Source organism: Mycobacterium saskatchewanense, assembly GCF_010729105.1.
Lineage (GTDB): Bacteria > Actinomycetota > Actinomycetes > Mycobacteriales > Mycobacteriaceae > Mycobacterium > Mycobacterium saskatchewanense.
In genome coordinates this window covers 4,448,746-4,904,652 of the sequence record NZ_AP022573.1, presented here as the reverse complement: position 1 = coordinate 4,904,652, position 455,907 = coordinate 4,448,746, and the positions used below count along the sequence as shown (strand labels likewise).

443 protein-coding genes, 4 tRNA genes and 8 pseudogenes (2 of these 455 cut by a window edge) are annotated in these 455,907 nt (G+C 67.8%); 178 read left to right on the top strand and 277 right to left on the bottom strand.

Going from position 1 to position 455,907, the window contains the following annotated elements; translation table 11 throughout:
- Window positions 1-2,646, bottom strand: the 5' portion of a protein-coding gene (locus tag G6N56_RS23200; protein WP_163645164.1) for a sensor histidine kinase. It extends 105 nt beyond the left edge of the window; 2,646 of the gene's 2,751 nt are visible here — the first part of the coding sequence; the start codon lies at window positions 2,644-2,646; its stop codon lies beyond the left edge, outside the window.
- Between the two features lie 249 nt (window positions 2,647-2,895).
- Between G6N56_RS23200 and G6N56_RS23195 the strand changes: the two genes are divergently transcribed.
- Window positions 2,896-3,360 (top strand): tRNA (cytidine(34)-2'-O)-methyltransferase, encoded by a 465-nt coding sequence (locus tag G6N56_RS23195; protein WP_085255607.1) that lies wholly within the window; start codon window positions 2,896-2,898, stop codon window positions 3,358-3,360.
- An 11-nt stretch (window positions 3,361-3,371) separates the two neighbouring features.
- On the opposite strand, the gene G6N56_RS23190 is transcribed toward G6N56_RS23195, so the two are convergent.
- Window positions 3,372-4,016 carry a nitroreductase family protein gene (locus G6N56_RS23190; protein WP_085255606.1) on the bottom strand — a complete coding sequence of 215 codons (645 nt, stop codon included), beginning with the start codon at window positions 4,014-4,016 and terminating at the stop codon, window positions 3,372-3,374.
- A 163-nt stretch (window positions 4,017-4,179) separates the two neighbouring features.
- Window positions 4,180-7,473 (bottom strand): error-prone DNA polymerase, encoded by a 3,294-nt coding sequence (locus G6N56_RS23185; RefSeq protein WP_180150399.1) that lies wholly within the window; start codon window positions 7,471-7,473, stop codon window positions 4,180-4,182.
- 155 nt (window positions 7,474-7,628) lie between these two features.
- Here G6N56_RS23185 and G6N56_RS23180 point away from each other — a divergent pair, with 155 nt between their 5' ends.
- Both G6N56_RS23180 and otsB read left to right on the top strand, forming a co-directional pair.
- The gene (locus tag G6N56_RS23180) at window positions 7,629-9,002 is read left to right on the top strand and encodes a wax ester/triacylglycerol synthase domain-containing protein (protein ID WP_085255604.1); all 1,374 of its coding nucleotides are present in this window, start codon (window positions 7,629-7,631) and stop codon (window positions 9,000-9,002) included.
- Window positions 9,003-9,042: 40 nt separating this feature from the next.
- Complete coding sequence (gene otsB / locus G6N56_RS23175) at window positions 9,043-10,278, top strand: trehalose-phosphatase (RefSeq protein ID WP_085255603.1); 1,236 nt, start codon at window positions 9,043-9,045, stop codon at window positions 10,276-10,278.
- Window positions 10,279-10,281: 3 nt separating this feature from the next.
- Here the strand turns inward: otsB and G6N56_RS23170 are convergent, their stop codons facing one another.
- Window positions 10,282-11,154 (bottom strand): MaoC family dehydratase, encoded by an 873-nt coding sequence (locus G6N56_RS23170; protein WP_085255602.1) that lies wholly within the window; start codon window positions 11,152-11,154, stop codon window positions 10,282-10,284.
- 82 nt (window positions 11,155-11,236) lie between these two features.
- Between G6N56_RS23170 and G6N56_RS23165 the strand changes: the two genes are divergently transcribed.
- The 4 genes from G6N56_RS23165 (at window position 11,237) to G6N56_RS23150 (ending at window position 15,748) form a co-directional block, all read left to right on the top strand.
- Window positions 11,237-11,944 carry a histidine phosphatase family protein gene (locus tag G6N56_RS23165; RefSeq protein ID WP_085255601.1) on the top strand — a complete coding sequence of 236 codons (708 nt, stop codon included), beginning with the start codon at window positions 11,237-11,239 and terminating at the stop codon, window positions 11,942-11,944.
- A 51-nt stretch (window positions 11,945-11,995) separates the two neighbouring features.
- On the top strand, window positions 11,996-14,002 hold the full coding sequence (locus G6N56_RS23160) for an SDR family oxidoreductase (protein WP_085255600.1): 2,007 nt from the start codon (window positions 11,996-11,998) through the stop codon (window positions 14,000-14,002).
- A 118-nt stretch (window positions 14,003-14,120) separates the two neighbouring features.
- Window positions 14,121-14,798, top strand: a complete 678-nt coding sequence (locus G6N56_RS23155; RefSeq protein ID WP_085255626.1) for a 2OG-Fe dioxygenase family protein — start codon at window positions 14,121-14,123, stop codon at window positions 14,796-14,798.
- Entirely contained in the window at window positions 14,795-15,748 is a 954-nt protein-coding gene (locus G6N56_RS23150) for a nucleoside hydrolase (protein ID WP_085255599.1), read from the top strand. Before G6N56_RS23155 ends, G6N56_RS23150 begins: the two co-directional genes overlap by 4 nt.
- Here the strand turns inward: G6N56_RS23150 and G6N56_RS23145 are convergent.
- The 3 genes from G6N56_RS23145 to G6N56_RS23135 all read right to left on the bottom strand — a co-directional run bounded on the left by G6N56_RS23145 (window position 15,743) and on the right by G6N56_RS23135 (window position 18,792).
- Window positions 15,743-16,438: a hypothetical protein gene (locus G6N56_RS23145; protein WP_142280587.1), complete on the bottom strand. Its 696-nt coding sequence runs from the start codon at window positions 16,436-16,438 to the stop codon at window positions 15,743-15,745. The genes G6N56_RS23150 and G6N56_RS23145 overlap by 6 nt on opposite strands.
- 93 nt (window positions 16,439-16,531) lie before the next feature.
- Window positions 16,532-18,109 (bottom strand): DNA polymerase Y family protein, encoded by a 1,578-nt coding sequence (locus G6N56_RS23140; RefSeq protein WP_180150397.1) that lies wholly within the window; start codon window positions 18,107-18,109, stop codon window positions 16,532-16,534.
- Between the two features lie 5 nt (window positions 18,110-18,114).
- The gene (locus tag G6N56_RS23135) at window positions 18,115-18,792 is read right to left on the bottom strand and encodes a DnaE2-dependent mutagenesis accessory factor ImuA' (RefSeq protein WP_085255598.1); all 678 of its coding nucleotides are present in this window, start codon (window positions 18,790-18,792) and stop codon (window positions 18,115-18,117) included.
- 99 nt (window positions 18,793-18,891) lie between these two features.
- Between G6N56_RS23135 and G6N56_RS23130 the strand changes: the two genes are divergently transcribed.
- Entirely contained in the window at window positions 18,892-19,536 is a 645-nt protein-coding gene (locus G6N56_RS23130) for a hypothetical protein (protein ID WP_211287386.1), read from the top strand.
- A 9-nt stretch (window positions 19,537-19,545) separates the two neighbouring features.
- Here G6N56_RS23130 and guaA read toward each other — a convergent pair whose 3' ends face one another.
- Window positions 19,546-21,123: a glutamine-hydrolyzing GMP synthase gene (guaA, locus tag G6N56_RS23125; RefSeq protein WP_142280584.1), complete on the bottom strand. Its 1,578-nt coding sequence runs from the start codon at window positions 21,121-21,123 to the stop codon at window positions 19,546-19,548.
- 222 nt (window positions 21,124-21,345) lie between these two features.
- Between guaA and G6N56_RS23120 the strand changes: the two genes are divergently transcribed.
- Both G6N56_RS23120 and G6N56_RS23115 read left to right on the top strand, forming a co-directional pair.
- Window positions 21,346-22,122 (top strand): beta-phosphoglucomutase family hydrolase, encoded by a 777-nt coding sequence (locus G6N56_RS23120; protein WP_232069385.1) that lies wholly within the window; start codon window positions 21,346-21,348, stop codon window positions 22,120-22,122.
- A complete protein-coding gene (locus G6N56_RS23115) occupies window positions 22,119-24,482 on the top strand; it encodes a glycoside hydrolase family 65 protein (protein WP_085255594.1) in 2,364 nt (787 codons plus the stop codon). Before G6N56_RS23120 ends, G6N56_RS23115 begins: the two co-directional genes overlap by 4 nt.
- Window positions 24,483-24,485: 3 nt before the next feature.
- Here the strand turns inward: G6N56_RS23115 and G6N56_RS23110 are convergent, their stop codons facing one another.
- The gene (locus G6N56_RS23110) at window positions 24,486-25,055 is read right to left on the bottom strand and encodes a TetR/AcrR family transcriptional regulator (RefSeq protein ID WP_085255593.1); all 570 of its coding nucleotides are present in this window, start codon (window positions 25,053-25,055) and stop codon (window positions 24,486-24,488) included.
- A gap of 60 nt (window positions 25,056-25,115) precedes the next feature.
- On the opposite strand from G6N56_RS23110, the gene G6N56_RS23105 reads away from it, so the two are divergent.
- A complete protein-coding gene (locus tag G6N56_RS23105; protein ID WP_085255592.1) occupies window positions 25,116-26,012 on the top strand; it encodes a TauD/TfdA dioxygenase family protein in 897 nt (298 codons plus the stop codon).
- 4 nt (window positions 26,013-26,016) lie between these two features.
- Here the strand turns inward: G6N56_RS23105 and G6N56_RS23100 are convergent, their stop codons facing one another.
- The 3 genes from G6N56_RS23100 to guaB all read right to left on the bottom strand — a co-directional run bounded on the left by G6N56_RS23100 (window position 26,017) and on the right by guaB (window position 30,554).
- On the bottom strand, window positions 26,017-27,753 hold the full coding sequence (locus G6N56_RS23100; RefSeq protein WP_085255591.1) for a GMC oxidoreductase: 1,737 nt from the start codon (window positions 27,751-27,753) through the stop codon (window positions 26,017-26,019).
- A 64-nt stretch (window positions 27,754-27,817) separates the two neighbouring features.
- Window positions 27,818-28,945 carry a GuaB3 family IMP dehydrogenase-related protein gene (locus G6N56_RS23095; RefSeq protein ID WP_085255590.1) on the bottom strand — a complete coding sequence of 376 codons (1,128 nt, stop codon included), beginning with the start codon at window positions 28,943-28,945 and terminating at the stop codon, window positions 27,818-27,820.
- A 7-nt stretch (window positions 28,946-28,952) separates the two neighbouring features.
- Window positions 28,953-30,554 carry an IMP dehydrogenase gene (guaB, locus tag G6N56_RS23090; protein ID WP_085255622.1) on the bottom strand — a complete coding sequence of 534 codons (1,602 nt, stop codon included), beginning with the start codon at window positions 30,552-30,554 and terminating at the stop codon, window positions 28,953-28,955.
- 174 nt (window positions 30,555-30,728) lie between these two features.
- Between guaB and G6N56_RS23085 the strand changes: the two genes are divergently transcribed.
- Window positions 30,729-31,139, top strand: coding sequence for a DUF5319 domain-containing protein (locus G6N56_RS23085; RefSeq protein ID WP_085255589.1), 411 nt, complete (start codon window positions 30,729-30,731; stop codon window positions 31,137-31,139).
- A gap of 7 nt (window positions 31,140-31,146) precedes the next feature.
- Here G6N56_RS23085 and G6N56_RS23080 read toward each other — a convergent pair whose 3' ends face one another.
- From G6N56_RS23080 to G6N56_RS23070, 3 genes are all read right to left on the bottom strand, one after another.
- Complete coding sequence (locus tag G6N56_RS23080) at window positions 31,147-31,956, bottom strand: anti-sigma-D factor RsdA (RefSeq protein WP_408632648.1); 810 nt, start codon at window positions 31,954-31,956, stop codon at window positions 31,147-31,149.
- Window positions 31,943-32,518, bottom strand: a complete 576-nt coding sequence (locus G6N56_RS23075) for a sigma-70 family RNA polymerase sigma factor (protein WP_085255587.1) — start codon at window positions 32,516-32,518, stop codon at window positions 31,943-31,945. Before G6N56_RS23075 ends, G6N56_RS23080 begins: the two co-directional genes overlap by 14 nt.
- Before the next feature lie 82 nt (window positions 32,519-32,600).
- Window positions 32,601-33,407, bottom strand: coding sequence for a hypothetical protein (locus G6N56_RS23070; RefSeq protein WP_085255586.1), 807 nt, complete (start codon window positions 33,405-33,407; stop codon window positions 32,601-32,603).
- Window positions 33,408-33,770: 363 nt separating this feature from the next.
- Between G6N56_RS23070 and whiB3 the strand changes: the two genes are divergently transcribed.
- Together whiB3 and G6N56_RS23060 are read left to right on the top strand one after the other, a co-directional pair.
- On the top strand, window positions 33,771-34,079 hold the full coding sequence (gene whiB3 / locus G6N56_RS23065) for a redox-responsive transcriptional regulator WhiB3 (RefSeq protein WP_085255585.1): 309 nt from the start codon (window positions 33,771-33,773) through the stop codon (window positions 34,077-34,079).
- A gap of 54 nt (window positions 34,080-34,133) precedes the next feature.
- Entirely contained in the window at window positions 34,134-34,535 is a 402-nt protein-coding gene (locus G6N56_RS23060; protein ID WP_085255584.1) for a styrene oxide isomerase, read from the top strand.
- A 321-nt stretch (window positions 34,536-34,856) separates the two neighbouring features.
- Here the strand turns inward: G6N56_RS23060 and G6N56_RS23055 are convergent, their stop codons facing one another.
- Complete coding sequence (locus tag G6N56_RS23055; RefSeq protein ID WP_232069134.1) at window positions 34,857-35,357, bottom strand: STAS domain-containing protein; 501 nt, start codon at window positions 35,355-35,357, stop codon at window positions 34,857-34,859.
- Window positions 35,358-35,636: 279 nt separating this feature from the next.
- Between G6N56_RS23055 and G6N56_RS23050 the strand changes: the two genes are divergently transcribed.
- The 5 genes from G6N56_RS23050 to G6N56_RS29275 all read left to right on the top strand — a co-directional run bounded on the left by G6N56_RS23050 (window position 35,637) and on the right by G6N56_RS29275 (window position 41,231).
- Entirely contained in the window at window positions 35,637-36,467 is an 831-nt protein-coding gene (locus G6N56_RS23050) for a GAF and ANTAR domain-containing protein (RefSeq protein WP_085255583.1), read from the top strand.
- A gap of 467 nt (window positions 36,468-36,934) precedes the next feature.
- On the top strand, window positions 36,935-38,125 hold the full coding sequence (locus G6N56_RS23045; RefSeq protein WP_085255582.1) for a glycosyltransferase: 1,191 nt from the start codon (window positions 36,935-36,937) through the stop codon (window positions 38,123-38,125).
- Window positions 38,122-39,144 carry a glycosyltransferase gene (locus G6N56_RS23040; RefSeq protein ID WP_085255581.1) on the top strand — a complete coding sequence of 341 codons (1,023 nt, stop codon included), beginning with the start codon at window positions 38,122-38,124 and terminating at the stop codon, window positions 39,142-39,144. The genes G6N56_RS23045 and G6N56_RS23040 overlap by 4 nt, the downstream gene beginning before the upstream one ends.
- The gene (locus G6N56_RS23035) at window positions 39,141-40,619 is read left to right on the top strand and encodes a glycoside hydrolase family 130 protein (protein WP_163645163.1); all 1,479 of its coding nucleotides are present in this window, start codon (window positions 39,141-39,143) and stop codon (window positions 40,617-40,619) included. Before G6N56_RS23040 ends, G6N56_RS23035 begins: the two co-directional genes overlap by 4 nt.
- Before the next feature lie 120 nt (window positions 40,620-40,739).
- Window positions 40,740-41,231, top strand: coding sequence for a hypothetical protein (locus tag G6N56_RS29275; RefSeq protein WP_232069132.1), 492 nt, complete (start codon window positions 40,740-40,742; stop codon window positions 41,229-41,231).
- A gap of 364 nt (window positions 41,232-41,595) precedes the next feature.
- Here the strand turns inward: G6N56_RS29275 and G6N56_RS23025 are convergent, their stop codons facing one another.
- From G6N56_RS23025 to G6N56_RS29270, 4 genes are all read right to left on the bottom strand, one after another.
- Window positions 41,596-42,015 (bottom strand): hypothetical protein, encoded by a 420-nt coding sequence (locus G6N56_RS23025; protein ID WP_180150395.1) that lies wholly within the window; start codon window positions 42,013-42,015, stop codon window positions 41,596-41,598.
- A gap of 282 nt (window positions 42,016-42,297) precedes the next feature.
- Window positions 42,298-42,477: a DUF6131 family protein gene (locus G6N56_RS23020; protein ID WP_085255579.1), complete on the bottom strand. Its 180-nt coding sequence runs from the start codon at window positions 42,475-42,477 to the stop codon at window positions 42,298-42,300.
- Between the two features lie 50 nt (window positions 42,478-42,527).
- Window positions 42,528-42,701 (bottom strand): CsbD family protein, encoded by a 174-nt coding sequence (locus tag G6N56_RS23015; RefSeq protein WP_085255578.1) that lies wholly within the window; start codon window positions 42,699-42,701, stop codon window positions 42,528-42,530.
- 82 nt (window positions 42,702-42,783) lie between these two features.
- Window positions 42,784-43,236: a hypothetical protein gene (locus G6N56_RS29270; protein ID WP_085255577.1), complete on the bottom strand. Its 453-nt coding sequence runs from the start codon at window positions 43,234-43,236 to the stop codon at window positions 42,784-42,786.
- A gap of 248 nt (window positions 43,237-43,484) precedes the next feature.
- Here G6N56_RS29270 and G6N56_RS23005 point away from each other — a divergent pair, with 248 nt between their 5' ends.
- Window positions 43,485-44,171, top strand: a complete 687-nt coding sequence (locus G6N56_RS23005; protein WP_232069384.1) for a TetR/AcrR family transcriptional regulator C-terminal domain-containing protein — start codon at window positions 43,485-43,487, stop codon at window positions 44,169-44,171.
- Between the two features lie 26 nt (window positions 44,172-44,197).
- On the opposite strand, the gene G6N56_RS23000 is transcribed toward G6N56_RS23005, so the two are convergent.
- Together G6N56_RS23000 and G6N56_RS22995 are read right to left on the bottom strand one after the other, a co-directional pair.
- On the bottom strand, window positions 44,198-47,032 hold the full coding sequence (locus tag G6N56_RS23000; RefSeq protein ID WP_085255575.1) for a cation-translocating P-type ATPase: 2,835 nt from the start codon (window positions 47,030-47,032) through the stop codon (window positions 44,198-44,200).
- A 77-nt stretch (window positions 47,033-47,109) separates the two neighbouring features.
- Complete coding sequence (locus tag G6N56_RS22995) at window positions 47,110-48,978, bottom strand: pyruvate kinase (protein ID WP_232069131.1); 1,869 nt, start codon at window positions 48,976-48,978, stop codon at window positions 47,110-47,112.
- A 414-nt stretch (window positions 48,979-49,392) separates the two neighbouring features.
- On the opposite strand from G6N56_RS22995, the gene G6N56_RS22990 reads away from it, so the two are divergent.
- On the top strand, window positions 49,393-49,845 hold the full coding sequence (locus G6N56_RS22990; protein WP_232069130.1) for a hypothetical protein: 453 nt from the start codon (window positions 49,393-49,395) through the stop codon (window positions 49,843-49,845).
- 113 nt (window positions 49,846-49,958) lie between these two features.
- A complete protein-coding gene (gene gap / locus G6N56_RS22985) occupies window positions 49,959-50,975 on the top strand; it encodes a type I glyceraldehyde-3-phosphate dehydrogenase (RefSeq protein ID WP_085255619.1) in 1,017 nt (338 codons plus the stop codon).
- Between the two features lie 19 nt (window positions 50,976-50,994).
- Here gap and G6N56_RS22980 read toward each other — a convergent pair whose 3' ends face one another.
- Window positions 50,995-52,023, bottom strand: coding sequence for a sensor histidine kinase (locus tag G6N56_RS22980; protein ID WP_232069129.1), 1,029 nt, complete (start codon window positions 52,021-52,023; stop codon window positions 50,995-50,997).
- An 835-nt stretch (window positions 52,024-52,858) separates the two neighbouring features.
- On the opposite strand from G6N56_RS22980, the gene G6N56_RS22975 reads away from it, so the two are divergent.
- The 4 genes from G6N56_RS22975 to G6N56_RS22960 all read left to right on the top strand — a co-directional run bounded on the left by G6N56_RS22975 (window position 52,859) and on the right by G6N56_RS22960 (window position 56,472).
- Window positions 52,859-54,100: a fatty acid desaturase family protein gene (locus tag G6N56_RS22975; protein ID WP_085255572.1), complete on the top strand. Its 1,242-nt coding sequence runs from the start codon at window positions 52,859-52,861 to the stop codon at window positions 54,098-54,100.
- Window positions 54,101-54,238: 138 nt separating this feature from the next.
- Window positions 54,239-55,117, top strand: coding sequence for an alpha/beta fold hydrolase (locus G6N56_RS22970; RefSeq protein WP_408632647.1), 879 nt, complete (start codon window positions 54,239-54,241; stop codon window positions 55,115-55,117).
- A 193-nt stretch (window positions 55,118-55,310) separates the two neighbouring features.
- Window positions 55,311-55,601 (top strand): hypothetical protein, encoded by a 291-nt coding sequence (locus tag G6N56_RS22965; RefSeq protein WP_085255570.1) that lies wholly within the window; start codon window positions 55,311-55,313, stop codon window positions 55,599-55,601.
- Between the two features lie 226 nt (window positions 55,602-55,827).
- Window positions 55,828-56,472, top strand: a complete 645-nt coding sequence (locus G6N56_RS22960) for a Crp/Fnr family transcriptional regulator (RefSeq protein ID WP_085255618.1) — start codon at window positions 55,828-55,830, stop codon at window positions 56,470-56,472.
- Between the two features lie 73 nt (window positions 56,473-56,545).
- On the opposite strand, the gene G6N56_RS22955 is transcribed toward G6N56_RS22960, so the two are convergent.
- Both G6N56_RS22955 and G6N56_RS22950 read right to left on the bottom strand, forming a co-directional pair.
- Window positions 56,546-57,448 (bottom strand): amidohydrolase family protein, encoded by a 903-nt coding sequence (locus G6N56_RS22955; RefSeq protein ID WP_085255569.1) that lies wholly within the window; start codon window positions 57,446-57,448, stop codon window positions 56,546-56,548.
- A gap of 6 nt (window positions 57,449-57,454) precedes the next feature.
- Entirely contained in the window at window positions 57,455-58,966 is a 1,512-nt protein-coding gene (locus G6N56_RS22950) for an aldehyde dehydrogenase family protein (protein WP_085255568.1), read from the bottom strand.
- A gap of 18 nt (window positions 58,967-58,984) precedes the next feature.
- Between G6N56_RS22950 and G6N56_RS22945 the strand changes: the two genes are divergently transcribed.
- Window positions 58,985-59,749: a TetR/AcrR family transcriptional regulator C-terminal domain-containing protein gene (locus G6N56_RS22945; protein ID WP_232069128.1), complete on the top strand. Its 765-nt coding sequence runs from the start codon at window positions 58,985-58,987 to the stop codon at window positions 59,747-59,749.
- Window positions 59,750-59,986: 237 nt separating this feature from the next.
- Here the strand turns inward: G6N56_RS22945 and groL are convergent, their stop codons facing one another.
- The 10 genes from groL to G6N56_RS22895 form a co-directional block, all read right to left on the bottom strand.
- A complete protein-coding gene (gene groL, locus G6N56_RS22940) occupies window positions 59,987-61,609 on the bottom strand; it encodes a chaperonin GroEL (protein ID WP_085255566.1) in 1,623 nt (540 codons plus the stop codon).
- Between the two features lie 85 nt (window positions 61,610-61,694).
- Window positions 61,695-61,997 (bottom strand): co-chaperone GroES, encoded by a 303-nt coding sequence (gene groES, locus G6N56_RS22935; protein WP_007167930.1) that lies wholly within the window; start codon window positions 61,995-61,997, stop codon window positions 61,695-61,697.
- Window positions 61,998-62,234: 237 nt separating this feature from the next.
- Window positions 62,235-63,266, bottom strand: a complete 1,032-nt coding sequence (gene tsaD / locus G6N56_RS22930; RefSeq protein WP_085255565.1) for a tRNA (adenosine(37)-N6)-threonylcarbamoyltransferase complex transferase subunit TsaD — start codon at window positions 63,264-63,266, stop codon at window positions 62,235-62,237.
- Window positions 63,263-63,727 carry a ribosomal protein S18-alanine N-acetyltransferase gene (rimI, locus tag G6N56_RS22925; RefSeq protein ID WP_085255564.1) on the bottom strand — a complete coding sequence of 155 codons (465 nt, stop codon included), beginning with the start codon at window positions 63,725-63,727 and terminating at the stop codon, window positions 63,263-63,265. Before rimI ends, tsaD begins: the two co-directional genes overlap by 4 nt.
- A complete protein-coding gene (gene tsaB, locus G6N56_RS22920) occupies window positions 63,724-64,344 on the bottom strand; it encodes a tRNA (adenosine(37)-N6)-threonylcarbamoyltransferase complex dimerization subunit type 1 TsaB (protein ID WP_085255616.1) in 621 nt (206 codons plus the stop codon). Before tsaB ends, rimI begins: the two co-directional genes overlap by 4 nt.
- Window positions 64,341-64,814 carry a tRNA (adenosine(37)-N6)-threonylcarbamoyltransferase complex ATPase subunit type 1 TsaE gene (gene tsaE / locus G6N56_RS22915; protein WP_142280582.1) on the bottom strand — a complete coding sequence of 158 codons (474 nt, stop codon included), beginning with the start codon at window positions 64,812-64,814 and terminating at the stop codon, window positions 64,341-64,343. Before tsaE ends, tsaB begins: the two co-directional genes overlap by 4 nt.
- On the bottom strand, window positions 64,807-65,916 hold the full coding sequence (locus tag G6N56_RS22910; RefSeq protein ID WP_085255563.1) for an alpha/beta fold hydrolase: 1,110 nt from the start codon (window positions 65,914-65,916) through the stop codon (window positions 64,807-64,809). The genes tsaE and G6N56_RS22910 overlap by 8 nt, the downstream gene beginning before the upstream one ends.
- Window positions 65,906-67,081 carry an alanine racemase gene (gene alr, locus G6N56_RS22905; protein ID WP_085255562.1) on the bottom strand — a complete coding sequence of 392 codons (1,176 nt, stop codon included), beginning with the start codon at window positions 67,079-67,081 and terminating at the stop codon, window positions 65,906-65,908. Before alr ends, G6N56_RS22910 begins: the two co-directional genes overlap by 11 nt.
- A gap of 63 nt (window positions 67,082-67,144) precedes the next feature.
- Complete coding sequence (locus tag G6N56_RS22900) at window positions 67,145-68,527, bottom strand: glutamate decarboxylase (RefSeq protein ID WP_085255561.1); 1,383 nt, start codon at window positions 68,525-68,527, stop codon at window positions 67,145-67,147.
- 24 nt (window positions 68,528-68,551) lie between these two features.
- Entirely contained in the window at window positions 68,552-69,973 is a 1,422-nt protein-coding gene (locus G6N56_RS22895; protein WP_085255615.1) for an NAD(P)H-hydrate dehydratase, read from the bottom strand.
- Between the two features lie 118 nt (window positions 69,974-70,091).
- Here G6N56_RS22895 and G6N56_RS22890 point away from each other — a divergent pair, with 118 nt between their 5' ends.
- Window positions 70,092-71,012 (top strand): class I SAM-dependent methyltransferase, encoded by a 921-nt coding sequence (locus G6N56_RS22890; RefSeq protein ID WP_085255614.1) that lies wholly within the window; start codon window positions 70,092-70,094, stop codon window positions 71,010-71,012.
- Here the strand turns inward: G6N56_RS22890 and G6N56_RS22885 are convergent.
- From G6N56_RS22885 to glmS, 5 genes are all read right to left on the bottom strand, one after another.
- Window positions 71,009-72,889 carry an alpha/beta hydrolase family protein gene (locus G6N56_RS22885; protein WP_142280580.1) on the bottom strand — a complete coding sequence of 627 codons (1,881 nt, stop codon included), beginning with the start codon at window positions 72,887-72,889 and terminating at the stop codon, window positions 71,009-71,011. The genes G6N56_RS22890 and G6N56_RS22885 overlap by 4 nt on opposite strands.
- Before the next feature lie 2 nt (window positions 72,890-72,891).
- Window positions 72,892-73,569, bottom strand: coding sequence for a rhomboid-like protein (locus G6N56_RS22880; protein WP_408632713.1), 678 nt, complete (start codon window positions 73,567-73,569; stop codon window positions 72,892-72,894).
- Window positions 73,570-73,659: 90 nt separating this feature from the next.
- Complete coding sequence (locus G6N56_RS22875) at window positions 73,660-74,538, bottom strand: DUF4436 domain-containing protein (protein ID WP_085255559.1); 879 nt, start codon at window positions 74,536-74,538, stop codon at window positions 73,660-73,662.
- 144 nt (window positions 74,539-74,682) lie between these two features.
- Window positions 74,683-75,498: a DUF4436 domain-containing protein gene (locus tag G6N56_RS22870; protein ID WP_232069127.1), complete on the bottom strand. Its 816-nt coding sequence runs from the start codon at window positions 75,496-75,498 to the stop codon at window positions 74,683-74,685.
- Between the two features lie 28 nt (window positions 75,499-75,526).
- Window positions 75,527-77,392, bottom strand: coding sequence for a glutamine--fructose-6-phosphate transaminase (isomerizing) (gene glmS, locus G6N56_RS22865; RefSeq protein WP_085255558.1), 1,866 nt, complete (start codon window positions 77,390-77,392; stop codon window positions 75,527-75,529).
- Between the two features lie 13 nt (window positions 77,393-77,405).
- Here glmS and G6N56_RS29895 point away from each other — a divergent pair, with 13 nt between their 5' ends.
- From G6N56_RS29895 to G6N56_RS22845, 5 genes are all read left to right on the top strand, one after another.
- Window positions 77,406-77,642 (top strand): hypothetical protein, encoded by a 237-nt coding sequence (locus G6N56_RS29895; protein ID WP_232069126.1) that lies wholly within the window; start codon window positions 77,406-77,408, stop codon window positions 77,640-77,642.
- 24 nt (window positions 77,643-77,666) lie between these two features.
- Complete coding sequence (locus G6N56_RS29890) at window positions 77,667-77,876, top strand: DUF2510 domain-containing protein (RefSeq protein WP_232069383.1); 210 nt, start codon at window positions 77,667-77,669, stop codon at window positions 77,874-77,876.
- A gap of 522 nt (window positions 77,877-78,398) precedes the next feature.
- A complete protein-coding gene (locus G6N56_RS22855; protein ID WP_085255557.1) occupies window positions 78,399-78,614 on the top strand; it encodes an Rv1535 family protein in 216 nt (71 codons plus the stop codon).
- Between the two features lie 9 nt (window positions 78,615-78,623).
- Complete coding sequence (locus tag G6N56_RS22850) at window positions 78,624-79,463, top strand: dienelactone hydrolase family protein (protein WP_085255556.1); 840 nt, start codon at window positions 78,624-78,626, stop codon at window positions 79,461-79,463.
- Window positions 79,464-79,515: 52 nt separating this feature from the next.
- Window positions 79,516-80,559, top strand: a complete 1,044-nt coding sequence (locus G6N56_RS22845) for an LLM class F420-dependent oxidoreductase (RefSeq protein WP_085255555.1) — start codon at window positions 79,516-79,518, stop codon at window positions 80,557-80,559.
- A 3-nt stretch (window positions 80,560-80,562) separates the two neighbouring features.
- On the opposite strand, the gene G6N56_RS22840 is transcribed toward G6N56_RS22845, so the two are convergent.
- The 9 genes from G6N56_RS22840 to eccCb form a co-directional block, all read right to left on the bottom strand.
- A complete protein-coding gene (locus tag G6N56_RS22840) occupies window positions 80,563-81,858 on the bottom strand; it encodes a hypothetical protein (RefSeq protein WP_085255554.1) in 1,296 nt (431 codons plus the stop codon).
- Window positions 81,859-81,860: 2 nt separating this feature from the next.
- Window positions 81,861-82,202 (bottom strand): type VII secretion target, encoded by a 342-nt coding sequence (locus G6N56_RS22835; RefSeq protein ID WP_085255553.1) that lies wholly within the window; start codon window positions 82,200-82,202, stop codon window positions 81,861-81,863.
- Between the two features lie 54 nt (window positions 82,203-82,256).
- Window positions 82,257-83,594 (bottom strand): phosphoglucosamine mutase, encoded by a 1,338-nt coding sequence (gene glmM, locus G6N56_RS22830; RefSeq protein WP_085255552.1) that lies wholly within the window; start codon window positions 83,592-83,594, stop codon window positions 82,257-82,259.
- A gap of 139 nt (window positions 83,595-83,733) precedes the next feature.
- Entirely contained in the window at window positions 83,734-84,207 is a 474-nt protein-coding gene (gene rpsI, locus G6N56_RS22825; RefSeq protein WP_085255551.1) for a 30S ribosomal protein S9, read from the bottom strand.
- Complete coding sequence (gene rplM / locus G6N56_RS22820) at window positions 84,204-84,647, bottom strand: 50S ribosomal protein L13 (protein WP_085255550.1); 444 nt, start codon at window positions 84,645-84,647, stop codon at window positions 84,204-84,206. Before rplM ends, rpsI begins: the two co-directional genes overlap by 4 nt.
- Window positions 84,648-84,882: 235 nt before the next feature.
- Complete coding sequence (locus G6N56_RS22815; protein ID WP_085255549.1) at window positions 84,883-85,179, bottom strand: WXG100 family type VII secretion target; 297 nt, start codon at window positions 85,177-85,179, stop codon at window positions 84,883-84,885.
- A 12-nt stretch (window positions 85,180-85,191) separates the two neighbouring features.
- Window positions 85,192-85,509: a WXG100 family type VII secretion target gene (locus tag G6N56_RS22810; RefSeq protein WP_085255548.1), complete on the bottom strand. Its 318-nt coding sequence runs from the start codon at window positions 85,507-85,509 to the stop codon at window positions 85,192-85,194.
- 42 nt (window positions 85,510-85,551) lie between these two features.
- A complete protein-coding gene (locus G6N56_RS22805) occupies window positions 85,552-86,781 on the bottom strand; it encodes a type VII secretion-associated protein (RefSeq protein WP_085255612.1) in 1,230 nt (409 codons plus the stop codon).
- Complete coding sequence (gene eccCb / locus G6N56_RS22800) at window positions 86,778-90,320, bottom strand: type VII secretion protein EccCb (protein ID WP_085255547.1); 3,543 nt, start codon at window positions 90,318-90,320, stop codon at window positions 86,778-86,780. Before eccCb ends, G6N56_RS22805 begins: the two co-directional genes overlap by 4 nt.
- 127 nt (window positions 90,321-90,447) lie before the next feature.
- On the opposite strand from eccCb, the gene eccD reads away from it, so the two are divergent.
- Both eccD and mycP read left to right on the top strand, forming a co-directional pair.
- The gene (gene eccD, locus G6N56_RS22795) at window positions 90,448-91,809 is read left to right on the top strand and encodes a type VII secretion integral membrane protein EccD (RefSeq protein WP_085255546.1); all 1,362 of its coding nucleotides are present in this window, start codon (window positions 90,448-90,450) and stop codon (window positions 91,807-91,809) included.
- Entirely contained in the window at window positions 91,806-93,098 is a 1,293-nt protein-coding gene (gene mycP / locus G6N56_RS22790) for a type VII secretion-associated serine protease mycosin (protein ID WP_408632646.1), read from the top strand. Before eccD ends, mycP begins: the two co-directional genes overlap by 4 nt.
- On the opposite strand, the gene eccB is transcribed toward mycP, so the two are convergent.
- Window positions 93,060-94,427 carry a type VII secretion protein EccB gene (eccB, locus tag G6N56_RS22785; RefSeq protein WP_085255545.1) on the bottom strand — a complete coding sequence of 456 codons (1,368 nt, stop codon included), beginning with the start codon at window positions 94,425-94,427 and terminating at the stop codon, window positions 93,060-93,062. The two genes, mycP and eccB, sit on opposite strands and share 39 nt — an antisense overlap.
- Before the next feature lie 123 nt (window positions 94,428-94,550).
- Here eccB and G6N56_RS22780 point away from each other — a divergent pair, with 123 nt between their 5' ends.
- Both G6N56_RS22780 and G6N56_RS22775 read left to right on the top strand, forming a co-directional pair.
- Entirely contained in the window at window positions 94,551-95,450 is a 900-nt protein-coding gene (locus tag G6N56_RS22780; RefSeq protein ID WP_085255610.1) for a cutinase family protein, read from the top strand.
- A gap of 57 nt (window positions 95,451-95,507) precedes the next feature.
- Entirely contained in the window at window positions 95,508-96,128 is a 621-nt protein-coding gene (locus G6N56_RS22775) for a cutinase family protein (RefSeq protein WP_085255544.1), read from the top strand.
- Here G6N56_RS22775 and truA read toward each other — a convergent pair.
- The 8 genes from truA to infA all read right to left on the bottom strand — a co-directional run bounded on the left by truA (window position 96,125) and on the right by infA (window position 100,743).
- A complete protein-coding gene (gene truA, locus G6N56_RS22770) occupies window positions 96,125-97,012 on the bottom strand; it encodes a tRNA pseudouridine(38-40) synthase TruA (RefSeq protein ID WP_085255543.1) in 888 nt (295 codons plus the stop codon). The genes G6N56_RS22775 and truA overlap by 4 nt on opposite strands.
- Window positions 96,969-97,550 (bottom strand): 50S ribosomal protein L17, encoded by a 582-nt coding sequence (gene rplQ, locus G6N56_RS22765; protein WP_085255542.1) that lies wholly within the window; start codon window positions 97,548-97,550, stop codon window positions 96,969-96,971. Before rplQ ends, truA begins: the two co-directional genes overlap by 44 nt.
- A gap of 117 nt (window positions 97,551-97,667) precedes the next feature.
- Complete coding sequence (locus G6N56_RS22760) at window positions 97,668-98,711, bottom strand: DNA-directed RNA polymerase subunit alpha (RefSeq protein WP_085255541.1); 1,044 nt, start codon at window positions 98,709-98,711, stop codon at window positions 97,668-97,670.
- A gap of 74 nt (window positions 98,712-98,785) precedes the next feature.
- Entirely contained in the window at window positions 98,786-99,391 is a 606-nt protein-coding gene (rpsD, locus tag G6N56_RS22755; protein ID WP_085255540.1) for a 30S ribosomal protein S4, read from the bottom strand.
- Between the two features lie 13 nt (window positions 99,392-99,404).
- A complete protein-coding gene (gene rpsK / locus G6N56_RS22750; protein WP_085255539.1) occupies window positions 99,405-99,824 on the bottom strand; it encodes a 30S ribosomal protein S11 in 420 nt (139 codons plus the stop codon).
- Window positions 99,825-99,830: 6 nt separating this feature from the next.
- On the bottom strand, window positions 99,831-100,205 hold the full coding sequence (gene rpsM / locus G6N56_RS22745; RefSeq protein WP_008260257.1) for a 30S ribosomal protein S13: 375 nt from the start codon (window positions 100,203-100,205) through the stop codon (window positions 99,831-99,833).
- A gap of 151 nt (window positions 100,206-100,356) precedes the next feature.
- Window positions 100,357-100,470 carry a 50S ribosomal protein L36 gene (rpmJ, locus tag G6N56_RS22740; RefSeq protein ID WP_003879483.1) on the bottom strand — a complete coding sequence of 38 codons (114 nt, stop codon included), beginning with the start codon at window positions 100,468-100,470 and terminating at the stop codon, window positions 100,357-100,359.
- 51 nt (window positions 100,471-100,521) lie between these two features.
- Window positions 100,522-100,743, bottom strand: a complete 222-nt coding sequence (gene infA, locus G6N56_RS22735) for a translation initiation factor IF-1 (protein ID WP_003418601.1) — start codon at window positions 100,741-100,743, stop codon at window positions 100,522-100,524.
- 270 nt (window positions 100,744-101,013) lie between these two features.
- Between infA and G6N56_RS22730 the strand changes: the two genes are divergently transcribed.
- From G6N56_RS22730 to G6N56_RS22700, 7 genes are all read left to right on the top strand, one after another.
- The gene (locus G6N56_RS22730; RefSeq protein WP_085255608.1) at window positions 101,014-102,699 is read left to right on the top strand and encodes an NAD(P)/FAD-dependent oxidoreductase; all 1,686 of its coding nucleotides are present in this window, start codon (window positions 101,014-101,016) and stop codon (window positions 102,697-102,699) included.
- Window positions 102,696-104,171 carry an ATP-binding protein gene (locus G6N56_RS22725; RefSeq protein ID WP_232069125.1) on the top strand — a complete coding sequence of 492 codons (1,476 nt, stop codon included), beginning with the start codon at window positions 102,696-102,698 and terminating at the stop codon, window positions 104,169-104,171. The genes G6N56_RS22730 and G6N56_RS22725 overlap by 4 nt, the downstream gene beginning before the upstream one ends.
- A gap of 28 nt (window positions 104,172-104,199) precedes the next feature.
- Window positions 104,200-105,045: an LLM class F420-dependent oxidoreductase gene (locus G6N56_RS22720; protein WP_085255538.1), complete on the top strand. Its 846-nt coding sequence runs from the start codon at window positions 104,200-104,202 to the stop codon at window positions 105,043-105,045.
- Window positions 105,046-105,132: 87 nt separating this feature from the next.
- On the top strand, window positions 105,133-106,128 hold the full coding sequence (gene rfbB, locus G6N56_RS22715) for a dTDP-glucose 4,6-dehydratase (protein WP_085255537.1): 996 nt from the start codon (window positions 105,133-105,135) through the stop codon (window positions 106,126-106,128).
- 1 nt (window position 106,129) lies between these two features.
- Window positions 106,130-106,738: a dTDP-4-dehydrorhamnose 3,5-epimerase gene (gene rfbC, locus G6N56_RS22710; protein WP_085255536.1), complete on the top strand. Its 609-nt coding sequence runs from the start codon at window positions 106,130-106,132 to the stop codon at window positions 106,736-106,738.
- A 125-nt stretch (window positions 106,739-106,863) separates the two neighbouring features.
- On the top strand, window positions 106,864-108,303 hold the full coding sequence (locus G6N56_RS22705) for a PecA family PE domain-processing aspartic protease (RefSeq protein ID WP_085255535.1): 1,440 nt from the start codon (window positions 106,864-106,866) through the stop codon (window positions 108,301-108,303).
- Between the two features lie 116 nt (window positions 108,304-108,419).
- The gene (locus G6N56_RS22700; RefSeq protein WP_163645162.1) at window positions 108,420-110,354 is read left to right on the top strand and encodes a PE domain-containing protein; all 1,935 of its coding nucleotides are present in this window, start codon (window positions 108,420-108,422) and stop codon (window positions 110,352-110,354) included.
- Here the strand turns inward: G6N56_RS22700 and G6N56_RS22695 are convergent.
- The 9 genes and pseudogenes from G6N56_RS22695 to G6N56_RS22660 form a co-directional block, all read right to left on the bottom strand.
- On the bottom strand, window positions 110,347-110,733 hold the full coding sequence (locus G6N56_RS22695) for a hypothetical protein (RefSeq protein WP_085254013.1): 387 nt from the start codon (window positions 110,731-110,733) through the stop codon (window positions 110,347-110,349). The genes G6N56_RS22700 and G6N56_RS22695 overlap by 8 nt on opposite strands.
- Entirely contained in the window at window positions 110,730-111,656 is a 927-nt protein-coding gene (locus G6N56_RS22690; RefSeq protein WP_085254012.1) for a metallophosphoesterase family protein, read from the bottom strand. The genes G6N56_RS22695 and G6N56_RS22690 overlap by 4 nt, the downstream gene beginning before the upstream one ends.
- Window positions 111,653-112,042 carry a cupredoxin domain-containing protein gene (locus tag G6N56_RS22685; RefSeq protein ID WP_408632645.1) on the bottom strand — a complete coding sequence of 130 codons (390 nt, stop codon included), beginning with the start codon at window positions 112,040-112,042 and terminating at the stop codon, window positions 111,653-111,655. The genes G6N56_RS22690 and G6N56_RS22685 overlap by 4 nt, the downstream gene beginning before the upstream one ends.
- A gap of 23 nt (window positions 112,043-112,065) precedes the next feature.
- Complete coding sequence (locus G6N56_RS22680; RefSeq protein WP_085254010.1) at window positions 112,066-112,767, bottom strand: Rieske (2Fe-2S) protein; 702 nt, start codon at window positions 112,765-112,767, stop codon at window positions 112,066-112,068.
- Window positions 112,764-113,303, bottom strand: coding sequence for an RNA polymerase sigma factor (locus G6N56_RS22675; protein WP_085254009.1), 540 nt, complete (start codon window positions 113,301-113,303; stop codon window positions 112,764-112,766). Before G6N56_RS22675 ends, G6N56_RS22680 begins: the two co-directional genes overlap by 4 nt.
- Before the next feature lie 16 nt (window positions 113,304-113,319).
- Window positions 113,320-114,738 carry an NAD(P)-binding protein gene (locus tag G6N56_RS22670; RefSeq protein ID WP_085254008.1) on the bottom strand — a complete coding sequence of 473 codons (1,419 nt, stop codon included), beginning with the start codon at window positions 114,736-114,738 and terminating at the stop codon, window positions 113,320-113,322.
- A 10-nt stretch (window positions 114,739-114,748) separates the two neighbouring features.
- Complete coding sequence (locus G6N56_RS22665) at window positions 114,749-115,321, bottom strand: TetR/AcrR family transcriptional regulator (RefSeq protein WP_085254007.1); 573 nt, start codon at window positions 115,319-115,321, stop codon at window positions 114,749-114,751.
- A 127-nt stretch (window positions 115,322-115,448) separates the two neighbouring features.
- Window positions 115,449-115,661 (bottom strand): DUF7956 family protein, encoded by a 213-nt coding sequence (locus G6N56_RS29655; protein ID WP_085254006.1) that lies wholly within the window; start codon window positions 115,659-115,661, stop codon window positions 115,449-115,451.
- Window positions 115,662-115,838: 177 nt separating this feature from the next.
- Window positions 115,839-117,091 (bottom strand): annotated as a pseudogene (locus tag G6N56_RS22660) (HNH endonuclease signature motif containing protein).
- Window positions 117,092-117,437: 346 nt separating this feature from the next.
- On the opposite strand from G6N56_RS22660, the gene G6N56_RS22655 reads away from it, so the two are divergent.
- The 3 genes from G6N56_RS22655 to mmsB are packed head-to-tail and all read left to right on the top strand — an operon-like array spanning window position 117,438 to window position 121,047.
- On the top strand, window positions 117,438-118,958 hold the full coding sequence (locus tag G6N56_RS22655; RefSeq protein WP_085254005.1) for a CoA-acylating methylmalonate-semialdehyde dehydrogenase: 1,521 nt from the start codon (window positions 117,438-117,440) through the stop codon (window positions 118,956-118,958).
- 15 nt (window positions 118,959-118,973) lie between these two features.
- Entirely contained in the window at window positions 118,974-120,143 is a 1,170-nt protein-coding gene (locus tag G6N56_RS22650; RefSeq protein ID WP_085254004.1) for an isobutyryl-CoA dehydrogenase, read from the top strand.
- Window positions 120,144-120,153: 10 nt separating this feature from the next.
- The gene (gene mmsB / locus G6N56_RS22645) at window positions 120,154-121,047 is read left to right on the top strand and encodes a 3-hydroxyisobutyrate dehydrogenase (RefSeq protein WP_085254003.1); all 894 of its coding nucleotides are present in this window, start codon (window positions 120,154-120,156) and stop codon (window positions 121,045-121,047) included.
- On the opposite strand, the gene G6N56_RS22640 is transcribed toward mmsB, so the two are convergent.
- Complete coding sequence (locus tag G6N56_RS22640) at window positions 121,044-121,649, bottom strand: TetR/AcrR family transcriptional regulator (protein WP_158090669.1); 606 nt, start codon at window positions 121,647-121,649, stop codon at window positions 121,044-121,046. The two genes, mmsB and G6N56_RS22640, sit on opposite strands and share 4 nt — an antisense overlap.
- A gap of 112 nt (window positions 121,650-121,761) precedes the next feature.
- On the opposite strand from G6N56_RS22640, the gene G6N56_RS22635 reads away from it, so the two are divergent.
- Window positions 121,762-122,631: an alpha/beta fold hydrolase gene (locus G6N56_RS22635; RefSeq protein WP_158090668.1), complete on the top strand. Its 870-nt coding sequence runs from the start codon at window positions 121,762-121,764 to the stop codon at window positions 122,629-122,631.
- 3 nt (window positions 122,632-122,634) lie between these two features.
- Here G6N56_RS22635 and G6N56_RS22630 read toward each other — a convergent pair whose 3' ends face one another.
- From G6N56_RS22630 to secY, 7 genes and pseudogenes are all read right to left on the bottom strand, one after another.
- Window positions 122,635-123,141 carry a MarR family transcriptional regulator gene (locus G6N56_RS22630; RefSeq protein WP_085254001.1) on the bottom strand — a complete coding sequence of 169 codons (507 nt, stop codon included), beginning with the start codon at window positions 123,139-123,141 and terminating at the stop codon, window positions 122,635-122,637.
- Between the two features lie 334 nt (window positions 123,142-123,475).
- A pseudogene (locus tag G6N56_RS22625) lies at window positions 123,476-123,692 on the bottom strand (3-oxoacyl-[acyl-carrier-protein] synthase III C-terminal domain-containing protein); the annotation flags it as partial.
- An 18-nt stretch (window positions 123,693-123,710) separates the two neighbouring features.
- Window positions 123,711-124,448 (bottom strand): anti-sigma factor family protein, encoded by a 738-nt coding sequence (locus tag G6N56_RS22620; protein ID WP_085254000.1) that lies wholly within the window; start codon window positions 124,446-124,448, stop codon window positions 123,711-123,713.
- 32 nt (window positions 124,449-124,480) lie between these two features.
- Window positions 124,481-125,017 carry a sigma-70 family RNA polymerase sigma factor gene (locus tag G6N56_RS22615; protein WP_408632644.1) on the bottom strand — a complete coding sequence of 179 codons (537 nt, stop codon included), beginning with the start codon at window positions 125,015-125,017 and terminating at the stop codon, window positions 124,481-124,483.
- Window positions 125,018-125,079: 62 nt separating this feature from the next.
- Complete coding sequence (gene map / locus G6N56_RS22610; protein ID WP_085253998.1) at window positions 125,080-125,880, bottom strand: type I methionyl aminopeptidase; 801 nt, start codon at window positions 125,878-125,880, stop codon at window positions 125,080-125,082.
- A 2-nt stretch (window positions 125,881-125,882) separates the two neighbouring features.
- On the bottom strand, window positions 125,883-126,428 hold the full coding sequence (locus G6N56_RS22605) for an adenylate kinase (protein ID WP_085253997.1): 546 nt from the start codon (window positions 126,426-126,428) through the stop codon (window positions 125,883-125,885).
- On the bottom strand, window positions 126,425-127,750 hold the full coding sequence (gene secY / locus G6N56_RS22600) for a preprotein translocase subunit SecY (protein WP_085253996.1): 1,326 nt from the start codon (window positions 127,748-127,750) through the stop codon (window positions 126,425-126,427). Before secY ends, G6N56_RS22605 begins: the two co-directional genes overlap by 4 nt.
- Window positions 127,751-127,970: 220 nt before the next feature.
- Between secY and G6N56_RS22595 the strand changes: the two genes are divergently transcribed.
- Window positions 127,971-128,876: a class I SAM-dependent methyltransferase gene (locus G6N56_RS22595; RefSeq protein ID WP_163645161.1), complete on the top strand. Its 906-nt coding sequence runs from the start codon at window positions 127,971-127,973 to the stop codon at window positions 128,874-128,876.
- 119 nt (window positions 128,877-128,995) lie between these two features.
- Here G6N56_RS22595 and G6N56_RS22590 read toward each other — a convergent pair whose 3' ends face one another.
- A complete protein-coding gene (locus G6N56_RS22590; RefSeq protein ID WP_085253994.1) occupies window positions 128,996-129,661 on the bottom strand; it encodes a GNAT family N-acetyltransferase in 666 nt (221 codons plus the stop codon).
- 9 nt (window positions 129,662-129,670) lie between these two features.
- Entirely contained in the window at window positions 129,671-131,053 is a 1,383-nt protein-coding gene (locus tag G6N56_RS22585) for a xylulokinase (RefSeq protein WP_085253993.1), read from the bottom strand.
- A 12-nt stretch (window positions 131,054-131,065) separates the two neighbouring features.
- Between G6N56_RS22585 and G6N56_RS22580 the strand changes: the two genes are divergently transcribed.
- From G6N56_RS22580 to G6N56_RS22555, 6 genes are all read left to right on the top strand, one after another.
- Complete coding sequence (locus tag G6N56_RS22580; RefSeq protein ID WP_085253992.1) at window positions 131,066-132,052, top strand: NAD(P)-dependent oxidoreductase; 987 nt, start codon at window positions 131,066-131,068, stop codon at window positions 132,050-132,052.
- Complete coding sequence (locus tag G6N56_RS22575; RefSeq protein WP_085253991.1) at window positions 132,049-132,711, top strand: L-fuculose-phosphate aldolase; 663 nt, start codon at window positions 132,049-132,051, stop codon at window positions 132,709-132,711. Before G6N56_RS22580 ends, G6N56_RS22575 begins: the two co-directional genes overlap by 4 nt.
- Window positions 132,711-133,646, top strand: coding sequence for an MBL fold metallo-hydrolase (locus G6N56_RS22570; protein WP_085253990.1), 936 nt, complete (start codon window positions 132,711-132,713; stop codon window positions 133,644-133,646). The genes G6N56_RS22575 and G6N56_RS22570 overlap by 1 nt, the downstream gene beginning before the upstream one ends.
- 67 nt (window positions 133,647-133,713) lie before the next feature.
- Window positions 133,714-134,664, top strand: coding sequence for a class I SAM-dependent methyltransferase (locus tag G6N56_RS22565; protein WP_085253989.1), 951 nt, complete (start codon window positions 133,714-133,716; stop codon window positions 134,662-134,664).
- Window positions 134,657-135,562, top strand: coding sequence for a class I SAM-dependent methyltransferase (locus G6N56_RS22560; RefSeq protein ID WP_085253988.1), 906 nt, complete (start codon window positions 134,657-134,659; stop codon window positions 135,560-135,562). Before G6N56_RS22565 ends, G6N56_RS22560 begins: the two co-directional genes overlap by 8 nt.
- 10 nt (window positions 135,563-135,572) lie before the next feature.
- Window positions 135,573-136,484 carry a class I SAM-dependent methyltransferase gene (locus tag G6N56_RS22555; RefSeq protein ID WP_085253987.1) on the top strand — a complete coding sequence of 304 codons (912 nt, stop codon included), beginning with the start codon at window positions 135,573-135,575 and terminating at the stop codon, window positions 136,482-136,484.
- On the opposite strand, the gene sppA is transcribed toward G6N56_RS22555, so the two are convergent.
- Window positions 136,481-138,253, bottom strand: a complete 1,773-nt coding sequence (sppA, locus tag G6N56_RS22545; protein WP_163645159.1) for a signal peptide peptidase SppA — start codon at window positions 138,251-138,253, stop codon at window positions 136,481-136,483. The genes G6N56_RS22555 and sppA overlap by 4 nt on opposite strands.
- Before the next feature lie 34 nt (window positions 138,254-138,287).
- On the opposite strand from sppA, the gene G6N56_RS22540 reads away from it, so the two are divergent.
- On the top strand, window positions 138,288-139,217 hold the full coding sequence (locus G6N56_RS22540; protein WP_085253985.1) for an LLM class flavin-dependent oxidoreductase: 930 nt from the start codon (window positions 138,288-138,290) through the stop codon (window positions 139,215-139,217).
- On the opposite strand, the gene rplO is transcribed toward G6N56_RS22540, so the two are convergent.
- The 11 genes from rplO to G6N56_RS22485 form a co-directional block, all read right to left on the bottom strand.
- Window positions 139,218-139,658, bottom strand: a complete 441-nt coding sequence (gene rplO / locus G6N56_RS22535; RefSeq protein WP_085253984.1) for a 50S ribosomal protein L15 — start codon at window positions 139,656-139,658, stop codon at window positions 139,218-139,220.
- A complete protein-coding gene (rpmD, locus tag G6N56_RS22530) occupies window positions 139,655-139,861 on the bottom strand; it encodes a 50S ribosomal protein L30 (RefSeq protein WP_085253983.1) in 207 nt (68 codons plus the stop codon). The genes rplO and rpmD overlap by 4 nt, the downstream gene beginning before the upstream one ends.
- Window positions 139,858-140,523: a 30S ribosomal protein S5 gene (gene rpsE / locus G6N56_RS22525; RefSeq protein WP_085253982.1), complete on the bottom strand. Its 666-nt coding sequence runs from the start codon at window positions 140,521-140,523 to the stop codon at window positions 139,858-139,860. The genes rpmD and rpsE overlap by 4 nt, the downstream gene beginning before the upstream one ends.
- A 37-nt stretch (window positions 140,524-140,560) precedes the next feature.
- Window positions 140,561-140,968 carry a 50S ribosomal protein L18 gene (rplR, locus tag G6N56_RS22520; protein ID WP_085253981.1) on the bottom strand — a complete coding sequence of 136 codons (408 nt, stop codon included), beginning with the start codon at window positions 140,966-140,968 and terminating at the stop codon, window positions 140,561-140,563.
- Window positions 140,969-140,970: 2 nt separating this feature from the next.
- Window positions 140,971-141,510: a 50S ribosomal protein L6 gene (gene rplF, locus G6N56_RS22515; protein WP_085253980.1), complete on the bottom strand. Its 540-nt coding sequence runs from the start codon at window positions 141,508-141,510 to the stop codon at window positions 140,971-140,973.
- 23 nt (window positions 141,511-141,533) lie between these two features.
- Window positions 141,534-141,932 carry a 30S ribosomal protein S8 gene (gene rpsH / locus G6N56_RS22510; RefSeq protein ID WP_085253979.1) on the bottom strand — a complete coding sequence of 133 codons (399 nt, stop codon included), beginning with the start codon at window positions 141,930-141,932 and terminating at the stop codon, window positions 141,534-141,536.
- Between the two features lie 67 nt (window positions 141,933-141,999).
- Entirely contained in the window at window positions 142,000-142,185 is a 186-nt protein-coding gene (locus tag G6N56_RS22505) for a type Z 30S ribosomal protein S14 (RefSeq protein ID WP_007167851.1), read from the bottom strand.
- Between the two features lie 3 nt (window positions 142,186-142,188).
- Window positions 142,189-142,752, bottom strand: coding sequence for a 50S ribosomal protein L5 (gene rplE, locus G6N56_RS22500; RefSeq protein ID WP_085253978.1), 564 nt, complete (start codon window positions 142,750-142,752; stop codon window positions 142,189-142,191).
- The gene (gene rplX / locus G6N56_RS22495; RefSeq protein WP_085253977.1) at window positions 142,752-143,069 is read right to left on the bottom strand and encodes a 50S ribosomal protein L24; all 318 of its coding nucleotides are present in this window, start codon (window positions 143,067-143,069) and stop codon (window positions 142,752-142,754) included. Before rplX ends, rplE begins: the two co-directional genes overlap by 1 nt.
- On the bottom strand, window positions 143,070-143,438 hold the full coding sequence (gene rplN, locus G6N56_RS22490; RefSeq protein ID WP_003403649.1) for a 50S ribosomal protein L14: 369 nt from the start codon (window positions 143,436-143,438) through the stop codon (window positions 143,070-143,072). It lies immediately after the preceding gene.
- Window positions 143,439-143,590: 152 nt separating this feature from the next.
- The gene (locus G6N56_RS22485) at window positions 143,591-144,133 is read right to left on the bottom strand and encodes a DinB family protein (RefSeq protein WP_085253976.1); all 543 of its coding nucleotides are present in this window, start codon (window positions 144,131-144,133) and stop codon (window positions 143,591-143,593) included.
- Between the two features lie 263 nt (window positions 144,134-144,396).
- Between G6N56_RS22485 and G6N56_RS22480 the strand changes: the two genes are divergently transcribed.
- The 3 genes from G6N56_RS22480 to G6N56_RS22470 are packed head-to-tail and all read left to right on the top strand — an operon-like array spanning window position 144,397 to window position 146,226.
- Window positions 144,397-144,705 carry a hypothetical protein gene (locus G6N56_RS22480; RefSeq protein WP_085253975.1) on the top strand — a complete coding sequence of 103 codons (309 nt, stop codon included), beginning with the start codon at window positions 144,397-144,399 and terminating at the stop codon, window positions 144,703-144,705.
- Window positions 144,705-145,757 carry a hypothetical protein gene (locus G6N56_RS28580; RefSeq protein ID WP_085253974.1) on the top strand — a complete coding sequence of 351 codons (1,053 nt, stop codon included), beginning with the start codon at window positions 144,705-144,707 and terminating at the stop codon, window positions 145,755-145,757. Before G6N56_RS22480 ends, G6N56_RS28580 begins: the two co-directional genes overlap by 1 nt.
- Window positions 145,741-146,226: a hypothetical protein gene (locus tag G6N56_RS22470; protein WP_085253973.1), complete on the top strand. Its 486-nt coding sequence runs from the start codon at window positions 145,741-145,743 to the stop codon at window positions 146,224-146,226. Before G6N56_RS28580 ends, G6N56_RS22470 begins: the two co-directional genes overlap by 17 nt.
- Window positions 146,227-146,275: 49 nt before the next feature.
- Here the strand turns inward: G6N56_RS22470 and G6N56_RS22465 are convergent.
- Window positions 146,276-146,644, bottom strand: a pseudogene (locus G6N56_RS22465) (hypothetical protein); the annotation flags it as partial.
- Between the two features lie 211 nt (window positions 146,645-146,855).
- Between G6N56_RS22465 and G6N56_RS22460 the strand changes: the two are divergent.
- Window positions 146,856-148,148, top strand: a complete 1,293-nt coding sequence (locus tag G6N56_RS22460) for an IS256 family transposase (protein WP_051472998.1) — start codon at window positions 146,856-146,858, stop codon at window positions 148,146-148,148.
- A 184-nt stretch (window positions 148,149-148,332) separates the two neighbouring features.
- On the opposite strand, the gene G6N56_RS22455 is transcribed toward G6N56_RS22460, so the two are convergent.
- On the bottom strand, window positions 148,333-149,028 hold the full coding sequence (locus tag G6N56_RS22455; RefSeq protein WP_042792207.1) for a CAP domain-containing protein: 696 nt from the start codon (window positions 149,026-149,028) through the stop codon (window positions 148,333-148,335).
- Between the two features lie 482 nt (window positions 149,029-149,510).
- Here G6N56_RS22455 and G6N56_RS22450 point away from each other — a divergent pair, with 482 nt between their 5' ends.
- On the top strand, window positions 149,511-149,924 hold the full coding sequence (locus tag G6N56_RS22450; protein WP_134770529.1) for a hypothetical protein: 414 nt from the start codon (window positions 149,511-149,513) through the stop codon (window positions 149,922-149,924).
- A gap of 172 nt (window positions 149,925-150,096) precedes the next feature.
- Here the strand turns inward: G6N56_RS22450 and G6N56_RS22445 are convergent, their stop codons facing one another.
- From G6N56_RS22445 to G6N56_RS22370, 16 genes are all read right to left on the bottom strand, one after another.
- The gene (locus G6N56_RS22445) at window positions 150,097-150,495 is read right to left on the bottom strand and encodes a DUF732 domain-containing protein (RefSeq protein WP_042792205.1); all 399 of its coding nucleotides are present in this window, start codon (window positions 150,493-150,495) and stop codon (window positions 150,097-150,099) included.
- A 10-nt stretch (window positions 150,496-150,505) separates the two neighbouring features.
- A complete protein-coding gene (locus G6N56_RS22440; protein ID WP_042792204.1) occupies window positions 150,506-151,159 on the bottom strand; it encodes a hypothetical protein in 654 nt (217 codons plus the stop codon).
- A complete protein-coding gene (locus G6N56_RS22435) occupies window positions 151,156-151,785 on the bottom strand; it encodes an Rv1363c family protein (RefSeq protein WP_042792203.1) in 630 nt (209 codons plus the stop codon). The genes G6N56_RS22440 and G6N56_RS22435 overlap by 4 nt, the downstream gene beginning before the upstream one ends.
- A gap of 70 nt (window positions 151,786-151,855) precedes the next feature.
- Window positions 151,856-153,307, bottom strand: coding sequence for an MCE family protein (locus G6N56_RS22430; RefSeq protein WP_042792202.1), 1,452 nt, complete (start codon window positions 153,305-153,307; stop codon window positions 151,856-151,858).
- A complete protein-coding gene (locus G6N56_RS22425) occupies window positions 153,308-154,435 on the bottom strand; it encodes a virulence factor Mce family protein (RefSeq protein ID WP_408632712.1) in 1,128 nt (375 codons plus the stop codon). It lies immediately after the preceding gene.
- Window positions 154,436-154,461: 26 nt separating this feature from the next.
- Window positions 154,462-155,808, bottom strand: coding sequence for a virulence factor Mce family protein (locus G6N56_RS22420; protein WP_042792321.1), 1,347 nt, complete (start codon window positions 155,806-155,808; stop codon window positions 154,462-154,464).
- A gap of 17 nt (window positions 155,809-155,825) precedes the next feature.
- On the bottom strand, window positions 155,826-157,157 hold the full coding sequence (locus tag G6N56_RS22415; protein ID WP_085254014.1) for a virulence factor Mce family protein: 1,332 nt from the start codon (window positions 157,155-157,157) through the stop codon (window positions 155,826-155,828).
- A complete protein-coding gene (locus G6N56_RS22410; RefSeq protein WP_042792164.1) occupies window positions 157,154-158,182 on the bottom strand; it encodes a virulence factor Mce family protein in 1,029 nt (342 codons plus the stop codon). Before G6N56_RS22410 ends, G6N56_RS22415 begins: the two co-directional genes overlap by 4 nt.
- A 34-nt stretch (window positions 158,183-158,216) precedes the next feature.
- Entirely contained in the window at window positions 158,217-159,623 is a 1,407-nt protein-coding gene (locus G6N56_RS22405) for an MCE family protein (protein ID WP_042792163.1), read from the bottom strand.
- A complete protein-coding gene (locus tag G6N56_RS22400; RefSeq protein WP_042909646.1) occupies window positions 159,610-160,473 on the bottom strand; it encodes an ABC transporter permease in 864 nt (287 codons plus the stop codon). The genes G6N56_RS22405 and G6N56_RS22400 overlap by 14 nt, the downstream gene beginning before the upstream one ends.
- An 8-nt stretch (window positions 160,474-160,481) precedes the next feature.
- Window positions 160,482-161,195 carry an MlaE family ABC transporter permease gene (locus G6N56_RS22395; RefSeq protein WP_051472929.1) on the bottom strand — a complete coding sequence of 238 codons (714 nt, stop codon included), beginning with the start codon at window positions 161,193-161,195 and terminating at the stop codon, window positions 160,482-160,484.
- 237 nt (window positions 161,196-161,432) lie between these two features.
- On the bottom strand, window positions 161,433-161,639 hold the full coding sequence (locus G6N56_RS22390; RefSeq protein WP_042791965.1) for a hypothetical protein: 207 nt from the start codon (window positions 161,637-161,639) through the stop codon (window positions 161,433-161,435).
- Window positions 161,636-163,000, bottom strand: a complete 1,365-nt coding sequence (locus G6N56_RS22385; protein ID WP_042791964.1) for a phenylacetate--CoA ligase family protein — start codon at window positions 162,998-163,000, stop codon at window positions 161,636-161,638. Before G6N56_RS22385 ends, G6N56_RS22390 begins: the two co-directional genes overlap by 4 nt.
- A complete protein-coding gene (locus G6N56_RS22380; protein ID WP_042792162.1) occupies window positions 162,997-163,788 on the bottom strand; it encodes an enoyl-CoA hydratase/isomerase family protein in 792 nt (263 codons plus the stop codon). Before G6N56_RS22380 ends, G6N56_RS22385 begins: the two co-directional genes overlap by 4 nt.
- Complete coding sequence (locus G6N56_RS22375; protein ID WP_197746639.1) at window positions 163,785-164,099, bottom strand: MaoC family dehydratase; 315 nt, start codon at window positions 164,097-164,099, stop codon at window positions 163,785-163,787. Before G6N56_RS22375 ends, G6N56_RS22380 begins: the two co-directional genes overlap by 4 nt.
- Before the next feature lie 29 nt (window positions 164,100-164,128).
- Window positions 164,129-164,446, bottom strand: a complete 318-nt coding sequence (locus G6N56_RS22370) for an FAS1-like dehydratase domain-containing protein (protein ID WP_197746638.1) — start codon at window positions 164,444-164,446, stop codon at window positions 164,129-164,131.
- A gap of 370 nt (window positions 164,447-164,816) precedes the next feature.
- On the opposite strand from G6N56_RS22370, the gene G6N56_RS22365 reads away from it, so the two are divergent.
- The 14 genes from G6N56_RS22365 (at window position 164,817) to G6N56_RS29885 (ending at window position 177,969) form a co-directional block, all read left to right on the top strand.
- Entirely contained in the window at window positions 164,817-165,482 is a 666-nt protein-coding gene (locus G6N56_RS22365) for a TetR/AcrR family transcriptional regulator (RefSeq protein WP_042792160.1), read from the top strand.
- A gap of 204 nt (window positions 165,483-165,686) precedes the next feature.
- A complete protein-coding gene (locus tag G6N56_RS22360) occupies window positions 165,687-166,409 on the top strand; it encodes a Phenylacetic acid catabolic protein (protein WP_042792197.1) in 723 nt (240 codons plus the stop codon).
- Window positions 166,406-166,702, top strand: coding sequence for a hypothetical protein (locus tag G6N56_RS22355; protein WP_232069122.1), 297 nt, complete (start codon window positions 166,406-166,408; stop codon window positions 166,700-166,702). The genes G6N56_RS22360 and G6N56_RS22355 overlap by 4 nt, the downstream gene beginning before the upstream one ends.
- Window positions 166,699-167,043: a hypothetical protein gene (locus G6N56_RS22350; RefSeq protein ID WP_232069121.1), complete on the top strand. Its 345-nt coding sequence runs from the start codon at window positions 166,699-166,701 to the stop codon at window positions 167,041-167,043. Before G6N56_RS22355 ends, G6N56_RS22350 begins: the two co-directional genes overlap by 4 nt.
- Before the next feature lie 152 nt (window positions 167,044-167,195).
- Window positions 167,196-168,146 (top strand): PDR/VanB family oxidoreductase, encoded by a 951-nt coding sequence (locus G6N56_RS22345; RefSeq protein ID WP_042792194.1) that lies wholly within the window; start codon window positions 167,196-167,198, stop codon window positions 168,144-168,146.
- Window positions 168,147-168,198: 52 nt separating this feature from the next.
- Complete coding sequence (locus tag G6N56_RS22340; RefSeq protein WP_134770526.1) at window positions 168,199-169,392, top strand: thiolase family protein; 1,194 nt, start codon at window positions 168,199-168,201, stop codon at window positions 169,390-169,392.
- Between the two features lie 7 nt (window positions 169,393-169,399).
- On the top strand, window positions 169,400-170,155 hold the full coding sequence (locus tag G6N56_RS22335) for a 3-oxoacyl-ACP reductase family protein (RefSeq protein ID WP_042792158.1): 756 nt from the start codon (window positions 169,400-169,402) through the stop codon (window positions 170,153-170,155).
- Between the two features lie 9 nt (window positions 170,156-170,164).
- On the top strand, window positions 170,165-171,364 hold the full coding sequence (locus G6N56_RS22330) for an acyl-CoA dehydrogenase family protein (RefSeq protein WP_085253971.1): 1,200 nt from the start codon (window positions 170,165-170,167) through the stop codon (window positions 171,362-171,364).
- Window positions 171,357-172,106 (top strand): enoyl-CoA hydratase/isomerase family protein, encoded by a 750-nt coding sequence (locus G6N56_RS22325; protein ID WP_082278451.1) that lies wholly within the window; start codon window positions 171,357-171,359, stop codon window positions 172,104-172,106. Before G6N56_RS22330 ends, G6N56_RS22325 begins: the two co-directional genes overlap by 8 nt.
- Before the next feature lie 38 nt (window positions 172,107-172,144).
- Window positions 172,145-173,158: a phosphotransferase family protein gene (locus G6N56_RS22320; protein WP_158090667.1), complete on the top strand. Its 1,014-nt coding sequence runs from the start codon at window positions 172,145-172,147 to the stop codon at window positions 173,156-173,158.
- A 511-nt stretch (window positions 173,159-173,669) separates the two neighbouring features.
- Entirely contained in the window at window positions 173,670-175,124 is a 1,455-nt protein-coding gene (locus tag G6N56_RS22315) for an aldehyde dehydrogenase (RefSeq protein WP_042792191.1), read from the top strand.
- A 43-nt stretch (window positions 175,125-175,167) separates the two neighbouring features.
- Window positions 175,168-176,280 carry an NDMA-dependent alcohol dehydrogenase gene (locus G6N56_RS22310; protein WP_042792190.1) on the top strand — a complete coding sequence of 371 codons (1,113 nt, stop codon included), beginning with the start codon at window positions 175,168-175,170 and terminating at the stop codon, window positions 176,278-176,280.
- Window positions 176,281-176,345: 65 nt separating this feature from the next.
- Entirely contained in the window at window positions 176,346-177,677 is a 1,332-nt protein-coding gene (locus tag G6N56_RS22305) for a cytochrome P450 (RefSeq protein WP_042792157.1), read from the top strand.
- Window positions 177,678-177,732: 55 nt separating this feature from the next.
- Window positions 177,733-177,969, top strand: coding sequence for a ferredoxin (locus G6N56_RS29885; protein ID WP_082278450.1), 237 nt, complete (start codon window positions 177,733-177,735; stop codon window positions 177,967-177,969).
- A 423-nt stretch (window positions 177,970-178,392) separates the two neighbouring features.
- On the opposite strand, the gene G6N56_RS22295 is transcribed toward G6N56_RS29885, so the two are convergent.
- Complete coding sequence (locus tag G6N56_RS22295; RefSeq protein WP_134770525.1) at window positions 178,393-178,656, bottom strand: hypothetical protein; 264 nt, start codon at window positions 178,654-178,656, stop codon at window positions 178,393-178,395.
- A gap of 70 nt (window positions 178,657-178,726) precedes the next feature.
- Between G6N56_RS22295 and G6N56_RS22290 the strand changes: the two genes are divergently transcribed.
- The 4 genes from G6N56_RS22290 to G6N56_RS22275 all read left to right on the top strand — a co-directional run bounded on the left by G6N56_RS22290 (window position 178,727) and on the right by G6N56_RS22275 (window position 182,028).
- A complete protein-coding gene (locus G6N56_RS22290; protein WP_042792156.1) occupies window positions 178,727-179,416 on the top strand; it encodes a transglutaminase-like domain-containing protein in 690 nt (229 codons plus the stop codon).
- A 278-nt stretch (window positions 179,417-179,694) separates the two neighbouring features.
- Window positions 179,695-180,777 (top strand): CaiB/BaiF CoA transferase family protein, encoded by a 1,083-nt coding sequence (locus tag G6N56_RS22285; RefSeq protein WP_042792155.1) that lies wholly within the window; start codon window positions 179,695-179,697, stop codon window positions 180,775-180,777.
- A 65-nt stretch (window positions 180,778-180,842) separates the two neighbouring features.
- Window positions 180,843-181,595, top strand: coding sequence for a 3-hydroxyacyl-CoA dehydrogenase (locus G6N56_RS22280; RefSeq protein ID WP_042792154.1), 753 nt, complete (start codon window positions 180,843-180,845; stop codon window positions 181,593-181,595).
- 277 nt (window positions 181,596-181,872) lie between these two features.
- Window positions 181,873-182,028 (top strand): hypothetical protein, encoded by a 156-nt coding sequence (locus tag G6N56_RS22275; protein WP_158090665.1) that lies wholly within the window; start codon window positions 181,873-181,875, stop codon window positions 182,026-182,028.
- Here G6N56_RS22275 and G6N56_RS22270 read toward each other — a convergent pair.
- Together G6N56_RS22270 and G6N56_RS22265 are read right to left on the bottom strand one after the other, a co-directional pair.
- Window positions 182,015-182,734: a creatininase family protein gene (locus G6N56_RS22270; protein WP_042792152.1), complete on the bottom strand. Its 720-nt coding sequence runs from the start codon at window positions 182,732-182,734 to the stop codon at window positions 182,015-182,017. The genes G6N56_RS22275 and G6N56_RS22270 overlap by 14 nt on opposite strands.
- Window positions 182,731-183,933 carry a hypothetical protein gene (locus tag G6N56_RS22265; protein WP_042792189.1) on the bottom strand — a complete coding sequence of 401 codons (1,203 nt, stop codon included), beginning with the start codon at window positions 183,931-183,933 and terminating at the stop codon, window positions 182,731-182,733. Before G6N56_RS22265 ends, G6N56_RS22270 begins: the two co-directional genes overlap by 4 nt.
- Window positions 183,934-184,097: 164 nt before the next feature.
- Here G6N56_RS22265 and G6N56_RS22260 point away from each other — a divergent pair, with 164 nt between their 5' ends.
- From G6N56_RS22260 to G6N56_RS22250, 3 genes are all read left to right on the top strand, one after another.
- Window positions 184,098-184,433, top strand: coding sequence for an SCO3933 family regulatory protein (locus G6N56_RS22260; protein WP_042792151.1), 336 nt, complete (start codon window positions 184,098-184,100; stop codon window positions 184,431-184,433).
- 101 nt (window positions 184,434-184,534) lie between these two features.
- Window positions 184,535-185,935, top strand: coding sequence for an FtsK/SpoIIIE domain-containing protein (locus G6N56_RS22255; RefSeq protein ID WP_042792150.1), 1,401 nt, complete (start codon window positions 184,535-184,537; stop codon window positions 185,933-185,935).
- A complete protein-coding gene (locus G6N56_RS22250; protein ID WP_042792149.1) occupies window positions 185,932-187,545 on the top strand; it encodes a replication initiator in 1,614 nt (537 codons plus the stop codon). Before G6N56_RS22255 ends, G6N56_RS22250 begins: the two co-directional genes overlap by 4 nt.
- Window positions 187,546-187,752: 207 nt before the next feature.
- Here G6N56_RS22250 and G6N56_RS22245 read toward each other — a convergent pair whose 3' ends face one another.
- The 4 genes and pseudogenes from G6N56_RS22245 to G6N56_RS22230 form a co-directional block, all read right to left on the bottom strand.
- Window positions 187,753-189,192, bottom strand: coding sequence for a recombinase family protein (locus G6N56_RS22245; RefSeq protein ID WP_180150392.1), 1,440 nt, complete (start codon window positions 189,190-189,192; stop codon window positions 187,753-187,755).
- A gap of 21 nt (window positions 189,193-189,213) precedes the next feature.
- Window positions 189,214-190,278: pseudogene (locus tag G6N56_RS22240) on the bottom strand (HNH endonuclease signature motif containing protein); the annotation flags it as partial.
- A gap of 158 nt (window positions 190,279-190,436) precedes the next feature.
- Window positions 190,437-191,291: a DUF4436 domain-containing protein gene (locus G6N56_RS22235; protein ID WP_142280799.1), complete on the bottom strand. Its 855-nt coding sequence runs from the start codon at window positions 191,289-191,291 to the stop codon at window positions 190,437-190,439.
- Window positions 191,292-191,525: 234 nt separating this feature from the next.
- Window positions 191,526-192,524: a DUF4436 domain-containing protein gene (locus tag G6N56_RS22230; protein ID WP_085257830.1), complete on the bottom strand. Its 999-nt coding sequence runs from the start codon at window positions 192,522-192,524 to the stop codon at window positions 191,526-191,528.
- 295 nt (window positions 192,525-192,819) lie between these two features.
- On the opposite strand from G6N56_RS22230, the gene pstS reads away from it, so the two are divergent.
- Entirely contained in the window at window positions 192,820-193,941 is a 1,122-nt protein-coding gene (pstS, locus tag G6N56_RS22225; protein WP_085257829.1) for a phosphate ABC transporter substrate-binding protein PstS, read from the top strand.
- Between the two features lie 10 nt (window positions 193,942-193,951).
- Here the strand turns inward: pstS and G6N56_RS22220 are convergent, their stop codons facing one another.
- The 14 genes from G6N56_RS22220 to G6N56_RS22155 form a co-directional block, all read right to left on the bottom strand.
- Window positions 193,952-194,914: a DUF4436 domain-containing protein gene (locus G6N56_RS22220; RefSeq protein ID WP_163645158.1), complete on the bottom strand. Its 963-nt coding sequence runs from the start codon at window positions 194,912-194,914 to the stop codon at window positions 193,952-193,954.
- A 107-nt stretch (window positions 194,915-195,021) separates the two neighbouring features.
- Window positions 195,022-197,373, bottom strand: a complete 2,352-nt coding sequence (locus G6N56_RS22215) for an arylsulfatase (protein ID WP_085258068.1) — start codon at window positions 197,371-197,373, stop codon at window positions 195,022-195,024.
- 123 nt (window positions 197,374-197,496) lie between these two features.
- Window positions 197,497-197,811, bottom strand: coding sequence for a 30S ribosomal protein S17 (rpsQ, locus tag G6N56_RS22210; protein WP_085258069.1), 315 nt, complete (start codon window positions 197,809-197,811; stop codon window positions 197,497-197,499).
- Entirely contained in the window at window positions 197,811-198,044 is a 234-nt protein-coding gene (rpmC, locus tag G6N56_RS22205; RefSeq protein WP_085258070.1) for a 50S ribosomal protein L29, read from the bottom strand. The genes rpsQ and rpmC overlap by 1 nt, the downstream gene beginning before the upstream one ends.
- Window positions 198,044-198,460, bottom strand: a complete 417-nt coding sequence (rplP, locus tag G6N56_RS22200; protein ID WP_085258071.1) for a 50S ribosomal protein L16 — start codon at window positions 198,458-198,460, stop codon at window positions 198,044-198,046. The genes rpmC and rplP overlap by 1 nt, the downstream gene beginning before the upstream one ends.
- Window positions 198,461-198,463: 3 nt before the next feature.
- Window positions 198,464-199,288 (bottom strand): 30S ribosomal protein S3, encoded by an 825-nt coding sequence (rpsC, locus tag G6N56_RS22195; RefSeq protein WP_085258072.1) that lies wholly within the window; start codon window positions 199,286-199,288, stop codon window positions 198,464-198,466.
- Window positions 199,288-199,776, bottom strand: a complete 489-nt coding sequence (gene rplV, locus G6N56_RS22190) for a 50S ribosomal protein L22 (RefSeq protein ID WP_085258073.1) — start codon at window positions 199,774-199,776, stop codon at window positions 199,288-199,290. The genes rpsC and rplV overlap by 1 nt, the downstream gene beginning before the upstream one ends.
- Window positions 199,773-200,054 (bottom strand): 30S ribosomal protein S19, encoded by a 282-nt coding sequence (gene rpsS / locus G6N56_RS22185; protein WP_085258074.1) that lies wholly within the window; start codon window positions 200,052-200,054, stop codon window positions 199,773-199,775. The genes rplV and rpsS overlap by 4 nt, the downstream gene beginning before the upstream one ends.
- Before the next feature lie 18 nt (window positions 200,055-200,072).
- Window positions 200,073-200,915: a 50S ribosomal protein L2 gene (gene rplB / locus G6N56_RS22180; RefSeq protein ID WP_085258075.1), complete on the bottom strand. Its 843-nt coding sequence runs from the start codon at window positions 200,913-200,915 to the stop codon at window positions 200,073-200,075.
- A gap of 29 nt (window positions 200,916-200,944) precedes the next feature.
- The gene (gene rplW / locus G6N56_RS22175) at window positions 200,945-201,247 is read right to left on the bottom strand and encodes a 50S ribosomal protein L23 (RefSeq protein WP_085258076.1); all 303 of its coding nucleotides are present in this window, start codon (window positions 201,245-201,247) and stop codon (window positions 200,945-200,947) included.
- The gene (gene rplD, locus G6N56_RS22170) at window positions 201,247-201,912 is read right to left on the bottom strand and encodes a 50S ribosomal protein L4 (protein ID WP_085258077.1); all 666 of its coding nucleotides are present in this window, start codon (window positions 201,910-201,912) and stop codon (window positions 201,247-201,249) included. Before rplD ends, rplW begins: the two co-directional genes overlap by 1 nt.
- Window positions 201,912-202,565, bottom strand: a complete 654-nt coding sequence (rplC, locus tag G6N56_RS22165; RefSeq protein WP_085258078.1) for a 50S ribosomal protein L3 — start codon at window positions 202,563-202,565, stop codon at window positions 201,912-201,914. The genes rplD and rplC overlap by 1 nt, the downstream gene beginning before the upstream one ends.
- A gap of 15 nt (window positions 202,566-202,580) precedes the next feature.
- A complete protein-coding gene (gene rpsJ / locus G6N56_RS22160) occupies window positions 202,581-202,886 on the bottom strand; it encodes a 30S ribosomal protein S10 (protein WP_003873519.1) in 306 nt (101 codons plus the stop codon).
- 451 nt (window positions 202,887-203,337) lie between these two features.
- The gene (locus G6N56_RS22155) at window positions 203,338-204,027 is read right to left on the bottom strand and encodes a TetR/AcrR family transcriptional regulator (protein ID WP_085258079.1); all 690 of its coding nucleotides are present in this window, start codon (window positions 204,025-204,027) and stop codon (window positions 203,338-203,340) included.
- A gap of 75 nt (window positions 204,028-204,102) precedes the next feature.
- Between G6N56_RS22155 and G6N56_RS22150 the strand changes: the two genes are divergently transcribed.
- Together G6N56_RS22150 and G6N56_RS29550 are read left to right on the top strand one after the other, a co-directional pair.
- Window positions 204,103-205,689: an MFS transporter gene (locus tag G6N56_RS22150; protein WP_085258080.1), complete on the top strand. Its 1,587-nt coding sequence runs from the start codon at window positions 204,103-204,105 to the stop codon at window positions 205,687-205,689.
- Between the two features lie 521 nt (window positions 205,690-206,210).
- A complete protein-coding gene (locus tag G6N56_RS29550; protein WP_085258081.1) occupies window positions 206,211-207,038 on the top strand; it encodes a PE family protein in 828 nt (275 codons plus the stop codon).
- A 16-nt stretch (window positions 207,039-207,054) separates the two neighbouring features.
- Here G6N56_RS29550 and mftG read toward each other — a convergent pair whose 3' ends face one another.
- The 7 genes from mftG to mftA all read right to left on the bottom strand — a co-directional run bounded on the left by mftG (window position 207,055) and on the right by mftA (window position 213,493).
- Window positions 207,055-208,494, bottom strand: coding sequence for a mycofactocin dehydrogenase MftG (gene mftG, locus G6N56_RS22140; protein ID WP_085258082.1), 1,440 nt, complete (start codon window positions 208,492-208,494; stop codon window positions 207,055-207,057).
- Window positions 208,495-208,502: 8 nt separating this feature from the next.
- A complete protein-coding gene (gene mftF / locus G6N56_RS22135; protein ID WP_085258083.1) occupies window positions 208,503-209,915 on the bottom strand; it encodes a mycofactocin biosynthesis glycosyltransferase MftF in 1,413 nt (470 codons plus the stop codon).
- A complete protein-coding gene (gene mftE / locus G6N56_RS22130; RefSeq protein ID WP_085258084.1) occupies window positions 209,912-210,643 on the bottom strand; it encodes a mycofactocin biosynthesis peptidyl-dipeptidase MftE in 732 nt (243 codons plus the stop codon). The genes mftF and mftE overlap by 4 nt, the downstream gene beginning before the upstream one ends.
- Before the next feature lie 126 nt (window positions 210,644-210,769).
- The gene (gene mftD, locus G6N56_RS22125) at window positions 210,770-211,957 is read right to left on the bottom strand and encodes a pre-mycofactocin synthase MftD (protein WP_085258085.1); all 1,188 of its coding nucleotides are present in this window, start codon (window positions 211,955-211,957) and stop codon (window positions 210,770-210,772) included.
- 3 nt (window positions 211,958-211,960) lie between these two features.
- On the bottom strand, window positions 211,961-213,127 hold the full coding sequence (gene mftC / locus G6N56_RS22120) for a mycofactocin radical SAM maturase (RefSeq protein WP_085258086.1): 1,167 nt from the start codon (window positions 213,125-213,127) through the stop codon (window positions 211,961-211,963).
- Window positions 213,121-213,399, bottom strand: a complete 279-nt coding sequence (mftB, locus tag G6N56_RS22115; protein ID WP_085258087.1) for a mycofactocin biosynthesis chaperone MftB — start codon at window positions 213,397-213,399, stop codon at window positions 213,121-213,123. The genes mftC and mftB overlap by 7 nt, the downstream gene beginning before the upstream one ends.
- Window positions 213,400-213,403: 4 nt before the next feature.
- The gene (mftA, locus tag G6N56_RS22110) at window positions 213,404-213,493 is read right to left on the bottom strand and encodes a mycofactocin precursor MftA (RefSeq protein ID WP_085258088.1); all 90 of its coding nucleotides are present in this window, start codon (window positions 213,491-213,493) and stop codon (window positions 213,404-213,406) included.
- Between the two features lie 95 nt (window positions 213,494-213,588).
- Here mftA and mftR point away from each other — a divergent pair, with 95 nt between their 5' ends.
- Both mftR and G6N56_RS22100 read left to right on the top strand, forming a co-directional pair.
- Window positions 213,589-214,185, top strand: a complete 597-nt coding sequence (gene mftR / locus G6N56_RS22105) for a mycofactocin system transcriptional regulator MftR (RefSeq protein WP_163645157.1) — start codon at window positions 213,589-213,591, stop codon at window positions 214,183-214,185.
- Entirely contained in the window at window positions 214,182-215,228 is a 1,047-nt protein-coding gene (locus tag G6N56_RS22100) for a DUF2332 domain-containing protein (protein WP_085258089.1), read from the top strand. The genes mftR and G6N56_RS22100 overlap by 4 nt, the downstream gene beginning before the upstream one ends.
- Here G6N56_RS22100 and G6N56_RS22095 read toward each other — a convergent pair.
- The 10 genes from G6N56_RS22095 to G6N56_RS22050 all read right to left on the bottom strand — a co-directional run bounded on the left by G6N56_RS22095 (window position 215,225) and on the right by G6N56_RS22050 (window position 225,327).
- Complete coding sequence (locus tag G6N56_RS22095) at window positions 215,225-216,232, bottom strand: D-2-hydroxyacid dehydrogenase family protein (protein ID WP_232069380.1); 1,008 nt, start codon at window positions 216,230-216,232, stop codon at window positions 215,225-215,227. The genes G6N56_RS22100 and G6N56_RS22095 overlap by 4 nt on opposite strands.
- Complete coding sequence (locus G6N56_RS22090) at window positions 216,229-217,446, bottom strand: NAD(P)/FAD-dependent oxidoreductase (protein ID WP_085258090.1); 1,218 nt, start codon at window positions 217,444-217,446, stop codon at window positions 216,229-216,231. Before G6N56_RS22090 ends, G6N56_RS22095 begins: the two co-directional genes overlap by 4 nt.
- 9 nt (window positions 217,447-217,455) lie before the next feature.
- Window positions 217,456-218,283, bottom strand: coding sequence for a mycofactocin-coupled SDR family oxidoreductase (locus tag G6N56_RS22085; protein ID WP_085258091.1), 828 nt, complete (start codon window positions 218,281-218,283; stop codon window positions 217,456-217,458).
- A gap of 89 nt (window positions 218,284-218,372) precedes the next feature.
- Window positions 218,373-219,188 carry an SHOCT domain-containing protein gene (locus G6N56_RS22080; RefSeq protein WP_085258092.1) on the bottom strand — a complete coding sequence of 272 codons (816 nt, stop codon included), beginning with the start codon at window positions 219,186-219,188 and terminating at the stop codon, window positions 218,373-218,375.
- 71 nt (window positions 219,189-219,259) lie between these two features.
- Entirely contained in the window at window positions 219,260-219,961 is a 702-nt protein-coding gene (locus tag G6N56_RS29545; protein ID WP_085258093.1) for a PE family protein, read from the bottom strand.
- Window positions 219,962-220,128: 167 nt separating this feature from the next.
- Window positions 220,129-221,319, bottom strand: a complete 1,191-nt coding sequence (gene tuf / locus G6N56_RS22070) for an elongation factor Tu (RefSeq protein ID WP_085258094.1) — start codon at window positions 221,317-221,319, stop codon at window positions 220,129-220,131.
- Window positions 221,320-221,430: 111 nt separating this feature from the next.
- Window positions 221,431-223,536, bottom strand: a complete 2,106-nt coding sequence (gene fusA / locus G6N56_RS22065) for an elongation factor G (protein ID WP_085258095.1) — start codon at window positions 223,534-223,536, stop codon at window positions 221,431-221,433.
- A gap of 71 nt (window positions 223,537-223,607) precedes the next feature.
- The gene (rpsG, locus tag G6N56_RS22060) at window positions 223,608-224,078 is read right to left on the bottom strand and encodes a 30S ribosomal protein S7 (protein WP_085258096.1); all 471 of its coding nucleotides are present in this window, start codon (window positions 224,076-224,078) and stop codon (window positions 223,608-223,610) included.
- The gene (gene rpsL / locus G6N56_RS22055) at window positions 224,078-224,452 is read right to left on the bottom strand and encodes a 30S ribosomal protein S12 (protein WP_007767794.1); all 375 of its coding nucleotides are present in this window, start codon (window positions 224,450-224,452) and stop codon (window positions 224,078-224,080) included. Before rpsL ends, rpsG begins: the two co-directional genes overlap by 1 nt.
- Before the next feature lie 227 nt (window positions 224,453-224,679).
- On the bottom strand, window positions 224,680-225,327 hold the full coding sequence (locus G6N56_RS22050) for a TetR/AcrR family transcriptional regulator (protein WP_085258097.1): 648 nt from the start codon (window positions 225,325-225,327) through the stop codon (window positions 224,680-224,682).
- Window positions 225,328-225,539: 212 nt separating this feature from the next.
- Between G6N56_RS22050 and G6N56_RS22045 the strand changes: the two genes are divergently transcribed.
- Together G6N56_RS22045 and G6N56_RS22040 are read left to right on the top strand one after the other, a co-directional pair.
- Window positions 225,540-225,908: a DUF3060 domain-containing protein gene (locus G6N56_RS22045; RefSeq protein WP_142280814.1), complete on the top strand. Its 369-nt coding sequence runs from the start codon at window positions 225,540-225,542 to the stop codon at window positions 225,906-225,908.
- 33 nt (window positions 225,909-225,941) lie between these two features.
- Window positions 225,942-226,421, top strand: coding sequence for a DUF3060 domain-containing protein (locus G6N56_RS22040; protein WP_085258099.1), 480 nt, complete (start codon window positions 225,942-225,944; stop codon window positions 226,419-226,421).
- A 4-nt stretch (window positions 226,422-226,425) separates the two neighbouring features.
- Here the strand turns inward: G6N56_RS22040 and G6N56_RS22035 are convergent, their stop codons facing one another.
- From G6N56_RS22035 to G6N56_RS22010, 6 genes are read right to left on the bottom strand one after another with little or no spacing between them, the layout of a single operon-like run.
- Window positions 226,426-227,193 (bottom strand): crotonase/enoyl-CoA hydratase family protein, encoded by a 768-nt coding sequence (locus G6N56_RS22035; RefSeq protein WP_085258100.1) that lies wholly within the window; start codon window positions 227,191-227,193, stop codon window positions 226,426-226,428.
- Window positions 227,190-227,921 (bottom strand): PaaX family transcriptional regulator C-terminal domain-containing protein, encoded by a 732-nt coding sequence (locus tag G6N56_RS22030; protein WP_085258101.1) that lies wholly within the window; start codon window positions 227,919-227,921, stop codon window positions 227,190-227,192. Before G6N56_RS22030 ends, G6N56_RS22035 begins: the two co-directional genes overlap by 4 nt.
- Window positions 227,922-227,923: 2 nt before the next feature.
- Window positions 227,924-228,862, bottom strand: coding sequence for a crotonase/enoyl-CoA hydratase family protein (locus tag G6N56_RS22025; RefSeq protein WP_085258102.1), 939 nt, complete (start codon window positions 228,860-228,862; stop codon window positions 227,924-227,926).
- Between the two features lie 6 nt (window positions 228,863-228,868).
- Window positions 228,869-230,497, bottom strand: coding sequence for an acyl-CoA dehydrogenase family protein (locus G6N56_RS22020; protein ID WP_085258103.1), 1,629 nt, complete (start codon window positions 230,495-230,497; stop codon window positions 228,869-228,871).
- Window positions 230,498-230,544: 47 nt separating this feature from the next.
- Window positions 230,545-231,378 (bottom strand): extracellular catalytic domain type 1 short-chain-length polyhydroxyalkanoate depolymerase, encoded by an 834-nt coding sequence (locus G6N56_RS22015; protein ID WP_085258104.1) that lies wholly within the window; start codon window positions 231,376-231,378, stop codon window positions 230,545-230,547.
- A 6-nt stretch (window positions 231,379-231,384) separates the two neighbouring features.
- A complete protein-coding gene (locus tag G6N56_RS22010) occupies window positions 231,385-232,140 on the bottom strand; it encodes a deoxyribonuclease IV (RefSeq protein ID WP_085258161.1) in 756 nt (251 codons plus the stop codon).
- Between the two features lie 70 nt (window positions 232,141-232,210).
- Here G6N56_RS22010 and G6N56_RS29240 point away from each other — a divergent pair, with 70 nt between their 5' ends.
- Window positions 232,211-232,459, top strand: coding sequence for a hypothetical protein (locus G6N56_RS29240; RefSeq protein ID WP_085258105.1), 249 nt, complete (start codon window positions 232,211-232,213; stop codon window positions 232,457-232,459).
- Between the two features lie 147 nt (window positions 232,460-232,606).
- Window positions 232,607-233,026: a hypothetical protein gene (locus G6N56_RS29235; protein WP_085258106.1), complete on the top strand. Its 420-nt coding sequence runs from the start codon at window positions 232,607-232,609 to the stop codon at window positions 233,024-233,026.
- A gap of 181 nt (window positions 233,027-233,207) precedes the next feature.
- On the opposite strand, the gene G6N56_RS22000 is transcribed toward G6N56_RS29235, so the two are convergent.
- The 4 genes from G6N56_RS22000 to G6N56_RS21985 all read right to left on the bottom strand — a co-directional run bounded on the left by G6N56_RS22000 (window position 233,208) and on the right by G6N56_RS21985 (window position 243,854).
- A complete protein-coding gene (locus G6N56_RS22000) occupies window positions 233,208-237,158 on the bottom strand; it encodes a DNA-directed RNA polymerase subunit beta' (protein WP_085258107.1) in 3,951 nt (1,316 codons plus the stop codon).
- A 60-nt stretch (window positions 237,159-237,218) separates the two neighbouring features.
- Window positions 237,219-240,746 (bottom strand): DNA-directed RNA polymerase subunit beta, encoded by a 3,528-nt coding sequence (rpoB, locus tag G6N56_RS21995; RefSeq protein WP_408632643.1) that lies wholly within the window; start codon window positions 240,744-240,746, stop codon window positions 237,219-237,221.
- A gap of 482 nt (window positions 240,747-241,228) precedes the next feature.
- Window positions 241,229-242,239 carry an ABC transporter ATP-binding protein gene (locus tag G6N56_RS21990; RefSeq protein WP_085258109.1) on the bottom strand — a complete coding sequence of 337 codons (1,011 nt, stop codon included), beginning with the start codon at window positions 242,237-242,239 and terminating at the stop codon, window positions 241,229-241,231.
- A gap of 169 nt (window positions 242,240-242,408) precedes the next feature.
- Window positions 242,409-243,854 (bottom strand): carotenoid oxygenase family protein, encoded by a 1,446-nt coding sequence (locus G6N56_RS21985; RefSeq protein ID WP_408632711.1) that lies wholly within the window; start codon window positions 243,852-243,854, stop codon window positions 242,409-242,411.
- A 122-nt stretch (window positions 243,855-243,976) separates the two neighbouring features.
- On the opposite strand from G6N56_RS21985, the gene G6N56_RS21980 reads away from it, so the two are divergent.
- On the top strand, window positions 243,977-244,675 hold the full coding sequence (locus tag G6N56_RS21980; protein ID WP_085258162.1) for a TetR/AcrR family transcriptional regulator: 699 nt from the start codon (window positions 243,977-243,979) through the stop codon (window positions 244,673-244,675).
- A gap of 51 nt (window positions 244,676-244,726) precedes the next feature.
- Here the strand turns inward: G6N56_RS21980 and rplL are convergent, their stop codons facing one another.
- The 5 genes from rplL to G6N56_RS21955 all read right to left on the bottom strand — a co-directional run bounded on the left by rplL (window position 244,727) and on the right by G6N56_RS21955 (window position 251,741).
- Entirely contained in the window at window positions 244,727-245,119 is a 393-nt protein-coding gene (gene rplL / locus G6N56_RS21975; RefSeq protein ID WP_085258111.1) for a 50S ribosomal protein L7/L12, read from the bottom strand.
- A gap of 30 nt (window positions 245,120-245,149) precedes the next feature.
- Complete coding sequence (gene rplJ / locus G6N56_RS21970) at window positions 245,150-245,725, bottom strand: 50S ribosomal protein L10 (RefSeq protein ID WP_085258112.1); 576 nt, start codon at window positions 245,723-245,725, stop codon at window positions 245,150-245,152.
- Window positions 245,726-246,007: 282 nt separating this feature from the next.
- Window positions 246,008-246,937, bottom strand: coding sequence for an ROK family protein (locus G6N56_RS21965; protein WP_085258114.1), 930 nt, complete (start codon window positions 246,935-246,937; stop codon window positions 246,008-246,010).
- 5 nt (window positions 246,938-246,942) lie between these two features.
- A complete protein-coding gene (locus G6N56_RS21960) occupies window positions 246,943-247,560 on the bottom strand; it encodes a DUF7158 domain-containing protein (protein WP_085258115.1) in 618 nt (205 codons plus the stop codon).
- Window positions 247,557-251,741 (bottom strand): glycoside hydrolase family 38 N-terminal domain-containing protein, encoded by a 4,185-nt coding sequence (locus tag G6N56_RS21955; RefSeq protein ID WP_085258116.1) that lies wholly within the window; start codon window positions 251,739-251,741, stop codon window positions 247,557-247,559. Before G6N56_RS21955 ends, G6N56_RS21960 begins: the two co-directional genes overlap by 4 nt.
- 70 nt (window positions 251,742-251,811) lie before the next feature.
- Between G6N56_RS21955 and G6N56_RS21950 the strand changes: the two genes are divergently transcribed.
- From G6N56_RS21950 to G6N56_RS21910, 9 genes are all read left to right on the top strand, one after another.
- A complete protein-coding gene (locus G6N56_RS21950; protein WP_085258117.1) occupies window positions 251,812-252,384 on the top strand; it encodes a DinB family protein in 573 nt (190 codons plus the stop codon).
- A 78-nt stretch (window positions 252,385-252,462) separates the two neighbouring features.
- Window positions 252,463-253,809: an ABC1 kinase family protein gene (locus G6N56_RS21945; protein WP_180150390.1), complete on the top strand. Its 1,347-nt coding sequence runs from the start codon at window positions 252,463-252,465 to the stop codon at window positions 253,807-253,809.
- Window positions 253,809-254,726 (top strand): alpha/beta fold hydrolase, encoded by a 918-nt coding sequence (locus G6N56_RS21940; RefSeq protein WP_085258118.1) that lies wholly within the window; start codon window positions 253,809-253,811, stop codon window positions 254,724-254,726. Before G6N56_RS21945 ends, G6N56_RS21940 begins: the two co-directional genes overlap by 1 nt.
- An 88-nt stretch (window positions 254,727-254,814) precedes the next feature.
- Window positions 254,815-255,675, top strand: coding sequence for a mycolic acid methyltransferase MmaA1 (gene mmaA1, locus G6N56_RS21935; RefSeq protein ID WP_085258119.1), 861 nt, complete (start codon window positions 254,815-254,817; stop codon window positions 255,673-255,675).
- An 11-nt stretch (window positions 255,676-255,686) separates the two neighbouring features.
- Window positions 255,687-256,550, top strand: a complete 864-nt coding sequence (mmaA2, locus tag G6N56_RS21930) for a cyclopropane mycolic acid synthase MmaA2 (RefSeq protein WP_085258120.1) — start codon at window positions 255,687-255,689, stop codon at window positions 256,548-256,550.
- 142 nt (window positions 256,551-256,692) lie between these two features.
- Window positions 256,693-257,574: a methoxy mycolic acid synthase MmaA3 gene (gene mmaA3, locus G6N56_RS21925; protein WP_085258121.1), complete on the top strand. Its 882-nt coding sequence runs from the start codon at window positions 256,693-256,695 to the stop codon at window positions 257,572-257,574.
- An 85-nt stretch (window positions 257,575-257,659) separates the two neighbouring features.
- Window positions 257,660-258,556, top strand: a complete 897-nt coding sequence (gene mmaA4, locus G6N56_RS21920; RefSeq protein ID WP_085258164.1) for a hydroxymycolate synthase MmaA4 — start codon at window positions 257,660-257,662, stop codon at window positions 258,554-258,556.
- A gap of 107 nt (window positions 258,557-258,663) precedes the next feature.
- A complete protein-coding gene (locus G6N56_RS21915) occupies window positions 258,664-259,362 on the top strand; it encodes a YciI family protein (RefSeq protein WP_085258122.1) in 699 nt (232 codons plus the stop codon).
- Between the two features lie 8 nt (window positions 259,363-259,370).
- On the top strand, window positions 259,371-260,588 hold the full coding sequence (locus G6N56_RS21910; RefSeq protein ID WP_085258123.1) for an RNA polymerase sigma factor: 1,218 nt from the start codon (window positions 259,371-259,373) through the stop codon (window positions 260,586-260,588).
- Window positions 260,589-260,676: 88 nt separating this feature from the next.
- Here G6N56_RS21910 and rplA read toward each other — a convergent pair whose 3' ends face one another.
- From rplA to G6N56_RS21850, 12 genes are all read right to left on the bottom strand, one after another.
- On the bottom strand, window positions 260,677-261,384 hold the full coding sequence (rplA, locus tag G6N56_RS21905) for a 50S ribosomal protein L1 (RefSeq protein WP_085258124.1): 708 nt from the start codon (window positions 261,382-261,384) through the stop codon (window positions 260,677-260,679).
- Between the two features lie 68 nt (window positions 261,385-261,452).
- Window positions 261,453-261,881, bottom strand: coding sequence for a 50S ribosomal protein L11 (rplK, locus tag G6N56_RS21900; protein ID WP_085258125.1), 429 nt, complete (start codon window positions 261,879-261,881; stop codon window positions 261,453-261,455).
- Between the two features lie 59 nt (window positions 261,882-261,940).
- Window positions 261,941-262,666 carry a transcription termination/antitermination protein NusG gene (gene nusG, locus G6N56_RS21895; RefSeq protein ID WP_085258126.1) on the bottom strand — a complete coding sequence of 242 codons (726 nt, stop codon included), beginning with the start codon at window positions 262,664-262,666 and terminating at the stop codon, window positions 261,941-261,943.
- A 31-nt stretch (window positions 262,667-262,697) separates the two neighbouring features.
- Entirely contained in the window at window positions 262,698-263,174 is a 477-nt protein-coding gene (secE, locus tag G6N56_RS21890; protein ID WP_085258127.1) for a preprotein translocase subunit SecE, read from the bottom strand.
- Between the two features lie 104 nt (window positions 263,175-263,278).
- Window positions 263,279-263,351, bottom strand: a tRNA-Trp gene (locus G6N56_RS21885).
- 159 nt (window positions 263,352-263,510) lie between these two features.
- Entirely contained in the window at window positions 263,511-264,011 is a 501-nt protein-coding gene (gene hadC / locus G6N56_RS21880) for a (3R)-hydroxyacyl-ACP dehydratase subunit HadC (protein WP_085258128.1), read from the bottom strand.
- Window positions 264,012-264,014: 3 nt separating this feature from the next.
- A complete protein-coding gene (hadB, locus tag G6N56_RS21875; protein WP_085258129.1) occupies window positions 264,015-264,443 on the bottom strand; it encodes a (3R)-hydroxyacyl-ACP dehydratase subunit HadB in 429 nt (142 codons plus the stop codon).
- Entirely contained in the window at window positions 264,430-264,909 is a 480-nt protein-coding gene (gene hadA / locus G6N56_RS21870; protein ID WP_085258130.1) for a (3R)-hydroxyacyl-ACP dehydratase subunit HadA, read from the bottom strand. Before hadA ends, hadB begins: the two co-directional genes overlap by 14 nt.
- A 46-nt stretch (window positions 264,910-264,955) precedes the next feature.
- The gene (rpmG, locus tag G6N56_RS21865; protein WP_003898538.1) at window positions 264,956-265,123 is read right to left on the bottom strand and encodes a 50S ribosomal protein L33; all 168 of its coding nucleotides are present in this window, start codon (window positions 265,121-265,123) and stop codon (window positions 264,956-264,958) included.
- Window positions 265,124-265,169: 46 nt separating this feature from the next.
- A tRNA-Met gene (locus tag G6N56_RS21860) sits at window positions 265,170-265,243 on the bottom strand.
- Between the two features lie 51 nt (window positions 265,244-265,294).
- Window positions 265,295-265,367, bottom strand: a tRNA-Thr gene (locus tag G6N56_RS21855).
- 113 nt (window positions 265,368-265,480) lie between these two features.
- Window positions 265,481-265,690, bottom strand: a complete 210-nt coding sequence (locus G6N56_RS21850; protein ID WP_085258131.1) for a type II toxin-antitoxin system VapB family antitoxin — start codon at window positions 265,688-265,690, stop codon at window positions 265,481-265,483.
- Window positions 265,691-265,786: 96 nt separating this feature from the next.
- On the opposite strand from G6N56_RS21850, the gene G6N56_RS21845 reads away from it, so the two are divergent.
- The 3 genes and pseudogenes from G6N56_RS21845 (at window position 265,787) to G6N56_RS21835 (ending at window position 268,142) form a co-directional block, all read left to right on the top strand.
- Window positions 265,787-266,500, top strand: coding sequence for an MBL fold metallo-hydrolase (locus tag G6N56_RS21845; protein WP_085258132.1), 714 nt, complete (start codon window positions 265,787-265,789; stop codon window positions 266,498-266,500).
- 96 nt (window positions 266,501-266,596) lie between these two features.
- Window positions 266,597-267,450, top strand: a pseudogene (locus tag G6N56_RS21840) (hypothetical protein).
- Complete coding sequence (locus G6N56_RS21835) at window positions 267,447-268,142, top strand: crotonase/enoyl-CoA hydratase family protein (protein ID WP_085258134.1); 696 nt, start codon at window positions 267,447-267,449, stop codon at window positions 268,140-268,142. The pseudogene G6N56_RS21840 and the gene G6N56_RS21835 overlap by 4 nt, the downstream one beginning before the upstream one ends.
- Before the next feature lie 94 nt (window positions 268,143-268,236).
- Here the strand turns inward: G6N56_RS21835 and G6N56_RS21830 are convergent, their stop codons facing one another.
- The 3 genes from G6N56_RS21830 to G6N56_RS21820 form a co-directional block, all read right to left on the bottom strand.
- Window positions 268,237-268,692, bottom strand: a complete 456-nt coding sequence (locus G6N56_RS21830) for an SRPBCC family protein (protein ID WP_085258135.1) — start codon at window positions 268,690-268,692, stop codon at window positions 268,237-268,239.
- Window positions 268,692-269,534, bottom strand: coding sequence for a lysophospholipid acyltransferase family protein (locus G6N56_RS21825; RefSeq protein ID WP_085258136.1), 843 nt, complete (start codon window positions 269,532-269,534; stop codon window positions 268,692-268,694). Before G6N56_RS21825 ends, G6N56_RS21830 begins: the two co-directional genes overlap by 1 nt.
- A gap of 68 nt (window positions 269,535-269,602) precedes the next feature.
- A complete protein-coding gene (locus G6N56_RS21820) occupies window positions 269,603-270,118 on the bottom strand; it encodes a nitroreductase family protein (RefSeq protein ID WP_085258137.1) in 516 nt (171 codons plus the stop codon).
- A 95-nt stretch (window positions 270,119-270,213) separates the two neighbouring features.
- Here G6N56_RS21820 and recC point away from each other — a divergent pair, with 95 nt between their 5' ends.
- From recC to G6N56_RS21795, 5 genes are read left to right on the top strand one after another with little or no spacing between them, the layout of a single operon-like run.
- Window positions 270,214-273,519 carry an exodeoxyribonuclease V subunit gamma gene (gene recC / locus G6N56_RS21815; protein ID WP_085258138.1) on the top strand — a complete coding sequence of 1,102 codons (3,306 nt, stop codon included), beginning with the start codon at window positions 270,214-270,216 and terminating at the stop codon, window positions 273,517-273,519.
- Window positions 273,519-276,812, top strand: coding sequence for an exodeoxyribonuclease V subunit beta (gene recB / locus G6N56_RS21810; protein ID WP_085258139.1), 3,294 nt, complete (start codon window positions 273,519-273,521; stop codon window positions 276,810-276,812). Before recC ends, recB begins: the two co-directional genes overlap by 1 nt.
- Window positions 276,809-278,569 (top strand): exodeoxyribonuclease V subunit alpha, encoded by a 1,761-nt coding sequence (gene recD / locus G6N56_RS21805; protein WP_085258140.1) that lies wholly within the window; start codon window positions 276,809-276,811, stop codon window positions 278,567-278,569. The genes recB and recD overlap by 4 nt, the downstream gene beginning before the upstream one ends.
- 11 nt (window positions 278,570-278,580) lie before the next feature.
- Window positions 278,581-279,378 carry an SDR family NAD(P)-dependent oxidoreductase gene (locus G6N56_RS21800; RefSeq protein WP_085258141.1) on the top strand — a complete coding sequence of 266 codons (798 nt, stop codon included), beginning with the start codon at window positions 278,581-278,583 and terminating at the stop codon, window positions 279,376-279,378.
- A gap of 22 nt (window positions 279,379-279,400) precedes the next feature.
- Window positions 279,401-280,162, top strand: a complete 762-nt coding sequence (locus tag G6N56_RS21795) for a TVP38/TMEM64 family protein (protein ID WP_085258142.1) — start codon at window positions 279,401-279,403, stop codon at window positions 280,160-280,162.
- Between the two features lie 3 nt (window positions 280,163-280,165).
- On the opposite strand, the gene G6N56_RS21790 is transcribed toward G6N56_RS21795, so the two are convergent.
- On the bottom strand, window positions 280,166-281,113 hold the full coding sequence (locus G6N56_RS21790; protein WP_085258143.1) for a class I SAM-dependent methyltransferase: 948 nt from the start codon (window positions 281,111-281,113) through the stop codon (window positions 280,166-280,168).
- Between the two features lie 7 nt (window positions 281,114-281,120).
- Window positions 281,121-282,071 (bottom strand): class I SAM-dependent methyltransferase, encoded by a 951-nt coding sequence (locus tag G6N56_RS21785; protein ID WP_085258165.1) that lies wholly within the window; start codon window positions 282,069-282,071, stop codon window positions 281,121-281,123.
- Window positions 282,072-282,218: 147 nt separating this feature from the next.
- On the opposite strand from G6N56_RS21785, the gene G6N56_RS21780 reads away from it, so the two are divergent.
- Window positions 282,219-284,594: a lysylphosphatidylglycerol synthase transmembrane domain-containing protein gene (locus tag G6N56_RS21780; RefSeq protein ID WP_085258144.1), complete on the top strand. Its 2,376-nt coding sequence runs from the start codon at window positions 282,219-282,221 to the stop codon at window positions 284,592-284,594.
- Between the two features lie 8 nt (window positions 284,595-284,602).
- On the opposite strand, the gene G6N56_RS21775 is transcribed toward G6N56_RS21780, so the two are convergent.
- Window positions 284,603-287,251, bottom strand: a complete 2,649-nt coding sequence (locus tag G6N56_RS21775) for a GH92 family glycosyl hydrolase (protein ID WP_085258145.1) — start codon at window positions 287,249-287,251, stop codon at window positions 284,603-284,605.
- Window positions 287,252-287,668: 417 nt separating this feature from the next.
- Here G6N56_RS21775 and G6N56_RS21765 point away from each other — a divergent pair, with 417 nt between their 5' ends.
- Window positions 287,669-288,151: a hypothetical protein gene (locus tag G6N56_RS21765; protein ID WP_085258166.1), complete on the top strand. Its 483-nt coding sequence runs from the start codon at window positions 287,669-287,671 to the stop codon at window positions 288,149-288,151.
- 12 nt (window positions 288,152-288,163) lie between these two features.
- Here G6N56_RS21765 and G6N56_RS21760 read toward each other — a convergent pair whose 3' ends face one another.
- From G6N56_RS21760 to galT, 4 genes are read right to left on the bottom strand one after another with little or no spacing between them, the layout of a single operon-like run.
- On the bottom strand, window positions 288,164-288,835 hold the full coding sequence (locus G6N56_RS21760) for a PAS and ANTAR domain-containing protein (protein WP_085258146.1): 672 nt from the start codon (window positions 288,833-288,835) through the stop codon (window positions 288,164-288,166).
- The gene (locus G6N56_RS21755; protein WP_085258147.1) at window positions 288,832-289,170 is read right to left on the bottom strand and encodes a hypothetical protein; all 339 of its coding nucleotides are present in this window, start codon (window positions 289,168-289,170) and stop codon (window positions 288,832-288,834) included. Before G6N56_RS21755 ends, G6N56_RS21760 begins: the two co-directional genes overlap by 4 nt.
- Window positions 289,171-289,218: 48 nt before the next feature.
- Entirely contained in the window at window positions 289,219-290,310 is a 1,092-nt protein-coding gene (locus G6N56_RS21750) for a galactokinase (protein WP_085258148.1), read from the bottom strand.
- Window positions 290,307-291,434: a galactose-1-phosphate uridylyltransferase gene (galT, locus tag G6N56_RS21745; RefSeq protein ID WP_085258149.1), complete on the bottom strand. Its 1,128-nt coding sequence runs from the start codon at window positions 291,432-291,434 to the stop codon at window positions 290,307-290,309. The genes G6N56_RS21750 and galT overlap by 4 nt, the downstream gene beginning before the upstream one ends.
- Before the next feature lie 64 nt (window positions 291,435-291,498).
- Here galT and G6N56_RS21740 point away from each other — a divergent pair, with 64 nt between their 5' ends.
- Window positions 291,499-293,706: an FUSC family protein gene (locus tag G6N56_RS21740; RefSeq protein ID WP_085258167.1), complete on the top strand. Its 2,208-nt coding sequence runs from the start codon at window positions 291,499-291,501 to the stop codon at window positions 293,704-293,706.
- A gap of 135 nt (window positions 293,707-293,841) precedes the next feature.
- Here the strand turns inward: G6N56_RS21740 and G6N56_RS21735 are convergent, their stop codons facing one another.
- The 3 genes from G6N56_RS21735 to G6N56_RS21725 all read right to left on the bottom strand — a co-directional run bounded on the left by G6N56_RS21735 (window position 293,842) and on the right by G6N56_RS21725 (window position 297,832).
- Window positions 293,842-294,468 carry a TetR/AcrR family transcriptional regulator gene (locus G6N56_RS21735; protein ID WP_085258150.1) on the bottom strand — a complete coding sequence of 209 codons (627 nt, stop codon included), beginning with the start codon at window positions 294,466-294,468 and terminating at the stop codon, window positions 293,842-293,844.
- A gap of 62 nt (window positions 294,469-294,530) precedes the next feature.
- A complete protein-coding gene (locus G6N56_RS21730; protein WP_085258151.1) occupies window positions 294,531-297,398 on the bottom strand; it encodes an MMPL/RND family transporter in 2,868 nt (955 codons plus the stop codon).
- On the bottom strand, window positions 297,395-297,832 hold the full coding sequence (locus tag G6N56_RS21725) for an MmpS family transport accessory protein (protein ID WP_197746677.1): 438 nt from the start codon (window positions 297,830-297,832) through the stop codon (window positions 297,395-297,397). The genes G6N56_RS21730 and G6N56_RS21725 overlap by 4 nt, the downstream gene beginning before the upstream one ends.
- Window positions 297,833-298,190: 358 nt before the next feature.
- Here G6N56_RS21725 and G6N56_RS21720 point away from each other — a divergent pair, with 358 nt between their 5' ends.
- Window positions 298,191-299,219: an LLM class flavin-dependent oxidoreductase gene (locus G6N56_RS21720; RefSeq protein WP_085258153.1), complete on the top strand. Its 1,029-nt coding sequence runs from the start codon at window positions 298,191-298,193 to the stop codon at window positions 299,217-299,219.
- 99 nt (window positions 299,220-299,318) lie between these two features.
- On the opposite strand, the gene G6N56_RS21715 is transcribed toward G6N56_RS21720, so the two are convergent.
- Genes G6N56_RS21715 through G6N56_RS21700 form a run of 4 tightly spaced genes read right to left on the bottom strand, consistent with a single transcriptional unit; the run spans window position 299,319 to window position 303,728 of the window.
- Window positions 299,319-300,950: an aldehyde dehydrogenase family protein gene (locus tag G6N56_RS21715; protein WP_085258154.1), complete on the bottom strand. Its 1,632-nt coding sequence runs from the start codon at window positions 300,948-300,950 to the stop codon at window positions 299,319-299,321.
- Entirely contained in the window at window positions 300,950-301,984 is a 1,035-nt protein-coding gene (dmpG, locus tag G6N56_RS21710) for a 4-hydroxy-2-oxovalerate aldolase (protein ID WP_085258155.1), read from the bottom strand. Before dmpG ends, G6N56_RS21715 begins: the two co-directional genes overlap by 1 nt.
- Window positions 301,984-302,922 (bottom strand): acetaldehyde dehydrogenase (acetylating), encoded by a 939-nt coding sequence (locus tag G6N56_RS21705; protein WP_085258156.1) that lies wholly within the window; start codon window positions 302,920-302,922, stop codon window positions 301,984-301,986. The genes dmpG and G6N56_RS21705 overlap by 1 nt, the downstream gene beginning before the upstream one ends.
- Before the next feature lie 11 nt (window positions 302,923-302,933).
- Complete coding sequence (locus tag G6N56_RS21700) at window positions 302,934-303,728, bottom strand: 2-keto-4-pentenoate hydratase (protein WP_085258157.1); 795 nt, start codon at window positions 303,726-303,728, stop codon at window positions 302,934-302,936.
- Window positions 303,729-304,050: 322 nt separating this feature from the next.
- Here G6N56_RS21700 and G6N56_RS21695 point away from each other — a divergent pair, with 322 nt between their 5' ends.
- Window positions 304,051-304,245 carry a hypothetical protein gene (locus G6N56_RS21695; RefSeq protein WP_142280817.1) on the top strand — a complete coding sequence of 65 codons (195 nt, stop codon included), beginning with the start codon at window positions 304,051-304,053 and terminating at the stop codon, window positions 304,243-304,245.
- 298 nt (window positions 304,246-304,543) lie between these two features.
- On the opposite strand, the gene G6N56_RS21690 is transcribed toward G6N56_RS21695, so the two are convergent.
- Complete coding sequence (locus G6N56_RS21690) at window positions 304,544-305,728, bottom strand: cytochrome P450 (RefSeq protein WP_163645156.1); 1,185 nt, start codon at window positions 305,726-305,728, stop codon at window positions 304,544-304,546.
- Between the two features lie 81 nt (window positions 305,729-305,809).
- On the opposite strand from G6N56_RS21690, the gene G6N56_RS21685 reads away from it, so the two are divergent.
- Window positions 305,810-307,095, top strand: a protein-coding gene (locus G6N56_RS21685; protein WP_090422703.1) for an IS3 family transposase whose coding sequence is annotated in 2 segments (ribosomal slippage) — window positions 305,810-306,092 and window positions 306,092-307,095 — 1,287 coding nt in all. Because the reading frame shifts where the segments join, the coding sequence is not laid out codon by codon here.
- 241 nt (window positions 307,096-307,336) lie between these two features.
- Here the strand turns inward: G6N56_RS21685 and G6N56_RS21680 are convergent.
- The 4 genes from G6N56_RS21680 to G6N56_RS21665 form a co-directional block, all read right to left on the bottom strand.
- Window positions 307,337-308,953 carry a phytoene desaturase family protein gene (locus tag G6N56_RS21680; protein ID WP_232069379.1) on the bottom strand — a complete coding sequence of 539 codons (1,617 nt, stop codon included), beginning with the start codon at window positions 308,951-308,953 and terminating at the stop codon, window positions 307,337-307,339.
- 67 nt (window positions 308,954-309,020) lie between these two features.
- Window positions 309,021-309,260, bottom strand: coding sequence for a cytochrome C oxidase subunit IV family protein (locus G6N56_RS21675; protein ID WP_158090687.1), 240 nt, complete (start codon window positions 309,258-309,260; stop codon window positions 309,021-309,023).
- Between the two features lie 27 nt (window positions 309,261-309,287).
- Entirely contained in the window at window positions 309,288-309,908 is a 621-nt protein-coding gene (locus G6N56_RS21670) for a cytochrome c oxidase subunit 3 (RefSeq protein WP_085254506.1), read from the bottom strand.
- Complete coding sequence (locus tag G6N56_RS21665) at window positions 309,901-310,677, bottom strand: DUF4386 family protein (RefSeq protein WP_085254505.1); 777 nt, start codon at window positions 310,675-310,677, stop codon at window positions 309,901-309,903. Before G6N56_RS21665 ends, G6N56_RS21670 begins: the two co-directional genes overlap by 8 nt.
- Before the next feature lie 278 nt (window positions 310,678-310,955).
- Here G6N56_RS21665 and G6N56_RS21660 point away from each other — a divergent pair, with 278 nt between their 5' ends.
- Together G6N56_RS21660 and G6N56_RS21655 are read left to right on the top strand one after the other, a co-directional pair.
- Complete coding sequence (locus G6N56_RS21660) at window positions 310,956-311,927, top strand: alpha/beta fold hydrolase (RefSeq protein WP_085254504.1); 972 nt, start codon at window positions 310,956-310,958, stop codon at window positions 311,925-311,927.
- Between the two features lie 39 nt (window positions 311,928-311,966).
- A complete protein-coding gene (locus G6N56_RS21655) occupies window positions 311,967-312,287 on the top strand; it encodes a hypothetical protein (RefSeq protein ID WP_085254503.1) in 321 nt (106 codons plus the stop codon).
- Here G6N56_RS21655 and G6N56_RS21650 read toward each other — a convergent pair.
- Together G6N56_RS21650 and G6N56_RS21645 are read right to left on the bottom strand one after the other, a co-directional pair.
- Entirely contained in the window at window positions 312,252-313,439 is a 1,188-nt protein-coding gene (locus tag G6N56_RS21650) for an NAD(P)/FAD-dependent oxidoreductase (protein WP_085254521.1), read from the bottom strand. The two genes, G6N56_RS21655 and G6N56_RS21650, sit on opposite strands and share 36 nt — an antisense overlap.
- Window positions 313,440-313,533: 94 nt before the next feature.
- On the bottom strand, window positions 313,534-314,301 hold the full coding sequence (locus G6N56_RS21645; protein ID WP_158090686.1) for an IclR family transcriptional regulator: 768 nt from the start codon (window positions 314,299-314,301) through the stop codon (window positions 313,534-313,536).
- A 374-nt stretch (window positions 314,302-314,675) separates the two neighbouring features.
- Between G6N56_RS21645 and G6N56_RS21640 the strand changes: the two genes are divergently transcribed.
- From G6N56_RS21640 to G6N56_RS21595, 10 genes are all read left to right on the top strand, one after another.
- Window positions 314,676-315,620, top strand: a complete 945-nt coding sequence (locus G6N56_RS21640; protein WP_085254501.1) for a VOC family protein — start codon at window positions 314,676-314,678, stop codon at window positions 315,618-315,620.
- Window positions 315,617-316,996: an aromatic ring-hydroxylating oxygenase subunit alpha gene (locus G6N56_RS21635; RefSeq protein ID WP_232069119.1), complete on the top strand. Its 1,380-nt coding sequence runs from the start codon at window positions 315,617-315,619 to the stop codon at window positions 316,994-316,996. Before G6N56_RS21640 ends, G6N56_RS21635 begins: the two co-directional genes overlap by 4 nt.
- On the top strand, window positions 316,993-317,493 hold the full coding sequence (locus G6N56_RS21630; protein WP_169717515.1) for an aromatic-ring-hydroxylating dioxygenase subunit beta: 501 nt from the start codon (window positions 316,993-316,995) through the stop codon (window positions 317,491-317,493). The genes G6N56_RS21635 and G6N56_RS21630 overlap by 4 nt, the downstream gene beginning before the upstream one ends.
- On the top strand, window positions 317,459-318,283 hold the full coding sequence (locus G6N56_RS21625; protein WP_232069118.1) for an SDR family NAD(P)-dependent oxidoreductase: 825 nt from the start codon (window positions 317,459-317,461) through the stop codon (window positions 318,281-318,283). The genes G6N56_RS21630 and G6N56_RS21625 overlap by 35 nt, the downstream gene beginning before the upstream one ends.
- Window positions 318,284-318,374: 91 nt before the next feature.
- Window positions 318,375-318,713: a non-heme iron oxygenase ferredoxin subunit gene (locus tag G6N56_RS21620; protein WP_232069117.1), complete on the top strand. Its 339-nt coding sequence runs from the start codon at window positions 318,375-318,377 to the stop codon at window positions 318,711-318,713.
- Window positions 318,710-319,372, top strand: a complete 663-nt coding sequence (locus G6N56_RS21615) for a TetR/AcrR family transcriptional regulator (RefSeq protein WP_085254497.1) — start codon at window positions 318,710-318,712, stop codon at window positions 319,370-319,372. The genes G6N56_RS21620 and G6N56_RS21615 overlap by 4 nt, the downstream gene beginning before the upstream one ends.
- Window positions 319,373-319,612: 240 nt before the next feature.
- Window positions 319,613-320,401, top strand: a complete 789-nt coding sequence (locus G6N56_RS21610) for an SDR family NAD(P)-dependent oxidoreductase (RefSeq protein ID WP_085254496.1) — start codon at window positions 319,613-319,615, stop codon at window positions 320,399-320,401.
- A gap of 80 nt (window positions 320,402-320,481) precedes the next feature.
- Window positions 320,482-321,144, top strand: a complete 663-nt coding sequence (locus G6N56_RS21605) for a DUF2889 domain-containing protein (RefSeq protein ID WP_085254495.1) — start codon at window positions 320,482-320,484, stop codon at window positions 321,142-321,144.
- Window positions 321,145-321,219: 75 nt separating this feature from the next.
- Window positions 321,220-322,758, top strand: coding sequence for a class I adenylate-forming enzyme family protein (locus G6N56_RS21600; protein WP_085254494.1), 1,539 nt, complete (start codon window positions 321,220-321,222; stop codon window positions 322,756-322,758).
- A 530-nt stretch (window positions 322,759-323,288) separates the two neighbouring features.
- Complete coding sequence (locus tag G6N56_RS21595; RefSeq protein WP_158090685.1) at window positions 323,289-324,296, top strand: amidohydrolase family protein; 1,008 nt, start codon at window positions 323,289-323,291, stop codon at window positions 324,294-324,296.
- A 339-nt stretch (window positions 324,297-324,635) separates the two neighbouring features.
- Here the strand turns inward: G6N56_RS21595 and G6N56_RS29880 are convergent.
- The 13 genes and pseudogenes from G6N56_RS29880 to G6N56_RS21530 all read right to left on the bottom strand — a co-directional run.
- Window positions 324,636-324,749, bottom strand: a pseudogene (locus tag G6N56_RS29880) (CAP domain-containing protein); the annotation flags it as partial.
- Window positions 324,750-324,864: 115 nt separating this feature from the next.
- Window positions 324,865-325,320 (bottom strand): annotated as a pseudogene (locus G6N56_RS21585) (CAP domain-containing protein); the annotation flags it as partial.
- A 208-nt stretch (window positions 325,321-325,528) separates the two neighbouring features.
- Window positions 325,529-326,155, bottom strand: coding sequence for an Rv1363c family protein (locus G6N56_RS21580; protein ID WP_232069116.1), 627 nt, complete (start codon window positions 326,153-326,155; stop codon window positions 325,529-325,531).
- Window positions 326,152-326,919 carry an Rv1363c family protein gene (locus G6N56_RS21575; RefSeq protein ID WP_232069115.1) on the bottom strand — a complete coding sequence of 256 codons (768 nt, stop codon included), beginning with the start codon at window positions 326,917-326,919 and terminating at the stop codon, window positions 326,152-326,154. Before G6N56_RS21575 ends, G6N56_RS21580 begins: the two co-directional genes overlap by 4 nt.
- 7 nt (window positions 326,920-326,926) lie before the next feature.
- Window positions 326,927-329,275 (bottom strand): thiamine pyrophosphate-binding protein, encoded by a 2,349-nt coding sequence (locus G6N56_RS21570; protein ID WP_085254491.1) that lies wholly within the window; start codon window positions 329,273-329,275, stop codon window positions 326,927-326,929.
- A gap of 19 nt (window positions 329,276-329,294) precedes the next feature.
- Entirely contained in the window at window positions 329,295-329,642 is a 348-nt protein-coding gene (locus tag G6N56_RS21565; protein ID WP_085254490.1) for a DoxX family protein, read from the bottom strand.
- 20 nt (window positions 329,643-329,662) lie between these two features.
- On the bottom strand, window positions 329,663-330,067 hold the full coding sequence (locus G6N56_RS21560) for a nuclear transport factor 2 family protein (RefSeq protein WP_085254489.1): 405 nt from the start codon (window positions 330,065-330,067) through the stop codon (window positions 329,663-329,665).
- Between the two features lie 159 nt (window positions 330,068-330,226).
- Complete coding sequence (locus tag G6N56_RS21555) at window positions 330,227-331,831, bottom strand: AMP-binding protein (protein WP_085254488.1); 1,605 nt, start codon at window positions 331,829-331,831, stop codon at window positions 330,227-330,229.
- 15 nt (window positions 331,832-331,846) lie between these two features.
- Window positions 331,847-333,061, bottom strand: a complete 1,215-nt coding sequence (locus tag G6N56_RS21550) for a thiolase C-terminal domain-containing protein (RefSeq protein ID WP_232069114.1) — start codon at window positions 333,059-333,061, stop codon at window positions 331,847-331,849.
- Window positions 333,062-334,399 carry a hypothetical protein gene (locus tag G6N56_RS21545; RefSeq protein WP_142280473.1) on the bottom strand — a complete coding sequence of 446 codons (1,338 nt, stop codon included), beginning with the start codon at window positions 334,397-334,399 and terminating at the stop codon, window positions 333,062-333,064.
- A gap of 35 nt (window positions 334,400-334,434) precedes the next feature.
- Window positions 334,435-336,222 carry an FAD-dependent monooxygenase gene (locus tag G6N56_RS21540; protein ID WP_085254486.1) on the bottom strand — a complete coding sequence of 596 codons (1,788 nt, stop codon included), beginning with the start codon at window positions 336,220-336,222 and terminating at the stop codon, window positions 334,435-334,437.
- A 1-nt stretch (window position 336,223) separates the two neighbouring features.
- Entirely contained in the window at window positions 336,224-337,093 is an 870-nt protein-coding gene (locus G6N56_RS21535) for a fumarylacetoacetate hydrolase family protein (protein WP_085254485.1), read from the bottom strand.
- Between the two features lies 1 nt (window position 337,094).
- Window positions 337,095-337,694 (bottom strand): VOC family protein, encoded by a 600-nt coding sequence (locus tag G6N56_RS21530; RefSeq protein ID WP_085254484.1) that lies wholly within the window; start codon window positions 337,692-337,694, stop codon window positions 337,095-337,097.
- 476 nt (window positions 337,695-338,170) lie between these two features.
- Here G6N56_RS21530 and G6N56_RS21525 point away from each other — a divergent pair, with 476 nt between their 5' ends.
- Window positions 338,171-338,335, top strand: a complete 165-nt coding sequence (locus tag G6N56_RS21525) for a hypothetical protein (protein ID WP_158090684.1) — start codon at window positions 338,171-338,173, stop codon at window positions 338,333-338,335.
- A gap of 10 nt (window positions 338,336-338,345) precedes the next feature.
- On the opposite strand, the gene G6N56_RS21520 is transcribed toward G6N56_RS21525, so the two are convergent.
- Window positions 338,346-339,587, bottom strand: coding sequence for a 2-oxo acid dehydrogenase subunit E2 (locus G6N56_RS21520; RefSeq protein WP_232069112.1), 1,242 nt, complete (start codon window positions 339,585-339,587; stop codon window positions 338,346-338,348).
- Between the two features lie 343 nt (window positions 339,588-339,930).
- Here G6N56_RS21520 and G6N56_RS21515 point away from each other — a divergent pair, with 343 nt between their 5' ends.
- Window positions 339,931-340,620 (top strand): TetR/AcrR family transcriptional regulator, encoded by a 690-nt coding sequence (locus G6N56_RS21515; RefSeq protein WP_085254482.1) that lies wholly within the window; start codon window positions 339,931-339,933, stop codon window positions 340,618-340,620.
- Window positions 340,621-340,683: 63 nt separating this feature from the next.
- On the opposite strand, the gene G6N56_RS21510 is transcribed toward G6N56_RS21515, so the two are convergent.
- The 4 genes from G6N56_RS21510 to G6N56_RS21495 form a co-directional block, all read right to left on the bottom strand.
- The gene (locus G6N56_RS21510; protein ID WP_142280472.1) at window positions 340,684-341,121 is read right to left on the bottom strand and encodes a Zn-ribbon domain-containing OB-fold protein; all 438 of its coding nucleotides are present in this window, start codon (window positions 341,119-341,121) and stop codon (window positions 340,684-340,686) included.
- Between the two features lie 20 nt (window positions 341,122-341,141).
- The gene (locus G6N56_RS21505) at window positions 341,142-342,305 is read right to left on the bottom strand and encodes a thiolase family protein (RefSeq protein WP_085254480.1); all 1,164 of its coding nucleotides are present in this window, start codon (window positions 342,303-342,305) and stop codon (window positions 341,142-341,144) included.
- Window positions 342,302-343,348 (bottom strand): thiolase family protein, encoded by a 1,047-nt coding sequence (locus tag G6N56_RS21500; RefSeq protein WP_085254479.1) that lies wholly within the window; start codon window positions 343,346-343,348, stop codon window positions 342,302-342,304. Before G6N56_RS21500 ends, G6N56_RS21505 begins: the two co-directional genes overlap by 4 nt.
- Before the next feature lie 341 nt (window positions 343,349-343,689).
- Window positions 343,690-345,555, bottom strand: coding sequence for a flavin-containing monooxygenase (locus tag G6N56_RS21495; RefSeq protein ID WP_232069111.1), 1,866 nt, complete (start codon window positions 345,553-345,555; stop codon window positions 343,690-343,692).
- Between the two features lie 168 nt (window positions 345,556-345,723).
- Between G6N56_RS21495 and G6N56_RS21490 the strand changes: the two genes are divergently transcribed.
- From G6N56_RS21490 to G6N56_RS21480, 3 genes are all read left to right on the top strand, one after another.
- The gene (locus tag G6N56_RS21490) at window positions 345,724-346,479 is read left to right on the top strand and encodes an SDR family NAD(P)-dependent oxidoreductase (protein ID WP_232069378.1); all 756 of its coding nucleotides are present in this window, start codon (window positions 345,724-345,726) and stop codon (window positions 346,477-346,479) included.
- 168 nt (window positions 346,480-346,647) lie between these two features.
- Entirely contained in the window at window positions 346,648-347,886 is a 1,239-nt protein-coding gene (locus G6N56_RS21485) for a cytochrome P450 (RefSeq protein ID WP_158090683.1), read from the top strand.
- Between the two features lie 17 nt (window positions 347,887-347,903).
- Window positions 347,904-348,089 (top strand): ferredoxin, encoded by a 186-nt coding sequence (locus G6N56_RS21480; RefSeq protein ID WP_085254515.1) that lies wholly within the window; start codon window positions 347,904-347,906, stop codon window positions 348,087-348,089.
- A gap of 9 nt (window positions 348,090-348,098) precedes the next feature.
- On the opposite strand, the gene G6N56_RS21475 is transcribed toward G6N56_RS21480, so the two are convergent.
- Genes G6N56_RS21475 through G6N56_RS21460 form a run of 4 tightly spaced genes read right to left on the bottom strand, consistent with a single transcriptional unit; the run spans window position 348,099 to window position 352,045 of the window.
- Window positions 348,099-349,049 (bottom strand): PDR/VanB family oxidoreductase, encoded by a 951-nt coding sequence (locus G6N56_RS21475; RefSeq protein ID WP_085254476.1) that lies wholly within the window; start codon window positions 349,047-349,049, stop codon window positions 348,099-348,101.
- The gene (locus tag G6N56_RS21470; protein ID WP_085254475.1) at window positions 349,046-349,825 is read right to left on the bottom strand and encodes an enoyl-CoA hydratase-related protein; all 780 of its coding nucleotides are present in this window, start codon (window positions 349,823-349,825) and stop codon (window positions 349,046-349,048) included. Before G6N56_RS21470 ends, G6N56_RS21475 begins: the two co-directional genes overlap by 4 nt.
- Window positions 349,818-350,846 (bottom strand): acyl-CoA dehydrogenase family protein, encoded by a 1,029-nt coding sequence (locus tag G6N56_RS21465; protein ID WP_264020141.1) that lies wholly within the window; start codon window positions 350,844-350,846, stop codon window positions 349,818-349,820. The genes G6N56_RS21470 and G6N56_RS21465 overlap by 8 nt, the downstream gene beginning before the upstream one ends.
- Before the next feature lie 50 nt (window positions 350,847-350,896).
- Window positions 350,897-352,045, bottom strand: coding sequence for an acyl-CoA dehydrogenase family protein (locus tag G6N56_RS21460; RefSeq protein WP_085254473.1), 1,149 nt, complete (start codon window positions 352,043-352,045; stop codon window positions 350,897-350,899).
- Between the two features lie 393 nt (window positions 352,046-352,438).
- On the opposite strand from G6N56_RS21460, the gene G6N56_RS21455 reads away from it, so the two are divergent.
- Window positions 352,439-353,122 carry a cyclase family protein gene (locus G6N56_RS21455; RefSeq protein ID WP_232069110.1) on the top strand — a complete coding sequence of 228 codons (684 nt, stop codon included), beginning with the start codon at window positions 352,439-352,441 and terminating at the stop codon, window positions 353,120-353,122.
- Between the two features lie 106 nt (window positions 353,123-353,228).
- Here the strand turns inward: G6N56_RS21455 and G6N56_RS21450 are convergent, their stop codons facing one another.
- From G6N56_RS21450 to G6N56_RS21415, 8 genes are all read right to left on the bottom strand, one after another.
- A complete protein-coding gene (locus G6N56_RS21450) occupies window positions 353,229-354,686 on the bottom strand; it encodes an MCE family protein (RefSeq protein ID WP_085254472.1) in 1,458 nt (485 codons plus the stop codon).
- 2 nt (window positions 354,687-354,688) lie between these two features.
- The gene (locus G6N56_RS21445; protein ID WP_085254471.1) at window positions 354,689-355,807 is read right to left on the bottom strand and encodes a virulence factor Mce family protein; all 1,119 of its coding nucleotides are present in this window, start codon (window positions 355,805-355,807) and stop codon (window positions 354,689-354,691) included.
- A gap of 14 nt (window positions 355,808-355,821) precedes the next feature.
- The gene (locus G6N56_RS21440; protein WP_264020139.1) at window positions 355,822-357,168 is read right to left on the bottom strand and encodes an MCE family protein; all 1,347 of its coding nucleotides are present in this window, start codon (window positions 357,166-357,168) and stop codon (window positions 355,822-355,824) included.
- Between the two features lie 160 nt (window positions 357,169-357,328).
- A complete protein-coding gene (locus tag G6N56_RS21435; RefSeq protein WP_085254470.1) occupies window positions 357,329-358,702 on the bottom strand; it encodes an MCE family protein in 1,374 nt (457 codons plus the stop codon).
- Window positions 358,699-359,727, bottom strand: coding sequence for an MCE family protein (locus G6N56_RS21430; protein ID WP_085254469.1), 1,029 nt, complete (start codon window positions 359,725-359,727; stop codon window positions 358,699-358,701). The genes G6N56_RS21435 and G6N56_RS21430 overlap by 4 nt, the downstream gene beginning before the upstream one ends.
- A 40-nt stretch (window positions 359,728-359,767) precedes the next feature.
- Complete coding sequence (locus G6N56_RS21425; protein WP_085254512.1) at window positions 359,768-361,222, bottom strand: MCE family protein; 1,455 nt, start codon at window positions 361,220-361,222, stop codon at window positions 359,768-359,770.
- A gap of 5 nt (window positions 361,223-361,227) precedes the next feature.
- Window positions 361,228-361,992, bottom strand: coding sequence for an ABC transporter permease (locus tag G6N56_RS21420; RefSeq protein WP_142280479.1), 765 nt, complete (start codon window positions 361,990-361,992; stop codon window positions 361,228-361,230).
- A gap of 89 nt (window positions 361,993-362,081) precedes the next feature.
- Window positions 362,082-362,849 carry an MlaE family ABC transporter permease gene (locus G6N56_RS21415; protein WP_142280471.1) on the bottom strand — a complete coding sequence of 256 codons (768 nt, stop codon included), beginning with the start codon at window positions 362,847-362,849 and terminating at the stop codon, window positions 362,082-362,084.
- Window positions 362,850-363,813: 964 nt separating this feature from the next.
- Between G6N56_RS21415 and G6N56_RS21410 the strand changes: the two genes are divergently transcribed.
- The 4 genes from G6N56_RS21410 to G6N56_RS21395 all read left to right on the top strand — a co-directional run bounded on the left by G6N56_RS21410 (window position 363,814) and on the right by G6N56_RS21395 (window position 367,607).
- Window positions 363,814-364,692 (top strand): esterase family protein, encoded by an 879-nt coding sequence (locus G6N56_RS21410; protein WP_085254511.1) that lies wholly within the window; start codon window positions 363,814-363,816, stop codon window positions 364,690-364,692.
- A 743-nt stretch (window positions 364,693-365,435) separates the two neighbouring features.
- Entirely contained in the window at window positions 365,436-366,206 is a 771-nt protein-coding gene (locus G6N56_RS21405) for a cupin domain-containing protein (RefSeq protein ID WP_085254466.1), read from the top strand.
- Window positions 366,203-367,192 (top strand): aldo/keto reductase, encoded by a 990-nt coding sequence (locus G6N56_RS21400; protein WP_085254465.1) that lies wholly within the window; start codon window positions 366,203-366,205, stop codon window positions 367,190-367,192. Before G6N56_RS21405 ends, G6N56_RS21400 begins: the two co-directional genes overlap by 4 nt.
- A 43-nt stretch (window positions 367,193-367,235) precedes the next feature.
- Window positions 367,236-367,607: a DUF732 domain-containing protein gene (locus G6N56_RS21395; RefSeq protein WP_085254464.1), complete on the top strand. Its 372-nt coding sequence runs from the start codon at window positions 367,236-367,238 to the stop codon at window positions 367,605-367,607.
- A 267-nt stretch (window positions 367,608-367,874) separates the two neighbouring features.
- Here G6N56_RS21395 and G6N56_RS21390 read toward each other — a convergent pair whose 3' ends face one another.
- Window positions 367,875-369,509, bottom strand: a complete 1,635-nt coding sequence (locus G6N56_RS21390; RefSeq protein WP_085254463.1) for a fatty acyl-AMP ligase — start codon at window positions 369,507-369,509, stop codon at window positions 367,875-367,877.
- A gap of 264 nt (window positions 369,510-369,773) precedes the next feature.
- Window positions 369,774-370,646 (bottom strand): alpha/beta fold hydrolase, encoded by an 873-nt coding sequence (locus G6N56_RS21385; protein WP_085254462.1) that lies wholly within the window; start codon window positions 370,644-370,646, stop codon window positions 369,774-369,776.
- Between the two features lie 89 nt (window positions 370,647-370,735).
- On the opposite strand from G6N56_RS21385, the gene G6N56_RS21380 reads away from it, so the two are divergent.
- The 3 genes from G6N56_RS21380 (at window position 370,736) to G6N56_RS21370 (ending at window position 374,363) form a co-directional block, all read left to right on the top strand.
- Window positions 370,736-371,626: an NYN domain-containing protein gene (locus G6N56_RS21380; RefSeq protein ID WP_085254510.1), complete on the top strand. Its 891-nt coding sequence runs from the start codon at window positions 370,736-370,738 to the stop codon at window positions 371,624-371,626.
- Between the two features lie 217 nt (window positions 371,627-371,843).
- Window positions 371,844-372,785, top strand: a complete 942-nt coding sequence (locus G6N56_RS21375; protein WP_085254461.1) for a DUF1254 domain-containing protein — start codon at window positions 371,844-371,846, stop codon at window positions 372,783-372,785.
- Between the two features lie 222 nt (window positions 372,786-373,007).
- Window positions 373,008-374,363, top strand: coding sequence for a hypothetical protein (locus G6N56_RS21370; RefSeq protein ID WP_085254460.1), 1,356 nt, complete (start codon window positions 373,008-373,010; stop codon window positions 374,361-374,363).
- 6 nt (window positions 374,364-374,369) lie between these two features.
- On the opposite strand, the gene G6N56_RS21365 is transcribed toward G6N56_RS21370, so the two are convergent.
- Window positions 374,370-375,401 (bottom strand): fused (3R)-hydroxyacyl-ACP dehydratase subunits HadA/HadB, encoded by a 1,032-nt coding sequence (locus tag G6N56_RS21365; RefSeq protein WP_085254459.1) that lies wholly within the window; start codon window positions 375,399-375,401, stop codon window positions 374,370-374,372.
- Between the two features lie 271 nt (window positions 375,402-375,672).
- Between G6N56_RS21365 and G6N56_RS21360 the strand changes: the two genes are divergently transcribed.
- The gene (locus tag G6N56_RS21360) at window positions 375,673-376,698 is read left to right on the top strand and encodes a cation diffusion facilitator family transporter (RefSeq protein ID WP_085254458.1); all 1,026 of its coding nucleotides are present in this window, start codon (window positions 375,673-375,675) and stop codon (window positions 376,696-376,698) included.
- Here the strand turns inward: G6N56_RS21360 and G6N56_RS21355 are convergent.
- The gene (locus G6N56_RS21355) at window positions 376,695-377,987 is read right to left on the bottom strand and encodes an NRAMP family divalent metal transporter (RefSeq protein WP_085254457.1); all 1,293 of its coding nucleotides are present in this window, start codon (window positions 377,985-377,987) and stop codon (window positions 376,695-376,697) included. The two genes, G6N56_RS21360 and G6N56_RS21355, sit on opposite strands and share 4 nt — an antisense overlap.
- A gap of 231 nt (window positions 377,988-378,218) precedes the next feature.
- Between G6N56_RS21355 and G6N56_RS21350 the strand changes: the two genes are divergently transcribed.
- Together G6N56_RS21350 and G6N56_RS21345 are read left to right on the top strand one after the other, a co-directional pair.
- Window positions 378,219-378,602, top strand: coding sequence for a BlaI/MecI/CopY family transcriptional regulator (locus tag G6N56_RS21350; RefSeq protein WP_085254456.1), 384 nt, complete (start codon window positions 378,219-378,221; stop codon window positions 378,600-378,602).
- Window positions 378,599-379,534: a M56 family metallopeptidase gene (locus tag G6N56_RS21345; RefSeq protein WP_085254455.1), complete on the top strand. Its 936-nt coding sequence runs from the start codon at window positions 378,599-378,601 to the stop codon at window positions 379,532-379,534. The genes G6N56_RS21350 and G6N56_RS21345 overlap by 4 nt, the downstream gene beginning before the upstream one ends.
- 21 nt (window positions 379,535-379,555) lie before the next feature.
- Here G6N56_RS21345 and G6N56_RS21340 read toward each other — a convergent pair whose 3' ends face one another.
- From G6N56_RS21340 to csoR, 4 genes are all read right to left on the bottom strand, one after another.
- Window positions 379,556-379,918 (bottom strand): hypothetical protein, encoded by a 363-nt coding sequence (locus tag G6N56_RS21340; protein WP_085254454.1) that lies wholly within the window; start codon window positions 379,916-379,918, stop codon window positions 379,556-379,558.
- A 200-nt stretch (window positions 379,919-380,118) separates the two neighbouring features.
- The gene (locus G6N56_RS21335) at window positions 380,119-382,506 is read right to left on the bottom strand and encodes a copper-translocating P-type ATPase (protein WP_142280476.1); all 2,388 of its coding nucleotides are present in this window, start codon (window positions 382,504-382,506) and stop codon (window positions 380,119-380,121) included.
- 62 nt (window positions 382,507-382,568) lie between these two features.
- Window positions 382,569-382,859: a DUF1490 family protein gene (locus G6N56_RS21330; protein ID WP_085254509.1), complete on the bottom strand. Its 291-nt coding sequence runs from the start codon at window positions 382,857-382,859 to the stop codon at window positions 382,569-382,571.
- Between the two features lie 38 nt (window positions 382,860-382,897).
- Window positions 382,898-383,254 (bottom strand): copper-sensing transcriptional repressor CsoR, encoded by a 357-nt coding sequence (gene csoR / locus G6N56_RS21325; protein WP_085254452.1) that lies wholly within the window; start codon window positions 383,252-383,254, stop codon window positions 382,898-382,900.
- 119 nt (window positions 383,255-383,373) lie between these two features.
- On the opposite strand from csoR, the gene G6N56_RS21320 reads away from it, so the two are divergent.
- A complete protein-coding gene (locus G6N56_RS21320) occupies window positions 383,374-384,129 on the top strand; it encodes a DUF2182 domain-containing protein (protein WP_085254451.1) in 756 nt (251 codons plus the stop codon).
- Between the two features lie 91 nt (window positions 384,130-384,220).
- Here the strand turns inward: G6N56_RS21320 and G6N56_RS21315 are convergent.
- A tRNA-Tyr gene (locus G6N56_RS21315) sits at window positions 384,221-384,304 on the bottom strand.
- A gap of 69 nt (window positions 384,305-384,373) precedes the next feature.
- Here G6N56_RS21315 and G6N56_RS21310 point away from each other — a divergent pair.
- Together G6N56_RS21310 and G6N56_RS21305 are read left to right on the top strand one after the other, a co-directional pair.
- Window positions 384,374-384,865, top strand: coding sequence for a YajQ family cyclic di-GMP-binding protein (locus G6N56_RS21310; protein ID WP_085254450.1), 492 nt, complete (start codon window positions 384,374-384,376; stop codon window positions 384,863-384,865).
- Between the two features lie 110 nt (window positions 384,866-384,975).
- Window positions 384,976-386,457: a flavin-containing monooxygenase gene (locus G6N56_RS21305; protein ID WP_163645154.1), complete on the top strand. Its 1,482-nt coding sequence runs from the start codon at window positions 384,976-384,978 to the stop codon at window positions 386,455-386,457.
- Between the two features lie 3 nt (window positions 386,458-386,460).
- Here the strand turns inward: G6N56_RS21305 and G6N56_RS21300 are convergent, their stop codons facing one another.
- Window positions 386,461-387,879 (bottom strand): trypsin-like peptidase domain-containing protein, encoded by a 1,419-nt coding sequence (locus tag G6N56_RS21300; RefSeq protein WP_232069108.1) that lies wholly within the window; start codon window positions 387,877-387,879, stop codon window positions 386,461-386,463.
- Between the two features lie 159 nt (window positions 387,880-388,038).
- Between G6N56_RS21300 and G6N56_RS21295 the strand changes: the two genes are divergently transcribed.
- Both G6N56_RS21295 and G6N56_RS21290 read left to right on the top strand, forming a co-directional pair.
- Window positions 388,039-389,064, top strand: a complete 1,026-nt coding sequence (locus G6N56_RS21295) for an NAD(P)H-dependent glycerol-3-phosphate dehydrogenase (RefSeq protein WP_085258646.1) — start codon at window positions 388,039-388,041, stop codon at window positions 389,062-389,064.
- 223 nt (window positions 389,065-389,287) lie between these two features.
- The gene (locus G6N56_RS21290) at window positions 389,288-390,811 is read left to right on the top strand and encodes a SulP family inorganic anion transporter (protein WP_085258647.1); all 1,524 of its coding nucleotides are present in this window, start codon (window positions 389,288-389,290) and stop codon (window positions 390,809-390,811) included.
- Window positions 390,812-390,819: 8 nt separating this feature from the next.
- On the opposite strand, the gene G6N56_RS21285 is transcribed toward G6N56_RS21290, so the two are convergent.
- From G6N56_RS21285 to grcC1, 3 genes are all read right to left on the bottom strand, one after another.
- On the bottom strand, window positions 390,820-391,020 hold the full coding sequence (locus tag G6N56_RS21285) for a toxin-antitoxin system HicB family antitoxin (RefSeq protein ID WP_232069107.1): 201 nt from the start codon (window positions 391,018-391,020) through the stop codon (window positions 390,820-390,822).
- A gap of 67 nt (window positions 391,021-391,087) precedes the next feature.
- On the bottom strand, window positions 391,088-391,948 hold the full coding sequence (gene htpX, locus G6N56_RS21280; protein ID WP_085258648.1) for a zinc metalloprotease HtpX: 861 nt from the start codon (window positions 391,946-391,948) through the stop codon (window positions 391,088-391,090).
- Window positions 391,949-392,039: 91 nt separating this feature from the next.
- Window positions 392,040-393,056 (bottom strand): nonaprenyl/(2E,6E)-farnesyl/geranylgeranyl diphosphat synthase, encoded by a 1,017-nt coding sequence (grcC1, locus tag G6N56_RS21275; RefSeq protein ID WP_085258649.1) that lies wholly within the window; start codon window positions 393,054-393,056, stop codon window positions 392,040-392,042.
- A gap of 21 nt (window positions 393,057-393,077) precedes the next feature.
- Here grcC1 and menJ point away from each other — a divergent pair, with 21 nt between their 5' ends.
- The 3 genes from menJ to G6N56_RS21260 all read left to right on the top strand — a co-directional run bounded on the left by menJ (window position 393,078) and on the right by G6N56_RS21260 (window position 395,021).
- A complete protein-coding gene (gene menJ, locus G6N56_RS21270; protein ID WP_408632642.1) occupies window positions 393,078-394,319 on the top strand; it encodes a menaquinone reductase MenJ in 1,242 nt (413 codons plus the stop codon).
- 76 nt (window positions 394,320-394,395) lie between these two features.
- Window positions 394,396-394,635 (top strand): alpha/beta fold hydrolase, encoded by a 240-nt coding sequence (locus G6N56_RS21265; RefSeq protein ID WP_142280869.1) that lies wholly within the window; start codon window positions 394,396-394,398, stop codon window positions 394,633-394,635.
- A 35-nt stretch (window positions 394,636-394,670) separates the two neighbouring features.
- Entirely contained in the window at window positions 394,671-395,021 is a 351-nt protein-coding gene (locus tag G6N56_RS21260) for a DUF732 domain-containing protein (RefSeq protein ID WP_085258650.1), read from the top strand.
- A gap of 30 nt (window positions 395,022-395,051) precedes the next feature.
- Here the strand turns inward: G6N56_RS21260 and G6N56_RS21255 are convergent, their stop codons facing one another.
- Window positions 395,052-395,741, bottom strand: coding sequence for a demethylmenaquinone methyltransferase (locus G6N56_RS21255; protein WP_085258651.1), 690 nt, complete (start codon window positions 395,739-395,741; stop codon window positions 395,052-395,054).
- A gap of 55 nt (window positions 395,742-395,796) precedes the next feature.
- Between G6N56_RS21255 and G6N56_RS21250 the strand changes: the two genes are divergently transcribed.
- On the top strand, window positions 395,797-396,621 hold the full coding sequence (locus tag G6N56_RS21250; RefSeq protein WP_085258786.1) for an SDR family oxidoreductase: 825 nt from the start codon (window positions 395,797-395,799) through the stop codon (window positions 396,619-396,621).
- A gap of 115 nt (window positions 396,622-396,736) precedes the next feature.
- Here the strand turns inward: G6N56_RS21250 and G6N56_RS21245 are convergent, their stop codons facing one another.
- The 6 genes from G6N56_RS21245 to G6N56_RS21220 form a co-directional block, all read right to left on the bottom strand.
- Window positions 396,737-397,894, bottom strand: a complete 1,158-nt coding sequence (locus G6N56_RS21245; RefSeq protein WP_085258652.1) for a glycosyltransferase family 4 protein — start codon at window positions 397,892-397,894, stop codon at window positions 396,737-396,739.
- Between the two features lie 78 nt (window positions 397,895-397,972).
- Window positions 397,973-398,500, bottom strand: coding sequence for a DUF3592 domain-containing protein (locus G6N56_RS21240; protein WP_085258653.1), 528 nt, complete (start codon window positions 398,498-398,500; stop codon window positions 397,973-397,975).
- A 13-nt stretch (window positions 398,501-398,513) separates the two neighbouring features.
- Window positions 398,514-400,151: a 2-succinyl-5-enolpyruvyl-6-hydroxy-3-cyclohexene-1-carboxylic-acid synthase gene (menD, locus tag G6N56_RS21235; protein ID WP_085258654.1), complete on the bottom strand. Its 1,638-nt coding sequence runs from the start codon at window positions 400,149-400,151 to the stop codon at window positions 398,514-398,516.
- Between the two features lie 69 nt (window positions 400,152-400,220).
- A complete protein-coding gene (locus tag G6N56_RS21230) occupies window positions 400,221-401,009 on the bottom strand; it encodes an alpha/beta fold hydrolase (protein WP_085258655.1) in 789 nt (262 codons plus the stop codon).
- Complete coding sequence (locus tag G6N56_RS21225) at window positions 401,006-401,977, bottom strand: o-succinylbenzoate synthase (RefSeq protein ID WP_085258656.1); 972 nt, start codon at window positions 401,975-401,977, stop codon at window positions 401,006-401,008. The genes G6N56_RS21230 and G6N56_RS21225 overlap by 4 nt, the downstream gene beginning before the upstream one ends.
- Window positions 401,974-403,578, bottom strand: coding sequence for an amidohydrolase (locus G6N56_RS21220; RefSeq protein ID WP_085258657.1), 1,605 nt, complete (start codon window positions 403,576-403,578; stop codon window positions 401,974-401,976). Before G6N56_RS21220 ends, G6N56_RS21225 begins: the two co-directional genes overlap by 4 nt.
- A gap of 77 nt (window positions 403,579-403,655) precedes the next feature.
- Here G6N56_RS21220 and fadD8 point away from each other — a divergent pair, with 77 nt between their 5' ends.
- The gene (gene fadD8 / locus G6N56_RS21215; protein ID WP_085258658.1) at window positions 403,656-405,257 is read left to right on the top strand and encodes a fatty-acid--CoA ligase FadD8; all 1,602 of its coding nucleotides are present in this window, start codon (window positions 403,656-403,658) and stop codon (window positions 405,255-405,257) included.
- 80 nt (window positions 405,258-405,337) lie between these two features.
- Here the strand turns inward: fadD8 and G6N56_RS21210 are convergent, their stop codons facing one another.
- On the bottom strand, window positions 405,338-405,880 hold the full coding sequence (locus G6N56_RS21210) for a TetR/AcrR family transcriptional regulator (protein ID WP_085258659.1): 543 nt from the start codon (window positions 405,878-405,880) through the stop codon (window positions 405,338-405,340).
- An 84-nt stretch (window positions 405,881-405,964) separates the two neighbouring features.
- Between G6N56_RS21210 and G6N56_RS21205 the strand changes: the two genes are divergently transcribed.
- The 10 genes from G6N56_RS21205 to G6N56_RS21160 all read left to right on the top strand — a co-directional run bounded on the left by G6N56_RS21205 (window position 405,965) and on the right by G6N56_RS21160 (window position 414,143).
- Window positions 405,965-406,885 carry an aldo/keto reductase gene (locus tag G6N56_RS21205; protein ID WP_085258660.1) on the top strand — a complete coding sequence of 307 codons (921 nt, stop codon included), beginning with the start codon at window positions 405,965-405,967 and terminating at the stop codon, window positions 406,883-406,885.
- An 11-nt stretch (window positions 406,886-406,896) separates the two neighbouring features.
- The gene (locus tag G6N56_RS21200) at window positions 406,897-407,352 is read left to right on the top strand and encodes a nitroreductase family deazaflavin-dependent oxidoreductase (protein ID WP_085258661.1); all 456 of its coding nucleotides are present in this window, start codon (window positions 406,897-406,899) and stop codon (window positions 407,350-407,352) included.
- Window positions 407,353-407,362: 10 nt separating this feature from the next.
- Entirely contained in the window at window positions 407,363-408,265 is a 903-nt protein-coding gene (locus G6N56_RS21195; RefSeq protein ID WP_085258662.1) for a 1,4-dihydroxy-2-naphthoyl-CoA synthase, read from the top strand.
- A gap of 42 nt (window positions 408,266-408,307) precedes the next feature.
- Window positions 408,308-409,204: an SDR family oxidoreductase gene (locus G6N56_RS21190; protein ID WP_085258663.1), complete on the top strand. Its 897-nt coding sequence runs from the start codon at window positions 408,308-408,310 to the stop codon at window positions 409,202-409,204.
- A 21-nt stretch (window positions 409,205-409,225) separates the two neighbouring features.
- Window positions 409,226-409,633 (top strand): VOC family protein, encoded by a 408-nt coding sequence (locus G6N56_RS21185; RefSeq protein WP_085258664.1) that lies wholly within the window; start codon window positions 409,226-409,228, stop codon window positions 409,631-409,633.
- 86 nt (window positions 409,634-409,719) lie between these two features.
- The gene (locus G6N56_RS21180; protein WP_085258665.1) at window positions 409,720-410,970 is read left to right on the top strand and encodes an inorganic phosphate transporter; all 1,251 of its coding nucleotides are present in this window, start codon (window positions 409,720-409,722) and stop codon (window positions 410,968-410,970) included.
- Window positions 410,967-411,266 carry a hypothetical protein gene (locus G6N56_RS21175; protein ID WP_085258666.1) on the top strand — a complete coding sequence of 100 codons (300 nt, stop codon included), beginning with the start codon at window positions 410,967-410,969 and terminating at the stop codon, window positions 411,264-411,266. The genes G6N56_RS21180 and G6N56_RS21175 overlap by 4 nt, the downstream gene beginning before the upstream one ends.
- A 53-nt stretch (window positions 411,267-411,319) precedes the next feature.
- Window positions 411,320-411,622, top strand: a complete 303-nt coding sequence (locus G6N56_RS21170) for a DUF3349 domain-containing protein (RefSeq protein ID WP_085258667.1) — start codon at window positions 411,320-411,322, stop codon at window positions 411,620-411,622.
- A gap of 68 nt (window positions 411,623-411,690) precedes the next feature.
- A complete protein-coding gene (gene menE, locus G6N56_RS21165; RefSeq protein ID WP_232069374.1) occupies window positions 411,691-412,767 on the top strand; it encodes an o-succinylbenzoate--CoA ligase in 1,077 nt (358 codons plus the stop codon).
- A 35-nt stretch (window positions 412,768-412,802) separates the two neighbouring features.
- Window positions 412,803-414,143, top strand: coding sequence for a hypothetical protein (locus tag G6N56_RS21160; RefSeq protein ID WP_085258788.1), 1,341 nt, complete (start codon window positions 412,803-412,805; stop codon window positions 414,141-414,143).
- A 98-nt stretch (window positions 414,144-414,241) separates the two neighbouring features.
- Here the strand turns inward: G6N56_RS21160 and G6N56_RS21155 are convergent, their stop codons facing one another.
- The 3 genes from G6N56_RS21155 to G6N56_RS21145 are packed head-to-tail and all read right to left on the bottom strand — an operon-like array spanning window position 414,242 to window position 417,435.
- A complete protein-coding gene (locus G6N56_RS21155; protein ID WP_085258668.1) occupies window positions 414,242-414,913 on the bottom strand; it encodes a TIGR04282 family arsenosugar biosynthesis glycosyltransferase in 672 nt (223 codons plus the stop codon).
- Window positions 414,910-415,569: a glycosyltransferase family 2 protein gene (locus tag G6N56_RS21150; RefSeq protein ID WP_085258669.1), complete on the bottom strand. Its 660-nt coding sequence runs from the start codon at window positions 415,567-415,569 to the stop codon at window positions 414,910-414,912. Before G6N56_RS21150 ends, G6N56_RS21155 begins: the two co-directional genes overlap by 4 nt.
- 18 nt (window positions 415,570-415,587) lie before the next feature.
- A complete protein-coding gene (locus tag G6N56_RS21145; RefSeq protein WP_085258670.1) occupies window positions 415,588-417,435 on the bottom strand; it encodes a DUF7159 family protein in 1,848 nt (615 codons plus the stop codon).
- 321 nt (window positions 417,436-417,756) lie between these two features.
- Between G6N56_RS21145 and G6N56_RS21140 the strand changes: the two genes are divergently transcribed.
- On the top strand, window positions 417,757-419,391 hold the full coding sequence (locus tag G6N56_RS21140) for a DUF7937 domain-containing protein (RefSeq protein ID WP_232069373.1): 1,635 nt from the start codon (window positions 417,757-417,759) through the stop codon (window positions 419,389-419,391).
- Window positions 419,392-419,409: 18 nt separating this feature from the next.
- On the opposite strand, the gene G6N56_RS21135 is transcribed toward G6N56_RS21140, so the two are convergent.
- Window positions 419,410-420,438 (bottom strand): NAD-dependent epimerase/dehydratase family protein, encoded by a 1,029-nt coding sequence (locus G6N56_RS21135; protein WP_085258672.1) that lies wholly within the window; start codon window positions 420,436-420,438, stop codon window positions 419,410-419,412.
- Window positions 420,435-421,220, bottom strand: a complete 786-nt coding sequence (locus tag G6N56_RS21130; RefSeq protein ID WP_085258789.1) for an S-methyl-5'-thioadenosine phosphorylase — start codon at window positions 421,218-421,220, stop codon at window positions 420,435-420,437. Before G6N56_RS21130 ends, G6N56_RS21135 begins: the two co-directional genes overlap by 4 nt.
- Window positions 421,221-421,293: 73 nt before the next feature.
- On the opposite strand from G6N56_RS21130, the gene G6N56_RS21125 reads away from it, so the two are divergent.
- Window positions 421,294-422,166, top strand: coding sequence for a 1,4-dihydroxy-2-naphthoate polyprenyltransferase (locus G6N56_RS21125; RefSeq protein ID WP_085258790.1), 873 nt, complete (start codon window positions 421,294-421,296; stop codon window positions 422,164-422,166).
- 120 nt (window positions 422,167-422,286) lie between these two features.
- On the opposite strand, the gene G6N56_RS21120 is transcribed toward G6N56_RS21125, so the two are convergent.
- Window positions 422,287-422,670: a DUF4229 domain-containing protein gene (locus G6N56_RS21120; protein WP_085258673.1), complete on the bottom strand. Its 384-nt coding sequence runs from the start codon at window positions 422,668-422,670 to the stop codon at window positions 422,287-422,289.
- Window positions 422,671-422,718: 48 nt separating this feature from the next.
- Here G6N56_RS21120 and G6N56_RS21115 point away from each other — a divergent pair, with 48 nt between their 5' ends.
- Window positions 422,719-422,877 carry a hypothetical protein gene (locus G6N56_RS21115; protein WP_142280870.1) on the top strand — a complete coding sequence of 53 codons (159 nt, stop codon included), beginning with the start codon at window positions 422,719-422,721 and terminating at the stop codon, window positions 422,875-422,877.
- Between the two features lie 12 nt (window positions 422,878-422,889).
- Here the strand turns inward: G6N56_RS21115 and G6N56_RS21110 are convergent, their stop codons facing one another.
- The 7 genes from G6N56_RS21110 to hemL are packed head-to-tail and all read right to left on the bottom strand — an operon-like array spanning window position 422,890 to window position 430,137.
- Window positions 422,890-424,164, bottom strand: a complete 1,275-nt coding sequence (locus G6N56_RS21110; protein ID WP_085258791.1) for a MinD/ParA family ATP-binding protein — start codon at window positions 424,162-424,164, stop codon at window positions 422,890-422,892.
- Between the two features lie 44 nt (window positions 424,165-424,208).
- A complete protein-coding gene (gene ccsB, locus G6N56_RS21105; RefSeq protein WP_085258674.1) occupies window positions 424,209-425,186 on the bottom strand; it encodes a c-type cytochrome biogenesis protein CcsB in 978 nt (325 codons plus the stop codon).
- Entirely contained in the window at window positions 425,183-426,766 is a 1,584-nt protein-coding gene (locus tag G6N56_RS21100) for a cytochrome c biogenesis protein ResB (RefSeq protein ID WP_085258793.1), read from the bottom strand. Before G6N56_RS21100 ends, ccsB begins: the two co-directional genes overlap by 4 nt.
- Before the next feature lie 56 nt (window positions 426,767-426,822).
- Window positions 426,823-427,602 carry a cytochrome c biogenesis CcdA family protein gene (locus G6N56_RS21095; protein WP_085258675.1) on the bottom strand — a complete coding sequence of 260 codons (780 nt, stop codon included), beginning with the start codon at window positions 427,600-427,602 and terminating at the stop codon, window positions 426,823-426,825.
- Window positions 427,599-428,198: a TlpA disulfide reductase family protein gene (locus tag G6N56_RS21090; protein WP_180150386.1), complete on the bottom strand. Its 600-nt coding sequence runs from the start codon at window positions 428,196-428,198 to the stop codon at window positions 427,599-427,601. The genes G6N56_RS21095 and G6N56_RS21090 overlap by 4 nt, the downstream gene beginning before the upstream one ends.
- Before the next feature lie 2 nt (window positions 428,199-428,200).
- Window positions 428,201-428,809 (bottom strand): histidine phosphatase family protein, encoded by a 609-nt coding sequence (locus G6N56_RS21085; protein WP_085258676.1) that lies wholly within the window; start codon window positions 428,807-428,809, stop codon window positions 428,201-428,203.
- Entirely contained in the window at window positions 428,809-430,137 is a 1,329-nt protein-coding gene (gene hemL / locus G6N56_RS21080) for a glutamate-1-semialdehyde 2,1-aminomutase (RefSeq protein WP_085258677.1), read from the bottom strand. The genes G6N56_RS21085 and hemL overlap by 1 nt, the downstream gene beginning before the upstream one ends.
- 225 nt (window positions 430,138-430,362) lie before the next feature.
- On the opposite strand from hemL, the gene G6N56_RS21075 reads away from it, so the two are divergent.
- Window positions 430,363-430,755: a nitroreductase family deazaflavin-dependent oxidoreductase gene (locus G6N56_RS21075; protein ID WP_085258678.1), complete on the top strand. Its 393-nt coding sequence runs from the start codon at window positions 430,363-430,365 to the stop codon at window positions 430,753-430,755.
- A gap of 103 nt (window positions 430,756-430,858) precedes the next feature.
- Window positions 430,859-431,629, top strand: coding sequence for a hypothetical protein (locus G6N56_RS21070; RefSeq protein ID WP_085258679.1), 771 nt, complete (start codon window positions 430,859-430,861; stop codon window positions 431,627-431,629).
- Window positions 431,630-431,638: 9 nt separating this feature from the next.
- Here G6N56_RS21070 and G6N56_RS21065 read toward each other — a convergent pair whose 3' ends face one another.
- From G6N56_RS21065 to G6N56_RS21055, 3 genes are all read right to left on the bottom strand, one after another.
- Entirely contained in the window at window positions 431,639-433,048 is a 1,410-nt protein-coding gene (locus G6N56_RS21065; protein WP_085258794.1) for an amino acid permease, read from the bottom strand.
- 76 nt (window positions 433,049-433,124) lie between these two features.
- The gene (locus G6N56_RS21060; RefSeq protein ID WP_085258680.1) at window positions 433,125-434,459 is read right to left on the bottom strand and encodes an MFS transporter; all 1,335 of its coding nucleotides are present in this window, start codon (window positions 434,457-434,459) and stop codon (window positions 433,125-433,127) included.
- A gap of 17 nt (window positions 434,460-434,476) precedes the next feature.
- Window positions 434,477-435,622 carry an LLM class flavin-dependent oxidoreductase gene (locus G6N56_RS21055; protein ID WP_085258681.1) on the bottom strand — a complete coding sequence of 382 codons (1,146 nt, stop codon included), beginning with the start codon at window positions 435,620-435,622 and terminating at the stop codon, window positions 434,477-434,479.
- Between the two features lie 195 nt (window positions 435,623-435,817).
- Here G6N56_RS21055 and G6N56_RS21050 point away from each other — a divergent pair, with 195 nt between their 5' ends.
- Together G6N56_RS21050 and G6N56_RS21045 are read left to right on the top strand one after the other, a co-directional pair.
- Window positions 435,818-436,675 carry an alpha/beta hydrolase gene (locus tag G6N56_RS21050; protein ID WP_180150585.1) on the top strand — a complete coding sequence of 286 codons (858 nt, stop codon included), beginning with the start codon at window positions 435,818-435,820 and terminating at the stop codon, window positions 436,673-436,675.
- A 7-nt stretch (window positions 436,676-436,682) separates the two neighbouring features.
- Complete coding sequence (locus G6N56_RS21045) at window positions 436,683-438,845, top strand: acyltransferase family protein (RefSeq protein WP_085258682.1); 2,163 nt, start codon at window positions 436,683-436,685, stop codon at window positions 438,843-438,845.
- A gap of 229 nt (window positions 438,846-439,074) precedes the next feature.
- On the opposite strand, the gene G6N56_RS21040 is transcribed toward G6N56_RS21045, so the two are convergent.
- The gene (locus G6N56_RS21040) at window positions 439,075-439,770 is read right to left on the bottom strand and encodes an Rv0518 family GDSL lipase (RefSeq protein WP_085258683.1); all 696 of its coding nucleotides are present in this window, start codon (window positions 439,768-439,770) and stop codon (window positions 439,075-439,077) included.
- 90 nt (window positions 439,771-439,860) lie between these two features.
- On the bottom strand, window positions 439,861-441,099 hold the full coding sequence (locus G6N56_RS21035; RefSeq protein ID WP_085258684.1) for an acyltransferase family protein: 1,239 nt from the start codon (window positions 441,097-441,099) through the stop codon (window positions 439,861-439,863).
- Window positions 441,100-441,388: 289 nt separating this feature from the next.
- On the opposite strand from G6N56_RS21035, the gene G6N56_RS21030 reads away from it, so the two are divergent.
- Window positions 441,389-441,793, top strand: coding sequence for an STAS domain-containing protein (locus tag G6N56_RS21030; RefSeq protein ID WP_085258797.1), 405 nt, complete (start codon window positions 441,389-441,391; stop codon window positions 441,791-441,793).
- Here the strand turns inward: G6N56_RS21030 and G6N56_RS21025 are convergent.
- The 7 genes and pseudogenes from G6N56_RS21025 to G6N56_RS20995 form a co-directional block, all read right to left on the bottom strand.
- Window positions 441,777-442,037 (bottom strand): hypothetical protein, encoded by a 261-nt coding sequence (locus tag G6N56_RS21025; RefSeq protein WP_085258685.1) that lies wholly within the window; start codon window positions 442,035-442,037, stop codon window positions 441,777-441,779. The two genes, G6N56_RS21030 and G6N56_RS21025, sit on opposite strands and share 17 nt — an antisense overlap.
- Window positions 442,034-442,552 (bottom strand): transport-regulating membrane protein Mce1N, encoded by a 519-nt coding sequence (locus G6N56_RS21020; protein WP_085258796.1) that lies wholly within the window; start codon window positions 442,550-442,552, stop codon window positions 442,034-442,036. Before G6N56_RS21020 ends, G6N56_RS21025 begins: the two co-directional genes overlap by 4 nt.
- 56 nt (window positions 442,553-442,608) lie before the next feature.
- Entirely contained in the window at window positions 442,609-443,598 is a 990-nt protein-coding gene (gene hemB, locus G6N56_RS21015; RefSeq protein WP_085258686.1) for a porphobilinogen synthase, read from the bottom strand.
- A 109-nt stretch (window positions 443,599-443,707) separates the two neighbouring features.
- On the bottom strand, window positions 443,708-445,393 hold the full coding sequence (locus G6N56_RS21010; RefSeq protein WP_085258687.1) for a bifunctional uroporphyrinogen-III C-methyltransferase/uroporphyrinogen-III synthase: 1,686 nt from the start codon (window positions 445,391-445,393) through the stop codon (window positions 443,708-443,710).
- A gap of 19 nt (window positions 445,394-445,412) precedes the next feature.
- On the bottom strand, window positions 445,413-446,363 hold the full coding sequence (gene hemC / locus G6N56_RS21005; protein ID WP_085258798.1) for a hydroxymethylbilane synthase: 951 nt from the start codon (window positions 446,361-446,363) through the stop codon (window positions 445,413-445,415).
- Window positions 446,364-446,376: 13 nt separating this feature from the next.
- Window positions 446,377-447,765 (bottom strand): glutamyl-tRNA reductase, encoded by a 1,389-nt coding sequence (locus tag G6N56_RS21000; protein WP_085258688.1) that lies wholly within the window; start codon window positions 447,763-447,765, stop codon window positions 446,377-446,379.
- A gap of 54 nt (window positions 447,766-447,819) precedes the next feature.
- Window positions 447,820-448,141 (bottom strand): annotated as a pseudogene (locus G6N56_RS20995) (glutaredoxin family protein); the annotation flags it as partial.
- A 42-nt stretch (window positions 448,142-448,183) separates the two neighbouring features.
- Between G6N56_RS20995 and G6N56_RS20990 the strand changes: the two are divergent.
- The 7 genes from G6N56_RS20990 to cmaA2 all read left to right on the top strand — a co-directional run bounded on the left by G6N56_RS20990 (window position 448,184) and on the right by cmaA2 (window position 452,128).
- A complete protein-coding gene (locus G6N56_RS20990) occupies window positions 448,184-448,495 on the top strand; it encodes a WXG100 family type VII secretion target (protein WP_085258690.1) in 312 nt (103 codons plus the stop codon).
- Entirely contained in the window at window positions 448,488-448,778 is a 291-nt protein-coding gene (locus G6N56_RS20985; protein WP_085258691.1) for a WXG100 family type VII secretion target, read from the top strand. Before G6N56_RS20990 ends, G6N56_RS20985 begins: the two co-directional genes overlap by 8 nt.
- Window positions 448,779-448,833: 55 nt before the next feature.
- Complete coding sequence (locus G6N56_RS20980) at window positions 448,834-448,974, top strand: hypothetical protein (RefSeq protein WP_158090775.1); 141 nt, start codon at window positions 448,834-448,836, stop codon at window positions 448,972-448,974.
- Window positions 448,975-449,062: 88 nt separating this feature from the next.
- Complete coding sequence (locus tag G6N56_RS20975) at window positions 449,063-449,653, top strand: hypothetical protein (RefSeq protein WP_085258692.1); 591 nt, start codon at window positions 449,063-449,065, stop codon at window positions 449,651-449,653.
- Between the two features lie 94 nt (window positions 449,654-449,747).
- The gene (locus tag G6N56_RS20970) at window positions 449,748-450,653 is read left to right on the top strand and encodes an HAD family hydrolase (protein WP_085258693.1); all 906 of its coding nucleotides are present in this window, start codon (window positions 449,748-449,750) and stop codon (window positions 450,651-450,653) included.
- A gap of 43 nt (window positions 450,654-450,696) precedes the next feature.
- Complete coding sequence (locus G6N56_RS20965; protein WP_085258694.1) at window positions 450,697-451,209, top strand: FAS1-like dehydratase domain-containing protein; 513 nt, start codon at window positions 450,697-450,699, stop codon at window positions 451,207-451,209.
- A gap of 10 nt (window positions 451,210-451,219) precedes the next feature.
- The gene (cmaA2, locus tag G6N56_RS20960; RefSeq protein ID WP_085258695.1) at window positions 451,220-452,128 is read left to right on the top strand and encodes a cyclopropane mycolic acid synthase CmaA2; all 909 of its coding nucleotides are present in this window, start codon (window positions 451,220-451,222) and stop codon (window positions 452,126-452,128) included.
- Between the two features lie 165 nt (window positions 452,129-452,293).
- Here the strand turns inward: cmaA2 and G6N56_RS20955 are convergent, their stop codons facing one another.
- The 5 genes from G6N56_RS20955 to proC all read right to left on the bottom strand — a co-directional run.
- Window positions 452,294-453,385 carry a lysophospholipid acyltransferase family protein gene (locus G6N56_RS20955; protein WP_142280871.1) on the bottom strand — a complete coding sequence of 364 codons (1,092 nt, stop codon included), beginning with the start codon at window positions 453,383-453,385 and terminating at the stop codon, window positions 452,294-452,296.
- Window positions 453,367-454,497 (bottom strand): SDR family oxidoreductase, encoded by a 1,131-nt coding sequence (locus G6N56_RS20950; protein WP_085258696.1) that lies wholly within the window; start codon window positions 454,495-454,497, stop codon window positions 453,367-453,369. The genes G6N56_RS20955 and G6N56_RS20950 overlap by 19 nt, the downstream gene beginning before the upstream one ends.
- 69 nt (window positions 454,498-454,566) lie before the next feature.
- Complete coding sequence (locus G6N56_RS20945) at window positions 454,567-454,668, bottom strand: 30S ribosomal protein bS22 (protein ID WP_003402602.1); 102 nt, start codon at window positions 454,666-454,668, stop codon at window positions 454,567-454,569.
- Window positions 454,669-454,826: 158 nt separating this feature from the next.
- Complete coding sequence (locus G6N56_RS20940; protein WP_085258697.1) at window positions 454,827-455,084, bottom strand: cell division/environmental response transcriptional regulator; 258 nt, start codon at window positions 455,082-455,084, stop codon at window positions 454,827-454,829.
- Window positions 455,085-455,224: 140 nt separating this feature from the next.
- Window positions 455,225-455,907 carry the 3' portion of a pyrroline-5-carboxylate reductase gene (gene proC, locus G6N56_RS20935; protein WP_180150381.1) on the bottom strand. 193 nt of this gene lie beyond the right edge of the window, so 683 of the gene's 876 nt are visible here — the last part of the coding sequence; the start codon falls outside the window, past its right edge; it ends in the stop codon at window positions 455,225-455,227.

The window sequence follows — 455,907 nt, the reverse complement described above, 5'->3', positions numbered from 1 at the left end:
CGCGTGCTGCGGGTGCCGCCCATTGAGACCCTGGTCGCCCTGGTCGCTCTCGTCCTGCTCGCGGGATTCAGCGCCGTTGGCCGTACCGGGCACCAGCCGGGCGCCGGGAGTGCGGACCGGCAGCCCGTGGTCGGCGGTGCGCGCCTCGACGGGCTTGTCCTCGGCCTCGGCCGCCAGCGTCCAGCCGCGGTCCCAGACCGACTGCCAGTCCAGGTCCGGGCTGTTGACCAGGTCGTGCGGGTCGCCCAGCATCTCCGACAGCATCCTCCGGTAGATGACGTCATCATCGGCCGGGGCGGCCGGGGCGGCCTTCGGGGTGGGCGGGGCCTTCGGGGTGGGCGGGGCCTTCGGCGCGACCGGGGCCGCCGGGGCCTCGGCGACGGCAGACGGTTGGGCCCGCTCCTCGGCGTTTCGCGACCGCGCGCCGAAGAACGCCGACGTGTTGGTCACCGTGTTGGTCACCGGGGCCGCCGGTGCCTGCGCCGGGGCGGGCAGGTCGCGCCGGTGGTGGCTGGGCTCCGGCTCGCCGGATGGCTCGGGCAACTCGGTGATGCCGCTGGAACCGGGATTGCGCCGCGGCAGCAGCGTGACCGGCGGGGTGGACCCCGCCGCACCGTTCTTGTCCGACCGACCGCGAATCCGGGTGTCCGCGGGGGCGGCGACCGCTTCTGCCGGCGGTGCGCTCGGCACCGGCACCGCCCGAATGTCGCGCGGCTCGGCCCGCACCCCGTCGAGGACGGTGGCCGGCAGGTATATCTCGGCGGTTGTGCCGGGGCCGGTCTCGTCCGGCGCCGGGCCGCGCAGCCCCACCCGGATGCCGTGCCGCGCCGCGATGCGGCCCACCACGAATAGCCCCATGTGACGGGCGTTGTCGGGGGTGGGGTCGGGGGCGTCCCCCCCGGCCTGCAGCCGCGTGTTCGCGATGCGCCGGTCGGCGTCGTTCATCCCCAGGCCGGAGTCGGAGATGCGGAGCAACACGCCGCCGTCACCCCCGCGTGCGGCGGATACCCGGACGGCCGTCGTCGGCGGCGAGTAGCGCAGGGCGTTGTCGATCAGCTCGGCGAACAGGTGGATGACGCCGCCGGCGGTCGCGCCGACCAGCGCGCACTCGGGCAACGCCACGATCTCCACCCGCCGGTAGTCCTCGACCTCCGACACGGCGGCGTTGACCACGGTCGACAGCGGCACCGGGTCGCGCTGGTCACGGGCGAGCTGCGCGCCGGCCAGCACCAGTAGGTTGGCGCTGTTGCGGCGCAGCCGGGCCGCCAAGTGGTCCAGCCGGAAGAGGCTGTCGAGGCGCTCAGGGTCCTCCTCGTTGCGCTCCAGCCGGTCGATGAGCTGCAGCTGCTGATCGACCAGGGAGCGGCTGCGCCGCGACATGGTCTCGAACATGTCGTTGACCAGCAGCCGCAGGCGCGCCTCGTCACCGGCCAGCAGCAGGGCCTGGGTGTGCAGCTCGTCGACGGCGTGCGCGACCTGGCCGATCTCCTCGGTGGTGTAGACGGGGAGCGGCGCGGGCGTCGGCGTGGTGCCGCCGGCCTTGACCCGGGCGACCTCCTCCTCGAGGTCGGTGTGCGCGACTTTGAGCGCGCCGTCGCGCAGCACGCGCAGCGGTCGGACCAGCGCGCGGGCCACCAGCAGCACCACGGCCAGGGCGACCACGATGGCGGTCAGCACCAGGACGGCGTCGAGGATGGCGGCGTCGCGCCGGTCGTTGGCCTGGGCGTGCACCGACTTGGTGACCGACGCCGTCGTGTCCTTGATGACCTGTTCGGCGATGTCGTCGGTGGTCTGGATCGAGCGCAGCAGCTCGGGGTTGTCGACCAGCACCGCGGCCGGATCGGACATGATCGCCATCCGGGTCACCATCTGCTGCTGCAGCGTCTTGGCGTCGGGCGAACCCGCGCCGAGCACCTCGCTCATCCCGAACAGGGTCGACGGCTCGGTGCCGGCCAGGGTGATCATCGACGTCCGCAGCTGCGGCTCGGGCAGGTCGGCGCCGCGGGTGACGAGGATCTTCTGCATCGTCATCTGTCCACGGGCGCCGACCGCCCGGCTCAGCCCCTGCGTCTGCGCCCGGGTCTGCCGGTTGTCCACCTGTACCGACGCGTTGATGACGTCCTCGGCCGTCAGCAGGATCGGGGCGTAGGTGGTGACCCGGTCGCGCAGACCGATGCTGTTGTCGGCCACCTTGTCCAGCAGCGCCTGACCGCCGCCCAGCAGGGTTGTCACCCCGGACCGCACGTCGGAGGTCACGTCGGTGTCGGCCAGCCGCTGCTGCAGCTCGTACTTGCGCGCCTCGTAGTTCTTCTTCGCGCCCTCGACGTCGCGGTCGGTGGAACTCGCCAACAGCGCCACGTCCAGCGCGGACATGTATTTCGTGATCGCCGGCACCACGTCCGCGCGGGCCGCAGCGAGCCGCAATCCGCTCGAGTTGGCCATCGCGCCCTGGATCCTCAGGGCACCGAACACCGTCGCCAGGACGAGCGGGACCAGCACCATCGCCAGGACCTTCCAGCGGACGGGCCAGTTGCTCGGTGCCCACGCGGGCGGGCGCTTGGCGGGCGCCGGCGCGCCGGCCGGGTCGTCGGCGAACCCGGGCGGGACCGCCTCGGCCGCGTGGGCCGGGCGGGCGAACATGGTCACGTCGCCGCGGCCGGGAGACCGGCCGCCACGCAGACCTTCAGCGCTGAACGAAACGAGAGGCTCATGAAACTTCCTGCGTTATTTCCACCCGCCGCGCGCAGATAGGCACGAGCGGTGAACGTGGCAATTCGACGAGTATGACAGCCCAAGCCGCAGGTCACCAGATTCTCACTGTGCACCGGCGTGGGGCCCGGCGCCGGGCTGCGACGCTGGCAAACGCGGCCGGCCCGGCTTTGTCATGATCGGCAGATGTTCCGGCTGATGTTCGTGTCCCCGCGCATCCCCCCGAATACGGGCAACGCCATCCGGACGGCGGCCGCCACCGGCTGCGAACTGCACCTGGTCGAGCCCCTGGGGTTCGACCTGTCCGAGCCCCAGTTGCGGCGGGCCGGCCTGGACTATCACGACCTGGCGTCGGTGACCGTTCACCCGTCGCTGGCCGAGGCGTGGGCGACGCTGACGCCGGCACGGGTGTTCGCCTTCACGTCGAAGGCGACCACCCGGTTCGCCGACGTCGACTACCGCGCCGGGGACGTGTTGATGTTCGGCCCGGAGCCCGACGGGCTGGACGCCGAAACGCTGGCCGATCCGCACGTCACCGGGCAGGTGCGCATCCCGATGCTGGCGGGCCGGCGCTCGCTGAACCTGTCCAACGCCGCGGCGATCGCCGTCTACGAGGCGTGGCGCCAGCAAGGGTATGCCGGGGCGACCTGAGACCGAGGGGCTTACCAGGCATTCCAGTGCGTCACCTGCTCGGCGGGCAGGCGCTTGGCCGGGCGGAAGTCGGTGCCCTTGGTGTAGGCGATCGGGAACAACCCGGCCTGGCTGTACTGGTCGAACGGGATGCCGAGCACCTCGGCGGCCTGCCGCTCACCGTCCTTGAGCAGGTGCAGCGTCGTCCAGCAGGTGCCCAGCCCGCGGGACCGCAGCGCCAGGCAGAAGCTCCACACCGCCGGGAACAACGACGCCCAGAACGACACGCCGCCCAGTGGCGACTGGTCGTCACGGCCCTGGATGCAGGGGACCAGCAGGACCGGCGCCTCGTGCATGTGCTCGGCGAGGTAGGTGGCGGAATCGCGCACCTTGCCCATCCGCTCGCCGCGGGTGTCACCGTCGGCGTACTCGGGTGACGGCGCGCTGAGGTACGCGCGGGCGTTGGCCAGATAGATCTCGCCGAGCGCCTTGCGCTTGTCGGCGTCCTCGACGAACACCCACTGCCACCCCTGGCTGTTGGATCCGGTGGGCGCCTGCAGCGCCAGTTCGAGACACTCCATCAACACCTCGCGGCCCACCGGCCTGTCGAAATCGAGGCGCTTGCGCACCGAGCGGGTGGTGGTCAGGACTTCGTCGACGGACAGGTTGAGGGTCATACAGGCGAGACTACCGGCCGATATTAGGGCCTTTTGGGCGTCGAACGGACGCCCGTCGTCCATCGCGCCGACGCGAGCGTCCCCCTCGCCGAGCGTGAAGGCACGGCGAGGATTCGGCCGATTTTTCGCCGTGGTTTCACGCTCGGCGAAGGCATGAAGGGCATCACCGGAAGTCGCGCGACTTCGATCCGACCGCCAGGGTGATGCGGCCGAGACGCTCGGCGACGACGGTGACCGCGCCGCTGGCGTTCTGCAGCTGGCCCCGGACGAGCAGCGCCGGTGCCGCGTTCGCCAGCTTGCGGTGCCGCGCCCACACCCCCGGTGTGCAGAGCACGTTGACCATGCCGGTCTCGTCCTCGAGGTTCAAAAACGTCACCCCCTGGGCCGTCCCGGGCCGCTGCCGGTGGGTCACCGCGCCCGCGATCAGCACGCGGTCGCCGTCGGGCACACCGAGCAGCTTCTCGGCGGGTAGCACGCCCAGCGCGTCCAGGTCTTCCCGCAGGAACTGCGTCGGGTAGCTGTCCGGGGAGACGCCGGTGGCCCACACGTCGGCGGCGGCCAGCTCCAGCTCGCTCATCCCCGGCAGCGCCGGGATGTGCGACGACGAGCCCACCCCCGGCAACCGGTCCGGCCGCTGGGTGGCGGCCGCGCCGGCCGCCCACAGCCCCTCCCGCCGGGACATGCCGAAGCACGCGAAGGCCCCGGCCGTCGCCAGCGCCTCGGTCTGCGGGACGGACAGTTGCAGCCGGGCGGTCAGATCCAGCAGAGAAGCGAACGGCCCGTTGGCCTTTCGCTCGTCCACCAGCCGCTCGGCCAGGTCGTCGCCGATGTGACGAACGGCGCCCAACCCCAGGCGGACCTCGGTTCCCGCGTTCTGCAGCGTGGCGTGCACCAGGCTGGCGTTGACGTCCGGGCCGTGCACCGTCACGCCGTGCCGGCGCGCGTCGGCCACCAGCGACTGCGGCGAATAGAAGCCCATCGGCTGCGCCCGCAGCAGCGCCGCGCAGAACGCCGCCGGGTGGTGCAGCTTGAACCACGACGAATAGAACACCAGCGACGCGAAGGACAAGGCGTGGCTCTCCGGAAAGCCGAAGTTGGCGAAGGCCTCCAGCTTTTCGTAGGTCCGGTCGATCACCTCGTCGGGGGCGCCGTGCAGCGCGCGCATACCGTCGTAGAACCGCCCGCGCAGCCGCCGCATGCGTTCGGTCGAACGCTTGGAGCCCATGGCACGCCGCAGCTGGTCGGCCTCGGCGGCGGAAAAGCCGGCGCAGTCGACCGCGAGCTGCATCAGCTGCTCCTGAAAGAGCGGCACCCCCAGCGTCTTTCGCAGCGCCGGCTCCATCGACGGGTGATCGTAGACGACCGGGTCCAGGCCGTTGCGCCGCCGGATGTAGGGGTGCACCGACCCGCCCTGGATGGGCCCGGGACGGATCAGCGCGACCTCGACGACGAGGTCGTAGAAGATTCGCGGCTTCAACCTCGGCAACGTCGCCATCTGCGCGCGCGACTCCACCTGGAACACGCCGACGGAATCGGCGCGGGCCAGCATCTCGTACACCGCCGGCTCGGACAGGTCGAGCCGGGCCAGGTCCACCTCGATCCCCTTGTGCTCGCCCACCAGGTCGATGGCGTAATGCAGCGCCGAAAGCATGCCCAGCCCGAGCAGGTCGAACTTCACCAAACCGATGGCCGCGCAGTCGTCCTTGTCCCACTGCAACACGCTGCGGTTCTCCATGCGCGCCCATTCCACCGGGCAGACGTCGGCTATCGGGCGATCGCAGATCACCATGCCGCCGGAGTGAATGCCCATGTGCCGCGGCAGGTTCCGGATCTGGTTGGCCAAATCGACGACCTGCGGCGGGATGCCCTCGACGTCCGGCGAGTCGGCCAGGCCGTTCCAGTGGCTGATCTGCTTGCTCCAGGCGTCCTGCTGGCCCTGCGAGAAGCCCAGGGCGCGGGCCATGTCGCGCACCGCGATCCGGCCCCGGTAGGTGATGACGTTGGCGACCTGGGCGGCGTAGTCGCGGCCGTACTTGTCGTAGACGTACTGGATGACCTTTTCGCGCTGGTCGGATTCGATGTCCATGTCGATGTCGGGCGGCCCGTCGCGGGCCGGCGACAGGAACCGCTCGAACAGCAGCTCGTTGGCCACCGGGTCGACGGCGGTGACGCCCAGGGCGTAGCAGACCGCGGAATTCGCCGCCGAGCCCCTGCCCTGGCACAGGATGTTGTTCTCCCGGCAGAACCGGGCGATGTCGTGGACCACCAGGAAATATCCCGGAAAGGTCAGCTGCGCAATGATTTTCAGCTCGTGCTCGATCTGGGCGTAGGCCCGCGGCGCGGCATCGGCGGGGCCGTAGCGGGCACGCGCCCCCGCCATCGTCAGCTGCCGCAAAAAGCTGTCCTCGGTGTGCCCGGCGGGCACCTCGAACGGCGGCAGCTGGGGTGCGATGAGCGCCAGCCCGAACGCGCACCGCTCGCCGAGCTCGGCCGCGGCGCTCACCGCCTCGGGGCACCACGCGAACAGCCGGGCCATCTCCTCGCCGGACCGCAGGTGCGCGCCGCCCAGCGGGGCCAGCCACCCGGCGGCCGAGTCCAGGGACTCCCGGGCCCGGATGGCGCCCATCGCCATGGCCAGCCGGCCGCGCGACGGCCCGGCGAAGTGCGCGCCGGTGGTCGCGACCACGCCCACACCGAAGCGCGGTGCGAGGGCGGCCAGCGCCGCGTTGCGTTCGTCGTCGAGCGGGTGACCGTGATGGCTCAACTCGACGCTGACCCGCCCGGCGCCGAACCGGTCCACCAGGTCGGCCAGCGCACGCTCCGCCGCGTCTGGTCCCCCGCTGCAAAGCGCTTGGCGCACATGGCCTTTGCGGCATCCGGTCAGGATGTGCCAGTGCCCTCCGGCGGCCTCGGTCAGCGCGTCGATGTCGTAGCGCGGCTTGCCCTTCTCGCCGCCGGCCAGGTGCGCCGCGGCCAGTTGCCGCGACAGCCGCCGGTAGCCCTCCGGGCCGCGGGCCAGCACCAGCAGGTGCGGACCGGGCGGATCCGGCGTCTCGGTGCGGGCACCACGCCCCAAAGACAGCTCGGCCCCGAACACGGTGCGCATCTCGAGCTCGGCGGCCGCCTCCGCGAACCGGACCGCCCCGTACAGCCCGTCGTGATCGGTCAGCGCGAGGGCACGCAGGTCCAGCCGGGCGGCCTCCTCGACGAGTTCCTCCGGGGTGCTGGCCCCGTCCAGGAAGCTGAACGCCGAATGCGCATGCAGCTCGGCATACGAAACGGAACGAACGATGGACGAACGGGCCGCCCGGCCGCGTGCCGGCGGTTGATACGCCGCGCGCTTGGGGGACAGCGGGGCGTCCTCCCCGACCACGGGTGGCTCGCCGGCATGGCGCGGCTTGCCGTCGAGCACCCGTTCCATTTCCGCCCAGCTCGGCGGCCCGTTAAACCAGCCCACCCCCGCGAGTGTATCGAATACATGTTCGACTCACACCCAATATGTTAAACGCATCGTCAACTTCCAAACACGTTCTTAACGTGCCCGGTCTACCGCCGGGCACCTCGTTACCAGATACTGGTACGGGTGCGAAAAGCGACAGCGGGGGGCTGGGCATGGCACAGCTGAGGACCCTCGACACGGCGTTCCTGCGGGCCCACGACCCCGACCAGCGCGCGAGCCTGGCGATCGGGGCGGTCGCGATCGTCGACGGCGCCATCCCCCGCCCGGAGGAACTCAAACGCCTTCTGGCCGAACGGGTTACCTCGATACCGCACTACGCGCAGCTGCTGCGGGCGCCGGATCTCGACTGGGTAGACCACCCGAACTTCGCCCTGACCGACCACCTGCACCACGCGGCCGTCGCCCGCCCCGGCGGTGACGCCGAACTGTCCCGGGCCGTGGCGCGGGCCCTCGAACGCCCCCTGGACCTGAGCCGGCCACCGTGGGAGTGCTGGGTGATTCAGGGCCTGCGCGGCAATCGGTGGGCCATCGTCCTGAAGGTGCACCACTGCCTGGCCGACGGCCACTCCGCGGCGCACCTGCTCGCCCGCCTGTGCGACGACGCCGACGGCGAAGCGTTCGATGACGTTGCCCCGAAACCGGTTTCGGCCCCGACGAGGGAGACACCGGGCTGGACGCCGGCCCTCGTCGCGCTGCGGCGCGCCTCCGCGCTGACCGGCGCGCTCGCCGGTGCCGCGCTGCCCATGTGGCCGGGCCCCCGGGCCGCCGGGGCTCGTGGCGGAGCCACCCCGCGCCGCTACCGCTCGGTGCGGGTGCCGATCGCCGACGTCGACACCGTCTGCCGCAAGTTCGGCGTGACCGCCGACGACGTGGCGCTGGCCGCCCTCACCGAGGGCTTCCGGGCGGCGCTGCTTGGCCGCGGCGAACAGCCGCGCGCGGATTCGCTGCGCACCCTGGCGCCCCTGCGGGCAGGGCCGACGCAATCGGCGATGTTGTCGCACCTACCCGTCGAGCACGACGACCCGGTGCAGCGGCTGCGCAGCGTGCACCGCCGGCGGCGGGCGAGCGAAACCGGCCTGCCAGAACCGGGCGGAATCCTGGAATCGGCGCTCAACTTGATACCGAACCCGTTGCGGACCAACCTTTTCCAGCTGCTTGCGCGCCTGCCCCAGCGCGGCATCGTGAGCCTGGCAACCAGCGCGCCGGGACCCCGCCGGCAGCTGAGGCTGATGGGCCGGACGATGGAGCGCCTGCTGCCCATCCCACCGACGGCCGCGCAGCTGACCACCGGCGTCGCCGTGCTCAGTTACGGCGACGAGCTGGTGTTCGGCATCACGGCCGATGACGACGCCCCCTACGACGTCAAGCAGTTGGTGGCCGGGATCGAACTGGGCATGGAGCGGCTGGTCGCGCTGAGCCAGGACTCGGTGCTGCTGTTCGGCGACGAACACCGGCGCAGGCGCGCGCTCCGGGAGCGCGCGCGACTGGCGGGGCATCCGTCCGCGTCGGGGCAGGCGCGTCGCTGACCCGACCCCGGCACCGTCGAGCCCCGTGAGAAGGTGGGGCGTGCGCAAATCCGGCCCGGTCACCATCGATGCGCGCCGCCATGACGCGGTGCTGTTCGACCCCGGCGCCGTGGTGTCGCCCGGGGGCGGCGCGGTCGATTCCGCGCTGGCACTCGCCCGGCGTTTGCGCCAGGCCGGGGTCGGCGCCGGGGTGTTCTCGGCGGATCCGGAATGCCGGGCCGCCCTCGCATCGGCGGGCGAACTGTTCACCGCGGTCGCCGGCGGCCCGGTGCAAGCGGCCGCCGAACTGAACGTCCGGCCGGGCCGATGCGCCGTCGCCGCGACCGATGCGTCCGGGGTCGGCGCCGCGCGCGACGGCGGGTTCGCGCTGGTGATCGGCGTCGGCCGCCCGGGGCGCCGGAAGGCGCTGGAAGCCGCCGGCGCCGACGAGGTCGTCACCGACCTGAACGAAGTCACCGTGCGGACCGGGAACCGGCGGATGTCGCAGCTCCCGGACGCGTTGCATGCCGAGGGCCTGGGGGGCGGGCATCCGGCGGTGTTCTACGACTTCGACGGCACGCTGTCCGACATCGTTAACGATCCCGACGCGGCGACGCTCGTCGCCGGGGCGGGCGAGGCTCTGCGGCGGCTGGCCGCGCAGTGCCCGGTCGCGGTGCTGTCCGGCCGCGACCTCGCCGACGTGACCAGGCGCGTCGGCCTCCCGGGCATCTGGTACGCCGGCAGCCACGGCTTCGAGCTGACCGCGCCCGACGGGACGCACCACCAGAACGAGGCCGCCGCGGCCGCCATCCCGGTGCTGGAACAGGCGGCCGCCGAGCTGCGTGAGCGGCTTGGCTCGATCCCGGGAATCGTGGTGGAGCACAAGCGTTTCGGCGTCGCCGTGCACTATCGCAACGCCGCCCGCGACCGGGTCGGCGAAGTGGCGGCGGCGGTCCGCGCGGCCGGCCGCCGCGACCAACTTCGGGTGACCACCGGCCGCGAGGTCATCGAGCTGCGCCCCGACATCGACTGGGACAAGGGAAAGACGCTGCGCTGGGTGATGGACCACCTGACGCAGGACACCGCCGGCTTGCTGGTGCCGATCTATCTGGGCGACGACATCACCGACGAGGACGCGTTCGACGCGGTGCGCGCGGGACCCGTCGTCGGCGTGCCGATTGTCGTGCGGCACACCGACGACGGCGACCGGGCCACCGCGGCGCAGTTCGCGCTGGACAACCCGGCGCAGGCCGCCGAGTTCACCGACCGGCTGGCGCGCCAGCTCAGCGCGGCCTGACGCTCAGCCCTGCACGTACTCCACCGCCCCGTCGTCGAGCACCACGCGCGCATCGGAACCGTCGGCGGCAGAAGCCTCCGTGCGGAAGACCGCCTTGCCCGGTTCGGTGCGCCAGATCAGCGTCGTCAGCGTCTCGCCGGGGAACACCGGCGAGCTGAACCGCGCGGCGATCGAGGTGACGTTGGCCGCCACCCCCTGGCCGAGCTCGGCGACCAGCGCGCGGCCCGCGACGCCGTAGCTGCACAGGCCGTGCAGGATCGGCTTGGGGAACCCGGCCATTTCCCGGGCGAACCACGGGTCGCTGTGCAGCGGGTTGCGGTCACCGGACAGCCGGTAGATCAGCGCCTGGTCCTCGCGGGTGGGCAGCGGGACGCGGGCGTCGGGCTCGCGGTCGGGGAACTCCGGCGCCACCGGACGCTGGCCCGGCTGGCCGCCGAACCCGCCCTCGCCCCGGATCACCAGCGTGGTGAGCGTCTCGGCGACGAGTTCCCCGGAGTCCGGGTCGGTGCCGCGGCCGCGCAGCATCAGGATCGCGTTCTTGCCCTCCCCCTTGTCCTGGATGTCGGCGACCTCGGAGACCACCGACAGCTTCCCCGCCGGCGGCAGCGGCGCGTGCAACCGGACGGCCTGCGACCCGTGCAGCAGCATGGCCCAGTTGAACGAGCCGACCTTGCCCGCCGCCCCGAACGCCGGGCAGCAGATCACCGCGTACGTCGGCAACACCTGCTGGGTGATGCCGTGGCTGTTCTCCGTGGTGAACGACAGGTCGTCGAGCCCGGCGCCGACACCGAGCGCGTAAAGCAGCGTCTCCCGGTCCGTCCATTCGAACAACATCGGCTCCGTGACGGCGCCGACGGCGCTCGGGTCAATGGCCATGGGGTCTCCTTCCAAGCATTTTCTCCGACGCAACCATCGCAAACCCTTCCCAGCGACGCCCTCCGCAGGGCAGGCTATCGCCATGCGCAAGGGGAGCAGGAGCGGGAAGGCATTCAAGGGACTGGCCGTGCTCGCCGCGGCGGTCGTCGTCGGCGCCTGCGGCGGATCGCCTCAGGTGCGCAGCATCACGGTGACATTCATCCGGCATGCGGAGTCGGAGGCCAACGCCAGCGGCACCCTCGACACCTCCGTTCCGGGCCCGGGCCTCAGCCCCACCGGCCAGGGCGAGGCCCAGCAGCTGGCGCACGCCCGGCACGATTTCGACGCCGTCTACGCCTCCACCATGACGCGGACCCAGCAGACCGCGGCGCCGCTGGCCGCCGAACTCGGCAAACAGGTCGAGGTGCTGCAGGGCATCCAGGAGATCAACGCCGGCTGGTTCGAAGGCAAGCCGGTCTCGATGTCCCCGTCGACATACCTGCTCGCGCCCGCGGACTGGCTCAACGGCGACCTGCAGGACAGCATTCCGGGGTCGATCTCCGGCAAGGAGTTCAACCAACAGTTCACCGCCGCCGTCAACAAGGTCTACAACAGCGGCCACAGCAAGCCGGTGGTGTTCTCGCACAAGTTCGCCATCGAGTACTGGACCCTGCTGAACGCGAGAAACGCCAGGGACACCCTGGCCAGCAGCCACCCGCTGCCCAACGTCGGCCGCGTGGTGATCAACGGCAACCCGGCGACCGGCTGGACGCTGGTCGAATGGGACGGCATCCGCAACTTCGACAGCTGACCCGCCGCGGGGACGGTTGACCGGGCGGCCGCCAGCCGCGACGATGGCTGGATGCGCTATATCGTTACCGGCGGTACCGGGTTTATCGGGCGCCGGGTCGTGTCCCGCCTGCTGGACACCCGGCCCGGCGCCGAGGTGCACGTCCTCGTCCGCCGCCCGTCCCTGGGCCGCTTCGAACGACTGGCCGTCGACTGGGGCGACCGGGTCAAGCCGCTGGTCGGCGAGCTGCCGGGTCTGACGGTGAACGACGAGACGCTCGCCGAGCTGGGCGGCCCCGAGGGGCGGGTGGACCACGTCGTGCACTGCGCCGCCGTCTACGACATCACCGCCGGCGAGGCCGAGCAGCGCGCCACCAACGTCGAGGGCACCCGGGCCGTCGTCGACCTGGCGCGGCGCCTCGACGCGACGCTGCACCACGTCTCGTCGATCGCCGTCGCCGGCGACTTCGCCGGTGAGTACACCGAGGATGACTTCGACGTGGGCCAGCGGCTGCCGACCCCGTACCACCGGACGAAGTTCGAGGCCGAGGCGCTGGTGCGGTCGGCGCCCGGGCTGCGCTACCGCGTCTACCGGCCGGCGGTCGTGGTCGGCGATTCGCACACGGGCGAGATGGACAAGGTCGACGGCCCGTACTACTTCTTCGGCGTGCTGGCCAAGCTGGCGGCGCTGCCGTCGTTGACACCCATGCTGCTGCCCGACACCGGGCGCACCAACATCGTCCCGGTCGACTACGTCGTCGCCGCGCTGGTCGAGCTCATGCACGCCGACGGCTCGGACGGGCGCACCTTTCACCTCACGGCACCGAAGACCATCGGATTGCGCGGCATCTACCGCGGCGTCGCGAAGACGGCCGGGCTGCCGCCGCTGCGCGGGTCGCTGCCGGGATCGGTGGCCGCCCCGGTGCTGAAGGCGCGCGGGCGCGCGCGGGTGCTGCGCAACATGGCCGCCACCCAGCTCGGAATACCCGCCGAGATTTTCGACGTGGTCGACCTCATGCCGACGTTCGTCAGCGACGAGACCCGAAAGGCGCTGCGCGGCACCGGCATCGAGGTCCCCGACTTCGCCGCCTACGCCCCCCGGCTGTGGCGGTACTGGGCCGAGCACCTCGATCCCGATCGCGCCCGCCGCGACGACCCGGCGGGACCGCTGCGCGGCCGGCACGTCATCGTCACCGGCGCCTCCAGCGGCATCGGCCGGGCGTCGGCCATCGCCATCGCGGAGAGGGGGGCCACGGTGTTCGCGCTCGCCCGCAGCGCCGACGCGCTGGACGAGCTGGTGGCCGAGATCCGCGCCGCCGGCGGCGACGCGCACGCCTTCACCTGTGACGTCACCGACTCGACGTCGGTCGAGGCCACCGTCAAGGACATCCTGGGCCGCTTCGACCATGTCGACTACCTGGTGAACAACGCCGGCCGGTCGATCCGCCGCTCGGTGGTCAATTCCACCGACCGGCTGCACGACTACGAACGTGTCATGGCGGTCAACTACTTCGGCGCGGTCCGGATGGTGCTGGCGCTACTGCCCCATTGGCGCGAGCGCCGGTTCGGGCACGTCGTCAACGTCTCCAGCGCGGGCGTGCAGGCGCGCAACCCCAAGTACAGCTCGTACCTGCCGACCAAGGCGGCGCTCGACGCGTTCGCCGACGTGGTGGCGTCCGAGACGCTGTCCGACCACATAACGTTCACGAACATCCACATGCCGCTGGTCGCGACGCCGATGATCGTGCCGTCGCACCGGCTCAACCCGGTGCCCGCGATCAGCGCCGAGCGGGCGGCGGCCATGGTGGTGCGGGGCCTGATCGAGAAGCCGGCGCGCATCGACACCCCGTTGGGCACGCTCGCCGAGGTCGGCAATTACGTCGCACCGAAGACCTCGCGGCGCATCCTGCACCAGCTCTATCTGGGCTACCCCGACTCGGCCGCGGCCCGTGGGCTGCCCGCCGCCGCATCCCCGGCGCGCCGCACGCCGAGCCGTCCCGCCCGTGCCGTCGCCCGCGGCTTCCGGACACCCCGGCCGTTCAAGCGCCTGGTTCGCATGGTGCCCGGGGTGCATTGGTGAACGTTTCACGCGGAGCCGATTGCGGTATTCCGGCGCCGTGATCGTTTGCGACAACCGGACCGACGCCGACCCGGTGGCCGCGGCGGCCCAGCTCGTCGCCACGACGGGCGTATGCCTGATGCCCTCGTTCGACGTGACGCGCAGCCTGGGCGTCGGCCGGGAGGAATGGACGCGGTTCGCCCGGCATTGGGAGCGCCTGGCGCCGGACCCCTACGCCGCGGATCTGGGGGTCACCCGGCTACGCCGCTACGGCCAGTACGCATTTCGTGACGGGATCATGCGGCCGATGCCCCCCGGCGTGTTCGCGCAGCCGCACGACTCCAATCCGCTCTACATCGGCAAGGACCGGATCTTCGCGCCGCCGACCGACGAGTTCAGCGAGGACCCGCTGCTGCCCGCGGTGGTGAAGCTGCTGGCCCGGGTGGCCCATGCCGTGGAGCCGCTCGACGAGGCCGCCGAGTGGAACGTCAAGGTCCATCTGTTCCGCACCCGATCCTCGCCGGGCAGGTCCGGTTTCGGCGACGGCGTGCCGACCCCCGAGGGGCTGCACCGGGACGGTGTCACGCTGGTCAGCTCCCTGTTGATCGGGCGGCGCAACGCGATCGGCGGCGAGAGCCTGGTGTGCGACGCCGACGGTCGGACGGTGCTGACGGCGACCCTGGCCGAGCCCGGGACGCTGCTCTTAGGCGACGACCGCCGCACCCTGCACGGCGTTTCGCCGGTCCGTCCGATCGACGGCTCCGGCCCGGCACAGCGCGACGTCCTCGTCACCACGTTCGCGTCCGCCTGGCCGTGAGCGCGATCTTCGTCGACGCCGACACGGGCATCGACGACGCGCTGGCGTTGATGTACCTGCTGGGCAGCCCGGACGCCGACGTGGTCGGGATCGCCTCGACCGGCGGCAACATCGCCGTCGAGCAGGTCTGCGCCAACAACCTCGGTTTACTCGAATTGTGCCGCGCCGCAGCCATTCCGGTGTCCAGGGGGGCCGACGACCCGCTGTGCGGCCGGTGGCCCCAGCACTCGAAGTTCCACGGCCCCGGCGGTTTGGGATACGCCGAGCTGCCCCCGATCGACCGGCGGGTCGCCACTCACGACGCCACCGCGGCGTGGATCGACGCGGCTCGGGCCCATCCCGGGACGCTGACCGGCCTGGTCACCGGTCCGCTGACGAACCTGGCGCTGGCCCTGCGCGCCGAGCCCGCACTGCCCACGCTGCTGCGCCGGCTGGTGATCATGGGTGGCGCGTTCGGCGGCACCGCGAATCCCATGGCGGAATGGAACATCCGGGTCGACCCCGAGGCCGCGAGCGAGGTCTTCGCCGGTTGGGCCGGGCGGCAACAACTTCCGATCGTCTGCGGGCTGGACCTTACCCGGCGCGTCGCGATGACGCCGGCCATCCTGGCGCGGCTGGCAGAACGGGTGGGTGAGTCGCAATTGATGGAGGTGATCGCGGGGGCAATGCGGTTCTACTTCGAATCCCACGAAGACCGGGGACACGGTCACGTCGCCTTCATGCACGATCCGCTGGCTGCCGCGGTGGCACTCGACCCGCGGCTGATCCCCGCCCGGGCCGCGACGGTCGACGTCGAGCTGGCGGACACGCCGGCCCGCGGGACGACGACCGCCGATTGGTCGGGAAGCCGGAAACCCAACGCGCTCATCGGGGTTGAGGTTGAACCGGCCGAGTTCTTCGACCGGTTCATCGACCGGGTCGGGCGCCTCGCCGATCGGGTGAGCTCATGAGGTCGTCTCGACCGTTGCTCCGGCCAGCGCAGGGGCCGTCCGCTCGATGTTGCGCTTCAGCACGGCCAGCATGCGCGCCTGCATGACCCACACCACTACGGGAAAGACCCACCCGTACATCAGCCGCTCGAACCACCTGGGGCGGGCGGCCTGATAGCCGCCGATGACCAGGCGGGTGCGGTGGCCCGCCAGCTCGGTCAGGCGGAAACCCCAGAGTCCCTCCATATAGGCGGCGGGCCGCGGCTGACGCGAATCGAGCGGCTTGCCCCGCAGATCACCCAGCCAGTAGAGCCCCAAAAACCGGTTCGGCTCCAGGGTTGCAACCGCATAAGACCCGAGGCCGAGGCACTTCAGACGATCCCCGACGCCGAGATCCTGCCACTCCGGGTGAACCCGCCGGGCGCTACGACGGCCCGCGTTGTCGAGGAGGTCCCAGGAGTAGAAGCCGCCACGGTCCCAACCCATCTGGACCAGCCACGGCCATACCTGCTCGGCGGCGGCCTCGATGGTGACGGCCATGGTGGCTCCCCGCTCGCCCCCTGGAACAAGGTCGCCACCGGGAAAGGGGCCGGCAACCTCGTCATCGGTCGCCCCCCACGCCATGAGGCGGGGCACCAGGATGCGGCGGTACGCCACCGCGGCCGCCGTTCCCACGACCGCGGCGCCCGCGGTCTCCCGCACACCAGTCATACGACAACCGTGCGACGCGTGCGGAGAGGCCACTAGGGCCGAACGTCATGGCGTTCGGCAGCCTTGCTGCTCTGTGCCCGATCAACGCCGCGGTCACTCGTAGCTGCCCTCGAGGTACCAGCGCCGCTGGCGATAGCAGAGCAGCAGCGCGCGCTCGCTTTCCAGCAGGACCTGGGCGCGGGCGGTGCGGCCCTTCCCCACGTCGGGATCCCACCACCGCTCGTCGACCGGCCACGGTCCGGCCCACCAGCTCAGCGGTTCGCCCCGGCCGCGAACGGTCAGGCTCGCGGGATCGGCGGAGAACATACCGCGGCCGGTCACCTTTACCGGATTCCCTTGTGAGTCAAGCAATTCCACCGGGTCATCGAGCAGCACAGCCGGCGACGGCGCGGGCAGCCGACCGGGCCACGGCAGGTCCGGATCGGCCGGCGGAACCGGCTCGTCACCCAGCGGAGTCAGCGTGATGCGCTCGGCCGGCCCGCGACCGCCGGACAGCACCGGCACCTGCACCGCCTCCGGGCCGAGCAGGCCCTGCACCCGCACCAGCGCTCGGCGGGCCCGCAGCCTGTCCTCCTCGCCGAGCCCACCCCACAATGGCAGCTGCAGCGCCTCGGCGGACACCACCTCCACCGCCTGCAGTCGCAACAGCGTCACCGGGGCCGACGGGCGGTCCCTGGCTTTGCGGTTGCTCAGCCACCCATCCAGCTGCCAGCGCACCCGGTCGGCGGTGGCGTCCTCGGTCAGCGGCTCGGCGCACCGCCACACCCGGTGCAGCTCTTCGCCGCCCTCGGTGACGGCGTGAATGGCCAGCCGGGTGCAGCCCACCCCGGCGGCCATCAGCGCCTGATGCAGCGAGCTCGCCAGCGATCGCGCCGCGAACGCCGCGGCATCGACGCGATCGATCGGCGGGTCGCAGTCCAGCACGGCCTCGAGTTCCGGCGGCGGCTCCCGCCCGGACGGTCCCCGCTCGGGTTCGCCGCGGGCGAACCGGTGCGCGGTCACCCCGTCGGCGCCGAACCGGGAGGCCACGTCGGTGGCCGACAGCGCGGCGAATTGCCCGATCGTGCGAATCCCCATCCGCCACAACAGATCCGTCAGCTCTTCGCGCCCCGGACCGGACAGGCTTGGCTCGGTGGCGAGCTGCCGGATGGACAGCGCCGCCAGGAACCTCGCGTCGCCCCCCGGCTCCACGATGCGGCCCGCCCGCGCGGCGAAGACCGCGGTGGACAACTGGTCGGCGATGCCGGCCTGACATTCGGCGCCGGTCACTGAACTCACGGCCACCGCGTCGATCACCCGCTCGGCGGCCTTTTCCTCGGATCCGAAATAGCGGGCCGCCCCGCGCACCGGCAACACCAGGAGGCCGGGCCGCAGCACCTCGGCCCGGGGCACCAGGTCGTCCACCGCCGCCACCACCCCCTCGAAGAAGCGCGCGTCGCGGTCGGTGTCGGCGGTCGCGACGTGCAGCTGCGGGCAACGCGCCGCCGCCTCCCGGCGCCGCAGCCCCCGTCGCACCCCCACCGCGCGGGCGGCCGCCGAACAGGCGATCACCCGGTTGGCCAGCGTGACGGCGATCGGGGTCGTGACGGGCCGGCCGGTGGCCGCCGCCACCGCGACCGCGGGCCAGTCCATGCACCAGATCGCCAGCACCCGCGAGGCCCTGACACCCATCGGGGCTACCCGGCCCGCACCCGGTGGATCGTCCGCCCCGCGCACAACCCGCTGACCTCCAGCCGCACCCGGCTGATCCGTCCGAATCCGGGCGCCGGCTTGTCCCGCCGACCCGCCGTGATCTCGTAGCCGCAGACCCGGGCGGCAAGCCGCGTCGGCGCCCCCTCCCAGTCGCCGTCGATGACCAGCAGCGTGCAGCCCTTGTTGCGGGCCCGCGCCACCACCGCGCGCGCCCGGTTCTGCGGGACGTTCCGGCCGCCCAGGCCGAGCACCACCAGATCCATGCCGTCGACGAGCACCGCCGCCACCTCCACGGGATCGGTCCCGGGATCCGGTATCACCGCAAGCCGGCTCAGGTCCGCCCCCATCTCCGCGGCGGCCAGCAGCCCGAGGTCCGGCTGGCCGACGATGGCCGCGTTGCCCCCGGCCGCCGTCACCGCGGCCACCATGCTCAGCAACAGGGACCGCGCGCCCGACAGCACTGCCACCGTTCCCCGCGGCAACGACATCGGCAGCGAATCCGCCAGCCACCGCGGCAGCGCCAGCCGCGACTCGGAATCGGGCAGCAGGTCATCCGCGGCGGCGACGATGTGCCCGGACATCTCGGTCATCCGCCGTCGAAGCGATTCCAGCTGCTCAGCGCGGTTTTCCCGGCGAGGATCGGAGGCGATAGCCGCGGTCATGACAAGCCTCCCGATCCACGATTTTCGAAAGTATGTTCGATCTACACGCAGTAAACACCCGCCCTCCGACAAGCGTCAAGCAACGTGAGAGGCTGCTTTATGCGCTCGGTGCTGGTGTGGCTGATGGTGCTTTTTGGTAGCGCTTCAATGGCTTCAATGGCTTCAATGGCTTCAATGGCTTCAATGGCGGCTTCAATAGCGCCGAGCCGGGCCGCGCCCTGCCAACCGGCGGAGCTGTTCATCACCGCCAACGCCGATCCCCTGTTCGAGTCACACGCCGACGAGACGCTCAGCCACAATGGCGTCGAAGTGACCGGATCGACGCCGCTCGACGGGGCCTACTGGTCCACTGCGCTGCAGCGACTGACCTTCGAGCGGTCGCGCGAATTCCACCTGTGCGGCGCCGACGAGTCCGCCCTGCACGCCGCCGCCGAGGCACTGCGCCGCCAGTTCGATCAGGAATCCGTGTTGACCTTCGACTACCTGCCGCCGCGGGCCCCGGAGGACAACGCGATCCTCATCACCGTGCCGGATATCGACACCGGCCGCCTCGGCGACGCGCTGGCGGCCGACCCCGCAGCCCGTACCCGCCTGCGCGGAGGATCCGTCACCACGACCGATCACACGCTGATCCTGGTCGCCGGCGAAGGCGATCGCGAGGTCGCCCGCCGGCTTGTCGAGGAGGCCGGCGGCAACTGGGATGCGGCCGCAATCGCCGACGGACGAAGCGAATTCGTGGAGTAGGCCGGGCGCCTACTCCCATTCGATGGTGCCGGGCGGCTTGCTGGTGATGTCGAGCACCACGCGGTTGACCTCGGCCACCTCGTTGGTGATCCGCGTCGAGATGCGCTCCAGCACCTCGTAGGGCACCCGGGTCCAGTCGGCGGTCATCGCGTCCTCGCTCGACACCGGCCGCAGCACGATCGGGTGCCCGTAGGTGCGGTTGTCGCCCTGCACGCCGACCGAGCGGACGTCGGCCAGCAACACCACCGGGCATTGCCAGATCTGGTTGTCCAGCCCGGCGGCGGTCAGCTCCTCGCGGGCGATCGAGTCGGCCCGCCGCAACGTCTCCAGCCGCTGCGCGGTGACCTCCCCGACGATCCGGATGCCCAGCCCGGGGCCCGGAAAAGGCTGCCGCCCAACGATTTCCTCCGGCAGCCCCAACTCGCGCCCGACGGCGCGCACCTCGTCCTTGAACAGCAGCCGCAGCGGCTCGACGAGCTTGAACTTCAAATCGCCGGGCAGGCCGCCGACGTTGTGATGGCTCTTGATGTTGGCCGTGCCGCTGCCCCCGCCGGACTCCACCACGTCCGGGTACAGCGTGCCCTGCACCAGGAACTCAACATCGGTGCCGCTCAACACATCCCGCACGGCACCCTCGAACGCCCGGATGAACTGGCGACCGATGATCTTGCGCTTGCCCTCGGGATTGGTCACCCCCGACAGCGCGGCCAGGAAGGTCTCCTCGGCGTCGACGGTCACCAGGTTGGCGCCGGTGGCCGCGACGAAATCCCGTTGCACCTGCGCGCGTTCGCCCGCGCGCAGCAGGCCGTGGTCGACGAACACACAGGTCAACCGGTCACCGATGGCGCGCTGTACCAGCGCGGCGGCCACCGCCGAGTCAACGCCGCCGGACAGCCCGCAGATCGCGTGGCCACTACCGATCTGCGCGCGCACCTGCTCGACGAGGGCATCGGCGATGTTGGCGGGCGTCCAGTCGGCGCCCAGCCTGGCGAAGTCGTGCAGGAACCGGCTCAGCACCTGCTGCCCGTGCGGGGAGTGCATCACCTCGGGGTGATACTGCACCCCGGCCAGGCGCCGCTCCCGGCTCTCGAAGCCCGCCACCGCCGCGCCCGCGCTGCTGGCCACCACGTCAAACCCCTCCGGGGCGGCGGTGACCGCGTCGCCGTGGCTCATCCAGACCGGCTGAACGCTCGGCAGCCCCGAATGCAGCTCTCCGCCAAGCACTTTCAGCTCGGTGCGGCCGTACTCGCTGGTGCCGGTGTGGGCGACCGTCCCGCCCAGCGCCTGCGCCATGGCCTGAAACCCATAGCAGATGCCGAACACCGGCACCCCGAGGTCGAACACCGCCGGATCCAGTTGCGGGGCGCCCGGTTCATAGACGCTGGACGGTCCCCCGGAGAGCACCAGCGCCGCCGGCTCCCGGGCCTTGATCTCGTCGATCGACGCGGTGTGCGGAACGACCTCGGAGAAAACCCGCGCCTCGCGCACGCGGCGGGCGATCAACTGCGCGTACTGGGCGCCGAAGTCGACAACCAGCACGGGCCGGTTGACGGGCCCGGCCGCTTCGGGGTCACCAGGTTTCGCCACGCCGCAAGTGTAGTGGGCACCGGATACGGCCAGTCGGCTCGTCGCGACCGTCCCTTTCGATGATCAGACGTTGGAAATTTGTGGCGACCGCACCCGAAAACTCGCCTCTTCACCCCATCGCAACCGCGGTCCCGGCGACCGACACCTTCAATTCGACACCTCGGGCCCCGTCCGGTGGCGGCAGGTATTCCCGCGTGATGGAGTGGGTACGCACCCAGGAAAATCCGTCAACGAGAGTCCAGGAAGCGAGGTCCCACCGTGCTGGGTCTGCCGGAGAAGGTGCGTGCCTGCCTGTTCGACCTCGACGGTGTGCTGACCGATACCGCGAGCGTCCACACCAAGGCGTGGAAGGCCATGTTCGACGCGTTCCTCAAGCAACGGGCGGAGCAATCCGGCGCGGAATTCGTCCCCTTCGATCCCGCGGCCGACTACCGCAAATACGTCGATGGGAAGAAGCGCGAGGACGGCGTCCGGTCGTTTCTGCAAAGCCGCGGCATCGAGCTTCCCGACGGCAGCCCGGACGATCCCGATGACGCCGACACGGTCTACGGCCTCGGCAACCGCAAGAACGAGATGTTCCAGAAGGTGCTGCACGACGACGGCGTCGAGGTGTTCGACGGGTCGCGGCGCTACCTGGAGGCCGTCTCGGAAGCGGGGCTGGCGATCGGCGTGGTGTCCTCGAGCGCCAACACCCGCGACGTCCTGCAGATCACCGGCCTGGACCGGTACGTGCAGAAGCGGGTCGACGGCATCACGCTGCGCGACGAACACATCGCCGGCAAGCCGGCCCCCGACTCCTACCTGCGCGGGGCGGAACTGCTCGGCGTCGAGCCCGGGGCCGCGGCCGTGTTCGAGGACGCGCTGTCGGGCGTGCAGGCCGGCCGTGCCGGTAACTTCGGCTTCGTGGTGGGAGTGGATCGGGTGGGGCAGGCCGAGGAGCTGCGGCGCGACGGCGCGGACGTGGTGGTGACCGACCTCGCCGAGCTGCTGCAGTCATGATCGACGACGAATCCTTCCCCGTCGAGCCGTGGCACTTCCGCGAGACCGCACTCGACCTCAACCTGCTGGCCCAGACCGAATCGCTGTTCGCCCTGTCCAACGGGCACATCGGGCTGCGCGGCAACCTCGACGAGGGTGAGCCGTACGGCCTGCCCGGCACCTACCTGAACTCGTTCTACGAGATCCGGCCGCTGCCCTACGCCGAGGCCGGCTACGGCTATCCGGAGGCCGGCCAGACGATCGTCGACGTCACCAACGGCAAGATCCTCCGCCTGCTGGTCGAGGACGAGCCGTTCGACGTCCGCTACGGGCAGCTGCTCTCCCACGAGCGCGTCCTCGACATGCGCGCGGGGACGCTCACCCGCGAGGCGCTCTGGTGCTCGCCGGCCGGTAAGCAGGTCAGGGTGGTGTCCACCCGGCTGGTGTCGCTCACCCAGCGCGGCGTCGCGGCCATCGAGTACGTGGTGGAAGCGGTCAACGACTTCGTGCGCGTGACGGTGCAGTCCGAACTGGTCACCAACGAGGACCAGCCGCACACCTCCGGCGACCCGCGGGTGGCGGCCATCCTGGATAACCCGCTGGAGGCCGTCGACCACGAGAACACCGAGACCGGGGCGCTGCTCATGCACCGGACCCGCAGCAGCGCCCTGATGATGGCGGCCGCAATGGATCACGAGATCGACGTCCCCGGCCGCGTCGAGTTCAGCACCGACGCCCGCGACGACCTGGCCCGCACGACAGTGATCTGTGGGCTGCGGGCGGGGCAAAAACTGCGCATCGTCAAATACCTGGCGTACGGCTGGTCGAGCATGCGCTCGCGTCCGGCCCTGCGGGATCAGGCCGCCGCCGCGATCCACAGCGCCCGCTACAGCGGGTGGCAAGGGCTGCTGGACGCGCAACGCACCTACCTCGACTCCTTCTGGGACAGCGCCGACGTCGAGGTCGACGGCGACCCCGAATCGCAGCAGGCCGTGCGGTTCGGCCTGTTCCACCTGCTGCAGGCCAGCGCGCGCGCCGAACGCCGGGCCATCCCCGCCAAGGGCCTCACCGGGACCGGCTACGACGGCCACGCCTTCTGGGACACCGAAGGCTACGTGCTCCCGGTGCTCAGCTACACGGCGCCGCACACGGTCGCCGACGCGCTGCGCTGGCGGGCGTCGACCCTGGATCTCGCCAAGGAGCGGGCCGGCGAACTCGGCCTCGCCGGCGCCGCCTTCCCGTGGCGGACCATTCGCGGGCAGGAGTGCTCGGCCTACTGGCCGGCGGGCACCGCGGCCTGGCACATCAACGCCGACATCGTGGTGGCCTTCGAGCGGTACCGGATTGTCACCGGCGACGATTCGCTGGAGCGGGACTGCCTCACCGTGCTCGTCGAGACCGCCCGCCTGTGGCTGTCGCTCGGGCATCACGACCGGCACGGCGTCTGGCATCTCGACGGCGTCACGGGGCCCGACGAGTACACGGCCATCGTCCGCGACAACGTGTTCACCAACCTGATGGCCGCGCAGAACCTGCGCGTCGCCGCCGACGCCTGCGTCCGCCACCACGAGGAGGCCGAAGCGCTCGGTGTCACCACCGAGGAGCTGGCCGCCTGGCGCGACGCGGCCGACGCCGCCAACATCCCCTACGACGAAGGCCTCGGGGTCCACCAACAGTGCGAGGGATTCACGACGCTCGCGGAGTGGGACTTCAAGGAGAACCACGCCTACCCGTTGCTGTTGCACGACCCGTACGTGCGGCTCTATCCCGCGCAGGTGATCAAGCAGGCCGACCTCGTGCTGGCGATGCACTGGCAGGGCCACGCGTTCACCCCCGAGCAGAAGGCCCGCAACGTCGACTACTACGAGCGGCGGATGGTGCGTGACTCGTCGCTGTCCGCCTGCACGCAGGCGGTGCTGTGCGCCGAGGTCGGTCACCTGGAGCTGGCCCACGACTACGCCTACGAGGCCGGGCTGATCGACCTGCGCGACCTGCACCACAACACCCGCGACGGGTTGCACATGGCGTCGCTCGCCGGGGCCTGGACGGCGCTGGTCGGCGGATTCGGCGGCCTGCGCGACGACGAGGGCATCCTGTCGCTGGATCCCCAACTCCCGGACGGCATTTCGCGACTGCGGTTCCGCCTGCGGTGGCGCGACTTCCGGCTGACCGTCGACGTCGACCACACGCAGGTCATCTATACGGTGCGCGACGGGCCGGGCGGCGAGCTGACCATTCGCCACGCCGGTGCGGACCTGACGCTGAGCACCGATTCGCCGACGACCGTCGAGTTGCACCCCCGCAAGGCGCTGCTACCGCCCCCGGAGCAGCCCGTGGGCCGCGAGCCGCTGCACCGTCGGGCTTTGGCCCGGCGTCAGTGACGTTCAGCGCGGCTGGACGATCCTGGCCGCCTCGGCGGCCACGGCCTCGCGCAGTTCGTCGTCGGTGAGGTCGGTGAGCCCGGCGGCCGAGCGCAGGAACGGCGCGAACAACCGCCAACCGAACTGCAGCGCAAAGGCATTGGCGACGGCCAGCCGGGCGCTGCGCTCGTCGGGGTGGCTCGCGCGGATGCGGTCCAACAGCTGCGCGGCGCCCGGGAACCGCGTCTGCAGCTGCCCGGCCGGGTAGCCGTCGAGCAGTGTGCGGGCCATCACCCGCAGGTGCCGGTCCAGTGCCCGTTCGGCGTCCGCCGCGGACGGATCGCTTTCCAGCAGCGCGGTGGTGGTGGCGCCGAGGTGGTCGAGCACCGCGCCGACCAGCTGTTCCTTGGTGCCGAAGTGCCGGAACACCAGGCCGTGGTTGACGTTTGAGCGGGCGGCGATGTCGCGGATCGAGGTCGCGGCCGGGCCGCGTTCGGCGAACAGGTCGGTGGCCGCCTCCAGGATCGCCGCGGCCACCTCCTCGCGGCCGGTGGGGATCTTGCGGCGCGCAACGCTTGCCGATCCTGTAGTCATACGTCTACACTAGCCGATGTAGTCACATGACTACAGCCGATTTCACGAAGGACGATTCGCATGACACAGCCGGTATCCGTCACCAAGCTGGGCAGCCGTATCGGCGCCCGGGTCGACGGCGTGCGCCTCGGGGGCGACCTGGACGAGAGCACCGTGGAGGCGATCCACCAGGCGCTCCTCACGCACAAGGTGATTTTCTTCCGCGGCCAGCACCACCTGGACGACCAGCAGCAGCTGGCGTTCGCCGGGCGGCTGGGCACGCCGATCGGCCACCCGGCCGCGAGCGCCTTCGGCGCCGACACGCCGATCATCACGCCGATCAACTCCGAGTGGGGCAAGGCCACCCGCTGGCACACCGACGTCACGTTCGCCGCCAACTACCCCGCGGCCTCGATCCTGCGGGCGGTCACCCTGCCCCGCTACGGCGGGTCGACCCTGTGGGCCAACACCGCGGCCGCGTACGAGCAGCTGCCCGGCGCGCTGCGCGCCCTCGTCGAGAACCTGTGGGCCCTGCACACCAACCGCTACGACTACGTCAACATCAACGCCGACGCCCTGACCGACGCGCAGCGCGCGTTCCGGCAGGCCTTCGAGAAGGCCGACTTCCGCACCGAGCACCCCGTGGTGCGCGTGCATCCCGAGACCGGCGAGCGCACGCTGCTGGCCGGCGACTTCGTGCGCGGCTTCGTCGACTTCGACAGCCACGAGTCAACCGTGCTGCTGGACCTGCTGCAGCGGCGGATCACGGTGCCGGAGAACACCATTCGCTGGAATTGGGAAGCCGGCGACGTCGCCATCTGGGACAACCGGGCAACCCAGCACCGGGCGATCGACGACTACGACAACCAGGCCAGGCTGATGCACCGCGTCACGCTGATGGGCGACGTGCCCGTCAACGTGCACGGCGAGCGCAGCCGGGTGGTCAGCGGCGCGCCGCTCAGCGCGGTGGCGAGCTAAGTGCTCAGCCCGCGCTGCTCACCGGCGTGACCGGCAGCCACCGCAGCCCGCCCGGCGCCTGCGCCGGCACCACCGGGCGCTCCGGCGCGATCGGCGCCATCCGCCGGTAGGCGTCGCCCTGCAGCGGCCGCTCGTCGTTCTCGCCCTTGTTCGGCCAGAGCGAGGCGGCCCGCTCGGCCTGCGCGGTGATCGACAGCGACGGGTTGACGCCCAGGTTGGCCGAGATCGCGGCGCCGTCCACCACGTACAGGTTCGGGTAACCCCAGACGCGGTGGTAGGGATCGATGACGCCCCGGTCGGGGCTGTCGCTGATCGCCGCGCCGCCGAGGAAGTGGGCGGTCAGCGGGATGTTGAACAGCTCGCCCCAGGTGCCGCCGGCCACGCCGTCGATCTTTTCGGCGATGCGGCGGGTGACCTCGTTGCCGACGGGATTCCAGGCCGGGTTGGGGTCGCCGTGGCCCTGCTTGCTGGTGTACCAGCGGATGCCCAGCTTGCCACGCTTGGTGTAAGTGGTGATCGAGTTGTCCAGGTGCTGCATAACCAGGGCGATCAGCGTGCGCTCGCTCCACTGGTGGACATTGAGCATGCGCAGCATGCGGCGCGGGTCGTCGGCGGCCTGCTGCAGCAACTGCTTCCAGCGCGGCACGTCGGTGCCGCCGGGCCCGGTGCCGTCGGTCATCAGCGTCTGCAGGAGGCCCATCGCATTGGAACCCTTGCCGTACCGGCACGGTTCGACGTGGGTGTCCCCCGTCGGGTGGATCGACGAGGTGATCGCCACGCCGTGCGTCAGGTCGAGGTCCGGCGTGGCCTCCAGCCGGCCGGCGCCGACGATCGACTCGGAGTTGGTCCGGGTCAGCACGCCCAGGCGGTCGGACAGGCGCGGCAGCTTGCCCCGGTCGCGCATCTTGAACATCAGGTGCTGCGTGCCCCACGTGCCGGCGGCCAGGATCAGGTTCTCGGCGGTGAAGGTGCGCCGGTCCCGGCGCAGCCAGCTCCCGGTGCGCACCGTGCGCACCTCCCACAGCCCGTCCGGGCGCTGCTCGAAGCCTTTCACGGTGGTCATCGGAATGACCTCGGCGCCGGCCGATTCCGCGAGCCCGAGGTAGTTCTTGAGCAGCGTGTTCTTCGCGCCGTAGCGGCAGCCCGTCATGCAGCAGCCGCACTCCAGACAACCGGTGCGGTCGGGGCCCGAGCCGCCGAAGTACGGGTCCGGCACCGTCTTGCCCGGGGTCTTGATGCCGTCGGGCCCGAAGAACACCCCGACGGGCGTGGGCACCCAGGTGTCGCCGCAGCCCATGTCGTCGGCGACCTGTTTGAGCACCTTGTCCGCGTCGGTGACCGTCGGGTTGGTCACCACCCCGAGCATCCGCTGCGCCTGGTCGTAGTGCGGCATCAACTCGTCGCGCCAGTCCGTGATGTGCGCCCACTGCCGGTCTTTGAAGAACGGGTCCGGCGGCACGTACAGCGTGTTGGCGTAGTTCAGGGAGCCGCCGCCCACCCCGGCGCCGGCGAGGATCATCACGTTCTTCAGCGGGTGGATCCGCTGGATGCCGTAGCAACCGAGCCGCGGCGCCCACAGGAACTTGCGCAGGTCCCAGGACGTCTCGGCGAAGTCCTCGTCAGCGAAGCGGCGACCAGCCTCCAATACGCCGACGCGGTAGCCCTTCTCGGTCAGCCGCAGGGCGCTGACGCTCCCCCCGAACCCCGAACCGATGATCAGAACGTCGTAATCCGGCCTCATCGCACCAGTATGGCCATACCGGCCGGTAATAAACCAGCGAGCATCGCCTTAGCTGGCGTCGCGCTCAGCTACCGACGGCCAGGCCGACCTTCTGGAATTCCTTGAGGTCGCAGTACCCGGCCTTGGCCATCGACCGGCGCAGCCCGCCGACCAGGTTCAGGGTGCCGAACGGATCGTCGGACGGGCCGCCCAGGACCCGCTCCAGCGGCGGGCGCTCGCCCACGGCGATCTGCAGCAGCGCCCCGCGGGGCAGCGACGGGTGCGCCGCGGCGGCCGGCCAGAACCACCCCTCGCCGAGCGCCTCGGCGGCCTCGGCCAGCGGCGTCCCCAGCATCACCGCGTCGGCGCCGCAGGCGATCGCCTTGGCCAGCTCGCCCGAGGTGTGGATGTCGCCGTCGGCCAGCACGTGCACGTAGCGTCCGCCGGTCTCGTCGAGGTACTCGCGGCGCGCGGCGGCGGCGTCGGCGATGGCGGTTGCCATCGGCACGCTGATACCCAGCACCTCGTCGCTGGTGGTGACGCCCTGGGTGGAGCCGTAGCCGACGATGACGCCGGCGGCGCCGGTGCGCATCAGGTGCAGCGCGGTGCGGTGGTCGAGCACCCCGCCGGCCACCACCGGAACGTCGAGCTCGGAGATGAACGTCTTCAGGTTCAACGGCTCGCCGTCGCTGGCGACCCGCTCCGCCGACACGATCGTGCCCTGGATGACCAGCAGGTCGATGCCGGCCTGCAGCAGCACCGGGGTCAGCGCCTGGGCGTTCTGCGGGCTGACCCGCACCGCCGTGGTCACCCCGGCCTCGCGGATCCGCGCGACCGCGGATCCCAGCAGGTCGGGGTTCAGCGGCGCCGCGTGGAACTCCTGCAGCAGCCGGATCGCCGCCGACGGCTCGGGCTCCTTGCTCGCGGCCTCGACCAGCTGGGCGATCTTGGCCTCGACGTCCGCGTGCCGGCCGATCAGGCCCTCGCCGTTGAGCACGCCCAGGCCGCCCAGGCGGCCGAGTTCGATGGCGAACTCCGGTGAGACCAGCGCGTCGGTCGGGTGGGCCAGCACGGGGATCTCGAAGCGGTACGCGTCCAGCTGCCAGGCGGTCGACACGTCCTGCGACGAGCGGGTGCGCCGCGCCGGCACGATGCTGATTTCGCTCAGTTCATAGGTGCGACGGGCCGTACGACCCATCCCGATCTCGACCATCACAGCCTCAGCGCGCGAAGTAGTTGGGCGCTTCGACGGTCATCGCGACGTCGTGCGGGTGGCTCTCGCGAAGACCGGCGGCGGTGATCCGGACGAATTGCGCCTGCTGCAGCGACTCGATGGTCGGTGAGCCGGTGTAGCCCATCGCGGCGCGCAGGCCGCCGGTGAGCTGGTGGATCACCGAGGCCAGCGGGCCGCGGAACGGCACCCGGCCCTCGATCCCCTCGGGCACCAGCTTGTCCTCGGAGAGGGCGTCGTCGGCGAAGTAGCGGTCCTTGGAGAACGACTTGCCCGCCGCTCCCGAGGATCCCCTGCCGGCCATGGCACCCAGCGACCCCATGCCGCGGTAGCTCTTGAACTGCTTGCCGTTGACGAAGATCAGCTCGCCCGGCGCCTCGGCGGTGCCCGCGAGCAGGGAGCCGAGCATGGTGGTCGACGCGCCGGCGGCCAGCGCCTTGGCGATGTCCCCCGAGTACTGCAGCCCGCCGTCCGCGATGACCGGGACGCCCGCCGGCCGGCAGGCCGCGACGGCCTCCAGGATCGCGGTGATCTGCGGCGCGCCGACACCGGCGACCACCCGGGTGGTGCAGATCGAGCCCGGCCCCACCCCGACCTTGACCGCGTCGGCGCCCGCGTCGACCAGGGCGGCGGCCGCGGCGCGGGTCGCGACGTTGCCGCCGATCACCTCGACCCGGTCGCCGACCTCGGCCTTGAGCTTGCCGACCATGTCGAGCACCAGCCTGTTGTGCGCGTGCGCGGTGTCGACGATCAGGACGTCGGCGCCCGCGTCGACCAACATCATCGCGCGGACCCAGGCGTCGCCGCCGACGCCGACGGCGGCGCCCACCAGCAGCCGCCCGTCGCTGTCCTTGGTGGCCAGCGGGTGCTGTTCGGTCTTGACGAAGTCCTTGACGGTGATCAGCCCGGTCAGCCGGCCGTGGCCGTCGACGACGGGCAGTTTCTCGATCTTGTGGCGGCGCAACAGACCCAGCGCCGCGTCGGCGCTGACGCCCTCCTGGGCGGTGATCAGCGGGGCCTTGGTCATCACCTCGGCGACCGGCCTGGACTGGTCGACCTCGAATCGCATGTCCCGGTTGGTGATGATGCCGACGAGCGCGCCCGAGTCGTCGACCACCGGCAGCCCGGAGATGCGGAACCGGGCGCACAGGGCGTCGACCTGAGCCAGCGTGTTGTCCGGCCGGCAGGTGACCGGGTCGGTGACCATGCCGGCCTCGGAGCGCTTGACCATCTCGACCTGGCCGGCCTGCTCGGCGACCGGCAGATTGCGGTGCAGCACGCCCATGCCGCCCGCGCGGGCCATCGCGATGGCCATCCGCGACTCGGTGACGGTGTCCATCGCCGAGCTGACCAGCGGCACCTTCAGCCTGATCTTCCTGGTGAGCTGGCTGGACGTGTCGGCGGTGGCGGGAACCACATCGGAGGCCGCGGGCAGCAGCAACACGTCGTCGAAGGTGAGACCCAGCATCGCCACCTTGTGCGGGTCGTCCCCACCGGTGGGCACCGGGTCGTCGGCCAGCCCGCCCATCCGCAGGTACGGACTGGCGACCAGGTCTGAGCTGTCTTCCAGGTTGGACATGCCACGGGACATTCGGGAGGCCTCCATACGCGCGCGGAGTGAGAACCCCATCCTATCGGCTCAAAACCCCGCGGCACTCGCTTGCTCTGGCGCGCCGCCCGGGCCGAATCGGCGCGGCCGAAATGATCCGGCAAGGCGGTGTCGCGCTGCTGGCGTTTTGACGGCCCCCCTGCGTAGGCTGTAGGCGTGCGCGACCACCTCCCACCGGGTTTGCCACCCGACCCCTTCGCCGATGACCCGTGCGACCCGTCGGCGGCCCTCGAAGCCGTCGAGCCAGGGCAGCCGCTGGATCAACAAGAGCGGATGGCGGTGGAGGCCGACCTGGCGGATCTCGCGGTTTACGAAGCGCTGTTGGCGCACAAGGGCATTCGCGGACTCGTCGTGTGCTGCGACGAGTGCCAGCAGGACCACTACCACGACTGGGACATGTTGCGGGCCAACCTGCTGCAGCTGCTGATCGACGGCACCGTCCGCCCGCACGAGCCCGCTTACGACCCGGAGCCGGACGCCTACGTCACGTGGGATTACTGCCGGGGGTACGCCGACGCCTCGCTGAACGAGGCGACGTCAGACGCGGACGGATTCCACCGGCGCTAGGCGCCGATCACGGGTCGGTGGCCGGCGCCACCGGGCTGGTTGTCTGGCCGTGATGGTGGTGGTGCTGGCGCCCCGAGGACGGGCTCGTCGTGGGACTTCCCGACACGCTCGGCGACGGTGAAGTGCTCGGTTGCGGGGACGGCGTAGGCGTCGTCGTCGGCGTCCAGCTTTGAGCCGGCGACGACGGGAGCGTCGGCGAGGCGGCCGGGGGCGGCAGCGTGGCGTTGGGGTTGCGGGATTGGACCCGCGTGTTCAGCAGATTGACCTGATCCATGAGATTGTGCCGGTCGGCCCCGTCGTTCATCGACTGCACGGTGCTGCTGACCTCGGCCAGCTGGTTGTGGGCCTGGTCCCACTGGCCGTCGTCGATCATTTGCTGAACCTTGGCCAGGTCCGCCTTGGCCGACAGCATGATCTGGTTCTCGTTGACCCTCGGCTGGTCGAAGAACATCGCGTGCAGCCCGTACAGCGTGTCGCCAGGCCGGGCCTCCACCACCATGGCGCCGAACCCGCTGAGGACCAGCAGGGCCGCGGCGACAGACCCGACAGTCGCCAGGCCGCGCCGGCCGCGGCGGCGGACCGCCAGCCCGTCGTGCAGCGCCCGGATGGCCTCCTCCGGCGCCACCAGTGCGCTGGCCGGCGGCCACCGCAGGTTGTCACGCCAGTCCTCGAGGAGCGTGGTCAGCACGTCCTCGTCGGGGTCCTCGAGGCGGACCGGCCGGCGCTCGGCGAGCGCGTCGAGCAGCAGGTCGGTCTGGGCCAGCTCGTCCAGGGCGGGCTGGTCGCCGAAGCCATAACCGAATTCAGGCACAGTCACCTGCCGCAACGATCTCGGACTTGAGCCGCGACAGCGCGCGGTGCTGCGCCACCCGGACGGCTCCGGGGGTGCTGCCGACGGCGGCGGCGGTCTCCTCGGCGGACAGGCCGACGACCACGCGCAGGATCAGGATCTCCCGCTGCTTGGCGGGGAGGATTTCGAGCAGCTCGCTCATCCGGCTGACCGAGTCGGCCTCGATGGCCCGCTGCTCCGGGCCCGCGTCGGGTGACCAGCGCTCCGGCAGCGATTCAGCCGGGTAGGCGAGGTCGCGGCCGGCGGCGCGGTGGGCGTCGGCCACCTTGTGGGCCGCGATGCCGTACAGGAAGGCCAAGAATGGGCGTCCCCGGTCGCGATAGCGAGGCAGTGCCGTGATGGTGGCCAAACACACCTCCTGAGCTACGTCGTCGGCTGACAGACCACCCCGATCGACGGTGCCGACTCGCGCTCGGCAATATCTGACGACGATCGGACGGATGGTCTCCAGCACCTCCCGTAGTGCGTTCCGGTCCCCCGCCACGGCCTCCGCAACCACAGCGTCGAGACGTTCCCCTTGAATTGTCATCGACGGCGGTATCTCCAACGTTACGAACGGGACACATCGCGGGCTAACTCACGGCAATGACAATAACGGCCCGAATGGCGTTTTAAGCGGAACGCCAGGTCCCACCGGCGTGGCGCACCTGGCCTGCACAGATATCGCGAATATTCTGCAGCTTTCGTGCTGAAAACGTGACGCTTCCGATATCGATCAGCAAGCAGGCGAGCGCCCAGCGAAGGGGTAGCAATCCCAACCGTCCGGCGTCGTCGAGCGCCGGTTCGGCGACCGCGCGGGCGCGCTCGATGTCGCCCGCGCTGCACAGCGCGGCAGCGAGCACGACGTCGCTCTTGAGCCGGTGCCGGGCCGAGACCGGGGCAACCAGTTCGACCGCCGCGGCGGCGTGTCCGACGGCGGCCTCGCCATCCCCGCATGCCATGGCCAGCTCGGCGGACACCCAGCGGCGGCGCACCGGGAGGCGGTCGGGCACCGCCGCGCCCGCGAGCACCTCGTCCGCGCGCTCCAGCAACACCCCCGCGGCCGCGAAGCGGCCGATGCCCAGCGCGTCGGCCGCGAGCCCGATCAGGGCGTCGGCGCGGGCCTCGGCATCCCCGCCGGCCAGCGCCAGCGCCCGGCCGTCCCAGCCGCGCGCCAAAGTGTGCCAACCCTGTTGGCGCAGAAACGATCCCTGGGTGCTGTGCGCCAGCGAAAGCAACCGCCGGTCACCGGTGCGGCGCAGGGTCGCGAGGTCCCGATAGGCGCTGCCATACCGGCCCTGGCCACCGCACGCGACCGCACGCAGCCACAGTTGATGCGGAGTGGTCGCCGTCGGGAGGGGCCAGCGGCCGGGACGGTCGCCGAAGGCGGCGGCGGCCAGCTGCCGGTCCACGCTGCGACTGTGACGCGTTTCAATCATGGTGACCAGTAAACAGTTTGTGGTGTCCGTGTTACCAAATTGTTAATCACCACTATCCCTGTACTAATAGCCTCTCCGACTCTCGCGCGCCCTGAGCTGGGCAATCTCGATCCGGCCAAGTTGCCTGGTAGCACGGCTGTCGTTCGGCGAATGCGTTGCAGATGAACGCGGCGTAAATTCTCCTCCAACCGTTACATACTTTGCCCATCTAACTGGCTATTGACGACAATTCATTGACACACCTAAGTTCAACGATTGACAGGTAGTCATCGGTGACGCCACTCCAATATCAGATACACACATCCATTCTCGGACGCTTGGCGGACCTCACTTGGCGTGCCGTGCAGAGAGGGAACGAACCACATGCCACAGCCGGAGCAGCTACCTGGCCCCAACGCCGACATCTGGAACTGGCAACTGCAGGGCCTGTGCCGCGGCGTCGACTCCTCGATGTTCTTTCACCCCGACGGCGAGCGCGGCCGGGCACGCATGCAGCGCGAGCAGCGCGCCAAGGAGATGTGCCGGCGCTGCCCGGTGATCCAGGAGTGCCGTTCCCACGCGCTCGAGGTCGGTGAGCCCTACGGCGTGTGGGGAGGACTGTCCGAATCCGAGCGCGACCTGCTGCTGAAGGGCGACATCGGCCGCACCCGCGGCATCCGCCGCACAGCGTAGAAAGTTTGCCGATTTTCGGCTGCGGCCTTCGGGCCGCACCGATACTGTGGCCCCATGCAGGCGGTGCTGTTCCGGCTGGGGCTGATGTTGTTCCTGATTGGTTTGCTCACCGGATTCGCCGTCCCGGCGTTGAAAAACCCGCGGATGGCGCTGTCGAGTCACCTCGAGGCGGTCTTCAACGGCATGTTCCTCGTGCTGCTCGGCCTGCTCTGGCCGCACGTCGACCTGCCGCACGATCTCGGAGTCACCGCGGTGGTGCTGATCGTCTACGCGGCCTTCGCGAATTGGCTCGCGACGCTGCTGGCCGCGGCGTGGGGCGCCGGCCGAAAACTCGCTCCCATCGCCGCGGCCGGTCACGAGGCCCCGGCGGCGAAGGAACGGGTCGTCGGCTTCCTGCTGATCTCCCTCGCGGTCGCGATCGTGGTCGGCGTGGGCATCGTCATCGCCGGGCTCTGAATCGTCGCTCGGCGCCGGCGCGACACATCAACCACGCCGACGCCACGCCGCCCGGCTTCCGCCGCGCGAGCGGCGACCCGACCGTCCCGAGGTTCGCTCCGACGGACCGGCGAAACTGGTCACCACCAGCAACGCCACGAAGCAGCCCAGCGTCTGGGACCTCCGCGCGGAAAACCGTGGGCTTTCATCCACGACCCCCAAGTCGGACGTCGACCGGTTCTGGCGGTCATGACCGTGGCCGTGCCCACCCTCGTCGTCGGGCGTTCCGATATCGCGGTCTCGGTGGCATCGAATCACGGCCGGTAAGCGCGCTGGTCGTGATCAGACTTGCCTCCTCGGCGTTTCTTGCGCCGCCTCGGGATGGTCCGCGTCGGACGCCGATCCCTGGAAGCGGGCCACCGCCGCACCGACGGTGTTGACTACCGGTAGCCAGCCGTCCGGATCGCAGATTCGTAACAGTAGGGATACCGCAGCGCCCGGCACCAGGGCCCAGTCCAGTCCGGCGCGCGCGCAACTCACCGAGATTCGGTGCAGCGCCGAAAAGCCAGCGGCGCCAAAGAATTCCAGACAGGTCAGATCAAGGATCAGCCCCCGGCACCGCGCCAGGCGGGCGAGGACATACTCGGTGAGGGTGCGCGCGTTCGTCTGGTCGATATCGCCGTGGGCGCTCACAATGGCCACCGACGACTTCATCCAGTGCGCATCCCATCGTGCTAACTGACCCCTGCCCTGCGAGCGGGAAATGGCGCCATCGAGCTCCGCGGAAGAGGGCAACAACGAATCGGCCATGGGTGACCCAGTCATGCGGGCGATCACCGTCATGCCAGGCTCGGAGCCGAGCGCTCCTAGGGTTCAGCGGCGTGCGGCTAGAACCTGTCCGGACTGCTGAGATTCTCAGCAATTATCACCGTACAGCGGTTGGCGCTTCGGCGCAGGTATCGGCCCTCCTGCCCAAATCAGAAAGTTGCCAGCCAACTTCGCTTCATACCGGCCCGCCAATCTCGCCTTAGGATGAGAGTTATCCGGCGGCGGCTGCGCCCCGGGCACATGGCTGGTCGCGGGTGACGTGGGCTCAGCAAGATTATGAGACAGGTACCGGCGATGGCGAAATTCACCGAGGACACTGACAGGGGGCCGTCGGCGCGGACACCGGAGCAGCTCAGTGACGATGACGTCGATTTGCGGGCGGCGATCAGCAATCTCGCGGGTCTGATCGTCGACCATCGTCGCTTGCCTGAGTTGCTGGCGCAGGTAGCAACATTCGCTGTGCGTGCGATACCGGGAGCCGATGGCGCGGGGGTCACGTTGCTGAATGTCGACCGGGCGGACAACATGGTCGCGGCGTTGGCCGCCAGCGCTCCCTTCGTCGCCGAGATTGACGAAATTCAGTACGTCATCGTCAATGAGGGGCCCTGCATCACCGCGGCCCTGGAACGTCGCACTGTGCGCTCAGGGTCGTTGGGTGGGGAGAAGATGTGGCCGCGATTCGGTCCACGCGTAGGCAGGTTGGGGGTGCACAGCGCGCTGTCACTACCGCTGTTGCTGCCGGATCGGGTGGTCGGCGCGATCAACGTATATGCCTACGGCAAAGACGTTTTCGATGAGCACGCCGCCGAATTCGGGGAGTTGTACGCCAAACCAGCTGCTGTCGCCGTATACAACGCGCAGATCCTCGCGGACGCGCTCGCTCTGACCACCCAATTACAGACGGCGTTGTCCGTCCGCCCGGTGATCGATCAAGCAATCGGCCTCATCCGCGGACGTACCGGGCGCAGCGCCGAGGACGCGTTCACCCAGCTGCGGACGATGAGCCAATCTGAGCACCGCAAGTTGGTTGATGTGGCGCAACAGATGGTCGATGAAGCAGTGCGCCGCGCCCGCGCCCGCGCCCGACCTGAGCCGGAAAGCCAGCCGACGTGCCATAACAAGTGAGGAGCAGTCCCGGATCCGGCCCTCCCCTTGCACGGCGCCGGAGACTTGATCGCGCTCGGGAGCGTGCAGTGGAGCAGTCCACGCGTGAGGTCACCGCCGCCTACCTCGCGTAGCTCGTGACTTCGCCTCGATCAGGCTGCCGGGCCCGGCCGAACGGCGCTCTACGGCAGGCGTTTTCGAGGCGACGGTCATCAATCAGGCGATCGGCACCCTCGTCGACCAGGGCCGTACCCCCGAGTAGGCCGAGCGGCACTCACGACAGAGGGTGCCGACGCCGGTATCCTTCGGCGCGCGGCCTGCTCTGCGCATCCCGGCCGGGCTCAAGGCGCGGTGGCCAGTCGCCGGGGTGTAGCCTGAGTACGTTGGGAACCCAGCCCGCCCGGGATGAGGTCAGCCGTCCGCCGCCGATCTCGTAGAGCGTCAGCTCGCGCCGGACACACCGGTGACAACCGTCCGTCGGGATCACCTTGAGCGCTCCGCCCACCCTTGAAGCATCCTTCGAAGCATCGAATATCCGCCTTGCCGGCCAAGGCTCTTCGGACGCGACGCGTTTCGGCATTCTCAGTACGTATCCACCGACACCGTGCGGGCTGGCGACCTTCACCGCAGCCCTGTCGAAAGAGTTGTGCGCAAACGGTTCTGATGTCAGCATCGTCCGGGTTGCCGACGGGTCGTTGTGTTCTGACGCTCGGGTGATCGGAGAGCTGGTAAACGGTTCCGAGACATCCGTGGCTGCAACCTCGGAACTGCTGAACGAGAGCGACATCGCGGTCGTGCAGCATGAGTACGGCATCTACGGCGGTGCCGACGGCGACGAGGTGGTGGATATCATCGGCGGGCTGCACATCCCGTCGATCGTGGTCGCCCACACGGTCCTCAAAGAGCCGACCCCGCATCAGCGTTCGGTGCTCGGGACGATTGCGGCGATGGCGGATCAAGTGGTTGTGATGTCGGAGGCGGCCCGGCACCGCCTGTGTCTCGGCTTCGACGTCGATCACCGAAAAGTCACCACCATCGCCCACGGTGCGGCCGTCGTGAGGGACAACGCCCTCACGCGTTCGGGCAGACCGACGCTGTTGACCTGGGGGCTGCTGGGACCGGGGAAAGGCATCGAGCGGGTCATCGAGGCGATGGGTTCGCTGCGCGAGCTCCATGGCCGGCCGCTTTACCTCATTGCCGGGCGCACCCACCCAAAGGTTCTGGCCGCCGACGGTGAGGCATACCGCGACGCTCGTGCCGAACAGGCGCGGCGCACCGGCGTAGCAGACTCGGTGCGCTTCGACGCAAACTACCGCGACGTGTCGTCGCTGACGGCGCTGGTTCGGTCCTCGGCCGTGGTTGTGCTGCCCTACGACTCCACGGACCAGGTCACTTCCGGTGTTCTGGTCGACGCAATCGCGAGCGGGCGGCCGGTCGTCGCCACCGCCTTTCCGCACGCCGTCGAACTGCTCGGCAGCGGAGCGGGCATCGTCGTCGATCACGATGATCCCGATGCGCTGACATCCGCGCTGCGCCGAGTGCTGACCGATCCGCGCCTCGCCGGCTCCATGGCCGCGGAAGCCCGCCGGTTGGCCCCGACGATGGCTTGGCCGGTGGTGGCCAATGCCTATCTTATTCTGGCACAACGGATTATCGCTAAACGTCGGGCGCTGGTGTGACCGCCACCACGCCGGAGCCCATATTCGACCACCTGTTGCGTTTGACAGACCGCCGCGGAACATTCGAGCATGCCCTTTTCACCGAACCCCGGCGCGAGCACGGCTACTGTACCGACGACATGGCCCGGGTTCTCGTCGTCGCAACCCGGGAGCCCAACCCTGACGGGCAAGTGAAAGGTCTTGCCGGCATTGCCGTGCGGTTCCTGAACGACGCGCAGTCCTACGCGGGTCCATGCCGAAACCGGATGGACAGTCAGGGCCGTTGGGAGGACGAGCCCTCGCTGGAGGACAGCTGGGGGCGCTGCATCTGGGGACTGGGAACTGCCGCCGCGCACAGTGACGTTGGCCTGGTTCGCCGGTTGGCCGTCATTCAGTTCGAACGCGCCGCGAAGGTGCGATCGCCGTGGCCTCGGGCGATGGCGTTCGCGGCGCTGGGCGCCGCCGAACTCCTCTCGGTCGATCCCGGGCATCGGGCAGCACGCGAACTCCTCACCGACTACGCCAAGACCGTGGCCAAACCGAGCGGCGACGCGACCTGGCCATGGCCTGAGCCGCGACTCACCTACGCGAATGCGGTCCTCCCCGAGGCGATGATCGCCGCCGGCGTGGCGCTCGACGATTCGACATTGCGTGACCAGGGCCTGGATCTGCTGGGTTGGCTGGTCGGATACGAGACGCGAGAGGGTCACCTCTCGCCCGCTCCCGCAAAGGGTAGAGGACCTGACGACCTTCGGCCCGCGTTCGATCAGCAACCGATCGAGGTATCCAGCGTCGCCGACGCGTGCGTGCGTGCCGCTGCAGTTGACACCGGTTCGATCTGGCCCGAGGGGGTCCTGGCCGCCGCGGCCTGGTTCATGGGTGTCAACGACGCGCAACAGCTCATGTGGGACCCCGAGACCGGCGGCGGATTCGACGGCCTGCGTGCCGATGGCGTGAACCACAACCAGGGTGCGGAGTCGACACTGGCTGTGCTCTCGACGATGCAGCACGCCAGACGCTTCTCGACTGTGCGGCAATGACTTTCGCGCAGGCTGCGGTCGCCACCCGCAGCCCCGTAAGGCTCATGGCCAACTCGTCGCGGGTCATCACCCGGCTCTTCGTGCCGGGCCAGGAAGGTTTCGAACACCAGGAGTCCCGCGCGGGAGCGGTGCTGTCGCGAATCCTCGCCCTCGACGAGGGGCAGGTGCGGTCTTCGCTGGACGACGTCGTCGTCCGCTTCGACGGGCGGCACCGCGATCTTGCCGGCGTCTTCCGACGACACGCCCGTGAACTGGCCGATCGGCTGGATCCCGGCAAAGAAATCTCCGAAGCGCGACAGTTGTTGCTGGGCGCCGCATTCACGAGTGAATACGCCATTGAGGGTGCGGCGTTGTGCAACCCCAGCATCGTGCCCCATCCCGACCAGGCCGGAACCGTCGCAGGCGGCCTGCGGTTCGTGATGAGCGTCCGGGGCATCGGCGAGGGGCACCACTCGTCCATCGGGTTCCGGACCGGCGTCATCGACGCCGCCGGCCGCGCCACGATCGACGATCCGGCTCCGTACGCCACCGCAGGAGCGCCCAAGCCCGCCCTCCTCGATGCGGCCGTCTTCCGCAGCGAACTCACCCGGCTCGACGACGCCGGGGAGGCCGCCGACTACATCCTCGACCGGCTCGGCCAGAGCTTCACCTGGGCCGCTCTCGATCAACAACTCGCCCAGCTCCAGACTCATCTGAGCACCCGCGCGCACGCCGAGGAGACGATCTCCGCATTCCGCAGCATCGCCGAACGGACGTATGCCGTCGAGTTCACTGACCGCATAGCACTTTCCGAGCGCGTCTTGTGGCCCTCGATGGGCGCAGAGCAGGGCGGCATGGAGGATGCGCGCTTCGTCCGTTTCATCGACGACGACGGTTCCATCACTTTCTATGCCACCTACACGGCCTACAGCGGCTCCCACATCAGCCAGCAACTCCTCACGACCACAGATTTCCAGTCCTTCACCTCCGAGCCGATCGTCGGGACCGCCGCCGCCAATAAAGGTCTAGCGCTGTTTCCTCGCCGGATTCGCGGTCGCTTCGCCGCCATGTCCAGATCAGATCGCGAATCGAATACGGTTGCTTACTCCGATCGTCTGTCCGTTTGGACGAGCGCGCTCCCCTGCCAGAGCCCGACCCGAGCCTGGGAGGCGTTACAACTCGGGAACTGCGGTCCGCCCATCGAAACCGAGGCCGGGTGGCTGTTGCTCACCCACGGCGTCGGACCGATGCGCACCTACCGCATCGGGGCGATTCTGCTTGATCTCGACGATCCGACGCGCATCCTTGGCCAGCTGCCGCAACCGCTACTGAGCCCCGCCACCGATGAGCAGGACGGCTACGTGCCCAACGTGGTCTACTCCTGCGGCGCGCTGGTCCACGCCGACACCCTGGTGCTGCCGTACGGTATCGCCGACGCCGCCATCGGTATCGCCACCGTGCCGCTCCCCGAACTCCTTGCAGCACTGAAGCCCTGAGGCCCAAGGCATTTCAGACAGTTCCCGCATGCCCAGCATTATCTCAATATTGTTGACATACGGCGTCGAAGGGCATCTAATGGACACATATCGGAAAACCGCTATCGCCAGAACTGAGTTTTGCCGGCGGATCAACGTATTTTCCGTCGGTTCCCGGGAAATCGGCTCGAACACCGCGCGGCGACGGGCGTCGGCAAGGACGGCGAGTGTCCGGCGGTTCTAAGGAGAACGATTACGATGAAACCCGACAACGAGCAACGAGATGCCTTCGGCGAGAACGTCCTTCACGTCGGTCCGGGTTTCAAGGAATACGAGCGCCCGCTCGTATTGGAGGCGTTGTCGACGCTGGGTCCGCACCTGCTGGGACGATGGGATCCGCGGGACATCGATGTGGAGGTCTCGTTGCAGGACCGCGGCGGCAAGGAGCAGCGTGTCACTTTGCGTACGAGCCTGCCCGGCCGTCCGCCGCTCGTCGCGGTCGCTCAGAATCCGGACATCACCCGCGCCGTCTGCGATGCCAAGCGTGAGCTGATCCGGCAACTTGAACACCAGAAGTCGGCGCGGGACCCCATGAGCAACCGCCGGCGCAACAACGCGACGATCCGCCACTAGGTTCTAGCGCCACGCCATTGTCGATCGGCCCTGTTTGCACGAGCAACGACGAACAGCTCGCTTCCGCGGGCAGATAGAGCGACGGTCATGACGCACATCATCGAAGCGCGAGTTACCGGCAGCCACGCCGCCATGAGCCGACTACGTTAACGCGACCGGCTACCGGCCATACTTGACCGTTCACGAAGTACTCCGTGCGGGTATACGCCCCGCCACCGGATGGAAAGTTAGGCCGCGGCACAGTCTGCGTGGAGTTCCGAAAGCGGGGCAACCAAAGGACGGGCGTAGCGACGGGAAGTCTGTGCGCTGCCTTGAGTGTTGGGGGGTCATGAAACCGCCGCGCAGACGTCGGACGTCGGGGAAGTCACCCCGCTTTAGGTATCCGTGGTTGGTCTGGTCGGCCAGCGGCATCTCCGCGCGGCGTATCGCTGATCGAAAAGTCCGGATCGATCTTGTCGGCGCGCTCGAACTCCCGGTTCACCTCATCGCGGGAAGTAGCCGCGTCAGTGCGACGTGCTTGCGCCTGGTGTTGTAGGCCGGCCGAGTGTGCCGCCATGGCTTCGGCCTCGGCTTGCGCGGCGGGGGCCTTGGCTGCCGTCTCGTCAGCAAGCGCTTCGCGTTGCGCGACCTCGTGGGACTGTTCGACGGCTTTGTCGCGGATGTCGCCGGCTTGGACGCGGCGGTGTTCGGTGCGTTTCTTGCGCGCATTCCACGCGATTGCGGTGATGAGTAGGGCTGCCGCGACAATGACGACAATGATCCAAACGATACTGCTGGTAGCCATTTCGGCTCCCTGACTGGTTGAGCGGGTTGAATATTTGCGTAGCTCTCGAATATTTGAGTAGCTCAAATTGCGCTGTGGGTGTTACGGATTGGGCTGTGGGTGTTACGGATTGGACGGGGCACGTGCTGCCGTCACCTTGGGTGATCGATACCCCACGCGACCCGGCATGGTCGGCTCCGCCTGGGCGTCAACCGCCGGGACGGCGGCGACGTTGAAGTCGTCGGGGCCGGCCCGGTGGGTTACGCCTGATCGGTTAGTTACGCCCGATCGGTTAGTAATCGGTTAGTAGTAGTGACGGTGTCCGCCGACGGCGTGTCCCATTCGTCCCATCAGCATCAATATCAGGCCGACGACGAGGAGGATGACCCCGAGGACCAAAACGACATGGGCGAAGGCGAAGGTGGGAACGAGGCTAGGGAGGAGGAGACCGAGGACAATAAGGATGATTCCGAGAATGATCATGACGGTTACCTGGTTTCTGAGTGGAACTCTGGCAGAAGGATTGCCGGGGGTCAGTGTTTGAAGGCGTCTTTGATCTTGGCCCCCGCTTGTTTGGTGTTGCCCTTGAACTGATCGACGCGTCCCTCGGTGCGCAGGCGGGTGTTTCCCGTGGCGCGACCGTAGATCTTCTTGGTGGCGCCCTTGGCCCCTTCGAGTTTGTGGGCGATCTTTCTGCCTATGCTCATATCTCTTACCTACCTTGAGGATTCGTTGTTTCAGGGGTCGCAGCTCACGACTGAGAAGTGCCCGAATGAGCTGGATCGAGGCTTATCGACGCCCGCCGCCGACACGCGGCGCTGTCGGTTGTCGACCCCGCGACCAGCGACCGAGGAGAGAACCCCTCTTCCCCCTCGGTCGGGCCGTGGCCAATTCTGAGTTCACCGTCGGGCCGGTGGCCGCGCCGACAGGCTGGTGTTCGAAGTCGTGGTCTCGGTTCACAAACGCCGATTCGCGCCGGGACCTTTGAAGTTCGCGACGAGCGTCGCGCCCGCGGCCGGCGGTACGGCGTGCACCGGCGAGCAGCACGCTCATACCGAGCATCGCCAGCGCGCCGATCACGATCCCGAAGAGGAACAGGGTGCCGGTCGACCCGGTGACGTGATAGCCCAGCACCGAGAAGTTCTCGCTCAACGGGTGAGCGGCCCCCGCGTTGTTCAGCACGCCAAGAAAGCCGACAACCACGGCGAAGAGTAGAACAGCTAATCCAATAATGACAATCACGTCGAGGTCTCCAATTGCAGTGCTTGATGTCCATTACACGCCACAGGTACGGTGCTGTCAACAGTGTTGACCTACAGCGTTTGCTAACATCGTGAACGCTGCCGTGTTTAGGCTCGGTGGCCGCTTCGATGACGAGCCAGGAGAGAGGGGCTCAGGCAATGACGAGACAATCGGAAGGCCCCGACGGCGGCACTGACGACGAAGGCCCGTCCGCAGCCGGCAGCGACAATGGTCAGCTCAACCGGTCGATGATCCTGCACACGGCGCTAAGAATCGTGGACCGCGACGGTGTCGACGGGCTGTCAATGCGCCGTCTCAGCGAAGCGGTGGGCCGCGATCCGGCGATGCTCTACCGGCACGTCCCCAACAAGGCCGCAGTGCTCGACGGGGTCGCGGAGATCGTGCTCGCACAACTAACCGTCGACAGTGCGGACCCGGACTGGGCCGGCCAACTGCGTACCGTCGCGCACAACTTCCGCCAACTGGCCCTGGTGCATCCCAACGTGGTGCCGCTCCTGGCCACGCGACCCTTGGCCACCCCGCTCGGGCAGCGCCCAGCAGGAATGCTGCGGCCGCTAGAGGGCGTCCTCGCACTGCTCACATCTGCCGGCTTCACCGGCGAGGATGCTCTGCACATGTATCGCGTGCTGTTCGGCTACCTGTACGGCCACATCCTCAATGAGTTGCAGGAGGTTATCGAGCGACCCGAGGAAACCGACCATGTGCTCCGGCTCGGTCTCCACCGGCTTGCAATCACCGAATTCCCTCAACTGCGTGCCCTGGCACCCGCCCTGGCCTCCTACGACGGCGCCGCCGAGTTAGACCGCTTCCTCGATTTGCTGCTCCCCGGCATGGCGGCAACCCTCACCGGTCGCGGCGGACAACTCCCGATCGCCGAAGACACCGACAAAGTCCGAGCCGCCACGCAGGCGTGATCATCACCGACGCGCGGTTGCCTCACTCACCAGCCGGCAAGACCGTCGGCTCCGTGCCGGCGCGCGCCGCTTCTTTGCCACCATCGGCGTAATTCGTCGGCGCCCCAGACAATGAACGGAAACGGGGCTACCAGCAGCAGTTGGCCGGCTGACAGCGCGGCGGTGCCGAACAGCGGGTGCAGGAACGGCATGTACACGAGGGTCAGAGCGAACGCAATCTCGGCCGCGATGCCGACGAGTAGCGCCGGATTGGTGAATACGCCGATCGCGCGTAGCGACGCGTGATCGGTGCGGGCCGCGAAGGCGGTGCCGATCTGGCAGGCCACAATACCCAGCCAGGCCACGGTGGTGGCTTGTTGGTAGGCGTGGTGCAGGGGACTGCCGACGCCGGTGTGGACCCCGGGTTGCCATCCGGCCCGGTGCAGAACGAGAACAAAGCCGCCCATCACCAAAGCCGCGGAGATGGCGCCCAGGAATGCCCAGGCACGCAGGAGCATCGATCCCCGGATGATCCCTTGCTTGGGTGGCCGCGGTGGCCGGTCCATCAAGCCCGGTTCGGCCGGTTCCCGCGACAGCGCGAGTGCGGGCAGGATGTCGGTGCCCAGGTCGATCGCGAGGATCTGCAACACGGTCAGCGGCAGTGGTATCGCGCCGCCGGAGACGGCGAACACCAGAAACGGCACAACCTCGGGGACGGCGTGCGTGAAGATGTAGAGGATGAATTTGCGGATATTGTCGTAGACCCGCCGACCCTCTTCGACCGCGACGACGACGGTGCCGAAATCGTCGTCGGTGAGAACCATTGTGGCGGCTTCGCGGGCAACGTCGGTGCCGGAGCGGCCCATGGCTACGCCGATGTCCGCGCGGTGCAGGGCAGGGGCGTCGTTGACGCCGTCGCCGGTCATGGCGACGACCTGCCCTTGGGCCCGCAGCGCATCGGCGATGCGCAGCTTCACCTCCGGTGAGCTGCGGGCGAAGATGATTTCGCGGTCACCGGAAAGCAACTTGTCAAGTTCGGATTCACTGAGTGCGTCGAGTTGTTCCCCGGTGACAATATGGGTTCCCGCCGAACCGATCCCGACGCGGCGAGCGATTTCGGCTGCGGTCAGGCCGTTGTCCCCGGTGACCACGTGGATGCGGATCCCGGCGCGATGCGCCCGGTTGATCGCGTCAAGGACCTGAAGCCGGGGAGGATCGAACATCGCGACCAACCCGAGCAGACACAGCCCGTTCTCCGCATCGGCGCGGGTGAGGCCGGCCACGGCGTCGCCGTCAACTCGCCGGCGGGCGATCGCCAGTATCCGCAGTCCCTGCGCGGCGAAGTGGTCGATCAACCCGCTCAGGCGGGTCCGGTCGAGGTCCGTGAGGTCGCGGTGCCCGCCACCGACCTCCGCGATAGTCGTGCACCACGGCAACACCGTTTCTGGTGCGCCCTTGGTATGCACGGCGACGTGTCCGTCGTGTTCGACATCTACCGTCGACATCCGGCGCAGGTGGGGGTCGAAGTGAAACACCGCCCGTCGAGCGGTGTCACGATCGTGCAGATCGAGGGCCACACCGACGGTGCGGGCAAGTTCGAGCAACGCGAGCTCGGTGGGATCCCCGGTCGTCGACCCCGAGGGTTGAGAGGCCAATTCGGCAGTGGTGCACACGGCCGCGGTGTAGGCGAGCGCCCGCAGTTCGGGCGATGCGGTTGGTGCGCCGCCGTTTTCGAGGTCGATCTCACCACCGGGCAGCCAGACTGTGGTCACCCGCATCCTGTTCTCGGTCAGCGTGCCGGTCTTGTCCGTGCAGATCACCGTCGTCGACCCCAGCGTCTCCACGGCCGAGAGGCGCTTGACCACGGCGCCGCGCCGGGCGAGATCGCGCACGCCCACCGCCAGCGCCAGGGTGATGGTGGGCAGCAGCCCCTCGGGCACATTGGCGACGATCAGCCCGATCGCGAACGTCGCCGCGGGCGCCCAGCCCAGACCGGCGGCAACACCGGCCGGCAAGAACACCAGTCCGGACCCGACCGCGACCAGCGCGATCAACCAGGCCACCCGCTGGACCTGTCGCTCGAGCGGGCTGTCGGTACGGCCGGTGCGCTGGCTCAGCGCGGCGATCCGGCCCAGTTCGGTGTGCGCGCCGGTTCCGACGATCACCGCCCGCGCTTCCCCTTCGATGCAGGTTGTGCCGCTGAACACGAGTTCCCGAGCCTGCAGCGCGGGTCCCGTCACGTCGAGTTGATCAGCGGACCGGGCCGCCGGAAGCGACTCGCCGGTCAGCGTTGACAGGTCCACCTCCAGCTCACCGTCGATGATCCGGCCGTCGGCGCAGACCCGATCGCCCTCCGAGATGAGCAGTACGTCGCCGGGCACCAGGGTGCGCGCCTCAACCTCGACCCGCTGGCCGTCCCGCAGCACGTGGGCGTGGGTGGGCAGATACGCGGCCAGCGCCTCCACCGCCCGTTCCGCCTGCAGTTCCTGGACGAACGCAAAACCGGCGTTCAACACGATCACCGCGACGATCGCCGCCGCAAGGACCGGCGTCCCCGTCAACCAGGCCAACACGGCCGCGACAACCAGCACCAAGGCCAGCGGGTGGGTGACTTGCTTGAGCAGTTCACCCGGCCACCGTGGGACCGAACTGCGCGGCAGCGCGTTTGGCCCGTACACGAGCAGCCTCCGCTCGGCCTCCCGGGCGGACAACCCCGATTCCGAGGTTCGCAGGTCGCGGAACAACAGACTCAGCGACTCTCTCGGATCCGTAGCTCCATCCGCCGCCGCGGTATCGCCTACGGCGGGTCCGGTTGGCGACGCGTGGACCGGCGGGCCGCCGGCCGGCTCACCCGTGCGGGCGGTGTTATCACCGATGCTCATTGCCGAATCCTTCGCCGCCGCCGGTGAAACCAGTATCAGGCGATCGGGTTCACGAGAGCCAGGACCGCAGATGTCCTTTACGGCTGGCCATCGCGCGAGCCGGGGTGCCAGGAGTGCAGGGACCCCAGCAATGCGTTTTTCTTGTAGTGGTGATCCGTCATTCGCCGAAGGATGCTGTCGAGGACGACGACCGCGTCGTTGATGTACGGCCCCTTGTTGAGCATCGCGCATTCAGCCCGTTCGCTCATTGCGGCATCGCTGATCTCGGCGCGCGCGGGATTCCCTGTCTTGGTGAGCTGTTCGAGCATTTGGGTGGCCCAGATCACCGGTAGGTGGGCCGCCTCGCACAGCCACAGAATCTCTTCCTGCAACTCGGCCAGGCGTTCGTATCCGCACTCTACGGCAAGGTCGCCACGCGCGATCATCAGACCGACGCGCGGATGCCGCATCGCCGTAAGCAGCAGTTGCGGAAGATGTTCGAATGCTTGCCGGGTCTCGATTTTCAGCACGATTCCCATCGAGCCCCCGCCGAGACGGCTCAACGCGTCGAGCAACTGCTCGACATCGGAAGTGTCTCGCACGAACGACATCTCGACCAGATCGGCCAGTTCGACCACCGTCGACAGGTCAGAGAGGTCCTTCTCGGTCAGGGCGGAAATCGGGAGGTTGGTGTCGGGCACATTGATTCCCTTGCCGCCGCGGAGGCGGGACCCCGCGTTCGCTGCGTGGTCGATCCGCAACCTCAGCACGCCAGGACCCACGCTGACTATCTCACCGCCTATCCGGCCGTCATCAAAGTACACCGTCTCCCCGATGCGGGCGTGATCGAAGATCTCGGGCAACGTGCAACCAATGCGCGGAACACCTTCGGCCGCCACCGGCGCCGGCGAACAATCGCTGGTCAACTCGAGGATGTCGCCGCGGCGCAGGACAAGGCTCTGTTCGGTGCGCGGAAGTTCTCCGAGGTGTGTCGAATCCTCCACGCCGTGGACGCGCAGCTCCGTCCCGGTGGCAAGGTAGGTGGTCTTGTCGGCGATGGCGACGAATCCGCCTGGGGTGCCGGGCCTCTGAGCAACGGCCTTCAGCGCCAGCGTGCGCTTCGCGCCGCGGGTGTCGTGCAGAAGCAGGACGTCGTCGCCGCGGCGGCGGCTGAGCCACTGCCCGGACACCGGTAGCGACACCAGGCCCGCTTCGGGTGGGTCGGTCGGATCTTCCGCCGAAGTCAGCCATGCCCTCGCAGGGGCGGTTTCCTGCCCTAGCGCGTTCCTGGACGGCCGGAGTTTCACGACCCGTGGCCCGGGCTCAAGCGGACCAGTCCGCAGCTTTGGTCCCCCAAGGTCCATGGCGACCAAGCAAGTTCGGCCGGTCGCTTCGGCCGCCTGCCTGACATGCCGTGCCATGGAGCGCCAAGCCTCGGCATCGTCGTGCGCGCAGTTGATGCGCGCGACATTCACGCCGCGTTTCACCAACTCGCGAACCATGTCGGGATCGGTCGCTGCCGAGGAGGGCAGTGTGACCATGATGCGGGTCACACGATCAACCGGCTCCGGGCCCAGCAACTGCTGCGTTCGGTGGCGGAGCAGTTCGGGGCCGTCCCCCACGCCCGTGCCGGAGAGTGGAGGCTGTTGCCAGGCGTCCCCGAGCATGGCACAGATCGCCGACCTCACCAACAGCAACGTGGCCTCGACATGGGGTTCGCTGCGACCCAATGAGGACAGCCCGTAGGCAGCGAGCCGAGCCTGCAGGTCGCGTAGATCGCATTGTCGAATTGCCCAATAGTGCAACATATTCCGAGCGCTCGATCGATTCTGGGTTGCCACCCCGGTGAGCCAACATGACCACAACGACTCGGCTGTGGCCAATCGCGACAGCAGGTCGTCCACATCGTCGCGCAGCTGGCTCAACTGCCGGCTCGTGAGTTCAACGTCGGTCTGCGTATTTGGCACCTGCGCTCCATGTACTCGAATGCTCCCACGCCGAGCAGATGGCGTTCTGTCCTTGACCGCCCCCGACGTTACGGAGATCCCGCCGTCGGGTCCTAGAGGAATTGGTCCCGATCCCCCCATGACTTTGGATCCGCGGTCCCGGCTCACAGGGCCGGGCAAGACAGACCATGCGTCCGAGTTACCTTCGGCCCTGGGACAGGCGACGACGCACACCCTAAGGTCGCGTGCATGCCAAGAGGGCGGCGATACGCGCTCGGTGTCGTGTCAGCGGCGTCAGCGATTGGTGCCGCCATCGGTTATCGGAAGCTGGTTCGTCCGTGGATGTACGCCTGGGGCGCATGCGCCGGCGAAATGAACGCAGGGTTGCCCGGAGACGAATTAGTCGCCGCGTGCACAATGCGCACGACACGGGGTGTGACGATCGACGCGTCGCCCGAGGCCGTGTGGCAGTGGCTGGTGCAGATCGGTGAGGACCGCGGCGGTTTTTACAGCTACGACTGGTTGGAGCGGTTGGTCGGCGCACGTATCCGCAACACGGCCACCGTTCGGCAGGAGTGGCAGCGGTTACACGTCGGGAGCATCATCTGGCTCGCTCGGCGCTATGGACGGAGCGCCCAAATGGTTGTCGCGGCAGTCGAACCGGGGAGTCACCTGGTGATGGTGTCGCCGTCTGACTTCCGGCGCGTACAAAACGGTGCGAAGGCTTCCGGCAGTTGGGCGTTTTACCTGCGGCCGTACGGTCTCGGAACCAGGCTGCTGGCGCGCGGTTGCGGCGGCGCGGTTGGACACATCGGCTTTGACGTGCCCCACTTCGTCATGGAACAGAAGATGCTGCGCGGTATCCGTGACCGCGCCAGCCGATCCTGAAATCCCGGGAAGCCGAGGACCTTGTCCTCTGCTGCTGGGAGCGAGGCGTGGTCAGACTCGAGGTGGCGTGCAATCGATGCCGCGCCCTGACCACAGAACTAGAGGAGATCACGATGGCTATCCGGGTGGGCGTCAACGGATTTGGACGGGTCGGCCGAAATTTCTTCCGTGCGGTGGACGTACAACGGGCGGCGGGAACCACCGATATCGAGATCGTCGCGGTGAACGACCTCACGGACAACAAGACTCTGGCGCACCTGCTCAAATACGACTCCGTCCTCGGACGCTTACCGCACGACGTGTGGGTCGACGGCGAAGACTTTGTGGTGGGAGAGCAGCGGATCAGGGCGTGGTCCATCGCCGACGGGCCTGCGGCGGTGCCGTGGGGAGATCTCGGAGTTGACGTCGTAATCGAGTCGACCGGTCGGTACACCGCCGCGGACCAGGCCCGCGGCCACCTGCACGGCGGAGCGAAGAAGGTGGTGGTGTCCGCAACGTCGAAGGGTGCGGACCTCACCGTCGTCATGGGTGTCAACCACCGCGACTACGACGGCACGCAGACCGTCGTCTCCAACGCCTCGTGTACTACGAACTGTCTGGCGCCGATGGCGATGGTGCTCGACGAGGTGTTCGGAATCGAGCGTGGGCTCATGACCACCGTCCACGCCTACACCCCGGACCAGAACCTGCAGGACGGTCCGCACCGCGACCTTCGCCGGGCCCGCGCCGCGGCGATCAATGTGGTGCCCACGTCCACCGGGGCTGCCCGCGCGATCAGCGTGGTGCTGCCCCAGCTCGAGGGCCGGCTCGACGGGTATGCGCTGCGGGTGCCGGTCCCTACCGGTTCCGCCACCGATCTCACCGCCGTCGTTCGCGAGCCGGCAACCACCGAAGCCGTCAACGCCGCGTTCGCGGCCGCCGCCGGCGGTGAGCTGAGGGGCTTCCTCACCTACACCGAGGATCCCATCGTCTCCTCCGACATCGTGACCGATCCGTCGTCGTGCATCTTCGACTCCGGGCTCACCAAAGTCACTGGTGATCTGGCGAAGATCGTCGGCTGGTACGACAACGAGTGGGGGTATTCCCACCGGCTCGCCGACTTGACCGGCCTGGTGGCATCCACTCTGTGAGCGACTCGCGGCGGGCGGATCAGGGCAGTGGTGCTGACCAGCGCAGCACGGTGCCTCCGTCGGGAGCATCCGCGATGGTAAACGCGCCCCCGACCTGCTGCGTGCGGTGATCCAAGCTGGCCAGGCCAGTACCGGTGATGTCGCCCCGACCGTTGTCGATTACCTCGATGCACACGTCGTTCTCGATCTTGACCGTCACCGCGAGTCTGGTCGCACCGGCATGTCGCATAGCGTTGCTGACCGCTTCGCGCACAACGGCTTCGGCGTGATCGGCTAGTGCACCATCGACAACGGACAAGGGCCCCCTGAACTGAACGGTGGTCTCCAGTTCGGACCCGCAGAAGCGCCCGACTGCCGCCTCGACCCGTTCTCGCAGCCCGGTGACGCCCGGCGGTGTGGTGTGCAGGTCGAAAACTGCGACGCGAATCTCCCGGATGACGCCTTGCAGATCATCGATGCTGCCAGACAGTCTCTGCTGGACCTCAGCTGACCGCACCCGCGGAATGGTCCCCTGCAGATCTAGCTCGACCGCAAAGAGCGGCTGGATCACGTGGTCGTACAGGTCGTGGGCAATCCTGTCGCGTTCAGCGAGAATGTCGAGTTCATGCGTTCGATGCTGTCTGGATCCCAGCTGCCAGGCGAGCGCCGCCTGGTCGGTGAATGCGGCCATCATGTCGAGCTGCTCGTCGCTGAACGCCTGGGCGCCGTCACGCCGCAGCGCGACCAACACCCCCGCCACGGTATCGCCGGTGCGCAGCGGGAGCACCAGCGCCGGGCCGGCACGTTCGACGCCGTCGATGGCGACGTCGAAGTTGTTGAGTCGTCGAGGGGTCCGCTCCACGAAGGCCTGCCCCATCGCGGTACCGGCGACGGGGATCGCCTGGGCCGGTGTCAAGGACGTCGCGGCACCGGCGGTTTCCACGATCACCAGATCGGCCACCTCCGAGGTTGGTATGTCGTAGTTGATTGCGACGGCGACCAGCGCGAGCTCTGCGCCCGTCAGCTCGAGCGCTTGCCGGGCGATGGGCCGATACGCCGCTGGCTGCATCGGTTCCGCAGAGTTGTTGGTTTCCAGTATCATTCGTGGCTTCGCCGCCTTAGCAGCAGACATGGTCATTTCGATTGATCGGAACTACGAAGGCAACAATCAGCGCGTTCGCGATGGTCACCTGGCTCGTCATGCCCGGTGCGCGGGCGGTGTTCGCTCGCATCGGTGCCGCAGATGTTCGTCATTGTGGAGGGCTCCAGGTCGGGTTGCGGGATTTCGGGCGGGTGTTGGCATAGAAAGCAGGTGAACTGGCCATAATGACCCGACGCCGATCGATGACCGGAGTGTGCGGGTTCGGAGCCAATGCTCCTAAAGTTCGCGGCGGACGCGGCTGAACTCTTCCCGCACCAGCTGAAATTCTCAGCACCTTGACGCTACACCCCGTTGGGCCGACCCGGGATCGGCGCGATAGCGGGCTTGGTGGCCGGCAGTCGAGAATCACCCGAGTTGCCGGACGGGTGTAGCGTTGTATTTGTTGAGTCCTTCAGCCGGTCCGGAAAGGTTTGGCTGTACGCCGCCGAATTTATGAGCTTTCGCTCACCGCCGCACCTTCCGATTTCCACCCGCCTTAAGACGGCATGCACATTCCGCTCGTTTCCCCGTTAGCCGGATCCGGGAGTATCAACCAGTTGCGCGTTCACCGACCGTGCCTGTCGGTTTGTCGCCGCTCGACCGTCGACCGGAGCATCAAACCGCACCGGAGGTACGGAGATACCCTGTCGCGCACTGAAAGTCGCGCCGATAAGGGGCCTAGCCCGCTCGGGCCAGCCGAGTTGACGTCCTCCCCGATAGGACACTCGGCCACACGACATACAAACCCTACGGAAAGGACAAGATGGCGATCACTGACATTGCAGCCTTCGCTCACCTGACCGACGCCGACATCGAGAATCTCGCCGGTGAGCTGGACGCGATTCGGCTGGACATCGAGGATTCCCGTGGCGAGCGCGACGCGCGCTACATCCGACGCACGATCGCCGCGCAACGCGTCCTCGAGGTGGCCGGCCGGCTCCTGCTGGCCGGTAGCTCGAAACGCTCTGCATGGTGGGCCGGAACGGCGACCTTGAGCGTGGCGAAGATCATCGAGAACATGGAGATCGGCCACAATGTCATGCACGGTCAGTGGAACTGGATGAACGATCCCGAGATTCACTCCACGACGTGGGAGTGGGACATGACCGCGGCATCCAAACACTGGATTTCCTCTCACAACTTTCAGCACCACAAGTTCACCAACATCCTTGGCATGGATGACGACGTCGGCTACTACATCCTGCGAGTCACCCGTGACCAACCCTGGCAGGGATTCAACATCGGCAACGTGCTGTTCAACGCCATCCTCGCGCTTGGGTTCGAGTGGGGAATCGGCTTGCAGACGGTCGATTTCGAGAAGATCTTGAAGGCCGGCCCGGAGCGAGACCTCACCCTTCAGCAGACACGGGAGTTCTCGGTCAAGGCCGGGCGGCAGCTGGTCAAGGATTACGTCGCGTTCCCGGCGCTGACGTCGCTGTCACCGGCGGCGACCTACAAGTCGACGCTGACGGCCAACGCGGTGGCCAACGTGATCCGCAACGTCTGGGCCAACGCCGTCATCTTCTGCGGGCATTTCCCTGACGGCGCAGAGAAATTCACCAAGACCGACATGATCGGCGAGACCAAGGGCCAGTGGTACCTGCGGCAGATGCTGGGCAGCGCCAACTTCGACGCGGGGCCCGCGCTGCGCTTCATGAGTGGCAACCTGTGCCACCAGATCGAGCACCACCTGTACCCGGATCTGCCCAGCAACCGGCTGCACGAGATCTCGGTGCGGGTGCGCGCACTGTGCGACAAGTACGACCTCCCTTACACCACAGATTCGTTCCTGATTCAGTACGCCAAGACGTGGCGCACCATTGCCAAGCTGTCGCTGCCGAACTCCTACCTGCGCGACACCGCCGACGACGCGTCGGAAACCCGTAGCGAGCGGATGTTCGCGCAACTCAAGCCCGCTTCCGCCGCGGTCGACCGAGTGACGGGGCGTCGGCGCGGGCTCAAGACGGCGATCGCCGCGAGCCGCCGACGCCGTCGCCACCTGTGACGAACGTTGCAGCGCCGGTAACCTACGGCACCGTAGGTTATGCTCAGCGCAAACGACTGGAATTCGGGGAGCGGGTGTCGTGACGCTACGGATGCATGTCCGGACACCGGTGAATGGAGACCGCTTCCAGTGAGTGAAATGTGCTATCTAGATCTCCACGGTGAGCGTATTGCCTATCGGGAGGCAGGAGCCGGTGAGGCGCTGCTGTTGATTCATGGGATGGCGGGAAGTTCGGCGACCTGGCGGGCGGTCATCCCTCAGTTGGCGGAGAAGTATCGGGTGGTGGCACCGGACCTGTTGGGTCACGGGGAATCAGCCAAGCCGCGCGGTGACTACTCGCTGGGCGCGTTCGCGGCGTCACTACGCGATCTGCTCGATGAACTGGGCATCAGCCGGGCGACCGTGATCGGTCAATCACTCGGCGGCGGCGTCGCCATGCAGTTCAGCTATCAACACCGCGACTATTGCGAGCGACTGGTTCTCATCGGCAGCGGTGGTCTCGGCCCTGACGTGAACTGGATCCTGCGGATCCTGTCAGCCCCCGGAGCCGAGCTGGTGCTACCACTGGTCGCGCCGCAGCCGGTGTTGAACGTCGGCAAGAAGCTGGGCGCATGGCTCGCGTCGGCCGGTATCCAGTCGCCGCGCGCCGGTGAGATGTGGAACGCTTATTCTTCGTTGTCGGATCGGCAGACACGGCAGGCGTTCCTACGCACGTTGCGCTCCGTGGTGGATTACCGCGGCCAGGCGGTCAGTGCGCTCAGCAAGATCCATCTCAGTCATGGATTACCCACCTTGCTGATCTGGGGTGAGCAGGACCGGATCATTCCTGTCGACCACGGCTACGCCGCGCATGATGCTGTGCCGGGCAGTCGATTCGAGGTGCTCGCCGGTGTCGGACACTTCCCCCATGTCGAGTCCCCGACAGCGGTGGTGAACATCCTTGACGACTTCATCACCACCACCGGGCGACATACCGATCTGACGACTCAGAAAGACCGATCGGAACAGCCCGAATGACTCGGGCAGTCCCTCATGGCTCATGCTCGCCGCCGCCGTTCAGCTCTTAGATGCGTCCTGTGACGGTGCCGCCGGGCATGCGGACCATCGGCTCTCGGGTCGGTGACCTTCGGCCATATGGATTGATCGCCGGCGGCGGTTAGCGTCGGTTGGTACAACAAGCAAATAACTGAGAAATAAGGGAGTTTCGGATATGACCCAAAGCACCGCGAAGAATACGGTGATGCCCAGAGCCACAGACCTCGTCGACGAGGTACGCGAATCGGCTAGATCAGGCCAGGAGGCCGCGAGCAAGGCCTTGCGTAAGTTCCGTGAGACGGTGGATCAGGCCCTTCCCGAGTCCGTCGAACCGCTGCGAAAGAAAATCGTCGATGCCGCAATCGAATTGGCTGACCAGCTCGTCAACGTGCAGTACAAGTTCCACCGCAGCATCGTGCGCAGCGCAGACCGGGTGCTGAGCAAGTCGGACGGCGAAGAGAAGTAGACGACCGCCACGTTGTAGTTGGGCAGCAGAATGCGTCAAGCACTCGCTATTCTGCTGTCCTACAACGACTGTCAGTGACCCGGAAGCCGGTCGCGGCGGGCGGGCATCCCGGTTTCCGGGCGCACAGTAGGCGATTGGGACCCTTTACCGCAACGTCACGCTGTCGTCCTGACACGTCCCAATACTCCTAGGAGGTTGAGTGGACGCGACCGCCATCAAGGCCGGAATGTTCCAGGGAGTCGACAGCGCCGTGGCTGCGATAGCCAAACGACTTCAACCCATCGATTTCGAGCGCCGGTCGACCGTGTTCGATCAAGGAGAACCCGCAGACCGGCTGTACATCATCATTTCCGGGAAGGTCAAAATCGGCCACCGTGCGCCGGACGGCCGCGAGCATCTGCTGGCGATCATGGGCCCGCCGGAGATGTTCGGCGAGCTCTCGATCCTCGATCCCGGCCCCCGCACCGCCAGCGCGACCGCCCTCACCGAGGTGCGCGCGGTGGCTATGGACCACGACATGGTGCGGGGCTGGATGGCCGATCGCCCCGAGGTCGCCGAACAGCTGCTACGAGTAATGGCCCGCAGGCTGCGGCGCGCCGATTGCAAACTGACTGATCAGATCTCCACCGACGTCCGCGGACGGGTCGCCAAGCAGCTGCTGCTGCTGGCACAACAGTTCGGTACCCGCGAAGGCGACGCGTTGCGAGTGGTCCACGACCTGACCCAAGAGGAGATGGCTCAACTGGTCGGCGCATCACGGGAGGCGACAAACCAGGCGCTCAGCGCCTTCGTCGCCCGTGGCTGGATCGAGTTGGAAAGCCACAACTTCCTGATCCTCGACGCCGAAAGGCTCGCACACCGAGCACGCTGACCGACGCCGCCGAAGTCGCCGGTTCGACCGGAGTCTCCGACCTGGTGCGCGTAATCCGGCTCGTGGTTCCCAATCAGCAGACGATGGTCTCCGCGTTGCGCGACAGCACCAATTCCTGGATTGCCTCATCGAAACCGGAATCCCGCACGTCAGCGAGGGCTCGCTCGACCGGTCCGCGGAACGGATAGTCCGACCCGAGCACGAGGCGACTGGGCCCGACCGTGTCCAGCGCGCAGCGCAAAGCGGGCTGGTGAAACGAGCAGGTATCCAGGTACGTCCTGTTCCGCAGATAGGTCGGAATATCGTGCCGTGCTGCCCCGCGGTCGCTCTGGTCGATGAGCCGTTGCGCTAGGTAGGGCAGGACACCGCCGAGGTGTGGAATCACGAGGTCAAGGCCCGGGTGTTCGTCGAGAGTTCCCGACAGCATCATCCGTGCCGCCGCGATGCTCGTGACGATCGGCGGGCTCAGGCTCGCGTTGAGGTTCCAGTCCGTGGCCCCGTCGAGCGGCGGCTCGAGCGCCGGATGCAGGAACAACAGCAGCCGCCGCGCGGATAGCTCCGCGTAGAACTCCGACAGGCGGTGGTTATCGAGCCGGGTCGTCGGGCTCACGTAGATCATGACGCCGGCCAGAGCCGGAGCTTCGACCACTCGGCCGACCTCGGCCACCGCTGCAGCGGGATCGGTGAGGTCGACCGTGATCATTGCGCCCGAGTATTCGGCATGCTCGTCTACGGCGGTCAGCAGCTCGTCGTTGCAGAGGCGAACTGCTGCCGCGGTCTTGTCGCTATTTGTACCGGGCGGGACGGGCCACGGAAGCGAGACGACCGCCTTGCCGCCTGCCGCGGCGAGCTCCTGGCGCCCCGCGGCTCCGTCGCGCAGCTGCGGGAAGGCGTCGAGGAACCGGTCCAGGCCTGAGCGCGGACGCCGCAGGAAGCTCTCCGGGGCGACGTGGAAGTGCAGGTCGACGAATGTCATCGTGGCTCAGTTGGCCCGAACCGGCGGACGAACGCGGCCGTCGGTGGAGGTGTCGGCGCCGCTCCACACTGGCAGTTCGCTGCGCCCGGACCGGTTTCGGACGCTTTTGATCCGGGTGAACTCATCGAGGGTGGACGCCGCATGTTCACGTCCGAACCCGCTGGCGCGGTTCCCCCCGAAGGGGATGCCGACGAAGCCCCGGTTGTAGTTGTTGATCATCACCACGCCAGCGTCGAGGTCGCGGCTGGCCCTCTTAGCCAGCAGCTCATCACTGGTGAATACCCCTGCCACCAAGGCGAATTCGGTAGAGTTCGCGATCTCGATAGCCTCGGCGTACCCGCTGAACTTCAGAATCGAGATCACCGGCCCGAAGATCTCTTCGTTGGCGATCCGCATGTCGGGTGTGACGTCGGTGAAGATGACCGGCGGAACGTAATACCCGTTGGCTAGCTCGGGGTCGCTCGGTCGCTTGCCTTGGAAGGCGACTGTCGCACCCTCCGACTGGCCGATGTCGATGTAGCCGAGGACGCGTTGCATGTGCTCGCGAGAGACCAACGCGCCAATTTGAGTCCGGCGGTCCAGCCCGTTCCCGATGACCAGCTTCGAGACCGCGGCGACATAGCGCTGCGTGAATTCCTCAGCCAGTGACTCATGGACCAACAGGCGCGACGCCGAGGTGCACGCCTCGCCCTGGTTGAACAGCGACCCTTCGAGGGCTCCCTCAACGGCGGCGTCCAAGTCGGCATCCGCGAAGACGATGAACGGATCCTTGCCACCCAACTCCAGCATCGCGCCAGTGAGGTTGTCGGCGATCGACTTCAGGATGCTGCGGCCCGTGTCCGGGGAGCCGGTAAACGTCACCCGCCGGACCAGTGGGTGGCTGACCAGTGCCTTTCCGGTGACCGCTCCCGTTCCCGGCAGAGCCTGGACGACATTGCGGGGAAAGATCGGCTCGAGCAACTCGACGATCCGCAGCACCGACAGTGGGCACTGTTCCGGCGGCTTGAGGATCACCGCATTGCCGGCCGCCAGCGGTGGTGCGAGCTTGGCGCCTACGTGGGCCGGTGGCCAGTTGAACGGGATGATGCCGGCCACCACCCCGTAGGGCTCCTTGAGCGTGTACGTATCGACCGGACCACCCGGGAAGAACGCCCCGTGATAATCCGCGACCACCGACGCGAAGAACTCGAACGACTCGACCAATCCGACGAGGTCGAAGTTTCGGGCAATCTCCCAAGGCTTGCCCACCTCCCGACACTCGATCTCCGCGATTTCGTCGCCGTGCTCACGCAGCACTCGGGCGGCTTCCCGCAGCAGCAGCGCCCGCTCGCGGGCCGTCGTCTGCCCCCAACCGCCGACGAACGCCGCGTGCGCGTCGCGGACCGCCGCGTCGACCGCGGCCGCGTCGGCGAGCAGGAAGTCGGCCAGCTTCTCGCCGGTTGCGGGCTCGTATACCGCGAACGAACCCGCCGGATCATCGGACATCCAGCGGGTGGCCTGCTCCCGATAGGTAGGCATGTCATCCTCCTGATCTCGGTGTTACTGAACGCCGATCGGCCTGTCCTTAATGACGTTAAGATTTACTCGAATGATGATAAGGTGTCAAGCATGAAGAGTCGGCGGACCGCAGCGGATAACCGGGTCACCCCAGACGCGATCGCGGACGCGGGGCTGGAGCTCCTGAACGAGGTCGGTCTGCAAGGGCTGACGATGCGCCGAATCGCCGATCGGCTTGGCGTCGCGCCCCCCGCGCTCTATTGGCACGTCGAGAACAAGCAGCAACTGCTGGACGCGATGGCGACGGTGATGTTTCGGCGGGCGATGATCGGGCTCGAGGCCCCACGGCAGGACCAGAGCTTCGACGACTGGGCAGCCGACTGGGCGCGCAGGCTACGCGCCAGCCTGTTGCGTTACCGCGATGGTGGAAAAGTCTTCGCCGGCACCGCAATTGCCGACGACCTCATGTATCGAACCGTGGAGCTGTTCCTGCGCGCGTTGGAGGATGCCGGCTTCGGTCCGCGCGATGCCGCTCGTGGCGCGCACCTGTTGTTGCACTACACGACCGGCTTCGTCATCGAGGAACAGGCATCGAGGGGGCTCGACTACAGCGGCGAGAACCCCTATGCGGCCGACGCGGCCGATGGGCTTCGGAAGAAGGTGGACCCGCAGCGGTATCCGCTGATGGCAGAGGTGCTCGACGACCTGTTCGTGTACGACCCGACGGCAAGCTTCGAGCACGGACTCTTGGTCATCCTTGCCGGGCTGCGATGCCTTGCGCGCGGGCAGTCGGCGCGCCCGTAGCGCCAAGAATCGTCCTCATCGTGTACTCCGCGTACGCGAACTGGCGGGCGGCCCCGCTGGCCGCGGTTGGGCGAGCATACGGGGAACCCGAGGAGGTGTTGCCGACACTGGCGGAACCCGCTGGGCCGCTTGGCCCGTCACGTCAGCCAAGCCCGCCGGACGCCGACCGTGGGGCCTATGCACGGAAATCGTTGGGGTTTCGTACATAGGCCCCACAGTCGGGCAACCAACTGCTACTTAGTGGTGGTGGTGGCCATGCCCGTGACCGTGGTCGTCCTCTGCTTCCGCCGGCTTCTCGACAATTGCGGTCTCGGTGGTGAGCACCATGCGCGCCACCGAGGCGGCGTTGACCACCGCCGACCGGGTCACCTTGACCGGGTCGATGACGCCTTCGGCCACCAGGTCGCCGTAGGTGAGCGTCTCGGCGTTGAGCCCTTGTCCCGCAGGCAACTCCGAGACCTTGTTCAGCACGACCGACCCGTCGAGCCCGGCGTTGGTGGCGATCCAGTACAGCGGCGCCCCCAACGCCTCGGAGAACACGTCGACGCCGAGCCCCTCGTCTTCGGACAGCGAGCCGCGTAGGTCCTTCAGGGCCTTGCGGGCCTGGATGAGCGCGGCGCCCCCACCCGAGACGATGCCCTCCTCGACGGCGGCCTTCGCGGCCGAGACGGCGTCCTCGACGCTTTCCTTACGCTCCTTGAGCGCGGTCTCGGTGGCCGCGCCGACCTTGATGACGGCCACGCCGCCGGCGAGCTTGGCCAACCGCTCCTGCAGCTTCTCGCGGTCCCAGTCGGAGTCGCTCGCCTCGATCTCGGCGCGCAGCTGCTTGATGCGGTTGGCGACCGCCTCGGCCGAGCCGCCGCCGTCGACCACGATCGTGTCGTCCTTGCTGACCACGACGCGCCGCGCCGAGCCGAGCACCTCGAGACCGACCTCGCGCAGCAGCAGGCCGGTGTCGGGGTTGACCACCTCGCCGCCCGTCACGATCGCCAGGTCTTGCAGGAAGGCCTTGCGCCGGTCGCCGAAGAACGGCGCCTTGACGGCGACCGCCCGCAGCGTCTTGCGAATGGAGTTGACGACCAGCGTCGCCAGCGCCTCGCCCTCGACGTCCTCGGCGATGATCACCAACGGCTTGCCGGCCTCGGCGACCTTCTCCAGGATCGGCAACAGGTCGGGCAGCGAGCTGATCTTGTCCTGGTGCAGCAGGATCAGCGGATCGTCGAGGACCGCCTCCTGGGAGTCGAAGTCGGTGACGAAGTAGGCCGACAGGAAGCCCTTGTCGAACCCGACGCCCTCGGTGAACTCCAGCTCGGTGCTCAGGGTCGAGGACTCCTCGATGCTGACCACGCCGTCGGCGCCGACCTTGTTCATCGCCTCGCCGACCAGCTCGCCCAGCCGCGCGTCGCGCGACGAGACGGTCGCCACCTGGGCGATCGCGTCCTTGCCGGACACCGGGGTGGCCGCCGCCAGCAGCGCCTCGGATACCGCGTCGGCGGCCTTGCTGATGCCTGAGCCAAGCTCGATCGGGTTGACGCCGGCGGCGACGAGCCGCAGGCCGCCCTTCACCAGCGCCTGCGCAAGCACCGTCGCCGTCGTGGTGCCGTCGCCCGCCACGTCGTTGGTCTTGGTGGCGACCGACTTCACCAGCTGGGCGCCCAGGTTCTCGAACGGGTCCTCCAGTTCGATCTCGCGGGCGACGGTGACGCCGTCGTTGGTCACCGTGGGACCGCCGAAAGCCTTGGCCAGCACCACGTGGCGGCCGTGCGGCCCCAGGGTCACGCGGACCGCGTCGGCGAGCTTGTTGACGCCCGCCTCCATCGCGCGGCGCGCGGTTTCGTCGTACTCAATAACCTTGCTCATCAGGCTCCTTCACGCTCCTCTACGCATGCCGCCCCGGAAATCACCCGCGGTCATACACGGGGATCGCCGGGGCGGAACACGGTGCTTACTTGGAAACGACAGCCAGAACGTCGCGGGCCGACAGGATCAGGTATTCCTCGCCGTTGTACTTGATCTCGGTGCCGCCGTACTTGCTGTAGATGACGGTGTCACCCTCGGACACGTCCAGCGGGATCCGCTTCTCGCCGTCTTCGTCCCAGCGGCCGGGGCCGACTGCGACTACGGTGCCTTCCTGCGGCTTCTCCTTGGCGGTGTCAGGAATGACCAGACCGGACGCGGTCGTGGTCTCGGCCTCGTTGGCCTGCACGAGAATCTTGTCCTCGAGTGGCTTGATGTTCACCTTCGCCACGATTGGAGCCCTCCACTTGTGAGATCGGGTCCGGGGCATCCGGACCGGGGTTGGCGGTCGGTCGGGGCGTGCCCCGGGCCGTCCGGATTATCAGGTGTTCGGCATTCGGCCGGGTCCTCGCGCCGTCGTCGCGGGTGCCGACGCAGGGGAGCGCCCGATTGCCACCTAGCACTCTATACACGCGAGTGCTAGCACTCAAGGCCCCCCTGCTGCTTCCGGCATGTTCGCCAGAAGCGATCAGCTGACCTGGCCTTTTACCACCGGCAGACCCGGGTCGCTCGGCACGTCCAGCGGTGACGGCGACGCCCCGGCGGCGACCAGGTGCGCGGCGAACGACGCGATCATGGCCCCGTTGTCGGTGCAGAGCCGTGGCCCGGGGATCCGCAAAGTCAGGCCGGCGGCCGCACAGCGCTGTTCGGCCAGCTCGCGCAGCCGCGAATTGGCGGCCACTCCCCCGGCGATCAGCAGCGTCGAGACGCCGAGCCCGCCGGCCGCGCGGACAGCCTTCTTGGTCAGCACGTCGGCGACGGCCTCCTGGAAGCCGGCCGCGATGTCGGCGCTCGCGGCGTCCGGGTGGCTCTCGATGTAGCGCGCGACGGCGGTCTTGAGCCCGGAGAAGCTGAACGCGTACGGGTCGTCGGCGGGCCCGGTCATGCCGCGCGGGAACGCGGGGATCTCCGCGGCGTCCCGGCCGCACGTGCGGGCCAGGTCGTCGAGCACCTTGCCCCCCGGATAGCCCAGCCCCAGCAGCCGCGCCACCTTGTCGTAGGCCTCGCCGGCGGCGTCGTCGACGGTGCTGCCGAGCTCGATCATCGGCTCGCCGAGGGAACGCACGTGCAGGAGGTGCGTGTGGCCGCCAGAGACCAGCAGCGCCACGCATTCCGGCAGCGGTCCGTGTTCGTAGACGTCGGCGGCCAGGTGCCCGCCGAGGTGGTTGACCGCGTAGAACGGGACGCCCCAGGCGGCGGCGTACGCCTTGGCCGCCGCCACGCCCACCAGCAGCGCGCCGGCCAGTCCGGGTCCGATCGTCGCGGCGACCACGTCGGGCTTGTCGAGCCCGGCCGCAGCCAGTGCGCGGCGCATGGTGGGGCCGAGCGCCTCCAGGTGCGCCCGGGAGGCGATCTCGGGGACGACGCCACCGAAGCGGACGTGTTCGTCGACGCTGGAGGCCACCTCGTCGGCCAATAAGGTGACGGTGCCGTCGGGGTCGAGGCGGGCGATGCCGACTCCCGTTTCGTCGCAGGAGGTTTCGATGGCCAAGATGATCATGTAGCCGCTTTCCGCCGCATCGTGTAGGCGTCGGCCCCGCTGATCCGGTAGTAGCGCTTGCGCAGGCCCACCTGCTCGAACCCGACGCTGCGGTACAGCGCGATGGCCGGCTCGTTGTCGGTCCGAACCTCCAGGTAGACGACGCCGCCGTCGGCGAATGCCAGCAGCTGCTCGAGCAACCGGCGGCCGATGCCCCGCCCCTGGTAGGCGGGATCAACCCCGATGGTGTGGACCTCGTATTCGAACGGCGGCCTGCGGCCGAGCCGGGAGATGCCCGCGTACCCGACGAGCACGGCCTCGACGCGCGCGGCCACGTAATGGTTGTACGGGCTGGCCAGCTCACGATTGAACGCCGCCGCGGGCCACGGATCGTCGCCGTCGAACAGCTGGCTTTCCAGTTCGGCGCAGCGCGCAGCGTCAGCGGGCGTCAATGCGCCGACCGTCACGCCGGGCGCCGTCATCGGCGGGCCTCCAGCGGTTTGGCGTCGGGCCGGCGCAGGTAAAGGGCGACCAGCGGCGCGGGCGGAGACGACCAGTCGGGCACCGCGGCGACCAGGCCGGCCGGCGTCGGATGGACTGGCCCGGACAGCGGCAGGCCGAAGGGCGCCGCGTGCTCCCGCGAGCCGGCCACGGCCCGCGCCGGCCCAGGGTCGACGTCGCCGGGAGCGTTGACGTGCGGTCCGGCCACGCGCACCCCGTCGCGGTAGCGCGCCCAGTACACCTCGCGCCGCCGGGCGTCGGTGACGACCAGCACCTCGCCCGTGGTGCGCACCCCGACGGCGTCCAGGCTGCACACGCCGCGCACCGGGACGCCCAGCGCGTGCCCGTAGGCGGCGGCGGTGGCCATCCCGGCCCGCAGGCCGGTGAAGGGTCCCGGGCCGCAGCCCACCACCACCGCGTCGAGGTCGGCCATCGTCAGCCCGGCGTCGGCCAGGGCGGCCAGCGCGTTGGGGGTGAGCCGCTCGGCGTGCGCCCGCGGGTCGACGGTGACCCGCTCGGCCAGCACGGCCAGATCTTCGACGCGCACGATCCCGGCCGTCACGGCCGGCGTCGCGGTGTCCAGGGCCAGGACGATCATGACCACTCCCAGGTCGCGATCCGCACGTCGGACCCGCTCAGGCGCTCGAGACGGACGTCGAGGTGACGCTCGGACAACCGCTCGGCCAGGCCCTCGCCCCACTCGACCACGACGACGGAGTCGTCGAGATCGCTGTCCAGGTCCAGCGAGTCGAGCTCACCGAGCAGGTCGACGTCGGATTCGTCGAGCAGCCGGTACATGTCCACGTGGATCATCGCCGGCGCCCCGGGCCGCCGCGCCGGATGCACCCGGGCGAGCACGTACGACGGCGAGGTGACCGGGCCGTCGACGTCCATGGCCGCGGCAATCCCCTTGGCCAGCACGGTCTTTCCCGCCCCGAGCGGCCCCGAGAGGACCACCACGTCGCCGGCGCGCAGGTGCTCGCCCAGCCGCGATCCCAGCGCGAACGTGTCCTCGACGCGCTCGCACGTGGCGGTGCCGGCCCGCCCGTCCACCGCGAAACTATCCACCGCGCAGCCTTTCCCGCAGCCGCCGGGCGGCCAGCCCCGTCCGGCTCGGGGTGGCGCGCTTGACCAGCCGGGCCAGCCCGTCGTTGATGGCCTCGGGCTTGTCCAGCAGCGCCAGGTGGCTGGCGCCGGGAACGATGACCAGCTCCGATTGCGGCAGCGACGCCGCCATCTTGCGGGAGTATTCGTCCGGGGTGAGCAGGTCGTGGTCGCCGCAGGCGATCAGCGTCGGGATTCGCAGCAACGTCCACAGCCCGGCGGTCTCGTCGTGGTGTTCGAGGGCGTCGAGAAAGCCGATCATGGTCGGGATCGGCGTGCCGTTCATCATCCGCTGGGAGAACGCGTCGAGGCTGCGGCTCACCTGCAGGTCGCTGAAGGACGCCGCCCGCAGCACGGGGCCGATCAGCGACCGGGACACGTTGCGGCCGCGATGTATCAGCTTCGGCGCCGATCGTGCAGTGAACCGAAACGCTTCCAGCGCCGGGTTTTTCAGGATCTCGCCCAGGGGCGACCGGGCGACGCCTTCGGCGGCCGAGGAGATGATCGCCGCCCCGACGATGCGGCGCCCGTACTGGTCGGGGAATTGGCGGGCGTGGGACAACACCGTCATGCCGCCCATCGAGTGGCCGACGAGCACGACCACCCCGCGGGGCGCGGCCACCTTCAGCACGGTCTCCAGGTCCTGGCCGAGGTGGGTCAGCGTGTAGGTCTCGGGTGAAGCCTCGCCCGAACTGCCGTGCCCGCGTTGATCGTAGAAGATCATCCGGACGTCGCGACACAGTTGTTCCGGGAGCCGGGTCCGCTGAAAGTGGAAGGCGCCCATGCGTAGACAGAATCCGTGCACGAACACGAGCGTCACCGGGGCGTTCTCCGGGCCGGCCTCGCGGACCGCCAGCGGCACCCCGTCGGGCGTGGTCACCACGTATCCGCGGTCGTCGTCGATCCTGTCGAAATCCTCACCTGCGTAAGGGTCTTCGACGTTGGCGGTGCGCTGTATCATCGAGCGGCGCGCCGAGGCTCCGACGATGGTGGCGAGGGCGGTGAGCCCGGCACCACCCGCGAACCAGGCCTTGCCCCTGCCGCGGCGGCGTTCGTCAGGACTCAACGGTTCGCGCCCCGCGGTAAGTCCGGGTGATGCGCCCACGGGGGCTGGTCACCACCTCGTAGTGAATCGTGCCCAGCAGGTCGGCCCAGTCCTGCGCGGTCGGTTCGCCGCCGGTGCCCGGGCCGAACAGGATCGCCTCGTCGCCCTCGGCGACGTCGGGCCGGCCGGGGCCGAGGTCCACGACGAATTGGTCCATGCAGACGCGCCCGACGCCCGGCCGCCGCCTGCCGTTGATCTGCACCTCCAGGCGGCCGCCGAGCGCACGGAAGATTCCGTCGGCGTAGCCGATCGGCAACAGCGCCACGGTGGTGTCGCGCTCGGCGATCCAGGTGTGCGCATACGACACGCCCTCCCCCGCCCGCACCGGCTTGACCAGCGCCACCGGGCATTTCACCGTCATCGCCGGCACCAGCCCCATGTCGCCGAGTTCCGGCACGGGGCTCAGGCCGTACACCGCGATGCCGGGCCGCACCAGGTCGAGCGCAAGGTCGGGGCGCGCCATCGTGGCCGACGAGTTCGACAGATGCCCCACCTCGAACCGCAGCCCCCCGCCGCGGGCCTGCTCCTGCAGGTCGCGAAACCGTTGCGCCTGAACGTCGTTGATGGGGTTTTCCGGCTGGTCGGCGAACACCATGTGCGACATCAGCCCGCGCGGCCGGACGGCGTCGTCGGCGACGGCCCGGCGCAGCGCGGCCACCATCGACGGCCATTGCGACGGCGGCACACCGTTGCGGTTCAGGCCGGTGTCGACCTTGACCGTCAGCGTCGCCGTCCGCCCGGTCCGGCGCACCGCATCCAGCAACTCGTCGAGCTGGCGTTCCGAGGAGACGGCGATTTCGACGTCCGCCAGCAGCGCGGGCCCGAAGTCGGCGCCCGGCGGGTGCAGCCAGGCCAGCACCGGGGCGGTGATCCCGTCGGCGCGCAGCGCCAGCGCCTCGTCGACGGTGGCGACGCCGAGCTCGGCCGCCCCGGCCGCCAGCGCGGCGCGGGCGACCTGGGTGGCGCCGTGGCCGTAGCCGTCGGCCTTGACGACGGCCATGACCTGCGCCGCGCCGGCGTGCTCACGCAGCACCCGCACGTTGTGCTCGACGGCGCCGAGGTCCACGACGGCCTCGGCGACGACGCCCGGCGTCAGGGATATCGGCGTAACGGCCGGCCCGTTCATGGCAGCCATTGTCCCAGAAGCGCCCCGAGCGCCGCCGAGCGTCCGACGTTCGGCGCCGGGAAATCAGTGCGCGAAATGCTGCGCGTCGTAATGGCCGCCCGGCTTGAGCTTGTCCAGCGAGGCCAGCGCCGAGACGGCGTCGTCGTGCAGTGCGCGGGCCAGGTCGCCCGAAAGCCCTTCGCGCACCACGATCCGCAGCACCGAGACGTTGGTCGCGTTGTCGGGCATCGTGTAGGCGGGCACCTGCCAGCCGTAACCCCGCAGCTCGTGGGAGAGGTCGAACTCGGTGTAGCCGCGGTTCTCGGCGAGCCGGAAGGCGATCACCGGGATCGCCGAACCGTCCGAGACCAGCTCGCAGTGCTCGCTCACCCGCAGCTGCTCCCCCAACCAGCGCGCCGTGCCCGACAGCGCCTGCATGACCTTCGTATAGCCCTCGCGGCCCAGCCGCAGGAAGTTGTAGTACTGGCCCACGACCTGGTTGCCGGGGCGGGAGAAGTTCAGCGTGAAGGTCGGCATGTCGCCGCCGAGGTAGTTCACGTGGAACACCAGGTCCTCCGGCAGGTACTCCTTGCTGCGCCACACCACGAACCCGACGCCGGGGTAGGTCAGCCCGTACTTGTGGCCGCTGACGTTGATGGACACCACCCGCGGCAGCCGGAAATCCCACTTGAGCTCGGGGTGCAGGAAGGGCACCACGAACCCGCCGCTGGCGGCGTCGACGTGCACCGGGACGTCCACGCCGCCGCTGGCGGCCAGCTTGTCCAGCGCGCCGCAGATGTCGGCGACGGGCTCCAGCTCACCGGTGTAGGTGGTCCCCAGGATCGCCACCACCCCGATGGTGTCCTCGTCGACGGCGTCCACCACCTGTTCGGGGGTGATGATGTAGCGCCCCTCCTCCATCCGCAGGTAGCGGGGCTCGACGTCGAAGTAGCGGCAGAACTTCTCCCAGACCACCTGGACGTTGGAGCCCATCACCAGGTTCGGCCGGCGGCCCTCCCAGCCCTTACCGACCTTGGCCCGCCACCGCCATTTCATCGCCAGTCCGCCCAGCATGACGGCCTCGCTGGAGCCGATGGTGGACACGCCACAGGCGCTGGAGGGGTCGGCGTCGTCCAGGCCTTCGGCGTGGAACAAATCGGCCACCATGCACACGCAGCGCTGCTCGATCGCCGCGGTCGCCGGGTATTCGTCCTTGTCGATCATGTTTTTGTCGAACGTCTCGGCCATCAACTTGCCGGCCTCGGGGTCCATCCACGTCGTCACGAAGGTCGCCAGGTTCAGCCGGGAACTGCCGTCGAGCATCAGCTCGTCGTGGATGAAGCGGTAGGCGGCCTCCGGGTCCATCGACTCGTCGGGCATCCGCAGCGCGGGCACCGGCGCGGTGAACAGCCGGCCGGTGTAGGCGGGGGCGATCGAGTGCGCGGGCAGGGACGGGTGTTGGGGCACTAGGAGAATCCTTTCCTGGAGGTCCTAAAGGGCGGCCAGCGCCGCCCTGATGTGCGGCACCATGCGAGACGACGACGTCGGCGCGTCCCCGGGGCCCGGGTCGGCGGCCGCCAGCGCTGCCGCGCGCGCGTGCACGAAGGCCGCAGCCGCCGCGGCCTCGGCGGCCGGCAGGCCGGAGGCCAGCAGCGCGCCGATCATCCCGGACAGCACGTCGCCGGAGCCCGCGGTGGCCGCCCAGGACTGCCCGGCAGGGTTGAGGTAGACCGGACCGCCGGGGTCGGCGATGACGGTGACGTTCCCCTTGAGCAGCACGGTGGCGCCGAACGTGTCGGCCAGCCTGCGGCACGCGCCGACGCGGTCGTCCCCGGGCGGGTTACCCGCCAGCCGGGCGAATTCACCGGCATGCGGGGTAAGCACGGTCGGCGCGGCGCGGTTGACCACGAGTTCGGGGTGGGCCGCCAGGATGGTCAGCCCGTCGGCGTCGACGACCACCGGCAGGTTGGTTTCCAGCGCGAACCACAGCGCCGCGGCCCCGGTCTCGTCGGTGCCCAAACCCGGACCGACCACCCAGGACTGCACCCGGCCGGCCGAGGCCGGGGTCGGCGACGCGATCACCTCCGGCCAGCGCGCGAGCACCTCGCGGTGCGCGCTGCCGGCGTAACGCACCATGCCGGAGTGCGCCGCCACGGCGGCCCCCGTGCACAGCACGGCCGCGCCCGGATACGTCGACGAACCGGCCATCACGCCCGTCACGCCCTGGGTGTACTTGTCGTCGTGCGGCCCGGGCACCGGCCAGCGCGCGGCCACGTCTGCGGCCTCGAAGCCCAGGACGTCCGTCTCGGGCAGGTCGAGCCCGATGTCGATCAGCTTCACCCGCCCGCAGTCGGCCAGGGCATGGACGGGCTTGAGCCCGCCGAAGGTGACGGTCAGCGCGGCGTGCACCGCCGGGCCGGTGATGGCGCCGGTCGCCACGTCGATGCCGCTGGGGATGTCGACGGCGACCACCGGGATGCCCGCCCCGTCGACCGCGGCGAACACGTCGGCCGCGGCCGGCCGCAGCGGCCCGGAACCGGAGATGCCCACGACGCCGTCGATGACGAGATCCGTTGTCGGGGAGACATTTCCCACGATCCGGCCGCCCGCCTGCAGCAGCGCCGCCAGCCCCTTGCGATGCGTGTGGTCCGGGTTGAGCAGCACCGCGTCGGCCGCCGCGCCACGGCGCCGCACGAACGTCGCCGCCCATAGGGCGTCCCCGCCGTTGTCCCCCGAGCCGACGACCGCGCAGACCCGGCGGCCGGCCACCCCGCCCGTGCGGGCCTTCAGCTCGCCGAGGATCTCGGTGGCCAGTCCGAACGCCGCGCGCCTCATCAGGGCACCGTCGGGCAGGCTGGCCAGCAGCGGGGCTTCGGCCTGGCGGATCGCGTCTACTGAGTAGTAATGCCGCATCGGAACAAGCATTCCATGGATGCGCCGGTTCCTTGAACCGCGCTCACCGGTCATCACGTGTCATCGTTCGGGCGTACCCTCGCGCCCGACTCGACGGCGACCGGAGATCGGGGTGGACATGGCACGGACGGACGACGACACCTGGGACCTGGGCAACGGGGTGGGAGCCACTGCGACCGGCGTGGCGGTGGGCCGCGCGCTGGCCAGCCGCGGCGACGAACCACTGATCGACGATCCGTTCGCGGAGCCGCTGGTGCGGGCGGTGGGCGTCGACTTCTTCACCCGGCTGGCGAGCGGCGAATTGGATCCGGCGCAGGTCGACGACAACGGTGACTTCGGAATGGTCCGCATGGCCCAGATGATGGGCATCCGCACCCGCTTCTTCGACGACTTCTTCCTGGCCGCGGCCGACGCCGGCATCCGCCAGGCGGTGATTCTGGCTTCCGGTCTGGACGCCCGCGCCTACCGGCTGCCGTGGCCGGCGGGGACCACCGTCTTCGAGATCGACCAACCCCAGGTGACCGAATTCAAGACCACGACGCTGGCCGACCTTGGCGCGCAGCCGACCGCCGAACTGCGGGTGGTGTCCGTCGACCTTCGCCATGACTGGGCCACCGCCCTGCGCGGGGCGGGCCTGGACACCGGTGCGCCCATCGCGTGGAGCCCCGAAGGGTTGCTGCCGTTCCTGCCGCCGGACGCCCAGGACCGGCTCCTGGACAGCATCACCGAGCTGAGCTGCGCGGGCAGCCGGTTGGCCACCGAAAACCTGCGGGATCCCGGTGACGGCGTGCAGGCGATGGCGGATCGGATCCGTGACGTCACCGAGCAGTGGCGCGAACACGGGTTCGACATCGAGATGACCGACCTGTGGTACGCCGGCGAACGCAACGACGTGGTCGGCTACCTGAGCTCTCGAGGATGGGCGGCGAGCGGCAAGTCGATACCCGATCTGATTGCCGAGCAACGTCTTTCGCTGCCCGAACAGCCCGATGCGGAGAACGCGACGGCGTTGCAGTACGTCACCGCGACCCGCGCCTAGGCCGAGTCGAACGCCTTGGTCAGCCATTCGCTCATGGCCGCGGCGAGCACCGCGCGATTCTCGCGCTTGACGATGCCGTGCCCGTCGTCGTGGAACAGCAGGTAGCGCACCTCACGGCCCGCACCGCGCAACGCGTCGACGATCTGGCGCGATTCGCTCACCGGCACGTTGGTGTCGTGCGCGCCGTGCACCACCAGCAGGGGCGCGGTCAGCGCGTCGACCCTGCGCAGCGGGGAGAGCCGCTCGAGCAGCTCGCGGTCGCTGACCGGGTGCCCGTACTCGGCGAACGCGGCGTCGGCGATCCACGGTTCGGTGTTGCGGTAGAAGGTGATCAGGTCGCTCATGCCGCAGATGGAAACCCCGGCGATGAACAGGCCGGGATGAAAAGTCAAGGCCGCCAAGGTCAGATAGCCGCCGTACGACCAGCCCGCGCACGCGACGCGGGCCGGGTCGGCGAGGCCGTTGTCCACCAGGAAGCGCACGCAGTCGGCGACGTCGTCGATGGCGGCGAACCGCTGCCCCTTGTCGTCGGCGTGCACGAACGTCTTGCCGAAACCGCCGGAGCCGCGGACATTCGGCGTCAGGACGGTGATGCCGTCGTCGACCAGCTGCGCCAGGATCTCGTGGTAGGCGGGTCGCGACTGGCCCTCGGGACCGCCGTGCAGGTACACCAGTGCACCCGTCGGGCTGGCGGCCCGGTACAGCCACGCGTTCAGCCGCAGGCCGTCGCGCGCGGTGATCGTCTCCGGCCCCGCGGGCACGGACGACCCGGGCATCACCGGACCGGTGGCGGGTTCGCGGTCGATGGGTTCCCACTGCCGCGATCGCGGGTCCACCAGCTCGACGGTGCGCGGCAGCGACGGCCCCTCGACGGTCATCGCGACCATCGCGCCGCCCGCGCTGATCGACAGCTCCGTGGCCACCATGCCGGGCAGCGGAATCGGTTCGGTAAGGGTGTGGTCGGTGTACTCCAGGATCTGTAATTCGCTGCGGCCGTCCAGGTTCCACAACAGCGCCACCGTCGACTGGTCGTCGCTGACGACGAACTCGTCGAGATCGCAGCCCGGGCGCTCGGCCACCACGAAGTAGGTGACGCCGTCGGGGGTGACCGTCACTTCGAGCAGCCGGGCGTGCTCGCAGCCGTTGTCGCTGCGGATCAGCGCGCGGACGTAGCCGCGGCCGGGACCGTCGGGCGGCGTGCGCCCGTCGACCAGGTAGTTCTTCGCCGGGTAGTACAGCTTGGTCAGCTCGCCGGTGGGCCCGTAGCGCAGGCGGCGCGGATGGTGGTCGTCGAGGATCACGCCGGCATCGGTGGTCGAGCCGGGATCCGATGGCAGCAAGGCGATTTCGGTCTGCCCGTGCAGCATGATCATGTCGTGGTAGCCGCGCGGGCCGACGCGGATCAGCGACGCTCCCGCCCAGGCGTCGACGAGTCGGCCGCCGGAGCGGCGGTCCAGCACCGTGCGGCGGCCGTCGGCCGGGTCGATCAGGCAGGACCGCCCGATGCCGTCCTCACCGGTCAGGATCGCCGCCACCCAGGTGCCGTCCCACCCGATCAGCTCGGCGGTCCCGGCTTCCTCGCCGTCGATGCGCCGGGCCATCCGGTCCTCGGGATCGGTGGTGACGACCCAGATCTGGTGGCGCGTGCCCCCGCCCGGGGCCACCTCGCACGCCAGCCATCGACCGTCGGCCGAGTGGATCACCCGGGAGACGGAGCCCTCGACGGGAAGCTCGACGTCGCGGGACGAGCTGGCCCGCCAGCCGCGCAGGAAGCGCTGCACCGCGCGGGGGTAACCGCCGTCGTCGATGAGGTGGGCGAACGCGGTCGCGTCCGGAGACAGGGACGCGCCGTAGAGCGCGCGCACCTGCTGCGCCACGGTCAGCCGGTTTTCCCGGACGGGCGGCGCTGCCGGAACGCCGGCCCGACGCGCGCCGGGTTCAGCTGCCGGCCGCCCCGCGCGCGGGCCATCGGGTAGAAGCACAGGCCGATCAGGATCGACGTGAAGTGCCCGATGGCGGTGAAGTTCAGCTCGACGCGGTCCATCGTGAGGAGCGGGAAGGTGAAGATGATGAACAGCACCCCGAGATAACCCCAGCGCCAGGGCCGCGCGATGCGGTAGGACAGCACCGCGATGATGGCGACCAGGAAGTAACTGACCCCGATATCGCGGGCGTTGATCAGCCGCTCGGCGGCGTCGCGTTTTTCGATCGCGAAATACAGCATCCCCTCGCTGATGTACGTCGACAGGATGTGCGCCGTCAGGCCCACGGTGAGCCAACGCAGGTGGCCGAGCCAATGTTCGGCGGGCGCGAGGAACAGGGTGAACAGCAGCAGGTACGGCTCCAGGTTCCGGCCGTCGATCCACAGCAGGCTGGAGAACAGCACGTCGAGCGGATCCCGGGCCAGCCCATGGATGTTGGTGGAATGGTGCAGCAGCATCGCGTGCAGTTGCCGACCGGAGAGCACGTTCTGGATGATCGTCGTGATCAAGAGGACGAACAGCCAGGCGTAGGTCAGCGGCGCGCCACTGGCGAAATGCCATACGGCCAGCCCCATGCCGCGCAGTCGTTCCCGCACCGGTGCATCAGCCACGCGTCAACCTTCGCACGCCGGGTGGCGCGCCGTCGGAGTTAGCCGGCGAACTCGTCAGCCGGCCGAAGCCGGTACCGGCGCCGGGGTCGGGTCCGGAGCGGCGGGCGCGGTGGGCTCGGGCCGCAGATGCCGCCACCAGCAGACGATGTAGATCAGCATCGCGTTGACCAGCGCGACGACCACCCAGAGGGTGACGGTCACGTCGATCCACGACCCGATGGGAGGCGTGTCGGGCAGGGCGTTGCGCAGCGGCATCACCGCGAAGACCATGGCCGCGTACCACGTCGTCATGGGCGGCTGGAATTTTCGCCGGTCGCGCAGCGTCTGCACGGCGACGAACAGCCCGATCGCGGCGAGCGCGATCAGCATGGCGAGGAGGACGGCGGCGAAGGCGGCGGTGCTCAGTGAGCGGCCCAGCTCGATCCGGTAGGGCGCGGGCACACCCTTCGTGCCGACGGTGGCCACGTCGACCTTCCACCCCGGGAGGCGGTCGACGAACGTCACCGACGCCCGTTGCGGCACCGGGTTGGCGCCGTGGAGGAGGTCCACGGTGATCGGGCCCGAGTGGTAGTGATCGAAGGGGTAATCCGACGGGTCGCCGGTGATGGTCAGCGGGACGGGGACGACGCCGGGCACCATGCCCTTGGTCCAGGTACGCCTCATGGGGGTTGCTGCCGAGTGCACGGCGACGGTGAGATCGTCTTTCAGGCCGCCGGTCAGCGGGTCCAGCAGGTCGGGGCCGGGCGCGACGGTCACGTTGCCGATCAGCCCGCCCTTCACCGACTGCAGTTCCTGCAGGTCGATGGTGACCGTGGTCCCGTCCGCCGTCGGCAGGCCGTTGGTGACCTGTCGGGGGCAGCCGCACCCGGACCTGGTGTACAGCCCGACGGTGATGGCATAAGTCGCGACGAACAGGACCACCAGCCCGATCATCAACAGTCGCCTGAAGCGTTTGCTCTGCCCCGAGGAACCATGCGCCGACAACGTGCCCTCCCGCTCGGTCGTGGGCGTGCGTTCACTGCCCGCAGATTGTAAGCGTCTCGGGGCTGGTGACCGCTACTCGACGGCGCGCGACGGCTAGGCGGCTTCCGGTCGCAGATGCCGCCACCAGCAGGAGATGTAGAGGCCCATCGATATCCCCAGCACGACGATGACCCACACCACGATCGTGATGTCGATCCAGCTTCCGAACGGCGGCGCATCGGGCAGCGCATTGCGCAGCGGCATCACGGCGAAGAGCATCGCCGCGTACCACGTCGTCATCGGCGGCTGGAATTTACGCCGGTCGCGTGCCGTCTGGATGGCGACGAACGCGCCCAGGCACGCGAGCCCGAGGAGGACACACAGGATGGCGACCCCGAACAGCACGGTGCTCGGCGTCCGGAACAGATCCACCCGGAACGGGAGGGTGGGGTCGGCGTCGTTGGCGCGAATCACGTCGACGTTCCAGCCCAGCAGACGGTTGACCAGAGTCACCGTCGCCGGCACCGGCGTGTTGTCGGGACCGGAAAACAGCTGAGCGACGACGGGTCCCGAATGGTATTCGTCGAACGGCCATTCCGCGACCTCGCCGGTCAGGGCGAGCGACACCCGAAACACGGTCGGCAGCGTGCCTTTCGGCCATGTCTGCCTGCTGGTCGTCACCGTGGAGGCGGCGACGATGTGGAGGTCGTCCTTGAGGGCGTGAGTACGCGGGTCCAGCAGTGCGGGACCGGGCACCACGCTGATGTTGGCAACGAGGACGCTGTTGTGCGACTGGATCTCTTGAATGTCGTTGGTCATCGTTGTCCCGTCGCCCGCCGCCGCGTCTTGCACCACCACATGGGGATGACCCATGCCGCCGATGACATACAGGACGATCGAGCCGATATAGGTGCCGACCAAGAGCAACACACCGAGGACGGCCAGCCTGAGGCGGCGGCTACTCCACGGTGACGGACTTGGCGAGGTTTCGCGGCTTGTCAACGTCGTAACCTCGGGCCTGGGCAACTGATGCGGCGAACACCTGGAGCGGAATGGTCGACAGCAACGGCTGCAGAAGGGTTGATACCGAAGGTATTTCGATCAAATGGTCGGCATAGGGGCGGACCGTGTCGTCGCCCTCCTCGGCGATCACGATGGTGATCGCGCCGCGGGCCTGGATCTCGCGGATGTTGGACAGCAGCTTGCCGTGCAGCATGGCCGAACCCTTTGGCGACGGCATGACGACGATGACCGGAAGATCGTCCTCGATCAACGCGATCGGGCCGTGCTTGAGCTCGCCGGCGGCGAACCCCTCGGCGTGCATATAGGCCAGTTCCTTGAGCTTGAGCGCGCCCTCCAGTGCGACCGGATAGCCGACGTGGCGGCCCAGGAACAGCACCGTCGACGATTGGGCGAAGCGGTAGGCGAGGTCGGCCACCGGCTCGATGCCCGCGATGACGCGGGCTACCAGGTCCGGCATCGCCTCCAGCTCGCGGTATTCGCGCTGCACCTCGTCGGGGTACTTGGTGCCGCGGGCCTGGGCCAGCGCCAGGCCGACCAGATAGTTGGCGGTGATCTGCGCCAGGAACGTCTTCGTCGAGGCCACACCGATCTCCGGGCCGGCGCGCGTGTAGAGCACCGCGTCGCATTCGCGGGGGATCTGCGAGCCGTTGGTGTTGCAGATGGCCAGCACCTTGGCCTTCTGCTCCTTGGCGTGCCGGACGGCCTCCAGGGTGTCGGCGGTCTCGCCGGACTGCGAGATGGCCACCACCAGGGTGCTGCGGTCGAGCACGGGGTCGCGGTAGCGGAACTCGCTGGCGAGCTCCACTTCCACCGGCAGCCGCGTCCAGTGCTCGATCGCGTACTTGGCCAGCAGCCCGGAGTGGTAGGCGGTGCCACAGGCGACCACGAACACCTTGTCGACCTCGCGCAGCTCCTGATCGGAGAGCCGCTGTTCGTCCAGCGTGATGCGGCCGTCGACGAAATGCCCGAGCAGGGTGTCGGCCACCGCGGCCGGCTGCTCGGCGATCTCCTTGAGCATGAAGTACTCGTAGCCGCCCTTTTCCGCGGCGGCCAGGTCCCAGTCGATGTGGAACTCGCGGTAGCTGACTTCGTCGTTGCCGTCGAAGTCGGTGATCCGGTAGCCGTCTGCGGTGATCACCACGGCCTGGTCCTGGCCGAGCTCGACGGCGTGGCGGGTGTGCGGGATGAACGCGGCGACATCCGACCCGACGAACATCTCGCCGTCACCGATGCCGAGCACCAGCGGCGTCGAGCGGCGGGCGGCGACGATGGTGCCGGGCTCGTCGGCGTTGGCGAACACCAGCGTGAAGTGACCCTCGAGCCTGCGCAGCACGGCCCGCACCGATCCGGCGAAATCGCCGGCGGCCTCGCCGTGCCGGTACTCACGCGCCACCAGATGCACCGCGACCTCGGTGTCGGTGTCGCTGGCGAACTCCACGCCGGCCGTCTCCAGCTCGTGACGCAGGGTCGCGTAGTTCTCGATGATGCCGTTGTGGACGACGGCGATCTTGCCTGCGGCGTCGCGGTGCGGGTGCGCGTTGCGGTCGGTGGGGCGGCCGTGGGTGGCCCACCGAGTGTGGCCCAGGCCGGTGGTACCGGCCAGCGACTCGGGCGGCATCTGCGCAACCGCGTCTTCCAGGTTGGCCAGCCGGCCGGCGCGGCGGCACACGGTGAGCCCGCCGTGGCCGTCGGCCAGCGCGATCCCCGACGAGTCGTAGCCGCGGTACTCCATCCGGCGCAGCGCGTCCATGACGACCTCGCAGGCAGGCTGCTGCCCGACGTAGCCGACGATTCCGCACATTCGAACCAGGGTAGTGCAGGCGAACCCGCAAGGCGTCCGCGCCGCACGGGCCCGACGGTATCGTGGCGCTGCTCACCTGCGAGAAAGGCCCCGCGCGACCGGTCCCTACCGCCGCTTTTCGATCAGGCTCTACAACCACACCGGCGCGGTAATCCTGTCGCACCACCAGCGCTACACCTTCACCGGCACCCTCGAGCAGTGCGAGGAGGAGTACCGGCGGGCCCAGACCCATAACCTGCTCGCCGGGTGATGGAGCCTGGCTTCGGTGCTGGTGATGAACTGGGTCGCGCTGATCTCCAACATCAGTGCGATCGGCCAGGTGCGCAGACTGGCCGCTCAATCCGCCGCTCCCCGGGCCGTCGGCCCGCCACCGCCCGGGTGGTACCGCGACCCGTCAGGGCGGGGGCAGCGCTACTGGGACGGCGCCCGATGGACACACCGGACCCAGCCGCCGCGCCCCGGCTGGACGCCGCAGGGCCGGTGACGCGCCTCCGCGGGCGCCCCGGCGCGCCACGGTAAACCCGTCCGGCCGGCGGCGCGGCCCCATCGGGCAAATTCATACCGAACTCCTACACGCCAGGCGCTTGTCACCTGATGTATTTGCGACGTTTTCATGTCCGTCATTACTTCAGCAAACTGCGCCCCTAAACTCACCGATATTGATAGAGCTGGCAAACACCGATAAGCGCGTTGGCCAGCGGGAAGGACAGCCGGCATTGACGTTCGCCTGACGACAACCGTCTCGGTCCCCGAGCCGACTACATGCAGGATATCGTTGTAAATCAACGTTTTCAGCGCCTGTTGCGCACGACTCGCACCGCGTCGGCCCTTGGTTATCAAATCTTGAACAGACACCAAATACTTTGATCCTCGCAAATGTAAACCGCTGGTGACCGGACAATGTCGTCCGCAAGCTCAGCGGAATTCAAAGTGAATGAAAAATAAAGCAGACGCGGCGCGCGGAAAACAACCCGCCGCTTCGCGACATCCCTCTTAAGGAGTAACCATGACCGCTGTCCTGATCGACGATGTAGATGTGATGGTTGCCGCGCCGGCGCCCGCCCTGACCCTTGCGCCCGCGCCCCGGCAGGCACCCAAGCGTGCGCGCATTGCCATCGACTCGGGCGACCCTCTGGTCGACGGAACCGCTCGTTTGCTGAGCATTCCGCTGCGCCACGCGTACGCGGTGCTCTGGCGCGTCGGGCTCATTGAGGTGCGCTAACGTCGACGCGTGGCCCGCATCCGCAAGCTCGTTGCAGCCCTCAGCCGCCGTGGTCCGTACCGGGTTTTGCGTGGCGACCTGGCCTTTGCCGGTCTGCCCGGCGTCGTGTACACCCCCGAAGCCGGACTGAATCTGCCCGCGGTCGCGTTCGGTCACGACTGGCTCACCGGCGCCGCGCGCTATTCGGGCCTGCTGGAGCACCTGGCGTCGTGGGGCATCGTGGCCGGCGCCCCGGACACCCAGCGCGGCCTGGCCCCCTCGGTCCTGAATTTCGCCTTCGACCTGGGCACCGCCCTCGACATTGTCTCGGGTGTGCGGCTCGGGCCGGGCAAGATCAGCGTCCATCCCGCGAAGCTCGGCGTGGCCGGCCATGGCTTCGGCGGCTCGGCCGCGGTGTTCGCCGCGGCGGGCATGCCCGCGAAGCCCGCCGCCGCCGTCGCGCTATTCCCGACCGTCACCAGTCCGCCCGCCGAGCAGCCGGCCGCCACGCTCAAGGTCCCTGGCCTCATCCTGACCGCGCCCGGCGACCCCAAGTCACTCAATTCGAACGCGCTGTCATTGTCGCGCGCCTGGGATGCGGCGACGCTGCGCATCGTGAGCAAGGCCGAACCGAAAGGCCTGATCGAGGGCCGGCGGCTGGCGAAGGCCGTCGGGTTGCCCGGCGGGCACCGCAAGACGCAACGCGTCGTGCGGGCCCTGCTGACCGGCTACCTGCTGTTCACGCTGGCCGGTGACAAAACCTACCGCGACTTCGCCAACCCCGATGTCCAGCTGCCCCGCACGGACCCGGTGGATCCCGACGCGCCGCCCGTCGCGTTGGAGGAGAAGATCGTCGCGCTGTTGAAGTGACGCACCGTCATGCCGCCGCGGCGCTCGTGTGACCGTCTGATAAGTGTCATGCATGCGAATCGGGATCGCCCTTGACTACTCCGGCGGGTTTCATCAAGCCGCGGAACGCGTCGTCGAACTGGAAAAGTCCGGCATCGAGGCCGCGGTGGTGGCCGAAGCCTATTCGTTCGACGCCGTCAGCCAGCTCGGCTACCTTGCGGCCAAGACGAACACCATCGAGCTGGCTTCGGGTGTGTTCCCCCTGTATATCCGGACGCCGTCGTTGCTCGCGATGACGGCCGCGGGCCTGGACTTCGTGTCCGACGGACGCTTTCGGCTCGGGATCGGAACGTCAGGGCCGCAGGTGATCGAGGGGTTCCACGGCGTCCCGTTCGACGCCCCGCTGGGCCGCACCCGCGAGGTCGTCGAGATCTGCCGGAAGGTGTGGCGCCGCGAACGACTGCAGTACGACGGCAAGCACTATCAGATCCCGCTGCCGCCGGAGCGCGGAACCGGCCTGGGCAAGGCGCTGCAGCTCATCAATCATCCTGTGCGGGAACGCATTCCCATCACGATCGCCGCGCTGGGCCCCAAGAACGTCGAACTCACCGCCGAGATCGCCGAGGGCTGGCAACCCGTCTTCTACCATCCCGAGAAGGCCGCCTCGGTCTGGGGTGAGGCCCTGGCCGCCGGGGCCGCCAAGCGGGATCCCGCGCTGGGGCCGCTGGACGTCGTCGTGCACGCGTCGCTGGCCATCGGTGACAACGTCGACGAGCGGCTCGCGTGGGTCAAGCCGCAGTTGGCCCTCTACATCGGCGGCATGGGCGCCAAGGGCCGCAACTTCTATCACAACCTGGCGACGCGCTACGGGTACGGCGACGTCGCCGACCGGATCCAGGAGCTTTACCTGTCGGGCCGCAAGCAGGAGGCCATCGACGCCGTGCCCGACGAGCTGGTGCGGGGCATCTCGCTCGTGGGCCCGCGAGGCCACGTCGCCGAACGCCTCGCCGCGTTCGCCGAATCGGGGGTGACGACGCTGTTGGTGAGCCCGTTGACCGCCGATCCCGCCGAATCGGTGCGCTACGTCGAGGAAGCCCTGCGGCTGCGGCCCGCCTGAGCATCACTGCCCCGCCTGCGGAAGCTGATCGGCGGCGATCTGGCAGGGCGTGGCCTCCCCGTTCGCGGCCTCAGGTGCAGGTGGCGCGTGCGGCGTTGGTGCGGCCTCCGGCGCGGGTGCGGCCTCCGGCGCGGGTGTGGCCTCCGGTGCCGGAGAGGTTTCCGGCAGCGGCACAACCGGCGGCGGCGCCTCCACCGGCGCCACCGCGTCCACCGGTCGCGGCCGAGGATCGGCCTCCTTGAGGTCGTCGTGCTCCCCGTCGAACGGGTCATCTTCGAACGGGTCATCTTCGAACGGGTTCTCGCTACCCGCTTGGTCGGTCGCCGAACCCAGCAGACCACCCATCGCGTCGACGATCCGGCTCGCCAGCCCGGCCAGTCCACCGAGGCTGCCCACCCCGCCGCCCAGATCGCCCGCGGGCGCATCCAAGGCGTCGCCGAGCGCGGCTCCCCAGTCCGGCGGCGGCGAGGCCGCCGGCGCCGGGGCAGGAACCGCCCCTGCATCCGCCGGCGGGCCGAGGACCGCGGCCGGCGCGACCGCGGCGGGCACAGCCGCGGCCGGTGCGACCGCGGCGGGCGGCGGCGCTGGCGGCGGCGATCCGCCGATCCGCAGGTCACCGGGCAGCTCGAACGAGGGTGCCGGCGCGGCGGCCATCTTGTCGGTGACCATCTCGTAGGACGTGTCCACCCCGGCGACCGTCGAGCGCATTGTCGTCAGCCAGTCGTGGCGAACGTCCTCATCGACGTAGGGGGCGATCTGCTCGCGCACCACCTGCTCCGCGGCCGCCCGATCTCCCGCCCCGGTAATGACCGCGGCGGCGGCGGCCAACCACTCCTGCCGCTGCGGGGCCGTGCGGTCGTCGACGGCGATCGCGGTCGCCACCTTGGAATCGACCAGATACCACAGGTTGTCGCGCAACGATTCACATCGCTGAGCGGCCGCGCGCAGCGCGTCGGTCACCGCGGCGCCGCTATCACAATGGCGCTCCAGGAACCGGACCGCGGCGTCCCCACCGGGGCCCGTCCACGCCGCAGCCAGCTCCGTGACCTGGGCGCGCTGGATCCGGAGCGCATCGGCGACCGCCGAACCCGCCGCCCGCAGTTCAGCGCAGTCGTGGTCGAGCACGCGAATGTCCAGACCGTCCTCGGTCTCGTACCAGTCGCCGACCTGAGACGGACGCGCGGTCAGGTCGGGATGGCCGTAGCCGAGCGCGCGGCAAGCCTGCACGTAGCTCTGGGTGTGCTCGACCGAGAGCCTGCCCTCGGCGAGGCGCTCGGCGACATCCAACCGGTCCGCCACGGTCAGGCGATCCGTGCCGCGGCGTACAGCTCGGCGTCCGCATAGCCGTCGGCGCTGGCGCGCAGCGCGACCGCGATCTCGGAACACGCCCGCGACCACTGCGACAACTCCGCGGCCAGACGCTCCAGCAGGCCGCGCAGGGTGTCACCGCTGGCGGTGTGCGCCCGGCCCGCAGTGGTCCCGCCGAATGCGAGTCTGGTCAGATGTCCGGCCACGGCGCCGTCGATGAGCTCGGCTGCGGTCTGGAACTGATCGGCGACCCGATACGTCGACGCGACGTCGACCTCGGTGCGGGCGTTGAACGTTTCGCTGGCGGAGGGTCGTGTTCCCCTGTCGAATCTCATGCCTAATCCGACGCCCGACGCCGCGTCGGGGTTCCGGCCACCGACGGGCCGGGCCTAGCGGGCGGCGCTCACCGCTTCGGCGACCCGGCTGGCGACCCGCTGTGCGAGGTCTTCTTCGGGCGCTTCCACCATGACCCGGATCATCGGCTCGGTTCCGGAGGGACGCAGCAGGATTCGGCCCGTGTCCCCCAGTTCGGCCGCGGCCTTCTCGACGGCGGCCCGTACCGACGGCGCCGCGGCAGCGGTGGCCTTGTCCGCGACCTGGACGTTGATGAGCACCTGCGGAAGCGTCTGCATCACCGAAGCGAGGCGCGCCAGCGACGAGCCCGTCTGAACCATGCGCGTCATCAGCCGCAAGCCGGTGACGATGCCGTCCCCGGTGGAGCCCAGCGCGGGCATGACGATGTGGCCGGATTGCTCGCCGCCGAGGCTGAAATCACCGGCCCGGAGCTCCTCGAGAACGTAACGGTCGCCGACGCCGGTCGTGCGCACCGCGATGCCGGCGGAGCGCATCGCCAGGTGGAGCCCGAGATTGCTCATGACGGTGGTCACCAGGGTGCTGGAAGTCAGCTCGCCGGAGTCGCGCATCGCCAGCGCGAGCACGACCATGATCGCGTCGCCGTCAACCACTTCGCCGTTGGCGTCGATGGCCAGGCACCGGTCGGCGTCCCCGTCGTGCGCCAGGCCGAGATCGGCGCGGTGCGCGAGGACGGCCGCGCGCAGCCCATCGAGATGCGTCGAGCCGCAGCCGTCGTTGATGTTCAGGCCGTTGGGGTCGGCGTTGATCGCGATCACCCGCGCCCCGGCCGCGCCGTAGGCGCGCGGCGCCACCGACGACGCCGCGCCGTGGGCGCAGTCGACCACCACGGTTAGGCCGTCGAGGCGCAGGGTGCTGGCCTTACCGACGTGACGCAGGTAGCGCTCGGCGGCGTCCTCCGCGTCGACGATGCGCCCGATTCCGGCGCCGACGGGGCGCAACCCGGGCCCCGCCGTGACCAGCTCCTCGATCTGATCCTCGGTGTCATCATCGAGCTTGCGGCCGCCGGGGCCGAAGATCTTGATGCCGTTGTCGGGCATCGGGTTGTGCGACGCCGAGATCATCACCCCGAAGTCGGCGTCGTAGGCGCCGGTCAGGTACGCCACCGCCGGGGTTGGCAGGATTCCGACCCGTAGCGCGTCGACGCCCTGGCTGGTCACACCGGCGATGACCGCAGCCTCCAGCATCTCGCCGCTGGCGCGGGGGTCGCGGCCGATCACCGCGACCCGCCGACCCGGTATGCCCGAGCTGACCAGGCGCCGGGCCGACGCGGCGCCCAGGGCCAGCGCCAGCTCGGCGGTCAACTCGCAGTTGGCGACCCCGCGCACACCGTCGGTGCCGAATAGTCGACCCATGCGGACAAACCTCTCACAGTCGTCGGTCGTGCACCTAACGTGCCCGTTCTTTTCTGACCGAAACCGGGCGCATTTTCGCGCAGACACGCCGAAGACGGTGCATAACGTCGCACAGCTTCGGCCAGAAAGCGGTGGCTGATCAGCGCTTGCTGTACTGAGGTGCCTTGCGGGCCTTCTTCAGGCCGTACTTCTTCCGCTCGGTCGCCCGCGGGTCACGGGTGAGAAAGCCGGCCTTCTTCAGCGCGGGCCGATCCTCCGGCGACGCGATGATGAGCGCACGCGCGATGCCCAGGCGCAAGGCCCCGGCCTGGCCCGACGGACCGCCGCCGTGGAGGAGGGCGTAGATGTCGAAGTTCTCCGCCCGGTCCACGGTGACCAGCGGGGCCTTGATGAGCTGCTGGTGCACCTTGTTCGGGAAATAGGACTCCAGGGTGCGGCCGTTGAGGTTGAACTGGCCGGTGCCGGGCACCAGGCGCACCCGCACGACGGCCTCCTTGCGGCGGCCGACGGTCTGAATCGGCCGGTCGAACACGTACGACTCGCTGGGGGCGGCGGTCTCGTCCGCAGCCTGCGCGGCTTCCGTGGTCTCGGTTGCCTCGGTTGCTTGGGTCACTGCGCCACCTGCTTGATCTCGAACGGAACCGGCTGCTGCGCCGCGTGCGGGTGCTGCGGGCCGGCGTAGACGCGAAGCTTCTTCTGGATCTCCCGGCTCAGCTTGTTCTTGGGCAGCATGCCGACGATCGCCTTCTCGACAACGCGGTCGGGATGCTTCTCCATCAGCTGGCCGATCGAGCGCTTGCGGAGACCGCCGGGATACCCCGAGTGGCGGTAAGCCATCTTGTCCCGCAGTTTATCGCCGCTGAGGGCGACCTTGTCGGCGTTGATGACGATGACGAAGTCACCGCCATCGACATTGGGGGCGAACGTCGGCTTGTGCTTGCCGCGCAACAGGGTGGCTGCCGCGACGGCAAGGCGGCCAAGCACCACGTCCGTGGCGTCGATGACGTACCACGACCTCGTGGTGTCACCCGCCTTTGGCGCGTAGGTGGGCACAGCGCTTACCTTCTCTTCTCGTGGGTGGATCCCGGGTCAAGCCGGGTGCCGGTCAGGCGTCCTGGTAGGTCTGCGGTGGGGCTGGTCTCGGCGACCGACGTTGACCCGGGGCCCCGCTTACCCGCACGCCAACGGAGCAGCTTACCGACCAGCGTCCCCGCAGGTCAAAATGACTGTGCGGTCCCGGCGGCTCTCCTCCGCCGGGACCGCACAGGGGCCAGTTGGCTCAGGGGCGCTACCGGCCCCATACACCGGCCGCGCGCCGGTCGGCGTCGGCCACTTCGTCCGCGCCGTCGCGCACCGCGTTTCCCAGGTCGACCAGGATTTCGTTGAGGGCGGAAGCCGCCTGGTCCCACTTGGACTGCTCGACCTGGTACGCGGCGGCCGCTTCCCGCGTCCACAGGTGTCGCAACGGCGCGATTTGCGACCTCAGCTCCTCGATCGCGGCATTGAAGCGCGCGGACGTGGTGTGGATCTCCTGGCGGACCGAGTACTCGATCTCACCGAAGTCGTACGACAGCAGCGGCTCCACGCGCTTCCTCCCTCACAGGTTTCCGCCGGCGGCGGCGATGTGCTCGGCGTGGGCCTGGCCCGCCTCGCGCAGCGCGGCCTCGTTGTGCCGAATGGTTTCGGCGATCGTGTGCAGGACCCGGTGAAGCCGCAGCGACTCGGCGTTCCAGCGATCCACCACGTCTTGGAACCGGGCCGCCGCCGGCCCACCCCATACCGTGGGCGGGACGGCGCCCATGCGGGCGATGAACGCCTGCAGCGTCGCCCGGATCTCGTCGTTGCGGGCGTCCGTCGTGTTCGCCACCGACCGCATCAAGTCGAGATCGGTGCTCAGGGCATTCGTCGCCGTCATACCTGATCCGACTGCGGGGGCCGCCGTTTGGTTCCATCGAGTTCATCCGATGGTGCGGGCCGAGCGCACCGCCTGCTCGCACGCCTCCCGAACGGCGTTGTCGCCGCCGGGCCGGCTCTGGCACCCGATGCTGATCCGGACCGGCCCGTCGACGAAGACCGTCCACCGCACGTGATGCGTGGGCCGCAGTTCGCGGTAGGTCACCGCGGGCCGTCCGGCGGTCGCTCCCGACGGGTCGAAGTCGACGAACACCCCGGCGGGTTCCGCGTCGATCCCGCGCTTCAGCCGCTCCGCGGTGCCGCTCAGGGCCTCGCCGGCGACCGGGGACTGAGTGACGTGCAGCGCCACCTCGGGATCGGACGGCGACGTGACCTGCACCCGCGCCGAGCCCGGGCCGGCCAGCACGCGCTGCGTCGGCCAGTTCGCGGGGACGCTGAGCGCCACCCGGCCTTCGACGAGATACGTCGCCGGCGCCACCTGGAGGCCGGCCGCCGCCATGCCATGCCGGTCCACCGGTGCCACGGCCGAGATGGCCAGCGGGAGGGTCGCCAGGGTCACGGCCGCGGCCGCGAAGACACCCAACCTCGGCGCGCGGGAACGGACGGGAAGGGCGGCGGGCTCCGGCGGCTCGCGGAAGGCCGACCGCGCGATCCGGCTCAGCCGGGCCCCGTCCACCCGCACCACCTTCGGGACGCCGCCGCCGTCGCCGCGGACGGCGGTGGCCACCGAGCTCGCGAGGCCGGCTGCCCCGTCGATGCCGTTCGGCACGTCGATCACCACCGTGACCGTCGCGCCTTGCGCCATCCGCTCGATGGCGCCCGCGACCTCCCGGGCGATCGCCTTCGGCTCGGCGGTGCGCGGCACGGCCACCGCGTCGGCGCCGTTGATCGCCACCAACCGCTCGGCGATCTCCACCACGACGGTCGCCTCCGGCGGGGCGTTCGACGCTTGCCGCAGTAGCCACGACCGCGGCCGCGCCAGGACATCGCCGGCCGGTGCGGCCGCGGCGGTCACCCTGTCGATGCGCGACGGCGGCCACCACGACGGATGCACGACGACCGCGCCGTCGCCGGAGTCGCACCCCAGCGACCGCAGCACGTCGCGCCACGCCGAGTCGACGGCGACCGGGCGGCCCGCCACCAGCGCGACCGGATCGTCTATCGCATCGAGCGCCGCCCCGGCGGCTTCCGCGTCGGCGACTGCGCCGGTGCCGCAACACAGTTGGCGGATGGCGCCGGGGCCGGCCTCGACGATAGCGCGGTGCGGACTCACGGCGGGGTCCACCCGACCTGGACCAGCTGCTCGTCGCCGGGCCGCGTCGAGAGCAGGCCGCGGCCCGGCGGCAGCCGCGCCGGGCGCCCGGAACCGAACGGCACCACCGCGTCGGGGCGCAGGCTCATCCTGAGGGTCATGCAGCCGAGATCGCGCAGCGACGCCAACAGCGGCTCGAACAATGCGCGTTCGGCTCCCCCGCTGCGCCGCGCCACGACCAGGTGCAGTCCCACATCCCGTGCGTGCGGCAGGAATTCGCTGACGCGAGCGAGTGGGTTGCCCGCGGCGGCGGTCAGGTCGTAGTCGTCGACGACGAGGAAGAACTCCGGCCCGGACCACCAGGACCGGGCGCGCAGTTGCTCCTGGCTGACGTCGCCGGCGGGTGTCCGCCGGCGCAGCGAGTCGAGTAGTTCCGCCAGCAGCGACTCCAGCGCGGGCGGCGACCCGGCATACCCGCCCAGGTGCTCCCCGTCGACAACTCCGAGGAGGGACCGCCGGAAGTCGACGATCATCAGCCGAGCTTCGGCGCCGGTCCTGGTCCGGACGACCTCGCGGCACAGCGTCCGCAGCGTCGCGCTCTTCCCGCACTCGTTGTCGCCGACGATGAGCAGGTGCGGATTTCGGTCGAAGTCGATGGGAAGCGGCAGTATCCGCCGCTCCTCGAGTCCGATCAGCATGCGCGGACCGAGTTCGACGCCCGCCCGCTCGACGACGGTGTGCTGGTCGACGTGGGCCGGCAGCAACGGGATCGGGGGCGCCGCACTGTCACCGCGCGGAATATCGTCGGCCGGCAGGGCGATCATCATGTGCTGCCCGTCGCGGGACAGGCCGCGGCCGGGATTGTCCGCGGGCACCTGCTGGGCACGCTTGCGGTCGACCTCGGACTCGGCGGGGTCGCCCAGCCGCAACTCGATCCGGGTGCCGATCTGGTCCTTCAACGCCGGCCGGATCTCACCCCAGCGCGACGCCGACAGCACCACGTGCACCCCGAACGAAAGTCCTCGGGCCGCCAGGTCCGTGATGGACGCCTCCTGCTCGGCGAAGTCCCGCCGCAGGGCGGCCCAGCCATCGATCACCAGGAACACGTCACCGAACTGGTCTGCCCGTCGCTCGTCGCGGAGTTCCCTGCTGCGCCAGACCGATTCGCACTCGGCGACGATGCGGGCCACGAGCGCGGGCTCGGCCCGGCCGGCGACGGCCCCCACGTGCGGCACCGTCCGCAGCGACCTCAGTGCGCCACCGCCGAAGTCGAGGCAATAGAACTGGACCTGCGTGGGGTCGTGCGTGGCGGCGAGCCCGGTGATCAGGGTTTGCAACGCCGTTGACTTTCCCGATCGGGGAGCGCCGACGACCGCGACGTTGCCCGCGGCCCCGGATAGGTCGACCACCAGTTGCGTGCGGCGCTGCTCGCGCGGGCGGTCGACGATGCCGATGGGTACGGTCAGCCCGGGCCGCGCGACCGCCGCGTCCCCCAGCAGATCCCGCAGCGCCGGCGGCTGGCCCAGCGGCGGCAGCCAGACCTGGTGCGCGGGCGGTCCCTGCACGGACAACCGGTCGAGGGCCGCGTCCAGCGGGCGGGGCGAGGACGACCGCTCGGGCTGTTGGCGAGTGACGGCACCACACACCCGCGTACTGAACGGACGGACCTCGGGAATCGCGCCGGACGTCGCCTCGGCACCCGGCCCAAAGGCCCGCGCGGTGACGGCAACGGCGTCGGACAGGGATGCGGCCTGGAAGCGGAACAATTCGCCGCTGCCAAGGCGCAGAAAGCCGGCACCGGGCGTGGTCGGGAGCTCGTAGGCGTCAAGCGTTCCCAGCACGGACCGCGAGTCGCCGGCGGACAACGTCTTCAGGCACACCCGATACGACAGATGGGCGTCCAGCCCCCGCAGCCTGCCCTCGTCGAGCCGTTGGCTGGACAGCAACAGGTGCATCCCCAGCGACCGGCCGAGCCGGCCGATCGCCACGAAGGTCTCTACGAATTCGGGCTGCTGGCTGAGCAGTTCGGAGAACTCGTCGACGATGATGAGCAGAGTCGGCAGGGCGGCCCATCCGGCACCCGCCGAACGCGCCCGCTCGTACGCCGCCACGCTCGCGCACCGCACCCCCCGCAACACCCGCTGGCGGCGATCCATCTCACCGGCGAGCGCGTCGCGCATCCGTGCGACCAGCGGCGCTTCGTCGGCGAGATTGGTGATCACGGCGGCCACGTGCGGCGCGCGGGCGAAGTCGAGGAATGTTGCGCCGCCCTTGAAGTCGACGAGGAGCAGATTGAGCGCCTCCGGCGGGTTGCGCGCGATCAGGCCCAACGCGATGGTCCGCAGTAACTCCGACTTTCCGGAACCCGTTGCCCCGATGCACAATCCGTGTGGCCCCATGCCGCCCTCGGACGGCTCCTTGATGTCCAGCAGCAGCGGCGCACCGTCGACCAGCGTCCCGAGGGGGGCGCGCAGTGGCTCATGGACCACCGTGTCCCCGAACGCGCAAAGTGCGCCGGCGGCGCGACGGCCGGCCAGCCGGCGGGCGCACACCAGCGCATCCAGGAGATCGAGCCGGTCGGGCCGCGACACCTCGCATTCGCCCTCTTCCGCTCGGATGGTCAACGGCGCGCCGCCCTCGCGCGCGCGCAACGCGAGAACGGACGCGCCCGGCATTGCGCCGACGGGCTCGTCGACGTCGGCGACGACCAGCACGTGCGACGCTTCGCGAAGCGCGAGCGCGCGCCGCGCTTCCGCCATGGTCCGGTACACCATGCGCGCCGGACCCGCCTCGTCGACCACCGCCGGATGGCCGTTGTGCGGCAACCACTTCAGCCAGTCCCAGTGCGCGCGATTGCGCTCGCCGATCACGCCCACGATCAAGACCAGGTCCGGGGGATGCGACACGGCGAGTTGGCAGATCACCGCGCGCGCCAGCGCGCGCGCCTCGGCCCCCCGACCGTCGATCGTGATGGTCTCGGCCGCCCGCAGGTCCACCACGATCGGCCCCAGGACCGTCGAGTGCGCCGCGAGGAAGCGCCGCAGGGCCACCGCGGTCACCGGATCGCCGGGCCGCGGGATGTCCGGGGCCACCAGCCGGGGAGTGAGCGGCCGGGCGCCGAGGCCGAAGCGGACGTGACAGAAGTCGGCGTCGGCGGCCTTACGCTCCCAGGTCCGCGGTCCACCGATCAACGTCCACAGCGTGTCGGGGTCGGGATTCCTCGATCGCAGCGACGAGCATTGCGAGTCCGCGTAAGCAGCAACCCTTTTCCGCAACGTCGCCAGGTAGCCGAGGTAGGCGGCGCGGTCGGCGTCGACTCCCCGGCCCGCGCCACGCGCGGATGCGACGGCCATCACCAGGGACGCCAGCGTCACGACCGGGAAGGCCAGGAACATCGGGCTGCGCGTGGCGGTCGAGCCCGAGAGCAATGCCGCTGCCATCACGCCCATGCTGGCCACCGACATCGAGACCGGCAGCAGGCGGGCCGCCGACCGATGCCCCGACGCGGCGCCGGGCGGCGGCTCGACCGCCAGTTCCGCTTCCACCAGCCCCTGAGTCATCTCTCCTCCAAACCGTGCGGCGAAGGTAGGCGGGTGCCGAGCGTCGCGCAACTCACCTGTGGATGGCCGGATACCGCGGCGCCGAAAGCTGATTAGCGTGCGGGTATTCCGAGCGAAGGGGGGGCCGTTGCCCGCATCCGATCCGGCGCTGCGCCGCGTCTCCGTTCACGCGGACGCCGCCGTCGTCGACCTGGTCCTGCCGGCCGGCGTTCCCATGGCCGTCCTGATGCCGTCGATCGTCGACGCGCTCGATGTGCCCGCGCGCGGGGAGCCGCGCCGCTACCAGCTGTCCCAGCCCGGGGCGCCGGCGCTGGACGCGTCGACGACTTTGGCCGCCAACGGCATTCCCGATGGCGCCGTCCTGATTCTCGCCGCGCCGACGGAACCCGTGCCCGGGCCGACTCACGAGGATGCGGCCGAGGCCGTGTCGACGACGCTCGCCGCGGCGACCCGGCCGTGGGACCGCCGCCAACGCCGGCTCACCGGCGCCTTCGCGGCCCTGCTGTTGACCGCCGCCGGAGGAATGGCCCTCATCCGAAATGCGCCGAGCCACAACGCTATCGAAGCCGCCGGAATCGCGGCGTCGGCAGCGCTCGCCACGCTGCTGGCGGCGGCGGTGGCGGGCCGCGCGTATCGGGATCAGATCGCCGGGCTGACGCTGAGCCTGGTCGCCACCGGCTTCGCCGCGGTCGCCGGCACGCTGGTCGTGCCGGGCGCGCCCGGCATCCCCCACGCGCTGCTGGCCGCGACGGCGGCCGCGGCGACCTCGGTCGTGGCCGCTCGGGCGTCCGGCTGCGGCGCCGTCACGCTCACCGCAACCGCCGGCGCGTCGATCGTCGTGGCCGTCGCGGCCCTGGCGGGCCTGATCACCGCGGCCCCGCTGCGCACCATCGGTTCGGTGGCGGCGCTGGCGTCCCTCGGCCTGCTCGGGGCGGCGGCGCGGGTGTCGATCGTGCTGGCCGGGCTGTCGCCCCGGCTGCCGCCCGAGCCGGGGCCCGGCGACCTCGAGCCCGCCGCGGCCGGACTGGCCGCCAAGGCGGTCCGCGCCGACCGCTGGCTGGCCGGCCTGCTCGCGGCGTTTTCGTCGTCGACCGCTGTCGGCGCCATCGTCACCGTACTCGCGGGCGGCGCACGCCCGTCGTGCATCGCTTTCGGCGCCCTCACCGGCGCGCTGCTCCTGCTGCGTTCCCGCGGCAACGACGCGACGAGGACGCTGGTGTTCGCCACCGCCGGGCTGGCCGTCGTCGCGACGACTTTCGGAGCCGCCGCGCTGCACGCGCCGGGGAATGGGGCCGGCGTCGCCGGCGCGACCGCCGTCCTGGCGGCCGCGGCGATGTGCCTCGGTTTCGTCGCCCCAGCGATCCCGGCCTCCCCGGTCGCTCGCCGCAGCGGCGAGCTGCTGGAGTGGTGCGCGACCGTGGCCGCGGTGCCGCTGACGGGCTGGATCTGTGGCCTGTACGGCGCGGTGCGGGGGCTGGCCGTCCAGTGAGCGCGTTGAGCGTTGCGCGCCTCTTGGCGGTATCGACGCTCGTGGCATTCTCCCCGCTGGGAACTCCGGTGGCGCAGGCGCTTTCGCCGCCGAAGATCGAGGACAAGTGGCTGCCCCGGCCGGCGTTGCCGGCGCCGCCCGGACCGACCGTGCAACGCGCGGTCTGCGACACGGTGGCGACGAACCCGCAATCGGGTCGCAACGAGCTGGCCGATCTGATGGACCTGGCGCGGGTCTGGCGGCTCACCCGCGGCGCCGGGCAACGGGTCGCCGTGATCGACACCGGCGTCGCCCCGCACCGCCTGCTGCCCGATGTGGAGCCCGGGGGTGACTACGTCTCGACCGGCGACGGGAGCCAGGATTGCGATGCGCACGGCACCCTGGTCGCCGGAATCGTGGCCGCCAACGCCGACGGCTTCAGCGGGGTGGCTCCCGAGGCGACCGTGCTGAGCATCCGCCAGTCGAGCGCGAAGTTCGCCCCGGCGGGCGACCGGTCGCGCGCCGGGGTGGGTGACGTCGACACGCTGGCGAGGGCCGTCAGGACGGCCGCCGATCTCGGCGCCTCGGTGATCAACATCTCCTCGGTGGCGTGCGCGCCGGCCGCGGCGGGCCTGAACGACCGCGCGCTCGGCGCGGCGCTGGCGTATGCCGTCGATGTGAAGAACGTCGTCGTCGTGGCCGCGGCCGGAAATGACGCGCAGTGTCCGCCCCAGCCGCCGGACGCGACCTGGGACACCGTCGCCGTCGCGGTCAGTCCGGCCTGGTACGACGACTACGTGCTCACCGTCGGGTCGGTCAACGCCGACGGGATGCCGTCGCCCTTCTCGCTCGCCGGGCCGTGGGTGGACGTCGCCGCGCCGGGCGAGGCGGTTCGCCCGCTCGGGTCCCCACCGGTGTCGGGCACCAGCTACGCCGCGCCGGTGGTCAGCGGCCTGGCCGCCCTCGTCCGCGCCCGTTTCCCCGCGTTGACCGCCCGGCAGGTGATGCGGCGTATCGAGTCGACCGCGCATCACCCGCCCGCCGGACGGGATCCGAGGGTGGGCCACGGCGTCGTCGACGCCGTGGCCGCGGTCAGCACCGGGCCGAGCGCGCCCCCCGAAGCGCCGAAACCGGCGCCGATCGCCACGCCGGGCTCGCCCGGCGGCGCCCCGCCGCAGAGCCCGCGCGCGAGGAACGCCGCGCTGCGCGGCGCCGCAGCCTGCGTGTTCGCTTTGGCGGCGGCCCTGACGATCGGCGCGGCCGGCAGCCTTTTACGGCGACCCCGCGACGACGACGTCCCGGGCCACTGACGCCTTCTCCCGGCTCAGTTCCGGCCCGGACGGCAGCGCGCCCAACACGGGCCACGGCGCCGGGACGGCCGCCGGAAGGCCGAGGTCGCGAGCGGCGTCGTCGTCGTGCACCGGGAACCGCACGCCCGCATCGGTGACGAGGTAGCGCGTGCCCGCCGGCCCATCCGGTCGGACATACGCGCTGCGGCCCGGGGGCAGAGAGACGGCGTCCAGCGCGGGACCGACACCATCGGCCTGCGCCAGCGCGGCCGGGGCCCGGCCAGGCGGGAGCGGCAGCGCGCCTCCCGCCAGGATCTGCGCCCCGGACGGACCCCAGTACGCGCAGAGGACGCGCCCGTCCACCAGCGTGGGCGCGCGGTCGGGGAAGCCCGCCACCGGCAACGTGTCGAGGACCGGCGCGGCCCTGATGGCGTCGGGCGCCACCGTGACGGGGCGCGCGGTGCCCCGCGAGTCGCCGAAGCGCAGGAGGTCGGCCGCCACCCGCCCGATGCGCTGCACCCCGTCGGCGAGGACCGCGTAATACTCGTCACCGTCGGTGCGGGCGATGCGCAGCACGCTGCCCACCGCAAACCCCGGCAGTCCGGCGGCCGGCCCGCCCGCGTTGCGGACCGGCGGCGCCGCGATCGGCGGCGCCTCCGGGATCGCGGTCAGCAACCACCGCGAGACCAATCGCGGCGCGCGGCCCTCGAGCCGAAGCGCGCGCAGCACCGCGGCGTCGGTCAGGTCCACCACGGCGCGCTGCCCGTTGTAGAGCAGGTAGGCCGGCGATCCGGAGGCGGGGGCGACGAGGGCGGCCGCGTCGGGGGCCAGGCGGCGGGCCGATTCACCCTCGACCGGTCCGGCGACGACCGTCGTCTCGCGCGCGGCGTCGGCGTCGCACATCGTCCAGGCCGACTCGTCGGCGGACAGCGGCCTCCCGAGTGTCTGGGGCGCGCCCGGGATGCCCACCGCGGGACCGCGTTTGGCGCGGGCCAGGTCGGACTCGCGGACCGGCTGCGGATTGGCGGGTGTCGCCGCGACCAACCGCGCCGAGGCCAGGTTCAGCGCCGGGTGCCACGTGTCGCCCACCCGCACGTACAGGGCCCCGGACTCCGAAGCGATCACGATCCGGGCTTGATCGAGAGCCGGCTGCGGCCGCAGCAGGGCCAGCGCCGCACACCCGACCGTGGCGACGGCCGTGAGCACGCACCCGACGGCCAGCGCCGCCGAGTGCGCGCGCAGTCGGGCGGCGGGCGGGTCGACGTCACCGGTCAGCAACGCGCTTTCGAGCCGGCGCAGCAGGAACCGGTAACCGCTGGTCTGGAGCCGGGTGGTCGGGTGGCGCGGCACTGCACCCCCTGACGCCGGCGTGGCTTTTGCCCACGCTAAACCGCTCCCGGCCGGCGTCACGCCGCTTATCCACAGGTCAGAGGATTTTCGGTCGCCGCCGACTGCGGTTAAGCTTTTGGGGTGATTCTTCAGCGGACACGTGGCCCATGGGGGGGCCCGCAAGGGGGTGCGGCACGGTCAGCGGGTCGCTGGGCCGGCCTCGCCGGCGCCGCGTTCGTCGCCGCCGCCGTCACCCTCGTCAACCCCACCGCCGCCCCGGTCGCGTCGGCCTTCGACTGCCCGGACGTCGAGGTCATCTTCGCCCGCGGCACCAACGAGCCCCCCGGTCTCGGCCGCGTCGGTGACGCCTTTGTCGACTCGCTGCGCCAGCAGACCGGCGGCCTGAACATCCTGCCGTACGGGGTCAACTACGCCGCCAGCAAGCTGCAGCTGCACGGCGGTGACGGCGCCAACGACACCATCGACCGCGTCAAGAAGAGCGTGGAAACCTGCCCGAACACCAAGATCGTGCTGGGCGGGTACTCCCAGGGCGCGTCGGTGATGGACATCGTGGCCGGCGTCCCGATCGGCGGCATCAACTGGGGCAACTCACTGCCGCCGCAGTACGCGAGCAACATCGCGGCCGTCGCCACCTTCGGCGACGTCGCCGACCGCGCCGGCGGCGCGCTGCCGACGGCGAGCGCGCTGCTCGGCTCCAAGGCTATCGACCTCTGCAACCCCACCGACCCGATCTGCCACGCGGGCTCCGGCAACGAGTGGAGCGGGCATACCGAGGGGTACGTCCCCGTCTACACCACCCAGGCCGCCGCGTTCGTGGCGTCCAAGCTGCTGGCCGGCTCGGGCCAGCAGGTGCCCGGCTTCGGAGCGCCACAGGCGCCCGGCCCGATGCAGCCCGGCGGGCAACCCTCACCGATGTACGGGCAGACGCCCCCCGGATCGCCGCCGTCGATCCACGGGGGGACCGGCCCCGCGCCCGCGCCGGACGCCCCGGGCGCGGTGTCGCCGCAAGCTCCTCTCGTCTGAATCGTTACCGGCGCGATATCAACCCGCCCCTAACATCGTGGTGTGAGGCTTATTCCATTGACGTTGGGCGCCGGATTGCTGGTCGGTGCCTCGTTATTGGTTGCTCCCCAAGTGCTTCCGCGCGCCTTGGCGTCCTGCCCCGGCGTCGAGGTGGTCTTCGCCAGGGGAACCGACGAGCCGCCCGGTGTCGGGAAGGTCGGCGGGGCCTTCGTCAGTTCGCTGCGCCAGCAGACCGGCAAAAGCGTCGGGTCGTATGGGGTGAACTATCCGGCGAACAAGGACTTCCTGGCCGCCGCGGACGGCGCCAACGACGCAAGCAACCATGTGCAGCAGATGGCCAACAACTGCCCCAACACCAAACTCGTCCTCGGCGGCTACTCGCAGGGAGCGGCCGTCATGGACATCGTCACGGCAGCCCCTTTGCCCGGCCTGGGATTTCGCGACCCGCTGCCACCGGACGCCGCCGACCATGTCGCCGCGGTGGCCCTGTTCGGCAACCCGTCGGCCCGCGCGGGCGGCCTGATGAGCGTGCTCACCCCGAACTTCGACGGCAAGACCATCGACCTGTGCAATCAGGGCGACCCGATCTGCTCCGACGGCAATCAGTGGAAGGCGCACCTGGGCTACGTGCCGGGGCTGACCAGCCAGGCCGCGAGATTCGTCGCAGGCAAGGTCTAGGACCCACGAGTTCGGAGGTCCCGGGTGATGACATTTCGCGCGGCCAGCTGGTCGTCCGGCGGGTAGTCGACGCCGACGAGGGTGAGCCCGTGCGCGGGTGCCGCCGCGAAGTCGCTGGAACGTTCGGTCGCCGAGAGCAATTCGGCGCACCACGAGGCCGGGCGCCGGTGTTCTCCGACCGCCAGCAGCGCGCCGACCAGCGACCGCACCATCGACCAGCAGAACGCGTCGGCGCTGACGTGCGCGGTGACGAGGTGGCCGACGCGCGTCCAGTCCAGCCGCTGCAGGTCCCGGATCGTGGTGGCACCCTCGCGCTGTCGGCAGAACGCGGCGAAGTCGTGCAACCCCAACAGGTCCCGCGCCGCGGTGTTCATCGCGTCCACGTCGAGGTCGCGCGGCCAGGCGGTGACGTACCGCGCCCGCTGCGGCTCGACCCCGTAGGGCGCCGTCGACAGCCGGTAGACGTAATGACGCCGCAGCGCCGAGAACCGCGCGTCGAAACCGGCTGGGGCGCGGGCGATTCGCAACACGCGGACCTCGGTGGGTAAGAACCGCCCGAGGCGGCGCAGCAGCGGCAGGAATTCGGGATCGCCAACGCGTGGCGACCGCGAGTAGGCGTTCGCCACCGCGTCGACGGGCACGTCCAGATGGGCCACCTGCCCCGTGGCGTGGACCCCGGCGTCGGTGCGCCCGGCCGCGCGCAGGCGAACCGGTGTGCGGAACACAGTCGTCAACGCCTCGTCGAGCACACCGGCCACGGTGCGCTGGCCCGCCTGAGCGGCCCAGCCGGCGAAATCGGTTCCGTCGTAGGCGATGTCCAGCCGCAGACGGACGATCTCACTAATCCTCGGTGGCCTCTTCGGGCTCGGTGGCCTCGACCGCAGCCTGCGGCGCGGCCGCGGCGGCCTCGGGCGCGTCCTCGACCGCTTCCGGGGCCTCGCCGAGGCTTGAATCGTCCACCGCTTCGGGCTCGACGGCGGCCTGCGGTGCGGCCGCGGCCGCCTCGGGGGCGGCCTTCTTGGACGACTTCACCCGACGGGCTCGCTCGGCCTCCGACGTCACCGTCTTCTCCAGCACCAGCTGGATCACGGCCATCGGTGCGTTGTCGCCCTTGCGCGGCTCCACCTTGACGATCCGGGTGTAACCGCCGTTGCGGTCGGCGAAGAACGGCCCGATCTCGTCGAACAGCTTGTGCACGACGTCCTTGTCCCGGATCTTCTTCAGCACCTCGCGACGGTTGTGCAGCGTGCCCTTCTTCGCATGCGTGATCAGCTTTTCCGCATACGGCCGCAGCGCCCGCGCCTTCGGCTCGGTCGTCTTGATCTGGTTGTGCTCGAACAGCGACGTGGCGAGGTTGGCCAGCAGCGCCTTCTGGTGCGAAGACGACCCGCCGAGGCGAGGGCCCTTGGTGGGCTTGGGCATTGCACTATCTCCTAAGTGGGGCCGACCCCCGTATCAGGTAGGGCCGGGACGGACTTCTGTTAGAGGTGTCCGGTTCCTCAGCGGCCGCTGCACGGCCGCATCGTCACCGTACGGCCGTTAGAGCTGTTCGGTTTCCGCGTAGTCCTGGTCGTCGTAGGCGGCCTCGGTGGACCAGGTGCCGGTGGCCACGTCGTAGCCCGCGACCTCCGACGGGTCGAAGGTGGCGGGGCTGTCCTTCAGCGACAGGCCCAGCTGGTGCAGCTTGACCTTCACCTCGTCGATGGACTTCTGACCGAAGTTGCGGATGTCGAGCAGATCCGACTCGGTGCGCGACACCAGCTCGCCGACGGTGTGCACGCCCTCGCGCTTGAGGCAGTTGTACGACCGCACGGTGAGGTCCAGGTCGTCGATCGGCAGCGCGAACGACGCGATGTGGTCGGCCTCGGCCGGCGACGGCCCGATCTCGATGCCCTCGGCCTCGACGTTGAGTTCGCGCGCCAGGCCGAACAATTCGACCAGCGTCTTGCCCGCCGACGCCAGCGCATCGCGCGGGGTGATCGAGCTCTTGGTCTCGACGTCGAGGATCAGCTTGTCGAAGTCGGTGCGCTGCTCGACGCGGGTGGCCTCCACCTTGTAGGTCACCTTCAGCACCGGCGAGTAGATGGAATCCACGGGGATGCGGCCGATTTCGGCGCCCGAGGCCCGGTTCTGCACGGCCGGCACGTAGCCGCGGCCGCGCTCGACGACGAGCTCGACCTCGAGCTTGCCCTTGTCGTTCAGCGTGGCGATGTGCATGCCGGGGTTGTGCACGGTGACGCCGGCCGGCGGCACGATGTCACCCGCGGTGACCTCGCCCGGTCCCTGCTTGCGCAGGTACATGGTGACCGGCTCGTCCTCTTCGGACGACACGACCAGGCCCTTGAGGTTCAGGATGATGTCGGTGACGTCTTCCTTCACGCCCGGCACGGTGGTGAACTCGTGCAGCACGCCGTCGATGCGAATGCTGGTGACCGCCGCGCCGGGAATCGACGACAGCAGCGTGCGGCGCAGCGAATTGCCCAGGGTGTAACCGAATCCCGGCTCCAGCGGTTCGATGACGAACTGCGACCGGCTCTCGGTGAGCACCTCTTCGGACAATGTGGGTCGCTGAGAGATCAGCATGTTTTTCTTCTTCTCCTTCTCGGCACCCGCTATTTGATGCCGTTGAGCCAGCGCCGGTTTCGGCGCCGGCGGTCTTACTTCGAGTAGAACTCGACGATGAGCTGCTCGGTGAGCGGCACATCGATCTGTGCCCGCTCGGGCAGCTGGTGGATGAGGATGCGCTGACGCTCCCCCACGACCTGCAGCCAGCTCGGGTGCGGCCGGTCGTCGGCCGTCTCGCGCGCGATCTGGAACGGCACCGTGTTCAGCGAGCCGTCCCGCACGTCGATGATGTCGTACTGCGACACCCGGTAGCTGGGGACGTCGACCTTCACGCCGTTGACGCTGAAGTGCCCGTGGCTGACCAGCTGGCGGGCCATGCGCCGCGTGCGGGCCAACCCGGCACGGTACACGACGTTGTCGAGCCGGCTTTCCAGGATGCGAAGCAGCTCCTCACCGGTCTTGCCGGGCTGCCGCACCGCCTCCTCGTAGTAGCGGCGGAACTGCTTCTCCATGACACCGTAGGTGAAACGAGCCTTCTGCTTCTCCTGCAGCTGCTGCAGGTACTCGCTCTCCTTGATCCGCGCGCGGCCGTGCTGGCCGGGCGGGTAGGGGCGCTTCTCGAAAGCCTGGTCGCCCCCGACGAGGTCGGTGCGCAGCCGGCGGGACTTGCGGGTGATGGGTCCGGTGTAGCGAGCCATGATTGGTGTCCTCCTAGACCCTTCTGCGCTTGGGCGGACGGCAGCCGTTGTGCGGCTGGGGGGTAACGTCGGAGATCGCGCCGACCTCGAGGCCCGCCGCCTGCAGGGAGCGGATCGCGGTCTCGCGGCCCGATCCCGGGCCCTTGACGAACACGTCGACCTTGCGCACACCGTGCTCCTGCGCCTTGCGGGCGGCGTTCTCGGCGGCCAGCTGGGCGGCGAACGGGGTCGACTTGCGGGACCCCTTGAAGCCGACGTGACCCGACGACGCCCAGGCGATGACGTTGCCCTGCGGATCGGTGATGCTCACGATGGTGTTGTTGAAGGTGCTCTTGATGTGCGCCGCGCCGTGCGGGATGTTCTTCTTTTCCCGCTTGCGGGTCTTCTGCCCCTTCTTAGGGGAGCTTGACTGCGCCTTTTTTGCTGGTGGCATCGGGTTCTACCTGGCCTTCTTCTTGCCCGCGATGGTGCGCTTGGGGCCCTTGCGGGTCCGCGCGTTGGTCTTGGTCCGCTGGCCGCGCACCGGCAACCCGCGGCGATGCCGCAGGCCCTGGTAGCAGCCGATCTCGATTTTGCGACGAATGTCGGCCTGCACCTCGCGGCGCAGGTCACCCTCGACCTTCAGGTTGGCTTCGATGTAGTCGCGCAGGTGGGTCAGCTGATCGTCGGTCAGGTCCCTGGTGCGCAGGTTCTTGTCGATGCCCGTCGCTTCCAGGATCTCGTTGGAACGGGTCCGGCCGACGCCGAAAATGTAAGTGAGCGCGATCTCCATCCGCTTGTCACGCGGCAGATCGACGCCTACTAGTCGAGCCATAGGTGGCGTTTCCTCTTTTTCTAAGCGGAGGTCTTTTCCCAGCCCGTTCCCGATCTGATCGGGGCCCGGCCTCCGTCCGGGCGTGGATGAGTGACGTATTCACTCAGTGGTGCTGGGAGGTCATCATTCAGTTGTGCGCGCTGGGCGAAAGTCAGCCCTGACGCTGCTTGTGGCGCGGATCGGAGCAGATCACCATGACCCGCCCATGCCGACGGATCACCCTGCACTTGTCACAGATGGGCTTGACGCTCGGGTTCACCTTCACGGCTGTCTCGATCCTGTTCTGTCTACTCGTAGGTGTTGTTCGGGCTTGTCGTTACTTGTAGCGGTACACGATGCGGCCCCGGGACAGGTCGTAGGGAGACAACTCCACCACCACCCGGTCCTCGGGCAGGATGCGGATGTAGTGCTGCCGCATCTTGCCGCTGATGTGGGCGAGCACCTTGTGGCCGTTCTCCAGCTCAATGCGGAACATCGCATTGGGCAGGGGCTCCACCACGCGGCCCTCAACCTCTATGGCACCGTCCTTCTTGGCCATAAGTCCTTCGGAATCCTCGTCAGTCTCGTATTCGTCTCTATGCGCCCGTATCGGCGCAGCATTCGCCCGACTAGAAACGTGAGCCAAGGGCAGGAAATTCCTGGAATTCCTAAGACAGGGCACGCAAGAAGTCGGCGCGGATGACGCACCGCTGCTCCACGATACCCGGTCAGGCCCCCTGACCCAAATCGCGTCGGCGAAATCCGGCGGCCGGGTGATCGCCGGCTTCGACCTGCCGTCAGCGCCCTGACGAGGGCATACTTGACGTCGATGACTAGTTCCGCCAGTCCTGACGGCCCAGCTTCTCAACCTCGCAGGCCGGTCCTGCTGACCGTCGACGACGATCCCTCGGTCTCGCGGGCGGTCGCGCGGGACCTGCGCCGCCAGTATGGCGACAAGCACCGGATCGTGCGCACCGAGTCGGGCCCCGACGCCCTGGAGACGCTCAAGGAGCTGAAGCTGCGCGGCGAGACCGTCGCGGTGCTGATCGCCGACTACCGGATGCCGGAGATGAGCGGCATCGAGTTCCTCGAACGGGCGATGGACCTCTACCCGGCCGCGCGCCGGGTGCTGCTCACCGCGTACGCCGACACCCACGCCGCCATCGACGCGATCAACGTCGTCGACCTGGACCACTACCTGCTCAAGCCGTGGGACCCGCCACAGGAGAAGTTCTACCCGGTCATCGACGCCTTGCTGGACGCCTGGCGCGCGGCGCCGGAACACCCGATCCCGCACACCAAGGTGATCGGCCACCGCTGGTCGCAGCGGTCCTGGCAGGTGCGCGACTTCCTGGCACGCAATGGGCTGCACTACTCGTGGTTCATGGCCGACGACCCCGACGGCCAGCGCTTGCTCAAGGCCGCCGGCGAGGACGGCATGCGGCTGCCCATCGTCGTCACCGAACGCGGCGACACCCTGGTCGAGCCCACCGACGCGCAGCTGGCCGACACCCTGGGCCTGACCACCACGCCGTCGCAGGAGTTCTACGACCTCATCGTGATCGGCGGCGGGCCTGCGGGCCTGGCTGCCGCCGTGTACGGGGCGTCGGAGGGGCTGCGCACGGTGCTCATCGAGCGCACGGCGACGGGCGGTCAGGCGGGCCAGAGCTCACGCATCGAGAACTATCTGGGCTTCCCCGACGGGGTGTCGGGCGGCCAGCTGGCCGACCGGGCGCGGCGGCAGGCCGAGAAGTTCGGGGCCGAACTGATCACCGCCCGCACCGCCACGGCGCTGGAGGTCAACGGCCCCAAACGCACGGTGCGATTCGCCGACGGCGGCTCCATCGACGCGCACGCGGTGATCCTGGCCACCGGCGTGGCGTACCGCCAGCTGCCGGCGGAGGGCTGCGGGGAGCTGACCGGGCGTGGCGTCTACTACGGGGCGGCCGTCTCCATCGCGTCGGAATGCGCGGGCGAGGAGGTCTACGTGGTCGGCGGGGCCAACTCCGCCGGCCAGGCCGCGATGTACCTGTCGCGCGAGGCCAAGTCGGTGACCATCGCGGTGCGCGCCCCGTCGCTGGACGCCTCGATGTCCTACTACCTCATCCAGCAGATTCGGCAGCGGCCCAACATCACCGTGCGCACGTGCACCGAGGTGCGGCGCGCCGTCGGGGACGACCATCTCGAGCGGCTCACCCTGGTCGACAACAAGACCGGTGAGACCGAGGACGTCACCTGCGCGCGGATGTTCATCTTCATCGGCGCCGCGCCGCGTACCGAGTGGCTCGACGGTGTGCTGGCCCGCGACAGCCACGGCTTCGTCCTCACCGGACCGGACCTGCGCAACGTCTGCGGCTGGACGTTGGACCGCCCCCCGCACCACCTGGAGACCAGCGTCCCCGGGGTGTTCGCCACCGGCGACGTGCGGGCCGAGTCCGCCAAGCGTGTCGCCGCGGCGGTCGGCGAGGGATCGATGGCCGTCATGCTGGTGCACCGCTACCTGGCCGAATCGTGACCGACGCCCCGTGCGAGCCCGACGAGCTGCGCAGCCTGTTCCTTTTCGAGGCGCTCACCGACCAGCAGCTGGCGATGTTGTGCGCCAGCGGGCACGTGGACACCTACCAGCCGGGCCCTATCTGCGTCGAGGGTGAACCGGCCACCTGCTTGTACGTCCTGATGGAGGGCGAACTGGTGATGTCGAAGCGCTCCGGCGGCCAGGACATCGAGACCAACCGGACGTCACAGCGCGGGGTGTACTGCGGCGCGTGGCGGGCGTTCACCGGTCAGCCGCAAGATCAGAGCTACGACGCGACGGTGCACGTCACGAAGCCGTCGCGGTTCTTCGTGCTCGACGCGCCGGCGTTCGCCCATTTCATGAAGGACCAGTTTCCGATGGCCGTCCACCTGCTCGACGGCATGGCCGTCGGCCTCGAACGGACTCGCCGGATCATCGACAACCGGGAGAAGCTCCTGGCGCTCGGCCAGTTGTCCGCCGGGCTGACCCATCAGCTGAACAACCCCGCCGCCGCCACCGTCCGCGCCGCGTCGGAACTGCGACAGCGGGTCGCCGGCATGCGCCAGAAGCTGGCCATGCTGGCCGACGGGACCGTCACACCGGAGGCGTTGCAGGCGCTGGTGCGCCTGCAGGAACAGGTCGCGGGCCAGGTCGCCAAGTCTGCCTCGATGAACCTGACCGCGATCGAGACGACGGACCTCGAGGACGCCGTCGGCGAATGGCTCGAGGACCACGGCATCGACGGCGGCTGGGACATCGCGCCGACCTTCGTCGAGGGCGGCATCGACACCGACTGGCTGGAGCGGATCGCCGCGGCGACCGAGGAGCTCGGGGCGTCGACGTCGCTGGAGAAGGCCATCCGCTGGCTGACCTACACCGTCGAGGGCGAGCTGCTGCTGAACCAGGTCCTGGAGGCGAGCAAGCGGATCTCGGCGCTGGTCGCCGACGCCAAGCAGTACTCCCAGATGGACCGGGCCCCCTTCCAGGTCGCTGACCTGCACGACCTGCTGCGCAGCACACTGGTCATGTTCGCCGACCGGTTGGGCAGGGACGCCGGCATCACGGTGGTCAAGGAGCTGGACCGGTCGATTCCCGAAATACCTTGCTACCCGGGCGATCTCAACCAGGTATGGACAAACATCATCGACAACGCGATCGCGGCGATGCGCGATCGGGATGGGACGCTGACAATCCGCACCTGCCGGGAGGGCGAAAAGATGGTCCGGGTCGAGATCTGCGATACCGGGCCCGGAATCCCCGACGAGGTGCGCGAGCGAATCTTCGAGCCGTTCTTCACCACCAAGCCGGTCGGCGAGGGCACCGGCCTCGGGCTGGACTTGGCGTGGAACATCATCGTCAAGAAGCACCGCGGCGATCTGCGGGTGGAGTCGGTCCCCGGCGATACGCGGTTCATTGTGCTGCTGCCGCTGCAGGATCCGCCGGCGGGCGCGGGAATCCCGAACCCGGAATAGGGCCGCCGCGGGCCCGGTTGGAGACACCATGACCGATGGAGTTGCGAGCAAGCCCGATCTCGGCCGGTTCGGATCGTTCGGACGCGGCGTCACCCCCCAGCAGGCCAAGGAGATCGAATCCCTGGGCTACGGGGCAGTGTGGGTGGGCGGTTCGCCGCCCGCGGAGCTGGCCTGGGTGGAGCCCATCCTGGAGGCGACGACAACGCTGCAGGTGGCCACCGGCATCGTCAACATCTGGACCGCCCCAGCCCAGCCCGTCGCCGAGTCCTTCCACCGTATCGACAAGGCCTACCCGGGCCGTTTCCTGCTCGGCATCGGTGTCGGCCACCCCGAGGCGCACAGCGAATACCGCAAGCCCTATGACGCGCTGGTCGACTACCTGGACAAACTCGACGAGTACGGGGTGCCGGCGAACCGCCGCGTGGTGGCCGCCCTGGGTCCCCGGGTGCTGAAGCTGTCCGCGCGGCGCAGCGCCGGGGCACACCCGTACCTGACCACGCCGGAACACACGGCGCAGGCGCGCGAGCTGATCGGCCCGTCGGCGTTCCTGGCGCCCGAGCACAAGGTGGTGCTGACCACCGACCCCGGGAAGGCCCGGGCGGTCGGACGCAAGGCGCTCGACATCTACTTCAACCTGGCCAACTACCGCAACAACTGGAAGCGGCTCGGTTTCTCCGAGGACGAGGTCACCCGGCCCGGCAGCGATCGCCTGGTCGACTCCGTCGTCGCCTACGGCACGCCGGACCAGATCGCGGCGCGGCTGACCGAACACCTCTCCGCCGGCGCCGACCACGTGCCGGTGCAAGTCCTCACCAAGGACGAAGACCTCGTGTCCGCGCTGGCCGAGCTCGCGGGGCCACTCGGCCTTCGATGACCGGGTGTGAGTGCTCTGGTGAATTGGCCGGGCCATTGGGGTTAACCCGCACCGGCTGACCGTCGCCCTCGGCTAGGGTTTTCGACCATGCGATTGTTGGTGACCGGAGGAGCCGGCTTCATCGGCGCGAACTTCGTGCACAGCACGGTCCGCGAGCACCCCGAGGACTCCGTCACGGTGCTCGACGCGCTGACCTACGCAGGCCATCGCGAGTCGCTGGCCGACGTCGAGGGTGCGATCAGGCTGGTCGTGGGCGACATCTGCGACGCCGAACTGGTCTCCGAATTGGTCGCCGATTCGGACGCGGTCGTGCATTTCGCCGCGGAAAGCCACGTGGACAACGCCCTGGACAACCCCGAGCCGTTCCTGCACACGAACGTGATCGGGACGTTCACGATCCTCGAGGCGGCGCGGCGCCACGGCGTGCGGTTGCACCACATTTCGACCGACGAGGTGTACGGCGACCTGGAGCTCGACGACCCCCAACGGTTCACCGAGTCGACGCCCTACAATCCCTCGAGTCCCTACTCCGCCACCAAGGCCGGTGGCGACATGCTGGTCCGGGCCTGGGTGCGGTCGTACGGGGTGCGGGCCACCATCTCCAACTGCTCCAACAACTACGGGCCGTATCAGCACATCGAGAAGTTCATCCCCCGCCAGATCACCAACGTCCTCACCGGCCGGCGGCCGAAGCTGTACGGCAGCGGCCACAACGTCCGCGACTGGATTCACGTCGACGACCACAACAGCGCGGTGCGGCGGATTCTCGAGAAGGGCGAGATCGGCCGCACCTACCTGATCAGCTCCGAGGGTGAACGGGACAACCTGACCGTGCTGCGCACGCTGCTGCAGATGATGGGCCGCGACCCCGACGACTTCGATCACGTGACCGACCGCGTCGGCCACGACCTGCGCTACGCGATCGACCCGTCGACGCTGTACGACGAACTGGCTTGGGCGCCAACGCATACCGATTTCGAGGAGGGTCTGCGCGCGACGATCGAGTGGTACCGCGCCAATGAGGCGTGGTGGCGCCCGCTCAAGGACGCCGCGGAGGCCCGCTACGAGGAACGGGGTCAGTGACGTGAAGGCCCGCGAGCTCAGCATCCCCGGCGCATGGGAGATCACGCCCGCCATCCATGGTGATTCCCGCGGCCTGTTCTTCGAATGGCTCACCGATCGCGGGTTCAGCGCCTTCGCCGGTCATCGCCTCGACGTCCGCCAAGCCAACTGCTCGGTCTCCTCGGCCGGGGTGTTGCGCGGCCTGCACTTCGCCCAGTTGCCGCCGAGCCAGGCCAAGTACGTCACCTGCGTGTCCGGCTCGGTGTTCGACGTCGTCGTCGACATCAGGGTGGGGTCGCCCACCTTCGGCCGGTGGGACTCGGTCCTGCTCGACGACCGCGACCACCGCACCATCTACATCTCCGAGGGACTGGCGCACGGATTCCTTGCGTTGCAAGACAATTCGACGGTGATGTACCTGTGCTCGGCGGAGTACAGCCCGCAACGCGAGCACACCATCTGCGCGACGGATCCGGAACTGGCGGTCGACTGGCCGCTGGTGGACGGCGCCGCGCCCAGCCTGTCCGACCGGGATGCCGCGGCCCCGAGTTTCGCCGAAGCGCGCGCCTCCGGCCTGCTGCCGACCTGGGAAGAAACGCAGACGTTCATCGGCGGAATGCGCGACTCGTAACCGCGCTGCCGCACAAAAACATTCACAAACGAAAACGGCGAATTTCCCGCTGATTTCCCCCTACCATTCCGATTGTCGCCGATCGGGGCGAGCGCTCTTTTGCGCGGGGTGTCGGGAGGTCTCGCATGTCGTTTGTGATCACAGTCCCAGAAATGGTGACCGATGCGGCTACGAATTTTGCGGGCATTGGCTCCGCAATTGACGCGGCACACGCGGCGGCCGCAGGGGCCACGACGCAATTACTCACCGCGGGCGCCGACGAGGTGTCGGCGGCCATCTCGAAAGTGTTCGCGGAGTACGGGTCGGCATATCAGGCCCTGACTGCTCAGGCCGCGGCCTTTCACTCGCAATTCGTCCAGGCGATCAATTCCGGCGCGGGCATGTACGCGGCCACGGAGGCGGCGAGCGTCGACCCCCTGCAGACCATCCAGCAGGACATCTTCGGGCTGATCAACGCGCCCACCAACACGCTGCTGGGACGCCCGCTGATCGGCGACGGCACCAACGGCTTCACCAACGCGCAGGGGGCGGGGACGCCCGGCGGCGCCGGCGGGCTGTTGATCGGCAACGGCGGGAACGGCGGGAACAGCACCGCGGCCGGGGCGCCCGGTGGCGCGGGCGGCGCCGCCGGGCTGCTGTTGGGCAATGGCGGAAACGGCGGGACGGGCGGCCCGGCCGCGCTGGGCGGTGCCGGCGGTCCCGGTGGTCTGCTGGGCGCCCCCGGGGCCACCGGCTCCCCCGGTCTGGCCACCGTCCCGCTGTCCTACGACGGCAGCAATCTGCTCGTGAACCTGTCCGTGGGCGGCGGTCCCAGTTCGTCCGTCATCGTCGATACCGGATCCCGCGGTCTCATCCTTCCGCCGCAGGACGTCAACCTCGCCAACCTCGGCCCCGTCACCGGGACCGGCAGCGTGACGTACGGGGAGCCGTTGAATACATTGACGGTGAACTACAACACCTATTCGACCACGGTGAATTTCGGCAACGGAATGGTCACCCAGCCGACCACCATTGCCGTCGCCACCTCGGCCGTCCGAAATTACATCTTCACCTATCCGGTGCAGAACGTCCCCGCCGTATTGGGTGTCGGCGTGAATCCGGGCGGCGGCCCGTTGGGCACCAGCCCCCTGACGGCGTTGCCGGGCGCTTTCGGCCAGGGTGTGCTCATCGACGAGCCGGACCGCGTGCTGCAGTTCGGCCCCAATCCGCTCACCGGCTACGCCTCCGTGAGCGGGGCCCCGGCCACCACCCTGGACGTCAGCTTCAATAACGGCGCCCTGCACCAGACCGGTGGCGCGTACATCGATTCGGGCGGTCTCGGTGGCTCGGTTCCTGACAATGTCGGCGCACCCAACTCCGGCAATTATCTGCCCGCCGGAACCACCATTTCCGTCTACACGCCGGACGGGCACACGCTGCTGTACACCACCACGGCCGGCCCGAATCAGACGCCCGTCGTGTCGAGCCTGCTGGGCGGGAACTTCAACACCGGTATCGCCCCGTTCCTCCAGCACCCGATTTACCTCTCGTACGGTGGCACGGGGACGACGGTCTTCGACGTCTGATCCGCCGTGTTCGAAACGTATTGAAAATCCACAATTTCCGGACTCTCACTGACTAATATCCCGCTTGTCGCCGGTCGGTCGCGGCCGAACGATGCAAAGACTTTGCTGGAGGGTCGATGTCGTTTGTGATCGCGGTGCCGGAGCTGGTGACTGGTACGGCAACGGAATTGGAGAGCCTCGGCGCGACGATCAACTCGGCCCACGCGGCGGCCGCCGCGCAGACAACGGGCATCGCCGCGGCCGCCGAAGACGAGGTGTCGGCGGCGATCGCGGCACTGTTCTCACAGCAGGGCTCGGCATATCAGGCGCTGGGTGCGCAGGCCGCCGCCTTCCACGCCCAGCTGGTGCAGGCCCTCAACGCCGGTGCGCAAACCTATGCGACCGCCGAGGCGGCAAACGCCACGCTGCTTCAGACGCTCGAGCAAGACGCGCTGGCGCTGATCAACGCGCCGACCGAGACCCTGTTGGGGCGTGCGCTGATCGGCAACGGCATCGACGGCACCACCAACGCGGCCGGGGTCGGATCGGCCGGCGGCGCGGGCGGAATCCTGCTGGGCGACGGCGGTCACGGCGGCGCGAGCACGGCCGTCGGGGTGGCGGGCGGGGTGGGTGGCCCGGCCGGGTTGATCGGCACCGGCGGCTACGGCGGAATGGGCGGGTTCGGTGCGGCCGGCGGGCGCGGCGGCACCGGCGGGCTGCTGTGGGGCAACGGCGGAACGGGCGGTTTCGGCGGACCGACCGGCGTCGGCGGCGCCGGCGGCAGCGCGCTGTTCTTCGGCAGCGGTGGCCTCGGCGGCCAGGGCGGCACCTTCACGGTCGACACCAGCGGCTTCGTCATTCCCGGTGGGAGCGGCGGGACCGGGGGCGGTGGGGGTCTGCTCTGGGGTAACGGCGGCCCGGGCGGTATCGGCGGTCCCTATGGTGCCGGCGGTGCCGGCGGCAGCGCCCAATGGTTCGGAGCGGGCGGCGCCGGCGGAACGGGCGGAGCCTTCGCCAACGGCGGAATCGGCGGCGACGGCGGGCACCTGATCGGCAACGGCGGCGCCGGTGGAACCGGCGGGGTGGTCTCCGGCATCGGCGGACCCGGCGGCGCGAGCGGCGCGTTGTTCGGTGACGCCGGGCTGGCCGGAGCCAACGGCGGGCCGGCCAGCGTCGCGCTGCAGATGAGCGGGGACGGCCCGAACCGCCCACTGATCGAGATCTCCGTAAACGACGGACAGCCGACTTGGGCGTTGGTCGACACGGGCTCCACCACAACATTGATCCCGAATTTCGCCGTCAACATGCAATCCCTGGGTGATCCGACGGCCACCGGACTCACATACGAGTTCGGCCCGAGTTCCGACCCCAAGTTGCAGACGATCGACTACTACAACACCTACACAGCCTCACTCGACCTGGGCAACGGGATCATGACCAAGCCGATGACCATCGGCGTGATCACCAACGAAACGAACGGCTTGGGGACGCCGATGCCGGTGAGCGACTGGGAAACCGTTCTCGGCGTCGGGGCCAACACGACAAGCGCGGGATGGTCACATGGTTTCGTGCAGGAGTTGCCCACGGGTCTCAACCAGGGCTTGCTCATCAATCAACCCGCTCACTATGTCCAGTTCGGCGACAACCCTCTCAGCTATTTCGCCGCGGTTTCCGGCGCACCGGAGACCTCCCAGCTCCAGGTATCCGTCAGTTACGACGGAGTCAGCACCGGCTTCCTGCCTGCCGGGACAGTGAATGTCGACACCGGGGGCGTGGGCGGGGCCATCCCGCAGAACCTGCTCCCGTCGACCCTTGCCGGGTACCAGCCCGGGTCGGACTTGCCACCGGGCGCGACAATCGAGGTCCAAGTGCCCACCCTCGACGGCACCGGATACCAGACGCTGTACGTACAGACGACCGCCAACCTGCCCGCCTATCCCCCGACCCACGTCGAGTCGCCAGAGACTGCCTCCGGGCGTCTCATCACCGGAGATTACATCTTCTCCCAGATGCCGATCTACTTCTCATATCTCCCCAGTGGGGGAGCGATGTACTTCGACAACGTCAGCTAGTCGCTGCGCGGGTCAAGACCCGTCGGCTCCATCTCACGGCGGTCGCCCACAGCAGCACCGTCAGCGCCTCGGCCGCCACGCTGATCGCCGCATAGGGCGACGGCTCCCACCCCCGCTCCGAAAAGCCAAACAACCCAACGGTCCTCGACAGGATGAACGCGACCAGCGCCCCACCCGCCACGGCCGCACCGGCCCACTGCAGCCACGCCGGGCCGCGGGCGACGATGAGCAGGGCCAGCGAAAACGACACGCTGGCCTCCACCAAGAACGCCGCCCCGATCGTCGGGATGTGTTGATAGCCATGCACGTACAGGACGGCATGACCGAAGGCGCTGACGGCCAGCGACGCGGCCAGCGCGACCCGGATCGCGGCGTTCATTGCAGCGCCATCTCTTTCAAGGCCAGGGCCGTCTGCCCTCGGGTGTAGTTGACCTCGCGAATCCCGAGGGCATCGCGCAGTTTGCCGGCCGGCAGCGTGACCGGCTTGGGCGCCGGCCCGTCACCCGGGTGGGGCAACGGGTAAGCGGTCGTCGTCCCGCTGTAGAAGGTCACGTTGCCCTCCGTCTTCGTAAAGAGCTGATGCACATGCCCGTTCAGGCAGGTGACCGAGGCGAACCGGCTCAGGTAGCCGAGCGCCTGGGCAGCGTCATCGGTGCCCCAGCCCCAGTCCGGGTACATCGCGAACAACGGGATGTGGCTGAACACGACGATTGGCGTATCGCTCGACAACCCCGCCACGTCCTTCTGGACGAACTCGAGTTGATCGACGCCCAAGTGCCCGAGCTTCTTCAGGTTCAGGGTGTTGATCAGCGCGATGACGTGGACGCCGGCGATGTCGAAGCTGTACCATCCATCCCCGCGGCTGCCCGCCCCGAAGAAGCCCCGGTACTTCTGCCCCGCATCATCGACCGAATCGTGCTCGCCCGGCACCGTGAAGATGTGCGGCGTCTGCAGCCGAGTCATCATCTGTTTCACCTGATCGAACTGTTCGGGGCTCGACAGGTGCGTGAGGTCGCCGGTGTGGATGACGAAATCCGGTGTGTAGCCGAGGTTGTTGATCTGGTCGATCGCGTGGCCGAACGTGCCGATGACGTCGGGGTTCGGGGGGCCGCTGAAGCCGATGTGGCTGTCGCTCACCTGAGCGAACCGCAGCGTGGGCCGGCCGGCGTGCCGGGCCGCCGAGGCGTCGGCGACGTGGGAGATGACCTCGCCGCCGACGACGGCGAATCCGACGGCCGCACCGAACCATGCCGAGTGCCGCAGGAGTTGCCGGCGGGTCATCGAGTGGGGATCGGGCGTCATCCCGTCACCACCACGGTGCCGTGCATCATCGGGTGGATGGAGCAGACGTAGTCGAAGCTTCCGGCGCTGGGAAAGGTGTGGGAATACGTTGCCCCGGTGCCCATCCCGGGCGAGTGGAACGACCCGTCGGCGGCGACGACCGTGTGCGGCTCCTCGTCACGGTTGGTCCACGTGACGGTGCCGCCCGCGTGGATGGTCAGCGTCGCCGGCGCGAACGCGAAGTTGTCGATGCCCACCGCGTCCCCGGCGACGGCCGCCGGCGCGCCCGAGCCGACGGTGACCGACGGCTGCGCGGCCGGAGGCGGCGACGTGCAGGCGGCCACCACCACAGCGACGGCCGATAGCGCGATCGAATGTCTTCGAAACTTGGCGGTATTCATGCCCACAGATAGGGCGCAGGGTTACAGCGTCACACGGGCTCGTCGCCGCGCGGCGGGGCGAACACCTCCACCGCGCCGTCGGCCTCGCGGACCATCAACGTGGGCAACGGCTTCGGGGCGATCGGCAGCTGATGGGTGAGCACCTGGCCGCTGGGCGAGAACGAGGTGGAATGGCAGGGGCAGCGCAGCCTGTCCCCGGGCGCGTCGAACCACAGCCGACACCCCTGGTGAGTGCACACCCCGGAGACTGCCTCGACCTTGCCGCCGACCCTGCGAACGAACCCGCTGACCGACCCGAGATCGAAGGGGCGCATGCCCCCGTCGGGGACCTCGGAACTCGCCGCGACGCGCTGCCAGCTGCCGTCGTTCGGCGTGAGCGTGGCACCGTCGGCCGCCGGGACCTCGCCCGGGTGGCCGATGAGCGCGCGGTCGATGGACACGGCGGCGACGGCCGCGGCCGCGGCGGCCGACGTACCGACGATCACTTGCCGGCGCGTGCTGCTCGCCATGTGTGGCGGTTCCGTTGCGGCACCGTTCATCTGCTCGGCAAGGCGGCGGTGCAGGTCGGTGAGGAACTCTTCGCGGGGTTCGGCGTCGGGTCCGGGTCGGGCGGTGCGCAGCTCGATCGCCGTGCGGATCTGCGCGGCCTCGAATTCGTCGGGCTCGAACGCCCTGGGCCGCCGGCCCCGCAGCAGATCGTCGACGTAGCGCCGCAGGCCGCGCGCGTTCATGGCCGCCCCCCGTCGTTCACCTGGGCGGCCAACCGCAGGGCGCGGTGCTGGAGCACCTTTGCGTTGGCGACGCTGATCCCGAGTTCCGCGGCCGACTCCTTGATCGAGTTTCCCTGCAGGAAGCGCAGATCCAGGATCCGGCGGTAGCGGTCCGGCAGGTCGTCCAACACCTGGGCGACACGCTGTGGGGCGGTGCTGATCGCTTCCTCGCTATCGGGTGGTTGTTCGATGTCGTCGATCGAGGTTATCTCCCGCCCGAGGGTCTCACGCCAGTGTGCGGCAAGCACGGTTCGGGCGGTCGCGCGCAGGTAGGCGCGCACCTCGCCGACGCTGGCGGTCAGGCGCAACGGTCGCAGCGCCGCCAGGAAGACCTCGGCGGTCAGATCCTCGGCGTCGGCTCGGTTGCCCACGCGGGCGAACAGCGTGCGGTATACCCAGGACGCGTTGTCGGAATACACGGCCTCCCAGTCCGGGTAGCCGTCGTCGGGCACCGCGCGCAGTGGTCGCGGGCCGATGGGATCGTTGTGAGCCGCCACGTGCCTCCTTCACCGATCAATATCGGCTCGGGTTACACGCCCCGTCGGCCAGCAGGCTCTCGAGTTTCTCCGCGGTGACCGAAAGCGCCGTCTTGGTCATGCTCAGCAACCGTTCGCGCACCCGGGGCTTGGCTGATGCCGGTGCCAGCCGATGGCCGACCAGCTGTCCGAACAGATCCAGCCGCACACCGGACAGCCACGCCGTCAGCTCCGGGTCGTCGAACCAGCGCAACTGGTTGCGGTAGTCGGACAGCGTGTTGCGCACCCAGTCGAGGTCGGCGTCCGGGTGCTCCACCGGCTCGCAGATCAGGTTCCGCGCGGTGTCGTCGGGATAGTTGGCTTCGACGTGGGCGATCAGCGCGGCGCTGAACACCTGCTGGCACCCCCGCACGCTTTGCAGCGTGATCCGGCCGTCGTCGAAAACAGCTGTCGCCGGCACCTTCTCGGCTCCGTCAGCGGTGCAATCGACATACAGCGCCGACCCGTCGGCCGACACCTCGCCGTCGTCGAGCACCAGTTTGTCGCGATCGATGCGCCGCAGGCGACCCAATCGCACGATGCCGCTGATGCGCCTCAGCTGTTCGAGCTCGGCGCGCGTGACCGTTGCGCAGCGGTACATGGTGGGCCGGATGGCGCGATCGACGCGCAGCAGCACCCCGCCCTCCTCGAGCCGCGAAAACAAGTCCTCGATCGACACCGCATCCCTGATGGCCTCCAGCTGCGCGGTGAAGTTGGCCTTGATCTCCTCGGCAAACAACGGGCCGGGCTGGATCGTCGCGCGGTCCAGCAGCCACGCATCGCGCGGCACGATCCAGGTCAGCCGATCGGGCGCGATTCCCTGCCCCAGCAGCCACAGACAGGTGTCGATGCCGGTCTTGCCGGCCCCGACGATGACGTAGCGGTCATGCGCGCGAGACTTGGGCAGCTCGTTGGGCGGGACGCACTCGGTGCCCGGGGCCACCGAGTAGGGCGGCGGGCGCATCGCGGGCACGGTGACCCGCATGTAGGTGGCGTCGACGACGCGGCGGGTCACGTTCACGGTGTGGGCGACACCGGCCAGCGTGGTGAAGCGACCCTCCCCGCGGTACTCGCTCATCGGGAAGTAGGTCACCCGCCCGGTCGGCAGCAGCTGCTGACGCATCACATGGTCGTAGTACGCGCACACCTCGCCGGCCGTCGCCAGCTCGAAAAGCCCCTTGTTCCAACCCACTTGGTCGATGGCGCCGCTGCCCAGCTCCCGGGAGTTGACGCCGTAGAACGCCGACGGCTGATGCAACCGCACGAACGGGTAGGCCATGGTCCAGTGCCCGCCGGGTTGGTGGTTGCGGTCCACCAGCACCACGCGCGCTTGAGTTTCGGTGACCAACGTGTCGATGAAGGCCATCCCCATGGCGCCCGCGCCCACCACCAGGTAGTCGGTCTCGATGGTGTGCACCGTCTGGCCCTCAACCGATTTCGGTGGCGGCGGTGCGCAGGTCGTCCAGAGCTGCGCGGGCCAGTTCGCCCAGGGCTCGGCCGTTGTCCGCCGCAATCCATTCGGCGAACGCCTCCTTGAAGGCGAGCACCCCGAGTTCGGCCGCGAGGGCCGCCGCCCGTTCCGGCACACCGCGCGCCCGCAACGCCTCCGCCATGGCGGCGGCCAGCCCAACCTGCTTGAGCGCATCGCGTTCCTGCAGTTCGGTGCTGGTGGCGATGACGGCTTTGAGCCGGGGCGCGAGTGCGCGATTCAACGGCGTCATCTCACCGGCCGCGCGCTCCAGCCCATCGGCCACCGCCGCCAGCGGGGTGGCGTCGGGGGGCGCCGCGGCGATGCCCTCGACCAGGAGCCGCGACAGCGTTTCCTGCCCGGCCGCCAACACCTCCCGCTTGTCGGGGAAGTACCGGAAGAAGGTGCTCTTGGTCAGGCCGGCGCGCTCGGCGATCTCCGCGACGGTGGTGCGGTCGTAGCCCTGCTCGGAAAACAGGTGCAGCGCGGAGGCCACCAGCCGGATGCGCGCATCGGGTTCCCAACGGGGCATGGGTGTCATCGTACGGACGAGACATCGGTCGGATCACGGCCCACCGATGGGCGCGGCGTAAACCTCAAGGCCGCGAACTACCCCGGCGTGACGGCTTGGGTAGCCAGCTTATAGCTCACTTAATAGCTCATCGTTCGAACCGTCGGGGCTTCGGCATCGAGAGCCCTGGCAAACATGGAGGTGCGCCCTCCACGGACCACCCCATGGGTTGCTCGCGCCAGCTTTCAGGCACTCCGGGCAGCGTGAAGTCGTTCTCGTACGCCGAGCACCCCACCGAACGGCCGATATCAAGTGCGACGTCGGCAAGCTTGCTCAGGTCGACCCCAATGCCTTGCGGCATGAGCTCGATCAGTGACTAATGGCTCGAATTGGTGCGCACTGTCGCTGCGGGTGTTGGGGAGGTGTTGGGTCGCGGGTCGCGATGTCCACGACGTGGTAGGCACCCGGGCAGTGCGAACGAAGCCTATTAAGCCTCAACGTGTTTAGCTTCGCTACTGACCGGCCCCGGGTTGCCGACCTAGTTGGTGGTCGGCGGCGGGGGTTGGTAGGGGTCGTACCACCACCATTGGGCGCGCTCGCCGGTGGGCCCGGGGCACGGTGGGACGGTGGGACGGCGGGCGCGGGCCCAGTGGGTGGGCGCGCCAGCGATCCTGGGCTTAGTACCTGGCCGGCGTTGTCAGTGACGCGCAGAGCGTCTGCGGGTCCGGTGATGGTGATTACGCCGCGGTGGTGCAGCCGGTGGTGATGGGGGCAGAGCAGCACCAGGTTGGCCAATTCGGTGGGGCCGCCGTCTTCCCAGTGGCGCAGGTGGTGGGCGTGCAGACCGCGGGTGGCGCCACAGCCGGGAACCGCGCAGCACCGGTCGCGGTACTCCAGGGCGCGGCGAAGCCGCCGGTTGATCAGCCGGCTCGCCCGGCCGGCACCGATGGGCTCGCCGTGGCGTTTCAACCACACTTCACACGTGGCATCACAGGCCAGGTAGCGGCGGTCGGCGTCGGACAGCAGCGGACCCAGATGCAGTGCCGCGGCGCGCCGCTCGACGTCGAGGTGGACCACCACGGTGGTGTGCTGCCCGTGGGGGCGGCGGGCCGCCTCGGCGTCCCAACCGGCCTCGACCAGGCGCAGAAACGCCTCGAGGGTGCCCGGCAACGGCGGCGCGATATCGGAAGGGTCGCCAGTCCCGCGATCATGCTTCCATTCGGCGATCAGCGCCTCCCGATGCGACGCCAGCGCGGCGTCGAACTTCGCCGCGTCGGGGTGCGGAAGGGTGATCCGCCAGCAGGTGGACTCCTCGCTGGAGGTTTTGATGATCGAGCGTTCGGGTTCAGGTCGAGGTTGGGGTTCGGGGCGGGGTTCGAGCTTGATCGCGGTGCGCAGCTGGGTGACCGTGGCGACCCCGGCCAGCTGCGCGTAGTGCTCATCGGAGCCCTCGCCGGCCCGGGCTGCGATGACCCCGACCTGATCCAGCGACAACCGGCCCTCCCGCAGGCCCTGGGCGCAGCGCGGGAACTCCGCAAGCCGGCGCGCAACGGCGGTGATGGTGTGGGCGGTGGCCGGCGAGCAACCGGTCTTCCAGGCCACCAACGCCGGCACCGACCGCGCCCCGGTGATCCCACCCAATTGGTCGCGATCGATCTCGGCGACGATCTCCACCAGGCGCCCATCAATCGCGTTGCGCTGACCGGTCAACTCCGCCAACTCCTCGAACAACACCTCAAGACGCTCGCCAGGACTCACCCCCACGGCGTCAGTAGATCCGGTCGAAGACATGACGCCATCATCGCAACCGCCACCGACAAAAACCGCCCACGCCGGACAGCAACAGCACAACCCGCTACAACGCCGCGAAACCCGATTCGCGAACCAAGACAGGTTTCGGACACGAGCGTGTCGATGAACGCCACGCCCATGGCGCCCGCGCCGACGACCAGGTAGTCGGCCCCGATAGTGCGCATAGGCCCGAAGGCTATTCCTTCCGGTCCGATAGGCCCGGTATGCACGGGGGGGAAAGCCCTCCGTGGTAGCGACAAGTCACCTTTCTTGCCACGACCCCGCTCGGTTACTAGGATATGCAACTATCCCCCTCCTACGCGCGTAGAGACATTCGAGGACACCGATGACCACACTGATCCCGCACTTCATCGACGGCAGGCGCACCGCCGGCCGGTCCGCTCGCACCGCCGACGTCTTCAACCCCAGCACCGGCGAGGTGCAGGCGAAAGTGCCGATGGCCGGCAAGGCCGACGTCGACGCGGCGGTGGCCTCGGCCGTTGAGGCCCAAAAAGATTGGGCGGCGTGGAATCCGCAGCGCCGCGCGCGGGTGATGATGCGCTTCGTCGACCTGGTCAACAAGAACACCGATGAGCTGGCCGAGCTGCTGTCCCTCGAGCACGGCAAGACCGTGGCCGACGCGCGCGGCGACATCCAGCGCGGCATCGAGGTCATCGAGTTCGCCATCGGCATTCCCCACCTGCTCAAGGGCGAATACAGCGAGGGGGCGGGCCCGGGCATCGACGTCTATTCGCTGCGCCAGCCGCTGGGCGTGGTCGCCGGCATCACCCCGTTCAACTTCCCGGCGATGATCCCGCTATGGAAGGCCGGGCCGGCGCTGGCGTGCGGGAACGCCTTCGTGCTCAAGCCCAGTGAGCGTGACCCCTCGGTCCCGGTGCGGTTGGCCGAGCTGTTCTTGGAAGCCGGTCTGCCCCCCGGCGTCTTCCAGGTCGTGCACGGCGACAAGGAGGCCGTCGACGCCATCCTGCACCATCGGAACATCCAGGCCGTGGGCTTCGTCGGCAGCTCCGACATCGCGCAGTACATCTACTCGACGGCTGCGGCCACCGGCAAGCGGTCCCAGTGCTTCGGCGGCGCCAAGAACCACATGATCGTGATGCCCGACGCGGACCTCGACCAGGCCGTCGACGCGCTGATCGGCGCCGGTTACGGCAGCGCAGGCGAGCGCTGCATGGCGATCAGCGTCGCGGTGCCGGTCGGTGAGCAGACCGCAAACCGGCTGCGCGCCAGACTCATTGACCGGATCAACAACCTGCGCGTGGGCCACAGCCTCGACCCAAAGGCCGACTACGGCCCGCTGGTCACCGAGGCCGCCCTGGCGCGGGTGCGCAACTACATCGGCCAGGGCGTCGAGGCGGGCGCCGAATTGGTGATCGACGGTCGCGAACGCGCCAGCGACGACCTGACCTTCGGTGACGCCAACCTCGAGGGCGGATTCTTCATCGGCCCGACGTTGTTCGACCACGTCACCCCCGACATGTCGATCTACACCGACGAGATCTTCGGCCCGGTGCTGTGCATCGTGCGCGCGCACGATTACGAAGAGGCGCTGGCCCTGCCCTCCAAGCACGAATACGGCAACGGGGTCGCGGTATTCACCCGCGACGGCGACACCGCCCGCGACTTCGTCTCCCGGGTGCAGGTCGGCATGGTCGGCGTCAACGTACCGATCCCCGTTCCCGTGGCTTACCACACCTTCGGCGGCTGGAAGCGGTCCGGCTTCGGCGACCTCAACCAGCACGGCCCGGCGTCGATCCAGTTCTACACCAAGGTCAAGACCGTCACGTCGCGGTGGCCGTCGGGCATCAAGGACGGCGCCGAATTCGTCATTCCCACAATGAATTAGGGGTGCCAGGCCACCATGTTCACCCTCAACGACGACGAGCGCGTCATCACCGAGACGGCCACCGCGTTCGCTGCCAAGCGGCTCGCCCCCCACGCCCTGGACTGGGACGCCGACAAGCATTTCCCGACCGACGTGTTGCGTGAGGCCGCCGAGCTCGGCATGGCGGCGATCTACTGCCGCGACGACGTCGGCGGCAGCGGGCTGCGCCGGCTCGACGGGGTCCGCATTTTCGAGCAGCTCGCAATCGCCGACCCCACGACCGCGGCCTTCCTGTCGATCCACAACATGTGCGCGTGGATGATCGACACGTTCGGCACCCCCGAACAGCGCAAGGCCTGGATCCCGCGGCTGGCCGCTATGGACGTCATCGCCAGCTACTGCCTCACCGAGCCGGGCGCCGGATCGGACGCCAGCGCGCTCAGCACACGTGCGGTGAAGCACGGCGGTGACTACGTGCTCGACGGCGTCAAGCAGTTCATCTCGGGCGCGGGTGCCTCGGACGTCTACGTCGTGATGGCACGAACGGGCGGCGCAGAGCAGCCGGGGCCACGTGGCATCTCGACGTTCATCGTCGAAAAGGGCACGCCCGGAGTGAGTTTCGGTGCGCCCGAGGAGAAGATGGGTTGGCACGCGCAACCCACCGCGCAGGTGATCCTGGAGGGCGTGCGGGTGCCGGCCGACGCGATGCTGGGCGGCGCCGACGGCGAGGGCGCCGGGTTCGGCATCGCAATGAACGGCCTCAACGGCGGCCGGCTCAACATCGCGGCGTGCTCGCTGGGCGGCGCGCAGGCCGCCTTCGACAAGGCGGGCGCCTACGTGCGGGAACGGCAGGCGTTCGGCAAGGCCCTGCTCGACGAGCCGACCGTGCGGTTCACCCTGGCCGACATGGCCACCGGCCTCGAGACGTCACGGCTGATGCTGTGGCGGGCCGCAAGTGCGCTCGACGCCGACGATCCCGACAAGGTCGAGCTGTGCGCGATGGCCAAACGCTACGTCACCGACACCTGCTTCGAGGTCGCCGACAAGGCCCTGCAGCTGCACGGCGGCTACGGTTACCTGCGGGAGTACGGCCTGGAGAAGATCGTTCGCGATCTGCGCGTGCATCGGATCCTGGAAGGCACCAACGAAATCATGCGGGTGGTCATCGGGCGTGCCGAGGCCTCGCGGTTCCGCAGGACCGCTTAGAAAGGCGACCATGGCTGAGCTTGCGAGCGTTGCTTTCCTCGGACTGGGCAACATGGGCGCGCCCATGTCGGCCAATCTGGTGCGAGCCGGCTACATGGTCCGCGGATTCGACCCGGTGTCCGCGGCGGGTGCGGCCGCGACCGGCCACGGCGTCGCGGTGTTCGACAGCGCCGTCGACGCCGTCGAGGACGCCGACGTGGTCATCACCATGCTGCCCAACGGGGACGTGGTCAAACGCTGCTACGCCGAGATCCTGCCGGCGGCCCAACCCGGGGCGCTGTTCATCGACAGCTCGACCATCTCGGTCAACGACGCGCGCGAGGTGCACGAGCTGGCCGGATCCCGCGGCGTCGCACAGCTGGACGCGCCCGTCTCCGGCGGCGTCAAGGGTGCCGCGGCCGGCACGCTGGCGTTCATGGTCGGCGGCGACGAGCCCGCGCTTCAGCGGGCGCGCCCGGTGCTGGAACCCATGGCGGGCAGGGTGATTCACTGCGGCGCCGCCGGGGCGGGTCAGGCCGCCAAGGTCTGCAACAACATGGTGCTGGCGGTGCAGCAGATCGCGATCGGAGAGGCGTTCGTACTGGCCGAGAAGCTTGGGCTGTCCGCCCAGTCGCTCTTCGACGTCATCACCGGCGCCACCGGCAATTGCTGGGCGGTGCACACCAACTGCCCGGTGCCCGGCCCGGTGCCGACGTCCCCGGCCAACAACGACTTCAAGCCGGGCTTCGCGACGGCGTTGATGAACAAGGACCTCGGCCTGGCGATGGACGCGGTCGCCTCGACGGGTTCGTCCGCGCCGCTGGGCACGCACGCCGCCGAAATCTACGCCGAGTTCGTCGCGTCCGACGCCTCCCACGCCGACCTGGACTTCAGCGCGGTCATCGAGGCGCTCCGCAACGGCTAACGGTCTCCGGCGAGGGCGCCGCGGACGAAGGTCGCCAGCGCGCGCGCCGGCAGGTTCGCCTTCAGGGAACCGTTGGCCGCCCGTTGCAGCGCCAGCCCGTGCGAGAGCGCGATCTGGGCAACCCCGAATTCGTATGGGGTGAGCGTGGATTCGATGCCGAGGCGCTTGAAGTGGGTGGCGATGAGGTTGCCGAGCCGGCATCGGTACGACTCGTAGATCTCGCCGAACTCCTCGGCCCTGGCGCCCCCGCGCATCGTGTAGAGCTGGAACTCGGTGGTCAGCAGGCACCAGCTGCTGTCCTCGCCGAGCACCCGATAGCGGCGCTCGATCGCCGGCGCGAGGTCGGCGGCGGACTTGATGCGGTCGAGCGCACGGCTGAGCGTCTCGATCTCCGCGTCGAGGTGCCGGCGGATGAGCTCGAGGAACAACTCGTCCTTCGAATCGAAGTTCGAGTAGAACGCGCCACGCGAGAATCCGGCCTCCTCGGCGATGACGTCGATCGGTGCCGCCTCGAAGCCGACGCGGCAGAACACCCTGCCCGCGGCTTCGATGAGGCGCTGGCGGGTCTGTTCCCGTTGCTCGGTGCGGGTCAAGCGGGCCATCGGCAGCCTCCTGCTTCGTGCGCTTGACAACCAGCGTGACAGAATTGCATTCTCATACACAACTGTATCTGGATATAGTTCTGCATCGAATCTCACACCCCGAGGTGACATCGTGATCGACCACGCCGAAACTCCGCGGGCCGCCGGATGGATCGGGCAAAACCAAAGGCTGACCAGTCGCCGGGGCCATCGCATCGCGTACCGGCGGCGCGGGGCGGGACCGACCGTGCTGCTGCTGCACGGCTTTCCGACCTGGTCCTACGACTACGCCGCGGTCGCCGGTGATCTCGCTCGAGACCACGACGTCATCACGGTGGATTTTCTCGGCTACGGCGCGTCGGACAAGCCCAACCCCTACGCGTACTCCGTGGCCGAATCGGCCGACGTGGTCGAGGATCTCGCCGCCCACCTGGGCGTGCGCACGGTGAGCTTGGTGGTCCACGACTATGGCGGAATCGTCGGTCAGGAACTCGTCGACCGGGCAAATCGGGGACGGCTGGGTTTTGCCATCGACCGCCTCATCGTCTTGAACTGCGGCATCGTTTACAGCGCCTACCGCCCCACCCGACTGCAGAAGCTGCTGCTGGTGCCGGTCATCGGCAGGCTGCTGGCCGCCCGGGTCGACGCCGCGAAAGTCCGGTCCGGGCTCGACGCGGTGCGCGGATCGAAACTCACAGATACCGAATTCGATGACCTGTGGCTGGGCGTGTCGCGACAAAACGGTCAAAAGCTCGCGCACCTGCTGATCAAGTACAACGCCGAGCGGGCGATCCATCACCGCCGGTGGGAAGCGGCGTTGGCCGAATGGGACGGGCCCCTCCATCTGGTGTGGGGGCTCGACGATCCGGTGTCGGGCCGGCACGTCCTCGACCGGGCCACCGAGGCCCTGCCGCACGCCACCGTCACCGAGCTTCCCGGTGTCGGTCACTACCCCCAATCCGAGGCCGCACCGGCCGTCGCCGCGGCGATAAGGCGTGCCTGAACCTCAGAAGTCGCCCGCGTTGCGCCGCAACGTCTCCACCGAGGACACCAGCGCCCGCGATTCCGTGTCGGACATCCCGATGTCGGCGAACACCTGCTCGTTCAGCGTGACGGTGGCGTCCTCGACGGTGGAGCGCCCCAGGTCGGTGATCTGCACCAGGGTCGTCCGGCCGTCGGTGGGGTGGGGCACGCGCTCTACCAGCCCGTCGGCCTCGAGCCGGCGGATCGCGTGCGTCACGCTGGTGACGTGCACCTGCAGCCGGTCGGACGCCTTGGTGATCGGCAGCGCGCCGCTTCGGCTGAATGCCAGCAGCCGCAGTAGTTCGAAGCGGGAGAAGCTGAGATCATAAGGGCGCAAGGCGGATTCGACCCGGGCGAGCAGGATCTGGTGCGCCCGCATCACGGACGTCACCGCGACCATGCCCTGCGCGACGTCGCCCCAGCCGGCGCGCTCCCAGTTGGCGCGGGCGAGCGCGATCGGGTCGCGTTGTCGAGGTTGTGAGACGGCCACGCCCCTTCATACCGCACTTACGGCAGCGATTCAGTCAGGCCCGTCACTTTGCCGCCGCGGCCAGCACCGCTCGAGTCGACGCGCGGCTCCCGACGGTGATCCGCGCACCGCCATCGGGATAGTGGCGGACCTTGAGGCCGGTGTCGCCGAATACCTCCCGCCAGGGCCGCCCGGCGGGCGGCGGGTATACGAAGTTTGCGTGCCCGTCGGTGGTGCATACGCCCGTCGCCGCCAGGCGGCGCGACAGATACTGCCGCTCACCAGTGATGCGCAGAATGCGTTAGCGTGCGGCCTATCTCCGCGGCGGCGGCGCGAGCCTCTAGCACGGCCGACATCAGTCGCGCCCGCCCCAGCGGACCGCCAACGCGCCGGCGAAGTCACCGGCGTGCGCAAAAGCGGCCATCATCACCACGTCACCTGCTTTGACCTGGCCGTCGGAATCGCACGGTCGGGGTTGATGGGAATGCCGGCGCGAACAGGTTGCCGCACCCATCGAACGTGTCGCGGTGACGCTCTGACGGCGCCTCGAGCGCCTCGCGCCAGCCCCTCAGTTCACCGGCGCGTCGAGATTACAGCGAACGCTGCAGCAACACCTGACCGTTGTCGGCGGACACCACCTGCACGGCGGCGATCTGGTCGACCGGCGTCGAGATGCTGGCCGCGGGGGTCGCGGTGTGGCCGGGCACGGCCACCCAGGTCGCCAGCCTGGTCTGGCTGCCGTCCCGGCCCACGACCACCATCGCCAGGGTGTCGTGGTGCGCGGTCAGCGGGGCCAGGCAGACACAGTTCAGGTTGATCGCCGTGCCCCAGTGCTGGCGGTTCAGCTGCACGGTCGACGTCAGCAGGGTGGTACCGACCTGCGCCATCTGCTCCGAGGATGCAGCCACCTGCGGCGCGGCGGGCTGGGTCGAGAACTGCTCGACGCCGACGAACACGCCGACACCCAGCAGCACGGCCGCCGCGGCCATCCAGGTCGCGACGCGCGTGCGGCGCCGGCGCCAGCGGACCGTCGCCAACAGCGACGGCAGCAGCTCGGGCGACAGTTCCGGAGTCGACGGGACGGCAACCGGCTGGTCCATGGCCGCCACGTCGTAGCGGCTCAGCTGCGAGAGCAGGGCCGGCACACCGCTCAGGTCGGCGACGGCCTCCCGGCAGGCCGGGCAGTAGCCCATGTGATCTTCGAATTCGCGGCGGTCGCCCGGCGACAGCGACCCAAGCACGTATGCGGCATCCCACATCGCGTACCGGTCGCGTGGCGGGCCGCCGCCCCCGACCTGGCCTTCTACCGGCGTCCTCATGTTGTCCATCTCCTGTCACCCTTCAAGCATCTGAGAGCACGTCATCGTGTGACTCCAAGTTCCTGGAGAGTGAGCCGCAACGCCCGTACGGCATAGTGTAGTCGCGACTTCACTGTCCCTTCGGCGATCCCGAGGTCGGCGGCGATCTGCGCGGTGGTCCACCCCCGGTAATACGACCGTTCGATGACGGCCCGGTGCTCGCTCGAGAGCTGGGCCATCGCGTCGGCGATCAGTAGCCGGTCCAGCGCCGCGTTCACTTCGTCCGGCGTCGACTGCTCCGGGGTACCCGCTTCGTCCGTCGAACCGACGACGTTGCGGTAGCGCGCGCTGCGCCGGTCGTCGATGATCAGGTTCCGGGCTACGGTGAACAACCAGGCCCGCGCCGACCGCTCCGTGTCGCCGATGACCTCCGGATGCTGCCACGCCCGCAACAACGTCTCCTGGACGACGTCTTCCGCCTGGCTCGCGTCCCCGGTCAGCCGCAGCGCATAACGCCACAGGACCGCCGCGTGCTCATCGTAGAGCGCCTTCATCAGAGCGGCTTCGGCAGCTCCGGACGCTTTCCAAGTGCCGGTCACACGAGCCACTCGATCACCTCCGCCTACAGATACGAGCGGACTTGGTGTTTAGTTCAGTGAGCCTAACCCAGCGTCAGTATGCGCGGACCCGCGTCGGTGACAGCCACCGTGTGCTCCCAGTGTGCGGCACGGGATCCGTCGGCGGTGGTGACCGTCCACTCGTCGTCCTGCACCACCGTTTTGCCGGTACCCAGGGTCAGCATCGGTTCGATGGCCAGCACGGAGCCCGGCGCCAGAGTCGGGCCGCGCCCCGGCGAGCCCTCGTTGGGCAGGAACGGATCCATGTGCATGTGCCGGCCGATGCCGTGGCCGCCGTAGCCCTCCACGATGCCGAACGCGCGCCCGTAGCGGGCCTCGGCGGCACGCGTGCCCAGCTCGATGGCGTGCGCCACATCGGTCAGCCGGTTGCCGGCGACCATCGCCGCGATCCCGGCCTCCAGCGACGCCCTGGTCGCATCGCTGAGCGCCTCGTCGGCCGGATTGAGCGTCCCGACCCCGAACGTGATCGCCGCGTCCCCGTGCCAGCCGTCGAGCACCGCGCCGCAGTCGATGGACACCAGGTCTCCGGGCACCAGGATCTCCGCGGCGGACGGGATGCCGTGGACCACCCGGTCGTTGACCGACGCGCAGATCGACGCCGGGTAACCGTGGTAACCCAGGAACGACGGGATGGCGCCGGCCTCGCGGATCACGGATTCGGCGATCTCGTCGAGGCTGAGCGTCGACGCGCCGGCGACCGCGGCGGCCCGGACGGCGCGCAGCGCGGCGGCCACCACAGCACCCGCCGCCGCCATCGCGTCGAGTTCCGCGGGGCTGCGCTGCGGCACGACCCTGCGGCTGCGCAGGCGGCCCAGCGTCTTCACGGTTACTTGCCCAGCGCCCGAAGCGCGCGGGCGAAAACCTCATCCAAGCTGCCGACGGCGTCGACGGTCTTCAACTCGTCGCTGTAGTACTCCAGCAGCGGGGCCGTCTCGTCGCGGTACACCCTCATCCGGTTGAGGATGATGTCGTCCGTGTCGTCGGCGCGGCCGCGGCCCTTGAGCCGCTGCAGCAACTCGTCCTCCGAGACGCGGAATTCCAGCACCGCGTCGATGTCGGTGCCCCGGCGTTCGAGCATCTCGTGCAGCGCCTTGGCCTGCTCGAGCGAGCGTGGATACCCGTCCAGGATGAAGCCGTTCGCGGCGTCGGGGTCACTCAGCCGGTCCTCGACGAGCTGGTTGGTCAGGTCGGAGGGGACCAGGTCCCCGGCGTCCAGGTAACGCTTGGCCTCCAGGCCGAGTTTGGTTCCGTTCTCGATGTTGCTGCGGAACAGTTCACCCGTGGAGATCTGCGGGATCCCGAGCTTCTCGGAGAGCTTCTGGGCCTGCGTTCCCTTGCCCGCCCCGGGCGGTCCCAGCAAAACGACTCTCACTTCAGGAACCCTTCATAGTTGCGCTGCATGAGCTGACTCTCGATCTGTTTGACCGTATCCAAACCGACGCCAATCATGATCAAAACCGCGGTGCCGCCGAACGGCAAGTTCTGCACCGCTCCGCCATTGCCGATCTGAAGGAACATGTTCGGCAACACGGCGATGGCACCGAGGTAGATCGAGCCCGGCAGAGTGATCCGGCTGAGCACATAGCGCAGGTAGTCGGCGGTGGGCTTGCCCGGTCGGATGCCCGGGATGAAGCCGCCGAACTTTTTCATCTCGTCGGCGCGCTCGTCGGGGTTGAACGTCACCGACACGTAGAAGTACGTGAAGAAGATGATGAGGCCGAAGTAGATGCCGATATAGACAGGGTCGCTCGGGTCGGACAGGTAGGTGCCGACGAACTTGTCCCACCAGCTGTTGCCCACCCCGCCGCTGCCGCTGCGCACCAGCTGGGTGATCAGGTGCGGGATGTAGATGAGCGACGACGCGAAGATCACCGGGATGACGCCGGCCTGGTTGACCTTGAGCGGCAGGTATGTCGAGGTGCCGCCGTACATGCGGCGGCCGACCATGCGCTTGGCGTACTGCACGGGGATCCGGCGCTGGCCCTGCTCGACGAACACCACGCCGACGATGATGGCCAGCGCGGCGACGCAGACCGCCGCGAAGATGGCACCGCCCCGGCTGTCCAGGATGGTCTTGCCTTCCCCGGGGATGCGCGCGGCGATGCCGACGAAGATCAGCAGAGACATGCCGTTGCCGATGCCGCGCTCGGTGATGAGCTCGCCCATCCACATCACCAGCGCCGCGCCGGCGGTCATCACCAGCACGATGACCACCAGCGTGAAGATGCTCTGGTCGGCGATGATGTCCAGCGAGCAGCCTTGCAGCAGCCCGCCGTTCGCCGCCAGGGCCACGATGCTGGTCGCCTGCAGGATCGCCAGCGCGACGGCCAGGTAACGCGTGTATTGCGTCATCTTGGCCTGGCCGGACTGGCCTTCCTTGCGCAGTTCCTCGAACCGCGGGATCACCACGGTGAGCAGCTGGGTAATGATGCTGGCGGTGATGTAGGGCATCACCCCGACCGCAAACACGGTCAGCTTGAGCAGGGCGCCCCCGGAAAACAGGTTGATCAGCGAGTAGATCTGCCCGGCAGCGCCGCTGCTGGCCTCCTTGATGCACTGCTGGACGTTCGGGTAGTTCACACCTGGAGACGGAAGCGCGGCGCCGACCCGGTAGAGAAGGATGATGCCGAGGGTGAAAAGGATCTTCCGTCTCAGGTCGACTGTCCGCAGCGACGAGATGAAAGCCGAAAGCACTCTATCCTCCTGCGCAGCGGGGGTCAGTCCTGCATCACGCGCCCACCCGCAGGCCAGGACGTACGGCGTCGCGCGTCAAACCGTGTACGAGACTAACAGCTGGTTGGCGCAGGTCGGGCCAAGGGCCTTAGAGAGCCTTTAAATCTGGTCGCGGCGACGGGCCGCAACGCGGCGTAGAGTTCTGTTGGCTCGTTGCATTTGCTAAGTAAATAGGAGCAGCATGACGCGCACAGAGCAAGACACCTGGGACCTGGCCTCCAGCGTCGGCGCCACGGCCACGATGGTCGCCGCCGCTCGCGCCGTGGCCAGCGGGGGGACCAACCCGATCATCGACGACCCGTTCGCGGCCCCGCTCGTGCGGGCGGTCGGCCTGGACTTCTTCCGCCGCCTGGTCGACGGCGAGGTGACGTCGGAGGAAGCGGACGGCGGCGAGCGGGACCTGCGGCTCGAGACCGACTCGATCGCCGTACGGACCCGGTTCTTCGACGACTTCTTCCTCAACGCCGCCCGCGACGGCATCCGCCAATCGGTCATCCTTGCCGCGGGCCTCGACGCCCGCGCCTACCGGCTGGCCTGGCCGCCCGCGAGCGTGGTCTACGAGGTCGACCAGCCCAAGGTTGTCGAGTTCAAGACGACCGCCATGGAGAACCTGGGCGCCGCCCCGGCCGTCGACCGTCGCACCGTCAGCGTCGACCTGCGCGACGACTGGCCACACGCGTTGCGCGCCAGCGGCTTTGACACCGCGCGGCCCACGTCCTGGAGCGCCGAGGGCCTGCTGATGTACCTTCCGCCCGAGGCCCAGGACCGGCTGTTCGACAAAATCACCGAGCTCAGCGCGCCCGGCAGCAGGCTCGCCACCGAATACCACGGGGATTCCGGCCGGAGCATGTCCGAGCGCGCGCGGCAGTTCAACGAGCGATGGGCCAACCTGGGCTGCGATATCGACTTGTCGGGGTTGTTCTTCGACGGCGAGCGCAACAGCGTCGTGGACTACCTGACCGCTCAGGGCTGGCAGGTGACCACCCGGCCACGGCGCGAGTTGTTCGCCGACTACGGCCTGGTGTTCCCCGACGACGAGGAATCCCAGCTGCGGAACATCATCGCCGTCACCGCGACGCTGCGCTAGCGATCGCCGCTAACCACGTGGCGGCGACCCGCCGCGCCCGGCCACGCCGCGCTAGCGATCGCCGCTAACCACGTGGCGGCGACCCGCCGCGCCCGGCTACGCCGCGCTAGCGATCGCCGCTAACCCGGATTGGCGGCGGGCGCCCGCACCACCATCGGCACGGCGGGGAAGCACCACGCCATCTCGGACCGCGACTTGCGCAGCGCGGCGGTGCCGTAGCCCCGCTTGCGGTGCTCGGGGTGGATCCAGATGCGCACGTCGACCTCGCCGTTCAGCAGCTCGCCGAACACCATCCCGACCTTCTGCCCCGAGTCGATGGCGACGAACCAGGCGGCCTCCTCGTCGTCGACGCGCGCCAGCGCCGCACCGATCTCGTCGTCGAGGTTCCCGGCGGGACCGCCCGAGCCGTCGCCGGCCGTCTTGATCTCCTCGGTGCGGGCGGCGAAGATGTCGCGGTCCTCTTGGGCGGAGAACGGCCGCAGCTCCAGGGTTTCGCCCGAGCTGGCCGGGCGCTCCCCCAGCATGAAGCTCAACTGCTTGTTCAGGTCTTCGAGTTCGGCGAGGATCTTCCGCCGCGAATCTTTGGTCAGCATGTCGAAGGACATGCCCATCACCGCCTCGGCCGCCACGTGCGACGTGTCGAGCAGCGTGACGATCGCTTCGACCGCGGCCGCCTTATTGTCCGACTCCACGACGATGTCGGCGATCTCGTGCCGGCGTTCCAGGGCTTTGAGCAGGGCGTCGGCGATCTCGCGACGGGCGGCCTTGCGATCTTGGTCGGTCATTGCACCAGACTAGAGCGCCGCCGGAGGTATCGCGCTAGATCTTCGGCCCCCCAATTCCAGGAACCTGCGGTAGCGGTCCTCGACCGCGGCCGCCCACGCGGGATCCGGCTCGACGATGCGCTCGGTGCGCGCCCAGCGGCCGGCGTCGGCGATCGTCGTCTCCAGGCCGACCGCGATGCGGGCGAGGAACGCCGCGCCGAGCGCCGCCCCCTCCGGTACCGCCGATACCTCCACCGGCCGCCCGGTGGCATCGGCGATGGCCTGCATCCACGGCGCGACTCGCGTGCCGCCGCCGGCGGCGACGATCCGCGACGCCGGGGCCCCGCTCAGCTCGATGATCTGGCGGACGACGAAGCCCGAGGCCTCGTAGGCCGCCCTGCGCACCGCGGCGGCGTCCTGGGTGAGATCCAGGGCATCCAGCACGCCGCGGCGATCCGGGTCGTGGAACGGGGTGCGCTCACCGCGCAGGTAGGGCGACCACACCGGGACGCCGCCGGGTTCGACCACCACCGGGTCGGCCGCCGCCACGACCCGATCGACCCAACCCAGGAAGAGCCCGCCCGCGTTGCTCGCGCCGCCGATCTGGCTCTTGCCAGGCGCGGTGTGCGGAATGGTCCACAGGCCGGGCACCTGCCGCGCCTCGCCGATGGTCGTCCACACGATGAGCGTGGTGCCGCACAGCACCAGCACGTCGCCGTCGCGGTCGGCACCGGCCACGATCTGCTCGCACAGGGCGTCGATGGCGCCCGTGGCGAGCACGGCGCCGGTGGCGTGCACCGGCCCCACCGCCGCCCCGATGTTCTGCACCCGGGGCATCCGGTCGGCGGACGCGCCGCAGTCGCCGCACGCCGCCTCGCTCCAGGCGGTCCCGTCGAAGAGCGGGAACGCGGTCGCGGCGGTGGCGACGTCGATCACCGCCTCCCCCGCGAGGGCGTAGTTGGCCACCGCGGTCGCCGGCCAGTAGCCGGCCGCACCGGGCGCCTTCGCGGCCGTCCACCGCAGGAATCCGGTGGTCTCCCCCAGCGCCGGCAGCGGCTGGTCTGCCGCGCCGGGCACCCGGCCGCGTTCGTCGCCGTAGAGCAGGCCCGGCGTGATCGGCCTGCCACCGTCGTCGACGGCGGTGAGCGAGGGCACCATCGCCGAGACGGCCACCGCCCGCGCGTCGGGGCGGCCCAGCTCGTCCAGGGCGGCCAGCGGACCGCGCCGCCACGCCTCGTCGGCGTCGTGCTCGAGTCGATCGGGGGCCGGCACCCGTAGCCGGTGCGGGATTCGCACCCGCGCCGCCACGTGGCCGTCGGCGTCGGCGGCGACCGCTTTGACCGCGGTGCTGCCCACATCGATGCCGATTGTGACGTCATCGCTTGTGACATTCCTGCGTGACACGGGCGTCACCGTACGCCAGCATTGGCACTCGTGAGTAGATCACGCGCCCTGGTGACCGCGCCGCTTCGCGGACCGGGATTCGCCAAGCTCCGGCAGCTCGCCGACGTGGTGTACGACCCGTGGATCGAGCAGACCCCGCTGCGGATCTACAGCGCCGAGCAGCTGGCCGAGCGGATCGGCTCCGAGGGCGCGGATGTGGTTGTGGTGGAAAGTGATTCGATGCGCGGCCCGGTCTTCGACCTGCCGTTGCGCGCGATCGCCTCGACCCGCGGCGACCCCAACAACGTCGACATCGCCGGGGCCACCGCGGCCGGGATCCCCGTGCTGAACACCCCGGGACGCAACGCCGACGGCGTCGCCGAGCTGACCGTGGCACTGCTGCTCGCGGTGACCCGCCACCTACTGACCGCCGACGCGGATGTCCGCAGTGGCAACATGTTTCGCGACGGCAGCATCCCGTATCAGCGGTTCCGCGGCTGGGAAATCGCGGGACGCACCGCCGGGCTGGTGGGCCTGGGCGCGGTCGGCCGCGCCACGCGGTGGCGGCTCGCCGGGCTGGGCCTGCGGGTCATCGCGTACGACCCCTACAACGACGAGGCGCAACACGACCTCCCCGAACTGCTGGGCGAGGCCGACATCGTGTCGCTGCACGCGCCGGTCACCGGTGACACCACCGGAATGATCGGTCCGAAGGAGTTCGCGGCCATGCGCGACGGCGTGGTCTTCCTCAACACCGCCCGCGCGCAGCTGCATGACACCGACGCGCTGGTCGACGCGCTGCGTTCCGGCAAAGTGGGCGCCGCCGGGCTGGACCACTTCGCCGGCGAATGGTTGCCGACCGATCACCCGCTGGTGGGCATGCCCAACGTGGTTTTGACGCCGCACATCGGCGGTGCGACCTGGGACACCGAGGCGCGGCAGGCCCAGATGGTGGCCGACGACCTGGAAGCCCTGCTGTGCGGGCGGGCACCCACCCACATCGTCAACCCGGAGGTGCTGGGGCCATGACAGTCGTCAAATCCGTCGCCGACGCCGAGAACGCGGTGCTCGACGCGGCCAAGGACATGCTGCGCCGCGGCCTGGTCGAGGGAACCGCCGGCAACATCTCGGCGCGCCGCCCCGACGGAAACATCGTCATCACGCCGTCGTCGGTGGACTACCGCGACATGCGGCTCGACGACCTGGTGCTCGTCGACGAAGACGGCGCCGTGCTGCGGGCCGCCGACGGGCGTTCGCCGTCGTCGGAGATGCAGCTGCACCTGGCGTGCTACCGGGCCTTCGCGGACATCGGCAGCGTCATCCACAGCCATCCCGTGTGGGCGACCATGTTCGCCATCGCGCATCAGCCGATCCCCGCCTGCATCGACGAGTTCGCTGTCTACTGTGGCGGCGACGTCCGGTGCACGGAGTACGCGGCGTCCGGCACTCCCGAGGTCGGCGCCAATGCGGTGCGAGCGCTCGAGGGCCGCGGCGCCGCCCTGATCGCGAACCACGGCATGGTGGCTGTCGGGCCCCGTCCCGACAAGGCGCTGCACATCACCGCCCTGGTCGAGCGCACGGCCCAAATCGTCTGGGGCGCAAGAGCCCTCGGCGGGCCGGTGGCGATCCCAGAGGATGTCAACCGCAACTTCGCCAGCGTGTACGCCTACCTGCGCGCCAACACGTGATGCGCCGCGTCCGGTTCGGCCGCGCGAGCGTGGCGCGGGTCCCCGAGCTCCGATTCTCCTTGGGCGCAAGGTTTTTCCCGCACACCCCGGCGTCGGGGTGGCGGGACAACGCCGATCTGCTGGTGCCGGATTTCTTCGACCCGGACGCCGACCAGTGGCACATCGCGATCCAGAGCTGGGTCATCGAGGCCGACGGGCTGACGGTCGTCGTGGACACCGGTGTCGGCAACGACCGGGACCGCCCGCACATGCCGCCGCTGGATCACCTGAACACTGGATTCCTAACGGCGCTGAAGTCGGCCGGCGTCGATCCCGCCGCGGTGGACGTGGTGGTCAACACCCACATCCACTCCGACCACGTCGGGTGGAACACCATGCTGGACGACGGGCGGTGGGTGCCGACCTTTCCCAACGCCCGATACGTGGTGCCGGCCGCGGACTATCACCACTTCGAGCCGGGCGGACCCGCGCAGCGGCAGTCGCCGCGCTCCGAAGAGGAGGAAATGCAGCAGCGCGGCAATCGGATCGTGTTCGAGGACAGCGTGTTACCGGTGGTGGAGGCGGGACAGCTCGTGCGGTGGTCCGACGACTACCAGCTCAGCCCGTCGCTGCGGCTGCGGCCCGCGCCCGGACATACGCCGGGCTCGTCGGTGCTGTGGCTCGATGCGGGAGAGCCGGCAGTGTTCGTCGGCGACCTCACGCACAGCCCGGTGCAGCTGCGCCGGCCCGCCGACGCCTGCGCCTTCGACCTGGACGCGCCGGCCGCCGCGGTGACCCGCGGCCGGATCTTCACGCAGGCCGCGCGGTCCCGGGCCGCGGTGATACCCGCGCATTACCCCGGTCACGGCGGCGCGACGATCCGCGCGGTGGGCGACGAGTTCGACGTCGACACATGGCTGGACTTTCCGGTCACCGTCGAGCGCGCCGACCGCTGACTGCCGCGTACAGTGGAGGAGGCTTGTTATATCGGCTAAGTATCGGACTCTTCCGACAGGGGAAAACATGACTTCGACCGGCTCCCGGTACGAGGGCGACACCTGGGACCTGGCGTCTAGCGTCGGCGCCACGGCGACCATGGTGGCCGCCGCCCGCGCGATGGCGACGCGGGCCGAGCGCCCGCTGATCGACGACCCGTTCGCCGAGCCGCTGGTGCGGGCGGTCGGTGTCGACCTCCTCGCCCGGCTGGCCAGCGGTGAGCTGGACCCGACCGAACTGAACGACGTCCACGACGGCGCCAGCGGATCGCCCGGCGCCATGTCCCGCATGGCCGACAACATGGCGGTGCGCACCAAGTTCTTCGACGACTTCTTCCTGGCCGCAACGCAGTCCGGCATCAGGCAGGTGGTGATCCTGGCCTCGGGCCTGGATTCCCGCGCGTACCGGTTGCCGTGGCCCGCCGGCACGGTGGTCTACGAGGTCGACCAGCCCGAGGTCATCGAGTTCAAGTCCCGCACCCTGGCCAGGCTGGGCGCCACGCCCACCGCCGACCGTCGGGTGGCCGCCGTCGACCTGCGCGACGACTGGCCCACCGCGCTGCGCACCGCCGGATTCGATCCGGCCCAGCCCACCGCCTGGAGCGCCGAGGGGCTGCTCGGGTACCTGCCGCCCGAGGCGCAGGACCGCCTGTTGGACACCATCACCGAACTCAGCGCGGCGGGCAGCCGCCTTGCCACCGAAAGCGCGCCCACGCCCGGTCCCGGCGACGAGGAGAGGATGAAGGAGCGCATGCGGGCCATCGCCGAACGCTGGCGGGCGCACGGTTTCGACCTCGACATGGCGGGTCTGGTCTATTTCGGTGATCGCAACGAGGCGGCCACCTACCTGCGGGACCACGGCTGGGTGCTGAGCGGCAGCAGCATCTCCGAGCTGTTCGCCGCCAACGGGCTGGCTCCCCTGGAGGATGACGACATGCGCATGGGCGACGTGCTCTACGTGAGCGGCACTCATGAGTGAGGGACGCGCGGAAGGCGACAGCTGGGACCTGGCGTCGAGCGTCGGCGCGACCGCGACCATGGTGGCGGCGTCCCGGGCGCTGGCGTCGCAAGGACCCGACGCGCTGCTGGACGACCCCCTGGCCGACCCCCTGGTCCGTGCCGTCGGGCTCGATCCCTTCGTCCGCATCATCGACGGGGAGTTCGATTTCGGGGACGACCCGCTGCTGAATCGCAGGACGCGGATCGAGCAGATGACGGTTCGGACAAGGTTTTTCGACGACTTCTTTACCGGCGCCACGGATGCCGGCGTACGCCAGGCGGTGATCCTGGCGTCGGGGCTCGACACCAGGGCCTACCGGCTGCGGTGGCCGGCCGGCACGGTGGTTTTCGAGGTCGACCAGCCGCGGGTGATCGAATTCAAGACGACCACCCTGGCCGGACTGGGCGCCGCTCCCACCGCCGAGCGCCGTCCGATTGGCATCGACCTGCGCGACGACTGGCCGACGGCCTTGCGCGCCAACGGCTTCGACGTGACCCGGCCGACCGCATGGAGCGCCGAAGGGCTGCTGCCCTACTTACCGCCCGAGGCGCAGGACCGCCTGTTCGACAACATCACCGCGCTCAGCGCGCCGGGCAGCCGGCTCGCCACCGAGCACGTGCCCGATCCGAACGCCTTCTCCGACGAGCGGCTCAGGCACATCACGGAGCGCTGGCAGCGCGCGGGTTTCGACCTCAACGCGGCCGAGCTGTTCTATCGGGGTGAACGCAGCGTCGTCGTCGACTACCTCACCGGCCACGGCTGGCGGGTGGAGGCCCACCCCGCCAGGGAGCTGTATGCGCGCAACGGCTTCGAGTTCCCCGAGGACGAGTTGGCGGCGTTCGGAGACCTGAGCTACGTCGACGCGACCCTCGGCTAGGGTTTTCCTCATGTCACGCACTCACGACGACGAATGGGATCTGGCGTCCAGCGTGGGTGTGACGGCGACGATGGTCGCCGCCGGGCGCGCCATGGCGACCAAGGATCCGCGCGGATTGATCGATGACCCGTTCGCCGAGCCGCTGGTGCGCGCGGTCGGGGTGGACTTCTTCACCAAGATGATGGACGGGGAGCTCGATCTCGACGCGGTCGAGGGTTCGTCACCGGGGCGCATGCAGGCGATCGTCGACGGAATGGCGGTGCGCACCAGGTACTTCGACGACTACTTCACGAGCGCGACCGCCACCGGCGTGCGCCAGGCCTTCATACTGGCATCCGGGCTGGACGCACGCGCCTACCGGTTGCCGTGGCCGGCCGGCACGGTGGTGTACGAGATCGACCAGCCGCGGGTCATCGAGTTCAAGACGACCACCCTGGCCGGCATCGGGGCCGAGCCGACAGCAACCCGGCACGCCATACCCATGGACTTGCGCGGCGACTGGCCGGCCGCCCTGATGGCGGCGGGGATCGACGCGGACGCGCCGACAGCCTGGCTGGCCGAAGGCCTGCTGATCTACCTACCGCCCGAGGCGCAGGACCGGCTGTTCGACAACATCACCACCCTCAGCGCGCCAGGCAGCACGATCGCGACCGAGTTCGTGCCCGGGATCATCGATTTCGACGCCGACCGCGTTCGCGAGATGGCCGGAACGTTCCGCGAGCAGGGGATGGACGTCGACATGGCGTCGCTGGTCTACGCCGGGGAGCGCAACCACGTCGTCGACTACCTGACCGACAAGGGATGGGACGTCGAAGGCGTCACCCGCACGGAGTTGTTCCAGCGCCGCGGGATCCCCGTGCCTCCACCGGAGAACGACGACCCGCTGGGGGAGATCATCTTCATCAGCGGCACGCTGCGTTAAAGCCGCGGCGTCCCCAGCCACAGCGCGTTGACGCCGCCCATCGTCTGCTCGACGTTGGCCAGCACGCCGGCAAGCGTGCGGCCCAGCAGCGCGGCCAAGGCGTCCGGCAGCGACGCGGCGGCCGGTTGCGACGACGAGCGGGGGCGCACCATGTCCAACAGCGAGGAGCCCGGATAGCTGAGCAGCCGGACTTCGGTGTCCTCGTCCAGGCCCGCCAGCACCTTCGCCCGACGCACGGCAGTCTTCAGGCCGCCGAGTTCGTCGACCAAGCCCCGCTCCAGCGCGTCGGCCCCGGTCCAAACCCGGCCCCGCGCAACGCGATCCACGGCATCCACGGTCATGTTGCGGCCTTCGGCGACCCGCTCCACGAAGTCGGTGTAGAACAGGTCCGCTTCAGCCTCGCGGCGGGCCCGCTGCTCCGGGGTGAACGGCGCGTCGATGGACCAGGCATCGGCATTGGCGTTGGTGCGCACGGTATCTGAGAAAACACCCAACCGTTCGAGCAGCTCGCGCACCACCAGCTTCCCAGTGATCACACCGATGGAACCGGTGATGGTTCCCGGGTTGGCGACGATCGCGTCGGCGCCCATCGCGACATAGTAGCCGCCCGAGGCGGCGACGGCGCCCATCGACGCCACCACCGGCTTACCGCGCTTGCGGGCCCGCGTCACCTCGCGCCAGATCGTCTCCGACGCGGTGACCGACCCGCCCGGGCTGTCCACCCGCAACACGATCGCGGCCACCGAATCGTCGGCGGCGGCCTCCCGGACGGCCGCGGCGATGGTGTCGGCGCCGGCCGCCGACTGGCCGACGGGCAGCAATTGCGGCCCCCCACGGCCGTTCACGATCGCGCCGTGGACGGTGATCACGGCGAACGCCGGTCGGGGGCGGTGGCCGGGAACCGGCGGCACGGACAGGGCGAGCCGCGGCCGCGCAGCGCCGGCGTAGCGCGTGAGGTATAGCCGAGGCGGCCCCGTCTCTTCGGAATAATCCTCCACCCCAACGAGTTCCGCGATCCGCGCGTACGCCTCGTCCCGGAATCCGACCCGGTCGATCAGGCTCGCGGCGACGGCGTCGTCGCGCATGAGCGGCGCGCGGTCGGCCAGCTCGTCGAGTGCGCCGGGGTCGATCTTGCGCGACTCGGAGACCGCCGCCCACACCTGCTCCTGCACGCTTTCGATCATCCGGGTGACGGCTTCGCGGTGGGGCTCGGTGAAGCCGTGCTCGGTGAAAAGGTTTACCGCCGACTTGTATTCACCGCGTGCGACGAAATCCGGCTCTATGCCCGCCTTGTCGAGCGCGTCGCGCAGGAACGTCGCATTGCTGGCCAACCCGATCAGCCCGACCGTTCCGGCGGGCTGCATCCACACCTCGCGGAATGCCGAGGCCAGGTAGTAGGACATGGTGCCCGGATAGGTCTCGGCCCAGGCCAGCGACGGCTTGACGGCGCTGAACGCCTCGATGGCCTCGCGCAGCTCTTGCACGCCCGCCGGCGGCGACGCGGCCAGCTGCACGCGGGCGATCATCCCCGCAATCCGCGGATCCTCCGCGGCGCGGTGGATCGCGCCGACGACGTAGCGCAGTGCCATCGGGCGACCGCCCGTGATGATCGCCAGCGGGTCGAAACCCGTCGTCTCCGGGGGCACCGAGCGCAGGTCGAACTCGAGCACGCAGCCGTTGGGCACGCCCCGGTGGCGGGCGGTGTCGACCCGGCTCGCCGCGGCGCGCAGCTCAGAGACGCCGGGGATCGAGGGGAGGAAGGCGAACATATCCGCAGCCTACCCAGACCCGTAGGGTGGCCAGGTGAGGTATTCGATCGCCATTCCCCAATTGGACTATGACAGCTTCGACGCCGCCGGGCTTCGTTCCTTCCTCAGCCGGGCCGAGGAGCTCGGGTTCGAGGGCGGCTGGGTGCTCGAGCAGACCATCGGAGAAGCGCCGCTGCTGGCGCCACTGGAGCTGCTGGCGTGGTGCGCGGCCGGCACCGAGCGACTCCGCCTCGGCGTCGCCGTCCTGGTGACGTCCCTGCACGAGCCGCTGCAGCTGGCCCAGTCCATTACCGCCGTCGACCGGTTGAGCCACGGCCGACTCGACGTCGGCGTGGCACCCGGCGGTGGCGGCCGCCAGTTCGCCGCGTTCGGGGTGGACAAGGACCACTTCATCTCGTACTTCACCGAGGGCCTCGAGCTGATGAAAGCCGCGTGGTCGGACGAGCCCAGGGTCACCTTCCACGGCCGGTTCCGCGACGTCGACGGCCTGCCTTCCAACCCGAAGCCGGTGCAGCGGCCGCACCCGCCGATCTGGTTCGGCGGCCTCGCCCCGAAGGCGTTAGCCAGGGCCGTGCGCCTCGGCGACTCGTTCCTGGGAGCGGGCTCGTCGACGACGGAGCACTTCGCGGGGGCGGTCACCATCGTCCGCCGCGAGCTCGACGAACAACGGAAAGACCCGGCGCACTTCACTATCGGCAAAAGGGTTTACCTGATGGTCGACGACGACGCGGCCCGCGCCCGGGAGCGCGTGGTGGAAGGGCTGCACCGCATCTACGCCGACGCGATCCCCGGCGTCGAGGCGGTGCCGGTCTCCGGCACGCCGGGCGACGTCGCCCGCGGGCTGCGCGAGGTCATCGACGCGGGGGCCGAGTACCTGCTGCTCAATCCCGTCGGGGTGGACGTGGCGGAGAACCGCGACCAGATGGAACGCCTTGCCGCGGAAGTCATTCCGCAGCTGAGCTGACTACAGCTCGGTGACCGACCCGCCCGCCGCGGTGATCTTCTCGCGCGCGCTGCCGCTGAACTTGTGCGCCGACAGGTCGACCTTCACGCTCAGCTTGCCGTCGCCGAGAACCTTGACCAGCGAGTTCTTGCGGACCGCGCCCTTGGCCACCAGTTCGTCGACGCCGACCGAACCGCCCTCGGGGAACAGCCGGTTGATGTCACCGACGTTGACGACCGCGTACTCGGTGCGGAACCGGTTGCGGAAGCCCTTGAGTTTGGGCAGCCGCATGTGGATCGGCATCTGCCCACCCTCGAAGGTGGCCGGCACGTTCTTGCGGGCCTTGGTTCCCTTGGTACCGCGGCCGGCCGACTTACCCTTCGAGCCCTCACCGCGACCGACGCGGGTGCGAGCCGTCTTGGATCCGGGAGCGGGCTTGAGGTCGTGCAGCTTGATGGTCATTTGGTGTCACCTCCGGCGCCCGTCTCGGCGGGCTCCACCTCGACGAGGTGGTTCACCACCGCGATCAGGCCGCGAGTCTGTGCGTTGTCTTCACGGATCACCGAGTGGCGGATCCGCCGCAAGCCCAGGGTGCGCAGGCTCTCGCGCTGCTTCCAGCGCGCCCCGATGGTGCTGCGCACCTGGGTGATCTTGAGCTGACTCATTGTGCAGTCGCCTCTCTTGCCGCCGCGGCACTGGCCAGCGCATCACTTTCGCGGCGCGCCTTCAGCATCCCGGCCGGCGCCACGTCCTCGATGGGCAGGCCGCGGCGCGCGGCCACCTCCTCGGGACGCTGCAGCATCTTCAGCGCGGCCACCGTCGCGTGAACCACGTTGATCGCGTTGTCACTACCCAGCGACTTGGCCAGGATGTCGTGCACGCCCGCGCATTCCAGCACCGCGCGCACAGCGCCCCCGGCGATCACACCGGTACCCGGGCTGGCCGGGCGCAACAGCACCACACCGGCGGCCGCCTCCCCCTGCACGGGATGCGTGATGGTGCCGCGGATCAACGGCACGCGGAAGAAGCCCTTGCGCGCCTCCTCGACACCCTTGGCGATCGCGGCGGGCACCTCCTTGGCCTTGCCGTAACCGACCCCGACCATGCCGTTGCCGTCACCGACGATGACCAGCGCGGTGAAGCTGAAGCGCCGACCACCCTTGACCACCTTGGAGACACGGTTGATGGCGACGACGCGCTCGAGGTAGTTGCTCTTGTCGCCGTCCCGATCGCGGCCACCACGGCCGCCGCCGTCGCGCCGACCCCGGCCGTCGCGGTCGCCGCGCGAGTCGCGGCTGTCTTGGGCGCCTCCCGGCTGTTCCGCCATTATGCGGTCCTTCCGTTCATCAGGCTGTTGTTGTTCATCAGAATCGCAATCCGTTCTCGCGCGCGGCATCGGCCAGCGCGGCGATCCGTCCGCCGTAGGTGTATCCGCCGCGGTCGAACACGACGCTGTCGATGCCGGCGGCCTTGGCGCGCTCGGCGATCAACTGTCCGACCCGCACGCTGCGGGCTTTCTTGTCTCCGTCCAAGCCGCGCACATCGGTCTCGATCGACGAGGCGGCCGCCACCGTGGTGCCGTCCTGGTCGTTGACGAGCTGCACGTGGATGTGCCGCGACGACCGGTTGACCACCAGCCGCGGACGCTGCGGTGTGCCCGCGACCTTCTTGCGCAGCCGCGCGTGCCTGCGCAGCCGGGAAACGCGCCGAGTCGCGGACACGTTCTGCCCAACCGGCTTTCGCGCGGCGGTGTCAGCTTTTGATTGCGCCATGACTACTTACCTGTCTTTCCGACCTTGCGGCGGATCTGCTCGCCCTCGTAGCGCACGCCCTTGCCCTTGTACGGGTCCGGGCGGCGCAGGCGACGGATGTTCGCCGAAATCTGGCCGACCTTCTGCTTGTCGATCCCCGACACCGTGAACTTCGTCGGTGACTGGACCGCGAATGTGATGCCCTCGGGCGCCTCGATCACGACGGGGTGGCTGTACCCGAGTGCGAACTCCAGGTTGGAGCCTTTGAGCTGCACCCGGTAGCCGACCCCGAAGATCTCCATCTTGGTCTCGTAACCCTGCGTCACGCCGGTGACCAGATTGGACACCAGGGTGCGCGACAGCCCGTGCAGCGAGCGGTTCTCCCGCTCGTCGTTCGGGCGGGTGACCACGATGGCGCCGTCGTCGTTGCGCGACACGGCGATCGGCTCGGCGACGGTCAGGTCCAGGGCGCCCTTGGGGCCCTTCACCGAGACCTTCTGGCCATCGATCGTGACGTCGACACCGGCGGGCACCGGAACCGGCTGCTTACCAATACGCGACATAGTCTTTCGCTACCTCTCCGCCTCTACCACACGTATGCGAGGACTTCGCCGCCCACGCCCTGTCTGGCCGCCTGGCGATCGGTCAGCAGACCCGAGGAGGTCGAGATGATCGCCACGCCCAGGCCGCCGAGCACCCGCGGCAGGTTGGTGGATTTCGCGTACACCCGCAGGCCGGGCTTGGAGACGCGGCGCAAACCCGCGATGCTGCGCTCCCGGCTCGGGCCGTACTTGAGCTGGACGATCAGCGACTTGCCCACCCGAGCGTCTTCGGTCCGGAAATCGCTGATGTATCCCTCGTTCTTGAGGATCTCGGCGATGTTGGCCTTGATCTTGGAGTGCGGCAACGTCACCTCGTCGTGGTACGCCGAATTGGCGTTGCGCAGACGCGTCAAAAAGTCTGCGATCGGGTCCGTCATGGTCATGACAGCCGTGTCACCTTCCTCGCGGGGGTTCCCGTCCCGGGCCTACCGCGCAACTGTTCTGGGCTTGTTACCAACTGCTCTTCTGCACGCCCGGCAGCTCGCCGGCGTGCGCCATCTCGCGCAGGCAGATCCTGCACAACCCGAATTTGCGGAACACCGCGCGCGGGCGTCCGCACCTGTTGCAGCGCGTGTAGCCGCGCACCGCGAACTTCGGCTTGCGTGCGGCCTTGTTGACCAGTGCCTTCTTCGCCATCGCTCAGTTCTCCTTGAACGGAAAGCCGAGGGCCCGCAACAGCGCTCGCCCCTCGTCGTCGGTCGTCGCCGAGGTGACGACGTTGATGTCCATGCCGCGGACCCGGTCAATCTTGTCCACGTCGATCTCGTGGAACACCGACTGCTCGGCCAGCCCAAATGTGTAGTTGCCGACGCCGTCGAACTGCTTCGGCGACAGGCCGCGGAAGTCACGGATACGCGGCAGCGCAATGGATGTCAGGCGGTCGAGAAACTCCCACATCCGGTCTCCGCGCAGGGTCACGCGGGCGCCGATCGGCATACCCTCGCGCAACTTGAACTGCGCGATGGACTTACGCGCCCGGCGGATCTCGGGACGCTGGCCTGTGATCAGCGCCAGATCGTTGACGGCGCCGTTGATCAGCTTCGCGTCCCGGGCCGCCTCGCCGACACCCATGTTGACGACGACCTTGGTCACGGTCGGGATCTGCATGACGTTGGCGTAGTTGAACTGCTTGTGCAACGCATCGCGAATCTCGCTGCGGTAGCGCTCCTTCAGCCGGGGCTGAACTTTCTCTGCAGTAGTCATCAGATGTCCTTGCCGTTGCGCTTGGAGACGCGGACTCGCTTGCCGGTTTCCTCGTCGACGCGGTACCCCACGCGGGTGGGCTTGCCGTCCGAGTCGACCACCATCACGTTCGAGACGTGGATCGGGGCTTCCTGGGTGACGATTCCGCCCGACTGGGCTCCGCGCTGGTTGGCGGAAATTGCGGTGTGCTTCTTGATCCGGTTGACGCCCTCGACCAGCACCCGATTACGCTCCGGGTAGGCCTGCAGGACCTTGCCTTTGGCGCCCTTGTCCTTGCCGGCGATGACGAGGACGGTGTCGCCCTTATGCACCTTCATCTACAGCACCTCCGGGGCCAGCGAGATGATCTTCATGAACCGCTTCTCGCGCAGCTCGCGGCCGACCGGGCCGAAGATGCGCGTGCCGCGCGGATCGTTGTCGGGCTTGATGATCACCGCGGCGTTCTCGTCGAACTTGATGTAGCTGCCGTCGGGACGCCTGCGCTCTTTGACGGTGCGCACCACGACGGCCTTGACGACGTCCCCCCGCTTGACGTTGCCGCCCGGGATGGCGTCCTTGACGGTGGCGACAATCACGTCACCGATCCCGGCATAGCGTCGCGACGAACCGCCGAGCACCCGGATGCATAAGATCTCCTTGGCGCCGGTGTTGTCGGCGACCTTCAACCGCGATTCCTGCTGAATCACTCGATCTCCTGAACTGGTTGCGTGTGCACGGCAGGAGGAAACCACCGAACCTGACGTGCGCGGTCTTGTAAAGCAGTAGTCACCGAAGGGCACGCGGGGCCGACAACGTTTGCACGCACCGGCCGAGGTCTGCCCAAGGCAACCCCTAGAGTCTAGGGGACGAGCAGCTCAGAGCCAAATCTCTCGATGTCGCCGAGGTGATGGACGCCTTCGTGCATCGCCTGGCGCACGAGCCAACGCGCCGTCCGGCGCTCACCGGGCAACCGGGATCCTATGCGGTCCCAATCGCCTTCCCGCATCCGCGCCACTTCGTCGCGGAATCCCGCCACGGCCGCCGCCGTCTCGTCGATCGTGGCGGCGATGTCGCACTGGTTGTATCGGAAACGACGGGCCCGCAGATCGTTGAACAGCGGCTCGAAGGCGGGCTGGTCCTCCGTGCGGACGCGGTGCAGCCGGATGGTGAAGCCGACGTAGACGTCGCGCAGGTGGCACACGTACTCGGCGACCGACCACACGTCGGCTTCGGGCCGCTTTCGCCGAGCCCCGGGCGGGATGGCATGCACGGCCTCCCGGAGGGCGACGGGCAGGCCGCCGATGATGTTGACCGCCTCGTCGATTTCCGTCTCCGAAAAGGCCATCGCGCAGGGCTCGCACACGTAATCCTCGGCGGCCAGCGGCGGTAACGAAGCCGACATGTGGACATTTTCGCCCAGCGGGCTCGCCTAGAACGGCGGGGGTTCGCCGTCGCCGGTGGCGTCGTCCGGTCCCCGCGCCGCCGAGGCGCCCAGGCGGGTTTGGCGGTTGTGTCGGCGTTCGGTGGTGATGCGCGCGGCGTGGTGTTGGGTGCGGGTGCGGGTGGAATCCGGGCACGGTGGCCGCCGTTAGAGCCTAAAATTATCTAGCTCACCGCGGCGCCAGGATCTTTTCACCGATTTACCAGCATCGTTAGACTCGGTGCATGCCAGCCGAATCTTCCGCGGGCCGCACCCAGCTGAAGGTACTCGCCGCTGGCCTGCACAAGCTTGGATTGATGTGCGGCAAGGTCAGCGCCGAGTTGGGCTCTGAAGTCACGCTGCCGTCGGTGACCACGTCAGAGTGGGCATCGTCAGCGGCCACCGTCGGTAGGGCCGCCGCGGCGTCGGCCGCCGACGCATCCTCGATGGGGCACCGGATCGGTGCCCGCGGCGCCGACTACGCCAAGGCTGCAACGGTGTACGTCGATACAGAGGAGGGCAACGCCGCGCGGTTCCGCGGACTGACGCGCTGATGGTCGGCACCGGCTGGCCAACACTTTCGGAGTTGCGCGCCACCGACTTCGGCTACTTCACGGTGCTCGCAAACTATCTGCGCACAATCGGACCCAAAGCCGAAAGCGCCCTAGAGCAGCTGGCCGATGCTGTCAAATACCCGGGCGGGGTCGAATGGCGAGGCGCTGCCGGTGACGCGGCGATCGGGCAGGCGGCGACGGACCTCCTGCGTGCCAGGCCAGTACTAGGGTCCTGGCACGACGTGGCAACCGCCGCCCCACACTGGCAGCAGATCCTGGAAGCTGGCAAGCATCTGGCGCTCGACGCGGTTGGCGACGCGGAGCGCGACGGGTTTAGCGTGGGCGACGACTACAGCGTGGCCGACACAAGGGAATGCACCACCGAAGCCGAATACGAGGCCCGTCTGCGGGTAGCGAGGGCGCATTTCAGCTTCATCCGGCACAGAGTCAGCACCCTGGTTGCCAACGAACGTGACATCAACACCAATCTTGCGGCCATGACCGCCGAGTGGGGGCAGCTCACGTTTTCGGAGCACGGCGGTGGTGTGCGAGCGGTCGATTTTAAGCAGGGCGGTGGCCCGGCTGACGAGTTACCGTACCCGGTCAACAATGTCATCGCCGAAGCGACGGACCTCGACGGCAACCGAATCATTCTCCGGCGCGGGTACTACGACGCGACAGCCAAGAGAGGCTGGGGCTGGGACAAGGCGTACTGGAAACACGGCGTTGTCAATCCGAACGTGTTCAAAGATTTGATCTCTCATAGCCGGCCAATACATCTACCGGACGGCACACTTCGCTATGACGTGACCATCAACCGCACCCACTGCACGAGCGGCCTGCTGGGAATCACGAGCTGCGAGGATACTGGGGAGAGCTTGACGATGAGGATCGTGGTCGATCCCAACGAGGGGCGTGCTGGCGTGCCTGATGGCCGACAGAAAGGAGTGATCACAATGTTTCCGTTGGAGGGTGGCAGCGGAGTGATCAAACTGGGGAACGACTGGACCTGGACTCCGCCTTGGGTGAACACGAATGTGCCCATCAACTAACGCGGACGCCGAGCAACGCAAATTCGCACGTGAGGTGCTGCGCAAATTGTTGCGGCGTATCGCAGACGAGAACAGCGAAGGAAGTCAGCCCATTCTCGTCTCACACGCCTGGACCGACGGGCCGATGATGTATCTGGTCTACGCCGCCCCGCCATCTGACATTACGCGGGGGCTCGTACGCGACACCAGAGAGTCGATTATTGATCCTGGCCCATGGCCGGACGTGGCGGAAGCGGTCCGCTACTACTATCTCCTCGACCTCGACGAGCGGCAGCCATGGGGTTCGTTTCGCCAGCCAGGCGAACCGAGCTCCATTTTGTGGGACGGCTTTCCGCTCGAAGAGGGTTTGCCCGAGCGCCTGTCGGACATTCCAGAGACCTATCGGCACATGCCGGGACCGATGAGATCACCGTTGAAGAGTGAGCGACACGCGGTGAACGAGCCTCGCCGATATGCAGACCCTTCTTGAACTCGCCCACAATGCCAGGAGGAAACCTTTGATCGAGGGCTCTCTATAGCTAGAAGGGCGGGGGTTCGCCGTCGCCGGTGGCGTCGTCCGGTCCCCGCGCCGCCGAGGCGCCCAGGCGGGTTTGGCGGTTGTGTCGGCGTTCGGTGGTGATGCGCGCGGCGTGGTGTTGGGCGCGGGTGCGGGTGGGCATCATGGCGGTGCGTGGGGCGCAGTAGTCGTCGGGCGGGGTTTCGAGGGTGGGCATGCCGCCCACGGCATGGCACAGGCTGGGGAACAGCAGGGCGCTGCCGGGGGTGGTGACGGAGGTCTGGCCGGCCGGAGAGGTCAGGATCACGGTGCCGTCGGGTAGTTGCTGGTCGGTCCAGCCCCAGAAGGTTTTGACCAGGTGGTGGGTGCGGCACAGGCATTTGAGGTTTGTGAGACATCGTGAATCTATCCCCTGTGCTGGCGTGGAAAGTCTTGGTGAGATGATCGACTCCTGGTTGGAATGCGCACACAGTTCGTGCGGTGGCAGTCCGGACGTTGTCCCGGGTCTCGTAGAACTTGAGGTGGCGGTCCCCCGCTCGAGACCTGCCGTGTGGTAGGTGTCGGGCGTCCGCCAAGACACACCAACAGCAAGGGGACCAGCCGTGAAGAAGAGTAGCCAGATCCAGTCCGTGGACGCGACCGCCATCCCGCAGTGCGTCAGTGTGGCGTTGGCGGAGATCGCCGAGAACATGCACGAGGGGCTTTCGGCCCTGGCCGTGGGTGCGGGCCTGCAGGTGATGGCGGCGTTGATGGAGGCCGACGTGAGCGCGTTGGCCGGGCCGAAGGGTAAGCATGATGCGACGCGGACGGCGGTGCGGCACGGCCGTGAGCGCGGGTCGGTGACCCTGGGCGGGCAGCGGGTGGCGATCACCCGCCCTCGGGTGCGGGCGGCCGGCGGGTCCGGTGAGCTGCCGATCGTGTCGTATGAGCTGTTCAGCTCGACTGAGATTCTAGGCAAGATGGCGATGGAGAAGATGCTGGCCGGGCTCTCGACCCGCCGCTACCCGGTCGGGCTCGAGCCGGTCGGTCACCAGGTGGATCAATCCTGCTCTGCGACAAGCAAGTCAGCGGTCTCGCGCAAGTTTGTGGCGATGACCGAAACCGGTCTGGCCGAGCTGTTGTCGCGGGATCTGCCCGGGCTGGACCTGGTGGCGTTGATGATCGACGGGGTGCACTTCGCCGAGTCGTGCTGTGTCGTGGCGCTCGGTATCGGCATAGACGGGGTCAAGCACCCGCTGGCGCTGGTGGAGGGCTCGACCGAGAACGCGACCTTGGTCACCGGCCTGCTGGTCGATCTGCGTGAGCGGGGCCTGGACGTCACCCGCCCGATGCTGGTGTGCCTGGACGGGTCCAAGGCGCTGCGCAAGGCCGTCCTCGACGTGCTGGAGCGCCCAGTGATCCAACGCTGCCAACTGCACAAGGTTCGGAACGTGAAAGATCGCCTGCCGCAACGCCTTCGGTTCACTGTCGGCCGGAAGATGACCGACGCCTACCATGCCGGATCGGCGCTGGAGGCCGAGGCCGCGTTGCTGGCCCTGGCCACCGAACTCGACCGCATCCACCCCGGGGCGGCGGCCAGCCTGCGTGAGGGCCTCGACGAGACGCTCACCGTGCTGCGACTGGGCGTGCCACCCACCTTGGCCCGCACGCTGCGCTCGACCAACTGCATCGAGTCGATGATCTCCGTCTGCCGCGAACACGCCGGCAACGTCAAACGCTGGCAGGACGGGCAGATGGCGCTGCGCTGGTGTGCCGCCGGGATGGTCGAGGCCGGCAAGCAGTTCCGCCGTGTGAACGGTCACCTGCACCTACCGACGCTCCGCTCAGCTCTCGAGCGCCAGACCGCCGAACCTGTCGGACCCGTCGTGCACAATGACGAGGTGAGCGCAGCCTGATGCTCACCGGACCGCCACCGAAGTTCCACGGAACCTGGGACATCCTCGGCAGTCCGCTGCGCAGCGCCTCTCATAACAAGATGTCCGTGAAAGTTGGCGGGTGCCTCAGTTAGGTCAGTGCCTCAGTTAAGGTTAGGAACGCCCGCGAAAATGGGTGATTCAGGGGGGAGTGCGGCATCGTGGGCTACTTAGGCGGCATAGCAGGTGGCGGATACACGCCCCGGAGGATCCAGGGCAACCAATCGACGCCAAACTCGATTTCGTCGCTGGCGTCATAGTCTGGGCTGGGATCGAGTGGCGTATTCTGCGACCTGTCGCCGAGGGAAGTCAGAGGCGACGCTTCCGCTCCGTGTCCGGCAGTGCCGGTTGGTTGCTGTGGCTGACCATAAACGGCCACCACGACGGTGCGGTCCGGGCTGTTTTCCGACCACACGCCGATCTGGGTGTTGGCGCAGTCGGACATAATGGCGAAATAGTTTGGTTTGTAATACCATTGGTTTATCAGCTCAACGCCGCTGATCGCCAAGGCTGGATTGATCGCTACTGTTTCGGCCACCTTGCCGTGAAATCCCGCAGCATTGGCCCGCACCTGCGGGGTGGACCCGTCTGAGCCGATGTCGCCGTCTAGGTCTCGATTGTTCAAGACGTCGTTGGTGTGCCGCTGGGCGGCGAGTTGCAGTTGCGGATTTATCTTAATGTCGTTGGTGCAACCTGCCTGATGCTGCATCGTGTAGACGTTGGCGACCACACCGTCGTTCAGTCGCTTGTTGTTCGGTATGAGCGTGTTGTCGTCACCATCCGCATGTGTGACGGGGATGCCCAGCAGGCTACCCGCCGCGGCAATACCGATGGCAGATAAGGTCAGCGGCAGTAGGTGCATTGCGTTTCTCCGGTCAGAAGGGCGTGATGGACAATTTGCAAGTGACTGGTGGGCTGATTCGTGAGTTCGTCATTGCCTGCAGGTATTGACGCCAGTCCCGGTAGCCGCCGTGGCGCGCTAGGAGCCCGTTGGTGTCGTCTGTAAAGGATTGGGCCGCCCTTCGTCGAACGCCTCGGTGGACAATGTGCGCGACCAAACGGTTTCGTAGCCTCAAGAATTAGGCCATCTGGCTGGTGCCTGATAGGGCGAGGGTGTGCTGAGACGAGAAAGCAGCGGTGCAGCCCAAGGAAGGGGTGAGGATCCGGGAAGCGTAGCGGTGAAAGAGTTCTCAGCGGAAAGGGCTCAAGACTGTCGACTCGTGGTGGTGGCTGCAACCGGGGAGGCCCTTCCCCGGCCGGCGGATTGCGCAGCGACATTGAAGCGCAACGATTTAGATTAGATGAGGAGCAGAGCAGCAGAGCGCAGGCAGGTGGGCGTTGGCGATGAGCGTACCGCCGGTCGCCCGGAGCGGATTCGTTGCGGCGAAGAGCGGCCCAACCGTCCTGTCGTGTGCTTTCGCGTTTCGCCGCAAGCCTTTGGCGCGGGCCCCTCTGCATATTCTCGTCGATGAGAGCCTCAGGGGCAGGCGGTTGAGGTTGGAAACGTATATAGCCGAACCCTTTTCGGCGATTAAGCACGACCGGTTGATGGCAGTGGTCGCCGAATTGGTGCTGGCGTTTTTCTCCGGCAAGCGGACCAACCACGAGCGCAGTTTCGGGCTCTCTGCGTCCGCTCACCGGAGGACCGACCACTGCGGGTTGATGAGCCGCAGCAGCCGCAATCGAAGGGTGATCGCGCAGGCCGTCGACAAGCCGCGGCGGGGTAAACCGAGTACCGGCGGCGAACTGCGTCGGTAACCTGTGCGAGGCAGAACCGCATGGACGGGTTGCGGTGGCGAGAACTGGACTAGCCACCATCTGACCACGGACATCAGGGGACAGGCAGCCGACCGGGATACCGTCGAAGCTTAGGCCGTGGGCGCTACCGTCAGTGATCATTGGCTCCTCCAGTTCCCGACCAGACTCATTGTCAGCCGCCGCCGGGTGGTGGCCGGTATCCAGCTGCCGAGTTGCGCAACTGCCAGATCAGCGCGGGACAGAGTTCGTTGACCGCCTGACTGATCAGATACGAGGCCTGGTACTCGTCGGAAGTGTCAAAGTCAGCTTTCACGTCGCCCACGAGCTGTGCATAGCTCCGCCCATGCAACACCTTGCCGCAGACACCGTGTCCATAGCTCAACGCGTCGTCAGCGTCGGCGAAGTTGTAGCCGGGCCGCACCGTGACGTTGACCAGATAGGCCACCGCGTCGGCATGTGCGCTGGGAGGCGTGAGTGCCATGGTGCCAAAAGCGCATACGCCCGCGCAGGCCCAAACCGGGCCCACGAGCAGTCTGCTCTTAACGCTGAGGAGTAAGGATCGGCGCAGCATCTTCGTGGCCTCAAACGGGGTCGAACCCAGCGATCAGCCAACGACCGTGGACCCTGTCAAGGGTGACCCGAACTGTCGAGGCCGTGTTGGTGGGTGCGTCCTGGCCGATGATGATGGTCTGGTTCACGAATAACAGCACAACAGCGTGGGTATCAGTCGCCTCGATCGATGCGGCGGCCGGGACGGTGGCCACCGCAGAGATCTGCTTCTGTTTTGACCCCGGGATCACCACGTCGTGGGTCAGTGATGTGTAGGCGTTTAGGAAGGTCCCGGTGAGTCGCCCTCGGGCGGCTTCTAGATCCTTGTCCACAGTGTCGGGCCGGTAGGATAGCAGCGCAACGGTGCCATCGGTAGCAGCCTGCACGGATTCCGCGCTGGCTGCGCGAGAACTGTGGAGCAAACCGTCCTGCCACTTCAAAAAGCCCGCGCCTGCGGCGAGCAACAGCGCCAGCCCGGGCAGTACCCCGTAGGCGATCGCTTGTCTCCAGCGAACGCGGGACGCCGCGCTTGTGGCCCCTTGTCGGAGTTCTGGCCCCTCGTCCTCTGTGGAAGCGTCGTTGTCCTCGCGCCCTACAGCCTCTGTTTGCGCCGGTTCAGCAGGTGTGTCGTCCACCGCGTCGGTATCGGTGGTGCGCTTGGTGCGCCAGAACTTCGGCCACCTCATGGTACGAACTCGACGTTAGACATTTTGACCTGATCGCCAAGCTTCTGCACGAAGATGCGCATCCGCCATCTCCGCGGAATTTGCTCGGGTGCACCGAGGTTCGACACCTTCACGGTCATGGCGACCAGAACCTGGGCTGCATCACCCGACGCTGATTCCAGCCCAGCCTCGTCAACCGTGCCGACTGTCGTCGCCCTGACTTGTTTGGCCGTATCGACGAATGGCTGTGACCGCTTGGCAAAGTCGTCGTGGAATTGCCCCGTCGCGCCATCGAGAATGCGCTGCACGTCGGCCTCGGCGTGCTCCCAATCGATCGTCGTCAGATTCAGCGCGCTCTGCTTCGCGGCCTGCAGAAATCGGCTCCGCTGGATTTGCGATTGGTGGGCTTGGTGGACGCGAAACGCCCACCACCCTACCAACGCGCCCAGGGCGACGATAACGACCAGTCCGAACAGCAGGGCGTGCCGCAGCACCGACGCGGATTTTTTAGGCCGCCGTTCAAGCGCCTCGTTCTCATCGCCCGCCCCCGTTTGGAGGGTGTCAAGTGAGTCCGGCTCGAGGGTGTTGTCTTCAGCCTCGGGATCGTCGTCGCCGAGAGACAGTTCGGAATCAGTCGCTAGCCGCATGTCGTTCTCCGTCCGCGGCTGTTAATCGACGAAGCCGCTGGGTGCCTGCCGCCTGGGCAAGCCGGTGCGGTCACGTCCCCGGCGGGACCAGCATTGCTTGCCATGTCTTCTCCTTCGGTGTGGATTGCGTCAGGTCTGATTGTGTGTATTGCTGCCCGTCGGATCCGATATAGGTGCCGGTGGCCGGGTCGTACTCGGCCGCCGCGATCGGCGGCGGCGCCGGGCCGGGCGGACCGACTGCCGCCGGCGGTGATCCAGCTGGCAGCTGCGGGATGTCTTGACCGGACAGGGTGGCATTGGGGTCGCCTTTCCAGTTGTAGCCGTCGTTGAGCGGCACATACTCCTCGTCGCTTTCACACATCTTCACGGTGGGCGCGCGCTTGCCAGGCCGGGTTTCGCACGGAAGGTTACGGACACCCCGCACGTCGATCGGTGAGTCCTGAGGCACCCTGCAATACAACCCGGGGGGTGGGGGTGGGGAGTCCTCGAAGGTGGGGATCCGCTGCTGCTGGGCTGGTAGATATCCGGTGGCGCACGGCGGCGGCAGGTTGAGGTTGAGGTTGGTGTGGATGAAAAAGCCCAAGTAATCCTGCTTGGTGTCCGCGTTGGCCGCGATGGCCATTTGGTGGTTGGCGACCATCTGCGGCAACGCCACCAGGGACTGCTCGATGCCGTCGTGGTAGGTGAGTCCGACCTGGGCGACGCTGACCAGATTGGCCAGCAGGACCGGCAGAGTCGGTTGCAGCCGCTCAACCAGTCGACGAGCTTCCCCAAGCGCTGGGCCGCCGTTGTCCACCATGCCGGCGACAGCCTGGTCGTGGGTCTGCAACTCGCTGGTCACGGTGGCCAGGCGCGACGCCCACGCTTGGATCGCGTCGGCGGTATGGGTTTGCGAGTCGAGCACCGGCTGCGATCGGTCGATCAGCGCGACCAGCGGGTCGAGGTTCTTGCGCGCCTCGATCGCCAGATCGGATGAGCCCTTGACCAGCCGCGACAATTCGGGGCCGAGGCCTCCCACGGCGGTGTACGACTCGTCGATGACGGTCTTCAGGTTGTCGCGTGGTATTGCCCGCAGAGCGGTGTTGACCGCCGTGACCAGCGCATTGATGTCGGGCGGCACCGAGGTATCGGCCAGCGGAATGACGTCACCGTCCTTCAGCGGTGGTGAGGTGCCGTTACGCGGCAGCAGCTCGACGTATTGTTCGCCGATCGCGGTTTGGCTGTGCACCTCGGCTTTGAGCTCCGAGGGGATGTGGATGTCCGATTTCAATGACAGCACGGCTTCGACACCGGTGTCGGTCAGGTGCACGGATTGCACCCGGCCTACTTCGGTGCCGCGATAGGTGACGTTGCCCCAGCTGTAAAGCCCGCCGGCTCGCGATAGTTCCATTTTCACGGTGTAGCGGCCGACGCCGAAAAGCACGGCCGGCAGTTTGGTGAAGTGCACGAACGTCGCTGGCAGCGCGACCAGTGCGATCACGCCAAGGATGGCCAGTTGGATCTTGATCCGTCTGTGAAGCATTTAGCGGCCCTGGTCCCGGTGGTAGGGAATCGTGAGCGGATTGCCTGGGTTGTGCGGGCCGCCGGCTGTGCACGGACTAGGGAATTGACCGATGGTTCGGCCCCACTGCAGTTCGAGCTCAGTCAGATTGCACTCCCACCGGGTGCCGGTGAAGAAACCGGCGTCGATGCGGCTGAGCGTGAGGTCCACGATCATCGTGAGGTTGCCGTAGTCGCCGCGCAGGAATTTTTCGAGCGTTTCGTTGGCGAACGGGTACGTGGTTAGCCAGCTGAGCCAGTGGGTCATGCTTGGACCGGCGTTGGCGAGCGACTCCAGCACCGGCCCGACTTCCTTGAGTTCCTTGATCAGATTCTGTTTCGTCTTGTTGACCGTGTCGGTCGTCAGCGCGCTGAATCTGCTGAGCTGGCCGGTCGCCTCGACAAGGTTGTCGCGTTCGTCGTTGAGCACCGCCAGCGCGTCGGGGATGGTATTGAGGGCCCGATCCAGGACGGGTTGCTGTGCGGCGAACTTTCCTACCAGGCGGTTCAGACTGTCGGTGGCCGCGATGATGTCACCGGTCTGGTCGTTGAGGTTGGCGGTGAAATTATCCAGCTGGCCGATGAGGCTCCGCAGGTCTTGCTCGCGGCCGTGAAACGCGGTGCTGAGCGCCTCGGTGATGTCCTGTGCTTGGCCCAGCCCTCCGCCGTTGAGCACCAACGCCAGCGCCGCCAGCGTCTGCTCGGTGGTCGGATAGGTACCGGCGTGTGACAACGGGATCAGCGAGCCGTCGCGCAGCCGACCCTGCGGGCGAGTGTCTGTGGGGGGCGTCAGTTCGATGTGCTGCGAACCCAGCACACTGGTTTGGCCGAGCTTGGCGGTCGCGTTGGCGGGCAGGTCAACGTCGCCGTTGAGGCACATGGTCACCAGTGCATGCCAGCCTTGGAGCTCGATTTTCGTTACCCGACCGACGGTCACATCGCCGACCCGCACCCGCGCGTTCGGTTGGAGGGTGTTGACATCGGGCATCTGCGCCCGGACCACGAACGAGCCCGGCCCGTTGCCCTGGGTGCCAGGCAGCGGCAGCGAGTTCAGTCCAGACCAGCCACATCCGGCTATCCCAGCCACGACCAAAATCCCCGCCAGGGTCATCCTCGCGAGACGCCGACCGGTGAGTCTCATGAACTAGCTCCGGAGGGCACCATGATGCCGGGCAAGCCAGCGGCGGGATCGGTGGCAATTGTCTCGGTGCCCGCTGGTGCTTCGGCCGGAGGTGCCGCACCTGTCGGCACTGATGCCGGAGACGGCGTAGCCGCTTGGGCCGGCGGCGCATCCGGGGCGGGTGGAACGTAGTCGGGTCGCAGCCAGTCCTCGCTGTAGGTGATCTCATTGGGTCTGGCCTGGGCGCCGACAAACAAGTTCTCTCCCAACGGGAGGAAGTTGTACTGGCGGTTTTTGACGATCGGCGCCAGGTACTGGGCGCAGAGCTTCGCTGCTTTCTCGCCGCCCAATCGGGAGGCGGCCTGCACCGCTCCGCAGAGGAAGGCGAGTGGATTGGCGAAGTTGGGAACGGCCAGCACCCCGGCAATTCCACCCGTGGCAGGCCGGCCCAGGTTCGCGATGTCCGCCAAACCTGTAGGACCGATGTGGAGTAGCTGCTTGATGTCGTCGAGGCTGTCGACCAGCGCCTTGGTGATTGACGCCAGTTTGTCCGACGCGGTGCCTAGTGCTTCGCGGTTGTCGGCGGCGAAGCTCTGCACATCGGCTACAACCGAATTGAGGTCTTCGACCGCGCGCCCGACCTTGCTCGGGTCGTCAGCCAGCAGCGCCGACACCGCGGCCAGGTTTCGGTTGAGCTGCTCAAGCAGTCCAGTACTGTCGTGCAGCGCCGTCACCAGCGTCGACAGGTTTTTCAATGTGGAGAATATGTCATTGCTATGGTCTCCCAGCGCGGAGACGGCCTGCGACAGCTTGATGATGGTGTCTCGGATGCTTGCGCCTTGCCCCCGCAAGTTGTCCGCGGCGGTGTTGATCAAGGCACCTAGTGTGCTCACACCACCTGGTTGTGTGGGCCGCAGCAGTTGGGTCAGTCGGTCGAGCTGCGCCCGCAGGTCATCCCACTCCACCGGCACCACGGTGCGCTCTAGTGGGATGATCGCGCCGCTGCCCATCGCGGGCCCCTCGGTGTAGGGCGGGGTCAGCTGGATGGCTCGACCCGTGACGAGCTGCGGTGACAGGATCACGGCCTTCGCGTCGGCAGGAACCTTGTACCGACGGTCAAACCAGAACGTGATCTTGGCCCGCTGCGGCTGTGGTTCGATCTTTGCGACCTTGCCCACCGGCACGCCCCTGATGCGTACATCGTCGCCGGGGAAAACGCCGGTGCTGTTGTCGAAGTAGGCGATCACCGTTGTTCGCGCGATCTGATCGTTTGGGCGCAGCTCCACAACCAGGCCGGCGACAAGCAGGACCACAAGGCTAGCCCCCGCCACGAGGCGCGGATGCATCCGCAGCCCTGCTGTCATGGTCCGCAGTCGTGTCATCACGGTTGGCCTCCGGGCGGGGGCGGCGCCTCTCCCGGTGCCGGCACGTAGATCGGCGTGGGCGTCGGCGCGGGTATGGGTATGGCCGGGGGGCCGGGCGGCGGGCCGCCGGGCGGCGGGGCCGGCGCTGGCTCCCGATAGGGGTAGCAGCCAGGACCGGGCAGCGCCGAGCCGGGCCAACCGCACTGATGGTCGCCCGGGTTTCCGGTGATCGCGTCGGGCACATTCAACCGCGGCTCGCCGCCCTGACCCGTCCGCGGGTACGGCACGGGCAATGGCGGGGTGGCGCGTTGACCCGTCTGCGGGTCGGTCAGCTGGGATGGCAGCAACGTGGCCGGGTCCAGTCCCAGGTCGGAGAATGCGGCATCGATGAACGGTTGAATAAACTGCCCCGGCGGCAGGTTCGCCACGGACACGTGTAGCCATGGCCCGCCCGCGGCCGCTTCACTCATCTGCGTGACGTATTGGTTGAAAAACGGAAGGGCTTGCTGCACACGCTCCTTGCGCTTGTCGACGATCGCCAGTACGTCGTTGAGCTTGTCCAGCGCCGGCTTGAGCTGTTGGCGGTTTTCGGCGATAAATCCCTTCAGTTGCTGCGACACTGCTGAAAGGTTGGTCCAGATTTGATCCAGGGCAGCACTTTGTGTCCGCAGTTGGGCCAGCAGCGTGGTGGTGTCCTTCACCAGGCTGACGATCTGATCGGTGCGCTTGGCCAACACGTGTGTAGATTTGGCCGCGTTGTCCAATAGGTTGCGCAGTTGGGCATCGCGGGTATCGAGGGTTTGCGCAAGCCGCGCCACCCCCTGGACCGCGTTCCGTAGATCCGGCGGGGTCGTGGAGAAGGTTTGCGCCAGGGTGGCCAGCGAGTCGGACAGTTGACCGGTGTTGAGCCCGCTGATCGTGGTGGCCAAGTCGCCGAGCGCGTCGGGCAGCTGGTAGGGCGAGACAGTCCGGTCGATCGGGATAGCGCCCTTAAGCTGGCCGCCGCCGCGGGGTGTGACGTCGAGGATCTTGCTGCCCAGCAGGGTTCTGGTTTTGATCGCAGCCTCGGTACGATCCCCCAAATAAACGTCCTTATCAATTTTGAACGTGACCAGTACGCCGGGTCCGTCCAGTTCGATGCTCGATACTTTTCCGACCGGGTAACCGGAGACCTCGACGACCGCGTTGGTCTGCAGCCCACCCGCGTCGGCGAAATAGGCAGAGAAACTGTTCCTTTGGTTGACGAACGGCAACCGTTGGTACTGAAGCCCGGCCAACACCACCCCCACGATCACTGCGGTGCCGACAGCACCGATGAGCAGGGGGCTGCGTTCAGAAAACGATTTCATTTCGGCGCGCACCGTCCCGTGCTCTGACCGGCCACCTTGACATATACGGGCTGGCCCCCTTTTCCGTTGAGCTTGAGTACCAGATCGCACAGGTAGAAGGCGAAGAAGTCACCGTAGATCCCCTCACGGGCCAGCATCCGCTCCTTGTCCGGCAAAGTGTCAAGCAGTTTGTCGAGGTAGTCGCGTTCGGCGATTGCGGCGCCCGCGACCCGGTCGGTTTCGCGGACCACCTTCTGCAACGGCTCTCGGGCCTGCGACAGCAGGTCGACGATGGAACCCGCTGCCGCGTTGGTGTAGGCCACCGCGTTGGAGATGTCGGTTTTGCGTTGGGCCAGTCGGTGGACGAGTTCCGACAGCGACGTCACCGCCTTGTCCAGCTGGTCGGTTTGGCCGCCGAGCGATCCCAGCACCACGTTGAGGTTGTCGATGACCTGCCCGATCAGCTGATCACGGTCGGCCAGCGTGTTGGTCATCACCGCCGCCTGGTCCAGAAATGAGCTGATTGTGGGTCCCTGACCCTGAAGCGCCTGGATCAGCTGCGCGCTGAGCGCGTTGACCTGCTCTGGGTTCAACGCCCGTAACAATGGCCGAAACCCACCGGTCACTGCTTCGAGATCCAGTGCGGGTTGGGTGCGGGCCAGCGGGATCGTCTGAGCGGGATTAAGCTTCTTTGTCCCCCCAGCTCCTTCCTCCAGGGCCAGGTAGCGAGCGCCGAACAGGTTCTCGTAGCGGATTACCGCCCTGGTTCCCTCGGTCAGCACGACTGAATCGTCGGAGGAAAACTCGACGTGCACCGTCGCATCGGGATTGATCGAGATGTTCTTAACCTTGCCGACCTCCACCCCCGCGATGCGAACGAGGTTGCCCTTCTTCAGACCGGACACGTTGGTGAACTGGGCGCTGTAGGTCGTACCCTTACCGACCCGGACATGCCCGTATTCCATCAGCAACCCCACCAGCACCAGCAGGCCAACCGTCATGAAAATGCCGAAGCGCCAGGCCGCGCCTCTCAGGTTGTTGCGCACGGGTCGTTCTCCTGCCTAGAGATAGTTTCGGCGGTCAAGGCTGAGGACTCGCTGGGGCTGGTGGCTGACCGGGCTGTGGCGACGCCGCGCTGGGCTGGGCCGGCGGCACTCCTGGCCACAGCGGCACCCCGCCCGGCCCGTATAGCGGTGCGCCGTACGGAGGCGCCCCGGGATACGGAATGGGGCCCGGCGCCGGGCCGGGGATGCACGGGCGGATGCTTGGCGGCTCCGGCACAGCGCGGGTCACCGGGAAGTAGTCGGCCCAGCAGGGATGGCCGATGCCGGGATTTGGGCGGACATCGACACCGGTTCCCCAACCGACGTTCATGATCAGCTTGCGTGATGGGAAGTTCTTGGTGACATCTGGCAGCGACCCGCACCCGGGCTTGCCGTCGGGTCCGCCCTTAGCCGCGACAATGGGCAGGTTGTCGGGATACATGTACGGGTCGGCGCCAAACGACAAGCCGAAATCGAAAATCAGCGACCGGCCATCGGCGCCGCCCATCGCCGAATAGCCCCCGTGGTCGAGAAACCAGGTGGCGCCCTGCATCATGCAGGTGTACTCGGGGTTGTACTTGAGCAGCAGGTTGGTCGTGGGCTCGAGAGTGTTGACCGATGCGTCGAGACTGTCCCTACTCGTGGCGAGCAGGTTGGTCCCGGCCTTGGTGAACCCGATCGCGTTGAGTAGCAAGGTATCCAGCGCGGCCGAATGGTCCACGACGGTGGTGCTGGTGGTGCTGGCGGCGTTCAGAATCGCCACGATGTCGCTTGCGGCTGGGTCGAAGGTGTCCGCGAGGCCTTTCAACGACCGCCAATCTTGGCGGAGCGTGCCGCTGCGCACATTAAGAGCCTCTAGCACTTGGTTGAGATCAGTGGTGGCCTCGCCGATCCGTGGACCTTGTCCGCGCACCCCCTCAGCCACCGCGGTCAGCACCGCGTTCAGCTTGACCGGATCGACCATCTTGAGCAGATCGACGACATTCTCAAAGACCGTGTTGACCTCGGTGGCGACGTTCCTCGAGTGCAGCACCGCGCCCGCGGCAAGCCGCTTTGGGCTGGGGTCCGGTGGGGACACCAGCTCAACGAATTTGGCGCCGAAGATGCTGGTGGCTTTGATCTCCGCTTCCGCGTTGGCCGGGATGTAGCGGATCTGATCGCGGTCGATCTGCAGCCGCAAGGCTGCCCCGTTCGCGCCGCCGTCGATCTGGCCGACCCGCCCGACCTCGACGCCACGCAGCATGACCTTGGCGTTAGGTTCCAGCACGAGGCCAGCTCGATCCGATGTCAGCATCACCGGCACGTAGGGCGTGTACTCACCAGTGAAGGCCGCAGCAGTCGCGTACACGAACACGCCGATCGCCGTGAATAGGATCAGCGTCCACCATGCGGCGTGGAGGCGGTGTTCTCCGGCCCGGTTTTTGACGCCGCTAACTCGCGACATGGAAGCCCCCCGATTGACCGTAGGCTGCCAAACTGATCATCGCGAGCCCTACTACCGCGGCCACCAGTGAGGTACGCACCGACCGGCCCACGGCTTCACCGACCCCGGCCGGGCCGCCGCTTGCGGTGTACCCGTAATAGGTGTGCACCACCATGATGACCAGAGTCATCGCAAGCGTGATGAAGAACGACCAGAGCACATTACTGGGGTAGAAAAAGGTGTTGAAGTAATGGTCATAGACACCTGAGCCCTGACCGTAGAACACTGTGGTCGTAATGCGGGAGGCGAGAAAGCACACCACGGTCGCCGAGCAGTACACCGGGATCACCGCGACCAGTGCGGCGATGACTTGGGTGGACGCCAAGTAGGTGATGCTGCGAATCCCGAGTACCTCGAGCGCGTCGATCTCCTCGTTGATCCGCATCGCCCCCAGCCGGGCGGTCGCGCCGGCACCGATCGTCGTCGCGATGGCGACGATACAGCTGCCGGGGACCATGAACCTCAGGTTGAGTATCGATCCTGCTAATCCGGTCATCGCATCGATACCGATGTTGCCGAGCTCTTGGTATGCCAATACCCCGACGAGGATGCCGTTGGCCGCGACAATGAGGCCGACGACACCGACACTCCCACCGATAATCGCAAGCGCGCCTGTACCCATCCCCATTTCCGCGAGCAGCCGCAACAATTCAGTTCGGTAGCGGACGAGAGCCTCGGGAACCGAACCGAGCACCGTGGCATAAAACCGCGTCTGCGCTCCGATCCGATTCCATTCGGCGATTAGGCTGCTAGTCGCGCGCCGCAGCCGCGGAAACTGTTTGCTCACCTGGGCGCTCAGCGCTGAATCCATGGGAGGCCTCACACCAGCATTAGCGGGATAGTGATCGCGTCCACGGTGGTGTTAATCGCAAACATCGCGACGAACGCGAACACCACCGTCTCGTTGACGGCTTTGCCGACACCGGCTGGGCCGCCGCCGACCGTGGCGCCCTTGTAGCAGGCGATCAAGCCTCCCGTGAGCCCGAATATCGTCGTCTTGAACACGGAGACCACGACGTTGCGGACACCGATCAACAAGGTCAGGTGGTCCACAAAGGCGCCGGGCGAAACGTGCTGGACGAACACAGCGAATACGAAGGTGACCGTGAGAGCCACCACAGTCACCGCTCCGGCCAACAAGAAAGACACCGTGGTCACGGCCAGCACCCGCGGCACGACTAACGTTTGGATAGGGTTGATTCCCATCACCCGCAGCGCGTCCAATTCCTCCCGAATCACCCGCGCACCCAGATCGGCGCAGATGGCGGTGGCGCCCGCGCCGGCTATCACCATTACATTGCTCACCGGCGCCATCGAGGTCACCACGGCGAACGAAGCGGCCGCCCCGCTGAAATCCGCGGCGCCGATGTCCATCAACAAAGTGTTGAGGGTGAAGATAATGAGCACCGACCACGGCAGCACTAACGCCAGGGACGGCACAATTGAAACTCGCGCCACAAACCAGCTTTGCAGTATGTACTCACGCCAGGCGAACGGAGGCCGAAACAGCGCCACCAACGTGTCCAGCGACATCGCAAAGAAACCGCCCAACGCCTGCACCAACTTAGCGGGCGCAAGAACCGGCGTCAGCGTAGCTACGCTAGACAAATCAACACGAGACCTGGTAGCAGTCAAGGCAACTCCTTTCTGCCAGATGCGGTAGCGACCTGTTCGGACCGGCGCCGGTCGCGGCAGCGCAGACGCGCCGACCTGGCATCAGATAGCGTCGGTCGGTTCTCACGGCCTGGCAGCCCCAGAAACCGAGGCTTGTCATCGCTCCTCCGGAAACAGGTGGTCGGTGTAGCCCAGATACGAGAGGGCGAGAAACAGGTAGACATCCGCCATCTCGAGGGCGCGGGCCACCGCCGGTGATGGGGCGTCGGCTTCTTCAGCTAGCAGCGCCCGACGCACGCTCAACAGGCGGTGCAGGGATTCGGGCTGGCCGTTCGTGGCCTGCTGGGGCACGGGTATGCTCATGCCTTCCCGCCGAAGGTGATCTGGGGGCGGTCAGCCGGCTCGCGGTGGTCGAAGATTCGCTTGGTCTTCAGCTGATAGCGCGGCAACGTGCCGGGGGCGAGCACCTCAACCTCAAGGTTCACCCCCAGATGGGTGTAGACATGGGCGGCTAGTCGGTGGTTGAGGAAATCGCGGTCGGCGTCGTCGAACGCCGACTCCACCTTGATGAGCATTCGGTCCATTCCCTCCCGGCGGGAGATGTGCAGCTCGTAATGGCCCGAAAAGCCAGCGATCTCGCCGATAAGGTTCTCCACGGCGGTCGGAAACACGTTGACACCGCGGATGGTGACCATGAAGTCCGTCCGGCCCAAGACGCTTCCCCGATAATGGCCCCAGGTCCAGCCGCAACCGTGCTCTGGATTGAGATCCAGACGAACCAGATCGTGTGTGCGGTACTTGATAAACGGTTGAGCCAGGCGCGTATAGCTGGTGATGACGTTTTCCCCCACGGCATCCGGGTCGCTTATTGGCTCGCCCGTGTCGGGGTCGGCGGCGTAGGCGTGACACACGTCCTCGATGAGGTGCACGCCACCAGCCCACTCCCGACACGACTGGGCGATAAACAGCGCCTCGCCGACTCCGTAGGCGTCGTAGATGCGGTCGGTTCCCCACGCCTCGGCGAGCTTGCGGCGGGTCAGTGGTATGGCGAAACCGGCCTCGCCGCCGCCGGCGAGCATCTGCACGCCCGCCTCGCGAATATCGATGCCCTCAGCCTGCGCGATATCGGCAAGGTGCAGCAGGTAGGTCGGGGTACCGCAAACGATGGTGGGGCGCAATTCCATGATCTTGCGAACCCGGTCGCGGCCGGACAGACCGCCACCGGAGATGATCGTGAGCCCGAGGTTGCGCGCACCCCAATAGAAGCTCCAGAGCCCGATCCACATCCCGAAGTCGAAGCAGAAGAACATCGAGTCCGTGCGCCGGATGCCGCAGTCCCACAGGCCATAGCAGTACTGGGAGCCCGCCTTGTGCATGTCGTAGTGGGTCATGACTTCGTTCATGAACCGACCGGTGGTTCCGCTGGTGTGAAAATACTGCTGCCAGTCACGTTGCTCGAGCGCCAAGCCACCGTAGCCGTGTCGCTCCTGGTCGACCATATAGTCACCTTTGTCGGTGAACGGCAGTCGGTGATAGTAGTCGTCCCAGGTGCGAATATCCGATGGCTCGATACCCGCGTCGTCGTACAGGCGGCGATGCAGCGGTGAGCGTTCATAGGCCAGAGCAACCAGGCGCTGAATCCGTTTGAGATGCATCTGATCAAGCACCTCGCGCGGTGCCGTTTGGGTAGCACGGTTCCAGTAGCGATCGTCCCGGGCGTTCATCGTGCCTCCCAACGCGGGCGACGTTTGGCGAGGAAGGCCGCTGCTCCCTCACGGTGGTCGCTGGTGGTCTTCAGGACACTCTGCCCCAAACGCTCGAGGCGGCGACCGGTCTCGGCATCAACATCGGTGCACGTGTTGAGGACAAGCTTGGCCATGCCGAGAGCAAGCGGCGCCAAGCTCAATAACCGGTCGGTGAGTTTGCGAGCCGCCTGGACCGCCTCCCCATCGCCCACGACTTCGGTGGCCAACCCCAACTCGAGGGCACGGTGCGACGATAAGGCGGTGCCCAGCATGACGAGTTCCTTGGCCCTCCCGAGGCCAACATGCCGGACCAGGCGGGAGCATCCACCCGAGCCCGGGATGAGGCCGACTTTCGCCTCAGGCATCACGAACCGCGATCGCTCCGTCATCACCCGAAAGTCGCACGACAACGCCAGTTCGAAGCCACCACCAGCGGCCACGCCGTCGATCGCGGCGATAACGGGAACTTCCATGGCTTCGACGGTGTCGAACACTTCGTGGATGCCGCGCGCCACGGCGCGAAATCCACGGGTGCCGATCACGGCAAGCTCCTCCATGCCAGAGACGTCTTCGCCCGCGGAGAATGCGCGGCCAGCGCCGGCAAGGATCAGCACCCGCAGATTCGGGTCGGCCGCCGCACGCTCGACTGCGTCGCGGAGCTCGTGACGCATCGGGGTATTCCAGGCGTTGAGTTTGTCGGGCCGGTTGAGTGTCAGGACCCGCACGCCGTCCGAGCCGTCCTCCTCAAGCAGGTACTCGTAGCTCACGGATTCTCCACGACAACATTGGCGGTCGCGACGACTTTTCCTGCTCCTGTACGTATTTCGACGACATCACCCGTCGGCACCACGGTGAGGACATCACCCGGTAAAACGGGTGCGCGCAGGCGGGCATCGAACCGACGCAGCGTTCCGGTGCCGAGCTGAGAGATCAGGGCGTCGATTACCAAGGTCAAAGTCAGGGGCCCGTGGGCGATCACCGAGGGCAGGCCGGCCGCACGGGCGAACTCCTCATCGACGTGAATAGGGTTGAAATCGCCGACCGCGCCGGCGTAGCGAGCGATTTGCACCCGGGTCACAGCCGGGATGCTCGCGGGCTGAAGCTCAGTCATTTGGCAGTCGCCTCGATGAAAGTGGTGCGCTGTTGCTGAACCAAGTCGCCCGAGTCGTCGCGGATTTCGGTCGCGACCACCCCAAACGTGTTGCTGCCTTTTTCGTACACGTCGTCGATGAAAACCCGGATTGTGACGGTTTCCTGCGGCTCGAACGGCCGTTGCCACTCGTATGATTGGCCCGCAAGCAATGCGCGAGACAGGTCGAGACCGAGTCGATCCACCAACAGCTGTTCGCCGGCCACAGTGGGCCCGAAGTAGAGCGTGAGCCGCGCCGTCTCACCGGCGCTCTCGGTACCAATCGCGGCCGCCACCTCAGCTAGCTTCACCGGTTCGACCCGCTGGCGAACCTCGATCAGAGTCTCGCCCTTCGTAGATAGGTTCATTGCGCTCCTTTTCTTGCTGACATCACACCTTTTCTTCTGGAATCACGCCGCCGCAGGAGGATGGCGGTGTAGGGCCTGTCACACGCCATCCATGGCCTCCCAGAACCGGATGACCCCAGGAGGCCACGAGCTCCGAAAGGTTCTGTCGACCGTGAGGTCGCCCACCTTTTCTATCGACTGTGAGGTAGAATATATCCCGAGCAGCTGTTGTCAAGATCCATTAGCATCTAGAAATCCGGTCTGCTACTCCTGCTGCCGAGATACAACACGCGACTTCAAAGGGCATGGACAGCACTCGATGTCAACAGGTACTCCGCCAAGACGACGTGGCCGTCCGCGGCTTACGGAGCCGGCACCGGAGTACCTGGAGCGACGCGAGGCAATCATTGCCGCCGCAGTTCACGCGTTCCACATCCGCGGGTATGACGCCGCCTCACTCGATGACGTCGCCGCCGAACTGGATATTCGTAAGGCCAGCCTGTACCACTACATCGATTCCAAGGCGCACCTGCTGTATCTCATCTTCGACCGGGCCATCAGTCGGGGGCTGCGGCGGCTCGAGCAGATCTCAACGCTCCCCGACCCCCGGGAAAGGCTTGCGGCCGTGATCACCCATCAGGTCGAATTGGTCGCCGAAGAGCCCAGCCTGTTCGGGGTCTTCTTCGGCAACAGGCCACGCCTGTCCTCCGAATACGAGGCCGACATGCTCGCCAAGGAGCGTCGGTACGCGCGCCACTTCATCGAGGCCGTTGATTTTGCCGCCAAAGAGGGTGTGATCGCCCGCGTGGACCCGAAGTACGGCGCGCAGGCGATCCTCGGGTTAACCAGCTGGATCTACAAGTGGTTCAGCCCCGGGATCGACGACTGGCGGGAAGTTGCACGAAACTTCGTGCGTCTAGTGCTCGGCTCGGATATCCCCGTTGATCTGAGCAAGCTGACCATCGACGCCGCCAGCACCAAATAGCGACAGCGCGTCCGCCGGGCTCCCACAACGCCGGATGGCTTGCGGGCGCCGTGCTTTCTCGGGGGGCTTGTCGGTCGCGAAAAGCGACGCTTACCGCAGTCCCCTCACGAGAAATTTAATTCGTCCGACTGGTCGGTTGACATATTTGGGCGCCTCCGGTTTGATGTCCGTATAGCGTGGATTCCCTTGACGAGGAGGCTCTTCATGACCGCTGCTGCTGTCCACGGGAAGGTTTATGCCGAGAACGACCCCGACATGCCGGAGGAGTTGCGTGCCCTTCTGATCCGGATGCTCACCCACCATCTGGAGAACACAACCAACCCGCACTACACCAACCTGCTGAATCAATTGTGGGTCAAGGGGATGACCTTGATACCGGACGAGAAGCTCAAGGTCACCTACGCCAAGCTCATGCAGCAAGAAGTCGAGCACGGCGCTATTACCGCCCGGATTCTCGAAGGCCTTGGTGTCGGCCCGGTGACCAGCGAGATCCAACAGTACTTTTTCGAGCTCCCTATCGAGACGTTCTGCGACCTCGCCTACTTCAACGGGGTGGGCGACCGGGTGGGCTGCTATATCGGCGAGACCTGGGAAGGGGTTCCGTATGAGCCGCTATTGAACGTAGCTGACCGCCTGCACAAAGACGAAGTGTTTCACGCAACCTTCGGAATGAACAACCTTCGCCGTATCTGCAGCACACCGGAGGGCTTGGCGGAGGCCAACGAGAAGGTCAAGATCTGGTGGCCGGCGGCTCTCGACATGTTCGGCCGATCGGACTCGGATTTCTCCGACGCATATGTGAAGTGGGGACTGCGCCAGGAGAACAACGAAGAGCTCCGGCGGCGGTATATCGGCGACACTCGGCCGCTCCTGGAGAAGATCGGCATCGAGGTGCCGGACGATACCGCCAACCGGAGATTCCTGTGACTGCGGCCCTGGGCTCGGCTGGCGAGCTGATCGGCGACGGGCGCGGGTCAGTGCGGACGTTGCATCCTCACCCCGCGATCACTGTTTTCGATGTTCAGCTCTCGGACTACCACGAGTACTTCCTGGTCGCGGTGGGGCAGCGTTCGATCTCCGTCACGACTTTTGACGTCAGCGACGCCACATACCCGGAACCGCAGACGTTCGTGTTCGCGAAGCCCTACGGCTGGGACGAGAACCTCGAAGGCGATGAGGGACTGCTGCAGGTATGGCAGTCGATAGGGGTCCTGCGGTGACACTGGTGGAAGAGGGCAACAAATTTCCGATGCGCAGCTTCACGGTGCGCGGGAGCCGCAACGGCAGTCGGGTGCACATCACGTGGACCGACGGCAAGCTCACCGGCGATCCTCCCACGATCGACCTCGTCCTCGTTGAGGCCGAACTCGCACTGTTCCACCCCGAGGACCGCCAATCGTGGGCGGGCTTAGCGTACGCCGGCGCAGGGTTAAGCGAGCAGCCGCTCAGCGACGCGTCCTCGGCCTATCGGCTCATCAACAACGTGCTCGACACCGTCACCGGCGTCGAGGGTGATGCGCCTCCCGAGTCAATCGATGCGCAGCCACAACTCCGGCGATGATCACACATCCGCCGGCGGTCCAGAGCCATTCGGAACCGGCTAGCAATGCCTGGCCGTGCGCAGTATCTCATGAAGGTGGCGATAGCTCGACGGCCCAGCAGGTCGCAGGGCCACGCGTCGCCCAAGATTCAAACGTCACGCAGCGCTGCGGAATACAAGCTTTGCGCGTCGAGCGGGCGCGACGCGAGGCCCGGGAGGTCATCTCGTTGCGCCTCGTCCACCCGCGCGGTTTGCTGTTGCCGGCATGGACGCCGGGAGCACATATCGACGTCATCTTGCCGTCCGGTAAAGTTCGCCAGTACTCGCTGTGCGGAGACCCAACAGACCGTGGCGCGTATACCGTCGCGGTGCTGCGAGAGCCGGCGGGCCGCGGCGGATCCATCGAAATCCATGATCCCGCGCTGGTGGGACGGGACGTTGGTGTCAGCCAGCCGCGGAATCACTTCCCGCTGGTGGAAGCGGAAAGATATCTGTTCATCGCCGGAGGCATCGGGATAACACCGATCCTGCCGATGGCGCGAGTCGTCGAGGCGCGTGGGATCCCGTGGCGGCTCGTCTACGGCGGACGGGCCCGCGACTCGATGGCCTTCGTCACCGACGTCAAGGCGCTGGGAGGCAACCGCGTCGAACTGTGTCCTCAAAACGAGACTGGCGTGCTCGACGTGGAATCCATCGTGGGGAACGCTTCAACAGACACGGCAATGTATTGCTGTGGACCAGAGGGGCTCATCAAGGCAGTAGAGAGCGCATGTCAGCGCCACTTACCGCCCGGTTCGCTGCACGTCGAGCGCTTCGCCCCGTCAGACCCGTCCTCCACACGCCCGCAGGAACCCGGTAAAGGCTTCGACGTCGAACTGCGGCGCACCGGTGTGGTGCTTCACGTTCCCCCGGACCGTTCCCTCCTCGACGTTGTCCGTGAGGCGGTGCCGACTGTGTTGTCGTCGTGCGAGGAGGGATTCTGCGGCGCCTGCGTGACCACGGTCTTAGACGGCCTACCCGAACACCACGACACCGTTCTCACCGACGCCGAGCGCAAGAACAACGACACGATGATCATCTGCGTTGGGCGGGCGAAGTCAGAGCGGCTTGTGCTCGATCTTTAGAACCGGCCTCGCGGCCGGACCTGTAATCACTGGGCAGATAAGGAGTAATCCCTTGACCATGGCAGTCATCGTCGACGGCGTTCGCACCCCGTCAGGCAGAGGGAAACCGGGCGGCGCGCTGTCCGGTGTACACCCCGTCGACCTGCTCTCCGGGGTGCTGAGCGCACTCATCGAGCGCAACAACCTAGATCCCGAACTCATCGATGATGTGATCACCGGGTGCGTCGGGCAGGCGGGGGAGCAGTCAACAAACGTGGGACGCAACGCCGTGCTCGCAGCCGGGTTTCCGCAGCGGGTACCGGCGACAACACTGGACCGCCAATGCGGGTCGAGCCAGCAGGCCGCCCACTTCGCCGCCCAGGGGGTGATGGCCGGCGCCTACGACGTGGTCATCGCATGCGGTGTGGAGTCCATGAGCCGAATACCCATGTTCTCGGCCCAGCAGGGCGCGAACCCCTACGGGAGTCGGTTCGCCGAGCGATACCCGGACGGCCTGATTCCACAAGGCGTTTCCGCGGAACTCGTCGCCGCGAAATGGGGCCTGGAGCGGGAGGAGCTGGACGAGTTCGCGCTCCGCTCGCATCAACGGGCGGCCGCTGCAAGCGCGAGCGGCGCTTTCGACAACGAGATCGTTACGCTGCGCGCAACGGGATCAGACGCTTCGCAGGCCGTGGTGCGCGCGGACGAGACAGTGCGCGCCACGACGACGCGCGAGGGGCTGGCACAGTTGAAGCCGGCGTTCGCGAACGTGCCAGAGGCCGCCCGCTACCCAGAGATCGACTGGAAGATCACAGCCGGGAATTCGTCACCACTGACCGACGGAGCGTCAGCGGTCCTCATTATGAGCGAACAAAAGGCCCACCAGCTCGGTCTGCGGCCCCGGGCCCGACTCTGCTCCTTCACCGTCGTCGGCGATGACCCGGTCCTCATGCTCACTGCGATCATCCCGGCTACCCAAATGCTTCTCGAGCGTGCCGGAATTGGCATTGATACCGTCGACGCGTTCGAGGTCAACGAGGCGTTCGCCAGCGTGCCGTTGGCGTGGCAACGCGAGTTCGGCGTCGACCCGGAGCGGGTTAACATCCGCGGCGGGGCAATCGCTTTGGGGCACCCGCTGGGAGCCTCGGGCACACGGCTTCTAACCACACTGATCGGTGTGCTCGAATCCACCGGCGGTCGGTTCGGCCTTCAGACGATGTGCGAGGGCGGCGGCATGGCCAACGCCACTCTCATTGAACGACTCTGACACGCGGATGCGTGAACCTGGCTCTCTTAACGGGATTCCGGCCTTCGTGACGGGGGGATCGCGCGGCATCGGCGCCGCGATCGCCCAAAACCTCGCTACCGCGGGTGCTGCCGTGGCTATCGGATACCGCAACCGCGCCGCACAGGCTGAGCAGGTCGCCACGAGTATCACCACGGCCGGGGGGACGGCCATCTGCATTCCCGGGGACGTCTCGGACGAGAATGAGGTTGATCAAGCATTCGCCCGGATCGAAGCCGAGCTCGGCCCGGTGGGGATACTGGTGAACAATGCCGGCGCGCACCGTGGTGGGCGGGTGCAGAAACTAGCTCTCGATGACTGGCGGCTTGTACACAACGCCAGCTTGACGAGCGCATTTTTGTGCGCCCGCCGCGCAGTTCCCCTGATGATCGAGCGCCGATGGGGCCGGATCATCAATGTCACGTCCGTGGTGGGGCTCAACGGCTTCCCCGGCGACGCTGCCTACGCATCGGCGAAAGCAGGCCTCATCGGTCTGACTAAGGCACTCGCCCTCGAACTCGCGCGAGACCAAATCACGGTAACCGCGGTGGCACCCGGATTCGTCGACACCGAGATGACCCGCGGGCTAGCACCATCGATCATCGAGCGCATCGAGCGCACGATCCCTGCCCATCGTCAAGCCACCGCCGACGAGATCGCCCAAACGGTCGGCTTCCTGGCCGCCGGTCCGGACTACATCACCGGCACCGTCATCGTCGTCGACGGTGGCTGGCGAATCGCCTAAGGAGACTCAATGACAATCGACTTCACCCTCGACCCCGACCTACAGAACCTGCGGGACCGCGTGCGCGGCTTTATCGCCGACGTCGTCATCCCGGCCGAGGACGAGATGCTTTCCGATCCGCACGGGGTCTCCGACGCGCACCGCACCGTGCTGCAGGCCGCCGCCCGCCAGGCGGGCCTCTTGGCGCCTCACGTTGGCCAAAGGTGGGGTGGGCGCGGTCTCGACATGCGTGGACGCGCGGTGGTATTCGAGGAGGCGGGCTACAGCCTGCTCGGCCCCCTCGCGCTAAACTGCGCGGCCCCCGACGAAGGCAACATGCATCTGCTCGAACACGTCGCCACCGAGGAGCAAAAGCGCCGCTATCTCGCCCCGCTCGCCCGCGGCGAAGTCCGGTCCTGCTTCACGATGACCGAGCCCGCTCCGGGAGCAGGCGCCGATCCGTCCCTTCTTCGTACGACGGCGCGGCCCGTTCCCGGCGGCTGGGTCATCGACGGCAGCAAATGGTTCATCACAGGAGCCGAGGGAGCAGCATACGCCATCTGCATGGCGCGCACCCCGGACGCGGGAAAAGACGCGGCGACAATGTTCTTCGTGGACGCGGGAACACCCGGCTTTCGCATCGGGCGCCGGCTCGACACCCTCGATGCCGGGTTCGCCGGGGGCCACTACGAGGTTCATTTCGAACACTGCGAGGTTCCGGAGTCATCGGTCCTGGGCGAAGTGGGCAGAGGCTTCGCATACGCACAGGTGCGGCTGGCCCCCGCGCGGCTCACCCACTGCATGCGGTGGCTTGGCCTCGCCCGCCGCGCTCAGCACATCGCCGTCGAGGTGGCCGCCACTCGCCGCCTGTTCGGGAGCCGACTCAGTGACCTCGGGATGGCGCAACAGATGCTGGCAGACAACGAGATCGACCTCGCCGCATCGCGTGTACTCATACTGCACGCGGCCTGGGTGCTCGACAACGGACAGCGCGGTAGCGCGGAAAGCTCGATCACCAAGACGTTCGTGTCCGAGGCGGTCAACCGAGTCGTGGACCGAGCGGTCCAGCTGGCCGGTGCGCGAGGTATCTCCGGCGACCTTCCCCTCGCCCGCTTTTTGCAGGAGGTGCGCGCCTTCCGCATCTACGATGGCCCCTCCGAGACCCACCGGTGGTCGATAGCCCGGCGGCTGCTGCGCGCCCGCGACGCGCAGGAACTCGTCCATGCCTGACCTACTCGATGTGGTACGGGCCGACGACATCCTGATTGTGACCCTGAACCGGCCCAGCGTACGCAACGCGCTAAACACCGCGCTCGCACACCGCCTGCTCGACGCCGTGAACCAGGCGAAGTACGACGACACCATCGCGGCCATCGTGATCACCGGCGCGCCACCGGCATTCTGCGCCGGCGGAGATCTCGCCGATATCCCGGCCGGCGCCGACGCCGCGACACTCGCTGCGCGTCACCGCGCGTTCGTCGAACTCGCTCACGCGGTCACCTCGTCGCCCAAACCTGTCGTGGCAGCTGTCAATGGCGCCGCCGTCGGCGCCGGGGCCTCCCTCGCCCTCGCCTGCGACTACATCGTCATGGCAGACACGGCCGTGTTGCGCCTGTCGTTCCTCAGCGTCGGTCTTCCGCCAGACTTGCTGTCGATCTCGCTGCTGCGCAACCGCGCCGGCTCGACCGTCGCTGCAAACATCCTTTACTCCGCTGGCCCCGTTGACGCCGACGACGCTGTGCACCAACAGCTCGCCAACGAGACCGCAGCCGGCACCGACGTCGTCGCCACGGCCATCTCCGCCGCCCGCCGCCTGGGCGCACTGCCGCCGTTCGCATTCGCGACAACCAAGTCACTACTGCGACACGCGACAACCCTTGGGGACATTCTCGTTGACATCGAACCGCTTGCGGTCGGCGCCGCCGCAGCTTCGCACGAGTTCCTTGGCGCCACCACCCGGTACCGGCGATGAACTCTCCCGATCCCCGAATCACCCCGGCCCTGGTGTGGATGGCCGAGCAGGTCAGCGGCGCGGCCGAACCGCTCTCTTACCAGCTGATCACCGGCGGACGATCAAATCTCACCTACCGTGTCACCGGGTCGCCCGGGCGCAGTTGGATACTGCGACGGCAGCCGACCGGCCCGTTGGCGCCGCGGGCGCACGATTTGCGCCGCGAATACCGCATTCTGAGCGCGCTTTCCCGGCGCACTACGCTGCCCGTGCCCGAACCGATTGCGCTGTGCGAAGACGAGTCTGTGCTGGGAGTGACGTTCTATGTCATGGCCGACGTGCCCGGAACAGTGCTGCGCGATCCGACGGATACCGCCGGCCTGGCTGAGACGACCCGACCCGCCGCGGCTCGCCACGCTGTCGAGGCCCTCGCGGCGCTGCACTCGGTCGACCTCGACCGGGCGGGACTAGCCGATCTCGGACCGCGAGACGGCTACGTCGCTCGCCAGCTGCACCGCTGGCTTTCCCAGGTCGAACAGACCTGCGACTTAGACACGTTCCACCGCCTGGGCGACCAGCAGGCAGCACTCGCCGACGCGCTGCCGAGAACAACGGAAACCTCCCTGGTACACGGCGACTACCGATTCGACAACCTCGTGTTAGACCCTTTTGACGGGACCGTCCGCGCGATTCTCGACTGGGAGATCGCCGCTCTGGGCGATCCGCTGGCCGATCTGGGTTACTTCCTCGTCTCCTGGGACGAACCGGGCGACGAGCGGCCCGCGCTCGGGCTCCCGGGTCCTACATCAGCCACAGGATTCCCCTCCCGGCGCGAGGCAATTGACTGGTACGCCAGTGCGCGCGCGATTGACGTCGGTGTGCTCGATTTCTATCTGGCGTTCGGATACTGGAAGCTCGCCTGTGTCTTGCACTGCGTCGCCCACCGCTACCGAACCGGCGGTGGCGGCGGCGCCGGCAGCGACGCCCTCCCGCCCGACATGGCGGAACACGTTAGATGGCTGACGCGCCGCTCGACCACGCATCTCACCGTGCACAAAGCGGCCACACAGTGAACCAACCAACACTTCCCAGACGAACCGTTCCATTTCCTGTATTTCCCCCGACGCGCTCAGCCGACACCCCCCGGAACGCCGTTCCGACCTACGCCGACCCCTTGACCCGCGATGATTTCTACTGTCTAATCGTTAGAAATAATCCGGCAGTCGGAAGGAAGGGTTCGCCTTCACCAACGGTCGCGGAAGGGACGCCTCATTCCGCGCTAGTGAAGACCATATGGGTGCCCTGCTACCTGCCGCCGCGGGTTGAATTCACAGTGAGGTGGATAGTGCGTCAGGGCGGACCATGTACACGCGAAACCGACGCCGCGGTGCAGCATTGTGCGACTGGCTGGGCCCACGGCGTAGGCACCGACGGGGCGCTGGCGAACTTGTTCACCGCAGAAGTCTCTTCCCGCCGACACAAACCAGCCATCCGCCTCGAGTTCGGAGCTGCACCGCGCCCCGAAAAACCAACATCCTCATCGGCTCAAGCGGTAGCCGAGAAGCATTAGGAAGGGTGGACACCATGACGGTAGCGGAGTTCATCGAGCGCGACACCTTGTTTGTAGGCGGTCGTAACACTACTCCGGCGACCTCGGCAACGATCACGGTGAGGTCGGCTAGCACGGAGCAAACCATTGGACATGTCGCGGCCGCGGCTGAGGCAGATGTCGACGCGGCGGTGGCCGCAGCTCGAGCCGCGTTCTGCGACCCCAACGGGTGGGCTGCATGGGAGCCTTCTCGGCGTGCCGACGCGCTGACCGCCCTGGCGTCCGTCATCGGCGGGCATGGCGAGGAATTCACCACCCTTGTCAGTGCTCAAAACGGGATGCCGATCTCGACCGCCCGTCAGATCGAAGGCGGCTTCCCTGGCGCGCTGTTGAGCTACTACGGTGCGCTCGTACGTGAGCAGCCCCCCGAGGAGTATCGACGAGGGATTTTTGTCGACGGCGTAGTCATCCGGCGTGAACCCATCGGTGTTGTCGCGGCCATCGTGCCCTGGAACTATCCGCAGACGCTCCTGTTCACCAAACTGGCTCCGGCATTAGCCGCCGGCTGCAGCGTCGTCGTCAAGCCTTCCCCCGAGACGGTTCTCGACAGTTTTCTCCTCGGCGACATTCTCGAACAGCACGAGATTTTGCCTCCCGGAGTCGTGAACTTCGTACCCGGTGGCCGCGAGATCGGCGCGTATCTCGTCAAACACCCCGACATCGACAAGGTGGCATTCACCGGCTCCACCGCGGCGGGGCGCTCGATCGGCGAAGTGTGCGGACGGCTGCTGCGCCCGGTCACCCTTGAACTTGGCGGCAAATCGGCCGCCATTTTACTCGACGATGCCGATCTCGCTGCGATCACTTCCGACCTGTTCGGGGCGACCATGATGAATAACGGCCAGAGCTGTTTTATCAGCAGCCGCGTCCTGGCACCCCGCAGACAATACCAAAAGGTCGTCGATGCACTGACAGACATGGCGTCTTCAGCAGTCGTGGGCGATGCGCTGGACGACAAGACGATGATCGGGCCGATGGTGTCCGAAGCGCACCGCGAACGTGTGGAGAGCTACATCAGAAAAGGTGAGGCCGAAGGCGCCAGAGTGACCACCGGTGGCGGGCGCGGCGGCCATGATCGGGGCTGGTTCGTGGAACCGACAATCTTTGCCGACACCAACAACCAGATGAGCATTGCGCGCGAAGAGATCTTCGGCCCGGTCGTGACCGTGATTCCCTACGACGACATCAACGACGCGGTCGCCTTGGCCAATGACTCCGAGTACGGATTGGCCGGCACCGTTTGGACGCGGGACAAAGACAGAGCGCTCGACATAGCGCGCCGCGTGCAAACGGGGACATTCGGTGTAAACACCTACGTGCCCGACCCGGTCGCACCATTCGGCGGCGTCAAGTCGAGCGGCATCGGACGCGAACTCGGCCCCGAAGGGCTGGCCAGCTACCAACAACCCAAGTCAATCTACGTGCCTTGAATCGAACTTCTCACAACGAGGTCATTGAAAGATGGTGAACCACATGAAGACTCGCGCAGCCGTCCTTTGGGACCGCGAAAAAGACTGGAGTGTCGAGGAGATCGAACTCGACCCACCCAAGTCCGGTGAAGCCCTCGTAAAGATCGTAGGCAGCGGGCTGTGCCACTCCGATGAGCACATCCGGTCTGGCGACCTGCCCTGGCCGCTTCCGATCATCGGGGGCCACGAGGGCGCAGGTGTGATCGAGGAAGTGGGACCCGACGTCAAAGGGCTCACCCCCGGCGACCACGTTGTCTTCAGCTTCATCCCGGCCTGCGGGCGATGCAGCTGCTGTTCACGAGGAATGCAGAACCTTTGCGAACAAGGGATGTACATGGCCGAGGGCTTTCAGCTGTCCGACCGAACATCGCGTCACCACGCACGCGGCGGCGTGGATCTTCGCACCCTGCTCCTGTTGGGCGCCTTCGCCGAACACACCGTCGTCAACGAGGCCAACTTGGTCAAGATCGACGACGACATTCCCCTGGACATCGCTTGCCTGGTCGGCTGCGGCGTCGTCACCGGGTGGGGCTCAATGGTGACGACCGGCGAGCTAAGGGCCGGAGACACCGCAGTCGTGGTGGGGGTAGGCGGCATCGGCATTAACGCGGTCCAAGGTGCTGTGGGCGCCGGAGCCGAGTTCATCGTAGCCGTGGACCCAGTGCCATTCAAACGTGAGCAGGCGCAGGCATTCGGCGCGACACACGCCGTCTCCACGTCCGAAGAAGCAACCAACCTTCTGCAAGATCTGACCAAGGGGAGGATGGCCGACGTCGTTGTCAACACAGCCGGGCTTGGCACCGGAAAACAGGTCGGGCTGAGCTTGGCCATGGCAGGCAAGCGCGGCCGCGTCGTCGTCACCAACCTGCACAACGCCATGGAGAACGAAGTCTCGCTCAACGCAATCGATCTTGTGCTTTACGAGAAACAACTGCGGGGATCGCTTTACGGATCAGCTAATCCCAGGGTGGATATCCCGCGACTCCTTGACTTATACCGCCACGGCAAAATCAAACTCGACAATTTGGTGACCAAGCGCTACAGCCTGGACCAGATCAACGACGGTTACCGAGACATGCTCGAGGGAAAAGTATTGAGAGCAGTCATGTCGCTATAACCGATAGCTGTTAAACACACCCCACCATAGACACCAACCGACGCATCTACGAGAAGGATTGACGCATGACCAGCGACAACGTGGCATCAAACGTCGCAGCCAAAGCCGGTTCCGCATGCCCTGTTACCGGCCTTGGCGCCGAGTTCGACCCGTTTGACCCGGCTTACGTAGCGGATCCATACCCTTGGTTTCACCGCGCCAGACACGAGGAACCCGTCTTCTATAGCCCGGAGATCGACCGGTACGTGGTGACCCGCTACAGCGACATCAAAAACATTTTGACCGATACCGAGTCGTGGTCAGCAGACATCGCGGCCGAGTTGGTAACGCCACCATACGAGTCCACAATGGCGGAGTTCGCCCAGGGAAGCGCCATCCAATACCTCACCGGACCGACCCTGGTCAACGAAGACGGCCCTCAACACACGCTGCGCCGGAAGCGGTTACAGCCATCTTTTTCGCCCAAAGCGTTGGCTGCCCTGGAACCGCAGATCCGCGCATCGGTCAACGAATACATCGACAAGTTCGTGAAGAAAGGTCGGGCGGATCTCGTCGACGACTTCGTCTGGGAACTACCAGTAAGAGTGCTTTTTACACTCATGGGCATCCCGGACGCGGACGCCCACTACGTCAAGGAATTCAGCTCCGAACGTGCCGTCTTCTCATGGGGCAGACCAGATGAGCAACAGCAGAACGAGATCGCGCGGGAAGTGAACCGGTTCGCGGAATTCTGCGAACGTCATATCGCCCGCCAACGTGCCAATCCAGGCGATGACTTGGCCAGCGAGTATGTGAAATTCAATCAGGAGGAGCCCGAACTCTTCCCAGACATCATGCCTTACAGCTACATGATCAATTTCATGTTCGCCGGACACGAGACCACCACATCGGCGGCGGCCAGCATGTTCCGCCATCTGCTGGAGAACCGCCCGCAATGGGAGGCAGTCTGCCGCCAACCCGAGCTCATTCCCAAAGCGGTCGAAGAGACCTTGCGGCAAAGCCCGTCACTTGTGGCCTGGCACCGGCGAGCACTAAAGCCTATGGAGATCGGCGGCGTGAGCATCCCCGAGAACGGCAAAACCCTGATCGTACTGGGCTCGGCGAATCACGACGAGGAGCTATTCGGCGACAACTCCGAAGAATTCGACATCAGCCGCCAGAACGCGAATCGTCACCTAGCCTTCGGATTCGGAAAGCACACCTGTCTTGGGGCGCCCCTGGCGCGCATGGAGCTGCGGATCTTCCTCGAGGAGACGACTCGCCGGCTGCCGCACCTGAGGCTCGTCGAAAATCAGAAGTGGGAATTCAATCCCAACGTCAGCTTCCGTGGAGGCCCCCGCCACGTCTTAGCCGAGTGGGATCCTGACGCCAACCCACTTGCGCAGGATCGGCCGTGACGGTGAACCACTTTCAACGGTAGCCACCACACGCTTGACAGGTAACGGTTCCTGTATGACGCGAAATAAGGAGACCCTCGTGAGAATAATGGTGGATAAATCGAAGTGCTCCCTTCACGGGATATGCGAATCCATCGCCCCCAATATCTTTGGGCTTGCCGAAGATGGGACACGCCAAAAACTTGTAGATGTGCTCGACGACAGCCAACTCCCCCTCGCTAAAGAGGCCGTCGAAGCCTGCCCGACAATGGCTCTGCAGCTCGTGCCTGCGGACCAGTGTTGCGCCACCTAGCTGCTTGAGGGTCGACTTGCGAAAATTTGTTAATGGTGCCGTGCGCGCTGGCCGGAGCGGGGTTGGATCGTCAACACAGACCCTCGTCCACCCGAACAAAGGGCGTTCGCGGCTCACGGAACTGGTTGCGCCGCAACGGCGGTGGCGAACACAGGGACTTCGTCGCGGCAAGACCATGGGGCGAAGCAACTGGCAAGCAGACACGACAGATCCGTACATGGCGGTCGGATCCAAAGGAGCGGACCGCCAGTTCATGTCGCCCCGTAAGGTCACCGCTACCGGACAAAAACCCGGCCTCGGCGTGGCGAACGTTGGTTGGATAGGATGTTTTCTACCTGATCGACTGGCTACGGAACGCCCCGAAACTCGCCGCGATCGGCGGGCGGCCGCCGCTTCAACCGGCGTGCAGTCTTCGCCTACGATCTACGCTGCTGGCCTGATCTTCTCGAAGACGATGCCCCCGCCGCGGCACTCTCCGAACTCGGGGCGTTCATTAGAGAAGGCCGGTTCCGGAGTGGACTGTTCCTCCTCGACGAGGATGCCACTTCCACGGCCGCCGTGGCGGCTCGCGACGCCGCCGACTTGTGGAGCGCTGTCGCCGCTAAAGCCATGGACACTGCCGCGCCATTGCGGGAACGCAGCATCGCGGCAGCCGGTCTGGCCGAGAAGATTCCCGATGCCGAACACTCGACCCCCCCGACTGCGCCCGCGCGACCCGTAACAACCCACCCACCACGTTGATGACGAAAGGCCCTCTGTGACTGACACATCGACCGAACCCGATCCGAGCTTTCTGGGAACCACGGAATTCTTGGACTGGCGCCACGACAATGTTCAGCGCTTCACCCAGACAGCGATCGGCGATAGCCGCGATCCAGTGACACGAGCCCAACGGCTTTTCCTCGCCGTACGCGACAACATCTGGTACGACCCCTACAGTATTGACGACGATCCTGATCACTACCGCGCCAGCTACGTCGCCACCGCCACACGCGCCTACTGCATCCCCAAGGCGGTCCTGCTCACCGCGGCGGCGCGCGCCGCAGGTATACCCGCCCGCCTTGGGTTCGCCGACGTGCGCAACCACCTGCAAACCGACACGCTGCGCGCCCGGATGGGCGGCTCCAACGTGTTCGTCTACCACGGCTACAGCGAACTGTTCGTCAACGACCGCTGGGTCAAGGCGACACCGGCGTTCAACGCCGAACTGTGCGCCCGATTCGGCGTCTCGCCGATCGACTTCGACGGCGAACACGACGCACTTCTACACGCCTATGACAGCGAAGGCCACCAGCACATGGAATACCTTCACGACCGCGGCTGGTACCACGAGCTTCCCTTCGCCGAAATCATCACGGAGATCCGCCGGCGCTACGGTCCGCTCATCATGCAAACACCCCCAACCGAGCAAGACGCCTTCACTAAATACATAGCTCCTTCGGCCTGACTATCTGGAAGTGGGGATCGTGTACCTGACTGTCGTTCATGATGGCGAGGATTTGGTGTGATCGCGGGTTACGCGGATGCCTGTCGTGTTGGTTGCGTCGCCTCCGCTGTTCGGGTTGTGGGGTGTTCCTTTCGGTGAAAGGGGTTGCGACTCTTCGGGAAAGCCGCAGCTCCCCGGGCTCGGCTGTTAAGCCGGCGCGGACGCAGCAAGGTGGAAGGCGGCTGCAAAGAAGCCAGTGGGTAATCCGCTGCGCGCGGCTACGTTTAGGAGGTCGGTAGATGGCGGGGCCGTTGGTAGGGCTTCGGGTGGTCGAGCTGGCTGGTATCGGCCCGGGTCCGCATGCTGCGATGATCCTCGGTGATCTCGGCGCCGACGTCGTGCGCGTTGAACGGCCCGGCGCGGCAGGTGGCGCGGCGCGCGATGCCACGTTGCGCAGCCGGCGCTTCGTCACCGCCGACCTCAAGTCCGGCCAGGGACGTGACCTCGTGCTGCGGCTCGTCGCTAAGGCCGATGTGCTGATCGAGGGATACCGCCCGGGCGTCACCGAACGGCTGGGCCTGGGCCCCGACGACTGCGCTCGGGTCAACGACCGGCTGATCTATGCGCGGATGACCGGCTGGGGCCAAACCGGTCCGCGCAGCCGGCAGGCCGGTCATGACATCAACTACATCTCGCTCAACGGGGTGCTGCATTCGATCGGCCGAAAAGGCGAGCGGCCGGTGCCGCCGCTGAACCTGGTCGGCGACTTCGGCGGTGGCTCGATGTTTCTGCTGGTCGGGATCCTTGCCGCGCTGTGGGAGCGGCAGACCTCGGGCGAAGGCCAGGTCGTCGACGCGGCGATGGTCGACGGGTCGTCGGTGTTGACCCAGATGATGTGGGCTATGCGGGGGGTGGGCACGTGGTCGGACGAGCGCGGAACCAACCTGCTCGACGGCGGCGCCCCCTACTATGACACCTACGAATGCGCTGACGGCCGCTACGTCGCTGTGGGAGCGATCGAGCCGCAGTTCTACGCGGCCATGCTGGCCGGGCTCGGGCTGGACGATGCGGACCTGCCAGAGCAAAACGACCGCGCCCGTTGGCCGGAGCTGCGGGCCCGGGTCGCCGAGGTGATCGGCTCGAAAGACCGCGACCATTGGGCCAAGGTGTTCGCCAACTCCGACGCCTGCGTCACCCCGGTGCTGGCGTTCGGCGAGGTTCTTACCGACGCACACGTCGTACAGCGCAACACTTTCTACCGGCCCGACGGCGGATTGGAACCGATGCCCGCGCCGCGGTTTTCGCGAAGCGTCCCCGATCCGCCGCAGCCGCCGGGAGACCCCGGAGCCGACACCGAGACCATACCGGGCGACTGGCTGTAGTCCCCGACCAATCAGTAGGTTGGCACCGCCATCGGAGCGGGTCAGGACGGAAAGGAAAGTTCCGAGTGGAGATCCAAGATACCGTAGCACTCGTCACTGGCGGCGCGTCGGGCCTCGGCCTGGCCACCGCCAAGCGGCTGCTCGACGCCGGCGCCCAGGTGGTCGTTCTCGATCTCAAGGGCGAGGATGTGGTCGGTGAGCTCGGGAACCGCGCGCGGTTCGTCCCGGCCGACGTCACTGACGAAAAAGCGGTGACCGCGGCCCTTGACGTCGCCGAATCGTTGGGTCCGTTGCGCATCGTGGTCAACTGCGCCGGCACCGGCAATGCCATCCGAGTGCTGGGTAAGGACGGCGTCTTCCCTTTGGACGCGTTCCGCAAGGTCGTCGACGTCAACCTGATCGGGACGTTCAACGTATTGCGGCTGGGCGCCGAGCGGATCGCCAAAACCGACCCGATCGGAGAAGAGCGCGGCGTCATCATCAACACCGCCTCGGTGGCGGCTTTCGACGGGCAGATCGGTCAGGCCGCCTACTCGGCGTCCAAGGGCGGTGTGGTCGGCATGACGTTGCCGATCGCGCGGGATCTGGCCAGCAAACAAATCCGGGTGATGACGATCGCGCCGGGCTTGTTCGACACCCCGCTGCTGGCTGGTCTGCCCGAGCCGGCCAAAGAATCGCTGGGCAAACAGGTGCCGCACCCGAGCCGGCTGGGCAAACCCGCCGAATACGGCGCTTTGGCGGTGCACATTATCGAAAACCCAATGCTCAACGGCGAGGTCATCCGCCTCGACGGGGCAATCCGCATGGCTCCCAGATAGCGGCACCCGGTGAGCGGATTCGGGCCGCCGGCGGCGCTGTGCAGACCCGGGTCCGCGACCGGTCACGGGTGGCCGGTCGATGCGCGCACGCAATCGCGGCGAAGTCGGATGCCGCCCTTTTAATAGCAGTAAAGAAAATTCTCACAGGCCAGGTCACGGACTGTTTTCGGCGGTGTCCGGTCACCGATCTGCGAGTGCGATGAGGGCTCAGTCGCTGTGCGCGCGGACACCGTGGGCCCGGCCGTGCTGGTCGTGGTCGTTGCAGGAGGTTCTCACGGTGTCCGGCAGAAGCTCGTCGCTGGTGGGGGGCGGCGGAGGCAGGGCGCAGTGGAGCGACCGGCGCGGACGGGAGCGCCAGCGGACGGAAGCGAAGGGAGCGCAGCGCAGCCCGGAGGTAGCCGCCGAGTTGTCGGCTCTGCTCAGCGTGTGGTGAGGAGCCCGATCAGGGTGTCGGCGTTGCGGCCGAGGTGGTCGAGGATATTACTGCCTTTGGCGGCGGTGGCCTGGGATGGGGAGCCGATGACGCCGGTGGGTGTGTAGGCGTGGATGCCGAGGCTGGTGAGGTAGCGGCGGTCGTTGGCGGTGTGGTCGCTGGTCTGCCAGCCGTCGCGCAGGTAGTCGAGGTCGCTGGCGAGCAGGATGGAGGTTTCCAGTTCGCCGGCGTGCATGTCGTCGTGGTTGCTGCTGTGGATTCCTGCGGCGGCGCGGGCCTCGGTCCAGTCTTCGCGGCTGGGGTAAAGCCCAACCTTGACGGGGTTCTTGGGGTGGTTGGCTTGTTGGACGACGTTGGTCAGTACCGCGTTGCCGCCGTGGCCGTTGACGACGATCAGCCCGGCGATGTTCTGGCGTGCCAGCGATTCGATGATGTCAGCGACGATCGCGGCCAGGGTGGTGGCGCTGATGCTGATGGTGCCCGGGTAGGCGGCGTGTTCGTGGGAGCAGCCGAACGCGACCGGTGGTAGCTGAAACACGTTGTGGTGCTGACTGATTGCGGATGCGATGGCAGTGGCGATGAGGGTGTCGGTGCCCAGCGGCAGGTAGGGGCCGTGTTGTTCGAATGAGCCGACCGGCAGCACCGCGACCGCGTGGGTGGCCGCGGGGTCGGTGGTGGTGGTGTTGGGGATGACTCGGCGGCTCACGGGGTGACTCCTTGGGTGGCGTTTTTGATGCGGCCGGCGAGCTGTTGCAGGATCGGGTCTTTGTTTCTCCGTCGACGGTCCCGCACGATTGTGCCTGCCCGCGCGAGATGCAGTCTGGCTCGCTGCGAGGGCGCGGCCATGTAGCCCGGGATTGCTGCGGCGGCCAGTGCCAGTGCTTGCTGGTATTCGCTGGTGGCGATGTAGGCGTGCAGGAGTCGCATATCGGCCACGGTCTGATCGCGGTGCTGCTGTGATGTCCAGGCGTGATGGTGCCCGGCGAGCAGCGCTACTGCTTTGTCGGGGTCACCGATGCGCAGGTAGCCCGAGGCGATCTCGCTGGCGACGTAGGCGCCGTGGGCATAGATCGCATGATCATGCGGGTGGGGTTGCAGGTCACCGAGGTCGAGGGCTGCAGCGGCGTGGCGATGAAACCCCCGCTCGTTGTGATTGGCCAGCTCCGCGAGGGCCTGTTGGCGGGCGATGCTGGCGGCCAGACGCCCCACGTCGTGGCCGTCGATCAGGTCGGCGGCATCGGCGGCCAAGGCGGTGGCCAGGTCGGGGTTGGTGCGGGTGAGAATGTTGGATTGGCGCATCAAGATCATGGCGTTGAATGCCGGGCCAGCCGTACGCAGGTGCAAGGCGGCGGTGTGGGTGAGCTTCTCCGCGGCGGCGTGATCTCCGAGGTCTTGGGCGATCCACCCGGCGACCTCGGCGATAGCCCCCGCAGCACGCCGCATCTCTGCCTTGACCTGCGAGGGTGCGTGGGCAATCAGGGATTCGATGGTGACCAGATCGGATTCCACCAGGGGGCGGGCGTGTTGGGGGCCGAAGGTGTGCTCAGCTTGGATGTGGGCATGTTGCTGGGCGGCGATGACGGCGAGTACGTCACGGTCGACGGGGAGTTGTAGCAGCAGCGGGTGCGGCAGCTCGGTGGCGATGGGCACACTAAACATTTCGTCGGGTTCGACGCCGAACACCGCGGCCAGGTCTTCACGCCACACCGGGCCGAGCATTCCGGTCCGCTCGATCTGGGCGATTTTCTGTCGCAGGGACTCCTGGGTGGGTAGGTCGGCATCGCCGCGTAGCTTGCGCACGTTTTCGACCTCGATCGCCAACTCACGCAGGCTGTAGCCGTAGCGTTTGCGGGCTTGGCTGAGCCGCTGCGCATTGAGTGCCCGGATCGGGTCGACTGCGGCCATGGCTTCGATCATGCCGCATACATCAGCGCAGGTCAGCTACGTGTGCGCGTGTGTGGTCATCACCAGTATCACTGCCTGTCACTTCCGGGCGCATCCGGGAGGGCGCTGTCCTTGAGTCGCGGCCGAACAGACCGCGCCAACACCGCAAGGAAGGACAGCAATCCATGAAGTTACGTATCGACACCACCGGGGTGACGTTCCTCTGTACTCGGATTCCCGAGCAGCGCACCAATTTCGACACCGGCGCACCCCGTGTGGACAAGGCCACCGGACAGGCGTTGTGGCAGGTGCAGTTGATCGCCCTGGATGCCACCGGCGGTGAGGTGCTGGCAGTCACCGTGGTCGGGGAACCGAAAGTCGTTGTCGGCCAGCCGGTGTCTGTGACGGGTCTGGTGGCGTTGCCGTGGTCGCAAGACGGCCGCTCGGGCATCGCGTACCGCGCCGAAGCCATCACCGCCACCGACCCCGGCACCGTCAAGACGGGCCAGCAGGCCCGGTAACCGCAGGCCGGCCCGGCAGCCCCGCGACAGCGTGCGCCTATGGGCTGCCGGGCCGACGCTCCCGCCCCTTCTTTCCCCGTCGTAAGTGAAGGCAGACCGTCATGTCGAATAGTCCAAACCGTAAGAACCACAACAACAATCCATCACCCGATGATGACTGGATCGGCGAGCTGATCGTCGGACTACTCAAAGCCGCCGGGTATCTGCTGTGGTGGGCAATCCTGTTTCCCTCCCTGAGCATCCCGGCCACGGTGGCGCTGTGGGTCGCCGTCAGTCACGGCGCCCGCGCCGGCGTGTTGACCGCCGGTGTGGAGGTCGCGGCATACCTCGGCTGGTGGGTATGTCAGCCGGCCTCATTCACCCGGTGGGTCAGCGCTCCGCTGCGGCAGCGTTTCTGGGCGTGGTGGCGTTATCACCGCAACTGGGAATCGGTCTGCGCCCTGCACGGCCTGACCGCCAAACTGGGTGAACGCACGTTGGTGCCTGCCCTGCAATCGGTGCGGATCGGCCATCACGCCGACGTGCTGATCGTCAAGGTGGTGACCGGCCAGTCGATTGCCGACTGGCAGAAACGCGCCCCCGCGCTGGCGGCGACCTGGGACGCGGAGCGGTTGACGATCCGCGCCACCACGCCGGGCCAGCTGCGGATCATCATCGGCCGCGGGGATGTGCTCGGCCAGCCGATCGCGGTACCCACGCCAACCCCGGGTTCGGCGGTCGATCTGGGCGCGGTGCGGGTCGGGGTCACCGAATCACGGCGCTGGTGGCACCTACCGGTGTTGGGCCAGCACATCCTGGCCGCCGGTGCCACCGGAGCCGGCAAAGGCTCGGTGCTGTGGTCGCTGATCGCCGCCCTCGCCCCTGACGTCAAGCGTGGCCGGGTGCGGTTGTGGGTGATCGACCCCAAAGGCGGCATGGAACTCGGTGCCGGCGCGCCGCTGTTCACCCGGTTCTGCTACCACACCGGTCAGCCCACTGTGGAGCTGCTGCGCGAGCTGGTGGAGCTGATGCAGACCCGCGCCACCCGGCTGCGCGGGCACACCCGCCTGCACACCCCTACACCGGCCGAACCGCTGATCGTGCTGATCATCGACGAGATCGCCGCGCTGACCGCCTACGTCACTGACCGCAAACTCCGCGCCGAGACAGAACAACTCCTCGGCCTGCTGCTCTCCCAGGGCCGTGCGGTCGGGATATCGGTGGTAGCCGCGGTGCAAGACCCGGCCAAAGACACCCTGCCGGTACGCCAATTGTTCACCGTGCGCATCGGGCTGCGCATGACCGAGCCCACCCAAACCGCGATGGTTTTGGGTCAAGGCGCCCGCGATGCCGGCGCCGAATGCGACCTGATCGCCGATGCCACCCCCGGCATCGGGTACGTGATGATCGACGGCACCGCCGAACCGATACGGGTCCGGGCCTTTCACGTCACCGACCGCGACATCACCTTGTTGGCCCGCACCTTTCGGGCACCGCGTTCAGGCGAACAGGGAAATCCGTGAAGGCCGTAACGACGCAAAGCCCGGTGATCGCGCTGCCGGGCCTGCCCGCCACCATCGATGCCGATGCGGTGGTCACCCAGATGCAGCGCCGCGCATCCTCACCCGGTTTCGGGTCGTGGTGGCGGCGAGTGGAATCGGTCGGTTACTGCGCCCACCCGATCCAGCTGCTCGGCACCGACGACGCCGGGCGCCGGCATACGGTGTGGACGCGCTGCAACAACCGCCGCGCGTCGGTGTGCCCGTCATGCTCAGACCTGTATGCGCGCGACACCTGGCAACTCGTGCACGCCGGAGCCGCCGGCGGCCACCACGACGTACCCGCTGAGGTCGCCACTCACCCGCAAGTGTTCACCACGCTCACCGCACCGGGCTACGGGGCCGTGCACAACGCCACCGGCGCCAGCTGCCGCCCCACACCGGTCGGCCCGCACGCGAGGTGTCGCCACGGTAAACCACTGCGCTGCAACATTATCCACACCGTTGATGATCCGATGGTGGGGCAACCATTGTGTGCGGGCTGCTATGACTATCTCGGGCATGTGCTGTTCGCCTGGCATCTGCCCGAACTGTGGCGGCGCTTCACCATCACCCTACGACGCGCCATCGCCACACACCTCAAAACCAGTGGGTTATCTGCGGATTCGGTACGGGTCAGCTTCGTCAAGGTCGTAGAGCTGCAAGCCCGCGCGATCCCGCACATTCACGCACTGATCCGCCTCGACCCACCCGGTGCTCTCGCCACCACCGCATCAGGTGACCACATCAGTGACGGCCCCGCCGCCCCTCGGGGTGGTAGGGAGCCCCGTCACGGCACCGACCGGCAGCCCGTCTGGTCGTCACCGATCACCGCCACCGAACTGACCGCCCTGATTCGCCAGGCCGCCGGGCGCGTCCGCATCGACGTGCCCACCGGCGACAATCACCCAAACCAGGGGGTGCGGACACTGCGGTTCGGCGCCCAAATCGACGCCCAAGCATTGACACCCGAAACCACCACGGCAGCAACAGATTCCGAGACTGCGAGAACCACAGCCACTGCATCGTCGCGGCTTTCACCGCGCCGAGTCGCGGCATACTTGGCGAAATACGTCACCAAATCGTTGCACGACTTCGGCATCACCGCCCGACGCCTATCCACCGAGGCGATCGGCGAACTAGACGTCAGCGAGCATGTGCGGGCCATCCTTACCGTCATCGCTGAGCTGGCCGAACACGGCAACGCCGCGGTGGCCGGGATCGGGCGCTGGCTGCACACCCTGGGATATCGCGGGCACATCACCACCAAATCCCGGCACTACTCCACCACCATGGGCGCCCTGCGCACCGCGCGCGCCACCTGGACCCGCCAGCACGCAACGAACGACGCAACGCAGCTGAACGCAACCACACCCCGCGGCGCGGTCAGTCCCGACCAGCGGCCTCACGCGCCGCTTGACCCCGATGCAGTGGCGTGGGAGTTCGATCACGCCGGACACACCAGCGCCGGTGACCGGGTGCTGGTCATCTCCGCAGCCCTGCGCCACATCACCGCCCGCATCACCGCCATCACCGAAACCCGCTCTCGCATCGGCAGCCGGTGGCCGGCACCACCAGGGGGCGGTGATGGCTGAGGCCACGACCGATACCGACGCCAGCGACACCGGGAACACCAGCGATCAGCCCGCGCCGTTGCATGAACGCCCCGAATTCATCGCCTGGCTGACCGAATCCTGCCACACCCAAAACGTTCCCGTCACCGTCACCGATCCGACCGTGATCGGCCGGGTCGCCACACTGTTGGGAGCCGACCGCCCAGCACGCCCGGCGAGGTCAGGAGTTCAGACCCGCCACACCGGCGCCACCCGTCCGATATCCAGGCTGCGCGCACCCGGTGTGCCCGGTGCGATGACCGCGTGATCCAACACCGCCTTGACGATCGCCTGCTGGCGACCCAAATCCAGCCCGTCCCACCCGCTGCGCAGCACGCCACCGGTGCCGGCCAGCTCGAACACCGCGGTGGTGTCGGTGGCGGCGGCGATATCGCGGCGGGCCGCGGTGATGCGGGCGGTGATCGGATCACGCGCGGCGATCCACTCCCGGGCGGTAATGGCGCCATCGGCATACAACCCCGCCAGCTCATCGAGGCGTTCCTGATCGGCGTCGACCTGGGCGGCCAACGCGGCGACATCGGCGTCAGCGGTGGCTTTGCCCGCCAACGCGTCCGCCAGCTGCGGTGAATCCAGCCGTGCCAGCACCGCTTCGGTCAGCAGTTCTTCGACCGGGGCGGCGACCACGGTCAACCGGCCACACCCACCATGATCCGGCCCCTTCAAACACACGTAGCGGCGCACCCGATTCTGCGGATTGCTATGCCGGGCTTGGGAATACAGCCGGTTACCGCAGCGCCCGCAGCGCAACATCCCCGACAACAGGTAGGTGCGTGCGGTGCGGGTTTTGGTCACCGACCGCGATGCCATGCGTGCCAGCACCCGATCACGCTCTGCTGGGGTGATGATGGCGGGCCATACCGCGGCACCGATCACCTCCCCGCGGTGCTCCCGTAACCCCGCAATACGACCCGAGGACAACACCTGACGCACCGCGGTCGTCTGCCACGATGTCGCCACGCTCGGGGCGATCTGCGAGTCGTTGAGCCAGATTGTCAACGACCGCAACGATTGGCCCGCCAGATACCGGTCCACCATCTGGCGGATCACTGCGGCCTCCGATTCGCGCACAGTGATCTTGTCGGCCTCATACCCGAACGGGCGCGCTGAGCCATGCGGTAACCCGGCCTGGGCGTTTTGCAACATCTTGCGGCGGATACGGGCCGACTTGCGGCCGGACTCCTTGGCGGCGAACGCGGCGAAAATCCGGGCCATGAACAGCCCGTCATCATTACCCAGGTCGATGTCGGCGGTCACGGTCGCGACATCGCGCACCCCGACCGATTCGCACAGCGTGACGAACTCCTCCAACTCCACCGGCCGCCGATGCAACCGATCCAGGTTGTAGACGATCACCGCGTCACGATCACCGGACGCCAGATCAGCCAGCATCCGGGCGTACTCGCGGCGCGGCTTACCGGAAAACGCCGACACATCGTTGTCGACATACTCGGCCCCGACCGGCCACCCCCGATCAGCGGCGAGCTTGCGGCAGTCCTCCAACTGCCGGGCCACGCCCAACCCCGTGCCCTCCGCGTCCGAGGAAATCCGGGCATAAATCGCCGCCGAGCACACCCCAACACGCTGACCAGCAGATTTCCTCACCGACATGAGGGTAGTTTAACAACTTATGACCTTGCCGGCATGGGTGGGTCCGCCCCGGGCGTAGGGGATGGTGTGGTCCACATCGCAGCGGCTCGCGGGCACATCGCAGCCCGGCCAGCGACACGTCAGGTCCCGACACCGCACGAACGCCGCCAACGCCGCCGAAGGCACATAACCGGGTTCGGGGGCGGCGTCGGCGGGGTGGGCCAGCGCCACCAGCCGGGCCGATCGGGCCAGCTCGGCGATCAACTCGGGGCTGATCAACCCGTCAGCACCCACCTCCGAACCCGGGGCATCCCCACCGCCGCGCACGGTGGCCTGCTCGGCGATCACGTGGATCACCACCGGCGACGCCGGCCGGCGCGTAGCGGCCGCACAGTCACCGCGCCCGCAGCGACAGCCCAACCGGTCCGCCCCGGCGGCCAACGCCCCCAACCCATCCGCGCGGCGCTGGGCCACCGTGCGCGGATCGTGGGCGCACACCGTGGCTGCCAACGCGTCCAGCCGCCGATCCAGGGCGTGCGCGTCCGGGGCGAACACACTGCCCCGAATCACCGCCATCCCACCCTCGGTGTCGTCCACCCACACCTGCCGATCGGCGCGCGCGGCGCGCTGGCGGCGCACCGCATCCGCGTCGGCGACCGCCACCACCTTGTCGACCTGCCCCGCCAACCGGTGTCGCGTCATCGACGGCCAGCGCCCAACATTGGCCGCCAACCGCGCATCCACGGTCGCCAACACCTGCGGGTCCTCGATCAAGTCCGTGCGATACACAATCGTGGCGAACAACCGGAAATCAATATCCCCAGCAGCAAACACCGCCCCCACCTTCGGCAACCGCTCCACCATCGCCCGCGCATACCGCAACCGACTCACCGCCAACGCCTGCGAAATCCGCAACGCCGCAGCCACCTCCGCCGCGACCGCCTCCATCGCATCAATCACCCACAGCTCGCTCTGCCCCGACCAGCGCGCGGCGAACAACTCCCCCAACACCGCCAACTGCTCAGCCGCCGCCCGATTCTCCGCACGCGCCGACGCCGACAACCGCTCCAACAACGCCGCCGGCCGCGACAACCCGCCATCGAACATACATTCGATCATGCCAAAAGGGTCCGACAAATAACCTCAGCGAACGCGACCCCGGCGGGGCGAACAGGGCCGAGCGCTCGTCGAGCCTGGGGACCAGGGTGCGGCTAACTACTTCGGCGCGGCGCGCCCACCAAACGTCGAGCCTTGCGATCGAGACCTCAGCCGGAGTGCCGGTACCACGCGGCGACATACAGCACCAACGCCGTCGCCAGCGCGATCAACACCCAGATCACCACCGCCTGGTCGATCCAGGCACCCGCGGGCGGCGAGCCCGGCAGGATGTTACGCAACGGCACGACGGCGAACAGCATCGCCGCGTACCAAGTGGAAAACGGCGGCAGGAATTGCCTTCGTCCGGTGAGCATTTGGATCGCCACGAACAGCGCGAGCGTCGGCAGGGTGATGAGGACCAGGCAGATCCCCAGATCGAAGACCAGCGGACCCTTGGCCCGTTGCAGTGTCACGATCACGTTGTCCGGGCGATCCGAGTCGAGGCTGTCCCGCCCGGCTCGCCTGACCGAAATATCCCAGCCTTCCAGCGATCCCGTCACCTCCACCCGGGCGGGCTTGTATTGCCGGTTCTCGCCCGTTCCGACGAGCACGTCCGCCTGGATGGTGTCGGTGCGGTACGAGTCGAAGGGCCAATCCCCAGAGTCGCCGTGAGCCTCGATGGTGGTGGCAACCTGCGCCGGCAACTTCCCCACCGGGTATTGCAGGTCGCCCAGGTCGTTCTGCGGGAAGAAGCGCACGGACGTATCGGTGGTCAGGACGTTGAGACGCTTGTCGATCATTGAGTTATCAGGCATGACAAGCACTTTCACATCGAGGCGGTTCGCCACCGAGTGCAGTTGCTCGAATCGCACCAAGACCACGGTGCCCTCGGCGGTGTTCACGTCCGGCTCGGGCAGTGGCCCGGGCGCGGTGGCCAGCCAGTGGTAGCCGAACAGCGACAGGGTGTAGACGACGACAACGCCGACGATGATGGAGACGTCGAGCACGAGGTGCCGCCGCAGTCGCTTACGCCCCGGCTTGGCGTCGGGCGGGGCGGTGGGCGAGGTCCCGTCGCCGTTTGCAGGCGGCGGCGGCGCCGCGGATGGCTCGAGGGCAGCAGTCAGCTCGCCAGCGGGGTATCCCGCTGGCGCGGCCAATTCCTCGTGAATCGTCACTGCGCCGAAGACTAACAACGGGCCTGTTTGCTGGCATCAGATAAAACAGCATCGCTACGCGCATTTAACACACCGCGACTATCAGTCCCCTTGCCGGACCCAGGCGGAGATGTACAAACTCATCGCCGTCACCAGCGCGAGCAGCACCCACTGCACGACGGCCTGGTCGATCCACGAGCCGGGCGGTGGGGCGCCGGGAAGGATGTTCCGCAGCGGGACCACCGCGAACAGCATCGCGGCGTACCACGTTCCGAACGGCGGCACGAACTTCCTTCGGCCCATCGCCATCGGAATCGCCACCAACAACGCCAGGGTCGGCAGGGCGACGAGGACAAGACAGATGACCAGGTCGAAGACGAGTGGGCCCTCGGCTCTCTCCAGCGTGATGACCACGTTGCCCGTGTCCATGGACCGGGAGGTCCGCAGGCCGCTCGGGTCACGGACGCGGTCGACGCTGACGTTCCAGCCGTCCAAAGATCCGGTCACCTCGACCCGGGCGGGCACCTTCTTGCGGTTGTCGCCCGCCCAGACGAATGCATCGGCCGCAATCGGCTCGGTCTTGTACTCGTCGAAGGGCCAGTTACGGGGATCGCCATGCGCCTCGATGGTGGTGGTAAGTTGCGCGGGCGCCTTCCCCTTGGGGTAGTTGAGGTCCCCGAGGTCACTCGTCGGATACAGTCGAACGGCGACGTCGTTACCCAACACGTCCAGCCGCGGGTCATACTGCGAAACCCCGGGATAGACAAGCACATTCACTGTGAGGCGATTCGCGACGGGTTTGAGCTCCTCCAGGCGCAGCTGCACAATCGTGGCATCGCTCCCGCCCTGGCTCAGGTCCAGGGCGGGCAGCGGACCCCCCGCCCTTTGCAAGACGTGGACGCCCAACAGCGAAAGGGCGTAGGCGACGACAAAGGTCACCAGCAGACCCACGCCGATCTCGATCTGGGTTCTGTTCAGTTTCGGAGGCTTTGCCTTGCCGGGCGACTTCTTCTTCTTCTTCGCCACCGCAGGAGGCTCGTGGACCGCGGTCGGCTCAGCGGCCTCCGACTGAGCCGGTGTCGGCTCGGCTTCAGTCGTCATGTCGCTGAAGTCCAGCCGGTCGGGGCGCCACGTGGTCAGATGCTAGCGAACGACTACGCGAATTGCCTGCGGAAATCCGACAACTGCGCCCGCACGACGCATCCGTCGCCCGCTGGAAACCGCTCGTTCACCTGCGACGACGGCGACCCGCGGATCCCACAGCCACGACACCAGGCGTTCATCTGAGAGATCCGCCCGGTTCATCTCAACTTTGTTTGCTCGCGCGGCAACGGCTGTAAGTCTCAACAGGTGCCGACGGGGCACGAGGATCTGCTGTCGCAAGGAAACCACCAACGTGAAGCGCAATCGATCGGCCGCAGCTGCCAGCTTGCTGGCTGCGGGTGCCGTGGCCCTTTCGGCATGCAGCAACGCCCCCGCCACCCTGCCCTACACCGCCGGGGCCAAGGTCAATTGCGGCGGCCAGCAGACGCTGACCGCCAGCGGCTCGACCGCTCAAGGTAACGCGATGAACCGGTTCATCAGCGCCTACACCCAAGCCTGCACGGGGCAGGCCCTCAACTACACCGCCAACGGTTCAGGCGCGGGAATCAACGACTTCATCAGCGGCAAAACCGATTTCGCCGGATCTGACATACCGCTGAACGCCGAGCAATACGCCGCGGCCAAGAAGCGCTGCGGCGGCGCGGACGCCTGGAACCTGCCCGTGGTCTTCGGCCCGCTGGCCATCACGTACAACCTCAGCGCGGCCGACTCTTTGGTGCTCGACGGTCCCACGCTCGCGAAGATCTTCAACGGCACCATCACGCGCTGGGACGATCCGGCGCTCACCGCGCTCAACGCGTCCATGCCGGCCGAGGACATTCGCGTCATCTACCGCAGCGATGCGTCGGGCACCACCGACAACTTCCAGTCCTACCTGCAGGCCGCTTCCGGTGGAGCGTGGGGTCGGCCGGCGGGCAAGACGTTCAACGGTGGCGTCGGCATCGGGGCTGCGGGCAACGCGGGCACCGCGGCGCTGGTACGGACCACCGAGGGCGCGATCAGCTACAACGAACTGTCATTCGCGCTGCAGCAAGGCCTTTTCGCCGCCGAGCTCAAGACCCCGGCCAGTCGCCGGTCGCTACGGCCGGTTCGCATCGGCACCGACGCGGTCGGCAAGACCATCACCGAGGCCAAAGTCGTCGGGAACGGCAACGACCTCGTATTGGACCTTTCGTCGTTCTACAACCCGGCCCACCCCGACGTCTATCCGATCGTCATGGCGACCTACGAGATCGTCTGCTCCACCTACCCGAGCGCCGATGTCGCCAAGGCGGTCAGGGCCTTTCTGCAGGCCGCCATCGGCCCCGGCCAGATAGACCTCGCGAGGAACGGCTATATCCCGCTGTCCCCGGACTTCCGGGCGAGAGTGTCGGGCGCCATCGACGCGATCGGCCCGTCGGACTCGCCGAGCTGAGAGCGAGCCGCTACGTCTTTTGGGGTTTCTTTCGGTCCCGGTGGCGCCACCAGGCGAGGATGAACAGGGCCATCGCCGTCACCAGGCCGATCAAAACCCATAGCACGAGGGCTTGGTCGACCCAGGAACCGAACGGTGGGCTGCCCGGCAGAATGTTCCGCAGCGGAACGATGGCGAAAAGCATTGCGCCGTACCACGTTATGAAGGGCGGCAGAAAGGACGTTCGGCCCAACACCATGGGTATGGCGACCCACAGCGCCAGGACGGGCAGGGCGATGAGCACCAAGCAGATCCCGACGTCGAAGATCAGGGGGCCTTTGGACCGCTGCAGCGTGACGGTCACGTCATCGAGGGCGTCCGGGTTCGGATCCTCGGAGTCGTGGACCCGGGTGACTGTCGCGTCCCAGCCGTCCAACTTTCCGGTGACTTCGACACGCGCGGGTACCTTTTCGCGGTTCGGCCCGGTGCCGGTGAACACGTCGGCAGCCAGGACCTCCGTCTTGTAGGTGTCGAACGGCCAGTTACCGGGATCGCCGTGCGCCACGATGCTGGTGCTGACCTGTGCCGGCGCCTTGCCCACCGGGTATTGCAAGTCCCCCAGGTCGTTTTCCGGGTACAGCCGCACGGCCGCGTCGGTGGTCAGCACGCCGAAGTTCTTGTCGTAGAGCGAATCCTTCGGGTAAACAAGCACATTCACCGTCAAGCGGTTCGCGACGGTATCCAGTTTCTCCAGATGCACCTGGACGACGCTGTCGTCGGCCTCGAGCTTGCTGAAGTCCACCGCGGGCAGCGCGGGCGCCGATTTGGCCAACAGGTGGACGGCGATCAGCGAGAGGACGTAGATGACGATGACGGCGCTGATGATCCCGATCGCGATCGCGGTCTGCCGTCCCCGTGCACCGGACGACGCGGGAGGGGCCGGGGGGCCGGGCGGCGCCGGAGGGGCCGGGGGCGCCGGGGTCCCGGCGGTCATTGAGGCATCACGGGGCCAGACACTAGCAGGTTAAACGGCATTTTTAGAAGACAAATCGGCAAATTGCGGCACCCGGCCACGCGGTGCCGACGGCCGGCGTCGGCCGTTCAATCGCGCGAGAAGGCCAGGGCCAGTTCCTTTTCCACGTCTTGGTAGGGCCTGCCGGAGAGGTCGACGGTGACCTGGGCGATGGTGCCGCCAGTGAAGCGGAACGGAGCCTTGTAGCGGCTCGATACCGCCGAGCCGCCATTGTGGCCGACGGTGATTCCGGCGCCTGCCAACCCGAACGTTCCCGGATGCGCCTGCACATCCCCAAGGGTGCCCACCACCGCGTCGTCGACGAACAACGTCACGTCACCCAACGGAGTGTGGCTGCCCGGCACGGTGCCGGTGCGAGAATAACTGGCGCCCAGCACGTGCCGGCCCAGCGGCACCGCTGCCGACGAAGAGACGGCCTGCTGCCGCTCGCCCAGGAAGTTGTAGACGTAGTGCAGGCGCCCGTCCTGAATGAACAGCACATGGCCGCCGTGGGCGCCACCCTGTTTGAACAGCACGCCTTCGGCGCCCGTGGTGTCCACGACTACCTCGGCCAGCACCGCGAATGACCTGCCGCGGATCTCGGCGGCGGCGCCGATGCCCACGTCGGCGCAGTGGGGATAGTAGACATAGCTGGAACGTTCCCCGACCAGGTAGGGCCGCGACCGCATCATCGTCTCCACGATGTTGAGGTCCGACAGCGGCAGGCCGTTGTACTTGGCGGCCTCGGAGAACCACAGCGCCTTGAGTTCCTCGAGCTTCTCGGGGTGCTCGGCGGCCAGGTCATGGCACTGACTGCGGTCCGCCTCGATGTGGTAGAGCTCCCAGCGGTCGGTGTCGAACTGGGACCAGCCCGCGGGCGTGGCCGCGTGCACGGTGTTGGCGAACCAGCCCCGGTGCCAGATCCCCCGGGTGCCGAGCATGGTGTAGAACTGCGTCCGCTTGCCGGTGTCGGCACCCGGATCATCAAGAGCCGCCTTGAAACTGACCCCGTCCAGCGGTGTCTGGGCGATTCCGCGGACGGTCTCGGGGGGTGCCATGCCCAGCAGGTCGTAGACGGTGGGGGTGACGTCGCTGACGTTCACGTAGGTGTCGCGGACCTCGCCGTGGGCCGCGATCCCGTTGGGCCAGGAGATGATTGCGGTGTCGGCGATGCCGCCCTCGTGAGACGCGTAGCGCTTGTACAACTTGTAGGGCGTGTTGAAGGCCATCGCCCACCCGATCGGGTAGTGGTTGTACGTCTCCGGACCACCGAGATGCTCGAGCAGCTTCAGGCTTTCCTCGACGGTATCGATGTAGCCGTTGAAGAACTTGCCCTCGTTCACCGATCCGTTCGGACCGCCCTCGCCGCTGGCCCCGTTGTCGGAGATCACCACGATGATGGTGTCGTCGAGCTGACCGGATTCCTCGAGATAGTCCAGGATGCGCCCGATCTGCGCGTCGGTGTAGCTCAGGAAACCGGCGAACACCTCCGCCATCCGGCTGAACAACTTCTTCTCGTCGTCGCGCAGCGAGTCCCAGGGCCGCACGGTGTCCTGCAACGGCCAGGGCTGGCCGTCCGGCCCCTTGACGTCGAGATAGGGGTTGACGGGCGACAGTTCGGTGTCCGGCGGAACGATGCCGAGCGACTTCTGCCGTTCCAGCACGATCTCGCGGTATCGCTCGTAGCCCATGTCGAAGCGGCCCGCGTACTTGTCCGCCCACTCCTTGAAGACGTGATGCGGCGCATGTCCCGCGCCCGGGCACACGTAGCTGAACCAAGGCTTGTCGGGCGCGATCACCTTGGCGTCGCGGATGAATTCGATTGTCCTGTCGGCGATGTCCTTCGACAGGTGGTAGCCCTCCTCCGGGGTGCCCGGCGGGCTGATCGGATGGTTGTCGTACACCAGGTCCGGATACCACTGGTCGGTCTCGCCGCCCATGAAGCCGTAGAACCGCTCGAAGCCGCGTGAGGTCGGCCAGTGCCGCTTCGTCGCGGCCAGATTGGCCTCCTCCAGCGGCGTCAAGTGCCACTTGCCAACGCAGTATGTGTTGTAGCCGCGCTCGGCGAGCACCTCGGACAGCAGCGCCGTCTCGAACGGAATGCGCCCATTGCAGTTGGGAAACCCGTCGGTGAACTCCTCGATGGTGGCCATGCCGACGGTGGTGGCATTGCGACCGGTCAGCAACGAAGCCCTGGTCGGCGAGCACAGGGCGGTGGTGTGAAACTGCGATAACCGCACCCCGTGCTCGGCGATCCGCGTCATGGCGGGCATGTCGACCAGGCCGCCGAAACAGTCCCACGTCGCGATGCCCGTGTCGTCCCACACCAGGTAGAGGATGTTCGGCGAGTTCTCCGGTGCCGTGGGGGCCGCGTACGGCCCCCAGTCGGCCTCCGAGTCGCGGATGTCCAGCTCGATCTTGCCCGAAAACTCCGTCGCCACGCCGGCCTCGCTCTCGTCCCGGTTTCGCCAGCCGAATATCGCGAGCAGACTACACCCGCGGGTGAGCCGAATAGCGAAATCGCCCGAGACCGCAAGGTCCCGGGCGATTCTTAATGCGTGGGTCTACTTCGCCTTTTCCAGGATTTCGACCAGCCGCCACCGCTTGGTGGCCGACGTGGGGCGCGTCTCCATCAGCGAGACCCGGTCGCCGATGCCGGCGGTGCTGTTCTCGTCGTGCGCCTTGACCTTCTTGGTGGTCCGGATGATCTTGCCGTACAGCGGGTGCCGCACGCGGTCTTCCAGCTCGACCACGATGGTCTTCTGCATCTTGTCGCTCACGACGTAGCCGATGCGCACCTTGCGCCGGCCGCGCACCTTCGGGTTGGCCGGGGTGTGCTTGGGGCCCTTGCCGCCGGGGGTGGCCTTCTCTTCTGCCATCACGATTCCTTACCGTCGGGTCCGGAAGCCAGACCCAGCTCTCTTTCCCGCAGCACCGTGTAGATCCGCGCGATCTCGTGGCGCACCGTACGGAGGCGGCGGTTGTTGGTCAGCTGCCCGGTCGCCATCTGGAAGCGCAGGTTGAACAGCTCTTCCTTCGACTCGCGCAGGCGCTCGGTCAACTCTTCCTCGTTGAGTTCACGCAGTTCGCCCGGCGAAACTCCAACTGCCATCAGAACTGTTCCTCTCGGGTCACGATGCGTGCCTTGATCGGCAACTTGTGGATGGCGCGGGTGAGCGCCGCCCGGGCGATCTGCTCGTTGGGGTAGCTCAGCTCGAACAGCACCCGGCCCGGCTTGACGTTGACGACCCACCATTCCGGCGAACCCTTACCGGAACCCATCCGGGTCTCGGCGGGCTTCTTGGTCAGCGGGCGGTCGGGGAAGACGTTGATCCACACCTTGCCGCCACGCTTGATGTGCCGGTTGATGGCGATACGAGCCGCCTCGATCTGCCGGTTAGTCACGTAGGCATGCTCGAGCGCCTGGATGCCGTAGTCACCGAAGTTCACCGACGTGCCGCCGCTGGCGATGCCGCGCTGGCGCGGATGGTGCTGCTTGCGGTGTTTAACCCTGCGGGGAATCAACATGATTCAGCTCTCCGTGCTCTGTGGTTCCGGTGCGGGCGCGCTCTCCGCGGGCGCCGACTCCTCACCCGCCGCGCGCCCGGCCTCGGTGCTGGTCGCCGTGGTGCCCGATGCACCACTGCGCCGCGGGCGGGTGCCCGACGGGCGCTCGCGGCGCGGGCGGTCGGCCCCGGCGGGGGCGGCAGCGGCCAGCTCGCGCTTGCCGCCGACGATGTCGCCCTTGTAAATCCATACCTTCACGCCGATCCGGCCGAAGGTGGTCTTGGCCTCGTAGAGGCCGTAGTCGATGTCGGCGCGCAGCGTGTGCAGCGGCACCCGACCCTCGCGGTAGAACTCCGAACGGCTCATCTCCGCACCGCCGAGGCGGCCCGAGCACTGCACCCGGATGCCCTTGACGTTCGGCTGACGCATCGCCGACTGGATCGCTTTGCGCATCGCGCGACGGAAGGCCACGCGGTTGCTCAGCTGCTCGGCGACACCCTGAGCCACCAGTTGTGCCTGCGATTCTGGGTTCTTGACCTCGAGGATGTTGAGCTGCACCTGCTTGCCGGTCAGCTTCTCCAGGTCGGCGCGGATCCGGTCGGCCTCGGTGCCGCGGCGCCCGATCACGATGCCGGGGCGCGCGGTGTGGATGTCGACCCGCACCCGGTCACGGGTGCGCTCGATCTCCACGTCGGCGATGCCGGCGCGCTCGAGACCGGTGGACAGCAGCCGCCGGATCGCGACGTCTTCCTTGACGTAGTCCGCGTACTGCTTGTCCGCGTACCAACGGGACTTCCAGTCCGTGGTGATGCCCAGGCGGAAGCCGTGCGGATTGATCTTCTGGCCCACTACTCTGAGCCTCCCTTCGCGTCAGAAGTCTCAGCGGCTTTCGCGGGCGCTTTGTTCGCGGGCGCCTTCTTGGCGGCGGCCTTGCTGGCCTCGGCACGGCGGGCACGCGTCGACTTCGCCGCGCGCTGGTCCTTCACCGGCCGGCTCTCCACCACGACCGTGATGTGGCTGGTGCGCCGGCGAATCCGGAACGCCCGCCCCTGGGCGCGCGGACGGATCCGCTTTGCGGTGGGGCCCTCGTCGGCGTACACGGTCGCGACCACCAGGGTCGCCGGGTCCAGCCCGTTGTTGTTCTGCGCGTTGGCCGCTGCGCTGGCGATGACCTTGGCCACCGGCTCGCTGGCGGCCTGGGGCGCCCAGCGCAGGATATCCAGCGCGTCGGCCACGGACTTGCCGCGCACCAGGTCGATCACCCGGCGCGCCTTTGTCGGCGACACCCGCACGAACCGTGCCTTGGCGACCGCCGACGGAAACTCAGTACTTGTCATCGCCTCTTCGACTTCCGGTCGTCCTTGATGTGTCCCTTGAAGGTCCGCGTCGGCGCGAATTCACCAAGCTTGTGACCGACCATCGACTCGGTGACGAACACCGGGACGTGCTTGCGGCCGTCGTGCACCGCAAAGGTGTGGCCGATGAAGTCGGGGATGATCGTCGAACGCCGCGACCAGGTCTTGATGACCTGCTTGCTGTTCTTCTCGTTCTGGACGTCCACCTTCTTGAGCAGGTGGTCGTCGACGAACGGGCCCTTCTTGAGGCTGCGTGGCATGGCTGCTCCTGGAACTTCCTACCGCCCGTGCTTCTTGCCGGTACGCCGGCGCCGCACGATGAGTTTGCTGCTGGCTTTGTTGGGCTTGCGGGTGCGGCCCTCGGGCTTGCCCCACGGGCTGACGGGGTGCCGACCACCGGAGGTCTTACCCTCACCACCGCCGTGCGGGTGGTCCACCGGGTTCATGACCACGCCGCGGACGGAGGGGCGCTTGCCCTTCCACCGCATCCGGCCGGCCTTGCCCCAGTTGATGTTCGCCTGCTCGGCGTTGCCGACCTCGCCGACCGTTGCGCGGCAGCGCACGTCGACACGCCGGATCTCACCGCTGGGCATGCGCAGGGAGGCGTAGGTGCCCTCTTTGCCGAGCAATTGGATGCTCGACCCGGCCGAACGGGCCAGCTTGGCGCCGCCGCCGGGCCGCAGCTCCACCGCGTGGACCACGGTGCCGGCGGGGATGTTGCGCAGCGGTAGGTTGTTGCCCGGCTTGATGTCGGCGTTCGCACCGGACTCCACCACATCGCCCTGCGAAAGCCCCTGCGGCGCAATGATGTAGCGCTTGTCGCCGTCGAGGAAGTGCAACAGCGCGATGTTGGCGGTGCGGTTCGGGTCGTACTCGATGTGCGCGACCTTGGCGTTGACTCCGTCTTTGTCGCTCCGACGGAAGTCGATCAGCCGGTAGGCGCGCTTGTGGCCACCGCCCTTGTGTCGAGTGGTGATCCGCCCGTGGGCGTTGCGGCCGCCGTGACCGTGCAGCGGGCGCACCAACGACTTCTCCGGAGTCGACCGGGTGATCTCGCCGAAGTCGGAGACGCTCGCGCCACGACGACCGGGGGTCGTCGGCTTGTATTTGCGAATTGCCATGTCTAATCAGGTCTCTCTCTCGCGCCCGGCTATGCCGGTGCCCCGAACAGATCGATCGGCTTGCTGCCAGGCGCCAAGGTGACGATGGCCCGCTTGGTGCTCTTGCGCTTGCCGAAGCCAGTCCTGGTGCGCTTGCGCTTGCCCTGCCGGTTCGCGGTGTTCACCGATGCGACCTTGACGGAGAAGATCTTCTCGATCGCGATCTTGATCTGCGTCTTGTTCGAATCGGGGTGCACCACGAACGTGTACACGTTGTCGTCCAGCAGTCCGTAGGACTTCTCCGAGATGACCGGCGCGAGGATGATGTCACGCGGGTCGGCGATGGTCGCCATCAGGCCGAAACCTCCTCGGCTGTCGTCGTGTCGGCGCCCCTGTTGGCGGCGATGTAGGCGTTGAGCGCCTCGACGCTGAACACCACGTCGTCGGCGCGCAGCACGTCGTACGTGTTGAGCTGGTCGGGCGCCAGGACATGCACACCGGGCAGGTTCCGCACGCTCTTCGCGCCGGTCTCGTCGCTGCGGCCGATCACCACCAGCAGTTGCTTGCGATCGCTGAGGCTGCCGAGGAACGCACGGGCGCTCTTTGTCGACGGCGTCTGGCCCGCGACAAGTTCGGTCACCGCGTGGATGCGCCCGTTGCGCGCCCGGTCCGACAGCGCGCCGCGCAACGCAGCGGCGATCATCTTCTTGGGCGTGCGCTGGCTGTAGTCGCGCGGCTTGGGGCCGTGCACGACGCCACCGCCGGTGAACTGGGGAGCCCTCGTCGAGCCCTGCCGGGCGCGGCCGGTCCCCTTCTGCCGGTACGGCTTGCGACCACCGCCGCTGACGTCGCCGCGCGTCTTGGTCGAGTGCGTGCCCTGGCGGGCCGCCGCGCGCTGCGCGATGACGACCTGGTGCATCAGCGCGATATTGGCCGGGGCATCGAACAATTCGGCCGGCAGCTCGATCGAGCCTTCGACCTTGCCGTCCGGTGTCTGCACGTCAATCTTGAGTGCCATTACTTCTCACCTCGTTTGACCGCGGTGCGCACCATCACGAGTCCACCGGTGCGGCCGGGGACCGCACCCTTGATCAACAGCACGCCGTTCTCGGGATCGACCTTGTGCACCACCAGGTTCTGGACGGTGACGCGGTCGCTGCCCATCCGGCCGGCCATCCGGGTGCCCTTGAAGACACGCGCCGGGGTGGCGCAGCCGCCGATGGAGCCCGGGCGGCGGTGCACCGCCTGCGCGCCGTGGCTGGCGCCCTGGCCCCGGAAACCGTGCCGCTTCATGGTTCCGGCGAAGCCCTTGCCCTTGGAGGTCCCCGTCACGTCGACATAGCTGCCGTCGGCGAAGATCTCGGCCGTGAGCTCCTGGCCGACTTGGTATTCACTGGCGGCGGCCTCGTCGTCCAGCCGCAACTCGGCCAGGTGGCGGCGCGGGTTCACGCCCGCGGCGCTGTACTGCCCGGTCACCGGCTTGTTGACCTTGCGGGGGCTGATCTCGCCGTATGCCAGTTGCACGGCGCTGTAACCGTCGCGCTCCGGGGTGCGGATGCGCGTCACCACATTGGGGCCGGCCTTGACGACCGTCACCGGTACGACGCGGTTGTTCTCGTCGAACACCTGCGTCATGCCCAGCTTGGTGCCCAGAATGCCTTTTCTTGCCATCAGTTCACCGAGTTCCTACTGGATGTTGACGTCGACACTGGCCGGCAGGTCGATGCGCATGAGCGCGTCGACCGTCTTCGGCGTCGGGTCGAGGATGTCGATCAACCGCTTGTGCGTGCGCATCTCGAAGTGCTCCCGCGAGTCCTTGTACTTATGCGGGGAGCGGATGACGCAATACACATTCTTTTCGGTCGGCAGCGGCACCGGCCCTACGACGCTGGCACCCGTGCGGACGACGGTCTCGACGATCTTGCGCGCCGAGGCGTCGATGGCCTCATGGTCGTAGGCCTTGAGCCTGATGCGGATCTTCTGTCCCGCCACGCTTCTCCTACCCTCACTCCACTGAAGTCCGTACCGGACTTCAAAATCTTCGTCCTCACGTGCCCCCGGCGCGCGGATCGATCCCGCCCTCGAGCGGGCCGATCGAGCGTCGCGCCGGTTACTGCGCCGCTGTTTACCTGTCGTGGTCCACCGGCCCCCGCGGTCGGGCGTGTCACCCTCACGCAGCCTCGGCGCGCCAATTTCTTGGCGAAATAGTCGCTCCAAGGATGGGACCGGACGCGCCCGTTTGGGCGCTGGTCGTATGCCCGGCCAGGCGTGAACCCGGCTCAAGGCAACCTGAACAGTATGCCTCAGATCATGGGTTTGGCCAAATCCCGGGCGAACCCCACCGGCGCGATTGCACAAGCCGGCTAACGCCCAGGTCAGGGGTCCTTTGGGCGGTTGGGGCGGGCGATCCGCCACACCCAGTTCCGCCCGCAGGCAATCTTCCTCAGGCACCTGCCGATTCGGTGGTCACCGCGTTCGCCCTACGATGCGCGCGCTGAACGTGCAGGAAACCGTCCACGGCCGCCTGAGCGCACTCCCGGTAGTCGAAGTCGGGCAGGGTGGACAACCGGCCCAGCACGAGGGGGCCGATCAGCAGCGCGATTGCGCGCGACCGGTCCACCTCGCCCAGTTCGGCCACGGCCTCGGGGCTGTTGAATATGGCATCGAACGGGGCGGCGTATTGCTGGGCGATGCGCTCGCGCAGCGTCGTGATCGCTGCGCTGTCCGCCGCGTGGGCACCGCTGGGTTGCGGCAGGCCGCTCAGGTCGGGCCCCAGCGCCAACCAGGACATCGCGGTGAGCATCGTCGGCGCCTCGGCCACCGACTCGGCCTGCGCCAGGACCAGCGCGAAGAGCCGGTCGCGCAGCGAGCCCTCGGGGGGCGGCATCGGAGCCGGCGGCAGCAAGCTGCCGAACGCCGCCGCCAGCAGTTCGTTGCCGCTGGAGAAGTGGCGATACAGGGTGGCCCGGGCTACGTTGGCGGTGCGGGTGACCGCGTCGACGGTCACGGCGCCGGGCCCACCAGAACGCAGTAACGCGGCGGCGGCTTCGAGCAGGCGAGCCCTGGACCGCGCCGGGCGAGGATCGGTAGTCGCCTCGGTGATCGTGATCACCTCCCCGTTTAGAACCGGCATTAACGGCTATTTCCGAGACTGACCGTCTCAAAACTTCCATACCACTTTCCACGCCATCCTCGAGGAGGCGCACCCATGGTCGACATCCTCAGCGGGCCTGACCAGCGTAGTGATGCGGTAAGCATCGGCGGAAGCCCCCGGGCCCGAAACTGGACCCTGGCGGTTGCCTGCATGGGCGTCGGGCTCGTGGTCGCCTCCATGACTGCCCTGAACACCGCGCTGGGCGACCTCGCCGTGGCCACCTCGGCGACACAGTCCCAGCTCAACTGGATCGTCGACGGTTATACCGTCGCCCTGGCATGCCTGCTGCTGCCCGCGGGGGCGATCGGCGACCGCTACGGACGGCGCGGCGCGTTGCTCCTCGGCCTCGTGGTCTTCGCGCTCGGCTCGATCGCCCCGGCGATCCTGCATCACCCGACGCAGATCATCGCGGCGCGCGCCGTGGCCGGTGCCGGTGCCGCGTTCGTGATGCCAGCCACGCTTTCGCTGCTGACGGTCGCCTATCCCAAGGAGGAACGGGTCAAGGCCGTGGGCATCTGGGCCGGCACGGCCGGCTCGGGCGCCGTCCTCGGAATGCTGGGATCCGGTGCACTGCTCCACTTTTGGGATTGGCACGCCATCTTCTGGTCGCTCGGGGTCGTTGGCCTGGTGATCTTCGCCCTGGCCTGCACGGTCGCCTCCTCCCGGGATAGCGGCGCGCCGCGGATCGACTCGGCGGGCGCCCTCCTGATCGGGGCCGCGCTCGCAATCGCCGTCGCCGCCATTCTGGAGGCACCGACCCGCGGGTGGGGAGACCCGCTGGTCTGGGGCGGAATCGTCGCGGGCGCGGTGCTGGCCGTGGTCTTCGGTGTCGTCGAACTCCAGAAGCAGCACCCGCTGCTGGACGTGCGACTGTTCGGCGACCCTGCGTTCGCCACGGGGGTGGCGTCGATCGTCGTGCTGTTCGGTGCGACGTTCGGCTTCTTCTACCTCGGCATGCAATACGTACAGCAGATCATGGGTTACTCGCCGCTGATGACGGCTGTCGCCTTCACGCCGTTCATGGTGCCGCTGGGCATCTTTTCCGCGCTGTCGTTCTGGTACGTGCCGAGGTTCGGGCTGCGGCTGGTGATCTTCGTCGGCACGCTGCTGATGGCGGTGGGATTCGCCAGCATGCACATGCTCGACCTCCATACGTCGTATCTCGAATTGGCTTGGCCCACACTGATCCTCAGCACGGGCATCGGTTTGTGCACGGCTCCCACGACGTCGGCGATCATGGGTGCGGTTTCCGACGAGAAGCAAGGCGTCGCCTCCGCGGTGAACGACGCCTCCCGCGAAATGGGCGGAGCGCTCGGCATCGCCGTGGCCGGTTCGATCCTGGCCGGACGCTATTCGCGAGAGCTGTCCCCCAAGCTGGTGCAGTTCCCCGCACCGGTCCGCGGCCCGGCCACCGATTCGCTCGCCAAAGCAGTCGAGGTGGCCGACAGGCTCGGCCCGCAGGGGCGCCAACTGGCCGAGCTGAGCAAAGCCGCGTTCATGGCCTCGCTGCACGCCTCGACGACCGCACTGGCCGTCCTGGTCGCCGTCGCCGCGGTCCTGATCGGGCTGTGGGCGCCGGGGCGCGGCGGCCGCCAACTGCGCTGGGTCGGCCGGGTGCGCCCGGGCAAGCACCGGGCCTGACGCTCACGCTCAATGTTGTTGTCCACCATCAATATCGCTCAAAAAAATCGTTCGCGGATCCTTGCGAAGAACCTCTGGGATCTGGTATCTCAAATATAGATCGACAAATGCAGGTCCTCTCGCAGGATGGGGTGGATGTGGTGTTGATGTTCAAGCCGGAGCGCCCGGCGATCAGTGCGGCCAGCCTTTGCGGGGGCCGAACGGATACGCCGGTGGCAAACGGCCCCACGATGAACCCCACGACGACCGGAACGCATTCGGAAGGGAGGTGATGGGAGCCGGGGGCGGTCGTGCCGTCCACGAACATTGCGACGCATCGTTCGCGCCTGACGTGCATCTGCGCGCGCACCGCCACTGTCGTGGCCATTTACGTGGACCGCACGAACGCCCCTTTGCCGGAAGTTTCCTGAGATGCCAGCCAAAACCACCTCGGCCGTACAACGACCGGGTTACGATTCGATGCATAGCACCTGCCAAGGGTCGGCGGGTGATATCCGGCCTAGCTGGGGGGACTCGTATAGATGTCATGGGTGATTGCGGCACCGGAGTACGTGGCCGCCGCCGCCAGCGACTTGGCGAACATCGGGTCGACTATCGACTCGGCCAACTCGGCGGCGTCCGGCCCGATCACGAGCGTGCCCGCACCCGGCGCTGACGAGGTTTCCGCCGGCATTGCCGCTCTGTTCGACGCCCATTCGCAGGTCTACCAGGCGATCAGCGCCCAGGCTGCGGCTTTCCACGCACAGTTTGTGCAGCTCATGAACGGCGGCGCGGCGCAGTATGCGGCCACCGAGGCCGCTAACGCCTCTCCCCTGCAGACCACCCAGCCCGGCGCCCTGAGCCCGAACGCGGCCGGCCAGGCGCTGTCCAGCGCGCAGCCGATGGTCACCAGCGCGGCCGCGCCGGCCTCCGCGGCGGCCAGCCTGCCGGCTTCGGCGGCGAGCGCGGCCGGCGGATCGGCGCACGCCGCTCCGGTCGCCGCAGTTGCACCGGCCGCCGCGGTCCCGCCCCCGGCGGTCGCCTCGGTGCCACCGGTCGGAGTAGCGCCCGCGGCCTCGGCAGCCCTCAGCTCGACCGGCGCGCCGGCGTCACCGCTGCAGCCGGCGACTTCGACCTATGCGGCCGCGGCGACGGGCGAGCCGGCGGCCCCGCTGCCCGAAGCCGTCGCGACGCCCGTCACCGCGGTGCCCACGGAAACGCCGGAGATCGTCCAGGCGGCCACCGCGGCGACACCGCTGCCGGTGACGCCGGTCACCGCGGCACCCCAGTCCACGCAGTCCTTCCGGCCGGCAACCGGCCCCTACTCCCCGGCCGCGGCCGAGGAGCAACCGATGCCGTATTCGACCTGATCTGGTCCCCGCCGATTCACGCGACGAATCCCGCGGCCCGGTGCCCGAGCATCACGATGGTGGCGTGCGGTCCGCGCCCGGGAATTGCGGGCAGCACCGAGCCGTCGATCACCCAGAGGTTCTCGATCCCGCGTACGCGGCACCGCTGATCGACGACCGCACGTGGGTCATCGTCCGATCCCATCGGCGCTGTGCCGCATAGGTGTTGGGAGGTCGACCAAGACGTCGGGCCGATTTCGCTTGTGACGGGCGCCAATTCGCGGGCCAATTCGGCGCCTCGGCGCAGCGCTGCAACGTCGTCGGGTTCGCTGTCGTAGCGGTGCTCGATGAGCGGTGGCACGGCGGGATCCCGCGAGATCAACGTCAGGCGTCCGCGCGCCCGCGGCCGCATGAGCGCGACACCGATGTGCGGCCAGTCGGGATGCCCAGCCGTGCCGTCGCCGATCATCGTTACGAATCCGCCGGTGTAGGGCCTGATTTCGATGCCATCACCGGTGTCGAGCACCGCTTCGAGGACGGGCCGCCCGGGCGCGACGGCCCAATCGGTGGGCAGCACCCATTCGGGATGATCGATGAAGGATGAGCCTACCGGCAGCGGCGCCAGGACCGGAATCCCGGCCTCTCGCAGCACGGCCTCCTCTCCGACACCGGACAGCATCAACAGCTTCGCCGACTCGATTGCGCCGGAACACAACACGATTCGATCCGCGGTGCGGGTCAACGGGCCATCCGGGCCGACGGCGTCGACTCCGACCGCGGTAGTTCCGTCAAACCGCACGCTTACCGCCCGGGTCTCGGCCAGCAGCGTCAGATTCGCACGCCGCAACGCAGGAATCAGGTAGGCGGCTCCGGATCCGATACGCACACCGTCGACGATGTTGAGCGGAACGGCCCCGACGCCCGAAACAGATTGTCCGTCAGGGTCATTGAGGTCAGCGATCCATCCGAAACCGGCGCGCTCGGCGGCGGCGATGAATCGCTGGGTGGTGCCGGTCATTTCGCGAGTCCGGCGAACCAGGATCGGACCGCTTCTGCCGTGGGCGGGACCGTCGAAGTCGAGGTCAGTCTCGATGGCGCGAAAGTGTTCGAGCACGTCCGCCCAGGACCAGCCCGGCAGCCCGAGGCCGTCTAAATCGCGCGGCAACGCCCGGCAGAAGTAGCCGCCGTTGACCGCGCCCGAACCGCCCAGCGTCGCGCCCCGCACCAGCGGCAGCTCGCGAGCCGGGTGATCGGTGAGCCGGGCCGGGTAACGCCGGACCAGCGGGCTGCCGACGCCTATGGGCAATTGCAGGCCGTTGGCGGTCTGCGCCAGTAACGCGGGGTCTGCGAGTGCGGGGCCGGCCTCAAGGAGGGTGACGGTACGACCGGAGTCGGCGGAAAGGCGCTCGGCAACAACCGATCCGGCACTGCCGGCGCCGACGATCAGCACATCACTGTGCGCGGCGGCGGTGGTCAAGGCGGCGGCTAGGTCCGTATCTGCGGTTTGAGCGCGCGGAGGTTGCGTTCGCGCACCACGCCCCACCACAGTCCCAGGCCGTAGGCCAGGTCATCGACGCGCTTGAGCACGAGGTAGGTCAGTAGCCCGATCGGCTGACACTCGTCACCGACGGCGTCCCGGCGGCGAAGCCAATCGACCACGCCGTCCATAACGGCGGCAACCAGCACGACCCGTCTGAAGTGACGCGACAACGTCGCTGCCAACAGCGCCAGCGGCCAGTAGTGCCGGCACAGGGCCGACGCCAGCTGCAGCGCCGCCGACCACAGGCCGCGGGTGGCGACCACGAGAACGTCCCAGAGCGAGGTGTCGGCGCCACTCATGGCCCTCGCCACGCGGTGCCCGGTCAGCACGGCGACGACCACCGACGCCAGCTGGGAAAGCGTCGTTCCGAGCGCCATCAGGATCCAGGCCGTCAACGCCCACCCGGAGATGACCACCGGAGCGGTCTTGTCGGGATGCCGCACCGACAGCGGGGCCGCCGAGCCGCCGTAGAACGCCTTGCGGGCCAGCCAATCCCGCAGTTCGGTGCGGTGATCGTGAGCCACCAGCGCGATCGGCTCATAGCGCAGCCGTGAACCGGCCTCGATGAGCCGCCAGCACAGGTCGACGTCCTCGCCGGACTGCATGGTCTCGTCGAAGCCCCCGATGCCGCGGATGGCCGAGCAGCGACAGATGATGGCCGCGCTGGGAACATAGGAAACAGTGCTGTGTGGCAGGACCGGCGCCTCGCGCTCCCCGAGGTCAAGCGACGAGTGCACCGCCTCGTAGCGCGCCACCACGTTTTCGCTGTGCGCCAGCCCCACGATCCGCGGCGCCACGAGGGCGACGGACGGGTCGCAGAAATGGCCGAGCAGGGCCTCCAGCCAGCCTCGGCGCGGCGCGACGTCGGAATCGAGGAACGCGACGAAGTCGGTCGTGCAGGCGGCCAGCCCGGTGTTGCGCGCGGTGGCCGGCCCCCGGCTGCGGGGATGGCGCACGACTTCGACGTCGCAGTGCGCGCCGACGAAGTCCTCCGCGGTGACGGGGGTGAACGACCCGTCGTCGACCACGATGACGCGCAGGCCGCGCAGCGAGCTCACCAGCCGGCGCACTCCGGAAAGGTTGTCGCGCACCGGGATAACCACAGTGACGTCACGGTGCGACGGGCCACCCGCGGGGCGGGGATGGGCGACCGTGGCGTCCAGCAGCGTGCGGGCCAGCTGGGCGCTGACGTCGTCGCGAACCTTCAGCCTGCCGTTGGACAGCATGTCCTGGGCGGCGGGCGCCAGCTTCAGCAGCCGGGTCGGCGACCCGCCGAGCAGGGCAGAGCCGTCGCCCAGGACGCGCACGCGGCGATCGACCTGGACGGCGAATCCGTCCGGCAACCGGGATTGACTCATGTCAGCGTTCCGTCCGGCGCGGGCCGCCAGCGGGCGACCCGACGGACACAGTCGTCCACCATTTCCCCGAAGATGCGCCGGCCCTCGGCGGCGGTCGCGGTGGTCGGGTCGCCCAGCACGCCCACGGGGCTGACTGCCGCGACTCCGCCACGACGCATCGACGGCAGCAAGTCGGCCAGCGGCTCTCGGTTGCCGGCCAGCCAACGGTCGGTCAGCACCTCGGCCGGCGAGATATGCAGCAACACCGATGTTTCAGTATGGCCGGCGTGGGCGTCGCCGCCGGCCGCAATGCAGGGGACCCAGCCGGCGTCACGGCCCTCGGCGCGCAGCTGGTGCACGGCGGCGGTGAGGGCGCCGAGGTTGCCCCCGTGGCCGTTGACGAAGACCAGGCGTCGCGCCCAACAGGCCGCCGACCTGCCGTATTCCACCAGCAGTGTGGTCAGGGCGTCGGTGCCGATCGAGATCGTTCCGGCGAAGCTCTGGTGCTCGCCGCTGGCGCCATAGGCGATCGCCGGCGCCACCAGCCACTCGTACTCCAGGCCGGCGGCCGCCGCGCGAGCGACCGCGGTGGCGATCCGGGTGTCGGTGTCCAGGGGCAGGTGGGGACCATGCTGTTCGGTCGACCCAACCGGGACCATTATCGACGGCGAGATGCTCGATAGCTGGCTCGACGTGGCAGTCGCTAATTCGCCGAGTACGGGCACTCGGTGATGGTAGGACGAATTCACCTGGCGTGCACCAATTGTTGACCCTCGAATGTAAATTTTTTCTGGCTGGTTCATCCGTTATTAGGAATTCGGCTCGTTCGTCACGTTTGCCCCGCATGTACCACGCGCGAGCGGCGCCCAAACCGGCTAGGCCGGGCCGTCGGCGGGGACCCCGAGAGCCCGCGTGAAGCCGGCCGGGATCAGCACGTCGCCGGGTCCGAGGTCGTGCACGCTGGAGTGACCGAGGCCCATCAGCGCCGAGTCGATGCCGCCGCGCAGGATGTCGAGGACGTTCTCGACGCCGGCCTGTCCGGCCGCGGCCAGGCCCCACAGGTACGCCCGTCCGATCATCACCGCCCGCGCGCCCAGGGCCACGGCCTTGACAACGTCGCTGCCGCGCCGGACGCCGCCGTCCAACAGCACCTCGATCTGGTCACCGACCGCCGCAGCAATGGCGGGCAGCGCGCGGATCGAGGCCGGCGTGCCGTCCAGGTTGTTGCCGCCGTGGTTCGACACGGAGATCGCCGAAACACCAGCGTCCACAGCCCTTTTCGCGTCGTCGACGCGCATCACGCCCTTGAGCATGAACGGCCCGCCCCACAGCTCCCGCAGCCAGGCGATGTCGTCCCAGGTGGGCGGCGGGGTACCCATCCACTCGCCATAGGCGGCGAAGAAGGGCGGCCCGGGCTCGCCCCGGCGCCCCTGGTTCGGCACCCGCAGCTCCGGGGGGTGCAGCGTCTTGCCGAACTTCCACAGCCACCGTGGCCGCACGATCGCCTCCGGAGACAGGCGCAGGATGGTCCGCAGGTTCATCGTCTCGGGGATGCTCGGGCTGCCCCAGTCGCGGCCATGGGAGAACGACCAGTCGGTCGTCACGATCAGGCCGACGGCGCCAGCCCGCCGCGCGCGCTCGACCCGCTCGGCGATCGCGTCGCGGCCCCCCAGCCAGTAGACCTGGAAGAAAAGCTTGGGGTTGGCGGCGATGACCTCCTCGATCGGCTTGCTGGCGAACGAGGAGAGCCCCATCGCGGTCCCGCGGGCCGCGGCGGCCCGCGCGACCGCCACCTCGCCGTCCGGGTCGACCGCCTGGACGCCCGTCGGCGAGATGATCACCGGCAGCGCGATGTCCTGCCCCATCACGGTGGTCGAGAGGTCGCGCTTTTCCGGCGCGCCGACGACGTGCGGCGCGAAACCGAGCTCGCTGAACGCCTCGACGTTGTCTGAAACCGTTATTCCTTTTTCGCTTGCTGAAATCAGAGACGAATAAACGGACTTGGGTAGCCGGCGTTTTGCGCGTTGCTGCGCGATGGCGACCGTTTCGAACCACTCGGCCATGATTTACACGGGGCTTTCGTTGCACAGGCGCGCCGGCGGCCGCGAGGAAAGTGTCAGGGCCACCGGTCCGCGCGCCTTCCGCGAATGGTCGGCGCGAGGCCGTGGTGTTTCGCGGGCGCCCGCCAGCGCCGGCGCGCTGTGGCCCTGGACGCATTCGGGATCGGGGCCGTCCATCGGCAGGCCGGTGAAGAACTTGGCCGCCATACAGCCGCCGCGGCAGGCGTCGTAGTGCCCGCAGCTGCCGCAGGCGCCCGCGGACTGCGGCTCGCGCAGCTCCCGGAACAATGGCGCGTTCTTCCAGACGTTGTCAAAGCCCCCGTCCGACAGGATGTTTCCCGCCAGGAAACGGTCGTGGATGGCGAACGGGCAGGCGTACACGTCACCCACCGGGTCGATCAGGCAGACCACCCGCCCGGCTCCGCACATGTTCAGCCCGGCCAGGGCTCCCGACTGCCCCAGGGGCGCCAGGTGGAAGAAGGAGTCACCGGTGAGCACTCGCTCCCCCTTGGCGACCAGCCAGTCGTAGAGCCGGACCTGCTGCTCGGCGGTGGGGTGCAGGTCGTCCCAGACGTCGGCGCCGCGGCCCGAGGGGCGTAGCCGGGTGATCCGCAGCGTGGCGCCGTAGCGGCTCGCCAGCGCGGCGAACTCGTCGAGCTGGTCGACGTTGTGGCGGGTGACCACGACCGAGATCTTGGCGCCGCCGTTCTGGGCGAAGCCCGCATCAGCCAAATTTTCCAGCGCGCGGACCGCCATGGCGTACGACCCGACGCCGCGGACGGCGTCGTTGACCTCGGCGGTCGCCCCGTCGAGGGAGATCTGGATGTCCACGTAATCGCTGGCGGCCAGCCGTGCGGCGACTTCGGGGGTTATCCGGACGCCGTTCGTCGAGAACTTGACGCCGACGCGGTGCGCGGTGGCGTAGTCGACGAGCTCCCAGAAGTCCGGGCGGACGGTGGGCTCGCCGCCGCCGATGTTGACGTAGAACACCTGCATGCGTTCCAGCTCGTCGATGATGTCCATGCACTGCCGGGTGGACAGCTCGCGCGGGTCGCGCTTGCCCGACGACGAAAGGCAGTGCACGCACGCAAGATTGCACGCGTACGTCAGCTCCCAGGTCAGGCAGATCGGGGCGTCCAGCCCCCGCTCGAACTGCTCGATGAGCCTTACCATTGGCGTTCCTCCCGGGGCACCAGCATGTTGGATTCGGCCAGCACGCCGAGCGCCTGGACGTACGGGGCCTGCCTGCAAGTTTCGACACCCGCGGCGCGGCAGGCGGACCGGGCGTCGGGGTGGTCGGCCAGCGATCGCACCACCGCCAGGATCGTGCGGTCCTTCAGAAAGGACAGCTTGCGCGTGCCGAAGTGGTAGAGCAGCGCGCCGAACGGCTCCGGGCGGACGGCCACCTGCGGATGCAACCGCCAGGGGCGGTCGAGGTCGAACACGGGGTCAGTAGACGCCGCACATCCCGTCGATGGACACCTCTTCGACCAGGGTCTCGGTGACGAGTTCGGTGTCAGTCTGGGTCTCGTGGTCCACGGGCCTTGCCTTTCGTCAGGTATTGACAACGATGAGCTGAGTCACAATCGTCGCCAGAATATGGCATCGAGTGCCGAAATGGAAGGGCGGGTTTGATGATGCCGCAGCCGCGGGTGGGCCGGCGACGCTCGACGACGCCCCAGGACATCGCCGACGTGGCGATCGAGCTGTTCACGGCCCGCGGCTTCGCCGACGTGAGCGTCGACGACGTCGCCCAGGCCGCCGGGATCTCGCGTCGCACCCTCTTCCGCTACTACGCGTCCAAGAACGCCATCCCCTGGGGCGATTTCGACACCCACCTCGCGCACCTGCGGGATCTGCTCGACAACGTCGGGCCACGAGTGCCGTTGGGTGCGGCACTGCGCGCGGCGCTGCTGGCGTTCAACACCTTTGACGAGTCCGAGACCGTTCGGCACCGTCAGCGCATGCGCGTGATCCTGCAGACCGCGGAGCTGCAGGCCTACTCGATGACCATGTACGCCGGCTGGCGGGAGGTGATCGCCGGCTTCGTGGCCCGCCGCTCGGACTCCAAGACGAGTGACCTGCTTCCGCAGACGGTCGCCTGGACGATGCTGGCCGTGGCGTTGAGCGCTTACGAGCACTGGCTGGCCGACGAGTCCATCCCGCTGCCGGTCGCGCTCGGCAACGCGTTCGACGTGGTGGGCGCCGGGCTGGACGGGCTCGATCGATGAGCCGCGAACACCTGCTGCAGACGCTGCGGTCGCAGGGGCGGTTCTGCGCTCGTTCCGGCTCGCCCATGTACGGGGAGCTGTTCGAGCTCGTGGCCGCCGACGTGGCGGCCGGCGGCGTCTTCGCGACCATCTTGTCCGGCCACGAGGACGCGCCGTCACGCGATGCCATTCCGCTCCGCCTGCTCGGTGGCCTGCATCGGCTCGTCCTCGACGGCCGCGCCGCAGCGTTGCGCCGTTGGTATCCGAGCACCGGCGGGTCCTGGGACGCCGGGCGAGCCTGGCCGCAGATCCGGGCGGTCGCGGTCGCCCACGCCGCATCGCTGCGCGCGGCCCTCGACCAACCCCCACAGACCAACGAGGTGGGACGGTCCGCCGCGCTGATCGGTGGACTGCTGCGCGTCAACCGCGAGTTCGGTTTTCCGGTAAGGCTTTTCGAGATCGGGACCAGCGCCGGGCTGAACCTGCGGGCCGACCACTATCGGTACCGCTTCGCCGACAACCAGTGGGGGCCGGTCGACTCGCCGGTGACCATCGACGACGCGTGGCACGGGTCGCTGCCGCCGGACGGCGCGGTACGGATCACCGAGCGGCACGGATACGACATCGCTCCCATCGACGTCGCCGGCACCGACGGGGAATTGACCGCGCTCAGCTACGTGTGGCCGGACCAGGACGCGCGGTTGAGACGGCTGCGCGGCGCCATCACCGTCGCCCGGAGCGTCCCGGCGCGCCTGGAGCGGCGCACGGCAGCCGACGCCGTCGCAGGCCTGTCACTGGCCGACGGCGAGCTGACAGTGCTGTGGCACTCGATCACCTGGCAGTACCTGTCCGCCGCCGAGCGCGACGCGGTGCGCGCCGCCGTCGACGGGTTGGGAGCTCGGGCCGGGGCGCGGTCGCCGTTCGTCCACCTCACCATGGAACCGGCCCGCGACGGACCCGGCACGCCGATCAGGTTTCTGGTCCGCGCCCGCAGCTGGCCGGGCGGCGAGCTCGAAATCCTCGGCGAATGCCACGCGCACGGTCCGCCCGTGCGGTGGCATTAACCGGTGCGGTGTTGCAGCGCCTCGGGATTGGCTATCCGGGTCGGCGCGCCGTCCAGCCACGCCACCACGGCTTCGACGGTGTCCGCGTAGAAGGCGCCGAGCATCTCGCGCGTGACGTACCCCAGGTGGGGCGAGAGCGTCACGTTGGGGAGGCCTCGCAGCGGATGGTCGGGCGGCAGCGGCTCGACGTCGAACACATCCAGCCCGGCGCCGGCGATACGCCCGGTCCCCAGCGCGGCAACCAGGGCCGCCTCGTCGACGATCGGGCCGCGGGAAGTATTGATCAGGTAGGCGGTCGGCTTCATCAAAGCCAGCTCGGCCGCACCGACCAGTCCGCGCGTGCGCTCCGAGAGCACCACGTGAACCGACACCACGTCGGATTCGGCGAACAGTGCGGACTTTTCGACGCGGCGGGCGCCGCCCGCCGCTGCGGCCTCCTCGGTCAGGTTTTGGCTCCACGCGATGGCCTGCATGCCGAATACCCGGGCGTACTCGGCCATGCGTCCGCCGATCCTGCCCAGGCCGAGCAGCCCCAGCGTCTTGCCCGACAGCGTCATCCCTGCGGTGGTCTGCCAGCCGCCGTCCCGCATGCGCCGGTGCTCCTCGGCCAGATTGCGCACCGTCGCGATCATCAGGCCCCACGCGAACTCCGGTGTGGCGTCGCGCAGCGAGCGGAAACGGGGGCTGGCGAAATCCGAGTGGGCCACCAGGACGCCGCGCTCGCTGGCCGCGGACATGTCCAGGTTCGGCAGCGCCCTGCCGACGATCGTGATCAGCTTCAGGTTCGGCAGCCGCTCGATCAGGGTGCGCGGGAACGCCATCCGTTCGCGCATGGTGCAGACCACGTCGAACGGCCGCAACGCGTCGACGGCCTCGGCCTCGGCGAGGTGCCGGTCGAAAACAGTTACCTCCGAACGGCTTTGCACCGGCGACCAGTCGGCGAGCCCGAGGGCCACGCCGGCGTAGTCGTCGAGCACCGCCACCCGGGGCGTTGGCCCCGTCAGCCCAGCACCTCGGCGATGGGTGCGGCCGCGGCGATCTTGGCGCGGACCTTCATGACCTTGCCGGGCATTCCGCCGCCGACCACGCCGACCAGCACCCCGTCGCGCTCGTAGTACGCCAGAAACTTGCGCCCGTCGTCCTCGACAAGATGGACAATGTCGCTGGCCTCCGGTTCGCCCAGGCACTGGATCTTGACGTCGTACTGGTCGCTCCAGAAATACGGGACGACAACGGTCGAGGGGACGTCCTGCCCCAGCATCGCGGGCACCACGACGCGCGCCTGGTCGGCGACGTTGCTCCAATGTTCCACGCGCGCTTGGTGTCCCGTCGGGTCCCGCCAGGAGGCGACGTCGCCGAGGGCCCAGACGTTGGGCGCGCTGGTGCGGCCGGCCTCGTCGCAGATCACCCCCTTGTCGACACCGTCGACCTCGACACCGCTGCCCTCGAGCCATTCGGTGGCCGGGTGCGAGCCGATGCCGACGACCACGAGGTCGGCCGGCAACTCGGTGCCGTCGGTCAGCACCACGGTGTCGACGTGCCCCTGGCCACGCACCTCCGCCACCCCCACGCCGAGGCGGACGTCGACGCCCTCGGCGCGATGCAGCCGCGCCACCAGCTCACCCATCCGCTCCCCGAGCACCGAGGCGAGCGGCGTCGGCTGCGGCTCGACCAACGCCACGTCCACCCCGAGCCTGCGCAGGCTGGCCGCCACCTCGCAGCCGATGAAGCCGGCGCCGACGACGACGGCACGCCGGCACGCCGACGCGTGCTCGCGCAGCGCCAGGCTCTCGTCGAAGGAGCGCAGCACGCGGATGCCCTCCAGGTCGGGAAACGAGGGAATCCGCCGCGGCACCAAACCCGTTGCGATGACCAGTTCGTCGTAGGCCAAGACGCTGCCGTCGGCCAGCGTCAGCGTTTGGGCCGCGGTGTCGAGCGCGGTGGCCGCCGACCCGAGCCGCAGGGTGATCTCCTTCTCGTCGTACCACTCCCGCGGTTTGAGGGCGACGTCGTCGACCTCCTTGCGGAGCACCTCCTTGGACAGCGGCGGGCGGTCGTAGGGCAGGTGCACCTCGTCGCTGACGATGGTGACGCGGCCAGCGTAGCCGGACCGGCGCAGTTGCTCGGCGGTCCGGGCGGCGGCGAGGCCGCCGCCGACGATGACGATGCCGTTATCGCTCGTGTTCGCGTCTTCGGTGGTCACGTGGTGTTCATACACGATCGCCGATCAGTACTTCAAGGCGCCCTTGTCTACGTTGATCTGGGTGCCCGACAGTGTGCCCGAGCCGTCACCGGCGAGCCAGGACACCACATCGGATACTTCGTCGGGCGACATGAAACCCTTGGGTTGCAACGGCATTGGCGGGAAACTGTGCACGAAGGCGGGGTGCTTGGCGAAGATCTCCATCATGGCCTCGGGCTCGATCATCGGGGTGTCGACCGAGTAGGGATGAATCGAGTTGACCCGGATGTTGTATTCGCCCAGTTCGATCGCCAGCGTATTGGTGAGCGCCGTGAGCCCGAATTTGCTGGCCGCGTAGTGGCCGTTGCCCGGGGTGGCCTTGACTCCGGCCGCCGAGCTGACGACCACGATGGATCCCCCGTTGCCGGCCTCGATCATCGCCGGCACGGCGGCGCGCAACGTGCGCCACGTGCCGGTCAGGTTGATCCCGACGACGGTGTCCCACTGTTCGTCGGTGAGCTCCCACACCCGGCCCCAGCCCAGCACCCCCGCGTTGGCCACCAGGATGTCGAGCCGGCCGAATTGTTCGACGCCGTCGGCCACCAGCTGGCGCAGCGCGGCATCGTCCCGGACGTCGGCTTCGCGGGCCAATACCTTGCGGCCCTCGCCTTCCACCAGGCGGACCGTCTCGGCCAGATCCTCCCGCGTCGCCGCCGTGTAGGTCACGCTGGGCGACGCCGGCGCGCAAAGATCGAGCGCGATGATGTCGGCGCCCTCGCGGGCGAGCCGCACTGCGTGCGCCCGACCCTGGCCCCGGGCGGCCCCGGTGATGAACGCGACCCGTCCCTGCAGTGACCCAACCTGTCCAGCCACGACCCGTCCCTTCGCAACGCCCGCTTGACGCCCACAGACAGAGACAGGCTAGCAGCGAAACTGGAACGTGTTCTAACGCGGGGCGAGGGTCAGATCTCGGAGATGATCTGCGCGCGCCGGCTCGTGTACTCCTGGTCGGTGAGCGCGCCGCTGGCGCGCAGCGCCTCCAACTCCTGCAACCGCTGCGCGATCGTCGGCCCGGGCGGCGGTCCCGCCGGTGCACCGGCGCCCGCCGGCTGCGGCTGTTGCCGGGCCGCCCGGCGCACCACCGCCTGAATCTGCTCGCGCAGCACCGGGTTGGAGCGGATGTCGACCATGTTGTCGAGCGGCACATTGTTGGCCTTGAGGATCTGCAGGATCTCCATCAGCGGCCCGGATTGCCCGCTCAGGTCGTAGGTTCTGTTGTCCTCGGCCACCGTGAACTGCGCGGGCACCAGGCCGTTGACCAACGCGCTTCGCTCCCAATCAATTCGGTATTCCTGGGTGGTCGGGTCAACCAGGACCACCACCTTGCGGGCGTTGAGGTTGCCCAGCCGGGTCACGCTCGCGATCACCCGGTCTTCGCCGTCGAACGGCGGGAAACCGGGCCCCGAGATGTGCAGGTGCACCTTCACCACCTGTTGATTGTTGATCCACGTCCCCGTCTCGGTGAGGCCGGTGATCTGGGCGAGCGCGAGCACACCGTTCTGCTCCAGCTCCGCGTTCTTCGCCGACGATTTTGCGCCGTAGCCGGCCAGCGCCAGCGCGATGAGGACGTCGGCCACGGTGATCAGCAGGCCGACATAGAACATCCACTGCAACAGGTCGCCGAAGCCGAGGGTGAAGTAGACGATCAGGAAGATCGGGCCCACCAGGCCGCCGCAGAGCAACACGATCAGCTGGGCTTTCAGATAGCGCGCCAACATGGGTGTCTCCTCACCTGCTGGAAGTCGCTGTCAGACTAGCGCCGCCGCGGGCGCGTTTCGCGCAAACTCGGTCAGCCCGCGGGCCGCTCCTCGGCGGCGGGCGCCGGGGAGTAGGCCGGCGTCGCGGGCGTGTATGCCCGCGCGGCCGGCGGCGCGGCGAGCGGGGTTCCGGCCGACAACGGCAGCGCGCTCGCTGGCGCGATGGCCGCCGGCTCCGTTTCGACCGCCTCGACCGTCTCGACCGGCGCGGTCGCCTCGCCCGCCGCGGCCTGCAGCGGCGTTCCCGCCCGCATCGTCGCGAGCGGCGCGGCGGCCGGAGCGGTGACCGGCGCGGCGGCCGGAGTGGTGACCGGTGCGGCGGCCGGGCCCGCCGCCTGCGCCGCCGCCACGGGAGCGCCGACGGGCGCCGAAGCCGACGTCGCTGCCGCGGCCGCCGACGAAGCCGGCGAAAAACCGGCGGCGGGGGTCGACGGGGTTTGCAGCGGCGAGGCGTTGGCGGCTTCGGCCGCCGCATACTGCGCAGCCCCACCGCTCATCAGCTGAACAAATTGCTGGTGGAACAACGCCGCCTGGGCGCTGAGCGCCTCATAAGCCTGCGCGTGCGCGCCGAACAGCGCGGCGATCGCCGCCGAAACTTCGTCCGCCCCCGCGGCCATCACCCCAGAGGTGGGAGCCACCGCCGCCGCGTTGGCGGCGCTGATGGCCGAGCCGATGTTGGCCAGGTCGTTCGCGGCCGCCGCCACATACTCCGGCGCCGCCACCAGATAGGACATCCGAACCTCCAGCCACGGCCAAGTAACTCCCCCGGTCGCGTCCGAAGACTCGATGGACGAATAGTACCCCGGCGCGGCGAGGACTTTAGTCACAAGTTTTCCCGCCCCGGCACAGCACGAAGCCCGGGCCGCCGCAAGGCGATCCGGGCTCCGTGTTGAGAGAACTGCTACTTGATGATCTTGGTGACCCGGCCGGCGCCGACGGTGCGGCCACCCTCCCGGATCGCGAAGCGCAGACCGTCGTCCATGGCGACGGGCTGGATCAGCTTCACCGAGATGTTGGTGTTGTCACCGGGCATCACCATCTCCGTGCCCTCCGGCAGCGTCACCACACCGGTCACGTCGGTGGTGCGGAAGTAGAACTGCGGACGGTAGTTGTTGAAGAACGGCGTGTGCCGGCCGCCCTCGTCCTTGGACAGGATGTAGACCTGACCCTCGAACTCAGTGTGCGGCGTGGTGGTGCCGGGCTTCGTGACGACCTGGCCGCGCTCGACGTCCTCGCGCTTGATACCACGCAGCAGCAGCCCGACATTGTCGCCGGCCTGGCCCTGGTCAAGCAGCTTGCGGAACATCTCCACACCGGTGACCGTGGTCTTGGTGCTGGTCGGCTTGATGCCGACGATCTCGACTTCCTCGTTCACATTGATCACGCCACGCTCCACACGGCCGGTGACCACGGTGCCGCGGCCGGTGATCGTGAAGACGTCCTCCACGGGCATCAGGAACGGCTTTTCGGTGTCGCGGACCGGGTCCGGGATCGACTCGTCGACCGCGTTCATCAGCTCCTCGACGGACTCGACCCACTTCGCGTCGCCCTCGAGCGCCTTGAGCGCGGATACCCGGACCACCGGGGCGTCCTCGTCGAAATCCTGGGCGGCCAGCAGCTCGCGGACTTCCAGCTCGACGAGCTCGAGCAGCTCCTCGTCGTCCACCGCGTCGGCCTTGTTCAGGGCGACGAGGATGTAGGGCACGCCCACCTGACGGGCTAGCAGCACGTGCTCGCGGGTCTGCGGCATGGGGCCGTCGGTCGCGGCGACCACCAGGATGGCGCCGTCCATCTGCGCCGCGCCGGTGATCATGTTCTTGATGTAGTCGGCGTGACCCGGGGCGTCGACGTGCGCGTAGTGGCGCTTCTCCGTCTGGTACTCCACGTGGGAGATGTTGATGGTGATGCCGCGCTGACGCTCCTCGGGCGCGTTGTCGATCTGGTCGAACGCGCGCGACTCGTTCAGGGTGGGGTACTTGTCATGCAGGACCTTGGTGATTGCCGCGGTCAGGGTCGTCTTGCCGTGGTCAACGTGACCAATGGTCCCGATGTTGACGTGGGGCTTGGTCCTTTCAAACTTCGCCTTCGCCACTGTGTGTCCTCCGACTGTGTTGGTGCTTGTTAAGCAGTGTTGGTGTTTTCAGTTGTGCCGCGCCCAAGGCATTGATGACCCGGCAAGGTTACTCCGAGGTGCTCTGGCCGATTACTGACCCGTCGCCTTCGCGATGATCTCCTTCGACACGTTCGCCGGCACTTCGGCGTACGAGTCGAACACCATGGAGTAATTCGCCCGGCCTTGGGTCTTGGACCGCAGGTCGCCGACATAGCCGAACATCTCCGACAGCGGCACATGCGCCCTCACGACACGCGCACCGCTCCGCTCCTCCATGGCCTGGATCTGGCCACGGCGGGAGTTCAGGTCGCCGATCACATCACCCATGTAGTCCTCGGGGGTGGTGACCTCGACGGCCATGATCGGTTCCAGGATCACCGGCTGCGCCTGCGCGGCAGCCTTCTTCAGCACCTGCGAGCCGGCGATCTTGAACGCCATCTCGGACGAGTCCACCTCGTGGTAGGCACCGTCGAGCAGGGTGACCTTCACATTCACCAGCGGGTACCCGGCCAGCACGCCGTACTGCATGGCGTCCTGCGCGCCCGCGTCCACCGACGGGATGTACTCCCGAGGGATGCGGCCACCCGTGACCTTGTTCTCGAACTCGTAGGTCGCCCCGTCCTCACCGGTGAACGGCTCGAGGTTGATGATCACCTTGGCGAACTGGCCCGAGCCACCCGTCTGCTTCTTGTGGGTGAACTCGACGTTCTGCGCCACGCGCTTGATGGTCTCCTTGTAGGCCACCTGCGGCTTGCCGACGTTGGCCTCGACCTTGAACTCGCGGCGCATGCGGTCCACCAGGATGTCCAGATGCAGCTCGCCCATGCCGCCGATGACGGTCTGGCCAGTCTCCTGATCCAGGTGCACCTTGAAGGTCGGGTCCTCCTCGGCGAGCTTCTGGATCGAGAGTGACAGCTTCTCCTGGTCGCTCTTGGTCTTGGGCTCGATGGCCACCTCGATGACCGGGTCCGGGAAGGTCATCGATTCGAGCACGATCTGCTGGTTCGGGTCGCTCAGAGTGTCCCCGGTGGTGGTGTCCTTGAGGCCGATCACCGCGTAGATGTGCCCGGCCGACGCCGTCTCCACCGGGTTCTCCTTGTTGGAGTGCATCTGGAACAGCTTGCCCAGCCGCTCCTTCTTGCCCTTCGTGGAGTTGATGACCTGGCTGCCCGAGTCGACCTTGCCCGAGTAGACCCGGATGTAGGTCAGCTTGCCGAAGAACGGGTGCGTGGCGACCTTGAACGCCAGCGCCGAGAACGGCTCGTCCGTCGAGGGCTTCCGCGTGATCAGCTCGTCTTCCTTGCCCGGGACGTGGCCCTCGGCGGGCGGCACGTCCAGCGGCGACGGCAGGTAGTCGATGACCGCGTCGAGCATCGGCTGCACGCCCTTGTTTTTGAACGCGCTGCCGCACAGCACCGGGTACGCCTCCGAGCTGATGGTCAGCTTGCGGATCGCGGCCTTGATCTCGGCAACCGTGAGCTCCTCGCCGCCCAGGTACTTGTCCAGCAGGGCCTCGTCGGTCTCGGCGACGGCCTCGAGCAGCTTGGTGCGGTACTCCTCGGCCTTCTCCTGCAGGTCGGCGGGGATGTCGACGACGTCGTACTTCTCGCCGAGCTTCGCCTCGGAGCTCCACACCTTGGCCTTCATCTCGACCAGGTCGACGACGCCGGCGAAGTCGCCTTCGGAGCCGACGGGCAGCTGGATCGGGATGACGTTGGCGCCGAGGCGCTCCTCCATGGTCCGCACGGAAAAGTAGAAGTCCGCGCCGATCTTGTCCATCTTGTTGACGAAGCAGATGCGCGGGACGTCGTACTTGTCGGCCTGGCGCCAGACCTGCTCCGACTGCGGCTCGACACCCTCCTTGCCGTCGAACACGGCCACGGCTCCGTCGAGCACGCGCAGGGAGCGCTCCACCTCGACGGTGAAGTCGACGTGCCCGGGCGTGTCGATGATGTTGATCTGGTTGTCGTTCCAGAAGCAGGTGGTGGCGGCGGAGGTGATGGTGATGCCGCGCTCCTGCTCCTGCTCCATCCAGTCCATGGTGGCGGCGCCGTCGTGCACCTCACCGATCTTGTAGCTGATGCCGGTGTAGTAGAGGATGCGCTCCGTCGTCGTCGTCTTGCCGGCGTCGATGTGCGCCATGATGCCGATGTTGCGGACCTTGGTCAGGTCGGTCAGCACGTCCTTCTGTGCCACAGAAGTCTTCCCACTCTTTCGATTGCTTGGTTCGCTGTCGTGTTTGCGCCCGGCGCCGTCGCCGGTGCTAACTACCAGCGATAGTGCGCGAACGCGCGGTTGGCCTCGGCCATCTTGTGGGTGTCCTCACGCCGCTTGACGGAGGCCCCGAGGCCGTTGCTGGCATCCAGGATCTCGTTCGCCAGCCGCTCGATCATGGTCTTCTCCCGGCGCTGCCGCGAGAAGCTGACAAGCCAGCGCAGCGCGAGCGTGGTGGACCGGTCCGGACGCACCTCGACCGGCACCTGGTAGGTCGCACCGCCGACGCGGCGGCTGCGGACCTCGAGGGCGGGCTTGACGTTGTCGAGAGCGCGCTTGAGCGTGATGACGGGATCCGTTCCAGTCTTCTCCCGCGCGTTTTCAAGCGCTCCATAAACAATGCGCTCGGCGAGCGATTTCTTCCCCTGGAGCAGAACTTTGTTCACCAACTGGGTGACGAGCTGCGATCCGTAGACAGGGTCATTGACCAACGGACGCTTGGGCGCGGGCCCCTTGCGCGGCATTAGCTCTTCTCCTTCTTTGCGCCGTAGCGGCTGCGCGCCTGCTTGCGGTTCTTGACGCCCTGGGTGTCGAGCGAACCGCGGATGATCTTGTAACGCACGCCGGGCAGGTCCTTCACTCGGCCGCCACGCACCAGCACCATCGAGTGCTCCTGCAGGTTGTGACCCTCACCGGGGATGTAGGCGGTGACCTCGACCTGGCTCGTCAGCTTCACGCGCGCGACCTTCCGAAGCGCCGAGTTCGGCTTCTTCGGAGTGGTGGTGTACACGCGGGTGCATACGCCACGGCGCTGCGGGCTGCCCTTCAGGGCCGCCGTCTTGACCTTGGCGACCTTGTCGCGGCGACCCTTGCGGACCAGCTGCTGAATGGTTGGCATCTACCGGCTTTCTGTGTTCGACGTCTTCTCAAGTCTCTGTACTGCGGTTATCACCTGCCTGGGAGTAACCCACGTACCCCGCGGCCGGGTGTGTCGCACGCGCTCAGCACCGGTTTCATCCGATACGTCGTGGACATGCGAATTCGCCCGGCATCCACTTCCTTACGGTCAGGCGCCGTAAGCCGCCAGGCACGAGCCTCCACAATACCCGGCGCCGGTCGCGCAGGTCAAAGCGGCTTCAGACCCTGCTCGGCGGTGCGCCTGTCCAGGCCCGCCGCCAGGCGAAGGACCATGTCGGAGAACAGCGCATCGGTGTCGATGTCGTCCATGACGCCCGTCATCTCCAGCAGGACGAAGCCGTGCAGTGCGGACCAGAACTCCAGCGCCGCGTGGAAGGCCGCCTCCCCGTCGAGGCCATAGGAGGACAGCACCGAGATCACCGGCGCGGCCGCCCCCCGCGTCGCGGACGCGTATTCGGGGTCGTCCCCGCCCAGCGGCATCCGGGTGAACGCCGAATAGCGGCCGGGATGGTGATGAGCGTAGCTGCGGTAGGCACCGGCCATGACCAGCACCGCGTCGTCCCGGGCGCGCCCCTCGCCCACCCTGTTCAGCATCGTGATGATGTCGTCGATGACCCGGATCCGCACCGCGCGGCGCAGATCCTCGAGGCTGTCCACATGGTTGTACAGCGACGGGCCCTTGGTCCCCAGCTGCGTTGCCAATGCGTTGATGGTCAGCGAATCCCAGCCCTCCCGGTCCAGGAAGGTCAGCGCACCGTCGACGATGCCGTCGCGGCTCAGCTTGGCCGGGCGGGCGCCGGTGCGGCCCGCGCGCTGGCGGCCGGCCGCCGTCGGCGGTTCCGGCTGAGCTGCCATGGCGATTGCCCCTCACTGCGGTGACCGTCGCCGCCGATCGGCGGCGCAACGGTAACTAATGACTCTAGTTGACGCCGGCCGCCGAACCGATTCGCGGCGGCGGCGCGTGACCGCCCGGCGAAAGGAGAAGAACACTGCCGTTGGGCCGGCGGTTGCACGTAATGTCATCCCAGGCTCATTTGCACGAGACCACCCGTCGAAAAGGGGGCCCAGTGAACAGGACAACCGCCGCCGGGTCGCTGGCCACCTGCGTCATCGCCCTCGCCGCCGCCCCCGGGGTGCCGGCGCACGCGAAGAACGGCGACACGCACATCGTCGGCCAGGGCCTCGAGCAGACGATCGACTGCAACGACGCCACGCTGCTCGTCAACGGCACGCAGAACAAGGTCACAGCGCTGGGGAACTGCTGGGCCGTGACGGTGATGGGATCCGGCAACACCGTGGTCGCCGACTCGGTCACGCACGACATCACCGTCTACGGCTGGGACGAGACGGTGTTCTACCACAATGGTTCGCCGATCATCTGGGACCGCGGACGCGAGCTCGGCATGACCAATCGGCTGCAGCAGGTACCCGGCTGAGCCGCCGGGATCAATCGAGGGGAAAGAGGATCAATGCGCGTGCGATTCGGTGACTACTCCCTGAGGCTGGCCGCGGCGTCGGCCTGCGCGGGGCTGGCGCTGGCCGGCTGCAGCTCGACGGCCAACCCGCCGGGCGGCTCGTCGACGACAACGACGAGCAGCCCGACATCGACCACGAGCGCCGGAGCCGCACCCACGACGGGGAGCAGCGGGGCAAGCACCACCGCGTCGGTCGAGATCGGCAACACGCTGAATTACGGATCCATGGGGACCACGGCCACCCTGGACTGCGCCAGCGGCAAATCGCTGAACGTGGCGGGCTCCAGCAACACGCTGACCGTCACCGGGACCTGTGAGTCGCTGACGGTAGGCGGCGCTGAGAACAAGATCACGCTCGACAAGGTCAACACCCGGATCACGGTGCTGGGGATGAACAACACCATCACCTACAAGGACGGCGACCCCAAAGTCGACAAGATCGGCTCGAGCAACACCATCAGCAAGGGCAGCTGATCGGTCAGGTTGCCGGCGCTCCGTGACGGCCGGCGCCTGCCGCGAACCGGCCGGCCCCCTCGTTCGCCTCGGCGGCCACGCGGGAGATGCTGGCGAACTCGAAGTCTAGGGAGTCGGATTCCGTTGCGCCCCATTGGCTCAACGCCGAAAGGCGATCCGACCGCAGGCATTGTTGGGGTAGCGCGGCGAGCTGGGTCGCCAGCTCCTCGGCGGCCTGGCGGGCCTGCCCCTTCGGCACCAACCGATTCGCCAGCCCCATCGCCAGCGCCTCGTCGGCCTTGACGCCACGGCCGGTGAGGATCATGTCCATGGCGCGGCTGTGTCCGATCAGCCGGGGCAACCGGACGGTGCCGCCGTCGATGAGCGGCACGCCCCACCGCCGGCAGAACACCCCGAAGACGGCGTCCTCCTCGGCCACCCGCATGTCACACCAGATGGCCAGTTCCAGCCCGCCGGCGACGGCGTAACCGCTCACCGCGGCGATCACCGGCTTGGACAACACCATCCGCGTCGGCCCCATCGGGCCAGGTCCCGTCCGGTGCACGACGTTGGCGTCCGGGGTGCCGAACGCCTTGAGGTCGGCCCCGGCGCAGAATGTTCCGCCGTCACCCCAGAGGACGGCCACCGATGCGGCGTCGTCGCGATCGAACTCGTCGAACGCCGCGAACAGCGCGGCAGCGGTGGGGCCGTTGACGGCGTTGCGGGCCCCGGGCCGGTCGAGGATCACCGTGGTCACCGGGCCGTTGCGTTCCACCCGCACCGGGTCGCTCATGTCGCCTCCACGAGTTGAGTCATTTCGCGTCGCTCCGCCAGCTGGGTGGCGAAGTCGTGGTAAGCCTCGCGCAGCCGTTGGCCGGGCCAGTCGTCGGGGACCAGTTCGGCCGGCAACACGGGATCGGTGAGCAGGTGGCGCACCATCGCGGCGGCCACCACGAACTGGCCGGGGATGTCGCCCGCGCGGGCGTTGCGGGCCATGTCGTCGAGCAAGCGATGGCCGGCCTTCGCCCAGGCGGCCAGGTCCCACAGCTCGTGGGCGAGCTGCACGGGCGCGTCGTCGCGCGCCGTGAGAATGCGCACCCGCGCCGATACGTCACCGCCCCACTCCAGGTCGAGGTTGTCGGGCCGCATCCATACACCTTCGCGCAACTCACCAAAGCGCTTCTCGTGCATCGTATTCCGTAGCGAAGCGCGGGTGCGGGCGTCGGTGCCCACGCTGGTCACCACCACCACGAGCCATTCGCCGCGCCACGGCCGGGTGCGCGGGCGCATCGCGTCGTCCTGTCGGCGCTGGCGGGCCAGCAAGCGGTCGGAGAGGCGGTAGCCGTCGGCAGAGCGGACCAGGTCGCCGGCGCCGACCATGCGGGTCAGGGCAACCCGCAACGTCGACTCCTTGATACCGAAATCCGCTGTCAGTCCGATCAATTGGCTGGCGCTCGCCCACGCCGGGTGCGCGCCGAGCAGCACGCTGAGCACCACCGACCGCGCTGTCATGCTGGGCATGGCTACGCCTGCGAGGCCCGGCGGCCGTAATCGCCGAACGGCTCGTCGCGATGCTTGACCGCATCCCGGAAGCCGTGCTCGACCGCGTCGGCGACGAAGGCGTGCCCTTCGGGCGTGTGGCGGGCGACGCCATCGAACACGGTGCTGACCATCCTGCTGGTGGCGACACCCTGTTGCAGCAGGGCCGAATTCAGCGCCAGCTTGACCATGATCAGTTGGTTGACCGGCACCGCGGCGATGCGCTGCACCAGCCGCTCGGTGCGCTCGTCGAGGTCCTCCGGCGCGGGGGCCTCGACCGCCAGGCCCCACTCGGCGGCCTGCGCCCCGGTGATGCAATCGCCGGTGAACAACAGGCGCTTGGCGCGCTGGTCGCCCAGCCGGTGCGCCCACAACCCGGCCGCCGGGACTCCCCACACCCGCGTCGGCGGGTAGCCGATCTTGGCATCAGCGGCGGCGATCACCTGGTCGGCGTGCAGGGCGATGTCGGTGCCGCCGGCCACGCAATAGCCGTGGATCTTGACCACCGTGGGCTTGTCGGCGTGCATCAGGCTGGCGAAGCCGCGCACAAAGCGGCTCATCATCTGGTAGTCGATCATCGGGTCCCACGGCTGGTTCGGCAGGTGGTTGACCGCCTGCGTCTTGCCGTCGAGCACGGTGCCCTGGTATTTGCCGGTGCCGCCGGCCGACCCGGTCCCGTCGGCGTAGGCGCTCAGGTCGAAGCCCGCGCAGAAGCCCTCACCGCGGCCGGACACCAAAATGACGTGCACGTTCGGGTCGAGGTCCGCCCGCTCCACCAGCGCCGAGAGCTCCAGCGGGGTGTCGGCGATGATCGCATTGCCCTTTTCCGGCCGGTTGAAGGTGATCCGCGCGACCCGGTCGGTGACCTCATAGGTCATCGTCTTCAGGTTGTCGAAATCGACGGGCCTGATTGCGTGAGTCATTGGCGCTCAGCCCTTTACCAGAGCGCGCTCCAGGATGGGTGCCAGGTCCAGCCCGGTCGGCATGGTGCCGAACGCGCCGCCCCACTGGCGGTCGAGCCGGGTGGTGAGGAACGCCTCGGCGACGGCCGGATGGCCGTGCCGGACGAGCAGCGACCCCTGCAGGGCCAGGCAGATATCCTCGGCAACCTTGCGGGCGCGGTAGGTGACGGTGTCCAGCTCGGCCAGCTGCCGTCGCAGCCGCTCCACATGGTCGCCCAGCCGGGGGTCCTGGGTGGCGCTCTCCTGCAGTTCGTCGAACAGCACCTCGACGCATTCGGGTCGGGTTGCCATGGCGCGCAACGTGTCCAGCGCGCTGACGTTGCCCGAACCCTCCCAGATGCCCATCAGCGGCGCCTCGCGGAACAGCCGCGGCATGCCCGAGTCCTCGACATAACCGTTGCCGCCCAGGCATTCCAGCGCCTCGGCGGCGTGCGGCGTGGCGCGCTTGCACACCCAGTACTTGCTGGCCGCCAAGCCGATGCGGCGCAGCAGCGCCTCCTGGCCGTCACCGCGCAAAGCCTTGTCGGTGGCGCCGGCCATCCGCATCGCGACGATTGTGGCGGCCTCCGCCTCCACGGCCAGGTCCGCCAGGACGTTGCGCATCAGCGGCTGGTCAATGAGGTAGGCGCCGAACGCCTTTCGATGCTGGGCGTGGTGGATGGCGCGGGTCAGGCCGGTGCGCATGCTGGTGGCGCTGCCCAGGGTGCAGTCCAGCCGGGTGAGGTTGACCATCTCGATGATGGTCGGCACCCCGCGGCCCTCCTCCCCCACCAGCCAGGCGGTGGCGCCGTCGTATTCGACCTCACTGGACGCGTTAGCGTGATTGCCGAGCTTGTCCTTGAGCCGCTGCAGGAACATCCGGTTGCGGGTGCCGTCGGGGAGGATCCGCGGCAGCATGAAGCACGACAGCCCGCCGGGCGCCTGCGCGAGGACCAGGAAGATGTCGCACATCGGCGCCGAGGTGAACCATTTGTGGCCGGTCAGGCTGTAGCTGCCGTCGCCGTTCCGCGTCGCCTGGGTGGTGCCGGCGCGCACGTCGGATCCGCCCTGCTTCTCGGTCATGGACATGCCGGCGGTGATGCCGCGCTTGGTGGTGGCCAGCTTGAGTTCGGGGTCGTACTCGCGGCTGGTGAGCAAGGGCTCGTAGACCGCGGCCAATTCCGGGTTGTAGCGCAGCGCGGGGACGACGGCGTAGGTCATCGAGATCGGGCAGGTGTGGCCGGGCTCGACGTTCCAGACCGACATCTTCGCGGCCCGCACCACGTGCGCGCCCGGGCGATCGTCGGCCCACGGGGCGGCGTGGATGCCATGGGCAATCGCCGTGCGCATCAGCTCGTGGTAGGCCGGGTCGTACTCGATCTCGTCGACCCGGTGGCCGTATTTGTCGTGGGTGTGCAGGATGGGCCGGTTGCGGTCGGCCAGCTCCCCCCACCGCTGGGCTTCGTGGCCACCGGCGAGGGCGCCCACCTCGCTCACCTCGTCCAGGCCCCATTCCCCGCCCTCACGAATCAGGGCCTCGACGAGTACCGCGGACGTCGCGGGGTTGAAGTTTTCCAGCGGCGGAACCTGGTTGGTGACGACATGGGTGTCTGGCATGGCACCGATATTACATTTTCTCGACAGCTGCACAAGAGCTGTAATGATCAGCGTGGGTGCGCGTCGAAGAATCGCCACAGCGATTCCGTGGCGAACGGGGGCCACTCGTGGCCACCCCCATCGACCGTGATGAGCGCGACGGCACGGTGATCGGCGCACGCCGCCGTCGAGGTGGTCACCGGGCCGTTGGTCACCGTGGTCGGGGTGCCGCAGCGATCGACGTTGCGCCAGAACGCGTTGACGTCCTGCACCGAGGGTCCGTTGATCACGCTGATGCCCTGGCCGCCCGCGTAGGGGATGAGCCGGTCCGCGGTGCCGTGGACAGCGATGACCGACGTGGGGTGCGGGGACCGGCAGGGATCGAGTTGGGTCGCCGAGTCCGGGCCGATCGCGGCGAAGACGCCGGTGTTGCAGGCCAGCGTGTAGGACATGATGCCGCCGTTGCTGATGCCCGTGGCGTAGACCCTGGACGCGTCGATGCCGACGTTGTTGGCGATGTCGGTCACCGCTGCGGCGATGAAGGCGACGTCGTCGACGCCGTCGCGGGCCGGCCGCCCACAGCAACCGCCGCCATTGGTGTTCCAGGCCCGGTGCAGGCCGTCGGGATAGGCGACGACAAACTTTGCCCCGTCGGCCAATTCGTCCCAGCCGTAGGCCCTTTCGGCCTGCTCGGCCGTGCCGAACCCGCCGTGCAGCATCACGACGAGCGGGGCCCTCGCGGGCAGCCCGGCGGGCTTGTAGAGGCGGTAGTTGCGTTCCTGTCCCCCGGCGCGGAGCGTATGGACGCTCACGCCGGTGCCGAAGGTGGACGGCGGGGTCTTCGGGATACAGCCGGCGATCAGCAGGACGACGCCCAGCAGCAGGGTGAGGCGGCCGACCATGTCGGCTCAGCCGCTGATGTTTTCCCGCAGGAACGCGATGTCGTCCTTGCGGCCCTCGTCGGACGTCTCGCAGATCACCGGCGCGTCGGCGGCCTTGACCACCGCGGCCAGCAACTGCGGATCGATCTGCCCCGTGCCGAAGTTGGCGTGCCGGTCCGCGCCCGAGCCCGCCGCGTCGCGCGAGTCGTTGCAGTGCACCAGGTCGATGCGGCCGGTCAGGGCCTTGATCCGCTCGACCGCGTCGACCAGCTCCTCGCCCGCGGCCCACGCATGACAGGTGTCCAGACAGAAGCCGATTCCCTTGTCGCCGATGCGATCCCAGAGCCTGCCGATGGTGTCGAAGTGCCGGGCCATGGCGTGGTCCCCGCCCGCGGTGTTCTCGAGGTAGACCGGCACGTCGGTCTTGAGGTAGTCGAGCGCCTTGACCCAGCGCTCGAAGCCGGCCTCCATGTCGTTGTCGTCGGCGTGGCCGCCGTGCACGATGACCGCCGTCGCGTTGATCTCCGCGGCAGCGTCGCACGTGTCCTGCAGGATCTTGCGCGACGGGATGCGGATGCGGTTGTTCGCCGACGCGACGTTGATGAGGTAGGGCGCGTGGACGTACAGCGGGATGGCCGACGCCTTGAGCGTCTCGGCGTCCTCGCGCGGCTTCGGCTTCTTCCAGCTCTGCGGGTTGCCGAGAAAGAACTGCACCACGTCGGCGCCGTCGGCCTGGGCGGCGGCCAGGGGATCGTCGTTGCGGACGTGCGAACCGATGAGCACGTGGCCAGTGTAGTGAGCGGCGCGGGTGGGTGACTTTCGCTGCATCGCTTTCTCGGCCAAACTTCGGCCTATGCGGCCGTTGCGTGTGGATACCGCCGGTGTGCGGGCGATGGCCGCACGGTGGGCCGCGTCGGGCCGCGATCTCGACGCGGTCGCCCCTCCGGCGGGTTTCGGCGCGGCGCGGCAGGCGAGCGCCTTGCCGGACCTCTCGCAGCTGTTGGCCTGGCCCACCTCGCATCTGACGGAAGCGGCCGACCACTGGGAGACCGTCGGCGCGCGCATTATGGGGTTGCCCATCAGGTTTGGCGCGACGCGCTGACGGTCGACTGGCGGGGCTCCGGGGCCGAGGCACTGCACATGGCAACGCGCTCCGACCTGGTGGCGACCAACGCTGTCGCCGACCAGGTGCAGGCGGCCGCCAAAGTCGCGCGCAGCGGGGCCTCGGATCTATCCGCGGCGCTCGCGGGTGCGATACGCGGTGCAGGACGCCAACGCCGCCGGCTTCGATGTCGATGAAGACGGGTCGGTGTTCGACCGCTCCTCGGGCGGATCGGCGGCCCAGCGCGCCGCCCGTCGAGCACAGGCCGAGGCCCTCTCCGCCGACATCCGCCAGCGCGCAGTGCAATTGGTGTCCCTTGATCAGCAAGTCGCCGGTAAAGTTGCCGCAGCCGTGGCGGGCATTCGCGACACGTTTCCACAGAGTCCTCCGCCACCGAGGCCCCCAATCCACGGCGTTGACAACCACACCTTCAAGGAAGATCCGGCGCCTCGGCCCGATCCGGCGGGTGCCGATTACGAGCGGTTGAAGGAAGAAATTCGCGCGCACAATTCTTCGCCGCCCCCACCGAACAACGCCGGCGACCTTCGGATGCGATATCACCGGTGATAGCGCATCCGAAAAGTGAGTGGTGGTCCAGAGACGGTGCTGATGTGACCGATGGGGCGCCGGGTGCGCAAGGCCCCGCGAACGTGAAGCCGGCCGCCCGTTCGGCAAAGACAGAGCGCACGAAAAAGCCCCGGACCCAAGGGCCCGGGGCTTTCCCGTTGTGCGCCAAACAGTAGCGGGACTACCGGTAGTCGCTGTATCCGTAATCGTCCAGCGGAACCGCGGCACCGGTGGCCTGGCCGAAGTCCGGGCTGTAGTACTGATCCTCGTAGGACGGGATCGTGTACGCGGCGGCCCGGGCCTCCTCGGTCGGCTGCACCTGGATGTTGCGGTAGCGGTTGATACCGGTACCGGCCGGGATCAGCTTTCCGATGATCACGTTCTCCTTCAGACCCTGCAGCTTGTCGCTGCGGCAGTTGATGGCCGCATCGGTCAGCACTCGCGTGGTCTCCTGGAACGACGCCGCACTCAGCCACGAGTCGGTGGCGAGGCTCGCCTTCGTGATACCCATCAGGACCGGACGCCCGGCGGCGGGCTCGCCGCCCTCGGCCACCACCCGACGGTTCTCCGCCTCGAAATCCGCACGGTCGATCAGCGAGCCGGGCAGGAACTCCGTCGCACCCGAGTCGATGATGGTGACGCGGCGCAGCATCTGGCGAACGATCACCTCGATGTGCTTGTCGTGGATGGACACACCCTGTGCGCGGTAGACCTCCTGGACCTCACGGACCAGGTGGATCTGCACCTCGCGGGGGCCCTGCACGCGCAGCACCTCGTGCGGGTCGGCCGAACCCTCCATCAGCTGCTGGCCCACCTCGACGTGGTCGCCGTCGGACAGCACCCGCTCGGAACCGTCCTCGTGCTTGAACACACGCAGCCGCTGCCGCTTGGAGAGCTTGTCGTAGACGACTTCCTCGCCACCGTCGTCGGGGACGATGGTGATCTTGTAGAAGCGGTCGTCGTCCTCCAGGCGAACTCGCCCGGTGACGTCGGCGATCGGGGCCTTGCCGCGCGGGACACGGGCCTCGAACAGCTCCTGCACACGGGGCAGACCGCCGGTGATGTCCTCACCGACACCACCCTGGTGGAAGGTACGCATCGTCAGCTGCGTGCCCGGCTCACCGATGGACTGCGCCGCGACGATACCGACGGCCTCACCGATGTCGACCAGTTTTCCGGTCGCCATCGACCGTCCGTAGCAGGTCGCGCAGACACCGGTGCCGGTGGTGCAGGTCAGCACCGAGCGCACCTTGATCTGCGTGATGCCGGCCGCCAACAGGGCGTCGATCGACGGGTCGCCCAGATCCTCGCCGCGGGCGACGACGACGTTGCCGGCCTCGTCCACCGCGTCGGCACCCAAAGTCCGTGCGTACGCCGAAGTTTCGATGTACGGGTCGCGAATGAGGGTGCCGTCGGGCTGACGCTCGGCCAGCTCGACGATGATGCCGCGCTCGGTCTGGCAGTCGTGCTCGCGGACGATGACGTCCTGGCTCACGTCCACCAGACGACGGGTCAGGTAACCGGAGTCTGCGGTACGCAACGCGGTGTCCGCCAAGCCCTTTCGAGCGCCGTGGGTGTTGATGAAGTACTCCAGCACGGTCAGGCCCTCACGGAAGGACGACTTGACCGGGCGGGGGATGAACTCACCCTTGGGGTTGGTCACCAGGCCCTTCATGCCGGCCAGCGTCCGCGTCTGGGTGAAGTTACCCGTGGCACCCGAATCGACGATCGTGATGATCGGGTTGTTGCTGGGGTAGTGCTCCCGCAGCGCCTGCCCGACCTCGTCGGTGGCTTCCTTCCAGATCTCCACCAACGCTTCGTTGCGCTCGTCGTGGTTCAAAGCGCCGCGCTGGAACTGCTTTTCGACCTTTTCGGCCCGCTCCTCGTAGTGGTCGAGGATCTCCTTCTTGCGCGGCGGGACCAGCACGTCGGCCATCGACACCGTCACGCCGCTGCGGGTCGCCCAGTAGAAGCCGGCGTCCTTGAGCTTGTCGACCGTCTGCGCGACCACGATCATCGGGTAACGCTCGGCCAGGTCGTTGATGATCGCGGCCTGCACTTTCTTGTGCATCTGCTTGTTCACGAACGGGTAGCCCAGCGGCAGCAGCTCGTTGAACAGCACCCGGCCCAGCGTGGTGTCGGCCATCCAGGCGTCACCCGGCTGCCAGCCGTTGGCGCCGAACAGCTCGGCCTCGATGTCGGCCGGCGGACGCAGCTGCGTCAACCGCACCTTGATCTTGGCCCGCACCGACAGCACGCCCCGGTCCGACGCCATGATCGCCTCGGCCGGCGAGGAGTACACGCCCACCTCCGGCTGGTCCTCGGCGGCCGGCTGGTAGGCGCCCTTGTCGCCCTCGACCTCGGTGGTCAGGTAGTACAACCCGGTTACCATGTCGAGGCGCGGCATGGCCAGGGGGCGGCCGGACGCGGGCGACAGGATGTTGTTCGAGGACAGCATCAGGATGCGGGCCTCGGCCTGCGCCTCCGCCGAGAGCGGCAGGTGCACGGCCATCTGGTCGCCGTCGAAGTCGGCGTTGAACGCCTCACACACCAACGGGTGCAGCTGAATTGCCTTGCCCTCCACCAGCATCGGCTCGAAGGCCTGAATACCCAGCCGGTGCAGAGTTGGCGCGCGGTTCAGCAGCACCGGGTGCTCGGCGATGACCTCTTCGAGGACGTCCCACACCTGCGGACGCTGCCGCTCCACCATGCGCTTGGCGCTCTTGATGTTCTGCGCGTGGTTGAGATCGACCAGCCGCTTCATCACGAACGGCTTGAACAGCTCGAGCGCCATCAGCTTGGGCAGGCCGCACTGGTGCAGCTTGAGCTGCGGACCGACCACGATCACCGAACGGCCCGAGTAGTCGACGCGCTTACCGAGCAGGTTCTGGCGGAACCGGCCCTGCTTACCCTTGAGCAGATCGCTCAGCGACTTCAGCGGGCGGTTGCCCGGCCCGGTGACGGGGCGGCCGCGGCGGCCGTTGTCGAACAGCGCGTCGACGGACTCCTGCAGCATCCGCTTCTCGTTGTTGACGATGATCTCGGGGGCACCGAGGTCGATCAGCCTCTTGAGCCGGTTGTTGCGGTTGATCACCCGGCGGTACAGGTCGTTCAGGTCCGACGTGGCGAACCGGCCACCATCGAGCTGGACCATGGGACGCAGCTCCGGTGGGATCACCGGGACGGCGTCGAGCACCATGCCCATCGGGGAGTTGCCCGACTGCTGGAACGCCGCGACCACCTTCAGGCGCTTGAGCGCACGAAGCTTCTTCTGGCCCTTGCCGTTCCGGATGACGTCCCGCAGGATGTCGGCCTCGGCGTCGATGTCGAAGTTCTCGATCAGCTTCTGGATCGACTCCGCGCCCATGGCACCGGTGAAGTACTCGCCGTAGCGGTCCTGCAACTCGCGGTACAGGTTCTCGTCGACGATCAGCTGCTTGGGGGCCAGCTTGGTGAAGGTGTTCCAGATGTCCTCCAGCCGGTCCAGCTCACGCTGGGCCCGGTCGCGGAGCTGGCGCATCTCCCGCTCGCCGCCGTCGCGCACCTTGCGGCGCGCGTCGGCCTTGGCGCCCTCGGCCTCCAGCTCGGCCAGGTCGGCCTCCAGCTTCTGGGCACGGGCCTCCAGCTCGGCGTCGCGCTGGTCCTCAACACCCTTGCGCTCCACCATCATCTCGGCCTCGAGCGTCGACAGCTCGTTGTGCCGCATCTCCTCGTCGACCGACGTGATCACGTAGGCGGCGAAGTAGATGATCTTCTCGAGGTCCTTCGGGGCCAGGTCGAGCAGGTACCCCAGACGCGAGGGCACACCCTTGAAGTACCAGATGTGCGTGACGGGCGCTGCCAGCTCGATGTGGCCCATCCGCTCGCGGCGCACCTTGGCGCGGGTCACCTCGACGCCGCAGCGCTCACAGATGATGCCCTTGAAGCGGACCCGCTTGTACTTGCCGCAGTAGCACTCCCAGTCGCGAGTCGGCCCGAAGATCTTCTCGCAGAACAGGCCGTCCTTCTCCGGCTTCAGCGTGCGGTAGTTGATGGTCTCCGGCTTCTTGACCTCGCCGTAGGACCACTGCCTGATGTCCTCCGCGGTGGCCAGGCCGATACGGAGTTCATCGAAGAAGTTGACGTCTAACACGTAACTCCCTTTCCCCTTGCGGGTTTAGTGACTTGTGAAGGAAGACAGGTTGCCAACGGATCAAGCAAGATCCTCGACGGAGGCGGATTCGTTGCGGGACAGGTTGATTCCCAGGTTGGCCGCGGCGCGCTCGAGGTCCTCGTCCTCGCCTTCGCGCAGTTCGATCGCCGCGCCGTCGGACGACAGCACCTCGACGTTGAGGCACAGCGACTGAAGCTCCTTGAGCAGCACCTTGAACGACTCGGGGATGCCCGGCTCGGGAATGTTCTCGCCCTTGACAATCGCCTCGTAGACCTTGACCCGGCCGACGGTGTCGTCGGACTTGATCGTCAACAGCTCCTGCAGCGTGTACGCGGCACCGTAGGCCTGCATGGCCCAGCACTCCATCTCACCGAAGCGCTGGCCACCGAACTGCGCCTTACCACCCAGCGGCTGCTGGGTGATCATCGAGTACGGGCCGGTGGAACGGGCGTGGATCTTGTCGTCGACCAGGTGGTGCAGCTTCATGATGTACATGTAGCCAACGGTCACCGGGTACGGGAACGGCTCACCGCTGCGGCCGTCGAACAGCACCGCCTTGCCGTCGCCGTTGACCATGACCTCGCCGTCGCGGTTGGGCAGCGTGCACGACAGCATGCCCTGCAGCTCCTCCTCCTTGGCGCCGTCGAACACCGGCGTCGACACGATCTGGTTCGGTTGCGCGTGCAGCAGGTCCTCGGGGAGGTTGGCCGCCCACTCGGGTCCACCCTCGATGTTCCAGCCGGACTTGGCCACCCACCCGAGGTGGGTCTCCAGGATCTGGCCGATGTTCATCCGTCGCGGCACACCGTGCGTGTTCAGGATGATGTCCACCGGGGTCCCGTCCGGCAGGAACGGCATGTCCTCGACCGGCAGGATCTTGCCGATCACGCCCTTGTTCCCGTGCCGGCCCGCCAGCTTGTCGCCATCGGAGATCTTCCGCTTCTGGGCGACGTACACCCGGACCAGCTCGTTGACACCGGCCGGCAGCTCGTCGTCGTCCTCGCGGGAGAACACCCGGATGCCGATGACCTTTCCGGACTCGCCGTGCGGCACCTTCAGCGAGGTGTCGCGGACCTCGCGGGCCTTCTCACCGAAGATCGCCCGCAGCAGCCGCTCCTCCGGGGTCAGCTCGGTCTCACCCTTCGGGGTGACCTTGCCGACCAGGATGTCGCCGTCCCGGACCTCGGCGCCGATGCGCACGATGCCCCGCTCGTCCAGGTCCGCCAGCACCTCGTCGGAGACGTTCGGGATGTCCCGGGTGATCTCCTCGGCGCCCAGCTTGGTGTCGCGGGCGTCGATCTCGTGCTCCTCGATGTGGATCGAGGTGAGCACGTCCTCCTCGACCAGGCGGTTGGAGAGGATGATCGCGTCTTCGTAGTTGTGGCCCTCCCACGGCATGATCGCCACGAGCAGGTTCTTGCCCAGGGCCATCTCACCGTTCTCGGTGCAGGGGCCGTCGGCGATGACCTGGCCGGCCTCGACGCGCTCACCGGCGTCGACGATCGGCGACTGGTTGGCGCACGTGCCGTGGTTGGAGCGGGCGAACTTGCGCATCCGGTAGGTGTGCCGGGTGCCGTCGTCGGCCATCACGGTGATGTAGTCGGCGGACACCTCCTCGATCACCCCGGCCTTCTCGGCCACGACCACGTCGCCGGCGTCGATCGCCGCACGCAGCTCCATACCGGTGCCCACCAGCGGCGCCTCGCTGCGCACCAGCGGAACGGCCTGGCGTTGCATGTTGGCGCCCATCAGGGCACGGTTGGCGTCGTCGTGCTCGAGGAACGGGATCATCGCGGTGGCCACCGACACCATCTGGCGCGGCGACACGTCCATGTAGTCGACCTCGGACGACGGCACGTACTCGACCTCGCCCGCCTTGCGGCGGACCAGGACGCGGCTCTCGACGAAGCGGCCGTCGCCGTCGATCGGCGAGTTGGCCTGCGCCACGACGTGGCGGTCCTCCTCGTCGGCCGTCAGGTAGTGGATCTCGTCGGTGACGACCCCGTCCACAACCTTCCGGTAGGGCGTCTCGATGAAGCCGAACGGGTTGACCCGCGCGTACACCGACAGCGACCCGATCAGACCGATGTTGGGACCCTCAGGGGTCTCGATCGGGCACATCCGGCCGTAGTGCGAGGGGTGCACGTCACGGACCTCGAGGCCGGCGCGCTCACGGGACAGACCGCCCGGACCCAGCGCCGAGAGCCGGCGCTTGTGGGTGAGACCCGACAGCGGGTTGTTCTGGTCCATGAACTGCGACAGCTGGCTGGTGCCGAAGAACTCCTTGATCGCGGCGACCACCGGGCGGATGTTGATCAGCGTCTGCGGCGTGATGGCCTCGACGTCCTGGGTCGTCATCCGCTCCCGGACCACGCGCTCCATCCGCGACATGCCGACCCGGATCTGGTTCTGGATCAGCTCGCCCACGGTGCGCAGGCGGCGGTTGCCGAAGTGGTCGATGTCGTCGGTCTCCACCGGCACCTCGACGCCGCCCGGAACGGTCATCGTGGACTGTCCCTCGTGCAGGCGCACCAGGTACTCGATGGTGGCGACGACGTCTTCCTCGGTCAGCGTGGTCGTCGTGATCGCGTTTTGGGTGTTCAGGCCCAGCTTCTTGTTGACCTTGTAGCGACCCACCCGGGCCAGGTCGTAGCGCTTCTCCTTGAAGAACAGGTTCTCCAGCAGGGTCTGCGCGGACTCCTTCGTCGGCGGCTCGCCCGGGCGCAGCTTGCGGTAGATGTCCAGCAGCGCCTCGTCGGTGCCGGCGGTGTTGTCCTTCTCCAGCGTCGACATCATGATCTCGGAGAAGCCGAACCGCTCGCCGATCTGCTCGGCGGTCCAGCCGAGCGCCTTCAGCAGCACGGTGACGGGCTGGCGGCGCTTGCGGTCGATGCGCACGCCGACGGTGTCGCGCTTGTCGACGTCGAACTCGAGCCATGCGCCCCGGCTGGGGATCACCTTGACGCTGTGCAGCAGCTTCTCGGTGGACTTGTCGATGGTCTCGTCGAAGTAGACGCCAGGCGAGCGGACCAGCTGGCTGACGACCACGCGCTCGGTCCCGTTGATGATGAAGGTGCCCTTCTCGGTCATCATCGGGAAGTCGCCCATGAACACCGTCTGGCTCTTGATCTCGCCGGTGTTGTTGTTGATGAACTCGGCCGTGACGAACAGCGGGGCCGCGTACGTCATGTCCTTATCTTTGCACTCGTCGACCGGCGCCTTGACCTCGTCGAAGCGGGGGTCGGAGAACGACAGCGACATCGAGCCCGAGAAGTCCTCGATCGGCGACAGCTCGTAGAGCACCTCTTCGAGGCCGCCCACCGGAGTTGCGTCCCCGCGGGCCGCGGCCACCTCGCGCCACCGCGGCGAGCCGATCAGCCACTCGAACGAGTCGGTCTGTACGTCGAGCAGGCCCGGAACCTCGAGCGGTTCGCGGAGCTTGGCGAAGGAAACGCGGTTTGGGGCTCCCGGCACGGAGCCGTTTGAAGAACTTCGTCCGTTAGAGGAACTTCGTCCGTTAGAGGAACTTTGTGGGCGATCCGTCTTGCTCTGGCGGAAATCTGCCAAGATGCATCCTTCCAGCACCTCGTGCGACTCACGAGAACCCAAAGAGAGCCGATGCCCACCGGGCCTGTTCGCCGCGACAATTTTCTTTAGTCAGGCCGGCGAACGATCTAACCCAGGTCTCACGCGCACGACTGCATAGCTAAGCCGGAAACGGGGGCTCAGACTAAGACCACGGTGTCAAGTGGCGGGTGAGGTGGGCAGGAAGTAGCCAGCGCAACGTCCAACAATAGCGCAGGACGGCGCATTCCTCAACTACCCAGCAATATCGGTCCGGGGGACATCGGCGCTGGCTGGCATCTCGGCTTTCCCTGGACACATGCTGACCAACACATTGACCCGTTTACGCCGCGTCGTCAAGAGGACAGGGCCGCCGCGGCGCCAACTTATCGGGAAATTAGCGGACCGGGCCACTGGGAGGACGCAACGCATCGCACCCCCGGCCAGCGGCGCTCGTCGGGGGTGCGAAACGGACTCGTGCGGCGCTAGTCGCCGATCTCGTGCGCCCGGTATTGGTGGGTACCCTCGAGGTCGTCGAGGATGGCGGCCTGGGCCTTCTTGGGCAGCGTGTGCAGCATTTCGCGCACCCGGGCCTGGCGGCGGGCGACAGCCTTGCGCTCCGGCATCCCCGGCGAGGCCACGATCTGCGGCGGCACACCCTCGATCTCCTCGACACCGCCCGCGTGCTGGCCGGCGTCCACCGCCGCCTGCTCCTCGGCCATGGTGGTCTCGTCCTTCTCCTCGGACATCCCGATGGGACCGAGGCGCCGACCGTTGAGGAACTGCCGCACCACCGGCTCGTCGCTGGTCAGGAGCACCTCGCGGGGCCCGAACATGACGAGCTTGCGGCGGAACAACATGCCCATGTTGTCGGGCACGGTGCGGGCGATGTTGATGTTGTGCGTGACGATGAGGATGGTCGCGTCGATCTGGGCATTGATGTCCAGGATCAACTGGCTCAGGTAGGCGGTACGGACGGGGTCCAGCCCGGAGTCGGGCTCGTCGCAGAGGATGATCTGCGGGTCGAGCACCAGGGCGCGGGCCAGGCCGGCCCGCTTGCGCATACCGCCGGAGATCTCGCCGGGGAACTTCTTCTCGTCTCCGCCCAGGCCGACCAGCGTCAGCTTCTCCATGACGATGTCGCGGATCTCGCTTTCCTTCTTCTTGGTGTGCTCACGCAAGGGAAAGGCCGTGTTGTCAAACAGGTTCATCGAACCGAACAGCGCGCCGTCCTGGAACAGGACGCCGAACAGGGTGCGGATCTCGTAGAGCTCCTTGGCCGAGCATTCGATGATGTCGGTGCCGTCGATGACGATTGAGCCGCGCTCCGGCCGCAGGAGACCGATGAGGGACTTCAGGAAGACGGATTTGCCGGTACCCGACGGACCGAGCAGGACGCTGACCTCCCCGGCGGGGACGTCCATCGTCACGTCTTCCCAAATCCTCGAGGAGCCGAAGGACTTTGTCAGTCCCTTCACCTCGATAGCGACGCCCATGGGGAATCCTTCCGTCGACGCAACAGCCCGCCACCTGCCCTTTCGTGTGGCATGAGTCACTGTAGCGTACGTGCGGCGCGGGGCAGCAGGGTTGGACAGGACCGCTGACAAAAATTGGCTGTCCCGAGATCGCGGCGCGCCTGATCCAGTTCGCGCTATTCGACGCGCGTTAGCTCGCGGGCGCCCAGTTCCCGTGGAAGCCCATCGGAACCCGCTGGGGCAGGTGGACGGTGGCCACCGGCTCCAAGGTCTGGGCGTCCACCATCAACAGCTGGCCCTCGTCGCGGCCGCGGTGATACCCGAAACCCATCAGGACCCCGTCGTCTTCGGCACGGGCCGACGGGTTTGCCACGAAGGACATCTCGCCGATCAAAAGGTCCGGGTCGAGGGCGGCGGTCTCGCACGAGCCCGTCGAGTAGTCGTGTTTGTACAGCGACGTGGACGATTCGGAAGGCTGGTCGCCGAGGTAACCGAAGCCCACGGTGTAGCCGAAGCGGTGCTTGGCCCCCACCAGGCTCTCGTCGATCCGGGGGAATTCCTGCGGGCGGTCGTCGCGGCGTTCGGTCGTCACCGCGCCGGTCTCGAGGTTGACGGTCCAGCGGTCCAGGGTGGGCGGGCAGTCCCCCGGCCCACGCCGGTCGCGGTCGAACATCCGCGGGTAGCTCACGACGTCGAGGACGAGGATCTCCGAACCGCCCCGCGGCTCGGTGTAGGCGTTGAGCGGGTGGTAGAGGTAGCAGGGCTCGATGTCGAACCACCGCACGTCCTCGTTGTCCCCCTCCCGGGGCATGACCCCGATGCGCGCCGGATAGTGCGGGTTCCAGGCGTAGGGCATGCGGTCGGAGTGCCTGGGATTGCGGTTCATCATCGCGGTGATCGGTCCGGGTACCCGGACGCGCCCGATCAGCGACTGCATCACCAGCCGGGCCGGCAGCCCCAGCCAGCGCGGCGTCTTCACCGGCAACACCTGCGCCGGGTCGAACGTCACGGGTAAGTCGTAGATCACCACGTACTTTTCGGTGAGCGAGAAGTCGTGCATCATCGGCGATCCCGACACCTCGATGTCGACCGTGCGACGGGCCCGCCCCCGGCTGTCGATCACCGAGTACTGCACGGTGTTGCCGCGCGCGAAGGAGTAGGACACGGCGTGCAACTCGCCGCTGCGCGGGTCGCGGTGCGGGTGGGCGGTGTAGCCGCCGGGGAGCGTTCCGTCGAAGTCGCAGGTCCCGACGGTGTCGAGTTCCTCGGTGAGTTCGTAGTTGGCGACCCCGCCCTCGACCAGGGCGAGGGTGCGTCCGGCGTGGCTCAAGACGCTGGTGTTGGCGCCCGTGGCCAGGATGCCCGCCCGCGGGTCGAGCCGGCCGGGCGCCGGCTCGCCGAGCGCGGCACACACCGAGAGGCTGCGCACCCAACGATTGCGGTACCAGCGGGCCTTTCCGTCGCCGAGCGCCACGCCGTGCACCATGCCGTCGCCGCTGAACCAGTGATAGGTGGCGGGGTCGACTTCCGCGGCCGGGTTGGGCCCGTTGCGCAGGTACCTCCCGGTGAGGTGTTCGGGGATGTGCCCCGTGACGGGCAGGTCGGTCGCCGTCAGCTCGGCGCTGACCGGGGCCATGAAGCCTTCGAGGTAGGGGTTGCCGGTTTCGATCGTTTCCGTGGAAGTCACTTCTGAACTCCTATAACATCGTTATTACGGCGTTATAGGCAACCTACGCCCCGGATGGGAAAATGGCAACGATGGTTTCCGAAACGGTCCCCGGCACCGCCTCGCGGGCGCAGCGCAGCGTTCGTGAGGACTTGCTGTTCGCAGCGGTCGCCCTGCTGGACGAGAACGGCCCCGACGCGCTGCAGACCCGAAAAGTCGCCGGCGCCGCGGGTACGTCGACGATGGCGGTCTACACCCACTTCGGCGGGATGCGGGCGCTCATCGCCGAGGTCGCTGAGGAGGGCCTACGGCAATTCGACGCCGCGTTGTCGCTACAGCAGACCGCCGACCCGGTCGCCGACCTGTTCGCCGTCGGCGCCGCCTATCGCCGCTACGCGATCGAGCGCCCGCACATGTATCGGCTGATGTTCGGCAGCACCAGCGCGCACGGCATCAACGCGCCGGCACGGAACGTGCTGGCGCTGACGGTCGACGAGATCGAGCACGGCCATCGCAGCTTCGCGCACGTGGTCCGCGGGGTGCACCGCTGCATGCTGGCGGGCCGGATCTCGGCGGACTCGGCCCACGACGACGCGGCGGTGGTGGCGACAGCGGCCCAGTTCTGGGCATTGATCCATGGGTTCGTGATGCTCGAACTGGCCGGCTACTACGGCGGCGACGGTGCCGCGGTCGCGCCGGTGCTCGGGTCGATGACATCCAATCTGCTTGTCGCTCTGGGCGATTCACCGGACCGGGTGGCCCGGTCACTGCAGGAGGCACTGAGTCGCTGAACGCACGAAAGCCCCCGGAACGCGCGGTTCCGGGGGCTTTCGCGGACGGGCTTACTTGACGGTGACCGTGGCGCCGGCGGCCTCGAGCTTGCCCTTGGCCTCCTCGGCGGCCTCCTTGGCAACCTTCTCGAGCAGCGGCTTGGGCGCGCTGTCGACGAGGTCCTTGGCCTCCTTCAGGCCCAGGCCGGAGACGATCTCGCGGACGACCTTGATGACGCCGATCTTCTTGTCGCCGGCGGCCTCGAGGATGACGTCGAACTCGGACTGCTCCTCGGCGGCCTCGGCGGGCGCGCCACCGGCGGCCGGGCCGGCCGCGGCGACGGCGACCGGGGCGGCCGCGGTGACCTCGAAGGTCTCCTCGAACTTCTTGACGAAGTCGGAGAGCTCCAGCAGCGTCATTTCCTTGAACGCGTCGAGCAGTTCGTCGCTGGACAGCTTTGCCATGGTGTGGTCCTTCCTGATTTGGGGTTTGGGTTATTCGGCTTCAGCCGGTGACTCGGCGGCTGGTTCGGCGGCCGGTGCAGCGGCGCCCGGTTCCGAAGCCTTCTTTTCCTGGAGCGCGGCGGCGAGCCGGGCCATCTGTGAGGCGGGAGCGGCGAACAGGCCGGCCGCCTTGGCGAGGTTGCCCTTCATGGCGCCGGCCAGCTTGGCCAGCAGCACCTCGCGGGATTCCAGGTCGGCGATGCGCTCCACTTCGGCGATCGTCAGCGGGCGGCCGTCCATGTAGCCGCCCTTGATGACCAGCGCCTTGTGCTCCCGGGCGAAGGTCTTGATCGCCTTGGCGGCCTCGACCGGCTCGCCGGAGACGAACGCGATGGCCGTCGGGCCGGCGAAGAGATCGTCGATCCCCTCGATCCCGGCTTCCGAGGCCGCGCGCTTGATGAGCGTGTTCTTGGCCACCGAGTAGGTGGTCGATTCGCCCAGCGAGCGGCGCAGCTCGGCCAGGTTGGCCACCGTCAGACCGCGGTACTCGGTGATCAGGGTGGCGGTCGAACTCTTGAACTGTTCCGTGATGTCTGCAACGGCGGTGGCCTTGTCAGCCCTGGCCATGCACACCTCCTGAGGTGAAGTCGTGCGACGTGTCGTCTGGTGACCCCCGAAAACGACGAACGCCCCGGCGCAGGATACGGCCGGGGCGCGGAGCACGCCGGCAACCGCCGGCGCTTTGTGCCTCGTCCTCCTGCGCGGGCCGCCGGGATGCTCCCGGGCCTTCGACCGATTTCTCGGTGACCGACGGTCTTCGGTGGATCGGCAACCACAATAGCCTGGCCGGGCGCCGTCGGCCAAAACGGCGGCGGACGCCGGTCCCCCGAACGCCGGTCCCCCCGGGCGCTAGTCCCCTGCGCCGACGGCCACCAGCCGTGCCGCGCCCACCAGACCGGCCTCACCGCCGAGCTCCGCCGGCACCACCCGCAACCCGGTCAGGAAATCCAGGCCGGCGTAGTCGGCCAGCGCCGCGTGCAACGGGTCGAAGAGCAGGCGTCCGGACTTGGCGACCCCGCCGCCCACCACGACGAGGTCGAGGTCGCAGACCGCGGCCACCGAGGCGATCATGGCCGCCACGGCGGTCCCGCCGCGTCGGAAGGCGCGCAGCGCCACGGGGTCCCCGGCCGCCGCCGCGGCGGCCAGGTCCCTGGCACCGGCACCGGCCGGTGGCGACCAGCCGTTCTCCCGCGCCCAGCGCACCATCGACGGGCCGGACGCCACCGTCTCGACGCAGCCGCGACCGCCGCAGGCGCAGGGCCGGCCGTCCTGCTCGACGACCACGTGCCCCACGTGGCCGGCGTTGCCGGTGCGGCCGGCGTAGGGCATCCCGCCGAGCACCAGCCCGCCGCCCACCCCGGTGGAAACCACCATGCCGAGCATGAACCGCGCGCCCCGGCCCGCGCCGTGCCAGTGCTCCCCCAGCGCCATGCACAACCCGTCACCGCCCAGCCGCACCGGCACGCCCGGCACGGCGGTGGCGACACGGTCGCGCAGGGGGAAGCCGCTCCACGATCTGATGTTGATCGGGTTGACCGTCCCGCTGTCCAGGTGGACGGGGCCGGCCGACGCGATGCCGACGGCCGTGATGGGACCGTCAGCCCTGCCGTCGGCCGCCCGCACCGCGTCGTCGATCGTCGCGGCGACCGCGCCCCACACCTCCTCGGCACCGGCCCCCGCCGGCGTCGGGCGGACGACGGTGTGGACCAGCGCGCCGGCCGGGTCGGCCAGGGCCGCCGCGATCTTGGTGCCGCCGATGTCCAGGCAAAGGGTGAGCATGGCGATCAGTGCCGGTGGGTGTTGTCGGGCTGGCGCGGGTCGCCGGGGTGCTCGTAACCGGGCTCGAGACGGACCAGCGCTTCCCGGCGCGCGTCCAGCCACACCCGGAAGGCGTGTCGCCGGGCGGCCCCCCGGAGGTGATCGGCGATTACCGCTCTCACCTCAGCCAGTGGCGGCGCGACGGATGATGGGACGAACCAGCCGTGCCGGTCGGGGCGCGGCGCCGCGAACCGTAGCGGGTTGCGGGCGTGATAGTCGGCCACCCGGTCCTCGGCCACCCGGACGGCCGACGTGACATCGGCGAACAGCGCCCGCGCGCGGGGATCGGCGAGGGCGGCCGCCGCCACGCTGCCGATCTCCAGCCGGGCCGTCGGGTCGGGCAACAGCTCGTCCTCGCTCGGGGCGGCGCGGCCGCCGAGCCCCCGCGCGGCGACCTCGGCGGCGACCACCCGTTGGGTCACGATCAGCTGGGTGAGCCAGCGCCGCAGTTGTCGTCCCTCGCTCGTGCCGGGTGCCGGAAGCGCCGCGGAGCCGGCGCCGCCGCGCAGCCGCGCCTCGGCCGCGTCGAGTTCGTCGACGCGGACCGGCATACCGGCCACCAGGGCCACCAGGTCGGCCCTCATGTCACGGTCACCCGCACCGCCGGCGAATACACCAGGTGACCGGCGCAGCCGACCCGGACCAGTGCCCACCACTGCCCCGGCGCCAGCCACGCCGGCGGCCGCACGCTGAAGGTGAGCCCGACCGTGTGGCCGGCTGGCAGCGCCGCGCCCAGGACGCCCGGCCCGATCCACTCCCAGGTGCCCCACGGGCTGATGAGGTGGGCCTCCAGCGCCAGTTCGGCCTCCGCGCGAGAGCCGACGGTGACGGTCAGTTCGGCAGCCTCGCCCGCGGCCACGGCGATGTCGGCGGGGCCGTCGACGAGGCGGACGAGCCCACCGGGATGGTCGGCTTTCCCGGTTTTCCCGTTGACCGCGACCACGCAGACGTCCTCGACGACCTGCCTCCAGGCGGCCGGGACGCCGTCCCCGGTGAGCGCGAGCTGGGCGCGGACCGGATAGCGGCCCGGCCGGGCGCCGGCGGGTATGGACAGCGCCAGCTCGGCCTCCCGATGCTCGCCGCCGCGCAGGGCGAACGGCAGCTCGGCCGGTGTCACCGTCCAATCGTCCGGGCACACGATCGCCACCGTCCCCTCCAGCGTGGCGTCGGTGCTGTCACTGGCGGCGGTGACGCGCATCGCCACCCGACCGCCCGGCTCGCCCGTCACCAGCGTGGGGTGCAAGTGCGCGGTGGCGGGCAGCCCGCCCAGCGGCGCCGGCCCGCGGTTGTGCAGCCAGTAGCGCGCGTACAGCGGCTGGGCGACCTCGGCCTCCGGCGCGAGCTCGGCGAGATCCCCGGTCACACTGGGGAATTCGAGCCGGGACAGCAACGTGGCCACCTGAAAGCCGTGCAGGTCGAGCGAGCTCCCGCGTCCGCGGGGCCGCTCCAACAGATCGGCCAGACGCGGGTCGGCCACCCCGCCGACCTCGGACCCAATGGTCACCCGCGCCCCGAACCCCGTCGTCTCCACCAACCGCATGGCCACCGTCGCGGGGTCGACAGGCGCGGCGCTGCCCGCGGCGAGCGGGTTGCCGGCCGGTTTCAGGGCGCCCAGCTGGACGGCGCCGACGGGGTCGATGTGCAGGAGCGATCCGGACGGGGCCAGGGCGGTCCCCCGCCCGCGGGAACGGACGGCGAGGAGCGGATGGGAGAACTCCGCGCTGCGGGCCGGGATCCCGGCCCGGCGCCAATCGCCCTCGCCGCAGGCCAGCGCGTAGTCGAAATCGTGTGTCCAGTGCTGCAATTGGAAGTTCGACCCGTCGGGCGCGGTGCGGCGCGGGTCGTCGATCCAGATGCCCGACGGCCAACCGGTGCACGATCGCATCAGCGAGGAATGCAGGGTGCCCTCGAGGTCGACGGCGAATCCCGGCACGCCCCGATTGAGCACCGCGACGGTGCGCGCCTCGAACGGATCGGTCCCCGCCGGCACGCGTTGCTCGACCACGATCTCGGCGTCCCCGAGGTCGTCGGCCACCGACGCGATCGCGGCGCGCAGCCCGTCGTCGCCGATGCCGTCGATCACCAGCACCGGGAGCGCCCGGGGCGGGCGCAGGTCGGCGCCGGGCACCCAGCCGGCGGCCAGCGGCGCCGCGGCGGGCACCCAGACCCGGGCCCGGCCGGTCTCGGCCAGCTGCCGCTCGAGTTCGGCGGCGTATGCCGGATCCGATTGCGCCAGAACGGCTTCGGTGAACCCGTTGCGGCCGGGGCCGCCCAGCGCGATGCGCGCGTCCGGCAGGTTGGAGTCGACGTCCAGGTGACCGTAGCGCGGCCGGTCGGCGCCGCTGCAGGTGGCCGTGACACCGGCGCGGACCAGCGCGACCATCAGCTCACGCGCCAGCGGCCCGGACACCGCCTCGTCCGGCGCCACCACCTCGGCCACCGACACCGCGCGCACCGCGTCACCGACCCGGACCCGCGCGACCGACGACAGCGCGAACCAACCGTAGGCGGGGTTGTCCAGCGTCCACAGGTGGTCGGCGGTGTCCACGGAGCGATCGGAGGCGGAGTGCAGCAGCGCGAAACCCCGCCCGACGACGGCGTCCCCGACCTCGCTCACCGGCATGGCGCCCGGCACCGGGCACGGCCAGCGCAGCCGGACCAGGCGGTCGGCACCGGTGAACTCGTCGATGGTGGTGCGGCAGTCCAACCGCGCGACGCCGCGCCACAGGGTCAGGGTCTGCGTGTAGCGCAGCAGCCCACCGACCCGGCCCTGCACGATCAGCCGCTGACCGATCGGGCCGTCGTAGGCCCGCACGCTGGCGGGGGATTCCCCCGAGCACACCACCGGCCCGCGGGGCAGCAGGTGCCACGGGCCCTCCCCCTGCGTCGGGTGCGACGGGTACTCCTCGTAGACGGCGAGCTCGTTGCCCACCCGGCCCTCGGCGATCAGCTCGCGGCCCCGATGCTCCAGCGATGCGACCCCGCCGCCGCGCGCCGGGTCGGAGCGGACGCGGTAGTGCTCGTTCGCGATCTCGGTCCCGGGCACCGCTTTCCAACCGGCCGGCGCGCGGCCCGGGGCGAGCCGGTAGGCGCGCCAGCCCAGGGAAGGGACGTCGCCGGCCAGCCAGGTGACCGACCGCCCGTCGTGCTCGACCAGTGCGGGCACCTCGGCGCCGGCGTCGTCGAGCACCCGCACGCCGTTGCCGAGCGGCGGGTCGAACCGGGCGGTGACGACGTCGGTGCGCCCGTGCGCCAGCGGATTCCAGACGACCACGGCCCCGGCCTCGGCGTCCACGGCCCCGGACAACACCACCAGCGAGTTGTCGCGCGCCGCCCGGCCCAGCTCCCAGGCATCGCGCCAACCGGTCAGCAGATCGAGGTACACCTGGTCGGACTCCGAGCCGGTGATGGCGTCGTGGTGGGCGCCGTAGGCCAGCTGCACCCACGCCTTGGCCAGGGCGGCCTGCGGGTAGCCGGCGCCACTCATCAGCGCGGCGAACACCGCGAAGCGCTCGCCCTGTAGGACGGCGTTCTCCGCCGCGCGGTTGGCCTGCTTGGTGTCGATGTACGACACGTCCTTGCCGGTGTAGATAGGGTTCATGTCGCGGGTCTGCGGCGAGGGCGTCCGTTTGCGGTCGGCCAGCTCCGCGCGCACCGCCGCGAAGAACTCCTTCGGCAGCGCGCACACGAAGCGCGGCCAGGTGTAGCGCGAGGCCCAGTCGCGGTGGATTTCGGTCACCCACTTGTTCGGCGGCGCGTAGTCGGTGCCCACCGGCAGCAGCACGTTGCGTGTCAGCGCGACGCGCCGGAGCTCGTCGAACAGCGCGTAGGTCGCGTCCTCGGCCTCGGCCAGCGAGGTCGAGGAGTCCATCCACCAGCCGGCCGAATAGTGGGCGGGCATGTAGTGGGTGAGCAGGCCCCGGCCCGACGGCGCGATCCACTCGAACTCGCTGCTGAACTGCATGCGGTCAATCCCGGCCGAGTGGGCCGGACCCCACTGGTGGTGCGGGCCGCGCGCCCACGAGCTCGACGTCAGGCCGGCGTCGGCCGCCATCCCGGGGAACTGTGGGTCATGGCCGAACACGTCGAGCAGCCACGCCGTGGCCGGGTCGGCGCCCAGCACATGGCGCTGAAAGCCGATGCCGGCCACCAGGTTCCGGATGGTCGTCTCCGGGCTGGTGAGGTTGGTGTTGGGCTCGTTGTAGGTGCCGCCCATGATTTCGACGCGGCCCTCGGCGAGGAAGCGGCGCAGGTCGGCGCGGTCCTCGGGCCGGGTGTCCCAGTACGGCTTGAGGTAGTCCACCTCGGCGAGCACGAACTTGTAGTCGGGATCGCGCCGGGCCATCTCGAGATGGGCGTGCACGAGTTCGAAGCCATTGGTCTGCCGGGCCCGGCCCGGGGGGTCCTCGGTCCACCGGCTGGTGTAGGCGCCCTGCGTGTTCCACCAGACCGGGTCGTAGTGGAAATGGCTGATCATGAACATGGTCCAGCCGGGCTCGGCGACGGTGAACTCGAAGGCACTGCGGGCGCCCCCGGCGTGCACCGTCGCCGCCCGTCGCTCACCGGCGGTCCCGCGCCGCACCCGGACCGGCACGTCGACGACCTCGCTGCCGATCCCGGCGGCCGCCTCGCCCTCGATACCGTCCCCGTCGATGCGGACCGGCGTCGGTTCGGAGCATCCGGAGACGGCGACGCGCACCAGCTGCAGGGGCGTATCCGGCGGCCCGACGAACAGCTCCGTCGACCGGGCCGAAAGCACCTGCATGCCCGCACTTTACGGCGCGCGCAACTCAGGATCGAGCTAACATCCGACGGTGCCCGCCCTCGCCCCGCCCGTGGTCGACGAACGCAGCGCCCTGCGCGAGTTCCTGGCGTACCACCAGAGCGCGTATTACGCCGTGTCGTACGGCCTCAGCGACGAACAGGCGCGGTCCACGCCAACGGTCAGCGCGCTGTCGGTCGGCGGCCTGGTCAAGCACGCCACCGGGATGCAGCGCAGCTGGATGGCGCGGGTCGCCGCCGCGCCCGGCGCGCCACCGAAGGACCCCCGGCCCTTCGACGAGATCGCCCGGGACTTCGCGGATCAGCACTTGATGCGGCCCGACGAGACGCTCGACGGGCTGCTGCGGGCCTTGGATGCCCAGAACACGGAATCGTTGCGGCTGGTCGACACCGCGGATCTGGACGCCGCGGTGCCGGTTCCGCAGGACATCCCCTGGTTCCCCAAGAACCAGCGGGCGTGGTCGGTGCGCTGGGTGGTCCTGCACGTGATCAACGAGCTGGCCCGGCACGCCGGGCACGCCGACATCGTTCGCGAAGCCATCGACGGCGCCACGATGTACGAGTTGATCGCCGCGGTGGAGGGTTGGGAGATCGAGGGATGGGTCAAGCCGTGGAGCAAATCCTGAGCGCCTGGGGCGCCCGAGGCCGGTGAGCGGCGTCACCGGGATTGGGACTTGACACCGCCGATTTGGCAGACTGCTGGGATGACTCCTACCAAACACCGCGAGGTGGCCAAGCTTGACCGGGTGCCCCTGCCCGTCGAGGCGGCCCGGGTAGCCGTCACGGGCTGGCAGGTCACCCGGACCGCAGCCCGCATCGTCGGCAAGCTGCCGGCCAAGGGGCCCTGGCAACAGAAGGTCATCAAACAGCTCCCCCAGACCTTCGCCGACCTCGGTCCCACCTACGTCAAGTTCGGCCAGATCATCGCGTCCAGCCCCGGCGCCTTCGGGGAATCGCTGTCCCGCGAGTTTCGCGGCCTGCTCGACCGGGTCCCGCCCGCCGACCCCAAGGAAGTGCACAAGCTCTTCGTCGAGGACCTCGGCCGCGATCCCGCGGAGCTGTTCGCCAAGTGGGACGAGACGCCGTTCGCGTCGGCTTCCATCGCCCAGGTCCACTACGCGACCCTGCACACCGGCGAGGAGGTCGTCGTGAAGATCCAGCGGCCGGGGATCCGCCGCCGGGTCGCCGCGGACCTGCAGATCCTCAAGCGCTTCGCGCAGGCCGTTGAACTGGCCAAGCTGGGCCGCCGGTTGTCCGCCCAGGACGTGGTGGCCGACTTCGCCGACAACCTCGCCGAGGAGCTCGACTTCCGCCTCGAGGCGCAGTCGATGGAGGCATGGGTCTCGCACCTGCACGTCTCCCCGCTGGGCCGCAACATCCGGGTGCCGCAGGTACACTGGGACTTCACCAGCGGGCGGGTCCTGACGATGGAGCGGGTGCAGGGCATCCGGATCGATGACGCCGCCGCCATCCGCAAGGCCGGGTTCGACGGGGTCGAGCTGGTCAAGGCGCTGTTGTTCAGCCTGTTCGAGGGCGGGCTGCGGCACGGGCTGTTCCACGGCGACCTGCACGCGGGCAACCTCTACGTCGACGAGCAGGGCCGGATCGTGTTCTTCGACTTCGGGATCATGGGCCGCATCGATCCGCGCACCCGGTGGCTGCTGCGCGAGCTGGTGTACGCGCTGCTGGTGAAGAAGGACCACGCCGCGGCGGGCAAGATCGTCGTGCTGATGGGCGCCGTCGGCACCATCAAACCCGAGGCCGAGGCCGCCAAGGACCTGGAGAAGTTTGCCAACCCGCTGACCATGCAGACCCTGGGCGACATGTCCTACGCGGATATCGGCCGGCAGCTGTCGGCGCTGGCCGACGCCTACGACGTCAAGCTGCCACGCGAACTCGTGCTCATCGGCAAGCAGTTCCTCTACGTCGAGCGGTACATGAAGCTGCTCGCGCCGAAGTGGCAGATGATGTCCGATCCGCAGCTGACCGGGTATTTCGCCAACTTCATGGTCGAGGTGAGCCGGGAGCACCAGTCCGACGTGGAAGTCTGATGGAGATCCGGACCGGCACCGCGACCGTCGACCATCCCCAGGGCGCCGTCGAGCTCTACTACGAAGACATGGGCGACCCCGACGACCCGGCCGTGCTGCTCATCATGGGGCTGGGCGCGCAATTGTTGTTGTGGCGCATCGGTTTCTGCGCGAAGCTCGTCGATCGGGGGCTGCGCGTCATCCGGTACGACAACCGCGACGTCGGCCTGTCCAGCAAGACCGAACGCCCGGGGTCCAGCCCGCCGCTGGTTCCGCGACTGCTGCGCTTCTGGGTCGGCCTGCCGGGCCAGGCGACCTACGGGCTCGAAGAGATGGCCGACGACGCCGCCGCCCTGCTGGACCACCTCGGCGTCGACCGCGCCCACATCGTGGGGGCGTCGATGGGCGGCATGATCGCCCAGGTCTTCGCGGCCCGCTTCGCCGAGCGGACGAGGTCGCTGGCCGTCGTCTTCTCCAGCAACAATCGGCGGTTCCTGCCGCCACCCGCCCCCCGCGCGCTGCTGGCGATCCTCAAAGGGCCGCCGCCGAGTTCGCCGCGCGAGGTGATCATCGACAACGCGGTGCGAGTCACCAGGATCACCGGCAGTCCGCGCTATCAGCTGACCGAGGAGCAGGTCCGCGCCGACGCCGCGGAAGGGTACGACCGCAGCTATTACCCGTGGGGCGTGGCTCGCCATTTCAGCGCGGTGCTGAGCACCGGCAGCCTCGTGCGGTACAACCGGCGGACGGCCGCGCCTACCGTCGTGATCCACGGCCGCGCGGACAAGCTGATGCGGCCCTCCGGCGGCCGAGCGGTCGCGCGCGCCATTACCGGCGCTCGACTAGTCTTATTCGACGGCATGGGCCACGATCTGCCTCAGCAACTTTGGGATCGGCTGGTCAGCGTGCTGACAAGCAACTTCGCCGAGGCCAGCTGAAGCTGGGCCGGGGTTGTTCTAGGGTGGCCTGTCAATTTCACATCGGCTTCACAGGGTTGTACGGTTTCGGTGGGAGGATGTCTAAAAGATGGCGGAACTGACACCTTATTACGAAGATTCGCAAGCGGCGTACGACATTTCGGACGACTTTTTCGGTCTCTTCCTCGACCCCACCTGGGTCTACACGTGCGCCTACTTCGAACGCGACGACATGACGCTCGAGGAAGCCCAGCTGGCCAAGTTGGACCTCGCGCTCGACAAGGTGAATCTCGAGCCCGGTATGACGCTGCTCGACGTCGGCTGCGGCTGGGGCGGGGCGCTGGTTCGCGCGGTCGAGAAGTACGACGTCAACGTCATCGGGCTGACGCTGTCGCGCAACCATTACGAGCGCAGCAAGGCCCGGCTGGCCGCGATACCGACCAACCGGCGGGCCGAGGCGCGGCTCCAAGGCTGGGAAGAGTTCGACGAAAAGGTCGACAGGATCGTCTCTTTCGAGGCGTTCGACGCTTTCCACAAGGAACGGTACGGCGCGTTCTTCGAGCGCAGCTACAACATAATGCCGAACGACGGCCGGTTGCTGCTGCACAGCCTGTTCACCTACGACCGCCGGTGGCTGCACGAGCAGGGCATCCCGCTGACGATGAGCGACATCCGGTTCCTCAAGTTCCTGCGCGAGTCGATCTTCCCGGGCGGCGAGCTCCCTTCCGAGCCCGACATCGTCGACAACGCGCAGGCCGCCGGGTTCTCCGTGGAGCAGGTCCAGCTGATGCAGCAGCACTACGCGAAGACGCTGGACATGTGGGCGGCGAACCTGGCGGCCCAGCGGGACAGGGCCATCGCACTGCAGTCCGAAGACGTCTACGACAAGTTCATGCACTACCTGACCGGGTGTGCCGAGCGCTTCCGCCGCAGGCTGATCAACGTCGCGCAGTTCACGCTCGTGAAGTGAGCTGACCCGGCGTGTCCAAGGACCTGCAGCCCCACTTCGACGATGTTCAGGCCCACTACGACCTGTCGGACGACTTCTTTCGCCTCTTCCTCGACCCCACCCAGACCTACAGTTGCGCGTACTTCGAGCGCGAGGACATGTCGCTGGAAGAGGCGCAGCTCGCCAAGATCGACCTGGCGCTGGGAAAGCTGGGGCTGCGGCCCGGCATGACGCTGCTCGACGTCGGCTGCGGCTGGGGCGCCACCATGCGCCGCGCGATCGAGAAGTACGACGTCAATGTCATCGGGCTGACGCTGTCGAAGAACCAGGCCGCCCACGTCCAGAGGTCGTTCGACGCGATGGGGGGCGCGCGCAGCAGGCGCGTCCTGCTGGCCGGCTGGGAGCAGTTCGACGAACCCGTCGACCGCATCGTGTCGATCGGCGCGTTCGAGCACTTCGGCCACGAGCGCTACGACGACTTCTTCCAGATGGCGCACAAGGTCCTGCCGGCGGACGGCGTGATGCTGCTGCACACCATCACCGGGCTGACGGGCCCGCAATGCGTCGAGCGGGGCATACCCCTGACGTTCGAGATGGCGCGTTTCATCAAATTCATTGTCACCGAGATCTTCCCGGGCGGCCGGCTGCCGTCGATCGAAATGGTGGCGGAGCGCTCGGCGAAGGCGGGGTTCACGCTGACCCGCCGGCAGTCGCTGCAGCCGCACTACGCCAGGACGCTCGATCTGTGGGCGCAGGCCCTCGAGGCGCACCGCGACGAGGCCGTCGCGATCCAGTCCGACGAGGTCTACGCGCGGTACATGAAGTACCTGACGGGCTGCGCCCAGGCGTTCCGGACCGGCTACATCGACGTCAACCAGTTCACCCTGGAGAAATAGCGATGGGGCGCCCACAATGGTGGGGAGCGGCCGAGAAACCCAGGGGCACGCCATCTGAGGGAATAGGGGAAGCCGCGCGTCCCGTGTAGGGTGCCGGGGGACGGCATCGAGCCAAGGTGCCGGTCCAGTCGGGAGGGCATTCATGTTCGAGAATCGGGTGGGGGCCACGCTCAAGCGGTCGAACCTCGACAATGTCCAGGCGCACTACGACCTGTCGAACGAGTTCTTCGCTCTGTTCGTGGATCCGACGCGCACCTACAGCTGCGCGTACTTCCCGCGCGAGGACATGACCCTGCACGAGGCGCAGCTCGCCAAGCTCGACCTGACGCTCGACAAGCTGGGCCTGCAGCCGGGGATGACGCTGCTCGACGTCGGGTGCGGCTGGGGCTCGGTGATGAAGCGCGCCGTCGAGCGCTACGACGTCAACGTCGTCGGGCTGACGCTGTCCAAGAACCAGCACGCGTACTGCCAGCAGGTGCTCGACGGGATCGACAGCAACCGCTCGCGCCGGGTGCTGCTGAGCGACTGGGCCGAGTTCACCGAGCCGGTCGACCGCATCGTCGTCATCGAGGCGTTGGAGCACTTCGGTTTTCACCGCTACGACGACTTCTTCAAGTTCACCTATAACGCGCTGCCCGCCGACGGTGCGATGCTCCTGCACTCCATCACCGGGCTGCACGTCAAGCAGGTCATGGAGCGCGGGATACCGCTGACGATGGAGATGGCGAAGTTCATCAGGTTCATCGTCACCGACATCTTCCCGGGCGGTCGGCTGCCGATGATCGAGACCGTCGAGGAGCACGCAACCAAGGTCGGCTTCACCGTGGCGCGCCGACAGTCGCTGCAGCTGGACTTCGCCAAGACCCTGGACTTCTGGGCCGACGCCCTCGAGGCCCGCAAGGACGAGGCGGTCGCCATCCAGTCCGAAGAGGTCTACGAGCGGTACATGAAATATCTGACGGGTTGCGCCAAGGCCTTCCGGATGGGCTACATCGATTGCAACCAATTCACGCTGGAGAAGTGAGCTTCGGTATCGTTGCACGTCAGATAACGACGCCGCGCACCCTGCGTTTTCGGCGGTGAGCTTCATCCAGGAGAACAAGACGAATATGGCTGATCAACCGGCTGGCCCGACGAAGACGCGGACGCGCTTCGAAGACATCCAAGCGCACTACGACGTCTCCGACGAGTTCTTCGCCCTGTTCCAGGACCCTTCTCGGATCTACAGCTGCGCCTACTTCGAGCGCGACGATATGACGCTTGAGGAGGCGCAGTACGCCAAGATCGACCTGAACCTGGACAAGCTCGACCTCAAGCCGGGCATGACGCTGCTGGACATCGGTTGCGGCTGGGGCAGCACCATGAAACGCGCCATCGAACGCTTCGACGTCAACGTGATCGGCCTGACGCTGTCCAAGAATCAGCACGCCCGCTGCGAGCAGGTGCTCGGCGCGCTCGACACCAGTCGTTCGCACGACATCCGGCTGCACGGCTGGGAGGACTTCAACGACCCGGTCGACCGGATCGTGTCGATCGAGGCCTTCGAGCACTTCGGGCACGAGAACTATGACGACTTTTTCAAGCGGTGCTACGAGATCATGCCCGACGACGGCCGGATGACCATCCAGAGCAGCGTCGGCTACCACCCCTTCGACATGGCCGCCCGCGGTAAGAAGCTGAGCTTCGAAACGGCGCGCTTCATCAAGTTCATCATCACCGAGATCTTCCCCGGCGGCCGTCTGCCGTCCGCGGAGATGATGGTCGAGCACGGCGAGAAGGCCGGGTTCGTGGTCCCCGAAAGCCTTTCCCTGCGGCCGCATTACATCAAGACGCTGCACATCTGGGGCGACGCCCTGGAGGCGAACCGGGACAAGGCCATCGAGACCACCTCCGAAGAGGTTTACAACCGCTACATGAAGTACCTGCGCGGCTGCGAGCATTACTTCACCGACGAGATGCTCGACGTCCGCCTGGTCACCTACCTCAAGCCGGGGGCCTCGAACTAGTTAGGGCGTAATTTCTTCGCCGCGCTGTCGGATCGGGGCTGCGCCGTTCGTCGATCAGGTAGAGAGTGGAACACTCAGGTTTCGCTCACTACCGGAGGTGACGACGCATGCAGTACTTTGCCTTGTTGATCAGCAGGGAACCCAACCTCACACCCGACGAGCGGGCCGAGATGATGGCAGCCTTCGAGGGCTTCCACGCCAAGGCGGGTCCGGCGATCCTGGCCGGCGATGCGTTGCTGCCGGCCGCGACGAGCGTCCGCATCGCGGGGGGCCCCGACGCGCCGGTCATCACCGACGGGCCGTTCGCCGAGGGTGCCGAGGTCGCGTGCGGTTACTACGTTTTTGAGGCCGAGAACCTCGACGAGGCGCTGACCCTGGCCCGCGGGGTCCCGGTCGCGCAATACGGGGCGGTCGACGTGCGGCCGACGGTGCATCCCTTCGAACCGGCCCGCCGGCCTAATGGCAACGACTGGCTCGCGCTGTTGCTCGAACCGCCCGAGTCCGCGCACACACCGGGGACGCCCGAGTGGGACGCCCTCGCTGCCCGGCACGCGGAGTTCGCCGCGGCCGCGGGCGATCACGTCGTGGGCGGCGCGGCTTTGCACGACCGGTCGACCGCCACCACCGTGCGCGTGCGCGACGGCGAGGTCCTGGTCACGGACGGGCCCTACGCGGAGGGCGCCGAGGTGGCCAACGGCTTCTACATCCTGTCCGCCGCCGACCGCGACGGGGCCGTCAAGATCGCGTCGATGATCCCCGCCTCGGCCGTGGAACTGCGCCACCTGGCCGGGGTCTCGGGACTCTAATTGCCCGAATGACCGACCTGGACGGCGTCTTCCGGCGGGAATGGGGACCGGCCGTGGCCGCGCTCGCGCGGTGGTCCGGCGACCTGACCGTCGCGGAGGACGCCGTCCAGGAGGCCTGCGCCGAGGCGCTGCTCAGCTGGCCGCGCGACGGGCCGCCGCAGAGTCCGGGCGGGTGGTTGGTGACCGTCGCCCGCAACCGCGCCCGGGATCGGCTGCGCCGCGAATCCATGCGTCCCGGAAAGGAATTGGCGGCGGTGGTCGACGAGATCCGGGCGCGTACGGACAGCACCGAACCGCATCCGGTGCGCGACGACGAGCTGCGAATGATGTTCACCTGCGCGCACCCGGCGCTGGACCGGCAATCGCAGCTCGCGCTCACGCTCCGGCTGGTGTCGGGGTTGACGGTTCCCGAGATCGCCCGTGCGCTGTTGCAGAGTGAGGCCGCCGTCGGGCAGCGGATCACCCGGGCCAAGAACAAGGTCCGGCATGCCAATATCCCGCTGCGGGTGCCGCCCGCCGAGCTGTTGTCCGAGCGCACCCCGCACGTGCTGGGCTGCGTCTACTCCGTCTTCACCGAGGGGTACTGGTCGACCGCCGGCCCGTCGGCGATCCGCGACGAGCTGTGCGACGAAGGGGTCCGGCTGGCCGGCGAGCTGTGCGCGCTCATGCCGAACGAACTCGAGGCGCACGCCCTGGCCGCCCTGATGCTGCTGCACGACTCGCGGCGGGCCACCCGGGTGGGTGACGCGGGGATGCTGGTTCCGCTCGAGGAGCAGGATCGCCGCCGGTGGGACCGCGCCCGCATCGCCCGCGGGCTCGACCGGTTGCGACTGGCGGAGGGGTCGAGGGGCCCTTATCTGCCGCAGGCGGTGATCGCCGCACTGCACGCGACGGCGCCGTCCTGGGAGCAAACCGACTGGGTGACCATTTGCGCGGCCTACGACCGACTCGTAGGGATGACCGGCTCCCCCGTCGTGCGCGCCAACCGCGCGCTCGCCGTCGGGTTCCGCGACGGCCCCGACGCCGGTCTTGCCGCCCTGGACGAGGTGGCGGGCGATCCTCGGCTGGCTCGCTCTTCGCTGGTCGCGACGGTTCGCGCCGACCTGCTCCGCCGGGGCGGACGGCCCGTCGAGGCCCTCACGTGGTATCGAAAAGCGCTGGACGGCAACGGCTCAGAGCCAAGCCGCGCCTTCCTGCGGCGCCGCATCGCGGAGTGCGCCGGATAGTTACCGCCTGACTTTTTCCGCCGAGCGTCGACTTGTTGCGACGACTACTCGCCGACCCGCACCACAAGTCGACGCTCGGCTTCCAATATCAGGCCTCGACGAAGTTGCGGGTGACGGCCGGATCGACCGGGATGCCCGGCCCCGTCGTCGTCGACACGGTGATCTTCTTCAGGTACCGGCCCTTCGACGCCGACGGCTTGAGCCGCAACACCTCGTCGAGGGCGGCGCCGTAGTTCTCTGCCAGGCTCTTCTCGTCGAAGGACGCCTTGCCGATGACGAAGTGCAGGTTGGCCTGCTTGTCCACGCGGAAGTTGATCTTGCCGCCCTTGATGTCGGCGACGGCCTTGGCGACGTCGGGCGTCACGGTGCCGGTCTTGGGGTTGGGCATCAGGCCGCGGGGACCCAGGATCCGGGCGATCCGACCGACCTTGGCCATCTGGTCGGGCGTCGCGATCGCCGCGTCGAAGTCCAGGAACCCGCCCTGAATCTTCTCGATCAGGTCGTCGCTACCCACGATGTCGGCGCCGGCGGCCTGGGCCTGCTCGGCCTTGTCGCCCACGGCGAACACCGCGACCCGGGCGGTCTTGCCGGTGCCGTGCGGCAGGTTGACCGTGCCGCGGACCATCTGGTCCGCCTTGCGCGGGTCGACGCCGAGCCGGATAGCCACCTCGACGGTCGCGTCCTGCTTGGCCGACGACGTCTCCTTGGCCAGCTTGGCCGCTTCCAGCGGGGTGTAGAGGTGGTCGCGGTCCACCTTCTCGGCGGCGGCGCGGTATGCCTTGCTGTTCTTGCTCATCTTCGATCCAATCTCGTGGTTGGTTGTGGTTGCGAACGGGCCGAAGCTGACCCTCCCACGTCTGGGTGCTACTCGACCGTGATGCCCATCGACCGAGCGGTCCCGGCGATGATCTTGGCGGCCGCGTCGATGTCGTTGGCGTTCAGGTCGGTCTTCTTGGTCTCGGCGATCTCGCGCACCTGGTCCCAGGTCACCTTGGCGACCTTGGTCTTGTGCGGCTCCGCCGAGCCCTTGCTCACACCGGCGGCCTTCAGCAGCAGCTTGGCGGCGGGCGGTGTCTTCAGCGCGAACGTGAAGCTGCGGTCCTCGTAGACCGTGATCTCCACCGGGATGACCTGCCCGCGCTGGTTCTCCGTGGCGGCGTTGTAGGCCTTGCAGAACTCCATGATGTTGACGCCGTGCTGGCCGAGCGCGGGGCCGACCGGCGGCGCCGGATTGGCCTGTCCCGCCACGATCTGCAGCTTGATCAGCCCGGTGACTTTCTTCCTCGGGGCCATGGGTTGGGTGTTCCTTCCTAGTCTGTGTCTGAATGCCGAGTCTGTGTCTGAATGCCGAACTAAATCTTCGAGACCTGGCCGAACGTCAGCTCGACGGGCGTTTCACGGCCGAAGATCGACACCAGCACCTTGAGCTTTTGCTGCTCGGCGTTGACCTCGTTGATCGTCGCCGGCAGCGTGGCGAACGGCCCGTCCATCACCGTCACCGATTCGCCGACTTCGTAGTCGACCTCGACGGCCGGGCGCTCGAGGCCACCCGCCTCGGTGGCGGCGGCGGTGCTCGCCGCACCCTTCGCGGCCTTCTTCGCCGCACCGCGCGGCAGCAGGAACTTCACCACGTCGTCGAGCTTGAGCGCGGACGGCCGCGACGTCGCGCCGACGAACCCGGTTACGCCGGGCGTGTTGCGCACCGCGGCCCACGAGTCGTCGGTGAGGTCCATGCGGACCAGGATGTAGCCGGGCAGCACCTTGCGGTTGACCTGCTTGCGCTGGCCGTTCTTGATCTCGGTGACCTCTTCGGTCGGGACCTCCACCTGGAAGATGTAGTCGCCGACGTCGAGGTTCTGCACGCGGGTCTCGAGATTGGCTTTCACCTTGTTCTCGTAGCCCGCGTAGGAGTGGATGACGTACCAGTTGCCGGGCTTGCTGCGCAGCTCCGCCTTGAGCGCGGCGGCCGGGTCGACATCCTCGGCCGGCTCGGCCTGGGCCGCGGTGTCGGGAGCCTCGTCGGTCTCTTTCAGATCGACCGCTTCACCCGCTGACGTGTCACCGTCGAAGGTAGTCACGGTTGTAAGTCCTCTCTATCACTGTCGACGCTCAGCCGAACACCAGCAGCACGAGCTTGGTCAGGCCGAAGTCCGCCAGGCCGACCACCGCCACCATGAAGGCCAGAAACGCCAGCACTACGGAGGTGTATGTGAACATCTGCTTGCGGTTCGGCCAGATGACCTTCCGCATCTCCGCAACGACCTGCTTGAGGTAGTTGAAGACGAACACGAAGGGGTTGGCGGGACGCTCCCCGGGTTTCCTGGCTTTCGCGGGCTTCTTGCCCGTCTTGGCCTTCGCGCCCTTCTTCCCGTTGTCCTCCTTGGCGGCCTCGGCCTCGCCGGAGGGGGCCGCGGCGGCGTCGTGATCGGCGTCGGCGACGCGCTGCCGGGACCGCTTGCCCGTCGGGCGCTGTGGCCGCGCCGCCGGCTCTGTCACCACGGCCGTTCGACCGCCGCCGGCGCGGCCCTCGTCGCTGTCGCCGCTGTCGCGTGCGGCGTCGTTGGCAGCGTTGCCTTCGTCGCTCACCGCATGCTCCTTTGTTTGCTAGTGTCCGCGAGCCGTCCCATCGCGGTGGGTCACCCTTTCCAGTGTCCACCATGACACGACCCGGCCGTTAACCAGGCCTTCAGCAGGGGCGACAGGACTTGAACCTGCAACCTGCGGTTTTGGAGACCGCTGCTCTGCCAGTTGAGCTACGCCCCTTCGCGGTTGGCAGGCCAACCTGCGCTTACCTATCGGGGCTTACATGACACGCGCGCCCCCGGTCGGTGATCGCGAACCGACGGACAGCGCGCTGATGTTGGGAAAACCCCGAGGTTCGAGTGTACTAGATTTTTCGGAGGCCCAGGACTCCGATGCCGGTTACGAAGTTCTGACGACCTGGCCGGACTCTTTGTCCCATTTGAGCCGGGCGGAGCCGTCGCCCCGCTGGCCCATCAGGGTGGTGTAGGCCTCCAGCACGAGCTCGCCCTCGTCGTTGTGGCAGACGTTCTTGGTGACGACGATGTCGGCACCGAAGCGCTCGGTCACCGAGTAGATGTCCATTCGCGCCCATAGCTTGTCACCGGCCAGCACCGGCCTGTGGAACAGGAATTGCTGGTCGACCTGGACGATCTGCATGGTCTCCATGCCGACGTCGACGTTCCGGAAGAAGTCCAGCTGGACGAGTTTGGCGAGGATGGTCACGAAGGTCATCGGCGCCACGATCGCGTCGTAGCCGAGCTCGGCGGCCGCCTCTTCCTCGTAGAAAGCCGGGTGGTCGCACTTGATCGACTGCGCGAACCTGCGAAGCTCCTCGCGGCCCACCACGAAGTAGTCCGGGTAGCGCCAGACCATCCCGCGGATGTCTGTTTTCAGAGCCATAAGCTACGCCAGCTTCGCCGACGCGATGGCCCGGCCGAAGATCTTCTTGCCGCCCGTGGTCGCGGTGAGGGCGATGGTGACCGACTTGGTCTCCGGGTCGACCGACTTCACACGGCCGTTGAAGACGAGCTCGGCACCCTTGCCGTCGTTGGGCACGGGGACCACGGCGGTGAAGCGCACGTTGTACTCGGTGACCGCGCCGGGGTCACCGACCCACGAGGTGACGTAGCCGCCGCCGATGCCCATGGTCAGCATGCCGTGAGCGATGGCGGTGTCGAGCCCGACGACCTTGGCGATCTCGTCGTCCCAGTGGATCGGGTTCAGGTCGCCCGAGACCCCGGCGTAGTTCACCAGGTCCCCACGCGTCAGCGGGTAGGTCTTCTCCGGAAGAAGGTCTCCCACCTTCACCGAATTGAACTCACGCAATGGCATTGGCAAATCCCTCTTCTCCACCCTCACCGGCGCGGCCAGCCAGGGTCGTGTAGGTCTCCTGGACAGTCTCACCGGCGTCGTTGGTGATGATGTTCTTGGTCACGATGATCTGGGTGCCGTGCGACTCACGCATCGAGTCCACCCAGACGTCGCAATACAGCTTGTCACCCGCCACGATCGGCTTCATGAATTTGAGCACCTGGTCGACCTGGACGATCTGCTGGTCGGTGACCGCGATGCCCGCGTGCTCGAAGAACGCCGACTGGGCCTTGTAACCGAACACGCAGATGAACGTCAGCGGGGCCACCAGCCCGGAATAGCCGAGTTCGGCGGCCGCCTTCTCGTCGAAATGGCAGGCGTCCGTGTGTTGCACGGCTTCCGAGTGCTCCCGAACCTTCTCGCGCTCCACCTCATAATGGTCGGGATAGCGGTAGTGCAACCCGACGATGTCTGCGGCCAGCCCCACGGTCTAGAACCTACCTAGTCGATCTCAGTAATTTGCGCGTGGGTGACTATCGGGTCTCGCGGTGGGCCTGGTGCTTGCCACAGTTCGGGCAGAACTTCTTCAGCTCCAGCCGGTCCGGGTCGTTGCGGCGGTTCTTCTTGGTGATGTAGTTGCGGTGTTTGCACACCTCACACGCCAAGGTGATCTTGGGCCGCACATCGGTACTGGAAGCCATATCGGTCTCTCTCGAATCTCTCTATAGAAATCGCGTTGTTGTGTTGTAGCGATGGCCGGACTCGAACCGGCGACCTAACGATTATGAGTCGTTCGCTCTAACCGACTGAGCTACATCGCCTCTGGCCACCCCTTTTGGGGTCAGGCCGCCACGCCTGCTCGGCGCCCGCCGAGCCCCCTAACGGAATCGAACCGTTGACCTTTTCCTTACCATGGAAACGCTCTACCGACTGAGCTAAGGGGGCCGTTCACCCGAATCGGCGCTCGCCGCGGGCCTAAAAGAGGGTACAACCTGCCTCGCAGCGGCACCAAACCACCTGCCCCGCCCGGCGTGGGGGACGGGCCGGCGAGGTTTATGTCACCGGCCCTCGCCGCCACGGCGGGGTTCCCAGGCGCTGAGATCGCTGAACTGGTCGTATTCGTCGTCAGGTTCGGTCTCCGCGCCGGCCTCGCCCAGCAGGGTCCGCAACGCGAGGTGAACGGCCTCACGCATGTCAGCCAGATGGAACCGACGTATCGCCTCTTCGACCAAGTCGGTGTCGATCTCAACCTCGACCCTCTTCTTCATGCGCCAACAATACCCACTCCGAAAACGGCTAATCGCAGGTTGCCGGCCGCCTCCGGCAAAGTTTGTCGTGGTCGCGACAGGTCCTAGTCTGGTCACGTGTCACAGGACCGGCTCTACTTTCGACAGCTGCTCTCGGGCCGCGACTTCGCCCCCGGCGACATGGTTGCGGCGCAGATGCGCAACTTCGCTTATCTGATCGGTGACCGGCAGACCGGCGACTGCGTGGTGGTGGACCCGGCGTACGCCGCCGGAGACTTGCTCGACCATCTCGAGACCGACGGCATGCACCTGTCCGGGGTTCTGGTGACCCATCACCACCCCGATCACGTGGGGGGCTCGATGATGGGCTTCCAACTGAAAGGCCTGGCGGAGCTGCTGGAACGGGCGCCCGTCCCGGTGCACGTCAACACGCATGAGGCGCTGTGGGTTTCGCGCGTCACCGGGATCGGGCTCGGCGACCTCACCACGCACGAGGGCCACGACAAGGTCAATGTCGGCGACATCGAGATCGAGCTGCTGCACACCCCGGGGCACACCCCGGGCAGCCAGTGTTTCCTGCTGGACGGCCGCCTGGTCGCCGGCGACACGCTATTTCTGGACGGCTGCGGGCGCACCGACTTTCCCGGGGGTGACTCCGACGAGATGTACCGCAGCCTGCAGCGGCTTGCCACGCTGCCCGGCGATCCGACGGTGTTTCCGGGGCACTGGTACTCCGACGCGCCCAGCGCATCCCTGTCGGAGGTCAAGCGCTCCAACTACGTGTACCGGGCCGCAAATCTGGACCAGTGGCGAATGCTGATGGGCGGCTGACCCCCGCCCGCAAGGTATTGGCGGCAAAGAATCTGCGCACTATTTGCAAGAATTTCCGGCCCATTGCAACTGTGATATAAGCGGAGGGTGGATTCCATGGGGTGGATCCAGGACAGCTGGCACGGAGTCACCAATGTCGGATCCAGCACCTGGTTGGCGTGGGCGGCCTGGGCGGCGATCGCGCTCGGCATCATCGCGCTGGTTTTCACGAACCGGCAGCTCAACCGCCACCGAGGACTGACCGCGGAGCAGGCGCGCCCCCATGTGGCGATGCTTATGGAACCGCATCCCGCGGACTGGCACGTCATCGAACTCGTGGTCCGCAATTTCGGCCGGACCGCGGCCTACGACATTCAATTCGCCTTTTCCAATCCGCCGACGGTGGCCGAATACGAAAATGCCACCGACGGCTACGCCGATATCGTCGAGCTGCAGCTCCCCCGCGAGTTGCCGGTGCTGGCGCCCGGCCAGGAATGGCGCATGGTCTGGGACTCGGCCCTCGACCGCGCTGAGATCGGCAGCGGCATCGAGTCGCGCTTCACCGGAACGTTGACCTACTACGACCGGCCCCACCGGCCGCGCGGTTGGCGGTTCTGGCGGCGCGAGCGGTCCCCCCTGGAAACGAAAGTGGTGCTGGACTGGGATGAGCTGCCGCCCGTGCAGCGGATCGACCTGATGACGACCCATGACCTCGCGAAGCGGGAGAAGCAGAAGCTGGAGTTGCTGCGCGGCCTGCTGACGTACTTCCACTACGCGAGCAAGGAGACCCGTCCCGAGGTGTTCCGCAGCGAGATCGAGCGGATCAACGGCGCGGTCAAGGAAACCCAGGACCGGTGGCGCGCCAGGCAGGTCGACGCACCCACCGATGTCAGCCTGCGCTGGGGAACCGCCGACAATGATCTGGGAAAGCACCACAGCCAGCACGTCTGACCGCAAGGAGCGACTCATGAGCGGCCCGGTCTTCTATACCCACAAGGACTCGATCGCCGTCCTGCGAATGGACGACAGCAAGGTCAACGCGCTGGGCCCCACCATGCAACAGGCGCTGAACGAGGCGATCGACCGGGCGGACGCAGATAACGTCGGCGCGCTGGTGATCACGGGCAACGAGCGGGTGTTCAGCGGCGGGTTCGACCTGAAGATCCTCACGTCCGGCGAGGTGAAGCCGGCGATCGACATGCTCAGGGGCGGCTTCGAGTTGGCGTATCGGCTGCTGTCCTACCCCAAGCCCGTGGTGATGGCCTGCACCGGCCATGCCATCGCGATGGGCGCGTTCTTGTTGTCGTCGGGAGACCACCGGGTGGCGGCCCACGCGTACAACATCCAGGCCAACGAGGTCGCGATCGGCATGACCATCCCATATGCCGCCCTGGAGATCATGAAACTGCGGCTGACCCGGTCGGCTTACCAGCAGGCCGCGGGACTGGCAAAGACCTTCTTCGGCGAAACCGCCCTCGCCGCAGGCTTCGTCGACGAGATCGTGCCGCCGGAGATCGTGGTCAGCCGGGCCGAGGAGGCCGCTCGCGAATTCGCCGGCCTGAACCAACGCGCCCACGCCGCAACCAAATTGCGCGCCCGCGCGGACGCGCTCAAGGGAATCCGCGCCGGGATCGACGGGATCGAGGCCGAGTTCGGGCTGTGACCGAAAATGAACGCGGTGGCCGGGTTCAGCGCACCCAGGCCACCGCGTTCCCATCGCCTCCTCGCGACAAGTGTGACATGTGCACGGCGGCCCGTCACTTGGCGCGGCCACGCGACTCGGGTTCGACCAAGCGCCGAAGGTTCTGCAGGCTCTCGTCGAGCGAGCGGCCTACCCAGAAGGCAGCCACGCGGTCGGCGACGAGGCCCAGGAGGCCGCCTTCCGAGCTGTAGGCGAGCCGGAACGTCACGGCCGTCCGGCCCGGCCCCGCGTCGCGCAGCCGAAACCGCCCGCGCTGCGTCACGCCGGTGATGTTGATCCAGGCCAGGTCGCGCGCGGCATGGAACTCCACCACCTCGGCGACGCCGCCCACCGGGATCGAGCCGATCTTCCACAACACGGAGTAGCGGGCGCCCACCCGGGCCCGGCCGTCGGTCAACGTCTCCCAATGCACCAGGTGGGCCAGGAACGACGGGTAGCGATCCGGGTCGCCGAGCACCTTCCACACGGCGTCGCGATCGGCGTCGACGACGATCCGGCGCTCGACGCGCATCAGCCGATTACCGGGAAGCGGCGTTCGGCGGCGAGCCGGTCGACCCCGGCCTGCAGGCTGGCGATCACCGCGTCGTACAGCGCCTGGTCGGGCGTGTCCGGGTCGTCCACCCGGATCGGTTCCTGCACCTCGATGACGATCTTGGCGGGCAGCGGGATGTGCCCCAGCAGATCACCGACGTCCAGCCCCCAGGGCAAGGCAAGCGAGACGGGCACGCTCTTGAGCCGGAACAACTTGTCCAGCAGCAGCAGCTTGGCCAGCCACTGCGCGCGCCCGAGGAACAGCGCCGTTTCCTGACCGCCGACGCTGGCGACCGGCACGATCGGCACACCGGTCTCGCGGGCCAACCGCACGAAGCCCATCCGGCCGCCGAAGTCGACGACGTGGCGCTGCCAGGAGGGGCGGAACACCTCGTAGTCCCCACCGGGGTACACCAGCACCGCGGCGCCGTATTCCAGTGCGAGGCGGGCATTTTCGGGGCTGGCCGCCACGGTGCCGAACTTGCGCAGCCAGCGCAGCGGGGGGTAGAGCGTGACCAGGTTGTGCGCGAGCTGGTAGAAGGGGCGCTCGACACCGAAGTACGAACAGAACGCCAGGGTGAAGACGAACGTGTCGGGCGGCACGTTGCCGCCACTGTGGTTGCCGACCAGCAGCACCGGTCCGTGCGGCGGGATGCGGTCGAGCCCACGGACGTCGGCCCGGAAATACAGCGAGGCCAGCAGCCAGGTGCCGGGCAGCTGATCACGGATGAAGTCCGGGTCGCGCTGATCCAAGTCCGCCTTGGGCACCCGCTCCGCGATGTGCCTGCCCGCCCACCCAATGGCATCCGCGACGCCGACCATGCCCTCACCCTGGCACAGCCGGGCGAACGGTAGCAGGGCCTTAAGTCGCCAGCCCCCAGGGCGTCCCGTCACCACCGTCCGTGGTGGACGACCTCCGAGAAGGGCCGCCGACTCGGCTTGCGGATCGGCGTGAGCGGACGGTCGGCCGGATACCCGAGGCCGAGCAGGAAGGCCACCAGGTGGTCACCGGGCACACCGAGTATGGCGCGGGCTTTGTCCTGGTCCCCGACCGACGAATGGCCCGTCCCGATCCCGAGGTCGGTGGCCGCGATCATCATCGCCATCGTGGCCTGGCCGACGTCGTAGTTGTCGGTGATCACCCTGCGTTCGTCGGGCGGGACGGGCACCGCGATCGCGATCGCCGCGGCGGCGCCGGCTATATGACCGGCGCCCTGCCACACCGTGGACAGTTCCCGCAGCTGAGCCGGATCCGTGACGATCACGAAATCCCACGGCTGGCGGTTTTTCGCCGACGGCGCCCGCCACCCTGCCTCGGCGATGCGGTCCAGGTCGGCTTTGGAGATCGGGTCCGGCTTGTATTCGCGCACGTTGCGCCGGGCACAGATCGCGTCCCAGGCTTCCATCTCGTCCTCCCTTCATCGTTCGCGCTCGAGCTTATGCGTGTCGGCGCGGAAGATGGCTGCCGTCTGTCGGTGTCCCGGTCTATCGTGGCACCGCGATGGCCTTTCATATCCACCGTGCCGAACGGACCGATCTGCTGGCCGATGGCCTCGGCGCGTTGTTGTCCGACCCGCCGCCCGACCCGTTCGCGGGGGAACTGGTGCTGGTGCCGGCGCGCGGCGTGGAACGCTGGCTGAGCCAGCGACTCTCGCACGTGCTCGGGCGCGGAACGGCGAGCGGCGCGGCCGACGGGGTGTGCGCCGGGGTGGCGTTTCGCAGTCCGGGCGCCCTGATCGCCGAGATCACCGGGAACACCGGGGCGGGCGACGATCCCTGGTCGCCCGACGGGCTGGCGTGGCCGCTGCTGGAGGTCGTCGACTGCTCGCTGGACCAACCGTGGTGCCGCACACTCGCAACACATTTGGGTCACTTCGACACCGGGTTCGAGGCGGAATTGCGCCGCGGCCGACGGTATTCGGTGGCGCGCCAGCTCGCCGGTCTGTTCGCGTCGTACGCCCGCCAACGTCCCGAACTGCTGGCCGACTGGTCGGACGGGAACGCGGGCGGCGTGGACCCGGACCTGTCCTGGCAGCCGGAGCTCTGGCGGGCCGTCGCGGCGACCGTCCCCGCCGATCCCCCGCACCTCCGCCATCGAAAGACGCTGGCCCGCCTGCGCGAGGGCCCCGCCGACCTGCCCGCGCGGCTGTCGCTGTTCGGGCACACCCGGCTGGCGCGCACCGACGTGGAGCTGCTCGACGCGCTGTCGGCCCACCACGACGTGCACCTGTGGCTGCCCCACCCCAGCGACCACCTGTGGCGTGCGCTCGCCGACACCCACGGGGTGGTGCCGCGCGCCGACGACGCGAGCCGGCATGCGGCGCGCCATCCGCTGCTGCGGACCCTCGGCCGCGACCTGCGCGAACTGCAACGGGCGCTGCCCGCCGCCCCCGCCACCGACGAATGCCTCGGCTTCTCAAACCGCGCAACACATCCCGCGACCCTGCTGGGCTGGCTACAGTCGGACGTCGCGGCGAACGCGGTCAGGCCCGCGGGCCGTCCACTTGCCGCCGGCGACCGGTCGGTGCAGGTGCACAGCTGCCACGGCGCCGCCCGGCAGATCGACGTGCTGCGCGAAGTCCTGCTGGGCCTGCTGGAGGACGACCCGACCCTGGAGCCCCGCGACATCGTGGTGATGTGCCCGGACATCGAGTCCTACGCGCCGCTGATCCTCGCCGGCTTCGGCCTCGGGGAGACCGCCGGCGCCGGACACCCCGCGCACCAACTGCGGGTCCGGCTGGCCGACCGCTCCCTGTCCCAGACCAATCCCCTGCTCGGGGTGGCGGCCGGGCTGCTGGACCTCGCGGGCAGCCGGGCCACCGCCACGCAGGTGCTCAACCTCGCGCAGGCGGCGCCCGTGCGGGCCCGCTTCGGGTTCAGCGACGACGACCTCGACCAGATCACCGAGTGGGTCCGGGAGGCGAACATCCGGTGGGGGTTCGACAAGTCGCACCGGGCGCCGTACGGACTGGACCACGTCCTGCACAACACCTGGCGCTTCGGGTTGGACCGCATCCTCACCGGCGTCGCGATGTCCGATGATTCACGGGCGTGGCTGGACACCGCCCTGCCGCTCGACAACGTCGGCAGCGACAAGGTGGAACTGGCCGGCCGGCTGGCCGAGTACGTCGACAGGCTGCACCGCGTCGGCGAAAGCCTAGTCGGCACAAGGACGTTGGCAGACTGGCTGGACAAACTGACCGAAGGCGTGACCCTGCTCACCCGGTCCTCTGACGCCTGGCACGAGGCGCAGCTACGCTCGGAATTCGCCGACGTCGTGTGCCAGGCGGGACACCGCGCCGGCACAGCCCTGCGACTGCCGGACATCCAGGCCCTGCTGTCGACGCGTCTCGCGGGGCGCCCGACCCGGGCCAACTTCCGCACCGGCACCCTGACGGTGTGCACCATGGTGCCGATGCGCTCGGTACCGCACCGGGTGGTCTGCCTCGTGGGGCTCGACGACAAGGTGTTTCCTCGGCTCGACGTCCCCGACGGCGACGACGCGCTCGCACGGGACCCGATGACCGGCGAGCGCGACATCCGCTCGGAGGACCGGCAATTGCTGCTCGACGCGGTGTGCGCGGCCACCGAGACCCTGGTGATCACCTACACGGGCAACGACGAGCACACCGGCCACCCGTATCCGCCGGCGGTGCCGCTCGCGGAGCTGCTCGACGCCCTGGATCAGACCACCGAGACGCCGGTGCGAGACCGCATCGTCGTCAGGCATCCGCTGCAGCCGTTCGACATCAAGAACGTCGAACCCGGACGGCTGGTACCCGGCGGGCCGTTCACGTTCGACCCAACAGCGCTGGCCGCCGCCACGGCTGCCGCTGGAAAGCGCCGCACGCCAAGACCTTTCATCTCGGGTCCGCTACCGGCTCCGGCCGCCGACGATGTCGCGGTGGCCGACCTGGTCGACTTCTTCAAGGACCCGGTGAAGGGTTTCTTCCGCGCGCTCGACTGCACGTTGCCCTGGGACGTCGACGTCATCGAGGACGCGATGCCCGTCGAGATCGACGCGCTGCAAGAGTGGACGGTCGGCGACCGCATGCTGCGCGACATGCTGCGCGGCATGCACCCCGACGTCGCCGCGCACGCCGAGTGGCGGCGCGGAACGCTGCCGCCCGGGCGGCTCGGCGTGCGCAAGGCCAAGGAGATCCGCGACCGGGCGCGTGACCTCGCGGCGATCGCGCTGCGTCACCGGACGGGCAGCCCCGCGGCGCACGACGTCGGCGTCGACCTCGGCGGCGGGCGCTTTCTCACTGGGACGGTCACCCCGGTGTTCGGCGGGCGGACGGTCTCAGTGACGTATTCCAGGCTCGCACCCAAGCACGTGCTCGCGGCCTGGGTCGGGCTGGTTGCGCTCGCGGCGCAGCATCCCGGCCGCGACTGGACGGCGCTGTGCATCGGCCGCGGAAATAGCCGAAACCGGATTAGTTTGAGACTCTTCGCGCCCCCGCCGGAGCCCGTGGCGGTCGCGCGGGACCTGGTGGCACTCTACGATGCGGGCAGGCGCGAGCCCCTACCGCTGCCGCTGAAGACGTCATGCGCCTGGGCCGAGGCGCGCCGCGACGGCGACCACCCCTACGCGGCCGCACGCGCGAAGTGGGAGTCCACCCGGTTTCACAACGGTGAGAACGACGAGCGCGCGCACGCCCGGGTCTGGGGTGCCAACAGCGGGATGGACCGCCTGCTGCTCGACGGGCCGCGGCCGGGCGAGGAGATGCCCGGGGAGAACACCCGGTTGGGTGCGCTCGCCGCCCGCCTGTGGCTGCCGCTGCTGGCCGCCGAGGGGAGCGTGTGATGGATCCCTTCGACCTGACCGGGCCGCTACCCAAGGAGGGCTCCACCACCGTGCTGGAGGCCAGCGCCGGCACCGGTAAGACGTTCGCGCTCGCCGGGCTCGTCACCCGCTACCTGGCCGAGACCGGCGCGGCGCTCGAGCAGATGCTGCTGATCACGTTCAACCGCGCCGCCAGCCGCGAGCTCCGCGAACGCGTGCGCGACCAGATCTCCGCGGCGCTGTCGGTGCTCGAGGGCCGCGCGCCCGCCGACAGTGACCTGTTGCGGCACCTGGCGCGCGGTAGCGACGAGGACCGCGCGCTGGCCGGCCGGCGGCTGCGCGACGCGTTGGCGAACTTCGACGCGGCCACCATCGCCACCACCCACGAGTTCTGCGGCTCTGTGTTGAAATCCCTTGGCGTGGCCGGTGACACCGCCACAGGCGGCATTCTCGAGGAAGACCTGGACGGTTTGGTCACCGAGATCGTCGACGATCTGTACCTGGCGGACTTCGGCGGCCAGGAAGATGATCCGGTGCTGAGCTACCCGCAGGCCCTCGCCCTCGCCAAGGCCGTCGTCGGCGATCCATGCGCGAAGTTGCGTCCCGCCGAGCCGGATCCGGACGGTGAACCCGGCGTGCGGCTACGGTTCGCCAACCGGGTGCTCGCGGAGCTCGACCGCCGCAAGCGGCGGCTGCGCATCCTCAGCTATGACGACCTGCTCACGCGGCTGGCCGAAGCCCTCGAATCCCCGGATTCGCCGGCCCGCGAACGGATGCGGGGACGCTGGCGTCTCGTTTTGGTCGACGAGTTCCAGGACACCGACCCCATCCAGTGGCAGGTGCTCGAACGCGCGTTCAGCGGCCGGTCGACACTGATCCTGATCGGCGACCCGAAGCAGGCCATCTATGGGTTCCGGGGTGGCGACATCCACACCTACCTCAAGGCCGCCCAAACCGCCGACGCCCGTTTTACGCTGACGGTCAACTGGCGCAGCGACAAGGCGCTCGTCGACCGTCTGCAGACGGTGCTGCGCGGCGCGACCCTGGGTCACCCGTCGATCGTCGTCCGCGAGGTCGAGGCGCACCACGCCGGGCACCGCCTGTCCGGCGCGCCGCGCAACGCGCCGTTTCGGCTGCGGGTCGTCAGGCGGCACGCCGTGGGGTTCGCGGGTACCGACAACGTCCCGATCGACGCGGTGCGCCAACACATTCCGGGCGACCTCGCCGCGGACATCGCGGAACTGCTGGCCAGCGCGGCGACCTACGAGGGGCGCCGCGTCGCGGCGGGCGACATCGCCGTGATCGTCGAGCAGCACAGGGACGCGCGGGCGTGCCGCGATGCGCTGGCCGCCGCCGGCATCCCGGCGGTCTACACGGGCGACACGGACGTCTTCGATTCGGCGGCCGCCAAGGATTGGCTGTGCCTGCTGGAGGCCTTCGACGCGCCGCAGCGCAGTGGGCTGGTGCGGGCCGCCGCCTGCACGATGTTCTTCGGCGAGACCGCGGAAACCCTTGCGGCCGAGGGCGACGCGCTGACCGACCGCGTTGCGGGCACGCTGCGGGAGTGGGTCAACCATGCGCGGCTGCGTGGCGTGGCGGCGGTGTTCGAGGCGGCCCAGGTCGCCGGCATGGGCCGGCGGGTGCTCGGTCAGCGCGGCGGGGAGCGGCACATGACCGACCTCGCCCACATCGCGCAGCTGCTCCACGAGACCGGGCACCGCGAACGCCTCGGCCTGCCGGCGATGCGCGACTGGCTGCGGCATCAGTGCGACACCCGCGCCGGCGTGGCCGAACGCAACCGCCGCCTCGACAGCGACGCCGCCGCGGTGCAGATCATGACCGTCTTCGTCGCCAAGGGCCTGCAGTTCCCCGTCGTCTACCTGCCGTTCGCGTTCAACCGCCACGTCCGCAGCGACGACATCGTGCTCTACCACGACGCGACCGACGCCCGTTGCCTGTACATCGGCGGCAAGGCGGACCAACTGGAGCGGCAGGGGGTCGAGGAGCTGAACCGCCTGGAGGCCGCCCGCGACAACATCCGGCTGACCTACGTCGCGCTGACCCGGGCGCGCTGCCAGGTGGTGGCGTGGTGGGCGCCAACGAAAGACGAAGTCAGTGGCGGGCTTTCGCGGCTGATGCGCGGACGCGGCCCGGGCGAGGCCGAGGTGCCGGACCGGTGCGCGCCGCGCATCTCCGACGAGGACGCCTGGGCGTTGTTCCAGCGGTGGGAGGCCGCCGGCGGGCCGTCGGTGGAGGAATCGGTGATCGGCTCCCCCGCCCGGGCGGAAAGGCCCGCGCCGACCGGCGCCTTGGCGGTGCGCCACTTCCACCGGGCCATCGACACCGGCTGGCGGCGGACCTCGTATTCGGCGCTGGTCCGGGTCGCAGAGGAGGCGAGGGACTATCCCACGGCGGGCGTGACCAGCGAACCGGAGGCCGGCGTCCGCGACGACGAGGCGGAGGCGGTCGTCGTCACCGCACCGGCTTCCGGTCGGGATCTCGCGTCCTCGCTCGCGGCCATGCCCGCCGGTGCGACGTTCGGTTCACTGGTGCACGCGGTGCTCGAGGCCGCCGACCCCGGCGCGGCGGACCTGCCGGCCGAGCTGGAGCGGGAGGTGCGCCGCCAATTCGCGTGGTGGCCGGTCGACGCGGACGCCGCCGAGTTAGCCGCCGCGTTGGTGCCGATGCACGACACTCCGCTCGGCCCGCTGGCGGCCGGCGTGACGCTGCGGCGCATCGGGGTGCGGGATCGGATGCGCGAGATGGACTTCGAAATCCCCTTGGCCCGGGGCGATCTGCGCGGGGCCACGCCGGAGGTGTCCGTGTCAGACATCGGCGAACTGCTGGCGGCGCACCTGCCCGCCGGGGATCCGCTGGCGTCCTACGCTGATCGGCTCAGGTCCGCCAGCCTCGGTGGCCAGCCCCTGCGCGGGTATCTGTCCGGGTCGATCGACGTGGTGCTGCGACTCCCCGGCGAGCGCTATCTCGTCGCGGATTACAAGACCAACCACCTGGGCGACACCGCCGCCGAGTACAGCCACGCCCGGTTGTCAGACGCGATGCTGCACTCCGACTATCCCCTGCAGGCGCTGTTGTACACCGTTGTCCTGCACAGGTTTCTGCGGTGGCGGGTCGCCGGGTACGACCCGGCGCGGCACTTGGGCGGGGTGCTGTATCTGTTCCTGCGGGGCATGTGCGGCGCCGAGACACCCGTGTACGACGGGCATCCGGCCGGGGTGTTCGGCTGGAATCCGCCCTCGACTCTGGTGGTGGCGCTCTCCGACCTCCTCGACGAGGGGAGGCGGGTGGCGTGACGGTCGCCGAGGTGGAAGTGGCCGTCACCGTGACCGGCCTGCTGAAGGTGTTCAACGAGGCTGGCGTGCTGGACCTCTCGGACGTCCTGGTGGCCCAGCGTGTGTGCGCGCTCGGGAAGGAACCCGACGAGCGGGTGGCGCTGGCGACGGCGTTGGTGGTGCGCGCGCTGCGGGGCGGGTCGGTGTGCGTCGACCTGTCGACGGTCGCCGGGACCGTCGGCGCCGCGGAACTGCCCTGGCCCGGTGACGCGGCGTGGCTGGCGGCGGTGCGGCGCAGCGCGTTGCTCGGTGATCCGCCGGTGCTGCGTCTCTATGACGACCGCCTGCTCTACCTCGACCGGTACTGGCTGGAGGAGACCCAGGTGCGCGACGACGTGGTGGCGTTGCTCGCGCCCGGCCCAGTCGTCGAGTTGCCCGCTGCCGAGCGGCTTTTTCCTGCCGGGTTCGAAGAGCAACGCGAGGCGGCTGAGATCGCCCTGTCACAGCGGATCACTGTGCTCACCGGCGGCCCCGGCACCGGGAAGACGACGACGGTCGCGCGGCTGTTGGCGTTGGTCGCCGAGCAGGCTGAGTCGTCGGCGTCGGCCCGGCCGCGGATTGCGCTGGCCGCACCGACGGGCAAGGCGGCTGCCCGCCTGCAGGAGGCGGTGGCGCAGGAGGTTTCGGCGCTTGCCCAGGCCGACCGCGAGCGGCTGGGGCGACTGCAGGCGGTGACGCTGCACCGGCTACTCGGTTCCAGGCCGGGATCATCGACGCGTTTTCGGCACGACCGCGCGAATCGGTTGCCGCACGACGTGATCGTGGTCGACGAGACCTCCATGGTGTCGCTGACCATGATGGCGCGCCTCCTGGAGGCGGTGCGTCCGGACGCGCGGCTGGTGCTGGCCGGCGACGCCGACCAGTTGGCGTCGGTGGAAGCGGGCGCGGTGCTGGCCGACCTGGTGGACGGCCTGTCGGTGCGGGCCGACGTGCGGGTGGCGGCGCTGCGCACCTCGCACCGATTCGGCGAGTCGATCGGCGCGCTGGCCGATGCGATCCGCGTTGGCGATCAAGATGGGGCGCTGGCGCTGCTGCGATCCGGCGACGAGCACATCGAGTATGTCGAGTTCGGGGAGGGCGAGGACCCGTCGCCGCGACTGCGCCCAATCCTGCTGTCGCATGCCTTGCGGCTGCGGGAGGCGGCCGTGCTGGGCGCCACCGCTGTCGCGCTGGCGGCGCTCGACGAGCACCGGCTGTTGTGCGCGCACCGGCGGGGGCCGTTCGGCGTGGCGCACTGGAACGCACAAGTGCAGAGATGGATGGCCGACGAGACGGGCCAGCCGGCGTGGGCGGAGTGGTATGCCGGGCGGCCGCTGCTGGTGACCGCGAACGACTACGGGCTGCGAATCTACAACGGCGACAACGGCGTAACGGTGGCCGGCCCGGACGGCCTGCGAGCCGTTATCGCCGGCGCCGGTGGGCCGCTGGACTTCGCGACGAGCCGCCTCGGCGACGTCGAGACGATGCACGCCATGACGATCCACAAGAGCCAGGGCAGCCAGGCGGACGAGGTGACCGTCCTGCTGCCGCCGGAGGATTCGCGGCTGCTCACGCGTGAGCTGTTCTACACGGCGGTGACGCGAGCGAAGGCCAAGGTCCGGGTGGTCGGTTCGGAGGTCTCGATACGGGCCGCGATCGAGCGTCGGGCCGTGCGGGCCAGTGGTCTGCGGCTGCGCCTGCAGGGCACGGCATTTGAACGCGTTGGTGGCTCCGCATAGGCTCGCCGTACATGACACTCCCACCGCCATCCACCGGGTCCGTCGCCCTTGTTACGGGCGCGTCCTCAGGCATCGGTAAAGAATTCGCCCGGCAACTTGTGGCCCGCGGCCACCGCGTGGTCGTCACCGCCCGCCGGGAGGACCGGTTGAAAGAGCTGTGCTCGGAGCTGGGCGGTGACACGCACGCTGTCGCCGTAGGCGCCGATCTCGCGGTTCCGCAGGACCGAGACCGGCTCGCCGCGCGGATCGAAGAGCTGGGCGCGCACGTTGCTGTGCTGGTGAACAGCGCCGGTCTCGGCATCTACACGAAGTTCGGCGCCAACGGTCGCGACGAGGAATTGCAGGTGCTGCGCGTCGATGTCGAGGCCGTTGCCGATCTGATGCTGCGCTACCTGCCGGGCATGGTCGAGCGAGGGCGCGGCGCGATCATCAACATGTCGTCGGTGTCGGGGTTTCAGCCGGCGCCGTACGGCGCCGGCTACGCCGCGGCCAAAGCGTACGTGCTGTGGCTGTCCGAGGCGGTACACGCCGAGGTCGCCGGTAACGGGGTGACGGTCACCGCGGTTTGCCCCGGTCCGGTCCCAACGGAATTCCAGGCGACGAACGACGCGGTTCACGTGATCGACCGGTTACCGACGTTCACGCAGGTCTCCGCCGAACGTGTAGTCGCCGACGCGTTGAAGGCCGCCGACCGCGGGCGCGCGTCCGTGGTGCCCGGAGGCCCGCGGGTACAGCTCACGCTGGGATCGTCGCGGTTCATTCCCGCGCCGCTGGCCAGGCCTATCGTCACACGAATGATGAAGCGCTGAGAACGGTTCTCACAGCACGGCTATGGCGGTAGCGAAGAAGCGGATCACCACGACCGACGGCACCGAGTCGGCCCCGGCGTCCCGGTGGCCCCACATCCTGCGCCTCGCCGTGTTCGGGGTGTTTTTGCTCGCGATGTTCTATCTGGTCGCGGTGGCGCGGGTCGTCGACGTCGACGAGGTGCGGCGGATCGTCTCCGCGACGGGGTCCGCGGCACCGCTGACCTACGTGGTGGCGTCGGCAGCGCTGGGCGCCTTGTTTGTGCCGGGTTCGATACTGGCGGCGGGCAGCGGGCTCCTCTTCGGGCCCCTGCTCGGGATCTTCGTGACGCTGGGGGCGACGGTGGGCACCGCGATCGTCGCGAGCGTCGTCGGGCGCCGGGCCGGAGCGAACAGCGCCCGGGTGCTATTGGGGCCCATGCGCGCCGACCGGATCGATGCGCTGATCGAGCGCCGCGGACTGTGGGCGGTCGTGGGTCAGCGCTTCGTTCCCGGGATCTCCGATGCGCTGGCCTCCTACGCCTTCGGGGCGTTCGGAGTTCCGTTGTGGCAGATGGCCCTCGGATCGTTCATCGGCTCCGTGCCCCGGGCCTTCGCCTACACCGCGCTCGGCGCATCGATCGCGAATCGCTCCTCGTGGCTGGCATATTCGGCGATAGCGGTGTGGTGCATCAGCGCCGTCGTGGGCGCCGTCGCCGCCCGGCGCGGCTACCGGCGATGGCGTACGCACGCCGGGCGCGGCGAGGGGGACGCTCGGCAAGAAGGACCGGGAGCTAGCGCCCAATAGGCGTCAGGCCCGCTGCGCGGCCACGAAAAGGTTGCCGGGGACGGCGTCCTCGACCTCTTGGGCCGCCTGGCGGCCATACCCCGCCATCAGCTCGTCGGCGGGCGTGACGGTCACGTTCCAGCCGTGGCGACGGAACCAGTCACCGACGTCCTCGCGCTCCTCGAAGTACCACAGCTCTTCGGTGCGGGGCACCTGGCGCTGCGGGTCCACCTTGGCCATCAACTCGCGGATGCGGTCCATCCGCTCGCGTCGCCTCGCACGAAACTCGGGGTCGAGAAACTTCGGGCCCAACGCCTCCACGGCCACCCGGCTACCCACCGCGGCGAGCCCGTGAACACGGTCGAACAGCAGATCCTGAGCGGCCGCCGGCAGGTACGGCATCAGGCCCTCGGCGGACCAGGCACTCGGCGCCGAGGCGTCGAAACCGGCCTGCCGCAACGCCTCCGGCCAGTCGTGGCGCAGGTCCACCGCGACGGCGACCCGGTCACAGGCCGGCCGCGCGCCATGCTCGGCCAGCGTCGACTGCTTGAAGTCCAGCACCCTCGGCTGGTCCAGCTCGTACACCGTGATGCCGTCCGGCCACGCCAACCGCCACGCCCGCGAGTCCAGGCCGGCCGCGAGGATCACCACCTGCCGGATGCCCGCATGCGTGGCGTCAAGGAAGAACTGGTCGAAAAACGCGGTGCGCGAAGCCATGTAGCCGACCATCGCCCGCCTCTGCAGCGGCAGCTGCGGCTCCGCCTCGAGGACCTCCGGGGACAGCTGGGCCGCGGAGTACCAGTTCCACACCCCGTCGCCGACGGCGTCGAGGAAGACCTGCGCGAACGGATCCTTGATCAACGGGTTCTCGCTGCGGGTTTCCGCCGCCCGTGCGGCGGCCACCCCGAGCGCCGTCGCCCCGACGCTCTCGGTGATCTCCCAGCTGTCGCCGTCGGACCTGGCCGTGCTCATTCGACGCTCACTTCCCCTCAGCACGCTCGCCCGCGACGAAGAGCGTCTGCGGGATCGCACCCTCGACGCCCTGCGGAGGCCTGCGGTCGTAACTGGCCAACAGCTCCTCGGCGGGCGTCACCACCACCTCCCAGCCGTGCCGGTGCAGCCAATCGCCGACGTCCTCACGCTCCTCGAAATACCACAGGTCCGCGACGTCGGGTATGTCGCGCTCGGGTTCCAGCTCGGCCATCACGTCGCGCACTCGCTGCATCGTCTCGCGCTGCCGGGCGATGGCGTCCTCGTCGAGGAAGTCGGGGCCCGGCGCCTCCACGGCGATCCGGCTGCCCGCTGCGCCGAGCGCCTGAACCCGCTCGAACAACAGCTCCTGGGCCGCCGCGGGCAGGAACGGCAGCAGCCCCTCGGCCGACCACGCGCTCGGCGCGCCGGGGTCGAAACCGGCCTCCCGCAACGCGGCGGGCCAGTCGTGACGCAGGTCGACGGGAACGGTGACCAGGTCGCAGGCAGGCGCGAACCCGTTGTCGCGCAACGTCGCCAGCTTCCACTGCAGGACCTGCGGCTGGTCAAGTTCGTAGACCGTGACACCGTCCGGCCACGCCAGCCGCCACGCCCGCGAGTCCAGGCCCGACGCCAGGATCACCACCTGGCGCACGCCGGCGGCGGCCGCGTCGAGAAAGAACTTGTCGAAGAACGCCGTCCGGACGGCCATGTAGTCGACCATCCCCTGCATCCTCGGCTTGAGGTCCGGTTCGGCCTCCGCGACCTGGGCGGGCAGGTCGGGGGCCGCGAACCAGTTCCACATCCCCTCGCCGGCGGCGTGCAGGAAAACACGGGCGAATTCATCCCTGATCAGCGGGTTCTCACTGTCGGTCTCCGCGGCCCTGGCCGCCGCGACGCCCAGGGCCGTCGCGCCCACGCTTTCGGTGATCTCCCAGGTGTCGTTGTCCGTCCTCGCCACGGTCACCCTCCCCTTCGCCGGCACGCGCATGTGTCCGACCCTACGCGCGCCGGATGCGAGCAAGCTTTCGCGCAACCGGGTATCCGGTTAACTTGTCCGTCGGGGCGCCAACGGTCCGGAGCCCGAGCCGCGAGGGATATTGGGACGATGCGAGTCGACGGGCGCGAGGTCAGCGTTTCCGGCAGCTTGCTGCAACCGCTGGCCCGGCGAACCAACGACATCCTGCGCCTCGCCGCGAGCGTCGTGCTGCTGGCCACCGTGATCACGAGCTCGCTGATCACCCGACCCCAGTGGGAGGCGCTGGAGAAATCCATCTCCCAGATCGTCGGGGTGCTCTCTCCCCGGCAATCCGACCTGGTCTACCTCGCGTACGGCGTCGCGATCCTGGCCCTGCCGTTCATGATCCTGATCGGGCTGATCGTCGCGCGCAAATGGAAGCTGCTCGGCGCCTACGCGGCGGCCGCGCTGCTGGCGGCGCTGCTGCTGTCGTTGGGCGGCAACGGATTCTCGGCGCCCCGGTGGCACTTCGACGTGTCCGACCGCCTCCAGACCGTGCTGGCCCAGTTCCTCGATGACCCGCGCTGGATCGCGATGCTCGCGGCCGTGCTGACGGTGGCGGGCCCCTGGCTGCCGGCGCGGTGGCGGCGGTGGTGGTGGGGCCTGCTGCTGGCATTCGTGCCGATCCACCTGGTGGTCAGCGCCATCGTGCCGGCCCGCGCACTGCTGGGCCTGGCGGTCGGGTGGCTGGTCGGGTCCCTCGTGGTGCTCGTCGTCGGCACGCCCGCGCTGGAAGTGCCGCTGGAGGCGGCCGTGCGGGCGATGGCCAAGCGCGGCTTCGTCGTCTCCCGGCTCACCGTGGTGCGGCCGGCCGGGCGCGGACCGCTGGTGTTGTCCGGCGAGTGCGAGCACCCGGACGACTCGGCCGTGATCGAGTTGTACGGCCCGCACCAACGCAGCGGCGGCGCGCTGCGTCAGCTCTGGAGCAAGCTGCGGCTGCGCGACGCCGAGACCGCCCCGCTGGTCACCTCCATGCGCCGCGCCGTCGAGCATCGCGCTCTCATGGCGATCGCCATCGGGGACCTGGGGCTCGCGAACACCTCGACGATTGCCGTGGCTCCCCTGAGCCGGGGCTGGATGCTGTACTCGCACCAGCCACGCCGCGGCGTGCCCATCGACCGCTGCGCGGAGACGACTCCCGTCGCGCGACTGTGGGAGTCGCTGCACGTCCTCAACGGCCACCAGATCTCCCACGGCGACCTGCGCAGCCACGAGATCACGGTCGACGACGGCACCGTCCTCTTCGGTGACTTCTTTAGCGCCGAGTACGGAGCCACCGACGCGCAACTCCAGTCCGACATCGCCCAGCTGCTGGTGACGGCGTCGGCGCTGTACGACCCGAAGCAGGCGGTGGCCTCGGCGATCGACGCGTTCGGCAAGGATGCGATCCTCGAGGCGTCCCGACGATTGACGAAAACCGCTGTGCCGAAGGGGATCCGCAAATCGGTTCCCGATTCCGGCGCGGTCATCGCGGCCGCCCGGGCGGAGGTCAAGCGGCAAACCGGCGCGGACCAGATCAAGACCGAGACGATCACCCGGTTCACGCGCAGCCAGGTGATCCAGCTGGTGCTCTTCGGCGCGCTGGTCTACGTCGCCTACCCCTTCATCAGCACGGTGCCGACGTTCTTCTCCGAGCTGCGGCACGCCAACTGGTGGTGGGCGGTGCTGGGCCTGGCGGTGTCGGCGCTCACCTATGTGGGGGCGGCGGCGGCGCTGTGGGCGTGCGCAGACGGGACGGTGGGCTTCTTCACGCTCTCGATCGCGCAGGTCGCCAACACCTTCGCCGCGACCACCACCCCGGCCGGCGTCGGCGGCCTGGCGCTGAGCACGCGGTTCCTGCAGAAGAACGGCCTGACCGCCATGCGGGCCACCGCGGCGGTGGCGCTGCAACAGTCGGTGCAGGTGATCGTCCACCTCACGCTGTTGGTGTTGTTCAGCGCGCTGGCGGGCGCGTCGGCCGACCTGTCACATTTCGTCCCGAGCGCTACCATGCTCTACCTGATCGCCGGCGTGGCGCTCGGCATCATCGGCACGTTCCTGTTCGTGCCCAAGCTCCGCATGTGGTTGGCGACGGAGGTGCGGCCGAAGCTGGCCGAGGTCACGAGCGACCTGCTGAAGCTCGCCCGCGAGCCCAGGCGACTGGCGCTGATCCTGATCGGTTGTGCCGGAACAACTCTGGGCGCGGCCCTGGCGCTATGGGCCAGCGTCGAAGCCTTCGGCGGGGACACCACCTTCGTCACCGTCACCGTGGTGACCATGGTCGGCGGGACCCTGGCCTCCGCCGCCCCGACACCGGGCGGCGTGGGGGCCGTCGAAGCCGCCCTGATCGGTGGTCTGGCCGCCTTCGGCGTGCCCGCGGCGGTCGGCGTGCCGTCGGTGCTGCTGTACCGGATCCTCACCTGCTGGCTGCCGGTGTTCGTCGGCTGGCCCGTGATGCGCTGGCTGACCAAGAACGAGATGATCTGACGGCCGTATCAGTCCTGGCCGGAGTCGGCCATGACCACGGCCAGGACCACCGCCCGCCGCACGCTCTGGCCGACCGTGACGTCGAGGTTCACCAGCTCGTACCCCTCGGGCACCGATCGCGCCACCGAGATCGTGACGGCGGGGTCGGCCGATCCGTCCGCGCCGAATCGGGCGGACATGGGCGCCACGGAGATCCCCGTGACCCCGGTGTCGGAGGCCGCACCGGTGATGGCGTACCCGTCGGCACCGTCGACCATCCGTTGCAGGTCGACCTTGACGGTGCCGGTGCTCCCGGGCGCGATGGTGACGACCGGACGCCAAACGTTTACGGTCACAGCCGTGCCGCCCGTCCCGAATGACGGCGGCGCGGAGGATTCGGCGGTGCCCCACACCTTGTCGGGGTAGGCGGCCAGCGTGAACGTCAGGTCCGCGCCCGTGCCGACGATCGACTCCGGGAGCGACGTGTGATCGGTGGGCCGGCCGTCGACGCTCAGGCCGCTGATGTACCGGAGGTGTTGCGGCCCGGACGCCCCTGGCGCGGACATCCGGATGGACCTGCCGCCCGGAAGCGCGATGACCGCGCGATCGAAAAGCGGTGCGCTCACCGAGAGTATCGGCGTGCCGGGAGTGCTCGGATACAGCCCGAGCGCGGCCCACACGTACCAGCTGGCGAGGGCGCCGAGGTCGTCGTTGCCCGGCTCCCCGTCGGGTGTGGGACCGAAAAGCCCGCGCACGCGATCCACCGTGAACTGGGTCTTCCACGGTTGCCCGACGTAGTTGTACAGCCACGGCACCGCGAAGCCGGGCTCGTTGCCGGCCCACAGGTACGGCTCGCCGGGCCCGACGTTGAGCTTCCTGGTGAAGCGGTCCAGCCGCCCGGCCACCGCCGCGCGGCCGCCGAGCGCGGTGACCAGCCCGGCGACGTTGTGCGGCACCCACCAGACGTACTGCTCGGCGTTGCCCTCGTCGAAGCCGTCCTGCCCAAAGCCGAAGCGGGACTGCACAAATCCGGGGCCGGGTCGAAACAGCCCGGTGGTCGCGTTGCGGGGCGAAATGTAATGGGTGCTCGGATTGAACAAGTTCTGCCAGTACTGCGAGCGGTCCTGGAAGGCCGCGGCGGTCGCGGCGTCGCCGAGCGAGTCGGCGAAGCGGGAGATAGCGAAGTCGTCGACCGACCACTCCAGCGTGATCGACGCGCCGGCAATGCGGTCGTCGGTCCGGAACGCCGCGCTCTGCGGCGCGTAACCCAGCGCCAGGTAGGTGTCGATGCCGGGCCGCTCGACGTAGCCGTGCAGGCCGACACCGCCGTGCTCGGCCGCGTCGACCATGTAGCGCAGTGCCGTCCGGGCGTCGAAATCCCTCGCCCCGAAGGCATGGAAATTCGCGATGAGCGGGACGACGTTGTCTCCGGTCATCTCCCCGGTCGCGGCGTTGGCGAGCGGCCAGCGGGGCAGCGCCCCGCTCTGTTCGGCGTCGTTGACCAGGGATTGGGCCATGTCACCGGCCCGTTCGGGAAAGAGCAGCGCCTGCAGGGCCGCCAGGCACCGGTAGGTGTCCCAGTCGGAGAAGTTGGCGTACTGGGTGTGGCCCGCCGCCACGGCGTGGGTCACCCCGTCGAATCCGACATAGCGGCCGTCGGCGTCGTTGAACGTATTGGGGTGCAACAGGGATCGGTAGAGCGAGGTATAAAACGTCGCCAGGTTGTCGGCGTTCCTGCCGGCCACCTCGATGCGTGACAGGGCGGCGTTCCACTGCGAGACCGCTGCGTCGCGCACGCCGTCGAAGGTGGCCCCGCTTTCGGCAGCCAGGTTGGCCCGCGCGCCGTCGAGGCTGACGTAGGACAGCGCCGTCCGCACCTCGAGCGCCGAGCCGGGCGGGAACGACACGTATCCCCCGCTGTAGGGCGAGACCACGGTGCGGGCACCGGCTGAAACCCCGTAGCCGTCCCACGCGCCGTAGGAGACGAACGGCTGGCTGAACTTCATCGCGAAATACACCGTGTAGGTGTTTCTCTTGCCGCAGAACCCGCCGCTGGTGGCCCAGCCGGTGATCGTCGTGTTGTCGTCGCCGATCTGCATGGCCGCGCGCGAATTTCCCGCCAGCGAGGCGCCGGAGCGCACGTGGAACAGGGCGGGGCGCCCGTTGCGCGGGTAGCTGAACCGGCCGACTCCGGTGCGGGTGGTGGCGGTGAGCTCCGCGGTCACGCCGGTGTCCGGAAATCGAACCGTGTAGTAGCCCGGCACACCCTGTTCGGTGTCGTCGTGCGCGATCCTCTCCGACGCGTTCCAGGGCTGCGCGCCGATGTCGGTGGTCGTCGGCAGCATCGAGATGTCGCCGAACGCGGCGCATCCGACCGAGGCGTGGGTCATGCTGAAGCCGGTGGAGTGGGGATTGCCGTAGCTGTAGCCGGCGTAGTCGTTCACCGTGTCCGGCGAATACTGCACCATGCCGAACGGGACGGAAGCGCCGGGGAAGTTGTTGATCTCGCCCACGATGTCGCCGCCCGTCCCGGTGCCGATCAGCGTGTCCACGTGCTCGACGGGGTTGGCGACGAAGCCGGGCTCGCCGTCGTAGGAGATGGGTGGGGCCGCCGCGACGAAAGCCACCAGGACAGCGGTCGCGGCGACGAGCGCGAGGAGCGCCTTCCGCGACTTCATACCTGTCTCTTACTGGATGAGCCCGTACTCGCGCGGCTGTTTGCGAGATGAATGCGCGCAAATTCGGATTCATCCGGGCACGATGATGAGCTTGCCGCGCTTCGCGGTGCCGTTGCGTTCCAGCTCCGTCAGCGCCGGGATGGCTTCCGACAGCGGCACCGTCCCGGCGATGCCTTTCGGCGCTGGCCGCGGCCCGGGAATTGGATGTCCATGGCCAAGCTGGGATCTTCTCGAGTTTCTCGCCGTGCAGCGTCGGAGAACCGGCGTGATCGCGTTGCCGAGGGTCGCACGATCTGCTATTTGTCACATGTCTTCTAGCTTGGCGAACCCGGGCAACCACACGGTGGCGGTGATCGACTGGCGGAGGGCGCCGGCTCCGGCTGTCGCGCGGGACTCCTTGGCCTTACCGTGTACTCCATGGCAGAACAGCCGTATGCGGTTGACGCCGGGCACCCGCCGTCGCTGGTGATCCGTCTGGTCAATCCGATCCTGGGCGTGCTGCTGCGCACCCCGCTCGCCGGGCCCGCGGGCAAGCAGCTGATGGTGCTGGGCTTCACCGGACGAAAGACGGGCCGCCAGTTCTCAATTCCGGTGAGCGCGCACCTGATCGACGGCGACCTCTATGCGCTGACGGGTGCCGCATGGAAGCAGAACTTCCGCGACGGCGCCCCCGCCCGCGTGGTGTACGGCGGCAGGACCATCGCGATGCGCGGTGACCTCATCCGCGATCCCGCCACCGTCAGCGAGCTCCTCCTGCGTTGCGCCGAGTCGTACGGCGTGCGGCGCGCGCAGCGCATGATCGGGCTGAAGTTCCGCGAGCAGCGCATCCCCACGCGGGAGGAGTTCGCCGAGGCGGTCAACCGGCTCGGCCTGGCGGCGGTGCGCTTCACGCCGGCCTAATAGCGTTGCCGTTCAGCCGGACACGCGCAGGTGAGCGGTCAGCAGCCGCTGGTCGAACTGCGCCCGGGAGGAGATAGCCTCCCTGCCCAACTCCTTGAAGTCCTTGCCGATCTGCTCGGCGAGAGGCGCCAGCTTCATGTTGCGCACCTGGGACAGCGATTTGAGCAAATCGAAAGCGGCCGACTCGTCGATGCCGTAGACCAGCATCAGCATGCCCTTGGTCTGGTCGATCACGGTGCGCCGCTGGGCGATCGCCGCGACCTTCGCGGTGATGACATCCTCGGAGTTCGTTTCCGGTTCCGCCGTGACGTCGATGTAGAAGCCGTGGGTGCCGATCACCTCGTCGTTGTCGTCGCAGAATTGGTCGCCGACCACCACCACATCGTGGGTGGCGCCACCGGTGTCGACGATGCGGTGCCGCGTGCTGAAGGCGCCACGGCGTTCGACCATGTCGTCGATGGTGGCGGCCACCTCGTCCCGATCGTCGGGGTGCTTGTGCGAGACCACCAGGTCGGTGGTCGGTGTCACCGTTCCGGGTTCGTAGCCGTGCATCCGCTGGACCTCGTCGGACCACTCCCAGCGCTGATCCGCGAAATAGAATCGGAACCAACCCGCACGCTGCGGAACGCCGCCCGCGAGCGCCTGCTCGACGACTTCGGTCTGACCGTTGAGATCCCACGTCATGGCGCACCCCTCGCCCGAGTCCCCGCGACGGACTGCTCTTTGGCGAATTGCTGGCGGAGGGCGACCGTCCGCCGGATGCGCACCTCGGACATCCGGCACAATTCGCGGGAGCGATCGACCTGCTGCCGCGACTTTTCCAGGGAGCGCAAGACCGAGCGCTCCAGCGAACTGGTCCGATCGGACCCGACGTGCCGCTCGAGGCGCTCGCGCAACACCGCCGTCCGGCGCGCGGCCCGGGCGCGATGCGCCTTCTGCCGGCACGCCGACGAGCAGTAAACCGCGTCCGATCGGGCCGAGAAGCTCCGGCCACACATCACGCACGCGGTCACGCTCATAGCCGTTACGTTACAACTAAAGGCCGCGTTACGACCGATAGGTGCCGCTCATCCACCCGGTCCGGCGCCCGCGGCCGCCCGGGCGGGCGTGATGACCGGGCGCGGGTGACCGGCGCTGATCACCGTTTGCCGCACCGCCTCGGCCACGGCGTCCGCCCGTCGGTCCGGGACCAGCGCGATCACGCAGCCACCGAACCCGCCGCCGGTCATTCGTGCTCCCAACGCGCCCGCGCGCACCGCGGTGTCGGCGATCAGGTCGATGTATTCGGTGGTGATGCCGAAGTCGTCGCGCATGGACACCTGGGAGGCGCTCAGCAGGCGTCCGGCTTCGACGAAGTCCGAATTACCCACCGCGGCAACGAAATCCAATACCCTGCCGTTTTCCGTCAGGACGTGGCGTGCGCGGCGGGCATCGATCGGGTTGCGGACCGCGTCCAACTCCGCGCGCCCGCGATCCCAGACGTCGCGTAACGACGACGCCTGTAGGTCGGCGGCCGCCCGCTCGCACGACGCGCGTCGCGCCGCGTACTCGCCGTCCGCGTGCGCGTGACGGGCCCGCGAGTCGATCAGCAGCAGCGCCACGCCGCCCGCCTCGGGGTCGAAGGGCACCGGCGAGATGGTGAGGTCGCGGAAGTCGATCAGCAGCGCCGTCGCCGGTTCGCCGAACAGCGCGGCGAGCTGATCGAGCAAGCCGGTTGGGGCACCGACATAGTCGTTCTCGGCGCGCTGGGCGAGCCGCGCCTGCTCTTTCCGGTCGATCCGGACGCCGATGGCCTGCGCGATCGCGCCCAGCACCGCGCACTCCAGCGCTGCGGACGACGACAGCCCCGACCCCATCGGCAGGTCGCTGGTGATGGACATCGCGCCGCCGGGCACCGGGTGCCCGGCTTGACGTAACGCCCACACCACGCCGGCCACGTAGGCGGCCCAATCGATGACCTGTCCGGGAACGGTTCCGAGCGGAAATCTCACCGCACCCTGTGCGCGCGTGCTGTGAACGGTGATCGCGTCGGTGCCATCGGGCGTGAACGTCACCACGGTGCGCTGCGGGAGCGCGATCGGGAGCGCGAAACCCAGGTTGTAGTCGGTGTGCTCGCCGATCAGGTTGATCCGGCCGGGCGCGCCATAGCGGACGGTCATCGGAGTTCCCGGAGCCGCTGGGCCACGCTTTCGGGCGTGACGTCGCTGATGAACGCGCCCATCGCCGACTCGGAGGCCGCCAGGTACTTGAGCTTGGTGGCGCTGCGCCGGATCGACATCAGTTCGACGTGGAAGTAGCCTTCGTCCTGCTCTTGAGCGTCGGCGTACTGGTGCAACGCCGAGATGTAGGGCAGCGGGCCCGCATACATCCGGTCGAACCGCCCCAACACGTCCAGGTAGATCTGCGTGAACCCGTCCAACTCGTGGTCGGTGAGCTCGATGAGGTTGTGCACGAACCGGTTTGGGTAGACATGAACCTCCACCGGCCAGCGCGCCGCGAACGGCACGAACGCGGTGAAGGACACGGTGCGCGCGACGATGCGGCTGCCCTCGGCGACCTCGCGCGCCAGCATGTCGGCAAACAGGTTGTTCCCGTGGGCTTTCCGGTGTCGGCGCGCCTGCTCGAGCATGGCCGCCGTGCGCGGCGTCAGATACGGGTAGCCGTAGATCTGGCCGTGCGGGTGGGTCAACGTCACGCCGATCTCCTCGCCGCGATTCTCGAAGCAGAACACCTGCTCGACGCCGGGGAAGGCCATGAGTTCGGCGGTGCGGTGCCGCCACGCGTCCACGACCAGCCGGGCGTGCGGCGGGGCCAGTCCCGCGAAGGAGCCCGTGTGGTCGCTGGAGAAGCAGATCACCTCGCAGTGGCCGTGGCCGGGCGCGGACACGAAGCCCACTCCGCCGGGGACCGGGGCCACGCCGGAACCGGACAGGCTGGGGAACCGGTTCTCGAAGACGACGACGTCGTAGTCGGGAGCGGGGACCTCGCTGGTCAACCCGGTGGGCCCCGGGCACAGCGGGCACTGGTCGGGGGGCGGTTTGTAGGTGCGGTCCTGGCGGAGGGCGGCGACGATCACCCACTGCCCGGTTGACCGGTCGAACCGCAGCTGGGACTGGTCCGGCTTCCGCTCGGGCAGGGGGCGGCGATCCTCGACCGGGGCAGGACGGCGCCCGGGCAGCGAAAAGAACAGCATTTCACGGCCATCGGCCAGCTTCGCCCGCGTCGGCCCCGTCACGATGTCGAAGACTAGCTTGGCCGTCGCCCCGCGGTTTGGGGTAACCATGTTGAGTAAGCGCGAGGAAGGCGGTCAGGCGATAACTGTTCTCTACGAACGAGCCCGCAACTGGGTGATCGGCTCCGATCCTGGGCTGCTTCGACTGCGGATGGCGACGCGCACGACGGCCGCGCTCGGCTGTTCGCTGCTCATCCTCTCCCTGCTGACCAGGGCGACTGGTGAGCCGCTGACGGTCGCTTTGCTGGGGGTCGTCATCACTATGGTGGCGTCGCGGTCGGTCAACGAGCCGGACCCCCGGCAGCAGCGGATCACGATGGCGCTGCTGCCCGCGCCGGCCGCCCTGGCCATCACCACCGCGGCGCTACTCGCCCCGCACCCGGTGGCCGCCGACGCCGCCTTCGTGACGATCGTCTTCGCCGCCGTCTACATCCGCCGGTTCGGGCCGCGCGGCCGGGCGCTCGGCATGGTCGCGTTCATGTCCTACTTCTTCACCCTGTACCTGCGGGCCCGAATCTCGGAGCTGCCCTGGATGATCGGCGCGGTCGCGGTGGGAACGGTGTGTACGTACGTGATGACCGCGCTCGTGCTGCCGGATCGGCCCGACAGCGTGCTGCGCGACACCATCCGGGCGTTACGCGCCCGGATGGCGATCGTCATCGACACCACCGCGGAGGCCGTCCGCACCGGGCGCGTCGACCAGCGCCGGCGGCGTCGGATGCGGGCGCGGACACTCCGGCTGAACGAGACCGCCCTGCAAGTGCAGAGTCAGATCGAGGACAAGGCCAAGTTCGCCACGCCGTGGCCCGGTGTCACCAGCGAACGGCTGGCCCCGTGGCTCTTCGACGCCGAACTTGCGATCGAATGGGTCGCCACCGCCGGCCGACGGGCGGCGGAGGTCGCCTCCGAGTATCCCGGCGCCCTGACGGCCGCCACGCGCGCCGCCCTGGTCGGGGCGCTCACCCAGCTGTCGCGGGCGATCCGCATCCCCGAACCCGACGGACTCCGGCAGGCCGCGGCGCAGGCGCAGCAACTGCTGGACCAGCAGTGCGGCGCCGCGGACACTGCGCCCGACGACCCAGGGAACGCCGCGGTCCGCCGACTCGCCCTGGCCATCATCAACGCCGCGACGGCCACCTCCGAAGTGCGGGCGATGGTGCAGCGAGTCACCACCGGCGACGACCTCGCCGCCGTGGACGTCGCACCCGCCCCGGCGGCGGAAAGCTCCGCACCGGAAGAGGCCGCCGCCGGCGCCGAGGAGCACCCGGGCCTGCTGCCCACGACCCGCCAAGCCATCCAGGTCGCCGTCGCCGCGTCCCTGGCCATCGTCGCCGGCGAGTTGGTGTCGCCCGCCCGCTGGTACTGGGCGGTGATCGCGGCGTTCGTGATCTTCGCCGGGACCAACTCGTGGGGCGAAACGTTGACCAAGGGCTGGCAGCGCCTGCTCGGGACCCTGCTCGGCGTGCCCTGCGGCGTGCTGGTGGCCACCGTGCTCTCGGGCGACAAGACGGCGTCGCTGGTGGCGATCTTCGTGTGCCTGTTCTGCGCCTTCTATTTCCTGACCGTCACCTACAGCCTGATGACGTTCTGGATCACCACGATGCTGGCGTTGCTGTACGGGCTGCTCGGCGAGTTCTCGTTCGGCGTGCTGATGCTGCGGATCGAGGAGACCGCGATCGGCGCCGTCATCGGGGCCACCGTCGCCATCCTGGTGCTGCCGACGCACACCAGGAGCGCCATCCGCACCGACGCGCGCGCCTTCTTGACGGCGTTGTCCGCGTTGATCGAGGTCTCCACCGCGACCATGTTCGGCGCGGACGACACGGCGAGCCCGACCGACCGGGCGCGTGAACTCGACCGCAAGCTGCAGCAGTTCCGGGTCAGCGCCAAGCCGCTGCTGACCGGGTTGGCGGGGATCGCGGGGCGCCGCAACATCCGGCGCGGCCTGCGGTTGTTCACCGCGTGCGATCACTTCGGGCGGTCGTTGGCGCGCAGCGCCGAGCGCTACCGGATTCCGCCCGGCTCGCAGGAGTTCGCGGACGCCTTCATGTCGGCCGCCGCGCAGACCCAACGCAACATCGACGCGTTGGTCGAAGCGATCGACGGCACCCACGAACCGACCATCGTCTCGGTGACCGACGAGCTCGACCGCGCCGAGAGCCTGGCCCGCCAGCTCGACGAACGGGCCGCACCGCGGCCCGAAACCCGGCGACTCCTCTACGCCGTGCACGCGCTGCGTCAGATCGACCGGGCCGTCGTCACCACCGCAACGAATCTCGGCGCGCGCGACCTTCCCAAGGTGCCCCGCGCGACGGCCGGCTGACCATCGCCCCCAGCATCCCGTTCACTTCCGGGTGCTGACCGCGGGAAGGGGCCGGACAGCCGGTCGATGACCGTGACCTGTGTTGAGGGCCGGGCATCCTCGGCCATCCGGACTTTTGTCGCTTCGCCCGTGCTGTCAACGCCCTGCTGGTCGATCGTATGGCTGTACGGCGGGCAGGATTAGTGTGTCGATCACCAGCCGTACGAAGTCAGCGTCAACGGTCTGTCCGCTGATGACGCGCAGTAATCCCATCGCCGTCAAGACGTCGGCGGCCAATGACCACCCGCTGGCGCTGGCTATTTCGCCACGGTCAGCAGCCCGCGCCAAAATCGCCGAGAGCACGCGTCTGCCCTTGAAAAGAACGAGGTCATTGAGCGCTGTAGCGAGGTTGGGATCGTGCGCGGCCTCCAGGGCGACTCGCAGCACAAGGTCGTTGGTAATCAGCGAATCGTCGTTTCGCTTGGCACGTTCGACAAGGGCATCAAGGTCACCGGCCAGGCTGCCGGTGTCAGGCGCATCATCGGTGAGCAGGTCAGGGCGCCAGTAGACAAGGGCGTCGGTCATCAACGCGGCCTTCGACGACCATCGTCGGTAGATCGCGGCCTTACCGACGCCGGCCCGCGCGGCGATGTCATTCATGTTTGTGGCGTCGTACCCATGCTCCGCCAGGGCCGCCAACGCGGCGTCGAGGATCGCGGGATCGCGCGAGCGATCGAGTCGCCCGTCGGTGCGCTGGCGCAGTTTTGATTCCGGCTCTGCCATGGTTTCCGGCCTGTCAGCTAACGAAGTGAATATCGACAGCTTGGCAGACGGGCGGACAAGGTTCACACTCCCGGCAGGTGTGACGCGGACACTGTGTGCGCGTCGACGGACGCGGGAGTGGATCGATTGATACGGAACGTGTTGATGGGCCACCAAAACCAATGTCCGAGTGCGGCGGCGATCGACGGCGTCATGAACGAACGCACGATCAGGGTGTCGACGAGGAGGCCTAACCCGATCGTGGTGCCGAGTTCTCCGATCACCCTCAACTGACTGACAATCATCGACATCATCGTGAAGGCAAAGACCAAACCCGCCGCCGTGACCACGCGTCCCGAAGCGCCCATGCCGCGGATGATTCCGGTATTGAGGCCGGCGTGGATTTCTTCCTTCAGTCGGGATACGAGGAGCAGGTTGTAGTCCGATCCCACCGCAAGCAGGATCACAACCGACAGCGGCAGCACGATCCACTGCACCCCAAGCCCGATCAGGTCCTGCCACAACAGGACCGACAAGCCACAAGCGGTGCCCAATGACGCGGCCACTGTGCCCACAATCACGACCGCCGCGACGAGGCTGCGAGTGATCAGCAGCATGATCGCGAAAATCAGGATTAGCGAAGAGATACCGGCAACCAGCAGGTCGATGATGACGCCCTGTTGCATGTCGGAATACATTGAAGCGGTCCCGGCCAGGTACACGCTCGCCGATTCCAGCGGAGTTCCCTTGATGGCGTCGGCGACCGCGTCCTTCACTCCCGCGACGTGCTTGATTCCCGCTACGGAAGCGGGATCACCCTGGTGAGTGATGATGAACCGGACGGCTTTACCGTCCGGCGACACAAACATCTTCAGACCGCGCTGGAAATCGGGGTTCTTGAAGACTTCGGGTGGCAAGTAAAACGAGTCGTCGTTCTTGGCCTCGTCGAAGTATTGGCCCATCAGGGTCGAGCCCTCCGCCCCCTCCTGCGTATGGGCCTGAATGCCGGCCATCGTGCTGTGGGTCGACAGCATGAAGTCACGCATGGTCTTCATCGAATCGATGGTCCGCGGAAAATCGGCCACCAATTGCGGCATCAACCGGTCCAGCCGGTCGAGATCGCCTGTGAGACCGGTCAGTTGCTCCGAAATCTCGTCGATACCGTCCAGGGCATCGAAGATGGACCGCAGCGACCAGCAGACGGGAATGTCGAAACAGTGCCGCTCCCAATAAAAGTAGCTGCGAATTGGCCTGAAGAAATCATCGAAATCCGCAATGCGGTCCCGCAATTGGTTGGTGGTGTCAACCATGTCGTGGGTCTTGCCGACCATGCTGTGAGTCGTTGCCGTGAGTTCTTTCATGACGCCGTACATGTGCTCCATGACGGCGATGGTTTTGCCCAGCTCGTCGGCCTGCTCGAGCATTTGAGCCATGGAGTCATTCATGAATTTCGCGGTCTGCAACGTGGCCGAATTCTGCATCGCGATCTGAAACGGGATCGAGCTGTGCTCGATTGGTGCGCCGAGCGGCCTGGTGATGGTCTGCACCCGCTCGATGCCGTGCAGGTGAAAGACGCTCTTGGCGATGCGGTCTATTACCAGCATGTCCGCCGGATCCCGCAGGTCATGATCGGCTTCGACCATCAACAGTTCCGGATTCATCCGCGCTTGCGAGAAGTGCCGTTCGGCTGCGGTCATCGCGGCGTTGGCCGGCATGCCCTCGGGTGTGAACTTCTGGTCATCGTAGTTCGGCACGTAGGTCAACAGACTGATGAACCCGATGACGGCGATGCCCACGGTCACGACGATGATCGGTTTGGGCCAGCGCACCACGGCCGTGCCCACCTTGCGCCAACCACGCATTGAAACCGCGCGTTTGGGATCAAACAATCCGAATCGCGAGCCGATGGCGAGTACCGCCGGTGCCAGCGTCAGCGCCGCAAAGACGATGACCAGCAGAGCGATCGCGCACGGTAACCCCATGGTCTGGAAATACGGCAGCCGGGCCGCCGTGAGGCACAGACAGGCACCTGCGATGGTCAAACCCGACCCGAGGATGACGTGCGACACGCCGTGATAGGCCGTGTAGAAAGCCTCCTCCCGCTCTTGGCCCAAAGATCGCGCTTCGTGATAGCGGCCCAGCAGGAAGATGACGTAGTCGGTCCCCGCGGCGATGCTGAGCATCGTGATCATGCTGACGGCGTACGGCGTGAGGCCGATGATGTTGAGGTTGCCCGCGGTGGCGGTAATGCCTTGCGCGGCAAACAGCTCGATGCCGATCACCACCAGGCACAGGACGGTTGTGACGATTGACCGGTAGACCAGCAGAAGCATCACGAAGATGACACCGATCGAGACCAGCGCCATCGTCGCCATACTCTTGTGCCCGACGACGCTGGTGTCGGCGTTGAGGACGGTATTCCCCGCCACATAAGCCTTCACGCCCGGTGGCGCAGGTGTGTCGGCGACGATCTTGCGCACGGCGGCGACCGACTCGTGGCTGGGGGTCGTGCCCTGGGCACCGTCGAGGAAAACCTGGACGTAGGCGGCCTTGCCATCCGGGCTTTGCGATCCGGCGGCGGTCAGCGGGTCGCTCCAGAAGTCCTGCACGTTCTGCACGTGCGTGCGATCGTTCTTGAGTTTGCTGACAATGTGGTTGTAGAAGTCGTGCGCGCTGTCGCCGAGCTTGTCCTGCCCCTCCAGCACCACCATCGCCGTCGAGTCGGTATCGAATTCCTTGAACTCTTGGCCGATGTGCATCATCGCTTTGAACGCCGGGGCGTCTTTGGGAGTCATCGGCACCGAGTGCTGGGTCGCAACGTCGTCAAGGGATGGCGAGAACACACCCAGGGCGATCGCGATAAACAGCCAACCCAGCGCGACCGGTGCCGACAGGATGCGAATGAGCCGGGGCACGGTCGAGCGCCGAGGCGGAAAATGCGTATTACTCATACGGATTTCACCAAGCAGTAGATGAATGGTTGGTATTCATCGGCCCTGCGGTCATCCCGCACTTGGCCGTCCACGATCACCCGGCACCGCAGGGCGTCCACCTCCGCGCCACCTTGGGCGACAACGTTGGCCGACATCGACGGTAGCGTCGTGACAATCGTGAACGACCACGGGAGCGGGGCGGCACCGACCAGGTGGGGCTGACCGTTTTCATCGAGGTAGTTGACGCTGACGATGCCGTTTGGCGCTCCGGTTATTTCATAGGTGATGTGTTTGGGATTGAACGGTTTGGTGTTGCCGCCATTGCCCTCGCCGTTCGTTGCGCCGCCGTGCGCCCCGAAGGTGTCCCGTATCCGCATGACCGCATACCCGCCGATTGAGATCACCACTACAAGCAGCAGCGCCATCCATGCCTGTCTCAATGCGCGGAGCAGCATTCCCGGTCTCCCCTTCATCTTTCGACCGCTGCCGGCGGTGCGGGCCGGGCCGGGCAATCCTCGAAAACGGCGCGGCGTACGCGTCCGGAACGCCCGGACGCCCGGACGGAACTCGAGTTCCGTTGTCCGGTTGCGCTGAACTGTACAGCATTGCGGCACCAGTCGGCGGGTTGGCGGCGGGTTGAAGCCGGCCACATACGACCCCGAAGGAGATGGTCAACACATATGTTGACATTAGGTATGGTGGCGAGCAAGCTGGTCACACGCGCGGCGTGATGAATCTGGCCCAACCAGTCGATCGATCGTCTCCCGCGCCGCCCTGGAGCTGTTCCCAAAATCCTCACGAGGTGTTCGAGTGGAACTCGGTGTGTACTCCTTCGCGGAGATGACTCGCTATCCCGATGGCGGCCGGCCTATTCCGCCCGAAAAGCGAGTGAGCGAGATTATCGAAGAGATCGAGCTGGCCGACCAGGTTGGGCTCGACGTCTACGGCCTGGGCGAGCATCACCGCAGGGACTTCGCTGTCTCAAACCCCGCCGTCGTCCTGGCAGCCGCCGCCGCGCGCACCCACCGCATCCGACTCACTAGCGCAGCCACGATCATCAGCTCGGACGACCCCGTTCGGGTCTTTCAAGAGTTTGCGACCCTCGACCTTGTCTCCGGAGGCCGTGCTGAAATCATGGCCGGCAGAGGAGCTTTCACAGAGTCGTTCCCGCTCTTCGGCTATCGGCTGGAGGACTATGATGCGGTTTTTCGTGAAAAACTCGATCTGTTGCTGCAGCTGCGAAACGGTGGACCAATCACGTGGTCGGGAAAATTCCGGCCCGCGCTGAGCGAACAAACCGTCTTCCCGCCGCCCGTGCAACAACCGCTGCCGGTGTGGCTCGCCGTTGGCGGCACGCTTGAATCTGCGCAGCGTGCTGGGTCGTTGGGGCTGCCGATGGCGATCGGCATCATTGCCGGCGACATCCGCCGGTTTATCGCGCTCGCCGAACTGTACCGCCGTGTGGCCGCCCACAGCGGCAACTCGCAATCCGCGCGCATCAGCATCAACTCACATGGATATGTGGCCACCTCGATGCAGCGTGCCGTTGACGACACCTACCCAGCCTTCCTCGAAGGCATGCACACGTTCACCGGGACGCCACGTCATCTGTTGCCCAGTCGGGAGCGATACGCGCGCGAGTCGGAAAAGAACGGAGCCCTGATCGCCGGCACACCCGAACAGGTTGCCGAAAAGATCCTTTACCAGCATCGGTTGTTCGGGCACGACCGAACGCTTCTGCAGCTCAGCGTCGGGACCCTGCCGCATCGTCAGGTTCTGGATGCTATCGAGCTCTTAGGCACTCAGGTCGCCCCACTGGTGCGCTCCGAATTGGGCTGAGCCAGCCGGGGCAACACGGGGTGCGCAGCCAGACAGGGGCCACGGGCACAAACAAAGCCGGCGGAACTTCGGTCGGTCGCCCGGCTGCGCGAATCGGACCTACGGACCCACCTCGGGCGACGCCTGCGACGGGCGTCGGGGGTTCACCCGTTTAGTAAACCGCCGGCTCCAAGCGCTGATCACAAAGCCCAACCCCCTTTCCAGGCGGTGATCAAACGGCGGACTGAGCAGGCTGACCGGACTGAAGTGCTTGGGCGACACCGCGAATGCCCGCATATGGCTGAAGGTGTCGAAGCCATATTTGCCGTGGTAGTAGCCGGTACCGCTGCTGCCCACTCCGCCAAACGGGAGGCCCTGCAGGCTGGCGTGCAGGGCGAAGTCGTTCCGTGTCACCCCACCGCTGCGTGTTCTGGCGGTGAAATGACGAAAGTCCGCGGAATCCGGGCCGAACCAATACGCGGCCAGGGGTGTCGGTCGTGCGTTGACGAAATCGATGACTTCGCTCACGTCGTCATAGCCGAGCACGGGAAGAACCGGACCGAAGATCTCTTCGTCGAGGACGGCCATGCCGGCGCTCACGTCGCTGATCAACGTAAAAGGGATACGTCGAGCTTGGCGTGAGGGCAAAGACTCTCCCGCTGGCACCACTTCACGAACGGTGGCGCCACGATCGTGGGCGTCCTGGACCAGCGCACAGATCCGTTCGTAGTGAGAGTCGTTGACGATGGTGCAGTAATCCGGATTGTCCAACACCGTTGGTAATGCGCGATGACCCGCATCCATGGCGGCGTCGACGAATTCCGCCAGCGAGGGGTTTGGCACGAAGACATAGTCTGGACTGAGACACACTTGGCCGCTGTTCGCCAGCCGCGCAGCGACGATACGCCTGGCTGCGGTGCGCAAGTCGGCGTCGGTTGCCACAACGGTCGGGTTCTTTCCCCCCAGTTCCAAGGTGAGCGGAGTGAGATTGTCGGCGGCGGCGCGCTGCACGTGCTTGGCCACTGCGGCGGAACCGGTGAAGAAAAGATGGTCGAAGGGCAGTGCGCTGAACGCGGTAGCGACCTCAAGTCCGCCGCAGACCACAGCCAACTCCTCGGCGTCAAACCGTTGAGCCACCGCCTCAGCCACTGCCGCACCAGCGCGTGGAGCCAGATCGGACATCTTGATCATCACCGTGTTGCCCGCCGCGATCGCCGCGATGGTTGGCTGGATCGCCAGCGCGACAGGGAAATTCCACGGCGATATGACGCCTACCACACCCAGTGGAGTGGGCTCCACCCATGCCTTAATCCCCGCGAAGCGCAGGTAACGCGGCTGCGGCCGAAACGGCGCCATCCATCTGCGCAGCGATCTTTTGGTGGTCCGGATTTCCTCGAGTTGGAGAAGCACTTCACCGGCCAACGCTCCCGCCAGTGGCCTATTTCCAAAATCGGCGCTGATCGCTCCCACGATGGTGTCGGCATGCTCTCCCAGCGCTGCGGCCAGGCGGTCCAGCCGGTCGCGGCGAACCGCTTCATCCGGTGGCCTCGAGGTCAGGTGGACGCGCCGTTGCGCCTCGAACAGCTCCACGACCCGCGCCGTCTCAGCTTGAGCGGCCGCCACAAGTTCCGGCGCCACGTCCGGGTGAAGGTCCGTATCGGACGCTTCGGCCACGCCGGCGCCCCGCTGCGCCAGCGGCGCAACTTGCCGGGAAGCAATGCGTTCGGGCGAGTCTCCACGTTGGCGCAGCATCAATTCTGCCCTGCGGTCTCAACGCGCCGGGAGACCAGATCGAGCGCGACGTCCGCGATCATGTCTTCCTGGCCCCCGACGAGCGAACGGCGTCCGGCCTCGATCAGGATCGAGCGTACGTCGACGCCGTAGGCGGCCGACGCAGCCTCGGCGTGGCGAAGGAAGCTCGAGTACACGCCGGCGTACCCGAGAGTCAGCGTTTCGCGGTCCACTTGGACCGGGCGATCCTGCAATGGCCGCAGCAGGTCGTCGGCGGCGTCTTCGAGCGCGAAGAGGTCGCAGCGGTGTGTCCAACCCAAGAGGTTGGCGACCGCAACAAAAGGTTCGATCGGGCAGTTTCCGGCTCCAGCGCCGTGGCCGGCCAGCGAGGCATCCACCCGCGTTGCGCCCTCCTCGACGGCGACAACGGAGTTGGCTACCGCTAGTGACAGGTTCTGGTGTGCGTGTATACCGACCTGCGTTCCCAAGTCGAGGATGTCTCGGTAGGCGCGAACGCGCTCGGCCACGCCACCCATCGTCAGCCTGCCGCCGGAGTCCGTCACGTATACGCAGTTGGCCCCGTAGGATTCCATCAGCTTGGCTTGTTGGGCCAGCTCGACGGGCGGAGCCATGTGACTCATCATCAAGAAGCCGGATACGTCCATTCCGAGGTTACGTGCCGTGTGAATGTGTTGAGCAGCGATATCGGCTTCGGTGCAGTGCGTTGCTATCCGAACCGACCTTACGCCCAGCGAGGCGGCATGTTTCAACGCCGAGATGCTGCCGATTCCAGGTATCAGCAACGTGGTCAGCACAGCCGAATTGATGTGTGACGCGGCCGCTTCGATCCACTCCCAGTCTGTGTTGCTGCCGGGCCCGTAGGTGAGGCTGGAACCCCCAAGGCCGTCGCCGTGCGCGACTTCGATCGCGTCGACACCCGCCCGGTCGAGGGCGGTGACCAGCGTGACGATGTGCTCGGGACTCATGCGGTGCCGCACGGCGTGCATTCCGTCTCGGAGCGTCACGTCTTGGATGTACACAGTTGACCCGTTCATCAGATGGTCTCGGCCAGGGAGTGCTGGGATAGCCGGGCTGCCACCTGCACCGCGGCTGAAGTCATGATGTCGAGGTTGCCGGCGTACGCGGGCAGATAGTCGGCAGCGCCCTCAACCTCCAGGAACGCCGCCACCTTCCACTTGGGCTGCGGCGACGGCGCGGTGAGCAATGTGTGCGCCGGGTCGTGAACCCCTACGGCGCTGAATTGGAGCGGCTGCTTGAGTCGGTAGCCGGGTACGTAGTTAGCTACCGTCGCGACCATCGCGTCGACAGAGCCACGTACGCGATCGTGATCGGCCTCGCCGATCAGACACATGACCGTATCGCGCATGATGAGAGGCGGTTCGGCGGGGTTGAGGATGATGATCGCCTTTCCCTGCCGGGCGTTGCCTACCGATTTGATGGCATGCGTGGTGGTTTCAGTGAACTCGTCTATGTTCGCCCGGGTCCCTGGTCCGGCTGATTTCGAGGCGATCGACGCCACAATCTCCGCGTACGCGACTGGGGCGATGGCCGAGATAGCCGCGACGATCGGGATGGTCGCCTGCCCACCGCAGGTCACCATGTTCATGTTCGGCTCCTCGAGGTGATCCTCTAAGTTCACCGCAGGAACCACGTACGGACCGAGTGCCGCGGGCGTCAGGTCGATGATGCGCTTGCCGGACTGCGACAGCGCGGCCGCATTGCGTGGGTGCGCCTGCGCGGAAGTCGCATCGAACACGATCGCGACCTCCTCGAAACACGGCAACTGCAAAAACCCGTCAATTCCGTCGGCGGTAACGGCAACGTTATGGTCGCGGGCCCGCGCGAGCCCGTCGGACCGCGGATCGACGCCCACCATCGCTGTCACCTCAAGCAGCGGTGATCGCTCGACCTTCATCATCAGATCCGTGCCGATATTGCCGGAACCGATGATGGCAACTTTTGTCCGGTCCATGTGTGCTCTCCTTAAGCGAAGGTCGCAGAAACCCTTCCCAGCGCACTGATCTCAGCGCTGATGCGACTACCGGCGCAGACACCGACCATGGGGCCCAACGCACCAGACAAGACGATGTCGCCCGCACGTAATGGCGAACCGAAGCGGCGGCCGGTGGTGGCGAGCCATGCACACGCCGCCAGAGGGTCGCCCAGGCAGGCCTTGCCGTCGCCCACGGATACGATCTCACCGTCCATGGCCAACGTCATCGATACATTGGCGGGTTCAAAGTCCTCGATCGACAGCGTTTTCTCGCCGAGGACGAACAGCCCGCAGGAGGCGTTATCGGCGATCGTGTCGGTGATGGTGATGTCCCAGTTTGCGATTCGGCTGTCGACCACCTCCAGAGCCACCACCGCGTGATCAACCGCTCCCCGGAATCGGTGCGCGTCGACATGTTCCTCGTCGAGGTCCGCGCCGAGCACGAAGGCAATCTCCGCTTCTACTTTCGGCTGCAGGAGCTCGTCGATGGGCACTTTATCGCCTTCGCTGTAGCACATGTCCGAGAAAAGAACGCCAAGATCGGGTTGGTTGACACCGAGCTGCTTTTGCACCGCAGGCGACGTCAGACCGATCTTGTGTCCGACAACGGCCGCGCCGTTGGCGATGCGGTCCTCGTTCACCCGGTGCTGAACACGGTATGCCAGACCGATATCGGAGGATCCGATGAGGTCGCGCACCGGTGCGCACGGCTGGCGCGACGCTCGCGCTTGAAGGAGTCGTGACGCGGCCGAGCGTATGGCCGGACCGGATTCGCCTTCGCTCATCGGCCAAGCCTCGCGCGACTACACTCATTCGTCAGCCTCGCCGTTCCCCCAGGCGGAACCCGGACGGGCTACGGAGACCGCGTGCTCCCACTGCGCTGTTCAGCCGGCGGCATCGGACACGACACCGGTCGCCACCGTCTGGGATTCGCGTCTTGCCAAACAGAACGAGACGTTTTTGGCGGCAGCGAGCAGCGGTTGAATTCGAGCCGTGAGAGCGACCCGGCGAGCGGGAAGAAAGTCAGCTGTAAGCGCGCAGTTATGTTGGCGCCTCGCAGAATTTCTGCTCGACGAGGTGCCGCGTCAGCAGAGAGACGCTATCTACATGCAACTTGGCGCCGGCGATGACCTGGTTGCGATCGAGGCGATGTTGCAGCTCGTCGCGGACGACCACGACGTCCTTCCAGCCGACCTCACCGATGCCTTGCGCCTGTGGCTACGCGGTTATTCCGATACCCCAGACGAGGTGCGGTTGTCGTGGCTGGTGGAACGAACATGCCGACCTCGTCGCCTCGGGTGACCCCCGGTTCCTTGCTGAGACACGCGTCCGCCAAGTACTGTGCCGCTCCGATAGTGGAAGTCGCAGCTGCTTGATCCAGCGCGAAGCGATGGCCTTATCTTGGTGCGCTGACTGCGGACTCTACCGCCGCGCCGTTCGCATCGAATCACGTGAGGATGGCTGCCGCATCTTCCGCCGAGCCTTACCGGCGATATCGGCCAGGGCACGAGCACTGCTCTCCGCACCCCGTGGTACAGGATCCTCGCTACGGTGTCGAGGCACAGCTGCGTGCTCATGTGGACCTTCTAGCTGCGCGCTCCTACTCCGTCGCGCCGACGGCTAACGGGATCGAGCGGATCCCTTGTGTCGGCCACAGCGTGCGGGTGATGCCGCCGTCGACGTAAAAGTCGGGAAACGCCTTGAGAAATTCGTCGATGGCCACGCGTATCTGCATGCGCCCAAGGTCGGCACCCACGCAGTAATGTGTCCCGAAGCCAAAGCTGACGTTGCGGGTCGGTTTGCGGTCCAGGATGAATTCGTTGGCGCGCTCAAACTGGTCCTCGTCACGCGCAGCCGAAGCCCAGACCAGTGCCACTTGCTCGCCAGCGCGAATGGTCCGGTTGCCGACCTCCACATCCTGGGTGGCGCACCGGCCAAGACCGATCAAAGGACCGTAGAAGCGTACGATCTCGTCGACGGCACCCGCGGTCAAGCCCGGGTCGGCGAGCAGCCGAACCCGGTGCTCCGGATTTTCCGCAAGGTGAATCAGTGCGTGGCCCAAAGAGTTCGCCGAGGTGTCATGGCCCGCCGAGGTCAGCAGCATGTAGTAACCGTGCAACTCGGTGTCATTGAGTTGCCGTCCGTTCACGCGAGCCGTCAGCAACGCACTCATGAGGTCGTCACCGGGATTCTCACGACGCAGGGCAGCCTCCCTCTTGACGTACTCGGCGATGGAGTCCGACACACTGAGGATCAGCTCCAAATTGCCCTCAGAGAACGCCCGCACGATCGATGACGTCCATTGGCGGAACTCCGCCCAGGTGTCCTCGGGAATGCGCAGGGCCAGACATAGGGCCTCACCCGCGAAGGGCTGCGCGAACTCGACCGAGGCGTCGAATCGATCCTTGGACCGCAGCGGTTCCAGGAGGTTGAGCGCTAGTTCACGCAACCGAGGAACCAACTCGGCGACCGCACCCTTGGAGAGGAACGGTTGCAGTGGTCCGCGGTAATTCTGGTGGTCGGGTGGATCGCTCTGCAAAGGCAGCCATGGGAATCCCAGGTCCAAATGCGGCACGGTGAACTGTGGAGCAGACGAGAAGATGGCGGGCTTTTTGCATGCCATGGCGATGTCGCTGTGTTTGAGCAGCGACCAGAAACCCCCGAAGTCCTCGCTCCACGCCACCGGACACTTCTGGCGCAACTCAGTGAAGGTGCGCGCGTATGTCATGTCTTCGTCCGGCGCCAATGGGCTCCAATCGCTGACGCGTTGCTCACTTTTGGTCATGACCCCAGTGTCAGCCCGACACTGTCCCTGTGAGCCGTCCCGGCGTTTCCGGAGACTCCCGATCTTGGGAGGATCTGGGTTATGGGACGTGTCAGCAAGTACCCCGACGAGCTTCGTGAACGTGCGGTGCGCATGGTCGCTGAGGTGCGCCCGCAGTACCCGTCGCAGTGGGCGGCGATCACGGCGGTCACGGGCATGTTGGGGATCGGCACACCGGAGACGTTGCGGACCTGGATCCGCCGCTCGGAGGTCGATACCGGCCAGCGGCCGGGTGTGACCTCCGCGATGGCCGAGGAGAACAAGGCGCTGCGCAAGGAGATTGCCGAGCTGCGCCGGGCCAACGAGATCTTGAAAGCAGCGGCGATTTTCTTCGGGGCCGAGCTCGACCGGCCCGGGAGACGGTGATCCGGTTCATCGCCGAACACAAGGACCACCAGGTGGCCGGCCCCAACGGCGGGGCCGGGCTGCGCTGGGGTGTCGAGCCCATGTGTGCGGTGCTGTCTGAGCATGGCGTGCCGATCAGCCCGTCGACCTACTACGAGTGGATCAACAAGACCCCGACACGACGGCAGATCCATGACGCCGAGCTGGTCGAGATCATCACCGCGGCGCGGGAAGACAAGAAAAAGGGCAAGTTCGTCCAGACGCTGGGGTCACGCAAGTTGTGGATCTGGCTACGCAGCCAGGGTCACGATGTCGCCCGGTGCACGGTGGAGCGGATCATGCGCGAGAACGGTTGGGAGGGCGCGCGGTACGGATCCAAGCACAAGACCACCATCGCCGACGACACTCATCGGCGATACCCGGATCTGGTGGACCGCCGCTTTTATGCCGCGGCGCCAAATCGGTTGTGGGTGGCCGACTTTACGTATGTGTCGACCTGGATGGGATTCGTCTACGTCGCATTCGTCATCGACGCCTACAGCCGCCGGATCCTAGGCTGGCGGGCCGCCAGATCCATGACCACCGATCTGGTCCTCGACGCTATCGAGCATGCGTTCTTCACTCGCGCCCAGGACGGCACCACCAGTCTGCACGGGCTGATTGCGCACAGCGACGCGGGCAGTCAATACACCTCGGTGGCCTTCACCCAGCGGCTCATCGATGAGGGCGTGGATCCCTCCGTCGGCTCGGTTGGCGATGCGCTGGACAATGCGCTGGCCGAGACCACCGTCGGCTCGTTCAAGAACGAACTTATCCGCCGGCAAGGCCCGTGGCGCGACGTCAACCAGGTCGAGCTGGCGACCGCTGAATGGGTGGTCTGGTTCAACACCGAACGCCCCCACGAGTACCTCGACGACTTCACTCCCGAGGCCGTCGAGACGCTCTACTACGATCACAAACGCACCCCACCAAAGGCAGGGTGATTCAACGAATGCAGTCTCCGGACTCACCGGGACGGCTCACTGTGGGCACCGACCGGTTCCGTCCACCAGAACCGGGGACGCTGCGGCCCTACGCACAAATGCAGCCTCCGAAAGCCTTCACACGGCCACAGTCAAGCAAGCACGGGCCTGCGCATGGCCTCCCGCCGAACGCCCAACGGCGCCGCCGGGCTGATAAGAATCACGCGTGCCCGACGGTGCGGGCCAACACATCACGCAGGCACTATAGCTCGCGGATGCCTCTGGCCAGGAGGATATTTCGTGCAGCTCTCCTGCCGGGAAGCCCCGATACACCGCCACCCGGATGAGCGCCCGCGCCGCCCAACACGAGCCGATCCACCGGCAGCTTCCGTCCGCCCAGCCCAAGTGCCGGCCGCATCGGCCCCTGGCTGAACAGAAGGTGGTCGACGTGCATCGCGGCGCCGTTGGTGGCACGCGTGCGTTGTTGGGCCAGCTCGGGGGATTCCACCCAACGTCCAATCTCGAGTTCCGCCAATCCGTCATAGAATTGACCCGCACGCTCGACGATTCTTTCGGCGGCATGATGCTGCCATTTCTCCCAGCCGCCATCAGGATGCAGGGGCATGTTGGTGGCGAAGAGATACAGCGAATCCTGGCCGTCGGGGGCCTGGGAGGGGTCCGCGCCGGTGAGCAGCACCGGCCACAGCGCGATATCGTCAGCGTCAGGCACGATACCCGCTGCTGCCCGCGCCCAACCGCGGCGAATCTGATCGCTTGTGCCGATCAAGATCGCCGGCTTACGTAGGTCTACCTCATCCCTTCGCCACCTCTGGTGGCGATCCAGGGTGACCCGCCCGGCCAATGCCAGGTCCGTCTTCATCGCCCCCGCACCACGGCTATTGGCGGGAATGTGCCGCACCCGGGTCTCGAGTTCGTGAGACAACGTTCCGGGCGGAAGTAGCCGACCCAGCGTGGTGCGCGGGTCAGGTGTGGCGAGGATCGCCGTCCGTGCGTGGAACTGTCGCTCGTCGGTGAGCCGTACTCCGACCGCCTTGCCGCCCCGCACGATGATCTCTGCGACCTCAGCGTCGGTGTGAATGGTCCCGCCCGTGCTGATCAGTCGCCGCGCTAACGCCGCCGGAATGGCCTGCATGCCGCCGACCGGGCGCGCGGTGCCGCTGCGGTGCAGGAACCCAAGGAATAGATGGGTCACGGAAGTCCCGTGCATATCGATTGGATTGGCTCCTGCCCCAAGGCAATACAGCAGCGACTTGGTCACCGGATGGGTGAAGCGTTGTTCGATCGTCTCCTCTCCGGACGCCACGAGGAACTCGCCGAACCGCCTCAACAGGCGGCGATGCTTGAATGCCGCTCTGACCATCGCCGTCAACGATGACCGTCCCGGCCTTGCCGGGTTGCTGAGCATGAACGGGAAAGCGATGTCGAAAAGAGCATCGAGGAATCGCACGTACTCCAAATAAGACTCGGCATCCGGCCTGGAGAAGTGGCGGATCTCGTCGGCGGTGCGACATGGATCCTTCCACACCGCTACTGAGGCACCGTCAGGGTGCAGGTAGGCATAGCACGGGTCCACAACAATCGTGCTCAAGCCGTATCGATGAAGCTCGAGTTCACGCTCGACCGGACTGGACAGCCAGAACAGAAGATCTGCCGAGCAGTAGTTCACGACGTGGTCGGGGGCCCGCTCGATCGGTGTGCCCGAAGCGGTCATCCCCCCGATACCCCCCGCCGCCTCCAGGACACAGACGGCGAGTCCGCGGCGGGCGAGATAGCACGCCGCGGTCAGCCCGTTGTGACCCCCACCGATAACGACCACATCAAAGCTCCGATTATCGATTCCCTCCTGCGTCACCTGCATCACTTCGGTTGACGCTCCTTTCCTGCGTGGTTGATCGACTAATGGTGTCGTGCAACATGATTGGCACTCAAATCGATAGGTGTAGTACGACGATGGTGGAAGTGCTGCCGATCAGCCACACCGCAAAGAAGAGCTTCCACGCGAGCGGAAACGACCGGCCCCCCATGTAGCAGTCCAGGATGACGCTTCCTTTGATGGCGGCGATGGCCATGACAAGGAGGGTGACCGTCGTCCCATCGAGGACGGAGAGTTCGCCGACCGCTACCGAGGACAGCGTCAGCAGGACCAGTGCTATCCACGCGGCCACCAACACACGCTTTGAGGCGGCCATAGGTCAGCGAGCCAGATATATCAGAGGGAAAATGAACATCCACACAAGATCCACGAAATGCCAGTAAGCGGCAACGGATTCGACTAGTAGTCCGTCCCGCCGGGGCGGTCGACCACGCCGCTGACGCGCGGCAACCACCAGCAGCGCCGCGACCCCGGCGACCACGTGAGTGAGGTGAAAGCCGGTGAGCATGTAGTAGTACGTGAAGAATCCACCGCCCGCCAGCGTGTGACCACCGATAGACTCGAGAAGATATTCCACCACCTTGATGAGAATGAACATCAGGCCAAGAGCGGCGGTCGCCGTGATCCATTTCTGCGACCCGCTGCGATCACGCGAATGAGCGCAGCGCACCGCGAACGCCATGGTCAGCGAACCGCTGACAAGGACCACGGTGTTGAGCACCGCCGGTTGCCGAATCAGTTGGTTTTGCGCCGCGTTGAACACGGCCACATGCTGTAGTCGATCCCATGAAAACTGGCCGAATAGAAGTGCGAAGAGGCTGGCGTCAAAAGCGATGAACGCCCAAAGGCCCGAATCCCCGGGAAGCGCCGGAAGCTTCGCCGCCACATCCGGCATGGTCGCACCGTCCCACGGCGGCCGATAATCCAGCGGTTTACGCATTTTGGTCTCTCGTTATCTCGGGGCCCAATCGCTCGAATGGCGGCACTGCCGGCGTCGCCAGTCTGTCGGTGCCACGGATCATGCAAACCGCGACCATCACCATCCACGCAAAGGGTACGAAGAAGGGGATCCAGTAGGCGAACAATCCGTCCCATGCAAATGGCCCCGCGCGGAAGCTGGGCATCACCAGCTCAACTGCAAACTCGGTGCCTATCCAGATGCCAAGCCAGCCAAGCCATTTGGGAAAAATGATGACGTCGCGCTGATCTCGAATGGCGATGATCCCAAGTGCGACGTACTGCACAATGGTTATCCCGAAGCCGATATCCATTATCAGCCAACCCAAGTCGTAGAGCATGCGTACGACGTTTGGATCCTGCTCGGGCCGGAATGCCGCCGTTAACCAGGTAATGCACGCGAACAGCGGCACCATGGCGGTCAGGCTTCCACCCATCAGCTGCAGGTAAGACAGAATCTTGCCGCCACGCTCGATGTGAATTAACAGCCGGAACAGAGCGACCGCCCAGGTCATGAGGAAGGTCGTCGAGAATGCCCCCAGCGCCAGCCCTATCCGCATCGGGCCAGCGTGGTCGCGGAACACCGCAGAAATCTCCGCGGCGGTCAGCGAGGGACTGTACGGGGGGATGTTGCGCCCCAAGATGCCCCATCCGATTCCGAACAGCATCAAGAACAGGAACACCGACCAACCACCGAGTTTGATGGTCTGCGCCTCGTTGACCCCAATGACGGAGGCCGAAGTGGTATCCATAGCACCTCCATTGGCCGCGTCTTCGACGCAGCACTGGGGCGGGCGAACGTCGGCGCAACCAGAACGCTACGTATGTCGCGCACCGATCGCCGACCGGCGCGTTCCGTACACCGAAACGTCGGCGCCGTCCACGCGGAACGCAAGCCAAATGCCTGGCGGCATAATGCGTTCCGTATGTCGAAATCACGGGCTTGTCGTGACCGCCCTCGCGGACAACCATGCAAGGCGCTGGCACCACATTGCTGGCGCAGTTGTCGGGCATGGAAAGGAGAAGCGCAGTGGCGCTGACCGATGAAGGGTTGATCGAGGTACCGGGCATGCTCAGCCGCTGGGTTCGACTCGCGAACGGCGAGCGAGCTCACTACATGACCTCCGGAGAGACCGGCCCAGCCGTGGTCCTCCTGCATGGGGGCATCCCCGGCTCATCAGGGCTGGCCGGCTGGCGGATACTGGCTCCGTTGATTGCTCAAGCGGGATTTCGCGTCTACTGTCCCGATCAACCCGGGTTCGGACTATCCGATCCTCGGCCCGAATACTGGCCGATCCACGGGCCCTATTCACATGCGAACTTTCTCGAACGGTTTGTCGAAGCACTGTGCCTCGACGAGTTCTTTCTGTCGGGCAACTCGATGGGTTGCATCAACACGGCTCATTACCTGGTTCGATTTCCTCATCGGGTGAAGCGGTTCGTCCTCATCGCTGGACCTGTCGGCGACCTCGTGCCGTTCGGGCAGCAGGACTTACGCAAAGAGGTGGGCTGGGACGGCACACGGGACACAATGATCAAGATGATGAACTCGATCATCCATCATCGCGAGGCCATCACCGACGACTTGTTGGAGATGCGGATGCGGTCGGCCGACGTGCACGAACAGTCCTGGATTGCCTGGCAGAAAGCCACTCTGCACGGCGAAATTCCGGCCGATGTCGCCACGTGCATGTCCACGAAGGACAGGCTGGACAAGCTCGAGATCCCCGGCCTGTGCCTGTACGGACGGAACGACGTCATCCTCCCGGTCGAGGAACTGGGATATCGCGTGGAGGACGCACTGCCGAAAGTTCAATTCTTTTACCCCGACGATTGCGGACACCAGGGACAAACAGACCAGCCGGAGCTGTTCGCCCGTGTTTTCGTCGAGTTCTTCCGCGACGGCATAGTCAGCCGTGAAACCGCTCGGGCGGCGGGGGTTTCAACGCGGCGGCCGGAGAATCCCGCTCTGGTCGAGGCACGCCGTCCGGCGACCGTCTAGCCAAATCCGGCAATTTCAGCGGGATGTGCGTGAGGCAACATGCGGATCGTCGAGCACCACGCGGGTGGCGCGGACAAATTGCTGCGCATCCAGACCGACGGGTGCGCCATCCACATTACGATCGGATTGCACGACGCTGACGGTCAACCGTACACATCGGTCGAGATCGAGCCCCTGCAGCCCGACGACAACGCCGACGTATGGTTCGTTCGAGGACAGGCCACGACGGCGGTACTCAACCGGGGCCCTCAGGTTCTGCCCGGCGATGTGACCGATGCGCAGGACGGCGACGGCGTGCCCCCCGGCAGGACACGACGTCCCGGATCAGGCTGGCGGGCCGGTGAGCAGCTCCTCGGCTGAGCTGCCGCTCAAAATGGCCTTCCGGCCTTTCAGCATGACACGCGGCGCATTCACCGTGAGCACGCCGACAAGACGCGCGCGTCGTTGATAGGCCACCACATGGCGTCGTTGCCCGGGGTCAGCCCGGACGATCACGTCGTCTGCGCAGCCCGGCCTCCCGACGATCTGTATCCGATGCGCGTACTGGTCCGACCAGACGTACGGCACGCTTCGCGCGTCCTTGTCTACGCCGAGGATCGACGCTGCGACGACGTCAGCATGCTCATTGGCGTTCGTCCAATGCTCCACCCGCACAGACTCGCCGAACAAAGGGTGGTCCCATCGTGCAACGTCGCCGGCGGCGTAGATGTTGGGCCACCCGACGGCGCGCAACCGGGCATCGCACTTCACACCGTCGACGATGTCCAGACCGCTTCCCCGCAGCCAGCCGGTCGCCGGTGTTACTCCGAGGCCTAGGACCATCAAGTCGACATCGATGGCCGACCCATCAGACAACTCCACGCGCTCAACGCGCCCACTGCCCTTGACAGCGGTCACCGTCGTCCCGCAATGCAGCCTCACCCCCTCGGCACGGTGCAGCTGACCGAGCAGATTGCCCGCCGTTGCGCCCAGGACGGCAGACATCGGCGCGGGTAAAACTTCGATCAAGTCAACATCAATCCCGCGTAGGCGCGCCGCGGCCGCCACCTCGGCTCCGATGAATCCACCGCCGACGACCAGCAGATGGCTGCTTCTGTCCAGCGCCGCACGTAGCTCGCGGGCATCGGCGAGAGTCCTCAGGACATGTACACCTTCGAGTCCCTGCGCAACCGGCAATGTCCGTGCATCAGCACCGGTCGCGATAACCAAAGAGTCGAAAGGCAATTGATCGCCGTCTGACAGTCTTACCACCCGACGCGCCGCATCCAGCGATTCCACTCTCGTCTCAAGACGCAGATCAAGCTCCAGTACGTCTAGGGTGTCCGCCGACCGCAGCAATGGCGCTTGGTCCGAATGTGCCTCGCCAAGAAAGTCTTTTGATAGCGGCGGCCGGTCGTAGGGTAACTCGGCCTCCGCGCCGACGAGGGCAATCGAACCCTGGTATCCGCGTGACCGCAGCGCCTCTGCCGTTCGCAAGCCGGCCAGCGACGCACCTGCTATAACCACATTCATCGCTTTAGTGTCGGACGCGAGCCGCACATCAGCGCCAGTCGCAATACCGCTCAGTGGAAACGGATCACGCCTGACGGACCGCTGCGGCCTATCTCTATGGGCAGCGAACGCCGATTGCGGTGGCCGCCTGAATCAACCGGACCTCGACCGTGGTCGGAAGCTTCTCACTGATCGCGAAACTCAGCGAAATCGCTCCGAGTACCTCATAGGAACCGCGACGAATAATGGGCGCGGCCACACAACGCGCTCCTGGGGCAGAACCTTCCAAGTCGTGGGCCACACCGCTCTGCCGTGCCCGATCTAATGCCATCTTCACCAGCGCAGTATGTGTGATGGTCTTCGGCGTGAGGCGCGGTACCCCGGCGCCGAGGATGCGCGCCACGGTCACCTCGTCGGACCGCGCCGCAATCGCCTTCCCGAGCGCAGTGCACAGCGCTGGAACCCGCCCGCCCACCTGGCTGGGAACGTCAACACCGTTGTGGCCATAGATCTTCTCGACGTAGAGAACGTCCATCCCGTCCAGCACCGCCAAATGCACAGTCGCGCCGAAGCTGCGGTGCAGGTCAATCATGAACGGAATCGCTACGGCCCGTAGGCTGCGGGGACGGCATTCAGCGACAGAATTGCCCAGTTCGAATGCGGCGCGGCCAAGCTGGTAGCGCGCATCCAGGCGATCGACGTACCCGTGGTCGACGAGGACGTTCAGCAGTCGGTGGGCTGTGCTCTTCGGGATCTGGGCACGCGCCGCGATTTGCGAAACACCCAACCGTGCCCCCCCGCCACGGAAACTGTCCAGAACAGCTAATGCCTTACCCACGCTGGTGGCCAGACCAATCCCGTTGTTGCGCGACTGCTCATCCATAACCGCCGCGCCGCCTGATGGCTCAACTGGATGTGCCGGACTCGGCGCTGCTAAGGCCATCTGCGCTCCCCATCTGCGGAATGACGTGTGAACGACCGGCTGGCGCGGTCTGTGACACGGGTTACACTACGCTCCGCGGTCGTCATTCGTCAACGTTAGCGTTGAAATTTTAGACGGCAAGAGCCATGCTGGGTGTCGGTCAGGTGCGCGAAGCAATGCGTGTGCCCGTCCGGAATCGGTCGATGATCTGGCGACCGCGTGATGGAACGATCAAATTGGTGCGGCGTGCGAACACGATCCACAGTCAACTAAACGGCCACACAGCCAAGGCGCGTGCCGCTTGAGCACCAGGCTCACCATCCGAGAGGACAGTCATGGATCTCATCCACAAGTTCGGCTACCTGGTTATCGGTGTCAACAATCTTGCTGAAGCCACCGCGTTCTATTCGCGCTTTGCACGACTGGACCTGACCGAAGTCGTCGGGCGCACCGCTTTCATGACGGGCGGACGCGACCATCACTGGATCCGACTCGAAGAGGGCACGAGGCAAGGCGTTAAACGCATCGGGTATGAGGTCACGGGCGAGGAGTCGTACCCGGCCATCCGCGACGGTCTCACGAACTGGGGCATCGAATTCACCGAAGGCGGCGACCCCCGGTCGGATCGGGTGTCGCACTGGCTGCGCTTCACCGACCCAGGTGGCACGGACATCGAAGTCTACTCAGGGATGCACGAACGCGGCGTTGCGCCGGTCAACACCGGTGTGACCATGGAAAAGTTCCTGCACGCCGGATGGGCCACGGCCGAATTCGATCACGCGGCGCGCTTCCATCAGGAGGTGCTCGCCTTCAAACCTTCCGACTGGATCGCCGACAACGTGGTCTTCATGCGCGCCGGTGACCGCTACCATCACTCACTAGTCCTCATTCGCGCTCCACGCTCGGCGTTCAACCATTTCTGCATTCAGGTCGAGTCAATCGACGATGTCATGCGCTTCCGCAACAACGCACTACGCCACGGAGTCAAGCTGCGCGACGACCTGCTGCGCCACGCCCCGTCGGGGTCGATCGGCGTATACATGAAAGACGAGGAGCGCGGATTCGCGGTCGAGTTCTGTACTGGGCATCCTCAGGTCGACGATGCCACCCACCGAACTCGGGTCCTGCCAATGTCGGCCGAGACCACCGATATCTGGTTATCGCCGCTGCCCGAGATCGCAATCGAACCCTCGACGCGGGTACTCACCGTGGCCGACCCGGCGGCCACGGCCGCGGTGAGCCCGACCCCGGGCGCTCCCCTGTTACCGGCGAGCTCATGAACGGTGACTCGGAAATGACGAAAGGCAACAGCATGATCCATGCGCAATCACGATCGCTGGTCGTCGACGACCGCGAGAAGAACCTCTTCCGTGTGCACCGATCGGCTTTCACCTCCGAGGAGATCTTCCGGCGCGAGCAAGAGGAAATCTTCGCCAAGTGTTGGCTCTACGTCGGCCATGAGTCGGAAATTCCACGGCCCAACGACTTTCAAACTCGGCGGGTGGGTGGCCGTACCGTCATCTACGCACGCGACCGCGACGGTGGAATCCAGGTGATGCTCAATACCTGTCGCCACCGCGGAGCGGAAGTATGCCGGGAGCGGCGGGGCAACCGTAAGAACTTCGTCTGCTTCTACCATGGCTGGGCCTATGACAACCAAGGTGCTCTGATCAATGTCCCCGACGGGCAGCGCTACAGTGAGCACTTCTCGCGCGCCGACCACGGACTGTTCAAACCTCGCACCGAAACCTACGGCGGTTTCACGTATTTGACATACTCAACGGATGCTCCGCCGCTGCCCGAGTACCTCGGTGACGCCAAGCACGTGATCGATCTCGTGGCCGATCAGTCTTCCAGCGGCATGCAGATTGTGCAGGGAACGCACAACTATTCGATGCGGGCGAACTGGAAGCTGCTGATGGAGAACAGTTGCGATGGCTACCACGGCTTCACCGTGCATCAAACCTACTTCGAGATGATGTTGAATCTCGGAGTCACCCCGGGGCTCGTCGCCCAGCAGGGCAATGGACTGGGTTGCGATTTGGGTAATGGACATGCCGTGGTCGAAAGCCCCGAGCTCGGAATGCCATTGATGTCTGAAGAGATCCGGGATGCCACGGTGGCTCGGCGTGCTGAAACCGTGCAACGCCTCGGGGAACCGCACACCAAACGCATGCTCAACACCACACGTAACGCCATCATCTTCCCGAACATGGCGCTGATCGACCTCAACTTCGGAATCCAGGTCCGAACGATGTTCCCCCTGGCGCCCGATAAGACCGAGATCACCGGCTGGCAACTCATGCCCGCTGACGCCTCAGATGAATTGAAGCGTTACCGCATCGACAACGCATTGACTTTCTGGGGCCCAGCCGGCCTGGCCACCCCGGATGATGTCGAAGGACTCGAGCAATGCCAACGGGGCTTCTCGTCGATGCACGAAGTGGAGTGGTCCGACATTTCCCGGGGATTGGGTTCGGAGCAGCCGACCGCGGTGGATGAACTTCAGATGCGGTGCTTTTGGCGCCAATGGAATACTCGCATCACCGGTCAACCCGGCCACCGCGAAGGTCCCCACTACGACACCTCGTACCTTGGGTCTTCACCGAGTGGCCCGGCCTTGGAGCCGGCCCGCAACGAAGCCGCGGCCCTGTGACCGCCGCAGTCACGAACGCCGGACTCACCCGCAGCGACGTCGAGGACTTTCTGTACCACGAAGCCGCCTTGCTCGACGACTGGAGACTCGAGGAATGGCTCGACCTTTTCACACTCGACTGCCTCTACGAGGTCCCGGCGTCGGACCGGCCGCAGTGCGCCCCGGAAGACTCCTTCTCGCTGATCCACGATCGGCGTCCGATGCTCGAACAGCGAGTCATCCGATTGTCGAAGCCAACCGCACATGCGGAGTTCCCGCACAGCAGGACCCGTCGCATGATCAGCAACGTTCGTGTCCTCAACGCTGGACCCCAGGAGGCCGAAGCGGTCGCCAACTTCACAATCTTTCGATCCCGAAACGGCACGGAAGTTTTTTACGTGGGCAGCTACCGCTACGGGCTCACATTGTCGGGCGGCCAGATGAAGATCCGTTATCGCTGTGCGGTCTTGGACCATGAGGTCCTTGATCCACACGGCAAGATCAGCATCATCCTTTGAAGCTGCGCCAATGGACATCAGCGGACGAAATGCGCTCATCACCGGCGCGGCCAGCGGGTTAGGACTCGGCATCGCCCAGCATTTTGCGTCGCTGGGTGTCCGCGTGTGTCTCGCCGACCGCGATGAAGCCAATCTAGAGCAGGCGTTGGCGACCATACCGGCCAATGCGACCTTGGGCCCGATCGCTATCGTCAATGATCTGTCGACCCGCAGCGGAGCGCGGGCCACCGTCCAGTCGGCTTTAGATTCCTTCGGCAAGCTCGACATCCTGGTCAACAACGCCGGCGGCGGTGTCATTCGCCCGACGTTGACTCACACCGAAGAGACGTTGCGCGAAACGGTGGACCGCAATCTGTGGACGATGCTCTACACCACGCTGGAAGTGCTGCCGCACATGATCGCTCGGCAGTACGGCCGGGTAGTCAGCATCGGAGCGGAGTCGGTCCGCAACGGCTTGTGGCAACATGCGGTCTACAGCGCCGCAAAGGGCGCGGTGCACGGGATCACGCCGGGGCTGGCCCGCGAATTCGCGGCGGACAACATCACCTTCAACGTGGTGGCGCCGGCGATGGTGATCACCCCACAACTGTCGGCAGCGATCGAGCAGATGCCCGAGGATCAGCGCCGACAGTACGAAGAGTTCTTCGAACAGATCCGAGGGAGCATCCCGCTTGGCCGCGGAGGCACCCTCGACGAGGTGGCTGCCGCCGTGGCGTACCTGGCTTCTGACAACGCAGGTTTCGTCACCGGCCAAGTGCTGAGTGTGAACGGTGGTAGCTCCATGTTGTAGGGGCCGTTCGATTGGGTGTCCGCTGCGGACGCAGTAGCGAAGCAACGAAGCGATCCGAAAGGTGGCTATGTCAAGAACGTTTGAGCTCAGAGTGGACGACCTCGCCGATGGTCAGCTCTGTCGCCTACCTGGGGCGGCCCATGTTGCCGTGTACCGTATCGGCGACCACTTCTACGCCACACAGGATTCCTGCAGCCACGAGCAATGGTCATTGGCCGACGACGGCGAACTCGAGGGTTACGAAATTGTCTGCTCATTGCACCTGGCACGGTTCGATGTACGCGACGGCCGCGCACTGTGCCTTCCCGCTCTTCAGCCACTGCGGACCTACCCGACGCGCGTGGTCGACGGTCGCGTCCTCATCGATGTCGACGACGCCGATGAGCCGACGACCGACCAAGTCAGCGCCGATTCGAGCCCACCGGGATGAGCGAGCTGTCGCGAAAACGACAGCGAGCCAGCCACGAGCCGAGTCGGCTGTATTCGATGAGGCGCCGGGAATTGCTCAAGGCTGCCGCCGATGTCTTCCACAGCAGGGGTTTGTCGCAGGCCAGCCTTACCGAGATCAGCCAAACCCTCAATGTCGACCGCGCCACCCTTTACTACTATTTCGGCAGCAAGACACAATTGTTTCGGGCAGTGATCTTGGAGTCAATCGAGACGGTCGTCGCCCAGGCGCAGTCAGTCAGCTCGGCTCCCGGAACCGCAAGAAGCCGGTTGAGTGCGTTGATTTCTCAAGTCGTCGTGTCGTTCGACACGCATTACCCGGCCCTCCACGTCTTCGTGCAAGAAGACATGAGGCGCTTGCCGTGCGATGCCATACCGGATCCAGACCAACAGCGCCTGGCTCAACTTGCGGACTTCTTCATGGACACGATGGAGCGTCTCATCGCCGAAGGCGTGGACGCCGGGGAGTTCCGAGACTTGGGAGACGCTCGAGTCCTGGCCTTGATCATTCAGGGCTCCCTCAACTGGATGCATCGTTGGTTTGACCCGCAGGGCGAACAAGACGCCGCATCGATCGCCCGGATAATCTGCGCGGTCTTTCTCGACGGCCTTGTCGCGGTAGCACCGGCCTCCGACGCTTGACCACATATCCGGCCGTGGCCACGAATTGCTTTCCGCCACAGCACATCGGCAATTCCATATCGTCGCCGGACGCCCCTGGTTGCCGTCGCCCACACATGCGCCGAGGGACCCTAGCGGCGCCTCCCGGAAGTCCGGGTTCCGGACTACAGAACACCCAACTGCACCATTTGACGTATGGACTCCCACCATGAGACTGCGGCCCGAAAAGGGTCGCCGACAGAGTCGAAAGGAGGTTCCTAGATGCCGCACGCCGATGTCGCGCTGGTCACTGGCGCCGGCGCGGGCGCCGGACGTGAGTACGTTCGACTGCTCCTTGCCGATGGCTACCGCGTGCTCGCGGTGAGCCTCCTCGATGAGGAATTACAGGCACTCGCGGACGATTTGGATCCCGGTGATGGGCGCCTCGTGACACAGCAGGCTGACCTTTGCGAACAGCATGCGGCTGAGAAGCTGATGGCCTGGTGCGACAGCCAAGGACACCAGGTCGACATACTGATCAACAATGCCGGATTCGCGGCCTACGGCGCGCCCTGCGAAATCGACCTTTCCAAGGTCGAGAGGATGTTGATGCTCAACGTCGTCACGTCGACCAAACTGTCAATGCTGTTCGGGGAACGCATGAAGCAACGCGGCCGGGGTCGGATCCTAATGATGGGTTCCTCGGCCGGCTTCTCGCCGACCGTCAAGTTCGCGGCCTATGGGGCCTCTAAAGGCTTCATCAACACCTTCGCTGTGGCACTTGGAGCCGAGCTGAAACACTATGGCGTCCAAGTCACCAATGTCGCCCCTGGTTCGTTTCAATCCAAGTTCGCGGCAACCGCGGACATCGCGGGCTATCGCGGCTCTTCGCTCATGAAGCGCATCTACGAAACGGAGAAGCTCGACGCCCGAGCCGTGGCCGAGGCGGGGTACCGGGCATTGATGGGCGGAAAGCCTACGGTCACGGTCGGCGCCAAAGCTGCCGCCGCCAAAGTCATGGCTCGAGTTTTCTCGCCGGTGTTCCTGGCACGCTGCTCTCGCGTCCTTTGATCGATGTACCCGATAACGATGTACGCCAACGCGGACTCTCGCTGTGCGAGTGGGAGCGACGCCGCGCGCCCACTTCGAAGTTGCGGCCTTCGCTGCGCATCACCGACCCGATCCCGAATGCCTGCTGCATCACCCGCGACGCCGTGACGACGACTCCTCAACCAGACCAGCCGGCGGTGATGCGCTCGAAGACGCTCACCGTGCATCCGATCGGTGCCCAGACGTACCGATTCCGGGCCCGGCTGACTGACGTATCCTCGGCCGGCGACTACGGACCGGCGGCCGACGCACCCGATGGTCGCGAGGAGCGCACCATCCACGATTTCGGGGTCACCGGAGTCATTGAGGGGCCGGCGCTGGCCATCGCCGAGATCACGCTGGACGCGGCAACGCACCCATATCACCAATGTCCGGCGATATTGCCCAGCTGTGAGGCGCTGGTGGGCTGTTCACTAGCCAACCAGTGGCGGGCGGTGGTGTTGGACACCTTCCGGGCGACGGCAGGGTGCACCCACGTTACGACGCTCTTGTTAGGTCTCGCCGAAGCACGAACAATGGTGTTCTTCCTGGAAATGAACGCCCGCACTGCCTACAACGACACGACCCTTCGAAACGGCAGCTGGACGGCGACCGGTCTGCAGGTGGCTCCCACCATCGAGGGAGCATGCCATGTCCTTGCGCCCGGAGCACCCAACATCCAGCGCGCCAGAGCGGTCACGATGAATCGATCATCGTCGAGATGAAATTTGATTTTCAACCTTCGGCCGGTAATGCGAGTCTGATAGCGCGGCCAGTGGGCTGCTGAGCGGAGAATCCCAATGTTAGATGTCAGAAGTGCCATGCGACGGTCGGCGAAGTTTCATCGCGACCTGCCGGCTGTGACCAGCGAGGGGCGAACGCTGACATTCGGCCAGGCATGGGATCGGGGGATACGGCTGGCGAACGCGCTCATATCGTTGGGCGTCAAGCCTGGCGATCGAGTCGCGGTACTGGAGGACAACTGCATCGAGGCCGCCGACTTCTACCTCGCCGCGGCGATAGCCAACATCGTCCGTGTGCCCCTGTACCGGCGCAACTCGGTCATCGCGCACGAGCACATGATCACCCATACCGATGCCAAAGTCGTTGTCGTGTCCGCGGAGTACGCCCACGAGCTGGCCGGTCTCGATGCGAAGATACCGGGCTTGACCATCGTGGTTCGCGACGAAAACTACAACAAGTGGCTCGAACTGCAAGACCACACAGATCCGGATCCCGCTGTCGACCTTGACGATGTCTTCATCATTCGTCATTCGGCTGGGACGACCGGTAAGGCCAAAGGCATCGCATACACCCATCGGGCATGGATGAGCGCGACGAGGGACTGGTTCTACATGCTGCCACCCGTCGACCTCGGCGACCGCTGCTTGCACGTAGGCCCCATCTCGCACGGCTCGGGTTACCTGTTCTTGCCGATCTGGCTGGCGGGCGGGTGCAACATCCTCGCACCCAAATTCGACGCGGCCAGCTTCGTCGCGACGTTAGTTGACGAGAAAGTAGGCTACCTGTTCGCCGTGCCGACGATGATCGCAGACATCGTCGCGCACGCCGGGGGGCGACGCCTCGACCTGCCCCACCTGAAATCCGTGTTGGTCTCCGGGGCGCCGATCAGTGAACACACCGCCTTGGCAGGCCGCGAGGTCCTAGGGGACACGCTGTACCAGCTTTACGGTCAGACCGAGGCGGTGCCCGTGGCCATGATGGGGCCCAGGGAGTGGTTCGGCGCGTTGGCGGGATCGGAACCACTGCGGGCGGCAGGACGCGTCATGCCGTTCGCCGAACTAGAGATTCGTGACGACGAGAATCGATCGCTGCCTGTCGGGGAAGCCGGCGAAATCGCCATCAGATGTGAAGGGCAGATGACGGGCTTGTGGAACGACATCGAACTGACGGAGCGACGACTGCGCGACGGCTGGGTCCTGACCGGCGACATCGGTCGCCTTGACGAACACGGCTTTCTCTATATCGTCGACCGAGTCGACGATATGATCGTGTCGGGTGGTTTCAACATTTGGCCCACTGAACTCGAACAAGCCATCGCCGAGATCCCTGGGGTACGCGAGGTGGTTGTGGTGGGCATACCGCACGAAAAGTGGGGTGAAGCCCCGATGGCCATGATCTACGCCGACAGAAATGCGCGGATCACCGACGATACGGTCATTGCGTGGTGCCGCGAAAAGCTCGGGTCCTACAAGAAGCCAAGCCAGATCATGTTCATCGATGAACCATTGCCCCGCAGCCCGGTGGGGAAGATCCAGCGCAAGGTGATTCGAGAGCCATACTGGGCCGGGCACGCTCGCCGGGTATCCGGTTCCTGAAGCCGTTGTGCCGGTGAGCCCACCGCGCACTTCTGCGTTTGGTGTATCGCCGCGAATTGCAATCCGGCTGAGGCACAACGAATCCGCAACCGCCTCCTCATGCGATTGCATTCCCCGACGAAGGTTTCGTATGGAAATGGGCAGCCAGTGCCACCGGCGGCGCGCCGTGGGTACGTCGGCGGCATTCTGGGCGGGCAGCGCCGACTACGCCTGCCCCGTGGCGAACGGACATGCACGGTGCTGAGGGACGAGAGGCGCCAGCCGATCTCACAATGGTTTCTGGTCTGCGGAACGCCGCCAACCCCGTGCTCAGATCCAAAGCCCACACTTTGGTCATGGACGGCAGGCCCGAACCTCCTGACCCGAAGCCGCCAGCGGCCGACAGCCAGGCGGCACATGGTCCTCGACCGCCTCGATCCCGGTCAGCGATCTACGACTTCCGAGCGAGGCGAAAATTGGACCAGTCCGGTGCTCAACCCAGCGCATCCGCGTCATCATCGCGCCCGCGTACTGACGCGCGAGGTCGCCCGATGCGACCCGCACATGTCTGCGGTCTCGACTGTCGCATCGACTTTCACACCCACATCGTCGTCGACGTACCAGACTTCGCCGGCAAGTTCGGTGATCCGCGTTGGCCGACGTTCCACGCTGATGGCGAGCGGCGACACCTAATCCGCGACGGGCGGGCAGTCCGCAGTTTGACCGCCTCGAGCTGGTCGCCGCGACAGCGGATTGAAGACATGGACGCTGCGGGAATCGTCCATCAAGTACTGTCTCCTATACCGCCGATGATATGCGATTGGGCTGCAGCCGGGCCGGCGACCGAGTGGGCCGAGCGCATCAACGCCGCGGTCGCAGATATCGTATCCGCACACCCGCGCCGGTTCTCCGGGTTGGGCACAGTACCTTTGCATCATCCCGACGCGGCAGTCGCGGTCCTCCACCGCGCCCACCAAGCGGGACTGTCCGGAGTGGAAATAGGAACCACCGCCGGTTCCCGCGAACTTGATCATCTCGACCTACGCGAATTCTTTTGCGCCGCTGAAGAGCTCGAGATGCTGATCTTCGTCCACCCGCTGATATTAGGGACACGATCGCAATGGACTGATCGGATCGTGGGCGCGGCAGCGACCTTCGGGTTGAGCATGGGAACCGATACAGCCATCGCGGCCACCCGATTGGCGTTCGGCGGGGTGACACGGAAGTGCCCCGGTCTGCGCATCTGCCTGGCCCACGGCGGCGGAACCTTCTTTTGGGCACTGCCACGGATTTCCCGGCTCTGGGATGCCACCAACGATGCGACGGCGGCGGATCTGGTTCAGAACATCTACGCCGACACCGTGGTCTACCGCGATGCCAACCTGCACTTCCTCCGGAGCCAATTGGGGCCGCACCGAATGGTATTCGGCACCGACTACCCCCTCCCGGCGCACGATGATTTGTCGGGATCCATGCTGAGTGGTCTCGGGCTCACAGACGCCCGGTTAGTCGGGACAGACACCGCTGCCAGGCTACTCAACGTACCTATCGGCCACTAATACGACTGCGGCTCGCTAGCGACGGAGCGGTTCGGTGCGGCTGCCACAAGAGGCGATCGCGGCGCAACCCCCGACGGCCCAGTGCTGGACCCGCCGGCAGGCAGCCTGAGCCGGAGGCTCAACCGCTTTTCCATGAGGCGACAACATCCCGGGGGACGCCGCAGATGCATCGGCATAACGATGTAGGGCCGCGGCGTCGCCCCGCGAAAGCGGTAGCGAAGATCCAAGGCATTGCTCGGGCATCGTCGACCTGGCGGCACAGCATGTCACCGGCAGCCTGCGAATGCCTTGGCACGCACCACCGTTGCCCGGATGTACGCTTCCCGGCTGCACCGACGGTCAGGTCGGGGGGTAGGCGGGGGGCGGGTAAACGCCGCGCAGAATCCAGGCGAACCACGAAATGCCGTATTCGAGTTCGTCACTGGCATCATAGTCAGGACTGGGATCCATTTGTAGTTCCTTCCAACGGTTTTGACGCGATCGAACGATCCCACACCGACGCCGAGCCGCCTATACCCCTCTGTCGTTGTCGTTGTCGCTGTCGCCGAGGTGGCGCGTCGGGCTTTCACACCGGCTGACCGTACACAGCCACAACCACGCTGCGGTCCAGGCTGTTCTGCGACCACACGCCTATGGCGGAGTTGGCGCAATCACGCATGATGGCGAGATAGTCGGGGTTGAAGTACCACTGATTGAGTATTTCGATGCCGTTTATGGCCAATGCGTGATTGATTGCCACGGTTTCACTTACCTTGCCGCGGAAACCGGCGGCGTTGGCCCGGTCCTGCGGAGTAGAGCCGTCCGAGCCGACGTCACCGTCGAGGTTGTGATTGGCCAGCACATCCTCGGTGTGCCACTGCGCACTCAGTTGCAGTTGAGGGCTGACATGGATGTCGCCAGTGCAGCCGGCCTGATGCTGCACGGTGTAGACGTTGGCAACGACGCCATTGTTGAGTCGCTTGTTGTCGGCGCGGGCGGACTGTGGCACGGCGAACGCGCTCAGGTACAGCGTCACTGCCACCATTAGTAACGCGCCCCCGCGACAGAGGGTCATCGCTGATCCATAGCGGCCGCGGACCATCGCGGCCTGTGCGCGCAGGGGTAACCATATTCGGACGGCAGGCACGGAGACGGCCCGCCCGGCCCGCCTGTCAGTGCATGCGAAAAGGACGAAAAGGACGAAAAGGACGGTATAGCCGCCGGATTCGCCATCGTTTGCACGGTTCGACTCCCTAAACCGGGTCGAATCCAGAGATGAGCCATCGGTCAGCAACCTTGTCAAGGGTGACCTTGACGCTCGAGGCGGTGGTGGTCGGTGCGCTCGCGCCAATGGTGATGGTTTGATCGACAAGAACCAGCACTGTCGCATGCGTCGGATTAGCCGACATCGCAGCCGCCGCGGGAACCGTGGCCACCGCCGAGATTTCCTTCTGCTTCGCACCGGGTATCACCACATCATGGGTCAACGTGATGTAAGAATTCTTGAATTGCCCAGTCATTCGGTCGACCGCGGTACCCAAGTCCTTCTCCGCCGAGTCCGGTCGGTAACTCAACATCGCGATGGTTCCGTCTCTTGCCGCCCGTACCGATTCGGCGCTTGCCCGTTCGGACTGATGGATCGAAAAATCAAACCACTTGAGATATCCCGCGCTGCCGCCTATCGCCAACGCCAGCGCAGGAAGTATCCCGTAAGCGCATACCCGCGACCACCGGATTCGTCGGGCCCGTCCGGCCTGATCGTCGGGCACGTCAACGGATTCATCGCCATCGACTGCGGTCTGCGTTTCCGGTTGGACTTCGTCACAGGCTTCGGCCATGTTTGCCGCTACACATTCTTTATCGGGTGCGGACGTCGTCATTCGACGAACCGCACGCTGGAAACCTTCACGACTTTGCCCTCTTTCTGGACACCGATGCGCATCCGCCATCCCCGGGCTTGGTCGTCGGCCGCCGCCGGCATGGTGGTCTTAACCATTACCGCGACCACAACCTGGGCGCGATCGCCGTCGACTGATTCCAGCCCGGCGGCAGTGATTGTGCCTTCCGACCTGCTCTGCGCCCGCTTCACGACGTCGATGAACGCCTTGGACCGTTGGGCAAAATCGTCCCGAAAGGCGCCTGTGGCCGAGTCAAGGATCCGCTGCACATCGGTGTCGACCTCGGCATAGTTGATGGAGGTCAGATTCACCGCGGCTTGTCGTCCGACCTGCAGATAGAGTTGCCGTTGCTGCTGGACCTGGCGTCCCTGGTACGCGTGGAGGGCCAGCCATCCGCTCAGCGCCCCCAATGCTGTCAGGGTGACCAGTCCCAGGAACAACGGCGCCCTGACAGGCGCCCGGGGTACGGCATCCGTTGGATCTGAATCGGTTGCGCCCGCAGAGCCGGCTCGTGTTCGGTCCGCTTCCCGGCTATCACGGTCTCCGTGGCCGAAGCGTGCGTGTGCGTCGTCGGCGGTGACGTCCTCGTCGCACCGCGCACCGACATCGCGTGCGTTTTCGCCGCAGGTGCCGGCGTCGGCACCAGCCGACCGTTCCGGTGCCTCAACATCCTGACTGACGCCGGCTTTGCCGTGTCGCCCAACACGAGCGAATGGCAGCGAATGACTTACGAAACGATTCGTCATCAGCGCCTCACTGCAATGCGTCCAGGACGGCACGCACGATGCTGTCGCTGTCTATCTGGTGATACCGATACACCTCGTCGAGCGTGCCCACCTGGCCGAAACCGCTGACACCCAACGAAACAGCGGGAACCTGATTGACACCGGCGAGGAAACTCAACGTATGAGGGTGTCCGTCCAAAACCGTGACCATGGGTGTGGCGCGGTTACTGGGCAGCAGCTGATCGAGAATCCACGTGTCGGCACTGCCGTGTCCGGCGCGGGCCCGCATGGCTTGGAAAAGCAGGCCCGCGCTGGTGACACAGACGACATCAACCTCCACGCCCATGTGTTCGAGGCGCTGCGAAGCGGCCAAAACCTCGGTCATGACGGCTCCCATTCCGGCGATGGTGACCACCGGGTTGGCACGGCGGACAAGCGGATAGCCGCCAGCGACGACTTGACGGCGGCGGCGTTCCCGGGCGGCCGGATCCGCCGGAACAGCGGCGAGGGCTTGATTGACCGGCCGGGTTGACAGTCGAAGATAGGCCGAGACTCCGTCGGGCCGGCCTAGGCGCGCTAACGAAGCCAACAGCACCCACTCGACATCGATGGCGAACGCAGGCTCGTAGCTGATGCAATTGGGTTGCTCGAGCCCGATCGAGGGCGTCTTGATCGACTGGTGCGCGCCGCCCTCCGCGGCTAGCGTCACTCCGGATGGTGTTCCAACCAGGATCGACTGACCTCCAGCGTAGATTCCGAAGGACCACGGTTCCAGCGCACGCTCGACGAAGGGGTCATACAGCACCCCGATCGGGTATAGCGGTTGCCCCCACCGGCTCCACGTAGCGCCCAACTCGCCGATTAACCCGACCAGGTTGGTTTCGGCGATACCAAGTTCGATGTGCTGGCCGGCGGGAGTTTCGCGCCAATGCATGATCGTTTCGGCGTCGTCCGCAAACCAGTTGTACCGCTCGCTCAGCGACCACACCCCGACCTTGTTGACCCAGCCACCCAAATTGGTGGTGGAGCTGACGTCGGGGCTGACCGTGACGACGCGGCTAGCGGCATCTGGCACTTCCCTGGTCAGATCCAGCAACGCACGACCCAGCGCCGCCTGCGTGGTGGCGGTGCCTTTGGGTGTGCGCCCGAAGTCTTGGGGGAAGACGGGCCGGGGGAACCCCGGAATGACTGCCCTTCGAAGCTTTTCAGCTCTGGTCTGGCACAACTGACCGGAAACGCTTTCGGCGTCGAACCGGGCCCACGGGTGATCGGGGTCCATGCCGACCTCGGCCGCAAATCCCTCGAACTCCTCGGGACTCAGCAAGGCTGAATGGTTTTGGGGATGTCCTTGGCTGGGCAATCCGTAGCCCTTGATGGTGTAGGCAAAGATGACGGTCGGTCGGCCGTCGTCAATCCGCTCGTACGCATCTGTCAGCGCACGCAGGTCATGTCCGCCGAGATTGCGAATGGCTGCGATCAGTGTCTCGTCATCCAGGGTGTCGATGAGCGCCGCGATGTCGGCGCGATCTGCCGCGGTCCCCGGCAGCCGTTCACGCAATTGGGCGGGACTACATCGCAGTAGTCGCTGGTACTCCGCGTTAGGCATCTCGATGATGCGAGATCGCAGTGCGTCGCCGTTGGGCCGGCTGAACAGAGTTTCCAGCAGATTGCCGAACTTCACGGTAATGACTTGCCACCCAGCCGCATCGAACATCGCGCCCAGTCGAGGGGGAGCAATATTCGGAACCACACGATCAAGCGACTGGCGGTTTACGTCGACGATCCAGACCACTTCACCAAGTTCAGCAACTGCGGGGTCAAGTATCGCCTCCCACACTGCTCCTTCATCAAGTTCGGCGTCGCCGACAAGCGAGTACTGACGCCCGGCGCCGATGCCGGGCAGCTTGTCGCGCAGGAAACGACGCGCCATCGCGCCCCAAATAGGCGCTGTGGCACCAATACCCACCGACCCCGTCGAATAGTCAACCGGGTCGGGGTCTTTGGACCGACTGGGATAGGACTGCAGTCCCCCGAACGCACGCAACCGAGTCATATAGGACGCGTCCAAGTACCCAAGCAGATAGTTGATGCTGTGCAGCACCGGCGATGCGTGCGGTTTCACCGATACCCGGTCTTGGGAACCGAGCGCCTGAAACCATAGCGCTGTCATGATCGAAACCATTGAAGCGCAGGAGGCTTGGTGACCACCGACCTTCAGCCCACTGCTATTTGGCCGCACCCGATTGGCGTGATGAATCATCGCGGTGGACAGCCACAGCACGCGCTTCTCTATAGCGGCAAGGGTGTCGTAGTCACCGGGTATGGCGTTCGAGCCCGCTGAGGGGGCGCTCGTTTCGTCGATCGAGCCAGTCCTCATGGTTCTCCTTGGAGGTTGATCAAACGGCGAGCAAGCGCAAGACCAGATAGATCAGCCCAAGGGCCAGCATCATGGCCGCAGCCTGGACAGCGTATTCCCGCACGCGCAGATGCGCGGCGACTGCGAAGACGAAGTACAGGATGACCCCGATGGCGGCGGCGACGCCGATGGGGTACCAGTACAGGCCTATCAAGACGCCGAGCGCTCCGGCTATTTCACACAGCGCCAACGCCCAAATGTAGTTCGGCGGGAACCCGACATCGGTGATCGTCTTTACCTGCTCGGCGTTCCTGGTCAGCTTGCCATAGGCGCTGAATAACAGCAGGGCGCCGAGGATTATCCCAATGACGAGGGTGGCGATGAACATGCTCGCGGTCTGCCGTCCGGCTAGTTCGGGAGGTCGCTGAGGTCGACGAACACCCGGTAACCGCTGATGAGGTCGTCGGTGTCGAAGTCCAACACGACGGCGGCCGGATAGCTTTTCTTCACGTCGTCGTGCCGTACGTAGCTGACCGTCAACTCGACGGCGACCCGGCGACGATCGGTGTCATAGGCGAATCGGTCAAGGGTGTGCTGTACCGACTTGACAGCTTCCTTGTGCCGGCCCGCCAGGGCAATCATCTCGCCAAGGCCCTCGATAGGAGCGTTGTTCGCGAGCCGGAAACGCAGTGTGGGACTGAGGTAGTCCGGAAAGGCGGCGAAATCCCAGCGGTCGGCTGCCGCGAAATATTCACGCACCCGGTCCCCCCATCTGTCAGCAACAGTGGGCTCGGTGGTCGGGCTGGTCGTCATAGTCTCCTCCGTTAACGGTCCGGCTTGGTGATGGCCCGGCCACCACGGGCAGGACTACCAGCAGACGTCTCTGGCGCGGCCTCAGGTCAATCGCCAGACACCATCAAGCAGTATGCGCCGTCCCCATCCATCAGTCAACACTGATGTTGACACTCGGGGTCAATGGTGCGCGAGTGCGTCCCAGGTGTCTGCGGTGACACCGTCGCGACGAAGCCGGTACTTCTCGATTCGCTGCGTCTGGGTGCGTGGCATCGCATCCAAAACGCGGACATAGCGCGGGATCTGGAAATTTGGCATTCGTTCACCGCAAAATTCGATGAGTGCGACGGGCTCGACCCGCGCACCGGGCTGTGGCACGACAACGACCAAGATCTCGTCTTCGCCCAGCGCGGAAGGCACGGCCACGACCGCACATTCAGCGACGGACGGGAACTTTGCGACGACCGACTCGATCTCCCAGGATGAGATCATCTCCCCTTTGCGACGCAGCGCGTCCTTCTTGCGATCCACATAGAATAGGTAGCCGTTATCGTCGAGATAACCAAGGTCGCCGGTGTGAAACCAGCAACCTTTGAAAGCCGCGGCCGTGGCTTCGGGGTTTCGCCAGTACTCGGTCATCATGGTCCAGGCGATCTTCGGGCGCGTGACGATGTGGCCCACGGACTTGGGGGGAAGCAACTTACCGCGATCATCGAGGATGCTCACCTGCGTTGTGGCGCTTGGCCTACCGGCCGATCCGTGCAGTTCGACGGGCACGGGAACTTCGTCATAGGTAATCATCGCAGCCAAAGCGTTCTCAGTCATGCCATACGCGTAGACCACCCGGCAGCCAAATCGTTCCTCCCACTGGGTCCAGATGTCCGAGGGCACCGGCACCCCGAAGGCCACCTGTGCCCGATGCTCACGCTCTGCCGGCGTCCGCGGCTGATTCCACAACGAGAGCGCCATCGACCCGATGAAATTAAATGCCGTTGTCCCGGTTTCGGAAAGCCGCACCCAGAATCTGCTGGCACTGAAACGCCGATCCATCACCACGGCGGCTCCGGCCGCGACCGCCGACATGATGGTGTAGTTTTGCGCGTTGATGTGAAACAGCGGAAGACAGCTATAGATGACGGTGCGTTCGTCGTAGCCGCAATTACTAGCGTGCAAGAACGCGGCGGCGACGTATTGCCCGTGCGGCAGAACGCAACCTTTCGGTGGCCCGGTCGTGCCGGAGGTGTACATGATGGTCGCCGGATCTTCGCGCTGAACCACCATTTCGGGCAGTGGCGCATCGGCTCCATGCAGCAGGCGTGCGATCGGCTGTAGCGCCAAGGTGGTCGTTGGCATTGCCCCGTTGACGAAGATGTTGTCGATGGCGACCTCCGCGCTGATCGCTTCGATGCGGGAAACGAGTTCGTCGTCGACTACCATCAACGACGGCTCACTGTCCCGCAATTGGTACACTAAGCCGTCGCCCAGGTGCGCGGTGTTGATCGGCACGATCACCACGCCGATGAGGGCCGCCCCGAACCAGATCGTCAACCACTCCGGTGAAGGTGCCATCATAATGGCGATTCGATCCCCTTTGGCCAACCCGAGGCCGACGAGGCTCTGCGCGACAAGACGGGCATCCCGGTACATCTCCGGGTAGGTGATGGTTCGACTACCCCACCTGAAGAAGGTCCGTTGGGGAGGTCCACTGGCGCGATGGCGCAGCAGCGCCCCGATGCTTTCGTATCGATCCAGGCACGCTTCGAGTTCCGCGGTACTGATAGGCATTCGTGCTCCGCTTCCTCAGCCGTAGGCCCGGCCGAGGATCGTGACCACCGAAATACCCACGCTGTAGCCGCCGACGTTATGTTGTAATCCGTAGCCGTGCTGCAGGTTAACCTGCCGGGCACCCGCCTCTTCGCGCAACTGTTCGTAAAGCTCGACGAGTTGGGCTACACCGGTCGCCCCGATCGGGTGCCCCTTGGCGATGAGGCCACCGCTCGGGTTGACGGGAATGCGTCCGCCGATGCGGGTATCGCCGACTTCGACCGCCTTGCCTGCCATTCCTTCGGCGCACAAACCAAGGTCTTCGTAGTTGAGTAGTTCCACTCCCGTGAAACAATCGTGCACCTCGGCCAAGTCGAGCTGGTCCGCCTCGATACCGGCCATGGTGTAGGCGCGTCGCGCGGCGAGACGTGTGCATTCCCAGCCGGTGAAGAGGCGCTTCTCGTGCATGTAGAGAGGGTCCGTAGCGAGGCCGAAACCAGCCACGTAGATCGGGGTGTCGGTGAATTCGTGGGCTCGATCAGCGGCGCAGACGATGACCGCGGCCGCCCCGTCAGATTGCGGGCAGCAGTCGAGCACATGAAACGGATCGCACACCATGGGACTGTTCAGGACCTCGGTGACGGAAACGGCGCCATGGCGTTGCGCCTTGGGATTCAAGCTGGCGTGTGACCAATTTTTTTCGGCGACCATCGCCATCTGTTCGGAGGTCGTTCCGTACTCGTGCATGTGGCGCAGAACCTGGGGGGCGAACAGGGTGGTCGCCGTACCGCCGAACGACAGGAATGGATGACCCATTCGGCCCGACTCGAGCAAACTGCTCTTGGTGGGGCGCTCGCGTAACTTCTCTCCTCCGACGACCGCTACGACGTCTGCAACTCCGGCAGCGACCGCCAGGCACGCCTGCCTGAACGCATCACTACCCGTGGGACAACCGTTTTCGATGCGCGTGGCTGCGATTCCCGGCAGCCCAATGGCGCTGGCAAGTGTAGCTCCGGAGGGGATCTCGTTGCCCTGCAACGATCCCATGACATTGCCGAAGTAGGCGGCGTCGACCAGATCGAGGTCCACGCCGTTGTCCACCGACTCCACTGCGGCATAGAACGCCTCGGCACACAGCTGCTCAAGTCCGGCATCGAACAGCTCGCCAAACTCCGTCATGCCCGCGCCGACCACGGCGACCTTGTTCCAACCCACGTTCTCTTCCTTCTGCGCGTCGCGTGTGTAGGGCAACTATGGTGACGATGTGAATGCGCTGGCGTCCGTGCCAGCACCTACAGCCTCTGGTTTGGTGAACTTCATGGCATAAGCAGCTATCCCGTCTCGAGTGGTGAAACGCCGCAGCACCAGTCGGATTGGATCGCCAATCTTCACGTCCTGGCCGCGAACCTCCGGAGGCATTGGGGCCCAGTACTTTTCTCCGTTGCTGAGTTCACCGAGCACGAAGACCAGCGACCCCGGGAACCCCTGCGGCAAGAAGTGATTCTCCAGGCAGGCGAACACCGTCCCGTCCCGAGGAAGACGCACTGCCGACCAGCTGCGCGCGTGGCACCTGGGGCACACCGGCCTTTGGGCCGGCGGAAAGACCACATGTCCGCACACGCGGCAGCAGGCTGCTTCCAACCGCAGTGTGAAACCCCAATTGCGCGAGTAGAACGGGGACTCAAGGGGAAACGACAATTCCGGACCCGCCTCCTGAACAACGGCGGGTTGGGTGGTCTCGGTCGGCTCTGACCATGTGAAACGGGACGGGTCGACGGCATCGGCGTCCATCTCCAACAGGACTGCCTGTCCCGAACCGATTGCACACAGTGCCGCGATTCCCTTGGGGCGGTGTAACGCGTTGTAGACGATGGCGACGACAGACCCGGCGACCCCCATCCCGGCAGTTTCGGTGGGTGCGGCCTCGAGACTTCCCAGCCCCAATAGTGCGGCAACGGGCAAACGGGCCGCCCCGGCCACCACATGCAGATGGGTAACGTTTTCGAGCCCGGCCGCCGTCTTCATGCTCAGCTGTGCGAGAAGCTGGCGATCGCGGTGGGCCAAGTACCGCAAATCGGGCTCGTGCCCATTGTCCGCTCCGGACCAGCGCCGATGGGTCAGCGCGGAGGCCCGCTTCACTTCTTGCCAGCGCATACCGCGCTGGGCACCGGGCCCGACCGGTTCGACGATCAGCGCCGCCGCCCCGGCCCAAGATGCGCGACCACTACCCTCATCTGCAGCAATGACCAACGAGGGCGAAGTTCCAGCGGTATGCAACGCTTGCACACCGCTGAGTTCGTCGGCGCCCGACAACACAACGGTACGTACGCAATCCGAGAGACCGAGCGCTTCCCGCACGACCTGGACGTTGACCCCAAAGTCGACGGCGTCATCACGCTGATGCAGGGCCACGACGAGCATCTCGACGGACTGCGGGCGGTGTCCCCAGGACTGCAACGCGGCAAGACCGGCTTCGACGGCCATCGTTACGGCGTCTTCGTCGGCCGCGCACACGCGGCGCATTCCTTTCCTGTCCGGAACCGCACAGCCCGGTATGTACACCGCGCCCGCGGTGATCACGGTTGCCAACTTGCTCCTTAATCCGGCTCCTGCACCTGATTGACTCACGAAGTCGCTGACTTATCTGACGTTTTCAGGGCCGCCGCCAGCGCCCCGCTGAGTGCTGCCCCCGGGTCCTCGACAATCGCGCGGCTGCGCCAGGCCACGATGTTGTCCGGGCGCACCAGGACCGCACCGGAATCGTCGATTTCGCGTACCCGGCTCCACAAGCGATCGGCGTCGAGGAAGTCCCCCCGTTCGCCGATGCTCACAGCCTGCAGGGAAATGCCGTGTTCCTTGCCGACCCGGGCCGCAACGTCACACCAGCCTGCACCGTCATCTCCGGTGATCAACACGAACCCAGCGTCGGTGACCAAGTCGTGCGTCGAAATACGCTGCCCGTGCGGCGACTCGACCCAGGCATGCGGCAGACGGTGTCCCGGTCGCGTGCTGGGTGTGTAGATGCAGCCCATCGGGTCGCGCGGGGGCCGGGGACTGCCGTCGGGCACCAACGCGCCTTCCGGGTAGAAAAAGCCCATTTCGACGTCGTGCGCCTGCATTTCGATTCGGTGGGTGGCAAACACCTCGTCGGCGCGCGCACGTAACGTCGCGCCCATATCGTTGTCGGCGAGCAGCGCCTCGAAGGCAGCGCGATTCTGCTCAACAGACGCCCCGGGGGTGATGCCGCGGCCCGCGTCGAGCACGCCATGGTTCATGAAGGTGAACATCGCCCAATCGACATTGCGTCGTCCGACGGGACGCCGTTCGGGCTCGTAGGTGTCGAGCAGTGCCGGCGAGAGACCGTTATTGAGCACCAGCGCCAGTTTCCAGGCGAGATTGTGCGCGTCCTGGAACGCGGTGTTGAGGCCCAGGCCTGTGGTCGGCGGGTGGCGATGGGCGGCGTCTCCGGCTAAAAAGACCCTTCCGACCTGATACTTGTTGGCCAGTACTCCCTCAAGCACCCAGTGATTGATTCCGTGGACGTGAAGTTCCAGGTCGGGAAGTTTGAGCAGCTTGCGGACCCGCGGCACCATCGCGCTTTCGTCATTGCGCGCCTCGTCGTCCAGCGCGAAGGCGAATTGGATAACCCACTCTTCGGAGTGTTTGCCCCAGGTGGGGCCCAGCACGGCCATTGCCCCGCTGCCCCAGGTGCCCGAACCCTCCGGATTGTTGAAGAACATCAAGAACGCTTCGTCGTCCCACCACTCTGATAGATCGGCACTGAAATGCACACCGACCATGTCCAGCAACCCCGTGGGACCCTCGAGTTCGACACCGAAGGTCGGTCCCACCAGGCGCCCGGCGTCGGCCCCGATCGCATACTGCGCATGCACCCGGAAGGATTCCCCGCTGGCGTTGTCCATGACCAACGCGGTGACCCCCGAGTCGTTCTGGCTGATTTCGGTCACCGTGTGGTTGAACAACACCGAATCAGGCGCACGTTCCTCGGCCAGTTGGCGCAGCAGCGGCTCCAGCCTGATCTGAGGCAGATTGCCTGACAGCACGGGTCCGTCGGCCTCGTAGCGCGGCCGCAAGCCGCGGCCGCCGAACGCCTCCATCTGTTGAAAGACTCGTCGGTCCAGGGCCCCGTCGCCGCCAAGGGTCGTGCGCCACTGCACGAGGCCCATTTTCTCGATCGGCGCACCAGCCGCGCGGATCGTGTCGTAAATGCCGTGCTGCCGAAAGATCTCCATCGTGCGCTGGTTGAGGTAATGGGCTTTGGGCTTGCGTGACGTGCTCTCTCGCCGCTCGCAGACAATATGTTGCACCCCCAGGTTCGACAAGAATATCGAGGCCGACAGGCCGCACCCGCCGCCACCGACGATAAACACAGGAACGGTGATCTCGCGCATCTCAAATGCTCCTTACCACGGCGGGCTTGCTGGCGACACATCGGTTGCTCATCGTGCCGATTCCTTCGATTTCCGTGGTGACAACATCACCCACGGACAGCGTGACTTGGGGATTTCGCGCCCACCCGACGCCGGCCGGCGTGCCGGTGAATATCAAGTCCCCCGGCCACAGCGTCAAGATCGACGACAGGTAGGCGACGACCTGCGGGATTGAAAACAGCATGTTGCGGGTGCGGTCGCTTTGCATCAGGTCCCCGTTGAGAGTGCACCGAAGTGCCACATCCAGTGGGCGCCCAAATTCGTCGATGGTCACCAGCCACGGGCCGATCGGCCCGAAGCCGGTGAACGATTTCGCGAGCGAAAATTGTTGCGGCGCCGGACCTGCCAACTGCAGGCGGCGGTCGGAGATATCTTGCCCGCATGTGAGCCCGGCTACGTAATCCCAGGCGCGCGCTTCCTCGACGTGGTATGCCTCGCGCCCAATCACCGCCACAACTTCGGCCTCGTAGTCCACCGCTGGAGAGGACAACGGAATGTCAGCGTACGGACCGCTGATACTGGCCGGAAACTTGGTGAACACTACCGGTTCTGTCGGCACCTCGACATTGCCTTCCTGGGCATGCTCGGCGTAGTTGAGCCCCACAGCGAACACTTGGCGGGGCCGAGGCGCGGGCGGCCCGAGATCCGCGCGGTCAAACGGCAGCTCTGCGGTCAGGGGCGCGGTCGACGCCCAGCGCCGAAATTCATCCCAGTTCTGGTAGATGTTGTCCAGCTCGGGACCGAAACGTCCCGAACTGCTGCCCGAGATATCGACGACGCTGTCGTCTCCGACGACCAAGACGGCACGCCCGCGCCAGCTCGCGATCCGCATGCTAGGCGTGCGCGTCAGCGTAGTCGGCAAGAGCGGCAGCGAAGGCTTCGAAGACTCCCGGACGCGGCGGGCCGGATCGGGCCCATTCGCGCGTGCAGACCTTTTCGGCCGCTTCGCCGTTGCGTCGCGCCTCGATCATCAGCTCGGGATCGAACGTCGGGCCGCCGACGTCGTTGGCATACTCCTCGGTCAACATGTATGCCGTCGCCTCATCGGCGGTGGCGAAGTTGTCGACCTGCAGCTCGATGAAGTTGGCATCGGGATCGAGGTAGTACAACGAAGTGGTCACGCCGTGCTGGGCCGGTACCGAGGGCCGGATGCCCTGTGCGGCCAAGCTGCTGTAGTGCTCGAGCAGAGCGTCGATGTGCGGGAAGGTATAAGCCGAATGGTGCAAGCCTGCCGCACTAATCGACTTCTGCTCCAAGGGAAAGGGCGGATTGCTGAAGGCGATGCGGTGGTGCTCATCGTCAAAGGTCATCAGACAGAAGCTTTCTCGTTCGACGACGACGTGAGCTCCGGTCACTTTGGCGTAGAAATCGCGCATCTGCGGCATCCTGCTTGTTTGCAGGACGACGTGAGCCAGCCTCAACTCAGGTGTCATTTCTGTGCCCACTCCCTTCAGTTCCCTCTAGTTGGGTCACGAAACCGCCGTCAGGCAGTCACGGGCGGGTCGATCGCTCCGCCACTGGCGGGCGCGGCACTGGCGCTGACCGACCATGCGGCGGCGACCACGATCCTCCACAGGGCACTGCCCGGATCCACCAACAGCCCGGGTTTGTGGGCCGGATCACCACCACGGCTCTCAATATGGTGCAAACCTCGCTATCTGTCAACATGCCCGTTGATCAACTTATGGTTGCCGCCTGCCGCCGGCGGTTCCGCGATGGACCCGCGCAGAACGAAGCGATGCGCATCAGGATTACGGCATTCAGCCACACGGCGCTGCCGGATACGCGCCAAAGCACAATTTGTTCCGCCCTGCGTTACCCTCTAGTCTGTCAACATAAACGTTGACGCGATGAAGGATTGGTGCGGGTGGCGAGGGTTTGGGTAGGCCTAGCTGTCATGGTCCCAATCATGATCCAGGTCTTGCTGACAACGGTGGGGCGCAGCACTGCCGACTGGGCGGTCGATCCGTCCCGGCAAGTCGCCGGGGCCGGCGACCTGACTGGGCTCGTCGCGTTGCTGGCCGGCTTCTTCGGCAAGCTGGCAATCGCGATGGCCTTTTGCCTGGTGTTGTAGACCAAGGCCCTCAGAACAGCTCCTCAGCGGCAAAACCGGCCTCCAGCCGACCCTTGACTGTGGCGAGGAAGCCGGCAGCGTCTGCGCCGTCTATGAGGCGGTGGTCATACGAAAGCGCAAGATAGACTCTCGACCTCACACCGAACTGCAAGGGCCCGCCGCGCCCGGATGTCGGCACGACGCGCTCCACCACTGCCCCGGTACCTAGGATCGCCGACTGCGGCGCATTGATGATCGGAGTGTCGAACAGGGCACCACGGCTACCTGTATTGGTGATCGTGAACGTTCCGCCCGAGAGTTCGTCGGGTTTGATCGTGTTCGCCCGTACCGCAGCGGCCACCCGGGCGATCGACAGTGCGAGTTCGGCGACACTAAGGTGAGTGGCCCGCCGAATAACCGGTACCATCAGCCCTTTGTCGCTATCAACGGCCATGCCCAGGTGGACATCTCGGTGATAAGTCACCTGTGACATGTCGTCGTCGAGCGAAGCGTTGACGACAGGGTGACCACTGAGCGCTTCGATTGCGGCTTTGGCAAAAAACGGCAGAAACGACAGCCTCGCGCCCGCATGCCGCTCGAAGTTGCTGCCGTGTTCGACGCGTAGGGCGGCGATCGAAGTCACGTCCGCCTCAACCACCGTGGTCAACTGGGCCGATCGCGCCAGCGATTCCATCATCCGCCGGGCAATCGTCTTCCGGATGGCGGGAAGCTTCTCCACCCGCGTGAGAGACCGATCCGCGGTCCTCGCAGTGCTGGGCTCCCCAGGCCGCCAAGCCGCCGCGGGCCCTGCTCGCCGACTTGCCTGACCGGTCGAGCGCCCACCAGAAACGTCGTGTCCGGGTTGAGACCCCGCTCCGGGGATTGCCGGTGACAACGGACCGGCTTGCGCGCGCGAGAGGGCGCCAGCCGAGGCTCTCAGTGCCGGCTGCGGCTCCATTGTCGGTGGTGCCACCCGAAGCGCCACGGCGGTGACGTCCTCCGTTCGTGGCGACCGCTCCGTGGCTAAGGCCACGCGCGCAAGTGCTGCGCCCGCTTCAACGACCGCGTCTGACTCGGCAAGGATTTCGATGAGGGTGCCGCTCGCGGGCGCAGGTATCTCGGCGTCGACTTTGTCCGCGGCGACCTCCAACAGCGGCTCGCCTTCGGTGAACGACTCCCCTGGTTCCTTGAGCCACCGCACGACGGTCGCTTCGGTAATTTCGGCCCCCAGCGCGGGCAGCGAGAACAGCTCCGCGGCACCAATGTCGGTCACGCTTTCCTCCACACGATCGCGGCTGTATACCGTCAGCCGATAGACGCAGCCGGTTCTTTCCCCCCGGGCGCCGACGGTGAGTCCCTGGGGCAGGATGGCCCCATAAAAGTGCGGTCCTACGCACCGGCTCACCATTAGACCCGACCGGCAAGGATGTCGTCAACACTATCGTTGATGGACGAGCGCCTGGGCGGGCAACCGAGGCAAGCGTGAGATGCGCCCGGCCGGCGACCGTCCGCGGGCCCGGGGGAACCTGTCAGCGCAGCCGCGGGGCGGCATGCGTCTCCCAAGGGATGTGGCGGCAACGCGCGCTCTCTAGTCAGGCTGCAGGTAACATTTGCCCATGGCTAAAAGCGGAATCGGGAAGCGGCGCACTGCTGCCGTACGCGATGGCGGCGAGAATTATGCGCAGCGGCGCAGGGAAATCGTCGCGGCCGGCGCCGCCGTTTTTCGGGAACGCGGCTACGAGGCCGCGAGTCTCCGCGATGTCGCTGAACGTTTGGGCACTGACCGCGCGTCACTGTACTACTACGTCGCAAGCAAGAATGAACTCTTTCAACTGGTTACGCGCACGGCGGTCGAAGAGGTGGTCGCCGCGGCCGAGTCGGCGCGCGGCGAGAATGGCGACGCCGTGAGTCGGTTGCGCAGCCTGGTGACGACGATTCTTCACAAGTATGAGGTTCATTACCCGTACATGTTCGTCTATATCCAAGAAGACATGGCCCGCATTGACTCGGCGTCTCTTGATGAAGTGTGGGCCCGGACGATGCTTGAATTGAGTCAACGTTTCGAGGTCGCATTGCTGGGAATTATCGATGATGGTATCGCCGAGGGCGCATTTAAGGTCAAGCATCGCCACATCGCTCTCAATTACATTGTCGGCGCAATTAACTGGACACACCGATGGTATCGGCCGAACGGCCAGTTGACCGGAGAGCAGCTCGGCGAAGAAATGGCCGAGCTCATCCTGTGCGGCTTGGCCGGCAATCGGGCCACCGGCCCGAAGTCGCCACCGCGTCAACGTAAAAGTTGAATCACGACCGCCAGGCGTGAGCACCTGCCGATAGCCGGCCGATCAGTCGCGTTCGAACACCGCTTACTGCATGACGAAGTGGAAATCAGTGATGCGCCCGGTACGCGCATCAGAAAACTTCGCCGCGACGCGGGTGTGCTCGAAGAGCCGTCTGCCCGCGGCCTCGACATCGGAGAGGTCGACGCCCTCGATGAAATTGAGGATGGCCGAATCGGCGCCGTCGAGAGTGACGAAGCCAATCGCCAGCGGTGGTGCGGGTAGACCCGGAAACTGAGTTGTCACGATCGCAAACGCGTCCAGGGTACCCACCGGCGCAACCTCCTCCCACTCCGCCGTCTCGACGTAGCAGGCATCGCAGTACGACCGGGCCGGTATCAACAGCCGCCGGCAAGCCGGGCAGCGACGGCCGACTATGCGCTGGTTATCGCGCAGCTCAGCGAAGAACCGGCTCGCGGTTTCCCCGGCGAAGTATCGATAATCGAAGTTCCAGCTGCCGGGCAAGATCAGCAGATCTTGGTCGGTCATGGTTCCTCGCTTCCAAGTAGGCAAACTGTGCTGAATTGAGTTGCGCCGCCTTGCCCGGTCGCCAACGCCATCCTGGCGCCGGAGACTTGGCGGTCCCCCGCCCGCCGGCGAACTTGCAGTGCCGCTTCGGCGATCCGCACCAGTGCAGTCGCCGACACGGGGTTCGCCGCCTGCGCTCCCCCTGAGGGATTGATCGTTAGCTCGAACCCGCCTGCCAGCAGGGATTCCACGAAGTCGCGGACGCCGTCTAGTGAGCACAACCCCAGCGCTGGGTAGGCCATTGCTTCGATGATGGCGAACGGAGCCTGCAGCTCGAGAACATCGATCTCCCGCAGCGGGTCGGAGATGCCGGCTTGCGCGTAGGCCGCCTGGGCCGCACGGCGCAGCGGAACCATCTCGATGAGGCTGCCTTCCTGGCGACGCATGCGCTCGCCCATCGCATAAGTGTCGCTGTAGGCCCCGGTGCCATGAATCCACGCTGCTGGACGTGACCCGACCGCACCCTTACGCGCGATGATGACTGCACATGCGCCCTCCGAGATGGGACAGGCCTCATAGAGGTGGATCGGCCACGCCAGCACCGGAGACTGCAGCACGTCCTCCACCGTGCGCGCCTTGGCGCCGACCACCAACGGGTTGCGCGTGGCGTTCGTGAAGTTCCGCGACGCGATGCCGGCCCAGTGTTCGGCGGTGAAGCCGTCGCGTTTCATCAGCATGGTCGCGCGTAGCGCCGCCATGGTGATGGTGGTCAGGACGAAATCCTTTTCATAGATCGGGTCGAAGATCGTGTTGAAGATGCTTTGCGCCGTCGCGGCCTGGCCCATCCGTTCGAGCGCCACCACCAACGCGACGTCGCCGCGTCCCGCGCCGATCAGCGACTGTGCTGCCAGCAGCGCCGAGGAGCCAGTTGCACCCCCGGTGTTGATATGCAGGTAGGGCTTGCCGGGCAGACTGATCGCCGCTTTGTCGAGATCGGCGATGCCGCTCAGAGCATCTGGCGCCACGCCGCCCACCACGAAGTCGATCTCATGGATGTCAATAGACGCGTCGGCGAGCGCCTCCAGCACCGCCGTGCGCACCAACTCACCGGCTGACTTGTCGGGATTCGTTTTGCGGTAGGGAGTTTGGCCTACTCCGATGATAGCCAGCGGCTCGCTCATGTCGCCTCGAGGATGATTGCGGTCGTGGTTTGCATGGCTACCGCCGAGCTCGCGGCCACGAGGGCACTGCGGGGGCCCCCGCTGCGGCCTAACGCGCGAGCTGCATCAGTCAGGCGCAGCAGGCCGCTGCAGGGATAGCAGTCCCCCGCCAACGAGCCTCCAGACGCGTTAATCCATGGGGTCTCGGCGAAATGCATCAGCCCTGAACCTGGCGCGGCAACACCCGCCGCTTCCAGCAGCATCAACTCCTCGAAAAGGCTGGCTCCGGCTACCTCGACGGCATCCACAGTTGACGCAGCACACCGGGCAGCGCTGGACGCGCGGCTCACGGCAGCCGTGGCGCCGGGCAGTTCGGTCATGCTGCGGTCGACGAGGCGTGCGCGTTCGGTGCCGTGGCCAATCCCGGTGATCGTCACGGGTGACGGATCCCTGCCCAACACCACTGCAGCCACGACATCTGCGTCGACACTGCCCTCGCCAGCCAGCAACGGATAGACGAGTGCCCCGCGCGGCGCCGGCACAGCCCACGGGTTGGCCTGTGCCCGAGACTCTCTGGCCGTCCGGGCAGCTTGGCGGCCGACGCTGGAGTGGGTGCGCAGATATGCCGACGCGCGAAGTGCCGAAATTACGGCTCGAGAGGGCAGCACCGGCTTCTCGGTAAACGGATCGAGGCCCGCGGTCGCCGTGCGGTCGGGGTCACCTTCGCTGGCGCGTCCCCAGGAAGCCACCACAACCTTGGAACCTTCCCCGGCCTGCAACCTGGCCGCCGCCAACGACACTGCCACCAACGCGTCGTCGGATACCCGTATTTCGTCACGAAGGTATGCGCCGGCAGCAGGGCCGGTGATCATGCTGGACAACGAACGCCCATCGATCAGATCGTGGGCGGCAATAACCACCCCGTCGACCTGGCCCATCGTGCAGCCTGCGTTACACAGGGCTTGCGAAACAACCTCGAAAATCAACTCCGGTAAAGACATTCGCGGATCGGCGCCGCCGACGCGCGAGGCGAACCCCTCAATGCTGACAGTGCGGCCCGACATGTCTGTCTCCTGCCCCGCTGACGGGGATGGCGTCGACATCTAGGGCGACGCATTCCGCTCATGTGGGCAACCTGGCAACCGGTCAACCAAGCGCTGGCCACAACGGGTCACGCTGCGCCTCCGACCAACTGACTCGAGCGCGGATCGCCCACCGCCGGCGGCGTCCAGTTCGCCGCCCTGCAGATACCCCGGCGTAAGCCATTTGAGCACAGCTGTCCGGTGGGGCAAGCCGTGGCGACCCTGTCCTCGACGCATTACGTCGACGCACCCGTCTGCTCCCATTCCTGTTGCGGCACGGCACTTTTCGCGCGAAAATATGACGCATAAACGGCCAGTACCCATCAGACCGTGGCTTTCACCGGAGCCGGCGCACCGAGAATACTCGTGGCACCAGTGGTGTCATATCTCGTCGAGGCCAGATCAGTTTCGGGAAGGGCGATGCCGGCGAGTTCACTCTTGATCAGCAAGGACAAGAACCGAGAATATAGCCTGCAGTCGAGAAGCGAGCCTCCCATCAACCAAAGGTGCTCCTGTGCGGTGCGTTGCCACATGTTGCGCATGATGTAGTTGTCGTCGAATCCCCATACCGGGCCGACCGTGTCGGCGACAGGGTCACCGAGCGTGCGGCGGATGCCTTCCTGCTGGTCGCAATAGCCGGTGGCCAGCACCACGAGGTCGAAAGGCCGAGATTGACCGTCTCTCATCATGATCCCGTGTGGGGTGAAGGTGTTCAAGTCCTCTGCCTGGACCAGCGAGATTTTGCCGTCGACGATGAGGTCTGAACACCCGACGTTGATGTAGTAACCTCCACCGCGTCGCAGGAACAGCATGTGAAATCCGGTATCGTCCGGCCCGGCGTCAAGCCGGAAACCTCGCTGCCGCAGTCCCTCGAGTAGGTCACCATCGAGTTCGGTGGTCTTTTTCGTGAGCCATTGATAGGTGTTTTGGAGCACCGGGAATGGGATAGCGGCCGTCACCAGGTCGACATCGTCGGCCGGTGGTCCCTCGCTGTACACCGCGTAAACCATCGTGCCGCCCGGGATCAGGCTGACCACGCAGGTGGGGCTGCGTTGCATGAGTGTGACCTGGGCGCCGTTGGCGTGTAACTCTTGAGCGACATCGTGGCCACTGGTGCCCGTACCGATGACCAGTGCACGCTTGCCGGCGTAGCCGGCGCCGCCGGGGAACGCGCTTGAGTGCATGACGGCACCGCCGAAGCCGTCCAGGCCCGGCAACGAGGGCACATGGGGCACTCCGCTGGTGCCCCCCGACGCCAGCACCAGATGACTGGCCTGGACCACGTATGGGTCGTCGGAGCCGGGCCGGCGTAGCCGCGCCGACCACTTCTTGGCGCCCCTGTCATAGTCGGCGCCGAGGAATTCGGTCGAGGTCCACACGTTGAGTTCCATGAACTCGGCGTAGGCCTGCAACCAGCCGGCGAGCTTGTCCTTCGGCACGAATGCCGGCCACGTCTCCGGAAAGGGCAGGTACGGCAGATGGTTGGCCCATACCTCGTTGTGTAGCGTCAGCGAGTGGTAGCGCTTGCGCCAGTTGTCGCCCACGGCCGAATTTTTCTCCACCAGCAACGTCTTCACGTCGAGTTGCTGCAGCCGAGCGGCCAGCGCCAAACCGGCCTGCCCAGCACCCACGATCAACACGTCATTGTCGGCACCGGCCTGTTCCCACGCTTTGCGCCGTTGGTCGGCCCAGTTGTCGCCGGCGAAGTTGTAGGAGTACTGCAGGCCGGTGGGCCGGTGCTCGCCAATGTGCTCTTCGCAACCGGTGAGCTGTTGCAGGGTGGTCAACAAAATCCACACCCTCGGGTTGAAGGCGTCGGCGGCGTCATGCAGCAACCGCACGAAACCTGTTCCGCTGCCGACGGCGGTGTCGAAGTCGAAGTAGGCCTCGATCACCGACTTCGCCGAACGGCGCACCAACCGCGGCCGCGTGCGATTCAATGCATGCCGAATCTTGGCCGGCTTGGCGACGCTGATGGTGGCACCGAGGGCGCGTTCGATGTCGTCGCGGGTGCCAAAGGTACGGTATCCGCCGGAAAACGACAGGATGTCCTTCCAGTAGCTCTCCTCGGCGAACATGTCAACGATCTCGGCGACCGAACCCTGCTCCATCGCGGTGCCGAAGCGCGACAACCACATTGAGAAGATCTTTGCGACGTCTGCATCATCGGCGTTGTCCAAGACCGTCACCGTGACTCTCCTTCCGGCCGGCACCAACGAGGCCGGCCTCCATCATTCAACGTGACGAATCAGTTGGCGTCAACACTAATGTTGACGCCCAGCCGTCCCGGGGTTCACTATCATCGGGTGTCAACGTCAAAACAGGTCCGCACCGCCCACAGCCAGCTCCGTCCGCGGATCACCGCCCTAGTCACGGGGGGCGCCTCAGGTATCGGCGCGGCCGTCGTCGACAGATTGGTGGCCCGCGGCGCATCGGTATTCGTACTCGACCTTGGACCCAGTATCGAGCGCGCGGGGCCGCGCAGCGAAGTCCACTACTGCCCAACCGATGTGACCGACGCGTACCAGGTCAAACAGGCCGTTCGCGCGGCTGACCAGCACGGCCGCAGTAACGATCGGCCGTTGCGGGTGGCGGTCAGTTGCGCCGGGATAGCGCCGTCGATGCGGCTGATCGGTCGAGACAACGAGCACGATCCTGAGTTGTTCGGCCGCACCGTCGCGGTCAATCTTCTTGGCACAATGCACGTCTTGCTGTATGCGGCGGCAGCGATGAGCCGAAACGAGCCCGACGGCGACGGCGAACGTGGGACAGTTGTCAACTTCGCTTCGATCGCGGCGTTCGACGGCCAGATCGGCCAAGTTGCGTACGCCGCCTCAAAGGCCGGCGTCGCCGGAATGACCCTGCCGGCCGCGCGGGATTTGGCCCAGCACAAAATCCGTGTGTGCGCGATTGCCCCAGGTGTGATCGACACCCCGATGTTCGGGGCGTTCCCGGCTGAAGTTCGCGAGGCGATCGCGGCCTCGGTGCCCTTTCCGCGCAGGCTCGGCCATCCCGACGAGTGCGCTCGCATGGTCGAGCTGGTGCTCGACCATCACTATCTCAACGGCGAAACCATCAGACTTGACGGCGCGTTGCGGCTGCCGCCGCGCTGAACCGTCCGCCACGGGAGGCGGGCCCCGCTCGGACTCGTCCGACTATCAACGATAGCGTTGACAATTGGGAACGTTAATACGAAGATGGTTGTAGTTCTCGGCTCGAGGCACCCGCACGACGCCGCCGCCGGTGTCCTCTCGCTCACACAGACTCTAGGAGAAGCACGCATGGCCGAGATAGTCGCGCGTATGTCGCCGCTCGACGACCTACTGAGCGACGAGGCGATCACCGATCCCACTGCCTATTTCAACCGGCTCCGTGCCGAGGACCCCGTCTACTGGAACGGCCGTTGGAATGGGTGGATCATCACCAATTACGACGACGTGGTCGCCGGTTTCCGAGACCACGCCAAACTGTCCTCAGATCGCTTCGACGGCCCGTTCGCCAAAGACATCGTCGAGTCGGCATCGCGGTACACGCAATTGATCGAATTCATGAACAAGTGGATGTTCACCAAGGACCGTCCATATCACACACACTTGCGTTCCTTGATCAACACCGCGTTCACACCCAAGAGTGTTGAGGTGCTGCGCCCCCGCATCCGTGAGCTGGTGCGCGAGCTGGCCGCACCGTTACGAGGACGCGACCGGGTGAACTTTTTTGCCGAGTTCGCCTTTACCTTACCGATCATCGTGATCGCGGAGTACCTCGGCGTGCCGGCCTCGAGACGTCTCGAATTACGATCGTGGTCAGAGGATCTGGGGGCGGTGATCTTCAGCGAAGCTGCTAACCCCGACAGGTTCGCGACAGGCGAGCAGGCGATGACTGCGCTCGTTGAACTCATTCGCCCGATCGTGCGCCAACGCGCCGAGAACCCAGCTGACGACCTCATCTCGGCCATGGTGCACGCGCAGCTTGACGGTGATCGTTTCACCGAGGATGAGATTATTGCCAATGCCGTGCTGATGGTGTTCGCCGGCCATGAGACAACCATGAACCTGCTGGCCAATGGGATAGTGGCCTTCAATGGGTTTCCCGAACATTGGCATCGGCTGGCTGACGATGACCGGGCTGCGCGCACCGCGGTCGAAGAGGTCCTGCGATTCGACGGGCCGATTCGTGCGCTGGCCCGTTGGGCCAAAGAGCCTTTACAGCTTGGCGGCAAGCACATCATGCGCTACGACCGGTTGCTGTTGGTCCAACATGCGGCCAATCACGACCCCAGGGCGTTTCACGAACCGGAGCACTTCGACCCGTTGCGCTGGCCCAATCGCCACCTGGGTTTCGGACAGGGTATTCATACCTGCCTGGGCGCTCCCCTGGCGCGGATGGAGGCCCAGGAGGCGTTCGCATATCTGGCTGCGGAGTTCGCTCCTATCGAAGTGTTGACCACCGAGCTGACATACAACAAGGTTGTGGTGTCACGCAGTCTGCGCAATCTTGATGTGCGCCTGCACGACCGGTGAGTCAGCAGCTGCGTCCGATGCGGGCGGTAGTCGATCACGACCTCTGCGCTGGAGCGGCCCAGTGCGTGCAGCGAACGCCGAATGCATTCCAGCTCAACGACGATGGGTTATCGGAGTTCCGGCCCAGCGGTCCGTTCACGGACAATGATCTGCAAGAGGCGGCGGATCGGTGCCCGATGGCCGCGATCACCATCACCGACTGAGAATCTCGATTAGAGATCCAGAACCAGTCTGCCGCGGGCGCGAGACACACAGATCATCATGGTGTCACCTTGGGCGCGTTCCTGAGCGCTGAGAACCGAATCACGATGAACGGGCGTCCCGTCCAATACCGTTGTCTGACAAGAACCACAGGTGCCTTCCTCGCAGGACGAGGTGGTCAGTGCCCCGGCCCTCTCGGCGACGCTGAGGATCGAAACACCCACAGGTACGTGGACTGTCACGCCGCTGCGGGTGAGTTCGACATCGAATTCTTGGTCAGCCTCTCCCTGCTGCAGCGGCTTTGGCGAGAACCGTTCCACGTGCAGACGCAACCCCAAATCAGCGCAGATCTTTTCCGCCGCCGCCAGCAAAGGCTCCGGCCCGCAGCAATACACCAACGTGTCGCCGGTAGCGTGCTGCAGGAATCCCGCCAAATCGAGCAATCCGAAAGTATCTTGCGGGCGCAGGACCACCTGGCGCATGCCAAACCGGTCGACGAGTTCGCCGGCATACGCCATCGAGGCCGCCGTTCGCCCGCCATAGAGCAGCCGCCAGTCCACTCCCCGCGTCGACGCAAAATGGGCCATGGCACGGATTGGGGTGATCCCGATCCCGCCCGCGATAAAGAGATAGCGATCTGCCGGTTGCAGCTCGAAGTGGTTACGCGGACCGTGGATCGTCACCGTCGACCCCGGCCACACGGTATCGAAAACCGCGCGCGACCCGCCCCTACCGCCAGCCTCAAGCTGCACGGCGATCTCCCATTCCCGCCTATTGTCGGGACTGCCGGTCAGGGAGTACTGCCGCACCGTCCCGGGCGCGACGATCAGGTCGATATGGGCACCGGGGCGCCAAGGCGGAAGTTCGCGCTCCGTCTGGGATGCCAGCACCAGCGAAATGACGCCGTCCGCTGCTGCCCTGCGGGACACGACCGTCACGTCGATGTCCACTTCGGCGGTCATGCCCGCGCCTCGTTTCTCGCGCGGAGGTTTTGCTGCAGCCGTGCCAACCCACGTCGGAATGCGGGCTGCTGAATCGACCAATGCTGATGTTCGGCCTCAATCTCCAAGGCCTGGTTGTGGTCTAAGAGCAGAGGAACCGAGCGGAGCACACTGACGAGCCTGCGGACATATTCGGCCTCGAGTTCACCGACGTGCCCGGCGAGCGCTAAGGCCGCATCGACGACCCTCTCGCGGGGTACACACTGTGCAGCCAGGCCGGCCTCAGTGGCCTGCCTGCCGTCCCATGTCCTGCCCGACAGCAAGGCCATCGTGGCGGCTTGTTGTCCGATCGCGCGTGATAGCAGCCAGGTGTGTCCGCCGCCGGGAAAGATGCGCAATTCGGCGAACCTCGGCACGAATCTTGCCGAGTCAGCAGCGATGCGGATATCGCATGCCAACGCCAGGTTGAGTCCGGCACCGACGGCCGGGCCGTTGATCGCCGCGATCGTCAGCAGCGGGGTTGACATGAACCGGGTGAAGCCCGTGTAGACCCGGCGGACCAACGTGAAGTCGCCGTCGGCAGCCTGTTCCAGTGTGGAGAGCTCGGCGCCGGCACAAAAGGACGGTCCGGCGCCGGTCACGACCACAGCAGTCACCGACGGTTGCCCCTCCAACTCGGTCAGCGCCTGATCGATTTGGGCGACCATCCGCGACGACAAGACATTGCGCTGCGCCGGGTCGTTGAGGGTCAGCAGGGCCACCGGTCCGCGTCTGCTCACCGTCACCAGGTCAGGCATGACTATGTCCTTCCGCCATTGCTGGCCGCATTGCGCCGCAGAGCCACTCCCAGAAATCGGTGACCCCACAAGCGGCGTCGGCGAGCCGCTGTGACCAATAGAATTCTGAGCCGAACTCATCTCGCCAAGACAGCAGCGCCAGCGTGTGCCGGTGCAGCTCGTGCTCTCGGGTGGTGCCAATCGCGCCGTGGATTTGGTGGGCAAGCCGGGCCGCCTCGTCGGCGGCCAGCGACGTCCGAGCCTTGGCCACGGCTAGCCTCGGTTCACAGATGAGGCACAGCGGGTCACTGACGTCGGGCACGGCCTGTCGGACAGCGGCCTGCGCCGCGGCGACGTTTCCGGCGAGCACCGCAAGGTTTTGCTGCACGGCCTGGAAGGCGGCCAACGGCCGACCGAACTGGTAACGCTGCCGGGCGTGGTGCACCGCCAAATCACGCACCCTGCCCAACGCCGACGACAGCTGAACGCTGCGGGCAAGCGCACCCATCGCATAGGCCATCTCCACGACCCGCTGAGCGGGCTCGTCCAACGTGCCCACCGATTGGCCGGGCGCATCGAACACCGATACCGCACCCCAACGAGCCCCGGCCAAGTTTTCGTGAACCCGTATGTCGGCGTGTCGCGCTTCAACAACTGTCAGAGTCGCCCGACCCGGACCGTCGGCCGCAATCATCAGCAGCTGCCGGGCCCATGGCGCCCAGGGCACCCAGCGGGCAGACGCGCTGATCAGCCCCGCGCCGTTCGTCGTCGCCAGAACCGGCACCACGACGGTCAGCCCACCAATCGCTGGCGACCGAGCCGCGGCGCGGCCCAGCAGCGCATTGGTGACCAGCAGCACGTCGGCCACCGGGGACGGCCATCCGTGCGCGGAGACGGCTTCTATGACTGCTACAGCGTCTAGGAAATCGCCACCCTCCCCGCCCAGTTCTGGCGGGAGTCCCACACCGAGCCATCCGGCCTCATCGAGCGCGTAAGTGGTTGCTTTCCCGCCATCTTCGGACCATCCGCCGTCATCCCTCATCTGTGGCTGGACCGCCAGGAGGGCATTGACGGCGGCACCGATCTCTCCCCTCACGACGCCACCAGCGTCTTGGCGACGATGCCGCGCAGGACTTCGTTGGCTCCCCCGCGCAGCGTTCGGTCCGGTGCGTGCGCAATCGCCTCGGCGAGAAGACGTTGAAGTTCATCGTCTGCATCGAATTCCGCTATCGAGCAGGCGGATGCACGCACCACCTCGATGACTTTGCGCTCGAAAAGGGTGCCCAGGTCCTTGACGATCGCACTATCCACCGAAGGAAGTTCGCCGCGCCCCAGCGCTTCCGCGACGGTCATCGACAGCGCGCGGATGCTCGCCAGCTCCGCAAGCAGAGCCCCTAGGCTCGGATGGTGGGGAGTCGAGCGCCGCAGCAAGCTGCGCAGCAATGGCATCGTGGACATAAAGCGTTCGGGGCCACTACGTTCCAGCGCAAGTTCTTGCATCACCTGGCTCCACCCCTCGCCACGTTTACCCAACAGACGATCGTCGGTGAGTTCAACCTCATCGAAGAAGACCTCGTTGAAGTGGTGGCCGCCGTCGAGGGTGATGATTGGCCGCACCTGCACGCCCGGCAAAGTGAGATCGACCAGAAACTGGGAGAGCCCCGCGTGCCGGTGCTCGGCGCTTGTCGCGTCGGTGCGCGCAAGCACCAAGGCATAGTGCGCCATGTGCGCGTGGCTCGTCCATACCTTCGAACCCGATAAGCGCCAGCGGCCGCTGTGGTAAACGGCCCGGGTGCGAACGGCCGCCAAGTCCGACCCACTGTCGGGCTCGGACATGCCAATCGCAAAGTACAGTTCGCCCCGGCAGATACCCGGGAGGAATTCGCGCTTCTGTTCGGCGGTGCCGTGACGCAACAATGCAGGGCCGACTTGGCGGTCGGCAAACCAATGCGCCGCCACTGGGGCGCCCGCAGCCAACAGTTCCTCAATCACCGCGTAGCGGTCGGTACTGCGGCGACCCGCGCCCCCGTATTCCGGCGGAAAGGTCATCCCGATCCAACCCCGCTCACCCAGAGCACGACTGAACTCAGGCGAATGCCCAACCATCCAGCTGTCACACCGGGCTCGGTGGTGTCCCGCAACCATTTCGTGTGCGAGGAATTCTCTAACTTCTCGTCTGAGGTCGGTATCGGCCTGGTTGATGGCGGTCACCTCTCTAGGTCGCCTCCTGCGGGCCAGCATACGAACCGACTTCAACTGCTGTCAACATTAGTGTTGACTCCCTTCCCGACGCGCTCCCGACTGGGCGCTTCCGCAATGGTCAAACCCGTTCGCCGAGCATAGCGATCGGAGCCCGGGTGCCGCATGGCGCTCGCATCAACGATCATGTTGACGAAACATCTGGCATGGACAACTATAGTGGCTGTGAATGACGTCGCTGCGCATCCGCCATTGCCGGATAAGCCCGCCGAATGGGGTGCTGACGACGAGGCTGGCGCCGCGAATTTCGTTGGCCCACAAGCCGTCCGTCGTGGGATCCGATGTGTGCGCAGCGGGACGACGTTGTCGCTGGCGGCGCCCATCCGCAATGGCAAGGGATTCGGGTTGGTGGGCCGGGCCGCTCCAATGCACTATATGACTCGCAGCGGAGCCGATTACGCGGCGGGCCAGCCCGAAAGGGGCGGATTCGGGTTCGCTGACGACGTCATCACGATGCCCACCCACGGGGTGACCCATGTCGATGCACTCGCTCACGTCTGGTCTGATGGAGTCCTGTACAACGGCTTTTCCTCCCGCGAAATCACCAGCCGCGGCGCGCGGCGACTCGGTATCGAGAAGATGCCGCCCCTCGTCACCCGTGGGGTCGTGGTCGATGCCGCGGGCGAGCGAATGCGCAACTCACACAAACCGATCGGTGTCGACGAATTGGCAACGTTGGTGGACGAGACCGGGACGACCCTGGAGGCCGGCGACGCACTTTTGGTCCGTACCGGGTGGCTGACTTCTGCACTGGCCGGGCGCACCGACGCGACGACATGGCCGGGACTGGACAATAGCTGCGGACCATGGCTGGCCGAGCAGCGCGTGGCGCTTGTGGGTGCCGACAACCCTGGCGTGGAGGTGTTCCCTTCGTCGGACCCGGCCTGTCAGGTCCCGCTGCACCTGCAGTTGGTCCGCGGCCACGGGGTCTACTTCAGCGAGTTGATGGCCTTGGACCGGCTGTGTGAAGCCGCACAGTCGGAGTTCCTGTTCGTATTGGCCCCGCTTCCGCTGGTCGGTGGTGTGGGCAGTCCCGTGGCACCGGTGGCGGTCTTATAACACTGGGCCGACCACCGCTGGTACTGCCGTATGGAGTGCGGGCAATCCGTCCTGCGGCGAGCATTGCGCCCCGCGGCTCGGGCAGCCCGCGAACCGCGTGGATCGCTCAGTGGGCTTGCGGCGGCAACAGCATAGTTTCCCAGCTCTTGCTCCCCCCCTGTGGCGCAAGGTCGCTTTGGGTAGACAGCTTGCCGTCTGGACCGATGTAGACGCCAGTCGCCGGGTCATAGCCGCTAACGGCGAGGGGCGGCGGGACGGGACCCGGCGGCGCCGCCGCGGCCGGTGACTGGCCAGAAGCCAGCTGCGGGATGTCCTGCCCAGATAGTGTGCCGTTGGGATCACCCTTCCAGTTGTAGCCGTCATTGAGAGGCACGTAGGTTTCGGCGCTTTCACACATTTTTGCGGTAGGGGCCCGCTTGCCCGGAACAGTCTCGCACGGGATGTTGCGCGCACCTCGTACGTTAAACGGCGCATCTTGAGGCACCCGACAGTACAAGTCGCCGGGAGGCCGCTCAGGATAGTCGACCGCAGCCGGCGGACGCTGCTGCGTCGCCGGCAGGAAGCCGGTGGTGCATGCCGGCGGGATGTTGAGATTGAGGTTGAAGCTCAAAAATCCGCCATGGTAAGGCTGTTTGGTGTTGCGGTTGGCTACATTGGCGCCCTGGATGACTTGGGTGCCTTCGGGCAACAAAACCAGGAGCTGTTCGAGATCGGGCCGATAGGCGATGGCGACTCGGTTGATACTGACCAGGTTGGCCAACAACACCGGTAGCGTTGGCTGCACCCTGTCGAGCAGCGCCCGGACCTGTTCGGCGGCCGAACCGGCGTCGCGCAGGACACCGCCCACAGCGACGTCGTGCTTTTGCAGCGATTGGGTGATCGCGGCAAGATGGGTGGCCCAACCTTGAACGGAATCCGCAGTGTCGGTTTGACTGTCGAGGATCGGTTTGGACTGATCAATGAGCGCTACAAGCGGATCGAGGTTGCTCCGCGCGTCGATGGCCAGCGACGACGCACCCTTGATTAGTCGTGCGATGTCGGGCCCAAGGCCGGCGAATGCGGTGTAGCTCTCGTCGATCGCGACCTTGAGGTTCTGTTGCGGGATGGCTTGCAGGCCGCGGTTGGTGGCTCCGAGTAGATCGTTGATGTCGGGTGGCACGCTGGTACGTGATTGTGGAATCACGTCGCCGTTCTTGAGCGGAGCCGAGGTGGCGTTGCGCGGCAGCAAGGTGATGTATTGCTCACCTATCGCGGATTGGCTGTGCACCTGCGCGTCGAGGTCGGAGGGAATTCTCACGTCCGATCGCAGGGAAAGTTGAGCATGCACACCGGTTTGGCTGAGTTGAACACTTTCGACCCGACCGACCTCGGTTCCTCGGTACGTGACATTACTGCGGGCGTATAACCCCCCCGTGCTGGGCAGGTCTACGGTGACGGTGTAACGGCCGACTCCGAACAGTGTTTCGGGTAGCCTCATGTAGCCGAAGCCCATGACCGCGGCGGCAACCACGGCCACAAGGCCGAAGATGGCCAGCTGGACGATAATTCGCTTCGTCAGTCGCATAGTCAGGATCCCTGATCCCAGTGATAGGGAACAACAAGCGGGTTACCCGCCGTGTAGGGACTGGGCATCTGCCCGATGGTGCGGCCCCACTGCATCTCCAGCTCCGTTAAGTTCCCCTCCCAGCGGGTGCCGGTGAACAAGGAGGCATCCAAACGACTCAGGGTGAGGTCGATGATCGCCGTCAGGTTGGCGTAGTCGCCGCGAAACCATTTGGTGAGCGTGCTTTTCGGGAAGGGGTAGGTCGCGAAGAAGTCAAGTGAGCGGGTCAGCGCCGGTCCCGCATCCGCCAGTGATTGCAGCACCGGGCCCATATCTTTCAGTTCGCTGATCAACGCCTCCTTCGTCTGATTCGTCGAATCGGCGACGAGTGCGCTGAACTTCCCGAACCTGTCGAGAGCGTCGGCGAGTTTATCCCGCTCGTCTTTGAGCACCGATAGGGCATCGGGAATAGTCTTGACCGCCTTGTCGAGCACCGGCTTCTGGCCGGCGAGCTGGCCGACCAGATTGTTGAAGCTGTCGGTCGCGGCGATGATGTCCCCGGTCTGCTCGTTCACGAACCCACTGAACTTGTCTAGTTGTTGAATCAGGTCACGCAAATCGTTTTCCCGTCCCGCGAAAGCCACGCTCAACGAATGGGTGATGTCTTGAACCTCTCCAATCCCGCCACCGTTGAACAACATTGAGACGGCGGCCAGAGCCTGCTCGGTGGACGGGTAGACGCTGGAGGAGGCCAGCGGGATCAGTGAGCCCCCGTGTAACCTGCCTCGGGGCGCAGCCCCCTTGGGTGGTGCCAGCTCGATGTGCAATGAACCGAGCAGACTGGTCTGGCCCACCGTAGCGGTGGCGTTCGCTGGCAGGTTGACGTTGCCGTCGAGAGTCATCGTCACCAGGGCGTGCCAGCCCTGGCGCTCAATTCTGGTGACGTTTCCAACCGTGACGTCACCAACACGCACACGGGAATTCTGCTCAAGCGTGCCTACGTCGGGCAACTGGGCTTGGATCGTATACGAACCGGGCCCACCGCCTTTGGTTCCGGGGAGAGGCAATGAATTGAGTCCCCGCCAGTCGCATCCGCTCAGTGCCGCAAGGGCCACGGCGACCAGTGCCCCAACTCCGGCCATGCGCAGCGCACGTATCACGATCCAGGCCCCCTCGGCACCATGAGTCCGCGCAGCCCGTCGGCCGGATCGGTTGGCTGGGGCGGTGTTCCCGTGGCATCGGCAACGCCCGCCGCCTCGGGCGCGGCCGGCGACGCCGGCGCCGTGGCTGCGGTGTCTCCCGGCGGCGGCGCAGGATGAGGTGCCGACGGCGGTATGTAATCGGGGCGCAACCAGTCCTCGCTGTAGGTGAGCTCGTTGGGCCGGGCGGTCGCCCCGACGAACAAGTTCTCACCCAGCGGTGGGAAGTTGTATTGGCGGTTCTTGATGATGGGCGCCAGATATTGCACGCAGAGTTTGGAGGACTGTTCGGCGCCCAGCCGTGACGCGGCTTGAATCGCCCCACACAAGAAGGAGATTGGATTGGCGAAGTTGTTGACCGCTAGCACGCCGCTCAACGTGCCCTGGGCGGGCTGATAGATATTCACAAAATTCTGAAATGTGGTCGGGGTGATGTGCAGTGTCTGCTTGAGGTCGTCAAGGCTCTGTGTCACCGCAATTGTCACCGATGCCAGCTTGTCCGAGGTGGTACCGAGCGACTCTTTGTTCTCCGCGACAAAACGCGTCACGTCACCGACAGCGGAGTTGATGTCTGCAACCGCCTTGCCGACTTCGTCGGGCCCGTTTGACAACAACCCGGTCACCGCCGAGAGATTCGTGTTGAGTTGCCGGAGAAGATCGGCGCTGTCATGCAGCGCCGAGACCAGCACAGACAGATTCTTCAGGGTCCCGAATAAGTCGGTACCGTGATCACCCAATGCTGAGAAGGCCTGCGAGAGTTTGATAATCGTGTCCCGAATGTTGGCGCCGTTGCCGCGAAGATTGTCGGCGGCAGTGTCGATGAACTGCCCCAACGTGCTGACCCCGCCCGGTTGGGTTGGCTGCAGGGTGTCGGTGAGCTTTTGCAGTTGCTGTCGGAAGTCATCAAACTCCACCGGGACCGCTGTGCGGTCCTCACCGATCACCGAGTTATCCTGCAGCACCGGCCCACCGGTATAGGTGGGAGTTAGTTGGATAGCCCGCGATGTCACCAAGGTGGGCGACAGGATGACGGCCTTGGCGTCCGCGGGAACCTTGTTGGTCGCGTCGTAGTAGAAGACGACTTTGACGCGCTGGGGTTGGGGCTCAATCTTTTCGACCTTGCCGACCCGCACGCCGAGGATGCGCACCTCGTCGCCGACAAACATACCGTTGGTGTTGGCGAAGTACGCAGTGATCACGTTGTGTTTCACACTCGTAGCCGCTCGTGCCACCAACCAAGTCCCCCCGATCGTGGTCATCACCAAGACGGCGGCCAGCCCGATTCGTGTGTTCCGCCCGTTCACGATCGGGCACCAGAGGCAATCGCGGGCATCATCTGAGGGAACAGCCCAGAGTCCGACATGGCTCCGCGCGAGCCCGGCACGTCGCGCCGAGTGCGCGCCGTGGGGCAAGACGCCCTGTGGGTGCGGGCGCGGCGACGTACGGCGGTGGCAAGGATCGTGGTCATCGGCCTGCCTGTGGGGGTGACGGATTGGGCAGTGGCGCCGGCCCGGAAGCCGGGGTGGACCCGGGCTCACCCGGAGCGGGGACAAACACGGGGCTAGGTGTTGGTGGTGGGGCGCCTCGCAACTCTGGCGGGACCGGCGCCGGTGGGCCGGGAGGCGGCCCGCCCGGGGGCGGAGCCGGCGGCGGCTCCCGATACGGATAACAGTCCGGCCCCGGCAACAAGCACGCGTGGTCGCCCGGCTTGCCGGTGATCGCGTCGGGCAGCTTGAGGCGAGGATCTCCGCCCTGGCCGGTGCGTGGATAGGGAAGCGGCAACGGCGGCGTCGCGGGTTGTCCGGTCTGCGGGTCCACTCGCTGTGTCGGCGACAGGACGTTGGGATCCAAGCCGAGATCGGAGAACGCGGCATCGACGAAGGGCTGCACGAATTGGCCGGGCAGCAGATTGACCACATAGGCCTTGAAAAACGGGCCAGAAGACACCGATTCGCCCAACGACATCGCGAAGGTGTTGAGTCGCTTAATCGAGTCCTGCAACCGCGATTTGCGGTTGTCGACGATGGTCAAGACCTCGTTGAGCTTGTCCACCGCGGGCTTGAGCGTGTCGCGGTTCTCCGCAATCAGCCCCTTGATTTGTTCGCTGAGCGCGGAGATGTTCGCCGCGATGTGATCCAACGCGCTGCTCTGAGTGCGTAGTTGCAGGAGCAGCGCGTCGCTGTCATGGAGCAGCTTGACCACTTGGTCGCTGCGCTCGGCCAGCACGGTGGTGGCTTTGTTCGCGTTGTGCAGCAATGCGCGCAGTTGTTGATCGCGCGCATCCAGCGTCTGGGAGAAGCGCGCGACGCCTTGCACCGCGGCCTGCAGGTCCGGCGGGGTGTCTTTGAACGTGTCGGCGAGCACCGCCAGCGAGTCCGATACTCGCTGGGTGTCCAGTCCGCTGATGATGTTGCTGAGGTCTCCGAGGGCGTCCGGGAGCTGGTAGGGCGACGTGGTGCGCTCGAGCGGGATCGGTCCAGTCAGCGCGCCGCCACCGCGGGGTGTGACGTCGAGGATCTTGGCGCCCAACAGGCTCTTCGTCTTGATGGCGGCCTCGGTGCCATCGCCCAGACGGATGTCGTCGGCGAGACTGAACCTGACCAGCACACGTCCTCCATCGAGAGCGATGCTGTTGACTTGCCCCACCCGAAGTCCCGACACTTCGACCACGGAATTGTCGGCCAACCCGCCGGCTTCGGCAAAATACGCCGAATAGTCCTTGGTCTGGTCGAAAAATGGCAATTTCTGATAGTTGAATGCGGCTGCCACTATGCCGGTGACCAGCGCGACGCCGACGGCGCCGACGATGAGCGGGTTTCGTTCTTCGAAAGACTTCATTGTGGTGTGCACCTGCCCGTGTCCTGGCCGGCGAGTTTGATGTATACCGGCTGGCCGCCTTTACCGTTGACCTTGAGCACCAGATCGCACAAATAGAAGGCGAAGAAGTCGCCGTAAAGGGCCTGGCGGCTCAACACCTTGTACGTATCTGGCAGCGTTGCCAGCAGGTTGTCGAACCACTCCTTGTCGGCGAGAACGGTGCTGGCGGTCCGATCGGTTTCGTGCACGACCTTCTGCAGCGGCGGTCGCGCCTGCAACAGCAGGTCCGCGACCGACCCGGCGGCGGCGTTGGCGTAAGCCATCGAGTTGCTGATGTCCTGCCTACGGCCGGCCAGGGTCCCGACCAGTTTGGAAAGCGAGTCCACTGCTTTGGCGAACTGCGTGCTCTGGTCTCCCAGTGAACCCAGCACCGTATTGAGGTTCACGATGACTTGTCCGATGAGCTGGTCTCTGTCGGCCAGGGTGTTGGTCAGCGCCGTCGTCTGTTCAAGAAACGAGCCGAGCGTGGCGCCCTGATTTTGAAACGCCGCGATCAACTGCCCGGACAACGCGTTGACTTGATCGGGGTCGAGAGCCCGAAACAACGGGCGAAAGCCGCCAATCAGCGCGTCAAGGTCCAGCGCGGGCGAAGTGCGCTCGATCGGAATTGTGGAACCAGGATTAAGTTTTCTGGGCGCCCCGACACCTTCCTCGAGCGCCAAATAACGCCCGCCGATCAGATCTTTGTATCGGATAACCGCTTTGGTGCCTTCAGTGAGCACGACCGAGTCGTCGGCACTGAATTCGACGAGCACCCTGGTATCGGGCTCGATACGGATTCTCTTGACTTTGCCGACCTCCACTCCGGCGATGCGCACGAAGTCACCACCAATTAAGCCCGACACATTGGCGAACTCCGCGTCGTAAGTCTTCTCGGCCTGGAAGCGCAGCTGCGCGAACACCGCGAGCATGGCGAACGTCCCCAATCCGCAGGCGATCAGGAATATCACCAGGCGCACGATCGCGCTTTTCAGAGTGGCTTTCATCGGTGGGGGTCTTTCACACAAATGGGGCGGGAGTCGCGGGTCATGGTGCGGGCGCCGCCTGTTCGGGTAGCGGTGGACTCGGGGTGGGCTGGGTCTGCCCCGGATCGGGGACTACGAATGGCTCCGAGCCGGGTCTGGGTCCCGCCTCCCGCGGCGCGCCCGGTGGCGGCGGAGGGCCCAGCCCTGGGTATTGGGGTGTGCCGTCCGGCGAATACTGCGGCGCTCCGTACGGCGGAGCCCCCGGGTACGGAATCGGGCCCGGCGCCGGGCCACCCGGATAACGAATGCTCGGCGGTTCTGGTGTTCCGCGGGTTACAGGCAGGTAGTTGAGGTAGCCGGGAAAGCCGATGCCTGGATTCGGCCGCATATCCAGCCCGGTGCCCCATCCAGTGTCGGTGACCAGATAACGCACAGGCCAGTTCTGCGCGGCGTCGGGAAGTGATCCGCAGCCGGGCTTGCCCCCGGGCCCGCCTCTGGCGCCCACGACCGGCAGGTTGTCGGGATACTTATAAGGGTCATCGCCCAACAGCAGGGCCGCGTCGAGAATGGCTGATTTGCCATTTCCACCTCCCCCCACGTACCCCCAGTTGGTATCCACCGCGAGCTTGCCGCCAACGAGCATGCAGGTGAGTTCGGGGTTGTACTTCATCAGCAGGCTAGTCGTGGGTTCGGTGCTGTTGATGGCCGTAATCAGGTTGTCTCTATTCGGCCCCAGCAGCTCTATCCCTTTGTCGGACAACCCTATTGCGCTCAGCAACAACGCGTCCAGGGCTTTTTGATTCGTCGTGATCGTGGCGCTGGTGGTGGTGAGGGCATCGAGGAGACGCAAGATGTGGGGCGCCGCGGCGCCGTAGGTGTCGCTGAAACCCTTAAACGCCTGCCAGTCCGCACGGATAGTGTCGCTGCGCGGGTTGAGGGCCGCGAGCACTTGGTCGCCGTCGGTGACGGCCTCACCGAGGCGCTGGCCTTGGCCACGCAGTCCCTCGGCGAGGGCGGTCAGCGTGCCGTTGAGTTTGGCGGGGTCAATTTGATGAAGAACGTCGGTGAGGTTCTGGAACACGGTATTGACCTCGGTGCTGACATTCTGCGACTTGATTACCGTGCCCGGGCCGATTCGCTTGGGGCTGGGATCGTCCGGAGGGATCAGGTCGACATACTTGGCGCCGAAGGCAGTAGTGGCGCGGATCCGCGCTTGCACGTTGGCGGGGATGTATTTGACTTGGTCGGGATCGATGTCGAGTTCGAGGCTGACGCTTTGGTCGCCGGGCTGAATTTGGGCGACCTTGCCGACCTCGACGCCACGCAGCTTCACCTTGGCGCCGGTCTCCATCACCAGCCCGGCGCGATCGGAATTCAGTGTGACCGGCACGGACGAGTTGAGCGAGCCGGTGAACAGGACGCTGGTCACTGTCGCGATGGTGATCATCACAGCGATGAGGATCAGCGTCCACCACGCCGGGTGGATCCGGGGTTGCCCCGCGCGCCTGGCTGCCATGTCCACTATCCCGACAGATTGAAGTTGCCGGACTGCCCGTAAACGGCCAGGGAGACGGTCAAGACGGCGAAAGCTCCGACGATCAGTGATGAGCGCACGGCACGGCCGACAGCTTCGCCCACACCGGCCGGGCCGCCGGCGGCGGTGTAGCCGTAATAGGTGTGCACCAACATGATCACCACACCCGACACGGTTGCTGTGAGAAACGACCAGAGCAGATCGGTCGGATTCAGAAATGTGTTGAAGTAGTGGTCGTAGACCCCGGTCGCCTGTCCGTACACGGCGGTGGTGCATAGCCTCGCGGCGACAAAGGTCATCAGCACCGCCACGCAGTACAGCGGGATCACGACGATCACCCCGGCGGCCACCCGCGTCGATGCCAGATAGGCCACCGAGCGGATACCCATCACTTCGAGCGCATCGATCTCTTCAGCGATACGCATTGCCCCGAGTTGTGCCGTGGCACCGGCCCCGATGGTGGCCGACAGTGCGATTCCAGCGGTCGCCGGAGCGGTGATGCGGACGTTGACGTAGGCGGCGAGGAAGCCGGTCAGGGCCTCTACGCCAATGCCGGACAGCTGGTTGTATCCCTGCACGGCGATGATCGCGCCCGTCGACAGGGTCAAAAATGCGACGATCGCGACCGTGCCGCCGATCACGACGAGTGCGCCCACCCCTAGACTCATGTTGGCGATCAGCCGCAGCATCTCGGATTTGTGGTGGGCGAAGGCTAATCGGATGTCGCTCAGCGTCTTGACATGGAACGCCATCTGGGTGCCGACCCGGTTCCAGCTGTCGATGCTGCGCCGCGTCGATCGATCGATCCGCGGAAAGCGCTGTGCTACGAGGACCTTCGCGTTCACTTGGCACTCACGAAGAAGACAGCTGTCGCGGTGATGTTGATGACGAAGAGCGCCATGAACGCATACACAACCGTTTCGTTGACCGCATTGCCTACCCCTTGCGGGCCGCCGCCAACCGAAATCCCCTTGTAGCAGGCGATCAGGGCGGCAGACATCCCGAAGAGCGCGCCCTTGCATAGCCCCAAGATCACATCGGAAAGGCCGGTCACCAATGTCAAGCCGGCTACGAACGCGCCGGGCGTGACATGTTGGACAAAGACGGAGAAGAAGAACGAGCCGACCAACCCGACCATGCTCACCACCGACACCAAAGCGGCGCTGACCAGCGTGGCGGCCAGTACGCGCGGCACCACCAACGACTGCACGGGATTGATGCCGAGGACGCGCAGCGCATCGAGTTCTTCCCGGATGGTGCGTGCCCCGAGATCCGCGCACATCGCGGTGGCGCCGGCACCGGCGATAACGAGCACCGTTACGACAGGTCCGACCTGAGTGATGGCCGCGGTTGCGGTCCCGGCTCCCGAGAAGTCGGCAGCCCCGATGTTGATGAGCAAGATGTTGAGCGTGAACACGATCAACACGGTGAACGGGATCGTCAGCATCAACGTAGGAACTATGGAAACCTGCGCGACGAACCAGGACTGCTTCAAGAACTCTCGCCATGCGAACGGCGGCTTGAACATCAAGGTGAAGGCGTCGAGCGACATGGCGAAAAACTCGCCGATCGAGCGGAGCGGCTTGGCGGCAGCAGAGATTCCGCTCATAGGTGACCATCCACGCAGGCGTCTATAGGCGATGAACAATCGCGGACCTGCCTGAGTTCCGCCTTGCGGGCTGCACACCGACCACCCCGACTGGATCTCCGCGTGCATAGTGGCGTGATGACGTGTCCCGCCAAGCCGGCCCGCGAAAACTGAGCAGGCGGCTCTTTGAACACCGCTGTTGCCACGAACCCTCCCTCAAGCCTTTCAATTGTGTGACTTCCCGCCCCAGTAAGGCCATTTTGTGACCTGGACAACACTAAGGGCGGTCCAACGACTCGTCAACATATTTGTTGAACGGGTATTTGTCTAGTAGACGGCGGCAAGCCGCTAAGTTCGTCGGTTGACCCAGCTCTTCCTCTAGGTCCAGGCGCCGCATACCCGGCCGACGAGGCCGAGGATGTGACCGAAAAGCGGCTTGCAACATCGAGAGTGAGCGAGAGGCCGCAGCCCGCCGGCATCGGACGGACGAACTAGTTCGGCGGACCGGCAGCTCTTGCGCATCAGGCAATCGCACGTGGTAATGCACCAGGATTCAGCGGTGTGCCCCGCCGGCGGCTGCAAGCCGGCGCGCGGCATGCGCGGGGCCTGAGCAGGCGATCACCGCTGGGCCACAACAGTTGTCCGCTCCACAAGAGCCGTCGCGGCGCCCATGACGGACAGAAGCGACACCCACCCGCGGCAACACAGCCCAACAACGCAGAGAGGGCCTTTTCGAATTGGACATCAACGTGTATGTTGATCGCGTGGTGGTCATCGCGGTCCACTCCGCCCGCACTGCAGGTCATCGGCGGTCATTACTCACGCCGCCGCCCCGACCGAGCTGCTTCCTCCGACCACGCGCGGGCTGGTGCTCCGCCGCCAAAACCCTCATCCGCAGGTGGCCTCGTTGACCAGCATTCGAAAGGTAGCGCCGGCACGCCGACAACCGGGACATGGCCGACGACTAGATCAGGTTTGGGCGTCACTGCTTGTGCGGACGACAGCAGCAGTCGTGCTAGTCACGGGATTGGGCGTGGCCGCATTGCCCACACCGGTCTTGGCCGAACCGGTCGAGTCCTTGATGGTCCCTTCCGCGGCTATGGCCCGCGACATCCCCGTGGCCTTCATGGCGGGCGGTCCGCACTCGGTATACCTACTCGACGCATTCAACGCCGGCGGCGCCATGAGTAATTGGGTCACGGCGGGCAATGCAATGAAAACGCTCGCCGGCAAAGGGATCGCCGTGGTCGCACCGGCCGGCGGCGCCTACAGCCTGTACACCGACTGGGAGCAGGACCGCGGCCGACAATGGGAGACATTCTTATCCAGCGAATTGCCGGATTGGTTGTCGGCCAACAAGGGTCTCGCACCAGGAGGGCACGCTATCGTCGGTGCGGCCCAGGGCGGTACCGGCGCAATGATGATGGCCGAATTCCACCCTGATCGATTCCGCTACGCGGGATCGATGTCAGGGTTCCTGTACCCGTCCAACACCGCCGTCAACGGTGCGATCACCGAAGGGATGGCACGTTTCGGCGGCGTGGATACCCGCGATATGTGGGGGCTGCCGCAGCTGGGACGTTGGAAATGGCACGACCCATACGTTCATGCGGAGTTGCTCGCCAACAACAGCACTCGGATCTGGGTGTTCAGCCCTCAAACACTGACGGCCAGCGACCCGGCCGCGATGATCGGCTACGCCGACCAAGCGCAGGGCACCAATCGCCAGTTTTACGCCCAGTACCGCGTCGTTGGCGGGAGCAACGGCCACTTCGATTTTCCGGTCGACGGTGACCACGGCTGGTCCACATGGGGCCCACAGCTGAGTGCTATGGCCGCCGACCTAACAGCGGCGATTCGATAGCTGCAACGGGCGTGGCCGTGACGCGACCGTGGAGCCGGCAGCCGAACCGAGATCGTGTCAATGTCAGCCGCACGCCAGCCATGCTGCACCACAACAATTCTCGCAGCCGTGCTCCCCGCGGGTGGCCACGAATTTGCCGAATCTGAGATTCACGGACCGACCCCCTGACGGCGGCGTGTGCGACCATCCGGTGCTCCAAGCGGTGTACGAGCGACTTCGGGAGATACACCCTGCACGTCGACTCCTCGGCGATTCCGACGAACGACTGCACGGGGTTGCAAGACATCAATGTGCAATAGGGCTGAACTGCCGACGTCACCGCGGCCAACCCCCGATGATTAGTCAACATATATGTTGACGCCCTGCGGGATAGCGCGCATGATGAAGAACGTGAACTGCCAACGGTGCAGCAGCGCGGCCGCTCGGGCATTGCAAACTCCGCCGATGCTGACCCACTGTTCGGCAGGGTCCTTCGTCACCCCGATCGCGGGGACGGCGCATACCGCAGTACGCCTAGGGGCCAACGGCCAGCGGACCGCTGCCGGGCCTCAGCGCGGGCCGCGACGTGCAACGGCCGACGAGGGCCGACGCTGTATTGAGCCGTTGACCTATCGCCAACAACACGAGATGGCACAGGCTTTCGTCGTCGGCTTGGTTCGGGAACCGGCTGCTCCCCGGTGCGAGAAACGGCTCGGGATGCAGCCACCGGCCGCTGTTAGCTCCGAGGAGGAGATCAATTGCGCGTGTTGCGAAAGTTCGATGACATCCCAACTGAACCCGGCACCCACTCACCGGAGTTCATGGCGCACCTGGAGAATTGCGCAGTGGTCAAAGGGGGCATTCCTGCCGGCACCGTGGCCGACCCCCTGCACACCCACAGGTTCGATCAGTTCTACTTCATTTTGGCCGGAACGGTCGACGTCCAGCTGGGAAGCGAAAGGCTGCGGGCCGGGTCCGACACTCTTGTGCGCATCCCGGCGGGCGTTCCGCATTTCGCCCTCAACAACGGGCCCGATGAGGTGGTGCAGATCGAAATCCTCGCTCCAGCCCCTGTCCCGGCAAGTGGAGGGCAGTTGATTCCGATCAAACAATTGGTCGACGAGTTGGGCGGCCCTCCCCCGCCCAGCTGTCTAAAACCGTTAGCGGACAACGGATGGACAGAGATACCTGATCGGCCAATCGCGGTCCAAGTGCTCGCTAACCGTGCATCCGGTTCCCGGCACGCAATGATCGCGGTGGTGCGGATGGCCTCTTCAGTTGAGCCCGCCCAATACAGTATCCACCCCTTCGATGAGTATTATTTCGTCCTCGACGGTGCCATGACGGTGGATGTAGCTGGCGAGACATTCCACGCCGGCCGACACGATCTGGTTGTGGTGCCCGCGCGCACACCCTACCGAACTTGGAATGCCGGCGACCGTCCCGAACGGCACCTAACCATCGCCGCGCCCGAGCCGCCGCCATCGCTGGAGCTCTCGCAGTGGACGGTCGCCGTCGAGTTTTCCCGATCATGAGTACGGCCGCTGTGAATCCTATCGCCAATACCGATCTCAAGGTGTTTCCACTTTGCCTGGGCGGCAACGTGTTCGGATGGACGGTCGACCAGCACGATGCGTTTGCCGTGCTCGACGCCTTCGCCGGTGCCGGAGGCAATCTCGTCGACACATCCGACGTGTACTGGAAATTCAAAGCAGGCAACACCGGCGGTGAATCCGAGACCATCATCGGTGAATGGATGCGCCGTCGCGGATGCCGTGACCAGATGGTGGTTTCGACGAAAATCGGTGCCCTGCACGGGATGACGGGAGGCCTGACAGCACCCAAGATCCGCAGCTATGCCGAGGCCAGCCTCAAGCGTCTCGGTGTGGACACGATCGACCTGCTCTACGCACATGTCGACGATACCGACACCCCCCTCGAAGAGACACTCGCCGGCTTCGACGCGCTGATACGTGAGGGCAAGGTGCGCTACATCGCCGCGTCCCGGTACGACGCCGACCGCCTTAGTGAGGCTGCCGCTATCGCCGAACGCGAGAACCTGTCTTCATTTGTGGCGACCCAGTCGCTTTACAGCCTCGTGGAGCGCCAGTTCGAAGCCAGTCACTCGGAGGTGGTGGCGCGGCTGGGACTGTCGGTCATGCCTTACTACGCATTGGCTGCCGGGTTTCTGACCGGCAAGTATCGTCCGGGCAACGCAGCGGCCAGTGTGCGGGCCTTCGCCGAGAGCAGGCCAGCCAATCCCACTCTCTATCTCGACGAGCACGGACTGACCTTATTGGCTGTGCTCGATGACGTGGCCGCCGCCCACCGCACCACAGTGAGCGCCGTTTCGCTTGCCTGGCTGCTCGCCCAATCCGCAGTGACTGCAGCAATTGCCAGCGCACGAACAGTCGGGCAGCTGGCGGATCTGCTGCCCGCGGCAGAGTTGACACTTTCGGCCGAAGAAGTGCAGCGGCTGCGGGAGGCCTACCCCGGATCGCCGGCGCTGGAGCAGCCATGATCCCTGAGCATGTCGGGCGGTGCACCCGCCCGAAGCGTGAATCATGAAGCGGCGCAATCGGCTTGCCGCATTGGTCGCCCTGACTGTTGCGGTCGGCGTCCTAGCGCAGCCGCGATTACCGGCGGCACACGCCGCCCCCGCACCTGAGGTTGAGTACGTCTACGACGTTATGGTGCGCCGGCACTATGACTTTGCCACTCCCGCGGAGGCCGTCAACTACGGCTATGGAATTTGCGACAAGGTCAGCCAAGGCCAGAGTTATGGCCAAGTGATGGGCGATGTGAAACGCGACGTTACCCCTGCCGACGAATTCGCTGCGAACTACCTGGTCTCCTACGCGGTGAATCTACTGTGTCCTGGCCAGATCTGGCAGCTGCGAAACTCGGCGGGCCACTACCGCCCCCCGGCGGAGTAATCGTCGTACTCGGCAGGATTCGTGACGATGATGATGGTGTGGTTGTGATCGAGCGTACCGGTGGGAGACTGTGAATAGCATGAGCACCGAGCGTGCAAGAGGTGTTCACGCGGCCGTCCCCGGCAGCTGCCCAGACCGTTTGGTTCCTTCCCTTGCCGACGCCGAGATGCGCCCAATCCAAACGCCTTACACACCGCCCTGCGACTTCTAAGGCATTTCCGGACGACGCCGACCTACAAGCGATCGCCGCCCGTTGGGACGCCGGCGTCAGCTGACCAGCGCCAGCGCGTAGGACCGCCGCAGCTTGCCCGACGGTGTCTTCGGAATCATCCCGGGCTCGAGCACGACCACATTCCGGGGCCGGGCGCCAACCTCCACCACGACCTCGTGCACAACCTGACGCTCGATCTGCCGCGCCGCGTCCGGGTCCTGCCACGCCGCGGATTCGACCGCCACGGCGAAGGTTTCGCGAGACCGCCCCGCGTCCAGCCGCACCGCCACCACGCAGCCGGGGCGTACCCGCGGCACCCGCGCAGCAGCCCGTTCGATGTCGGTCGGGTAGATGTTCCGGCCGGCCATCACGATGACGTCCTTCAGTCGGCCGCACACCACGACGCCGCCGGCCTCCGTCAGGTAGCCGAGGTCGCCGGTGTCGTACCAGCCCTGCGCGTCTTGCGCCGACACGAAACCGGCCCGCGTCGCGTAGCCCTCGCTGACCGACTCGCCGCGGACCTGGATGACGCCGACCGCGCGGTGCGGGAGCAGCGCGTCGTACTCGTCGACGATGCGGACCTCCATGCCCGCCAACAACCGCCCGAGCACGGCCAGCCGGCGCGTCTTTCCCCCGGTCGACGGGACGGCCCGGCGCAGCAACGCCAGGAGGTCGGCATCGACCTCGTCGACGACGAGTCCGGTGCCGCACTCGGTGAACGAGGTCGCGACCGTCGTCTCGGCCATGCCATAGGCCGGCAGGATGGCTTCGGGCCGCAGGCCGAAGGGCTTTCCGGCGTCGATCAGGTCCTCGACGTCGGCGGGCTCCACCTGTTCGGCGCCGGACAGCGCCCAGCGTAGCGACGACAGGTCGAACTGGCCGGGCGTGGCCTGCCTGCGGAGGCGCTTGGTCAGCAGGTTGTAGGCGAAGTTCGGCGCGGCGGTCATGGTGCCGCGGTACTTGTCGATCAGCTTGGGCCACAGCAGCACGTCGCGGAGGAAGTCCATCGGCGTGACCTTGACCAGCTCGGCGCCGAAGTACATCGGGACGGTCAGGAAGCCGGTCATGCCCATGTCGTGGAAGAGCGGCAGCCAGCTGACGATGACGTCGGTGTCGGGGTCGACGCGCGCGCCGACGAACATGGCCTCGGCGTTGGCCACGACGTTTCGGTGGGTGATCCGCACGGCCTTGGGGGATCCGGCCGATCCGGAGGTGAGCTGCAGCAGCGCGAGGTCGTCCTCGTCGGTGGCGACGGGCTCAATGGGGCTGCCATCGAGCAGCTCGGCGATGGTCAGCACGCGCAGTCCCCGCTCGGAGAGCAGCGGCGCCGCCGCCATGAACGGGTCGGACACGATCACCGTCCCGGCGTCGATCGTGTCGATGACGGCCGTGGTGTCGGCGGCCCAGCGCAGCAGGTCGGTGCGCGGCGTCGGCTGGTGCAGCATCGTCAGGCTGGCGCCGCGCATCCAGATACCCTGCGCCGTCGGGGCGATCTCCACCGGTGCGCCCGCCAGCACGGCCACGGCATCCCCGTGTCCGACACCCGCCTCCGCCAGCCCGCCCGCGATCCGCTGGGCCCGCTCGTGCACCTCGGCCCACGTGTGCCGCACGGGGTTGTCCGGTTCCCCGGTGACCAGACCCTTGCTGCTGGTGCGGGCGTTGGCGTACATGGTCTCGGTGAATCGGCTCACGGGCTCTTCCCTCACTCGAAATCTGACGGCGCAAAGGCTCCCGTTGCGGGCGGGTGTCCGATGAGAAACGAGTCGCCGGGGTGTGACGGCGATATGGGTGTCAGCCCGTTTAGGCCCCAGAAAGCCGGTCGCTCGGCGTCGAGTTTGTCGGACGCAGCGACTGTATGAACGCGGGCCGGTCATCGTTTCACGGCGCGCCGCGCCGCGGAGGGTGCTGACGCACAACCGTGACCTCGCCGTGACGTACGGCGCTCGTCCACCCGGTCAGAAGCTGGGCTGCGGGCTGTCCGTGCCGCGGCGGTCTCCGCTCGCGAGGAAGTCCTCGATCAGCTCGACGACCTCGTTGGGGGCCTCTACCTGCGGGAAGTGGCCGACGTCGGGCAGCACCTCGAGCCTGCTGTCCGCGCGCGCCTCGTGCGCCGCATAAGCGTGGTCGACGGGGATGATGCCGTCCCGCTCCCCCCAGATCGCCATGACCGGCAGTTCCTCGCGCAGCCGCAGCCTGCTAAGGGCGCTGACCGCCTGCCCGCGGTAGTCGACGACCGACCGCAGGGTCCGCAGGAACGACTGCCGCGTCTCCCGGTCCGACAGCGACGAGTAGGCACTCCACAATTCGGCGCCGCGCGGCGAATGGATCCCGGCGCCCCGCAGCCAGGACCTCAGCTTGTTCCCGACGGTCAGCACCGGCTTGGGCGCGATGACCGGCAGGATGAACTCCGCCCCGGGCGCCGAGAGCAGCCGCAGCACCAGTCCGACGTCGGGGCCCAGGCCGCCGCTGCCGATCAGCACGAGCCGGTTGGCGTAATCGGGGTGCTGGTATACGAACTGCATCGCGACGCCGCCGCCGAGGGAGTGCCCCACCAGCGTGGCCTGGCCGACGCCCAGTTCGTCGAGGAAATCGCGCAGCCACACCGCGAACGCGCCCAGCGAGTAATCGCCGCGGGGTTTGGCCGACTGGCCGTGACCGAGCAGGTCCGGCGCGATCACCCGGTACTTCTTGGACAGCCGCGGTATCACCGAACGCCAGGTCTCCGAACTGCCCGCCATGCCGTGGATCAGCAGCAGGACTTCGCCGCGGCCTTCGTCACGGTAGGCGACGCGGTCGCCGTGCAACTCCAGGAATTTCGGCTCGCTCATGAGCCATGGATACCCGCTTTGCGGCCGGGGAGGTGCCGACGACCGCAAAAGGTGACGGACAACGCTTCGAGCCCGCAAAGATGAAGTACATGACTGAGCCAATGGCGGCCCGGGTGGCCGTCTACCTCGACTTCGACAACATCGTGATCTCGCGGTACGACCAGCTGAACGGTCGTAGTTCCTTCCAGCGCGACAAGGCCAAGGGGCTCGACCAGCATCCGGAGCGGCTGGCCCGGGCCACGGTGGACGTCGGGGCGATCCTGGACTTCGCGTCGTCGTTCGGGACGCTCGTGCTCACCCGCGCCTACGCGGACTGGTCCGCGGAGATCAACGCCGGGTACCGCGGGCAGCTGGTCGCCCGGGCGGTCGACCTGGTGCAACTGTTCCCCGCCGCGGCCTACGGCAAGAACGGCGCCGATATCCGGCTGGCGGTCGACGCGGTCGAGGACATGTTCCGGCTGCCCGACCTGACCCATGTGGTGATCGTCGCCGGTGACTCCGACTACATCCCGCTGGCGCAGCGCTGCAAGCGGCTCGGCCGGTACGTGGTGGGCATCGGCGTGGCCGGCGCGTCGAGCCGCGCGCTGGCGGCGGCGTGCGACGAGTTCGTCATCTACGACGCGCTGCCGGGGGTCCCGGCGCTCGAACCCGGGCCGGCGGCCGACACCGGGGAAACGGTCGCGAAGCGGCGGGGCCGGGGCACCAAGGCGGCCGAACCCGAGGAGCCGGACGTGCCCGACCCGCAAGCCGCAGCCACCGCGCTGCTGATGCGGGCGCTGCAGATCGGCCTGGAGCGCGACGACGTCGAATGGTTGCACAACTCGGCGGTCAAGGCGCAGATGAAGCGGATGGATCCGTCGTTCAGCGAAAAGGCTTTGGGTTTCCGCTCATTCAGCGACTTTCTGCGTTCGCGCTCGGATGTCGTCGAGCTGGACGAGACCTCGACGACGCGGATGGTGCGGCTGCGCATTGAGAAATGAGGAATTAACCCGGCCAATGACGTCGAGTGTGTGGTGGCGGCGTCGAGTGTGCCGCGAGGGCGGCATTTCGTCGCTTTCGCCGACTTGCGCGCACGTTGAACGTCGTGAGCGCACAACCGATCAGGCGCTTGGACAGTGCCGCGCGTCGGACGCAGGACGCTGCCGGCGGCCTTGTCCGAAAGTCGTCCGCGAGCACCGGGCGTATCGTCCCACCGTGATGCAGGTATCGGCGGACAACTTCGCGCGGGCCGAAAGCGACTTGTACTTCGGCAACATCGTCAAAGCTGGGGGCTTCGGCGCGTTCACGCACTTCCGGGAGCTCACGCCGCTCGACGCGCAACTGGTGGTGCGTTCGAACCGCGACACGCTGTACTCGGCGGGCGTCTTCGACCTCGACGCCGGACCCGTGACCATAACGCTGCCCGACGCAGGCGGACGCTTCATGTCGATGCAGGTGATCACCGAAGACCACTACGTGTCCGCCGTCCGCTACGAACAGGGGCAACACGTCCTGACCCGCGCCGACGTCGGCACGCGGTACGCGATGGTGATCGTCCGGGCCCTCGTCGACCCGAACGATGACGCCGATCTGGACGCCGTCCACAAGCTGCAGGATGCCCTCGGGGTGCGGCAGGACGACGCCGGCCGCTTCGAGGTCCCGCAGTGGGACCCGGCGAGCCAGGAGTCGGTGCGCCAGGCGCTGGTTCAGCTCGGCGCCACCTTGCCGGACTCGCACGGGATGTTCGGCGGCCGGGAGGACACCGACCCGGTCCGACACCTGATCGGCTCGGCAACCGCCTGGGGCGGCAACCCGGAACGAGATGCCATGTACCTCAACGGCTTTCCAACCAACAACGACGGCGTCACCGTTCATCGGCTGGTCGTGGACCGAGTGCCCGTCGACGCCTTCTGGTCGGTGACGGTGTACAACAAGGACGGCTACTTCACGCCGAACCCGCAAAACGCCTATTCCCTCAACAGCGTCACGGCCCGCCGCGGCGCCGATGACACGATCACCATCCGGTTCGGCGGCTGCGACGGCGACGCGGCGAACTGCCTCCCGATCACCCCAGGATGGAATTACCTGGTGCGGCTGTACCGCCCACGCGACGAAATCCTTTCCGGCGCCTGGAAATTCCCCGAAGCTCAACCGATTTGATGGGGTGCGGCGTTTTCACGAAGCGATAGCGCCTGTGATATCGCTTCACGGAGAGCGATGACCTCTCGCCGATGGTGCTGGAGTGACCGGCGCGGCGGGGCGGCTCGCCGGGCGACGTGGGCGACCGAACGCCTGTGACGAGATCCCCCCACACACGAGTCGCGGCCACGGTGCGCCGCCTTTACGCTCGTTGGTTACACGCACGTAACGGGGGTCTTATTGATGAACGCGGGCACGGGGCGAAGCTTGTCCAAACACAGGTTCGCCTTGATCGCGTCGGCCGCCTGCCTCATCGTCGCGTCCTGTTCGGAGACGGCGTCACCACCCCCGGCGACGCCGACCACCTCGACTTCCGCCGCCAAGACCACCCCCAAGGGCACCGCCGCTCCCCCGCCGGCGCCGATCACGGGCCCCCTGGAGAAGGACTGGAAAAGCTACGGGGGAACCGCCTACTTCGGCTGTCCGGAGAAGTTCTCGCTGAGCAAATCGGCGCTCGACGACATTCGCCCCAAGATCTTCGACCCCAAGACCGGGCAGTACGGGGCGCCGGCCGTCCCCACGGTCACCGCCGGCGAAAGCCTCACCGGCGCGATGTGCGCGCTGACCGGCACCGCCGACGACATGCGGGTCGTCTATGTGGTCACGACCGCCAAGCCCGCGCAAGGCGCAGAGCCCCAGACGACCAGGACCACCGGCTATGTGTTCGATTCCAAGGCCGGCCAGCCGGTGGCCACCAAAGAGCTGCAACCCCCCATTCCCGACCTCAAACTGGCCCCGGGAAACCAGTGGGGCCTTTTCTCCACCGCCTCCGGCGTCGTGTGGGTCAACGCCTTCACCGACGGACACTCACCCGCGGCGCCGCCACGGACAGTGGTCCTGTCGGGGGCCGACCTGTCGATGGCGTGGAACGACCCCCAGCCCGGCCAGGTCTGGCAGGACGTCCTGTCGTTCCAGCGCAACACCGACCCCGCCAAGACCAGCGGGGCGGAGTTGCGCCGGCCCAGCGGGGAGGCGATCTACCAGGACAACGACATACGGACGGTCGACACCGAATTGGCCGATGGTCCAGACAAGCTGGTGAAGATCACGCATTGGGATTCCTACAGCCCGCCGGCGGTCTCGACGATGTTCTACGATCTGAACGCCAAGTCGCTCATCAAAGTCGGTGATTCGGACCGGGTTTCGGGAGGCGGCCTGTCGGCGACGCTGTCGGACGGGAAACTGTTCGTCGACGGCCACGATTCCGACACCTCGCAATTCGGCTTGGGGGTGTGGAACCTGCGCACCCAGCAGTGGGAGTTCTTGAAGACCCGTGACGAGGCGAAGAAGATGTCGGTCGCCAAGGTGGCGTACTTCGAAGACCACCTCTACATCACCAACACCGGCAACACGTTCTTAGTCCTCGCGCTGCACGCGACCGATCCGCTGTCGACGACGTGGTCGGTCCGGCCTTTCGCACGGCTGTCGGGGTGGACGCTGGTGTGCCGAGGCGAGAACGCCGTCGCGCTCAACGGCGACTGCAAGGACATCGTCATGGTGCAGGACCAGGACGGTCGTTTCCCCGGCCCCTGGTTCTAAGGACGGTCAGCGAAAGCGGACGTTCAACGTCGCCATGCCGAAGATCTTCTGGCCGCCAGACTTCGCCGCGACCAGCACCACACCGCTGCGGGTCGCCGCGTCCAGCGATTTGACCCGCCCGGTGTACTCGATGTCAGCGCCCTCGGCGGCCGACACGATCGCGGGCTGCGACAACCGCACCGTGTACCGGGTGACCGCACCGGGATCGCCGGACCACGCCGACGCGAAGCCGGCACCCAGACCCATGGTGAGCATCCCGTGGGCGATGACGTCGGGCAGCCCGGCCAGCTTGGCGATGCCCTCGTCCCAGTGGATCGGATTGGCGTCGCCGGCCACGCCGGCGTAGTTCACCAGGTCGCCGCGGGACAGTCGGGCGCGATGCGTCGGCAACTCGTCACCGACCTGCACGTCCTCGAAGGACGGGGTCCCGGGCGTGCGGGTCGCACCTTTTTGAGCGATCCGAACCTCGGCTCCGGGCCGCACCGTCTTCTCATACCCGCCACCAGATTCGCCGATTGCGGCGAGGTCCACGTCGTGCATCATGATGTTCGGCACGGCTAACTTGATCGCCGGATCGACGTCTTCGGCGGTGACGCCGACAACGGTGGTGTGCAGCGTGTGCACCCGCTCGCCGTCGGTGTCGGTGAAGGTGTTGGTGACGGTGATGAAATCTCTGCCGGCGGTCCTGCGCACCGACGACAGCTCGACGTCGACCCGCAGTTCGTCGCCGGCCACGATCGGGCGGTGCTGCTCGAAGACTTCTTCGGTTTGCAGGTAGGTGTCGTACCCGACGACCACCGATTCGAACATCCGGCGATTGCAGGCCATGCCGGGTACCGACGTGAACGTCAGGGGCGCCACCAGGTCCGAATAGCCCAGCCGGGCCGCGGCAGCGACATCCCAGTGCGCGGGGTGGTAGTCCTGCACCGCACGGGCGTATTCGCGGACCTTCTCCCGGCCGACCACGTAGGTGCCGTCCATCTGGTAGTAGTGGCCGACTCTCGATTCCAGCGCCGGTGCTTCCGCTGCTGCGGTCATGGATTGCTCAACTTTTCTACCGGCTTGTTCGGTGTTGCCGACCGCAACACACTAACGCGCCCCCGCGGTCGCTATGCACGCCGACGCGCTTCGCCGGTTGCTGGTTACGACTTCCCGCCTGCCACAAACCGTCCTGCCTGCCACAAAGCTTCCTGCCTGCCACAAAGCTTCCTGCCTGCCACAAAGCCGAGGAGTAGCCAACCGCGCTCGCGCCACCCGTTCAGATAACCTATTATCTGCGTATGCATGCAGATAGTCGGGAAGTGCCCCGATGAGCACCGGCCGCGGGCGCCCGCACGACCACGGCCACGCACACCACCATCGGCATGACCCCGACCACTCCCACGGAATTCGCGGCATCGTGGGGCAGCTCCTCGTCCCGCACAGCCACGACGCTGCAGGCAGCGTCGACACCGCCCTGGAATCCAGCGCCATCGGCATCAGGGCTGTCAAGGCCAGCCTGATCGGACTGGGCGCGACCGCGGTCGTGCAGGTCGTCATCGCCGTCGTCTCCGGATCGATCGCCCTGGCCGCCGACACCATCCACAACTTCTCGGACGCCCTGACCGCGGTCCCACTGTGGGTCGCGTTCGCATTGGGCGCCCGCCCGGCGACACGGCGCTATACCTACGGCTACGGTCGGGCCGAGGACATCGCCGGCTTGTTCGTCATCGGCATGATCACGCTGTCGGCGATCATCGCCGGCTACGAAGCCGTCCTGCGTCTGATCCATCCGGTCGCGGTCGGCCACGTCGGCTGGGTCGCCGCCGCCGGCGTGATCGGCTTCCTCGGCAACGAAGTCGTCGCGATGTACCGGATCCGGATCGGCCGCCGGATCGGCTCGGCCGCCCTGGTCGCCGACGGCCTCCACGCCCGCACCGACGGATTGACCTCGCTCGCAGTGCTTTTCGGGGCCGGCGGCGTCGCCCTCGGCTATCCGCTGGCCGACCCGATCGTCGGCCTGATCATCACGGTCGCGATCCTGGCCGTGCTGCGCGGCGCCGTGCGCGACATCTTCCGCAGGCTGATGGACGCCGTGGACCCCGAACTCATCGACACCGCCGAAGCGACGCTGGCCGCGCAGCCGGGCGTCCGCAGCGTGCGCAGGGTCCGGATGCGCTGGATCGGGCACCGCCTACACGCCGACGCCGAGCTGGACATCGATCCCGACACCAGCCTCGACAACGCCCACCGCATCGCGCACGACGCCGAACACCAACTCACTCACGCCGTGCCCAGGCTCGACAGCGCACTCGTACACGCTTACCCCGCGCACACCGATGGGTCACCCGGCTAAATCAAACCGAGCGCCTGCGGAACCATGTACAACCCGAAGCCCATCACGACGAGGCACAGGGTCCATGCGATGTACTTGCGCGGTCCGCGCATGCGCCACTCCTCCGGCAGCGCACGGGATTCCAACGCCAGCAACAGGCCCAGCACAATGGGCAGCAGCAGCGCGTTCATCACCTCGACGTCGACGGCGAGGTTGACCAGGTCGACGCTGGCCAACACGAGCGCGGCGCCGATCACATGGGCGAGCCCGTACGTGATGTAGAACTTGGCGGTGGCGCGGTTGGGGCGCTCGTTGAGGGTGTGCTTCCAGCCGAAGACCTCCGAGAGCCCCCACGCGCCGGCCAGTGAGGCCACGATCGCGGCGACCAGCGCCGCGCCGAGCATGCCCAGCCCGAACAGGACGGTGCCGCCGACGCGGCCCAGGTACGGCGTGAGCGCGCCGGCGATGTCGCCGACTGTGTTCAGGGCGGTCTCGCCGTTGTGGGCCCCGACCGTCGAGGCCATGGTCACCACCACAGCGATCATGATCAGCTGGGTCAGCACCGCACCGGCGGCGGTGTCGCGCCGGGCTTCGCGGATGGTGGCGACGGACAGGTGCTTGTCGACCACCGCGCCCTGCTGGTAGAAGACCATCCACGGCATGATCACCGCGCCGACGTTGGCCGCGACCAGCAGCAGGTACGACGAGTTGCCCAGCGGCATGGACTTCAGGCCCTCGAACAGCGCCGCGGGATCGGGCCGCGCCATCACCATTGCCACGAGGAAGGCCAGCTCGGCCGCGCCGATGACGAGGCCGATGCGTTCGACGCGCCGATAGCTACCGGTCAACGCCAGCGCCAGCAGTGCCGCGGTCGCGACCGGGATACTCACCCAGCGCGAGACCCCGAACAGCTCACCCACCCCGGCCACGCCCGCGAATTCGGTGAGCAACGCCCCGATCGACGACGCGAACAGGGTGAACGCCGAGATCCACGCCCAGAAGCGGCCGAACCGCTCCCTGATCAGCGCGCCGTGGCCCCGTTTGGTGACGATCCCCAGCCGCACCGTCATCTCCTGCACGACATAAAGGATCGGCATCAGGATGAGCTGCGGCAGGACCATGCGGTAGCCCCACTGGGCGCCGGACTGCGAGGCGGTGATCAGCGAGCCCGCGTCGGTGTCGGCGAGCATGACCACCAGGCCCGGGCCCCACACCGTGAGCAGGCCCCAGCGCACCCACCTTCCACGGCGGGGCACCGCGGGCGAAGGCTCGTCCGGCGCGTCGGAGGCCTGTGCGGTTGTTTCGGTCACCCTTGACTGACTCCTTCGTGCGACACCAGCGTCGGCAAGGCTCGACCATGGAAGCCGCGTTAAGAAACTAAGCCTCCCCTAACGTAGGTGATGCCGGCGTCCCCCTCTCCCGGGATCGCGCCAGTCCCGCGGGCGCGGCTCGCACAGCAAACCGCGAGGCCCTACCATTTACGTACGTAGACAGTAGGCATACGGTGAAGTCGCCGATGCCGCGAGCCGGGAGGCCAGAAAGTGCGCAGCCGAGGGTTCGGAGAATTGGAATCGGTCGTCATGGACCGCATCTGGAACCGCGGTCAAGCGACTCCCACGACGGTCCGCGACATCTTCGACGAGTTGGCCGCCGAGCGCGACATCGCCTACACCACGGTGATGTCGACCATGGACAACCTCCACACCAAGGGCTGGCTGGCGCGGGAACGCGACGGAAAGGCCTACCGGTACTGGGCCACCTTGACGCGCGAGCAGCACAGCGCCCGATTGATGCGGGAAGCGCTCGAGGGCGGCGGCCGGCCAGACCTCGTGCTCAGCCACTTCGTCGATCAGATCGGTCCGGAGGAGTCGGCGCGCCTACGGGCCGCGCTGGCCGACCTCGGTAACCACAAGGGCAAGCGGTGAGCGTCGCCGCCTGTCTGTTTCTCTACGGCGTGCTGGCCAGCGTGGCCGGGGCCCCCCTGCTGCGGCGGCTGACCCGCGACGGACAAATGCCACGCTTCGGTGTGACGGTGTGGGTGGCGGCGATCTGCAGCGTGCTGATCGCCTGGTTGACCGCGACTGCGCTTGTGGTGCTGGACGTCGCGCGCACCTGGGTTCAGCCCGCTGCCGCACTCCTTCCCTGCATTTCCAGGTTGCACGCCGCGGTGGCGGAACAAGCCGGCGTCGCGTCCCACGTCACCCTGGCCGCGGTCGCCGCCGCCGCGACCGGGGTTGCCGCCGCGTGCGGAATTCGCCTCCTGCTGACCCTGATCCGGTTACGCGCACGGGCCCACGAACATGCGGAGTCGGTGCGGATGGTCGGCCGTCACAACGAATTTGGTGGCGTCGTGGTGGTGGACGCCGGTGAACCGGCCGCATATTGCGTGGCAGGCCGGCCGCCGGCGATCGTGGTCACCAGCGGAGCCCTGTCCACCCTGGACGAGACCGAACTGGGCGCCGTCCTCGCCCACGAGCGCGCCCACCTCGCCGGCCGTCACACCCATCTGAGCGCGGCGCTGCGCGGCCTGGCCCTGGTGTTTCCATTCCTCCCCTTGATGACTCAAGGCGCTGCGGAGGTCTCGCGACTGCTCGAGATGTGCGCCGACGACGCGGCCGTTCGACAATATGGACGCCGCGCACTGCTCTCCGGCTTGATCACGTTGGCCGGCGCGACGCCCGCCCCGGCGCTCGGCGCGGCCACCGTCGCCGTCATGGCTCGAGCTGAGCGTCTCATGTCACCGCCGTCCCGCCGCACCGGCGCTCGGGCCGCACTGACCGCTTTGGCAGCCCTCGCCGCCGGACCACTGATCACCGTGGCGCTGACCGCAGCCTGCCGCGTCATGTGCGGCGGGTGATCGCTTTCGCTGAGCGGGGCGTTATGGCCGGGGGCCGCCGGGAGCGGGAGTCGCCGTGGGCGGATTGCCGGGCCGCATCGGGCCGTCGGGCATCATGCCGCCCGGCCGCATCGCACCATCGGGCATCATGGCTCCTTGGCTCATCATCGGGCAACTGGCCGGCTTGCCACCGGGACCCATCGCGCCGTTGCCGTGGCCACCGTAATGACTACTGCCCGAGGACCAGGCGAAAAAGAACCCAGAAAAGAAGACCACCGCGGCCACGAACAGGATCCCGGCCACGATGCCGACCCAGGCCAGAGCCTGGTTCAGCCGGCTGGGACGGCGGACGGGTGCCGTGGCTAAGGGCGTTGTGCCGGAATCGGATTCGGTTGCCTCTGACATTTGACCTCCCACAGAATCGTTCGTCCCCCGGTTTGCGACCGCCGGGACCCTGCCATCTACTACCTACGTACGTAGATAGTACGCCATCTCGACTCCCCGATCCAAATGGACGTACCTGCTCGACACATGTGCGCGCAGTTGGGCAGCCAGGTCAGGCAAGCTCGACTGGGTGGTGGTGCGCCCCCGGCCCCGTGCTCGCTCTATGCCGAAGCCTGTGCCGGGCTTCGCTTTTCGCACACCTGCTGCAACCGGTTTTCCGTCGCCTCGCCGGCCGCTCCCCTACCAAGCTCGCGACCGAATCGGCGTAGCCGCAGCGAGTTGGTCACTACGCTGACCGAAGAGAATCCCATAGCGGCACCGGCCACGACCGGATTCAGCGAGCCCAACGCGGCCAGGGGGATTGCGGCAGTGTTGTAGCCGAAGGCCCAGCCGAGATTCTGATAGATGGTGCGCAGGGTTTGCCGCGAAAGCTGAATTGCGCGCACGACGCCGTCGAGCCGGTCGGACATCAACGTGATATCGGAGGCCTCGATAGCCACGTCGGTGCCGGTGCCGATCGCAATGCCCAGATCGGCTTGCACCAGCGCGGGAGCGTCGTTGACGCCGTCGCCGACCATCGCGACCACCCGGCCCTCGCCCTGCAGCCGTCGAACCTCGGCGACCTTGTCCTGTGGTAACACCTCGGCCAGCACCCGGTCGATGCCGACCTGCTCGGCGATCGCGTTGGCCGTGCGGGCGTTGTCACCGGTGATCATGACGACCTGCAACCCCATGGCGTGCAGCTGTCGAACCACGCCGACGGCGTCGTCCTTGAGCGTGTCAGCCACCGCAAGCACACCGACAACGTGGCCTTCCCGGCCGACGAAGACCGCGGTGCGGCCCTGCTCTTCCAGCTCCGCGGCGGCCGTGGCGAGGTGGTCGGGCATCTGCAGATCCGCCTCTTCGATGAGCTTGCGCCGCCCGACGAACACCGGCTTGCCCTCGACCTCCGCCCGCACCCCGTGACCCGCGATACTGGCAAACTCCGTGGCTACCGGAATCTCCAACCCCCGCTCGCGCGCACTGGCGACGATCGCGGCGCCGATCGGATGTTCGGAACCCGACTCGACCGCGGCGGCCATCCGCAGTACCACATCGGGCTGCCGGCGTTTGCCGGCCACCACGTCGGTCACCCGCATTTGGGCGCGCGTGAGGGTGCCGGTCTTGTCGAACACCACCGTGTCGACCTTCTTCGACGCCTCCAACACCTCGCCGCCCTTGACCAGGATCCCGAGGTCGGCGCCCCGGCCGGTGCCGACCATGATCGCCGTGGGGGTGGCCAGGCCTAGGGCACAGGGGCAGGCGATGACCAGCACCGCGACCGCGGCGGTCATGCCCGCGACCGGGTTGGCGGCGAACAGCGTCCACCCGGCAAACGTTGCGATGGCAACGCCGATCACTGCCGGGACAAACACGGCCGAGACCCGATCGGCGAGCCGCTGCACCGGCGCCTTGCCACCCTGGGCCTGCTCGACGAGGCGCACGATCTGTGCCAGTGCGGTATCGGCACCGACGGCGGTGGCGCGGACGGTCAGCAGCCCGTCGGTGTTGACCGTCGCTCCGGCGACGTGGTCACCCACCGTTTTTTCGACGGGGACGGACTCGCCGGTGAGCATCGCTTCGTCGACGGCGGCGCGGCCGTCGACGACCTCGCCGTCGACCGGAATCTTTTCCCCGGGTCGCACCCGCACCAGGTCTCCGACTCGCACCTGATCGACCGGGACGAGGAGTTCCTGGCCGTCGACGAGCAGGCAGGCCTCCTTGGCGCCCAACTCGAGGAGCTTGCTGATCGCCTCGCGCGTCTTGCCCTGAGCCCTGGCCTCGAAGTAGCGGCCCAGCACCACGAACGCGATGATGAGCGCCGAGGTGTCGAAGAACAGCATCCCACCGGCGAACAACGCATAGGTGGAGTAGCCGAACGCGGTCAGCGTGCCCAGCGTGATCAGCGTGTCCATGTTGGAGGTCAACGCCCGCGCCTGCTGCACCGCACCCTTGAGAAACGGCCAGCCGGCGACGAACTGCACCGGCGCCGTCGCGGCAAACGCGAGCCATCCCGCCCACGGGTAACCGCCGAAAAGCATCGTCGACGCGAGTGCGACGAGCCCCAACGGAAACGCCAACCACACTCGGCGCAACCATTTTCGTCGCTCGCGCCTGCCTTGTTCTTCTGGCGAGATTCCGCTCGCGGCGGCTGGTCCGGATCCGCAGCCGCCACAGCTTTCGGCATCCGGCGGACGTTCTTGCGCGCCGCGGCGCAGGCCAAACAGCGCCAGCGCGATGCCGCTGGCAAGTCTGCGAACCACACCCGTTTTCGGGTCGACCGAATGCGGGAGACGATCGGGCACCGACTCGGCGAGGATGTGCTCGGCTTCGGCGATCGCCGACAGCGCTGCGGCGGTGTCACACTCACCGGGCGAGTACCAGATCACCACCGAAGCCGTCCGAGGATATGCCTGCACGGCCTGCACACCCGCAACTTTGGCGACCGTCTCCTCGATCGCGACGGCCCGAACCGCGTCCACACCGAACCCGTTGATGTGCACCCGCATTCGCCCAGAAGCGTCGGATATGACCCTCAGCCCGACGGCGGGATCGCAGAGAACGCCAGTGGTCATTCGCTGTCGCCCGAGCCCGCCACCGTCACCAGCGGAGCGCCTTCCCCGGCGCGCTCCCTCGCCTCGGCCATCACATCGGCGACCGTCAACCGAGCCTGCTCAGCGCTCTCCCCGGCCTTGCGCTCGGCCTCGCGGGCAACGCGCATGCCCCAGGCCGTGACGACGATGGTCGCCTTCCGCAGCGGCGCCTTCGCCACCACCTTTCGCGCCGCCTCATAGGCGACAGCACCCACCACGCCGGTCACCACCACCGGTGCCGCCTTCGCCACCAATCCATGCACCGCCATATTGCTCACCGCTTCCTTCATATCGTTGCCCCTTGTCCTCATCCCCGGCCCGCCATCGCTGGCTCGCCCTCAGCGACTTCGCCGACTGCGGAACCGGTTAGCTGCGCCTGCGGGCCGGTCAGCGCAGGGGTGAATTTCAAAGCGTCGATCAGCTCGTCGATGGCGGCCTGCCCGCGGCCGTCCAGGAGTGCCGCCGAAAAACACGTCTCCAGGTGGTTGTGCAACATCACCCGGTTCGCACGCTCCAACGACGATTGAACCGCCGAGATCTGCTTCATCACGTCGACGCAGTACGCGTCGGCCTCGACCATCCGAATGATTCCGTCGAGATGGCCTCGAACCGTCTTGAGCCGGTTCAGCGCCGCATCCTTTTTCGCCGTCAGTTCCGCACTCATAAGTCGCTCACCGCTCGCGCCAAAATGGGTTCATGTCTGGATGGTACCCCACCCCACCTAGGGTGGGGTACTCTGCGTACGCAATCAGGTGCGGGGCTGCCAGAAGAGAGGACGGCTAGGTGGACTACAAGCGAGAACGTGGGCGGTCGTGGACGGATATATGGTTGCCGGCATTCCTGCTTGGCGTCGCGGGCCTGGGCTGGTGGTGGAGTGTGGTCAGCGCCGCCGCGATGCAAGGCGACGGCATGTCGATGGGCACCCAGGCCACGATGTCGTTGGCCGCGTTCCTCATCGCGTGGGCGGCGATGATGGCGGCGATGATGCTTCCCGCGGTACTGCCCGTTGTCCGCCGGTACGCCCACGCGGCCGCCGGCAACGCCGCTCCCGCGATCGTGTTCGTCGCCGGATACCTGGCCGTGTGGACCGCGTTCGGCGTTCCCGCCTACCTGGCGTCGAGCCGATTGAACCCGGTGCTACACACCTGCCCCTGGGTCGGCCGCGTCGCCGGCGCGGTGGCACTGGTCGCGGGATTGCACCAGCTCACGCCGCTGAAGGCGACGTGTCTGCGACACTGCCGCTGGCCGATTTCCCTATCCCGGCCACCCGGCGCGCCCCTCACCGGCGCGGCCCGCGCGTTCGTTGCCGGAGGCCGCCACGGCGTCTATTGCCTCGGTTCCTGTTGGATGCTGATGCTCGTGCTGATCGCCTTCGGCACAATGCAATTGGCGTGGATGCTGGCGCTGTCGGTGGTGATCTGGCTGGAGAAAGTCACGCCGTTCGGCGATCGGCTGAGGTACCTCACTGCGGCGATGCTGGCAGCCCTCGGCGTGTCCCTCCTGGTGCACCCCGACTTTGTCATGCACCTCATCTCATGAGGTGACTCATGAGGCCCGAACGGACCCGCACGAACCGCGGCTATTGCGGTCGTCAAATGCGTAGTCAGAGGCCAAGCTCCCCCTGAGCTGGTGGTGGCAGGTACAGGATTCGAACCTGTGAAGCTTTCGCGACGGATTTACAGTCCGCTCCCATTGGCCGCTCGGGCAACCTGCCGCCAGACAGGTTACAACGAGGGGGTAGACAAAGCACAAACGCCCATCACCGGATGAAGGGATCTATCGCATGGCGGACTCATCGTTCGACATTGTCAGCAAAGTCGAGCGTCAAGAGGTCGACAACGCGCTCAACCAGGCCGCCAAGGAGCTGGCCACCCGCTTCGACTTCCGCGGCACCGACACCACGATCGCCTGGAAGAGCGACGAGGCGATCGAGCTGACGTCCTCGACCGAGGAGCGCGTCAAGGCCGCGGTCGACGTGTTCAAGGAGAAGCTGATCCGCCGGGACATCTCGATGAAGGCGTTCGACGCCGGCGATCCGCAGCCCTCCGGCAAAACTTACAAGGTCAGCGGGACGCTCAAGCAGGGCATCGACAGCGAGCACGCCAAGAAGATCACCAAGCTCATCCGCGACGACGGGCCCAAGGGCGTCAAGACGCAGATCCAGGGCGACGAGATCCGCGTCAGTAGCAAGAAGCGCGACGACCTGCAGGCCGTACAAGCGCTGCTCAGACAGGCCGACCTGGACGTCGCGCTGCAGTTCGTCAACTACCGATAAGCGGCGACCGCGAGCGTAACGCCACGGCGAAAATGCGCCCGCTTTTTCGCCGTGGCGTTACGCTCGCGATCAACTCGCGATCAATCGGAGAAACGTAAGCGAGGTTCACGATGACCCCCAGCGAGGCCGACTACTCCGACGTCATCATCGTCGGGGCCGGCATCTCCGGCATCGACGCGGCCTACCGGATCGCCGAGCGTAACCCGCAGCTGACCTACACCATCCTCGAGCGGCGTGAGCGGATCGGCGGGACGTGGGACCTGTTCCGCTACCCCGGTGTGCGCTCCGACAGCAGCATCTTCACCCTGAGCTTCCCGTTCGAGCCGTGGACCCGCAGGGAGGGCGTCGCCGACGGCGCCCACATCCGTGAGTACCTGACCGCCACCGCCCACAAGTACGGCATCGACCGGCACATCCGGTTCAACAGCCACGTCCGCTCGGCGGACTGGGATTCGTCAAGCGACACCTGGACCGTGACCGTCGAGGAAGCCGGGGCCCCGAGGCGCTACCGGGGCCGGTTCCTGTTCTTCGGCAGCGGCTATTACAACTATGACGAGGGCTACACCCCCGACTTCCCCGGCATCGAGCGGTTCGAGGGCACCGTCGTGCATCCCCAGCACTGGCCCGAAGACCTCGACTACACCGGCAAGAAGATCGTGGTCATCGGCAGCGGCGCGACCGCCGTCACGCTCCTCCCCTCGCTGTCGGAGCGGGCCGCGAAGGTGACCATGCTGCAGCGCTCGCCGACGTACCTGATCTCGGCATCCAAGTACGGCAAGGTCGCCGCGGTCTCGCGGAAGTTGTTGCCCCGCAGGGCGGCTCACCTGGCGGTCCGGACGTACAGCGCCCTGACCGAGGCGGTGTTCTTCGCGCTGTCCCGCAAGGCGCCGCGGCTGGTGCGCTGGCTGCTGCGGCGCAAGGCGATCAGCAGCCTGCCCGCCGGTTATGCCGTCGACGTCCATTTCAAGCCCCGCTACAACCCGTGGGACCAGCGCATGTGCCTGATCCCGGACGCCGACCTGTACAACGCGATCCGCGGCGGCCGCGCCGACGTGGTCACCGATCGCATCGATCGCTTCGACGCCACCGGCATCGCGCTCGAATCCGGCGAACACCTGGACGCCGACATCGTGGTCACCGCCACCGGGCTGCAGCTGCAGGCGCTGGGCGGGGCCACGATCAGCCTGGACGGCAACGAGATCAAGACCAGCGACCGTTTCGTCTACAAGGCGCACATGCTCGAAGACGTCCCGAACCTGTTCTGGTGCGTCGGATACACCAACGCGTCGTGGACGCTGCGCGCCGACATGACGGCGCGCGCCACAGCGAAGTTGCTGGCGCACATGGAATCCCACGGGTACACGCACGCCTATCCGCACCGCGGCAACGAGCCGATGACCGAAAAGCCGTCGTGGGACATCAATGCCGGTTACGTGCTGCGGTCGGTGCACGCGCTGCCGAAGTCAGGAACCAAGCGGCCGTGGCACGTTCGGCAAAATTACCTCGCCGACGCCATCGACTACCGCTTCGACCGCATCGAGGAGGCAATGGTGTTCGGCCGGGCCGCCGACCGGACGCCGCTCGCGGGATAGCTCTCAGGGAGCCAAGTGGGCGCCCATCGCCGATTCCGACGCGTCAATGTGGTTGCCGCAGTTGGGGCAGAACTTCTCGGCCGGGTGGTGTTCCGACCCGCAGTTGGAGCAGAAGTGGGGTTCGGCCAACGACAACTCGTGTGCGCCGACATGCTCGCCGGACTCGGCCCCCTCCGCCGCGGGCGCCGGAACGAACAGCAGCGTCCAGTGGTTCTTGAGCGCCAGGAAGGTCAGCCCGGCGCCCGCGGCGAGCACCAGCGCAACGCCGCCCGCGACGTACCACAGCAGTCGTGCACCGCTGAAAGCCGACACGTCGCCGTAGCGCTGGCGTAGGTTGACGGCGCTGGTCTTGAGGTCGAGCAACCCCGGATAGTCGGGCGACATCGCCAGCGTCTGGTCGAAGTCGTCGATCGCCTCGGTGTAGCGGCCGGCGTAGTAGTGGGTGAGGCCTTTGCGGTAAAACACGTCGGCCGGCCCGAGCGTCGGCTTGACGCCCTTGCTCGTCATGATCGCCGCCAGGCTGTCCGCGGGCGCGATGAAGTTGAACGCCTGCGGTTCGCCGACCGGGGCGAAACTGTTCACGCCGATGACCTTGCCGTTGAGCTCGACGGTGGGGCCACCGCTCATGCCCTCGGTGACCGCGGCGTCGATCTCATACTCGGGAATGGAGCCCATGGTCGACTTCTTGCTGACCTTGCCGCTCTTGTTCGTCGGGTCCAGCGACGGGCCGGTGATGTTCTGGGTGCTCTCCGGAAAGCCCACCGCCAGAACCGATGTGCCGATGCTGACGTCGGCGTCGGTGGCCAGCTCGCTCGACGGCAGATTGTGCTTCTCGACCTTGAGCAGGGCGACGTCACCTTTGCTGAGGGGCCGGAAGTCCACCACGCTGGCCGGCACCTTGCCGGTGACCGTCGTGCCGCTGCCGTACAACAGCGTCAGGCCGACCTCAGGGCCGCGGTCGGGGCTGTCGCCGACGACGCGCGCGTTCTTGCGGAGCCAATCCAATGCCGTGGCCGGGTCCCGCGATTCGGGGGCGTCCGGGTACTGGCTGATGTACTCGGCCGCGGCTCGCTTGAGGATCAGCGCCTTGGCGCTTTCGGGGTCGACGCAGTGGCCCGCGGTGGCCACCCAGCCATCGGGATTGACGACGAACGCGGTGCACCCCCACGTCGCGATGAAGGGCATGTTCGTGCCCTGGCCGAACTGGGAAAGAATCTGGCCGTTGGGCAGGCGCACCCCGCCATAGCCCTGGCCGCCGAGATACATGACTGCCGGCCGCACCATCGCCGCCGCCCGTTCCTCGGGGTTGGCCTGCGGCTGGCCGTCGTCGGCCGACGCGATGCCCGGGGAGCTGACCAGCAACCCCAGCGCGGCCGCCGACACCAGCGCCAACGCCCGACCGCAACCAGCGCGTGTGGGCATGATCCCTCCTCGTATTGAATGCATCTTCACGATGCGGCACGCCGCGCGGGGCGGGTAGGGACCGAAGTCCCCTGGCATTGGGTCATTGGTTCCGACTCGGGTCGCCCGGAGTTCGTGAACTCCTTCTAAATCGGAGATGGCGGCAATACGCTGATCGCCATGGCGGCTGAGAAGCGTGAACCCACAGTTGTTGTGCTCGGTGGCGGTTCCTGGGGAACCACGGTCGCCTCCATTTGCGCCCGGCGGGGGCCGACGCTGCAGTGGGTGCGCTCCGAGGAGACCGCGAAGGACATCAACGAGAATCACCGCAACAGCCGCTACCTCGGCGACGAGGCGGTGCTGAGCGACACCCTGCGCGCCACCACCGACTTCGCCGAGGCGGCCAGCTGCGCCGACGTCGTGGTCATGGGCGTGCCCTCACACGGGTTCCGGGGGGTGCTGACCGAGCTGGCCCGCGAGCTGCGGCCCTGGGTGCCGGTGGTGTCGCTGGTCAAGGGGCTCGAGCAGGGCACCAACATGCGGATGTCTCAGATCGTCGAGGAGATCTTGCCCGGTCATCCGGCGGGCATCCTCGCGGGCCCGAACATCGCCCGCGAAGTCGGCGAGGGCTACGCCGCGGCGGCGGTGCTGGCCATGCCCGACCAGCATTTGGCGACCCGGCTGTCCGGGCTGTTCCGCACCCGGCGTTTCCGGGTGTACACCACCGACGACGTCATCGGGGTGGAAATGGCCGGGGCGCTGAAGAACGTCTACGCCATCTCCGTCGGAATGGGCTACTCGCTGGGCATCGGGGAGAACACCCGCGCGCTGGTGATCGCCCGCGCACTGCGCGAGATGACGAAATTGGGGGTGGCCGTGGGCGGCGATCCCGATACCTTCCCCGGCCTGGCCGGCCTGGGCGACCTCATCGTGACGTGCACCAGCCAGCGCAGCCGCAACCGCCACGTGGGGGAGCAGCTGGGCGCCGGCAAACCGATCGACGAGATCATCGGCTCGATGAACCAGGTCGCCGAGGGCGTCAAAGCCGCCAGCGTGATCATGGAATTCGCCAACGAGTACGGGCTGAACATGCCGATCGCCCGCGAAGTGGACGCTGTGATCAACCACGGTTCGACCGTCGAGGAGGCCTACCGCGGCCTGATGGTCGAGGTGCCCGGGCACGAGGTGCACGGCTCGGGGTTCTGACCTGGGCACCCGCCAAAAGATTTGGATTCGATATGGGCCCGGCCCATGCGCTTGACCCGCCCACGACCAGCAAAATACCGTCAAGTGAGTAACTGGGCTTTGACCGGTTGGCCGGCGCGGTCGTAATCCCCTGTGCGCCAACCGTTTACAACGACGTAACCAGTGCTGTACGGGGCGGATATCGGCACATCCCCCGCTAAGACCTAACGAGGGAAAGCAACCGATGCACAACACCGAAGGTCACACAGCATCACGGTATAACCGGCTCCGATCGGCCATGCGGCACGACTTGCCTTCTTCGCTCGTCGTCTTCCTGGTCGCGCTCCCGCTGTCGCTGGGAATCGCGATCGCCTCCAACGCCCCGGTGCTCGCCGGTCTGATCGCCGCGATCGTAGGGGGAATCGTCGTTGGAGCGCTGGGCGGATCACCGCTACAGGTCAGCGGACCGGCGGCCGGCCTGACCGTCGTCGTCGCCGACCTGGTCTCCAATTTCGGTTGGGGTGTAACGTGTTTGATCACCGTCGCCGCGGGCGCCGTGCAGGTGCTGCTGGGCCTGAGCCGGGTTGCGCGTGCGGCGCTCGCGATCTCGCCCGTCGTCGTGCATGCCATGCTGGCCGGCATCGGCATCACGATCGCGCTGCAGCAGGCGCACGTATTGCTCGGCGGGAAGTCCAAAAGCACGGCCTGGCACAACGTGATCGAGCTGCCCGGCCAGGTGATCGGCGCGCACAAGCCGGGGGTCATCCTCGGCGCCCTCGTCATCGCAATCCTCGTGGCCTGGCGATGGGTGCCGGCGAAATTGCGGCCGATCCCGGGCCCGCTGGTCGCCATCGTCGCGGTCACGGTCATCTCCGTGGTGTTCCCGTTCAATGTGCGGCGGATCGACCTCGACGGGTCACCGCTGGACGCGTTGCGGCTGCCGGACCTGCCCGACGGCAACTGGGGCGCGGTGGCGATCGGCGTGATCACGGTGGCCCTGATCGCCAGCGTCGAGAGCCTGCTGTCGGCGGTTTCGGTCGACCGCATGCACAACGGGCCGCGCACCGACTTCAACCGCGAGCTGATCGGGCAGGGCGCGGCCAACATGCTGTCGGGCACCATCGGCGGGTTGCCCGTCACTGGGGTCATCGTGCGCAGCTCGACCAACGTCAACGCCGGCGCCAGGTCGCGAGCCTCGGCGATCCTGCACGGGTTCTGGATCCTGTTGTTCACCATTCCGTTTGCCGGGCTGGTCGACGAGATCCCCACCGCCGCGCTGGCCGGCCTGCTCATCGTGATCGGCGTCCAGCTGCTGAAGCCGGCCCACATCGAAACCGCAATGAAACACGGCGATTTGGCCGTGTACGTGGTGACGGCCGTCTGCGTGGTCTTCCTCAATCTGCTGCACGGCGTCCTGATCGGGCTCGCGTTGGCGATCGCCCTGACCGGATGGCGGGTCATCCGGGCGGGGGTGGAGGCGACGGAGGAGGCCGACGGGTGGCACGTGACCATCGAGGGCGCGGCGTGCACGTTCCTGGCGTTGCCGCGGCTGACCCGCGTGCTGACGTCCATTCCCCCGGGGGCGGACGTCACGGTGATCCTCTCGGTGAACTATCTCGATCATGCGGCGCACCAGGCGATCACCGACTGGCAGCGGCAGCATTGCGCGACCGGTGGCACGGTCCAGGTCCGCGGCGTGGTGGAGACCGGACACTTCGCGCGCAGCGTGCCGGCGGCCGAGGCCCAAAGACCCGAAGCAGCGGCCTGATTGGCGCTTCAGTCGAAGCCGGATAGCCCGGGGTAGTCGCTCACTCGGCGCCCGCAGAGCTTCTGCACCACCCACCGGTTCATCGAGACTCCCTCCTCGGCGGCCTCACGGGCCAGTCGCCGTGCAGTTCGGAGGAGGTCCTGACGACGAACGTGCCGCCGCAGTTGCGTTCCGTTACGGGGGTGGGCGGAGTTTCGCCGCGCTACCACGTGCGCTGTCGCGTTCGAAAGTCACCCATCACCCAGAAAATTGCCCGCAACCGACGGCCCGAGCGACCTACCCCCGCGCCATTTCCTCCAGGCGACGGATGCGGTCCTCGATCGGCGGGTGCGTCGAGAACAGCGAGCCGATCCGCTCGCCCGCGCGGAACGGGTTGGCGATCATCAGGTGGGCCTGGCTGGCCAACTGCGGCTCGGGGGGCAGCGGGGCCATCTGCACACCGCCGGAGATCTTGCGCAGCGCCGACGCCAACGCCAACGGGTCGCCCGTCAGCACGGCGCCGGACTCGTCCGCCTGGTACTCGCGCTGCCGCGACACCGCCAGCCGCACCACGGTCGCGGCGATCGGGCCCAGCAGCGAAACCAGAAGCAGGGCAAAGGGATTCTCCCCGTCCCGGTTGCCGCCGAACATCCCCGCCCACATCGCCATGTTGGCCAGCGCGGTGATCACCGACGCCATCGCCCCGGCGATGCACGAGATCAGGATGTCGCGGTTGTAGACATGCGAGAGCTCGTGTCCGAGCACGGCGCGCAGCTCACGCTCGTTGAGGATCTGCAAAATTCCGGTGGTGCAACACACCGCGGCGTTGCGCGGGTTGCGGCCGGTGGCGAACGCGTTGGGCGCGTTGGTGTCGCTGATGTACAGCCTCGGCATGGGCTGGTGCGCGGCGGTGGCCAGTTCGCGCACGATCCGGTACATCACCGGCGCCTGCAGCTCGGAAACCGGCTGCGCGTGCATCGCCCGCAGGGCGAGCTTGTCGCTGTTGTAGTACGTGTAGACGTTCATGCCGATGGCGAACAACACCGCGAGGAACATCGCCGTCCTGCCGAACAGCGAGCCCACAAACACGATCAACGCGGACATGCCGACCAACAGTGCGAAGGTCTTCAGCCTGTTGGCATGGGGATGCCAGGTCATCGGTGTCCTCCTTGCGAACACTCGTTCATTGCTACTTGCAGTGTGAACGCCCGGCATGACCGTCCGGGTTCCGCGACTCACGGCATGGGCGCTAGCCGTGCCGGCTGACCGTGTAGTCGATCAGGGTCCGCAGCGCGTCCCGGCCCGGGACGTCGGGCAACAGGGTCAGCTCGCGGCGCGCCTGGTCGGCGTAGTCGGCCAGGAACTGCTTGGCCTTCGCCATGCCCGGCGACGCCCGCAACAGCGTCAGCGCCTCGGCCACCGCCGCGTCGTCGTCGATCGGCCCGGACAGCAGCTCGCGGAGCCGCGCCGCGTCGGGCCCCGGCTCGCGCAGCGCGTAGACCATCGGCAGCGTGCGCACCCCTTCGCGCACATCGGTGCCGGGCAGCTTGCCCGACTCGTGGGAGTCGCTGTCGATGTCGATGATGTCGTCGGCGATCTGAAAGGCGGTCCCGACGATGCCGCCCAGGCGGCTCAGCCGCTCGACCTGGTCGCCGTCGGCGCCCGAGAACATCGCTCCGAACCGGCCGGCGGCCGCGATGAGGCAGGCCGTCTTCTCGTACACCACCCTCAGGTAGTGCTCCACGGGGTCCGCACCCTCGCCGGCCCCCGTCAGGCCACGGGTCTCCCGCATCTGCCCCGTCACCAGCTGGGCGAACGTCTCGGCGATCAGCCGCACCGCCTCCGGCCCCAGCCGCGACACCAGCCGCGACGCCGTCGCGAACAGGTAATCACCGGCCAGGATCGCCACGTTGTTGCCCCACCGGATGTTCGCCGTGGGTGTGCCGCGGCGCACCTCGGCCTCGTCCATCACGTCGTCGTGGTAGAGCGTCGCCAGGTGCACGAGCTCGATGACCGCGCCGGCGACGACCACCTCGCCGGCGTCCGGGTCGGGCCCGATCTGCGCCGAAAGCACAGTGAACAGGGGGCGGAACCGCTTGCCGCCAGCCTTGAACAGATGCGTCAGCGACTCGGTCATCACGTCGTCCGCGCTGCGCAACTCGATGTCCATGAGCTGCTCGATCCGCCCGACACCGTCGCGCACCGTCGCGGCGAACGCGGGATCACCGAAGTCAACGCCCGCCACCACCGTCGCCGGAGTACTCACCCGACCAACATACTGGTGAGCGTGGAAGCGAAAGCCCTCAAGGCCCAAGTGGTCGTCGTGGGCGCCGGGCCGGCGGGTTCGTCGGCCGCCGCCTGGGCGGCGCGGGCCGGGCGGGACGTGCTCGTCATCGACTCCGCGGGCTTTCCCCGCGACAAGGCGTGCGGTGACGGGCTCACGCCGCGGGCGATGGTCGAGCTGCAGCGGCTGGGGCTGGGCGACTGGCTGAGCACGCGCATCCGCCATCGCGGCCTGCGGATGAGCGGGTTCGGCGGCGAGGTCCAGGTCGACTGGCCGGGCCCGTCGTTCCCCTCGACGGGCAGCGCGGTCGCGCGCGTCGAGCTCGACGACCGGATCCGCAAGTGCGCCGAGGATTCCGGCGCGCGAATGCTTCTGGGGACGAAAGTCGCTGCGGCACACCATGACTCGTCGAGACGGGTGGTTTCGCTGACCCTGGCCGACGGCACCGAGGTCGGCTGCCGACAGTTGATCGTGGCCGACGGCGCCCGCTCGTCGCTGGGCCGCAAGCTGGGGCGGCGCTGGCATCAGGAGACGGTGTACGGCGTCGCCGCGCGCGGGTATCTGGCCACCGCGCGCGCCGACGATCCCTGGCTGACATCGCACCTCGAGCTGCGCTCGCCCGACGGCGCCGTCCTGCCGGGTTACGGCTGGATCTTCCCGCTGGGCAATGGTGAGGTGAACATCGGCGTCGGCGCGTTGTCGACGTCGAAGCGGCCGGCGGATCTGGCGCTGCGGCCGCTGATCAACTACTACGCCGACCTGCGCCGCGACGAATGGGGCTTCTCCGGGGCGCCGCGCGCCGTGGCGTCGGCGCTGCTGCCGATGGGCGGCGCGGTATCCGGGGTGGCCGGCCCCAACTGGATGCTGATCGGCGACGCCGCGGCGTGCGTCAATCCGCTCAACGGCGAGGGGATCGACTACGGGCTGGAAACCGGCCGGCTGGCCGCCGAGCTGCTGGACTGCTGTGGCCTGTCTCAAGACCTGACCCATGTGTGGCCGTCGGTGCTGCAACAGCACTACAGCCGCGGTTTCTCGGTCGCCAGGAGGCTGGCGCTGCTGCTCACCTTCCAACGGTTCCTGCCCACGACTGGGCCGGTCGCCATGCGCTCGAGGACGTTGATGACGATCGCCGTGCGGGTGATGGCCAACCTGGTGACCGACGAGGACGCCGACTGGGTGGCGCGGGCGTGGCGGGGCGGCGGCCGGTTGTCCCGGCTCATCGATCGCCGCACGCCATTCAGCTGAAGCCGCTCGGCCGTTCGCCCCGGCGCAAACCGCGTGCGCCCGGACGCAAGCCCGCCGGGGATGGTCCGTAAATACTGTGGGTCGCGAGACCGTTTGGCGAATATCGCTTGTTCAACGCGGCTGTGAGCGCGGAAGGGAAAGTATAAGCGCACCCCAGGACGTTCATTACCCCGCCCATGACATCCAGGCGACCGCCGCCGCGTACGGCACCGAGCCGATCTCGGTCCCCGGCATGGGGCACGAGATGATGCTCGAGCCGGGCCGGCAAACGGTCGCCGAGCGCATGCTGTCGTGGCTGGGCGAACGATCGCTCTAGCGATACGTAATCCCATCAGGTGTATAGTCTGGCTAATGAAGCGCAGGACGCTGACCACCAGCATCGCCGCCGCGGCCGCCGCCGTCGCCCTGGCCGGACCGGCGCAGGCGGCCCCGATCGGGCCGAACGACTGGGACGCCCCCTTCAAGGACACCGTCAACGGCTTCGGCATCTACGGTCCGCAGGACCAGCTCGCGTGGCTGGGCAAGATCACCTGCGAACGGATCGGCCGGGGCGTCGACGGCGATCCTTACAAGTCGGCCAACTTCATCCAGCACAACCTTCCCCGGGGCACCACCCAGGGCCAGGCGTTCCAGTTCCTGGGCGCCTCGATCGACCACTACTGCCCCGACCAGGTCGGCTTCATCCAGCGGGCGGGCCACTGAGTTGATCTGGTGCCGACCCGTCGCGCCCCGCTAGCTCGGCTTGTAGCCGGCGTGTAGAGCGACGATGCCGCCGGTCAGGTTCCGCCAGCGCACCGCCGCCCAACCTGCCCGTGCGATCTGCCGGGCAAGCTCGGACTGGTCGGGCCAGGCCCGGATCGACTCCGCCAGGTAGACGTAGGCCTCCGGGTTGCTGGACACCGCCCGCGCCACCCGCGGCAGCGCCCGCATCAGGTATTCCTTGTACACCGTGGCGAACGCCCCGTTGGTCGGCGTGGAGAACTCGCACACCACCAATCGGCCGCCCGGCCGGGTAACGCGGAGCATCTCGCGCAGCGCCGCCTGGTGGTCGACAACGTTGCGCAACCCGAAACTGATGGTGACGGCATCGAATACACCGTCGGCAAACGGCAACCTGGTGGCGTCGCCGGCCACCTTCGGCACCTTGCGCGCGGCGCCCGCGGCCAGCATTCCTACCGAGAAGTCGGCGGCCACGCACCACGCTCCGGACTTGCCCAGCTCGACGGTCGAGACGGCCGTCCCCGCGGCCAGGTCCAGCACCCGCTGGCCCGCGCCGAGCGCCAGGGCCGAACGCGTCGCCCTCCGCCAGTACCGATCCTGGCCCAGCGACAGCACAGTGTTGGTCAGGTCGTAGCGGCGGGCGACGCCGTCGAACATCGACGCCACATCCCGGGGGTCCTTGTCCAACGCGGCGCGACTCACGACGTCGACGCTACCGTCCGGGAATTACGCGGCCGTGGCGGCGTTACACCACTGCGTGACTGAAAAGGTTTGGTTTATCACAGGTACTTCCCGGGGCTTCGGACGGGAATGGGCAATCGCGGCGCTGGAGCGGGGCGACAAGGTCGCCGCCACGGCGCGCAACACCGACACGCTGGGCGACCTGGCGGACAAGTACGGCGAGGCGCTGCTGCCGATCCGGCTGGACGTCACCGACCGGGACGCGGACTTCGCCGCGGTCAAGCAGGCGCACGACCACTTCGGCCGCCTCGACATCGTCGTCAACAACGCGGGCTACGGCCAGTTCGGGTTCATCGAGGAGCTGTCCGAACGCGACGCCCGCGACCAGATCGAGACCAACGTCTTCGGCGCGCTGTGGATTACCCAGGCCGCCCTGCCGTACCTGCGCGAGCAGCGCAGCGGCCACATCATCCAGGTGTCCTCGATCGGCGGCATCACGGCGTTCCCGCTCGTCGGCATCTACCACGCGTCGAAGTGGGCGTTGGAGGGCTTCTCCCAGGCGCTGGCCCAGGAGGTGGCCCCGTTCGGGATACGCGTCACGCTGATCGAGCCGGGCGGCTTCGACACCGACTGGTCCGGCTCCTCCGCGAGGCACGCGGAGCGCCTGCCCGCCTACGAGGAGGTGCGTGCCACGGTCGAGGCGCAGCGCCGCGCCCGGTGGGCCAGCCCCGGCAACCCATCGGCGTCGGCGGCGGCACTGCTCAAGGTCGTGGACGCAGAGGAGCCGCCGTTGCGGGTGTTCTTCGGCTCGTCCCCGTTGCAGACCGCCAAGGCCGACTACGAGAGCCGGTTGCGCACCTGGGAGGAATGGCAGCCCGTCGCTGAGCTGGCGCAGGGCTGATCGCTCAACACTCGAAATTGCCGCGCGGGTCGTGCTTCTCCCCGCTGATCGCGACCACCGCAGCAATTTCGGTGTCGCATCGGTGCCACATCGGTGTCACACAGGCACCGCGAATTCAGCCGCCGCGCTGCACGTATCGCTTCGGGAGCGCCCGCCGCCGGGCGAACGGCGACAGCACCGCCTCGTAGTGGCCGAGCAACTCGTCGCAGATGACCGGCCAGCTGCGGCCGAGCACGCTGCGCCGGGCGGCGGGCGCGTAGCGATGGCGTTCCGCCAGCAGGTGGTCGACGGCGGCGGGCAACCGCGCCTCGAAATCGTCGACGGGCAGCAACAAACCGGTGCGGCACGGCGTGACGAGGTCACGTGGGCCGCCGGCGTCGGGGGCGATCACCGGCAGCCCCGACGCCAGCGCTTCTTGTACGACTTGGCAAAACGTCTCGTGCTCGCCGGTATGCACGAAGACGTCCATGCTCGCGTACGCCGCGGCGAGCTCGTCGCCGTACAGCGCACCGGTGAAAACTGCTGCGGGCATTGCGGATTGCAGCTTCTGGCGGTCGACACCGTCGCCGATGACGACGACCCGCACCGCGTCGCCGGCCGCCAGCCCGATCAACCGCTCGACGTGTTTCTCCGGTGCCAGCCGGCCCACGAAACCGACGATCGGCTTGCCGTCGGGCGACCACCGCCGCCGGAGCCCCTCATCGCGGGCAGACGGCGCGTAACGCAGCACGTCAACCCCGCGGGCCCACTGGTGCACCCGCGGGAAGCCATGCGAGACAAGCGAATCAACCGTCACGGTGGACGGCGCCAGGGTGCGGTCGGCGAGGCCGTGCAGGTGGCGGAACCACGCCCACGCGGCGCGCTGCGTCATCGGGATGCCGTAGCTCGCCGCGAAGCCGGGTACGTCGGTCTGGTACACCGCGACCGTCGGGACCCCGAGCCAGCGCGCCGCCCGCAGCCCGCCGTAGCCCAGGAGCGCCGGCGAGGCCAGATGCACGACGTGCGGGTCGAATCCGCGAAGGACCTTGACCATGCGGGGCATGGGCACGCCCAGCGGCAGCGTGGTGACCTTCGGGAACATCCGGGACGGCACCCGGTGCACGCGTATCCCGTCGTGGATGCGCTCGGCGCGCGGTTCCGCGGGCGGGTTGTCGGGGGCGATGACCAACGCCTCGTGACCCGTTCGGCGCAGGTGCTCGAGCACTCGCAGCACCGAGTTACTGACACCGTTGACATTGGGGAGGAAGGATTCGGCGACGATGGCAACGCGCACACCATCACGGTGTCAGTACCGGCTGTCGCCGAGGTTTCCTGCGGGCATACGTCGTGCGAAATTTGCTGGTCGGACGCCTTAGGCCGCCGGGGTCGGGGGCGCGGCGTAGGCCTCGTCCCGGCGGTCGAGCCACTTGTCCGCCAGCGCCAGCCCCACCAGCGCGGCCGTGGCGGCAAGCCAGCACACCACCGCGATGGAGCCGGCGGGGATGATGGCTAGCCCGGCGTTGCGGTGCTGCACCCGGACGAGGTTCGGGTCGTTCTTGTTGTACTCGACGTAGATCCGCATGCCCGTCGCGAGCTCGGACGGATACAGCACGCCGAGCTCGGGGCGGTAGGTGACTCTGTCGGGGGTGACGAATTCGATGGTCGAGCGGCGCGGCCCGGCGCTGAGCACCTCGGCCTGCGCCACGCCCATGTTGTGCCGGATCGCCAAATCGTTGCGCCAGGCGCCGGCGACCAGGAGCACCGACTGCAGCGTCACCAGGCCCGCCACGATGAGGACCGTGATCCGCGCCCATCGCAACGCCACCCTGGCCCGCGTTTTCGGCGGTTCGTCGCTGCGGCCATGAATGAGGATGCGCGCCACCGTCTTCGGCGAGATCACCGCGGGCCGAACCTCATAACGCGGCCTTGATGGCGGCGTGCAGCCGCCGCAGCGAAGACCGGTCCGCCTTGACCTCCAGCACACGCAGGCCGGGCTCCGGTTCGTCAAGGGCCGCGTGCAGGTCGTCGACCTCGATCTGCCTGCTCTCGACGTGGTAGGCGCGACACAGCGCGCCGACGTCGACGTCGTGCGGCGTGCCGAACACCCGCGACGACACGTCGGAGAACCGGGGATCGCCCTGCTCGAGCAGCTCGAAGATGCCTCCGCCGTTGTCGTTGGACACCACGATGGTCAGCGCGCGCGGCGTCGGCTCGGTGGGGCCGATCAGCAGCCCTGAGCTGTCGTGGACGAAGGTCAGGTCCCCGATCAGCGCGACGGTGCGCCCGTCGTGGGCCGCCTCGAAGGCCAACGCCGCCCCGATCGCCGTGGAGACGGTCCCGTCGATGCCGGCGACGCCGCGGTTGGAACGCACCTGGATGCCCGTCGGGTTGAGGCCGACCAGGGCGGCGTCGCGGACGGGGTTGGACGCCCCGAGCACGAGCTGGTCGCCGGGCCGCAGCGCGTCGGCCATCGCCGCGGCGACGTGCAGGCCGGTGGTCAGCGGGTGCGCCGCCAGCTGCCCGCGGACGGCCGCCAACGCATGCCGGTTGACCTCCGCACAGCGGCGCAGCCAGGCGGGATTGGGGGTCCCGGTGGTGACGGCGCGGGTGCCGGTCGCCTGGGAATTGCCCGAGACGTCGGGCCAGCGCGGGCCCGTGGTCAGCGCGTACACCGGCACCTGCGGGTCGGCCAGCAGCGTCGACACCGGACGGTGCAGCGTGGGGCGGCCCAGCATGATCACCTGCTTGGGACGCAGCAGGGGCAGCGCGAGGGGGTGCAGCGGGTTGGCCGCGGCCGGGGCCGTCGGCTCGGCGGCGGTGGGCAGCTGAGCCAGATTGGGATGGAGGCCCGCGCCGTGCCCGGCGATCACCACCGTGTCGGGCGACACGTCGATGTCGAGCGGCTGGTCGAAGGTGACCGGCGGCGCGTAGGTCCAGGGCTTGCCCCCGGGCCGGCCCGGCGGGACCGCCGCGCCGTGCGGTTCGCTATCCGGCACCAGCGGCTCGCGCAGCGGGATGTCGAAGTGCACGGGGCCGGCATTGGCCGTGCGGGCGCCCGTGGCGGCGACCAGCACGCGGCAGGTGGCCGACCGCCAGGTGGCGTTGAGCGCGGGCAGCCGCTCGGGCGCGTTCTCGGCCAGGCCGAGGCTGATGGTGGCGCGGACCTGGGTGCCGAAGTAGCCCAGCTGTTCCATGGTCTGGTTGGCGCCGGTGCCCAGCAGCTCGTACGGCCGGTTGGCCGACAGCACGATCAGCGGCACCCGGGCGTAGTTGGCCTCGACCACCGCCGGGCCCAGGTTGGCCACCGCGGTGCCGGACGTCATTGCGACGCACACCGGCGCACCGGCCCCGATCGCCAGGCCGATCGCCAGGTAACCGGCGGTGCGCTCGTCGATGCGCACGTGCAGCCGGATGCGGCCGGAGCGGTCGGCGTCCTGCAGGGCGAACGCCAGCGGCGCGTTCCGGGAGCCCGGGCACAGCACCACGTCGCGGACGCCGCCGCGGATCAGCTCGTCGACGACGACGCGGGCCTGTGTCGTCGAGGGGTTCATCAGTACAGGGTGTCACAGCCCGCTGACCGCGCGTCGAGCGTGGAGTTGTCGGGCGGATCGCCGGAGAAACTAGACCTTCACGTTCGCGAGGAACTGCAGCGCCGCGTTGTTGACCGCCTGCGGCCGCTCGAAGAAGCCCAGGTGGCCCGCGTCGGGAATCTGCAGGTAGCGGCCGTTGGGCATGGCGTCGGCGACCTCGCGCCCGAGGTACGGCGGCGTCACGATGTCGTCGGCGAAACCGATGACGAGCGCCGGGGCGGCGATGCTGCGATAGGCGGGGAGCCGGTTGGTCTGCGGGGACACGTCCAGCTGGCAGCGCAGCCCGGGCGTGCGCTTGATGGGCCAGGCCTCGAACATCATGATCCAGTCGGCGACGGCCGCGTCGTCGTTGATGGTCTTGCGCGAAAAGCTCTCGAGCAGACGATTTCTTACGTCCAGCCCGGGCGGCAGCTCGATCCCGGACGCGTACAGCTCGACCTCGGCCTCGTGGAAGAACTGGCGGGCGCGGTCCAGGCGGCCGCGGGTGGCCATCAGCACCGCTGCGCTGACCAGCTCGGGCCGCACCACCATGAGCTCCTGGGCGATGAACGAACCCATCGAGACGCCGACGATTCGGGCCGGGGCGGCGCCCAGCGACTCGATCAGCGCGGCGGTGTCGGCGACCATGGTCTGCGTCGTGAAGCCTTCGGCGTTCTCGGTCGCGCCGATCCCGCGGTTGTCGAAGGTGATGCAGCGGTATCCGGCCGCCAGGAACGCCGGCACCTGATGCGGGTGCCAGGTGCGTCCCGCGCCGCCGCGGCCGGCGATGAAAACGACGGGCTCGCCGGACCCGCGGTCGTCGTAAGCCAGGTTGATCACTCGGACGACGGTACAAGCAGCGGGTGGCAGGCCTTGACCCGGTCGATCCACCACTGCCGCCGCTCGGGCATCGCCGCCAGCTCCCGCAGGCGCGCCGGGTCGGGCGTCACCGGCCCGACGGCCAGGGCGCCGTCGACGGGGGCGGCGACGTCGGCGACGTCGCGCACGAACAGGCCGCCGGTGCCCAGGCCACAGGCGTGCCGCAGCACGGGCAGGGCGGCCGCGGCGGTCAGGCCCTGGGCGATGCCGACGGCCGAGTCGAGCGCGCTGGACACCACGACGGGGATGTCGATCTGCGCGGCGATCGCCAGCAGGGCCGAGACGCCGCCCAGCGGAGCGACCTTGAGCACCGCGACGTCGGCGGCGCGGGCGCGGACCACCGCCAGCGGGTCGTCGGCCTTGCGGATGCTCTCGTCGGCGGCGATCGGCACGTCGATCCGCGCGCGCAGCTCGGCGAGTTCGGCGACGGTGGCGCAGGGCTGTTCGAGGTACTCCAGCGGGCCGTCGGCGGTCAGGGCGGCCGCGGCCCGCGCCGCCTCGTCGACGGTCCAGCCGCCGTTGGCGTCCACCCGCACGATCGGGACCAGGTCGCGCACGGCGTTCACCCGGGCGACGTCGTCGGCGAGCGTCTGGCCGGGCTCGGCGACCTTCACCTTCGCGGTGCGCGCGCCGGGGAACCGGGCGAGCACCTCGCCCACCCGCGAGGCGGCGACGGCCGGCACGGTGGCGTTGATCGGAATGCGGTCGCGCTGTGGCGGAGGCGGCGGCCGATAGGCGGCCTCGATTCCGGCGGCGAGCCAGTGCGCGGCCTCCGGCGGCCCGTACTCCACGAACGCCCCGAATTCCCCCCAGCCCGCGGGCCCCTCGATCAGCGCGACCTCCCGGGTGGTGATGCCGCGGAACCGCACCCGCATCGGCAGGGCGACGACGTGCAGGCGGTCGAGCAGCTCGTCGAGGGGCGGTCTCACTCGCCGCAGACCCGGCGGCCGGCGAGATACGTCGCCCGGACGTCGAGCTCGGCGATCCGCTCGGGGGGCACGGCCCTCGGATCGGCCGACAGCACCACCATGTCGGCGTACTTGCCGACCTCCAGCGAGCCGATCGCGTCGTCGGAGAACAGCTGCCAGGCGGCGTCGATCGTCTGCGCCCGGATCGCCTGGTCGACCGTCAGCCGCTCCTCGGGCGCCAGCACCCGGCCGCTGGGCGCCGTGCGGGTCACGGCCACGCTGATGTTGCGCAGCGGCTCCTCCGGCGTCACCGGCGGATCGTTGTGCAGCGAGATCCGCATGCCGGTGGCGACGGCGGAACCCGCGGGCATCCAACGGGATCCGTGCTCCTCCCCGAACAGGCCGTCGACGATGATGTCGCCCCAGTAGTGGATCTGGTCGACGAAGATGCTGCACGTGACGCCGAGGTCGGCGGCGCGCTGCAGCTGCTCGGGACGGATGGCGCCGACGTGCTCGAGCCGCAGCCGGTGGTCGGGGCGCGGGTGGCGGCTCAAGGCCTCTTCGTAGACGTCGAGGATGGTGTCGACGCCCGCGTCGCCCTGCACGTGGCAGGCCATCGGCCAGCCCAGCGGGTAGTAGGCGCCGACGATCTCTGTCAGCTGCTCCTTGGTGTAGTTGGCGTGTCCGCACGAGCCGGGCACCACCCCGATGGCGCGGGTTGCGGCGGTGTCCAGGTACGGGAAGGACAGGGCGATGTTGCCGACCCACGGCGAGCCGTCCACCCAGATCTTGATGCCGACCTGGCGCAGCATGTCGTCGCCCTCACCGGGGGTGGCGTCGGTGTGCATCTGCGGGTTGGAGATCTCGTAGGTGCGCAGCCGGACCGTCAGCTCGTTGCGCAGCCGTTCGACGAGGGGCTTGAACGATGGGTCGAACGCCATCTCCGAGCAGGTGGTCAGCCCGGCCCGGTTGAGCCGGGCGCACTCGTCGCGCAGCATCGCCGGGTAGTCGGCGGGCTCGATGGCGCCGGCCAGCAGCGGGAACACTGCGCCGGTCTCCTCCGCGGCGCCGTCGAGTTCGCCCCGCGCGTCGCGACCGAACTTGGCGCCCTTGGGGTCCGGGGTATCGCGGGTCAGGCCGCAGCGGCGGGCCGCGTGCGAGTTGAAGAAGGCCTTGTGCCCGGAGTTGTGGATGATGACCAGCGGGCCGTCGGGCGCGGTGTCGTCGAGCCAGGCCAGCGTCGGCTCGGGAAGCCCGGTCTGCAGCAACGGATCCCAGCCGTTGAGGTAGGCGCCGGCCGCGCCCCGCGTCGCGACCTCGCGGTGCACCGCCGCGACGACGTCGTCGGCTTTCGGGAGCGTGACGGGGCGGATGTCGACGATCCGGTCCGACAGCGCCATCGCCTCCATCAACGGATGGCCGTGCGCCTCAACGAATCCCGGCATTACGCAGCCGTCACCGACGTCGACGGTCTCGGTGCCGGCGCCGATGTGGACCGCGACGTCGTCGCGACTTCCGACGGCAACGATGCGGCCGTCGGCAACGGCGATCGCCTCGGCCGTGGGCCGGCTCTCATCGACGGTCAGGATCGTTCCGGTGATGACGAGATCTGCGGCGACCATAGGGAGGGATGCTAGTGGTGATCGGCCTTGCGAAGGGGGTTGCTGACTGGAATTGCAACACGTTCTAGTCTGGCCACATGAGCGACGAGCTGCTGCGCCATCCCATTCATTCCGGACACCTGACCGTCGGTGCGCTCAAGCGCAACAAGAACAAGCCGGTGCTGCATCTCGGCGACACCACGCTGACCGGTGGGCAGCTCGCCGAGCGCATCAGTCAGTACATTCAGGCGTTCGAGGCGCTCGGTGCGGGCACCGGCGCCACCGTCGGGCTGCTGTCGCTGAACCGGCCCGAGGTGCTGATGATCATCGGCGCCGGCCAGGTCCAGGGTTACCGGCGCGTGGCACTGCATCCCCTGGGCTCCCTGGACGACCACGCCTACGTGCTGGGCGACGCCGGCGTGACGTCGCTGATCATCGACCCCAACCCGGCGTTCGTCGAGCGGGCGCTGGGCCTGCTGGAGAAGGTGCCCGGCCTCAAGCAGGTCCTGACCATCGGGCCGGTCCCCGAGGCGCTCGGGGATTCCGCGGTGGACCTGGTCGCCGAGGCCGCGAAGTATCCGCCGAAGCCGTTGGTGGCGGCCGACCTTCCGCCCGATCACATCGGCGGGATGGCCTACACCGGCGGCACCACCGGCAAGCCCAAGGGCGTGTTGGGCACCGCGCAGTCGATCACCACGATGACCACGATCCAGCTCGCCGAGTGGGAGTGGCCGGAGAACCCCCGCTTCCTGATGTGCACCCCGCTGTCGCATGCCGGGGCGGCGTTCTTCGTGCCGACCATCATCAAGGGCGGCGAGCTGGTGGTGCTGACCAAATTCGACCCGGCCGAGGTGCTGCGCGTGATCGAGGAGCAGAAGATCACCGCGACCATGCTGGTGCCGTCGATGATCTATGCGCTGATGGACCACCCCGATTCACACACCCGCGACCTGTCCGCACTGGAGACCGTCTATTACGGCGCCTCGGCGATGAACCCGGTGCGGCTGGCCGAGGCCATCCGTCGCTTCGGGCCGATCTTCGCCCAGTACTACGGGCAGTCCGAAGCCCCGATGGTGATCTCCTACCTGGCCAAGAAGGACCACGACGAGAAACGGCTCACCTCCTGCGGGCGGCCCACCCTGTTCGCGCGCACGGCGCTGCTCGACGCCGACGGCAACCCGGTGCCGCAGGGCGAGGTCGGCGAGATCTGCGTGTCCGGGCCGCTGCTTTCCGGCGGGTACTGGAACCTGCCGGAGGAGACGGCCAAGACGTTCAAGGACGGCTGGCTGCACACCGGGGACATGGCCCGCGAGGATGAGGACGGCTTCTGGTTCATCGTCGACCGGGTCAAGGACATGATCGTCACCGGCGGGTTCAACGTGTTCCCCCGCGAGGTCGAGGACGTCGTCGCCGAACACCCGGCCGTCGCGCAGGTGTGCGTGATCGGCACGCCCGACGAGAAGTGGGGTGAAGCCGTCACTGCCGTGATCGTGCTGCGGCCCGACCATCCCTCCGACGAGGAGTCGGTGGCGCGGGTGACCGTCGAGATCCAGTCCGCGGTCAAGGAGCGCAAGGGTTCGGTGCAGTCGCCCAAGCAGGTGATCGTCGTCGAGTCGGTGCCGGTGACCGCGCTGGGCAAGCCCGACAAGAAGGCCGTGCGCGCGCGGTTCTGGGAGGGCGCCGGCCGCGCTGTCGGCTAGGTTTCGGCGCCGACGCCCGGCTCGCCGGGCTGTCACGGCCACGCGCCCGGCTGGCCGGGCACGCGGCTAGGCCACGACAGCTAGGCGGCGATCCCGGCCACCAGCAGGTCAAGCATGCGGCCGCGCTGCTCCGGCGAGCCGCTGGCCAGGAAGGTGCCGATCAGGCTCGACACCACGTCGTCGGCCTGCACGTCTGCGCGCAGGCTGCCGTCGTCGGCGCCGGCCCGCAACAGCAGGTCGACGGCGCCGACGATGCTGTCGCGCGTCTGGGTGGGCTGCATCGCACCGGAGGCGAACATCGCCTGCAGCGACTCGGCCATCCCGCGCTTGGCGGCCACGAAGCCGGCGTAGCGGTCCATCCAGCGTCGCAGCGCCTCCTTGGGCGGATGCCGTTCGAGCAGCTGCCCCGCGGCGGCGGCCACCTCCGCGAGCTCGGCGCGGTAGACCGCCTCCACCAGGGCCTCGCGGGTGGGGAAATGGCGGTAGAGCGTCCCGATCCCGACGCCGGCGTCGCGCGCGATCGCCTCGAGCGACACGGGGCCGCCCTGCGAGAACGCCGCTGTCGCCGCCGCGAGCAGCCTCTCGCGGTTCCGGCGCGCGTCGGATCGACTCGGCTCGACCAAAGCGGAGGTACCTCCGTTTCTGCTAGGCTTCGCCCCATACGGAGGAGCCTCCGCATTCTCTCCAGTGTCTCAGACGGGAGCATCATGACGGACAAACCACGGCCCGGCGGCGTCACCACCCTGGGCGCACACACGGTCGCCAGGGTCGGCTATGGCGCCATGCAGCTGTTCGAGACCACCCCGGAAGACGCGGCCACCGTGCTGCGCCGCGCGGTCGAGCTCGGCGTCGACCACATCGACACCGCCTCGTTCTACGGCCCCGGCGAGGTGAACCGCCGGATCCGCGCCGCGCTGGCGCCCTACCCCGACGAGCTCGTCATCGTCAGCAAGGTCGGCGCGCGATACACCGGCGAACAGCCGATCCCCCTCGCGGCCGCGCAGAAGCCCGCCGAGCTGCGCGCCGCGGTGGAGGACGACCTGCGCCAGCTCGGCCTCGAGCGCGTCCCGGTGGTGAACCTGCGGCGCATGGACCTCGGGCCCGGCGTGGCCGCCGAGCGCGACCAGGTCGTCGATCTGGACGACCAACTCGCCGAGATGATCGCCCTGCGCGACGAGGGCAAGATCGGCGGGATCGGCATCAGCGCCGTGCCGCTGGAAGTCCTGCGCCGGGCCCTGCCCGCGGGGATCGCCTGCGTGCAGAACGCGTACAGCGTGCTCGACCGCTCGCAGGAGGAGACGCTCGACGTCTGCACGGCCGAGGGAATCGCGTGGGTGCCGTACTTCCCGCTGGGGTCGTCGTTTCCCGGCTTCCCGAAGGTCGCCGACGACGCGGTGGTTGCCGAGATCGCCGGGGAGCTGGGGGCCACACCGGCGCAGGTCGGGCTGGCGTGGGTGCTGGCCCACGCGCCCAACGCGTTGCTGATTCCCGGGACGCGGTCGGTCACGCACCTCGAGGAGAACATCGGCGCGGCGGGTGTCACCCTGGACAACGACGCTCTGGAACGGCTGGACGCCGTCGGCTCCACCGAGCCCCAGCCGCACGGGGTGGAGCGCTTCCAGAGGTAACGTCGCTGGCTATGGGAAGCGGCAAACCGATCAGGCCGCCGTGGTGGCTGAAGCCGGCGAACAAGCTGTTCATCCGGATGTCGCGGCTGGGAATCAGTTTCGGCGGCGAAAGCCCGGTGGTGTTGACCGCCCTGGGCCGCAGGTCGGGCGCGGCGCGCTCGACGCCGGTGACCCCGCTCACGGTCGACGGGCGGCAGTACGTCGTCGCCGGGTTCCCGGGCGCCGACTGGGTGGCGAACGTGCGCGCCGCCGGTGAGGCGACGATCGCGCGTGGCCGCCGGGTCCAGCGCGTGCGGATGGCCGAGCTCTCCGCCGAGGACGCGCGGCCGGTCCTGCGCGCCTTCCCCACCGAGGTGCCCACCGGCGTCGGCTTCATGAAGCGGGCCGGACTCGTCACTGACGGCCGCCCCGATGAATTCGAAGCGCTGGCCGGCCGGTGCGCCGTCTTCCGCCTGGACCCGATTTAGGAGTCTCACCTTGAGCGACAACCCATTTGATGCGCTGGCGTGGCGACAGGTCGACGGGTTCGGCGACCTGACCGACATCACCTACCACCGCCACGTCACCGACCCCACGGTGCGGGTGGCGTTCGACCGGCCCGAGGTGCGCAACGCGTTTCGGCCGCACACCGTCGACGAGCTGTACCGGGTGCTCGACCACGCCCGCATGTCGCCCGACGTCGGGGTGGTGCTGCTGACCGGCAACGGCCCGTCGCCCAAGGACGGCGGCTGGGCGTTCTGTTCGGGCGGCGATCAGCGCATCCGGGGCCGCAGCGGCTACCAGTACGCGTCCGGGGAGACCGCCGACACGGTCGACGCCGCCCGCGCGGGCAGGCTGCACATCCTCGAGGTGCAGCGGCTGATCCGGTTCATGCCCAAGGTCGTCATCTGCCTGGTCAACGGCTGGGCGGCCGGCGGCGGCCACAGCCTGCATGTGGTCTGCGACCTCACCTTGGCCAGCCGCGAGCACGCCCGGTTCAAGCAGACCGACGCCGACGTCGGCAGCTTCGACGGCGGCTACGGCAGCGCGTACCTGGCCCGTCAGGTGGGCCAGAAGTTCGCCCGGGAGATCTTCTTCCTGGGCCGCCCCTACACCGCCGAGCAGATGCACCGCATGGGCGCGGTCAACGAGGTCGTCGACCACGCCGAGCTGGAGAGGGTCGCCGTGCAGTGGGCGGCGGAGATCAACGCCAAGTCGCCGCAGGCCCAGCGGATGCTGAAGTTCGCCTTCAACCTGCTCGACGACGGCCTGGTGGGCCAGCAGCTGTTCGCGGGCGAGGCCACCCGGCTGGCCTACATGACCGACGAGGCCGTCGAGGGCCGCGACGCGTTCCTGGAGAAGCGCCCGCCGGACTGGAGCCGGTTCCCCCGGTACTTCTAGCGCCGGAACCGGTGGCGGGGCTCCCCTCTAGACTCGCCACCCGTGAGTAAGAGCCCGCTGCGCCGCATCACCGACCAGATCGTGCTAGCCACCATGCGGCCCCCGGCGTCGCCGCAGGTGCTGGTGAATCGGCCCGCCATGAAGCCCGTCGACCTCGCGGGCAAGCGCATCCTGCTGACCGGGGCGTCGTCGGGCATCGGCGAGGCCGGCGCCGAGCGGCTGGCGCGCCTGGGCGCGACGGTGGTCGTCGTCGCGCGCCGCCGGGACCTGCTGGACGCGCTGGCCGACCGGATCACGGCGGCCGGCGGCAGCGCGCTGGCGATCCCGTGCGACCTCTCGGACATGGAGGCCATCGACGCGCTGGTCGCCGACGTCGACAACCGACTCGGCGGGATCGACATCCTGATCAACAACGCCGGCCGGTCCATCCGCCGGCCGCTGGCCGAGTCGCTGGACCGCTGGCACGACGTCGAGCGGACCATGGTGCTCAACTACTACGGCCCGCTGCGGCTGATCCGCGGCTTCGCGCCCGCAATGCTCGAGCGCGGCGACGGACACATCATCAACGTCTCCACGTGGGGGGTGCTGTCGGAGGCCTCGCCGCTGTTCGCGGTTTACAACGCCTCGAAGGCCGCGCTGTCGATGGTGAGCCGGGTCGTCGAGACCGAATGGGGCGACAAGGGGGTGCACTCGACGACGCTGTACTACCCGCTGGTGGCCACCCCGATGATCGCGCCGACGAAGGCCTACCAGGGCATGCCCGCGCTGACGTCGGAGGAGGCGGCCGAGTGGATGGTCACCGCCGCCCGCACCCGCCCGGTGCGCATCGCGCCGCGGATGGCCATCGCGGCCAAGGCGCTGGACACCTTCGGCCCCCGGCTGGTCAACACGCTCATGCAGCGGCAGAGCATCCAGCCGAACCGGGCGGTCGGCCGCTGACCCTGTGCTAGACACGATGCTATGGAGATCCTGGCCAGCCGGATGTTGCTGCGGCCGGCGGACTACGAGCGGTCGCTGAGGTTCTACCGCGACGAGATCGGCCTGGCGATCGCGCGGGAATACGGCGCCGGCACAGTGTTTTTCGCCGGTCAGTCCTTGCTCGAGCTGGCCGGTTTCGGCTCCCCGGACCACTCGCGCGGGCCGTTTCCCGGCGCGCTGTGGCTGCAGGTCCGCGACATCGACGGGACGCAGGCTGAGCTGCGGGGCCGCGGAGTGCCGATCGCGCGCGAGGCCCGCCGCGAGCCGTGGGGCCTGCACGAGATGCATGTGACCGATCCCGACGGCATCACGCTGATCTTCGTCGAGGTCCCGGGCGACCATCCTCTGCGCCGCGACACCCGCGGTGAACGCGCCGGAACACCAGGTTAATGGGGAGGTAACATCTGGCGACGAGCCGCGTTTCGGCTCTCCGTGGGTTCGACAATTGAATGCCCCTACCACCAGAATCAGGCATTGTGAACATAGAATTGTTCCTCTTGATCATTGTCGTAATCACGGCACTGGCTTTCGATTTCACCAACGGCTTCCACGACACCGGCAACGCGATGGCGACGTCCATCGCGAGCGGTGCGCTCAAGCCCAAGGCGGCCGTCGCACTGTCCGCGGTGCTCAACCTCGTCGGCGCGTTCATGTCCACCGCGGTCGCCGCCACCATCGCCAAGGGGCTGATCGACGGGCACATCGTGACGCTGCAGCTGGTGTTCGCCGGCCTGGTCGGCGGCATCGTCTGGAACCTCATGACGTGGCTCCTCGGCATCCCCTCAAGCTCGTCGCACGCCCTGATCGGCGGCATCGTCGGCGCCACCATCGCCGCGGTCGGCGCGCATGGCGTGATCTGGAAGGGCCTGGTGTCCCACGTGCTCATCCCGGCCGTCGTCGCCGCGATCCTGGCCATCGCGGTCGGGGCCATCGCGACCTGGCTGGTGTACCGCGTCACCCAGGGCCTCGACGCCAAGCGCACCGAGGCCGGGTTCCGGTACGGCCAGTGGGGCTCGGCCTCGCTGGTCTCGCTGGCGCACGGCACCGGCGACGCCCAGAAGACGATGGGCATCATCTTCCTGGCGCTGATGTCCTACGGGTCCATCAGCAAGACCACCGCCGCGCCGCCGCTGTGGGTCATCGTGGGTTGCGCGCTGTCGATGGCCGCGGGAACTTACCTCGGCGGCTGGCGGATCATCCGCACCCTGGGCAAGGGACTGGTCGAGATCAAGTCGCCGCAGGGCATGGCGGCCGAGTCGTCCTCCGCCGCCGTCATCCTGCTCTCCACCCACTTCGGCTACGCGCTGTCCACCACGCAGGTCTGCACCGGCTCGGTGCTGGGCAGCGGGCTGGGCAAGCCGGGCGGCGAGGTCCGCTGGAGCGTGGCCGGCCGGATGGTGGTCGCGTGGCTCGTCACCCTGCCGCTGGCCGGGCTGGTCGGGGCGATCACCTACTGGATCGTGCACCTCATCGGCGGATACCCCGGCGCCATCATCGGCTTCAGCCTGCTGGTCGCCGTCTCGGCGACCATCTACATCCGGTCGCGCAAGGTCAAGGTCGACCACAACAACGTCAACGCCGAATGGGAGGGCAGCCTCACCGCCGGCCTCGACGGCATTGAGACCGAGAGGCCGCCCCTCAATACCGGCGGCCCCACGGCGGGCAACGGGGCGCCGCCCCGGTACAACGCCGAAGGCGACACCGTGAGCGCGGGGAACCCCTCATGAGCGGGTTCGGTGAGTGGTTCAACTACGAGGCGTCGCTCAAGATCCTGGTCTTCAGCATGGTGGCCGGCGCCGCGCTGCCCGGGCTGTTCGCACTCGGGCTCCGGTTCCACGCCGTCGGCGGTGGCGAGGTCAGCCCGGACGGCGGGCAGCCCCACAAGAACCCGGCGCTGCTGGCCGTCGCCTGGGTGATCTACGCCATCGTCGTCGCGGCCATCCTCTTCGCCCTGCTCTACATCTCCCGCGACTTCATCGCGCACCAAACCGGCCAGGCGTTCCTGGGAGCGAAGCCCAAGTAGCATCGAAAGATGCCACCCAACCGCCGAACCACAGCCCGGGGGGGTCGCCGTAAATGAACGGATTTCTCACTTCGATCGTCTCGTGGCTGCGCGCCGGCTACCCGGAGGGCATCCCCGCCACCGACACCTTCCCGATCCTGGCCCTGCTGACCCGCCGGCTCGGCCACGACGAGGTCATGGCCGTCGCCCACGAACTCATCCAGCGGGGGGACTTCGACGACGTCGACATCGGCGTGCTGATCACCCAGATCACCGACGAGCTGCCGTCGCCGGAGGACGTCGAGCGGGTGCGCGAGCGGCTGGCCGCCCAGGGCTGGCCGTTCGACGAAACCCGGGAGGCCGGGGACCCGGCATAGCGGTTCTGCGTGCGCTCAGCGTCTGGCCGGGTGCGGCCGTCTCGTCGCTGATGCCGGCCCTGGAACGGGTGCTTGACGGCCGCGATGCCGCCTTGGTGCCGCTGTCCCCCGACGATGACGCCGCGCTGGACGCCCTGCGGGTCGGCGCGGACATCGACGACGACGTGGCCCTGGTGGCGACGACGTCGGGGACCACCGGCGCGCCCAAGGGCGCGTTGCTGACCGCCGCGGCCCTGACGGCCAGCGCGGCCGCTACCCACGACCGCCTCGGCGGACCGGGCGGCTGGCTGCTGGCGTTGCCGCCGTACCACATCGCCGGTGTGCAAGTGCTGGTGCGCAGCGTGCTCGCCGGCAGGATCCCGGTCGAGCTGGACGTCTCCGCCGGGTTCGACGTCGCCGAGCTGCCGGCCGCCGTCGCGCAGCTGGGGCCGGGCCGGCGCTACACCTCGCTGGTGGCCGCCCAGCTCGACAAGGCGCTCACCGACCCGGCGGCGACCGGCGCACTCGCGGAGCTGGACGCCGTGCTCCTCGGCGGCGGCCCGGCGTCACCGCGCGTCCTCGACGCGGCGGCCGCAGCCGGTGTCACGGTGGTGCGCACCTACGGGATGAGCGAAACCGCCGGGGGCTGCGTGTACGACGGCGTCCCGCTCGACGGCGCGCGGGTGCGCGTCGCGGCCGACGGCCGGATCAGCCTGGGCGGCGCGACGCTGGCCAAGGGCTACCGCAACCCGGTCGACCCCGACCCGTTCGCCGAACCCGGTTGGTTTCGCACCGACGACCTGGGTGCGCTCGACGACGCCGGCGTGCTGACCGTCCTCGGCCGCGCCGACGACGCGATCAGCACGGGCGGGCTGACCGTGCTGCCGCAGCTCGTCGAGGCGACGCTCGCCACTCACCCCGCCGTCGGCGAGTGTGCCGTCTTCGGCGTGGCCGACGACCGGCTGGGCCAGCGGGTGGTGGCCGCCGTCGTGGTGGCGGACGGACGCGAACCCCCGACGCTGGAGGCGTTGCGGTCCCACGTGGCGCGCTCCCTGCCCGCGACCGCCGCGCCGCGCGAGCTGCACCTCGTCGACGAGCTGCCCCGGCGCGGCATCGGCAAGCTCGACCGGCGGGCGCTGGCGGAGCGGTTCGCGGGCGGTCAATAGGCTGGTCGCTCGTGGGCATCGCGCGGCGGGAACGATTGCGGGAGGGACTGGCCGTCGCGGGCGCCGCCGTCCTGGTGGCGGCCGCGTTCGTCCTGCCGCACCTGAACTGGGGCGTCAGGCAGCGGCTGGACATCCCGCCCGACCGGCTCGCCACGCACGCCGGTTCCCCCCCGATCTTCGGGGCGTGGGAGATCCACGCCAGCTGGGGCACCGGCCCGGCGATCCTCATCGCCGTGGCCGCGGTGATATGGGGACCGGTTGTCGCGCAGCGGCTTTCGTGGCGGGTGCTGACCCTGGGTACCTGGGCCACCGCGTGCGCGTGGGCCTTCGCGCTGGCGATGATCGACGGCTGGCAGCGCGGTTTCGCCGGGCGGTTGACCACCCGGGACGAATACCTGTCGCAGGTGGCGGGCATCACCGACATCCCGGCCGTGATCCGCGCCTTTTCCAGCCGGATCCTCGACTACCAGCCGAATTCCTGGACCACCCACGTCTCGGGCCATCCGCCGGGCGCGGTCCTGACGTTCGTCTGGCTCGACCGCCTCGGGCTGCACGGCGGGGCGTGGGCCGGCCTCCTGTGCCTGCTCGTCGGGTCCAGCGCGGCGGCCGCCGTGGTGGTCGCCGTCCGGGCGCTGGCCGACGAGCGGACGGCGCGCCTGGCCGCGCCGTTCGTGGCGGTGGCGCCGACGGCGATCTGGGTGGCGGTGTCCGCCGACGGGTACTTCGCCGGGGTCGCGGCGTGGGGGCTGGCGTTGCTGGCCGTCGCGGTGCACCGCGCGGTCCGCTTCCCCGCGCTGCTCGCGGCCGGCGCCGGGCTGTTGCTGGGCTGGGCGGTGTTCCTCAGCTACGGGCTGATCCTGCTGGGGCTCCCGGCGGCGGCCGTGCTGGTGTCTGCGCGCGACTGGCGGGCGGCGCTGCGCGCGCTCGGCCCGGCCGCGCTCGCAGCGCTCGCGGTGGCGGTGTCGTTCGCCGTCGCCGGCTTCTACTGGTTCGACGGTTACCGCCTGGTGCAGCAACGGTATTGGCAGGGCATCGCGAAGTACCGGCCGTTTCCGTATTGGGTCTGGGCGAACCTGGCCTGCGTGGTGTGCGCCATCGGACTTGGCAGCGTCGCCGGGCTCAGCCGCGTCGTCGACCCGGGCGCGATCCGCCGGCGCTCCGGTGTCCACCTGGTGCTGCTGGCGATGCTGGCCGCAATCGCCTGCGCCGACCTGAGCATGCTGAGCAAGGCCGAGGTGGAGCGGATCTGGCTGCCGTTCACCGTCTGGCTCACGGCGGCGCCGGCCCTGCTGCCGGCGGGGTCCCACCGGATGTGGCTGGCCGTCAACGCCGGCGGGGCCCTGCTGGTGAACACCGTCATGGTGACCAACTGGTAGGGCCGCCGGGTCGACCGACCGGCCCCGCCGACCGTGCACACAGGGCGCAAATCCGGCGATTTTCTCGCCCTCAGTGCACGTTCGGCGAGTGCGCCCGCCTAGAGCCCGGCCGCCCGGGTGACGCGAGCGAAGCGACTGCCCGGCCCGCAAGCGTCGCGCACCGCCGCGACGTCGCCGGCCACGTCGACGTCGAACAGCCGCTCGACCTGGGCCACGTCGACCCCGTGGTCCCGCAACGCTTTCAGCGTCAGCTCACCGGTGTCGGACCGCGACATCGGCACGCGGCGCAAACATTCGGCGGTCGCGGGTGCCGACACCCCGAGCACCCACCACCCGCCGTCGTGCGCCAGTCCGAGCACCGACTGCGTCTCGAGCAGCTCACGCGCGCAGTCGGCCAGCAGGTCGGCGGTGACCTGGGGGGTGTCCATGCCGATCTGCAGCACCGGGTGTCCGCCGCCGCCCGAGCCGGCGTCGGCGTGGGCGTTGGCGAGCCGGTCGGCGAACTCGTCACCGCGCTGCGGAATCACGGCGAAGGACTCCAGGCGTTGCCGAATCTCGGCGCCGCCCGCTGCGGCGTCCAGGTCACCCGTCATCGCCACCACCCGCGCGGCCACGGGCGCGGCAGCCACCGCGTCGAGCGTGTCGAGGAGAGCGGCGGCCGCGATCTCGGCGGCAAGCCGGTCACCGACCGTCGCGGCGAGCCGCGTCTTGGCCCGGCCGGGCTCCGGCGCCTTGGCAACGACCAGCACGGTGACGGGCAGCAGGCTCACGAGATCACCTTCCAGAAATCGAGGATCGCCGTGATGCTGCCCCGCAGCGAGCCGCTCACCTTCGACCTGCCACCCGTGCGGGCCCCGTATCGGACGTCGAGCTCGACCACCCGCCAGCCAGCGGCGGCGGCGCGCACCAAGAGTTCCAGCGGGTAACCCGAACGCCGGTCCTCCACCCCGAGGCTCACCAGGGCGTCGCGGCGTGCCACCCGCATCGGCGCGATGTCGTGCACCGGCAGGCCGTGGCAGGTGCGCAGGCGCCAGCTCATCACCGCGGTGCCCACCCGCGCGACCCAGGGCCAGTGCAGCCCGCGGACCGGGCGGCGGCGGCCGACGACGAGGTCGGCGCCGTCGAGGGCGGCCACCAGCCTTGGCAGGTCACCGGGGTCCATCGAGCCGTCGGCGTCGATCACGGCCACGATCGGGGTCGGCGCGGCGACGACGCCGGCGTGCACCGCCGAGCCGTACCCTGCCCGCGGCTCGACGACCACCTGGGCGCCGTGCCGCCTCGCGACGCCGGCGGTGTCGTCGGTGCTGTTGTTGTCGACCACCAGCGCCCGGTAGCCGGCCGGAAGGGCCGCCAGCACCGCCGGCAGCGACTCCTCCTCATTCAGGCAGGGCAGCACTACCGTGACGGGAACGTCGGGGAGGGGCATCGAGCGTCGGCGGTCCGCTCAGAATCCGAACCCGTGGTGACCGCCGCCGCCACCACCGCCGGTGCCACCGCCACCGGTGTGGGGCTGCTGCGGCACCACCGGTTGCTGAGTGTGCGTCTGCGGAGCCTGGGTCTGCGTTTGCGGGGCCTGGGTGTGCGTTTGCGGGGCCTGCGTCTGCGTTTGCGGCGCCTGCGTCTGCGTCTGCGTTTCCGGGGCCTGCGTCTGCGTTTGCGTTTCCGGGGCCTGCGTCTGCGTCTGCGTGGGCGGCGGCGAATACGTCGTCGTGGGCGGCGAATACGTGGTCGTCGGCGGCGAATAGGTCGTCGTCGGCGCTTCCGTCGTGGTGTGCGGGGTCTCCGTCGTCGTCGGCGGCGAATACGTCGTCGTCGGCGGAGTGTAAGTGGTCGTCGGCGGCGTGTACGTGGTCGTCGGGGGCGAGACCGTCGTGGTCGGGGTCGACACCGTCGTGGTCGGCGGCGACACCGTCGTCGTTGGCGGATACGGCGGCGGGTACGGATTCGGGTAGGGGTTCGGGTACGGATTCGGATAGGGGTTCGGGTACGGATACGGCGGCCGCCAGCCCGGGAAGGGCACGATGATCGGGACGGGGATCGGGCCGTTCGGGTTGGGCACGAAGCCCGGGGTTCCCGGCGTCACCGGGCCAACCGGCGCCTCCGGGGTCCCGTTCACGACGGGCGGCGGGGCCGGCTGGATGGGGGCGGCCGGAGCGGGGATGCTGCCGCCCTGGAACCCGGCGTTGGGCGCGTCGATCGGGGGCGGCGGCACCGGCGCCTGCTGCTGCGTCGGCAGCAACGGCATGAACTTGCCGGGTGCGGCGTTCTGGTGACCCTCCACGGGCTGCTGCGACGCGGTCGGCCGGACGGCGATGGCCACCGCGGCGGCCAGCGACGCCAGCCCGATCACCGCAAACGCGATGACGGCGTTGCCGATCAGCAGCGAGCGGCGGCTGAGCCGCGCCCGCTCGCCCTCGGCCTCGTCGAGGGCGTCGAAATCGTCGGGGCCGTACTCGTCCATCGCGAGCGGCTCGCCCTCGCCGGCCATCGAGTAGGCCAGTTGCTGCTCCTCGCCGGCCGGCGCGGCCGCCGGCGCGAACGCCGTCTCGTCGCCATCCAGGCCCACCGCCGGGGCCATCGCGGTCGCCCCGCCATCCAGGCCCACCGCCGGGGCCATCGCGGTCGCCCCGCCGTCGAGACCGGCCCCCCCGGCGGGGGCGGCGGCCAGCGCCGCGCCGCGGGCGAGCGCAAAGGTGGGGTCGTCGGGGATTTCCACCCGCATGGTCGACGCGTCGCGGAGCTGGTCGGCGACCGCGCCGACCTCCGCCGAGCCGCCCAGCACGTAGACGTCACCCGGGGCGTCCGGGTGGTCACCGAGCCGGGCCATCATCGTGTCGAGCGCGGCCGTCGCGTCACCACCCGCGAGTGGCTCGCGCGCGAGCACGGTCGGCGGCGCGTCCGCCTCGGTGGCCGGACCCACCACGGACAGCGTCGCGGTGTTGTCGTCGACGACCAGCACGCCGCCCGCCCGGCCCGCCGCGCGCATCAACGCCGTCACCGCCTGGGACTGCGACAGCACCGCGACGTTCTGCACGCCGGAATCCTCCAGCGCGCGGCGCAGCTGATCGGCCTTCGGATCGTCGGGCCAGCACAGCCGGGTGGCCACCAGGCGATGCTGTTCGCCGGCCAGCAGCTGGTTCGTCCCGACCACGGTCTCGGTCAGCTTCTCGATCGGATGGTCGTCCAGGTTGACGACGGACTGGTCGATCACGTCCGCGCCCCGCGCCCCGGCCCCGACCAGCGCCAAGCGGGCAACCGGGCCAGCGACCGCGACCCCCAAAACGACGTCCATCCCGGCTCTCCTTCGGCTGGCCACCCCACCACCAGCAATGTCCCGGCATCATTAGACTTCGATACCGTCGGCAGTTTCAGTCATTCGGGCGACAACGTTTCGCCTACGACCGCAGCGTAACCGGGTATCCCAACCCCGGACCGCACGTCTCGGCCGCTGCCGCATCGCCCGAATGGAGATTATGTTTTCAAGTAAGCAACGCAGTCGGCGCGGCAGGGGGTTCCGCCCCCGGCGCGCGGCCCGCGTGGCCCCGCCAGTAACCGTCCTCGATACCCCGGGGGAACCGTGAGTCAGAGCAGCGACGACGCCCCCACCGGCCCCATCGGTGGGCGGGCGCAGCAAACCCCGGAGCCCGGCACGGTCCGCATCCGCTCGCTGGGCGCGGAGCCCACCCGGCGGTGGAATCTGATCGCCGACCTCACCGCCGTCGCACTGGTGGTCGTCGCCGCGTTCCTGCCGTGGAATCTGTACTTCGGCGTAGGAGTCCCGGGCAGCAACACCACCCTCTTCGTGGTGCTGTTGGTGGTGACGGCGCTGTCCGTTGCCTCGGTCGGGGTGGCCGGGAAGTGGCGGTCCTTGGCGGGCGGGTGGTGGCGGCTTCGCCTGGCGCTCAACGCCCCCTACATCGGGTTGGTGCTGGCCTTCGTCGCTTTCGACGTCTACGAGACCATCAGGTTTGCCGGCACCGTGAACGTGCCGGGCGGCGTCGGGCCGGGCGCCTGGCTGGGGATCGCCGGATGCCTGTCGGCCGCGGGCGCGCCGATCACGGGGCCCGGCACGGAGCACGACACCATCCGGTCCGCCCGGATCATCGGCTACGCGTCCATGGCGGGCGCGGTGCTGAGCTTCTGCTTCAACCTCTACTGGCGGGTGCGGTACGCGCTGCACAGCACGGGCGGCACCATCGACTTCGGCAAGCAGAACATCGCGGTCATCGTCACGGCGGTGGTGTACGGGGTCGTGGCCCTGATCGCCGTCCTCGCCGCGTCCCGGTGGTTGCTGCGCAGCACCAAGGCCGCCCGGCTCGCGACCGTCGCGCTGGGCGCGTCGACCATGCTGGCGGGGCTGATCGTGTGGGTCCTGCCCGTCGGCCGCGACATCGACGCCTTCCACGGCATCGCGCAGAACACGTCGACGGCGGGCGTCGGCTTCGAGGGATTCTTGGCCTGGGCGGCCGCGGCCGCGATCTTCGCGCCCCGGGCGCTGTCGGGGTACCGCAACCCGTCGGCGACCGACGAGGACGCGTGGCGGGGGGCGGCACGGACCGGCCTTGCGCTCATCGCGCTCTGGGGCCTGGGGTCGATGGCGATGCGCATCACCGACCTGGGCGTCGCGGTGAGCCTGAACTACCCGTACTCGCGTTACGACAGCGTGGTGCTGGCCGCGTTCGATCTCATCACCGCGGTCCTCGCGATCTGGCTGCGCACCAACCTGGTGCACGACGGGCTCCGCCCACGACTCGTCACGGCGCTGTGCGGGCTCGTCGCCACGCTCAGCGTCGCCCGGGTCGTCGTGGGCGTCGCGCTTGCGCCCCGCTTCGCCGACTCACCGAATTCGCCCGAGCTGCACCCCGTCTACGGCAACAACTTGGCCCAGCAGATCACGAGCGTCTTTGACGTGGCGCTGTGCGGCCTCGGCCTGAGCATCCTCGCGGCGGCGATCGTCACCGGGCGCCTCAGCGCGCTGCGCCAGCGGCAGCGCCGGCGCGCCGCCCGCGCCCGGGCCGCAGCGGCGGGGGCCAGGCCGCCGGCGCCCCGGGCACGCGTCCAGGTCGGCCGCTCGGCAAAGCCGTCCGCCGCGCCGACGACGCGCATCCCGGCCGGCGCCCAGCCGGACTCGCCCACCACCGAGATCCCGCAGCTGGCCGGCGCGCCCCGCATCTTCCGGGGCGACGATTCGGCCACCGGCGAGATACCGGTCCAGCAACCGAGGATCTACCGGCCGCCGCACGGCTGAGACGTCAGCGCCGAGGCGTCAGCGCAGCGGCGCAAAGGCGAAGTCCCGCAGGCCCGCCAGCGGATCGATCGCCGCGCGGAAGCCCAGGGCCGCGGCCGCGCGGGCGGGGTCGGCCACGATGTGGCGCACGTCGCCGCTGCGGAACTGGCCGGTGGTCACCGGCGAGAGCGCCCCCCCGCGCGCGTCGCACAACGCGGCGGCGACCTGCTGGATCGAGACGGGCCGGCCCGAACACACGTTGACGGCGGTGAACCCGGAGTCCTCGGAGGTGGCCGCGAGGTTGGCCGCGGCCACGTCGTCGACATGCACGAAGTCACGCATCTGGCCGCCGTCCTCGAAAACCCGCGGCGGTTCACCCTTTTCCAGCGCCGACCGGAAGATCGCCGCGACCCCGGAATAGGGGGTGTCACGCGGCATCCCCGGCCCGTAGACGTTGTGGTAACGCAGCGCGACCACCGAGCCGCCCGTCGCCTCCGACCAGGCCAGCGCGTAGTGCTCCTGCGCGGTCTTGCTGGCGGCATACAGGCTGCGCGGCCGCAGGGGGGCGTCCTCCTCGACGAGGCTCCACCGCAGTTCCTCCCCGCCCAGCGGGCAGCGGTGCTCGAAGACGCCGGCGTCGAGGTCGGCGCGCCGGCGCGGCAACGGATCGACGTCCCCATGCCGCTCGCAGCGGTAACGGCCCTGCCCGTAGACCACCATCGACGACGCCAGCACCAGGCGGCGCACCCCGGCGGCGTACATCTGCGCCAGCAGCACCGTCGTAGCGAAGTCGTTGTGGCCGCCGTAGGCGGGCGCGTCGGCGGCGTCCACGCCGGCGCCGACCATCGCCGCCTGGTGGCACACCAGGTCCACGCCGTCCAGAAGCGGGGCCAGCGCCTCACCGTCGCGGACGTCGACCCGGTGACATCCCGGCGGCAGGACCGCGTCCGGGCCGTGCGCGGCCGGCAGCAGCGCGTCGACGCCGACGACGTCGTGGCCCGCGGCCCGCAGCGCGGCGTCCACCCGCGACCCGATGAAACCGGCGGCGCCGGTCAGCAACACCCTCACGGCAGCTCGATGGGCAGGGTGACACCGGTGTGCGCCAGGCAGTGGGCACAGGTGCGTTCGGCGTCGACCCGGCCGATCGCCTGGCGGACCAGCTCCTTGAACGGACCGATGTTCTTCTCGAACTCCGCGAACACGTCGACGGCCTTGACGCCTTCGCCGGCCGACACGCCGGCATCCAGGTCGGTCACCAGACAGATTGCCGCGTAACACATTTCCAGCTCGCGGGCGAGCACCGCCTCCGGGTAGCCGGTCATGTTGACCAGGCTGAACCCGGCGGAGGCGAACCACCGGCTCTCCGCGCGGGTGGAAAACCGCGGGCCCTGGATCACCACCATGGTGCCGCCGTCGACCACGCCGGGCAGGCCGGCGGCCGCGGACCGCAGGGTGGGGCAGTACGGGTCGGCGAAGTCGACGTGGACCGCGCCGGAGTCGAAGTAGGTGTCGGCGCGACCGTTGGTGCGGTCGACCAGCTGGTCGGGCACCACCACGGCGCCGGGGCCGGTGTCGGGGTTGAGGCTGCCGACGGCGCACGGGCCGAAGACGCGCCGCACCCCGAGCTTGCGCAGCGCCCACATGTTGGCCCGGTACGGCACGGTGTGCGCCGAGAACTGATGGGTGGCTCCGTGCCGGGGCAAGAACGCGACCTCGTGGTCGCCGACGGTGCCCACCGTCACCGGGGCGCTGGGTTCGCCATAGGGCGTGTCCACGGTGACGGCGCGGGCCTTGCCCCCACCCGATTCGAAGAACGCGTAGAAGCCGCTGCCGCCGATCACTCCGAGCATCCGTCCATTGTCGCGCATGGCGGCGGCGCGCCCGCCGGTGCGGGGCCCGCGGGCCCCCTGGCAGGATCGTTGCGTGGCGAGTTTCGGGCAGTGGGTGTCTGGGGCGCGGCCGCGGACGCTGCCCAACGCGGTGGCGCCGGTCGTCGCGGGCACCGGCGCCGCGGCGTGGCTGCACGCCGCGGTGTGGTGGAAGGCGCTGCTGGCGCTGGCCGTGGCGCTCGCGCTGGTGGTGGGGGTCAACTACGCCAACGACTACTCCGACGGCATCCGCGGCACGGACGACGACCGGGCCGGACCGGTGCGGCTGGTGGGGTCGCGGCTGGCCGCCCCGCGGTCGGTGCTCGGCGCGGCGATCGCGAGCCTGACGTTCGCCGCCGTCGCGGGTCTCGCGCTCGCCGTGCTCAGCGCGCCGTGGCTGATCGCGGTGGGGGCCGCGTGCATCGCCGGCGCCTGGCTGTACACCGGCGGGTCGAGGCCCTACGGCTATGCCGGCTTCGGCGAGGTCGCGGTGTTCGTGTTCTTCGGGCTGGTCGCCGTGCTCGGCACCGAGTACACCCAGGCGCTGCGGGTGGACTGGGTCGGGCTGGTGCTGGCCGTGGCGACCGGGGCGCTGTCGTCGTCGGTGCTGGTCGCCAACAACCTGCGCGACATCCCCACCGACTCCCGCTCGAACAAGGTCACCCTCGCCGTGCGTCTCGGCGATGCCCGCACGCGCGTCCTCTACCAGGCCCTGCTGCTGACCGCGGGAGTGATGACGCTGGTGCTGATGGCGGCGACGCCGTGGTGCGCGGTGGGTCTGCTGGCCACGCCGCTGGCGCTGCGGGCCGCGCGGCCGGTGCGGTCGGGTCGCGGCGGACCCGAGCTGATCCCGGTGCTGCGCGACACCGGGCTGGCAATGGTGGTGTGGGCGATCGCGGTGTCGGCGGCGTTGGCGCTGGCGGGCTGACCGCCCACCCGGGGCGAACGCCTGGGACGCTTCGGGGCTCCCACCTCCGAAATTGCGGTGGGGGTCGCGTTCCGCCGGGTGATCGCGACCGCCACGGCAATCTCGGCGACCAGTAACCGCCTAGGCGTCGGGACGATCGCCACCCTCCGCCGCCTCGTCGGGCTCATCGTCCGGGGCCTGCCCGTGCAGCCGCGCCTGGAGCTGTTCGCGCTCCCGGCGGCGCCGTTCGCCGGCGACCGCCAGCGAGGCGGTCACGCGCCGGCGCAGCGGGCTGAACAACCAGATGCCCAAAGGCATGGCGATGATCAGCGCGAACAACACGGCGATCGAGAGGGGGAACTGCGTGATCCCGAGCAGGCGCGCGGTCCCGTAGATCAGGCCGGCGAGCGCCGCCGCCAACAAGAGGCGCGCGCCCGCGTAGAGCGAGACGTCGACGGCGACGCGACTCCCGGCGCGCTCGTCGGTGTGATCCTCGGCGCTGTTCTCGGTGGGCCCTTCTGACACGGGTCGAGCCTACGGAGCGCAGGTATATTCGCTCCAAGGAGGTGTTGAGTGCTTTACCTGCTGCTCGTCCTGATTCTGGGGACGCTGATCTACGTCGGATGGCGCGCCGCGCGATCGCAGGCCCTGCGCCCGAAGACCCGAGTCATCGGGCCCGACGACGATCCGGACTTCCTGCGTCGGTTAGGCCGCGGCGACGGCCCCCGCTAGCGCTCGCCAGCCCTAAGCGAGTCCCGCATTGCGTTGATCCCCGGGGAATCCGTCGGCGACGAGGGCGGCCAGCTCGGTGAGCGCCTCCCGGGTGGGACGCTTCAGCCTGTCCAGCTCGATCTCGGCGCCCTCCTCGAGGTGCGGGTCGAACGGCACCAGCTGCACCGCGCGGCAGCGCCGGGAGAAGTGCTCGACGACCTTGTTCATGTCGACCCGGCCCGGCCGTGGCCGCACCGCGTTGATGACGGCGATCGAGTTGCGGACCAGGTCCCCGTGGCCGTGCGCGTCGAGCCAGTCCAGCGTCGCCGAGGCGCTGTGCGCGCCGTCGATGGAGCCGGAGCTGACCACGATCAGCAGGTCTGCCTTGTCCAGGACCGACGACATCACCGAGTGCAGCAGCCCCGGCCCGCAGTCGGTCAGCACCAGGCCGTAGAACCGCTCGAGGACGTCCAGGGTGCGGCTGTAGTCCTCGGCGCTGAAGGCGTTCGACACGGCCGGGTCGCTCTCCGACGCCAGCACCTCCAGCCCGCTGGGGCCCTTGGAGGTGTAGCGGCGGACGTCGCTGTAGCGCTCGATGGACTTGGCGTCGTGCAGCAACTGGCGAACCGTCGCCGCCGTCTCCAGCGGGATCTTCCCGCTCAGTGTGCCGCGGTCGGGGCTCGCGTCGAGGGCCACCACCCGATCGCCGCGCAGCGACGCAAACGTAGAGCCCAGCGTGGCGGTGACCGTGGTCTTGCCGACGCCGCCCTTCAGCGAGAGCACCGCGATCCGGTAGCAGCCCCGCAGCGGTCGGTTCACCCGGGCGACGAGATTGTTGTAGCGGGCGGCTCGCGGGCTCTCCCCGAGATTGATCAGCTGCCCCGACATCACGTAGAGCAGGCGGCGCCAGCCCTCCGACGGCGGCGGCTTGACCGGGCGCAGCAGCATCCCGGTGGACAGTTCGGGATAGGGCGAGTGGGGCACGGGCTCCGGCCGATACGGCGGCGGCTCGGGCGCCGGCGGCTCGGCCGGGCCGTTGTAGTAGGCGCCGAAGGCGGTCGGGTCGACCCGTGCCATCCCGGTGACCGGGGTGGGGTCCCAGGGCGGCATGCCGGGAGCTGGCCGGGGCGCCGTGGGCGGCGGCGCCGCCTCGCGCTTCTCGGGACCGGGCGCGCGGCGCTCGGTGCGAAAGCCGGTGAACGCCCGGGTCGGCGCGTCCCCGCCGGCTTCGTCGGGCTGCGCAGCCACCGGCGGCGGCAGCTGCGTGGTCGGTTCTTCGGGCGCCCCCACGCCGGGATGGTCAGACACGTGCACTCCCCCTTGTTTTGTGGATTGCTTGGGTCGGTCGCCAGTCAGCCCACGCCCGCGTATGAATGCAGGCCCACGGTCACCAGGTTAACGAAGAACAGGTTGAACACCATCGCCACGAATCCCGCGACGTTGATCCACGCCGCCTTGCGGTCCCGCCACCCGGCGGTCGACCTGGCGTGCAGGTAGGCGGCGTAGATGACCCACGCGACGAACGAGACCGTTTCCTTGGGGTCCCAGCCCCAGTACCGACCCCACGCCTGCTCGGCCCAGATGGCGCCGAAGATCACACCGAACCCGAAGACGGGGAACGCGAAGATCGTGGTGCGGTAGGCCAGTCGGTCCAGGGTCTGGGCGTCGGGGAACCGCTGGATCACGCCGGCCAGGGTGCCCTGGCGCGCGGGATCGCCCAGCGGCGAGGTGCGCAGCAGGAACAGGATGCTGGCGATGCCGGCGACCATGAAGACCCCGGACCCGAGGCTGACCACCGACACGTGGATGGGCAGCCAATAGGACTGCAGCGCGGGCATGACCGGCGCGGCGTTGGTGTAGAGCCAGCGGCCGGAGACCGTGAGCAGGATCAAGACCGGCACCAGCAGGAAGACCCACAGCGGGCGGTACTGCGGGCGGCGCAGCACGATCGCCCCGGCAACCAGCCCGCACAGGCAGGTCAGGTTGATGAATTCGTACATGTTGCCCCACGGCACCCGCAGCGTGGCCAGGCCGCGCAACACGACGCACGCCACCAGCAGCCCGATGCCGAGGTAGACGACCGCTAGACCGGCCCGCCCGACGCGCTCGTCGAACGGCCGCTGCGGCAATTCCTGGACGATGCCCGGGGTCGCGCTGTCGGCGGCGACGGATCCGGCCAGGACGCTCTCGCGATCGGCCACGCGGCGGCCGCCGACGTAGGCCAGCTCGACGGCCAGCAACATCAACGCCACCACGAGGGCCACCACCGCCGAGGTGAAAGCCCAGTCCGAGTAGCGGGCGAGACCGATGTTGACGTGCAGGGTGTTCATGTGACGTCCACCTGAGAACTCCTTCTGGACGACGGCGTGGGCTCGGCATCGTCCGCGCCGCCGAGTCCCGCGAGCAACCGCTCGGTCAACCGCTCGAACTCGTCGCCCCAGCCGGAATTGTCGGTGCGGGCCAGGCCGCCCAATTCGACGTTCACCGTACCGGCTGCGCCGCCCTCGGCCACCGTGAGCCTGGCCCACACCCGGCGCCGCCGCACCAGCAGCGACACCAGCAGCCCGGCCATCATGGAGATGGCGAACACCAGCACCCAGGTCTGGCCCGGGTCGTGGGAGACCTGCAGGTTGACGAAGGGGACGGCGCCGTCGAAGCGGACGACGGTGCCGGCCGCCGGGCCCTGGTCGATCCGGACCGCCTGCCCGGCGCGCAGGTTGACCCGCTTCTCCTTGGTCAGCCGCCCCTGCTCGATCAGCCGGGGGTCCAGCGTGAACAGGGACTGCGGACGCCCGGTGTCCAGGCCCGTGTCGCCGCGGTAGATGTCGACGGCGACCGCCGGGGCGTTCAGCGCCGGGAACCTCGACGACAGCAGGGCGCCGTCGAGTTGCTCGGTCGGGGCCAGCAGGCCCTGGATCGCGATCTCGTGCTGGCGGCGCTCGCCGGCGTTGGGATAGCTGCCGGCGGGCGGGTCGATGCGCGCCACGCCGGAGGAGAGCAGGGTCTGCGGGTTGTCGGGCCGCCACTGCACGGTCGACGTGCGGGTCTGCCCGTCCGGGAACGTCACCGTGAAGGTGGGAGCGTAGCCGTGGCCCTGCAGGTACACCCGGTCACCGCCGACCCGCAGCGGGTGGTTGACCTCCAGCAGGTAGTGCCGCCACGTGTTGGCCCGCAGGTCGGCGCCGGACTGATAGTCGATGTTCGCGGCGAACGAGGTGGCCTGCCCCGACGGCAGGTAGTGGGCCTGGAAGTCGTCGACGCGGATGCAGATCGGGTGCAGCGACGTGCCGTCGACGGTGTTGCCGGCGCGGAACGAGTCGAACGCGGCCGGCGAGGCGGAGCAGAAGCCCGGCCCGCCGTCGGCGATGACGATGACGTTGCCCTCGTAGCCGAACAGCTTGCCGGCGGCCACCGCGACCAGCAGCCCCAGCAGCGAGAAGTGGAACACGATGTTGCCGAACTCGCGCAGGTAGCCCTTCTCGGCGGAGACCTCCGCCGAGGTGTCGTGGTGGCGGACGGCGGTGCGCCAGCCGCGCAGCCGCGCGCTGACCCCGTTCGCCAGCGCGTTCACCTGCTCGGGCCCGGCCTCGATCTGGACGCGGGCGTACTTGGGCAGCCGGGACAGGTTGCGCGGCGCCGGGACGGGCGTGGCGCGCAGGCTGCGGGCGTGCTCGACCATCCGCGGCGTCAGGCAGCCGACCAGGGACACGAACAGCAGCACGTAGATGGCCGTGAACCAGAAGCTGGAGAACACGTCGAAGGCCTGCAGGCGGTTCAGCCACGGTCCGATCACCGGGTGGGCGGCCAGGTAGTCGTTGACCTTCTGCGCGTTGAGGTTGCGCTGCGGCAGCAGGGCGCCCGGTATCGCGCCCAGCGCCAGCAGGAACAGCAGCACCAGCGCCGTGCCCATCGAGGTCAGCCCGCGCCAGGTGTTGCGGGCCCTGGCGCCGATCGATGCGAGGACGCTCAAATCGGCAGCCTCACGTCGGACACGAACGCGTCGCGCAGCCAGGCCACCAGGTCGTTCCACACGCCGGTCACCAGCAGGGTCCCGACCGTGATCAGCAGCGCCCCACCGAAGACCTGGATGGCCCGGGTGTGCCGGCGCAGCCAACCCAGGCCGGCCACCGCGCCGGCCGAGCCGAACGCCAGCAGCACGAACGGGATGCCCAAGCCCAGGCAGTAGGCGATCACCAGGACGATCCCACGGGCCACGCTCGCGCCGTCGGTGGCCGAGGCGACGGTGACGACCCCGGCCAGCGTCGGCCCCAGGCACGGCGTCCACCCCAGCGCGAACACCGCGCCGAGCACCGGCGCCCCCGCGACCGTCGTCAGCTGTCGCGGGCTGAACCGCGCCTGCCGCTGCAGCGCGGGGACGAGCCCCACGAACACCAGGCCCATGGCGATGGTCAGCACCCCCCCGACCCGCTGCAGCAGCAGCTGGTTGGAGATCAGCGTGGTCGTCATGCCGAGCACGGCCACGGTGCCCAGCACGAACACCGCGGTGAACCCGGCGACGAACAGCAGCGCCGATCCCGTGACGCGCCAGCGCGCCGCCGGCGGGGCCTTCAGGGCGCCCGGCTGCGGCTGCTCCTCCACGCCGACCACCGCGGCCAGGTAGGACAGGTAGCCCGGCACCAGTGGCACCACGCACGGCGAGGCGAACGACACCAGCCCGGCCAGCACGCACACGCCCAGCGCCAGGACCAAGGGCCCGGCGGCGGCGATCTGGGTGAACCCGGTCATGCCGGCGACGCCCCCGCCTCTTGGGCCACGCGCTGCACCACGGGCTGCAGGTCGTCGGCCAGCAGGGGCCGCAGGAACACCGCGGCGACCCGGTGCTGGCGGTCGAGCACCAGCGTCGAGGGGATGACGGTGGTCGGGTATTTGCCGCCGAACGCGATCAGGGTGCGCATCGCCGGGTCATACAACGACGGGAACGTCACGTGGCGGTCGTCGACGAAGTCCAGCGCGGCCTGCCGGTTGTTGTCGCGGACGTCGATGCCGAGAAAGGACACCCCGGCGGCCCGGGTGGCGTCGTACACGCGCTGGAGCTGGGTGATCTCGGCCCGGCAGGGCCCACACCACTGCCCCCAGATGTTGACGACGACGACCTGGCCGGTGAAGTCGTCCAGCGATCGGGTGTGCGCCGGGTCCGCCAGGTCGGGCCCCGACAGCGGCCCGGGGCGTCCGCGGGACGACGGCGGGTCGTAGAAGATGTCGGTCTTGCCGCCGGGCGAGACGAACTCGAAGGAGCCGCCCTGCGCGACGGCGTCGTGACCGGAGGAACAGCCGACGAGCAGGGCCGCCAGCGCGGCCCCGGCCATCGCCAGTCGCCGCATGATTACGGCGCCGCCGGCTGGCGGTACTCGACGTCGACGAGCCGGTCGCCGTCGTAGACCAGGGTGGTCACGGACGCGAGCCCGCACTCGCGCCGCCGCGGGTCGTGCCAGAGCCGCCGGCCCGTCACGTGCAGCCGCAGCGTCCACACCGGCAGTTGGTGGCTGACGCACACGACCTCCTGGCCGGCGCCGCGGGCGCGTGCCTTGTCGACCGCCGCCGACATCCGCGCCGCGATCTCGGCGTAGGGCTCGCCCCACGACGGCGTGAAGGGGTCGCGCAGCCGCCACCAGAACCGGGGGTCCCGCCACGCGCCGTCGCCCGGGCTGACGCGGCGGCCCTCGAAGAAGTTGGCCGATTCGATGAGGTCGGGATCGGTGTCCACCGGCAGGCCGTGCTGCGCGGCGATCGGCGCGGCGGTCTCCTGAGCCCGCTGCAGCGGCGACGCGATGACGGCGGCGATGTCCCGGTCGGCCAGCGCGTCGGCGACCGCCGCCGCCTGCGTCCGGCCCGTCTCCGACAGGTGGAATCCGGGCAGCCGGCCGTACAGGATGCCGCTCGGGTTGTGCACCTCGCCGTGGCGGACGACGTGGATGCGAGTCTGCCCGGCCATCAGGGCTGGTCCTCCTGGGCGGCCGCGCGGGCTGCGGTGGGCAGGGCTTCGGCGATGCGGTCGAACGCCGCGTCGTCCAGCGCAGCCGAGACGAACCACGCCTCGAAGGCGCTGCACGGCGGGTAGACGCCCGCGTCCAGCAGCGCGTGGAAGAACGGCGGGTAGCGCCAGGTCTGGGTGGCCCGCGCGGACGCGAAGTCCGTCACCGGCGTCTCGCTGAAGAACACGCCGAGCATGTTGCCGGCCCGCTGAATCTGATGCGGCACACCGGCTTCCGTCAGGGCGTCGGCGAACAGCGCGGCCAGCCGGTCGGCGTTTCGGTCCAGCGTGGCGTACACCGCGTCGTCCGCGGCGTGCAGCGTCGCCAGCCCGGCGGCCACCGCCACCGGGTTCCCCGACAACGTGCCGGCCTGATACACCGGCCCCAGCGGCGCGAGCCGCTCCATCACCTCGGTCCGGCCGCCGAACGCCGCGGCCGGCAGGCCGCCACTCATCACCTTGCCGAAGGTGAACAGGTCGGCATCGACGGGATCGACTCCGTACCAACCGCTTCGGCTGACCCGGAACCCCGTCATCACCTCGTCGACGATCAACAGCGCGCCGTGCTCGGCGGTGATCGCCCGCAGCGCCGCGTTGTAGCCCGGCGCGGGCGGCACGACGCCCATGTTGCCCGGGCTGGCCTCCGTGATGACGGCGGCGATCTGGTCGCCGAACCGGGTGAAGCTCTCCCGGACGGCGTCGATGTCGTTGTACGGCAGGACAATCGTGTCGGCAGCGGCCGCACCGGTGACCCCGGGCGACGACGGCAGGCCCAGCGTGGCGACGCCGGACCCGGCGTCGGCGAGCAGCGCGTCGGCGTGGCCGTGGTAGCAGCCGGAGAACTTGACGATCTTGGGCCGGCCGGTGAAGCCGCGGGCGAGCCGGATCGCGCTCATCGTGGCCTCGGTGCCCGAGTTCACCAGCCGGATCCGCTCGACCGGCGCGACGCGCCCGATGATCTCCGCCGCCAGCCGGCTCTCGCCCGGCGTCGGCGCCCCGAACGACAGGCCGTGCGACGCGGCGCGAACGACGGCGTCGACCACGGCCGGGTGGGCGTGCCCGAGGATCATCGGCCCCCAGGAGCAGACCAGGTCGACGTAGCGGTTCCCGTCGGCGTCGGTGAGCCGGCAGCCGCTCGCCTCGGTGATGAAGCGCGGGGTGCCGCCCACCGCCGTGAACGCGCGGACCGGGGAGTTCACCCCGCCGGGAATCACCGCGCAGGCTTCGGAGAACAGCCGGGCCGACGCGGCCGTGGCGGCGTGCGCGGTCGCCTGATCAGTGCTTCCCATGACCACCAGTGTCCCAGCATCCACGGCCGGTTCAACTACAGGGTGTAGCAGACTACGTCCGCTGGTCCCGTCCGGCTTCCCGTCCGGCTTCCTGGGCGGCGCTCATGGGCGCGTTCGGCGCCCGGCGGCCTCGCCACCGGGTGAGTCGGCCATGACAAGACAGTAGAAGCCCGCGCGGTGAAATGCCGGTTGATGCCCGGGGGCGACGAGGAGTTGGATGGCCGTATGCAGATGCCGCAGGGCCTCGCCCGGTTCAACCGTCACGTCACCAACCCGGTTCAGCGGCTGTGGGCCGGCTGGCTTCCCCCATTCGGGATCGTGGAGCACGTCGGGCGGCGCTCGGGCAAGGCCTATCGCACGCCCGTCAGCGTGTTCAGCGCCACCGTCGACGGCAAGCCCGGCGTGGCCATAACGCTGACCTACGGCCCCGATCGCGACTGGCTGAAGAACCTGACCGCCGCGGGCGGCGGGCGGATGCGCCGCAACGGCAAGACCTTCGGCATCGCGGAACCCCGGGTGGTCGGCAAGGCCGAGGCGGCCGAGCACGTGACGCGAGGCCGGGCGGTGTTCGCACGGCTGCCGTTCGAGCAAGCGGTGCTGCTCCTCCGCACCCCCTGACGCCGTGATCCGGATGCCCGGTAACGAATGTTCGCTCGGACGCGAACTGTTCAGAAGCAAAGTGGCATCGATCTCGTAACGTTTCGGCGAAGGGAACATCGCCATGGTCAGGGACTTCTTGATCATGCGTCGTCCCGCTGACAAACGGCGCTGCTACCGATTGGGCCGGATCGGGGTTGTTGTCGTCCTGGCAGGAAGTGGCATCCTCGCGCCGGCATCCGCCGCACCGGTCGACGCCCCGGCGACCGGCACGGTCAAGGCGAAAACCCAGCGGATGGCCGACGCCACCCTGACCTCGGGGCAGGACGGCTGGTACAACCCGGGCGACCACCTGACCCTGGTGTGCTCCAAGCGCGGGGACGCCGTCAAGGGCCGGGACAACCTCTGGTACGAAACGTCCGACGGGCATTTCGCGGCCGCCGTCGACATCGAGACCGGGGCGCCGGGCGTCGCCGCGCCCACCTGCCCGACCGATCCGGGCCCCGGCGCCACGACCCAGCTCGACAGTTTCGTCGCAGAAGTCGCGGGCCAACAGGTCGGTGACGGTCAGTGCGTCGCCCTGGTCCGCAAATACCTGGGCGACGTGTACGGCGTCACCGACGGGGGATGGGGCGACGCGTACGCCTACGGCAAAGGTGGCACGGCCGGCAATCACCTCGAGTCGCGCGGGTTCAGTTGGCACCCCGACCAGGACTTCGCCAATGGCGACATCCTGGTCTGGCGGCAGGACCCCCGCTTCGCGGGGCTTTCCTACGGTCACGTCGCCATCTGGTACGACGGCAGGATCTTCGACCAGAACTACAACGGGCGACTGACCGCCGGTTCGGATCCCTTCTCCGACTACGGCTACGAGGGGTACTGGCGAAGGCCGTGAGCCGGGCTCCTACGCCTCGCGCTCGACACCGCCTCGCCGGCGGGCCCGCGCGGCAAAGTACAGCCCGATGACCACCGCCCACGACAACAGGCTCAGCCACAGCTGGCTGCGGACCGAGCGGTCGAACGCCATCTGGACCAGCACTGCGGTGATCCCGGCCAGGGTGAGCGCGGACAGCGTCGGGAAGAACCACATCTTGACCCGAAGCCGCTCCTCGGGCGTGCGGCGCCGCAGGACGATCTGCGACAGCCCGACCAGCCAGTACACGAACAAGATGACCGCGCCCGACGAGTTGAGCAGGAACAGAAACACCGTGCCTGGCGACAGCCACGCCATGATCACGCAACCGAAACCGACCGCGGACGACGCCAGGATCGCGAAGGACGGCACCCCGCGCCGGCTCAGCGTGACGAGCCCGGCCGGCGCCTCACCCCGGTCGGCGAGCACGAAGAGCATGCGCGACGCCGTGTAGAGGCCGGAGTTCAGGCAGGACAGGACCGCGGTGAGCACCACCGCGTTCATCACCTGATCCGCGCCGGGCAGTCCGAGGTGCTTGAGCGCTGCCGCGTACGGCGAGGCGCCGAGCTCGACGGAGTTCCACGGCAGGATGACGACCAGCAGGAAGACCGAGCCGACGAAGAAGATCCCGACGCGCGCGACCACCGACCTCGTCGCCCGGGTAACCGCGAGCTCGGGATCGCGGCTCTCGGCAGCGGCGACGGTGACGATCTCGGCGCCCACCATGGAGAAGATCACCACGACGATGGCCGCGAACACCGCCCCGACGCCGTTCGGGAAGAACCCGCCGTGCGCGGTGAGGTTGGAGAAGTCCGCGTGCCGGCCCGGCAGCAGCCCCAGGGCGCAAACCGCGCCGATCGCGAGGAAGGCGACGATCGTCGCGACTTTGATTCCGGCGAACCAGAATTCGAATTCGCCGAACGATGTCACGGAGAACAGGTTGGTGGCGGTCATGAGCACCATCAGGCACAGCGACAGCAGCCACAGCGGCGCGTGGAACCAGTAGTTGAGGACCTTGCCGCCCGCGATCGCCTCGAAGCCGATCACGATCACCCAGAAGTACCAGTACAGCCAGGCGACGGAGAAACCGGCCCAGCCGCCCAGGGCCTGGGCCGCATAGTCGGCGAAAGACCCGGTCGACGGGTTGGCGGCGGCCATTTCCCCGAGCATCCGCATCACCAGGACTATCAGCAGGCCGCACAGCGCGTACGTCAGGAACGCCGCCGGGCCGGTGTCCTTGATCACCACGCCGGACCCGACGAACAGCCCGGCGCCGATCACGCCGCCGATCGCGATCATGCTGAGCTGGCGCTGCGACAACCCTTGCCGCAGTTGCGATTTGCCACGCTCCCCCGCCCCGGAGCCGGTCGGGCCGGGCCGGTAGTTCACCCGCCGTCGCATGCGCCGCATGCGCGGACGCTAGCAGCTTGCGGCGGTTTCGGCGCCGCGTGAGCACACGGTAGCCCCGCGTGCACCCCTACAGGTGCAGGTCCCGCTCGCGGATCAGCGCCGTGGCGACCACGCTGATGACGGCCGTCGCGACCAGATACGCGCACGCCAGCCACGGCGCCCCGCCGACCGCCGCGATCAACGCGGTCAGGATCATCGGCGTGACCCCGGAGGCATAGATGCCCGAGAACTGGTAGACGAACGACAGCCCCGTGTAGCGGGTGGCCGTCGGAAACAACGCCGAATACAGCGTCCCCTGTGCGCCGTAGAACAGCGCGTGCACGATCCCGAACACGACGACCATCGCCAACCCGAACACCACCAGGTTGCGGGTGCCGAACAACGCGAACGCGGGGAAGGCCAACACGCCGTAGCACGCCACCCCCGCCAGGTACACCCGGCGCGGGCCGAAGCGATCGGTCAGGGCGCCCGACACCGGCAGCAGCACCGCCATGAGCGACGCGGCGATGGTCACCACGACCAGCACGGACACCTTGTTGAATCCCAGCGCACCCGTGGCGTAGCTGATGGCGAACACGCCCCAGGTGTTGAACGCCGACCCCTCGGCCCATCTGGACAGCAAGCCCAGCACCGTGTTCCGCCGCGAGCGGGGTTCGCGGATGATCTCGCGGATGGGCACGGTGGAGGTGGCCTCGAGGTCCGCCAGTTCGCGGAAGGCCGGGGTTTCCTCGACCCGCAGCCGCACCACGACGCCGATCACGACCAGCACCAGGCTCAGCAGGAACCCGATGCGCCAGCCGTAGGCGAGGAACCGGGCCTGCCCCAGCGCGATCTGGAGGAAGGCGAAGATGCCTGTGCCCAAAGCCAATCCGAGCGCCAAACCGATCTGCGGGATCGCCCCGAACCGGCCGCGCCGGCCCGCGGGGCTGTGTTCGACGGCGAGCAGCACCGCGCCGCCCCACTCGCCGCCCAACGCGAATCCCTGCAGGATGCGCAGCGTCAGCAACAGCACCGGCGCCCAGACACCGATCTGCGCGGCCGTCGGCAGCACGCCGATCAGGGCCGTGGCCACCCCCATAATCAGCATGGTCAGGGCCAGGCTGCGCTTACGCCCGATCCGGTCCCCGATGTGCCCGAACACCAGCCCGCCGACCGGCCGCATGACGAACCCGACGGCGAACGTCGCGAACGCGAGAAGCGTTCCGACCAGCGAGCTCTCACCGGGGAAGAAGACCTTGTTGAACACCAGGCCCGCCGCGGTGGCGTACAGGAAGAAGTCGTACCACTCGACGGTGGTGCCGAGCAAGCTGGCCGCGACGACGACGCGCAGCCGATGGCGGGTCTCGGGATCGCCGTGCCCTTCGGGCGCGGCGACGCCGGCGCCGGGCAACGTGGTGGCCATAGCTGGTCCGTGGCCGGTCAGTGTGCCGAGGCGACCGCGAACGGGGTCGCCGGCGCCGGGTGCGATTGACGGTTGGGGTGTTTCCACAGGCCCTCGCGCTCGAGCAGCGGCAGCACACCCTCGCCGAACCAGTACGCCTCCTCCAGATGGGGATACCCCGACAGGATGAAGTGGCTGATGCCCAGGCGTGAGTACTCGATCAGCCTTTCGGCGACCTCGGCGTGCGACCCGACCAGCGCGGTGCCCGCGCCGCCGCGCACCAGGCCGACCCCGGCCCACAGGTTCGGACCGACCAGGAGCCGGCTGCTGTCGCCGCCGTGCAGGTCGAGCATGCGGCGCTGGCCCTCGGACTCGCTGCGGGCGAGGCTGGCCTGCACCCGCTCGACGGCGGCCGGATCGACGGCGGCCAGGAGCCGGTCGGCCTCGGCCCACGCCTCCGCGGCGGTGTCCCGGCTGATGACGTGGATCCGCAGGCCGTACTGCAGGATCCGACCGGCGTCCGCGGCGAGTCCCCTGATCCAGTCCAGCTTCTTCGCGACCGCCGGGCGCGGTTCGCCCCACGTGAGGTAGACGTCGGAGTACTGGGCCGCGACCGGGCCGGCGGGGGCCGACGACCCGCCGAAGAACACCGCGGGCACCGGGTCCGGCGGGTTGTTCAGCTGCGCGCCCTCCACCTGAATGTGGTCGCCGGCGAAGGTGACGGGCTCCCCGGACGTCCACAGTTGCCGCACGACGTGCAGAAACTCGGCGGTGCGGGCGTAGCGCGCCTCCTTGTCCAGGAAGTCGCCGTAGGCCTGTTGCTCGTGCGGCTCCCCACCCGTGACCACGTTGAGCAGCAGCCGGCCTTCCGAGTGGCGCTGGAAGGTGCCGGCCATCTGGGCGGCCAGCGTCGGGCTGAGCAGGCCGGGACGGAATGCCACCAGGAACTTCAGCGTCTCGGTGCGCTCGATCAGCATGGCCGTCGTCAACCAGGCGTCCTCGCACCACAGCCCCGTCGGCGTCAGCACCGCCTCGAAGCCGTTGTCCTCGGCTGCCGCGCAGATCTGGTGCAGATACCGCAGGGTCGCGGGCCGGTCACCGGACATCGGCGTGCCGTGTCCGCCGGCGACCAGGTTCCGCGAATCGCCGTAGGTCGGCAGAAACCAGTGAAATGCCAGACTCATTAACTACCCCTCCGCAGTCGACACGAAAGTTCCATCCTCGGTGAACCCGGGCGCGCGCACGAGGGTTGAAACCGCGCAGATTCGATCCCCTATTCCGCGCGACATCACCCGTCGGTGACCGGCGGGTCACGCGAGATCACACAATGCTTCCAATACGGCGTGGCTCGGGCGGCAATGGCCGGTCAGGGCGGCAAGATTGCGATCATGCCTGACCTGACACGCCGGGCGGTGCTGCGCATGGGAGCCGGCGCCGGCCTGGGGGCCGCTGGCGTGTTCGCCCTGAGCGCCCTGCTCGATCCGATCAAGCCGCAGGCGGCGCCGGCGCCGTTCGAGCCGCCGACCGCGGGCGCCTCCTTGCCGAACAAGCTCACCGGCTCGTTCGTCTCGGCTGCCCGGGGCGGCATCAAGACCAACTACGTGATCGCCATGCCGCCCGGCCAGACCACGGCCCTGCGCCCGGTGATCGCGCTGCACGGCGTCGACGGTGACGCCAACCAGATGCTGGACATGGGCGTCCCCGACGGACTGGCCCGGCTGGTCAAGGAGGGCAAGCCGCCATTCGCGGTGGTTGGCGTCGACGGCGGAAACACCTACTGGCACAAGCGCGCTTCCGGCGTCGACTCCGGCGCGATGGTGCTCGACGAGCTGCTGCCGATGCTGACCACGATGGGTTTCGACACCTCGCGGGTGGGTTTCATGGGATGGTCGATGGGCGGGTACGGCGCGCTGCACCTGGGCGCCCGGCTCGGTCCGGCGCGCACCGCCGGAATCTGCGCCATCAGCCCCGCGCTGTTCACCTCGTTCACCGGAAGCACCCCGGGCGCGTTCGACAGCTACGACGACTGGGTGCAGAACAGCGTGCTGGGTGTGCCGGCGCTGAATTCGATTCCGCTGCGCGTGGACTGCGGCACCTTCGACCGCTTCTACTTCGCCACAAGACAATTCGTCAGCCAGCTGAAAACTCAGCCGGCGGGCAGCTTTTCGCTGGGCGGCCACGACATCGCGTACTGGCGGATGCAACTGCCGGCCGAGCTGGCCTGGATGGCGACCTAGCGAGCAGATGACCACCCGGCCGCAACCACTCACCGGCAACCCGCCTCAGGCGGGGCCGCGGCTCTCCCGCAAGGGATTTCGGCCCGACATCGAAGGCCTGCGCGCCGTAGCAGTGCTCGCGGTCGTGTTCTACCACGCCGGCGTGCCGGGCATCACGGGCGGCTACATCGGCGTCGACGTATTCTTCGTGATCTCCGGCTTCCTCATCACCGGGCTGCTTTGGCGCGAGATCAGCGCCACCAATACCGTTGCGCTGGGCCGCTTTTACGGTGCAAGGGCGCGCCGGTTGCTGCCCGCGGCCGCCACCGTGGGCGTCGTCACCGCGGTCGCGGCGGCCGTCGCCCTGCCACCGTTGCAGGCGCGAAGCGTCTTCGTCGACGGCATCGCCAGCGCGCTCTACGTGGGCAACTACCGGTTTGCCGCGCGGAGCGCGGACTACCTGGGATCCGACGCCCCCTCGCCGTTCCAGCACTACTGGTCGCTGGGTGTCGAAGAGCAGTTCTACCTGGTGTGGCCGGTGTTGCTCGTCGGCACGGCCTGGCTGCTCAGGCGAGTGTGGCCGGGCGGCGCGGCGGCGCGAATGGCGCCGTACGCGGTGGTCCTGGCGTTCGCCGGCGCGGCGTCGCTGGGGGCCGCCGTGTTGTGCACCCGCCTGTCGCCGTCGTGGGCGTTCTTCTCGCTGCCCACCCGGGCCTGGGAACTGGCCGCGGGCGGCCTGGTGGCGCTGTCGATCCCCCAATGGCGCCGGCTCCCTCTGCTGCCCGCAGCGGTCGCCGGCTGGGGCGGGCTGAGCCTGATCCTGCTGACCTGCACCCAATTCGGCCCGAAGACGCCCTACCCTGGCACCTCGGCGCTGCTGCCCGTGCTGGGCACCGCGCTGGTGATCGGCGGCGGTTGCGCGACCAGGGGTCTCGGCGTCGGCCGGCTGCTGTGCCGGCCCGGGCTGCGGGGGATCGGCCGGGTGTCGTACTCGTGGTACCTGTGGCACTGGCCGGTGCTGCTGCTCCTGCCGCCGCTGCTGGGACTGCCGGCCGGCCTGGCGGGCCGGCTGGCCGCCATTCTGGTCTCGGCCGGTCTGGCCGTGATCACGCTGCACCTGGTGGAAAACCCGGGCCGGTTCGCCGCCGCCCTACGCCGGTCGGCGCGGGCCAGCCTGGCGATGGCCGCCGGCGCCACCGCGATCGCGGGCTGCGCCTGCGTGCTGCTGCTCAACGTCATCCCGGTGCCGGTGGGCCATGGATCCGCCGCCCCCAGGGCCAACATCGTCGCGCTGCCGCCGCCAAGCCTCCCCGCCGTCGGGCCGCCGGACGCGGCGGTCCGCCAGGCGTTCGCGCAGGCGCGCGACGCGGTGGTCGCGGCCGTGAAGCAGGCGGCCGTCCCGTCCAACCTGGACCCGCCGCTCGCCGCGGCACCGTCCGACAAGCCGGCCGTCTTCGTCAATGGCTGTGTGCGCTCGTGGCGCGACGTCGGCCAGGCCGAGTGCGCGTCGGGTGACACCGCATCCCCGACGACCGTGGCGCTGGTCGGCGACTCGCACGTCGCGATGTGGCAGCCGGCGTTCGAAGAGCTCGCCGAGCAGCGCCACTGGCGGCTCGAGACGATGGCCAAGGTGACCTGCCCGCTGCAGGAGCTGCGCATCACCAGCCCCTACCTGGGCCGCGAATATGTCGAGTGCGAACAGTGGCGCGGTCAGATCATGGGCCGCCTGCAGGCCGAGCACCCGCGGCTCGTCGTGGTGAGCATGAGCCGGCGCTACGGCGCCGACTTCGGCTTCACGTCCTACGACCCGGCGTGGCTGGACACCCTCGGCCGCACCATCGCCCAGTTGCGGCGCACGGGTGCAAGGGTGCTCGTGCTGGGGCCAGTCGCGGACCCGGGCTCCCCCGTGCCGGCGTGCCTGTCGGGTCACCTGGACGACGCGAGCGCCTGCGCGCCGCCGCGCGCGGAGGCGATCGACGCCCGGGGGATCGCCGACGAACAGCGCGCCACCGTCGGTGCCGGGGGGTATTACGCCGATCTGACCGACCTGTTCTGCGCCCCCGACCGCTGCCCGGTGATCGTGGGCGACACGCTGGTGTTCCGCGACGACAACCACATCACGCGGGAGTACGCGCGGCTCCTGGCACCCGTCGTGGGTGCGCTGGCCGAACGCGCCACGGCGGACAACTAGGCCGAAATGAACCAATTCTGGGCGAGCGAACGTCATACTGAAGAAGGCTTTTGGAGGTTATGAAATGACTCCGCTGATGCTGGTCTGCATCGCGCTCGCCGCGCCCGTCGCGGGCATGGGCCTGATGCAGCTGCAGGCCCGCCTGGAGCGCTGGGATTACGAGCGGCACGCGGAGGACTGAACGTCGGCCGCGCCGACGTCTGGCCTCACCGCCGGCGCCTCGGCGCAGTCACGCGAACAATTGCATTCGGATCAGCGGTGCGATCATGCCCGCCAGGTATTGGTGCCCCGCATCATTGGGGTGCACACCGTCCGGGCCGATCAGACCGGGCCTGTCGACGAACCACCGGTCTCCGATCGGGTCCACGAACGCCGCCCCCGCGGCGTGGGCGGCGCCGTTGAGCACGTCGCGGATCTGCAGCACGTCGCCGGGAACGTCGGCCGTCGGCCACGGCGGTCCGATCACCAGGAACTTGGCGGACGGCGCGAGCCGGCGGGCCAGATCGAAGGTGTCGCGCGCCCTTTCGGCCAGCTGACCGAGATCGAAACCTTGATCGTTGCGGGAGCCGAAGAAGACCACCAGCGCGTCCTCGGGCTTGACCGCCCGCGCGGTGAGGTCCTGGAAGATGCTGCCGTGGTCCCCCCGGACGCCGTAGCCGGCCCTGCCCTCGGCTGCGACGTCGGGCGCGATCCGGACACCCTGCGAGCCGAGCGTCCGCCACGCCAGCGCGGTCCAGGACCTCGGGCCCATGCCGCCCTCGTCGGTGCCGGTGGTGTACGAGTCGCCGACAACCGCGACATGGGTCAGCCGGGAATCCAGCGTCAGGGTCTCGTAGGGCCGCGGCGGCGCCGAGTAGGCAACGTCGTCACACGCCAGCCCGACGAGAAACGCGAGACTGACGAAAAACGTGATCAGACGGCTCACTGCGTACCTCCCCCGAACGGCATCCTCGTATGCCGCAATCGAACAACCGAAATAGTACGGAAGGAAATGCGTCGAATCGCGCGTCAGCCGTTATCCGGCGCGCGCCGAAACCGGTTCCAGCGCACCGTCGATCGGATGGAGTTTGGGGGTACCCGCCTCGCCGGCGTCGATTCTCGGCGTCACGCCCCGCACGTCGACCATCCTGCGCATCCAGCGGCGGCCGGGCTCTTCCACCAAATAGTAGAGCAGGATCGCGGCCATCACCGCAATTACCAACAGTACCAAGACATTCCACTTCCAGGGATTGTCCTGCGGCTTGAGGTCGAATTCTTCGACGGCCCATCCCCAAGCGGTATGCACGAGCTCGTGAACCATGTACAGGCAGAACGAGATCTTTCCGCCGTAGACCATCGGCCTCGTCGACAACACCCCCGGCAACCCGCCCACGCCGATCGCCAGCGTGAGGACCAGCGGGACGAACAGCACGTCGACCACCCCGCCGCTGTCGTTCTCCACCACGCCGCTGATCGGATGCGCGTCGAACCAATAGAGGATGCCGACCATGGCGATCAGGACGAGCAGGGCGACGTACCCTGCGGCGCGGCGACCGCGGTCGGTCAGCCGCAGCCTGCGCACCGCGGCGCACGCCAGCGCGCCGGCGATGAATTGCGTGACGATCCGCGGCAGCCAGCTCCACGGCGTGTAGAAGTGGCCGCTGGCGAGCAACATCACCACGGGCGGCAGGGAGGCCGCGAACGCCAGCAACATCAGGCTGCGCGCCCTGGTCGCCTGCTTCATCCGCAGGATCACCAGGACGAGCGCGCCGAAGAGCAGGTACGCCAGCCATTCCGCGCTGATCGACCAGGCCGGGCCGTCCCAACTGGAGTCGTCGAAGAACGGCTGAAACCACAGCTGCACCAGGAGGATCTGCCGCACGTAGCTGATCGCGGTGAGCTGGTCGGCGTCCGGCGAGGGCACATGGCCGACGTGCAGCGTGAAGATCACCCACAACGCGGCCAGGTGCAAGGTCACCAGGTATACCGGCCACACCCTGGCCAGGCGCAGCCACAGGAAGTGCAGGGTGGCGCGCGTCGACCAGGACCGGCCCATCCGGTCGAGGTAATTCCACGTCAGCACGAAGCCGCTGAGGATGAAGAACAGGTCGACGCCCTGCGCGCCGCAATTGAGCACCGGAGCGAGCGCGTCGCGAACGTCGGGCGAGGCATCGGCGAGCATGGGACGGAAGTGGAACAGCACCACCCAGAGCGCGGCCACGATGCGCAGTCCGGTCAGGGCTTTGATCTCTCCCCTGATCTCTGCGGTGCGCACAATGCTCTTTTCGTGTGGACGCTGCTGTCTCGATAGTCCGGCTGACCGGGCGATCTCGCCACTGCGGCCCCCCGACCAGCAACCGGCAGCCTAACAGCGCGGAGGCGCCAACGCGGTGAGGGGTTTAGCCGGTGTTGCGGTGGGTACTCGCTTGGACCTTTGCCTGACGGCCGCCCCGCGGCGCCGAAATAGCCTCTTACCAAAGAGTTAGAGCGGGCTAGCGGTCCCCTTATGTTTGCCGCTTAGCGTGGGTGTCGTTGACCTGGAGCCGCTGCGCGGGAGGATGCTCATGACCATCGCCATCACCACCTTCGACTGCGGCGGCGCCCGCATCCGGGCACACTGCCGTCACCTGGCGACCGTGGTGAGCATCTGGGGCGAGATCGACTCCGACAACGTCGAGCGGGTGGGCGAGTACCTCCGGCGCTTCATCCTCGGAAACAGCCCCGTGGTGCTGGACATGAGTGGTGTCACCGAATTCACCCTGGCCGGCGTCCCGCTGCTGTCGATGTTCGACGACGGCTGCAACGCCGCCGGTGTGGAGTGGACGCTGGTCCCGAGCGAGGCCGTCAGCGCCATGGTTGGCGACGTCTTCCCGGCCAACCACTCCGTGCACGAGGCGCTGCGCGACCTCGCCGACGCCATCGACAACCGCCGTCAGCTGGTATTGCCACTCATCAAGAAGTCGGCGTAGTGCCGTCCCGTGCTCGGCGCAACCTGGCCGCGCCGAGCACGCCGAGTACCCCAGCCGCGATCAGCAGCAGCATCGTCAACAACAGCGCCTGGGGATCGTAGACCAACGCCGTGGTGGAGGGCTGCCCATCCGCGATGGGCGCCACCCCTACCATGTGCCTGGCATTGACCCAGCTCACCAAGGCGCCAACGAGCGCCGCACACGCCAGGCCGAGTTCCACCAGCGCCCGGTATCGCCCGATCACAGTGCAGGCCCGTCGTTGTCGTCGGCGGCGTGATCGGCGTCCGAAACGTCCGCCGGCTCCACCCGCTCCTGCACCAACGGGGTCAGCGCCGCCCGGAGTTGACGATGACGGCGCGCCCACGCCTGCGCCGTGCGGCCCCCGGTGAGCCGCAGGCCGATGCCGATCCGGCCGCGCGGCACCCCGACCAATTCGCCCAGCGCCCGCGCCGACTGCCACTTCGCCAGTTCCTTACCGGATGCCTCGTGGTTTTCGGCCTCCGGGTAGACCCGGACGATCTCGCGGACCAGGATCGTCTCGGTGCCCTCGCGCAAAGCGTCCTCGGTCAGCTCGACCGAGACGTGGATTCGGGCCGCCTTGACCTGCAGCGCCACGAACGCCGACACCATCACCAGGAAGACGGCGGGCACCAACAGGCCGACCCCCGCGCCGCTCCACACCTCGATCAGAACCATGGACACCGCGGAGACCGGGCCCAGCAGCACCCAGTACCAGCTGGCGCCGGGCTCGTAGAACAGCGGCTTCGGCGTGGTCTGCCGCGCTGATGTCTGTGATCCCAATCCAGAGCCCTACCTCACGACAGCCAATCCGCCGCGTGCGCGGCCCAGTAGGTCAGCACGATATCGGCTCCGGCACGCCGGATGCTGGTCAACGACTCCAGCGCGGCCGCGCGCTCGTCGATCCACTTGTTGGCGGCGGCGGCGCAAATCATCGCGTACTCCCCCGAGACCTGGTACGCGGCCACCGGGACGGACGAGAGGCCGGCCGCGGCCGCGACCACGTCGAGGTATCCCAGCGCGGGCTTGACCATCAGGATGTCCGCGCCCTCCCCGAGGTCGAGCTCGATCTCGCGGAGCGCCTCGCGGGCGTTGCCCGGCTCCTGCTGATAGGTGCGCCGGTCTCCGGACAGGCTCGAGCTCACCGCCTCGCGGAACGGCCCGTAGAACGCCGACGCGAACTTGGCGGCGTAGGCCAGGATCGCCACATCGGCGAAGCCCGCGGCGTCGAGCCCGTCGCGGATGGCGCCCACCTGCCCGTCCATCATCCCGCTCGGCCCGACCACGCGAGCGCCCGATTCTGCTTGCGCCACAGCCAATTTGACGTACCGCGCCAGGGTCGCGTCGTTGTCGACGCGGCCCCGATCGTCGAGCACGCCGCAGTGCCCGTGGTCGGTGAATTCGTCCAGGCACGTGTCGGCCATCAACACGGTGGCGTCGCCGAGATCCTTCGCGAGGTCCCGCAGGGCGACGTTGAGGATGCCGTCCGGGTCGGTGCCCGGCGAGCCGGTCGGGTCCTTGTCCTCGTCGCGAGGGACGCCGAACAGCATCAGCCCGCCCACCCCGGCGGCGACGGCGTCGGCCGCGGCCGCGCGCAACGAGTCCCGGGTGTGCTGCACCACCCCCGGCATCGAGCCGATCGGCCGCGGTTCGTCGATGCCGTCGGCAACGAACATCGGCAGCACCAAATGCCTTGGCTCCAAAGACGTCTGAGCCACCAGCCGCCGTAGCGCGGGAGTGGAACGGAGCCTGCGCGGGCGCTGCCGAGGGTAACCGCCCACGTTCATCGCGCGGCGATCCACTGCTCGTTTCCCCGCCCGCGAACGTGCGCGCAATGCCGGCCCCGACGGCGTGTCGGTGTACCGACACGCACGCTCGCCGGCCAGGTGAAGGCCACTAGCGCCTGCGGCTCTTCTTACGCGGCGGCGGCAGCGCGCCCTCGGCCCGCAACCGCGCGGCGTGCTCGGCCAGGGCGTCGACCAGCGGACCGACCGCGGCGGTCTCCGGCTGGACGTCCACCCGCAACCCGAATTCGGCGGCGGTCTCGGCGGTCTTGGGGCCGATGCAGGCGATGATCGTCCGCGCATGCGGCTTGCCCGCGATGCCGACCAGGTTCCGCACGGTGGAGCTGGACGTGAAGCACACGGCGTCGAAGCCGCCGGTCTTGATCATCTCGCGGGTGGCCGCCGGCGGCGGCGCGGCGCGCACGGTCCGGTACGCGGTGACGTCCTCGATCTCCCAGCCACGCTCGCGCAGGCCCTCGGCCAGCGTCTCGGTGGCGATGTCGGCGCGCGGCAGCAGGACGCGGTTGACCGGATCGAAAATGCTGTCGTAGGGCGGGAAGTCGTCGAGCAGGCCCAGCGAGGACTGCTCCCCGGCCGGCACCAGCTCGGGGCTGATCCCGAAGGCGCGCACCCGGTCGGCCGTCTGCTCGCCGACGCAGGCGATCTTCACGCCGGAGAACGCGCGGGCGTCCAGGCCGAATTCGCCGAACTTCTCCCACACCGCGCGCACCGCGTTCGTGGATGTGAAGACCACCCACTGGAAACGTCCGTCGACCAGGCCCTTGACCGCCCGCTCCATCTGCGCGGGGCTGCGCGGCGGCTCCACGGCAATGGTGGGCACCTCGATGGGCAGGGCGCCGTAGGAGGTCAGACGCTCGCTCATCTCGCCGGCCTGGTCCTTGGTACGCGGCACCAGCACGGTCCAGCCGTAGAGCGCGCGGCTCTCCCACCAGTTCAGCTTCGCCCGGTTGGCTACGGTCTTGCCGATGGTGACCACCAGCGGGCCGTTCTGCGGGTCCCCGGCGGACAGCCCCGCCCCGGGGTCGTGCAGCACGCCGCTGACCACCGCCGGGTCGGCCAGGCCCTGCAGGGTGGTCTCGATGGACCGCTGCTGACAGGTGGTGCCCTGGGCGGTCACCACGCATGGGGTGGTCTCGGCCAGCTCGTGCTCGATCAGGGTCCGCGCCGCGTCGGCCAGGTGCGATGCCGTGGCCTGCAGGATCAGCGGGCCGGGAGCCGCGGCCAAAGCGTCCCAATCCACCTGAGGGTCGCGCACGTCGGCGACCGTGTGCGAGGAGCCCAGCGGCAGCCCCGCATAGGTGGGGACGGCGTCGGTGGCCGCCAGGCCCGGCACGATCTCGAGGTGCAGGTGGGTGCGCGCGACGGCGTTCACCTCGGTGATCACCGAGTCCACCGTCAGTGGGTCGCCGGCTACCAGCCGCACCACGTCCGCGCCGGCGCGGGCCTCCGCGGTCAGTGTCTTGGCGACCTCGGCGGGCTCACCCAGCGCGGGTCGGATGTCGGGGCCGCCGGTGATCACCGCCGGCGAGGCGGCTTCGGGGTCGGCACTCCCGTCGCCGTGCGTCACGGCCGGGTTGGCCGGAGCCGGGCCGGACACCGGCGGCAGGTCCCTGCCGATCATCGCGAGCACCGGTTCGGGCACGTCGGGGTCGGTGAAGACCAGGGCGGCATTGGCCAGTACCGTGGCGGCCCGCGTCGTCAGCAATCCCGGGTCGCCAGGACCGGAACCCACGTAGGTGATGCGGCCCGGTCTCGGCTTACGCCCTCGCGTCGTCATTGTCGCTCCCAAGTCGTTCTCAATCAGTTTCTCGCGCGGGTTCTTCTTGCCGCGCTGTCCGCATGAGCTCCCGGGCGCCGAGCTCGAACAACTCCGCGGCCACCGAGAGCCCAAGCTCTCGAGCCCGACCGGGAGTGCCGATGCCGGACGCGCGGATCACATCGGACCCGTCCAGCGCCGCCACGCAACCGCGCAGCGACAGCTCTTCGAAGACGCGGCCGTCCTCATCGATGGACTCGACCACTTCGGCGATCGCGCCCACCGGTGCGGAGCAGCCCGCCTCCAGTTCGGCCAGCAGGGCTCGCTCCGCGGTGACCGCCGCGCGCGCGTCGGCGTCGTCCAGCTCCGCCAGCACCGCCGCCAGCTCGTCGCCGGCGCGGCATTCGACGGCGAGGGCGCCCTGAGCAGGTGCTGGCAACATCTGCACCGGCTCTAGCGTCTCCGTGACGTCGCCGAGGCGGCCCAGCCGCGCCAAGCCGGCGCGGGCCACCACGATCGCGTCAAGATCACCACTGCTCACCCTGTTCAACCTGGTATCTAGGTTGCCTCGTAGGGGGCGAATTTCCAAACCGAGACCCAGTGCTCTAAGCTGCGCGGCCCGTCGCGGGGATGAGGTGCCCACCAGCGACCCGGTCGGCAACTCCCCGAGCACCAGTCCGTCGCGGGCCACCACCGCATCGCGGGGGTCGTTGCGCGGGGGTATCGCCGCGATGGTGAACCTCGGGTCGTCGGCGGTCGGCAAATCCTTGTGCGAGTGGACCGCGGCGTCGACGCGGCCGTCCTCGATGGCCTCGCGCAGCGCCGTGGTGAAGGCGCCGACGCCCAGGGTCTGGATGGGCGCCGACGACTGATCGCCCGCGGTGGAGATCGTCACCAGTTCCGCGGGGTGGCCCCGGGCGATGAGGGCATCCCGTACCGTGCCGGCCTGGGTGGTGGCCAACAGACTGCCCCGGGTGCCTATCCGGATCACGTTCGCCAATCGGCTACTCGCCCGAAGCCTGCGGGCCGCCGACCACGCCCGTGTCGAATCCACTTGGCACGATGGGCAATTCGCCCGCCGCGACGGCGGCCACGGAGTCGATGGCGGTCTGGTCGAGCTCGAAGAGCTCGCGCAGCGCCTCGGCGTAACTGTCGCCGCCGGGGGCGCTGGCGAGCTGCTTGATTCGCACCGTCGGCGCGTGCAGCAGCTTGTCCACCACCCGTCGCACGGTGCGGGCGACCTCCTCGCGCTCGGCGCTGGCAAGCCCGGGCAGCCGGTTGTCCAGCCGCAGCAGCTCCGCCTCGACCACATCGGCGGCGCGCTGGCGCAACGCCGTCACGGTCGGGGTGACCTCGGCCATCCGCTGGCCGGCGAGGTAGTTGGCCACCTCGGCCGCCACGATGAGCCGGGCGGCATCGACGTCGGCGGCCGCGGCGTGCGCGGACGGCTCGTGTTGGACGCGGTCCACATCGACGACCCAGACGCCGGGCAGCCCGGCCACCGCGGGATCGACGTCGCGTGGCATGCCCAGGTCGCAGAGCACCAGCGGGTGGGTCGCCTCGTCCCGCCGTGCGGCGGCCAGGGCGTGATGCACGTCGGCCAGCGAGACCACCGGGCTCACCGCTCCGGTGCAGCTGACCGCCACGTCGGCGTCCGCCAACGCGTCGGTCAGCCGGTCCAGTGCGAGCGCGTCGGCCCGCACACCCGCTTCGCGGATCTTGCGGGCCAGCCGCTGCGCCCGGGGCAGCGACCGGTTGAGCACCTGGACGCGGGTGATGCCGGCCCGGGTCAGGTGCGCCGCCGACAGCGCGCCCATGGCGCCGGCGCCGATCACCGCGGCGGTCCTGCCCTGCAGTCCGCCCAGCCGGCGTTCGGCCAGGCCCAGGGCGACCGACACCACCGAGGCGCCGGCGGCGTCGATGGCGGTTTCAGAGTGCACCCGCTTGCCCACCGAGAGGGCCCGCTGCGCCAGCTCGTGCAGCACCCGGCCCACGGTGCGGTTGGACTCGGCCGCGCCATAGGCGCGCCGGACCTGGCCCAGCACCTGTTGCTCGCCGACGACCGCCGAATCGAGACCGCTGGCGACCGTGAACAGGTGCTCGACGGCGGCCTCGCTGTAGCGGACGTACGCGTGCTTGGTCAGGTCCCCCATCGACATGCCGGAGTGCTCGGAGAGCACCTGGCCGATAGCCGCCAGCCCGCCGTGGAACGCGTCCACCACCGCATAGACCTCGACCCGGTTGCACGTCGACAGCACCATGGCCTCGGTCACCAGCGGCGACTGCAGCATCCGGTCGACGATCTTGCCCTGATCGGACTCGTCGATGCTCAGTTGTTCCAGGACGGAGACCGGCGCACTGCGGTGCGAAACCCCGAAGAGCAGGATGCTCACGGCAGCATCACCTGGCCAGCTCCCTTGCTTGCTCCAGTAATTAACTGCTGTCCACGGTAAACGTTTATGAGGTGGGCTACCAAATAATTGACCGACGTCACTCCCGGTCGCGGGCCCAGACCTCTGCGAGATCCGCGCGCAGCCTCGGCTCGTCGATCTCCCAGTAGCTGTGCTCGCGCCCGTCGAGCAGGATCACCGGCAGCCGGTCGCCGAACTCGGCCCGCAGCGCGGGGTTCCCCGCCGTCGCGGCGGCGTCGACGTCCGTGGTCGACAGGTCGAACCCGAGCTCGGCGGCCAATTCGGCCAGCCGGGCGTGCACGCGATCGCAGATGGTGCACCCGTCGCGGGTCAGCAGCTCAACGTGGGGTCGGCTCATGGGTGAATTGTGGCACCGGGCGGGATTCCTTAGCGTGCCGCTATGGGTGGTGATCAGGCGCTGCACGTCGATCCCGAGGTGATGCGCGGTTTCGTCGGCGCCGCCGGCGGTGCGGCCGAACACGTCCTGGCCCGGCTGGCGCAGCTCGACGATCAGGTGGGCCGGATGCTGGGCGGCTGGCGCGGGGCGTCGGGCGCCGCCTACGGGTCCGCGTGGGGACTGTGGCATCAGGGGGCCCGCGAGGTACAGGCCGGCCTCGCGACGTTGGCGCGGCTGGTGGGTGAGGCCGGCGACCTCTTCGACCAGAGCGAGGCGACGGCCGCACACGAGATGCGGGGCGTCTACCGTGGCTGATCCGTTTCACGTCGACCCCGAAGCGCTGGCCGACGCGGTAAAGCGGATGGCGGCGTTTCAGCGTCACGCGGAAGAGGTTCTCGCCGAAATTGATTCTCGGGTACAGCGTTTGCACGGCGCCTGGACGGGGGAAGCCGCGGCGGCGCACGCCGAGGCCCATCAGCACTGGGCGCGCGGCGAAGCGATGATGCGCGAGGCGCTGGCCAGGTTGCGGGCCGCGGGCGAGACCGCCCACCGCAACTACACCGGTGCGATGGCGCAGAACCTGTCCATGTGGTCGTAGGCCATGGCGCCGCGGGCAGTCGACCCCGCGGCCCTTCGACGGTGCCGCTGCCGGGGTGCACCGGGATGGCCGGCGACGATCCACCACCCGCCTCGTGCAGCAGTGCCAGAAGATCGCGGCCCAGCTGAACAGCTACGCCACCAAGGTCGACAAGGTGCACGGCCGCGATCCCGGACCTGCTGGCGCGCATCTGTGATCGGCTCACCGGCATCAAAGAGGTCTGGGAGTTCCTGACCGACGATGACGAACACGAGATCAAGAAGATCGCCGACGACATCCGCACCGTGGTCGACAATTTCGCTGCCGAGGTCGAGGCGCTGAGAGCCGAGATCGCGGCCACCCTCACCGAGGCCGTCACGATCGCCACCGACATGGGCCGCTACGCCGGCCGAGAGTGGGATCAGTTCCTGCACCGCACCGACGCCGGACGCGTCATCAATCAGGTCGGGTATTACGCCAAAGGCGCGTGGTCGGAGGCCGGCGAATTCGTCGAGGGGGTCTGGGACATCAGTTCGGTCCGGATAATGCTCGACGCGATCGGAGTACGATCCGAAAAATCGCTGATTCGATGCGAACCTTGCCGACTACGAATCCCCCGCAGACTGCTGGCCAACGACGAATGTGCTCCGCACAGCTTTGGTAGTAGCAACGAACTATCTTCTGACGCACCGCCGACTTGTGCCGCCGTTAGTTCGCGAGAAGTGAATCAATTCCGTGGCCCTGACCGGACCACGGTAGCCTCGACTTCCCGGCAATCGCTCGACATCCACCGTTGGCCACGATCGGCGCGTCGGGGTAAAGCCACCGGGCGACGGGGGGCCGTACGGATGACGGCTTCCCCACGGCGCCGCTGGCCGGCGCGCCTGGCGGGGTGATCTTGGCCGAGGCGTCAACGCCCCCACCGGATCTGCCCGATAGGGTTGGATACCGGTCACCCACGGGCAGGACAGCGATCTAGGAGGTTGGACGATGGCTTCCTCTGACCCGGACGGCGTGGACGACACCACCCGCGTCGACCTGGAGTCGCTGGCCGCCGACGCCAGCGCCGCGCGCGCGCTCGAGGACCTCAAGCGCGCGGATGCAACGGACCGCCCCCAGCCCCCCGTCGACCTGACCGCCGCCGCGTTCTTCGACGTGGACAACACCCTGGTGCAGGGCTCGTCGGCGGTGCATTTCGGTCGCGGCCTGGCGGCCCGCAACTACTTCACCTACCGCGACGTCCTCGGCTTCCTCTATGCCCAGGCCAAATTCCAGCTGCTCGGCAAGGAGAACAGCGACGACGTCGCGGCCGGCCGGCGCAAGGCGCTCGCCTTCATCGAGGGGCGGTCGGTCGACGAGCTGGTCAGCCTGGGCGAGGAGATCTACGACGAGATCATCGCCGACAAGATCTGGACCGGCACCCGGGCGCTCACCCAGATGCACCTCGACGCCGGCCAGCAGGTCTGGCTGATCACCGCCACCCCCTACGAGCTCGCGGCGACGATCGCGCGACGGCTGGGCCTGACCGGCGCGTTGGGCACCGTCGCCGAATCCGTCGACGGCGTGTTCACCGGCCGGCTGGTCGGCGACATCCTGCACGGCACCGGCAAGGCCCACGCCGTGCGGTCGCTGGCGATCCGGGAGGGCTTGAACCTCAAGCGCTGCACGGCCTACTCCGACAGCTATAACGACGTGCCCATGCTGTCGCTGGTCGGCACGGCGGTGGCGATCAACCCCGACGCCCGGCTGCGCGCGCTGGCCCGCGAGCGCGGCTGGGCGATCCGCGACTTCCGCACCGCCCGCAAGGCCGCCAGGATCGGGGTGCCGTCGGCGCTGGCCCTCGGCGCGGCGGGCGGCGCGCTGGCTGCACTGGCATCCCGGCGCCAATCGCGCTGATAAGCTCCGCCGCTAGACGTAATCGAGCGGAGAGCAAAGCGGCATGACAGTCCCGGAAGAAGCGCAAGGACTCATCGGCAGTAACTACCGAGGATCGGACTATTTCGAGGTAGGGCGTGAGAAGATCCGCGAGTTCGCGGCCGCGGTCCTCAGCGATCATCCGGCCCACTACAACGAGGCCGATGCCGCCGAACTCGGCTACCCGGCCCTGGTGGCGCCGCTGACCTTTGCGGCGATCGCGGGCCGGCGCGTGCAGCTGGAAATCTTCACCAAGTTCAAGATCCCGATCAACATCGCCCGGGTCTTCCACCGCGACCAGAAGTTGAAATTCCACCGGCCGATCCTGGCCCACGATAGGCTCTTCTTCGACACCTATTTAGACTCCGTGATCGAGTCACACGGCACTGTCCTCGCTGAGATCCGCAGCGAGATCACCGACGCCGAGGGCAAGCCGGTTGTCACGGGTGTCGTCACGATGCTGGGGGAAGCCGCGCATCAAGAGGCGAGCACCGAAGACACCGTCGCCGCAATTGCATCGATATCAGCTGGAAAGTAGGGTCAGGTTAATGACGTCACAGGGTGAAACGGGTGGCACCCAGCTCAAGCCGCCGGTTGAAGCAGTCCGATCCCACTACGACAAGTCCAACGAGTTCTTCAAACTCTGGCTCGACCCGTCGATGACGTACAGCTGCGCTTACTTCGAAGAGCGTCCCAACATGACGCTGGAAGAGGCGCAGTACGCGAAGCGGAAGCTCGCGCTGGACAAGCTGAACCTCGAGCCGGGCATGACGCTGCTCGACATCGGCTGCGGCTGGGGCGCCACCATGCGGCACGCCGTGCAGGAGTACGACGTCAACGTGATCGGCCTGACGCTGAGCGAGAACCAGTACGCCCACGACGTGGAGAAGTTCAAGGAGATCGACAGCCCGCGCCGCAAAGAGGTGCGAATCCAGGGCTGGGAGGAGTTCGACGAGCCGATCGACCGGATCGTGTCCCTCGGCGCGTTCGAGCACTTCGCCGACGGCGCGGGCGACGCCGGGTTCGAGCGGTACGCGACCTTCTTCAAGAAGTTCTACGACCTGACGCCCGAAGACGGCCGGATGCTGCTGCACACCATCACCATCCCCGAGCCCGAAGAGGCCAAGGAGTGGGGCCTGACCTCGCCGATGAGCCTGCTGCGGTTCATCAAGTTCATCCTCACGGAGATCTTCCCGGGCGGCCGACTGCCCCGGATCTCGCAGGTCGATCACTACTCCTCGCAGGCCGGCTGGAAGGTCGAGCGCTACCACAAGATCGGCCACAACTATGTGCCGACCCTGAACGCCTGGGCGGACGCGCTCGAGGCGAACAAGGAGAAGGCGATCGAGCTGAAGGGCCAGGAGACCTACGACATCTACATGCACTACCTGCGTGGCTGCTCGGACCTGTTCCGCGACAGGTACACGGGCGTCTGCCAGTTCACGCTGGTCAAGTAGCTCGGCCGAAAAACGCCCCGGCGCCCACAACGGGCGCCGGGGCGTTTGCCGTTTCGCGGGTGCCGTTTCGCGAGCGTAACGCCACGGCGAAAATGTCCGCCGAAAACCGCCGTGGCGTTACGCTCGCGGCGGCGCGGCCGGAAACGAAAGAGGATACGAACAGATTCAGCCGAAAAAGATGTTGCGCCGGCCCGCGAGCAACCGGTACAGCGTCTGCTGGATGGTCTCGCGCACCTGATCGGTCAGCTCGAATGTCACCATCGGGTCCTCGGCGTCGGACGCGGCGTAGTCGTTCGTGTGGATCGGCTCCCCGAACGCGATGCGCCACTTCGACGGCAACGGCACCAAGCCGGCGGGCCCGGCCAGCGGGAACAGCGGCGTGACCGGGAAGTAGGGCAGGCCGAACAGCCTCGCCAGCAGCTTCACGTCGGTCAGCATCGGGTAGATCTCTTCCGAGCCGACGATCGAGCACGGGATGATCGGCGCCTTGGTGCGCAGGGCCGCCGTCACGAAGCCGCCCCTGCCGAACCGCTGCAACCGATAACGGTCCTCGAAACGCTTGCCCAGCCCCTTGTAGCCCTCCGGGAACACCGCGGTGAGCTCGCCGGCGGCGAGCAGCCGGTGCGCGTCCGTCGTGCAGGCCATGGTGTGGCCGGCCTTCCGGGCCGCCTCCCCGACCACGGGCAGGTCGAACACCATGTCGGCGGCCAGCAGCCGCAGGTCCCGATGCGCCGGGTGCTCGTCGTGCACCGCCACCGACAGCATCAGCCCGTCGAACGGCAGGACGCCGGCGTGGTTGGCCACCAGCAACGCGGCGCCGTCGCTGGGCAGGTTCTCGATGCCGCTCACCTCGACCCGGAACCAGGACCGGAAGAAGAACCGCAATAACGGGCGGACGATCGCGCTGTTGAAGTGCGGGTCGAAGCCGAACTGGTCGACCGTGTAATCACCCGTGAGCCGCTGGCGCAAGAATCCCGCCACCGCGGCGACGCGCTGAGCGAGTTCGTTGAGCGGCGCCTCGGCGGTCCCGGCCGCACCCGCGGCGCGGCGGTGCTCATCGATCTCGCGGACGACGGCGGCGATCTGGTCGGCCGACGCCCGCTCCCGCGGATCAGTCAGCAACGAGGGGTGTTGACGGGACAAATCGGCCCGCTGATCGGCTCTGCGACGCGCCGCTACCCGACCCCGATTCGTATGCAGTGGAATGACATTGGCTTTGTTCTCGGCCGCCACGATATCTACCTGACCCCACCCCATGGAATTGGATTTCGGCTACCCCAACGCTGTGCCAGGGCTATGGCGCGATCTTCCCAGGAGCGTACCCGATCAGGGTCGATAATGGGAGTGAGGCCGCGACCACGCACGTAGTCGTCGAACGCCTCCGCCGTCGTCCATTTCGGCTGATAGCCGAGCTCCGCGCGCATCCGGCTGGTGTCCATGACGCGGCCGTAACTCAAGTAATCGAACTGATCGCGGCTGATCTCGTTGTACCGGTTGGCCCGCCTCAGCGAATCGAGCGCCCAGACGCCGAAACCGGGCACGGGCAACGGGATCCGGCCGGCGCGCCGGATCGCCTGGGACAGCATGATGATTCCGTCGGCGCCGATGTTGAACGTCCCGGCCTTGCCCGCCATCGCCGCACGCTCCAGCGCGCCGAGTGCATCCTGTTCGTGCAGCAGCTGTAGTCGGGCGTCGCGGCCGAACATCGTGGGCACCAACGGTCCTGCGAGATATCGCGACAGCGTGGTGTCCATCGCGGGCCCGATCATGTTGGCCAGCCGGAGAATTGTCACCGCGATGTCGGGGCGGCGGCGGCCGAGGCCACGCGCGTAGCCCTCGATGTCGAGGCTGTCCTTGGCGAAGCCGCCGCGGAACGGTTTTCGGCTGGAGCTGTCCTCGGTGAACACCACCGGGTCGCGCGGGCTCGATCCGTAGACCTCGGACGTCGACTTGAGCACGACGCGGCGCACCGACGGCGCCTTCTGGCAGGCCGCGAAGAGTTGCATCGCGCCCATCACGTTGATTTCCTTCAGCGCGGCGGTGCCGCCGGACCGCGGCGCGTACGACGCCGCCGCGGCATGCACCACCGTGTCCACCTCGCCGTTGCGAATCACCTTGGCGATGAAGGGATTTCGAATGTCGGCGCGCACGAACTCGGCGCGACCCATCCGGCGCAGCATGTCCTTGCTGGGGGCGATCGCATCCACCGCGATCACCGTTTTGATCAAGGGGTTCTGCGCCAGCCGAGCGGTCAGGTAGCCACCCAGGAACCGGCACGCACCGGTAACCAGGACGACCTTGGGGTAATGCACGGCGTCGCTCGCCGAGCCACCCCCGGCGCCGGGGCCTTCCCCGCTCGACGAATCCATCCAAACAGCCTAATGGCGAACCGCGGCAGCGGTTTTTACGGCAGCGTCAAGGTCGGTACGGGCGGGGGCTTACTTGCCGAGTTTTCTGCGCTGCACCCTGGTGCGGCGCAGCAGCTTGCGGTGCTTCTTCTTCGACATACGCTTGCGCCGCTTCTTGATGACTGAACCCATTGACTCCGCTGACTCCGCTATCTGACCAGTGACTGCTTGGCAGGACCTGAAAAGGACTATGGAAAGGACCCCGCCACTTTACCCGGGCGGCCGCACCGAACACCAAATGGCGCCCGGTCGGCCACCGGGTCATAGCGCCGGCACCGGCCGGGCTGCGATCAGCCCGCGTCGAAGTACGAGGTCTCCAGCATGTCGTGAACGGCCTTGGCATGCACCCGGAAGGACCGCCCGACCCGGACCGCGGGCAGCTCGCCGTTGTGCACCAGGCGGTACACCGTCATCTTGGACACTCTCATCAGGGCCGCCACCTCGGCGACGGTGAGAAATTGCGTCCGGGCCTGCTGGCCATCTCCGGCGCCGGTATCCCGTGCCTTACCTGCAGAATCTCGCGCTGATGGCCCGTTCGTAGACGTCATCGCAACCCAATCGTGTCAGGCACACGCAACCCCAGCGGCTTCCCCTCCGCTGGCACCCACGCGTGCATACAAAGAGGAGAATAGCGGGACTAATGGGGTTACTGGTACTGGTGGGGGACAATCAGTCCGAAAATCTTTAATTATTCCGATGTAATTCTTAGCTGCTCAGAGCGCATTTTCGCGGCCTGAACGGCAGCGTCGACGGCCACCCGGAGCCCGCCTCGTTCGAGTTCGCGCAGCCCAGCGGCGGTGGTCCCACCGGGTGACGTGACCGTGGCCCGCAGCTGCACCGCGGTGGCGTCGGGCAACATTCCCGGCGCCTGCTCGGCGGCGGCCTCGGAGTCCGAGTCGAGCCGTTCCAGCAGCATGGCGGCCGCCCCGGCCATCGTCTGCGCCGTCAGGTCCGTGGCCACCTGCCGGGTCAGTCCCGCAGCGACCCCGGCGTCGACCAGCGCCTCGACCATCAGCAGGAAATAGGCGGGTCCCGAGCCGGAGAGCGCGGTCACGGCGTCCATCTGGGACTCGGGGACGACCAGCACGCCACCCACGGAGTCGAAGAGCGCCGAGACCTCCTCGAGCTGTGCGGGGGTGACGAACCGGCCCTTGGCCAGGGCGGTGACCCCGGCGCCGACGAGCGCCGCCGCGTTGGGCATCGCCCGCACCACGGGCGCCCCGGCCGGCAGCTTGGACTCGAAGTACGAGGTCGTGACGCCCGCCGCCACCGTCACGAAAACCTGCTCCGCGGTGTCGCTCTCGGCCGCGGCGGCCACCCGGGACACCTCCCCCATCACCTGCTCGACATCGGCCGGTTTGACGGCGACGA

Coding starts and splice junctions, on each gene's coding strand:
- G6N56_RS22400 (WP_042909646.1), bottom strand. CDS start 160,473: ATGGATTCAGCGCTGAGCGCCCAGGTGAGCAAACAGTTTCCGCGGCTG.
- G6N56_RS21540 (WP_085254486.1), bottom strand. CDS start 336,222: ATGCGCGAGATCACCGTTCCTGTGTTTATCGTCGGTGGCGGCGGGTGC.
- G6N56_RS21525 (WP_158090684.1), top strand. CDS start 338,171: ATGATCCAGGTCTTGCTGACAACGGTGGGGCGCAGCACTGCCGACTGG.
- G6N56_RS22680 (WP_085254010.1), bottom strand. CDS start 112,767: ATGAACGCGCGCGGCCTGCGGCGCTACGTCGACGATCTGCTGCGGGGC.
- dmpG (WP_085258155.1), bottom strand. CDS start 301,984: ATGAACGGGTCAACTGTGTACATCCAAGACGTGACGCTCCGAGACGGA.
- G6N56_RS22015 (WP_085258104.1), bottom strand. CDS start 231,378: ATGGTCGGCCGCCTCACCCTGCTGCTGGGCGTCGTCCTGCTGATCGCC.
- G6N56_RS23105 (WP_085255592.1), top strand. CDS start 25,116: ATGACACAGCCGGTATCCGTCACCAAGCTGGGCAGCCGTATCGGCGCC.
- G6N56_RS22960 (WP_085255618.1), top strand. CDS start 55,828: ATGTTCCAGGGAGTCGACAGCGCCGTGGCTGCGATAGCCAAACGACTT.
- G6N56_RS22430 (WP_042792202.1), bottom strand. CDS start 153,307: ATGCTTCACAGACGGATCAAGATCCAACTGGCCATCCTTGGCGTGATC.
- G6N56_RS21650 (WP_085254521.1), bottom strand. CDS start 313,439: ATGAATGTGGTTATAGCAGGTGCGTCGCTGGCCGGCTTGCGAACGGCA.
- G6N56_RS21435 (WP_085254470.1), bottom strand. CDS start 358,702: ATGAAGTCTTTCGAAGAACGAAACCCGCTCATCGTCGGCGCCGTCGGC.
- G6N56_RS21575 (WP_232069115.1), bottom strand. CDS start 326,919: ATGACGAATCGTTTCGTAAGTCATTCGCTGCCATTCGCTCGTGTTGGG.
- G6N56_RS21765 (WP_085258166.1), top strand. CDS start 287,669: ATGGCAGAACAGCCGTATGCGGTTGACGCCGGGCACCCGCCGTCGCTG.
- G6N56_RS21445 (WP_085254471.1), bottom strand. CDS start 355,807: ATGGCCGGAGTTGGGGCACTGGTCGCCGTGGCCCTTGCGGCACTGAGC.
- G6N56_RS22335 (WP_042792158.1), top strand. CDS start 169,400: ATGCGTGAACCTGGCTCTCTTAACGGGATTCCGGCCTTCGTGACGGGG.
- G6N56_RS21045 (WP_085258682.1), top strand. CDS start 436,683: ATGACCACCCGGCCGCAACCACTCACCGGCAACCCGCCTCAGGCGGGG.
- hemL (WP_085258677.1), bottom strand. CDS start 430,137: ATGGGAAGCACTGATCAGGCGACCGCGCACGCCGCCACGGCCGCGTCG.
- G6N56_RS22450 (WP_134770529.1), top strand. CDS start 149,511: ATGAGCGTACCGCCGGTCGCCCGGAGCGGATTCGTTGCGGCGAAGAGC.
- G6N56_RS21475 (WP_085254476.1), bottom strand. CDS start 349,049: ATGACCGCCGAAGTGGACATCGACGTGACGGTCGTGTCCCGCAGGGCA.
- G6N56_RS21365 (WP_085254459.1), bottom strand. CDS start 375,401: ATGACCGCAGCAGCGGAAGCACCGGCGCTGGAATCGAGAGTCGGCCAC.
- G6N56_RS21260 (WP_085258650.1), top strand. CDS start 394,671: ATGAAGCGCAGGACGCTGACCACCAGCATCGCCGCCGCGGCCGCCGCC.
- G6N56_RS22665 (WP_085254007.1), bottom strand. CDS start 115,321: ATGCCCCGTTGGGAACCCGATGCGCGCATCCGGCTGGTGGCCTCCGCG.
- G6N56_RS22285 (WP_042792155.1), top strand. CDS start 179,695: ATGGCGGGGCCGTTGGTAGGGCTTCGGGTGGTCGAGCTGGCTGGTATC.
- G6N56_RS22655 (WP_085254005.1), top strand. CDS start 117,438: ATGACCACACTGATCCCGCACTTCATCGACGGCAGGCGCACCGCCGGC.
- G6N56_RS21580 (WP_232069116.1), bottom strand. CDS start 326,155: ATGACGACGTCCGCACCCGATAAAGAATGTGTAGCGGCAAACATGGCC.
- G6N56_RS21655 (WP_085254503.1), top strand. CDS start 311,967: ATGCGGATCGTCGAGCACCACGCGGGTGGCGCGGACAAATTGCTGCGC.
- G6N56_RS22845 (WP_085255555.1), top strand. CDS start 79,516: ATGCGAATCGGGATCGCCCTTGACTACTCCGGCGGGTTTCATCAAGCC.
- G6N56_RS22260 (WP_042792151.1), top strand. CDS start 184,098: ATGAAGTTACGTATCGACACCACCGGGGTGACGTTCCTCTGTACTCGG.
- G6N56_RS21850 (WP_085258131.1), bottom strand. CDS start 265,690: ATGAAGAAGAGGGTCGAGGTTGAGATCGACACCGACTTGGTCGAAGAG.
- G6N56_RS23070 (WP_085255586.1), bottom strand. CDS start 33,407: ATGATTGAAACGCGTCACAGTCGCAGCGTGGACCGGCAGCTGGCCGCC.
- G6N56_RS21790 (WP_085258143.1), bottom strand. CDS start 281,113: ATGAGCACGGCCAGGTCCGACGGCGACAGCTGGGAGATCACCGAGAGC.
- G6N56_RS20950 (WP_085258696.1), bottom strand. CDS start 454,497: ATGGATTCGTCGAGCGGGGAAGGCCCCGGCGCCGGGGGTGGCTCGGCG.
- G6N56_RS23110 (WP_085255593.1), bottom strand. CDS start 25,055: ATGACTACAGGATCGGCAAGCGTTGCGCGCCGCAAGATCCCCACCGGC.
- G6N56_RS29655 (WP_085254006.1), bottom strand. CDS start 115,661: ATGCCGCAAGGCATTGGGGTCGACCTGAGCAAGCTTGCCGACGTCGCA.
- G6N56_RS21645 (WP_158090686.1), bottom strand. CDS start 314,301: ATGGATGAGCAGTCGCGCAACAACGGGATTGGTCTGGCCACCAGCGTG.
- G6N56_RS21695 (WP_142280817.1), top strand. CDS start 304,051: ATGCAACTTGGCGCCGGCGATGACCTGGTTGCGATCGAGGCGATGTTG.
- G6N56_RS21070 (WP_085258679.1), top strand. CDS start 430,859: ATGGTCAGGGACTTCTTGATCATGCGTCGTCCCGCTGACAAACGGCGC.
- G6N56_RS21555 (WP_085254488.1), bottom strand. CDS start 331,831: ATGCCTATCAGTACCGCGGAACTCGAAGCGTGCCTGGATCGATACGAA.
- rpsE (WP_085253982.1), bottom strand. CDS start 140,523: ATGGCGGAACAGCCGGGAGGCGCCCAAGACAGCCGCGACTCGCGCGGC.
- G6N56_RS22230 (WP_085257830.1), bottom strand. CDS start 192,524: ATGACGACTGAAGCCGAGCCGACACCGGCTCAGTCGGAGGCCGCTGAG.
- hadC (WP_085258128.1), bottom strand. CDS start 264,011: ATGGCTCTGAAAACAGACATCCGCGGGATGGTCTGGCGCTACCCGGAC.
- G6N56_RS23005 (WP_232069384.1), top strand. CDS start 43,485: ATGATCCTGCACACGGCGCTAAGAATCGTGGACCGCGACGGTGTCGAC.
- G6N56_RS22025 (WP_085258102.1), bottom strand. CDS start 228,862: ATGACTCACGCAATCAGGCCCGTCGATTTCGACAACCTGAAGACGATG.
- G6N56_RS22595 (WP_163645161.1), top strand. CDS start 127,971: ATGACGCGCACAGAGCAAGACACCTGGGACCTGGCCTCCAGCGTCGGC.
- G6N56_RS21145 (WP_085258670.1), bottom strand. CDS start 417,435: ATGGACGTCGTTTTGGGGGTCGCGGTCGCTGGCCCGGTTGCCCGCTTG.
- G6N56_RS21985 (WP_408632711.1), bottom strand. CDS start 243,854: ATGGCCCCGGTCAGCGCCGAGCTGACGGCGACCGACCTGCCCGTCACG.
- G6N56_RS21130 (WP_085258789.1), bottom strand. CDS start 421,220: ATGCTCGGAGTGATCGGCGGCAGCGGCTTCTACGCGTTCTTCGAATCG.
- G6N56_RS22485 (WP_085253976.1), bottom strand. CDS start 144,133: ATGTCGGCTTCGTTACCGCCGCTGGCCGCCGAGGATTACGTGTGCGAG.
- G6N56_RS21425 (WP_085254512.1), bottom strand. CDS start 361,222: ATGGCAGCCAGGCGCGCGGGGCAACCCCGGATCCACCCGGCGTGGTGG.
- G6N56_RS21615 (WP_085254497.1), top strand. CDS start 318,710: ATGAGCGAGCTGTCGCGAAAACGACAGCGAGCCAGCCACGAGCCGAGT.
- G6N56_RS23155 (WP_085255626.1), top strand. CDS start 14,121: ATGCCCTCGTTCGACGTGACGCGCAGCCTGGGCGTCGGCCGGGAGGAA.
- G6N56_RS21420 (WP_142280479.1), bottom strand. CDS start 361,992: ATGGCGTTCCATGTCAAGACGCTGAGCGACATCCGATTAGCCTTCGCC.
- G6N56_RS22895 (WP_085255615.1), bottom strand. CDS start 69,973: ATGCGGCATTACTACTCAGTAGACGCGATCCGCCAGGCCGAAGCCCCG.
- rplA (WP_085258124.1), bottom strand. CDS start 261,384: ATGAGCAAGAACAGCAAGGCATACCGCGCCGCCGCCGAGAAGGTGGAC.
- G6N56_RS21455 (WP_232069110.1), top strand. CDS start 352,439: ATGACTCGCAGCGGAGCCGATTACGCGGCGGGCCAGCCCGAAAGGGGC.
- G6N56_RS21830 (WP_085258135.1), bottom strand. CDS start 268,692: ATGCGCGTCGAGCGCCGGATCGTCGTCGACGCCGATCGCGACGCCGTG.
- recB (WP_085258139.1), top strand. CDS start 273,519: ATGGATCCCTTCGACCTGACCGGGCCGCTACCCAAGGAGGGCTCCACC.
- rplV (WP_085258073.1), bottom strand. CDS start 199,776: ATGACAAGTACTGAGTTTCCGTCGGCGGTCGCCAAGGCACGGTTCGTG.
- G6N56_RS22365 (WP_042792160.1), top strand. CDS start 164,817: ATGTCAACAGGTACTCCGCCAAGACGACGTGGCCGTCCGCGGCTTACG.
- G6N56_RS21800 (WP_085258141.1), top strand. CDS start 278,581: ATGACACTCCCACCGCCATCCACCGGGTCCGTCGCCCTTGTTACGGGC.
- G6N56_RS22590 (WP_085253994.1), bottom strand. CDS start 129,661: ATGACCGACCAAGATCGCAAGGCCGCCCGTCGCGAGATCGCCGACGCC.
- G6N56_RS21560 (WP_085254489.1), bottom strand. CDS start 330,067: ATGACGACCAGCCCGACCACCGAGCCCACTGTTGCTGACAGATGGGGG.
- G6N56_RS21370 (WP_085254460.1), top strand. CDS start 373,008: ATGAACGCGGGCACGGGGCGAAGCTTGTCCAAACACAGGTTCGCCTTG.
- G6N56_RS22150 (WP_085258080.1), top strand. CDS start 204,103: ATGGTCGACATCCTCAGCGGGCCTGACCAGCGTAGTGATGCGGTAAGC.
- rpsK (WP_085255539.1), bottom strand. CDS start 99,824: ATGCCACCAGCAAAAAAGGCGCAGTCAAGCTCCCCTAAGAAGGGGCAG.
- G6N56_RS22855 (WP_085255557.1), top strand. CDS start 78,399: ATGACCGCTGTCCTGATCGACGATGTAGATGTGATGGTTGCCGCGCCG.
- G6N56_RS21220 (WP_085258657.1), bottom strand. CDS start 403,578: ATGGTCGCCGCAGATCTCGTCATCACCGGAACGATCCTGACCGTCGAT.
- G6N56_RS21915 (WP_085258122.1), top strand. CDS start 258,664: ATGCAGTACTTTGCCTTGTTGATCAGCAGGGAACCCAACCTCACACCC.
- rimI (WP_085255564.1), bottom strand. CDS start 63,727: ATGACGGCGCCCGGCGTGACGGTCGGCGCATTGACGCCCGCTGACGCT.
- sppA (WP_163645159.1), bottom strand. CDS start 138,253: ATGTTCGCCTTCCTCCCCTCGATCCCCGGCGTCTCTGAGCTGCGCGCC.
- G6N56_RS29545 (WP_085258093.1), bottom strand. CDS start 219,961: ATGTCCTATCTGGTGGCGGCGCCGGAGTATGTGGCGGCGGCCGCGAAC.
- G6N56_RS21205 (WP_085258660.1), top strand. CDS start 405,965: ATGACGGACAAACCACGGCCCGGCGGCGTCACCACCCTGGGCGCACAC.
- G6N56_RS22690 (WP_085254012.1), bottom strand. CDS start 111,656: ATGACGCCCGATCCCCACTCGATGACCCGCCGGCAACTCCTGCGGCAC.
- G6N56_RS21055 (WP_085258681.1), bottom strand. CDS start 435,622: ATGAGTCTGGCATTTCACTGGTTTCTGCCGACCTACGGCGATTCGCGG.
- G6N56_RS22575 (WP_085253991.1), top strand. CDS start 132,049: ATGACAGTCGTCAAATCCGTCGCCGACGCCGAGAACGCGGTGCTCGAC.
- G6N56_RS21095 (WP_085258675.1), bottom strand. CDS start 427,602: ATGACCGGGTTCACCCAGATCGCCGCCGCCGGGCCCTTGGTCCTGGCG.
- G6N56_RS21380 (WP_085254510.1), top strand. CDS start 370,736: ATGACTGAGCCAATGGCGGCCCGGGTGGCCGTCTACCTCGACTTCGAC.
- G6N56_RS21065 (WP_085258794.1), bottom strand. CDS start 433,048: ATGCGACGGCGGGTGAACTACCGGCCCGGCCCGACCGGCTCCGGGGCG.
- G6N56_RS22255 (WP_042792150.1), top strand. CDS start 184,535: ATGTCGAATAGTCCAAACCGTAAGAACCACAACAACAATCCATCACCC.
- G6N56_RS21570 (WP_085254491.1), bottom strand. CDS start 329,275: ATGAGGACTGGCTCGATCGACGAAACGAGCGCCCCCTCAGCGGGCTCG.
- G6N56_RS23195 (WP_085255607.1), top strand. CDS start 2,896: ATGTTCCGGCTGATGTTCGTGTCCCCGCGCATCCCCCCGAATACGGGC.
- G6N56_RS23165 (WP_085255601.1), top strand. CDS start 11,237: ATGCGCAAGGGGAGCAGGAGCGGGAAGGCATTCAAGGGACTGGCCGTG.
- G6N56_RS22560 (WP_085253988.1), top strand. CDS start 134,657: ATGAGTGAGGGACGCGCGGAAGGCGACAGCTGGGACCTGGCGTCGAGC.
- G6N56_RS22035 (WP_085258100.1), bottom strand. CDS start 227,193: ATGAGCGACCCGGTGCGGGTGGAACGCAACGGCCCGGTGACCACGGTG.
- mmaA1 (WP_085258119.1), top strand. CDS start 254,815: ATGGCGGAACTGACACCTTATTACGAAGATTCGCAAGCGGCGTACGAC.
- G6N56_RS20955 (WP_142280871.1), bottom strand. CDS start 453,385: ATGGGGTGGGGTCAGGTAGATATCGTGGCGGCCGAGAACAAAGCCAAT.
- mftR (WP_163645157.1), top strand. CDS start 213,589: ATGATGCCGCAGCCGCGGGTGGGCCGGCGACGCTCGACGACGCCCCAG.
- infA (WP_003418601.1), bottom strand. CDS start 100,743: ATGGCCAAGAAGGACGGTGCCATAGAGGTTGAGGGCCGCGTGGTGGAG.
- G6N56_RS29240 (WP_085258105.1), top strand. CDS start 232,211: ATGCGGCCGTTGCGTGTGGATACCGCCGGTGTGCGGGCGATGGCCGCA.
- G6N56_RS22330 (WP_085253971.1), top strand. CDS start 170,165: ATGACAATCGACTTCACCCTCGACCCCGACCTACAGAACCTGCGGGAC.
- G6N56_RS22325 (WP_082278451.1), top strand. CDS start 171,357: ATGCCTGACCTACTCGATGTGGTACGGGCCGACGACATCCTGATTGTG.
- mmaA4 (WP_085258164.1), top strand. CDS start 257,660: ATGGCTGATCAACCGGCTGGCCCGACGAAGACGCGGACGCGCTTCGAA.
- G6N56_RS22305 (WP_042792157.1), top strand. CDS start 176,346: ATGACCAGCGACAACGTGGCATCAAACGTCGCAGCCAAAGCCGGTTCC.
- G6N56_RS23180 (WP_085255604.1), top strand. CDS start 7,629: ATGGCACAGCTGAGGACCCTCGACACGGCGTTCCTGCGGGCCCACGAC.
- G6N56_RS21795 (WP_085258142.1), top strand. CDS start 279,401: ATGGCGGTAGCGAAGAAGCGGATCACCACGACCGACGGCACCGAGTCG.
- rplD (WP_085258077.1), bottom strand. CDS start 201,912: ATGGCACTCAAGATTGACGTGCAGACACCGGACGGCAAGGTCGAAGGC.
- mftF (WP_085258083.1), bottom strand. CDS start 209,915: ATGAGTCAATCCCGGTTGCCGGACGGATTCGCCGTCCAGGTCGATCGC.
- G6N56_RS21430 (WP_085254469.1), bottom strand. CDS start 359,727: ATGAAAGCCACTCTGAAAAGCGCGATCGTGCGCCTGGTGATATTCCTG.
- G6N56_RS21705 (WP_085258156.1), bottom strand. CDS start 302,922: ATGGACCGGACAAAAGTTGCCATCATCGGTTCCGGCAATATCGGCACG.
- G6N56_RS21980 (WP_085258162.1), top strand. CDS start 243,977: ATGGTTTCCGAAACGGTCCCCGGCACCGCCTCGCGGGCGCAGCGCAGC.
- G6N56_RS22705 (WP_085255535.1), top strand. CDS start 106,864: ATGTCGTTTGTGATCACAGTCCCAGAAATGGTGACCGATGCGGCTACG.
- G6N56_RS21960 (WP_085258115.1), bottom strand. CDS start 247,560: ATGAGGGCCGACCTGGTGGCCCTGGTGGCCGGTATGCCGGTCCGCGTC.
- G6N56_RS22760 (WP_085255541.1), bottom strand. CDS start 98,711: ATGCTGATCTCTCAGCGACCCACATTGTCCGAAGAGGTGCTCACCGAG.
- groL (WP_085255566.1), bottom strand. CDS start 61,609: ATGAGCAAGGTTATTGAGTACGACGAAACCGCGCGCCGCGCGATGGAG.
- G6N56_RS28580 (WP_085253974.1), top strand. CDS start 144,705: ATGGTCGGCACCGGCTGGCCAACACTTTCGGAGTTGCGCGCCACCGAC.
- G6N56_RS21200 (WP_085258661.1), top strand. CDS start 406,897: ATGGGAAGCGGCAAACCGATCAGGCCGCCGTGGTGGCTGAAGCCGGCG.
- csoR (WP_085254452.1), bottom strand. CDS start 383,254: ATGAGTGCGGAACTGACGGCGAAAAAGGATGCGGCGCTGAACCGGCTC.
- G6N56_RS21680 (WP_232069379.1), bottom strand. CDS start 308,953: ATGCAGGTGACGCAGGAGGGAATCGATAATCGGAGCTTTGATGTGGTC.
- G6N56_RS22455 (WP_042792207.1), bottom strand. CDS start 149,028: ATGCACCTACTGCCGCTGACCTTATCTGCCATCGGTATTGCCGCGGCG.
- G6N56_RS21415 (WP_142280471.1), bottom strand. CDS start 362,849: ATGAGCGGAATCTCTGCTGCCGCCAAGCCGCTCCGCTCGATCGGCGAG.
- G6N56_RS22890 (WP_085255614.1), top strand. CDS start 70,092: ATGGCACGGACGGACGACGACACCTGGGACCTGGGCAACGGGGTGGGA.
- G6N56_RS21750 (WP_085258148.1), bottom strand. CDS start 290,310: ATGACCGTCCGCTATGGCGCGCCCGGCCGGATCAACCTGATCGGCGAG.
- G6N56_RS21835 (WP_085258134.1), top strand. CDS start 267,447: ATGAGCGGCCCGGTCTTCTATACCCACAAGGACTCGATCGCCGTCCTG.
- rplL (WP_085258111.1), bottom strand. CDS start 245,119: ATGGCAAAGCTGTCCAGCGACGAACTGCTCGACGCGTTCAAGGAAATG.
- G6N56_RS20945 (WP_003402602.1), bottom strand. CDS start 454,668: ATGGGTTCAGTCATCAAGAAGCGGCGCAAGCGTATGTCGAAGAAGAAG.
- G6N56_RS21485 (WP_158090683.1), top strand. CDS start 346,648: ATGGCCGAGATAGTCGCGCGTATGTCGCCGCTCGACGACCTACTGAGC.
- rplB (WP_085258075.1), bottom strand. CDS start 200,915: ATGGCAATTCGCAAATACAAGCCGACGACCCCCGGTCGTCGTGGCGCG.
- G6N56_RS22100 (WP_085258089.1), top strand. CDS start 214,182: ATGAGCCGCGAACACCTGCTGCAGACGCTGCGGTCGCAGGGGCGGTTC.
- G6N56_RS29550 (WP_085258081.1), top strand. CDS start 206,211: ATGTCATGGGTGATTGCGGCACCGGAGTACGTGGCCGCCGCCGCCAGC.
- G6N56_RS21310 (WP_085254450.1), top strand. CDS start 384,374: ATGGCGGACTCATCGTTCGACATTGTCAGCAAAGTCGAGCGTCAAGAG.
- G6N56_RS21735 (WP_085258150.1), bottom strand. CDS start 294,468: ATGGCAGAGCCGGAATCAAAACTGCGCCAGCGCACCGACGGGCGACTC.
- G6N56_RS21030 (WP_085258797.1), top strand. CDS start 441,389: ATGACCATCGCCATCACCACCTTCGACTGCGGCGGCGCCCGCATCCGG.
- G6N56_RS23055 (WP_232069134.1), bottom strand. CDS start 35,357: ATGACGGTGATCGCCCGCATGACTGGGTCACCCATGGCCGATTCGTTG.
- G6N56_RS21955 (WP_085258116.1), bottom strand. CDS start 251,741: ATGCAGGTGCTTTCGGCCCGGTCGACGGAGCTGTTCGTCGGGCCGCCG.
- G6N56_RS22810 (WP_085255548.1), bottom strand. CDS start 85,509: ATGACGGCGACGAATGCCCTGAGCACCGATCTCGACTTGATGCGGTCG.
- G6N56_RS21100 (WP_085258793.1), bottom strand. CDS start 426,766: ATGGGCACGGCGCTGGTGCTGCTGTTCCTGCTGGCGCTGGGCGCGATA.
- rplR (WP_085253981.1), bottom strand. CDS start 140,968: ATGGCGCAATCAAAAGCTGACACCGCCGCGCGAAAGCCGGTTGGGCAG.
- G6N56_RS23035 (WP_163645163.1), top strand. CDS start 39,141: ATGACTTTCGCGCAGGCTGCGGTCGCCACCCGCAGCCCCGTAAGGCTC.
- G6N56_RS22975 (WP_085255572.1), top strand. CDS start 52,859: ATGGCGATCACTGACATTGCAGCCTTCGCTCACCTGACCGACGCCGAC.
- G6N56_RS22965 (WP_085255570.1), top strand. CDS start 55,311: ATGACCCAAAGCACCGCGAAGAATACGGTGATGCCCAGAGCCACAGAC.
- glmS (WP_085255558.1), bottom strand. CDS start 77,392: ATGTGCGGAATCGTCGGCTACGTCGGGCAGCAGCCTGCCTGCGAGGTC.
- gap (WP_085255619.1), top strand. CDS start 49,959: ATGGCTATCCGGGTGGGCGTCAACGGATTTGGACGGGTCGGCCGAAAT.
- rplP (WP_085258071.1), bottom strand. CDS start 198,460: ATGTTGATTCCCCGCAGGGTTAAACACCGCAAGCAGCACCATCCGCGC.
- G6N56_RS22640 (WP_158090669.1), bottom strand. CDS start 121,649: ATGGCCCGCTTGACCCGCACCGAGCAACGGGAACAGACCCGCCAGCGC.
- G6N56_RS22620 (WP_085254000.1), bottom strand. CDS start 124,448: ATGGACAACATGAGGACGCCGGTAGAAGGCCAGGTCGGGGGCGGCGGC.
- G6N56_RS21375 (WP_085254461.1), top strand. CDS start 371,844: ATGCAGGTATCGGCGGACAACTTCGCGCGGGCCGAAAGCGACTTGTAC.
- G6N56_RS21530 (WP_085254484.1), bottom strand. CDS start 337,694: ATGACACCTGAGTTGAGGCTGGCTCACGTCGTCCTGCAAACAAGCAGG.
- eccCb (WP_085255547.1), bottom strand. CDS start 90,320: ATGACTCAGGGGCTGGTGGAAGCGGAACTGGCGGTCGAGCCGCCGCCC.
- G6N56_RS22480 (WP_085253975.1), top strand. CDS start 144,397: ATGCCAGCCGAATCTTCCGCGGGCCGCACCCAGCTGAAGGTACTCGCC.
- G6N56_RS20940 (WP_085258697.1), bottom strand. CDS start 455,084: ATGACGTCTACGAACGGGCCATCAGCGCGAGATTCTGCAGGTAAGGCA.
- G6N56_RS21515 (WP_085254482.1), top strand. CDS start 339,931: ATGGCTAAAAGCGGAATCGGGAAGCGGCGCACTGCTGCCGTACGCGAT.
- G6N56_RS23140 (WP_180150397.1), bottom strand. CDS start 18,109: ATGGGTGTCAGGGCCTCGCGGGTGCTGGCGATCTGGTGCATGGACTGG.
- G6N56_RS22320 (WP_158090667.1), top strand. CDS start 172,145: ATGGCCGAGCAGGTCAGCGGCGCGGCCGAACCGCTCTCTTACCAGCTG.
- rpsS (WP_085258074.1), bottom strand. CDS start 200,054: ATGCCACGCAGCCTCAAGAAGGGCCCGTTCGTCGACGACCACCTGCTC.
- G6N56_RS22565 (WP_085253989.1), top strand. CDS start 133,714: ATGACTTCGACCGGCTCCCGGTACGAGGGCGACACCTGGGACCTGGCG.
- G6N56_RS21450 (WP_085254472.1), bottom strand. CDS start 354,686: ATGCGACTGACGAAGCGAATTATCGTCCAGCTGGCCATCTTCGGCCTT.
- G6N56_RS22360 (WP_042792197.1), top strand. CDS start 165,687: ATGACCGCTGCTGCTGTCCACGGGAAGGTTTATGCCGAGAACGACCCC.
- G6N56_RS21505 (WP_085254480.1), bottom strand. CDS start 342,305: ATGAGCGAGCCGCTGGCTATCATCGGAGTAGGCCAAACTCCCTACCGC.
- G6N56_RS22220 (WP_163645158.1), bottom strand. CDS start 194,914: ATGACCGCCGGGACCCCGGCGCCCCCGGCCCCTCCGGCGCCGCCCGGC.
- G6N56_RS21940 (WP_085258118.1), top strand. CDS start 253,809: ATGGAGATCCGGACCGGCACCGCGACCGTCGACCATCCCCAGGGCGCC.
- G6N56_RS22650 (WP_085254004.1), top strand. CDS start 118,974: ATGTTCACCCTCAACGACGACGAGCGCGTCATCACCGAGACGGCCACC.
- rfbB (WP_085255537.1), top strand. CDS start 105,133: ATGCGATTGTTGGTGACCGGAGGAGCCGGCTTCATCGGCGCGAACTTC.
- G6N56_RS21755 (WP_085258147.1), bottom strand. CDS start 289,170: ATGAGCGTGACCGCGTGCGTGATGTGTGGCCGGAGCTTCTCGGCCCGA.
- G6N56_RS23115 (WP_085255594.1), top strand. CDS start 22,119: ATGATCGACGACGAATCCTTCCCCGTCGAGCCGTGGCACTTCCGCGAG.
- G6N56_RS22415 (WP_085254014.1), bottom strand. CDS start 157,157: ATGAAATCGTTTTCTGAACGCAGCCCCCTGCTCATCGGTGCTGTCGGC.
- G6N56_RS21820 (WP_085258137.1), bottom strand. CDS start 270,118: ATGGAAGCCTGGGACGCGATCTGTGCCCGGCGCAACGTGCGCGAATAC.
- mftC (WP_085258086.1), bottom strand. CDS start 213,127: ATGGTAAGGCTCATCGAGCAGTTCGAGCGGGGGCTGGACGCCCCGATC.
- G6N56_RS21700 (WP_085258157.1), bottom strand. CDS start 303,728: ATGAGCGAAGGCGAATCCGGTCCGGCCATACGCTCGGCCGCGTCACGA.
- rpsL (WP_007767794.1), bottom strand. CDS start 224,452: ATGCCAACCATTCAGCAGCTGGTCCGCAAGGGTCGCCGCGACAAGGTC.
- G6N56_RS22445 (WP_042792205.1), bottom strand. CDS start 150,495: ATGCTGCGCCGATCCTTACTCCTCAGCGTTAAGAGCAGACTGCTCGTG.
- G6N56_RS21670 (WP_085254506.1), bottom strand. CDS start 309,908: ATGCGTAAACCGCTGGATTATCGGCCGCCGTGGGACGGTGCGACCATG.
- rplW (WP_085258076.1), bottom strand. CDS start 201,247: ATGGCGACCATCGCCGACCCGCGTGACATCATCCTCGCGCCGGTCATC.
- G6N56_RS22420 (WP_042792321.1), bottom strand. CDS start 155,808: ATGACAGCAGGGCTGCGGATGCATCCGCGCCTCGTGGCGGGGGCTAGC.
- rpsD (WP_085255540.1), bottom strand. CDS start 99,391: ATGGCTCGCTACACCGGACCCATCACCCGCAAGTCCCGCCGGCTGCGC.
- G6N56_RS20970 (WP_085258693.1), top strand. CDS start 449,748: ATGGCTTCCTCTGACCCGGACGGCGTGGACGACACCACCCGCGTCGAC.
- G6N56_RS23160 (WP_085255600.1), top strand. CDS start 11,996: ATGCGCTATATCGTTACCGGCGGTACCGGGTTTATCGGGCGCCGGGTC.
- G6N56_RS21075 (WP_085258678.1), top strand. CDS start 430,363: ATGCAGATGCCGCAGGGCCTCGCCCGGTTCAACCGTCACGTCACCAAC.
- G6N56_RS21060 (WP_085258680.1), bottom strand. CDS start 434,459: ATGGCCACCACGTTGCCCGGCGCCGGCGTCGCCGCGCCCGAAGGGCAC.
- G6N56_RS22700 (WP_163645162.1), top strand. CDS start 108,420: ATGTCGTTTGTGATCGCGGTGCCGGAGCTGGTGACTGGTACGGCAACG.
- G6N56_RS21635 (WP_232069119.1), top strand. CDS start 315,617: ATGAACGGTGACTCGGAAATGACGAAAGGCAACAGCATGATCCATGCG.
- G6N56_RS21610 (WP_085254496.1), top strand. CDS start 319,613: ATGCCGCACGCCGATGTCGCGCTGGTCACTGGCGCCGGCGCGGGCGCC.
- tsaD (WP_085255565.1), bottom strand. CDS start 63,266: ATGATCATCTTGGCCATCGAAACCTCCTGCGACGAAACGGGAGTCGGC.
- G6N56_RS21775 (WP_085258145.1), bottom strand. CDS start 287,251: ATGAAGTCGCGGAAGGCGCTCCTCGCGCTCGTCGCCGCGACCGCTGTC.
- ccsB (WP_085258674.1), bottom strand. CDS start 425,186: ATGAACACCCTGCACGTCAACATCGGTCTCGCCCGCTACTCGGACTGG.
- G6N56_RS22155 (WP_085258079.1), bottom strand. CDS start 204,027: ATGCCGGTTCTAAACGGGGAGGTGATCACGATCACCGAGGCGACTACC.
- G6N56_RS22405 (WP_042792163.1), bottom strand. CDS start 159,623: ATGTCGCGAGTTAGCGGCGTCAAAAACCGGGCCGGAGAACACCGCCTC.
- rplF (WP_085253980.1), bottom strand. CDS start 141,510: ATGTCGCGTATTGGTAAGCAGCCGGTTCCGGTGCCCGCCGGTGTCGAC.
- rpsH (WP_085253979.1), bottom strand. CDS start 141,932: ATGACCATGACGGACCCGATCGCAGACTTTTTGACGCGTCTGCGCAAC.
- rplJ (WP_085258112.1), bottom strand. CDS start 245,725: ATGGCCAGGGCTGACAAGGCCACCGCCGTTGCAGACATCACGGAACAG.
- G6N56_RS21090 (WP_180150386.1), bottom strand. CDS start 428,198: ATGCGGCGACTGGCGATGGCCGGGGCCGCGCTGGCGGCCCTGCTCGTC.
- G6N56_RS29890 (WP_232069383.1), top strand. CDS start 77,667: ATGAACTGGGTCGCGCTGATCTCCAACATCAGTGCGATCGGCCAGGTG.
- G6N56_RS22390 (WP_042791965.1), bottom strand. CDS start 161,639: ATGAGCATACCCGTGCCCCAGCAGGCCACGAACGGCCAGCCCGAATCC.
- G6N56_RS21990 (WP_085258109.1), bottom strand. CDS start 242,239: ATGGGCGTCGCTATCGAGGTGAAGGGACTGACAAAGTCCTTCGGCTCC.
- G6N56_RS22425 (WP_408632712.1), bottom strand. CDS start 154,435: ATGACCCTGGCGGGGATTTTGGTCGTGGCTGGGATAGCCGGATGTGGC.
- rplO (WP_085253984.1), bottom strand. CDS start 139,658: ATGACCATCAAGCTGCACGACCTCAAGCCCGCTCCCGGATCCAAGACG.
- G6N56_RS21470 (WP_085254475.1), bottom strand. CDS start 349,825: ATGCCTGACCTGGTGACGGTGAGCAGACGCGGACCGGTGGCCCTGCTG.
- G6N56_RS21335 (WP_142280476.1), bottom strand. CDS start 382,506: ATGCGGGTGCACATCAACGGGTTCGGTGTGGACGCGGTTCGGGCCGTC.
- G6N56_RS23100 (WP_085255591.1), bottom strand. CDS start 27,753: ATGAGGCCGGATTACGACGTTCTGATCATCGGTTCGGGGTTCGGGGGG.
- G6N56_RS21565 (WP_085254490.1), bottom strand. CDS start 329,642: ATGTTCATCGCCACCCTCGTCATTGGGATAATCCTCGGCGCCCTGCTG.
- G6N56_RS21910 (WP_085258123.1), top strand. CDS start 259,371: ATGACCGACCTGGACGGCGTCTTCCGGCGGGAATGGGGACCGGCCGTG.
- G6N56_RS21730 (WP_085258151.1), bottom strand. CDS start 297,398: ATGAGTAATACGCATTTTCCGCCTCGGCGCTCGACCGTGCCCCGGCTC.
- G6N56_RS22555 (WP_085253987.1), top strand. CDS start 135,573: ATGTCACGCACTCACGACGACGAATGGGATCTGGCGTCCAGCGTGGGT.
- G6N56_RS22315 (WP_042792191.1), top strand. CDS start 173,670: ATGACGGTAGCGGAGTTCATCGAGCGCGACACCTTGTTTGTAGGCGGT.
- mmaA3 (WP_085258121.1), top strand. CDS start 256,693: ATGTTCGAGAATCGGGTGGGGGCCACGCTCAAGCGGTCGAACCTCGAC.
- rpmD (WP_085253983.1), bottom strand. CDS start 139,861: ATGAGTCAGCTCAAGATCACCCAGGTGCGCAGCACCATCGGGGCGCGC.
- G6N56_RS21175 (WP_085258666.1), top strand. CDS start 410,967: ATGAGCGGGTTCGGTGAGTGGTTCAACTACGAGGCGTCGCTCAAGATC.
- G6N56_RS22875 (WP_085255559.1), bottom strand. CDS start 74,538: ATGATCGGGCTGGTGGTCCTGTTCGTCGCGACTTATGCCATCACCGTC.
- G6N56_RS22020 (WP_085258103.1), bottom strand. CDS start 230,497: ATGCCAGACACCCATGTCGTCACCAACCAGGTTCCGCCGCTGGAAAAC.
- G6N56_RS21330 (WP_085254509.1), bottom strand. CDS start 382,859: ATGGCGGTGCATGGATTGGTGGCGAAGGCGGCACCGGTGGTGGTGACC.
- G6N56_RS21825 (WP_085258136.1), bottom strand. CDS start 269,534: ATGGTCGGCGTCGCGGATGCCATTGGGTGGGCGGGCAGGCACATCGCG.
- G6N56_RS22880 (WP_408632713.1), bottom strand. CDS start 73,569: ATGGGGCTGGCCGTATGGCATTTCGCCAGTGGCGCGCCGCTGACCTAC.
- G6N56_RS23000 (WP_085255575.1), bottom strand. CDS start 47,032: ATGAGCATCGGTGATAACACCGCCCGCACGGGTGAGCCGGCCGGCGGC.
- G6N56_RS21780 (WP_085258144.1), top strand. CDS start 282,219: ATGCGAGTCGACGGGCGCGAGGTCAGCGTTTCCGGCAGCTTGCTGCAA.
- G6N56_RS22440 (WP_042792204.1), bottom strand. CDS start 151,159: ATGAGGTGGCCGAAGTTCTGGCGCACCAAGCGCACCACCGATACCGAC.
- rplE (WP_085253978.1), bottom strand. CDS start 142,752: ATGACTACTGCAGAGAAAGTTCAGCCCCGGCTGAAGGAGCGCTACCGC.
- G6N56_RS22950 (WP_085255568.1), bottom strand. CDS start 58,966: ATGCCTACCTATCGGGAGCAGGCCACCCGCTGGATGTCCGATGATCCG.
- G6N56_RS21480 (WP_085254515.1), top strand. CDS start 347,904: ATGCGGGCGGTAGTCGATCACGACCTCTGCGCTGGAGCGGCCCAGTGC.
- rpmC (WP_085258070.1), bottom strand. CDS start 198,044: ATGGCAGTTGGAGTTTCGCCGGGCGAACTGCGTGAACTCAACGAGGAA.
- fadD8 (WP_085258658.1), top strand. CDS start 403,656: ATGAGCGACGAGCTGCTGCGCCATCCCATTCATTCCGGACACCTGACC.
- G6N56_RS22385 (WP_042791964.1), bottom strand. CDS start 163,000: ATGAACGCCCGGGACGATCGCTACTGGAACCGTGCTACCCAAACGGCA.
- G6N56_RS21360 (WP_085254458.1), top strand. CDS start 375,673: ATGAGCACCGGCCGCGGGCGCCCGCACGACCACGGCCACGCACACCAC.
- G6N56_RS21395 (WP_085254464.1), top strand. CDS start 367,236: ATGAAGCGGCGCAATCGGCTTGCCGCATTGGTCGCCCTGACTGTTGCG.
- G6N56_RS21085 (WP_085258676.1), bottom strand. CDS start 428,809: ATGGCCGGGCAGACTCGCATCCACGTCGTCCGCCACGGCGAGGTGCAC.
- hadB (WP_085258129.1), bottom strand. CDS start 264,443: ATGCCATTGCGTGAGTTCAATTCGGTGAAGGTGGGAGACCTTCTTCCG.
- G6N56_RS23170 (WP_085255602.1), bottom strand. CDS start 11,154: ATGGCCATTGACCCGAGCGCCGTCGGCGCCGTCACGGAGCCGATGTTG.
- rplX (WP_085253977.1), bottom strand. CDS start 143,069: ATGAAGGTGCATAAGGGCGACACCGTCCTCGTCATCGCCGGCAAGGAC.
- G6N56_RS22310 (WP_042792190.1), top strand. CDS start 175,168: ATGAAGACTCGCGCAGCCGTCCTTTGGGACCGCGAAAAAGACTGGAGT.
- G6N56_RS21305 (WP_163645154.1), top strand. CDS start 384,976: ATGACCCCCAGCGAGGCCGACTACTCCGACGTCATCATCGTCGGGGCC.
- G6N56_RS23060 (WP_085255584.1), top strand. CDS start 34,134: ATGCAGGCGGTGCTGTTCCGGCTGGGGCTGATGTTGTTCCTGATTGGT.
- G6N56_RS20965 (WP_085258694.1), top strand. CDS start 450,697: ATGACAGTCCCGGAAGAAGCGCAAGGACTCATCGGCAGTAACTACCGA.
- rpmG (WP_003898538.1), bottom strand. CDS start 265,123: ATGGCTTCCAGTACCGATGTGCGGCCCAAGATCACCTTGGCGTGTGAG.
- whiB3 (WP_085255585.1), top strand. CDS start 33,771: ATGCCACAGCCGGAGCAGCTACCTGGCCCCAACGCCGACATCTGGAAC.
- G6N56_RS22720 (WP_085255538.1), top strand. CDS start 104,200: ATGACCGATGGAGTTGCGAGCAAGCCCGATCTCGGCCGGTTCGGATCG.
- G6N56_RS20990 (WP_085258690.1), top strand. CDS start 448,184: ATGGGTGGTGATCAGGCGCTGCACGTCGATCCCGAGGTGATGCGCGGT.
- G6N56_RS21295 (WP_085258646.1), top strand. CDS start 388,039: ATGGCGGCTGAGAAGCGTGAACCCACAGTTGTTGTGCTCGGTGGCGGT.
- G6N56_RS23145 (WP_142280587.1), bottom strand. CDS start 16,438: ATGACTGGTGTGCGGGAGACCGCGGGCGCCGCGGTCGTGGGAACGGCG.
- G6N56_RS22030 (WP_085258101.1), bottom strand. CDS start 227,921: ATGCCCAGCATGACAGCGCGGTCGGTGGTGCTCAGCGTGCTGCTCGGC.
- G6N56_RS21465 (WP_264020141.1), bottom strand. CDS start 350,846: ATGAGGGATGACGGCGGATGGTCCGAAGATGGCGGGAAAGCAACCACT.
- G6N56_RS21965 (WP_085258114.1), bottom strand. CDS start 246,937: ATGCTCACCCTTTGCCTGGACATCGGCGGCACCAAGATCGCGGCGGCC.
- galT (WP_085258149.1), bottom strand. CDS start 291,434: ATGGTTACCCCAAACCGCGGGGCGACGGCCAAGCTAGTCTTCGACATC.
- rplC (WP_085258078.1), bottom strand. CDS start 202,565: ATGGCAAGAAAAGGCATTCTGGGCACCAAGCTGGGCATGACGCAGGTG.
- mmsB (WP_085254003.1), top strand. CDS start 120,154: ATGGCTGAGCTTGCGAGCGTTGCTTTCCTCGGACTGGGCAACATGGGC.
- G6N56_RS22505 (WP_007167851.1), bottom strand. CDS start 142,185: ATGGCGAAGAAGGCACTGGTCAACAAGGCCGCACGCAAGCCGAAGTTC.
- G6N56_RS22050 (WP_085258097.1), bottom strand. CDS start 225,327: ATGGCAGCTCAGCCGGAACCGCCGACGGCGGCCGGCCGCCAGCGCGCG.
- G6N56_RS21150 (WP_085258669.1), bottom strand. CDS start 415,569: ATGCCCCTCCCCGACGTTCCCGTCACGGTAGTGCTGCCCTGCCTGAAT.
- G6N56_RS23095 (WP_085255590.1), bottom strand. CDS start 28,945: ATGGTCGAGATCGGGATGGGTCGTACGGCCCGTCGCACCTATGAACTG.
- G6N56_RS21300 (WP_232069108.1), bottom strand. CDS start 387,879: ATGCCCACACGCGCTGGTTGCGGTCGGGCGTTGGCGCTGGTGTCGGCG.
- alr (WP_085255562.1), bottom strand. CDS start 67,081: ATGAACGGGCCGGCCGTTACGCCGATATCCCTGACGCCGGGCGTCGTC.
- G6N56_RS21640 (WP_085254501.1), top strand. CDS start 314,676: ATGGATCTCATCCACAAGTTCGGCTACCTGGTTATCGGTGTCAACAAT.
- G6N56_RS23025 (WP_180150395.1), bottom strand. CDS start 42,015: ATGGCTACCAGCAGTATCGTTTGGATCATTGTCGTCATTGTCGCGGCA.
- rpsQ (WP_085258069.1), bottom strand. CDS start 197,811: ATGGCAGAAGAGAAGGCCACCCCCGGCGGCAAGGGCCCCAAGCACACC.
- G6N56_RS22080 (WP_085258092.1), bottom strand. CDS start 219,188: ATGTTGGCGCGCTATCTGAAAGCCCAGCTGATCGTGTTGCTCTGCGGC.
- G6N56_RS23075 (WP_085255587.1), bottom strand. CDS start 32,518: ATGACAATTCAAGGGGAACGTCTCGACGCTGTGGTTGCGGAGGCCGTG.
- G6N56_RS21170 (WP_085258667.1), top strand. CDS start 411,320: ATGAACGGATTTCTCACTTCGATCGTCTCGTGGCTGCGCGCCGGCTAC.
- G6N56_RS21715 (WP_085258154.1), bottom strand. CDS start 300,950: ATGCTGCGCCAACGTGGAGACTCGCCCGAACGCATTGCTTCCCGGCAA.
- mftD (WP_085258085.1), bottom strand. CDS start 211,957: ATGGCCGAGTGGTTCGAAACGGTCGCCATCGCGCAGCAACGCGCAAAA.
- recC (WP_085258138.1), top strand. CDS start 270,214: ATGGCCTTTCATATCCACCGTGCCGAACGGACCGATCTGCTGGCCGAT.
- G6N56_RS21690 (WP_163645156.1), bottom strand. CDS start 305,728: ATGACCAAAAGTGAGCAACGCGTCAGCGATTGGAGCCCATTGGCGCCG.
- rpsM (WP_008260257.1), bottom strand. CDS start 100,205: ATGGCTCGACTAGTAGGCGTCGATCTGCCGCGTGACAAGCGGATGGAG.
- G6N56_RS21595 (WP_158090685.1), top strand. CDS start 323,289: ATGCGACCCGCACATGTCTGCGGTCTCGACTGTCGCATCGACTTTCAC.
- rplK (WP_085258125.1), bottom strand. CDS start 261,881: ATGGCCCCGAGGAAGAAAGTCACCGGGCTGATCAAGCTGCAGATCGTG.
- G6N56_RS22245 (WP_180150392.1), bottom strand. CDS start 189,192: ATGTCGGTGAGGAAATCTGCTGGTCAGCGTGTTGGGGTGTGCTCGGCG.
- cmaA2 (WP_085258695.1), top strand. CDS start 451,220: ATGACGTCACAGGGTGAAACGGGTGGCACCCAGCTCAAGCCGCCGGTT.
- tsaB (WP_085255616.1), bottom strand. CDS start 64,344: ATGATCGTCCTGGCCCTGGACACCGCGACGCCGGCCGTGACGGCCGGG.
- rpsG (WP_085258096.1), bottom strand. CDS start 224,078: ATGCCGCGCAAGGGGCCCGCGCCCAAGCGTCCGTTGGTCAATGACCCT.
- G6N56_RS22265 (WP_042792189.1), bottom strand. CDS start 183,933: ATGGCCGCAGTCGACCCGATCCGGGCACTCAATGCGCAGCGGCTCAGC.
- G6N56_RS21460 (WP_085254473.1), bottom strand. CDS start 352,045: ATGCTGGCCCGCAGGAGGCGACCTAGAGAGGTGACCGCCATCAACCAG.
- G6N56_RS21535 (WP_085254485.1), bottom strand. CDS start 337,093: ATGCGGATCGCGAGCTGGCGCGGGCGTGCCGTCTTGGTCGTCGGAGAC.
- G6N56_RS29885 (WP_082278450.1), top strand. CDS start 177,733: ATGACGCGAAATAAGGAGACCCTCGTGAGAATAATGGTGGATAAATCG.
- htpX (WP_085258648.1), bottom strand. CDS start 391,948: ATGACCTGGCATCCCCATGCCAACAGGCTGAAGACCTTCGCACTGTTG.
- G6N56_RS22695 (WP_085254013.1), bottom strand. CDS start 110,733: ATGAACGCCGCGATCCGGGTCGCGCTGGCCGCGTCGCTGGCCGTCAGC.
- rplQ (WP_085255542.1), bottom strand. CDS start 97,550: ATGCCCAAGCCCACCAAGGGCCCTCGCCTCGGCGGGTCGTCTTCGCAC.
- G6N56_RS21400 (WP_085254465.1), top strand. CDS start 366,203: ATGAGTACGGCCGCTGTGAATCCTATCGCCAATACCGATCTCAAGGTG.
- G6N56_RS22435 (WP_042792203.1), bottom strand. CDS start 151,785: ATGCGGCTAGCGACTGATTCCGAACTGTCTCTCGGCGACGACGATCCC.
- glmM (WP_085255552.1), bottom strand. CDS start 83,594: ATGGGTCGACTATTCGGCACCGACGGTGTGCGCGGGGTCGCCAACTGC.
- G6N56_RS21385 (WP_085254462.1), bottom strand. CDS start 370,646: ATGAGCGAGCCGAAATTCCTGGAGTTGCACGGCGACCGCGTCGCCTAC.
- G6N56_RS22470 (WP_085253973.1), top strand. CDS start 145,741: ATGTGCCCATCAACTAACGCGGACGCCGAGCAACGCAAATTCGCACGT.
- G6N56_RS21340 (WP_085254454.1), bottom strand. CDS start 379,918: ATGTCAGAGGCAACCGAATCCGATTCCGGCACAACGCCCTTAGCCACG.
- G6N56_RS21010 (WP_085258687.1), bottom strand. CDS start 445,393: ATGACGACGCGAGGGCGTAAGCCGAGACCGGGCCGCATCACCTACGTG.
- G6N56_RS21290 (WP_085258647.1), top strand. CDS start 389,288: ATGCACAACACCGAAGGTCACACAGCATCACGGTATAACCGGCTCCGA.
- G6N56_RS23190 (WP_085255606.1), bottom strand. CDS start 4,016: ATGACCCTCAACCTGTCCGTCGACGAAGTCCTGACCACCACCCGCTCG.
- G6N56_RS23135 (WP_085255598.1), bottom strand. CDS start 18,792: ATGACCGCGGCTATCGCCTCCGATCCTCGCCGGGAAAACCGCGCTGAG.
- G6N56_RS21945 (WP_180150390.1), top strand. CDS start 252,463: ATGACTCCTACCAAACACCGCGAGGTGGCCAAGCTTGACCGGGTGCCC.
- G6N56_RS23130 (WP_211287386.1), top strand. CDS start 18,892: ATGCGCTCGGTGCTGGTGTGGCTGATGGTGCTTTTTGGTAGCGCTTCA.
- G6N56_RS22040 (WP_085258099.1), top strand. CDS start 225,942: ATGCGCGTGCGATTCGGTGACTACTCCCTGAGGCTGGCCGCGGCGTCG.
- hemB (WP_085258686.1), bottom strand. CDS start 443,598: ATGAACGTGGGCGGTTACCCTCGGCAGCGCCCGCGCAGGCTCCGTTCC.
- G6N56_RS21500 (WP_085254479.1), bottom strand. CDS start 343,348: ATGTCGGGCCGCACTGTCAGCATTGAGGGGTTCGCCTCGCGCGTCGGC.
- G6N56_RS21760 (WP_085258146.1), bottom strand. CDS start 288,835: ATGACGTGGGATCTCAACGGTCAGACCGAAGTCGTCGAGCAGGCGCTC.
- G6N56_RS22730 (WP_085255608.1), top strand. CDS start 101,014: ATGACTAGTTCCGCCAGTCCTGACGGCCCAGCTTCTCAACCTCGCAGG.
- G6N56_RS21665 (WP_085254505.1), bottom strand. CDS start 310,677: ATGGATACCACTTCGGCCTCCGTCATTGGGGTCAACGAGGCGCAGACC.
- G6N56_RS22980 (WP_232069129.1), bottom strand. CDS start 52,023: ATGCAGCCAGCGGCGTATCGGCCCATCGCCCGGCAAGCGCTCGAGCTG.
- G6N56_RS23015 (WP_085255578.1), bottom strand. CDS start 42,701: ATGAGCATAGGCAGAAAGATCGCCCACAAACTCGAAGGGGCCAAGGGC.
- menD (WP_085258654.1), bottom strand. CDS start 400,151: ATGAACCCCTCGACGACACAGGCCCGCGTCGTCGTCGACGAGCTGATC.
- G6N56_RS22395 (WP_051472929.1), bottom strand. CDS start 161,195: ATGTCGCTGGACACGTTGGTGGCGCTGTTTCGGCCTCCGTTCGCCTGG.
- G6N56_RS22570 (WP_085253990.1), top strand. CDS start 132,711: ATGCGCCGCGTCCGGTTCGGCCGCGCGAGCGTGGCGCGGGTCCCCGAG.
- G6N56_RS23050 (WP_085255583.1), top strand. CDS start 35,637: ATGGCGAAATTCACCGAGGACACTGACAGGGGGCCGTCGGCGCGGACA.
- G6N56_RS22835 (WP_085255553.1), bottom strand. CDS start 82,202: ATGAGATTCGACAGGGGAACACGACCCTCCGCCAGCGAAACGTTCAAC.
- guaB (WP_085255622.1), bottom strand. CDS start 30,554: ATGTCCCGTGGCATGTCCAACCTGGAAGACAGCTCAGACCTGGTCGCC.
- G6N56_RS23020 (WP_085255579.1), bottom strand. CDS start 42,477: ATGATCATTCTCGGAATCATCCTTATTGTCCTCGGTCTCCTCCTCCCT.
- G6N56_RS22970 (WP_408632647.1), top strand. CDS start 54,239: ATGTGCTATCTAGATCTCCACGGTGAGCGTATTGCCTATCGGGAGGCA.
- G6N56_RS21600 (WP_085254494.1), top strand. CDS start 321,220: ATGTTAGATGTCAGAAGTGCCATGCGACGGTCGGCGAAGTTTCATCGC.
- G6N56_RS21185 (WP_085258664.1), top strand. CDS start 409,226: ATGGAGATCCTGGCCAGCCGGATGTTGCTGCGGCCGGCGGACTACGAG.
- G6N56_RS22955 (WP_085255569.1), bottom strand. CDS start 57,448: ATGACATTCGTCGACCTGCACTTCCACGTCGCCCCGGAGAGCTTCCTG.